We start from the raw sequence: 461373 nt of genomic DNA on the forward strand, positions 1-461373 counted from the left end.
GGTACGGGAAGATGGAGTCGTGCACAGCGGAGACGACCGAGGCCCGGACCGCGTGGTCCTCGGCGACGCACTCGACGTGGTGCCCGCGTACCCCGACGGCTCGTTCACGCTGGTGTACCTCGACCCGCCGTTCAACACCGGTCGGTACCAGCGGCGGCACGCGAGCTCGGCGGTGCCGAAGGCCGACGGACCGGTCATGGGGTTCCACGGCCGGACCTACGAGCGGGTGCGCGGGGACCTGATGCGGTTCGACGACCGGTTCGAGGACTACTGGTCGTTCCTCGAGCCCCGCCTGATCGAGGCCTGGCGCCTGCTCGCCGCCGACGGCACGCTGTACCTGCACCTCGACTACCGCGAGTCGCACTACGCCAAGGTGCTGCTCGACGCGCTGTTCGGCCGTGAGTCGTTCCTCAACGAGATCGTCTGGGCGTACGACTTCGGTGCCAAGTCCAAGACGCGCTGGCCCACCAAGCACGACACGATCCTGGTCTACGTGAAGGACCCGACGCGGTACTGGTTCGACTCCGAGGCCGTCGACCGCGAGCCGTACATGGCCCCCGGGCTCGTCACGCCCGAGAAGCGGGAGCGCGGCAAGCTGCCGACCGACGTGTGGTGGCACACGATCGTGTCGCCGACCGGCCGCGAGAAGACCGGCTACCCGACGCAGAAGCCCGAGGGGGTGCTGCGCCGGATCGTGCAGGCGTCGTCGCGCGAGGGGGACTGGGTGCTCGACTTCTTCGCCGGCAGCGGGACGACGGGGGCGGTGGCCTCGGCGCTCGGGCGGCGGTACGTGCTGGTGGACGACAACCCGGCGGCGATCGAGGTCATGCGGAAGCGGTTGCCGGGGGCGGCGTTCTCGGTGGCGGAGGCAGCGGCGGGCTGAGGCGGGGCGCGGCGGGCTGCGGGCGGGCGGGGGCGGGATGCGGGCGGGCGTGCCGGTGCGACGATGTCGACGTCGTGCGACATCGACCCCGTCGTTCGGTGTCGGCCTCGGGCACGGCAAGGTCCGCGACGATGCACGCGTCGATCGACACGTGGGTTGTCGCGCGATGCGCACGCACATGATGCACGCGCAAGTGCCGACGATGCACGCGTCGATCGACACGTGGGTTGTCGCGCGATGCGCACGCAACGACCACCGCGCCGGGCCACACCCGCCGGTGCGACGATGTCGACGTCGTGCGACATCGACCCCGTCGTTCGGCGTCGGTCCCCGGCTACTCCGCAGCGTGCCGCCCGTGCGGATGCCCGTCTGCCTCCGCCGCCTCGACCCGTGCACCCGGCACGGCGGACTCCTCACCCCGGGCCGCGTGGGCAGCCCGGGTCCGGATGGCACCCGTGGTCGTCGGGGGCTCGTCGACCGGCGCGGCCGCAGCGTGTGCGCCGTGCGTGGTGGCACCGGGCAGCGGATTGCGGGTGTCGTCCTGGTCCGGGCCCGTCGGCGGCAGCACCGACACACTCGTCGCGCCGGCGGCACGAGCGGACCGGGGCTGCGGGGACACGTCCGGCGACGTCGGCACCGGTTCCACCCCGGGAGCGGCTGCGGCAGCACTGGCCGCCGCAGCGCCGGCGGACCCCGACCCCGCGGACCCCGACCCCGCCGCCGTCTGGGCGGCATCCGCCTGCTCCTGCAGCGCCGAGGTCTTGCGCAGCGGCGGGACGCGGAAGAACCACGTCAGCACGAACGCGACCAGGATCACCGCGAGCCCGACCCAGTAGACCCGCACGGCCGAGTCGCTGAACCCGACCAGGAACGGTCGCGTGAGCCGCTCATCCGCCCCGTTGAGGAACGAGGTGTTGCTCGTGGTGGCGCTGCTCGACGAGTTCGCGCTCGAGTCGCCGCGCCGGAGCTGCTCGATGATCGTCGGGGCGACTTGGTCGACGACGTTCTGGCGCTGCGACGCGTCCGAGTAGTCGACCTGCACCGAGCCGTCGACGACCGACGCGTTCGCCTTCGTCGCCACGGCCTGCAGCGCCTGCCGCTCGGCCGCGGGCTTCGCGTCGTCGACCTGCTGGGCGATGACGGTGTCGGCCGCCGCCGCGGGGAGCGTGCCGGCGTCGACCTGCTGCTGCACGGCTGCGGTGACCTGCTTCGTCACGGCGGCGTCCGCGGCCTGCTTGGCCTGCGCCGCGCCCTGGTCGAGGCCGTCCTGCACGTTCTCCTGCACCGGGTCGACGATCTTCGTCCAGATCTGGTCCATCACGCCCTGGTTGTCGCGCGCGTTCGCGACCGAGGGGGTGAGCGCCGCGTCGAGGGCCTTCCGCAGGTCCGACTCGTTCTGCATCGCCGCCGTGATGTTCGTCGGCATCAGGGTGAACAGCACCGAGAGCAGCACGGCGGTGCCCATCGTGCCGCCGATCTGCCGGAAGAACGTCGCGGCGCTCGTGGCGACGCCGATGTCCCGCGGCGACACCGAGTTCTGCGCGGCGAGGGTCAGCGTCTGCATGAGCTGGCCGAGACCGAGCCCGATGCCGAACATGCCGAGCATCAGGAACCAGAGCGGCCGGTCGGCGGTCAGGAACGTCAGGATCGTGAAGCCGATCGCCGTGAACGCCGTGCCGGTAACGGGGAAGACCTGGTAGTTGCCGGTCTTCGAGATGATCTGCCCCGAGGCGATCGACGAGATCATCAGACCGAGCACCATCGGCAGCATCGCGAAGCCGGACCCGGTCGGGGTGACGCCCTTCACGATCTGCAGGTACAGCGGGATCGTGAGCATCGCGCCGAACATGCCGAAGCCGACGAGGACCGACAGGATCGCCGACATCGAGAACACCCGCGACCCGAACAGCTTCATCGGCAGGATCGCGTCGTCACCCATCGCCCGTTCGACCAGGATGAAGGCGACGAGCCCCACCGCGCCGATGCCGTAACAGGTGAAGGCGGCGACGGAGTCCCAGCCCCACTCGCGCCCCTGCTCGGCGATGAGCAGCAGCGGCACGAGGGTGACGATGACGAGCGTCGCGCCCCACCAGTCGATGCGGGGCTTGCCGCGCTCGCCGAACTTCGGCAGGTGCAGGAACGTCAGCACCATGAAGAGCGCGATGACGCCGATCGGCACGTTGATCAGGAAGACCCAGCGCCAGCCGTCGACGAACAGCAGCTCGTCCGCGCCGGCGAAGACACCGCCGACGAGCGGCCCGATGACGCTCGAGATGCCGAAGACCGCGAGGAAGTAGCCCTGGTACTTCGCCCGCTCGCGGGGGGCGAGCATGTCGCCCATGATCGCCAGCGGCAGGGACATCAGGCCACCGGCACCCAGGCCCTGCAGCGCGCGGAACCCGGCGAGCATGAGCATCGAGTCGGCGAACGACGCCGCGAACGACCCGACGATGAAGATCCCGATGGCGGTGATGAACAGCGGGCGGCGGCCGAAGATGTCGGAGAGCTTGCCGTAGATGGGGGTCGTCACCGTCGACGCGATCAGGTACCCGGTGGTGACCCAGGCCTGCTGGTCGAGCCCGTGCAGGTCGTCGCCGATGGTGCGGATCGCGGTGCCGACGATGGTCTGGTCGAGGGCGCCGAGGAACATGCCGGCCATCAGGCCGTAGATCACCAGCAGGATCTGCCGGTGCGACATGACGACGTTGGACGCCGTGGTGGGGGCCGCGGGGGCGGTCGCGGTCTGGGTCATGAGCGGGTTCTCCCGAGGTACCGATGCGCGCAGGTCAGGGTTTTGCGCTGCGTGCAAAGTTACAACTTCCGCAAGCGCCCGGTCGCGGGGCGACCGCCTTCCTGAGTGGATCGGCAGTCGCCGTGCGCCCGTACGTCCCGGCGGGTCACGGCCTGGAGGCCCGGCTCGGCTCCGTCGGACGGGCTGCGGTGTCCGGGACCCGCCGCCCGCCCGACGAGGGCGCTACGCGCCCAGTGCTGCGTCGACGATCTCCTTGGCCTCGCGCTGCACCTGCTCCAGGTGCTCCTGCCCGACGAAGCTCTCCGCGTAGATCTTGTAGACGTCCTCGGTGCCCGACGGCCGCGCGGCGAACCACGCCTTGTCGGTGACGACCTTGACGCCGCCGACGGCCGCGTCGTTGCCGGGGGCCTTCGACAGCTTCGCGGTGATCGGGTCGCCCGCCAGGGTGTCGGCGGTGATGGCGTCGCCGTCGAGCTTGCCGAGGCGGGCCTTCTGCTCCTTCGAGGCGGCGGCGTCGACCCGCTGGTAGACCGGGGCGCCGAACCGCTCGGTGAGCTCGGTGTACAGCTGCGACGGGGTCTTGCCCGTGACCGCGACGATCTCGGACGCCAGCAGCGCGAGGATGATGCCGTCCTTGTCGGTGGTCCACGCGGTGCCGTCGGTGCGCAGGAAGGACGCTCCCGCGGACTCCTCGCCGCCGAACGCCACCGAGCCGTCGATCAGGCCGGGCACGAACCACTTGAAGCCGACCGGGACCTCCCACAGCCGGCGGCCGAGGGACTCCGCGACGCGGTCGATGATGCTCGACGAGACGAGCGTCTTGCCGATCGCGGCGTCGTCGCGCCACTGCGGGCGGTGGGCGTAGAGGTACTCGATCGCGACCGCGAGGTAGTGGTTCGGGTTCATCAGCCCGCCGTCGGGCGTGACGATGCCGTGCCGGTCGGAGTCGGCGTCGTTGCCGGTCAGGACGTCGAAGTCGTCCTTGCGCGCGAGCACCGAGGCCATCGCCGAGGGGCTCGACGGGTCCATCCGGATCTTGCCGTCCCAGTCGAGCGTCATGAACGCCCAGGTCGGGTCGACCTCGGGGTTCACGACGGTGAGGTCGAGGCCGTAGTGGTCGCGGATGAGGTTCCAGTACGGCAGCGACGCACCACCGAGCGGGTCGGCGCCGATCTGCACCCCGGCACGCTTGATCGCCGCGATGTCGATGATGTTCTCGAGGTCGGCGACGTACGTGTGCAGGAAGTCGTAGCGGTCGGGCTCGGCGTCCTCGGTGCGCTGCACCTCGGCGTTGCCGCCCTCGATGATCGCGTTCGCGCGGTTCGCGATCCAGCTCGTGGCGTCGCTGTCGGCGGGGCCACCGTGCGGCGGGTTGTACTTGAAGCCACCGTCGCGGGGCGGGTTGTGGCTCGGCGTGATGACGATGCCGTCGGCCGTGTCCGGGTTGCCGGCGCGGTTGTAGCGGATGATCGCGTGGCTCAGTGCGGGGGTCGGCACGTAGCCGTCGTCGCTGTCGGCCAGCACGTGCACGCCGTTCGCGGCCAGGACCTGCAGGGCCGTGCGCTCCGCGGGTGCCGAGAGGGCGTGGGTGTCACGCCCGATGAAGAGCGGGCCGTCGGTGCCCTGCGACCGGCGGTACTCGACGATCGCCTGCGTGATCGCGGCGATGTGGGTGTCGTTGAAGGCGGAGTCGAGGGAGGACCCGCGGTGGCCGGACGTGCCGAACACGACCTTCTGCTCGGCGATCGAGACGTCGGGCACGCGGTCGTGGTAGGCGGCGACCAGTTCGTCGAGGTCGACGAGGTCGTCTGCGGTCGCTGGGGTGCCGGCACGGTCGTTCATGCGTCCATCCTGGCATCGCCCGCCCTGACGCGTTCGGGGGAAGTGCACGAGCGGCCGCCCGGCCCGGGTCGAGGGGGGACACCCGGGAGGACGACCGCTCGCGGTCTGGGGGAGGCCGGAGCCTCAGGCGGTGCGGAACGAACCCGTCGCGGTGCGGAACGAGCCGGTGACCGTGCGGGTCGACGCGGTGGCCGTACCGGGACGCGACCACTGCGTGTCCACGAAGCGGCCGAGGCGCCCGGCGACCGGCACGCCCGTGTAGGTACCCGACGGCTCGGTGGTGCTGCGGCCGGTGTACGACCCGCGCACGTCACGCCCGTCGATGCCGGACACGAAGCTGCCGCCGAACGGGAAGGTGCTGTTCGTCATGGGGTCTCCTCGGTGGTGACGCCGTCGGGACCGTCGGACCGACGACCCTGGCGACGTCGGCTGTGATCCGAGCCTACGACACAGTCTTGCATCATGCAAAAGAACTGCACGAACGTGCACGGTCAGGCCAGCAGCTCGCAGAAGTTCCGTCCCTCGGTCGTCCAGCTCTGCCGTGCGACCAGCCCGGCGTCGGCCGCGTGCCGGTGCAGCGCGTCGAGCCCGACCTCGGCCCACGGGAACTCGGCGCTCTCGTTGCCGTCCGCGTCGATCACGCGGGCCGTGTAGACCCGGTCGGCGTCGACGTCGGGGTTCGTCTCGACGACGACGCGACCACCGACCCGCACGATCTCCCGGCAGCGGACGAGCAGTGCGGTGGGGTCGCCGCCGATGCCGATGTTCCCGTCGATCACCAGCGCGGTGTCCCAGTGGCCCTCGTCCGGGACCGCGTCGAACACCGAGCCCTGCATGGCGGTGCCGCCGGAGCGCTGCGCGATCGCGACGGCCTCAGCCGAGACGTCGACGCCGAGCGCCGGGATGCCACGAGCCTGCGCGGCGACGAGCATCCGCCCGGGGCCGCAGCCGATGTCGATGACGCCGCCGTCGACGTCGTCCAGGAGTGAGCGGTCGACCCGGTCGGCCGCGGCGCTCCAGCGGCCGACGTCCATCGTCGTGACCTCGCCGGGACGCGACGGGTCGGTGAGGCGCAGCCGGCCGTCGGTGCGGAGGGCCCTGGCGTAGGGCTCGCCGCCACCGGCGCCGAACGAGACGGGTGCGTGCATGGTCATCGGGTGCTCCCCACGGTCTCGGCACGGAGTGCCCGGCTGAACTCGGAGTCGGGCACCAGTTCGGCGACCCGTTCGGCGTCGGCGACGGTGTCCACGTCGAGCAGCTCGCCCAGGATCCCCACGTCGAGACCGGCGTCGGTCAGGCGGGCGAGCTGGACGGCGCCGGTGTCCTCGCGGGACATCGGGACGCCGCGGAGCAGGTCGCCGGAGGGCTCCCGCAGGTACAGCGACCAGAAGCCGCCGTCCTCGGCCGGTCCGAACCAGCCGTCGCGCTCGGGGGCGTCGAACACCGGGGCGAGCTCGGCGGCGGACACCTGCGGGGTGTCCATGCCGACCAGGAGCAGCGGGCCGTCGACCGCGTCGAACAGGAACCCGAGGCGCTCGTCCAGGCCGCCGCCCGGCTGGTGCAGGACCTCGAAGCCCTCGGCGCCGGCCGGCACGACGGTGCCGTCGAAGAACAGGACCCGACGCGCCGCGGGCAGGGCCTGCACGGTGGCGAGGGTGTCGGCGAGGCTGCCGGCGGCGACTCGGGCCGCGCCCTCGGGGGAGAGCGCCGGCGTCAGGCGGGTCTTCACCTTGCCGGGCAGGCACTCCTTCGCGACGACGGCCACGGTGACGGGCGTGCTGGTGGGGGTCTCGGTGGTCACGAGCGCGCCTCCTCGGCGACGGTGCCGGATGCGGCGACGGGGGCGGAGGCGGCGCCGGCGAACGGGGCGGATGCGGACGCAGCGGGACCGGCCACGGGGGTGGAGCCGGCCACGGTGCGGACGGGGGCCGGCGCGACGACGCGGGTCCGCGCCTCCCGGCGGTACGCACGGAGCAGACGGGACATGTCACGGACCGCGTTGATCGTGCCGCGGAGCGTGCCGGTGACCTTGCTGTCGCCGATGCGCTGCGCGTAGCCGATGTCGGACTCGTCGACGCGCCAGCCGGCCGCGTGTGCGGCGAGGACCATCTCGAGCGGGTAGCCGCTGCGCCGGTCGCGCAGGTCCAGGGAGACGAGGTCCTCGCGGCGCATGACGCGCATCGGGCCGAGGTCGCGCAGGCGGTAGCCGGTGGCACGGTGCATCAGGACGGCGAGCACGCGGTTCGCGAAGCGGGCGTGCGGTGCCCAGGCGCCGCGACCGGTCGGCACCCGTCGGCCGAGGGCCAGGTCGACGCGCCCGCTGGCGACCCGGTCGACCAGCGGCGGGAGCTCGGCGGGGTCCATCGAGGCGTCGGCGTCGCAGAAGGCGACGTAGTCGGCGGTGGCCGCGGCGACGCCGGCCGCGCAGGCCGAGCCGAAGCCCTTGACCGGTTCGGTGACGACGAGGGCGCCGTGCGCGCGGGCGACCTCGGCGGACCCGTCGGTCGACCCGTTGTCCACCACGATCGCCCGGTACCCGGCGGGCAGGCGGCCGATCACCTTCGGCAGGGCATCCGCCTCGTCGAGGCACGGGAGGATCACGTCGACGCTCATGTCCGTCATTCGGTGCGGTCGGTCGGATCGACGGGTCTGTCCTTGCATGCACTCGACGTAACACGATGACGCGCCGCGGGGTACAGGAAACGCGCCGATCGGTCGCAGTCTGTGCACCCCGGCAGGCTGCGGTCCCCAGAACGGGGGACAGGTGTGGGCGTGCGGGGGGTGTTGGAAGACGCCGTCGTCTTGGTGTGACGCCGGCGTGGGGGTTGCGGGGTCGGTCGGAAGACGCCGTCGTGTTCGTGTGACGCCGGGGACTCGGCGAGACGCCCCGCGGTTCGGCGGCGTCTCGCTGGTTCGGGGGCGGGTCGCGGACACGACGGCGTGTCGCGACGTGCGTCGGGCCGGTCGGACGGGAGGCCCGGGGCGGGGCCGCCACGGGCCTCCCGTCCGGCGTGTGGTCGCGGCTGCGGTCGTTCAGTGAGCAGGAGACGTCGGGTCGCACGGTCGGACCCGACGTCTCCTGCTCACTCGGGGTGGCTACCGGACGGCGCTGCGGAGCGGGGCCGTCGCGAAGTCGCGCATGCCGGCCTCGAAGTCGACCTCGGCGCGCCAGCCGAGCTCGGCGGCGATGCGGTCCGAACTCGCGGTGACGTGCCGGACGTCGCCCAGGCGGTACTCGCCCGTGACGACCGGCTGCGGGCCGTCGGGGCCGGCGATCGCGGCGGCCATGTCACCGATCGTGTGCACGATCCCCGAGCCCACGTTGTACGCGCGGAACGAGTCGGCCGGCAGGTCCGCCGTCGCCGCGATGGATGCCGCGTTCGCGCCGGCGACGTCGTCCACGTGCACGAAGTCCCGTCGCTGGGCGCCGTCCTCGAAGACACGGGGTGCCTCACCGCGGGCCAGCGCCGAGCGGAACAGGGACGCGACACCGGCGTAGGGGGTGTTCGCCGGCATGCCGGGACCGTAGACGTTGTGGTAGCGCAGGGCGACCGCTCGCCCGCCGGTGGCCCGGGCCCAGCTCGAGGCCAGGTGTTCCTGCGCGACCTTCGTCTGCGCGTAGACGTTCCGCGGGTCGAGCGCGGCGGACTCGTCGATCAGTCCGGGCACCAGGGGTTCGCCGTCCGGGCCGATCGGGTCGAAGTGGCCGGCGTCGAGGTCCTCGCGGCGCCGGGCCGGCGGTCGGACGGGCGTGCCGGACGCGGTCGTGTACGCGCCCTCGCCGTAGACGACCATCGAGCTCGCGACGACGAGGCGGCCGATGTCGTGCCGGTCCATCCCGGCGAGCACGTGGGCGGTGCCGGCGTCGTTCGACGACACGTAGTCCGGGGCGTCCTGGAAGTCGACGCCGAGGCCGACCTTCGCGGCCTGGTGGCAGACGACGTCGACGCCGTCGAGCGCCGCGTCGAGGGCGATCCGGTCGCGCACGTCGCCGTGCACGAACGCGATGCCCTGCTGCTGGTGGGCGTGGACGACCTCGGCGGGGTCGCCGTGCACGTCGTCGCGCAGGGAGTCGAGGACGCGGACCTCGTACCCCTCGGCACGCGCGCGGCGCACGATCGCGGAGCCGATGAAGCCGGCGCCGCCGGTGACGAGGAGGCGGGTCATGCGGTCGCGCCCGTGGTGGAGCCTGCGCCGCGCTGCACGATGCTCGCGCTCGCGCTGGCCGGGACGAGCTCGCGCGGGGTGAAGTCGGCGGGGATCGCGCCGACGATCTCACCGATGGCGCGGACGATCACCTCGTTCGCACGGGCCAGCCGCTCCATGACGAGACCGTGCGTGACCGTGGCGCCGGCGTCGTCGACGTCGGATCCGGTCGCTGCGGCTGCGGCTGCGGCTTCGGCTTCGGCTTCGGCTTCGTCCTCGGTCGGGGCGAGGCCGGCGTCGGCGTCGGTGACGAACGACAGGTTGACGGTGGCGATGCCGAGCTCGGCGGCGAGCGGGACCTCGGGGGTCATCGTCATGTTGATGGTGTGGCCGCCGGCCTCGCGGAGCCAGACCGACTCGGCGCGCGTCGAGAAGCGGGGCCCCTGGATGACGACGCACGTGCCCGTCGGACGGAACGGCACGTCGAGCCCCGCGACGGCGTCGATCGCTGCGCGCCGGAGCGTCGGGTCGAACGGGTCGGCGAAGGACAGGTGCTGCACGTCGTCCTCGAAGAAGGTGTCGGCGCGGCCCCAGGTGCGGTCGATGAGCTGGTCGGTCACGACGAAGGTGCCGGGGGCGTAGTCGGGGTGCAGACCGCCGACGGCGCTGGACGACACGATCGCGCGGACGCCGAGCGAGCGCAGCGCCCAGACGTTCGCGCGGTGGTTGATGCGGTGCGGGGCGACGGAGTGCTCGCGGCCGTGGCGGGTGAGGAACGCGACCCGGCGTCCGGCCATCGTGCCGATGCTGATGGGGCTCGACGTCGGACCGAACGGTGTCGGCACGTCGCGTTCCTCCGCCGTGCCCTCCTCGAACAGCTGGTAGAGGCCGGAGCCCCCGATGACACCGATCGTCACGGCTTCGTCGTTCTCCACAGATCCTCCGTCAGGTCGTCGGCGCGTGCTGCGCGCTGGATACGCTACTGAGGCCGCCACCGGGGGAACCGGGAGCGGCGACACTTCCCACCTGTTCGGAGGCACCAGTGCGAACGATCGGTCAGCACCGCGACGACCTGGCAGCGTTGCTCGCGCCGGTCCTGGCGGGCCTCGGCACGGACGAGTGGGCCATCGACGACCTCGCCGCTGCCGGGTCCGGGCGTCGCGTGCTCGCGGCGGGCGTCGGATCGCCGGTCCCGCTGCCGCCGTTCGACAACAGCCAGATGGACGGCTTCGCCGTGCGCGTCGCCGATGCCGGCCAGGACGTCCGCGTCGTCGACCCGATCCCGGCCGGGGTCGTGCCCGAGGCGCTCGGACCCGGGACGGCCGCACCGATCATGACCGGGGCCCGGATCCCGTCCGGAGCCGACGCGGTGTTCCCGGTCGAGGCCACCGAGCCGGCGGCCTTCCCGGCGGCCCTCGGGCTGTCACGGGTGTCCGTGCCCGCCGACCTGACCGCCGGCACCTTCGTCCGCGCGACCGGCAGCGACCTGGCGACCGGGGCCGAGATCGCGTCCGCGGGCAGTCCCGTCACGCCGGCGCTGCTCGGGGCCCTCGCCTCGGCGGGGGTCCGGTCCGTGTCGGTGCGCCAGCCACTGCGGGTCCTGGTCGTGTCGACCGGGTCCGAACTGCAGGGCGCCGACACCGATGCCGCGACGATCGGTGACGCGAACGGCATCGCGCTGCGGGCGGCGCTCGCCGAGGTCGGTGCCGAGGCGCGCGTCGTCCGGGTGCCCGACGACGTCGCCGCCTTCGAGCAGGCGCTCGACCAGGCCGTGGGGGACGGGATCGTCGGGGACCGGGTCGACCTCGTGCTCACCACGGGCGGCATCAGCGCCGGGGCGTACGAGGTGGTCCGGCAGGCACTCGAGCCCCGCGGCCTCGCGGTGACCCCGGTCGCCGTGCAGCCCGGCGGGCCGCAGGCGTTCGGCAGCGTGGTGTTCGGCCGTGCCGGTGGCCGATCCGTGCCCGTGGTTTCCTTCCCGGGCAACCCGGTCTCGGCGCTCGTCTCGTTCGAGGTGTTCCTGCGGCCGCTGCTCGCACCGGTCGCCGGGCTGCCGGCGGACCGACCCGTCCAGGTCCTGCCCGCCGCGTCCGCCGCCGTCTCACCCGCGGGCAAACACCAGGTACGCCGCGGCCGGGTGCAGGACGGTGCCGTGCACTTCGTCGGTGGACCGAGTTCGCACCTGCTCGTCCACTACGCCGCCGCCACCCACCTGGTCCACGTGCCGGTGGGCGTCGACACCGTCGAACCCGGCGACCCGCTCACCGTCTGGAGCCTCCGATGACCGACCCGTCCTCGTCCGACCAGCTGTCGCACGTCCGCGCTGACGGCAGCGCGCACATGGTCGACGTCTCCGCCAAGGACGTCACCGACCGCTCGGCCACCGCCACCGCCACCGTGGTCACGCGCGCGGACGTCGTCGCGCGGATCCTCGACGGCTCGCTGCCGAAGGGCGAGGTCGTCGGCACCGCCCGGATCGCGGCGATCATGGCGGTGAAGAAGACGTCCGACCTCGTCCCGCTCTGCCACCCGCTGCCGATCGCCGGCGTCCAGGTGGACATCACCGGGGCCGACGACCGCGTCCACATCGAGGTCTCGGTGCGGACCACCTCACGCACCGGGGTCGAGATGGAGGCCCTCACCGGCGCGAGCGTCGCCGCCCTGACCGTGTACGACATGGTGAAGGCCGTCGACCGCGCGGCCGTCATCACCGACGTCCGGGTGCTCGAGAAGCACGGCGGGCGCTCCGGGGACTGGAGCAACCGATGACCACCGAGCCGATCAGGGGTCGTGCCGCCGTGGTCGTGGTGTCCACGCAGGCGGCAGCCGACGGCGCGCTCGACCGGACCGGACCCGTGATCACCGACTGGCTGCGGGAACGGGCGTTCACCGTGACCGATCCGATCATCGTGCCCGACGGCGGCCCGATCACCGAGACCGTCACGGCCGAGCTGCTCGCCGGAGCGCGGGTCGTCATCACCACCGGCGGCACGGGCGTCACCCCGACGGACCGGACGCCCGAGGCCGTCGCGCCCCTGATCGACCTGGAGCTGCCCGGCATCACCGAGGAGATCCGACGCCGCGGTCTCGCCGGGGCCGGCCCGACCGCACTGCTCACCCGCGGTGTCGCCGGGGTGACGCACGCCGGCTGCCTGCTCGTCACCCTGCCCGGCTCACGCGGCGGGGTGGCCGACGGCCTCGCGGTGCTCGACGGCCTGCTCGACCACGTGCTCGCCCAGGTGCACGGCGCCGGACACGCACCGCGCATAGTCCAGCGCGACACCCCGCGGAGTACCCCGTGAGCGACGCCGCCGACGTCGCCACCGCCGCGCGCGTCGTGCTCGCCGACGTCGTCGACCGCGACATCAGCGTCGACGAGGTCGCATCCGTGGTGGCCACCGACCAGGACGGCGCCGTGGTGACCTTCGCCGGCATCGTCCGCGACCACGACGGCGGCAAGGGTGTCACCGCGCTCGACTACGAGCGGCACCCGAGCGCCGGTGCGGTCATCGCCGAGGTCGCCCGCAGCATCGCCGAGCAGCACCCCGACGTCCGGATCGCCGTGCTGCACCGCATCGGCGCACTCGGCATCGGGGACGTCGCGCTCGCCGCAGCGGTGTCGTCGTCGCACCGGGCGCAGGCGTTCGCCGCGTGCGGGGCACTGGTCGACCTGGTGAAGGAGCGCGTGCCGATCTGGAAGCACCAGCGGTTCACCGACGGCACGGACGAGTGGGTGGCGGCGCTGTGACGGACGCACCTGTGGGACTTCGCACCACCGGCGCTCGTTCGGGGCGTGGTGACGGTCCCAGCCGATCCATAGAATCGCGAACATGAGCATCTTGTTGTCCGGGTTCACCATCGTCCTGCTGGTGTTCGCCCTGATCGACATCCTGACGAAGACGGACGACCAGATCCGCGGCCTGCCGAAGATCGCGTGGGTGATCCTCGTGATCCTGGTCCCCGTCGTCGGCAGCATCGTCTGGTTCGCCATCGGCCACGACTGGGCCCCGGGCGAACGGAACCACGGTCGCTACATCGAGCCCACCCGCCACGAGGACCGGTACGCCACCCTCGGCGATGCCCGGAGTGCGCACGGCACCGCACGGGTGACCGGTACGGAGCAGGAGCTCGCCGAACTCGAGCGCGAGATCGAGTACTGGGAGGCCCAAGCTCGACTCAAGCGTGCGAAGGACGCCGCGGGCGAGGGCGACAGCGCCCCGGTGAGCTGACCCGTGAGCACGACGACGCCGGATCCTCCGACCGTTCCCGACGAGGTCTGGCAGCAGGTCGCGGACCGGCTCGCCGGGGCACCGACCCCGCCGAGCGCCCGCAGGTCGATGATCCGCCGGATCGTGATCATGGTCGTGGTCGTCGTCCTGGCCGGGCTGGCGGGGTACGTCGCAGCCACATACCTCCCGCGGTTCGACCTGCCGGAACCCGATAGGGACCTGCCACCGTGGGCGGTCGTCATCGTCGCGGTCGGCTTCGTCACCGGGATGGCCTGTCTGGTGACCGCCTTCGTGCGGGGTGGTGGTGTCGGTGGGCTCTCCGGCATCAACTCGGAACCGACCGCGGGGCTCCGCCGCGCCGACCGACGACGCGTCGAGCGGATGGCGCGAGGGCGGGCCCCGGCTCCCGCCGAACGAGTGCGCCTGCTCGCCGCGATCGTCGATCGTCGCCTCCGACAGTCGACCGCAGGACTCTGGTTCACGCTCGGGTTCACGCTGTTCGAGGCGGCGCAGTCCCTGCTCAACTGGCCGTCGTGGCCCGGCATCCTCCACGGGGTCGTCTCCGCGGCCATCCTGGTGATGCTCCTGGTGCTCGTCCGGTACCGGCAGCAGTGGCGAGCCTTCCTGCAGGAGAGCCGGCCCCGCGCCGGAGCCGAGCCGACCCCGTCGGCCTGACCCGGGCCTCCAGACCGACCACCCCGCACCCAGGAACTCGCCGCGCCACCTACCCTTGACGGGTGGCACATCTCCTCGGCGCCGAGAACCTGCATCTCGAGTTCCCCACCAAGGTCGTCTTCGACAACGTCACCCTCGGCATCGACGAGGGCGACCGGATCGGTGTGGTCGGCCGGAACGGCGACGGCAAGTCGACGCTGCTCGCCCTGCTGTCCCAGCGCCTCGAGCCGGACGGCGGACGCGTCACGCACCGGCGCGGGCTGACGATCGGCTACCTGGACCAGCGCGACATCCTGCCCGAGGGCGCGACCGTCGGCAGCACGGTCGTCGGCGACCTCGAGGAGCACGAGTGGGCCGGTGACCCGAAGATCCGCGACATCATCGGCGGACTGGTCTCGGACATCCCGTGGGACGCCAGCGTCGACGACCTGTCCGGTGGACAGCGTCGCCGTGTTGCGCTCGCACGGCTGCTCGTCGGCGACTGGGACGTCCTGTTCCTCGACGAGCCGACGAACCACCTCGACGTCGAGGGCATCGAGTGGCTGGCCGGGCACATCAACCGCCGGTGGTCGTCGAACCAGGGCGGCATGGTGGTCGTGACGCACGACCGGTGGTTCCTCGATGCCGTGTCGACCGACACGTGGGAGGTCCACGACGGCGTCGTCGACCCGTTCGAGGGCGGCTACGCTGCGTACATCCTGCAGCGCGTCGAGCGTGACCGGCAGGCGGCCGCGAGCGAGCAGCGCCGGCAGAACCTGGCCCGCAAGGAGCTCGCGTGGCTGCGCCGCGGTGCACCCGCCCGCACGAGCAAGCCGAAGTTCCGCATCGACGCCGCCAACGCCCTCATCGACGACGTGCCGCCGATCCGTGACACCGTCGCGCTGTCGCAGACGGCGACGGCCCGGCTCGGCAAGGACGTCGTCGACCTGCTCGACGTGAGCGTCTCGTTCGACGGCACGCAGATCCTCGACCGCGTCGAGTGGCGCATCGCCCCGGGGGAGCGGACGGGCATCCTCGGCCCGAACGGCGCCGGCAAGTCGACGCTGCTCAACCTGGTCTCCGGACGCCTGCAGCCGACGACCGGCCGGGTGAAGACGGGCAAGACCGTGCAGGTCGCGGTGCTCGACCAGCAGCTCGCCGACCTCGCGCAGTTCGCCGACGACCGGGTGCGCGAGGTCGTGGCGCGCAAGAAGACGAGCTACGTCGCCGACGGCAAGGAGATGACACCGTCGCAGCTGCTCGAGCGGCTCGGCTTCACCTCGGAGCAGCTCTCCACCCCCGTCAGGGACCTGTCCGGTGGGCAGAAGCGGCGCCTGCAGCTCATGCTCATCCTGCTCGACGAGCCGAACGTGCTCATCCTCGACGAGCCCACCAACGACCTCGACACCGACATGCTCGCCGCCATGGAGGACCTGCTCGACACCTGGCCGGGCACCCTGCTGGTCGTCAGCCACGACCGGTACCTGCTCGAGCGCGTCACCGACCAGCAGTACGCCGTGCTCGGCGGGCACCTGCGGCACCTGCCCGGCGGGGTCGACGAGTACATGCGGCTGCGCGAGGCCGGCACCGGTGGCGGGACCGCCTCGGCGGCTGCCGCCGCGTCTGCCGGGAGGCCCGACACCGTCGGCGGGACCGGCTCGGCCGGTTCCGTGGCCGGTTCCACCGCCGCCGGTGCGTCCGGCGGGTCAGCTGCGGCGGCCTCCGGGCTGACCGGCGCCGATCGTCGTGCGGCCGAGAAGGAGATGTCGGCCCTCGACCGGAAGATCGCCAAGGTCGGCACGGACCGCAAGAAGCTGCTCGACCAGTTCGCCACGCACGACCAGTCCGACTACGCCGGGTTGGGGGCGCTGCAGGTTCGCCTGGGGGAGCTCGAGGCAGAGGTCGAGCAGCTCGAGGAGCGCTGGCTCGAGGTCGCGGAGCTGCTCGGGGTCTGAGTAGCTCGGGGTTTGAGTCGCTCGGGGTTTGAGTCGATCGGAGCCTGAGTCGATCGGAGTCTGAGCCGCTCGGGGTCTGCGCGGCCGGCCCGCCCGTCAGTCCCGGAGGGCGGCGATCGGGGTGCCCTGGACGGCACGGGCCGCCGGCCCGAGCGCTGCGGCCAGGCCGGTGACGGCGGCTCCGACGAGCACGACGACCACGAGCCACGCCGGGACCGTGGGGCCGAGGAGCACGGCGCCGTTCGTCGCGCCGAGGAGCGTGTAGGCGCCCGCCCACCCGTACGCGGTGCCGAGGACGAGCCCGAGCACGATCGCGACGGTGATGGTCATCGCGGTCTCGACGAGCACGAGCGACCGGATCTGGTGCCGGGTCGCGCCGACGACGCGCAGGAGTCCGAGTTCCCGACTGCGCTGGGTGATCGTGAGCGCCGTCACCACCACGACGCCCGCCGCCGCGATGATCCCCGCGGCACCGACCAACCCCGTGAACATGGCCGCGAGCTGGTCGAACTGTGTCTGGATGTCGCGGTAGTACACCGGGTCGGCGGCGGCCTGTCGCTGCAGCATCGTGGCGTACGTGGCGAAGCCCACCGAGAAGGTCGACATGAGGGTCACCGCGATGATGAGGCCGACCGTCGTCCGAGCGGTCCGCTCTGGTGCGCGCAGGGAGTTCCGCGCCGCCATCGAGGGGATGATGCTCCGGCCGGACGCCGACACCACGAGTCGCAGGACGGCCGGCAGCAGCACGGGCGACGCGACGACCACCCCGGTGAACGACAGTGCCCCGCACGCCACGGCGAGCAGCAACGCGTTCACCGTCGAGGCGCCGAGCACGAACGCGACGCCGATGCCGGACGCCCCCGCGAGGAACAGGCCGGCCGCGACCACGCTCCGTGCCGTGCGGCTGGTCGTCCCGGGGACCGGCTCGACGACGGCGTCCAGTGCTCGGAGCGGCGGGATCGACAGCACCTGACGGGAACCGACGCGGAACGCGAGCGTCGTGATGCCCGCGACGAGCAGGGCGATCGGGGCCGCTGCCGGTGGGAGGAACCAACCGAGCGCCGGGAGCACGTCGGTGGCCGCGGCCAGCGAGAGCGCACCGTTGGCGACCAGCACCCCCGTGACCCCGCCGACGAGTGCGCCGACGACCCCGCAGACGAGACCGATCGCGGTGATCTGGCGGCGGAGCTGCGCGCCGGTCGCGCCGAGCACGCGCTGCAGCGCCAGGGCACGGGTCCGCCCGGCGATCACCGTGGCGCACGTGTTCGACGCGACCACGGCGCTGACGTACAGCGCGATCGCGATGAACACCCACGCGACGACGGGCAGGATCGCGGCGACCGTGGCGCTCTCGCCCGTCCGTTCGCCGATCTCGACGATCCGTTGCGCGGCCTCCGACCCGGTGACCACGAGGGCACCGAGGCCGGCGGACAGTGCGGCGACGAACACCGTGGAACGACTCTCGGTCAGGGCGCGGAGTTGTGTGTGTCGCCGTCGGTGCGTCGGCAGGTCGCGGTGACGCGACACGGTCACGACCGGTCGTCGCCCGTGTTGGGCGTCCAGGCCACCCACCGGTCCTTCTCAGAGGTCAAGGACCAGTCGCCGCAGCGGAGGACGGTCTCGGCCGCGTAGGCGTCGGGGGCGCCGGAGATGGTCACGCTCGGCGCGGACTTCCTGGGGACGGTCGTGCAGCCGTCGGCGGTGACGCCGTCGGAGCTGGTGAAGACGACGGTCGTGGGAGCGCTCGACCGCTTCTTCGCGGCCGTCCCGGCGGCGGAGGAGATGTCCGTCGCGTCCGCGGGCATCCACGCGGGCGGGGACTGCAGGTCGGCGCGGGTGTCGGCGTGGGTGCTCACCTCGTGGTGCAGCTGGTCGTTCAGCGCGGAGCACCCGGTCAGTGTGAGTGCGCAGAGTGCGAGGGCGCCGACCGTGACGCCCTTCGTGGAGAGGTGGGACACGGGATGCCTTTCGTCGGGACACCACGATCCCATCGTGTCGGGACGGCGACGGGATCGGTCCAGGGGAGGACCGGCGTGCTCCTGCCGGATGACATCCGACCCAGCGATCAGTCGCCGAGACCCAGGATGAGTCGGCGGAGCAGTCCGGCGAGCTGGTCCTGCTCGTCGTCGGAGACCCCGGACAGGATGCCGCGCTCGGCCGCCAGCAGGTCGGCGATCGCCGCGTCCACCGCCACCCGGCCCCGGCTCGTCAGCGACACGAGGATGCCGCGGCCGTCCTTCGGGTCGGTCCGGCGGCCGACGAACCCGCGCGCGGCCAGCCGGTCGACCCGGTTCGTCATCGTGCCGCTCGACACCAGGGTCTGCTGCAGCAGCGTCTTCGGGCTCAGCTCGTACGGCTCGCCGGCGCGACGCAGGGCCGAGAGCACGTCGAACTCCCACGGCTCCATGCCGCTCGCGTCGAACGCCGTGCGGCGGGCGCGGTCCAGGCGTCGGGCGAGCCGGTCCACGCGGGACAGCACCTCGAGCGGGCCGAAGTCGAGGTCGGCACGCTCACGACCCCACGCCGCGACGATGCGATCGACCTCGTCCTCCTGCGGCATCCCTCCATCTTGGCCGAACCCGGGGCGCACGGCCAGCGCCGCGGGTCGTGGGAGGATGGAGGAGCACCTTCGGGTGCGTTCCGCCTTGGTGTAATGGCAGCACGACGGCCTTTGGTGCCGTTAGGTCCGGGTTCGAATCCTGGAGGCGGAGCGCCGGTGCCCAGCGCGGGGTGTCGGGGCCAGGGTGGGCTCCAGCTCCTGCGGCTCGTGCGGCTGTCCCGGGGCGGCCGCCGTCATCGCAGCCATCGGTACTCGTACTCCGGCCTGCCCGGTCCACTGTGCCGCACGTCCTTCTCGACCTGACCGAGGGTGATGAAGTGCTCCAGGTACCGGCGGGCGGTCACGCGCGAGGTCCCGGCAGCTCGAGCGACCTCGGTCGCGGACGCCCCGCCGGCAGCGCCCATCAGGACGGCCTCGATCGACTCGAGGGTCTCACGGGCGATGCCCTTCTCGGCTTCGGCCGGCGCCGACGGACGGAGCGTCCCGAGCCGTTCGTCGATGTCCGCCTGCGACATCGACCTGCGGTCCTCGAACCCGCGGCGGTACTCGCGGTACGTGGTCAACCGCTCGGCGAAGGTGCGGAAGCTGAACGGTTTGACGAGGTACTGCACGACTCCGAGCGCGATCGCGTTCTTCACGCCGCGGGCGTCGTTCGCGGCGGTGACCGCGATGACGTCGACCGCGGACCCGGCGGTCCGCAGGGCGCGGACGAGCTGCAGACCGTGGGCATCGGGCAGGTTGACGTCGAGCAGGACGAGGTCGGGCTTCTCGGCGGCGACCGCGGCGAGCATCTCCCGCCCGGTCGCCGCCGACGCCACGACCGTGAAGCCGTCGAGCCGGCCGACGTACGCAGCGTGTGCCTCGGCCGTCAGGGGCTCGTCCTCGACGATGAGGACGCGGATGGTGTCGGTCACGCGGGCACCCGCTGCACGTCGAGGTCGACCACGAAGGTGCTGCCCGAGGGACCGGTGGAGACCGTGATCGCGCCGCCGATCCTGCTGACGGTGGAACGGACGAGGTCGAGTCCGACGCCTCGTCCCTCCGGTCCGGACGGCTTCGTGGACCACCCCCGCTCGTAGGCAGCGCCGACGTCGGCGATGCCGGGGCCGTTGTCCTCGACGACGATCCGGGTGCCCCCGTCGACGGGCGTGACAGTGACGACGACCCGCGGATCCCCGCCGTCCCCGACGCCCTCGGCAACGGCGTCCACGGCGTTGTCGACGAGGTTGCCGATGACGGTGATGACGTCGCTCGCCGCTCCGGGCACCGGTGTGCGGAGGCGGCTCGTGTCCGCCACGAGCGTGACGCCGCGCTCGTGTGCCTGCGCACGCTTCCCGTTGAGCACGGCGGCGAGCACGGCGGGCGTGACGGCGGGCGGCTCCGGCATCCCGGCGCTGGACCCGTCCCCGTCGGGGCGATCCGTGCCCGTGTGGACGTCCGTGTGCCGGTCGAGCTCGTCCGACGCGAACCGGACCGCTTCGTCGACCCGCCCGAGCTCCATGAGCGCCACGACCGCGTGCAGCCGGTTCGCGAACTCGTGCGTCTGCGCCCGCAGCGCGTCGGTCAGGGTCCGCGTCGCAGCGAGCTCGCCGGACAGGTGCAGCAGCTCGGTCTGGTCACGGATCGTCGCGACGGTGCCGAGCGGCTTCGCCGACGCTCGCGAGAACGCCATCTCCTGGTTGACCACGAGCACACGGTCGGGCGTCACGTGGGTCTCGTCCACGGCGCGGTCCCCCGACGCGAGCAGTGCCCGGAGCCCCTCGGGGACGTCGAGGTCGGCGAGCGGGATCGGCTCCTGCCGCTCGGTGGGCGGGGGCAGGTGCAGGAGCTCGGCGGCGCGGTCGTTGTGCAGCACGACGGAACCCGAGCGGTCGATGACGACCAGCCCCTCGTGGACGGAGTGCAGCACGCCCTCGTACGAGGCGAACACGCGTGCGAGCTCCTCGGGCCCGCGGCCGGCGGTGATCCGGTCGAGGTGCCGGCTCAGCAACCACGAGAACAGCGCGGACACGGCGACGATCGCCAGGGCGAGCACGACGACGGACACCAGCCGCGGCACCAGTGCGGTCGAGATGTTCGCGACGGTGACACCCGCGGCGACGAGCCCGACGACCTTGCCGTCCCCGTCCGTGATCGGGGTGACCGCCCGCACCGAGGGGCCGAGCGTCCCAGCGAAGGTCTCCGTGAAGGTCTCGCCTCGGAGCGCCGGCGCGACCGTGCCGCGGAAGGGCCGGCCGATCTCGGCCCGGTCCGGGTGCGTCCACCGGGTGCGGTCCGGCGCCATGATCGTGATGAAGTCCGTGTGCGTGCGGCGCATCAGGTCGAGGGCGTACGGCTCGAGCCGCGCGGAGGGGTCACTGGCCGACGCCTGTTCCACCACGAACGGGTTCCGGGCGATCGAGACCGCGACGGCGGTGCTCCGGTCGCCGGCGTCGGCCTCGACGTCCGCGCGCGCTGACGACCAGCTCCACGCGCCGCCCACCGCGACGCCGACCACGACGAACAGCAGCTGCAGCGCGAAGAGCCGTCTGGCGATGCTCCACCGTCTCACTGCCATGGTCCGACCCTCCTCGCCTCGTCGCGGGACCCCCATTCTGCGCCAGACGGGACGGCGTGGTGGCATCCGTGAACGCAATGAACACAAGTCCCCTCCGGTGCGCGGTGCGCGGCAGGGTGGGCCCGTCCCCACGGGGAGCGAGCCGACCGGGGTGACGACGCCCCGGTCCTGACGACAAGGAAGTCTCATGGCATCGACGCACTCGTCCACGCGACGCCCCGCCCGGCGTCGCGGGCTCGACCGTTCGCACTGGCTCTACATCGCGGTCATCGTGGCCGTGGCTGCCGGGATCGTGGTCGGACTCACCGCACCGACCTTCGCGGTCGGCCTCAAGCCGATCGGCGACGGCTTCATCGCCCTCATCAAGATGATGATCGCCCCCGTGATCTTCTGCACGATCGTGCTCGGCGTCGGATCGATCGCCAAGGCGGCGACGGTCGGCAAGGTCGGCGGGCTCGCGCTCGCCTACTTCGTCGTCATGTCGACCTTCGCGCTGGCGATCGGTCTGGTGGTCGGCAACCTCATCCACCCCGGTGACCACCTCGACATGTCGACAGCGAAGTACGAACTCCCTGCGGGGTCCACCGAGGACACCTCGTCGACGTCCGGGTTCCTGCTCGGGATCATCCCCGCCACGCTCGTCTCGTCGTTGACGAGCGGCAGCATCCTGCAGACGCTCTTCGTCGCGCTGCTCGTCGGGTTCGCGCTCCAGGCGATGGGCGAGAAGGGCGCGCCGATCCTCACCGGCATCCGCCACCTGCAGGCGTTGGTGTTCCGCATCCTCGCGATGGTGATGTGGGTCGCCCCGATCGGCGCGTTCGGCGCCATCGCGGCGGTCGTCGGCGCCACCGGCGTCGCGGCCCTCGTCGCCCTCGGCACCCTGATGGTCGCCTTCTACGTCACCTGCATCGTCTTCGTCGTCGGGGTGCTGGGGGTCCTGCTCCGGGTCGTCACCGGGGTGAACATCTTCCGGCTGATGAAGTACCTCGGTCGCGAGTACCTGCTCATCGTGTCGACGTCCTCGAGCGAGGTCAGCCTGCCGCGTCTCATCGCGAAGATGGAGCACCTGGGCGTCTCGAAGCCCGTCGTGGGTGTCACCGTCCCGACCGGCTACTCGTTCAACCTCGACGGCACCGCCATCTACCTGACCATGTCGTCGCTGTTCATCGCGAACGCCCTCGGCACGCCGCTGAACGTCCCGGAGCAGATCTCGCTGCTGGTCTTCATGATCATCGCGTCGAAGGGCGCGGCGGGTGTCACGGGCGCGGGTCTCGCAACGCTCGCCGGCGGTCTGCAGGCGCACCGCCCCGACCTGGTGAACGGCGTCGGCCTCATCGTCGGCATCGACCGCTTCATGTCCGAGGCCCGCGCGTTGACCAACTTCACCGGCAACGCGGTCGCGACCGTCCTGGTCGGGACGTGGACGCGCCAGATCGACAAGGACCAGGTCGGCCGGGTGCTGTCCGGTGCCGCGCCGTTCGACGAGCGCACGATGTCCGCCGACGACCACGGCGCCGCCGCACCGACGGAGCGGATCTCGACCGGGGCCGTCCGCGCGATCGTCGAGCCCGAGCCCGAGCACTCCACGGCCGCGTCGGACCGCCGCTAGCGTCCGCGGCGCGCCACGAGCCTCCCGTTCCGCCGCACCGAGGAGATCGACGTTGATCACCAACCCCGACCACGCGCCAGCCGCGTCCGCCACCGCGTCCGGCCCGGCTCGTGCCGCCCTGGAGGCGTGGGTCGCCCAGATCGCGTCCCTCGCCTGCCCGGACGCGGTCGTCTGGTGTGACGGCTCGCCTGAGCAGACCGCCCACCTCACGCAGCTCCTCGTCGACGAGGGCAAGCTCATCGCCCTCGACCCGGAGCGTCGTCCGAACAGCTACCTGGCCCGCTCGGCGCCGGACGACGTCGCCCGGGTCGAGGGACGCACGTTCACCTGCTCGCGCACGCCGGAGGACGCCGGGCCGACCAATCTCTGGCGCGACCCGACGGCCATGCGCACCGAGCTCGAGGGGCGGTTCGCGGGGAGCATGCGCGGGCGGACGATGTACGTCGTGCCGTTCTCGATGGGGCCGGTGGGCGGACCGATCTCGCAGCTCGGCGTCGAGGTGACCGATTCGGCCTACGTCGTCCTGAGCATGGCCAAGACGACCCGCCTCGGACCGGAGGTGCTCCGCGCGATCGGCGCTGGCGTCCCCTGGGTGGCGACCGTGCACAGCGTCGGGCACCCGCTGCGGGACGCGGACGGCACGCTGCGGGACGATGTCACCTGGCCCTGCAACGAGACCAAGTACATCGTGCAGTTCCCGGAGACCCGCGAGGTCTGGTCCTACGGTTCGGGGTACGGCGGCAACGCCCTGCTGGCCAAGAAGTGCTTCGCGCTCCGGATCGCCTCGGTGATGGGCCGCGACGAGGGCTGGCTCGCCGAGCACATGCTGCTCATCCGGCTGACCTCGCCGGAGGGGCGGGCGTTCCACATCGCGGCGGCGTTCCCCTCGGCCTGCGGCAAGACGAACCTGGCGATGCTGCAGCCGGCGCTGCCCGGTTGGTCGGTGGAGACCATCGGCGACGACATCGCGTGGCTCCGTCCGGGTGCGGACGGCCGGCTGTACGCCATCAACCCCGAGGCGGGACTGTTCGGGGTGGCTCCAGGCACCGGTCCCGACACGAACCCCGTGGCTGTGGAGACCATCGCCGCGGACACCATCTTCACCAACGTCGCTCTGACGCACGACGGGGACGTCTGGTGGGAGGGACTCACGCCGGAGCCGCCCGGGCACCTCGTCGACTGGACCGGAGCAGACTGGACCCCCGACAGCGGCACCCCCGCGGCGCACCCCAACGCGCGGTTCACCGTCGCGCTCGACCGGTGCCCGTCACGCGCCGCCGACGCGGATCGCCCCGTCCCGATCGACGCCGTGGTGTTCGGCGGCCGTCGCTCGACCAACGTCCCGCTCGTGGCGCAGGCGCCGTCATGGGCCGAGGGCGTCTTCATGGGCGCGACCGTCTCCTCCGAGCGGACCGCGGCGGCCGAGGGCACCGTCGGCGAGCTCCGCCGCGACCCGTTCGCGATGCTGCCCTTCTGCGGCTACGACATGGCGGACCACTGGGCGCACTGGCTCGAGATCGGTGAGCAGCTGGGCGACGGGGCCCCGGCGGTGTTCCAGGTGAACTGGTTCCGCAAGGGTGAGGACGGAGCGTTGCTCTGGCCTGGCTTCCGCGAGAACGCCCGCGTGCTCGAGTGGATCGCCCGGCGGGTCGAGGGGAGCGTCCGGGCGGTCGAGAGCCCGGTGGGTCTGCTCCCGGACGTCGGGGGCCTCGACGTCCGGGGGCTCGACCTGCCGCCCGGGCGGCTCGACGCCCTGTTCGCCGTCGACCCGGAGTCGTGGCTCGACGAGTGCACGCTCACCGAGGCGTTCTTCGCCGGGTTCGCCGACCGGACCCCGCCGGTCTTCACGGCGATCCTGGACGATCGCCGCTCCGCCCTGCGTGCCGCCGTCCCGGATCAGCGCATCGTCCACTGACCGCTGCGATGCGGTGCCGGAGCGCTTCCGGCCGCCGGCCGTGCAGGATCCCAGCGGGCGCGGCGCGACGACGACTCAGGCCTTGCAGACGACCCGCCAGTCCGTGACGACCCGCTGCAGTGCGTGGTAGGCGGGCGTCGGCTCGCCCTCGTCGTACACGAAGTCGTGGCCCTGCTGCAGGGAACCGTCGTCGTCGACCCACCAGTCGTACCGGTCGTCCACGCCCCACGTCGTGTAGGAGACGCAGGCCTCGGAGTGCAGGCAGGTCTCGAGGACCGTGGCGTACTGCTCGGCCTGGGCCTCCTGCCCCTCGTCGTCGGTGACGTCGTTCTCCGAGATCCGGGCGATCAGCCCGGCGTCCTCGACGTTGTCGAGCGTGGTCTCGAGGTCGTCGGCCGAGATGGCGTCGGTGTCCAGGTGGTACACGTGCGACTGCAGGCCCACGCCGTCGATGTAGCCGCCACGGTCGTTCGTGTCGTTCGCGAGCTGCAGCAGGGCGTCCTGTCGGGGCCCGGGCACGTCGGCACCGTTCTCGTTGATGAACTGGCGGACGTCGGGGTCTGCGGCCTGGACGGCCCGCGAGACGACGACCGGGTAGGTCGACCCGAAGACCCGGTACCAGACGTTCCGCTGCAGGCTCGTGCCCTGGTCGACGTCGAACGGCTCGTTGACCACGTCGAGCGAGTCGAGCTTGCCCCGGAAGTGCGTGACCACGGTGGTCACGTAGTCGAGCAGGACCTCGGCGCTGGCCGCGCGTTGCTGCTTGGTGCCGGTGGGCAGGTTCCGCATCCACCGCGGCATCGCCTCGGTGAACGCGATCGTGTGGCCGTGCACGGCGATGCCCTTGCGCTGAGCGAGGTCGACGATGGCGTCGGCCTCGGCGAACCGGTACTCGCCCTGCCGGGGCGAGAGGGCCTGCGGCTTCATCGCGTTCTCCGGCGTGAGGGCGCCGAACTGACCCACGAAGTGCTCCGCGTACTGCGCGTCCGAGGCGAGCGGGCCCAGCGCGACGGCCGCGCCGACCAGGAAGTCCGGGCGGATGCGCTCCGCACGGGCCTGCAGACCGTCGGAGGCCGGTTCGGCGTCGGCCGCGACGGGACCCGCGGTGGCCAGGGACGAACCAGCCGGAGCCTCGGCGATGAGGGAGCGCACGGTGAAGGACCCCGCGTCGCTCGACAGACCCAGCCAGAGCGCGCCCGAGTCGAAGACCTCGGCCACCGGCAGGGTGGCCAGCGTCCGACCACCGCTCGCAACCGCGAGCTGGTCGCCGGTGCGCTCGACGGAGAGCTCCGCCTCGGGGTCGGCGACCGTCACGTGCTCGTCGCGCGTCGGCTGCGGGTCGGTCACGTCCTGCTGGTCGGAGCCGTCGAAGACCGCGATCCGCAGGTCGTCGCCGCGGAGCGTGAGCCGCACACCGGCCGGCTCGATCCGGAACTCGTCGGCGATCACCGGCGGGCTGTCCGACAGGGTCAGGGTGGCGTCGGCGGTCACGTCCGTGAAGGTCGTGTTGAGCGTGAAGTCGTCCGGGGCCGACAGGTGCGTCCCCGCGAGGTTGAGCGGCGGGTCCGGCTGGCCGCCGCTGCCGTCCTGCTCGACGATGGTCCTGCCCGTCGCGGTCACCCGGAGCACGTCGTCCGCCGCGACGATGCCGGACACGTGCCGCCAGTCCTGCTGCAGGACGTCGATGACGGTGCGCCCCGCGGACGGCGACGGCGACGAGCTGCAGCCCACCAGCGCGAGGACGATGCCCGCGGCCGCGACGCCGACGAGTCGACGGCGGGCGGCGGTGCGCGTCCCGCTCCGCGGCGACGTGTCGTGGTCGGCGGCGGACACCCGCGCGTCCCCGTTGAGGTGGCTCATGATGCGAAGGTAGCGGAAGTCGGTGCCGGGGACGCGTCGCGGGCCCGGCCGACCCGTGCCGGTCAGCCGGTCGGCGACGAGAACAGCACCGCGAGCACCGCGACCAGGCCGATCACCACGATGGCGAGGTCGAGCACGGCCAACGTGACGAGCCGGGCCCGCTGCGGCCGCACGGTCGTCCGCACCACGACCATCGCGGCGAAGACCACGACGACGAGCGCCAGTGCCGGCCATCCGATGCCCGGTGCGCGGATCGCCATGAAGACCATGACGACGGCGACGAGCGCGGCCGTGACGGCTCCCCACACGAGCCAGTTCGACCCCGAGGCCGTCCGGAGCGCGGGCTGGTCGCCGACCCGGGTGGGATCGGTGCGGCGGGACTGTTCGTCGGACACGGCCGTGACGGTACGCGGCGGACGCTGCGCACGCGCACGCCTCCGCCTCCGCCTGCACCCGCACCGGCTCCTGCTCACGCCTGCGCACCCGCCGACGCCCGCGCGCCCGCCGGAGCCATCCCGCGCGCCGGCTGCCGCGTCCGCGAGAGGATGGGGCGTGCACTCCGCGACGACCCTCCTCGATGCCGTCGTGCGGCACGTCGACGCGACCGGGTTCCGGGCGCACGGCGTGCACGTCCGCACGGCCGACGACACCGCCGAGCACCACTGGACCCCGGACGTCCGGCGGCAGGTCCACTCCGTCGCGAAGGGCGTCTGCGTCCTCGCGACGGGCATCGCCGCCGACGACGGCCTGGTCGACGTCGACGAGCCGATCGCGGCGACGCTCCCCGGCACCGCGCTCGGCGAGGGCGTGGACGCGGTCACGCTCCGCCACCTGCTGACGATGACGAGCGGCATCGACATGCCGTGGTCGCCGACCGAGATGACGGACTGGCCGGACCTGGCGGCGGAGTTCCTGCGTCGGCCGTCGCGCGGGCGCGTGTTCCAGTACGCGAACGCGAGCACCTACACCGCGATGCGCGTGCTGGCGGAGCGGGTCGGTGACGTCGGTGCGTTCGTCTCCCGCCGCCTGTTCGCACCCCTCGGCATCGAGGATTTGGCCTGGCAGCGCTGCCCGAACGGGTACGTCGTGGCCGGCGAGGGCCTGGCGATGCGCACCGAGGAACTCGCGCGCATCGGTCGGCTGATCCGCGACCGCGGCGTGGTCGACGGGCAGCGCATCGTGGGTGCGCGGTGGTGCGACGCGATGCACGGCGACTGGGTGGAGCGCGAGGGGACCGGCCCCGGGTACGAGCGGTACGCGATGGCCGGCTGGGACGGCCCCGGACGACTCTGGCGACTGCACGGCGCCCACGGCCAGATGCTGCTCTTCGACCAGCCCGACGCAGCCCAGCCCGACGCAGCCCAGCCCGACGCAGCCCAGCCCGACGCAGCCCAGCCCGGCACCGTCGTCACGGTCACCGCCGACGACCACTTCGGCGCCGACGCGCTCGCCGCCTTCGTCGCCGACGAGCTGGCCCGGCAGGACCCCCGCCGGTAGCAACGGCGACGACACGACCTGCACCCCGAGCCCCCGCCGCCGTGCGAGGATCGATCAGTGCAGCAGCAGACGCCCGTCGCGATCATCATCGCGGCCATGAGTGAAGAGGTGTCCGCGTTCGCCGACCTGTTCGGCGGTGTGCCGATCCTGGACGGCCCCGTCGGCGGACACGACCCGCACCAGCTGCTCGACATCGGCGGCGCGGTGGTCGCGGTGCGTCGCAGCGGCATCGGGTTCACGAACGCCACGGCCGCCGTCGCGCACGGGTTCCACGACTTCGGATCGGGCATCCCGGTGATCAGCGTCGGCACCGCCGGCGGGCTCATGCGTGGCGTCGCGATCGGCGACGTGGTCGTCGGCGACCGGTACGTCAACCTCAACGCCGACGCCACGGCGTTCGGCTACGCCCTGGGACAGGTCCCGGGGATGCCGACCGGGTACGCCCCCGACCAGCGCCTGGTGGACCTCGCCACTGCGTCCGACGCCGGGTACCGGATGCGGTCGGCGACCATCGGCTCGAGTGAGGTCTTCGTCACCGAGGACCGCGCCCGCACCATGCGCGTCGCGTTCCCCGAGGTCGCCGCGGTCGACATGGAGTCCGCGGCGATCGCGCAGTTCGCGCACGTGCACGCCATGCCGTTCGTCTCCGTCCGCTGCATCAGCGACCTGTGCGCGCCGGACGGCGCAGAGTTCCGCGAGCACCTGGACGGCGCCGCGGCGCGCGCCGCGCGCGTGGTGCACGACGTGGTGCTCGGCCTGCGTCCCTGACGGAACCGCCCACGGCGGTCTGCCTGGAGGCGCGGATCACCGCAGCCGGTCTGCCGGCGGTGATCCGCGCCTCCGGTCCGGACCCACCGGCGGACTGCGTTCCCCGGACGTTCGTGACGGATCGCGTACCCGGATCGGAGCCGCTCGCTAGCCTCCAGTTCGGGGGATCGACGAACCACGGCCAATCACACAGGGAGATCAGCCATGAGCGCCTACACGAGCGACGACAACGTCGAACCGGCACGCATCACCACCTTCAAGCGCGTCCGCAAGCAGTGGCGCCGGACCGGTGAGGTCGGCTACGTCCACAACGGCAGCGACTTCTTCCGCGACGACGCTCCGGAGGCGGTGGAGCGCTAACCACCGGTTGCTCCGCGTGCCCGCCAGGACCCGTCCTGGCGGGCACGCGTGCGTCCGGGGCCGTCCGCGCGTCAGCCGCCGAGCTGCTCCAGCAGGTACGGCGCCGTCCGGCTGGTCGGCGACGCGGCGACCTGGTCGGGGGTGCCCGACGCGACCACCCGGCCGCCCTCGTCGCCGCCGGACGGCCCCATGTCGATGACGTGGTCGGCACCGGCGACGACGTCCATCGCGTGCTCGACCACGACGACGGTGTTGCCCGCGTCGGTCAGCCGGGCCAGCTGCGCGGACAGCAGCTCGACGTCCGCCGGGTGCAGGCCCGTGGTGGGCTCGTCGAGCAGGTAGAGCGTGTGGCCGGTCCGGGCGCGCTGCAGCTCGGTGGCGAGCTTGATGCGCTGCGCCTCGCCGCCGGACAGCTCCGGCGCGGGCTGTCCGAGGCGCAGGTAGCCGAGGCCCACCTGCTGCAGGGCCTGGAGTGCGCGCGCGGCGGCGGGGAGCTCGACGAGGAAGGGCGCGGCCTGGTCGACCGTCATGCCGAGCACGTCGGCGATGCTCGCGTCGTGCCAGCGCACCTCGAGCGTCTCCTGCTGGTACCGCGACCCGTGGCACTCGGGACACGGGGCCCAGCTGCCGGGCAGGAACAGGAGCTCGACGGACACCGAGCCCTCGCCCTGGCAGACCTCGCAGCGCCCGCCGGCGACGTTGAACGAGAAGCGGCCGGCGGTCCAGCCGCGGGCGGCGGCCTCGTCGGTGGCGGCGAAGGCGGCCCGGACGGTGTCGAACAGGCCGGTGTAGGTGGCCAGGTTCGACCGCGGGGTGCGCCCGATCGGCTTCTGGTCCACCTGCACCACCCGGTCGACCAGGGGGTGGTCGGTCGCGACCCCCGGGAGCACGCCGCCCACGAGTGACGACTTGCCGGACCCGCTGACGCCGGTGACGGCGGTCAGGACCCCGAGGGGCAGGTCGACGTCGAGTCCGCGCAGGTTGTGCAGGGTGAGGTCGCGGAGTTCGAGGGTGCCGACGGGCGTGCGGGTCGTCCGCGCTCCGGACGGCCGACGCGGCTCGAGGTAGCGACGGGTGACGGACGCCTCGACCTCGGCCAGACCGGCGACCGGTCCGCTGTACAGGACGGTGCCGCCGCCCGACCCGGCACCGGGGCCGACGTCCACGATCCAGTCGGCACGGCGCACGATGCGCATGTCGTGCTCGACGACGAAGACGCTGTTGCCGCCGGCGCGCAGGGCGTCGAGGACGTCGACCAGGGACTCGGCGTCCGCCGGGTGCAGGCCGGCGCTCGGCTCGTCGAGCACGTAGACGACGCCGAACAGGCCGGACCGGAGCTGTGTGGCGATGCGCAACCGCTGCGTCTCACCGGGGGAGAGCGTCGGGGTGGCCCGGTCGAGCGACAGGTAGCCGAGGCTCAGGTCGACCAGGACCTCGACACGGGTCAGCAGATCGCGCGAGATCGCGACGGCGACCTCGGTCCGCTCGCCCGACGACGCCCGCGCCGTGGCGGGTGCGGCGTCGGTGATCGCCGCGATCGGGCGCAGGACGTCGGCGAGCCCGGTCAGGGGCAGCCCGTTCAGGTCGGCGATGGAGTGGCCGCCGACCGTCACCGCGAGGGCGGCGCGCGTCAGGCCGGTGCCGTGGCAGAGCCCGCAGGGCCCGGACTCGACGAATCGCAGCACCTTGGTGCGCTGGGTCTCGCTCTGTGAGTCGGCCAGGGTGTGGAGCACGAACTGCCGGGCGCTCCAGAACCGGCCCTTGTAGGGCTTCGCGACGCGGTCCCGTTTCGGGTGCACCTGCACGACGGGCTGCTCCTCGGTGAACAGCAGCCAGTCGCGGTCCTGTTGCGGCAGGTCGCGCCACGGACGGTCGATGTCGTACCCGAGCACGGCGGTGACGTCGCGCAGGTTCTTGCCCTGCCACGCGCCGGGCCAAGCGGTGATCGCGCCGTCGCGGATGCTCAGCGACGGGTCGTGCACGGCGGAGGCCTCGGTGACCTCGTGCGCGGTGCCGATCCCGTGGCACCGGGGGCAGGCGCCGGCGACCGTGTTCGGCGAGAACGCGTCCGACTCCAGCCGCTCGGCGTCGGCCGGGTAGGTGCCGGCGCGCGAGAACAGCATGCGCATCGAGTTCGACAGGGTCGTCATGGTGCCGACGGTGGAGCGGGAGCTCGGGGCACCGCGTCGCTGCTGCAGGGCGACGGCCGGTGGCAGTCCGGTGATGCTGTCGACGTGCGGCGTCGAGCCCTGTGCGATGAGGCGTCGGGCGTACGGGGCGACGGACTCGAGGAACCGGCGCTGGGCCTCGGCGAAGACGGTGCCGAAGGCGAGCGACGACTTGCCCGACCCGGAGACCCCGGTGAACGCGACGATCCGGTCGCGGGGGATGTCCACGTCGACGTCGCGCAGGTTGTTCTCGCGGGCGCCGCGGACGCGGATGAGGTCCTGCGGGCCCGGGTGGTCGACGGACGTGGTGGGGCGAGGGGCAGGCATCCGCCCGATCGTAGGCGCGAGCACTGGGAGGACGGGTGCCGCGGTGGTCGGGAGGCGCTGTGGTCTGGAGGCGCGGTGCGGGCTGGCACCGCGCCTCCCGTCCGTCGCGTTCCGCCGGGCGACAGTGCACGCCCGTTCTTGCCCGTGCGCTGTCGGCCACCCCGTGATGACGCGGCCGCGGTGTCGGGACGACGTGAGTCGGCCCGGGCCACGTGTTCGCGTGGTCCGGGCCGACTCGGGTGGTGCGGGGGTGTTACTTGATCTGCGCGGTGATGGTGGCGGTGCCGACGAGGAGGCCGCGCTTGACGGCGTCGGTCTTGAAGGTCTGGTTCAGCAGGCCGGCGGCGTCTTCGGAGATGTGGACGGTGGTGCCGGTCAGGATGGCGTTGTCGCCCTCGAGCTGGAGGGGCTTGAGGGTGCCGCCGTGCAGCTCGAACAGGAACGCGTTCGGGGCTGCGACCTTGCCGTTGACGAGGACGTCGCCGTAGAGCTTCGAGGAGCCGGGGTTGACGACGAAGTTCTCGAGGGTGACGGTGGTGTCGCCGGCCTTGAGGGTCAGGCCGGAGTCGTCGTGGTTGAGCAGGCCCTGCACGTAGGGGCGGTAGTCGCCGTCCGGGGACCAGTAGGTGACCGAGCCGGAGGTGATCGGGAACGACACGGAGCCGTCCTCGAGGGTCGCATCTCCCGAGACGCCCGGGGTGAGCTTGAGGGCGGTGAGGGCGTCGGTGAAGCCGGAGTCGAGCTTGACGGCGGTGGAGCCGCCGAGGACCTCGGGGACGGAGGCGACGGGGGCGGGGATCTTCGACTCGGACGACGACACCGTCTGCACGTTCGGGGTCGAGGCCTGGGCGGAGGAGATCCCGAACGCGGCGCCGCCGAGGACGAGGGCGCCGGTGGTGGCGAGGGTGATGGAGGTCTTGAGGCTCTTACGCATCGTGATCAGTCCTTTACGGTTGTCGCGCTCGGCGCGGCTGCTGGGTGCGCGCCGAACACACCCTGGTGCAGGGTGGAGAACCAGCGATGTGCGGCTGGTGAGCGCTCCGGGTGTTTCCCGGTCGTTGCAGGTGATTCGGCACCCTCCCGTGGAGGGTTTGGACCGATCTTGCGTCGTTACCGTTCTGTAATCTCCGGGTCGTCCGACGCGGTCAGAACGCCTTGCCGGGGTTCAGGGTGCCGGCCGGGTCCAGTGCGGCCTTCACCGAGCGGTGCATGGCGACCACACGCTCGCTCAGCTCGACACGCAGCCCCGGCAGCTTGAGCAGCCCGACCCCGTGTTCGCCCGTCACCGTGCCGCCGAGGGCCAGGCAGTCCGCCACGATCGCGTCGAACGCGACCTTCGCCCGGGCCTTCGCGGCGTCGTCGCCCTCCGGCGCGATGATGAGCGGGTGCAGGTTGCCGTCGCCGGCGTGCGCGATGTTCGCGATCGTGACCTCCTGCGCGTCGGCCGTCGCCTGGATCCGCCGGAGCATCTCGGGCACGGCGCTCCGCGGCACGCAGATGTCCTCGGTCAGGACCGGGCCGAGCCGTTCGAGCGCCGGGTAGGCGAGCCGCCGGGCCTGGAACAGCCGGGCGATGTCGTCGGGGTCGGTGGCCCGCTCGACGTCCGTTCCGCCCGCCTGCGCGAAGATCGCTGCGACGCGGTCGGCGAGCTCGTCACCCGCCGCACCGCGCTCGTCGACGCGGGCCAGCAGCAGCGTGTCGACGTCCGACGGCAGGCCGAGGTGCATCCAGTCGTCGACCGCACGCAGGCAGGTGCGGTCGACGATCTCGAGCGCGGCCGGCACGATGCCGGCGCGGGAGACCGCCGCGACGGCGTCCCCCGCGGCACTCAGCGACGGGAAGTAACCGATCACGGCCCGTTCGTCCCGGCCGGCGAGGGGGAGCAGCTTCACGGTGACCGAGACGACGATGCCCAGCGTGCCCTCGGATCCGACCATCAGCCCGGTCAGGTCGTACCCGGCGACGCCCTTCGCGGTGCGCCGCCCGAGTTCGACGACGGAGCCGTCCGCCAGCACGACCGTCAGGCCGAGCACGTAGTCCCGCGTGACCCCGTACTTGACGCAGCAGATGCCACCGGCGTTCGTCGCGACGTTGCCGCCGATCGTGGAGATCGCCGAACTCGCCGGGTCCGGCGGGTACCAGAGGCCGTGCTCGGCGACCGCGGCGCGCAGGGCGTCGTTGATGACCCCGGGCTGCGCGACGGCGTACCGCTCGTCCGTGTTCACCTCGAGCACGGCGTCCATCCGTTCGAGGGACAGCACGATCGACCGGTCCATCGCGTTCGCACCGCCGGACAGGCCCGTGCCGGCGCCGCGCGGCACCACGCGCACGTCCGACGCAGCCGCCCACCGGACGGCGGTGACCACGTCATCGGTGCTCCGGGCGAGGACCACGGCGAGCGGTGTCGTCGAGTCGGCCCACTCGGCGTCGTCGTGCCGGTACCGCTCGAGCGACGCCGGGTCGCGCAGGACCTGGTCGGACCCGAGCAGGAGTTCGAGGGCGGCGGTGTCGACGGCGTCCGGGCGGGACGGGGTGGTGACGGTCATGCGGTGCGGGGTCCTTCCGGGGCGCGGTGCTGCGGTGCACGGGTCGGGTCCGTCAACGGTACGCCGCTCAGTCCAGGCAGAACTCGTTGCCCTCGACGTCCTGCATGACGATGCACGACTCGTCCGTCTGGTCCGCGAGCATGCGGCGGACCTGGGTGGCGCCGAGTGCGACCAGACGCGCGCTCTCGGCGTCGAGCGCCGCGAGTCGTTCGGCCCCGACCATGCCCGTGCCGACCCGGACGTCCAGGTGCACGCGGTTCTTCACCGTCTTGCCCTCCGGCACACGCTGGAAGAACAGCCGGGGTCCGACGCCCTCCGGATCGACGCACGCGAAGGCCGAGCCCCGGTGCTCCGGCGGCAGCGACCGGTCGAACGCGCCCCAGTCGGCGAAGCCCGGTGGGGGAGGCGGCACCACGTACCCCAGGACCTCGCACCAGAACCGGGCGACCCGCTCCGGCTCCGCGCAGTCGAACGTCACCTGGACCTGTCGCACCGTCGCCATGCGGAGAGGATACGACTGCCGGTCGGAGGCGTCCGCTCGTCCGGGGTCACGGCAGGGTGAACTGCTCGCGCACGACGGTCACCGTCGCAGCGTCCACGCCGACGCTCAGGTGGAGGGGAGGCCGGGCCAGCACCAGGCCGAGTGCATGTCGCACGCGTGCGGTCTCGGTGCGGGTCAGGTGTTCTCCCACTCTGTCTCGGCGGGTGACGAGTGCCGTGAGGACCGCGAGGTCGTTGAGGTGTCGATCCGCGCGTGCACCCTCGCCGATGAGCATCGCCGACGACTTGGCGACGATCGCGCCCTGCAGGGTCGGTCGGTTCACGCGTCCGACCCGCCCGGCGACCTCGACGTCGATCGTCTCCGAGCGGTCGAGGGCCCCTTGGCCTCCCGGAGCGGCGATCGTGCGTCCTCCGGTGACCCCGACCCGGTTGTCTGCTCGCTCACCGAGGAAGCGCGGGATGAGCACGTCGATCTGCGCGTCGCCCTTCACCCAGCGGTGCTGGACGCCACGCGTCCCCTCGACCACCGGAGGGGCTTCGCCCGCCGACTCGAAGCCCAGTGCGCGCAGCGTCGCCGTGAAGTCGAAGAGCACGCGCGGCTGCGCCCGGACGTCGAGCACCGCGTCGGCGTCCTGCGTCGGTCGGATCGGGGTGACGCCTCGCTCCCAGCAGAGCGAGTGGACCATCTGCCCGCCGACGAGGGCCCAGCCGTCCGGTTGTCGCTCGTGGACGCGGAACAGTGCGTGCCAGGCCTCCGACTGCGGACGCGTCATCGCAGGGGCGACGATCCTCACGAGCTTGCCCGCAGCAGATCGGCCACCCGCGCGCGCTCGCGTGCTCCGTCGTGACCGGCGAGATCGACCAGGAGCAGCCCGAGCGGCAGCGGCGACGAGGGCTTCTCCGCTGAGTAGTGCAACAGGACGTTGGGCTGGTCGGACGGGCGGAGCAGGAACTCGCGGCAGAGCGCCTCGGCATCGACGGCTGCGACCCGAGCCTCGAGCTGCCCGGCAGCAGCCATCTCCGCGCGAGGATCGCTGAAGCCGGTCGTCACGACCCGATCGTCCCGGGCGAGGTCGTCCAGATCGGCGTCCGCTGCCCGGAGCCGCACCGGAGGAGTCGGCCGGGTCCAGGCCTTGAGCAGGCGATCGGGCTCGTCACTGCGCAGGAGCTCGTCACGGTACCGGCGCAGTCGGACCCGCTCCGATGCAGAGAGCTGTTCGGAGGGCTGGCCGGACAGTGCTGCGAGCAGACCTGCCTGCATCCGGGTGCCGAGGGCCCGACTCGGTGCGGGGCGGTGATCAGAGGACTGATCGATGAGCCAGTGGCCGCCGACTCGTCGCGCGCGCAGGGCTCCGCTGGCGATCAGCGCTCGGACGCGTCGGGGCGACAGCCCTGCGCGGACGGCGAAATCAGCGACGCTCTCCTCGGCCATGTACACAAGTGTACCGACGGCGGAACAGAAGTGTCAGTCAGTGCTGCTTGCCGCGCAGGCGCCCGATCCCGAGCACGATGCCCACGACGACCATGCCCAGGACGAGCCCGACGACGGCGGAGACCGCGGTGTCGGCGATCCAGACGACCACGGGTCCGGCGGCCTCGAGGCCGTGCTCGATCGCGTGCAGCAGGTCGAGCGGCCCGTGCCAGAGCGTCTCCGCCAGGTTCGCGACGACCAGGTGTCCACCGACCCACAGCATCGCGACCGTGCCGATCACGCTGATCACCCGGAACACCATCGGCATGGCGCGGACGATGCGGGCCCCGGTGCGACGGGTACTGCGCGACGGGTTCTTCATCATCTGCAGCCCGATGTCGTCCACCTTGACGAGCAGGGCGACGGCGCCGTACACGACCGCGGTCATGAGCAGCCCGATCACCGCGAGGGCGCCGAGCCGCGGCCAGAAGCCGAGGTCGGGGTCGAGGCCGTCGAGGGCGATGAGCATGATCTCGGTGCTGAGGATGAGGTCGGTGCGGACCGCCCCGAACACGAGCTTCGGCTCGGTGACCGGCCCGGCCGAGGCGCCCTCGTGGTGGACGCCGAACCACTCGGTGACCTTCTCGGCGCCCTCGAAGCACAGGTACGTGCCACCGATCAGCAGCAGCCACGGCAGCACCCACGGCGCGAACGCCGACAGCAGGAGCGCGAGGGGGATGATGATGACGAACTTGTTGAACAGGCTGCCGAGGGCGATGCGCCCGACGACCGGCAGTTCGCGGGCGGGCTCGAGGCCCTGCACGTACTGGGGCGTGACGGCGGCGTCGTCGATGACGACCCCGGCGGTCTTCGCGCTGGCCTTGAGGGCTGCGGAGAGGATGTCGTCCACCACGGCGAGCAATCCGACTGACATGTGCTGTGTTCTCCGCTCGTCCTGACCTGTGACCGTGCTCAGCGTAGTGGTCGCCGGGCACCCTGAACGCAGCCTCGGCGCCGCCCGTAGGCTCGCGTCATGTCTGACTTCACCGCCGCCCAGGCCGCCGTCGTCCGGATCGAACGCGCCGAGGAAGGACGCTGGGACCTGACGATCATCAGCGACTCCGGCGTGAAGATGGGGCACGGCGTGTACCTGTTCGACGCCGCACACGACGACGCGCAGGACGAGCAGGCGGCGGCACTGGACTTCGTGCGCGACTACGGCTTCCGCTTCGAGCGCGACGCCGTGCAGGCGGACGGGCCGGACGCCTTCTGGGCACCGCTGCTGCCGTCCGACCAGCAGTAGCGGCGCGGGGCGTCAGCGCGCCGACGCCTCGAACCCGATCAACCACGTGACGCCGTGCGCGTCACGCACGGTGCCGTCCCAGTCGCCCCACGGTCGCTCCTGCAGGGGGTCGACGACGACGCCGCCCTCGGCGAGCTGGTCGAACCACCGGCGCAGCACGTCCGGCGCCGCCGCGCCCAACAGCGAGAACAGCAGGCCGGTCGCCGCGAACGGGCTGTCCGTCCCGCTGGCGTCGGCCGCGAACAGCGCGAGCTCGCCGGTCAGCTGCCCGTGGGCGACCGCGTCGGCCGGTCCGTCCGTGCGCGAGAAGTCGGCGTAGGTGGCGATCTGCACCTCGCCGCCGAACACGCGCTGCCAGTGCTCGAGGGCCTGGCGCGCGGTGCCGGGGAGCTGGAAGTACGGAGCGGGTCCCGTCGCGTTCATGCCCGGACGATACCGCCGCGACGCCGACGCGTCACCCCGCGGGTTCGACGACGTCGAACGCGCGCCGGAGGATCCCCACGACGTCGGTGTCGTCGCCGGTCGCCCAGGTGGTGACGGCCACGTCGAAGCAGCCGAGTGCCGCCTGCACCAGGACCTGCGCGCGGAGGCCCGCGTCCCGACCGCTCAGGTGCTCGACGGCGATCGGCGTCAGGGCGTCGGCCCAGGCCTGGTGCTTCTCGAGGTTCCGGGCGCGCAGCGACGGGGTGCTCGTCATGACGCGGACGGAGCGGCGTCCGGTCTCGGCATCGTCCTCGCTCCCGCTGCCCAGCATCTCCGCGAACGCCTCGCGGAGGGCGTGCCAGACCGGTGCGCCGTCGACGTGCCGGCGGAAGGCGCCGACCAGGGCGTCGCGGTGCCGGGCGGGATCGCCGATGACCGCGTCCTCCTTCGCGGGGAAGTAGCGGTGGAAGCTCCGTGCCGAGATGCCCACCTCGGCGGCGACCTGTTCGACGGTGACGTTCTCGAAGCCGTCGCGGTCGAACCGCTCGACGGCGACCGCGGCGATGCGCGCGCGGACCGCTTCACGCGTGATGTCCCGCAGGCCCGTTCGTGTCTCGCTCACGCAGATGATCGTACTCCGTTGGCACGTTCAGCCTGATGTGGCAGAGACTGACAGTTGGGGCGTACAGTGCCAACGTACGCACTACCAGTACGACGTCACGAAAGGACGATGACCATGCAGCAGCGCACCCTCGGCCGACAGGGCCTCACCGTCAGCGCCATCGGCTACGGCGCGATGGGGACCACGTTCGCCTACGGCCCCGGCGACGACACCGAGTCCATCGCCGCCATCCGGGCGGCACACGAGCTCGGTGTCACCCACTTCGACACCGCGGAGCTCTACGGATGGGGGACCGGCGAGCGTCTGCTCGGTGCGGCGCTCGCCCCGATCCGCGACCAGGTGACCATCGCCACCAAGTTCGGGTTCACTCCGCCGGCCTACGCGCCGGACTCGCGGCCCGAGCACGTGCGGCAGGTCGTCGACGCGAGCCTCCGGAACCTCGGCACGGACTCCATCGACGTGCTCTACCAGCACATCCACGACCCGGCGGTCCCGATCGAGGACGTCGTCGGTGTGATGCAGGAGTTCGTGCACGCGGGCAAGGTCCGGTACCTCGGGCTGTCGAACACCGATGCCACGCAGATCCGACGCGCGCACGCCGTGCACCCGATCTCCGTGCTGCAGACCGAGTACTCGGTGTTCTCGCGTGAGTCCGAGGAGCTCTTCCCGACCGTGGACGAGCTCGGCATCGGTCTCGTCGCGTACTCGCCGCTCGCACGCGGGTTCCTGAGCGGCGCCGTGCAGCCGCGCGACGCCTACGCTCCCGACGACCTCCGCCACCAGCTCGAGTGGTGGGCACCCGAGCACTTCGAGGCGAACGTCGCCGTCGTCGCCGAGCTCACCGCGATCGCCGAGGGCAGGGGCATCCGCCTGTCGCAGCTCGCTCTGGCCTGGATCCTGGCGAAGCGCGATGACGTCGTGCCGATCCCGGGGTCCCGGAACACCGCCCGCGTCGCGGAGAACGCGGCGGCAGCCGACGTGGTGCTGTCGACGGACGAGGTGGCACGCATCGATGCGCTGTCGCGCGACGTCCGTGGGAAGCGCGCGATGGGGTGAGGACGCGCCGCGCCGGACGGGAGGCCCGTGGCAGCACCGCGCCGCGCCTCCCGTCCGGCGGTGGTCGCGACCACCGCCGTCAGGCGAGCAGGGCGAGTGCCCGGTCGACGACCACGTCGGGGCGGTCTTCGCCGTGCAGCGCCCACCAGGTGAGCGCGGCGCTCGCGCCGGCCGCCAGCGCGTGGGCGCGGACCGTCACGGTGAGGTCGTCGGTCGTCACGCCGTCCCGGTCGGCCACGAACCGGACGATCTCGTCGGTCAGGCCGGACACGGTCGCGGCTCCGACGTGCTCGAGCGACGGGTTCGCCCGGATCACCCGGAGTCGGTGCCGGGTGACCTCGACGGCGTCGTCCGGGAAGGTCGCCCCGATCCGGTACGCCGCACGGAGCGCCTCGGACGAGGGCTCGTCGGCGGGGCGGTCACGCAGGGCGCCACGGAACCGCTCGGCGAACTCGTCGAGGCCGCCCCAGACGAGCGCCGCCTTGTTCGGGAACAGCCGGAACAGCGATCGACGGCTCACCCCCGCCGCTGCGGCGACGTCGTCCATCGAGACCGCGTCGAAGCCCTGCTCGTCGAACAGGCGCAGTGCGACGAGGGACACGGCGTCGGGATCGATCGTCCGCGGGCGCCCGGTCGGGCGGTCGCTCGTCGTGCTCATGGAGTCCTTTCGGCACTGAGTGCTACAACTGTCGTGGCGCAGCGAGCGCCTCTCAGTGAGGAGACGACATGACCGACACCACCGCCGGACGGTTCACCGGCAGGACCATCATCGTCACCGGGGCGGGTTCCGGCATCGGGCGCGCCACGGCGACGCGCATCGCGCACGAGGGCGGGCGCGTCATCGCGACCGACGTCGTCGCGGAGCGACTCGACGCCCTGCGCGCCGAGCTCGCGAGCATCGACGGGCTCGCCCTGGAGACGGTCGTCGGCGACGTCGCCGCGAGCGGGACGATCGACGCGCTCCTGGCCGCGGCCGGTGACCGGGTGGACGGGCTGGCCAACGTGGCCGGCATCATGGACGCGTTCCTGCCGCCGGACGAGGTCGACGACGCCACGTGGGAGCGCGTCTTCAGCGTCAACGTCACCGGACCGATGCGCCTGACGCGTGCCGTGCTGCCGCTGATGATCGCCGCCGGCACGGGCTCCGTCGTGAACGTCGCGTCGGAGGCCGCGTTGAAGGCCTCCGCCGCCGGCGCCGCCTACACGTCGTCGAAGCACGCGATCGCCGGCTACACGAAGAGCGTCGCGTTCTTCCACGGGCCGCAGGGCATCCGCGCGAACGCGGTCGCTCCGGGTGCGGTGGCCACGAACATCGAGGCCCCGATGCGCAGCGAGTACGCCGCCGGTCGGGTCGGCCCGATCATGCAGACGACCATCCCGCCGGTCGCGCAGCCCGAGCAGCTCGCGGCCGCCATCACCTGGCTGCTCAGCGACGACTCCGCGAACGTGAACGGTGCGGTGCTGCCGAGCGACGGGGGCTGGTCCGTGGTCTGACCGTTGCTGCGGCGCGGGACGCCGTCGTCACGTCGAGACGCCTCCGGAAACCGGGGCGTCTCGACGACTTCACGGCGTCGGGCGGACACGACGGCGTGTTCGCAACCCGGCCACCTGACGGACAGGAGGCCCGTGGCGTCGCCGTCACGGGCCTCCCGTCCGCCTTCTGCCACGCCACGGCGAGCGAGCGGCCGGCGGCTCAGGAGACGAGCGCCACCATCTCGCGCACGACGGCGCGGAGCCGCTCCGCGAGCTCCGCGTTCGACGTCACGGTGTCGCGGTGCGCGACCTCGCTGAGCGCCGACATCACCAGGGTCACGGCGGTGCGGGCTGTCTGCTCGTCGGCGCGCGTCCCGACGACGCTGAGCAGTGACTGTCGCGACTCGGCCATCCACCGCATGACCATCGCGGACATCTCGGGCCGCAGGACGAGCAGCTCCTTCGTCCGCCGACGGTCCTGCGACAGTGGGACGGTCGCCGCCACGAGCGAGCAGACGTCGTCGACGAGCCCGCCCTGTGCGTCCGAGAACCAGGTGGCCGCCGCCTCGGGGACCTCGACCGAGTCGAGTCCGAGGGCCGCGTGCGCCTTCGACGAGAAGTAGTTGAAGAAGGTCCGCGGCGAGACGTCGGCGTCGGCGCAGATCTGCTCGACGGTGACGCCGTCCAGGCCGTTCGCGGTCACCAGGGTCAGCGCGGCACCGTGCAGCGCCTGCCGGGTCTGCTGCTTCTTCCGCTCCCGCAGCGTGCACGGGGCTGCGGTGTCCGGCGTCTCGAGGACCGGCGGCGCTGCGGGGGTGGGCACGGTGTGCTCCTGGGGGTCGGTGGCGGTGGCGGTGGCGGTGGGGTGGGGACCGGGTGGGCCGCCCGCGTCGGACGGGTCCGTGGTGCGGGCGGCCCGGTCGGTCATCGGCGCTGGGTCGGCGTCGAGCCGGTCATCGGCCCGGTGAAGGACCCGGCCTCGGCAGCTGCCAGTCCGGCCTCGGCTTCGAGCTTCGCCTCGGCCGACATGTCGGCGCGCTCCTGCAGGGCGGACCGCTGGCGCAGCGGCGGCACCCGGAAGAACCAGGTGAGCACGAACGCGAGCAGGATCACGCCGAGTCCGACCCAGTAGATCGTCACGGACGAGGCGTTGAAGCCGGCCATGAACGGGCGGGTCAGGGCGCTGTCGGCACCGGTCAGGAACGAGGTGTCGTTGGTCGACGTGGCGCTCGAGCTGGTGCCGTCGCCGTCCTCGATCCGCTCGGCCAGGTCGGGCGTGACCTGGTCGACCCAGTAGGTGCGCTGCGCGGTGTCGGACCAGTCCACGACGACACGGCCGTCCTGCACCGAGGCGTGTGCCTGCTCGGCGACCGCTGCCAGCACGGCGGCCCGGGGAGCCGACGGCCCCGCGGCCTGCACCGCCTGCTCGGTGGCCTGGTCGAGCTGCTGCTGGATGCCCTGCTCGATCGGGGTGACCACCGGCGTCCAGATCTTGTCCATCGCGCCGGCGTTGCGCGGCGCGGTGGCGACGGACGGGTTCGTCGCGGCCTGCAGCGCGGCGTTGAGGTCCTTCTCGTTCGCGGTCGCGTGCAGGATGTTCGCCGGCATCACCGAGAACAGGATGGACAGCAGCACGGCGGTGCCGAGCGTGCCGCCGATCTGGCGGAAGAACGTGGCGGACGACGTGGCGACGCCCATGTCACGGGCCTCGACGGAGCCCTGCGACGCCAGGGTCAGCGACTGCATGACCGAGCCGAGGCCGAGGCCGATCAGGAACATGCCGATCATCAGGAACCACAGCGGCTTGTCGATCGACATGAAGGTCAGGACGACGTAGCCGGCGGACACCAGGGCGGTGCCGATGACCGGGAAGATCCGGTAGCGGCCGACGCGGGCGACGATCTGGCCGCTCGCGATCGACGCGATCATGAGCCCGCCGACCAGCGGCAGGGTCGCGAAGCCGGACTCCGTCGGGGTCAGGCCGACGACGATCTGCAGGTAGAGCGGGATGGTGAGCATCGCGCCGAACATCGCGAAGCCGACCAGGAACCCGATCACGGTCGCCATCGAGAACGTGCCGGAGCGGAAGAGCTTGAGGGGGATGATCGCCGCGTCGCCCATCTTCGACTCGATGAGCAGCAGGGCGACCAGGCCGACGGCGCCGATCACGTAGCAGGCGATCGCGGCGGGGGAGCCCCAGCCCCAGATGCGGCCCTGTTCGGCCACGAGCAGGAGCGGGACGAGGGCGACGATGACGGCGGTCGCGCCCCACCAGTCGATCCGCGGCTTCGCGTCGTCGACGCCGTGCACCTTCGGCAGGTGCAGGAAGACGATCACCATGAGGAGCGCGGCGATGCCGATCGGCACGTTGATGAGCAGGACCCAGCGCCAGCCGGTGATCCAGAGGATCTCGGACGACCCGGCGAGCACGCCGCCGATGAGCGGGCCGATCACGGACGAGATGCCGAACACGGCCAGGAAGTACCCCTGGTACTTGGCGCGCTCGCGCGGGGCGAGGATGTCGCCCATGATCGCGAGCGGCAGCGACATCAGCGCGCCGGCACCGATGCCCTGGACCGCGCGGAAGGCGGCGAGCATGAGCATCGACGAGGACATCGACGACAGCACGGCGCCGAGGATGAACACCACGATGCCGAAGATGTAGAGCGGACGGCGGCCGAAGATGTCGGAGAGCTTGCCGTAGATCGGCGTCGCGATCGTCGAGGTGATGAGGTACGCCGTGGTCACCCAGGCCTGCTGGTCGAGACCCTTCAGGTCGTCACCGATCGTGCGGATCGCCGTGCCGAAGACCGTCTGGCCGAGCGAGGACAGGAACATCCCGGCCATCAGCCCGTAGATCACCAGGAGGATCTGACGGTGGGTCATGAGCGGCTGCTGGCCGGCGTCGCCGGGGGCCGCGGTGGCCTCGGCTGCGTGGCGGCCGGGCTGCACCGGGACGGGTGCGGTGGCGGTCATCGAACTCCTTTTTCGGACTGTGAAACTTTGCAGACCGCGCAACGATACATCCGTTACTTCGGTTGTGCAACCAAATGCACCGGTCGGCCGCGGTCTACACGGGGCGTCCGGCCCTGCACCGCACGGCTCCGCATTCACTGCTGGCGTCCCATCCGAGATACCGTTCTCCCCATGAGCACCGAGAACACCAGCACCACCGAGGCCGCCGACGAGGGGCCCGTGGTGACCTTCGCCGACCTCGGCCTGAGCGACGCGGTGCTCAAGGCCGTCAAGGACATCGGCTACGAGACCCCCTCCGCCATCCAGGAGGCCACCATCCCGACGCTGCTCGAGGGGCGCGACGTCGTCGGTCTCGCGCAGACCGGCACCGGCAAGACCGCGGCGTTCGCGCTGCCGATCCTGTCCCGCATGGAGTCGGGCGCGAAGGTGCCGCAGGCGCTCGTGCTGTCCCCGACCCGTGAGCTCGCGCTGCAGGTGTGCGAGGCGTTCGAGCAGTTCGCGTCGCACATGAAGCACGTGCACGTGCTGCCCGTCTACGGCGGCCAGGCCTACGGCGTCCAGCTGTCCGCACTCCGCCGCGGCGTCGACGTCGTCGTCGGGACCCCCGGTCGCATCATGGACCACATCGCCAAGGGCACCCTCGACCTGTCCGAGCTGAAGTACCTGGTGCTCGACGAGGCCGACGAGATGCTCAAGATGGGCTTCGCCGAGGACGTCGAGACGATCCTCGCCGAGACGCCGGACGACAAGCAGGTCGCCCTGTTCTCCGCGACGATGCCCGCGCAGATCCGCCGCATCTCGCAGCAGTACCTGACCGACCCGGCCGAGATCACCGTCAAGACCAAGACGAAGACCGCGGCGAACATCACCCAGCGCTACCTGATGGTGTCGTACCCGCAGAAGGTCGACGCGCTCACCCGCATCCTCGAGGTCGAGGACTTCGAGGGCATGATCATCTTCGTCCGCACCAAGAGCGAGACCGAGACCCTGGCCGAGAAGCTCCGTGCCCGCGGGTACGCCGCCGCCGCGATCAGCGGTGACGTCGCCCAGGCGCAGCGCGAGCGCACCGTGAACCAGCTGAAGTCCGGCAAGCTCGACATCCTGGTCGCCACCGACGTCGCCGCCCGTGGGCTCGACGTCGACCGCATCACCCACGTCGTCAACTACGACATCCCCGTCGACATCGAGTCCTACGTGCACCGCATCGGCCGCACCGGGCGCGCCGGCCGCAAGGGCGACTCGATCAGCTTCGTCACGCCGCGCGAGCGTCGTCTGCTGTCGGCGATCGAGCGCCACACCAAGCAGCCGCTCACCCAGATGCAGCTGCCCACGATCGACGACGTCAACGAGACGCGCCTGACCCGCTTCGACGACGCGATCACCGCGGCGCTCGAGCAGCAGGACCGCATCACCGCCTTCCGCGACGTCATCGCGCACTACGTCCGGAACCACGACGTCCCCGCCGACGACGTCGCCGCCGCGCTGGCCGTCGTCGCGCAGGGCGAGGACCCGCTGCTGCTCGATCCCAAGGCCGACGAGCTGCGGAACCGCGTCGAGCGCGACAGCCGGAGCGGCGACCGCCGTGAGCGCGACGACGACCGTGGTGCCCGTGGCGACCGTGACCGCGGCGACCGTGCACCGCGACGCTCCCAGCCGATGACCCCGTACCGCATCGAGGTCGGCCGCCGTCACCGCGTCGAGCCGCGCCAGATCGTCGGCGCCCTGGCGAACGAGGGCGGCCTGCGCCGCGACGACTTCGGCGCGATCCAGATCCGCCCGGACTTCTCGATCGTCGAGCTGCCGGCCGACATGGACCGCGGCGTGCTCGACCGCCTGACGGACACCCGGATCAGCGGCAAGCTCATCGAGATCCGTCCGGACCGCCGCGGCGGTGCACGTCGCTCGGACGACCGAGACCGGGACCGCGACCGCGCCCCGCGCGGTGACCGCGACGACCGCCCGGCGCGCAAGCCGCGCTACTGACGCGACCACCCACGAGACGGGAGGCCCGGTGCCGGTTGGCACCGGGCCTCCCGTCCGTCTGTGCGCGCCCCTGACGCTCGTCACGCAGTGCCGGCGGGGTGCTTCCGGCGGGGCGCGCCCCGCCGATGCGTTGCGGGGAACCGCAGATCGCTCCCGGTCCCGTTCCCCGCGGGCCCACGCGGTGCTGTGATGTCGGGAGCCGCGGCGCAGGGAGCCGCGGAGGAGGCAGGGGATCCATCGTGTACCGAGCACTCGTCACCGCGGTGGTCGCCGCGGCGCTCGTCATCGGGGGAGCGGCGCCGGCGACGGCGCACGGCTCCGGCGGGTCGGCGCCGGGCAGCCCGACCGTGGTCCGCATCACCGGCGATGCCGACTCCGCCACGATCACCTGGCACGCCCCGCGGCACGGTGCGCGGGTCGCCGGGTGGAAGGTCGCCATCGCCGCCGTCCACGACGACCACGACCGGCAGGCCGAACGGCTGCACTCGCGTGCGAGGTCGGCCGGCTTCGACGAGCTGACGCCGGCCACCACCTACCGGTACTCGGTGCGGGCGCTCGGGCACCGGGCGAACGGCCGGACCATCGTCGGGCGCTGGACGACGCCCGCCGCGCCCACCGAGCCGGAGCAGCAGACGACGGCGTCGCTGTTCGCGCTGGACGGCGACGGCGACGTCGTGCGGTTCCCCACGTCCGGGTCCGACGAGCCGACGACGGTGGCGACGGACGGCACCGGGTTCACCGCGAACGCCGCCGGTGACGTCTTCACCCCCTCGGCGGACCGCACCCGCATCCTGCTGCACCCGGCCGACGGCGGTCCGACCGAGACCATCGCGTCCGGCCTGCACCTGACCGCCGACCTGCGCTCCGACGCCGACGGCGACCTGTACTGGCTCGACTCGGTGTCCGGTTCGGTGCAGAAGCTCGCCGACGACGGCCAGCCGGCGCGCACGGTGGTCACCTTCGCCGGCACGGCGAGCGGATCGACCCGCACGCAGTGGGCGGTCGGCCGGGACGGCACCGTCTCGACGCTGGTGAGCACGACCCACGACGCGCTGGTGAACACCGCGAGCCCCTCGGGCGCCGTGACGAAGCGCACGGTGACGTTCCCGGGCGGCTCGGCGTTCGGGTACCTGAACGGACTGGTCGCGGACGGACACGGCACGCTCTACCCGAGCTTCCAGGCCTTCGGTGGCTCGGCGTACACCGGATGGTACGCGCTCCCGGCGCACGCCACGACGTTCACCCAGTTCTCGACGCGCTACGCCCACCAGTACGCGGCGGTCAACTCCACCCACTTCTCGCTCGTGCAGTCGCAGGAGTGGTGCCCCGCCGTCTCCGAGGGCAGCCCCGGCGGGTGCCACGTCGACAAGACGCTGACGCACCTGGTCACCCGTGACGCGGCAGGCACCACGACGGAGCTGACGACGAGCGGCGCGACCGCGAACGGCCGCGGCTCGTTCGTCGGTGCGGCGGACGAGGCCGGCGACGTGTTCCTCGACATCGACGGTGGTCCGACGCCGGGCCTGTGGCGCGTGCCCGCCGGTGGTGGTCCCGCCGAGCAGCTCTCGGCGGCGCAGTACTCGCGGCTCGTGGTGGTCTGAGCCGCAGGACCCGCGGCACCCGTGTCGCGGTACGAGCAGGGCGGGGTGGGACGCAACGGCGCGTCCCACCCCGTCCTCACGCGGTGACGCCGTCGACCGTGCGGCGGCAGACCTCGTCCCACGGCGTGGGCTCGAGGTCGAACCGGGCGCGGGTCTCGGTGTCGTCGACCACGTAGGGCGCCGTCCACTGGTACCGCAGGTCGGCGAGCTCGCGCAGCATCGGCGACACGAGTCCGAGCGCCCGCAGCGCGCCGCCCGGAAGGCTGCGGACCCGCACCGGAGCGTGCCCGGCGGCGGCGAGGACGTCGGTCAGGGCCTGACGCTGTGACCGCGGCGGGTTGCTCGGCACGATCCACGTCCGGCCGAGCGCGGTGTCGTCGTCGGCGGCGGCGACCAGGGCGCGGGCGACGTCGAGCACGTCGGTGAAGGTGTGCGGCAGGTCCGTGCGACCGATCATCGTCACGGGCTCCCCGCGGAGCGCGGCCGGCAGCACCCGCGTGACGTGTCCGTTCGGACCGATGCCCGGGCCGAGGTAGTCCGACCCGCGTACCTCGACGGCGCGCACCCGTCCGGCGCGGTGCGCCGCCAGGGCGTCCGCCCAGAGCCGCGCACGGAGCACGCCCTTGTGGTCGGTCGCGGCGTCGGGGAGTCCCGCGTGCATCGGTCCGGTCACGGGTCCGTACGGGTACAGGTTGCCGGTGACGGCGTACACGGCGCCGGCCCGCTCCGCTGCGGTGAGCATCGACGCCGCCAGCGGCGGCCACGTCCGCTCCCACTGCGTGTAGTCGCCGGGGTTCGCGCAGTTGTACAGGACCGCCACGTGCTCGGCCGCCCGGCTGAGCGCCTCGGGGTCCGCGGCGTCCAGGGCGACGTGCTCAACCCCGCGCAGTCCGGTGTCGCGGCCCGATCGGGTGCCCACGGTGACGCGGTCGCCGCGCTCGACGAGCAGGGCGGCGACGTGTCGGCCGACCGGGCCGGCTCCGATGACCAGGTGGTGCTGCGACACGTTCGGTCCCTCCGTTGATCCGCATGACGCACTGCCGGCGGCAGGGTCCTGCCAGCAGCTTGCCGTCTCCTGGCCGGGAACGCCACGGTCTCGTCCCCAGATCGGGGCCACGGAGTGGCAGGGCGCCGGACGCTGGGGTAGACAGGTGTGACGCTGCGGTCGGACAGGGGCTGCGCGGACCAGGGCACCGTGGATCAGGAGGAACGCTTGCGACGGAGCAGGGTGGGCGACGCCGTGGACGGGGCGGCCCGGTGACCGCGCTGGACGTCAGCCGGCAGGACCGGCGACGCCTCGCCACCGGGACCGCGAACCGCAGACTCGTCACGGTGCGCACCGTCGCACTGCTGGCGTCCCTGGCCGGCCTGAACTACATCATCTGGCGGTGGGCCGCCTCGGTGAACTGGCAGTCGTGGTGGATCGCCGTGCCGCTCATCCTGGCCGAGACCTACAGCGTGATCGACTCGCTCCTGTTCGCCCTCGGTGCGTGGCGCCTGCGCGAGCGGGGGGAGCCGCCGACCAAGCCGTCGTCCGACGTCACGGTCGACGTCTTCATCACGACCTACAACGAACCGATCGACCTCGTCGAACGCACGGCGCGCGCGGCGAAGGCGATCACGCACCCGCACACGACGTGGATCCTCGACGACGGCGACCGCCCCGAGATGCGTGCGGCGGCCGAGGCGCTCGGCATCGGGGTCATCACGCGCGGCGCGGACTGGGTCGACCGACCCCGGCACGCCAAGGCGGGCAACCTCAACAACGCCCTGCTCGCGACCCAGGGCGAGTTCCTGCTCATCCTCGACGCCGACCAGGTGCCCGACCCGGCGATCCTCGACCGCACGCTCGGCTACTTCAAAGACCCGAAGATGGCGCTCGTGCAGACGCCGCAGTGGTTCGAGAACGTGCCCGACGACGACCCCCTCGGCAGTCAGGCACCGCTGTTCTACGGCCCCATCCAGCAGTCGAAGGACGGCTGGAACGCCGCGTTCTTCTGCGGGTCGAACGCCATCCTGCGGCGCGAGGCGCTCATGCAGCTCGGCATCTCGCGGTACGTGGCCGAGGTCGAGGCGTCCGTGCAGCGCACCCTCGCCACCTCGCGCACGCTGCTCGCGCGCTCCCGTGAGACCGAGACCGACCCGCGCGTGCTCGCCGCCCTCGACGACGCCGAACAGGTGGTCGACCAGGCCCGCGAGCAGGTGCGCGCCGGCGAACCCCTCGGCGACGTGACGTACGCGTTCCAGCGCGGGATCGACGCCATCGCGTTCCGGTTCGCCGCCGCCGACCTCGAGTCGGTGCGGAACGACCTGCAGGAGCTCGCGGCGATGTCCACCGACGCGAACACCTTCGCGGGGCTCGACGACGCCGCCCTCGACGTGCTCGGCCGCCGCGAGGCCTCACCGGTCGCCGCCATCGAGTCGATCGCCGTGCTCGCCCGTGCCCTCGACGTCAACCGCGACGACGAGGCCCAGCCGATCATGCCGCTGGCGACGATCTCGGTGACCGAGGACATGGCGACCGCGATGCGCCTGCACGGCCTCGGCTGGAAGTCCGCGTACCACGACGAGATCCTGGCGAAGGGGCTCGCGCCCGAGGACCTGCCGACCATGCTCGTGCAGCGGCTCCGGTGGGCGCAGGGCACCATGCAGGTGTTCTTCCGCGAGAACCCCCTGGTGCAGAAGGGCCTGTCGTGGGGCCAGCGGCTCATGTACTTCTCGACGATGTGGAGCTACCTGTCCGGGTTCGCGGCGATCGTCTACATCGCGGCGCCGGTGCTCTGCCTGTCGTTCGGCGTCGTGCCGGTCCAGGCGTACAGCGTCGACTTCTTCGCCCGGCTCATCCCGTTCCTGGTGCTCAACCAGCTGCTGTTCTGGGTGGTGGCCGCCGGCAGACCGACGTGGCGCGGGCAGCAGTACTCGCTCGCGTTGTTCCCGGTCTGGATCGAGTCGGTGACGAGTGCGTTCGAGAACGTCTACCGGGGCAAGCCACTCGGGTTCCGCGTCACGCCGAAGGTGCGCGACGAGACCGAGCAGAAGCCGCGGTGGGACCTGGTCAAGCCGCAGCTCTACGCGATGGGCGCCCTGGTCGCCGCGCTGGTCATGATCGGCATCCGCTACCTGACCGGGCAGGCCTCCGGGATCGCACCCCTGGTGAACACCGCGTGGGTCGTCTTCGACCTGTTCATCTTCAGCATCGTGATCCGCGCCGTCCTGTACCGCGGCCCGAGCACGGCCACCCAGTCCGAACACGAGTCGAGCACCGCCGGAGGACCCCTGTGACCACCGAGACCACCTTCGAGGTCGCCGCGACACCCGAGTCCCTCGACGTGGTCCAGGACCGCTTCGCCGCGTGGTGGGACGGCCTGGACATCGACGACCTCCGTCTGCGCTTCGCCCTCGAGACGGCACTGGCCGAGGTGGCCGCGAACATCGTCGAGCACACGGTGCGCACCGACCGCGAGACCGGCCGGCGGTACACCGTGCGCCTCGCGGCCACCGACCGCGAGCTGACGGCGGTGCTCACCGACAACGGGATGCCCGTCGACATCGACCTGAGCGCGGTGACGATGGCCGACGTCGAGCAGGAGAGCGGTCGGGGCCTCGCGCTCGCCATCGCCGCGCTCGACCGGCTCGAGCACCGGCACGAGCCCGGCCACAACGTCTGGACCCTTGCGTGCGCGCGGTGAAGAAGTCCGTGGCCCGCGCGGCCGCCCTCCTCGTCACGTTCGCCACGCTCCTGCTCGGTGGCGCGCTGCCGGCGTCCGCAGCGTCCGCAGCGTCCGCCGCGTCCGTGCAGACTGCCGCCGTGCAGCCGGCCGACGGGACCGCCTGGTTCGGACCGGACCTCGACTGGGCCAGCGACTCGCCCGAAGGGTACGAGGGGCGGCTCGGCGCGACACCGTCGATGTACGGGGTGTCCGTCGACTACCCGCTCGACCGCACGGCGCGACAGGAGCTCCTGCGCTCCGCGCGCGCAGCCGCGACCCAGGGCGCGGTCCTCGTCGTGAGCCTGGAACCCGACCGCGAACTGCGATCGCTGGACACCGCTGATGCCCGTGCGGTCAACTCCGTGTTCGAAGAGCTCCACGACCAGTACGACACCCAGGTGCTCGTCCGGTACGCGCCGCAGATGAACGGCTCGTGGGTGCGCTGGGGGCAGCAACCCACCGAGTTCGTCCGGACGTTCCGCTCGCTCAGCGACACGGTGCACGCCGGTTCCTCGGACGCGCTCATGGTGTGGTCCCCGTCGTACGGCGCCGGCTACCCCTTCGGTGAGTCTGCCGGGCGCCTCCGCAACCTGTCACCGGTCGACGTCGCCAAGGCGGACACCAACGGCGACGGGCAGCTCACCGGCGCCGACGACCCGTACGGCCCGTACTGGCCGGGCGCCGAGGCCGCCGACTGGGTCGGGCTCTCGATGTTCTCGTACGGCAAGGGCGACCCGACCGAGGCCGCGGGTCGAGCCGTCCCGCTCACCCGCAGCGGCGAGGTCGAGGCCCGGTTCGACGAGGACTGGGGGTACGACCAACCGCAGCCGGAGAGCTTCTACGACCGGTTCGCCGAGGCCGGTGACCGTCCGATGCTGCTGGACACCGGTGCCCTGTACAACCGTGAACTGCAGGGCGACTCCCAGCTCGAGGTGAAGCGGAGCTGGTGGCGGCAGGTCCTCGCCGCCGTGCAGGAGCGCCCGCTCATCCGCGGCATGACGGTCCTCGAGACGGAACGACGCGAGCCCGAGGCAGGCAACCGCATCGCCGACTGGCGGTTGACCGCCGTGCCGGCCATCGCCGGGTCGTTCCGGACCGACCTCGAGCGGTCCGGCGACTTCGTCTTCGGACCCGTCACCGACCGTGTGACCGTGCAGGAGGGCAACGCCGCGATCTCGCAGGAGTACGAGACCGGCGGCGACCAGATGGCGTGGATCGTCTGGCTCGCCGCGGGCCTGGCCGTCGTGTTCCTGCTCAGCGGGGTGATCGGCAGGATCCTGCCGAGCTGGCGGTACCCGGACGACGGGAAACCCGGCCGAGACCTGCGGCTCGACCTGTTCCGCGGGTTCATCATCCTGGCCGTGGTGATCACCCACATCGAGATCGGCGGCCCGTACTCGTACCTGACGCTGCACGCCGTCGGCGCGATCACCGGCGCCGAGATGTTCGTGTTCCTGTCCGGCATGGTGCTCGGCATGACCTACCCGTTCGCCGTCAAGAAGTTCGGCGAGTGGGCGGCGGCGATCGGGGCGTGGAAGCGTGCGCGCAAGCAGTACGTCGTCACGCTCGTGGTGATCGCGGTGGTCTTCGCGCTGAGCTTCGTCCCGTTCCTCAACACCGACGCGATCACGACGTTCACCGACCGCGGCACCGGGACCGGCGGGGTCGACGCCGAGGGCCGGGTCTACGACCTGTACCCGAACGCGATGCAGCTGCTGGCCTACCCGCCGCCCTGGTACGCGATCCGGCAGTTCCTGCTGCTCGAGATGGGGCCGTGGCCGTTCAACATCATGGGGCTGTTCGTGGTGCTGAGCCTGTTCATCCCGTTGCTCATCTGGGTGATCCGCCGCGGCTTCTGGTGGGCGCTGCTCGCCGTGAGCTGGGCGCTCTACGTGTTCCAGGCGCTCAACCCCGACTTCCGCCCGCTGAACTCCCAGTTCGAGGCGGTGTTCCCCCTGCTCACCTGGCAGGTCGTGTTCACCCACGGGCTCGTGCTCGGGTACTACCGGCGACAGATCGTCGGCGCGCTCACCGGGCGCCTGGGCAAGATCCTGGTGGGTGTCGCCGTCGGCGGCTACGCGGCGTTCCTGGTGTACGTGTGGGCCGGCGACCACTACGGGTTCACCCCGGCGCCGTTCCCGGAGACGATGTACCAGTCCCTGTACAACACGGCCTACCAGCGGGTGGACCTGCAGTGGGGGCGCCTGGTCGACATCGCGTTCTTCGCGATCGTGTCGTACGCGATCCTCACGGTGTTCTGGAAGCCCATCGCCGCCGCCATCGGGTGGCTCTGGATCCCGCTCGGACAGGCCAGCCTGTACGTCTTCGTCTGGCAGGTGTTCTTCGCGCTGGCCATCGCCTCGATCCCCGGGGTCCCGTGGGGTGACTTCTGGATCGGCTTCGTGGTCCACTCGGTGCTGATCCTGCTGGCCTGGTACATGGTCCGCAAGAAGTTCCTGTTCTCGGTCATCCCGCGCTGACGCGCAGGTGCGCGTCGAGACGGCGTGACGGACGGGAGGCCCGTGGCGGTGTCGCCACGGGCCTCCCGTCCGTCTCCTGTCGCGTCCACCGCCCGGGCCGCGCCCGGCGGGACGTGCGGGTCAGCGCGTGCGCGCGACCGCCAGGGGCGTCGGGTCCACCGGGTCCGGCGGCACCGGGAGCGAGCCGCGGATCCGGTTCTGCGCCTGGCAGTCGCTGGTGCAGTTCGTGGCACCCTGCGAGAGCTCGACGGCGTCCTCGCCGAGGACCCCACCCATCCGACCGCCGGGCTGGACCGTCCAGGTGGTCGTCGTGGTGGTCTGCGAGGTCTTCGTCGCCACCTGCGGGCTGTCCTTGCCGAGGAGCATCTGGTGCGCGCCGCTCCCGGACGTCACCGCGGCGGTGCCGTCACCGAAGTTGATCTTCCCGGTGTACGGGTTCTCGAAGTAGAACAGCCCCGCACCGAGCGTGTGCGTGAAGGTGACCGGGCCGGAGAACTCGGTCTCCATCTGGAAGATGCCGCCCTGCGCACCGTCCTTCGCCTGGATCTTCAGCTTGCCGAGGGAGGTGCCGAAGATCGCGACGAGGGTGTCGTCCTTGATCTCGAGCTGCGACAGCCTGGCCCCGGCGAGCTGCGCCGGGGTGAGCGACGGCACCTTCGAGGCGAACACGACGGTCGGCTCCGTGACCATCCGCTGCGTGTCCGGTGCGCCGGTGAGCGTGTAGTCGTAGACCCCGAGGTCGGCGACGCGGATGTCGAAGCGGTTGTGTTTGCCACGGACGGCGATGGTGCCCGAAGCGGCGACGTCCTTCACCTTGTAGTCCTTGCCGACCGCCGGGTTCGTCGTCCTGCCGTTGATCGTGACGGCGTAGTCGCCGCCGGTCGAGGTCTTGCCGGATGCGTTCGCGGGGGAGACGCCGACGAGGGCGGCTGCCGCGACGGCGCCGAGGGCGACCACCGCGGCGATGGCGGTGCTGCGTCGGCGTGAGCGCTGGGTGTGCATGAGTGCCTCCTGGTGGGCCGGGGTGGCCGCTGCGTCGATCGTCGTCGCAGCCGGGCGCCGACACCATCGGACCTTGGTACTAGTACCCCGCGCAGCCGCTCCCGCGCAGCAGCTCCCGGTCACCAGCCGTGGTCGCGTGCCCAGAGCGCCGCACTCGTCCGGTCCGCGACCCCGATGCGCCGGAAGAGCGAGCCGACGTGCACCTTGACCGTGCGTTCCGCGATGCCGAGCTCTGTCGCGATCTGCCGGTTCGACATCCCCCGGGCGATCCGGACGAGCACGTCCCGCTCGCGCGGCGGCAGGTCCGGACCGGGGCCGGCGACGCGGGCCCCGGGGAGCAGCGCCCGCGCGACCCGGGGGTCGATGGGGGCCTCGTCGCGTGCGGCGGCCCGGACCGCCGCGACGACGTCGTCGGGGGTGGCGTCCTTGAGCAGGTAGCCGGTCGCGCCGGCGGCCAGTGCGGCGCGCACCCGGTCGTCGTCCGAGAACGTCGTGAGCACGAGGACCCGCGTGGTCGGCGACGCTGCCCGCACGCCGCGGGTGGCCTCGACGCCGCCGGCGCCGGGCATCGACAGGTCCATCACGACGACGTCGGGGCGGAGCACGGGCGTGAGGGCCACGGCCTCCTCGCCGGTCGCCGCCTCGCCGACGACCTCGCAGTCGTCGGTCGTCGCGAGCACGGCACGCAGGCCGCTCCGCACCAGCGCGTGGTCGTCGACCAGGAGCACCCTCACCGCAGGGCCTCGACGTCGGCGGGTACCTCGAGCTCCCAGGTGGTGCCCGCACCCGGCGCCGTGCGGAGCCGCAGGGAACCGCCGGTGTCCTCGGCGACCTCGCGCAGCAGGGTCGTGCCGAGGTGTCCGGTGCGCCGTGCCCGCGTGACGACGGTCGGGTCGAACCCGGTGCCGTCGTCGCGCACGACCACCCGGACCACGGCGCCCACCCGCGTCACCGTGACCTCGACCCGGGTGGCGGCCGCGTGCTTGACGGTGTTCCACACGGCCTCGCGGACGAAGCGCACGACCGCGAGCAGCGCCGCCGACGACGCATCGACCACGGGCGGCACGTCGACGTCGGTCGTCAGGCCGACGGCGCGAGCGCGTGCGCAGGCGTCGTCGAGCGCCGGCCCCAGGCCGTCACGTGTCGGGGCCGCCGGTCGGATGGCCGACATCGAGGTGCGGAGCGACGACACCGCGCCCCGGAGCACGGCGGCGGCGTCGCGGGTCGCGGGTGCGGCGCCGAGGGACAGTGCGAGCCCGGCGACGTCCTGCACCGGGCCGTCGTGCAGCTCGGCGGCCATCCGGCGGCGCTCGGCGGACTCGGCGTCGAGCGCCCGGCCGAGCAGCCGTTCCCGGAGCCGCTGCCCCGACCGGATCCGCAGGAGCAGCCAGAGCAGCAACGGCACGAGCAGGGCGAGGACCACGGCGACGGTGCCGAACGCCAGGGTGGCGAACGACCGGCGCAGGTCCGTGGCGCGCGCCAGGACGTCGTCGTAGGGCTGGTACGCCTCGAACAGCAGCGCCTCGCCCGAGGGGGTGTGCACCGCCTGGTACGCCTCGAGCAACGGTCCGTGCCCCCGCTCGTACCGGTTCTCGGGCTCCTGCAGGTCGGACACCTCGGCGTCGGACCGGTCGGACTCCAGTGCCTCGAGGTCCTCGTCCGACAGCGGGAAGCGCTCGCCGACCAGCCGGGGCTCGTCCGACCAGAGCACGGTGCCGTCGGCGGCCCAGAGCTTCATGCGGACGGCCGACCCCGCGCGGAGCTCACCGGCCACCGCGGCGTCCAGCCGGGCACGTGCCGCCGTGCGGTCGGCCTCGGGCACGGCGCGGTCGGCGATCGCGTCACCGAGTGCCGGCTCGACCACGACCCGCGCCAGGGCCGCCGTGTCGCTCGTCGCGTCGCGCACGGCGAACGACTCGGCGATGCGCTGGGCGACGAGGGTGCCGGCCGTGGCGACGGCGGCTCCGCCGACGAGCGCGGCGACCACCACGCCGACCAGGACCAGCCGCCACGGCGTCCGGCCCGTCCGCCGACGCGGGTCGGCGGCGACGAGCACGACGGGCTCCGCCGTCGTGCCGCTGTCCGACGACCGTTGTCCGTGCACCCGGACACCGTAACCGTCGGCGTCCCCGTCGGGCGTCCGCGCAGGCGCGGATCGCCGGAGAACGCAGACGGGAGGCCCGTGGCGGTGTCACCACGGGCCTCCCGTCCGTCAGGTGCGTGCGTCGCACGCGCCGGCGATCAGCTCGCCGGCGTCGCCGCCGTCGCGTGCGCGGCGAGCACGTCGCGCACCGGACCCCACCCGGTCAGGCGGTCGCGCACCGCCTCGTCCCGCTCGGCGGCGACTGCGTCCCGGTGCGCCTGCTCGAGCACCTCGTCGATGACGACCCGGCGACCGCTGCGGGCGGACGCGATGGCCGCGTCGACCATCGTCAGGCTCATGACGTTGCCGTGGACCTCACCGTCGGGCACCCCGCCGGAGCGGACCGCGCGGACGAACGACGCCAGTGCGCCCGCGATCTCGTGCCCGACCGACGGTGCCGCTGCCGGTGCGCCCGGGGTGCCGTCGAGGTCGCTCGACGGGTCGTGGTCGCCGTTCCACAGCGCGGTGCCCGCCGCGCCGGAGGCACGCCAGTCGCCGTTCCACGAGGTCTCGGCGCCCGGCGCGCACCACGAGCCGTCGTAGACGTAGCGGACGTCGTCCTCGAACGTGAACACCGCTGTGGCGGCTGCGTCCCCCCGGTACCAGGACCACGCCGGGTTCCACGACTCGCAGTACACCGACACCGGGTCCCGTTCGAGCACGTACCGGGCGGAGTCGAACGCGTGGATCGCCATGTCGAGCAGCAGGACGTCGTCCATCTCCTCGCGGAAGCCGCCGAAGTGCGGGGCCTTCGCGAACCGCGTGCTCAGGCCGCCGACCGTGCCGAGGTCGCGGACGTGCTGCCGGAACGCCACGAGCTGGTCGTTGTAGCGGCGCGACTGCGACACCATGAACAGCGTGCCGGTGGCCTCGGCGGCGGCGGCGAGCGACAGCGCCTCGGCGACGGTCTGCGCGGCCGGCTTCTCGCCGAGCACGGGGAGCCCTGCACGGAGCGCCTGCAGCGTGACCGGGTGGTGCGCGACCGGCACGGTGATGTCGAGGACGGCCTCGGCACCGGTCTCGGCGGCCAGCACGGTCAGGTCCGTGCCGACCGGGATCGACGGGTCCCCGGCGTGCTCGGCCCCGGCGCGGGCGGCGTCGAGGTCGAGGTCGACGATGCCGACCAGCTCGACCTCGGGGTCGGCTGCGACGGTGGTGAGCCAGGCCCGGCCCATCCCGCCGGCGCCGACCTGCAGGACGCGCAGCGGGCTCACGCGTCGACCGCTTCCGGCTCGGCGTCGTCGAACGGGCCGCGGTAGTGCTGCCCGTCGAAGTACTCGCCCAGGTCGTAGCGGCGCAGCGTCGGGATCTCCCGCTCGCGCTCGGGCCGGGCCCACTCGGTGCCGTTCGCGATCACGCGGCGGACGTCGGGGTGGTGGTAGACGGGGAAGTCCTGGTCGCCGGGGGAGAAGTAGAAGATCTTCCCGAGGCCGCGGCGGTAGGTCATGCCGCTGCGGAACACCTCGCCGCCGGTGAACCCCGAGATGAACACGAGCTCGTCGGGCGTCGGGACGTCGAAGTACTCGCCGTACATCTCCTGCTCGGGGATGACGATCGGGTTCGGCACGCCCCGGGTGATCGGGTGCTGCGGGTTGACCGTCCAGACGAGCTCCTGGTCGTGCTCGCTCCGCCAGCGCAGCGTGCACGTGGTGCCCATGAGCTTGCCGAAGATCTTCGACCAGTGGCCGGAGTGCAGGACGACGAGGCCCATGCCGGACAGCACGTGCCGGTGCACCCGGTCGACCACGGCGTCGTCGACGTCGGCGTGGGCGGCGTGCCCCCACCAGGTCAGGACGTCGGTGTCCGCCAGGACCTCGTCGGTCAGGCCGTGCTCGGGCTCCTGCATGGTGGCGGTCCGGACGACGGCCTCGGGCAGGTGCTCGCGGATGCCGTCCGCGATCGCGCCGTGCATGCCGTCGGGGTAGCGCTCGGCGACGTGCTGCTCGACCTGTTCGTGGACGTTCTCGCCCCAGACGGTGATGCGGAGCGGGGTGCTGGTCATGGTGTGCGCCTTTCGGGGGTCGTGGGACCCGGTCACTTGACGGCGCCGCCGGTTGCCCCGGCGGCGATGAACTTCTGCGCCACGAGCAGCAGCACGATGGCGGGGATCGAGGCCATCACCGCGGCGGCCATGACGGTCGACCAGTCGGCGGTGAAGGTGCCGATGTAGTTGTAGATGCCGAGCGTGATCGGCCGGACGTCCTCGGTGGTGGTGAGGGTCAGGGCGAACAGGAAGTCGCTCCAGGTGAACAGGAACGTGAACAGTCCGGCGGTGATCAGGGCGTTGGCGCTGATCGGCACGACGACCGAGCGGAAGGCCCGGAAGTTGCCGGCACCGTCGACCTTGGCGGCCTCGATGATCGACGGCGGGATGTTCTGCATGAACGCCCGCATGATCAGGATCGCGAAGGGCACGCCTGCGGTGCTGTCGGCCAGGATCAGCCCCGGCACGGTGTTGAGCAGCCCGAGGTCGTTGTACGCCGCGTACAGGGCGTTCGCGACGACGATGCCCGGGATCATCTGCGAGATCAGGATGCCGAACAGCACCGCGTTGATGCCCTTGACCTTGAACTGGGCGAGCGCGTAGGACGCCGGCGTCGCGATGAGCAGGCTGACGGCGACGCTGCCCAGGGCGATCACCAGGCTCGTGACCAGGGCGCCGCCCTGGTCGGCGATGGCCTGCGCGTAGCCGCCGAGCTGTGCGTTGATCGGGAACCAGGCGGCCTCGATCGCGGAACCGGCCGGCTGCAGGGAGATGTTGATCATCCAGTAGACGGGGAACAGCATCACGGCGAGGATCAGGATCCCGACGCCGGACAGCACCCACTGCTTCGCGCTCGTGGGACGGACGGGTCGCCGGGTGCCGCGGGTGACCACCGCGCGGGTCCGGAGGACGTCGTTGGTGGACGCTGCGTCAGTCATCGACGGCCTTCCTGTTGAGGCGGAGGTAGACGATCGCGAACAGGGCGGAGATCACGATGAGGATGTTGCTCAGCGCGGCGCCCTGCCCGAAGTCGAACTGCTTGAACGACAGGTCGTAGGACTGGGTCGCGATGGTCTGGGTGGCGTTCGCCGGCCCGCCGTTCGTCAACCCCAGGATGATGTCGAGCACCTTGATCGTGTAGACGACGCCGAGCACGAGCGTGACGCTCACGACGGGGCGCAGCATCGGCCAGGTGATCGCCCAGAAGGCCTTCCACCCGGTCGCGCCGTCGAGTGCCGCGGCCTCGTACAACTCGGTGGGGATGTCCTGCAGACCGCCGTACAGGATCGTGGTGTTGAAGGGGATCCCGATCCAGATGTTCACCGCGATGACGGTGATGAGCGCCACGGCGGGGCTCGTCAGCCACGGGACCGACGGGATGCCGAAGGTGCCGAGGAACTGGTTGACGACGCCCGAGTCCTGGTCGAGCATCCACTTCCAGACCGCACTCGAGACGATGAGCGGCAGCAGCCAGGGCAGCAGGAGCAGCGAGCGCAGGAGGCCGGACAGCGGGAAGTTCCGGCGGAAGAACAGGGCGAGCAGCAGGCCGAGGACGAACTGGCCGACGATCGACCCGATGGTGAACAGCGCCGTGTTGAGCATCGCCGTGCCGAACAGCTGGGACGACACGACCGAGGCGTAGTTCGCCAGGCCGACCCACGGTGCCTCGCCCGTGTAGAACGTCGACGTCGTGTACGCCTGGAAGCTCATGACGATGTTCTTGACCACCGGGTAGCCGAAGAACAGCAGCAGGAACAGGACGGCCGGCAGCAGGAACAGCAGCTGCGCGATCCGTTCGAAGCGCAGCGAGCGGCCCGGGCGGGGCCGCCGGGACGGAGCGGGTGCTCCGTTCCCGGCGGCCCGCCGTGGGGCGACGGGGGTCGCGGTGCTCGTCATGCTCAGTTGCTCGACTGCGCGTTCTGCAGGGCGTCGGCCGGGGAGTCCTGCCCGGTCAGCGCCGACTGCACGGCCGTGTAGATCTTCGTCGCGGCCTTGGGCCAGTCGGCACCGAGTTCGCCGGTGCGGGCGCGGGCGTCGGCGACGAGGTCGACGAACACCTGCTCCTCGGGGACGTCCTTGCCGAACTGCTGCGCGACGTCGGTCTTCGAGGGGATCGTGTACCGCAGCTTCGCCATCGCGAGCTGGTTCGCGTCGCTGTTCATGCAGTCGACGATCTTCGCCGCGACGGCCTGCTTCGCCTTGTCACCGGTGTTCGGGACGGTCCAGACCTCGCCACCGAGCGGGGCCACGGCCTTGTCGCTGGCGGCCTGCACGGGGATCTGGGCGATCCCGTAGTCGACCTTCGACTCCTTCAGACCGGGGATCTGCCACGGGCCGTTGATCATCATCGCGGCCTTGCCGGCCATGAACTGGTCGTTCACGTCGGCCTGGGTCCAGTTCACGACGCTCTTCGACATCGAGCCGTCGTCGACCAGGCCCTTCCAGAGCGACAGTGCTTCCTCGGTCTCCGGGGTCGCGATGTCCTTCTCGTCGCCGCCGTTCGACCACATGAACGGCAGGAACTGCCAGGTGCCCTCGTACGTGGCGTTGGCGTCGACGGCGAACCCGTACTGGTCGCCCTTGGTGAGCTTCGCCGCGGCGGACTGCAGCTCGTCCCACGTCTTCGGCGGGGTGACACCGGCCTCGGACAGCACCTTCTTGTTGTAGAAGAGCGCGATGGTGTTCACGGTGGGGGCGAGGCCGTAGACCTTGTCCTCGTAGGTCCCGGCCTGCAGCACGCCCTCGGCGTAGCCGTCGGTCGAGATGTCGTAGTCGGACAGCGGTGACAGCGCACCGGTCTCGGCGATCTGCTGCAGATCCGGGTTGTCGAGCATCAGGACGTCCGGCAGGGTCTTCGACGACGCCTGCTGCAGGACCTTCTGGATGAGCGACGAGCCGGGCACCAGGCTGCGCTTGATGGTGACGTCGTTCTCGGCCCCGCACTTGTCGAGGTACTCGCCGATGACCTTCTTGTCGTTGCCCTGGTTGTAGTAGTCGAGCACGGTGATGGAGTCCACCTTGCCGCCGGAGCTCGCGGACGAGCCGCCGGAACAACCGGCGAGGACGAGGGGGACGGCTGCCAGCATGGCGACCGTGCTGAGGACCTGAGGCGTCCTGCGGTGTCGAGGCTTCATTGCTTCGCTCTTCTCTGGAGGGGTGCCGGACACGAGTCGACCGTGCCGCTCGTGGATCGGGGGCGAACCGGACCAGAAGCGCTCCGTCGCGTCCCGAGTGGGGTCGAAGCTAGCATCGAAGCGCTTTGATGGTAAAGCGCTTAGACGAACTTTTTCCGGAACCGCCCCCGCTACAGTGAGCGGGACAGGGTGAGGGAGCGGCATGGCGACGATGCAGCAGGTCGCCGACCGGGCGGGCGTCTCGATCGCGACGGTGTCGTTCGTCGTGAACGGCAACAAGCGGGTGTCCGCCGACACCCGTGCCAGGGTCACGGCGGCGATGCGTGAGCTCGACTACCGGAACAACGTGGTCGCCCGGGCGCTGGCGTCGCGCCGCACCCGGATCCTCGCGCTCGTGTTCCCGGTGCTCGAGCACCGGCTCGGCCAGACCGCGCTGCAGTTCTTCACGAGTGCCGCGAGCCGCGCCTCGGAGCTCGGCTACCACCTGGTGCTCTGGCCGGCGGTGACCACCGCAGACGACGTGCAGGAACTCATCTCGGGCGGCCTCGCCGACGGGGTCGTGGTGATGGAGATCACGATGCACGATCCCCGCATCGAGCGGCTCACCGAACTCGAGGTCCCCTTCGTCGCCATCGGCCGGACCGCCGACCCCGCCGGCATCTCGTACGTCGACATCGACTTCGAGCGCACCGTCGAGGACGCCCTCGACCACCTCACCGGGCTCGGGCACCGTCGGATCGGCCTCGTGGTCGAGGACCTCGACGGCACGTCGATGGCCGACTACGGCCCGAAGGTCCGGTCCGAGGCGGCGTTCCGCGCCGGCATCGCGAGCCGCGGCCTCACCGGTACCGTGGTCGCCGCCGGTGCCTCCGCCGAGGGAGGGCGCCGTGCGGCGGGGGACCTGCTGGCGCGCGACCCCGACGTCACGGCCGCGATCATCATGAAGGACGACTCGAACTTCGGGCTCGTCAGCGGGTTGCGGGCCGGCGGGCGCCGGGTGCCCGAGGACGTCTCGGTCATCGCGATCGTGTCCTCCGACGGCGCCGGCGCGGCGACCGAACCGGTGCTCACGACGCTGAACGCCCCCGGCCCGGAGCTCGGCCGCCTGGCGGTCGAGTCGCTGGTCGACCGCCTCGAGGGCGGCAGCACCGAGCGCACACACACGCTCATCCCGTGCGCCCTGCACCTGGCCGGATCGACGGCCCCCGCCCCCGCCTGACCCCCTGCCGGTCTGGCCGCCGCCGGCCACGTTTCGGGCTGCGCGACAGTCCACGGATCCCCGAGCGCGTGCGGTGTCGTCCAGACCGGAAGGTGCCCGGACAGAACAGGCCTCGGCATGGTTGTGTGGGAGCACAGGTTCGCTGCACCACACGTCAAGGAGGACGGATGGCTATCGACCGGAGGATGTTCCTGCTCGGGGGAGCGGGGGTGCTGCTGCTCGCCGGCTGCTCCACCCGTCCCGAACGCACGCGCGTCGAGGACTGGCCCACGGAGCCGCCCGAGGGCGAGGCGACGATCAGCTGGTGGGCCGGTCAGGTCGCCTCGAAGGACGGCGGCGACCTGCGCCGGCGGCTCATCGCCGAGTTCCAGAAGGAGCACCCGAACATCCGGGTGCGCATCGTCAGCGCCCCGAGCGACACCGACACGAACCGGACCAGCCTGACGACGCAGATCGCCGCGGGGTCGAGCACGCCGGACGTGTACCTCGGCGACGTCGCGTGGCCCGGGCAGTTCGCCAAGAACAAGCTCGCGACCCCGCTGAACACGCTGGTCGGCCAGGACTTCTTCGACCAGTTCCCGGAGGGCCTCCGCCTGGCGGCGAGCGTCGACGGGACCTACTACATGTTCCCGCTCTACATCGACGAGTCGTTCTTCCTGTACCGGAAGGACCTGCTCGCCAAGCACTCGCTGCAGGTGCCGGGGTCGTGGGAGGAAGTGCGGGACACCGCGGCGAAGCTCGTCGACACCGGTGACGTGAGCTACGGCTTCGCGTTCCAGGGCGACGTGTACGAGGGCCTGACCTGCAACGTCACCGAGTTCGTCGCCGACGCGGGTGGTTCGCTGCTCAACGACGACCTGACGAAGCCCGAGACGACGAGCTCGGAGACCAAGCGCGCGTTCGAGTTCATGCGCTCGCTCGTGACGTCGGGAGCGTCCCCGCGGGCCACGCTGACGTACCAGGAGCAGGACACCAACGACGCCTTCTCGGGCGGTCGTGCGGCGTTCCTGCGCAACTGGTCGTACGCGTGGGGGATCGCGAACGGGCCCGACAGCCAGGTCGCCGGCAAGGTCGGCCTCGCCGCCCGGCCGACGTTCGACGGCATGGACGAGCACCACTCGACGATCGGCGGGTGGGGGAACTACATCAACCCGCACACCCAGCAGCCCGCTGCGGCGCTGACGTTCGCGAGCTGGATGTCGAGCACGACCGCGCAGCAGTTCCTGACCCGCGAGGGCGGCGTCCTGCCGGCCCGCTCCGCCAGCCTGGTGAGCGAGGACGCGAAGCGCCAGCAGCGCCCGACGTACGACACGGCGGCGGGCATCACGCTCGTGCCCCGCCCGACGTCGACGGCGTACTACCCGAAGGTCTCGCAGGGCGTCTACCAGAACGGCAACAGCATCCTCGGCGGCCAGGCCTCGGTCGACGGCGGCACGCGCTCGATGGCCTCCGCCATCTCGCTCGCCCTCGAGGGGGCGGCGCTGTGAGCGCCGGCACCGCGACACGGCCGACCCGGCCGGGAGGCACGGATCGCCTCGATCCGCCGCCCCGGCTGACCGGGCGGTCGCGTCTCGACCGCATCCGCGCCCGTGGCGCCTGGGGCTTCGCGGCCCCGGCGCTCCTGGTCGTCGCGGCGGTGACGATCTTCCCGGTCGTCTACTCGATCGTGCTGAGCTTCGCGGACGTCGAGGTCGGGTACGAGGGCTTCACGATCCAGTCGTTCGGGCTCGACAACTACGCCGCACTGCTGCAGAGCGCGGACTGGTACCGGGCGCTCGGCTTCACGGTGCTCTACACCGTGGTGACGGTCTCGGTCGAACTCGTGCTCGGCATGCTCGTGGCCCTGGTGCTCGAGCGCCTCGGGGCCACCCGCGGGTGGATGCTCGCGCTCATGCTCATCCCGTGGTCGCTCGTCACGATCGTGAACGCGCAGCTGTGGAAGTACATCTACGACAGCACCTACGGCGTCGCGACGTGGTTCTTCGGCCTGTTCGGGGACGCCCCGGTGATCCTCGGCGAACCGGTGCCCGCGATCACCGGCCTGATGGTCGCGGACATCTGGAAGACCACGCCGTTCGTCGCGATCATCCTGCTGGCCGGGCTCGTGCAGATCTCGGAGGACCACTACGAGGCCGCCGAGCTCGACGGCGCGAGCACCTGGCAGACGTTCTGGCGCGTGGTGCTCCCGCAGCTCACGCCGACCCTGACGATCGCGGTGCTGTTCCGCATCCTGCAGGCGTTCGGCGTCTTCGACCTGCCGTTCGTGCTGACGAACGGCGGACCGGGCACCGCCACCCAGTCGCTCGCGATCATGGGCTACAAGGTGCTCTTCCAGGACATCAACATCGGACCGGGCGCGGCGATCGCGACGTCCACCGCGATCATCGTCGCGGCCGGGTGTCTGCTGTTCCTCCGGGCGTTCCGGAACCAGGCCAAGGGAGGGGACGACTGATGCCTCGTCAACGTGTCCGCAGGGGCTGGCGCAAGTGGGTCAACACCGTGAACGTCAGCGGTGTCGTCATCGCGGTGCTCACGGCCCTGCCGCTGTACTGGCTCGTCTCGACGTCGCTCAAGCCGGCGTCGGAGATCGGGCAGTCGCCGCCCACCATCTGGCCGAACTCCTTCACCTTCGACAACTTCGTGGTGGCCTTCCGGGACAACGCCCTGGGCCAGTACATGATCAACAGCGTCATCGTGTCGGTGTCGACCACGGTGATCGTGCTCGCGCTCGCGTTCCTCGCCGGGTACGCGCTCGCCGGCCGGTTCATCCGCGGCCGCACGGCGATCATGACGTCGCTGCTCATGCTGTCGGTGTTCCCGGCGATCGCGGTCCTGACGCCGCTGTACCTGCTCGAACGCAACCTCGGGCTGCTCAACTCGTACCCCGGCCTGATCGTGCCGTACGTCGCGTTCAACCTGCCGTTCGCCATCTGGATCATGCGGAACTACCTGCAGGGCATCCCGTCGACCATCGAGGAGGCGTCGGAGATCGACGGCGCCGGTGCGTGGCGGACGGTGCTGTCGGTGATCCTGCCGATGGCGAAGCCCGGACTCTTCACGGTCGGCGTGTTCACCTTCACGGCGTCGTGGAGCGAGTTCCTGATGGCCCTGACGTTCAACAGCGAGAACTCGTTCCGCACGATCCCGGTCGGGATCGGGCTGTTCGGCACGCAGTTCACGGTGCCGTTCGCGCAGATCTTCGCCGCGAGCGTGGCGGCCACCGTGCCGATCGTGATCCTGGTGCTGGTGTTCCGTCGGTCGATCGTCTCGGGCCTGACCTCGGGGGCGGTGAAGGGCTGACCCGTCGCGGCACCCGGCGCGGATCGGCGGCGAGAAAGGTAGGGAACTGACCTAGCTGCGCTTGCTGGACATTCGTCCGGGTGCCGCCTCGTGCGCCCGTACTCTGCCGTCAGGGGCTCGGGGAGCCGAGGTCGACCGCTGCCGCGATGCGGTCGATGATCCGCACCAACCTGGCCCGCTCTCGTTCCGACAAGGAGGCCAAGAGGTCGTGCAGCTGCTCGTTCGTGCCGGTCATCGCGCGCGCGTAGTCGCGCCGGGCCTCGGCGGTCAGTTCGATGTGACGGCTGCGCCCGTCGGCGGGGTTGGGGACCCGGCTGATGTGCCCGCTCTGCTCGAGCCGGTCGACCATGCCGGTGACCGCCGGACCCGTCAGTCCGAGGTGTCGCGACAGGTCCTTGACGCGGACGGTCCGACCGGCCTCCTCGGCACGCGACACGAACTGCAGCAGCGTCAGGTCGCCGCCGGAGACGCCGAGCTGGTCCCGCAGGCGGTCGCGGAGTTCGGCGACCGCCGCCTCGAGTCGGGTCAGCGCGGCGCGGACATCGAGATCGCTCACGGCAGCGCTCCCTCTCGTCGGGTCGGGTCGGCGGTGCCACACGCCGTCGTCACCGAAGCAGCCTATCCACATAGCGCGAACCGTGGTTCGGCCGTCATCCGGAACGCGCACCCGAGCCGCCGTGGTTGAGCGGCTGCGCGCCGGCGACCCCGTCGTCCCCCTGGGTGCCCCGGTCCGGTTCGAGGTCGCGGGTGCCGACCCGGACTCGGCCTCGCGCGACCTGGCGGCGGTGCACGGTGCGGAGCGCTGGTCGGTACGACGCACGGTCGGCGACTTCGCGTACCGCTACACCGCGGTCGGCGACTCCGAGGTGAACATCCGGCGCTCGCAGCTGCGCGGCGCCCTGCGTGGCTCCGTGCCGGTCGGGGCCGACTACGTCGTGACGTGGCTCACCAGCGGGACGGCCTCGCTCGACTCCGGCCGGGTGCGGCTGGACCTGCACCGCGAGGTGCCCGTGCTCCTGCCGCCCGAGGAGCCCTTCGAGTTCGTGGCCGCCGACCACGACCAGCGGCTCGTGCACTTCGGCCGGTCCTACGTGCAGCGCATCGCCGCCGAGCACCTGGAGATCGTCGACCGACCCCTGCGCTTCGACCCGGTGCGGCCGCCCGAGCCGGGCACGGCCGAGCGGTGGCAGGACGCGCTCGTCGCGCTGTCCCGTGCCCTGCGGACCGACGGCCCCGACTCCGACGCCTGGCACCAGGCGAAGCGGTCGGCCGCCACCGCGTTCCTCGACACCTTCCCGCCGCGGGTCGACGACCTGCCGGCGGCGCTCTCGATGCCCCGGAACGCCCGACTGCGGGCCGCCGTGGAGTACATCCACGCGCACGCCGCCGAGGACGTGACGGTCGCGGAACTGTCCGAGGTCGCCGGGCTGAGCGTGCGCTCGGTGCAGGAGTCGTTCCGCCGGGTGTTCGACGTCTCGCCGCTGACCTACCTGCGCGGGGTCCGCCTGGACCGCGTACGGGCGGAACTGCTCGAGCTCGACGCGCACGCCGGGGTGGTCGGTGACGTCGCCAGGCGGTGGGGGTTCGCGCACCTCGGGCGGTTCTCGGCGGCCTACGCGGCGCGCTTCGGCGAGTACCCGAAGCAGACGCTGCGGCGCTGACGGGGCCGGTGTCGCTGCGGCGCTGACGGGGCAGGTGCCGCTGCGGCGCTGACGGGGCAGGCGCCGCTGCGCCACTGACGGCCGGCAGCTGCCGCGCCGTTGCCGTCAGGCCGCGCTGGCGACGACGGCCGGGGCCGGAGCCGTGCTGGCGCGGACCCGCAGCGTCGTGGAGAGCCGGACGTGCTCGGCGGCGGACTCGCCGCGCAGCATGGTGAGCAGCATCTGCACCGCCTGTGAGCCGAGCTCGGCGAGGGGCTGGGACACCGTGGTGAGCGGCGGCGTCGTGGTGGACGCCTGCGGCACGTCGTCGAACCCGACGACCGACAGGTCCTGCGGTACCCGCAGCCCGACCTCGGCGGCGGCACGGAGCACACCGATGGCCGAGGAGTCGTTCGCGGCGAACACCGCGGTGGGGCGGTCGGCGAGCGTGAGCAGGTCGCGTGCGACGGCGGCGGACTGGTCCTCCTGGTACCCGCCGTCCCGCAGCAGCCGTTCGTCGACGGCGATGCCGGCGGCGGTCAGCGCGGCGCGGTACCCGGCGGCCCGCAGCTGGGCGGACGCCAGGTCGGCGCGGCCCTGCAGGTGGGCGATCCGCGTGTGCCCGAGCGCGATGAGGTGCTCGACGGCCTGCACGGCGCCGCCCTCGTTGTCGGCGTCGACGGTGGCGTGTCCCTCCGGCCCGGTGTGCGGGTCGATGGCGACGACGGGGATCGACGAGCTGGACAGCGCCGTGGTCGGCGTCACGACGATGGCTCCGTCGATCAGGGTGCCGGACAGGCGGGACAGCGACCGGCGCTCCCAGCCAGGACGGTCGGCCCCGGTCATGAGCCCGGCGTACGCCAGGAGCTCGTACCCGGTGCCGGTCGCGGCGCGCGAGATCCCGCGGAGCAGCTCGGTCGAGAACGGTTCGAACTCGGGCACCAGGATCCCGATGACGTCGGTGCGCGAGCTGCGCAGGCTGCGGGCGACCAGGGAGGTCTCGTAGCCGAGGTCGGCGACGACCTGCTGCACGCGGAGCATCGTCGCCGGGGCCACGCCGTCGCGCTGGTTGATCACCTTGGAGACCGTGGGGATCGAGACCCCGGCCACGCGGGCCACGTCGCCGATCGTCACCCGGCCGGCACCGGGACGCGCGCCCAGAGCCGAGTCCATGTGCACACCGTACCGCTGCGGTTGGCGGCCATCGGTAAAGAAAACGTTATCGATATCGATTGACAGACCTCCCGAGCGGGTGGCACGCTCTCCGCAGCGGCAGTGGATGTCGCTGTATGTCAACGACGACACCGAGGAGTTCCACGATGACGAGGAAGATCCGTGCCGCGGCAGCCATCGCGCTGATCGGGGCGACAGCACTGGTGGCCAGCGGCTGCTCGGCGGGCAGCGATGCCTCCGAGGACGGCGGCAAGGTCACGATGACCTTCTGGCACAACTCGACCACCGGACCCGGCAAGGCGTACTGGGACTCGACGGTCAAGGCGTTCGAGGCGAAGTACAAGAACGTCACCATCAAGACCCAGGCGATCCAGAACGAGGACCTGGACGGCAAGCTCCAGACCGCCCTCAACTCGGGCGACGCCCCCGACGTGTTCCTGCAGCGCGGCGGCGGCAAGATGGACGCGATGATCGCTGCCGGGCAGCTCATGGACATCTCCGACTCCATCAGCGCCGACGCGAAGAAGTCGATCAGCGCCGGCACCTTCGCCGGGTACGAGAAGGACGGCAAGACCTACGCGATGCCGGGCGCCGTGCTCCCCGAGGGCATCTGGTACTCGAAGGACCTGTTCAAGGAAGCCGGTATCGAGGGCACGCCCGAGACGATGGACGAGTTCAACGACGCCGTCGACAAGCTCAAGGCCAAGGACATCGACCCGGTCGCCGTCGGCGCGAAGGACGCCTGGCCGGCCGCGCACTGGTACTACAACTTCGCGCTCCGCGAGTGCAGCCAGAAGACGCTCGAGGACACCGCGAAGTCGCTGAAGTTCGACGACGACTGCTGGACCAAGGCGGGCGAACAGCTCGAGGACTTCAACGCCACCGAGCCGTTCAACAACGGCTTCCTCACCACGGCCGCCCAGCAGGGTGCCGGCAGCTCGGCCGGTCTCCTGGCCAACCACAAGGCGGCCATGGAGCTCATGGGCGCGTGGGACCCGGGCGTGATCGCGTCGCTGACCCCGGACGCCAAGCCGCTGCCCGACCTCGGCTGGTTCCCGTTCCCGACCATCGACGGCGGCAAGGGTGACCCGAAGTCGATGATGGGCGGCGTCGACGGCAACTCCTGCTCCGCGCAGGCCCCGAAGAAGGCGTGCACCGACTTCCTGAACTTCATCGTGCAGAAGGACAACCAGGAGAAGTACTACACGGCCTTCAACGCCATCCCGGTGAACCAGGAGGCCCAGTCGGTCGTCGACGCGGACTACCTCAAGACGGCCCTGGCTGCCTACCAGGAGGCACCGTTCGTCTCGCAGTACCTCGACACCCTGTACGGCCAGAACGTCGGCAACGCCCTGAACACCAGCGTCGTCGACCTGCTCGCCGGCAAGGGCAGCGCGAAGGACATCGTCTCGACCACCAACCAGGCCGCGGCCAAGGGCTGAGCATGGCCCTCGACACGTCGCTCGGTACGACTCCGGCCTCCGGGTCGGACACGGCCGCTGGGACGTCCCCGGCGGGGAGCGGTTCGCCGCTCCCCGCCGGTCGGCGGACCACGCGCCGCATCGCGGACTGGCGCCAGCGCGTCGAGATCGCGGTCCTCGCCGGACCCGCGGTCATCGTCTTCGTGACGTTCGTGATCCTGCCCGTGGGCCTCGCCGCCTACTACGGGTTCTTCAAGTGGCAGGGCTACGGCCCGCCCACCGACTTCGTCGGGCTGCAGAACTACCTGATCATCTTCCAGGACAAGGCGTTCCACCAGGTCCTGATGCACAACGGCTTCATCGTCGTGCTGTCCCTCGTACTGCAGGGGCCGATCGCGATCGTGCTCGCACTGCTGCTCAACCAGAAGATGCACGGCCGCGGCCTGGTCCGCGTGCTCGTCTTCGTGCCGTACGTCATCTCCGAGGTGATCGTCGGCACCGGGTGGAGCCTCATGCTCCAGTCGAACGGCGCCGTGAACGACATGCTGCAGAGCATCGGGCTCGGCGGCATGCGGGCGGACTGGCTGTCCAACCCGGACATCGCGATCTGGACGCTGCTGCTGATCATCTCGTGGAAGTACATCGGCTTCGCGGTGATCCTGTTCCTGGCCGGCCTGCAGAGCATCCCGGAGGAGCTGTTCGAGGCCGCGGCCATCGACGGTGCCGGCTACTGGCAGATCCAGCGGCGCATCACGCTGCCGCTGCTCGGCCCGACGATCCGCATCTGGGCGTTCCTGTCCATCATCGGCTCGCTCCAGCTGTTCGACCTCGTCTACATCATCTGGGGCCAGTACATCTCGTCGACCGCCGGGACCTCGACGATGGCGACGTACATGGTCGCCAACGGCCGCACCTCGGGCAACTTCGGCTACGGCAGCGCCGTCGCGGTCGTGATGTTCGTGATCTCGCTCGCGGTCGCCCTGATCTACCAGCGCTTCGTGCTCCGCCGCGACACCGCGGGTGCACTCACCGAGAGGAAGAACTGATGGCCACCACGAGCATCGTCGCCCCCGGGCGGCGGGCCACGCGGGCGCGTCGGTCCAGCGCCGCCATCGGGCACGCAAACCCGCTGACCTACCTGGTCGCGATCCTGTTCGTCGCGGCGAACCTCGCACCGGTGCTGTACATCGTGCTGGGCGGCTTCCGGACGAACTCGCAGATCACGACGAGCCCCGCCGGGCTGCCCGCTCCGTTCGAGTTCGGCAACTACGGCGCGGTGCTGTCCAGCAGCATCTTCTGGCAGCAGCTCGGCAACTCGACGATCAGCGCGGTCACCACGACCCTCGGCGTCGTCGTGCTCGGCCTGATGGTGAGCTTCGTGCTCGCCCGCTACCGGTTCGCCGGCCGCGGTGCGATGTACGCCCTGTTCGCCGCCGGCCTGATGTTCCCGATCACCGTCGCGATCACCCCGCTGTACCTGCTCGTCAAGGACCTCGGTCTGACGAACAGCCTGGCCGGCGTGATCCTGCCGCAGATCGCCTTCGCCCTGCCGACGACGGTCATCATCCTGGTGCCGTTCCTGCGGGCCATCCCCGACGAGCTCGAGGAGGCCGCGTCGATCGACGGCGCGAGCCGGCTCGGGTTCTTCTTCCGGATGATCGTGCCGCTGTCGCTGCCCGGCGTCGTGACCGTCGGCATCCTGGCGTTCATCGCGAGCTGGAACAGCTACATCCTGCCGCTGTTCATCCTGAACAACGAGGCGGCGTACACGCTGCCGCTCGGCGTGCAGGCGTTCTCGTCGCAGTACTCGGTCGACACCGCCAAGGTGCTCGCGTTCACGTCCATGTCGATGATCCCGGCGCTCGTGTTCTTCACGATCTTCCAGCGCCGCATCGTCGGCGGCCTGACCGGGGCGGTGAAGGGGTGACCACGTTCGACCAAGCCGTGGCCGCCAGCGGCCGCCCCGCGGCGGACGCGTCCGCCCCGACGGGCACCAGCGACACCACCGACGGACAGGAGGCGCGGAGCGGCGCCGCCACGGGCCTCCCGTCCGCCCCGTCCCACGCCGCGACCGGCGCGGCCCCCGACCGCGCGACCACGCTGCTCGGCGCGATGACGCTGGACGAGAAGGTCGCCCAGCTCGTCGGCTACTGGCTCGACCAGAACGGCGTCGTCGCCCCCATGCAGGGCGAGATGGCGGCGGTGCAGCAGGGCACCACCCTGGCCGACATCACCCGTGACGGAATCGGGCAGTTCACCCGCGTCTACGGCACCCGCCCCGTCGAACCCGACGAGCGCGCCGCCTGGCTGTGGGCCGAGCAGCGGCGGCTCAAGCGCGAGACCCGGCTGGGGATCCCGGCGCTCGTGCACGAGGAGTGCCTGACCGGGCTCGCCGCGTGGAAGGCCGCGACCTTCCCGACGCCGCTCGCGTGGGGCGCGTCCTTCGACCCGGAGCTCGTCGAGCAGGTGGGCGCCGCCATCGGCGCGTCCATGCTGCAGCTCGGCGTGCACCAGGGACTCGCGCCGGTCCTCGACGTCGTCCGCGACCCGCGTTGGGGGCGGGTCGACGAGTGCATCGGCGAGGACCCCTACCTGGTGGGCACGGTCGGCACGGCCTACGTGCGCGGGCTGCAGTCGGCCGGGGTCGACGCGACGCTCAAGCACTTCCTCGGGTACTCGGCGTCGCAGGCGGGGCGGAACCACGCCCCGGTGCACGCCGGGGCCCGCGAGGTCGCCGACGTCTACCTGCCGCCCTTCGAGATGGCGCTGCGGGACGGGGGCGCCCGGAGCGTCATGAACTCGTACGCCGAGATCGACGGCGTGCCCGTCGCGGCGAACGGCGAGCTGCTGACCGACCTGCTGCGTGACCGGCTCGGCTTCGACGGCACCGTCGTCGCCGACTACTTCTCGGTCGCGTTCCTCGAGGTCATGCACGGCATCGCCGCCGATCGTGGCGAGGCCGCCGCCCTGGCGCTCGAGGCCGGCATCGACGTCGAGCTGCCCACCGGCGACGCGTACCTCGAGCCGCTCGTCGAGCGCGTCCGCAGCGGGCAGGTGGACGAGGCCCTCGTCGACCGGGCGGTGCTGCGCGTGCTCCGGCAGAAGGAGCGGCTCGGGCTGCTCGAGCCGGACGTGTTCGAGGACGAGCCGCCGACCGGCATCGACCTGGACACCCCGCTGCACCGATCGCTCGCCCGGCAGCTGGCGGCCCGCTCGCTCGTGCTGCTGTCGAACGACGGCGGAGCGCTCCCGCTCGCCCCCGGGGCCTCGGTGGCGGTCATCGGCCCGAACGCCGACCGAGCCGAGGCCCTGCAGGGGTGCTACTCCTTCGCCAACCACGTGCTCGCGTCGCACCCCGACCTGCCGCTCGGGTTCGCGATCCCGACGGTGCGCGAGGCGGTCACGCAGGCCCTCGGGTCGACAGCCGTCCGGTACGCCGCGGGCTGTGCCGTCACGGGTGACGACCGCGCCGGCATCGCCGACGCCGTCGCCGTCGCGTCCGCCTCGGACGTCGCCGTGGTCGTCGTGGGCGACCAGGCCGGGCTGTTCGGCCGCGGCACCGTCGGCGAGGGGAACGACACCGAGTCCCTCGACCTGCCCGGTGTGCAGCGCGAACTCGTCGAGGCGGTCGTCGCCTCCGGCACCCCCACCGTGGTGGTGCTGCTCACCGGCCGGCCGTACGCGCTCGGCTGGGCGCTCGACGGCGACCAGCCGCGACCGGCCGCCGTCGTGCAGGCGTTCTTCCCCGGCGAGGGCGGCGGGCTCGCCGTCGCCGACCTGCTCACCGGGTCCGCCTCGCCCTCGGGCCGGCTGCCGCTGTCCCTGCCGCGCTCGGCGGGCGCACAGCCGTTCACGTACCTGCACCCGCGGCTCGGGGGGCCGTCCGACGTCACCGCCGCCGACTCCACGCCGGTGCGGCCGTTCGGCTTCGGGCTCACGTACACGGACTTCGCCTACGAGGACCTGGTCGTCGACGAGCACGTCCGGTCCGACGGGGTGTTCACCGCGTCGGTGACGGTCCGCAACACGGGGAGCGTCGACGGCGAGGACGTCGTGCAGCTCTACGGCCACGACGTGCACGGCAGCGTCACCCGGCCGGAGGCGCAGCTGCTCGGGTACGCCCGGGTCGCGCTCGCCGCGGGGGAGTCCACGCGGATCCGCTTCCGCGTGCCGGTGCAGCGCTTCGCGTTCACCGATCGCCGGATGCGCAAGGTGGTCGAGCCCGGCGACGTGCAGGTCTGGGTCGCCTCGCACGCGGCGGCGTCACGGCCGGGAGGCCCGGTGCCGGTGGGTGGGATCGTCGCGTCCGGCGACGGTCCGGTCCGCCACCCGGTGCCCGGCACCGCCACGGAGCGCGCCACCGTCGCGGTCACCGGCACGGTGCACGAGGTGACGCCGGACGACCCCCGCCTGGTGGAGTGGTCGCTCACGTAGACACGGCGGGTGGTGTCGGTCCGTCCGGCGCCACCCGTCACTATGCTGAGCGCGTGGGGAGACACGCAGCGACGCAGACCGCCTCCGGGCGTCCGCCGCTGGGCCGTGCCCCGGGACCGATGCTGCCGACGCCGCTGCCCCCGTCGCGTCGCGCGGCGGCCGTCACCCCGGAGCGGACCTCGCCGTCCCTCCGGCGTCGCACCGCGGCCGCGCTCGCGTTCACCGCTCCGGTGGCGCTGCTGGCCACACAGCTGACGGTGCCCGCCTTCGCCGACCTCGACGCGGTGGCCGTCCCCGCCGAGGCCGTCCCCGCAGCGGCCCCGCAGGTGTTCGCGGTCGCCTCCGTCAGCGCGCCGAGCGTCGACCGTGACGACTTCGCGGTGCAGACCCCGGCGCCGAAGCCCCCACCCAAGGCGAAGCGGTCCGTCGCGGCCGCCGCCATCGGCGCTCCCGACGTGCCGGCAGCGACCCCGGGGAGTGCCCAGGCGATCGCGGCCGAGATGGTGACCGCACGCGGGTGGGGTGCGGACGAGTACGGCTGCCTGGTCTCGCTGTGGAACAAGGAGTCGGGCTGGCGCACGACCGCCGCGAACCCGAACGGGGCGTACGGCATCCCGCAGGCGTACCCGGGTTCGAAGATGGCCTCGGCCGGTGCGGACTGGCAGACGAACCCGGCGACGCAGATCACCTGGGGCCTCGACTACATCGGTGGCCGGTACGGCTCGCCGTGCGGTGCGTGGGGGCAGAGCCAGGCGACCGGCGCCTACTGATCGGCCGCGCCGTGGGTCGCGAGTCCGGCCGGGTCGCGCACCGTGCGGAGCGGTGAGGCGACGACCCAGACGACGGTGAGCAGGGTCCCCGCGCAGCCCAGGGCGATCCCGGTGCGGGTGCCGAGCAGCTCGCCGACCAGGCCGCCGAGCCCCGCGCCGATCGCCACGACGCCGTAGGACAGCCAGCGCATCGTCGCGTTGACGCGTCCGAGCACGTGGTCGGGGGAGCGCAGCTGCCGCAGCGTCAGCGCGACGACGCTCGACAGCGAGGTCCCCGCGCCGTTGACCGCGAACACGGCGATCACCGCGATGACCGTGACCGGCGTCGACCACGACGGGTCGACGACCGGGAGCACCGCGAGGGCGATGCACTCGGCGGCGGCGCAGGCGACCAGGACCGGCCCGGCCCCGAACCGCCGCACGCTCGACGGTGCCGCGGCCGCCCCGGCCACGGCCCCGACGGCGCCGAGACTGAGGACCAGGCCGAGGAGCCCCGCGTCCAGGCCGAGCTGCCGGACGGCGTGCACGGTGAACAGCACCACGACCCACTGCGCGAACAGGTTGTAGATCCCGGCGAAGCCGACCAACGACACCAGGTAGCGGTCGCGTCCGACGAACCGCAGGCCCTCGCCCAGGTCCCGCAGGGCGCTCCGTCCGGTCGAGGCGGGACGGGGTTCGGGTGCTCGGATGCCGAGCAGCGCCACCGCCGAGACGACGTACGTCAGGGCGTGGACGGCCAGGGCCCAGGGTGCGGACAGCACCTGGACGAGCAGGCCGCCGAGACCGGGGCCGCCGACCTCTGCCGTGGCCGCCGTGGCCTGCAGCCGCCCGTTCGCGCGTTCGAGCTGCCGCCGGCCGACCACCGTCGGCAGGAACGACTGGTAGCTCACCTCGAAGGCGACGGTGAACGCGCCGAGCAAGCCGACCAGCACGACGAGCACCGGCAGGGTCAGCGCACCGCTGAACGCCACCACGACCACCACGACGGTCAGGGCGGCGCGGGCGAGGTCGGACACGACGAGGATCGGCAGCCGACGCCGACGGTCGACCAGGACCCCGAGCGGCAGCGCGAGCAGCAGGAACGGGAGCCAGCGCGCCGCGTTGAGGACACCGACCTCGGCGGCCGAGGCGTGCAGGACGACCACGGCGAGCAACGGGACGGCGAGCTCGCTCACCTGACCGCCGACCGACGACGCGCCCTGGGCGACCCAGAACCGTGTGAAGTCCCGCCCCAGCGGAGTCGAGGTGTCGCTAATGGGTTCGCGGCTCTGCATGCATTAGACCCTGGCAGAGGTCCGCTAATGGCGCAACGATCGATCGGGCATTAGGCTGCGCAGCATGGCGACCACCGGATCCCCGACGTTCCCCGAGGTCGGCGGCCACGCCGCGCTCGACCTGGTCGACACGGTGCACTGGCGGCTCGACCCGCGTCGGTCGATCGACACGCTGGGCACCTTCGACGACGTCGTGGCGTGGTGCGACCAGATGGGTGTCCTGCCCGGCAGCGCCGAGCAGGTCACCCGGCTCGCCGCGTCCGCGCCCGAGGCGGCGGCACGGGAACACGCGGCCGTGCTGGCGCTCCGCGAGGCGGTGTACCAGGCGGTCTTCGAGTCGTCAGCGGCCGCGGCCGACCACGTCGCGGCCGAGCACGTCGCCGCACTCGGGCGGGCGACGTTCGAGCGGGATGCCGACCAGGTGTCGTGGTCGTGGCGACTGCCCGCCGACCTGTCCGGCCCCCGGAGTGCCGTCGCCCTGCTCGCCCACTCGCTCCTGACGTCCGACCTCGCCGCCGCCCGCCAGTGCGGCGACGACGCCTGCGGCTGGGTCTACCTGGACACGTCGCCCCGGCACAACCGCGTGTGGTGCACGGCCGCCGGGTGTGGCAACCGCAACCGCGTCGCCCGCCACCAGGCGAAGCGCCGCACGGCGCGGCCGGACGGCGCCCGACCGGCCTGAGCACCGGGGACGCGACGCGCGGGACGGACTCGGCCCGTGCCTCCCGTCCGTCAGCCCGTGGGCAGCCGGACCGTGACGACCAGGCCGCCGCCGGACCGCGCCCGCAGGCGCACGGTCCCACCGTGCGCGCGCACGACGGCGTCGACGATCGCCAGGCCGAGCCCGGCACCGCCGTGGTCGTCCCGCTGCCGCGCGGAGCCGCGTTGGAACGCCTCGGTGAGCGTCGGCAGGACCTCCTGTGCGACCGTCCTGCCGGTGTTCTGCACCTCGAGCACGGCCTCGCCGTCGACGCTGCTCGTGTGCACCCGCACCCAGCCGGGACCGGTCTGCCCGTCGGCGCCCGACGCGACGTTGTGCACGATGCCGTTGTGCACCAGGTTCGTCACCAGCTGCAGCAGCAACGGTGGTGACCCGACGGCGGGGGCGGCCGAACCGTCGACGTCGAGCACGAGCCCGCGGGCCTCCGCCAGGGGGACGAGGGTCTCGGCGGCTTCCTCGGCGAGCAGGGAGAGGTCGACCGTGCGGTGCTCGAACGTCCCCTGGTCGGCGCGGCTCAGCAGCAGCAGTGCCTCGGTCAGGTCGATGGCGCGCGTGTTCACGGTCCGCAGCCGGGCGACGACGGCGGCCGGGTCGCGATCCGGATCGCGCTCGGCGACCTCGAGCACCGAGCGGGTGATCGCGAGCGGGGTGCGGAGCTCGTGGGACGCGTTCGCGGCGAAGCGCCGCTGCGCCTCGACGTGGGTCTCGAGCCGCGCGACCATGCCGTCGAACGCGTCCGCGAGGGAGCGGAACTCGTCGTCTCGGCCGGGCAGGTCGATGCGGTGCGACAGAGTGCCCGCGGCGACCCGGCGCGTGGCCTCGGTGATCCGGGTGAGCGGGGCGAGCACGCGGCCGGCCAGGAACCACCCGCCCACCAGGCCGACCACGAGCAGCACGACGAGCGCGAGTGCGGCCGGCGGCGCGAACGCGCGCACCAGGTCCCGCTGGACGGGGACGACGCCGGACGCCGTGTCGACCCGGTCGGCGGGGACGTACCGGAGCAGGAACACCCACACCACGGCCAACAGCAGCGCCCCGGTGAGCACGACGAGACCGGCGTAGCTCAGGGCGAGGCGCAGCCGGACGCTCGGACCGGGCCGTCGGTCCGTCATCGCCGGTCGTCGCCCGTGTCGATCCGGTACCCGACACCCGGCACCGTGGCGATCACCCACGGTTCGCCCAGGCGCTTGCGCAGCGCCGACACCGTGATCCGCACGGCGTTCGTGAACGGGTCGGCGTTCTCGTCCCACGCGCGTTCGAGCAGGTGTTCGGCGCTCACCACCCCGCCGTCCGCCGCGACGAGCACCTCGAGCACGGCGAACTGCTTGCGGGTGAGGGCGACGTGCCGACCGTCGCGGAAGACCTCGCGGCGGAACGGGTCGAGTCGCAGGCCGGCGAGCTCGAGCACGGGCGGGCGGTGGTGTGCCCGGCGACGGGCGAGGGCGCGCAGACGGAGGACGAGCTCGCGCAGCTCGAACGGCTTGGTGAGGTAGTCGTCGGCGCCCGCGGCGAACCCCGACGCCTTGTCGTCGATGCGGTCCGCCGCCGTGAGCATGAGGACGGGTGTGCCGGTGCCGGAGGCCAGGATGCGGGCGGCGACCTCGTCACCGGACGGCCCCGGCACGTCGCGGTCGAGCACGGCCACGTCGTACGGGTTCAGCGCGATGAGCTCGAGTGCCGCGTCGCCGTCGGCGGCGATGTCGGCCGCGATGGCCTCGAGTCGGAGACCGTCGCGGACGGCCTCGGCCATCAGGGGTTCGTCCTCGAGGATCAGCACGCGCACGACCCGATGCTATTCGGCGGCACGTATCGTCCGCGTATGCGGGAACGCATACGCTCCGGCAACCGGCGTCACCGTTGACTCGTCCGCATGCCGAACCGATCCCGACCGTCGTCCTCCCGTCCCGCAGCGTCGCACCACCGTGCCACCCTCGTCCTGGTCTCCGCCGTCTCCGTCGTGCTGATCGGCATCGCGGTGCTCGGCGCCGTCGCCATCCGGTCCGCCGGGGCCTGGCCGACACCCGGCGCCGCACCGGCGTCCGCCGTCGGGATCGACACGGCCCGTCCCGGGGTCGGCGACGACCACGCCACCGGCGAGGCCGGCGGCGAGCTGCCCTCGGGGGCGTCGGTCTTCGACGACCACCTGCCCGGGGTGGCGCGGGTCGACGCCGACCTGCTCGAGGCCGTCCGGCACGCGGCGCGGGACGCCGAGGGCGAGGGCGTGCGGTTCGAGATGAACAGCGGGTGGCGCTCGCCCGCCCTGCAGGAGCAGCTGCTCGACGACGCCGTCGACGAGTACGGATCACGTGAGGAGGCCGCGCGCTGGGTCTCCACCCCGGACACCTCGGCGCACGTCCGCGGTGAGGCCGTCGACATCGGCGACTGGGGCGCGGCCGCGTGGCTGCAGGAGCACGGTGCCGCGTACGGGCTGTGCCAGATCTACACGAACGAGGCCTGGCACTACGAGCTCCGGCCGGAGGCCGCCACCGACGGCTGCCCGCAGATGTACGTCGACCCCACGACCGACCCCCGCATGCAGGGATGAGGGCGCCTTCACCCGATGGTCACCGGCCCGTGCTGCCGACGTGGTCGGGCATCGGCGGGAGCGGTCGGTCGCTGTCGGCCACACGGGTGAAGCGGGCGATCAGGGGGCGGAGCAGCGACGACGTCAGGATCCGGTCGGCGACGGCCCGCCCGGCGAGCCCGATCCGGGACTGCGGGTACGCGAAGTGCACGATGCCCTTCGGGATGCCCTGGATCCGGTCGACCAGCGGCCGCATCCACGCGTCGAACGCGTCGAGGGCGGTGTCGACGTCGCGCCCCGGGCGGAGCGACGCCGCCAGCACGTACCCGCTCGTGAGCGCGAGTGCTGCGCCGCCCCCGCCCATCGGGGTGACGCACCAGGCCGCGTCGCCGATCACGCACACCCGGCCCCGGTGCCACCGCGGCATGCGGATCTGTGTGAGGTCGTCGACGTAGACGTCGTCCGAGGTGGCGAACGCGTCGAGCACCCGCTCGGTCTGCCACCCGGCACCGGCGTAGCGCGCGCGGAGCACGGCGAGGGTGTCCCCGCGGTCCCGTCCGGCCAGGGCCTCGTCGCTCGTGCACGCGAGGATCGCGCGGGTGGTGCCGTACGGGTCCGGCCGGAGGTGCACCTGCCGACCGCCCACGGCGTTGTACCAGCGCCAGCGGTCGTCGTCGGACGGGGTGCTCGGGATCGTGCCGAAGGCCATCGTGACCCCGAGTGCCCGACGGTCCACCTCGCCGTCCCCCGCGAAGAGCCGGTCCCGCGTGCGGGAACGGACGCCCTCGGCCACGACCAGCAGGTCGGCGTGGAGCACCTGCCCGGCGTCGGTGGTGACCGTGACGGGGTCGTCCGCGGTCGTCCCGTGCTCGACCTCGGCGACGGTCGTGCCGAAGACGAACCGGACGTCGTCGGGCAGGCCATCGAGCAGGATGCGGGCCAGGTCGCCGCGCAGCACCTCGAGCTCGGCGGTGGCGCCGTCGGGTCCGTCGGAGGGCAGCTCGGCGCGGACGCGGCCCCGGGCGTCCACGATGACGGCTGCCGTCTCGGTCGTGTTCGCCGCGCGCACGGCGTCGGTCAGGCCCATCCGGTCGAGCACCTCGCGGGCCAAGCCGCGGACGTCGACGTTCTGGCCGCCGTCACGGAAGGCCGCCGCGCGTTCGAGCACGGTGACGTCCCACCCGACGTGGCGGAGCCACCAGGCGGCGGACAGGCCTGCGATGCTGGCTCCGGAGATGACGGCGTGTCGTGTGGTCATGCTTTACAGTAAAGCGACTGCACAGTAAAGGAACCTGATGGACGAGATCCGCCCCCTCGAGGTCACGTGGTCGGAGGACGAGGTCGCCGCGATGCACCAGCTCCGCGACTGGGCCGTGACGTTCGACGAACTGCAGCGGCACCTGTCGTCGTGGATGGGGCTGCCCGTCTCCGACGCCAACGCGCTCGGGCAGGTCGTCTGGGCGGAGCAGGCGGGCACGCCGCTGTCCCCGGCCCGGCTGGCGCAGCAGATCGGCATGACGACCGGGGCGACGTCCGTCCTGCTCGACCGGCTCGAGACGGCCGGGCACGTGACCCGGCACCGGGAGAGTGCCGATCGTCGGCGGGTGACCCTGCGCCCGACGGAGTCGGCCCGCGCGGAGAGCGCCCGCTTCCTCGACTTCGCCGGTTCGGAGATCGCGGCCACCGTGCGTGCGACCGACCCACACGAACTGCGGGCCGCGCTCGGGTTCCTCCGACGGATGACCGCTGCCGCCGCTGCCGCGAACGGTCGTCTGCAGCAGCGGGCCGCCCGCTCCTGACGGCGGCGGCGCGGCGGTCGGTCAGCCGATCGGTTCGATCCGGTCGGACAGATCGAGCGACCACACGGCGACCCCGGCCAGGCCGAGCCGGTCCGCCAGCTGCACGCGTTCCCGCAACGAGCGCGCGTCGGACCACCAGAGCACCTCGCCGCTGGGCAGGGTCGCGGTCCACTCGCCGACCTTGGCGTCCCACTCCGGGGTCACGCCCGCCTTCCGGACCCGCAGACGGGCCTGGGCGTCGGAGAGCTGTCCGGCGGGACGCTTGCCCTTCCAGTGGTACCCGTAGCCGGCGACGCCGAGCACGATCTGGTCGGCGGGGGCGAGGGTCGCGAGCGCACGGGCCGCCTTCGACGACCAGGCGAGCGAGCCGACCGGCCCCGGCGACCTCGGCTCCCAGGGGCCGTGCTGGTCGTAGGCCATCAGGGTGAAGTGGTCGATCGGCGCGCGGAGGGCCCGGACGTCGTACCCGAGGTCGGCGTACCCGGCAGCCGAGGTCGACGCGGTCAGGGCGATGTCGAGCCGGACGTCGTCGCCGACGGCCGCCCGCAGCGCGCGCGCGAACGCGGTGAGTCCGCGGCGGTCGGCCGGGGTCAGCGCCTCGAGGTCGATCATGATCGAGTCCCACCCGCCGGTCCGGACGGCGGTGGCGAGGGAGCGGACGACCCGGGCGCGGTTGGCCGACGACGTCAGGAGCTTCCGCGCGATCGGCTCGCTGAAGTCCCCGTCGGCCTCGGAGTAGTTGCTGACGAGCAGCTGCGCGGTGCGGTCCGCGGCGTGCGCCCGGTTGCGCTGCGCCTTGGCGGCCCGGGACGGTGCGGTGACCTTCGAGCCCGACCGGTTCAGCAGCAGCCCGTCGACACCGACGACCGTGATGGCCGGCGCGTTCGCGTCGATCAGGGCCGGGTCGGCGTTCTCCGGCTGGAACCCGGTGACGTCGAAGCAGTCGGGGTCCGCGGCGGACGGGGTGGCGGTGGACGACACGGTGGCCGACGGCGCGGCGGCGGCACGGTCCTGCTGGCCGGGAGCCGCGCACCCGGTGAGGGCGAGGCCGGCGACCAGCACGACGGCGGTCGCCGTCGTGCGGGGGCGTCGGGGGACGATGGGGTGCGCGCGCAACGGGGGCCTTCCGACGGGGCGGCCCACCGGACGGCCGGGCCTGCAGGCACCATCTTGCCGTGCCGGACGACCCGCTGCCAGCGGCGACCGGCGCGCCCGTGCTACCGGACGCGGGCGGACAGGAACGCCACCTGTCGCTCCCAGTGCCGGAACCCGCCGCCCTCGTGCCCGTTGTACGGGTACACGGCGATCTCGCGGTCGGTGGACCCCGTGGCGTTGAACGCGGCGAAGGTCGTGCGCGGCGGGACCACGTCGTCCATCAACGCCACCGAGAAGAGCGCGGGAGCGGTGATGCCGGGGGCGTGGTTCACGCCGTCGAGGTACGCGGCGGTCGCCCACACCGTGTCCGCCGCGTCCCGGTGCACGGCGAGGTACTGCGCGAGCTCCAGGTAGGGCCCGCCGACCGCGACGTCGGTGCCGTTCCGCCAGTCGGCGAGGAACGCGACGTCCGGCAGCACCGCCACCAGGGGTCCGACGTGTGCCTCGACCAGGGCCGCCGCGGCGATCGCGATGCCGCCGCCCTGGCTGCCACCGGTCAGGGCGATGCGGTCCGGGTCGACCCCGGGCAGCGTCCGCACGGCGTCGACGAGCCGCACGGCGTCGGTGTAGACGCGGCGGTAGTAGTGGTCGGCCGGCGACCCGATGCCGTTCGTCATCCAGCCGCTGGCATGCGGCGCCGAACCGTGCGGGTCCGGCGTGTCGCCGCCGGCCCACCCGCTGCCCTGCCCGCGGGTGTCCATGACCACGTGGACGTACCCGGCCAGGGCCCAGCCGACCCGCTCGCCGGGGCGTCCCCGACCGCCGCCGTACCCGAGGAACTCGACGACGACGGGCAGCGGACCGTCCCCGCCGTGCAGCGGACGCGTCACCCAGGCGCGGATCGGGTCGCCGGCGAACCCGGGGAACGTCAGGTCCTCGACCACGAGACCGGTCACCGGGGTCTCGGCCGGCACGAGGGTCGACCCGACCCCGTCGCCAGCGGTCCGGGCAGCGGCGATCGTGTCCGCCCAGAAGGCGTCGAAGTCGGCGGGACGACGGACGTCCGAGCGGTGGGTGCGGAGCGCGTCGAGGGGCAGGTCGGTCAGTGGCACGGGGTCCTCCTGGGACGGTGATGCCCCCGGCACCCTCGTCGAGGGCGCCGGGGGCGGGTGTCGGTCCGGTGCGTCGGTCAGCGCGCCGCGGCGCGGTACTGCTCGAGCACCTCGGGGTGCGGGTCGGACGGCACGGTGGTCGTCGCGGTGTCCCAGGTCGGCAGGGCGCCGGTGAGCGCCCACGCGGCCTGCTTCGCGGCACCGGCGGCGACGTACTCGCCGGGTTCCGGCACCAGGACGTCGCGGCCGAACACCTGCGCCGCGACGGCGCGCACCGCCGGGTTCCGCGCGGCACCGCCGATGAGCAGCAACCGCTCGACGGTGACGCCGGTGTCCTGCACCGCGGCCAGCCCGTCGGCGAGGGCGCAGAGCATCCCCTCGACGGCCGCCCGGGCCAGGTGCGCCCGGTCGGTGGTCGCCGGCGTCATGCCGAGCAGCGAGGCGGTCGCGTCCGGTCGGTTGGGCGTGCGCTCGCCGACGAAGTACGGCACCAGGACCAGGCCGTCGGCCCCGGCCGGCGCCTGCAGCGCCAGCTCGCCGAGTGCGTCGTGGTCGACGCCGAGCAGGCCACCGATCACCTCGAGCACGCGGGCCGCGTTGAGCGTCGTGACGATCGGGAGGCGCGACCCGGTCCCGTCGGCGAAGCCCGCCACGGTCCCGCTCGGGTCACGCACCTCGGCGTCGCTGACTCCGAAGACCGTGCCGCTCGTGCCGAGGGACACCGCGACGTCACCCGGGCCGAGACCCAGGCCGAGCGCTGCCCCGGCGTTGTCGCCGAGTCCGGCGCCGACGACGAGGCCGGACCGGGCGACCGCGCCGCCGGGCAGCGCGACGTCGGTGGACAGGGTGCCCATCGCCTCGTCGGGAGCGACCACGCGGGGCACGACCACGGCGTCGTCGTCACCCATCGATGCCGGTCGCATCGGCCGCCCGAGCGCGAGCTCGAACAGCTCCGGGTCGTACTCGCGGCGCACCGGGTCCCAGTACGCCGTGCCGCTGGCGTCGGACGCGTCCGTCGCCAGGGCGTCGAGGTCGGGGCCGAGCGGACTCTCGTCCGCCGGGCCGTACCCGCGGAGCCGCCACGACAGCCAGTCGTGCGGCAGCGCGACGGCCGCCACGCGGGCTGCGTTCTCGGGCTCCGCGTCGCGGAGCCACCGCAGCTTGGTGCCGGTGAACGACGCGACCGGCACCAACCCGGTCCGGGCGACCCAGGATTCCCGGCCGAGCTCGTCGACCATCTGCGCGGCCGCGTCCGCACTGCGCACGTCGTTCCAGAGCAGGGCGTCGCGGACCACGCGACCGTCGGCGTCGAGCGCGACCATGCCGTGCTGCTGCCCGGCGATCGCGACGGCGCCGACGTCGTCCAGGCCACCGGCGTCCGCGATCGCGGTGCCGAGGGCGTCCCACCAGTGGCGGGGATCGACGGACGTGCCGTCCGGGTGGGTCGCGCGACCCTCCCGGACGACGGCGCCGGTCGCGGCGTCACGGACGGTGACCTTGCAGGACTGGGTCGACGAGTCGACGCCGGCGACGAGCTGGCGCCCGTCCGTGTTCTCAGCCCCTTCGGCGGCAGGCCGCCTCAGCGCGCGGAACGCAGCCGCTGGCGCGTCTGCCGTCAATTCCGCGCGCCCATCAGGTGCTCCATCGCCAGCTGCTGCAGGCGGACGAAGCCGAAGCCCTTGCCGCCGAAGTAGGCGTCGGCGTCGAAGTCCTCGTAGGCCGAGCGGTCGGCGAGGAAGTCGTCGTACGACTCGCCGCTGTTCAGCGTCGGCTTCGACAGCTCGTCGACCTTGGCCGCCGACAGGGCCTCCTGCACCTCGGGGTCGGCACGGAACGCCTGCGCACGCTCCTTGAGGAGCAGGTACATGCGCATGTTGGCCGACGCCGAGTCCCAGACGCCGGTGATGTCCTCGGTGCGGCTCGGCTTGTAGTCGAAGTGGCGCGGGCCGTCGTACGCCGGGCCGCCCTGCGGGGCGCCGTGCTCGAGCAGGTCGACGAGCGAGAACGCGTTCTGCAGGTCGCCGTGACCGAACACCAGGTCCTGGTCGTACTTGATGCCGCGCTGGCCGTTCAGGTCGATGTGGAAGAGCTTGCCCTGGTAGAGCGCCTGGGCGATGCCGGCCGTGAAGTTCAGCCCGGCCATCTGCTCGTGGCCGACCTCCGGGTTGATGCCGAACAGCTCGGGACGCTCGAGGGTCTCGGTGAACGCGATCGCGTGGCCGAGGGTCGGCAGCAGGATGTCGCCGCGGGGCTCGTTCGGCTTCGGCTCGATGGCGAAGCGGATGCCGTAGCCCTTGTCGGTGACGTACTGCGCGAGCAGGTTGACGGCTTCGCGGTAGCGCTCGAGCGCGGCCTGCACGTCCTTCGCGCTGTCGTACTCGGAGCCTTCGCGGCCGCCCCACATGACGAACGTCGACGCGCCGAGCTCGGCGGCCAGGTCGATGTTGCGCAGGACCTTGCGGAGGGCGAAGCGACGCACCTGCCGGTCGTTCGAGGTGAAGCCGCCGTCCTTGAAGACGGGGGCGGAGAACAGGTTCGTCGTGACCATCGGGACGACGATCCCGGTCGAGTCGAGCGCGCCCGTGAGGCGGTCGATCTGGGTCTGCCGTTCGGCGTCGGTGGAGCCGAACGCGAACAGGTCGTCGTCGTGGAAGGTCAGGCCGTAGGCGCCGAGCTCGTCGAGCTTCTCGACCGCCTCGACCACGTCGAGGGCCGGACGGGTCGGGCCGCCGAAGGGGTCGGAGCCGTTGTAGCCGATGGTCCAGAGACCGAAGGAGAACTTGTCTGCACGGGTGGGCGTCGTTGCCATGGTGGTCACCGTTCGTCGTCGAAACAAAATGTTGCCGCGCCCAACATAAGGGGTAGTGTTGACTCTGGCAAGGACGTGATCGCAAAGGAGCGAGCGGATGGCAAGAGTGTCGACGGAGCAGCAACGACTCCGGGTCGCCATGGTCGGGCACGGCTTCATGGGAGCCGCGCACTCACAGGCCTGGCGGACCGCCCCACGGTTCTTCGACCTCGGGGCCGTGCCGGAGATGGCGGTGGTCGTCGGGCGTGACCCGGAACGCACCGAGGCGGCGCGCGTGCAGTACGGCTGGCAGGCCGCGTCGACCGACTGGCGCGCGGTCGTGGCCGACCCGGACATCGACGTCGTCGACATCGTCTCGCCCGGGTCCTCGCACGTCGAGATCGCCGTCGCGGCGCTCGAGGCGGGCAAGCACGTGCTGTGCGAGAAGCCCCTCGCCAACACCGTCGCCGAGGCCGAGGCGATGACCGCTGCCGCCGAGGCCGCCCGGGCACAGGGCGTCCGGGCGATGGTCGGCTTCAGCTACCGCCGGGTGCCCGCCATCGCCTTCGCCCGGCAGCTGGTGCAGGACGGCCGGATCGGCACCGTCCGCCAGGTGCGTGCGCTCTACCTGCAGGACTGGCTCGCCGACGAGGACGGCCCGATGACCTGGCGGCTCGACAAGTCGCTCGCCGGTTCCGGGGCACTCGGCGACATCGGGGCGCACGCCATCGACCTCGTCGAGCACGTCACGGGGGCGCAGCTGACCAGCGTCTCCGGGCTGCTCGAGACCTTCGTGACGGAGCGCCCCCTGCTCGCCGACGGCGTCGGGCTCTCCGGTACCGCGTCGAGCGAGCGCGGACAGGTCACCGTCGACGACGCCGCGTTCTTCACCGCGCGGCTCGGCGGCGGCGCGGCCGACGGTGCGATCGGCACCTTCGAGGCCACCCGGTACGCGACCGGCCGGAAGAACGGCCTGACGCTCGAGATCAGCGGGTCCGAGGGTGCGATCCAGTTCGACCTCGAGTCCATGAACGAACTGCGGCTGTACGAGTCGTCGGCCCCGGCGGGGGAGCAGGGCTTCCGGCGCATCCTCGTGACCGAGCCCGAGCACCCCTACATGGCCGCGTGGTGGCCGACCGGGCACCTCATCGGGTACGAGCACACCTTCAGTCACCAGGTGAAGGACTTCGTCGACGCGATCGCGTCCGGCACCGACCCGTCGCCCTCGTTCGAGGACGGCCTGCACGTGCAGCGCGTGCTCGACGCCGTCGAGCGCAGCGCGGCTGCCGGCAGCAGCTGGACGGTGACCTCGTGACCGCCGCGGACGGTACCCGCCGGGCGCTCGTCGTGCGCGGGGGCTGGGACGGTCACATGCCCGTCGAGACCACCGACCTGTTCGTGCCGTTCCTGCGGGACAACGGCTTCGACGTCCGCGTCGAGGACGGCACCGCGGTCTACGCCGACGCCGCCGTCATGGACGAGGTCGACCTGATCGTGCAGGTCGTCACGATGTCGACGATCGCCGACGACGAGTTCGCCGGGCTGCAGCGCGCCGTGCTGGGCGGTGCGGGCCTGGCCGGGTGGCACGGCGGCATCGCGGACGCCTTCCGCAACACCGCCGACTACCTGCACATGGTCGGCGGACAGTTCGCCCACCACGCGGGCAAGCACCCGGACGAACGGGTCGGCGAGCAGTCGGACAACTACATCCCGTACACGGTGCACATCACCGACCTCGGGCACGAGCACCCGATCACGCAGGGCATCGAGGACTTCGACCTCGTCACCGAGCAGTACTGGGTGCTCAGCGACGAGTACAACGACGTGCTGGCGACCACGACGCAGGAGGCCCGGGACTTCGACGCCTGGAACCGGCCGGTCACCGCGCCCGCGATCTGGACCAGGCAGTGGGGCGAGGGACGGGTGTTCGTCTCGGCTCCGGGTCACCGGCTCGAGGTCGTCGAGTCGCAACCGCTCCGCACCATCATCGAACGGGGACTCCTGTGGGCAGCACGGTGAACGAGGGGGTGCTCCGCGTCGGTGTCGTCGGCGTCGGGGTCATCAGCCAGCAGTACTTCGAGCACTTCCCGGCGCTGCCCGGGCTCGAACTCGCCGCCGTGGCGGACATCGACGTCGAGCGTGCCCGGACCGTCGGGGCGGCCCAGGGGGTCCGCGGCACGAGTGTCGACGAGCTCATCGCCGCCGACGACGTCGACGTGGTGCTCAACCTGACGATCCCGGCGGCGCACGCCGACATCGCCACCCGGGCGCTCCGGGCCGGCAAGCACGTCTACGGCGAGAAGCCGCTGGCGATGTCGACGGCCGAGGCCGGCCCCGTCCTCGAGCTCGCCCGTGACGCCAGGCTGCGGGTCGGCAGCGCCCCCGACACCGTCCTCGGCACCGGCATCCAGACCGCGCGGGCCGCCCTGGACGACGGCCTGGTCGGCACGCCGGTCGGGGCAGCGGTCTCGTGGAGTGCTCCCGGCCACGAGCTCTGGCACCCGGCTCCGGCGTTCTACTACCAGCCCGGCGGCGGCCCGCTGCTCGACATGGGGCCGTACTACCTGACGAGCCTCGTGACGTTCTTCGGACCGGTCGTCCGGGTCAGCGGCAGCGCCACGCGCTCCACCCGCGAGCGGACGATCGCGACCGGGCCGAACGCCGGCACGCCGATCCCGGTCGACGTCGACACGCACGTCGTCGCGGTCCTCGAGCACGAGGGCGGCGTGGTCTCCACGGTCACCGTCTCGTTCGAGGTCTGGGCGACCCGGGCCCCGCTGTTCGAGGTGTACGGCACCGCCGGCACCCTGGGCGTGCCCGACCCGAACCGGTTCTCGGACACCGTGTCCATCGCCACCGCCGACGACCGCTCCTGGCACGACCTGCCGGTGTCCGCCGGGTACGCCGACGCCGGTCGCGGCTACGGGCTCGCCGACATGGCGCACGCGATCGGCACCGACCGGCCGCACCGAGCCTCCGGCGACCTGGCGTTCCACGTGCTCGAGGTCATGGAGGCCGTCTCGGCCGCCGCCCGTGACCACGCGGTCGTCGACGTGCACTCCCGCGTCGAGCGCCCCGCCACCGTCCCCGCCGGGTCCGCACCCGGGTCCTGGTGACGGACCCCGACCACCGCGAGGAAGGACGACGACGATGACGACGACGGACGCGAGCGACACGACGGGGGCGACCCGGGCCTCCCGGCCGGTCACCCTGTTCACCGGGCAGTGGGCCGACCTGCCCTTCGAGGAGGTCGCCCGGCTGGCGGGCGAGTGGGGGTACGACGGCCTGGAGATCGCCTGCTGGGGTGACCACCTGGACGTCCGGCGCGCGGCGACGGACCCGGAGTACGTGGCGGACCGGCTCGCGATCCTGGAACGCAACGGCCTGCGGGTCTGGACCATCGCGAACCACCTGGTCGGACAGGCCGTGTGCGACGACCCCATCGACCAGCGGCACGAGGACATCGTCCCGCCGCACGTGTGGGGCGACGGCGATCCCGAGGGCGTGCGGCAGCGTGCCGCCGAGGAACTGCAGTGGACCGCCCGGGCCGCGGCCGCGCTCGGCGTCGACACCGTCACGGGCTTCTCCGGATCGTCGATCTGGAAGACGGTCGCCGGGTTCCCGCCCGCGCCGGCGAGCATGATCGACGCCGGGTACCAGGACTTCCACGACCGCTGGTCGCCGGTCCTCGACGTCTTCGAAGAGGTCGGCGTCCGCTTCGCGCTCGAGGTGCACCCGTCCGAGATCGCGTACGACTACTGGACCGCTCGTCGGACGTTGGAGGTCTTCGCGGACCGGCCGGCGTTCGGGTTCAACTTCGACCCGTCGCACTTCGTCTGGCAGGACCTGGACCCCGCGGCGTTCCTGCTCGACTTCGCCGACCGGGTGTACCACGTGCACTGCAAGGAGTCGGTGAAGCAGCTCGACGGGCGGAACGGCCGACTCGGCTCCCACCTGCCGTGGGGCGACCCCCGGCGCGGGTGGGACTTCGTGACCGCCGGGCACGGGGACGTGCCGTGGGAGCGGGTGTTCCGCGTGCTCAACCACATCGGGTACACGGGGCCGACGAGCGTCGAGTGGGAGGACGCGGGCATGGACCGGCTGGTCGGCGGCCCGGAGGCGCTGGCGTTCGTCCGGCGGCTCGGGGCGATCGCCCCGCCGGAGGCCTCGTTCGACGCGGCGTTCTCCCGCTCGCGGTAGCGGGGGCGGCAAGCGCGCGGGCGGGGCCGCGGGGCCGCGGGGCCGTTGTCCCGCGGTGGGCGACATCCCACGGGCTCCCGACTGCGAAGATCGTCGCTCAGCACGAAGACCCGGCCGCACGCACGCACGCATGCCACGGCCGGCACCACACACCAAACCACCGAGGAGGACGCATGGCACAGCAGCCCGCGGCGCCGAGCAACGCCGCACGCGTCCTCCGACTCGTGCACGAGGACGGGCCGATCACCCGCGCCGAGGTCACCCGCCGCACCGGCCTGAACCGGTCGACCACCCTCGCACTGGTGGGTGAGCTGGTCGAACTCGGACTGCTGCACGAGGACGTCCCGGTCACCGGCGCCCCCGGATCCGGGGTCGGACGGCCGAGCCCCGTGGTCCGCGCCGCCGCCGACGTGGTGGCTGCCGCCGTCACGGTCGAGATCGACGCCGTCGAGGTCGCCCTCGTCGGACTCGACGGCACGGTCCGGGCGCGGCTGGTCGAACCGCAGCACCGCCCCCCGACCGCCGCCGAGGCCGTCGAGACCGTCGGCGCACTGCTCGACGCGGTCCGCACGACCGCCGACCGCAGCCGCGACCGGACCGGGGCGCTCCGGCTGGTCGGGGTGGGCGTCGCCGTCCCCGGCACCGTCCGCGTCGAGGACGGCAGCGTGCAGTACGCACCCCACCTCGGCTGGCACGACGAACCCCTCGCCGGCCCGCTGGCCGACCGGACCGGGCTGCCGATCCGGGCGGCCAACGACGCCAACCTCGGCGCATGGGCCGAGCGGCTCGCCGGCAGTGGGCGCGGTGTGGACGACCTGGTGTACCTGAACGGTGGCGCGAGCGGCATCGGTGGCGGCGTGATCACCGGCGGCCGACCGCTGAGCGGCGCCGACGGGTACGCGGGCGAACTCGGCCACACGTTCGTGGCTGCGAACGGCGTCCGCTGCCACTGCGGTGCCGTCGGGTGCCTGGAGACCGAGGCGTCCCGCGAGGCGCTCGCCACCGCCGCCGGCACGGCCCCGGACGACCTGGTCGGACTCGCCGTGGCGCTCGCCGCGGGTCGCCCGGAGACCGAGCGGGTCGTCGACCGGCAGGTGGCGGCGCTCGCGACGGCGCTACGCAACGCGATCCACACCGTCAACCCCGAGGTCGTCGTGCTCGGCGGGTTCCTCGGGGTGCTCCTGGAACACGTCGGCGACCGGATCGTCGACGCCGTCCGGGCGCAGTCGATGACGGGCATGACCGACCGACTGCGCATCGTGCCCGCCGCCCTCGGCTCCGACGTGCTGCTCCACGGTGCCGCCGAGATCGGGTTCCGCGACCTGCTGCGCAACCCGCTCGCCGTCACCACCGCTGTCCCCGTGTCCGCACCGGCCGACGGCGCGGTCCCCACAACGACCCAGCACGACCGCGACGACGCGGTCGAGGAAGCGAGAACCGCATGACCTCCATCCAGCGCCAGCGCACCAGCGTGCTGCTCGGCACCCAGGACCTGACCGTCGAGGACCGCCCCGTCCCCGCCGTCGAGCCCGGCGACGTGCTCGTCCGCGTCGCCGCGGTCGGCGTGTGCGGCTCCGACGTGCACTACTACCGGCACGGCCGCATCGGCGACTTCGTCGTCGAGGAGCCGCTGGTGCTCGGCCACGAGCTCGCCGGCACCATCGCCGCCGTCGGCGAGGGCGTCGACCCGTCCCGCGTGGGGGAGCGCGTCGCGATCGAGCCACAGCGCCCCTGCCACCGCTGCGCACAGTGCCTGGCCGGCCGCTACAACCTCTGCCCGCACATGCGCTTCTACGCGACCCCGCCGGTCGACGGCGCCTTCACCGAGTTCGTCACCATCGAGGCCGAGTTCGCGCACGTCCTGCCCGACGCCGTGTCGTTCGAGGCCGGCGCGCTCCTCGAACCCCTGTCCGTCGGCATCGCCGCCGTCCGCAAGGCGGGCATCGTGCCCGGCTCCTCCGTGCTCATCGCCGGGGCCGGCCCGATCGGCATCATCTGCGCGCAGGTCGCGAAGGCGTTCGGCGCCACCCGCATCGTCGTCAGCGACCTGGTGCCGGAGCGCCGCGAGCGCGCCCTGCAGTACGGCGCGACCGAGGTGGTCGACCCCACCGCGGTGTCCGTCGCGTCCGACATCGTCCCCGTCGACGCGTTCATCGACGCCAGCGGTGCGCCCCGAGCGGTGTCGGACGGCATCAAGGCGGTCGGTCCGGCGGGCGCCGCGGTGCTCGTCGGGCTCGGCAACTCCGAGATGACGCTGCCGGTCGAGCACATCCAGAACCTCGAGGTCACGGTCACCGGCATCTTCCGGTACACGAACACCTGGCCGGTCGCGATCCAGCTGGTCGCGTCCGGACAGGTCGACCTCGACTCGCTCGTCACCGGCCGCTACGGGCTCGACGAGGTGCGCGAGGCCCTCGAGAGCGACACCGACCCGGAGTCACTCAAGTCCGTCGTCTACCCCGGCGGGGTCCCGGCCTGACCAGGCGGGTACCCGACGCGCCCACGGTGCGGACGGGAGGCGCGGGGCTGGCCCGCCCCGCGCCTCCCGTCCGCACCGGCTCTGCCGGCCCGCCGCTGGCGCGTCGGTCCGGAACCGGCGGTGTCGGCCCAGCCCGGCACGTGACCCGGAACGGGGCCACCGCCGCGTCACCGGGACGCGCTACGGTTCGCGCATGACCGCTTCACCGGCCGCCGTCGTGCCGCAGCGCACCGACCGGCGCGCGCTCGTCTCCTGGGCGCTGTGGGACTGGGGGTCCGCCGCGTTCAACGCGGTCGTCACCACCTTCGTGTTCAGCACGTACCTGGCGAGCCGGGCCTTCGTCGACCCGGCGCTCGTCGGCGACACGTCGGCGGCGGGCAAGGCGCTCGTCGAGCGCGAGCTCGCCCACAACGCCGCCGTGGTGTCGACCGCGCTCACCATCGCGGGGATCGTCGTCGCGCTCGTGGCCCCGGCGATGGGCCGCCTGGCGGACTCGTCCGGCCACCGGCGTCGGTCCGTCCTCATCGCCACGATCGGCGTCGCGCTGTCCATCGGCGGCATGGTGTTCGTCGCGCCGAGCCAGCCGTACCTGCTGCTCGGAGCGGCCCTGCTCGGCATCGGCACCGTCGCGTACGAGATCGCGACCGTCGGCTACAACGCCATGATCGGACAGGTCGCCTCCGGGGAACGCACCGGCCGGGTCTCCGCCATCGGGTGGGCGGCCGGGTACTTCGGCGGGATCGTGCTGCTCGTCCTGCTGCTCGTGCTCTGCATCCAGGACTTCCGGGGGGACGGGGTCGTCGGCGGCCTGCTGCAGCTGCCGGCGACGGTCGCCACCGGCCAGTGGGACGTCCGCGTCGCGATCGGCATCGCCGCCGTCTGGCTGGCCGTCAGCTCGATCCCGCTGTTCCTCACCGTGCCCGAGGCCGTCCCCGACCGCACCCGTGGCGGCGGCGTGCTCGGTGCCTACGCCGACCTCGCCCGCGACGTCGCCCGGCTGTGGCGCGAGCGACGCAACGTCCTCGCGTTCCTGCTCGCCAGCGCGGTCTTCCGCGACGGCGTCGGTGCGGTGTTCACCTTCGGCGGGATCGTCGCGGCCCAGGTGTTCGGGTTCAGTCCGTCGCAGGTCATCCTGTTCGCCATCGCCGCGAACGTCGTGGCCGGCATCGCGACCTTCGTGTCCGGACGCCTCGACGACCGGTTCGGGTCGCGTGCGCTCATCATGGTCTCCCTCGTCGGACTCGCCGTGTGCGGGGTCGGGGTCTTCGCCGCCGGCAACGAGACGCAGTGGTTCTGGGTGCTCGGCCTGACGCTCGCCGTGTTCGTCGGTCCGGTGCAGTCGTCGTCCCGTGCCTACCTGGCACGGCTCGCGACCCCCGGCCGCGAGGGCGAGCTCTTCGGCCTCTACGCCACCACCGGCCGGGCGGCGTCGTTCCTGGCACCGGCGCTGTTCGGCGTCGCGGTGACCGTCGGCGGGTCGACGCGGTTCGGGATCCTCGGTGTGGTCGTGGTGCTCATCGCGGGGCTCGTGCTGATGGCGTTCGTGAAGCCGGAGCCGGCGGTGGCGCGGGCCTGAGGGTCGGCGGGGCGCCGCCACGGCCTGGAGGCCCGGTGCGCGTGCGTCCACCGGCTGCGGTCGTGCCCGCGGTCGCGCACAGGGCCGTGGTCGGGTCCGGCGCTCCGAGCCGCGGTGCGCCAGGATGGGTGCATGACCGACCAGCGCATCGCCGTCGTCGTCCTCGCCGCCGGGCAGGGCACGCGCATGAAGTCGTCCACGCCCAAGGTGCTGCACCGGCTCGCCGGGCTGCCGCTCATCGGGCACGTCCTGCGCACCGCGTCGTCGCTCAGCCCGGAGCACGTCGCCGTCGTCGTGCGGCACGAGCGCGACCGGGTCGCGGCCGAGGTCGTCGAGCGGGCACCCGACGCGATCATCGTCGACCAGGACGACGTCCCCGGCACCGGCCGGGCGGTCGAGGTCGCGGTCCAGGCACTGCCGGCCGACTTCGACGGCGCGGTCGTGGTGTTGTCCGGCGACGTCCCGCTGCTCGACGCCGCATCGCTCCGGCTCCTCGTCGACGCCCACGTCGGCGGCGGCAACGGCGCCACGTTCGTGAGCGCGATCGCACCGGACCCCACCGGCCTCGGGCGCATCGTCCGCGACGCCGACGGGGCGTTCGTCGGGGTCGTCGAGCACAAGGACGCCACCGACGCGCAGCGCGCGATCACCGAGACGAACGCCGGCATCTACGCCTTCGACGTCGCCCACCTGCGTGCCGTGCTGCCCGCGCTCACCACCGCCAACGCCCAGGGCGAGAAGTACATCACCGACGCGCCGACGCTCATCGCCGGTCGCGGTGGCATCGTCGACGTCGTCACGCTGACCGACCAGTGGCTCGTCGCCGGCATCAACGACCGCGCCCAGCTGTCCGACGCCGCCCGGGAGCTCAACGCCCGGATCGTCCGCCGGCACCAGGTCGCCGGCGTCACGGTGCAGGACCCGGCGACCACCTGGATCGACCTCGACGTCACCATCGAACCCGACGCCGAGATCCTGCCCGGCACCCAGCTCGTCGGCGCGACGGCGATCGCCGCCGGTGCCGTCGTCGGGCCGGACACCACGCTCCGCGACACCGAGGTCGGGGCCGGCGCGACGGTGAACCGGGTCGACGCCACCCTCGCGGTGATCGGTGACCGGGCCTCGGTGGGGCCGTTCGCGTACCTGCGGCCCGGCACGATCCTCGGCGAGGACGGCAAGATCGGCACCTTCGTCGAGACGAAGAACGCCCGGATCGGCCGGGGCAGCAAGGTGCCGCACCTGTCCTACATCGGTGATGCCGAGGTGGGCGAGGACTCCAACATCGGGGCGAACACGATCACCGCGAACTACGACGGCGTGCACAAGCACCGCACCGAGGTCGGCTCGAACGTCCGCACCGGCTCGCACAACGTGTTCGTCGCCCCGGTTAGGATTGGCGACGGTGCGTACACCGGCGCCGGGACGACCGTCCGCAAGGACGTCCCGGCGGGATCGCTCGCGATCAGCTACGCCCCACAGCGCAACACCGACGGATGGGTCGAGGAACACCGACCCGGCACACCGGCGGCCGAGGCTGCTCGGCTCGCGAACGGCGAACAGGTCTGACGGCTCTCGGGCCGATCATCACGGCCCCGCGTGGGTCAGGGAGTGAGCACCGCACTTGTCCGGAATCAAGACAACCGGCCAGAAACGACTCGTCCTCGTCTCAGGGCGAGCACACCCGGCGCTCTCTGCCGAGATCGCGGAGGAGCTCGGGGTCGACCTCGTGCCGACCGACGCGCGGACCTTCGCGAACGGTGAGCTCTACGCCCGCTTCGACGAGTCGGTGCGCGGCTGTGACGCCTTCGTCATCCAGTCGCACACCGCGCCGATCAACGAGTGGCTCATGGAGCAGCTCATCATGGTCGACGCGCTCAAGCGTGCGTCGGCGAAGCGGATCACCGTCGTGGCGCCGTTCTACCCGTACGCCCGACAGGACAAGAAGGGCCGCGGGCGCGAGCCGATCTCGGCCCGTCTCGTCGCCGACCTGTTCAAGGCCGCCGGCGCGCACCGCATCATGAGCGTCGACCTGCACGCCGCGCAGATCCAGGGCTTCTTCGACGGCCCGGTCGACCACCTGTTCGCGATGCCCGTGCTCCTCGAGCGCTTCCGCGAGATCCTCGACCCCGAGACCCTGACGGTCGTCTCGCCCGACATGGGCCGGGTCCGCGTCGCCGACATCTGGTCCGAGAAGCTCGGCGCCCCGCTCGCCATCATCCACAAGCGGCGCGACCCCCTCGTGCCGAACCAGGTCTCCGTGCACGAGATCGTCGGCGACGTCAACGGTCGGGTCTGCCTGCTCGTGGACGACCTCATCGACACCGGCCGGACGATCGCCAAGGCCGCCGAGGCGCTCAAGAACGCCGGGGCCACGGGCGTCGTCGTCGCGGCGACCCACGCGGTCTTCTCCGACCCCGCCACCGAGCTGCTGCAGAGCGAGTTCATCGACCGCGTGGTCGTGACCGACACCCTGCCCCTGCCGGAGGAGAAGCGCTGGGACCGCCTCGAGGTCCTGCCGATCGCGCCGCTCATCGCCCGTGCGATCCACGAGGTCTTCGACGACGGCTCCGTCACGTCGATGTTCGACGGCGCAGCGTAGCGGAGCCGTCGAACGAATGGGCACAGCCGACGGCGCTGCACCGTCTCGTCATCGTGACGAGTCTGCGAGACCCTGGTGACCCACCCCGCGCGTGACGCCCTCGCGGCCCGGCTCCGGGCCGCGGGGAGCGTCTTCGCCGAGGACGAAGCCGACCTGCTGCTCGAGGCCGGTGACGGTGAGCCGGTGCGACTCCGGACCCTCGTGCAGCGTCGGCTGGCCGGGGAACCGCTCGAGTACGTGCTCGGCTGGGCGGCCTTCGACGGGCACCGCATGCGCGTGACACCCGGGGTGTTCGTCCCGCGTGCCCGGACCACCGTGGTGGTCGAGCACGCCGCACGCCGACTCCAGCGGTACGACCGCGTGGTCGACCTGTGCTGCGGCGCGGGGGCGATCTCGGTCGCGCTGTTCGGTCGCGTCGGTGCGCTCGACCTCGTCGCCACCGACATCGACCCCGATGCCGTTGACGTGGCGGCGGAGAACATCGGTGACCGCGGCATCGTCGTCGCGGGTGACCTGTTCGCCCCGCTGCCCGAGCGCTTCCGCGGCGCGGTCGACGTCGTCGCGGTGAACGCCCCGTACGTCCCGACGGCGTCGATCGACCTGATGCCGACCGAGGCCCGCGAGCACGAGCACCGCGTCGCGCTCGACGGCGGCGGTGACGGCCTCGACCTGCACCGCCGGATCGCCGCGGGTGCGGGGGAGTGGCTCCGCCCCGGTGGCGCCGTCGTCATCGAGGTGTCGGAGGAGCAGGCGTCGGTCTCGGCGGGACTCTTCACGTCGGCCGGCTTCGATGCCGTGGTCGAGCGGGACGACGAGGTCGACGGTACCTGCGTCGTCGCGACCCTGCCCGCCTGACGTTCCCGCGCACGTCCGCGCGCGCGCGGGCGTCCGCACCGATCGGTCACGACATACCGCTCAGGTCCGCCGAGGCGGCACGACCCGTCGCCCGCGCGTCCGCGAACCGACACGTTGCGCACCCTCGGCGCGACGCACGTGGCGTGTGGCGCGCCCAGGGCGAGGCGCGGGGCGGGCCGACGCCGGGCCTCCAGGCCGTCGGGCGACCGAAGGACGTCCGCACCGAGCGGTCACGACATGCCGCTCAGGTCCGCCGAGGCGGCACGTCGTGTCGTCCGCGCGTCCGCGAACCGACACGTTGTGCACCCTCGGCGCGACGCACGTGGCGTGTGGCGCGCCCAGGGCGAGGCGCGGGGCGGTCCGACACCGGGCCTCCAGGCCGTCGGGGTACCGGAGGACGTCCGCACCGAGCGGTCACGACACGCCGCTCAGGTCCGCCGAAGCGGCACGACGCGCCGCTCGGGTCCACCGAGGCGGCACGACGTGTCGCCCGTGCCCCTGCGCACCGACACGTTGCGCACCCTCGACGCGACGCACGTGGCGTGTCGCGCCACCCGCCCGCGGCGTCAGCGCGCGTCGACCGTCACCGAGTGCCAGCCGGTCGCACCGTTCGGTGCCGGCGGCCGCTCCACGCTCGTCTGCACCTGGCCGTCGGCGCTGATCGCCCGTACCTCGATCCGGTGCGACCCCTCGGCCGGTGTCCACCGCAGCACCCACTGCCGCCAGGTGTCGGCCGACGCCGAGTCGGCGAGCTCCGCTCGCTGCCACGTGTCGCCGTCGACGCGGACCTCGACCGCCTTGACGCCGGTGTGTGGCTGCCAGGCGACCCCGGCGATCGCGACGCGCTCCCCGGCCGCGACGGTCGTGCCGTTGCGCGGGGTGTCGATGCGGGACTCCAGCTTGACGGGCCCGCGCTCGGACCACCCGCGGGGCGTCCAGTACCCCTGCGCGTCGGCGAACCGCGTGACCTCGAGCTCGGTGACCCACTTCGTCGCCGAGACGTAGCCGAACAGCCCGGGCACGACCATCCGCACCGGGAAGCCGTGCTCGGCGGGCAGCGGCTCACCGTTCATCCCGACGGCGAGCAGCGCTGCCGTCCCGTCGTCCTGCAGGACGTCGAGCGGGGTGCCGGCGGAGAACCCGTCGACGCTGCGCGAGAGGACCATGTCGGCGTCGCCCGTCGGCCGCGCCCGTGCGAGCAGGTCGCGGATGGGGTACCCGAGCCACCGGGCCGTGCCGATCAGGTCGCCGCCGACCTCGTTCGAGACGCAGCTCAGCGTGGCGACGTGCTCCTCGAGCGGCAGGGCGAGCAGCTCGTCCCAGCGCAGGGTGATCTCCTGCTCGACGGCACCGTGCACGCGGAGCGACCAGTCGGCGGGGTCGACGGCGGGGACCCGGAGCGCCGTGTCGATCCGGTAGAAGTCGGCGTTCGGGGTGAGGTACGGCGTGATCCCCTCGACATCGAGCGACGCACCGGCGGGCACCGCGGGCCCGCGCACCGCCGCGCCGGGCAGGCGGACGGCCCGTCTGGCAGCGGCGGCCGCCTGCATCGCGGACGACCCCAGCCGGGAGGCGGTGCCCACCACGACCGCGACCGTCGCCGTCGTGACGCCCCAGACGAGGAACGCGCGGCGCTCCACCGAAGCGGGCCGCGGCGACGCCGTGGGCACGGCCGCCGCGGCCTCCCACCGGCGGAGCCGACGGAGCACCACGCGCAGGACGACCACGGCCGCCACGACGCCGAGGACCGTGGGAGCGCCGTCGAACGTGCCGCTCCCCGATCGGGTGCTGACCGCGAGCAGCGCGAGCACCCCGCCGGCGGCGAAGACGAGCGCACCGAACGGAGGGCGCGCTCGTTCGAGCACCCCGGCCCCGGCGCTGATCGCGACCACGAGCACGGTCATGAGGACGAACAGGGCGACCTTGTCGCCGGTACCGAACAGCGCGACCATCAGGTCCTTCGCGCCCGGGGGAGCGAGGTCGATCACGGCCGAGCCGACGGCGACGAGCGGACTCCCTGCGCCGCCCAGCAGGAGCGCACCGAACTCGGCGACCCCGAGGAACGCCGCGGCGGCGACGACGCCCACCGCTGCCGCGAGCAGGGCCGGTCGTCGCAGCGGGGTGGTGCTCGGCTGCACGGTCGGCTCGTCCGTCGGCGTCTCGGTGGTCACGGCACGAGCGTAGGTCGCGGGGCCGCTCGTCGGCTGTGCGCGGGCTTCCCCCGGCGTTCACCGCCCCTGGCCAGCAGGTGGCGCGCAGGTCGTGGGAGGATCGGTGCGTGCTGCAGCGTCCCGATGGTGTCCCGCGGTCCGGCCGTGCGCGGGGGACCGGACGCCGCCCGACGTCACCGGCCCGACGCCTCTCAACCCTGCGCTGGGTGGTCGTCGGTGTGTGGCTCGCGCTGCTGGTCGCCCGCATCGTCGTCGTCGCCGTCGTCCCGGGTGCCGACCTGTCCTGGTACGGGATCGTCGAGTTCGGGGCGATCGGTCTCGGCGTCGTGGTGATCGTCGCCGCGGTCGTCCGGACGGCGGTGGCTCGGCAGCGGCACGCGGACGAGGCCCTCGCACTCGCCATCCGTCGCATCGACCCCACCGTCTGGCTCGTGCCCGCTGCGCCGACGCCCGAGCTGCAGGAGGCCGTGGCCGAGGTGCGCCCGGAAGCACGTCTCGGTGCCCGGGTCACCTGGGCCTTCGGGGCGACCGAGGCATCGCTGTGGGAGCTCGACGACCGCCGGGCGACCCGGCTGCTCGTGATCCGGTGGAGCCGCGTCGTACACGTCGGACTCGAGGACGTCCCGGTCGCGCGCGACGTCGCCCGACGGGGCTGCGCCGTCGTCATCCACTACGTCCGACCGGACGACCGGCCCGCCGTGACGTCGTTCTTCGTGCGGACGGGGCCGGGGTCGCGCCGACTGGTGGGGCGTGGGCCCCGGCTGGAGCGGCTCGTGGCCGACCTGGCGCGGGAGCGCATCGTCGCCTGAGCCCACCGAGGGTCCCGCGATCGGCGAGACCCTCGGCACGCGGCACGGTCAGTGGGTCGACGGCTCCTGCTCGACCTCGCGGCGGTCGTCGTCCGACCACAACGTGTGGAACGTGCCCTCCTTGTCGACGCGCTGGTACGTGTGGGCGCCGAAGAAGTCACGCTGCCCCTGGATCAGGGACGCCGGCAGACGGTCGGATGCCAGGGAGTCGAAGTACGACAGCGCCGACGAGAACCCCGGAGCGGGGATCCCGGACGCCGCCGCGATGCCGACGATGCGCCGCCAGGCGGCTTCGCCCTCAGCGACCGCGTTCGCGAAGTACGGGTCGACCAGCAGGCTCTCGAGCGCGGGGTTCTCGTCGTACGCCTCGACGATGCGGTTGAGGAACTGGGCGCGGATGATGCAACCACCGCGCCAGATCTTCGCGACGTTGCCCAGGTCGATGTCCCAGCCGTACTCCTCGGCTCCGGCGATGATGAGGTCGAAGCCCTGCGCGTAGGCGACGACCTTCGACGCGTACAACGCCGCGCGCACGTCGTCGGCGAAGGTGTCCGGCACCGGGGCGACGTCCGGACGGCTGCGCACCGACTGCTGGACGGCGGCACGCTGCGTCGGCTTGGAGGACACCGCACGGGCGAACACCGCCTCGCCGATGCCGGAGACGGGGATGCCGAGCCCCACGGCGTTCTGCACCGTCCACACGCCCGTGCCCTTCGAGCCCGCGGCATCGCGGATGACGTCGACGAGCGGCTTGCCGGTGTCGGCGTCGGTCTGCTTGAGCACCTCGCCGGTGATCTCGATCAGGTACGACTCGAGGTCGCCCTTGTTCCACTCGTCGAAGACGCCGACGAGTTCCTCGACCGACAGCCCGCCGGCGCGTCGGAGCAGGTCGTAGGACTCGGCGATCAGCTGCATGTCGGCGTACTCGATGCCGTTGTGCACCATCTTCACGAAGTGGCCGGCGCCGTCGGTGCCGATGTGGGTCACGCACGGCTCGCCCTCGGCCACCGCGGCGATCGACTTGAGGATCGGGCCGAGGGTCTCCCAGGCCTCGTCCGATCCGCCCGGCATGATCGACGGGCCCTTCAGTGCGCCCTCCTCGCCGCCGGAGATGCCGGTGCCGACGAAGTTCAGGCCCTGCTCGCGCAGCTCGTGCTCGCGGCGGATGGTGTCGTGGAAGTTCGCGTTGCCGCCGTCCACGATGATGTCGCCCGGTTCGAACCGCTCGGCCAGCTGTCCGATGACGGCGTCGGTGCCGGCTCCCGCCTGCACCATGATGATCGCCGTGCGCGGCTTGGCCAGGGACGCGACGAAGCCGTCGATGTCCTCCGACGCGATGAACCCGGCGTCGCCGTGCTCGTTCAGCAGCTCCTCGGTCCGGGCGTACGTGCGGTTGTAGACCGCCACGGTGTTGCCTTCGCGCGATGCGAGGTTCCTCGCGAGGTTGGACCCCATCACTGCGAGTCCGACGACCCCGATGTTCGCCTGACCGTTGTTGTCTGCCACGAGCGTCTCCTTCGTCCTGTCGGTGGCGCCCAACCTACGACCGCTGCCCTGGAACTGCACGGGTGTTGCGGCAACTGGGGACCACTGCCCGGACGGTGAATACTGTGGAGGGATGACCGAGCGCGCTGTCCACCCGCCCGTCCTCGTCATGGGGGTCTCGGGCTCCGGCAAGTCGACCGTCGGCCGAGCCCTGGCCGACGCGCTCGTGGCACGGGGCGAGCCGTGCGTGTTCGTCGACGCCGACGACCTGCACCCGGCCGCCAACAAGGAGAAGATGCGCCAGGGCATCCCGCTCACGGACGACGACCGCTGGCCCTGGCTCGACGCCTGCGCGGCACGCATCGCCGCCGTCGAGGCGGACGGTTCGCGCTGCGTGATGGCGAACTCCGCCCTGAAGCGCGTCTACCGCGACCGACTCCGCGCGTCCGCGCCGGGTCTCGTCATCGCGTTCCTGGACGGATCCCGCGACCTCATCGCCGAGCGGCAGGCCCATCGCCACCACGAGTACATGCCGACGTCGTTGCTCGACTCGCAGTTCGCGACGCTCGAGCGGCTCCAGTCCGACGAGGCCGCGGTCGACGTGGACATCGACGGATCGGTCGACGATACCGTGCGGCACATCCTGGCGGCACTCGCCGTCACCGCGGCCTGAACCGGGCGTCGACGACTCGGCGCTGTTCCTGCACAGGGCCTGGCCCTGCTTCGGCCGTCCCCAAGAAGTCCCCGGCGCGGCATCTGCGGTGTGCGCTGCTCCTACGGTCGTGCCATGACCACGATCACTGCTCCCCGGACCGATACCACCGTCGATACCATGGACCGCATGGCGATGACCCTCCGACTCGACGAATCCGAGGCCGCGGCGCTGCGCCGACGTGCCGACCTCGAGGCGCGCTCCATGCAGGACGTCGCCCGGGCCGCCATCCGGGAGTACATCGAGCACCACAGCCGCACCGACCTCATCGACGGCATCCTGGACCGCGAACTCCCCCGGTACGCCGAGGCACTCGAGCGACTCGGCAGGTGATCCACCTCACCGCCGACGAAGCGCTGCACATCGCCCGGCGGACCCTCGGCCCGGGCTGCGCCGTCCGCGACGTCGGGTTGCTCGAGGCGGCGGTGGCACGGCCAGCGGCGTCCGTGGGCGGGAGCGACGCCTACCCGACGTTGGTCGAGAAGGCCGCGGCGCTCGTCCACTCCACCGTGCGGAACCATGCCCTGGTCGACGACAACAAGCGCCTCGGGCTGATGCTGTTGGTGGTCTTCCTCGGCGTGAACGGCACGCGGTTGCACGCCTCGAACGACCAGGCCTACGACTTCATCGTCGCGGTCGCCGAGGGAGAGCTCGATGCCGTGCCGGACATCGCTGCTGCCCTGGCCCCGCTGATCTCGGCCGACCGCACGCCCGCACGACGCCCCGTCAGCGCCGCACCGCACTGATCGCGCCGTGCGGCCGGTGCTCGGGCGCGGTGCGTGTGACGGTGTCCACGACCTCGAAGCCCGCTTCGTCGAGCAGCGCCGCCAGGGACGCGACCGGCCACCGGTTGGCGGTGACGACCGCGTGGTCGAAGGCCTCGACCGCGGGACCCTCGAAGAACCCGAGCAGCAGACCGCCGCCGGGGCAGAGCACCCGCCGGAACTCGGCCAGCGGGACGCCGATGCGAGCGGGATCGTGGTGGATCACCGAGTACCAGGAGAGGACCCCGTCGACGCTGCCGTCCGCGATCGGCAGCGCGTCGAGCGAGCCGACCCGGAAGTCGACGTCCTCGGAGCCGTACGTGCGGCGCGCGTGCTCGACGAACTCCGGCACGGCGTCGATGCCGGTCACGCGGTGCCCCTGCCGAGCGAGGGACGCCGCCCAGTGCCCGGGGCCGCACCCGGCGTCGAGCAACGGACCGCGACGGCCTGCTGCCCAGGCGTCCACGAGTGTCCGGTCGTCGGGGTGGACGGCCGCCATCGAGCCGAGCAGCGCCGCGTACTGGTCGGCCCGAGCGCTGTACGCCGCCGTCACCCGCTCTCTCATGCGCCCGACCGTACCGGGCGACGACGGAGCGAGTGCGACCGGTGCCGGGCAGCGTGACCGCGGCCGGCCGCCGGCCGTCGGGCGGGTGCGGCCGGTACCCGGCAGCGTGACCGCGGTCGAACCCCCGGGCGCTCGGCGCTCAGAGCTTGAACGTCGCCCGCGGGATGTCCGACACGATCCGCTGCGCCGTGCGGACCGCGTCCTCCTCCGACATCTGGTGGGTGACGACGAGCGACGCCAGGTACGCCGCGTCCGCCCGTCGGGCCATGTCGTGCCGCGCCGGGATCGAGCAGTACGCCCGGGTGTCGTCGATGAACCCGGACGTCTTCGTGAACGACGCCGAGTCGGTGACCGCGGACCGGTACCGCCCGATCGCGGCCGGGGTGTCGATGAACCACCACGGCGCCCCCGCGTACACGGCCGGGTAGAAGCCGGCGAGCGGACCGATCTCGCGCGAGAACACGGTCTCGTCGACGGTGAAGAGCACCAGGTGGAAACCGGGGGCGGTGCCGAACGCCTCGAGCAGCGGACGCAACGGCTCCGTGAACGACCCGACGGCGGGCAGGTCGTGCCCCGTGTCCGGCCCGAAGCGGTCGAGGGTGGGGGTGTGGTGGTTCCGGATCACCCCGGGGTGCAACTGCATGACCAGGCCGTCGTCGACGCTCATCTCCGCCCAGCGGAAGAGCATGTCGTGCCGGTACGCGGTGGCGTCGGCGTCCGACACCGAGGACGGGTCGCGGAGCGCAGCCGCGTGGATGCGTTCGCGCTCGCTCGACGGCAGCGGCGCGGACCCGGCGTCCAGCACCCCGGTGTCGGTGGCGGTCGCGCCGTGGCCGATGAAGTACTGGCGGCGTGCGCGGAGTGCCGCCAGCAGCCCGGCGTGGGTGCCCGTGTCGATGCCCGCAGCCTCACCGATCGACGTGACCACGGGCCTCCAGTCCGACCGCGTCGGGTCGAACACGGCATCGGCGCGGAAGGTGGGGAGCACCCGGCCGGTGAAGCCCGGGTCGGCGGCGAGCCGCGCGTGCGCGGCGAGGTCGTCGGCCGGGCCGTCGGTGGTGGCGAGGACCTCGATGCCGAACGTGTCGAACAGGGCGCGGGGCCGGAAGGCGGGTGACGCCAGCTGGCGGGCGATCTGGTCGTACTGCGCGTCCGCGTTCGCGGCCGACGGCTGCTCCGTCAGACCGAACACGTCGTGCAGTTCCGTCTCGAACCAGTAGCGCACGGGTGTGCCCAGGAAGTCGTCCCAGTGCTCCGCGAGCTGCCGCCAGACGGCGCGGCCTGGAGGCGCGGGGTGCGTCCCCGACAGGTCCTCGCGTCCCAGCGCCTCCAGTCCGACCCCGTTCGCGTGCAGCAGCCGGAGCACGTAGTGGTCGGGCGTGACGAGCAGCGCTGCCGGGTCCGGGAACGGTCGGTCGGCCGCGATCAGCGCGGCGTCGACGTGTCCGTGCGGCGAGATGATCGGGGCGTCCTTGACGGCGTCGAAGACGGTCCGAGCGACCGCCCGGGCGCCGGCGTCGGCCGGGAACAGCCGGTCGGGGTGGGGCGCGAGGCGGGCGGGGGTGCTGGACTGGGTCATCGTCGACTCCTTCGGTGGGACAGCGGGACGGGTCACACGGGGACCGGTGCGGATCACGAGCGGATGGGCGCGGGGCCGGTGGACTCGCGCACGGTCAGGTGGGTGGGCAGGGCGACGGCGCCGGACATGTGCTCCCCGGGCAGTTCGTCGGCGGGGAGTGCCCCGAGCCGTCCGAGCAGCATCCGGATGGCGACCCGGCCGGCGCGCTCGATCGGCGAGGTCATCGTGGTGAGCGGCGGATTGCAGAAGTCCGCGCCGAAGATGTCGTCGCAGCCGACGATGCTCATGTCCTCGGGGACGCGGACCCCGCGCTCCCGCAGGCGGGCGAGCATGCCGATCGCGATCAGGTCGTTGAAGGCGACGCAGGCGGTGGCCCCGGCGTGCACGGCGGCGTCGGCGGCCGCGGCGCCCGAGTCGACGAAGGGTGCGTGCGGTCCGATGCGCGCGACCCGCACGCCCAGGCGTCTGCCGACCTGCACGAGCGCACGCCAGCGGCGCTCGTTCGACCACGAGCTGTCCGGCCCGGCGACGTAGAGCACGTCGCGGTGGCCGAGCGAGACGAGGTGCTGCACGGCCTGCTCGACCCCGCCCGGGGTGTCGATGAGCACAGAGGGCACACCGGCGGGCCGGCGGTTGACGACGACGAGCGGCAGACGCTCGGCGAAGCGGGCGATCTGCGCGTCGGACAGCCGTGACGCGGTGAGCACGACGCCGTCGGCCTTCGCGCCGACCGCGGTGAGTGCGGCCATCTCGGCGTCGGCGGACTCCTCGGTGTCGACGAGCAGCTGGGTCCACCCGGCGGCGGCGAGCTGGTGCTGCGTACCCCGGATGACGTCGAAGTAGAACGGGTTCGTGATGTCGGAGACGAGCACGGCGACGGCGCGGGTCCGGCCGGAGGTCAGTGCCCGCGCCTGCGAGTTGGCGACGTAGCCGAGTTCGCGGGCGGCCCGCCGGATGCGCTCCTGGGTGGCGGGGTTGACCCGGTCCGGCAGCGACAGGGCTCGGGACACGGTCGACGGTGCGACGCCGGTCGCCTCGGCGATGTCCCGGATGGTCACCCGCCGTGTGGTGTCCGTGTCTGCGCTGCTCACGAGGCCGAACGTATTCGGCTCTGGCAACAAGTGGCAACCGGTTGCCGCATGTTGCCAACGGCGGGACAGTGGTGCCACCGAGCAGCGCCGCTCGGAGGAGGTCTCGAGGAGGAAACCCCCGGATGAGAACGCGAAGCACGAACACGCGACGCCTGCGGCCCCGCACCCTCGTCGGTGCCGTCGCCGTGGTCGCCCTCGCCGCACTGTCCCTGCAGGGATGTGCCGTGGTGAACGGCAGCGGCGACGACCCGAACACCCTCCGCGTGATGATGGGCGCGGACACCACCTACCCGAAGGAACGCAAGCAGTGGCAGCGCGAGACCGCCGCCGAGTTCAAGCGCACCACGGGGGCGGACATCCAGTGGGAGACGTACTCGTCCGCCCAAGAAGAACTGACCGCGATCCAGACGAGCGTCATCTCCGGGCAGGGCCCCGACGTCTACGCGATCGGCACCACCTTCACCCCGACCGCCTACGCCACCGGCGCCTTCGTCGAGATGGGCACGGAGGAGTGGGACGCGATCGGCGGCAAGGACCAGTTCGACCCCGCGTCCTTCGGCATCTCCGGCCCGAGCGAGTCGAAGCAGATCGGCATACCGTTCGCCAGCCGCCCGTTCGTGATGGCGGTGAACACGGAGCTGCTCGCGAAGGCCGGCATCAAGGAGATGCCCACCACGTGGGACGAACTCACCGCGGACGCGGAGGCCACCACCGGCGACGGCCGCCACGGCATGGCGATCGCGTACGCCGACGGCTTCGACCCCTGGAAGTTCGTGTGGGGGATGGCCCAGAACGCCGGCAACACGATCGTCGACGGGTCGACGGCCGAGATCGACAGCGAGGCCGTCGCGAACGCCTACCGCACCTACTTCGACTGGGTGACGAAGGACGGCGTCGTCGACCCGGCCGCGATCGGCTGGAACAACGCCCAGGCACTCGCGCAGTTCACCGACGGCAAGGCCGCGTTCTTCCCGATGACGACCACCACGGCGATCAACTCGTTCGAGGGGACCAAGGTCGACGGCAAGTACGAGTTCGCCCTGCTGCCGACCGTGCCACCGGGTGCGACGTCGCGTCCGAGCGACGGCATCGAAGCGGCGAGCATCCTCTCGGGCGACAACTGGGTCGTGGCCGACTACGGCACCAAGCAGGACCTGTCGTTCGACTTCATCGAGCAGCTCAGCGCGCCGGAGGCACAGCTCGAGTACTACGAGCTGTTCGGCAACCTGCCGACCAACGTCGACGCCGCCGCGCGGCTCGCGGCGGACAACCCGCAGCTCGAGCCGATCATCGACGCCGGACGCCTGTCGAAGCCGACCGCCTTCACCGGTGCGTGGTCCGACATCCAGCTCGCCCTGGTCGACGTCGTCGTGCAGTCGATCCCGTCGCTCAAGTCCGGCGAGGTCACCGACGACGAACTCCGGAAGCGGCTCGGAGCAGCGCAACGCGACGCCCAGGCCACCCTCGACCGCCAGAAGAACGGAGGGCTGTGATGACCAGCACGCAGACCCGTCCCCGCACCGACGCGGCACCACCGCGGCCGGTCCGCCCGGTCGGGAAGACACCCCTGTACAAGCGCGAGCGTCCGCTGTGGATGCTCCTGCCCGGCGGCGTCCTCATGCTCGCCGTCATCGTGGTGCCGCTCCTGGTGGGCTTCTTCATCGCGATGCTCGACCTCGACCAGTACACGCTGCGCGAGTGGTTCAGCGCCCCGTTCGTCGGGCTCGCCAACTTCACCGAGGCGTTCACGAACTCGCCGCTGCTGCACTCCATCTGGATCTCGGTGTCCCTGTCGGTGCTCGTCACCGCCGTCACCGTACCGATCGGGGTCGCGGCGGCGATCTCGACGCAGAACCGGTTCCCGGGCCGCGGGCTCGTCCGCTCGATCTACCTGATCCCGTACGTGCTGCCCGCGTTCGTCGTCGGCACGTTCTTCCGCACGATGCTCCAGCCGCAGGGCGTCGTCAACTCGATCCTGCACACCGACGTGCTGTGGCTCAACGGCTCGGCGTCCTACTGGGCGCTCGCCGGGGTGATGATCTGGACGAGCTGGCCCTTCGTCTACCTGCTGTCCCTGGCCGGACTGCAGGCCGTCGACAACGAGGTGCACGAGGCCGCTGCCCTCGACGGAGTGACGTGGTGGGCGAAGCTGCGGTACATCATCTTCCCGTACCTGCGCGGTCCGCTGAGCCTGGCGGTGATCATCTCGATCCTGCACAACATCAACAACTTCACGCTGCCGTTCGTGCTGTTCGGTGTCCCGCTGCCGTCGAGCGTCGAGGTCATGCCCGTCCTGACGTACATCGCGAGCTTCCAGTCGTTCCGCTTCGGCCTGTCCGCGGCGATGGCGATCTGCTCGCTCGTGATCGTCGCGATCCCGCTGTTCGTCTACCTGCGGGCGGTCAAGCTCGACACCGGTGACGACGCGGGTCCCTCGCGCAGGCAGCGCCGCGCCGACCGCGCCACGCTCGCCGCCGCCCCGACCACCGCCGACATCGACGGAGCACGAGCATGACCACCTTCGGCACCACGCGCACCCGCCCCACCGCGACGCTCACCGAGAGCATCACGGCACCCGGCCGACGCCACAAGCGCCCCTACGACACCGACGTCACACGCCTGCTGCCCCGCTGGTTGCTCGTCACCGTGATCGCCGTCATCATCGCGTTCATCGCCGTGCCGGTGCTCTACATCCTGTTCGGTTCGGTCAACTCGGACGTCGCGGTCGCCCGCGGCGAGTACTTCCCGTCCGAGTTCACCCTGTCGAACTACGTCGAGATCTGGTCCACGGTCGCCCTCGGCGAGGGACTGGTGAACTCGATGCTCACCGCCGGCGCGGTCGCCGTCGCGAGTGCGGCGCTCGCCGTGTCCACCGCCTACGTGCTCGTCCGGTTCCGGTTCCTCGGGCGGCTGACGATCCTGCGCGGGCTCCTCGCCCTGCAGTCCATCCCGGGCACACTCCTGCTCCTGCCCGTCTTCGTGGTGTTCTCGAACATCGCCAGCGCCACCGGCGTGCAGATCATCGGGACCCGCTGGGGTCTGTTCGTCACCTACCTGACGTTCGCCCTGCCGTTCTCGACGTGGGTGATGGTCACGTACCTGCGCGGCCTGCCGAAGGAGCTCGAGGAGGCCGCCCGCATCGACGGCGCCAGCTCGACGAAGATCCTGACGAAGATCGTGCTGCCGCTGTCGTGGCCGGGCATCGTCGTCTCCGCGATCTTCGCCTTCTTGCTCGGCTGGAACGACGTCCTGTTCTCCACGATCATGACGACCCCGAACACCCGCACCGTCGCCGTGGTGCTGCAGGTGCTCGGCACCACCCAGGAGGGCGGTGCCGTCCCGATCTACGGCCAGATGATGGCCGCGTCGATCGTCTGCGCGGTCCCCGTCGTCGCCCTGTACCTCATCTTCCAGCGCTACCTGGTCGGCGGCCTGACGGCCGGCTCCGTCAAGTAGCCCTGTGCAGTCCGCCGAATCGTCCACAGATCTGACTGGAGGCCCGGTGCGCGTCCGCCCCGCCGGTCACCCTGGTCGCATGAAGGGAACGCAATGACCCAGCCCAGTTGGGAACTCTCCGGATTCGGCGACGAGATCGACGCCGATCCCGTCGTCCAGGTCGCGGTGCTGCAGGCACTCGGCGCCAGCGCGATCGAGGTCCGCAGTGCCTGGGGCGTCAACGTCGTCGACCTCGACGACGACCAGCTCGCGGCGCTCCACCGCGTCCTCCAGGAGCGCGGGCAGACGGTGTCCGCCATCGCCTCGCCGATCGGCAAGGTGTCCGTCGACGAACCCGTCGAACACGAGGTGTCGCGCCTGTCCCGGGCGATCCGTGCAGCGCACGCCCTGGGCACGACGAACATCCGGATCTTCTCGTTCTACTTCGCAGGCCGCCAGCCCGAGGCCGTCCGCGACGACGTACTCGTCCGCATGCGCGCCCTCGCCGACCTCGCCGAGCGCGACGGGGTGACCCTGCTGCACGAGAACGAGAAGGACATCTACGGCGACGTCCCCGCGCGGGTGCTCGACATCGTCGAGAGCGTCGGTTCGCCCGCGCTCCGGCTGGCCTGGGACAACGCGAACTACGTGCAGTGCGGCGTCCGGCCCTTCACCGACGGCTGGGAGCAGCTCGCCCCGTACGTCGACTACCTGCAGGTCAAGGACGCCCTCGCCGCCGACTCCTCCGTGGTGCCCGCGGGCGAGGGCGACGGCGAACTGCTCCAGACGCTCACCGCACTCCGCGACGCCGGGTACTCCGGCTACGCCTCCCTCGAGCCGCACCTCAGCGACGTCACCTCCCTCGGCGGGTTCTCCGGCCCGGCGGCCTTCGGGCGCGCCGGTCGGGCCTTCCGGACGCTCACCGACCAGATCGGAGTCACCCTGCGATGACCGAAGCAACCCCGCTCAAGCTGGCCGTCGTCGGCGCCGGCGTCATCGGACGCCACCACGCCCGCGTCGCCGTCCAGCACCCCGACCTGCAGGTCGTCGCCCTCGTCGACGCGATCCCCGCCGCGGCCACGAGCGCCGCGGACGAAGTCGAGACGATGGGGGTCCCGCGGCCGATCACCACCGAGACCATCGAGCAGGCCATCGCCGCCACCGACATCGACGTCGTGGCGATCTGCTCGCCGTCCGGCATGCACGTGCAGCTGGCCGAGGCCGCCCTGGCCGCCGGCAAGCACGTCGTCATCGAGAAGCCGCTCGACACCACGATGCCCCGGGCCCGGCAGATCGCGGCGCTCGCTGCCGACGCCCGCGCTCGCGGTCTCGTGACGAGCGTCATCAGCCAGCACCGGTTCGACCCGGCGTCGGCCGCGGTGGCCGAGGCCGCGCACGGTGGCCGGTTCGGCACGGTCACCTCGGGACTCGCGAGTGTCGCCTGGTACCGGTCGCAGGGGTACTACGACTCCGGCGACTGGCGCGGCACCTGGGCGCTCGACGGCGGCGGCGCCGTGATGAACCAGGGCGTGCACACCGTCGACCTGCTCGTCTGGGCGCTCGGCCGGCCCGAGGAGATCTCCGCGCAGACCGGCCTGCTCGCCCACGACCGCATCGAGGTCGAGGACACCGCCGTCGCCACCGTCCGGTTCCGCGGCGGCGCCCTCGGGGTCATCCACTGCACGACGGCCGCCTACCCGGGCCTGTCGGCGCGCTACGCGGTGTACGGCACCCACGGCTCCGCCATCGTCGACGACGACCGGCTCGCGTACTTCCACGTCGCGCCGGACACGGCCACGCTCGAGTCGGCGTCGACGACCGCGAACGCGACGGCCGTCGCCGACGCCGTCGACCAGAAGGACGAGGTCGTGCCGCCCGAGCACGTCGTCGGCGGGCCGGCCGAACCCGACCACTTCGCCGCCGGACACGCACGCCAGTACACCGACATCGTCGCGGCGATCCGCGAGGGCCGCGATCCGGGCGTAACCGTCGACGACGCCCTCGTCTCGCTCGCCACCGTCCGCGGCCTGTACGTCAGCGCGACGCTGGGGCATCCCGTCCGCATCGACGACGTCATCCAGGGCGAGTACGACCAGGTCGTGCCGGTCGTCGGAGCCCCCGCCACCACCGAAGGAGCCACCCGATGAAGTTCTCCGTGTTCACCGCCTCGACCCCCGACTGGACCCCGCAGCAGGCGGCCGAGACGCTGGCCGGACAGGGGTGGGACGGCATCGAGTGGCGGATCGTCGACGACCGCACCGAGGACGGCTCCTCCGGCTTCTGGGCCGGCAACCGCTCGACGTGGCAGTTCACGGGCATCCAGGTCCAGGTGGCCGAGATCGCCCGGATCACCGACGCTGCCGGGCTCGGGTACTCCGGCATCGGCGGCTACCAGCCCGCCGCCGACCACGAGGGCGTCGACACCATGCTCCGCGTCACGTCGGAACTCGGCGCCGGTCAGGTCCGGGTGACGATGCCGATGTACCGCCGCGAGCGGGAGCGCACCGGCGAGACGTACCCCCAGGTGTTCGACCGGACCCGTGCCGACCTGGAGTGGGCCACCGGCCGGGCCGCCGAGCTCGGGGTCAAGGCCCTGGTCGAGCTGCACCACATGACGATCACGCCGTCGGCCTCGGCCGCGCGACGACTGGTCGACGGCCTCGACCCGGCACACGTCGGCGTGATCCACGACCTCGGCAACCTCGTCATCGAGGGGCAGGAAGACCACCTCGCCGCGTTCGAGCTGCTCGGGCCGTACCTGGCGCACGCCCACGTGAAGAACGCCCGCTGGGTGGACACGGGGGAGACCCGCGCCGACGGCAGCCGGATCTGGCGGAACGAGTGGGCACCCCTGCGCGACGGCCAGGCCTCGGTGTCCGAGTACCTCGACGCCCTGCGGCAGCACGGCTACGACGGTTGGGTCACCATCGAGGACTTCTCGACCGACCTGCCGCTCGCCGAGCGCACCGCCGACAACCTTGCGTACCTGCGCTCGCTCGTCCCGGTGACCGCATGACCCGTCGTGCCGGCATCGTGCACCTGGGCGTCGGGGCCTTCGCGCGCGCCCACCTCGCCTGGTACACGGCGCACATCGACGGCGAACCCTGGGGCATCACCGCGTTCACCGGTCGCTCGCCGGCGGTGGCGGAGGCGCTCACCGCGCAGGACTGCCGGTACACGCTGGTCACCCGCGCCGCGGACGGCGACGCTGCCGAGGTCGTCGACACGCTCGTGGCGGCCCACCCCGGCACCGACGACGCGGCCTGGAGGCACGTGGTCGCGTCACCGGACACGACCATCCTCACGCTGACGGTCACCGAGGCCGGCTACCGGGACGACTCCGACGTGCCGTCCCGGTTGGTCGACGGGCTCGCCGCCCGCCGCGCAGTCGACGGAGGCCGGATCGCGCTGGTGTCGCTCGACAACCTGACCCACAACGGTGCGGTGCTCCACGACGCCGTGCTGTCCGCGGTGTCCGACCCCGCTCTGCTCGCGTGGATCGACGAGCACGTCACGTTCCCCTCGTCGATGGTCGACCGGATCACCCCCGCGACGACGGCCGACGACGTCGCACGTCTGGCGGAACTGCCCGGGGCGCTCGACGGCGACCGGGTGCCGGTGGTCACCGAACCGTTCGCCGAGTGGGTGCTCGAGGACGCCTTCGACGGGATCGACCGGCCCGCGTGGGAGAGCGCCGGCGTGCGGGTCGTCGACGACGTGACGCCGTACGAGCAGCGGAAGCTCTGGCTGCTCAACGGCGCGCACTCGCTCCTGGCGTACCTCGGCCTGCAGCTCGGCCACGAGACCGTGGCGTCCGCGATGGACGACCCCGTGTGCCGCACGGCCGTCGAGCTGCTCTGGGACGAAGCCGCGCTCGAACTGCCGCTGCCCGACGCCGAGGTCGCCGACGCCCGCGCGGCCCTGGTCGACCGGTTCGCCAACCCCCGCATCCGCCACACCCTGCGGCAGATCGCGGTCGGCGGCTCGCAGAAGCTGCCCGTCCGGGTCGTCGACGTCGTGCGGCGCCGACTGGCGCGCGACCCGTCCGCCGAGGTCGGCACCGGTGCCGCGACCCTGATCGCCGCGTGGTGGCTGCACGTGACCGGGCAGCCCGACCTGGTGGACGACCCCGGCGCTCCCGGGCCAGACTCGAGCCTGCACGACGTCCTGGCCGTCATCGCCCCAGACCTCGACACGACCCCCGTGGTCGCCGCCGTGACGGCGGCGGCCGACGGGATCCGCAGCGCCGCGGCAGCAGTCCGCGCGCCCTCCGACGAAGGAGTCCACGCATGACCGACACGAACACCACGAACCCGGCGGCCCCGTTCCCCGGCGCGAGCGACGGCGGACCGGCCCAGGCGACCTCGGGTCGTCCGGACACCTGGGCCTCCGCCGACCGCGGGCAGCTGATCGACCGGGCCGAGGTCATCGTCACGAGTCCGAACCGCAACTTCGTCACGCTCAAGCTCACGACCGCCGACGGGGTGACGGGGCTCGGCGACGCGACGTTGAACGGTCGTGAGTTGGCGGTCTCCGCGTACCTCTCCGAGCACGTCGTCCCGCTGCTGGTCGGCCGTGACGCCAGCCGCATCGAGGACGCCTGGCAGTTCCTGTACCGCTCGTCGTACTGGCGCCGGGGTCCCGTGACGATGGCCGCGATCGCCGCCGTGGACATGGCCCTCTGGGACATCAAGGCCAAGGTCGCCGGCATGCCGCTCTACCAGCTGCTCGGTGGGGCGTCCCGCACGGGGCTGATGGCGTACGGGCACGCCTCCGGCAAGGAACTCCCGGAGCTCTTCGACTCCATCCGCGAGCACCAGGAAGAGGGCTACCGCTCGATCCGGGTGCAGACCGGTGTCCCCGGGCTCGAGAGCATCTACGGCATCGCGTCGAACACGACCTCCGAGGGCAACGCCGGGGTGCGGTACGACTTCGAGCCGGCGCAGCGCGGGGCGTTCCCGGCGATGGAGGACTGGGACACCCGTGCGTACCTGCGCCACGTACCCACCGTGTTCGAGGCCGTCCGCAACGAGTTCGGCCCCGAGCTGCCGCTCCTGCACGACGGCCACCACCGGATGACCCCGCTGCAGGCCGCCAAGCTCGGCAAGTCCCTCGAGCCGTACGACCTCTTCTGGCTCGAGGACTGCACCCCCGCCGAGAACCAGGAGGCCCTGAAGCTCGTCCGCCAGCACACCACCACACCGCTGGCGATCGGCGAGGTCTTCAACACGATCTGGGACTTCAAGGACATCATCCGCGACCAGCTCATCGACTACGTCCGCGGGGCCGTCACGCACATGGGCGGCATCACCCCGCTGCGGAAGACGATGGACTACGCGGCGATGTACCAGATCCGGTCCGGGTTCCACGGCCCGACCGACATCTCGCCGGTGGGCCTCGCCGCCCAGATGCACCTCGGGCTGGCGATCCACAACTTCGGCATCCAGGAGTACATGCAGCACGGTCCCCAGACCAACCAGGTGTTCCGGCAGACGTTCACGTTCACCGACGGCTACCTGCACCCGGGCGACGAGCCGGGCCTCGGCGTCACGCTCGACGTCGACGAAGCCGGCAAGTACCCGTACGAGCAGGCCTACCTGCCGTTCAACCGCCTGGCCGACGGCACCGTCCACGACTGGTAGTCCGCGGCGCCGCGGCGGGCAGAGTGGAGGCGTGGAAGACCTCGGGTTCGCGGACGTCGCCAGGGAGCTGCTGCTCGTCGCGCCCGGGGACTTCGTCGCCGAGCGGACCGCACGCCAGCGGGCGGTCCGGAAGGACGACCGTGCGCTCGCCGCGGCGATCGGGAAGCTCCGGAAGCCCGCGCCCGCCGCGTGGGTGGTCGACCTGCTCGCCCACGACGGTGCGCTCGACGACGCCGTCGACCTCGGGCCGTCGCTCCGGAAGGCCCAGGCCGACGCCGACCCCAACGCGATCCGTGCACTCCGACGGCAGCGCGCCGAGGTGGTCGAGGCGCTGACGCAGGCCGGGGCGGACCTGGCCTCGGACGCCGGGCACACGGTCACGCCGGCGGTGCTCGACCAGGTGCGCTCGACCATCGAGGCGGCGATGGCCGATCCGCACGCCGGAGCGGCCGTCACGTCGGGGCTGCTCGTGGCGCCGCTCGAGAGCGTGGGGTTCGACACGGTCGACCTCGACGGATCGCTCGCCGACCCGGACGCGGTCCCCGACGCCTGGTCCGGCAGTGGTGCGCCGCCCATCCCCATCGCGGAGGCGAGGGGCGCGCGGAAGGCGACCCGCGCCTCCCGGCCCGCGAAGCGCGGTGGACCGGAGCCGGAGCCGGAGCGGGAGTCGGACGCCGATCCCGAACCGACGCGCGACCCCGCCGCCGACCGGAAGGCCGCGCGCCAGGCCGAGACCGCAGCGCGCACGGAGTCCCGAGACGCCGACGCGGCACTCGACGCCGCCGAGGCTGATCTCGAACAGGCGGAGGAGCGCCGCGCGGAGTTCCGGCGTGCCCTCGAGCAGGTCGAAGCCGACATCGCCCGGCTCGAGGCAGCCCGCGACGAGGCCGAGGCCGCGAGCGACCGAGCGCGCGAACTCCTGGCCGCCGCGCAGCAGCACCGCCGCGACCTCGGCCGCTGACGGATCCCGGCCCGGGCGGTGCCGTCGGGTGGGCGACACGCGCGGCCCGTCCTGCTAGACTCGGTCCCTGACTTCGGCGAGGGCTGCGCGCGCGCAGCCGTGATCGACGCGGTGGGATACCCGGCCAGACTCTGGGATCGTTCCTCACGCGTGCACGCGTTCGAGTTGCAACACCACAGACCCCCCACGATGCCGGCATCCCGGCGTCGTCCCCGACGACCAGGAGGCACCATGGCCGACTACACCAAGCTCGCAGCGGAAGTCCGCACCAAGTTCGGCAAGGGCGCTGCGCGCAAGCTCCGCGCTGCCGACAAGATCCCCGCCGTCGTCTACGGCCACGGCACCGAGCCGCAGCACGTGTCCCTGCCGGGTCACGAGACCATGCTGCTCGTCCGTACCGCCAACGCGGTCGTCGACCTCGACATCGAGGGCGCTGCGCAGCTCGCCCTGGTCAAGGACGTCCAGCGTGACCCGGTGCGTCAGATCATCGAGCACATCGACCTCGTGGTCCTGCGCCGCGGCGAGAAGGTCACGGTCGACGTGCCCGTCGTCGTCGAGGGCGAGTCCTTCTCCGGCACGATCCACGTGCAGGACCTCAACACGGTCTCGCTGCTCGTGCTCGCGACCGACATCCCGGAGCACGTCACGGTCGACGTCGAGGGCCTCGAGGACGGCAAGCAGATCACTGCCGCCGACCTGACCCTCCCCGAGGGCGCCGAGCTCGAGACCGACCCCGAGGCGCTCGTCGTGCAGATCGTCACCCCGCGTGGCACCGCCGACGACGACGCTGCGGACGAGGCCTCGGCCGAGGCCGGCGCCGAAGCCGGTGCCGAGGGCGGCTCCGAGCCGGTCTCCGAGTAACACCCCTTCGCGGGCATCTGGTCGACGCTGATGGCGGAGTGCTGATGACGGGCAACACGCTCGTCGTGGTCGGGCTCGGGAACCCCGGGCCCGGCTACGCCGGCAACCGCCACAACGTCGGCCAGATGGTCCTCGACGAACTCGCGTCCCGCATGGGCGCGACGTTCAAGAAGCACAAGACGCCGAACCAGGTCGCCGAGGGGCGCCTGGTGCCCGGCGGCACACGACTCGTGCTCGCGAAGCCCGGGTCGTTCATGAACACCTCGGGTGGGCCGGTCTCGTCGGTGCTCGGGTTCTACAGCGCCACCCCGGCCGACCTCGTCGTCGTGCACGACGAGCTCGACCTGCCGTTCGACACCGTCCGGCTCAAGGGCAGCGGCGGGCACGGCGGCCACAACGGCCTGCGGGACATCATCAAGGCGACGGGCACGAACGAGTTCGTGCGCGTGCGCGTCGGCATCGGTCGGCCGCCCGGTCGCCAGGATCCCGCCGACTACGTGCTGCGTGACTTCGCCGCAGCCGAGAAGAAGACCCTGCCGATCCTGCTGGCCGATGCCGCGGACGCGGTCGAGGCGATCGCCGACGTCGGGCTGCTCGCCGCCCAGCAGCGGGTGCACGCACCGTCCTGACCGGTCCGGCTGCCGCACTGCTCACATCCGCCCTGTCCCATCTCCGCGCTGTCCCCGAACTGGGGGACGGTCCTGTACCCCGTGACGAGTAGGTTCACGTGGGGGCGACGGGCCCCGTGACGACGACCGGGGGCGCGGATGGTGCAGGGCAGGACGATCTCGAGCGGCGTCCGGGCCGCACTGCTGCCGACCGGGGTCTCCGTGGTCGTGGGCGCGTTGGTCGCGATCGGTGTCCTGAACGGGTTCGCCAGCACGGCGGCCGTCGCCGACACCGTCACCTGGACACCGCAGACGGCCGAGACCGCCGCACCGCCGGTGGCCGCCTCCTTCGCCGCACCCAACGACGTCGACCACGACGCCCGGGGACGCCTCGTCGTCGCGGACTTCGCCGCGAACGGTCTGCTGCGACGCGACGCCGACGGTTCCTGGCAGACGATCGCCGTGTTCGGGACGCACGCCACCGCCGTGTGGAACCCCTCCGCGGTCGTCGCCCTGGCCGACGGTCGGTTCGTGGTGGCGGAGGCCGGTCGCCGCACCGTCGGCGTGCTGGACGGCGGGACCTTCACCCGGGTCCCGGCCCCGCCCACCCGCCGATCGGTGTCCGAACTCGCAGTCGACGGCTCGACGGTCTGGGCGAGTGCCCCGGGGAGCGGCGCGCTCTGGACCGCCGACCTGAGCGTGGGCGACTGGACCCGGGTGGACGGGCCGTGGACCGACCCGGGCGGCGTCGCCCTGACCGAGGACGGCCGCGCGCTCGTGGTCAGCGACGCCCAGCAGGACGAGGTGTGGCGACTGGACCGGTCGGACGGCACGGCGACCGCACTGGGGTTCCCCGTCACCGACCGTGTCCGCCTGCTCGGTGTCGCCGTGGACGACGAGGAGTCGGTCTTCGTCGTCGACAACGCCGGCGGCCGGGTGTGGTCTCGCACCGGCGACGGGTGGTCGGTGGCGATCGACGCCGCCCCGGACGGGTCGGCCCTGGCGAACCCCACCGCGGTCTCGGTGGACGCGGGGCAGCGGATGGCGGTCGCGGACTACAACCGGCAGCGGGTCGTCACCGCATCGCGCCTGGTCACCGCGGATCCGTCGTCGAGTGCGCCGGAGGTGGTCCCGCCGACCGGCGTGGACCCGACGCCGACCGTGCCCGCCCCGAGCGGACCGAGCACGACCGAGCCGGCCTCGACCGAGCCGACCCCGACCCCGACCGGGCCGACTCCGACCGAGCCGACCTCGACCGAGCAGGCGCAGGACCCGACCCCGACCCCGACCGAGCCGGCGCCGACCCCGACCGCGCCTGCAACCGACCCGACCCCGGCCCTGCCGACCCCGACCGAGCCGGCGCCCGACCCCACCCCGTCCGGTCCGGCGCCCGACCCCACGCCGGTGACGCCCACCGGGCAACCGGTGACCACGGCCCCGACCCCGCCCGCGACGGAGCCCGCGCCCACGACGACGGCCGCTCCCGCACCGCCCACGACCACGCCGCCGCCGTCCGGCACCCCCTCGGCACCCGCAACGCAGCGCCCGACCACGCCCCGGCCGCCGACGGCCAACGAGGGCGCCGCGACCGCGACTACGACCGCGGTCCCGCCCGCCGCGGCGACGCCCACGGGCTCCGCGACCGCGCCCACCGGCGGCTCCCTCGCCTTCACCGGGGCAGCGGTCACCGGCCCGCTCGTCGCCGCGGCGGTCCTCCTCGGGATCGGCGTCGTGCTCCTCGTCACCCGCGACCGGCGCCCGCGCCACCGCGGTCGAGGCCGCCGTTCCCTGGACGCGACCCGCCACCGTCCCGCCCCCTGACCGGCCCACACCGGGAGCACCAGCCCGCAGCCGACGGGCACGCCCGTCCCGCGCGGTGGTCGCGCCGCCACGACGGACGGGAGGCGCGGTGCCGGCCCGACCCGCGCCTCCCGTCCGCCCCGCGTCACCCGGCGCGACCCGACCCGTGCGATCCGGTGTTCGCCCGCTGCGCACACCGGGCCGTCTGTCGGTCCCCGCCGGTACCATCTGCTGAGTGACGATCTCGGGCATCATCCCTGCGCTCTCGCGCGCCTCCGCCTTCGATCGCGTGCTGCGCGCCGCGCCGCGCGACGCCGACTTCTCCGTGGTGGACGGCCTCCGGGTCCCGCTGCTCGGCGCGCTCGTCGCGGAGCGGAAGGGGCCGCAGTGCGTCCTCGTGATCACGGCGACCGGGCGCGAGGCCGAGGCGGTCCGTGACGCCGTCGGCAGCTACCTGCCGGACGCCGACGTGCTCGAGTTCCCCGCGTGGGAGACCCTGCCGCACGAGCGCCTCAGCCCGAGCGCGCAGACCGTCGGCACCCGGATCGCGACCCTGCGCCGCCTGGGTGCGTGGCAGGCCGCGGCACCCGCCGACCGGCGCACCACCATCGTCGTGGCGAGCGTCCGTGCGGCGCTGCAGCCGATCGCGGGCAACCTCACCGAGCTCGCCCCCGTGGTGCTGCGGACCGACTCGCGGGGCAACGACCTGGCCGGCATCGCGTCCCAGCTGGTCGACCTGGCGTACGCGCGGGTCGACCTCGTCACCCGGCGCGGTGAGTTCGCCGTGCGCGGCGGCATCCTCGACGTCTTCCCGCCGGCCGCCGACCACCCGGTGCGCGTCGACTTCTTCGGCGACGAGATCGAGGCGATCAAGGCCTTCTCCGTCGCCGACCAGCGCACGACGGACGACGACCTCGGCTCGGTCGAGCTCACGGCGTCCCGCGAACTGCTGCTGTCCGACGACGTCCGACAGCGGGCGCGCGAGATGCTGCACGAGTTCCCGAACCTGTCGCAGATGCTCGCGAAGATCGCCGAGGGGATCCCGGTCGAGGGCATGGAGTCCCTCGCACCCGCACTCGTGCAGGACCTCGTCCCCGTCACGAGTTACCTGCCCGACGAGGCCACCATCGCGGTGTTCTCGCCGGAGCGGGTGAACGGGCGAGCCAACAGCCTGGCCGAGACGAACACGGAGTTCCTGCAGGCCGCGTGGAGCGCCGCGGTCGCCGGTGCGCAGGCGCCGATCGACCTCGACGCCGGCAACTTCCTGACCGTCCAGCAGCTCAAGAACACCCGCGGCCAGCGCACCTGGTGGACGGTCTCGCCGTTCGACTCCGGCCTCGACGAGGGCGACGACGACCGCATCCTGACCGACGCCGAGGCCGCGGCCGAGGCGGGGGAGTACATCCGCGTCCGCGCCGAGGCGGTCCCGAGCTTCGCGGGCAGTGCCGACGGCGCCGTGGCGCACGTCAAGGCACTGACCGACGACGGGTGGGCGGTCGTGGTGACCGCACAGGGCCAGGGGCTCGTCGAGCGCGCCGTGCAGGTCCTGGCCGACGCCGGGGTCGCGGCCCGCGCCGAGTCCCTGACCGAGCCCCCTCAGCCGGGCGTCGCGGTCGTCACGACGGCCGCCGTCGAGCACGGGTTCGCCGTGCCCGACCCACGCATCGTGGTGCTCAGCGAGGCCGAGTTCTACGGGCGGAGCGTGCAGCAGGGCGCCCGCACCGTCAAGAAGCTCGCCAGCCGCCGCAAGAACGTCGTCGATCCGCTGCAGCTCAAGCCGGGCGACGTCGTCGTGCACGCGACCCACGGCATCGGCAAGTTCGTCGAGCTCGTCAGCCGGGAGGTCAGCTCCGGCGGCCGCAACGCCGTGAAGACGCAGCGCGAGTACCTCGTCCTCGAGTACGCACCGTCCAAGCGGAACTACCCCGGTGACAAGCTCTTCGTGCCGACCGATCAGCTCGACCAGCTGTCCCGGTACGTCGGCGGCGAGAACCCGACCCTGTCGAAGATGGGCGGGTCGGACTGGTCCGCGGCGAAGTCGAAGGCGCGCAAGGCCGTGCGCGACATCGCGGTCGACCTCGTCAAGCTCTACTCCGCCCGCATGGCGTCGAAGGGGCACGCGTTCGGCCCCGACACCCCGTGGCAGCGTGAGCTGGAGGAGGCGTTCCCGTTCGCCGAGACCGTCGACCAGCTCACCACCATCGACGAGATCAAGCGCGACATGGAGAGCCCGGTCCCGATGGACCGCCTGCTGTCCGGCGACGTCGGCTACGGCAAGACCGAGGTCGCCATCCGCGCGGCGTTCAAGGCCGTGCAGGACGGCAAGCAGGTCGCCGTGCTCGTGCCGACGACGCTGCTCGTCCGCCAGCACATGGAGACGTTCCAGGAGCGCTTCGCCGGGTTCCCCGTGCACCTGCGGGCACTGAGCCGGTTCCAGACCGAGAAGGAGTCGAAGGAGACCGTCGCCGGGCTCGCCGACGGCACGGTCGACATCGTCATCGGCACGCACCGCATCCTGTCGCAGAACGTCCAGTTCAAGGACGTCGGGCTCGTCATCATCGACGAGGAACAGCGGTTCGGCGTCGAGCACAAGGACCAGCTGAAGAAGCTCAAGACGAACGTCGACGTGCTGGCGATGTCGGCGACCCCGATCCCGCGCTCCCTCGAGATGGCGGTCACGGGCATCCGCGAGATGTCCACCCTGGCCACCCCGCCGGAGGACCGCCACCCGATCCTGACGTTCGTCGGCCCGCAGTCCGACCTGCAGGTCGCCGCCGCGATCAAGCGCGAGCTGCTGCGCGAGGGCCAGGTGTTCTACGTGCACAACCGCGTGAAGGACATCCAGTCGGTCGCCGCGCACCTGGCCGAGATCGTGCCGGACGCCCGCATCGCCGTGGCGCACGGGCAGATGGCGGAGAGCACCCTCGAGCAGGTCATGGTCGACTTCTGGGAGCGCCGCTTCGACGTCCTGGTCTCGACGACGATCATCGAGACCGGTCTGGACATCGCGAACGCGAACACGCTCATCATCGACAAGGCGGACAAGTACGGGCTGTCGCAGCTCCACCAGCTGCGCGGTCGTGTCGGCCGTGGGCGGGAGCGCGGGTACGCGTACTTCCTCTACGACTCCGACAAGCCGCTGTCCGAGACCGCGCAGGACCGCCTCGAGACCATCGCCGCCAACAACGAGCTCGGTGCGGGCATGCAGGTCGCGATGAAGGACCTCGAGATCCGCGGGGCGGGCAACCTGCTCGGCGGTGAGCAGTCCGGCCACATCGCCGGCGTCGGGTTCGACCTGTACCTCCGCATGATCGGCGAGGCCGTCTCGCAGTTCCGCGGTGACGTCGCCGAGGGGCAGACCGAACTCCGACTCGAGATCCCCGTCGACGCCCACATCCCCGAGGACTACGTCGAGTCCGAGCGACTCCGGCTCGAGGCGTACCAGAAGCTCTCGGCGGCCTCGGCCCCGACGGCGCAGCCGACCGCGATCGACATGGTGCTCGACGAGCTCACCGACCGCTACGGGCAGCCGCCGCAGGCCGTGCAGACCCTGGTCGAGGTCTCCCGTCTGCGCCGGATGGCCCAGCAGGTCGGGTTGTCCGACGTCGTGGTGATGGGCTCGAACCTGCGTGTCGCGGGCAAGGAGCTCGCCGACTCGGCGCAGGTGCGGCTCGGACGCATGTTCCCGGGCGCCCGGTGGTTCGCGCAGCAGAACGCGACGAGCATCCCGATCCCGCGCCCGCACGACCAGGCGCTCCCGGACGACGCGTTCATCCGGTGGGTGGAGAGCATCCTCACCGCCGTGTACGGCGCGACGACCCCGGCGGAGGCGCCGGCGGTCTCGTAGTCGGCCACGGACGGACGGGAGGCACGGTGCCGGCTGGCACCGTGCCTCCCGTCCGTTGGTGGGGGCGTCCGGGGCCGGTGCGGACTCGGAACGACAGCCCCGTCGTCGTACGACGTCGACACTGTCGCACGCGCCCTCGCGCGGACTCGGAACGACAGCACCGCGCCGCCCGACCCGCTACTCGGTCGCCTCGGCCTCGGACAGTTCGCGGCGGGCGCGGTAGGTCCGGGCCCGCAGGGTGACCACGACCGCGGACGCGACGATGGCGATGCCCGAGCCGACGAGCACGGCGAGCACACCCTCGTCCAGGATCTCCTCGTTGCGGGCGAACGCCAGCTCGTTCATGAGCAGCGACACCGTGAACCCGATGCCGCCGAGCACGCCGACCGTCACGATCGAGAAGAGCGACAGCGACGATCGACCCGGTGAGCGGAACAGGCGGGTGGCGACCACGCCGAACAGCGTGATGCCGACGACCTTGCCGACCGGCAGCGCGACGACGACGGCCCAGAAGGTGGGCGAGAGCTCACTGATGCCGACGGCCGGGATCACCACGGCGGCGGAGGCGAACGCGAACACCGGCAGCACGATCGCGTTCGACCACGGCTCGACGTTCTCGTGCAGCGTGTGCCCAGGGCGGCGCGGCAGGACGAGACCGAGCGCGACACCGGCGATCGTGGCGTGCACACCGGAGTGGTACACGAGCCACCAGGTCACGAGCCCCACCAGGACCATCGCCACGATGATCAGCGTCTGGCCGCTGCGCCCCGGTCGGAGCATCCGGCCGAGCAGCCAGAACACCGCGAGCGTGACGACGGCCCCGGCGAGGGCCAGGAAGTCGGTGTCGTGCGCGAAGACGACCGCGATGATGACGATGGCGATGAGGTCGTCGAGCACGGCCAGGGCGAGCAGGAACACCCGGATGCCGGACGGCAGGCCCCGACCGAACATCGCCAGGACCCCGAGCGCGAACGCGATGTCGGTCGCCGTCGGGATCGGCCACCCGTGCGTGTACGGCGTGCCCGCGGTGACGAGCAGGAAGATGCCGGCCGGGACGAGCACACCGCCGACCGCGGCGATGGCGGGGATGATCGCGGTCTTGGGGTTCGACAGCTCGCCGTCGACGAGCTCCTGCTTCAGCTCGATGGCGACGAGCAGGAAGAAGACCGCGAGCAGACCGTCGCTGATCAAGTGCGCGATCGACAGGTCGAGGCCGAGGGCCCCGAGCGGCAGGTGTGCGTCGAGCAGACGTTCGAGGCCCGGGCCGACGGGGGAGTTCGCCACCACCAGGCCGAGCACGGCGGCGGTGAGGAGCGCGATGGCGCTGAAGCGGGGGGAGCGGACGAGGGACGACATGGATCTCCGTCTCGAGGGGTCGGGTGAGAGTCCGTCGACCAGACTTCCCGACACACCAGCAGCCAGCCTACGCGAGTGCGACGATGGCCGCATGACCGCCGTACCGGACCTCGTGACCGTCGTCGACCGCCTGCTCGCCGAGGACGGCGGGTGCGTCTGGAACCGGGCGCAGACCCACGCGTCGCTCGCGCGGTACGCGGTCGAGGAGTCGTACGAACTCGTCGACGCCATCGACGACGGCGACCCGGACGACGTGCGCGAGGAACTCGGCGACCTGCTCTACCAGGTCGTGCTGCACGCGGGGATCGCCGCGCTGGCCGGCGAGTTCACCCTGGAGGACGTCGCCGCCGGCGTGCGCGACAAGATGACCCGGCGGCACCCCCACGTGTTCGGGAAGGAGACCGCGGACACCGTCGAGGACGTCGTCCGCGTCTGGCGTGCGGCCAAGGCCGCCGAGAAGGCAGGTCGGCGCAGTGCGTTCGACGGCGTGCCGCGGGCGATGCCGCCGCTCGAGCGGGCGGTCAAGCTGCTCGAACGCCTGGAGGAACGGGGCGGCGTCGACGCGGTGGTCGCGTCCGTCGCCGGGGTCGGCCCGGAGGCCCGTGGTGCGTCGATCGCGGAGGCTGCGGTGGGCGCTGCTCCCGTCGGGGACGAGCCGTCGGTGGTGGACGGGCCGTCGGTTGTGGACGGGCCGTCCGCGGTGGGCGGAGCGGTTCTCTCCGAAGGCGCCGGTGCGGTCGACCCGGCGTGGGGGAGTGCGGTCCTGGGCGAGGTCGCGGATGCGGTCCGTCGCGGTGTCGACCCGGTCGCGAGTCTGCGCGCGGCGGTGTCGGCCCTGGAGCAGGCCGGGCGCGCTGCGGAGCGCTGAGGGCTCGCGGACGTTCCCGATCCGGGCAGGGAGAGCGGGCGCCCTCCCAACCCGAAAAAAGGAGGGCGCCCGTGAGCGGGCGTCGGCTCCACCAGGGAGAGGCGCCGACAGGAGACCCGCTCGAACCGCGGGACGCACTGCAGCACGTCGCCCCGCGTTCGGTCCGGAGCGCGGATCAGGCACGTTCCGGACCGAGGTTCTGGATGCAGTATGTCAGTGGCTCGGTGGGAGTGCAAGCCCCGATCCTCGGTCTGCCAGAATTGCCCTCATGGCGACGACCGTGACCGTACCCCGTGGCATGCGCGACTTCCTCCCGGCCGACAAGGCCCGCCGCGAGCACGTGCTCGGTGTCGTGCGCGACGTCTACGCGCGGCACGGTTTCGACGAGATCGAGACCCCTGTCGTCGAGGACGCCGCCCGGCTGCACTCCGGCCTCGGTGGGGACAACGAGAAGCTCGCATTCGCGGTCATGAAGCGAGGGCTCAGCACGGAGGACCTCCGTTCGGCCGAGGCGCCGCTGGACCTCGCCGACCTCGGCCTGCGGTTCGACCTGACCGTGCCGCTCGCCCGCTTCTACGCCTCGCACCGCGCCGAGCTGCCGAGCGTCTTCCGTTCCGTGCAGATCGCACCCGTCTGGCGTGCCGAGCGTCCGCAGAAGGGACGCTACCGCCAGTTCGTGCAGTGCGACATCGACATCCTCGGGGAGCCCGGCCAGCTCGCCGAGATCGAGCTCATCCGTGCGACCACCGCGGCGCTCGACGCCCTCGGCATCGCCGGCACGACGATCCGGATCAACGACCGGCGGATCCTGCTGGCGCTCCTCGCGTCGTGGGGGATCGTCGAGCCGGCCGTCGCAGACCGGGCGCTCATCACGATCGACAAGCTCGACAAGATCGGGCCGGAGGGTGTCGCCGCAGAACTCCGCGCGACGCTGGGCGCGGACCTGCCCGGACTCGAGGACACGATCCGCGCGCTCGAGGCCGCCGACTGGTCCTCGGTCGAGGGCGCGCCGTGGCTCGACGCCGATGCGTTCGCCGACCTCCTGCGCCTGCGCGACGCGCTGCCCGGTGTCGACCTGCGCTTCGACCCGACCCTCGTGCGCGGCATGGGCTACTACACGGGCACGATCTTCGAGGTCGCGCACCCCGACTTCGGGTACAGCCTCGGCGGTGGCGGACGCTACGACGGGATGATCGGCCGGTTCCTGGGACAGGACGTCCCGGCGGTCGGGTTCTCGCTCGGGTTCGAGCGGCTCGTCGACCTCGTGACGCTCCCGGAGTCGGCCGAGTCCGACGCCGTCGTGCTGCTGTACGACAAGGACGTCGACCCGGTCCGGCTCGCCGCGCTGAAGGACGAGGCACTCGCGTCCCACCGTCGGGTCCGCCTCGAACGCCGCACGAAGAACACCAAGAACCTGCTCGCCGGTCTCGCCGCACAGGGCTTCACGGCGTTCGCCTCCGTCGGCGCGGACACCGGATCGCTCGAGGGCGTCGAGTTCCGACCGCTCGACTGACCCGGTCGCCGAGTTCTCCACACACGGCGTCACGGCCGACGTCGTGTTCACCTCGGCTCGCTAGGATCGACACCGCAATCACCACAACCAATGTGTAGGGAGTACCCCGTGGCCCTGATCGATGCCGTAGGCGCACGCGAAGTCCTCGATTCCCGAGGCAACCCGACGGTCGAGGTCGAGGTCCTCCTCGACGACGGCGTCGTGTCCCGCGCGCTCGTCCCGTCCGGTGCCTCCACCGGCGCCTTCGAGGCGTACGAACTCCGCGACGGCGACGCCTCGCGCTACGGCGGCAAGGGCGTGCTCAAGGCCGTCGACGCCGTGCTCGACGAGATCGGCCCGGCGCTCGAGGGCTTCGACGCCTCCGACCAGCGCCTCGTCGACGCCGCGCTCATCGAGCTCGACGGCACCGAGAACAAGTCCCGCCTCGGCGCCAACGCGATCCTCGGCGCCTCGCTCGCCGTCGCCCGCGCCGCTGCCGACTCGGTCGACCTGCCGCTGTTCCGCTACCTCGGCGGCCCGAACGCGCACACGCTGCCCGTCCCGCTGATGAACGTCGTCAACGGTGGCGCCCACGCGGACACCAACGTCGACATCCAGGAGTTCTTCCTCGTGCCCTACGGTGCCGGGTCCTTCTCCGAGGCGCTCCGCTGGGGCGTCGAGACCTACCACGCCCTCAAGGGCGAGCTGAAGAAGCAGGGCCTCGCCACCGGTCTGGGCGACGAGGGCGGCTTCGCCCCGGAGCTCGCGTCGAACCGTGCGGCGCTCGACTTCCTGCTCACCGCCATCGAGAAGGCCGGCTACACCCCGGGCAAGGACATCGCGGTCGGCCTGGACGTCGCGTCGACCGAGTTCTTCTCGGACGGCAAGTACCAGTTCGAGGGCAAGCAGCTGTCGAGCCAGGAGTTCACCGCGTACTTCGCCGACCTCGTCGCGAACTACCCCCTCGTCACCATCGAGGACCCGCTGGCCGAGGACGACTGGGAGGGCTGGTCGCACCTGACCGCCGAGCTCGGCGACAAGGTGCAGATCGTCGGCGACGACCTGTTCGTCACGAACCCGAAGCGCCTGCAGCGTGGCATCGACGAGAAGGCCGCGAACTCGATCCTCGTCAAGGTCAACCAGATCGGCACGCTCACCGAGACGCTCGACGCCGTCTCGCTCGCGCACCGTCACGGCCTGACCTCGATCCTGTCGCACCGCTCCGGCGAGACCGAGGACACCACCATCGCCGACATCGCGGTGGCGGTCGACGGCGGCCAGATCAAGACCGGCGCCCCGGCCCGCTCGGACCGCGTCGCGAAGTACAACCAGCTCCTGCGCATCGAGGAAGAGCTCGGCGACGCGGCGGTCTACGCCGGCCGCTCGGCCTTCCCGCGCGCCGCCGCCCAGTAGGCAGTCCGGGCAGCAGCAGCCGCACCACCGGGACGCCGTCCTCCTCCGGGAGGGCGGCGTCTCGTCGTGTGCGCGCCCCCGAGGGCCGAGCGGTCAGGACGTGCCGCGCTCGCTGCGTCGAGTGGTCACGAGTCGTCGGCTGGCCCGGGCCTGGCCGACGGGACGCGACCACCGGACGTGCACCGGGCGGTGTGTGGTGACCACTCCAGGTGCGGAACGGGAGGGGCGGGCCGGAGCCGTGCCTCCCGACTGCCTCGACGTGACGAGGCGAGACGCTGGGAGGGCACCGAACAGCCGCGTGCCGGGCGGCGCGACCGGCGACGCCGGGTTATCGTCGGGACGTGCCCAGCCAGAAGCCCCGCGTCCGCCGCGTCCCCGTGGCGATGCCCGACGGCAGCACGCACGAGCAGCCCTGGTACCGCTCAATCCACTTCTCGGGCTTCAGCCTGCTCATGCTCGCGATCATCGTGCTGTTCGTGGTCGTGCTCGCGCCGTCGCTCCGGACGCTCATCCAGCAGCAGGAGCAGATCGCCCAGCAGCAGCACGAGGTGGCGAGCCAGAAGGCCGACGTCGCGCAGAAGAAGAAGGACGTCGCGCGCTGGGACGACCCAGCGTACATCGAGGCGCAGGCCCGTGACCGGCTGCTCTACGTGTACCCGGGCGAGGAGAGCTACCTCGTCATGGGTGCCGAGGACGACGCGTCCGAGGCGACCCCGCGGACCGACTCCGGCACCCCCGTGAGCGCGAAGGTGCAGACCCCCAAGGTGGACTGGGTGCAGGCGATGCTGTCGTCGGTGCTCGAGTCGGGACTGACCGAGAAGACGGCCGCGGACCTCGTGGCCCCGGACGTGTCCGGTACGGGCGAGAGCAAGTAGCCGTCCGGCCCGACGGTGCGCCGGGTGCCGCGTCTCCGGTAGGCTCACGTTCCCGTGACGACCCCTCCCTTCGACCCGCCCTCCGACCGCGACGTCCAGGTCGTGTCGGCGCAGCTCGGCCGACCGGCGCGCGACGTCATCGGGATCGCGGCACGCTGCGTCTGTGGCAACCCCACCGTCGTCTCCACGAAGCCCCGACTGTCGAACGGCACCCCGTTCCCGACGTTCTACTACCTGTGCCACCCCGCGGCCACCGCCGCGGTCAGCACCCTCGAGGCGAACCAGGTGATGCCCGAGCTGGCAGCCCTGCTCGAGGACCCCGAGGTCGCCGCGCAGTACCGCGCGGCCCACGAGTCCTACCTGGCCGACCGTGAGTCGATCGAGCACGTCGACGAGATCGACGGCATCAGCGCCGGTGGCATGCCCACCCGCGTGAAGTGCCTGCACGCCCTCGTCGGTCACGCCCTCGCCGCCGGACCCGGCGTCAACCCCATCGGTGACCTCGCGCTCGAGCGCGCGGACTGGTCGCCCTCCCGGTGCGAGTGCCGGGCGTATGATGACGGTGCAGACGCTGGAGTCGGGGCGGGTGGCGGCGAAGTCTGACTCGACTCCGCACACCCCCATCCAAGGAGAACATCCCCCGTGCCCAAGATCCTCGTCGTCGGCGGCGGTTACGCCGGCTTCTACACCGCATGGAAGCTCGAGAAGCACCTTCGCCAGGGCGAAGCCGAGGTCGTCATGGTGGACCCGCTGCCGTACATGACGTACCAGCCGTTCCTGCCCGAGGTCGCCGCCGGTTCGATCGAGCCGCGCCACGCGGTCGTCGCCCACCGTCGCCACCTCAAGCAGACCCGCGTCGTCACGGCGAAGGTCACCGGGGTCGACCACGCCACCAAGACGGCGACGATCACCCCGGCCGAGGGCGAGCCGTGGGTGGAGTCCTACGACCAGATCGTCATGACGGCCGGCGCGGTGTCCCGCACGTTCCCGATCCCGGGTGTCGCGGACGAGGCCATCGGCCTGAAGACCATCGAGGAGGCCGCGGCGATCCGCGACAAGATCCTCACGAACTTCCACAAGGCGGCGAACCTGCCGGCCGGTCCCGAGCGCGACCGCCTGCTCACGGTCGTCGTCGTCGGTGGTGGCTTCGCCGGCATCGAGGTGTTCGCCGAGCTCCGCTCCTTCGTCACCGACCTGCTGAAGAGCCACCCGCAGCTGTCCTTCGACGACACGCACTTCCACCTCGTCGAGGCAATGGGCCGCATCATGCCCGAGGTCTCGCTCGAGACCTCGCACTGGGTGCTCAAGAACCTGGCGGAGCGCGGCGCGACCGTGCACCTCGAGACCCAGCTGGCCTCGGCCGTCGGCGGCGTCTGCGAGCTCAAGACGAGCGACGGCGCGATCGAGACGATCCCGTCCGACCTCATCATCTGGACCGCCGGCGTCATGGCGAACCCGATGGTCAAGGGCACCGACTTCCCGCTCGAGCAGCGCGGCCGCATCCGTGTGCAGCCCGACCTCCGCGTGGTCGACGACAACGGCGTGATCGCCGACGCGTGGGCCTGCGGTGACGTCGCGGCGGTCCCGGACCTGACCGGTGGCGGTGTCGGCGGTTTCTGCGTGCCGAACGCCCAGCACGCGGTGCGTCAGGCGAAGCAGCTCGCGAAGAACCTCGTCGCGACGATCCGCGGCGAGGTGACGACCGACTACAAGCACGAGAACCTCGGCGCCGTCGCGGGCCTCGGTCTCGGCACCGGTGTGTTCCAGTCCGGCAAGTTCGCCATGAAGGGCTTCCTGGCCTGGGGTGCCCACCGCGGCTACCACGGCCTGGCGATGCCGTCGTGGGAGCGCAAGTGGCGCGTCATCGGCGACTGGGTCGGCGGCTTCTTCCTGGGCCGCGACATCGTGTCGCTCGACGACCGCGAGACCCCGCGTGCCGCGTTCGAGGCGTTCGCGTCGCGCCCGAAGCCCGCTGCCGAGGCGCCCGCCGCACCGGCCGCTGCCCAGGCTCCGCAGGAGGGGCAGCCCGCCGGTGCCGCAGGCCCCGCGTACGGCGAGCCCGCGAAGGACGTCTCCAACGAGGCCGAGCCGGTGAAGGCCGAGGCCGACGCCGCGAAGTAGCAACGCGCGTCACGACGGCGGTCGCCCCGACGGGGTGGCCGCCGTCGTGCATCGGTAGGCTGTTGCGGCCCGCCCCCGTGGCCCAATCGGTAGAGGCACGCGACTTAAAATCGCTGAGTTGTGGGTTCGAGTCCCACCGGGGGTACCGCGTGACCCGGCGGGGCGCGAGCCTGTCCGCGGAGCCGCGACTCGGCACCGCACCCCGCGACCACCTACGATCGTCCTCGTGGTCGGACTCGGTAGCGCGCTCGCGAACCTGCAGCACGCCCTGCGTCGGCCCGAGGCCCACGTCGAGGTCGTCGACGGCGAGACCGTGCCCGTCGGCATGCTCCTCGGCACGCTCGGGGCCCTGCTGCTCGACGCCGGGAGCTCCGTCACCGACGTCCGCTCGGCGCTCGAGAAGGCCCGTGACGCCGCCGGGGTGGGGCCCACGCTCGCCATCGGCGTCCTGCCGGCGCTCGTGATGGTGAGCGAGGTGGCGACGGGCGCGGCCACCATCGTCAACGCCGAGGGCGTGGAGCTCTCGTCACGGCAGGCCGCGCGGGCGAACCGTGTCGTGCTCGGCCTGGAGAGCGGCTCGATCGCCCTCGCCGAGATCCCCGCCCGTGTGCGCGCCATCCGTGCCGGCACGATCCCACCCCCCGCGCTGCCGTGGATCCTCGGCAACGCCCTGACCTCCGCCGGCCTCGCGGTCGTCTTCCGCTGCCCGTGGTGGGCGATCCTCGTCGCCCTCGCCGTGGGTGCGGTCGTCGGCGTCATCGGCCTGGTGCTCCGCCGGTTCCGCGAGGCCGTCGCGATCATCCCGTTCCTGGCCGCGTTCGTGTCGACCACCGTCGTCGGACTCGTCGCCGCGGGCACCGGCTTCGACCAGGTCCCCCTGTTCGCCGTGTGCGCGCCGGTCGCGGTGTTCGTCCCGGGAGCGCTCATCACCAACGCCCTGCTCGAGCTCACGGCGGCCGACATCGTCACCGGGGCCTCGCGGTTGGTGCAGGGGCTCATCATGCTCGGCTTCATGGCGGCCGGCATCGCCTCGGGCAGTGCGCTGACCGGGCTGCACGTCGACCCGTCGTCGGCGGCGCTCGTCGGCGAGGTCGCCGGCGTCGGGACGTCCCTGGACGGCTGGGAGGCCGTCCCCTCGTACTGGGTCTCGTGGGTGGCCGTGGTGGTCCTGGCCGTCGGACTCGGTCTGGTGTTCCGGTCGGGCTGGCGACTGACGCTCGTGTCGGTCGCGGTCATGGTGACGGCCTACGCGCTGGTGAGCGGGACGACGCCCGTGTGGGGCAGCGTCGTGGCGACCGGCGCGACGGCGGCGCTGCTGTTCGTCGGGACTCGGCTGCTCGAGCGGCTCGCGCCGGCGATCCCGGCGACGGTGTCGTTCTTCCCGGCGTTCCTGCTGCTCGTGCCGGGGACGGTCGGGTTGGTCGCGGTGGCGACGTTCGACGCGCAGGCCCTCGCGACCCCGCTCGCGACCTTCGTCAGCCTGTGCATCGGCACGAAGATCGGCGGGCTCCTGCCCGGGCTCTTCGCGCGCAACGCGCCGCACCGCCCGTAGCGGCGGGAGCACAGGGCGGCGGACCGGAGGCGCGAGGCGGGGCCGGCACGGGCCTCCCGTCCGACGGCACGCGCTGATCCGGGTCCGCAGCCCAGGCGGACGGCCGGGAGGCGCGGTGCGGCTCAACCGCGCGCGGTGCGTCCCGTGGTGCGCGCCCAGACCACGGCCGCGACCGCGGCCGCCACGCAGGCTGCGGCGAGGCCGCCGAGCAGTGCCGGCGGGGCGTGGGTGCCGGTCGAGCCCGAGTAGACGGCGGCGGTCACCGTGACCGCCAGCACGGCGAGGGCGACGTACCGGCCGCGGGAGGCGGCCAGGAGCGCACTGCCGGCGGACCCGGCGAGCGGCAGGAGGGTCGCGACCACGACCCCGATCCCGCCGATGCACAGCGTGGTGGCGAACTCCGACGCGAGTGCCGCCCAGAAGCCGCCGGGGGTGCCGGTGCTGTGCAGCGCCCAGCCGGCCGTGGCGAGCCCGAGGAGCGCGACGACGCGCCAGGTCGCGGTCCGCGCGCTGGCGGCGATGCCCGAGCCGAGGCGGAGTGCCCCGGTGCCCAGGTCGGGGCGCCCCGACGGCACGAGCACGACGCCGACGACCAGCGCGGGGGAGAGGTCGGCGGCCCGGGTCAGCCCGCACGCCGCGACGGCGGCGAGCACCAGCCACGGTGAGACCCGGAAGCCCACGCTGCGGTGGTCGGGGCCGGCGGACCAGCGCGTCGCGAGCACGACGGCCGCGGTGAGCACCGCGGTGCCGAGCAGGACGGCGATCGCGAGGCGGACGTAGCGCGCCTCGAGTTCGACGCCGACACCGAGCAGGGTGCAGAGCGTGGCGACGACCACGGCCGTCCCGATCGACACCCACGTCGGCAGGACGTCGCCGCGGGTGCGGTCCGAGCGGGTCCGGTTCCGGCCGAGCAACCCGGCGAGCGGGGAGCGGAGACGGCCACGTGCCACGGCGGCGACGAGGGCGAGCGGTGCGGCGATCAGCAACAGGAACCCGGCTGCCACGGCCGTGGCGACCAGGATCGTCCGCCACGAGAACGCCGCCCGGATGGACGGGACGGTGCCGTCGTACGAGGTCGCGGCGGTCCAGTCGCCGGCGGGCCCGGACCAGTCGGGGCGACCGTCGGCACCGCGTGCGCCGGCCGCACCGTCGTGGCCGCCGTCCGTGCCACCGGCCGGGGCAGCGCTGCCGGTCCCGTCGTCGCCGGTCGCACCGGTGGTGTCGTCACTGCCCGGCCGGCTGCCGGATCCGTCGGCGGGCGAGGGTGCGCTGCCGGTGCTCCCCGGTGCGCCGGGGGTGCCGGCGCTCGGCGAGCCCGGCGTCGCCCCGCCCGTGCCGCCGGGCTCGGTGGTCGGTGCGGCCGTCGTCGCGAACACCACGATCCGGACGGGCGCCGACGACCGCGAGTAGTTGTGCGCCGCGTCGTGCTGCGTCGCGGTGAGCCGGTGCACGCCAGCGCGCATCGTCGACCCGGTCGTCGCGCACGACCACCCGCCGTCGGCACTGACCGTCGCCCCGCAGACGGGCGCGCGGTCCACGTACACGGTGACGCCGGCACCGGGTTCGCCGGTGCCCCGGACGGTCGTGGTCCGTGCACCCACCCGCTGCCCGTCCTGCGGCGACGTGATGTCGGGTGCGTCCGGAGCGGTGCGGTCGACGGTCAGGGTGACCGGCGCGGACGCGGCGCTGCGCAGGTCGGACCGGAACCCGCGAGCGGTGCTGGCGGTCTGCGAGGCGGTCGCGGTGACCGTGCCGTCCGCCCGCACCGGGAGTGCGGCGACCCACCGGCCGTCGGCACCGACCGGCGCGTCCTGCTGCGCCGACGAGCCGGACACCGACAGGGTCACGGTCGCCCCGGGGAACCCGGTGCCGGACACCGTGCCACCCGTGGGCCGACCGCCGGCGATGGTCGGGGGCACGATGACGTCCGCCGCGGGCGCGTCCACTCCCGACGCCGTCGGGACGGTCAGGTCGCGCACGGTGAACACCTGCTGGGGGCCCGAACGGACCGAGCCCAGGCAGGCCCACCGTCCGTCCGGACCGACCGCGGCGGTGCACCCGCTGGTTCCGCCCCCGGCCGGTCCGGTCACGCGGACGCTGTGGCCAGGCACCGCCGTGCCGTGGAAGCGGGTGGTCCCGGTCGTCACGTCGCCCGGGTCAGCGATGGTGAGGCGCACGGCGGGCGACGGTGTCGGGGGTGGGGTCGGGGCGCCCGGGCGTCCGACGCTCGGCGGCGCACCGTCGTTCGGCGCGGGGCTCTCGGTCGCGGTCGGCCCAGCGGCGACGGCAGGGGCGGCGGTGGCGGGGGCGGCGATCGTGCTCAGCAGTGCCGCGGCGAGGAGGGTCGCGGCCGTGGCGAGCACGGCGATCCGGGCACGACGACGAGGGCCGTCGCCCCCGACGGCCCCTTCGTCCACGTGCTCCCCGCGCGTCCTCACCGGGTCCATCCCACGGGATCGACGGCGTCCGGTCAACACTCCCCGCGGATGATGACCACGATCGGCCGGCAGTCCGAGCGCCCGGTGTGCGTGACTCGGGAATCGCCCGTGAACACTGCTCATGGAACAGAGCGCGGTCGGCGCATCGATAGACTTCCCGATGGCCGATCAGGCCGTCGCAGCACCGCGGATCCCGACGCGCAAAGGAGTACGCCCTCATGGACACCGGACTCGTCACGACGCTCATCGTCGTCGGAGTGGTGGTGGTCGTCCTGGTGATCATCGGGATCTACCTCTGGGTGACGTACAACGCCCTGGTCACGCTCAAGGTCCGCGTCGACGAGGCGTGGAGCGACATCTCCGTCCAGCTGAAGCGTCGCGCCGACCTCATCCCGACCATCGTCGACACGGTCAAGGGGTACGCCACCCACGAGAAGGCCGTCTTCGACGACGTCACGAAGGCCCGGTCCGAGACCCTGACGGCCGGTGACGCCGGATCGGCCTCCGCCGCCGAGGGGCACATGCAGAAGGCGTTGAAGAGCGTCTTCGCGGTGGCCGAGGGGTACCCGCAGCTGCAGTCGAGCCAGAACTTCCTGCAGCTGCAGTCGGAGCTCGTCGACACCGAGGACAAGATCCAGGCCTCCCGCCGGTTCTACAACGGCGGGGTGCGCGAGCTGAACACGAAGATCCGGGTCTTCCCGAACTCCGCGTTCGCGAAGAACCGCGGGTTCACCGAGGCCACCTTCTTCGAGACGGCCGAACCGGCAGCGATCGCCGAACCGCCGCGCGTCCAGTTCTGATCCCAGCGTCGGGGCCGACGTGTACAGCGCCATCGCGCGGAACAAGCGGAACACCGTGCTCATCGTGCTGGTGTTCCTGCTGATCATCGGCGCGCTCGGGTTCCTGGGCGGCTACCTGGCCGGCAACGTGTCGATCGGGGTCATCGCGCTCGTGGTCGCACTCGGGTACGCGGTGCTGCAGTACTTCTCCGCCGCACGGCAGGCGACCGCGATCGCCGGCGGCGTCGAGATCGACCGGGTCTCGGAGCCACGACTCTGGCGCACGGTCGAGAACCTCGCCATCTCGACGGGCATGCCGATGCCCCGCGTGTTCGTCATCCCGGACCCGTCGCCGAACGCCTTCGCGACCGGGCGCGACCCCGAGCACGCGGTCGTCGCGGCGACGACCGGTCTGCTCGAGCTGATGGACGACCAGGAGCTGCAGGGCGTCATGGCGCACGAGCTCGGCCACGTCCGGAACTACGACATCCGGGTCTCGACGATGGTCTTCGGCCTGGTCGTCGCCGTCGGGCTCATCGCCGACGTGCTCCTGCGCATCTCGTTCTTCGGGGGTCGAGGTCGGGGGTCCGACAACGGCGGCGGCGCGAACCCGGTGCTGCTCGTCGCCGGCATCGTGGCGGTCCTGGTCGCACCGATCGCCGCGGCCGGGGTGCAGGCCGCCGTGTCGCGGCAGCGCGAGTACCTGGCCGACGCGACGGGCGCGATGACGACCCGGTACCCCGAGGGGCTGGCGCGTGCGCTCGAGAAGCTCGGGGCGCACGGCCGACCGATGCAGACGCAGAACTCGTCGATGGCGCACCTGTGGATCGCCGACCCGATGCGGCCCGGCGTGATGGACCGGCTGTTCTCGACGCACCCGCCGCTGCCCGACCGGATCGCGCGGCTGCGGGCGTCCGCCGAGCGGTTCTGACCCAGGGTCAGTCCCCGAGGGCCGCGGTGTCGGCACCGGCGTCGGGCGCCGGTGCGTCCGCCACGGGTGCCGGGGCGTCCGCGTCGTCGGCCGACCGGTGGGGCACCAGGCTGACGCCGAGTGCCCCCGCGACGTCCGCCGCCGCGGTGCCGCGGTCGGTCACCTCGACCGCGCCGAGCCCCTGCCAGGCCGCCGTGCGCCGCAGGGTCTCGGCCAGCCGTTCGGCGTCCAGGCGTTCACCGGGCTCCTGCCACGCGGTCCGGACCCGGAGCACCCCGCGCTGCCGATCGCTCTTCAGGTCGATGCGCCCGACCAGCCGGTCGTCCTGCAGCACCGGCAGCACGTAGTACCCGAACACCCGCTTCGGTGCCGGTGTGTAGATCTCGATCCGGTAGTGGAAGCCGTACATCCGCTCGGCCCGGCGCCGGAACCACACGACCGGGTCGAACGGACTGAGCACGGCGTCGGCGCCGACCCGTCGCGGCACCCGGGCGTCCGCGTGCATCCACGCCTGCTCGCGCCAGCCCTCGACCCGGACCGGCAGCAGGACGCCGGCGTCGGTGAGGTCGGCGAGGGCGGCCGCGGTGTCGTCGGAGCGCAGCCGGTAGTAGTCGGCGACGTCGGCGCGCGTGCCGACGCCGAGCGCACGCGTCGCCCGCTGCACGAGGTCGCGCACGGCCGTCCGTCGGTCCGGTGCGGCGTCCAGGAACCCGGCGGGCAGGACCTGCTCGGGCAGGGCGTAGACCCGCTCGAAGCCCGATCGCCCGGCGCTCACGACCTCGCCCCAGCGGAACATCTGCTCGAGCCCGAGCTTCACGTCGCTCCAGCCCCACCACGGCCCCCGGCGGACGTTCGACTCGTGCTCGACGGCGCTGGCGGGCATCGGTCCCTCGGCACGGAGCAGGGCCTGCAGTTCGCGACGCACGGTGGCGGTCCGGGTGACCCCGTCGATCCGTGTCGGTCCGGCGTCGCGCTCCCGCAGGGCGTCCATCCGCCAGCGGAACAGCCGCAGGTCGTCCCGGGGCACGATCGCGGCCTCGTGCGCCCAGTACTCGGTGTACGGGCCCGAGCGGCGGAACGTCAGGCGGTCCAGCGTCGAGCGGTCGTAGGCGCCGAGCCGGGCGAAGAGCGGCAGGTAGTGGCTGCGCTCGAACACGTTGACGGAATCGATCTGCAGCAGCCCGAGCCGGCCGATCGTGGCGTTCAGCGCCCGCGTCGAGACGGTGTCCGCCAGCGGTCGACCGAAGCCCTGCGCGGCGAGTGCGACCCGGCGTGCCTCGGCGGCGGAGAGCGTCGTCCTGACCATGCCGCGACGCTACCGACCCCCGCCGACACGGGCGTCCACGGACACATGCCGCGTCCGGCACCTGCCGCAGGGCGCGTCGCTACACTCGGCCCATGGCCTGGGGCAAGAAGACACAACCGGAACCCGTCGTCGACGCGGCGGTGCCCGAGGGCATGCGGATCGCGGGAGCGTGGTCGTGGCGGATCCTCGTGGTGGTCGGGGTCGTCGCGGTGGTCATCTACCTCGTCACGCTGTTCAGCGAGATCCTCATCCCGTTCCTCATCGGCATCGTGGTGGCCGCGCTCCTCGTGCCGCTGTCGAACTGGATGCAGCGCCACCACGTGCCGAAGTGGCTCGCCGTCATCGTGAGCCTGGTCGGCGGGCTCGCTGCCGTCAGTGCGCTCATCTGGCTCGTCGTCGACCAGATCGCGGCCGCCTACCCCTCGCTCCGTGACCGCACGCTGTCGCAGTACGACACCATCCGCGACTTCGTGCTGAACTCCGGCCTGGGCATCAGCCAGCGCGACCTCAACTCCTACCTCGACCAGGCGACGGACTGGCTGCAGAGCAACTCCGGGTCGATCCTGTCCGGGGTGGCGAGTGCCGGGTCGTCGCTGACGCACATCCTCACCGGCCTGTTCATCGTCATCTTCACGGTCATCTTCCTGCTCATCGACGGCAAGAACGTCTGGCGCTGGGCGGTGCGGCTGTTCCCGAAGAACGCCCGCAGCGCCATCGACGGCGCCGGTGTCGCCGGGTGGACGACCCTGACGAGCTTCATCCGGGTGCAGATCTTCGTGGCCTTCGTCGACGCGGTCGGCATCGGGCTCGGGGCGTTCATCCTGCAGCTGCCGCTCGTGGTGCCGATCGCCGTGTTCGTGTTCCTCGGGTCCTTCATCCCGGTCGTCGGCGCGATCGTCACCGGCTTCCTCGCCGTGTTCGTGGCACTCGTCTTCAACGGCTGGGTCGCCGCGGTGTGGATGCTCCTGGTGATCCTCATCGTGCAGCAGGTCGAGGGACACATCCTGCAGCCGCTGGTGATGGGCAGCGCGGTCAAGGTGCACCCCCTCGCCGTCGTCCTCGGCGTCACCGCGGCGTCGGGGCTCGCGGGCATCGCCGGCGCCTTCTTCGCGGTGCCGCTCATCGCGACCGTGAACTCGATGGTGACGACGATCGCGAGCGGTCGCTGGAAGACGATGGACTCCGACCACGTGCGCGAGGCCCGGCAGGAAGCCCACGACGCCAACGTCGCGTCGAAGCGCCGCCGTCGGGTGATGAAGCTGCGTCGTCGTCGGGGTGACGTGCCGCCGCCCGGTGTCGACGAGCAGCCCACGGCCGTGAAGGGGACGGCGGGCTGAGCGACACCGACCGGCCGCGTCACGAGTTCGCCGCCGCGGCCCCGAGCGACGATGATGGGGGAGTGACCGACACCAGCGCCTCCCCGAACACGCTCGCCGCGATCCCGACCCTGGCGGACATCGAGGCGGCGCGCGAAACGATCAAGGGCGTCGCACGGGTCACGCCGATGGAGACGTCGCAGTTCCTGGCGGAGCTGCTCGGGTCCCCGGTGCACCTGAAGTGCGAGAACCTGCAGCGCACGGGCGCCTACAAGGTGCGCGGCGCCTACAACCGCCTGTCCGCCCTGTCCGAGGAACAGCGGGCCGCGGGCGTCGTCGCCGCCAGCGCCGGCAACCACGCGCAGGGGGTCGCCCTCGCCGCCCGCGAACTCGGCATCCCCGCGACGATCTTCACCCCGGTGGGCGTCGCGCTGCCGAAGCTGCAGGCCACCCGCCACTACGGTGCCGACGTGGTGCTGCGCGGGCACTCCGTGGAAGAGGCGCTGAGCGCCGCGAAGGACTTCGCCGCGCACACCGGTGCCGTGTTCATCCCGCCGTTCGACCACCCGGCCGTCATCGCCGGGCAGGGCACGCTCGGCCTCGAGATCATCGACCAGGTGCCCGACGTCGACACCGTGGTGGTGCCGATCGGTGGTGGCGGCGTCATCTCCGGCATCGCGCTCGCGGTGAAGGGCACGGCCGAGCGGCTCGGTCGGCCGATCCGGGTCGTCGGCGTGCAGGCCGAGAACGCCGCCGCCTACCCGTCGTCGATCACCGCGGGCGAGCCCGTGACGATCACCACGAAGCCGACGATCTCCGACGGCATCGCCGTGGCCCGCCCGGGCGACCTGAACTTCCCCATCATCCGCGACCTGGTCGACGACATCGTCACCGTCTCGGACGACGACACCGCCCGCGCCCTGCTCGTGCTGCTGGAGCGCGCGAAGCTCGTGGTCGAGGCAGCGGGCGCGGTCGGCGTCGCCGCCATCATGGCCGGGGCTGTCCGCGACACCGGCCGCACCGTGGTGCTGCTCAGCGGTGGCAACATCGACCCGCTCATGATGGAGCGCGTGATCACCCGCGGCCTGGTCGCGGCGTCCCGCTACATCGGCATCCGGATCATGCTGCCGGACCGTCCGGGCCAGCTCGCGCGCGTCGCGCAGGTGATCTCGGACGCCGGCGCGAACGTGGTCGAGGTGCTGCACACCCGCCACGGGCAGGGCCTGGTGATCAACGAGGTCGCGCTCGACCTGTCGATCGAGGCGCGGGGCCCCGAGCACGCGCAGGAGGTCATCCAGCGCCTGCACGAGGTCGGGTTCCGCCCGGAGCTGCTCGAGCACTGAGACCGCGACGATCCACGCGTCGATCGACGCGTGGACCGTCGGACGCGCGGTGCGCGCCGTGGGCGCGACCAGCAGACAGACGGGAGGCCCGTGGCGACGTCGCCACGGGCCTCCCGTCTGCAGTGCTGCGGCCTACGGCTCGTAGCGCTCGATCTTGACGACCTCGACGGCGATCTCCTTGCCGTTCGGCGCCGTGTAGGTGGCCTTGTCGCCCGCCTTGCGGCCGATGATCGCGGCACCGACCGGGCTGACCGGGCTGTAGACCGTCAGGTCCGACCCCTCGGCGACGATCTCGCGGCTGCCGACCAGGAACGTCGACTCGTCACCGGCGATGACCGCCGTCACGACGGTGCCCGGCTCGACGGTCCCGTCGAACGTGGCCTCGCTGACCGTGGCGTGCTTGAGCAGCTCGGTGAGCACGCGGATGCGGGCCTCGATCTTGCCCTGTTCGTCCTTCGCGGCGTGGTAGCCGCCGTTCTCCTTGAGGTCGCCCTCTTCACGCGCGGCCTCGATGCGGCGCGCGATCTCGGCGCGGCCCTCGCCGCTCAGCTCCTCGAGCTCCGCCTGGAGACGGTCGTGTGCCTCCTGGGTCAGCCAGGTGACCTGGGTGTCGTTGCTCATGTTCTGTCCCTTCGACCATGAAAAAACGAGACCGGCCGAGTGGTCGGTCTCGAAAGGCGAATCACAGCAGTCTAAGGAATCCAGCAGTCGTGGATCAACCCGGTCACGCCGCGGGTCGTCGTGGTGACCTCGGTCGTGATGCTGCGGGTGCGCTGCTCGGCGGCCGGCAGGGTGACCTCGCGCCACCCCACGATCGAGTACCCCTTGTCGAGGACCTGGACGGCGCACTTCGCCTCGACGCCGGGGTCGACGGAGACCTGCGAGTGCACCACCGTGTCGTGCTCGGACAGGACCTCGTACCCGACGACGTCGTGGTCGAGCCCGCGGTCGGACTGGTCGAGCCCGGCCCAGACCACCCACGCGGCGAAGACCACGACGACCGCGACGGCCGCCACGATCGCGATGATCCGGCTGCGACGCCGGCGTTCGGGCGTGCGGCCGTACCGTTCGTCGAGGGTGACGGTCTGCTGCTGATCGGACAGTTCGGGGCTCCCGGGGTGGATATCCTGATCCCAGGGTAGTTCACGCGACGCTGTGCGCTGCCCGCGTCCGACGTCGCTCACCCGCTGTGAGGAACCCACGTGCCCTACCGTCTGCTGGCCGTCCACGCCCACCCCGACGACGAGTCGAGCAAGGGTGCCGCGACCGCCGCGAAGTACGTGGCCGACGGACACCAGGTGCTCGTCGTCTCGTGCACGGGCGGCGAGGCCGGCGACATCCTCAACGACCAGCTCGGTGAGCCCGCCACGAGTCGCGCACACCGTGACATGGCCGGCTACCGTCGGTCCGAGATGGCCGGTGCGCAGGCCGCGCTCGGCATCGACCACGTCTGGCTCGGCTACCACGACTCGGGTCTCCCCGACGCCGAGCAGGGCGAGACCGTCCGACCCGGCACGTTCTCCACGGTGCCGCTCGAGTACAGCACCGAGGCGCTCGTCCGGGTGATCCGCCGCTTCCGGCCGCACGTGCTCGTCACCTACGACGAGAACGGCGGCTACCCGCACCCCGACCACATCCGGACGCACGAGGTCTCGATGGCCGCGTGGTCCGCCGCCGCCGACGCCTCGGCGTACCTGTCCGCAGGTGCCCCCTGGTCGATCGCGAAGCTCTACTACGAGCGCACGATGAACCCGCGGCGCTTCCGCACCGTCTTCGAGGCGCTGCAGGAGCGGGACCCGGACAGCCCGGCCGTCGAGCAGCTGCGCGAGTGGGTCGAGCGGTTCGCCGACCGGCCCGACCTGGCGACCACCCACGTCGACGTGCACGAGTACTTCGACCAGCGCGACGCCGCACTCCGTGCCCACGCCAGCCAGGTGCCGCCGGACAGCGCGTTCTTCTACTGGCCGAACGACCTGCTGGCGACGGTGTGGCCGACCGAGGACTACCAACTCGTCGAGGCACGCGTGCCGACCGAACTCCCGGAGACCGACCTGTTCGCCGGGATCCCAGCCGACAAGGAACCCACCCCGTGAGCACCATCGCGACCGCACTCGTCGCCCAGCCCAGCCCCAGCCCCTCCGTCGTGCCGGACGTCGACGTCACCCCGGGTGTCATCGGCTTCGTCGCGATCGCGCTCGTCGCCGTCCTGACGATCCTGCTCATCGTCGACATGACCCGACGGATCCGCCGGACCCGCTACCGCGCCGAGGTGCGCGAACGACTGGAGTCCGAGGCGAACGGCACCGCGACGGACGGCACCGCGGGCGACGGCGCCGCGACGGACGAGCCCGACCGCCGCGCGGCCGAGGACGGCCGGGCCGACGTCGGCGACGACACCGAGCGCGGCTGACGCGACCGCCTTGCGGACGGGAGGCCCGTGGTGGCATCGCCACGGGCCTCCCGTCCCTAGCGCACCGGGTCCAGGGCGACGATGAGCACGCCGACCCACTGCGCACCGAAGGCCACGACCGTCAGGGCGTGGAAGACCTCGTGGAACCCGAACTGCGTCGGCACCGGGTTCGGCCGCTTGAAGCCGTAGACCAGGGCGCCCACGACGTACGCGAGACCGCCCGACAGGATCAGCACCGTCATCGGCACACTCGCGGCGAAGAACTGCGGCAGCAACCCGAGGGCCGCGCACCCGAGCACGAGGTAGATCGGCACGTACAGCCAGCGCGGTGCGTTGATCCAGAGCACCCGGAACGCGATGCCCAGCGCCGCTCCGGACCACATCACCCAGAGCACCACGACCATCAGCGTGTGGGGCAGGGCGCAGAGCGCGATCGGCGTGTAGGTCCCGGCGATGAGCAGCAGGATGTTCGTGTGGTCGATCCGCTTCAGCACGGCTTTGACCCGCGGCCCCCAGGGGAACCGGTGGTAGGTCGCCGAGACGCCGAACATCGCGAGCGACGTCGCCATGAACACCGCGCTGCCGACCTTCGCCGCCGTGCTGTCCGCCAGGGTGATGAGCACGACGCCCATCGCGACGGCGAAGGGGAACGCACCCAGGTGGATCCAGCCGCGCCAGGCCGGACGGGGCTCGGCAGCGGTCGCTGTCACAGACGCCTCCTCCGTGAACGGGACGTGGGGGAGCGTGCCGGTCTCGTGCTCGTCCTGCATGGACCCGACCATAGGGCCTGAGTCCGAACGACAGCCACGTGTCCGCGCAGCGGGGCGCCCAGGACGCTCGTCCACCGGGTGCACTACGCTCGGTGCGTGACCGGGACGGCGGGATGGACAGGGCGCGGGATCCTCTACCGCGCCTACCAGCGTCGCATCCGCCGCCAGCTCGAGGGCGCCGCGAAGCCGAAGCACGTCGCCATGATCGTCGACGGCAACCGCCGCTGGGCCAAGCAGCTCGGGCTGGAGTCGGCCGCCCACGGACACCGTGCCGGTGCCGCGAAGATCCCCGAGTTCCTGACCTGGTGTGACGAACTCGGCGTCGAGGTCGTCACGCTGTACCTGCTGTCCGCCGACAACCTGACCGGCCGCGGCGGCGAGGAACTCGACGAGCTCGTCGGCATCATCGCGGACCTCGCCGGGGTGCTCGCCGACGACCGTGACTGGCGCGTGCAGCACGTCGGGTCGAACGAGGGCCTGCCGGCGGACCTGGTCACGGCGCTCGAGCGGGCCGAGCAACGCACCGCCGGCCGCACCGGGCTGCACGTCAACCTGGCCGTCGGCTACGGCGGTCGCCGCGAGATCGCCGATGCCATGCGCAGCATCGTGCAGGCGCACGGCGCGGGCGGCGGCACCATCGACACCCTGGCCGAGGTCCTGACGCCGGAGCTCATCGGCGACCACCTGTACACGCAGGGTCAGCCCGACCCGGACCTGGTGATCCGGACGTCGGGGGAACAGCGGCTGTCGGACTTCATGCTGTGGCAGAGCGCCCACAGCGAGTTCTACTTCGTCGAGGCGTTCTACCCGGACCTGCGCGAGGTCGACTTCCTGCGCGCGGTCCGTGACTTCGGCCTGCGCTCCCGTCGCTTCGGCGGCTGACGGCGCCACGGCCGGTCGCGCGGACACCGATCGCATCAGGCTCGCGTCCTCTCCCGCCGCCGCACCGGGCCGGGCGGCTCGTGCGTCCCGTGAGCGCTGCCGCGGGCGCAGGACACCAGCCAGGTCCCGCACCGGGTTCGTCCGCACGAGTGCCGTCCCAGTAGGCTCTCAGGGTTTTCGTCCCACGGAAGGTTGCCCTCGTGAACATCAGCGACTATGCCGCCGGCTTCGCAGAAGACCCCGGCTACCTCGACCACGCTGCGTTCGGCCCCGTGCAGACCGCCGTGCTCGAGGAGCAGCGCGTGCTCGGCACCATCCAGGCGCACATGCGCTTCGGGTCGATGGAGACCCTCGACGAGCAGGACGCCCGCGTCCGCGCCGTCGCCGCACGTCTGGTCGGCCGCCGCGAGGACCAGGTCGTCTCGCAGCCGGCGACGACCCCGGGCCTGCTGCACACGGCCTTCGGGCTGACCGGCGGCGTGCTGGTGTCCGCCGACGAGTACCCGTCGCTGCCGCTCGCACTCGCCAGCGCCGCTTCGGCCACCGGCGGACGGGTGCAGCCCGTCGTCATCGAGTCGGGTGCCGGCTGGGTGACCCCCGAGCTGATCCGTGAGCGCCTGACCGACGAGGTGACCGCCGTCGCGGTGTCCCTGGTCGACTGGCGCACCGGCTACCTGACCGACCTCGCCGCCATCCGCGAGGTCATCGGGGACCGCCTGCTCGTCGTCGACGCGATCCAGGGCTTCGGCGTCGTCGACGCTCCGTACGAGGTCGCCGACGTCGTCGCCACCGGCGGCCAGAAGTGGCTGCACGCCGGGTGGGGCACCGGGTTCGTCGCGTTCAGCGACCGTGCGCTGAACCGCCTGCGTCCGGCGCTGTCCGGTCCGCACGGTACCTCGGGCTGGCCCGCCGAGGTACCGTCCGTCCGTCCGGGTGCCGCCGGCTACCAGATGTCCCGCATCGACCCCGTCGCCCAGGCCCGGCTGGCCGTGTCCCTCGAGCGCCTCACCGCGGTGGGTGTCCGCGCGGTGGCCGAGCGTGTGTCCGAGCGGGTCGAGCGCGTCTTCGCGATCGCCGACGAGTTCGGGCTCGAGGTCGAGTCGAGCCGCGACCCCGCCGAGCGCGCCGGCATCGTCGTGCTGCGCCCGGCGCAGGGCAGGCTCACGGCGCTCTCCGCGGCGATGCACAACCACGGCGTGACGGCGACGACGCGGCTCGGTGTCGCCCGGGTGTCGGTCTTCGCGTCGACCACGGACGCGACGCTCGACATGTTCCGCGACGCCTGCGTCTCGTACGCCACCATGCAGTAGCAGCGTCTCGTGTCGCCCGTCCGCAGCCGGCGAGCGGTCACCACACCCCGCTCACGTCCGCCGGGTGGTCACCACCTGTCGGCTGGCACCGTCGCACCCGACGGTTCGTGACCACTCGGCCGACCCGCGCGACGAGTCGCGACCAACGGACGGACTGGAGGCGCGGTGCCAGGCCGCCACGGGCCTCCCGTCCGCAGCCGGCGAGCGGTCACCACAGCCCGCTCACGTCCGCCGGGTGGTCACCACCTGTCGGATGGCACCGTCGCACCCGACGGTTCGTGACCAGTCGGGGCGGCCCGCGCGACGAGTCGCGACCAACGGGCGGACTGGAGGCGCGGTGCCAGGCCGCCACGGGCCTCCCGTCCGCAGCCGGCGTGCGGCCACCACACCCCGCTCACGTCCGTCGGGCGGTCGCCACCTGTCGGCTGGCACCGTCGCACCCGACGGTTCGTGACCAGTCGGGGCGACCATCCCGACCGCGGCGCGAGCCGTGCGCGCGTTGTTCAGACGCGCGACACCTCGGCAACCGCGTGTCGCTGCCGGGCCGTCGGAGGCCGGACGTACGTTGTCCCCATCGGGCACCGCGCCCGATCGAAGCGGCCACGCAACGGTGCTTCGGGACCGCTCCAGTGGCCGCGTTCGAGGACATGGACCGGGCCGGTCGCGGCCCGGGGATGGAGTGGTCGTGACCTCTCAGAACGTCTCTCGCGGAACGCAGCACCAGCACACCGCGGACTCGTCCACATCGGTCGCCCAGCGCACGTACGTGCTCGACACATCGGTGCTCCTCAGCGATCCGCGGTCGCTGTTCCGCTTCGCCGAGCACGCGGTCGTCCTGCCCGTGGTCGTCGTCAGCGAGCTCGAGTCGAAGCGGAACGACCCGGAGATCGGGTACTTCGCCCGGCAGGCCCTACGGCTGCTCGACGAACTGCGCATCGAGCACGAACGGCTCGACTTCCCGATCGCACTCGGCGACGGCGGCTCGTTCCGGGTCGAGCTGAACCACTCGAACCAGTCCGTCCTGCCGTCGGGGCTGCAGCTCGGCGACAACGACTCGCGGATCCTCGCGGTGGCCTCGAACCTGCAGAACGACGGGCTCGACGTGGTCGTCGTCTCGAAGGACCTGCCCCTGCGGGTGAAGGCGTCGTCGATCGGCATGGCGGCCGAGGAGTACCGCGCCGAGCTCGCCGTCGACTCCGGCTACACGGGCATCGCCGACCTGCAGGTCTCGGGTGAGCAGATGGCCCACCTGTACGAGACGGAGGAGATCCGCTCCGCCGACCTCACGGACGTCCCCGTGAACACCGGGGTCGTCATCCACTCCGAGCGGGGGTCGGCGCTGGGCCGGGTGCACGTCGCCGGTGCCGTGTCCCTGGTGCGCGGTGACCGCGAGGTGTTCGGGCTGCGCGGTCGCTCGGCCGAGCAGCGGCTGGCGATCGACGCCCTGCTCGACCCCGAGATCGGCATCGTGTCCCTGGGCGGCAGCGCCGGCACCGGCAAGTCGGCGCTCGCCCTGTGCGCAGGGCTCGAGGCGGTGCTCGAACGGCAGCAGCACAAGAAGATCATGGTCTTCCGGCCCCTGTACGCGGTGGGTGGGCAGGATTTGGGCTTCTTGCCCGGGGACGCTGGCGAGAAGATGAACCCGTGGGCCCAGGCGGTGTACGACACCCTCGGGTCGGTGGTGTCCGACAACGTCCTCGACGAGGTGATCGAGCGCGGCCTGATCGAGGTGCTGCCCCTCACGCACATCCGCGGACGGTCCCTGCACGACGCGTTCGTGATCGTGGACGAGGCCCAGTCGCTCGAGCGGAACGTCCTGCTCACGATGCTCTCGCGCGTCGGCCAGAACTCGCGGGTCGTGCTCACCCACGACGTCGCGCAGCGGGACAACCTGCGGGTCGGGCGGCACGACGGCATCGCCTCGGTGATCGAGCGGCTCAAGGGGCACCCGCTGTTCGCCCACGTCACGCTGACGCGGTCCGAGCGGTCCGCCATCGCCGCCCTGGTCACGGACCTGCTGGACTCGCCCGACCTGGTGTAGCGGCGGGTCTTCGCGCTCACCGACAGGTCACGCGCCTCCAGGCGCGTGACCTGTCGCTCAGCGCGTGAGGCGGATCGAGCCGTCACCGGACGGACGGGAGGCCCGGTGCCAGCTGGCACCGGGCCTCCCGTCCGGTGTGTGCGTGTGTGTGCGTCAGTTCGGGTGCGTCATGGACAGCACGTCGAGCGCGTCGTCGAGCTGCGCCTCGGTGACCTCGCCACGCTCGACGTGGCCGAGGGCCACGACGGCCTCGCGCACGGTGATGCCCTCGGCGACGGCGTACTTCGCGACCTTGGCAGCGGCCTCGTAGCCGATGACCCGGTTGAGCGGGGTGACGATCGACGGGGACGACTCCGCGAAGGCACGTGCCCGCTCGAGGTTCGCCTGCAGCCCGTCGATGGTCTTGTCGGCGAGCACGCGCGAGCTGTTCGCCAGCAGGCGGATCGACTCGAGCAGTGCCGTGCCCATCACCGGGATCGCGACGTTGAGCTCGAACGCACCGGAGGCGCCGGCCCAGGCGATGGTCGCGTCGTTGCCGATGACCCGGGCGCCGACCATGAGCGTGGCCTCGGGGATCACCGGGTTCACCTTGCCGGGCATGATCGACGAGCCCGGCTGCAGGTCGGGGATGTGCAGTTCGCCGAGGCCGGTGTTCGGGCCGGAACCCATCCAGCGCAGGTCGTTGTTGATCTTGGTCAGGCTGACCGCGAGCACCCGGAGCGCCCCGGATGCCTCGACCAGGGCGTCGCGTGCGCCCTGCGCCTCGAAGTGGTCGACGGCCTCTGTGATCGGCAGGTCGGTGTCGCTCGCGAGCTGGGCGATGACCCGCTGCGGGAAGCCCGTCGGGGTGTTGATGCCGGTGCCGACCGCGGTACCGCCGAGCGGGACCTCGGCGACGCGGGGGAGCGTGGCCTGCACGCGCTCGATGCCGAGGCGGATCTGCCGTGCGTAGCCGCCGAACTCCTGGCCGAGGGTGACCGGGGTGGCATCCATCAGGTGCGTGCGCCCGGACTTCACGGCGTCGGCCCAGAGGGTCGCCTTCGCCTCGAGCGACTCGGCGAGGTGCTCGAGCGCGGGCACGAGCGTGCGGATGAGCGCCTCGGTCACGGCGACGTGCACCGAGGTCGGGAAGACGTCGTTCGAGGACTGCGAGGCGTTGACGTGGTCGTTCGGGTGCACCGCCGAGCCGGCGATGTCCGACGCCAGCGTCGCCAGGACCTCGTTCATGTTCATGTTCGACGAGGTGCCGCTGCCGGTCTGGTAGACGTCGACGGGGAACTGGTCGTGGTGCTGGCCGCCGATGACCAGGTCCGCCGCCCGCGCCACGGCATCGGCAACGGCCGGTTCGACGATGCCGAGCTCGCCGTTCACGATCGCCGCCGCACGCTTGATGCGGGCGAGGGCGACGATCTGCGCCGACTCGAGCCCCGTGCCGGAGATGGGGAAGTTCTCGACCGCACGCTGGGTCTGGGCGCGGTAGAGCGCCGACTTCGGGACCCGCACCTCACCCATGGTGTCGTGCTCGATGCGGAACTCGGTCTCGGTGGTGTCGGTCACGTCGTCGTGGTCCTTCCTGGGGTGCTCGCCGGTCGCGGTCGCGCCGGCCCGTGCTCGCGCCCCGGGGTCGCCGGGGCGGGCGTCGTGGTGGTCGGTCAGACCTGGCCCACGACGGTGTCGATGGTGACCTCGCCCGTCGCGAGGTCGTAGGTCGCCCCGACGACGGCCAATCTACCCTCGGCGATCGCGTCCGAGACGGCGCCGGAGCGCTCGATCACCTGGCGGAGCGTGCCCTCGAGGTGGGCGGCGCCGACGGCTTCCTGCGGCAGCTCCGGGTCGGTGGCGCGGACGCGCTCGACGCTCGGTGCGATGGCGTCGACCAGGGCCTGCAGGTGCGGCGCCGGGACGGGTTCGCCGGAGCGCGCGGCCGCGACGGCACCGCACCCGGTGTGGCGCAGCACGACGACCAGGGGCGTGCCCAGTGCGACGACCGCGAACTCGATCGACCCGAGCACGACGTCGTCGACGATCTGCCCGGCGTTGCGGATGGCGAAGAGGTCCCCGATGCCGGCGTCGAACACGTGCTCGAACGGCACCCGCGAGTCCGAGCAGCCCAGGACGGTCGCGAACGGCGCCTGCGACCCCTCGAGCTCGGTCCGGCGGTCGGGGTCGATGCGACCCATCCGGCGCTTGTCGGCGGCGAAACGCGAGTTGCCGTCGACGAGCAGGCGCAGGGCGTCGGACGGGGTGGAAGCGGCACGGTCGGGCATGGGGCTCCTCGGGTGAGTGGGTCGGGTGCGGGTCGGCTGCGGAGGTGGGTGCTGCTACTCGTCCAGCTGCCGGGCGACGGCCGTCGCGACCGTGCGGAAGGACGCGTCGTCGGCCGTGCCGGAGAGCACGATCGTGTCCTGCCCGAAGGTCGACACGAGCGAGTACGCGTGGTTGCCGGCGTCGGAGCCCTCGCTCCGGCGGTCGTACACGGTCCACTCGGTCGAGCCGATCGTGCGCGTGCCGGTCGCGGCGCGCTGGTCGAGCTGGTTGGCGACCCACGAGGCGTTGGCGTCGATGCCCTGCTGCAGGCCGAGGTACTGCTTGTCGGGGGTGACGAGTCCGACGGTCCAGACGTCGACCCCGTCGCTGGTCTTGCTCGCGAAGTCCGCGCGGTTCGAGCTGAAGCCGTCGGGCAGGGTGGGCGCGGCGAGTGTGACGTCGTCGACGTTCGCCTTCGCCGCCACCTGCTGGTAGTCGACCGAGCGGTCGACGGTGTTGTCGGGACGCACGACCACCGCGACCAGCACCAGCACGATGGCCAGGGACGCGACGAGGGCGATGACCAGGTTGAAGGCGGTCTGGTGCTGTCGGCGGGCGGTCCGGGCGGCGTCCTTGCGGGCCCAGGTCTCCTCCGGCGTCTCGGGGCGACCGAGCTCCGCGACGATCGGGCGGCCGTTCGCGTCGGTCATCGGCCGGAGCCGTCCTCGGCGCTGCTGGCGGCGCGGGCTGCGTCGAGGCGTGCGCGAGCACCGACCAACCACTCCTCGCACCGCGCGGCGAGGGCCTCGCCCCGCTCCCACAGGGCGAGCGAGCGTTCGAGGGTGGCGGACCCCTGCTCGAGCTCGCTCACCACGCGCACGAGTTCGTCGCGGGCTGCTTCGTAGCTCAGCGACTGGACGTCGGTCTGCTCGGGTTCCTGCTGGGATGGCACGGGTCGATCCTACCGAGCGTCGACTCGTGCCCGGCCGTCACGGGTGCGCCTGTGGAGAACTCCCACGGCGTTCACGGGGCCGCCGGACCGGAGCCGTCCGGACCGGGGCCCTCGGGCTCGAGCGTGCCCGTCGCGGTGCCGGCCCCGAGGGTCACGTGCACGGCCGTCGGTCCGGTCAGGTCGGCCGCCCCGCGGACCACTCCGCCGTCGGTGCGCTGCACGATCGCGTAGCCCCGACGCAGGGTGTCCCGCGGTGAGAGTGCACGGAGCCGCGCGGTCAGGTGGCCGACCTCGGAGTGACCGCGTTCGAGCCGGCGGTCGAGGAGCTCCCGGGCACGGGACAGGTCGCGGGCGACCTCTTCCGCGCGGGTGTCGACGAGCCACGCGGTCGAGGCGAGCGCCGGCCGCGACCGGAGCGCGGCCAGCCGGTCCGCCTCGACCGACAGCGTGTGGGAGAGGCGCAGGCCCAGCCGGGCACGGGCCTGCCGCACGTTCGCCAGCTCCTCGGCGACGTCGGGCACGACCCGCTTGGCCGCGTCGGTCGGGGTCGAGGCGCGCAGGTCGGCGACCTCGTCGAGGATGGGCCGGTCGGCCTCGTGGCCGATGGCGGAGACGATGGGCGTCGACGCGGACGCTGCCGCGCGGACGAGTCCTTCGTCGCTGAACCCGAGCAGGTTCTGGAAGTCACCGCCACCGCGGGCGATGATGATGACGTCGACCTCGGGGTCGGCGTCGAGCTCGAGGATCGCGGCCGTGACCTCGCCGACGGTCCGTTCGCCCTGCACGGCGGTGTGCACGGTGCGGAACTCCACCTGGGGCCAGCGCAGCTGCGCGTTCCGCTTGACGTCCTTCTCGGCGTCGGAGTCCTTGCCGGTGACGAGTCCGATGCGGTGCGGCAGGAACGGCAGGCGCTTCTTGCGGGCGGGGTCGAACAGGCCCTCCTCGGCCAGGGTGCGGCGCAGCCGTTCGAGCCGTTCGAGCAGGTCACCGAGGCCGACGTGCTTCATCTCGACGACCTGCATGGTGAGCGAGCCGCCCTTGACCCAGTAGTTCGGCTTGAGCGCCGCCACCACGCGGTCGCCCTGCTTGATGTCGGCCGGCACCCGGGAGCGCACGCTCGACCAGATGGAGAACGACACGGTGGCGTCGACCTCGACGTCCTTGAGCTTGCCGTAGACGTTGCCGCCGGCGACGTTCCACTGCGTGATCTCGCCCTCGACCCAGGCGGTGCCGAGGCGGTCGATCCAGTCCCGGAGCTTGGCGCCGAGGAGCGCCACGGGCCACGGGTTGTCGGCCGTCGGCGGGCCCTGTTCGATCGCCATGTCGCTCCTTGTCCAACTGGGACGTCCATCGTGCACGAGACCGGTGACAGGGGTCGTCCTCGGGTTCTCCACAGGGGCCTGCACGCCCAGGTCGCGCGCGTCCCGCTCACCTATCATCGGGGACGTGACGATCACCAACGGCCACACGGTCCCACTCGCCCCGCCGCGAGTGCACGCGGCGCGCGGTCGCCTGCGGGACGAACCGGTCGCCGGCCCGAAGAAGGTCCTGCTCGCGGCGCCCCGCGGGTACTGCGCGGGCGTGGACCGGGCGGTCGTCGCCGTCGAACAAGCGCTCGAGCAGTACGGCGAGCCCGTCTACGTCCGCAAGCAGATCGTCCACAACGTGCACGTGGTGTCGACGCTCGAGCAGCGTGGTGCCGTGTTCGTCGACGACGTGGCCGAGGTCCCGCGCGGCTCGCACGTCGTGTTCAGCGCGCACGGTGTCTCCCCGGCGGTCGTCGCCGGCGCTGCTGACCGCGACCTGCACGCCATCGACGCCACCTGCCCGCTCGTCACGAAGGTCCACCGCGAAGCAACCCGGTTCGCGAAGGCCGACCGCACCATCATCCTGATCGGGCACGCCGGCCACGAAGAGGTCGAGGGCACCATGGGGCACGCCCCGGACCGCACGATCCTGGTCAACGGCCCGGCGGACGTCGCCGCGCTCCAGGTCGACGATCCGGACAACCTCGTGTGGCTGTCGCAGACCACGCTGAGCGTCGACGAGACGATGGAGACCGTCCGCCTGCTGCGCGAGCGGTTCCCCGCCATCCAGGACCCGCCGTCGGACGACATCTGCTACGCCACCCAGAACCGCCAGGTCGCGATCAAGAAGGTCGCGCCGGCAGCCGACCTGGTGATCGTGGTCGGTTCGGCGAACTCGTCGAACAGCGTCCGCCTGGTCGAGGTCGCGCTCGAGCACGGCGCCCGTGCCGCGCACCGCGTGGACTACGCCGAGGAGATCCAGCAGGAGTGGCTCGACGGCGTCGGCACCGTCGGCGTCACGAGCGGTGCGTCCGTGCCCGAGGAACTCGTGGCCGAGGTGCTCGAGCAGCTCGCCGACGCGGGCTACGCCTCGGTCGAAGAGGTCGTCACCGCGCACGAGGACCTCATGTTCTCGCTCCCGAAGGAGCTCCGCACCGACGCGTCGGGCAACGCGACGCGCGCGCTCGGCGGGCGTCGGGCATGAGCGGCGTGGGCAACTGGTCGTCGGTCCCGCGGCGTGAACCGGTGGGCCAGGACCCCGGTACAAGCGTCGGACTGGAGGCCCGTGGTGCGTCCACGACGTCGGCTCCCGTCACCGGGAACGGCCGGCCCCAGGGCCGCCCGGCACCCGGGTACGGCGAGTACGCGCCCGAGGGCTGGGTGAACCCGGTGCTCGTCGAGCAGGAACGGCAGGAGCAGGAACGCCAGGAGCGGGAGCGCCAGGCAGGTGACCAGCAGGCCCCGGCCCCGGTCGCCGGCGTGCGCGACGGTGCTCGCGGCGGCCTCCCCGGAAGGGACGCTCCGTCCGGTACGGTCCCCGGCGGAGCGCAGCGGTCGATGGCGCGCAGCCGGTTCGGTCGGACCCCGGCCGACTTCGTGCTCACCGTCGGACTGCTCGCCTTCGGGCTCGTCTCCGTGGTGCAGTCCCTGTCCGTCGGACAGGTCGCCTCGACCGTGCGGCGCACCCTCGAGACCCAGTACACGGAGCTGAACGACCCGAGCGCGCTGAGCACGGCCGCTGCCGTCGTGGCGATCAGCAACGTCGTCGTCTTCGCCCTGGTCGCCTGGTGGTCCATCCGTCGGCTCCGCGCACAGAAGCGGACGTTCTGGGTGCCGCTCGTCGGCGCGGTCGTCGCCACGGCGGTCAGCACGATCGCGTTCGTCGTCGTGGTCATGCAGGACCCGGCCTTCGTCGACTTCATGCTGCGCCAGTCCGGCGTCTGACGGCCCGTCGCCGGTCAGGCGCCCGACGGCTCGGCGGTCGCGCGTCTGACGGCCCGGCGCAGCTGCCGTTGCCGCTGCCGCAGTCGCACCGCCTGGCGCAGCTGCCGCAGCCGAACGGTCACGACACGCCGCAGCCCCGACGCCGAGGGGTCACGTCGTGTCGCCCGGCGCCGGAGCGACCGACAGTCCGCGACCGCTCGACCCTGCGCGCGCGGGGAGTCGTGACCAGTCGGCGCCGGTGCCGGGCGTGCCGTCGGACCCGGCCCGTCGGACTCCGCCCGTCGGACTCCGGCCCGTCGGACTCCGCCCGTCGGACTCGGCCCGTCGGATCCGGCCCGGCGGACCCCGGCCAGCCGGAGCGCGCCGGAGGTCAGCCGGCCAGGAACGCGGCGACGGCCCCGTGCAGCGCCGCCAGGTCGTCGACGTGCACGAGCTCACGAATCGAGTGCATCGAGAGCAGCCCCACGCCGATGTCGATCGTCGGGATGCCGAGCCGGGTCGCCGCGATCGGGCCGATCGTCGAGCCGCCGGGGATGGTGTTCACGTTGACGAACGGCTGCCACGGCACCCCGGCCGTGTCGCAGGCCGCAGCCCAGACGGCCTCGCCCTTCGCCTCGGTCATGTAGCGCTGGTTCGCACTGATCTTCAGCAGCGGGCCGGCGCCGGGGCGCGGACGGTTGGTCGGGTCGTGCTTCTCGGGCTGGTTCGGGTGTACCAGGTGCCCGGCGTCGCTCGACAGCAGCCACGAGGCGCGGAACGCCCGCGCCGCCTCGGAGCGGGAGGCGCCGAGGCCCTCCTGCACGCGGCCGAGCACGTCCTCCAGGAACGGTCCACCGGCACCGGAGGGGGTGGACGAGCCGATCTCCTCGTGGTCGAACGCCGCGAACACCGGGATGTGGTCCCCGTCGGCGGGAGCGTCGACGATGCCGCGGAGTCCGGCGTGCACGCTCGTCAGGTTGTCCATCCGACCGGACGCCAGGAACGCCGCGTCGATGCCGATCCGCGACGGCGCCTGGGTGTCGGCGAGGAACAGGTCCCACGACACCGCACCCTCGCCGAGTCGGGCGCGGAGCCAGGACACCACGTCCGTGCCGCCGGCGTCGCCGTCCACGCCGACGATCGGCAGCGTGTGACGCTGGCGGTCGATCTCCTTGCCGTCGTTCACCCCGCGGTCCAGGTGGATGGCGAGGTTCGGGATCCGGGCGACGGCGTCGGTGCTGATCAGCCGCACGGAGCCGTCGGCGTCGACGACCCGGCCGGCGATGCGGAGGTCGCGGTCGAACCAGGTCGACAGGAGTGCGCCGCCGTAGACCTCGACGTTCAGCTGCTCCCACCCGCCGGTGCGGACACCGGGGTTCGGCTTGATGCGGAACCCGGGGGAGTCGGTGTGGGCTCCGAGGATCCGGAACGGCGTCGTCCCCGTGGCCCCGGACGGCAGTCGCCACGCGATGACCGCACCATCGCGGACCACCACGTACGCACCCGGCTCGGTCGGCCAGGCGTCGAGCTCGGACAGCTCGGTGAACCCGGCCCGCACGAGGCGGTCCCGGGCGACCGCTGCCGCGTGGAACGCGGTGGGCGACTCGGTGACGAACTGGGCGAACTCGGAGGCGATGGCGTCGACGGTCACCCGCCCATCGTGTCACGCGGTCAGGGCGACCCGACGCAGAACGGGGCGCGTCCGTCGGACGCACCCCGTTCCTCCAGGCCGGTGGACCCGACCGGACGGACCTGCTCAGCCCTGGGTGTGACCAGCCGACCCGAGGACCTTCGCGGCCTCGCCGACACGGGCCGCCATGGCGGTCTCGGCGACCTTGCCCCAGGCGCGGGGGTCGTACTGCTTCTTGTTGCCGACCTCGCCGTCGATCTTCAGCACGCCCTCGTAGTTGCGGAACATCGAGTCGGCGATCGAGCGGGTGAACGCGTACTGGGTGTCCGTGTCGATGTTCATCTTGATCACGCCGTTGCGGACGGCCTCGTGGATCTCGTCGTCGGTCGAGCCGGAGCCACCGTGGAACACGAGGTCGAGCGGGTTCTCACCGGTGCCGTGCTTCGCTGCGACGGAGGCCTGGATCTCGCCGAGGAGCTCGGGGCGCAGCTTCACGTTGCCCGGCTTGTACACGCCGTGCACGTTGCCGAAGGTGAGAGCGGCGATCCAGCGGCCCTTGTCACCGAGGCCGAGCGCGTCGACGACCTTCTCGACGTCGTTCGGGGTCGTGTAGAGCGCGTCGTTCGTGCCCTCGTGCTCGACGCCGTCCTCTTCGCCGCCGACGACGCCGATCTCGACCTCGAGGATCGCGTTGATGTTGCGCGTCTTCGACAGCATCGTCTTCGCGATCTCGATGTTCTCGTCGAGCGGCACGGCCGAGCCGTCCCACATGTGCGACTGGAAGATCGGGTTGCGACCGGCGCGGACCTCTTCCTCGCTGGCGGCGATGAGCGGCAGGACGAAGCCGTCGAGGGCGTCCTTCGGGCAGTGGTCGGTGTGCAGGGCGACCGTGATGTCGTAGTTCTTCGCGACCTCGTGGGCGAACTTCGCCATCGCGAGGGCACCCGCGGCGCGGTTCTTCACCGTGTGGCCGGCGAAGTAGTCGGCACCGCCCGTCGTGACCTGGAGGATGCCGTCCGAGCCGGCTTCCTGCAGACCCTGGAGGACCGCGTTGATGGTCTGGGACGAGGACACGTTGACCGCGGGGTACGCGAACTTGCCCGCCTTCGCGCGTTCGATCATCTCGGCGTACTGTTCCGGCGTTGCGATGGGCACGTGGATCTCCTTCGACTTCGATGGTGTCCCCGCCGATCGTAGTCAGAAGCTCTGGAGGCGCGGTGCGGTCCGGGCGGTTCGCTCACTCCCGGTGTGCACGTGCGTTCACGGGCCCCCGGTCGGGACCCCGGATCGGCCGCCGGTCGCTAGGCTCGATCCGTGACTCCCACGACGGAAACCGGCTCCCTGTTCCTCCAGCCCGACCGCAACCTCGCGCTCGAGCTCGTGCGTGCGACGGAGGCCGCCGCGATCCGTGCGCAGCCGTGGGTCGGCCGTGGTGAGAAGAACCTCGCCGACGGCGCCGCGGTGGACGCGATGCGCAAGTTCCTCGGCACGGTGAACTTCGACGGCGTCGTGGTGATCGGTGAGGGCGAGAAGGACAACGCCCCGATGCTCTACAACGGCGAGCACGTCGGCAACGGGCACGGCCCGGCCTGCGACATCGCGGTCGACCCGATCGACGGCACCTCGCTGACCGCCGCCGGCCGCCAGAACGCCATCTCCGTGATGGCCGTCTCGGACCGCGGCTCGATGTACGACCCGTCTGCCGTGTTCTACATGGACAAGATCGCTGCCGGCCCCGAGGGTCGCGGTGTCCTGGACCTCGAGAAGCCGATCGGTGACAACATCCGCGCGCTGGCGAAGGCCAAGGGCAAGGACCTCGAGGACATGGTCGTCGCCGTGCTCGACCGTCCCCGCCACGACGAGCTGATCCGCGCCATCCGTGCGACCGGTGCCGGCACGCGACTGCTGCTCGACGGTGACGTCGCCGGTGGCATCGCCGCCGCCCTGCCCGGCTCGACGATCGACATGTGCGTCGGTGTCGGCGGCACCCCCGAGGGCATCATCACGGCGTGCGCGATCAAGGCGCTGGGCGGCGTGATCCTCGGCAAGCTGCAGCCGAAGGACGACGAGGAGCGCGAGCGCGCGATCGCCGCTGGCCACGACCTGGACAAGGTCCTCGACCAGGACGACCTGGTCACCGGCGACAACACGTTCTTCGTCGCGACCGGTGTCACCGACGGCGTCCTGGTCGACGGTGTCCGTCGTTCGCGCGGTGTCATCCACACCGACTCGCTCGTGCTCCGCTCGCGCTCGAACACGATCCGCCGGATCCAGGCGGACCACCGTGCGGAGAAGTGGTTCTAGGCCGGACCTTTGTCCACCGCTTCGGGGCGCCGCCGGTCTTCCGGCGGCGTTTCGGTGCACACGCCCTTGCGTAGGCTCGACGCATGACTGCGACAACGGCACGGATCGTCGGACTGGACACCGCGGGCATCCGCACGCTGCACGCGGAGGCGGACGGCACGGCCGATCGGCTGCCGCACGTCGTGCCGGTGGCGCCCGACCTCGGGGTGATCCTGGCGGACGAGGACGGTGCGATCCTCACCGCGCCGGCGCTCGCCGAGATGGGCTGGGCGGACGACGACGTCCTGCGCGCAGCCGTCGCCGCCGCGCAGGAGCAGGCCGGGGGTGACGTCGCGGTGATCCAGCCCGGCACGATCGTCATTCAGGACCCCGATCTCGCCGTGGTGCTCGTGCTCGCGCCGCAGGCGTTGCAGGGCATCGAGTTCCGCGGCAGCGCAGTGGTCTTCCCGGTCGCACCGACGACGTTCATCGTCACCGGCGACCACGACGAGGACGGGCTCCAGGTCGCGGCCGGTGTCGCCCAGCAGGTCCTGGCCGACGACGAGGGCGAGGTCCTGAGCGGACCGCCCATGGTGCTGCGCGGTGACGGGTGGGTGCGGTTCGAGCACCCGTCGCTCGTCGGTGAGCTCCGGACGATCCGCGCGCTCTGGACGGCGACTGCCGCGAACCTGCAGCAGGACGCCCTGCAGGAGTCGCTGGACCGGCGAGGCGAGGACGTCCACGTCGGTGCGGTCTCGGTCGCCCGGCTCGCCGAGGACGACCCGGCCTTCTCGTACTCGTCGTGGACCGAGGACGTCGAGACCGTGGTCGCCGCGGTCGACACGATCGTGCTCGTGACCCTCGACGGGCAGACGCAGCCCGTGCCGTTCGGTCTGCTGCGGGAGCTGGCGTCCGAGTTCATCGAGGAACTCGAGGTCCGCCCGACGCGCTACCGGCTCCGGGGGTTCCCCGATCTCGAGTCGGTCCGCGCGGCCTTGTGACGGGGCGACCCCTGCCAGTGGCACTCGTCCCCGTCGATGCCCCCTGATATGGTCACACTCGCGCGCTTGTGGACGACGGCGCGAGAGATCGGACCTGGGGAGGAATGATGGGGCGGCCGTCGGGGTGGGATGTCGTCGATCAGGGTGATGATCCGGTCAAGGGTGATCCGTCGACGTTGCGGATGATGGCGCGGGAGTACCAGCGCATCTCCGACGCCGCTGATGATGCCTCGACGCGGCTGCAGTCGGTGCAGGGGTCGGGGTGGCTGACCGACTGGGAGGGTGAAGCGGCTGATGTGTTCGTCGACGCGATCGAGGACACCCCGTCGGACCTGACCAAGCTCGTCGATTCGTACGAGCTCGCGGCGACGGCGTTGTCGGGGTGGGCGGACACGGTCGATGACACCCAGTACCGGGCGGATGGTGCGTTGGCGGACGCGAAGGACGCCACCGGGGACCTCGCCGCGGCGCAGGACCGGTTGGCGGATGCGCAGTCGACGCTGTCGCACTACCAGTCGGCGTCGAAGGACCTGGCGAAGGTCGCTGACGAGTACCCGGCGGGTTCCGACGTGCCGGACGGGGTGGAGGTGCCGTCGCCGGCGCAGTTGCGTGCGGCGTCCGACAACGCTTCCGTCGCGCAGGGGTCGGTCAGCTCGGCGCAGGGGGACATCGCGGCGGCGCAGTCGCGGATCGATGCGGCGAAGCGGCTCGTGGCGGATGCGAAGGGTGACTGGGAGGACGCGGAGCGGCGGACCGCGACGAAGATCGGTGAAGCAGCCGATGCGGGGTTGGGGAAGCAGTCCACGTGGGACAAGATCTTCGGCTCCGAGGCGTGGGAGACCATCGTGTCGGTGGCGAAGGTCGTCGTCGCGGTGGGTGGGATCATCGCGATGATCATCCCGGGGCCGTGGACGTTGGTCATCGCGGCGATCGCGCTCGTGGTGCTCGCGGACACGTTGTACAAGATGAGCAAGGGCGAAGCCGACGGGTGGGACCTCGCGTTCTCCCTGCTCGACTGCGTGCCACTGGCAGGGGGCCTCGGGGTCACAGCTCGGGCGATGCGGATGGCGAGCAAGGGTGGACGGGCGACCTCGCTGCTGCACCTCGGTAGTCGCTTTGCACGGGGGCGAGACGTCATCGCTCAGCAGGTCATTGCCTTCAGTGCGACGTCCAGGCTGGGCAAGCTCGTCACGCCCCTGCAGCGAGTCGTTCGGCCGTTGGATCCTGGTGCTGTTCGGTTCTCGCAGAAGTCCGTCTCCTTCAACAAGATCGACCGCACGACCGGCGAGCCCTACAACTACGACGACATCACCAACAGCATGCGCGACGGTGGGTGGCGCGGTGACCCGGTGGATGTGGTCGAGATGCCCGATGGAGCGGTGACGAGCATGGACAACACGCGGATCAGGGCGGCACGGGAGACTGACACCCCGGTGCAGGCCCGGGCGCACGAACACAGCGAGGCGTTGACCGCTGACCAGGTCAAGCGGTTCCGCAAGAACGGCCGCGAGCCGGCGACCTGGGGCGACGCGGCGGAGATCCGCATTGCGGGACAGGGCAAGAGTTGGTCGGGCGCCAACCCGAACGGATCCCATCATCTGCCGACGCTCACGGGGGTGGCGCATTGAGAGAGCTGCGGGAGATCTCCACTGATGAACGATTGATCGGCATTCGGCAGATCCAGCCGGACCGATTCGTGTATCCGGATCGGTTCCTCGATGTGGTTGCATCTGACCAGTTACCGGACATCACGCCGTGGTCGTGGCTTTGTCAGTACGAAGACGACTTGTACTTCTGGGCCGAGACCGTCGCTCAGCAGTATCCAACCCGTTCCCTCGTGCCCTTCGCGAAGCACCAGGACACAGACGACGTGTTCTGCTTCGACGGCGACGACCGTTCGGGCAATCCTTCCGTGCTGATCATCCACACCTTCGCTTCGCCGGGGACGGAGTACCGGGGTCAGTGGACGTCGTTCGACGTCTGGTGGGAGGAGATGGAGGAGCACCGAGCAGCGTGGCTCGCGGAGCAGGGAGAGGACTGAGGCATGCCCCGTCGGGACACGTCGATCAGCAAGGCGATGTCACACGCGTTGCGCCACGAACCGGGCGCGTACGGGCTCGAGCTCGGTAGCGACGGGAGCGTGCCACTCGCAGACCTTGCCGACGCCTTGGCGCAGTCGGGTGTGGAGGCAACGGTTGCCGATCTCCGCCGCGTCGTCGCTGAGTCTGACAAGCAGCGTTTCGCCGTCGAAGGTGACCGGATCCGTGCCCAGTACGGGCACTCGACCGACGAGCGCATCGTGAAGCCATCGATCGTTCCGCAACCCGTGCTCTGGCACGCAACTTCCCCCGCTGCGGCTGAGTCGATCCTGCGCGACGGGCTCTTGCCGATGGGACGCCAGTACGCACATCTGACCACCGATCGCGACCTGGCGATGCAGGCGGGGCGGCGCAAGTCGCCCGCTCCCGTCCTGCTGCGGGTCGATGCGGCTCGCGCGCATCAGGAGGGCGTGGAGTTCTCGGAGGGCCACGACCGGGTGACCCTGGCCTTGCTCGTTCCCGCCCGGTACATCTCGGCGGACGACTCCCGTTCCTGATGCCGCTTCTTCCGGCCGAACACGGGGCTCCGCTGATGCAGGTTCCCGTGTCGATCGCGGCGGCAATCAGGAGACCGACGCGTCGTCCTCGTCAGCCCACAGCGGGTCGCTGACGGTCCGGGGCAACAGTGCCCCCGGTGACGCCGGCCAGGGCAGCCGGGTGACCGGCCAGTTCGCGGCGAGGAGTTCGCGCCGCCCGGCAGGATCGCGATCAGGAGCACGACGAAGAACGCGACGATTGCGATCGCCATGATGGTCCGGGTGGCGGCGTGGTCTCGTCGTCGCCCCGTCTGCCTCCGAGCCTTGGCGATCGTTGCCCGGTGCCGCCAGCGCGGACGGACCGGGAACTCGCGGTCTTCGGGGTGGTTCTGCAGTGCTTCCCCCATGAGCGCCGATCGTAGCGAGTGGCAAGCGCGCCGACGGGCGGTGGGAGCGGGCAGGACGAGGCAGCAGTCAGTCCTCGTCGACGGCACCGACGAGCTCCGGCGCCGTCAGCAACCGCGGTTCGTCCTCGATGGACGCCGGGTCCGCGATGACCTTCGACTCGTCGAGCAGCGACAACCGTCGGGCACTCGGCAGGACCTGTCGTTCGAGCGACCCCACGAACCGGTTGTAGTCGACCACCGAACCGCGGATCGAGCGGCCGAGCTTGTCGACGTGCCCGGCCATCGTCGAGAGCCGGCCGTACAGCTCACGGGAGACCCGGAAGAGCTCGTGCGCCTCCTGCGACACGACGTCCTGCTGCCACGAGAACGCCACCGTCTTGAGCACCGACCACAGGGTCACCGGTGAAGCGAGCGCGATGCGCTTGCGGAACGCGTGGTCGAGCAGACCGGGGTCGGCGGCGAGGGCGCTCGACACGAGCGACTCGGACGGGATGAACGCGACGGTGAGCTCGGGGGAGGCGTCGTAGCCGGTCCAGTACTCGCGGGCGGCCAGGGCGTCGACGTGCGCGCGGAGCGCCTTGACGTGCTGCGCGATGAGCTGGTCACGGCGCGCACCCTCGGCACCGGTCGCGGTCGCGGGGATCTCGGCCGCCTGCAGATACGCACTGAACGGCACCTTGGCGTCGACGGCGATGGTCTTGCCGCCGGGCAGGTGCACGACCATGTCGGGACGCGCGGTGCCGACGGCGGTCGTGACGGAGGACTGCACGTCGAAGTCGACCCGCTCCAGCAGGCCGGCGGCCTCGACCACGTTGCGCAGCTGCGTCTCGCCCCAGACCCCGCGCGTGCTGTTCGACGACAGGGCACTCGCCAGGGTGTCCGCGGTGGCGCGGAGGCGTTCCTCGGACTCGGCGGCCGAGCGCAGCTGGGCGGACAGCGCGCCGTACTGCTCGCTGCGGGACTGTTCGAGCTCGGCGATCTTGGTGCGCATGACGTCGAGGGTCTGCGCCACCGGGCTCAGCGCGGAGAGCACCTTCGACTCGTTCTGGTTCCGGGCGGCGTCGACGCCGTGCATCCGTTGCACCAGGTGCTCGAGCTCGGCGGACCGACGCTCGAGCGAGTCGACCTGCCGGCGGTACTGGGCGTCCTGCGCGTCGAGGCGCTCCTCGGCGTCGTGGCGCGCGGCCTCGAGCTGCCCGCGCAGCGCCTCGGCGGTCGCACGGGCGGAGGCGGCGTCGATGCCGGCGCGCGAGCGGGCGAGCGACCAGGCGACGACCGCCCCGACGGCGACGCCGATCAGGAGACCGATGACCAGGGCGAGGATCTGCATGACGTGACCTTGGCAGACCCCACCGACACCGCGCCTCCCGGCTGCTCGTCCAGCCGACGTCAGTCGGCGAAGACCATGGGCCGGTTGGACAGCCGCGGCTGGTTCGCGGCCCGCGGCTTGTCCGCGCGCACCCGCACCGGCGCGATCGTCACCCGGGTGATCGCCCCGAGCGCCTCGACCGTCTCGACCCCGTGGTGCCGGGCTGCGTGCACGACGATCGCGGCACAGGCCTCGGCGTCGGCAGCGGCGTCGTGGTGCTGGAAGCCCTCGAACCCGGCGGCCATCGCGGCGACCGGCAGGCGGTAGGAGTCGAGCGTGTAGGTCTTTCGGGCAACGGCCAGGGAGCACAGCGAGTGGTGCTCGGCCAGGTCGATGCCCGTCGCGGAGCAGCCTCCGGCGATGACGCCCATGTCGAAGCGGGCGTTGTGGGCCACGAGCACGTCACCCTCGGCGAAGGCCACCAGGTCGGGGTACTGCTGCTCCCACGTCTTGGCGTGCGTGACGTCCTCGGCGACGATCCCGTGGATGCGCGTGTTCCACTCGAGGAAGGCGTCGTGGCCGTGCGGCGGGCGGATGAACCACGAGGCCCGGTCGACGACTCGGCCGGCGCGGACCTTCACGAGTCCGACGGAGCACGCACTGGCGGGCGAGCTGTTGGCGGTCTCGAAGTCGATCGCGGTGAAGTTCAACGGCACGCTCTCGATCGTCGCACGCGGTGCCGACATCGTCGGAACGCCCGCCCGGCGTTGCGGCCCTACTGTGGGGCGATGGGGACCGACGCCGATGATCGCCCGCTCGTGCTGGTGCTGGCCGGAGCGGGGTACGGGCAGCAGGCACCACTGCTGTGGTGGTCGCGCCAGATCGCCGTCTCGAGCGGATGCGATGTCGTCGCTCCTGCATGGTCCGTCGACGAGGCCGCTGCCGCCGGACCGGTGCCGTTCGTCGAGGCCGCGGTCGGCTCGGCGCTCGGCGATCGTCTGCCCGACCTGGTCGTCGCGAAGTCGTTCGGGTGCTTCGCCCTGCCCTGGGCGATCCGTCACGAGGTCCCCGGGGTCTGGCTGACGCCGGTCCTCACCCACTACGACGTCGCGACGGCGCTCGCAGCCGCGACCGACGCGCACGACGCGGTCGGGGGTGGTGAGGACCCGCTGTGGCGGCCGGGACGGGCATCGGGGACGGCTGCGCGCCTCCAGACCATCACCGGAGCCGACCACACGCTGCAGGTCCCGGGGGACTGGCGGAGGTCGCAGCAGCTGCACGCGGACGTCCTCGACGTCGTGGAGCGCCGCATCGCGGCCCTTCGCCCGGCAGCGACCACCGATTAACCTCGGCACATGGGGGAACCGCAGGACATGGACGAGCTGCTGGCACAGGCCGAGCCCGTCGACGCGCCGCCGCACACCGCCCGACGGGCGGTCGGGCTGGCGACCGCGCTCCTCGCGTCCGGCGCAGCCGTCGCGATCGCGCTGACCGGGTCGGCCCACGGCCTCCTGGTCGCGGTCCTGTGGTTGGCCACGCTGGGCGGGTCGCGTCCGCTGTTCTGACCGACGGACTGAAGGCACGGGTCGGCTCCGGCGTGCGGCCGCCGGTAGGCTGTGCTCCCGTGGCTCTCACCATCGGAATCGTCGGTCTCCCGAACGTCGGCAAGTCGACCCTGTTCAACGCCCTGACCAAGAACCAGGTCCTCGCCGCGAACTACCCGTTCGCGACGATCGAGCCGAACGTCGGGGTGGTGAACCTGCCCGACTCGCGGCTCGACAAGCTCGCAGAGCTCTTCCACTCCGAGAAGACCGTGCCGGCGCCGGTGTCGTTCGTCGACATCGCGGGCATCGTCAAGGGCGCGAGTGAGGGCGAGGGGCTCGGCAACAAGTTCCTCGCGAACATCCGCGAGGCCGACGCCATCGCGCAGGTCGTCCGCGGCTTCACCGATGACGACGTCGTGCACGTGGCGAACAAGGTCTCGCCGAAGGACGACCTCGAGGTCATCAACACCGAGCTGATCCTCGCCGACATGGAGACCATCGACAAGGCGCTCCCGCGGTACGAAAAGATGCTCAAGCTGAAGCAGGCCGAGCCGATCGTGCTCGAGACCGCTCGCGAGGCCCGTGCCGCACTCGAGCAGGGCACGCTGCTGTCGGCCACCTCGATCGACCTGTCGCCGATCGCCGAGCTCGGGCTCCTGTCCGCTAAGCCCTTTATCTTCGTCTTCAACGTCGACGAGGCGATCCTGACCGACGACGCCCGCAAGGCGGAGCTCGCCGCGCTCGTCGCCCCGGCGAAGGCCGTGTTCCTCGACGCCCAGGTCGAGTCGGAGCTCATCGACCTCGACCCGGCCGACGCCGCCGAGCTGCTCGAGTCGACCGGCCAGACCGAGTCGGGACTCGACCAGCTCGCGCGCATCGGGTTCGACACCCTCGGGCTGCAGACCTACCTGACGGCCGGTCCGAAGGAAGCCCGCGCGTGGACGATCGGCAAGGGGTGGAAGGCTCCCCAGGCTGCCGGCGTCATCCACACCGACTTCGAGAAGGGCTTCATCAAGGCCGAGGTCATCTCGTTCGAGGACCTGGTGGAGACCGGATCGATCGCCGAGGCGCGTGCTGCCGGCAAGGCCCGGATCGAGGGCAAGGACTACGTCATGCAGGACGGCGACGTGGTGGAGTTCCGCTTCAACAACTGACAAGCCCGGAACTACGCGGATCGGGCCTCAGCGCGCGGTGACGTGCCGCACTGGTGCCGCATCTGCTTCCGAAACCTGCCTCATCAGGCTCGAAGTCGCTGCACGCGTGCGGTCCTCGGCGTTCGGCCAGAGGTGCGCGTACGTGCCGAGCGTGACGGTCGCTGAGTGGTGCCCGAGGGCGCGTTGAACGGTCACGACGTCACACCCCTCGGCGATGAGACCGGAGGCGAAGAAGTGCCGGCAGTCGTGCAACTTGAACGGCTCGACACCGGACGCGGCGATCGTCTTTGTCCACCAGTAATGCACGGTGTTTCCATGCGGCGGGTTGCCACCTGAACCTACGAAGAGCCACTGCTCGGCTCCGCGGACGCCGATGTCGGAGACGTGGCCGGAGATGGCTTCCGTGAGTTCGGAGGGGACGTAGATGTCGCGCTCGGAGCCGTACTTGGGAGGGGAGACCCGTACGTCCTGTCCCGTCGCTCGCTGAACCTGGCGTCGGATCTGGAGACGCCGCTCGAGGAACGCCACGTCGCCCAGTTGCAGGCCTGATGCTTCTCCGAGGCGGAGTCCTGCAAAGGCGCACAACCGGACGTACGTCTTGAACCAGTCGTCCGCGGCATCGATTACCGCCCCCATCTCTGCGGGCGTCGGGATCCGCATCGCCTGAGCTGCGCGGCGACGGCGCGGAAGGACCACTCCATCGGACGGATCCGCGACAAGGAACTTGTCGCGGACAGCAGCCCGCAGCACGCTGCGAACGTTATTGACTCGCGTGTGAACGGTCGAAGCGGCGAGGTCCGCCGACATGCTCTTGACCCACTGCTCAACGTGCGAACGACGCAGCCTGTCGAGTCGGACAGACCGGAAGCTGCACTTGTTCACGGCGAGTGTCATCGCAGTGACGGTGGTCGGCTCCCAGACCTGCCGCGGTGCCCACTGGTCGAAGAACTGCTGCAGCGTGGCGACACTCACGTTCGGATCTACCCAGCCGCCTGACTTCCACGCCACCCGCTGATCGTCAAGCCAGCGTTGTGCGTCTCCCTTGAGGCGGAAGACCTTCGTCTTCTCGCGGCGACGGTCCTCATCGTCCCGCCACTCGAATCGTGCGCGGTAGCTCCCGTCAGCCCGTTTGTAGACGTCACTCATCGGTACTCATTCCGTCGAAGCGCGACATGACGGCGTGCCATGCCTTGAGCTGTCCGGTCTGATCTCGGCCCGTCGTCTTCGGTTCCAGCAGGCCCGCTGAGCGAGCTCGGGCAATCCAGTTGTCTGCGGTTCGCGGCGTCAAGCGCACGTCGCGCTGGACTGCTTTAGCTGGGGGTTCGGCAGCGAGTTGGGCGAACACGTAGCTGAAAGCGACGTGAGCGATGGCGAACTCGTCGGGGCCGCCGTTCGACAGGTAGGCAGCGAACTCCGCGCCGAAGATCGACTCGCCACGATCGAAGTCGAAGAGCGAAGACAGCGGCTCCTGCTCATCCTCAGCAGCCAGTACCAGGAAGATCCCGGCCCGCGCCGCGCCCTTCACGTAGTCCGTGACTCGAACCGTCCGGAGCATCGTGCCGTTGACGTCTTCCGCACGAATCCCGACGAACGTCGGGCGGTACTTCACGGACGCCATGTCGAACGTGATCTCGAGTTCCGGTTCGTACGCAACGTCCACTTCACCCTCAACGCGGGCAGTCAAGCGAGGCACGACTCGGAAACCGGGGAACGGTTCGAGCGTCGCGTCAGCGACGGCCGGACTGTGGTCGTCGACACTCGTGAAGAGGAAGGGCATGCTCTGATCTTGCCCTACTTGCGCAGGTTTGACAAACCTCCGCATGCTGCGCATACTGATGGTGCCGCTTTGACAGGGTGGCGCAACTTCGATCGAAGGAGATGTTGATGAGCACTCTGCTCACAGTCGCCGAAGCAGCCCCACTGCTTCGCAAAACGGAAGGAGCGGCGCGCATGTGGCTGCGATCGCGCCACTGCCCCATCCGGGTCGTGAAGATTGGCCGACGCATTTACGTCAAACACGAGGATGTTGTGGCCCTGATCGACGGCAGCCTCCCGCAGGAGTTCAGGCAGGCCGGATGAGCCAGTCACACGCAGATGCCTCGCCGGTCTCAGGACGCGGGGTTCTCCCCCACAGGGATCCGACATTCGATGCGGTTGTTCGAGCGATCGCGGAGGGTGACCAGCCGGTCGATTGGAAGCTCACCGGGCCACTGATGGTCCGCCAGCAGACTCTCGATCCGCGACAGCGCAACAGCGGGGAGCGAAGGTGGCTCAACCGAGCTTCCGTCTCTGACCGCCCGCTGCAGCTCAACCTCGAGCCCGACGTTGCAGCCGAAGTGCTGCGATACCTCGACCGCATCGCAGAACGTCGTCCGTCACGGTCCGGCAAGACCACGACGTACGGCATGAGAAAGGGCCCGGCGGCAACCGGGCCCCAGTCCAACCAGTAACCATCACGAAACCCGAAGGACAAGACAGTGTCTCAGTACTCCCACATGTTCGCACGTCCCTCTGACATCATCGCCGCAGCCCGAAAGATCTTCCACGCGAAGCACGGTCGACGGTTGGGGCGCGGCCTCGCTGCCAACGTGCGCCGAGAAGCACGAGCCGCCGGCTACTCATTCCGAGCTCTTCGAGCGGCTACCGGCCTCAGTGTCTTCAGCCTCGCTCGACTCTGGTTCGCCGGTCGAGGCTCCGCGGTCGATCTCGTCTCCGTGCAGAACGCCCTCGGCGCTTCGTACGCGTCGATCTGGGGTGTCCGTTGATGGACGACGTAATCAAGCTCGTCGAAGTCGAGACGACCATCGCTGGGCGCGCGGAAGTGATCATCGACGCTCAGCCAAGCCAGTTCAGTGACGGCTACTCGATCATCCTGACGCCCTCCGAAGCGCTGCGTTTGGCTCACGCCATAGTCGCCCGCGTCTCCGACGTGAGGACGCAGCAACTCGCCGTCCCCATGTTGGTCCCCACCCTGCAGGTGGCTGCCTGATGCGGGCGGGCAAGACGACGGTCAACGGGTTCGCGGTGCTGGCCATCAACGGCGTCGTAGGACTCCGCGCGGAACGTCCCCTGACGGAACTCGCGGGGGACCAGGCTCGACGACTCGCCATCTGCTTGCTCGAAGCTGCGCAGGACGCTGAACGTCCGGAGCCGCCTGAGTGGCCGTGAGCCAGTCGGGCACCAGAAAGCCCCCGGATCCTCGACAGAACGAGGGCGAGGGGGCTTTCTCGTACCCGGACACCATCGAGCTCTCGCCGGCAGCAGAGCGGTACATGCACCAGCTGGCGATCGACCTCACAGCTGGCGTCGTCGAGCTCAGGCAGCTGCCGCCCTCGCTTCGGCAGTTCTACGTTTTCGCGTTCGAGCAGGGGAGCGCTTCGCGGCAACCCGAAGTCGACCAGGCCAACGACGACGCAGACCGGCTGTACGCCGAAGTGTGCCGACGCCAGCCATCGCGTGACCACGAGACCACAAACGCCTTCCTCGAGGCGCAGAAGCATCGCGGCGCTGAAGCCGCAGCCAGACGAGCGGCTCAGATCCGCGCCCAGATCTACTCCGGACAGGAGACCTAATGACCCGACCCCCAACTACCTTCGATGCCCGCTGGCTGATGGCGCAGGACTTTCCACCCACCCAGTACGTCGTTCCCGGCATCATCCCCGAAGGCATGACCCTGCTCGTCGCAGCGCCGAAGATCGGCAAGAGCTGGCTAGTGCTCGGACTGGCGCTATCACTGCACGTCGGCGAGAAGGCTCTTGGCGGTGTACCTACGGGCGCGCCCCGCCCCGTCTTGTACCTCGCACTCGAAGACGGTCCGCGCCGCCTGCAGCAGCGCATCCGCACGCTCGACCCTGAGGTGGTCACTCCGCGGCTTGAGTTCGTCACCGCGCTCGACGGCGGCCAGGTGATCCCTGCGATAAGAGAGTTCATTTCTCGGAACGTTGACCAGAATCCCGTTGTCATCCTTGACACTCTTGGCAAGGTGCTGCCGAGTACCGCAGCAACGAAGTCGCAGTACGCCGCGGACTATGAGTTCCTTGGAGCGCTCAAGGCCACCACAGACGCAGAACCGGGGTCGTCCCTCATCATCGTCCACCACACCCGGAAGAGCGGCGGAGAGGACTTTCTGGACGCAGTGAGCGGCACCCAGGGCATTGCCGGAGCTGCCGACACTGTGCTCGTGCTGCGCCGTGAACGGCAGGAGCAGACCGCGACGCTGCATGTCACCTCTCGCGACGCGAAGGAGGGCGAGTATGCACTGCTGGTCTCCGACTCGGGAGCTTGGGCACTCAACGGCGGAGGGCTGGAAGCTGCTCGCGCTGCTGCTGACGCGATCAAGGTGTCCGCGGGGGTGGGGGATCGGATGGCCGACATCATCGCCGTCATTTACCAGTCGGACGCTCCCGTGTCCCGTCAGGAGATCCAGCACCTGCTGCCGACGATCCCGGTGACTCAACTCGACGTCTATCTCAAGCGCGCAGTGGACGCGAAGCGCATCTTGAAGCCGTCAAGAGGTCTGTATGGCCCTGTTAGTTCCGTTAGATCTGTTAGTTCCGGGGAGGGTTCTAACACTTCTAACGCTTCTGACACCCCTTACGACGGCGACGTGTTCGAGGGTGTGGCATGAACCCGCTGACCGTCGTCTGCCCCGACTGCTCCGCCGCTGCCGTCATCGACATCTCCGGCCCCGGCATCACCCATGCCGTCCTTGAGCACGACCCCACGTGCCCGCGCCTAAACCACCCAGCCTTCGGGCTGCACCATGACCGTTAGGACGAACCGTGACCAACGACAGCAAGAGCTGGGTCGACACCTACCTCAGCGAGCTCGAAGCGGCGGGCAACCGGGCGCTCGCCGGCCAGCTCTACGAAGATGAGGCCGGCAACCCCAGCAGCGTCGCCGGCATGGGCTCGATCGGCCTCGCAGCGTTTACCCTCGCTACCGAGCTCGCCGCGACGTCGGACAACCCGCCTGAGCTCAGCGCCATCGTCTCGAAGCACAAGTGGCACGTAGACCACACGCTCGGCCCGGATGCGTGGCCGGACGTCCTCTTCGGAGTCACCCTGCACCTCACCGTGCTGTACCTAGAGCCCGCCTACAAGATCACGGACGCGAGCGCGTTCGACATGCGGTCGGCCGCTCGTGCGTGGTGGTCGTCCCTTAGCACGCCGGACACTGCGAGCTCCTAGTCGAGTCGACCACGCAGTGCAGCTCGAAGCAGCGCAGCCCGGCCGGGCTGCGCTGCTTTAGCCCGCTCATCTTCCTCATCTTGCGTCTCCTGCGTGGCAACGATTGCGATGAGCTCGAAGAAGACACCAGCGACCACAATCGGAAAGGCGATCCACGTAAACAGTGCCGCGACGTCCTGCGCTGTCGTGTCCGACTCGTCGGTCATGAAGGCGAAAAAGCACGTGATGAGTCCTATCAGGCCAGCAGCCATCACCAACACAACGATTCCGCGATACCAGCGCCGCCGACGGAGCTTCACGTGCACCCGACTGTTCTCGAGGATTGCCGCAAGCAACAGCACTGGGAACACCTGAAGCATCGTTGCTGCCTGATCTTGATTCACGATGCACACCTATCGACCGCTGCAGCACCATCGTAAGGAAGCCCATGCCAAACGACTTGCGCATCCGCCGGGCGTCCGAATTAGTACTCGGAACCTCCGGCCCAGAAGTTCTCGTCAGTGCCCGAGCGGCAGCGATCCTGCTTCGGTACGCACAACTCGACCGCTATCACCTCTACCACCGAGGCGAAGACGCGGAAACAGACGAAACACTTGTCGCGCTGAAAACCGCGGCCCTGATTTGGCGAGAGATCGCCACCGGAACTAGGAGTGCGGCAAGACCGGAACTCGCTCCACAATTGGAATGGCTCAGTACGAAACAAGCAGCTGACGCCCTCGCGATGACCGACCGTGCAATACGCAAAGCAATCCGCGAGAACCGCCTACAAGCGAACACCGTCGGTCGCGCGTACCGAATCAACCGAGAACAGCTAGCCCACTTCAAAGCACGAAAGGGAACATCATGAGCCTTGACGCACTCGATGCCCAGCTCGACGATCTGCGCGAGCAGGCATCACGCCTGCAGAAGTACACGCAGCAGGAGAAGAAGGACATTGCCGCGAACGTCACCCTGTCCGAGGAAGGGAAGCGGCACCAGACGGAAGAGGTGGTGGCCGGCGCTCGTACCCGTGCGAACGCCCTCCGCGACAAGGAGGTTCAGCTGGTGAAGAACCATCTCCGAAGCCTCGAGACGCAACTCGACGCGAAGATCGGCTACGGCGCAACCGACATGATCGCCTTCCGCGATGCGCAGGAGCGAGCCGACCGGCTAGACGACGCCGACGATGCTGCACGGCTCATGGGACTCGCGATCCGAAGCAACGACCGAACCCTCGCTCACGCGCTCTTCCGCAAGTCCATCGACAAGGGGTGGAACGGCGTGACCCAGCAGTTCACCGCCGAGCACCCCGAAGCTGCGACCACCGCGAAGGAGATCCAGATCCTCGAGCAGCACCTCAACCAGTCCTTCAGCCGCACGATGGCCTACATGGTCTGAGGGGTAGCGCCCACCGTCAGCACGCTCCGCTTGAAGCGGCGGGGATCGCTGACGGTGGGGCGGTTCCCCTGCAGAGCGATGTCTGGCCCTCCGGGGCTAGGCGGCTTTCACACACAGAAGATCAGCCACATCTTGAAGCGTCTGAGGGTGGGGGACGCCCCCCATTTCGCTCCATGGAAGCCCTCCGGGGCTAGGTGACTTCTGTCCGTGACGGTTTTTCCACAGCCCGCAACTACCAGATGCTCGCCGAAGGTTGCCATCAGCGGCCGGCCTGCAGGGACGTGCCGATACGCAAGAGGCAGCGCCTGACCTTGGGTAGCCATAGGATGCAGATATGGACTTGGGGAACATTCTCACAACCATCTTGACCGGTGCCGCCGCGCTCTTCGTCCCATGGATATCGCAGCGCATTATGCCTGCTTCTCGATGGAACAAGCAGATCGAACGCGATCTGAACCTTTTGAAGTTGATGGAAGCCGGTAAGCTCTCGACGCTCGAGTTTCAGTCGAACGTGGACGCTCAGGTCCGCCGGCTTGCGGCGTACAAGAAAGGCGACGTCGGAGGTGATTTTTGGTTGCGGCGCATCGTCGTGGCCTTCTGCCTGCTGTACATCGCGGCGACGGGGGCGGTAATTGCGTGGTCCGCAACCCTTACGAAAGACCCACTGTCCGCCCTAGGCTCCGTTCCGATAATTCTGTGGGTGTTCATCCTTGTTGACATAGCCTTGTTGCTATTCATAACTTCCGGCGATGTGGGTGCAAAGCTGAACCATGCAAAGGTGGTTGCGCCCAAGAAGAACCCATGGTGGCGTTGCTAATCGATGCCTTCGCCGCTGTTGAATCACTCTGCAATCAAAGCCCTCTAGGTCATCTACCGATCTAGGGGGCTTTTGCGCACTAGAAGCACTCCTTTTCCTGCTATTCAACGGTAGACTTGATCCGTAAGTAAGCCCGCCGGAAACCACCCGGGCGTGAACGAGATGAGAAGTCTCGGCGCGCTCGGCTCTCCGGCGGGTTTCTTTTGTGCGCCTTGATTCTCCGGTTGGAGATGAAGGAATGCCCGAAAGGAACACGAGCGTAACGCTGACCGCGCAGGTCGCTGGTTACGTGCAGGGGTTCGCATAAGCGGAAGCTGCGAACCGCAAGGTCTCGAAGTCTGCTGAGGACGCTAAGCAGCGGTTTGAGCAGCAGAACCAGGCGATGGAGCAGGTTGGCCGGGGCCTGACTGCTTTCAGCGCCGTCGCTATCGCTGCGGTGGGTATCGCGGTGGCGAAGTACACCGAGTTCGACAAGCAGATGTCGGCGGTGCAGGCGGCGACGCATGAAACCGCCGAGAACATGAACCTGCTGCGTGATGCGGCTATTGATGCGGGTGGCGCGACGGCGTTCTCTGCGACTGAGGCTGGTCAGGCGATCGAGGAACTGGCGAAAGCCGGTGTCGCAACGACTGACGTGCTGGGTGGTGGGCTGAAGGGTTCGCTGGATCTCGCTGCGGCTGGCGCGCTCGGTGTTGGTGAGGCTGCTGAGACTGCGGCTACGGCGATGACGCAGTTTGGTCTGGCTGGCAACGAGGTGCCGCATGTGGCTGACCTGCTCGCTGCTGGTGCTGGCAAGGCGCAGGGTTCCGTGCATGACCTCGGTGAGGCGCTGAACCAGGCTGGTCTTGTCGCGAATCAGACGGGCCTGTCGATCGAGGAAACGACTGGTGGGCTGGCGGCGTTCGCGTCTGCTGGTCTGACTGGATCCGATGCGGGTACGTCGTTCAAGTCGATGCTGCAGGCGTTGACGCCGAACTCGAAGCAGGCCGCTGATCTGATGGATCAGCTTGGCATCAGCGCGTACGACTCGCAGGGCAACTTCATCGGTCTCGCGCAGTACGCGGGTGTGCTGCAGGACGCCCTGAAGGGCATGTCTGCTGAGCAGCAGAACGCCGCCCTGAAGACGATCTTCGGTGCGGATGCAGTGCGTGCTGCGTCGGTCCTATTTGAGCAGGGCCAGTCGGGCGTGCAGGGGTGGATCGATAAGGTCAACGACTCCGGGTATGCCGCTGAGACTGCCGCGATCATGCAGGACAACTTGGCTGGCGACCTCGAGAAGCTGGGTGGCGCGTTCGACACGGCTGCGATCAAGGCTGGTGCGGCTGCTGACGGCACGCTGCGTCCGCTTGTGCAGCTGGTGACGAGCATGGTGGATGCGTTCTCCGACGCGCCTCCGATCGTGCAGTCCACGGCGCTGACGTTGACGGCGATTGCGGGCGCTGCGGCGCTTGCTGCTGGCGGGTTCCTGTTGGTGATCCCGAAGGTCGCGGAGTTCAAGCTGGCGTTGGACACGCTGCAGAGCTCGTCGATCCCAGGTGTTGCAAGGGGCGTCGAGTCGATGCGTGGCGCGGTGACCCGTTCTGGTGCGGCGCTGAAGTCGGTTGCGACGTTCCTTGCCGGCCCGTGGGGTATCGCGCTCGCTGCGGCGACGGTTGGCGTCGACCTGCTGAGCAAGTACATCGAATCGCTGGAGGCCAGCTCAGACGAGCTCACCAACAGCCTCGTCACGGCCAAGGACGCTTCCGATGTCTTCGAGACGGCTGCTCAGGGCAAGGGCTTCAAGTACTGGACAGCTGACGTCGCAGGTCAGCTGAAGGATCTGCCGGCTGTGCTCGATGACATCGACAAGCGCAACTCGAACGTCATGGCCCGGTTCAACTCCGACTACTTCGGAGCGACCGACGCGATCAAGGATGTGGGCGAGCAGCTGGGCGAGCTGGCGGCGACAGACCTTCCTACGGCGCAGCGTGCGTTCTCACTGCTCGCTGCGGAGACGGACGGGTCAAAGGGTCAGCTCGAGACCCTGCTCGACGCAATGCCCGCGTACAAGAAGGCTCTGACCGAGCAGGCTACTGCTCTGGGCGAGTCGGACAGCATGCACAACCTGCTCAAGCTGGCACAGGAAGACTCCGCAACGGTTGCGAAGGAGACTGGCGACGCGTACCTGGAAGAGCAGGACAAGGTTGAGCAGCTGACGGATCAGCTCAACGAACTGCTTGAGTCGTTCAACCAGACCAATGGCGCGAACCAGGATGCGGTTTCGTCGAACGCCGACTATCAGGCTGGTCTTGCCAGTATCTCCGAAGAGATCGAGCGGCAGAAAGAAGCGTACGAAGAGTCGCATAAGACTCTTGACGGCTTCAAGCTGTCATTGGATCAGAGCACGGAATCTGGTTCAGCGAACGCAGCAATGCTTTCCGATGTGGCTGGTAAAGCTCAGGAGGCGGCTAAGGCGCAGTTCCAGGTGGATTCGTCCACGATGTCGTCAAAGGATGCTGCCGATAAGTACATTGCAACGTTGCGCGAGCAGCGTGCGAAGTTCATCGATTCGGCTACTGCTGCGGGCTTCAACAAAAACGAAGTGAAGAAGCTCGCCGATCAGGTGTTTGCTTTGCCGTCGTCGAAGGACATCAAGATCCTGGCGGAAACGTCGGACGCGCAGAACAAGATCAACAACCTGATCACGTTGAACAATGGGCGCGTGGTTCGCATCTCGGTGCAGGCGACGAATGATAGTCCGGCGGCGTCGTGGACTGGTGGTTTGACGAAGGCTGATGGTGGCCTTGTCAACTACTACGCGGACGGCGGCATGCGGGAGAACCACCTGGCGGAAATCGCACCCGCCGGCGCGTGGCGAGTGTGGGCTGAACCGGAAACTGGCGGCGAGGCGTATATCCCGCTGGCCCCGTCGAAGCGTGCACGTTCACTGGCGGTGTGGGAAGAGACGGGGAAGCGGCTGCAGGCGTTCGCGTCGGGTGGGTTCAACATTCCGACTGTGCAGCCCGCGGCACCGTGCTTCTCGATGCCGGCGCAGATGGCGGGCTACGACGGCCCGCAGTCGGTGGCGTTCTCGTTCCCGTCTTCGGGCAATCAGCAGAAGGACATGGATCAGGCGATGTTCATCTACCGCACGAAGATTCGAGGGGGACGCTGATGCCGGCCCGAACACCAACCCAGACAATCCGCCTGCACCACTGACACAACACTGAATGGAGCATCACATGTCTACAAACCCGCAGCCGTGGGAGCCAAACTCGGGCACCAGGGATATGCCTGAGGTGGGACCGCATATTCGTCTTTCGTCTTGGGTTGATTCACGCATAGCTACCGCTGATGCGCCGCCGCCGGCCTCGGATATCCCCGCAATCTCGTGGTCGAGTTCCGATGTTACGGCGCTCACCTCGCCGGTAGCGTTCAAGCCTGCCGTTTGTGGTATCGGTACCCGAACGACCAGCTGGGACGGTCTCTCGGACACGGTATTTCGGTATGAGCCCGGCGTATTCGAGACCGATGCTGGCGGTGGCCGTGACTACGCGCTCTACGGCGCATTCAAGCCCGGAGGCGAGGCGCAGTTTGCCCGCTGGCCGCTCGGCATATCCTTCCTCACGGGAACTTCAAACTCCGTCGTAGAGGTAGCCTTCTACTCGAAAGAGACCAATAATGCCGTCCGGGTGGAGATCAACGGACGATTCATCTCAGACGCGATGAACTACACCACCCAGCCCAGCAATTCCGGCAAGCTGACCCTCACCTTCCCCACTGCCGCTGCTCGATCCATTCGCATCTGGGCATTCGGTACCCTCGGCGTCGCGTTGGTTCGAGTTCCGACCGGGCAATCCCTAACTCAACCACCCGCCCCGAAGCGATGCATCGCTCTCTTGGGAGATTCCTACCTCAACGGGTCCGGGTCGACTATGCCATACGCCTCGACGGTAGATCAGACCACGTTCGGAGTGCGGCTTGCCCGGTATATGGGAGCGGACGCCATCATGCTTGCCGGCGTTGGAGGGACGGGTATTGAAGCCGGCGCAACGAGCATTCCGACGTCCAACTACGCAGCTCGCGCCGCCATCATCAACGCTCGAGCACCACAGGTGTTGATCATCAATGCTTCGATAAACGACGGCGCTTCGGCCGGCACCCTGCAGGCGAGTACGACTTCCCTGCTGCAGCAATTCCCGAACATCCGAGAGGTCTACATCGTCGGCGGGTTCCGAAGCGAGTACCGCGACAACTACCGTGCTGTTCGCGCTGCCGTGGAGGGTGCTTGGAAGAACTACCTCGACCTCGGAGAGCCACTGTTCGGCAGTGGGCGACTGGGGAGTCCGAACGGATCCGGGACGAACGACTACTGGCTCCTCGAGGACGGTGCGCACCCCAGCGCAGACGCACATGTCGCGATGGCTCGAGGAGCGTTCCGGGCGTACGCACGAATGATACTTGGCTCAAGGGCACTCTTCAACGCCCGGCCTTGTCGCCATGCCGCCGACTGCTTCATGGCATCCGCACAGTCCGGCCCCGACACCACTGCGCGCGCTTCTAGGTAGCCGACCGGCTACGACCTCCAGTCAGGGGCGTCGTGTCGCAGCCGCTTAGCCGCTCCCAAACTGGGAGGGGCGGAGCGGTGGTCGGACCCGCAGACTTCCCGCATGGGAATCGTCCTCTTCATCCTCGGCATCTTCATCACGTACTGGGTAGTGCAAGCGGCAGTGCTGAGTGCCCTCAACGACCACTACAAGACCCGCGTCCACTTCGAGCTCACCGGCGAGTGGAAGCCGGGGCATTGGAAGAACACCACCGTGCCGAAGCGCGCCGGCGGCTAGCCGTGCTCGAGGTTGCGCACGGGGCCTTACTGATTCGGCAGCGTCCGCGCTGAGCAAAACGCTCGGCCCGCGTACGAGCAGAGGGACAGAACTGCAGTCTTGTCTCTCTCGGCGATCGCGCGGCTTCACTGGTGCCCGTACGCTGTCGCTAATCAGATCAGGATCAAGTGGGGGGAAGGGCCATGGCAGACCGAGATGACGCGGCGATAGTCGACGACCGGTTAGCGGAAAGCAGCTCAAACTGGGAGCGCTCGTGGATACGCCTTGACGCGATCGAAGCCGGCGGATCCGCGACCCGGTGGCAGCAGCTCATGAGTGCGCTCGTCTGGGCACTCGGCGGGGAAGACCTTGAGTACGTGCACTCGCGGGTGGAGGTGCTTGGCAATAGCGGCCGCATCGACATAAACCTCTTCACCCGCACGACCCTGGTGCGTGTGAGTATCAGCCACGAACGCCCAGAGCCGATCCCCGAGGTGATTGCGCTCGATTCGCTAGAAGCCATCCGGGTCCTGCGAGCTCCCTCTGTGTTCAGCAGCCCCCAGGGGCACGTGTCCAAGCGCGCCCGGCTCGAGTTGGTCTTTGCCCACGACAACACAGTTGTCATCGACAACGAGCAGACCTACACCACAGGCGCTGACCACCTGCCGGAGTACTACCCGGCCCTCCTTGCCCATCTCGCGAAGAGTTGAGACACCTATGCAACTAGACGAGCTCCACACGCTGATCACCGAGAACCCCGCCGAAGCTTGGACCGTCATCAAGGGCGGTCCAGCGTTCCGATCCGACGCCGCCGAAGCGGAGCACCCAGTCCGCGCCGTCCTGAAGTTCGACCTCGAGGTTGCGCTCGAATGGGGACTTCGCGCCGACAACGGCAACCGCGCGACGTTCGACGAGTACGACTGGGCTGAAATCGCCTTCTTCAAGGACCCGACGGTTGCCGAGGTGTGGGTGGACGTTCGCCTTCACGGCGAACTCGTCGAGCGAGTAAAGCTGCTCCTTGTCGATGGTGGTCGAGCGTACTTGCCGTTCCCGGAGAAGCTTGGCGGAACCTGGATCACACGCAAGTGGGAACGCTCGCTTGCAAGCCTCGTCTCGGGCCTAGATGGACGGTGGGGCGCGCATGGCAGCTGGGGCAGTCACTACCTTGGCCAGATGCGCGCTGACCACGACACCTACTGAGCCACACCAAGCCTGAGCTCTGGGTTGAGGACGGTCGCCGGCCGGCACGTACCTGAGGGAACGTCTGTACCGGCTACAGTCATCGGGTGGCGACTGCGCAGGACGGTTCGGAGGTGGTGCTCCGCTTCTCACCGTTCCTCCCTGATCGTCTGTTGGAGAACGCCGAGGACACCTTCGCGGACGAGACGGAGCGCAAGCTGCCCTCACCGCGCTACGGCGTCTCCGTCCTGGCCATGGCCCCAGAAGAAGGGGAAGACCTTCTGGACACGGTGCGTAGGATCATCGCAACGACGTCGCTCGGTGGCAAGAAGGTCGCCGTCATGACCGGGAATGAGCTACGCGCGCGTGGGTTTGAGCTGGTGGCGGATGCCACCGACATCGAACCTCAACATCACCTCGTCGGAGGCAGCCCGTTCACGGAACCTCCAGAGGTAGACGAGCTAGCATCACTGATGCAGGATCGGATCACGAATCCTGCTTGGAAGGACGCGAAATGAACCGGGTACGAGTCGAAGTCGACCTGAACTCTGTACGCGAAGACGGGACGACTCGTGTGCGCCTTACACGCGCTGATGGGAAGCTCCACCAGGGGCAGCTTGTTACAGCCTACGAGAGTGAGGACGGCATCGCAGGCGTCGCGTACGTCGATCGGGTCGATCCTGAGACTGGATACGCTTTCCTCTTGATCAACCGAGCTTCGCTCCGCGACGACCACCCCTCATTCGGGGCTGTAGACCTTGCTCGCAACACCAACAGGGCTGTCGCCTCGGTGGCCAACCAGCACGCCGCTAGTGCCTCGACCGGCGCGAAGGTCAGTCGAGCAGCGTTGCGACGAACCCACTAGCCTGTAGGCGTGATTCATCTAGGAGCCGCACTTCTCTGCGATGCAGTAACGGTTCGAGAGAACCTGCTCCATTTGCTAGGCGGTGGAGTAACTCGTCTGCCTCGCCCAGGATTCCCGGCTCCGTTGGCGGCCGAAGTCGCTCTTCTCCTCTATGTCGACGGAGACCCTGGTATCGAGGTGACGCACAAAGTGACCGGCGAGTGCCGTCTACGCGGTACTGGAGAAGCTCCGATCTTCGCTTTCGAGTACACGCTGAGGACGGTGCTTGGCCCGGAGGAAGGCGCGCAGTCGGTCTCCGCTGTGCTCCCTTTGGCCAACGTAGGCATCCCTGCTGCTGGGGCTTACGAGATCACCATTTCTGTCGATGAAAAGCCTGTTGGTCGGATCCCTTTCACCGCAATCCTTGACGAGACGCTTCGTGCGTCTTGGGATGACTCAGCGAACTAAGCGGATAGCATCGCGCCACACCCACGCGTACTCTGCAGCCTGGGAGAACCCCCACTCGATGAAGGCTGCGCGCTCGGTGTACGAGATGACGCGCGCCTCCACCTCGAGACAGCGGTCGGGGAACGTGACCCAAGCCAGCACAGGATCAGGTTCCGGGAGGTCGTAGACGGGGCCTCCGTACGCCGCCTCGGGGAGGCTCAGCGCTGGACCGAGTGACCATCTATCTCGGCGTCTGCGTGCCATCACCGTGTTCGCGGGTCGCGTGACACGAGCACCTGTTGCAGCCGGCCCTGCCAAGCGGTCTGCACCAGTACGGCGCTATCAGACTCAGCAGCCGCGAAGCACTTCAGGTGCAGCACGCCGGCCCCCACAAACTCGATGTCAGCCCAAACGGGCGCGGCCGGATCAAGCGTTCGGAGCGTGCCGGCTGCCTCTGCGGTCAGCATCATGGGCTGGTGCAAGGTGACGTCGGGATGCTCCGGGGGAGCCCACTTGTGCTCGGGCATGTCCTAGATGATGTGGGGCACCGGCGACAATCGAAACCAGAACAGCCCCCACCAGGACGGAGCGGGCTGTGGATGTGTCCGCTAGTGCGCGTGCTGGAGCGAGACACGAAGGTTGCGGCGAAGGTTCGCGCGCAATCAGCTCCTTGCTTCCCGTGGTAGAGGCCCGCGGGAGTGCCAGCGACCCTTCTCGTATTGATATGTCTCATCGTCCTCTAAGACGACAACTGGCATGCCCTGGTGAAGGAGTACAAGCGCCACGGGCGAGGCGTGTCGGTGCTCAAGCGCGGCGCTCTCACGGACGGCAAACGCGAAACGTTCGAAATCGACAGGCATGCGTGCTTCTGACGCAGCGTCGTCGAGCTCGTTCAGCCACAGCGTCCATAGACGCGCTCTGGCTGCTATCTCCTGAGGCTCTCCTGCAAGGGATGAAGCGGCTATCAGCGCGGCCTGCCGGTTGTTCATGTCGCCAAGCTATACCGAGTTCCGGCGCAACACCGTTCCGTGCCTCCGGGAGGAGTCCTCAGCGAGGCCCAACCCGGTCACAGTTCTCGCGCCGCAACCTCATCAACGAGCGTTTCGAGAGAACCCAGGGCACATCCCACTTGGCATCGGGTGAACCGTCGAGCGTATGGCTTGGTCACCGACCGAGGAACTGGTACTGCTGGCCCGTCTCGTATGCCCCTTCTGCTTCGGCGGGAGGTAGCAGCTGCATCGTCCAACGAATCACCTAGTTGAGGTCGTCCATCCCTCATGCAGTGTGCCCGTGGCGAGGATCCTCGTTCCGCGGGATGCTCGCTGCCCCGTCGGGTCGATCTGCAACCCGACGCGGCATGGTGACATCAAGCGGTTGGCCGATCATCGGGAAGCGCCGCGAACCACCGCTCGGCCTCCGCAACGCTGATCAGCGGCTTGCGCCCCAGGTACTTCGGTCGCAGCTTCCCGGTGGCGATGTCGTCACGCAGGTAGGAGACGCTGACTTCGTACGCGTCGGACATGCTCTGTACTGAGTAGGCCCGCTTACCGTCGAGTTCAGGTGAGCTCTCTGGGCGAACTCCACTGAGCTCTTCACGGATGATCTGACGGACGATGCTCTCGATGTCTCCGGCCATGTGTTCACGGTAGGCGGATCGGTCGAAGGCATGCACGAACTCTTGGACATACCAACCGCTGCTCACGAACCGGCCCATCTTCCAGCTAAGAGCGACAAGTCATCTGATGAACGGTCTATTGTGCGGCCCGCCCTGCCGCATTGCTGCCGCAAAATCACCTGTAGTCACGTGTCCTGGCCTGCTGCATCACCACGCTGCTTCGGCCTGTTTCCGCGGTCTGTTGCACTCACGTATGCCCCCGTGAAGTACGGCACCCGTTCCGCTTCAACAACTGACGCCCGGTCCGTCGTACACCAGGATGAGCGCATGACGAACGTGCAGGCAGGTTGGTACGACGACGGTTCCGGCACCATGCGGTGGTGGGACGGTTCCGCGTGGACGGAGCAGGTGCAGCCTCCGGCGCCGAGCGCTCCCGGCATCGGCGGGATGATCGATCGCATCCAGGCCGAGGCAGCCGCTGGTGGACAGCCGCGACCGGCGCAGCAGGGCATGAGCTACGTCGTGCTGCAGGTCGTGCTCAAGGAGAAGTTCTTCGGCACGGGCTCCGGTAACCTCACCGAGCTCGAGAAGGCGATCAACGCGCAGGCTGCGCTCGGGTACCGATTGCACACGATCACGACGGCGTCGTCGGGGAGCACCGGCTTCGGTGGCGGGGACCGGGTGCAGGCGACCATGGTGTTCGAGCGCCTCAACTGAGGCGGCCAGCCTGATGGCCACCGGCGGGGATGTCGAGCCAGCTGAGGCCCTGCACGACGCGTCACGTCAGCACTCCGGGTTCATCGATAGTCACCGGTACTTCCGAAAGGTCACGGACGGTCGTCGACGTCTCCTGGTCCTCCGCGACGACGCGGAGTACGAGGTGATGACCGCGCCTGCCCGGATCGTCCGTGTGTCGATGCGGACGCTCCCCGAGACGCTGGGAGCGCCCCCGGGATCACGACGAGACTTCCAGGAGTGTGAGCAGCGGGCGCGCCGGCTCCACGAAGCGGGCAGTGATCGGTGGGTCGAGTACTCGACGGGCCGCACCGTGCCGGCGGACGAGCTGATGGGCGCCACGGACTGACAGCGGACCTCGTCCCGGGAACGACGAAGCGCCGCCGAGCAGGTGCTCGGCGGCGCTTCGTGGTGGTGCTGGTGGACCTAGGCCGCGAGTGCGAGCTCGCCCGCGCGCACGGACTGCGCCTGCAGCAGGGTGCGGCTGGCCTCGCCCGCCCAGGAGCGGCCGGGCACGGTCCAGCCGGCCTCGCCGACGGCGTCGAGGCGCGTGCCCCGCGTGACGAAGACGGACAGGTCGTCGGCCGCGATGCGGACGAGGTACTCGCGCTGCGAGCGGTCGTCGCGCACGGGGAACTCGGCGATGCGGTCGGGGGTGATCGTCGGGGCCGCGAGTGCGGTCCCGAACACGGTGATGCGTTCGTTGCTGGTCATGGTGCTGTACTTCCTGGTCGTTCGGCGCCAGGGCGACTCGGTGTCGGCGGACGTCTCAGTCCGGCGCGACGCATCGAGTGCGGGGCGCACACGTCGAGCTTCGACGTGCAGCTCGTCCGTGCGGATCGAGCGGTGTCTCGAGTGGAATGCGACTCGGGTGAGTCGGTGTCGAGAGGGTGGTGTGCGCGAGTCAGATGGGTTCGCTGCAGTGCACCAAAGAGACACTATACGTGCCCGCTGTCGAGAAGTCCAGGGAACCGGGTGACGGCTTCAGGATGCGAGGAACGCGTCCCATCGGGCGCCACCGGCAGCCACGTTCCCCGAGCTGTCGAGTCGAGCGGCCGCGGACCCCGGCTTTCGCCCGGCCTGCTGGTGGACGAGCCCGCCGAACGAGGCGGAGAACCCGTCGCGCGGCAGGGCGGCGGTGACCGCGCGCAGGTCGGCCGCCCGCCAGCGGGAGAACCCGGAGCCCGAGACGTCGAGGGACGTCGCGACCTCGAGCAGGTGCCCCTCGGGGTCGACGGCGGGGTCGACGGAGGTCCACATGTGCCGCTCGATGACCTCGCCCACCCGGCGCGCACGGGCCTGGTCCCACCCAGCGCCCATCGCGAAGACGGCTCCGACCGCGCCGCTGGCGTCCTCGAAGGGGACCTGGTGGGCGTCGAACGCGGGCGTGACGCCGAGGTCGTGGAGCATCGCCGCGACGAAGAGCAGCTCGGGGTCGGGTTCGAGGTCGATCGTCGGTGCGAGCAGGACGGCCCACGCCCAGGACCGCAGGCAGTGGTGCACCAGGGGCGGTGACGACCAGGTGCGCAGGACCTCGAGTGCCCGCGCGGCGACGGGGGAGGGCGGGGTGAGGAGGGCGTCGACGTCGAGCGACATGGGATGACAGTACCGACCCGTGCAGTCGCGACCACGACCTGACTGGAGGCACGGCACCAGCTGGTGTCGCGCCTCCGGTCCGCCAGGCGGCTCAGTTCAGGGTCGGGGTGTCCTCCGGCACGACGCCGTCGGCGTACAGGTCGGTCGCCAGGTCGCGGAGCGCGCGCAGCGCGACGCGCTGCGTGAGGGGGCCGTAGGAGATGCGGGCGACGCCGAGCGCCTCGTACTCGGCGGCCGGCAGCGCACCCGGCAGGCCGATGACGGACAGCTTGCCCCGGCCGAGCCCGTCGACGAGCCGCTCGACGACGGACCGCTCGATCGCGCCGGGCACGAAGACGAGCGCTGCGCCGTTGTCCAGGAAGGCCTTGCCGCGGGCGATGGCGTCCGCGATGCTCTCGTCGATCGGACGGTCGCCGCCGCGGGCGATCGCGTCGGTGCGGGCGTTCAGTTGGAAGTCGACGCCCTCGGCCCGGGCGGCGGCGGTGATCGCGGCGACCCGGGCGACGGCCTCGTCGAAGGGGCGCAGGCGATCCTCGACGTTCGCGCCGACGATGCCGGCACCGATCGCGCGGCGGATGGTCTCGGCCGGGTCCTCGTACCCGTCGTCCAGGTCGGCGGTGACGGGCAGGTCGGTCGCGGCGGCGACGATCGCGGCTCCGGACAGGGCGAGGTCGAGGGGCATGCCGCCGTCCTCGTACCCGTACGATGCGGCGATCGAGTGTCCGGCGGTCGCGATCGCCTTCGTCTCGGGCAGGTCGCTGACGACCTTGGCGCTGATCGCGTCCCACACGTTGACGACGCGCAGGATCTCGGGGGCTTCGTGCAGCTGCTTGAGGGTGGTCGCCTGGTCGGCGGTGTTCGTGCTCATGCGGCCGACAGTAGGCCGACGGGGCGGCCCCCGGCCGCAACGCGTTCAGAAGACGACGCAGGATGACGTCGGGAGTCGCGCCGGGCCTCCTGACCGATGCATGCTGGGACGCATGGCGAGCGACGAGCAGGACCCGGTCGGCACGCTCCGCGGGGTCCGGACGAGCATCAAGTGGACGCGGTACGCGCCCGACGTGCTGCCCCTGTTCGTCGCCGAGATGGACCACGACGTCGCTCCGGCGATCCGGCAGGCGTTGATCGAACGGGTCGCGCAGTCGGACCTCGGGTACCTGGACGGCCCCGGACCGCTCGCTCCGGCGTTCGCGCAGTTCGCCCTCGACCGCTGGGGATGGCAGGTCGACCCGTCGCGGATCCACCTGGCCACCGACGTCAGCGTGGGGATCGTCGAGTCACTGCGGCTCGCGCTGCCCGACGGCGGTCGCGTGGCGATCACGCCGCCGGTGTACCCGCCGTTCTTCGAGCTCGTCGAGGAAGCCCGATGTCAGGTGGAGGAGGTCCCGCTGCTCGAGCAGTGGGGACGGTACCGACTCGACCTCGAGGGACTCGAGCGGGCCTTCGCCGGCGGGGTCGGGGTCTTCCTGCTCTGCAACCCGCACAACCCCGTCGGCCTCGTGCACGACCGGGCCGAACTCGTGGCGCTGGCCGAACTCGCGGCGAGGTACGACGTCCTGGTCATCAGCGACGAGATCCACGCGCCGCTCACGCACCCCGGTGTGCAGTTCACGCCCTTCGCGATGGTCGCCGAGCCGCTCGGAGCACGGAGCGTGTGTGTGACGAGCGCGAGCAAGGGGTGGAACCTGGCCGGGGTGAAGTGCTCCGTCATCGTGGCCGGCGACGCCCGCACCGCCGCACTCCTCGACACCCTGTGGGAGGAGGTCGCCTGCCGCACGAGCATCCTCGGGCTGCACGCGAACCTGGCGGCCTTCACGCTGGCGACGGACTGGCTCGACGACGTGGTCGCGCGCATCGTGGCGAACGACCGACTGCTCGCGAAGCTGCTCGCCGAACACCTGCCCGGCGTCGTCTACACGCGGCCACGCGCCGGGTACCTGGCGTGGCTGGACTTCCGGGGGATCGGGCTCGGCGACGACCCCGCGGTGCCGATCCGGGAGCACGCGTACGTGGCGCTCAACTCCGGGCTCGGGTTCGGGGCCCAGGGACGTGGTTTCGTGCGGCTCAACCTGGCGTGCTCGCCGCAGACCCTGCGCGAAGCCGTGTTCCGGATCGCCTCGGCGTACCCGTCGAGTGCGCAGGAGGGGCTGGTCTGGCACGTCGCGTGAGCGCGGCCGTCGAGCGAGCAGAAGACGCCGGATCGCTGGCTCGGACCCGTCGTCTTCTGCTCACTCGGGCAGGGGGCTGTCGTCAGCGCAGGTCGAGCGTCATGTGCACGTCGGCGCGGACGTAGGGGCTCGGGACGAGCTCGTCCTCGCGCAGGTGCCGGAACCCGAACGCCTCGTACAGGTGCACGGCGCTCGTGAGCTGCGCGTTGCTCTCCAGGTCGATCCGGTGCGCACCGAGCGCACGCGCCCGATCCAGTGCGGCGGTGATGAGCTTGCGCCCGGTGCCGTGTCCCTGGTGGTCGGGGGAGACCGCCATCTTCACGAGCTCGAACACGCCGGGCGTCGTCGGGACGATCCCGATGCACCCGATCACCTGGTCGTCGAGCCGGGCGACCAGGACGGCGCCGCCGCGGTCCACGACGCGGCCGACCGGGTCGCCGAGGAACACGCGGTCCTCGTCCTCGAGGGTGAAGTACCGGGTGATCCACGCCTCGTTGAGGGTGCGGAAGGCCTCGGCGTCCGCGGGGGAGGCGAGGTCGGCGATGGTGACGGACGTGGTCGTGGTCGTGGTCGCTTCGGGCATGGCTCCATCCTCGGAGCAGGATGAGGTCGCGTCCAATACTCGTTCGGGTGGATCGATAGGCTGCGTGCATGGATCGGGACCCGGACGTCGACCTGCGCCAGCTCCGCGCGTTCCTCACCGTCGCCGACGAACTGCACTTCGGTCGGGCGGCCGAGCGGCTCCGGATCGCGCAACCGGCGCTGTCGCAGCAGATCAAGCGCACCGAGCGGGCACTCGGTGTCGACCTGTTCGTCCGGACCAGCCGCAGCGTCGCACTGACGGCCGCCGGTCGGGTGCTGCAGGGTCGTGCGCGGTCACTGCTGGGCCAGGTCCGGCGTGACCTCGACGAGACCGTCCGGGTCGGGCGCGGCGAGGTCGGCCGGCTCGACGTGGGGTTCGTGGTCTCCGCCCTGCCCCTCGGCCCGATCGAGCGTGTCCAGGCGTTCCGCGATCGGTACCCGCTGGTCCGGGTGGAGCTGACCGAGGGCTACTCGTCGACGCTGCTCGCCCGGATCGTCCGCGGCGAGCTCGACCTGGCCGTCGTGCGCGACCCCGACCCGGACCCCGCCGTCCGGTTGCTGCCGTTCCGCTCCGAGGCGTTCGTCGCCGCCGTCCCGCGGGGTCACCGGTTCGCCGGGCGGCCGAGCATCCGCGGCACCGAATTGGTCGACGAGCCCTTCGTGTTCTTCCCGGCGGTCGCGGGGGCGCTCGCGACGGAGCGGAACCTCGCCCCGGTCACGGCGGGTGGCCGCCGTCCGGTGATCGTGCAGGAGGCCACGACCTGGGCGACGGTGCTGCACCTGGTCGGCGTCGGCCTGGGGGTCACGGTCGTGCCGGAGAGCGCGGCGTTGGCAGCACCGGACACCGTCGCGCTCCTGCCGCTCGAGGGCAGCGACCACCGCAGCGAGCTGGCGTGGGCGATGCGGGCGGACGACGACCGCGCCATCCTGCAGAACTTCGTGGCGGCGGACTGACCGACGGCGGACTGACCGCGGCTCAGCCCAGCGCCAGCACCGGCGCCCGGTGGTCACCGAGCTCGTCGACGTGCCACGGCCGAGCACCGCGCAGCGTCAAGCCGAGCTGCACGAGCACGAACCCCACGTGGGGCTCGACGTCCGGGTCCCACGGCCCCTCGACACCCAGGCCGAACGCCCCGAGTTCGTCGTCGGCTTCGTCCCGCAGCGTGAGACGCCACCGGCCGTCGCCGAGTTCCTCGACCACGGCCCAGCGGGCGGTGCCGAAGCGGCTCACGCCGTCTTCATGATGTCCGCGGTGAAGTTCTGCACGCGCTGCAGCAGAGCAGCGCCCCGCATGGCGATGGTCGCGGGCGGGTTGAGGTGCGGCGGCGCGGTGCGGATGAGCATCGGGCACCCGAGGTCCTCGCAGATGTACGACCCGATGGTGTTGCCGTTGCGTCCGGACTCGCCAGCGCGGGCGGCCGAGAACAGGCGGACCTGTGTGGCGGGCTGCGGGGAGTGGCAGAACGAGCACATCGCGGCGATCCCGGGGCGCAGGGAGCCCCCGGCGGAGCGGACGACGATGCCCACGGGGCGTTCGTCGATCCAGGACACGATGTAGCCCCGGCGGGCGGCCTGCGGGTCGCGCCAGCCCAGGAACTCGCGGTCGTCCCAGAGCGTCTCGTGCAGGCCGGGGATCGGCAGCTGCTCGAGTTCGTCGGGCGTCGCGTTCACGAACGACGATCGGATGTCGGCTTCGGTCAGTGGCTTCACGGTGCCTGACACCCTATGCCTCGCCACCGACAGCTGGGTCGTCAGGACAGCCGGGAGGCGCGGATCGCCCCGAGCGCGCTGCTCCCGTCCGCCACCAGGACGGCCCGGCGCAGGGCGTCGCGCCCGACGCGGCGCGCAGCAGCGTCGTCGGCCGCGAACTCGACGAGCACGCGCGTCGAGCGTGCCATCGCCCGCGCCCCGGGCACCCACGGGACCGCACGCTCGATCGATTCGGCGACCGCGACCGCAGCCGCGTGGTGCTGGGTCAGGTGGGCGCGTTCGTGGGCGACCACGGCCTCCAGTTCGTCGGTGCGCAACCGGTCTGCCAGGCCGGTGCTCACGAGGACGCCGCCGCTGCGACCGGGCACGGCGCACGCCAGGGCGTGGTCCGCCTCGACCACGGCGACCGGCGTGCCGTCGATCTCGCGGTGCGGCGCGACGCCGTTGCGCATGGCCTGGCGGACGGCCTCGTGCTCCGGGCCGGGACGCACCCGGACAGCGACGACGAACGCGACGACCGCGAGCACCGCGACGCCGACGTTGAAGCCGTGCGTGGGGGAGCCGTCGCCGCCGAACACCTCGGTGACCGGCCGGTCCGCCAGCACGACGAGCGCGATGCCCACGACGAAGCCCACGACGCCGAGCAGGACGGCGACCGACCAGCACGCCAGCGCGGTCCGCGGCAGGTCGATCGTCCAGGCGGACCGGGTCAGCACCCGGGGCGCGAACACCACCACCGCGAGTGCGAGGGCGATGAGCGCGATGCCGGCGACGACCACGGGCGGGCTCCGGTCAGGAACGGGCGCGGGCGTCGAGCGCGCGGCGCAGGGCCTCGAGGTCGTCCGAGGCGAGCGAGCCGGTGAACTGCAGCAGTGCGGCCTCACGGTCGGCCGAGGCGGCCAACGCGCTCGACATGAGCGAGGCCGTCTGCTCGTCGCGGCTGTGCACCGCGCGGAACGTCAGCGGGGCGTCGTCGTGCTGCTCCCGTTCGACCTGGCCCTTGCGGCGCAGACGGTCGAGCACGGTGAGCACGGTCGTGACCGCGGGGCGGGGTTCAGGGAACGCGTCGAGCACCTGCCGCGCGGTGCGACCACCGTCGGCGGACCGCAGCGCGTCGAGCACCGCCTGCTCGAGCTGTCCCCTGGGACGCGATCGTTGTCCGGCCATCCCCGCATTCTACGAGATGTCGAACGCCAGCGGCCGACACACGCCCGTAACGCGGCCTCGCTATGCTCGTGCGCGGACAACTGAACACCGGCCGCTCATCCGTCGCGGGAGACGCCGTGCATCGTGCCCCCGGGTACGTCGTGCCCTCGGGTACACCGTGCCCTCGGCACGCGCACGGCACCGAAGGAGCAATCCCCCCGTCAATCTCTCAGGTCCCACACCGCAGCGGACAGGCCACTCTGAAAAGCAGACGCTCGGTCGTCTCGCCCACGGTGAAAGCCGCCGGACCTCACGGGCCGCGGTGAAACTCTCAGGCCCATGACAGAGGGGGAGTTCCACCCGGCGATGGTCGCCGGGCCCTGCCGACGCCAGGAGAACTCCGCCATGAGTCCGTCCCCACTGCGGTCCTCGCCGCTCGAAGCCGTGCACGAGGCCGCCGGCGCGACCTTCACCGACTTCGCCGGGTACCGCATGCCCGTGCGCTACTCGTCCGACCTCGCCGAGCACCACGCGGTCCGTCAGGCCGCCGGTGTCTTCGACCTGTCGCACATGGCCGAGGTCGGGGTGACCGGCCCCGACGCCGTCGCCTTCCTCGACCACGCGCTCGCCGGGTCCTTCGGCGCCATGACCGTCGGCCGGGCCAAGTACTCCCTGCTGCTCGCCGAGGACGGCGGGATCCTCGACGACCTGGTCGTCTACCGCACCGACCAGGACGTCTTCCTGGTGGTCGCCAACGCCTCGAACCGCGACGTCGCGGTCGACGCCCTGACCGCACGGGCCGCCGGGTTCGACGTCGAGGTCTCCGACGACTCCGACACCACGGCGCTCGTCGCGATCCAGGGCCCCGCCGCCGCCGGCACCCTCGACGCCCTGGTCGTCGCCGACCGTCTGCAGCCCGAGAGCCCCCTCGACGAGCTCCGCTACTACCGCGTGCTGCACGCTCTGTTCGACGAGGCGGACGTGCTGATCGCCCGGACCGGCTACACCGGCGAGGACGGCTTCGAGCTCTACTGCCACCCCGACACCGCGCCGGCCCTCTGGGACGCCCTGCTCGAGACCGGTGCCGACCGCGGCGTCGTGCCGGCCGGACTCGCGGCCCGCGACACCCTGCGGCTCGAGGCCGGCATGCCCCTGTACGGACACGAGCTCGACACCGACGTGCGTCCGGCCCAGGCCGGGCTCGGTCGAGTCGTCGCGGCCGAGGGCGACTTCGTCGGTGCCGCCGGCGTCTCGCCGGCCGAGGGTGCCCGCGTGCTCGTCGGCCTCGTCACCGAGGGCCGTCGCGCGCCGCGTGCCGGCTACGACGTCGTGCACGAGGGAGAGGTCGTCGGGACCGTGACCTCGGGCGCGCTCTCCCCGACGCTCGGGCACCCCGTGGCCATGGCCTTCGTCGACCCGTCGGTCGCCGAAGCGGGGCAGCTCCTCCACATCGACGTCCGCGGAACGGCCATCCCCAGCACGGTCACCGCGTTCCCCTTCTACCGCCGCACTCCGAAAGGCTGAGCTCGTGACCGACCAGACCGCACTCCAGTACACCGCCGACCACGAGTGGCTCCTCGTCGAGGGCGACACCGTCACCGTCGGCATCACCGACCACGCCGCCGAGCAGCTCGGTGACGTCGTCTACGTCGAGCTCCCGGCCGTCGGCACGGCCACCACCGCCGGCACGCAGATCGGCGAGATCGAGTCGACCAAGAGCGTCGGCGAGCTGTTCGCCCCGATCGAGGGCGAGGTCGTGGCAATCAACGACGCCGTCGTCGACGCCCCCGACACCGTCAACCAGGACCCGTTCGGCGCCGGTTGGCTCGTGAAGATCAAGGTCGAGGGCACCTCGTTCCCCGAGGACCTGATGGACCACGACGCGTACCGGGCGTCCATCGCATGACCGCGTCCGAGAACCTGCAGACGTCGTTCGCCGACCGCCACATCGGCACCACCCCGGCCGACCAGCAGACGATGCTCGACGCGGTGGGGCAGTCGTCGCTCGACGCGCTCGTCCGTGCCGCGATCCCGGAGTCGATCCACGTCGGCCCCGTCTCCGATTCGGTGGTCCCCGCCGCCGTCGGCGAGACCGAGGCGCTCGCCGAGCTCCGCGCGAAGGCCGGCCGCAACACGGTCCGCCGCGCCATGATCGGCCTCGGGTACCACGGCACCCACACCCCCGCGGTGATCCAGCGGAACGTGCTCGAGAACCCGAGCTGGTACACGGCGTACACGCCCTACCAGCCGGAGATCTCGCAGGGTCGGCTCGAGGCGCTCATCAACTTCCAGACGATGGTGTCCGACCTGACCGGTATGGCCACCGCCGGCGCCTCGATGCTCGACGAGGGCACCGCCGTGGTCGAGGGCATGCTCCTCGCCCGCCGCGCGTCCAAGGTCAAGGGTGACGCGTTCCTGGTCGACACCGACCTGCTGCCGCAGACCCGGGCGCTGCTCGACCACCGTGCCGACGCCGTGGGCATCGAGCTCCGGACGTTCGACGCCGTCGAGGGGCCGAGCGACGAGCAGCTCGACGGGGCCTTCGGCGTCATCGTGCAGTACCCCGGGGCCTCGGGGCGCGTCGTCGACCCGTCCTCCGTGATCGAGCGGGTGCACGCCGGCGGTGGCATCGCCGTCGTCGCGGCCGACCTGCTCGCGATGACGCTCCTCGCCAGCCCGGGCGACCTCGGGGCCGACGTCGCCGTCGGCACGAGCCAGCGCTTCGGTGTCCCGCTCGGCTTCGGTGGCCCGCACGCCGGGTACCTGGCCGTCCGCGCCGGACTCGAGCGCCAGCTGCCCGGCCGCCTGGTCGGGGTGTCCTTCGACGCCGACGGGCAGATGGCCTACCGCCTCAGCCTGCAGACCCGCGAGCAGCACATCCGCCGCGAGAAGGCGACGAGCAACATCTGCACCGCGCAGGTCCTGCTCGCCGTCATGGCCTCGATGTACGCGGTCTACCACGGGCCCGAGGGGCTGCGCTTCATCGCGCACCGCGTCGCCCGCACGACGTCGGCGCTCGCCGCGGTCGCCCGTGACGTCGGGGTGCAGGTCGTGCACGACGCCTTCTTCGACACGCTGACCCTGCGTGCCGACGGCCGCGCCGAGGCCATCGTCGCCGACGCCCAGCGTGCCGGCTACCTGCTGCACGTGGTGGACGCCGACACGTTCCAGGTGTCCGTCGACGAGACGACCACGCCCGACGACGTCGCGGCGCTCGCGGGAGTGCTCGGGGCGGTGGACGTGACTGTCCCGGCGACCGAGTCCGCCGTGCGCGACGCGGCCACGGGCCTCCCGGCCGGGCTGCAGCGCGAGAGCGACTACCTGACGCACCCCGTGTTCAGCGCGCACCGCAGCGAGACCCGGATGATGCGGTACCTCAAGCACCTGTCCGACAAGGACTACGCGCTCGACCGCGGCATGATCCCGCTCGGCAGCTGCACGATGAAGCTCAACGCGGCGACCGAGATGGCCGCCGTGACCTGGCCGGAGTTCGCGAACGTCCACCCGTTCGCACCGCGCGAGGACGTCGAGGGGTACCTCGACATGATCGGCGACCTCGAGTCGTGGCTCGCCGAGGTCACCGGGTACGACACCGTGTCGCTGCAGCCGAACGCCGGCAGCCAGGGTGAGCTCGCCGGCCTCCTCGCCATCCGCGGCTACCACCTGGCGAACGGCGACACCGACCGCACCGTCTGCCTCATCCCGTCGAGCGCCCACGGCACGAACGCCGCGTCGGCCGTGCTCGCCGGCATGACGGTCGTCGTCGTCGCCTGTGACGAGGACGGCAACGTCGACCTGCAGGACCTCCGCGCGAAGACCGTGCAGCACGGTGCGCAGCTCGCGGCCCTGATGATCACGTACCCGTCCACCCACGGCGTGTACGAGCACGACATCCGCGAGGTCTGCGACGCCGTGCACGACGCCGGCGGCCAGGTCTACGTCGACGGGGCGAACCTCAACGCGTTGCTCGGGCACGCACGGTTCGGCGACTTCGGCGGCGACGTCTCGCACCTCAACCTGCACAAGACGTTCTGCATCCCGCACGGCGGTGGCGGCCCCGGTGTCGGCCCCGTCGCGGCGAAGGCGCACCTCGCGCCCTTCCTGCCGGGCCACCCGTTCGCCCAGCAGGCCGACCGGCGCACGGGAGCGACCGCCGCCGACGCCGACGGCCGCCTGGCACACGCCGGCGGTCCGGTCAGCGCGGCGCCCTACGGCAGCCCGAGCATCCTGCCGATCACGTGGACCTACGTCCGGATGATGGGGCTCGACGGGCTCACCCGCGCGACCGAGGCAGCCGTCCTCGGGGCGAACTACATCGCGGCACGCCTGCGCGACGCGTTCCCGGTGCTCTACACGGGCGAGGACGGACTCGTGGCGCACGAGTGCATCCTCGACCTCCGACCGCTGCGCGACACCACGGGCATCACCGTCGACGACGTCGCGAAGCGCCTGGTCGACTACGGGTTCCACGCGCCGACGATGTCGTTCCCCGTCGCCGGCACGCTCATGGTCGAACCGACCGAGAGCGAGGACCTCGCCGAGCTCGACCGCTTCGTGGACGCCATGCTCGCCATCCGGGCCGAGGCCGCCGCCGTCGAGCGCGGCGAGTGGCCCGCGGACGACAACCCGCTCGTGCACGCGCCGCACACGGCCTCGTCGGTCATCTCGGGGGAGTGGGCGCACGCCTACACCCGCGAGCAGGCCGTCTACCCGCTGCCGGGGATCAGCGGCCGGAAGTACTGGCCGCCGGTACGCCGCATCGACCAGGCCTACGGCGACCGCAACCTGGTGTGCGCCTGCCCGCCGATCGAGGCGTTCGCCTGACGCTCCCGCGGTGCCCTCGGGCGCCACGCGACGTGCCCCGTCCGGTCCGCCGGGCGGGGCACGCCTGCGTCCAGGGAGCGCGCCGAGGACGACGCGAGTCGGGCTGCGCGACTTGCACAGAAGTGTGGCGGAGTGCAACGCCTTTCATGCAGCTGCAACAAACAGGCAGGTGTTGCGCACCCGCGCGCGAATCTTGCATCGTCTCGCAACGATCGTGCAAGTTGGTTACCGGCTTGTAACCGTTCGCCCCAGGGTTTGGATGGCGCTGTTCACCTTGCCTACAGTGCAGATGTCAAACGCGCAGGGCGACACCGCTGTGCCCTGTGCGTCCCATGCACCAGGAGGAACCTTGATCAAGAAGCGCGCCGGGCTCGCAGCCCTCGCCGTGCTCGGGGCCACAGCACTCGCCCTGACCGCCTGCTCCAGCAACAACAGTGGGGGTGGCTCCGGTTCGTCCAACGCGTCCGGCATCGTCACCACGAACGGCAGCGAGCCGCAGAACCCGCTGATCCCGTCGAACACCACCGAGACCGGTGGCGGCAAGATCATCGACTCGCTCTTCGAAGGGCTCATCTCGTACGACGCCGACGGCAAGCCCGTCAACGAGGTCGCGAAGAGCATCGAGACCGACGACTCGAAGACGTTCGACATCACGCTCAACACGAACTACACCTTCACCGACGGCGAGAAGGTCACCGCCGAGTCCTTCACGAAGGCGTGGGACTGGGCTGCGCAGAAGTCGAACGCGCAGGGCGCGTCGTACTTCTTCGAGAACATCGAGGGCTACAACGCCGAGAAGGACTCGAAGCTGACCGGCCTCAAGGTCGTCGACGACGACGAGTTCACCGTGACGCTGAAGTCGGCGCAGTCCGACTTCCCGCTGTCGCTCGGCTACTCGGCCTTCGTGCCGCTGCCCTCTTCGTTCTACGACGACACCAAGGCGTTCGGCGAGAACCCGATCGGCAACGGCCCGTACAAGCTCGACGGTGCGGACGCCTGGACCCACAACCAGTCCATCAAGCTCGTCACCAACGAGGACTACGTCGGCAAGCGCAAGCCGAAGAACGGTGGTCTGACGATCACGTTCTACGCCTCGCAGGACACCGCGTACTCCGACGCCCAGGGCGGCAACCTCGACGTCCTCGACGCCGTGCCGGACGCAGCCTTCGCGACGTACAAGTCCGACTTCCCGGACTCGAACGTCAACCAGCCGGCCGCGATCTTCCAGGCCATCTACCTGCCCTACTACCTCGACCACTGGAAGGGTGAAGAGGGCAAGCTCCGTCGCGAGGCGGTCTCGATGGCGATCAACCGCGAGCAGATCACCGACAAGATCTTCGACGGCACCCGCACCCCGGCCAAGGACTTCACCTCCCCGGTGATCGACGGCTGGAGCGACGACCTCGACGGCGCCGACGTGCTCGAGTACAACGAGTCCGAGGCCAAGAAGCTCTGGGCCGAGGCCGACGAGATCTCGAAGTACGACGACACCCTCACCATCACGTACAACGCCGATGGTGGCCACGAGGCCTGGGTGACCGCGGTCACCAACTCGATCTCGAACACGCTCGGCATCAAGGCCGAGGGCAACGCGATCCCCACGTTCCAGGAAGCCCTGGACCTGCAGACGAACGACAAGCTCACGGGCGGCAGCCGCACCGGTTGGCAGGCCGACTACCCGTCGCTGTACAACTTCCTCGGCCCGACCATGGGTGAGGGCTCGTCGAACAACTACTCGCGCTACGACTCCAAGGAGTACAACGACCTCCTCGCCGAGGGCCGTTCGGCTGCGACCGTCGAAGAGGGCAACAAGATCTTCGACCAGGCCCAGGAGCTGCTGTTCGAGGACCTGCCCGAGATCCCGCTCTGGTACTCCAACGTGACCGGCGTCTGGAACGCGGACAACGTGTCGAACGTCGAGTTCGGCTGGAACTCGGTGCCGCTGTACTACGACATCGAGGTCAAGAACTGACCCTGGTCTCGTAGAGACCACTCCGCGGGCAGGTATCCTGCTCCGCGACCACCGGACGGGGGTTCGGGGACCACTTCGGTCCCCGAACCCCCGTACCGCGGCGGCAACACCCTCCCCACACCGCGGGCGCCCTCCCGCACCGGACATCCGTGCCGACCCTCGGACCGTCCACCCCTCACCACAATGAACCTGATCGACATCGCTCCGGACCGGGCAGTGATCTGATGCTCTGGTACCTCGGCAAGCGCCTCCTGCAACTCATCCCCGTCTTCTTCGGGGCCACGTTCCTCATCTACTTCATGGTCTTCTCGCTGCCCGGCGACCCGATCGCCGCGCTCTTCGGCGACCGGCAGCCCTCGCCGCAGGTCATCGAGACGCTCCGGCAGCAGTACAACCTCGACAAGCCGTTCCTCGTGCAGTACCTGCTGTGGATCGGCGGCGTGTTCCGCGGCGACCTCGGCCTGACCTACTCGGGTCAGCCGGTCAGCTCGCAGCTCGCCCAGGCCTTCCCGATCACCGCGCGTCTGGCGCTCCTGGCGCTCGTGTTCGAGGCCGTCGCCGGCATCGTCGTCGGCGTCATCGCGGGTCTGCGCAAGGGCAAGCTGTTCGACGCCACCGCGCTCGTCGTCTCGCTGCTGCTCATCTCGGTACCGACCTTCGTGGTCGGGTTCGTCCTGCAGTACGTGTTCGGCATCCAGCTCGGGTTGTTCCGCGTGACCGTCTCGGGTGAGGCGCCCTGGAGCGAACTCGTCCTGCCGGCGATCGTGCTCGCATCGGTGTCCTTCGCCTACATCGTGCGGCTCACCCGCGCGAGCGTCGCCGAGAACATGAACGCCGACTTCGTGCGGACCGCCACGGCGAAGGGCCTGCCGCGCCGTCGCGTCGTCGGGGTGCACATCTTCCGCAACTCGCTCATCCCCGTGGTGACCTACCTGGGTGTCGACATCGGCAACCTGATGGTCGGTGCCGTCGTCACCGAGGGCATCTTCAACATCAACGGCGTCGGCGGCACGGTCTTCCGTGCCGTCAAGCTCGGCGAAGGCCCCACGGTCGTGTCGTTCGTCGCCGTGATGGTCATCATCTTCATGCTCGCCAACCTCCTGGTCGACCTGCTCTACGCCGTCCTGGACCCGAGGATCCGCTATGCCAAGTAACCCCGCATCCCGTTCGGCGACGCACTACGTCGCGCCGATCGAGGAGACGCCGCTCCAGGCGGTCGACCAGGTCAACGTGGACGAGAAGACCCGTTCCCTGTGGACCGACGCGTGGGAGTCCATGCGGAGTCGTCCGACGTTCTGGGTCTCCTCGGTCCTCATCCTGCTGATCGTCGTCGTCGCGATCTTCCCCGGGCTCTTCACGCACGTCGACCCGCGGGCCTCGAACCTCGACTTCAGCGACGAGGGCCCGCGCGCCGGACACCCCCTCGGCTACACCCGCCAGGGCTACGACGTCTACGCACGCGTGATCTGGGGCGCCCAGAACTCGCTCATCGTGGGCCTCGTGGCGACGGTCCTGGTGTCGCTCGTCGGCATCGTGATCGGTGCGCTGGCCGGCTTCTACGGCGGCTGGCTCGACACCATCGTGTCCCGCATCGCGGACATCTTCTTCTCGATCCCGACCATCCTCGGCGCGATCGTGATCATGTCGGTGATCCCCGCCCGGAACGCGATCACCGTCGCGCTCGTGCTCGCCGCGTTCGCGTGGCCGCAGATCGCCCGCATCATGCGCGGTGCGGTCCTCAGCGCCAAGCAGTCCGACTACGTGATGGCGTCCGCCGCCCTGGGCGTCAGCCGCTTCACGACGCTGGTCCGCCACGTCATCCCGAACGCGCTGGCGCCGGTCATCGTCGTCGCCACCGTGTCGCTCGGCACGTTCATCGTCGCCGAGGCGACGCTGTCGTTCCTCGGGATCGGGCTGCCGCCGTCGGCGCTCAGCTGGGGCCTCGACATCGGCACCGCGCAGACGTCGATCCGCACCAACCCGTCGACGATCTTCTGGCCGTCGGCCGCGCTGTCCATCACCGTGCTCGCGTTCCTGCTCCTCGGTGACGTGGTGCGCGACGCGCTCGACCCGAAGGCGAGGGCCCGCCGATGAGCGAGACGCTGACCAACCCCACCAGCCGCCGCGCCGGATCCGAGGGCGCCCCGCTGCTCGAGATCACGGACCTGCAGGTCGGCTTCAAGACCCAGAGCGGCTTCGTGCAGGCCGTCCGCGGCGTGAACATGACCCTGGAGCAGGGTGAGCGCCTGGCCATCGTCGGTGAGTCCGGTTCGGGCAAGTCGACGAGCGCCCAGGCGATCATCAAGCTCCTGCCCGGCGCCGGACAGGTGACCGGCGGGTCGATCAAGTTCAACGGGCGCGAGCTCGTCGGGCTGAACGACAAGGAGATGTCGGAGATCCGCGGGAAGGAGATCGGCTACGTCCCCCAGGACCCGATGTCGAACCTCAACCCGCTGTGGTCGGTCGGCTTCCAGGTCGAGGAGGCCATCCGGGCGAACGGCATGGCCACCGGCAAGAAGGCCATCCGTGACCGTGCCGTCGAGGTCCTGCAGGAAGCCGGCCTCGGCGACGCCTCCAGCCGGCTCAAGCAGTACCCGCACGAGTTCTCCGGCGGCATGCGGCAGCGCGTGCTCATCGGCATCGGTCTGTCGAGCCGCCCGCAGCTGCTCATCGCGGACGAGCCGACGAGTGCGCTCGACGTGACCGTGCAGCGCGTCATCCTCGACCACCTCGAGACCCTGACCCGCGACTTCGGCACTTCGGTGCTGTTCATCACGCACGACCTCGGGCTCGCCGCCGAGCGCGCCGAGAAGCTCGTCGTGATGTACAAGGGCCAGGTCGTCGAGGCCGGTCCCTCGAAGGAGATCCTGGCGAACCCGCAGCACCCCTACACGCAGCGCCTCGTCGCGGCGGCGCCGTCGCTGGCGAGCCGTCGGATCCAGTCGAAGGTGCAGCACGAGCGGGTCGACATCGCGGACGCCGGCAACGACGACGCCGAGCTGATCGCCCGTGCCCAGGAGCGCGAGCACCGCCCGGCCGAGGACCTCATCGTGGTGAAGAACCTCGAGAAGGTCTACAAGCTGCGCGGCAAGAACCTCGCCACGCGCGAGCTGAAGGCCGTCGACGACGTGTCGTTCTCGATCCAGAAGGGCACCACCACGGCGCTCGTCGGCGAGTCCGGTTCGGGCAAGTCGACCGTCGCGAAGCTCGTCCTGCAGCTCGAGAGCATCACGAGCGGCTCCGTGCAGTTCGACGGCATCGACATCGGCGCGCTGAAGGGCAAGGACCTCTTCGACTTCCGCCGCCGCGTGCAGCCGGTGTTCCAGGACCCGTACGGCTCCCTGGACCCGATGTACAACGTCGGGAACACGATCGCCGAGCCGCTCGCCACGCACAAGGTGGGCGACAAGGCTTCCCGTCGCGCCCGGGTGCTCGAGCTGCTCGACCAGGTCGCGCTGCCGAAGTCGATGGTGAACCGGTACCCGAACGAGCTGTCCGGCGGGCAGCGGCAGCGCATCGCCGTCGCCCGCGCGCTCGCGCTCAAGCCGGAGGTCATCGTCCTCGACGAGGCCGTCTCCGCGCTCGACGTGCTCGTGCAGGGGCAGATCCTCGACCTGCTCACCGAGCTGCAGACCGAGCTCGGCCTGACGTACCTGTTCATCACGCACGACCTCGCGGTGGTCCGCCTCGTCGCGGACAACGTGTGCGTCATGCGTCGTGGGCAGATCGTCGAGAAGGCGACGACCGACGAGGTCTTCGCCGACCCGAAGGAGCAGTACACGAAGGACCTCCTGGCCGCCATCCCCGGCGCCGGGTTCGAGTTCGGACGCTGATCCACCTGGACACGAACGAGGCCGGTCGTCCCGTCGTCCTCCGCGCTGGTCGCGGGGGTGCGGTGGCGGCCGGCCTCGTCGCCGTCCTGGGCGTCTTCCTGCTCGGCGACGCGGCCGTCCGGGGCAGCTGGGACGTCGTGCTCCGTGCCGTCGGCCCGGTCGCGGTGCTGGTCTGGGGGCTCTGGGTCCTCACGTACCGCCCGTGCATCCGGCTCGACGACCATGCGGTGACCGTCGTCAACCCGCTCCGTCGCACCGTCGTGCCCTGGCACGCCGTCGCCGACGTCCGGTTGCGCTGGCAGATCGTGGTCGAGACCGTCGGTGGCCGGACCGTGCAGTGCTGGGGCGGCCCGTCGCTGCCCCGGCCGAAGCCGGCCCGACGCGGTGAGCGGGCCGTGCTGCGGCAGCCCGACGAGATGGTCGTGCTGCTCGACCGGTGGTCCGAGCGCCGCGACGACGCGACCGGCGGCGACGTCGTCCGCGGCTGGGACCGACCGGCGGTGCTGGTCGGCGCCGGCGCGCTGGCGCTCCTCGCCGTCTCGCTGCTCAGCCTGTGGCTGGGAGCCTGACGCGGCTCGCGATCGCGACCACACGACGGACGGGAGGTGGGCCCATCCCGCCGGTACCGGCGCGCCGCGCCAGCGGGGTGACGGCCGTGCCGGGAGGGACGGCGCACGACGCGCGCCGGGCCTCCCGTCCGTCTGCTGGTCACGTCCACGGCGTGACCAGCGTCGTCAGACGACCGCGCCGACGCGTTCGGTGAGCAGGTGCTCCTGGTCCGTCTGGATGCAGGCGACCCCGCGACCGTGCACCGGCTCGAGCCGGGGGTCGATCGTGCGGCACTGCTCCTGCCGCCCCTCGTCGAGGAGCTGGTACAGCGGGCAGCGCGTCCGGAAGCGGCAGCCCTCGATGCGCTCGGTGGGGGAGGGCAGGTCGCCCTGCAGCAGGATCCGGCCGCGCGCGGCCTCGGCCGACGGGTCGGGGACCGGCACCGCCGACAGCAGCGCACGCGTGTACGGGTGCTGCGGGTCCGAGAACACCGCGTCGCCGTCGCCGTACTCCACGATCCGTCCGAGGTACATGACCGCGACGTCGTCGGCGATGTGCCGGACGACGGACAGGTCGTGGGCGACGAAGAGGTAGGACAGCCCCAGTCGGTGCTTCAGGTCCTCGAGCAGGTTGATGACGCCCGCCTGCACGGAGACGTCGAGCGCCGACACCGGCTCGTCGAGCACGAGGATCTTCGGCTCGACGATGAGCGCCCGCGCGATGCCGATGCGCTGCCGCTGGCCGCCGGAGAACTCGTGGGGGTAGCGGTCGATGTAGCTCGGCTCGAGGCCGACGAGTTCGAGCGACTCCCGCACCCGGCGGCGGATCTCGTCCTTCGGGACCCCGTGCACGGTGAGGGGTTCGCCGATCACCGAGCCGATGTCGAGCCGCGGGTCGATCGAGGCCATCGGGTCCTGGAAGACGACCTGGATGTCCTTGCGGAGCGCGAGCCGGTCGCGCTTCGACAGTGCGGCGGTGTCGACGCCGTTCACCCGGATGGTGCCGTGCTGGGCGCCGGCGAGCTCGAGGATCTCCATGATCGTCGTGGTCTTGCCGCAGCCGGACTCGCCCACCAGACCGAGCACCTGTCCGCGCTTGAGCGTCAGGGAGATGCCGTCGACGGCGTGCACCTCGCCGATCTGCCGACGGAACAGCGCGCCCTTGGTGAGCGGGAACGTCTTCACCACGTCGTCGAGTTCGAGCACCACGTCGTCGCCGTGGTCGACGACCGCCTCGGGGACGTCGTCGGGGCGGGGGAAGATCTCGGACCGGGCGAGGGTGCCGGCCGCGATCTCGTCACGACGGATGCAGGCCGCGGTGTGCTCGTCGTCGGGGAGGCCGTTCGTGATCGTCGGCGTCGCGCCGGTGAGCACGGGGTTGTCGGCGCTCGGCGGCACGGTTGGCGCGACGAGGGCGGGTTCGCCGTCGCGGCAGGCGTCGATGACGGCCGGGCAGCGGTCAGCGAAGGGGCAGCCGGTCGGCTTCTGGGTGAGCAGGGGCGGGCGGCCGTCCAGGGGCACCAGCCGTTCGGTCCGCGCGGCGGTCATGTTCGGCATCGACCGGAGCAGCCCGATCGTGTACGGCATCACCGGTTCGCGGAAGAGCGGCTCGACCGGTGCCGTCTCGACGATGCGACCGGCGTACATCACGGCGACGCGGTCGGCGTTGCCGGCGACGACGCCGAGGTCGTGCGTGATGAGGACGACGGCGGCGCCGGTCATGTCCTTCGCGGTCTGCAGCACGTCGAGGATCTGCGCCTGGATCGTGACGTCGAGGGCCGTGGTCGGCTCGTCGGCGATGATGAGCTTCGGGTCGTTCGCGATGGCGATCGCGATCATCGCGCGTTGCCGCATGCCGCCCGAGAACTCGTGCGGGAACGCGTCGAGCCGTCGGGCCGGGTTCGGGATGCCGACCACGCGCAGCAGTTCCTCGGCGCGGACGCGGGCCGCCTGCTGCGTCAGGGCGCGGTCGTGCAGGCGGAGACCCTCGATGATCTGCTGCCCGATGGTGTACACGGGCGTCAGGGCCGACAGCGGGTCCTGGAACACCATGGCGATGTCCCGTCCGCGCAGGCGTGACAGTTCGCGGTCGTTCTGGCCCAGCAGCTCCTGACCGTCGAACCGGATGCTCCCGGTGACCTGGGCCGACGACGGCAGCAGCCCCATCACGGCCATGGAGGACACCGACTTGCCGGAGCCGGACTCGCCGACGATGCCGAGGAACTCGCCGGGTGCCACCGAGTAGTCGACACCGCGGACGGCGTACACGGGCTTGGACTTCGGGTTGAACGTGACCGAGAGGTCGGAGACGGTCAGCAGCGGCTCAGTCACGGTTGGCTCCGGAGGTGGGGTCGATGGCGTCGCGCAGGGCGTCGCCGAGGAGGCTCGTCGAGAGCACGGTCGCGACGAGGGTCGCGGCCGGCAGGACGAAGAGCCACGGGCGGGTGACGGCGGACTGGCTGCCCGCGGCGAGGAGCGTGCCGAGGGAGACGTCCGGCACCTGGATGCCGAAGCCGAAGAAGCTCAGCGAGCTCTCCGCCAGGATGGCGGCGCCGACGCCGAGCGTCGCGTCGATGATGAGCAGCGACGCCACGTTCGGCAGGATGTGCCGCCGGATGATCGTGAACGACGGGACCCCCATGAACCGGGCGGCCTTGACGTAGTCGCGCTCGCGCAGGGACATCGTCTGGCCGCGGATCACGCGGGCCATCACCATCCAGCTGAACACCGCGAGGCCGACGATGAGCGCGACCCAGGTCAGGTCCTTGAACACGGGGCTGAGGAGCACGAGTGCGTAGAACGACGGGATCACGAGCAGCAGGTCGATGACCCACACGAGCAGGCGGTCCGTGGTGCCGCCGAAGTAGCCCGCGATCGCACCGACGATCCCGGCGATGAGCGTGGCGGCCGGGCCAGCGATGAGCCCGATGAGCAGCGACTTCTGCAGCCCGACCAGGGTCTGGGCGTAGATGTCCTGGCCGATGTCGTTCGTGCCGAACCAGTGCGCGGCGCTCGGCGGCATGCCGAACGCCAGCCCGTCGGAGTCGACGGCGTTCCAGTGGTACAGGGACGGGCCGACGAACGCCCAGACGATGATGAGCAGCAGGGCGCCACCGCCGATGCGCGCGCGCCAGGTGCGGAACACCTTGCGCCACAGCGGGGTGCGGCCGCCCTTCGCCTCGATGACGTGTGCGGGGACGCCGGCGTCGCCGTCACCGGGGTCACCGGCGGTGGTCGTGGTCGTGGGGTCGAGAACAGACACGGGTCACACCCTCACTCGCGGGTCGAGCGCGGCGTAGAGCAGGTCCGCGAGGGTGCCTGCGATGAGCACGAGGATCGCCGTGAAGAGGATCGTGCCCGATGCCGCGTTGATGTCGTTGTTGCTGATGCTCTGGACGAAGTACTCACCCATGCCGTGCCAGCTGAAGACCAGCTCGGTGATGCTCGCGCCGGTCAGGATCAACCCGAACGAGTACGCGAAGAACGTCGACATCGGGATGAGCGCGACCCGCACGCCGTGGCGCATGATCGCCGCACCGCGGGTCCGTCCCTTCGACCGCGCGGTGCGGATGAAGTCGTTCGACAGCACGTCGAGCATCGCCGAGCGCTGGTACCGCGAGTAGGTCGCGACGGCACCGATGGTCAGCGAGATCGTGGGTAACAACAGGTGCACGAGCCGGTCGCCGAGCACCGGGAAGAACCCGCTCACCCCCGGGGTGTACTCACCCGTGAAGCGGATCGCCTGCGTCCCGACGCCCTGGTTCAGCATCGTCGCGAGGATCATCAGGATCACCGCGATGACGAAGGTCGGGGTGGCGAGCACCGCGAACGACAGGTACGTCGACACCTGGTCCGAGGTGCGGTACTGCCGGACCGCGTTCCAGACACCGAGCAGCACACCGAGGACCGCGCCGAGCAACGTGCCGATGACGAGCAGCCGCAGGCTCGTGCCGGACCGGGCGATGATGTCGGCCGTCACCTCGGTGCCGCGGGTGCTCATGCCGAGCGAGCCGTGCGTCACCAGGCCGACCCACCAGTCCCAGGTGCGGACGAGGAGCGGGGTGTCCGGATCGGCACCGAGCTTGCGGAGCGACGCGTCGATCGTGCCCTGCGGAACGGCGGGGTTGCGACCGAGGAAGCGGGCGGCCGGGTTGAGCGTGCTGCTGGCGAGGATGTAGCCGAGCGTGGTCGCCACGATCGTCAGGACGACGTAGTTGACGATCCGCTTTGCGATGAAGGCGAGCATGTACTTCGTGACCTCTGGGGTACGGCCATCCGTCCGGACAGCGTTGTCGGTGGCGACAGGTTAGCCGCTCGCGGCGGCGGGGTGGGACGTGGGAAGTGACGTTATGCAACATTCGTTACGAGCGTGTTTCGATTCCCGACACGACCTCTTGTGCTGCCCCTGGATGTGGCTATGGTTCTCAACCAACAGACGCGACGGCGGGGGCCGTGCGCGGTCCAGCGCTCCGGCGCGAACCACAACGAAAGGGAATCCTCGTCATGCGAAAGAGGATCAAGGGCATCGCCGTCCTGGCCACTGCCGCGGCCGCAGCCGTCGTGCTGGCGGGCTGCTCCGGCGGCGGGCAGGCGGGCAACAGCAGCTCCGCGGTGGCCGAGTCGTCGCTGAAGTCGACCGGCTGGACCGTCGCAGACCGCGCCGACGTCACCGACGGCGGATCGATCACCCTGCCGATCGACACGGCTCCGGCCAATTGGCAGCTGCAGAACCTGGACTCGGGGACGGTCGACGACAACACGATCTCCGGCACCTACCTGCCGAGCTTCATCCAGTTCAAGGAGAACGGCGAGTGGGAGGCGAACAAGGACTTCGTCGACTCGATCGAGCTGACGAAGGACTCGCCCCAGACCGTCGAGATCAAGATCAACCCGAAGGCCGTGTGGTCGGACGGCACCCCGATCAGCGCGAAGGACGTCATCGCGAACTGGAAGGCGCTGAACGGCTCGAACAAGGACTTCGCGCCTCTCGCCACCAACGTGTGGGAGGACGTGGACTCGGTCAAGCAGGGTTCCGACGAGCGTGACGTCATCATGACGTTCTCGAAGACCAACGCCGACTGGGCGTCGGTCTTCACGGCGATCTACCCGTACTGGGCCGTCGACACCCCGGACCACTTCAACACGGCGTGGGCCAAGGGCCCGTACGCGGCCGACGGCAAGACGTACGTCTCCGGTGGTCCGTACATCCTGAAGTCCTTCGACGCCAACGGCGGCGTCGTGACCTTCGAGAAGAACCCGAAGTGGTGGGGCGACGAGGGCAAGCTCGACACGATCGTCTTCAAGACGGTGTCCCGTGACGGTGTCGCCCAGGCGTACGCCAACAAGGAGCTCGACGCCTTCAACCTGAACGGCAGCGCCGACAACTTCAAGACGGCGAACTCGCGGTCGGACTCCAAGATCGAGCGCTCGCTCGGCACCACCTGGCGTCACGTCACCCTGAACGGCACGTCCGAGGTCTTCAAGGACCAGGACGTCCGCCAGGCCTTCGCACAGGCCATCAACCGCAAGGTCCTCGCCCAGGCGATCCTGTCGCCGGTGAAGAGCCCCGGTGACGTCCTGAACAACCTGGTGTACCTGCCGGGCCAGGAGGGCTACACGGACGACGCGTCGAGCGTCTACGGCTACGACGTCGAGAAGGCGAAGGGCAAGCTCGAGGACGCCGGGTACGAGATCGGCTCGGACGGCTACGCCACCAAGGGCGGCAAGCCGCTCGAGGTCCGCTTCGTGATCCCGTCGGACAACCCGAACTCGGCGAACATCGCGCAGCTCGTCCAGCAGCAGACGAAGCAGGCCGGCTTCAAGGTGACGATCGACACCGTGCCCACCGACGACTTCTTCACGAAGTACATCACCACCGAGACGCGTGACTTCGACGCCACGTACTTCGCGTGGCAGGGCACGCCGTTCCCGATCTCGTCGCTCAAGTCGATCTTCTACCCCGCCGACGCCGGTCAGAACTACGCCGGTGTGACGGACGACTCCCTCGGCGAGGCCTGGGACACGGCCAACGGCGAGCTCGACGCCGACGCCCGCATCAAGGACGCGCAGGAGATCGACAAGAAGATCGTCGCCGTCGCCGGCACGATCCCGCTGTTCGCCGAGCCGTACGCCTGGGGTGTGCGCAAGGACCTGGTGAACTACGGCCCGGCGCAGTTCCAGCAGTCCTCGGTCAAGTGGCAGGACGTGGGCTACACGAAGTAGTCACGCGGTCGCACCGACCCGGAACGACACCCTCGACGTCGCACGACGTCGGGGGTGTCGTTCTGCGTCCGCACCCGCCCTGCCCGGAGCGCCGGTCACAACCGCGCAGACGCCAACGACGCCGCGACGCCGAGCACGACCATCGCCAGGATCGTCCACCCGTGGGTGCGGTGCGTGATCGGTGCGGCGACGACGGTCGCCGGGGGCGGGCCCTCCTGCACGGCCGCGGCGGGCACGTGGGCGAGCACGCGCGCGGCCGCAGCCTCGACGTCGAGGTGATCCGGGCCTCCCGGCTGGTCACCGGAGCGCGCGACGAGGCGCGCGGTCGGGCGGGTCGCGATCCAGACACGGCGGACGCCCTCGCTGGTGACCACCTCGATGCCGTACTTCGTGCGCACCTCGGTGATCCGGGACCACGTGTAGGTGCTCGTCCGGCGGACGTCCACGATGCGCAGGTGCTCCGGGGTCAGCTCGATGCGGGGCCGCCACAGCGCCGCCCACCCGACGAACGCCACGGTCAGGCTCGGGACGATCGCGAGCCAGGGGGAGCCGCCGCCCACCAGGGCGAGCGGGACGAGCACGACGGCCACGACCCAGAGGACGAGGGCGAGACGGCGCAGGCCCGGGGCGACGATGGTGGTGTGCACCGGACGAGGGTACGAGATGCCTCCCCGGAGACGCCCGGGGAGCGGGTGTGACACACCGGCGCGTACCCTCGGACGACCCGATTCTCCGGGAAGGCTGATCCGTGACGGATCGCTCGTGCCGACCATGGTCGTCGCCCCCACTTCGGGTGTCAACACCCCCGTCGCGGCTGTTCGGCGAACCCTCAGCCCGTGGGCTAGGAGACGAGCAGGTCGATCTGTTCGCGGATGGTCTCGGCCTTCGGGAACCGCAGTCCGACCAGGCCGATGTGCCGCCAGCGCAGCACGCCGTCCGGACCGATCACGAACACGGAGCGGCGCAGGCCGATGCCCGGCGCCTGCACGCCGTACGCACGGACGACCGAGGCGGCGGTGTCACTCAGCAGGGGGAAGGCGAGCGACGCGTCGCGAGCGAACGCCTCGTGCGAGTCGAGGGCCTGCGGGCTGATGCCCCAGACGGTCGCCCCGAGGTCGGTGAACTCGTCGAGCTCGGCCTGGTAGCTGCAGAGCTGGGCCGTGCAGACCGCGGTGGCGTCGCCGGGGTAGAAGGCGAGGACGACGGGACGGCCGACCTGGGCGGACAGGTCGTACTCGTCGTCGGTGCGGACCCCGGCACGCACGATCATCCCGGGCAGGGTGAACGACGGTGCGTGCTCGCCGACCGCGGGGATGCTCATGGGTCTCACGGTAGGGCGAGGGATCGGTGGTTGCCCATCGGCGCGCTGGACACGGCCTGTGGATCGACCACGGGTGCGCTGGGTGGCTACGCGAACAGCCGGGGGAACGCGTTCGCGACCCAGGGGTAGCCGACGAACACCGTGGCGTCGAGCAGGCAGTGCGCGATCACGAGGGGGAGCAGTCGTCCCCACCGCGTGTAGATCCACCCGAACACGATGCCCATGACGGCGTTCCCGACGAAGGCGCCGAAGCCCTGGTACAGGTGGTAGCTCCCGCGCAGCAGCGCCGTGGACACGATGACCTGCCACCGTCCCCAGCCGAGGTCGCCGAGCCGCGCGTACAGGTAGCCGACGACGATGACCTCTTCTTGCAGGCCGGACCGGACCGCCGAGAGCAGCAGCACCGGGATCGTCCACCACGCCGGCTCGAGCGCGGCCGGGTCGACGGCCACCGTGATGCCGAGGGCGCGGCCGGCGAAGTACAGGCCGAGCCCGGGGACCCCGATGGCGAGCGCGATGAGCGCGGCGCCGCCCAGGTCGGGCCGGGCCCGGAACCGGTCGATGCCGAGCCGTCCGAGGTGCGGGCGGCTCGTGCTCCACAGCAGGAAGCAGACGAGCGCCACCGGCGCCAGGTCGACCGCGATGCCGAGCAGCTGCCGCGCCAGGTCGACGTACTCCACCGTCGTCGACGAGGTGTTCAACGCCGTGGACTGCTCGCCGAGCGGGGTCGGCTGCGCCAGGTCGTCGATGATCTGCAGGATCGAGTACAGGGCACTGGCACCGAGCGACAGGAGCAGGACGATCGTGATCTCGCTCCACGTTCGCCGTCGGCTCATGGGCTGTACTCCTGTCGGTTGCGAACTACCGGTAGACTGGCGTGTCGGGCGTTCCGCCCACGGGTGCGGTGCAGTCATGTCGCTGGCCCGACACTCTCCCAGAACCTGAAGGATGTCCTGTATGGCGCTCGCCACCCGGTCCGACCTGCGCAACGTCGCCATCGTGGCACACGTCGACCACGGCAAGACCACCCTCGTCGACGCGATGCTCACGCAGACCAACTCGTTCGACGCCCACTTCGAGGGCGAAGACCGCATGATGGACTCGAACGACCTCGAGCGCGAGAAGGGCATCACGATCCTCGCGAAGAACACGTCGGTGCTCTACAACGGCAAGCACGCGACGGAGTTCGGCTCGGACGGCCCGATCACGATCAACGTGATCGACACCCCGGGTCACGCCGACTTCGGTGGTGAGGTCGAGCGCGGCCTCTCCATGGTCGACGGTGTCGTCCTGCTCGTCGACGCGTCCGAGGGCCCGCTGCCCCAGACCCGCTTCGTGCTCCGCAAGGCGCTCGCCGCCAAGCTCCCGGTGATCCTGCTCGTCAACAAGACGGACCGCCCCGACTCCCGCATCGACGAGGTCGTCTCCGAGTCGCAGGACCTGCTGCTCGGCCTGGCCTCCGACCTGTCGGACGAGGTCGACGACCTGGACCTCGACGCGATCCTCGACGTCCCGGTGGTCTACGCATCGGGCCGTGCCGGTGCCGCGAGCCGCAACAAGCCGGCCGACGGCTCGCTGCCCGACAACGACGACCTCGAGCCGCTGTTCGAGGCGATCCTGCAGCACGTCCCGGCCCCGAAGTACGACGACGAGCACCCGCTGCAGGCGCACGTCACCAACCTCGACGCCTCGCCGTTCCTCGGCCGCCTCGCGCTGCTCCGCATCTTCCACGGCACCATGAAGAAGGGCCAGACGGTCGCCTGGGTCAAGCACGACGGCACCGTCGCGAACGCCCGCATCACCGAGCTCCTCATCACCAAGGCGCTCGAGCGCTACCCGGCCGAGTCCGCCGGCCCCGGTGACATCGTGGCCGTCGCCGGTTTCGACACCATCACCATCGGTGAGACCCTGAGCGACCCCGAGGACGTCCGTCCGCTGCCGACCATCACGGTCGACGACCCGGCGATCTCGATGACGATCGGCACGAACACCAGCCCGCTCGTCGGCAAGGTCAAGGGACACAAGCTGACCGCCCGCATGGTCAAGGAGCGCCTGGACCGCGAGCTCATCGGCAACGTCTCGCTCAAGATCCTGGACATCGGTCGTCCGGACGCCTGGGAGGTCCAGGGTCGTGGTGAGCTCGCGCTCGCCATCCTGGTCGAGCAGATGCGTCGCGAGGGCTTCGAGCTCACCGTCGGCAAGCCGCAGGTCGTCACGAAGCGTGACGAGAACGGCAAGCTGCAGGAGCCGTACGAGCACATGACGATCGACACGCCGGAGGAGCACCTCGGCGCGATCACGCAGCTCATGGCCGCGCGCAAGGGTCGCATGGAGAACATGACGAACCACGGCACCGGGTGGATCCGCATGGAGTTCATCGTGCCGTCGCGAGGCCTCATCGGCTTCCGCACCGCGTTCCTCACCGAGACCCGCGGCACCGGCATCGCGAACGCGATCTCGCACGGCTACGACGAGTGGGCCGGCCCGATCCAGACCCGCATCAACGGTTCGATCGTCTCCGACCGCTCCGGTGTGGTCACGCCGTTCGCCATCACGAACCTGCAGGAGCGGATGACGTTCTTCGTCAACCCCACCGAAGAGGTCTACGAGGGCATGGTCATCGGCGAGAACTCGCGCGCCGACGACATGGACGTCAACATCACCAAGGAGAAGAAGCTCACGAACATGCGTTCGGCGAACGCCGACTCCTTCGAGTCGATGACGCCGTCGCGCCAGCTCTCCCTCGAGGAGTGCCTGGAGTTCGCGCGCGAGGACGAGTGCGTCGAGGTCACCCCCGACGCCGTCCGCATCCGCAAGGTCGAGCTCGACGCGCAGGCCCGCCAGCGCGCCTACGCCCGCCTCAAGCGCCAGGACGCGTAGGCACCAGCACACGCGACACCCGCGGAGGCCCGTCCTCCGTCCGACGGCCCGGTCACCTGCAGCAGGTGGCCGGGCCGTCGTCGGTTGTACCGTGGTCTGCGTGACTCTCGACCTGCTCTCGATCTACCAGGACCTGCACGCCCACCCGGAGCTCGGCTTCCAGGAGCACCGCACCGCCGGTGTCATCGCTGCGAAGCTCGCCGAGATCGGTGGGATCGAGGTGACGACGGGCGTCGGCGGCACCGGCGTCGTCGGTGTCGTGTCGAACGGCGAGGGCCCCGTGGTCTGGCTCCGCGCCGACATGGACGGCCTGCCGGTGCAGGAGCGCACCGGCCTGTCGTACGCCAGCGAGCACACCGGCACCGACGACGAGGGCAAGGACGTGCCGACGATGCACGCCTGCGGGCACGACATCCACGTGACGTGGTTGCTCGGCACGCTGGAGCGCCTCGTCGCGACCACGGGGGACTGGCACGGCACGGTCGTCGCCGTCTTCCAGCCCGCCGAGGAGGTCATCTCCGGCGCGCGCGCCATGGTCGAGGACGGCCTGGTCGAGCGGTTCCCGAAGCCGGATGTCGTGCTCGGCCAGCACTCCGCACCGGCCCCGGTCGGCATCGTCGCCGTGGGCACCGGCCCCGTGATGGCGTCGAGCGACCGGTTGACCGTGACCTTCAACGGCCGTGGCGCGCACGGTTCCGCCCCGCAGGCGTCCCTCGACCCGATCGTCACCGCGGCGTCGGCCGTCGTGCGGCTGCAGACCGTCGTCGCCCGCGAGGTCTCGCCGAGCGACGCCGGGGTCGTGACGGTGGGCAGCTTCCACGCCGGCACGCGCGCGAACATCATCCCGGACACCGCGGTCATCGAGATCTCGACCCGGGCCCGCAACGAGGAGACCCGGCAGCGCATCATCGCCTCGATCGAGCGCATCGTCCGTGCCGAGAGCACCGCCGGCGGGTTGGCGGAGCCGACGATCGTCCGCGCGCCGGGCGCCGAGGTCACCGTGAACGACGCCGAGGCGGCCGCGACGGTGCTCGACGCCATCCGCACCGACGTGCCGGGGGCCCGCGACCTGGAGATCGGGCTGGCCATGGCGTCGGAGGACGTCGGCCAGCTCGCCACCGCCGCCGGCGCCCCGCTCGTCTACTGGTTCACCGGCATCACCGACCCGGAGCGCTTCCGCCGCGGCGAGGAGATCCCGAGCAACCACTCGCCGTTCTACGCGCCGCAGGCCGAGACGGCGATCCCGGTCGGCGTCGACGCGCTGGTCGCCGCGACGCGCGCCTACGTCGCCTGACGGGGGCCCACGCCGCCGGTTCCGTCGCGACGCGCCCGCGGCGCGGCGGCCGTGCCGGTGGGGAGGCCCGGGGCGGCCCCGCCGCGCACGTGACCGTCCCGGGGACGGGACGTTCACAGCCAACTCGCGCCGGGCCTCCCGGCTGGTCCGTTACGGTCGCGCCATGCGTTCCCTCCGTACCCCGCTGATCGCCGCCGTCGCTGCCGGCATCGCCCTGGCCGGACTCACCGGTTGCTCGTCCGAGGCCGTGCAGCAGGCCACCGACCTCGGGTCCTCCGTCGCCTCGGACGTGGCCGACGGTGTCGCCGGCATCGACGGCAAGGCGATCCAGGACGGCATGTCCTCGGTCGCGGGCGGTATCGACGGGGCGCTCGACACCGCGCTCGAGGGCGCGGACGTCACCTCGGACGGCGTGGTGCCGGACGGGTTCCCGTCCGCTGCCGTCCCGCTCGTCGACGGCACCGTGCTCGGCGGGGGAGCGGGACCGAACGGGTCCGGCTGGGTCGTGCAGGTCCGGGCCGGCTCCGTCGACGACTTCGCCACGGCCGCGCAGCAGCTGACCGACGCCGGGTACACCGAGTCGGCGAAGCGTGCGGACGGGTCGAGCGCGTTCGGCATGTTCCGGAGCGACGGGTACCGCGTGGTGCTGACGTTCTCGGAGAACCAGGACAGCGGCGGCGGCTCGGGCTCCGTGACGGCGACCTACATCGTCACGCCCCGCTAGTCCCGTACCCTGGAGACGATGTCGAAGGCCCCCGTCTCCCGCCCCGAGCGCGTCCTGTTCGTGCACGCCCACCCAGACGACGAGACGCTCGCGTCGGGCGGGACGATCGCCACCTTGCTCGAACTCGGCGCCGAGGTGACGGTGCTCACCGCGACCCGTGGCGAGCGCGGTGAGATGCTCACCCCGCAGCTCGCCCCGCTGGCCGGCGACGGCGCCCGTGTCGCCCGGCACCGGGAGACCGAGATCGCGGCTGCACTCGCGGCCCTCGGCGGCCCGCAGCACCTGTGGCTCGGCGGGCGCGGGGCCCGACCGACCGACCTGCCCGAGCGGCACTACGTCGACTCCGGCATGCAGTGGGGGCCGGACGGCCGCGCCACCGCGGCGGACGACGCCCCGGTCGACTCGCTCACCGCGGCCGACCTCGGCGAGGTCGTCGACGACGTCCGGGCCGCGATCCGCTCCACCGGCGCCGACGCCGTGGTGAGCTACGCCGACGACGGCGGCTACGGCCACCCCGACCACGTGCGGATGCACCACGCGGCCCGGTACGCCGCCCGCGCCGAGGAGGTCGCGTTCTCGATGATCGTGGACCCGGACGGCGGCCAGGCGGACGTGACCGTCGACGTGCTGCCGGTCCGGGCGAAGGTGCGGGCCGCGATCGAGCAGTACCGCTCCCAGGTGACCGTCGATCCCGCCGACCCGGTCAACCCGAGCACGCTGTCGTGGGTCATGCCGCACGGCGTCCGGCAGCAGGCGCCGGCGGTCGAGGCGTTCCGGCACGACGCCGAGGCGCAGCTGCCCGCCCCGCAGACGTACGCCGACATGACCGGCCAGGGCAAGGTCGCCGCCGTGGTCGTGTCGCTGCTGCTCGGCCTGGTCGCCGGCGCGCTCGGCACGGTGACCCACCAGCAGACGCTCGGCTCGTTCCCGGTCGGGCTGGTGCTCACCACCCTGATCGTGCTCGGGCTGACCGTGGGCCTGAGGCTGGTGTACCGGTCGCGCGCGATGGTCGCGGCGGCGGGCATCGGGATCCTCATCGCGACGCAGACGCTCGTGTCGGTAGGCGGTGCCGGTTCGCCGCTCGTCCTCGCCAACGCCGCGGGGTACGTCTGGACCTTCGCCCCCGCGGTGATCGCGGCCCTGGTGCTCGCCTGGCCGGACCTGTCGGGAGTGCGGTCCCGACCGACAGCAGGCCGCGGGTAGACTCGGACCCGCTCGTCGAAGGGAGCACCCGAACGTGACCTACGTGATCGCCCAGCCCTGTGTCGACGTCAAGGACCGCGCCTGCATCGACGAATGCCCCGTCGACTGCATCTACGAGGGCGACCGGTCGCTCTACATCCACCCCGACGAGTGCGTCGACTGCGGTGCGTGCGAGCCGGTGTGCCCCGTCGAGGCCATCTACTACGAGGACGACCTGCCCGAAGAGTGGGCCGACTACTACAAGGCGAACGTCGAGTTCTTCCAGGAGGTCGGCTCGCCCGGCGGTGCCGCGAAGGTCGGTGTGATCCACAAGGACCACCCGGTCGTCATGGCCGAGCCCCCGCGCGCCTGAAGCCGGTCAGCACCGTGGCGCTCGACCTGCCGGACTTCCCCTGGGACCAGCTCGTCCCCTTCAAGCAGCGCGCGGCGGCGCACGAGGGCGGCATCGTCGACCTGAGCGTCGGCTCGCCCGTCGACCCCACGCCCGAGGTCGTCCGCACCGCGCTGGCCGAGGCGACCGACGCGCACGCCTACCCGCAGGTCGCCGGCACCCCCGCCCTGCGCCAGGCCATCGCGGACTGGTACGGCCGCCGGCACGGCGTCGCGCTGACCGAGGCGAACACCCTGCCGACGATCGGCTCGAAGGAGTTCATCGCGGGGCTCGCGCTCTGGCTCGGCATCGGCCGCGGCGACACCGTGGTGTTCCCGGCGGCCGCGTACCCGACGTACGAGCTCGGTGCCGCCCTGGTCGGCGCGGACGCCCTGGCCTCCGACGACCCGGCCGCCTGGCCCGAGACCACGAAGCTCGTCTGGCTGAACTCCCCGGGCAACCCGGACGGCCGCGTGCTGTCGGTCGAGGAGCTCCGCCTCGCCGTCGCCCGGGCGCGCGAGCTCGGCGCCGTCATCGTCGGTGACGAGTGCTACGCCGAACTCGGCTGGGACGACGCCTACGCCACCACGCCGACGCCGACCGTCCTCGACCCCCGGGCCGTCGGTGACTCGTTGGACGGGGTCCTCAGCGTGTACTCGCTGTCGAAGCAGTCGAACCTCGCGGGGTACCGGGCCGCGTTCGTCGCCGGTGACGCCGCGATCCTGGCCGACGTCCTGACGGTCCGGAAGCACGCGGGGCTGATGCCGCCGCTGCCCGTGCAGCAGGCGATGGTCGTCGCGCTCGAGGACGACTCCCACGTGCAGCAGCAGAAGGCGCGGTACCGGGCCCGGCGGAACATGCTCCGACGGGCACTCGAGGGTGCGGGCTTCCGGGTCGACCACAGCGAGGCCGGGCTGTACCTCTGGGCGACCCGCGGCGAACCCGCGCTCGACACCGTCGACTGGCTCGCCGACCGCGGGATCCTCGTCGCCCCGGGCACGTTCTACGGTGCAGCGGGGGCCGAGCACGTGCGCGTGGCGCTCACGGCGACCGACGAACGGATCGCGGCGGCCGCGCAGCGTCTGGCGAGTGGACGCCGCGTGAACGGCGTCTGACGGACCGGCACCGCGCCTCCAGGCAGGCTCCGGCGGCGCGCGCAATCCGCGGTTCCCACCAATCCGTGACCACGGATGTGTGCACGAGCGACATGGGCCGCGATTAGGCTGTCCTCGTGACTGACACTGCCAACGACGCTCAGAAGACGGCCACACCGCCCACCACGCCCGTCCCCGTGAGCCCCGCTGCCGAGCAGCAGGGCGAGACCGCGACGCTGACGTTCCCGGGTGGCAGTGCAGAGTTCCCGATCCTGCCGAGCGTCGACGGGGCGTCCGCGATCGACATCTCGACGTTCAAGAAGCAGACCGGGATGAACACGCTCGACTACGGCTTCGTGAACACCGGGGCCACGAAGAGCGCCATCACCTACATCGACGGCGACCAGGGGATCCTGCGGTACCGCGGGTACCCGATCGACCAGATCGCCGCGAACTGCACCTTCCTCGAGGTCGCCTGGCTCCTGATCTACGGCGAGCTGCCGACGCCGACGGAGCTCGAGCAGTTCGACGCGCGCATCCGGCGGCACACCCTGCTGCACGAGGACCTCCGTCGTCTGTTCGATGCCCTGCCGCACTCCGCGCACCCGATGTCCGTCCTGTCGAGCGCCGTGAGCGCACTGTCGACGTACTACGAGGACGACATGGACGTCGACGACCCCGAGAAGGTCGAGCTGCAGACCGTCCGGCTGCTCGCCAAGCTGCCGGTCATCGCCGCGTACGCGCACAAGAAGGCCATCGGTCAGGCCTTCCTGTACCCGGACAACTCGCTGTCGTTCGTCGACAACTTCCTGCGCCTGAACTTCGGCACGATGGCCGAGACCTACCAGCCGAACCCGGTGCTCTCGAAGGCCCTCGAGCGGCTGCTCATCCTGCACGAGGACCACGAGCAGAACGCGTCGACGTCGACCGTCCGCATGGTCGGGTCGACGAAGGCGAACATGTTCGCGTCGATCTCGGCCGGCATCAACGCCCTGTACGGCCCGCTGCACGGTGGTGCGAACGAGGCCGTGCTCGAGATGCTGCAGCAGATCAAGGACTCCGGCGAGCCCGTGTCGCGCTTCGTCGAGCGGGTGAAGAACAAGGAGCAGGGCGTCAAGCTCATGGGCTTCGGGCACCGCGTCTACAAGAACTACGACCCGCGCGCCAAGCTCGTCAAGGAGTCCGCGCACGAGGTCCTGGACTCCCTGGGCGTGCAGGACGACCTGCTCGACATCGCGATGGAGCTGGAGCAGATCGCGCTCGAGGACGAGTACTTCGTCAGCCGCAAGCTCTACCCGAACGTCGACTTCTACACGGGCATCATCTACAAGGCGATGGGCTTCCCGCCGCGCATGTTCACGGTGCTGTTCGCGATCGGTCGCCTGCCCGGCTGGATCGCCCAGTGGCGCGAGCTGAACAACGACCCGCTCAACAAGATCGGTCGCCCGCAGCAGCTGTACGTGGGCGCGCCCGAGCGCGACGTCCCCGCGCGCTGACGCTCGGCGGCGTCGCTCTTGGTGCCGGCGGGGAGGCGCGGCGGGACGCCGCTCACCTCCGCCGAGAGGTCGCGGACGGTCGCCCGGCCGGCGCCGGAGCGACGGTTCGTGCGCCCTCGGCGCACGCGGACGACGTGTCGTGATCGCTCGCGGGGCAGGGCACTGGACGCGGCGGCCTGAAGGCCCGGCGGCGGTCTCGTGGACCGGCACCGGGCCTCCCGTGCGTGCGTCGAGCGGCGCGGCGCGGCGGGACGCGCCGTTCACCTCCGCCGAGTGGTTTCGGACGGTCGACCGGCGGGTGCCGCGGCGACGATTCGTGCGCCCTCGGCGCACGCGGACGACGTGTCGTGACCGCTCGCGGGGCAGGGCACTGGACGCAGCGGCCTGGAGGCCCGGCGGCGGTCTCGTGGACCGGCACCGGGCCTCCCGTGCGTGCGTCGATCGGCGCGGCGCGGCAGGGCGCGCCGTTCACCTCCGCCGAGTGGTCGCGCACGGTCGACCGGCGGGTGCCGGAGCGACGGTTCGTGCGCCCTCGACGCACGCGGACGACGTGTCGTGGCCGCTCGTGGGGCAGGGCCCCGCGCTACGCGTGCAGCGCCGTGTTGAGCTGGATGCCCTCGCCCGCGCGCTGCAGGGCCTCGACCGCGCCGCTGACGCTGTTGCGGCGGAACAGGACGTTCGGGGTGCCGGAGAGCTCGGCGGCCTTGACCGTCTTCGGGGTGCCGTCGGGGTTCGGTGCGGCGCCGACCAGGACGACCTTCGTGCCGGCGGTGACGTAGAGCCCGGCCTCGATGACGGAGTCGTCACCGAGCGAGATGCCGAGGCCCGCGTTCGCCCCGAGGAGCGCGCGCTCCCCGAGGGACACACGGTGGGTGCCGCCGCCGGACAGCGTGCCCATGATCGAGGCACCCCCGCCGATGTCGGTGCCGTGCCCGACGACGACGCCCTGCGAGACGCGGCCCTCGATCATGGCGTCGCCGAGGGTGCCGGCGTTGAAGTTCACGAAGCCCTCGTGCATGACCGTCGTGCCCGGCGCGAGGTGTGCGCCGAGGCGGACCCGGTTCGCGTCGCCGATGCGGACGCGGTCCGGCACGACGTAGTCGACCAGTCGGGGGAACTTGTCGATCGCGTGCACGGCGATGCCGGCGCGCTGCAGCTGGGGGCGCAGGCGCGTCAGGGCGTCGGGGTGCACGGGGCCGGCGTTCGTCCACGCGACGATCGGCAGGTGGGCGAAGACGCCGTCCAGGCTGATCGTGTTCGGCCGCACGTGCAGGTGGCTCAGCAGGTGCAGGCGCAGGTAGGCGTCCGGCGTGCTCGCCGGGGCGGCGTCGATCGCGATCTCGGTGGTGACCGCCTCGATCCGGACCTCACGGCGGGGGTCGTCATCGACGTGCGCCTGCAGCTCAGCGGGGAACACGGCGTCGACCGGCAGCGGTCCGAGGTGCGTCTCCGGGTACCAGGTGTCGAGCACCGTGCCGTCGGCGGCGATCGTCGCGAGGCCGTGGCCCCAGGCGTGGGTCGGGCGGTCGGTTGCAGTCGTGTCGGTCACGACACCAGGGTACCGAGGCGCCCGGTCCGAGCACCGTCCGGTCGGACGGCCTGTGGACCACCGTGGCTCGACGGGCGGGGGTCGTCGAGGGGCGGCCGGTAGGCTGCCCGCATGCCGGAGCAGCTCGACCTCACCGCCTCGTCCATCGACATCACCCGTGCCATCTGCGACATCGAATCGGTGTCCGGCAACGAACAGGCCCTCGCCGACGCGATCGAGGCCGTGCTCGCGCCGCTGCCGCACCTCGAGGTGATCCGCGACGGCGACGCGATCGTCGCCCGCACGAACCTGGGCCGCGACCGCCGGGTGGTGATCGCCGGGCACATCGACACCGTGCCGCTCAACGACAACCTGCCCACCGAGTTCCGCACCGCCGAGGACGGCACCGAGATCCTCTGGGGCCGCGGCACCGTCGACATGAAGGCCGGCTGCGCGGTGCAGCTCAAGCTCGCGTACGACCTCGCCGAGCCGAGCGTCGACGTCACGTGGGTCTGGTACGACCACGAGGAGGTCAGCGACGCCCTGAACGGGCTCGGCCGCCTGGCCCGCACGCGGCCCGAGCTGCTCGCCGCCGACTTCGCGATCCTGGGGGAGCCCTCCGGCGCCCAGATCGAGGGTGGCTGCAACGGCAACCTGCGCGCCGAGGTCCGCACGTTCGGCAAGCGCTCGCACAGCGCCCGCAGCTGGATCGGCGACAACGCGATCCACAAGACGGCCCCGATCCTCGCCACCCTGGCCGCGTACGAGCCCCGGACCGTCACGGTGGACGGGCTCGAGTACCGCGAGGGCCTGAACGCGGTCGGCATCAGCGGCGGCATCGCGGGCAACATCATCCCCGACGAGGCGATGGTGCACGTGAACTACCGGTTCGCTCCGTCGCGGTCGGCCGACGAGGCCGTCGCCCACATCCGCGAGCTGTTCGACGGGTACGACGTGACGATCGTCGACCTGGCCGCCGGTGCCCGTCCCGGTCTCGACGCCCCGCTCGCGCAGGACTTCGTCGCAGCCGTCGGCGGCCCGGCACCCCGCCCGAAGTACGGCTGGACCGACGTCGCCCGGTTCTCGGCCCTGGGCGTGCCCGCGGTGAACTACGGCCCCGGCGAACCGGTGTTCGCCCACCACGACGACGAGCAGGTCCCGGTCGAGCAGATCACCGCGGTCGAGGCCGGCCTCCGTCGGTGGCTGACGGCCTGACGACGGCGGGGGGCACGCGGAGCACCCCTGCTCGGAACCGCTGGCGCGCCCGCTACCGCGTGGTGCCGTGGTGGGTGCGGATCACCGTCGTCTACGTGCTCGCCCGGGTCCTCACGGGCCTGATGCTGCTGGCCTTCGCGCGGGTGCAGGCGGCGAACTCGTTCACGGTGCAGCGCCCCGGGTACCTGTCGTTCGCCTCGATCTGGGACGGCGCCTGGTACCGCGTCATCGCGACGAGCGGGTACCCGTCGACCCTGCCGATCGACCCGGCGGGGCACGTCACCGAGAACGCCTGGGCCTTCATGCCCGCCTACCCGTTCACCGTGCGCGGGCTCATGCTGCTCACGGGCGCGTCCTTCGAGCTGGTGGCCGTGTCGGTCTCACTGCTCGCGGGCTGGGGCGCGGCGCTCGTGTTCCGGCGGCTGATGGGCCGGTTCCTCGACCCGGCACGTGCGACGTTCGCCACGGTGCTGTTCTGCGTCGCGCCGGTGTCCGCGATGTTCCAGGTGGCCTACGCCGAGTCGATGGGGCTGCTCCTGCTGCTCGTCGCGCTCCTGCTCATGGTGGACCGCCGGTGGTGGGCGATGCTGCCGGTCGTGCTCCTGCTCGGGATGACCCGTCCGACCGGGCTCGCCTTCGCCTTCCTCGTGGTGCTCTTCGTCGGCGCCTGGGCGATCCGGCCGGCCTCGGTGCGCTCGACGGAGCCGCTCACCCTGCGACGACTCGTGCCACCCGCGGTGGTGGCCGTGGTGTCCGGCCTGGTCGGCCTGGCCTGGCCTGCGATCGCCTGGGCCGTCACCGGGGTGGTGACCGCCTACACCGACACCGAGCTCGCCTGGCGGTCGTCGTACATCGGCTGGAAGGAGCTCGTGCCCTTCACACCGTGGGTGCAGGGGTTCGGGTGGTGGTTCGGGCAGCCGGGCGGGACCGTCCTGCTCGTGATCGTGCTCGCGGGCTTCGGCGCGTTCGTGTGCATGCCCGCGGCGCGACGGATCGGGATCGAGCTCCGGCTCTGGGGCGTCGCGTACCTGGTGTACCTGCTCGCGGTGTTCTTCCCGCAGTCGAGCACCTGGCGCATCCTCGTGCCGATCGCACCGCTGCTCGGCATCGTCGCCCTGCCGCGGTCGTGGGTCTACCGCATGGCCGTCGTCGTCGCGTTCGTCGGGCTGCAGTGGGTCTGGCTGTCCTCCACGTGGTGGGTGGACGGCTACGACTGGACCCCGCCGTGATGCCCGTCACCGGGCCGATCCGACACCCCCAACCTGGGCGGTTTCGCAGTTGCCCCCTCCGTACTGGATAATGGGGCTGCATTTACTGCACGAAAGGGGACATCTGATGGCAGCCATGAAGCCGAGGACCGGTGACGGGCCGATGGAGGCTGTTAAGGAGGGTCGACTCATCATCGTGCGGGTTCCGCTCGAAGGTGGAGGCCGCCTGGTCGTCTCGGTCAACGATGCCGAGGCCAAGGAACTCCACGACGCACTCGCCGAGGTCGTCTCGGCCTAGTACGTCGAAGCACCAGAACGGGAGGCCCGGAGCGTGTACGCTCCGGGCCTCCCGTCTGTGCGCGGGCGGACGAGCGGTGTCGGTCGGCTCCGGCAGGATGGGGCCGTGCCGAGGACGAGACTGCCGATCCGCCGCGTCGAGGAGTACGCGCCCGATCCGATGCCCCGCGACGCCTGGCCCGCGACCCTCGCGCCCGTGCGGCAGCTGCTCGACGACGGGATCGACCTGGCCCCGGTGACGGTGCTGGTCGGCGAGAACGGTGTCGGCAAGTCGACCCTGGTCGAAGCGCTGGCGCTCGCGTTCGGCATGGGCCCCGAGGGCGGCTCGACCAAGTCCGGACACAGCACCCGCCCCAGCGAGTCCTCGCTCTGGGAGCACATCGCGCTGCACCGTGAGCCCGGCGCCGTCCGGTCCGGCTTCTTCCTGCGGGCCGAGACCATGCACGGGGTGTTCACCTACCTCGAGGAACACCCGGGTGGCGCCGAGCCGTTGTTCCACGAGCGCAGCCACGGGGAGTCGTTCCTGGACTTCGTGATCCACCGGTCGCAGTGGCCCGGGCTCTGGATCCTCGACGAGCCGGAGTCAGCGCTGTCGTTCTCCGGTTGCCTGGCGCTCCTCGGGCTCTTGCAGGCCATCGTCGACACGGGCGTCGGCCAGGTCGTGCTCTCGACGCACTCGCCCGTGCTCGCAGCGTTCCCCGGCGCCGAGATCCACGAGGTCGGCGAGTGGGGGCTGCGACGCACCGCGTGGAGCGACCTCGACCTGGTGCGGAACCAGCGCGCGTTCCTCGAGTCGCCGGAGCGGTACCTCCGGCACCTCCGCTGACCCGGGTCGAGCGCTAGTCGGTGACCTTCGTCAGCTGCAGCAGGCCGTCACCGGCCGGCGACAGCGCGCTGCGCACCGCGCCCGACGTCGAGACCTCGGTGAGCAGCAGTCGGAAGTCCGACGTCGCCCGGTCGCGCTTGACCGGGTCCGCCACACGTCCGCGCCACAGGGCGTGCGGCACCAGGACCGTGCCGCCCAGACGGGCCAGTCGGAGGCCGTGCTCGACGTACTCGATCACGTGCTCGGGATCGGCGTCCACGAGCACGACGTCGTACGACGCCTCGTTCATCCGCGGCAGCACCTGGTTCGCCCGGCCGGGGATGAGTCGGACCCGTGCGGGGGCGGTGCCGGCGCTGATGAAGGCGTCGCGGGCGGACTGCTGGTGGTCGACCTCGATGTCGATCGTCGTCAGGGTGGCATCGGGGGCCCCGCCGAGCAGGTACAGCCCGGAGACGCCCAGACCGGTGCCGATCTCGATGATGCTCGTGGCACGGGACGCTGCGGCGATGACGCCGATCTGCGCGCCGACGGCAGGGGAGACGGCTTCGACCCCGAGTTCCAGGGAGTGCTCACGAGCCCGGGCGATCGCCTCGGTCTCCGAGACGATGTCCTCGGCGAACTTCCAGTTCGACTCTTTCTCTGACACGCACACTCCGTTCGGGAGACAACTCTAGGGGTGCATGCCCTCCGCACGGGTTAGGCTCGCTTGCGTGGACATCCCGCTCGACAAGATCCTGATCATCGGGATCATCGGCGTCCTCTTGCTCGGGCCGCAGCGTCTGCCCACGTACGCCCAGAAGCTGGCCGAGTTCGTCAAGGCGGTCCGTCGGTTCGCCGACACGGCGAAGGACCGCATGCGCGAGGAGATGGGTCCCGAGTTCGACGACATCGAGTGGCAGAAGCTCGATCCGCGTCAGTACGATCCGCGTCGCATCATCCGTGACGCGCTCCTGGACTCCGGCACGAGCGCCGCTGCCGTGCAGACGGCACAGGTCACGGCGTCCAAGGTGCGGGCGACCGCGCCGGTCGTGCCCCTCGCCGCCGGCGAGGCCGCGCCCTTCGACTCCGAGGCGACCTGACGTCCGTCACGTGACCGCGGGACGGACGGGAGGCCCGGTGCGAGCTGGCACCGGGCCTCCCGTCCGTCCGGCGCGGGCCTACCGCAGCGCCGCCAGGAACCGGTCGGTCCACGCGAGCGGCGCCGACCCCGTCACGGAGTTGCACGTCGGCGACGCCGTGCTCTGCGGTGCCGGGCACGGGGTGTCGCGGTCGAGGGACCAGGTGTGGACGCCGGCGAGGCCGTGCGACTTCGCGTAGGCGGCCACGGTGTCGACGTCGGCGAGGGTGAAGACCTCGTCCTGGGTGTCGTTCACACCGATCATCGGTGTGACCTCGATCTTCGAGGACACGATCCCGTAGGTGTGCTGCAGGTTCGTCACCGCCTGGATCGTCGACTGCCCCATCTGGCAGGTCGACCCGGAGAGCACGCAGTTCGCGGCGCTCGCCCGGCCGAAGTCCATCGTCATGAGGTTGATCGTGTAGTTCGTCAGGGTCGACGCCTTGATCGCCTTGACGGTGGCGTCACCGGTGCTGTTCAGCCCGCCGAACGAGCCGTCCGAGGCGGCCAGGGTGGCGAGGGTGAACGAGAAGCGCAGGCCCGGGTACTTCGCCTGGGCGAGTGCCGCGGCGCTCACCAGGTTCTGCACGTCCGCTGCGGACTGCCCGCTCTCGATGTCGAAGTCGACACCGATCATGTGCGGGGAGGCGTAGCGGGCGATGAAGGACTGCAGCGCCGTGCCGGAGCACTTGAAGGAGCCGGCTGCGCCACCGGTGCTGATGATGTAGTCCACGCCGGCGGCATCGAGCTTCGCGATGTTCGCGCTGGCGAACGCGTCGGCGGCCACCCCGCCCCAGTTCTCGCTGCCGCAGGTGCCGGTGGCGAAGGCGAGCGTGATGGCCTCGAGACCGGGCTCCCGCGTCGAGACCAGGCTGTTGCTCGATCCGACGACCGGGATGCGGGTGCCGGTGACCGCCGTGTTCATGACGTTCGTGTTCCAGTCGAGGTTCACGGTGATGTCCTTGTACGGGCTGAAGACCAGCCCGCTCGCGGTCCCCGTGCTGCCGTTGCCGGGGTTCGTCGTGCCGCCGCCCGGAGGTGTCGTCCCGCCGCCCGTGCTGCCGCCGGTGCACGCGCCGGTCGACGTCCACGGCTGCCCGCTCCCGGTGGCACCGGAGTGGGTCGCGGGGTCGTCGCCCTGCGTCCACCAGTTCGCCCGGTAGTTCGAGCCGTTCTCGCTCACGGTCGCGCCGCCGTTGTAGGCGGTGCCGGCGTTCCAGGCGGACGCGCACGCGGGGGCCGCGGCCACCGCCGGGGCGGCGGCGATCGTGCCGCCCACGACGGCCGCGATGACGGCGGCCACGAGGCCCGTCCGCACTCGGGTGTTCCTGTTCACACGGTTCTCCTGTCCTCGGCCGGACGTCGTCGTCCGGCGGGTGGAGCTCTTGCGCCTGATTCCGCAAGAGCCTTGTGGAATGCCCTTGCATCATGCGCCGTGGTGGAACGACCTGTCCATGAACGAACGCACAGCATCGCGTTCCGGGGCCCTCCCGCCCGAGGGAGTGCCCGGGTGTGCGGTCAGTCTCGCGTCGCGACGATCGTGTACGTGGTCGGCACCCGGTCGCGGTCCGGCTCGGGCCACGACCACGATCCGTCGCCGGTCTCCTGCATGCGCGGGCTGAACCGCCACGGCAGGGTCCGTCCCTCGTCGAGCCGGCGGAGCCGCAGCCCGGCTCCGAGCAGGGCGTTCACGATCTCGGAGAGCGGGTGCGGCCACTCGAACGTCCGGGTGTTCGCCACCGTGCCCTCGCCGACGTAGGTGCCGTCGCCGTCCCACTGCTGTGCCGTGCCGTCCGGGAAGTACCGGTAGCGGGTGACGAGCTCGTCGGCGTCCTCGTCCAGGCCGTACATCGCCGGGTGACCGTCGCGGATGAAGAACACCCCGCCGGGGCGCAGCAGGCCGGCGACCTGCGCAGCCCAGCGGTCCAGGTCCGGCAGCCAGCAGATCGTGCCGATGCTCGTGTAGACGACGTCGAAGTCGCCGGTGACCGCGGCCCGGGCGTCGAGGACGTCCGTCTCGACCCACGTGACGTCGAGCCCGAGGCGCGACGCGAGCCCGGCGGCCGACGCGAGTGCGGCGGGGGAGAAGTCGACGCCCGTCAGGCGAGCGCCCTCCCGCGCCAGGGACACCGTGTCGGTACCGATGTGGCACTGCAGGTGGCAGACCTCGAGTCCGGCGAGGGACCCGCCGGGCAGCCAGGGCGTGAGCGCCGGCAGGTCCTCGCGCACGACGTCGGAACGGTGGTCGGGGTCGGACAGTGCGTCGACGGCGTACGCACCCTCGTGGATCGGGACGCGGTCGTCCCAGTTCGCGCGGTTGGTGTCGCGGGCCTGGTCCCAGTCGACGTCGACGTGATCCGTGCTCATGACCCCGAGCCTAGGACAGCGACAACCCAAGCTTCCGGCCGGCGAGTCCGCGGCCCATCGTGGTGATGCGGTCGGCGATCGCGCTGAGGGCCACCGCGGACGGGTCCTCCGGGGCGCCGAGCACCACCGGCACCCCCGCGTCACCGCCCTGTCGGAGCGGCACCGACAGCGGCACGCTGCCGAGCACCGGCACGGGGGCGTCCTGGCCGCGGGACAACCGCGCCGCGGTCTCGGCGCCACCGCCCTCGCCGAACAGGTGCAGGACCGAGCCGTCGGGCTGCACGAGTCCCGCCATGTTCTCGACCACGCCGATCACCCGTTGGCCGGTCTGGCGCGCGACGATCCCGCTCCGCTCGGCGACGTCGGCCGCGGCGGTCTGGGGTGTGGTGACCACCAGGACCTCCGCGTGGGGGAGCAGCTGGCCGACGGAGATCGCCACGTCGCCGGTGCCAGGGGGCAGGTCGAGGAGCAGCACGTCGAGGTCGCCGAAGAACACGTCCGTCAGGAACTGGTTCACCGTGCGGTGCAGCATCGGACCGCGCCACGAGACCGCGGTCGAGACGTCGTCGACGAACATGCCGATCGACACGACCTTCACGTCGTGCGCCACCGGGGGCAGGATCATGCTGTCCACCCGGGTCGGACGGGGCGCGACCCCGTGCTCGTCGGTCAGGCCCATCAGTCCGGGCACGCTGAAGCCGTGCACGTCGACGTCGACGACCCCGACCCGCAGACCGCGGCGGGCGAGGGCCACGGCGAGGTTCACGGTGACCGTGGACTTGCCGACACCGCCCTTGCCGCTCGTGACGGCGATGACGCGTGTGAGCGAGTCCGCGGTGAACTGCACGCCCTGCGGCCGGCCGGCGCGCAGCCGGTCGGTGAGCGCGGCGCGGGTCGCCGGGTCCATCACCGACACGTCGACCGCGACGGTCGAGACCCCCGGGACGGAACCGGCGGCGACGCGCACGTCGCGCTCGATGGTGTCGGCGGCGGGGCACCCCACGATCGTGAGCTGCAGGTCGACGCGCACCGAGCCTCCCGGCTGCACGTCGACACCACGGATCATGTCGAGCTCCGTGACGGGCCGACGGATCTCGGGGTCGATGACGCGGCCGAGCGCGGCGAGGACCGCCGTGCCCAGCTGCTCGTCGGTGGGGACGGCGTCAGCCACGGGCGTTCGTCGCCCCCGCCTCGTCGCCGTAGGCGGCGTCGGACGCGTCGCGCCGGTCGATCTCCTCGAGCAGGGAGCGGAGCTCGGCCCGGATGAAGTCCTTCGACGCCATGTCACGCATCGCCAGCCGCAGCGCCACGACCTCGCGGGCCAGGTACTCGGTGTCCGCCAGGTTGCGCTCGGCGCGCTGCCGGTCCTGCTCGAACTGCACGCGGTCGCGGTCGTCCTGCCGGTTCTGCGCGAGCAGGATGAGCGGCGCCGCGTACGAGGCCTGCAGCGACAGCACCAGGGTGAGGGCGGTGAAGCCGATCGCCGCCGAGTCGAACTGCCACGGCTTGGGGGCCAGCGTGTTGTAGCCCATCCACACCACGCAGAACAGGGTCAGGCCGACCAGGAACCACGGCGTGCCCATCGCACGCGCGATGCCCTCGGTCGCCCGGCCGAAGGTGTCACCACGACCGCGTCGGCGGGTGGGGAGCACGCGCGTGCGCATGCCCTTGGGGGAGTCGAGTCGGACCTCCTGGCGGTCCCGCTCGCGGCGGTTCTCATCCGTTCGTGCCACGGGTGGTCCTCCTTCCCGTCGTCACGGGAGTCCTGCGTTGGCGTTGGCGTGGGAGTGGTGAGGGTTCCCCCTCGCCCTGACTTCGCCAGTCGTCGGGCAGGACGTGGTCGAGGACGTCGTCGATCGTCACCACCCCGACGAGACGGTGGGCGTCGTCGACCACGGGGACGGACAGCAGGTTGTAGGTCGCCATGATGCGGGTGACCTCGGCGGCACTCGCATCGACGCGGACCGGCTCGGTCTGCTGGTCGATGAGGGTGCCGAGCCGTTCGTTCGGCGGGTACCGGAGCATGCGCTGGAAGTGCACGAGCCCCAGGAAGCGGCCGGTCGGCGGCTCGTACGGCGGCAGGGTCACGCACACCGCGGCGCCGAGCACCGGGGCGAGCTCGTGCCGACGCACCAGGGCCAGGCCCTCGGCCACGGTCGCGTCGGCCGAGACGATCACCGGCTCGGTGGTCATGAGCCCACCGGCGGTGTCCGGCTCGTACTCCAGGAGCATGCGGACGTCCTGCGCCTCCTCCGGCTCCATGAGCTGCAGGAGGGCCTCGGAACGTTCGTCCGAGAACTGCGCCAGGACGTCGGCGGCATCGTCCGGCTGCATCTGGTCGAGCACGTCGGCGGCACGGGCGTCGTCGAGGCGGGTGAGGATCTCGATGCGCTCGTGGTCGGGCATCTCCTCGAGCACGTCGGCGAGGCGGTCGTCGGGCAGTTCCTCAGCGACCTCGAACCGGCGCTCGGCGGGCAGGTCGAGCAGCGTCGACGCGAGGTCGGCGGGCAGCAGGTCGGAGTAGGCGGCGATGACGTGCTCGGCCGACTGCGCCTCGCCGGGGAGCTCGTCCTCGGTGACCTCGTTCCAGGTCGCGAAGGTCGTCGGGCCCTTGCCGAACGGCGACGGCGTGGTCTTCGGCTTGCGGAGGAAGAGCTGCGCGACCTCCCAGTCGCCCTGCCCGCGGTCCTCGATCGCGACGTCCTCGATGGTGGCGCGGATCCGCTGGTTCTTGATGAGCACCTTGCGACCGAGCATCTCGGCGATCACGCGGACCTCGCCGCCGCGCTGCTCGAAGCGGCGCATGTTCACCAGGCCGGTCGTGATGACCTGCCCGGCACCGATCGAGGTGATCCGGCCGATGCTCACGAAGATGCGGCGCTTGCCCGGCACCTCGACGATGAGCCCGACGACGTGCGGGGGATCGGCCCGGCGGTAGACGACCAGGACGTCCCGGACCCTGCCGACGCGGTCGCCCGCGGGGTCGAAGACGGAGCACCCGGCGAGGCGGGCGACGAAGACCTTCGTGGCGCTCACCCGACCCAGCGTAGTCGCTCGGGTGTGGGCGTTCGCCCCCGCCGGTCGGTCGCGCGTGGACAGCGCCGACCGGTGGGCGGCTTCCCGGAGAGCGCACGTGCGATCGCAAGGTGTGCGGTGGATAGTGGCTGTGTGAGCAATCAGAGCCCCTTCGCCGGCAGGACCGCCCAGGCGTTCCCGACGCTGCCCAAGGGTGACGTCCTCGGAACGTACGACACCTACCCCGACGCGCAGCGCGTCGTGGCGAAGTTGGCCGAGGCGGACTTCCCGGTCAACCAGCTCTCGATCGTGGGCAACGACCTGAAGACCGTCGAGCGGGTCACCGGCAAGATGACCTACGGCCGTGCCGCGATCGCCGGTGCGCTGTCCGGTCTCTGGCTCGGGTTCTTCTTCGGCATCGTGCTCACCCTGTTCTCGCCCCAGGCCGGCGGGCTGTTCTTCGCCGCCGCCATCATCGGTGCCGCCTTCGGCATGCTCTACGGCATCGTGTCGTTCGCGATCACGAAGCGGCAGCGCGACTTCACGAGCGTGCACCAGGTGCTCGCCACGACCTACCAGATCGTCGTCAACCCGCAGCTGACCGGGCAGGCGCAGCGGATCCTCGGCCAGCACGGCGCGACGCCGTCCACGCACTGGAACGACGGGCAGCAGGGTGGCCCCGGTGGGCGCGGCCCGGGCGGGTTCGGCCCGGGTGGTCCCGGCCAGGGTGGGTTCGGCCCCGGTGGGTCCGGCCCCGGTGCGCCCGGGCAGCAGCCGTGGCGTCCGGGCCCCGGTGGGGTCCCGCCGCAGCAGCCGCCGTACGGTGGCCACGCCACGCCGCACCAGCAGCCTGGAGGCCCGCAGCAGTCCGGCACGCCGGGTTCCGGCCCGCAGCAGGGCGGGGACCAGGGCGCGCCCCGGTACGGCACGAACGACGGGCCGCGGTACGGCACGAACGACGGTCCCCGGTACGGCCAGGACCCGGCCGCCGCTCCCGCCCCCGATGCCTCGACCACGCCGCAGCACCGTCCGGCCGAGCCGCCGCGCTACGGCACGAACGACGGGCCCCGGTACGGGCAAGACCCTGCGGCGACGCCCGCACCCGACGCTCCGGCCGTCCCGCAGCGTCGCCCCTCGGATCCGCCGCAGTACGGCGAGCGGGTGCCCGGTGCGACGCCGCCGGAGTCGGACCCGGAGCGTCCCGAGGACGGCGCCCGGGGCTGACGGGCCGCTGCCGCAGTTCGGTGAGATCGCACTTCGCCCCGGTCCACATCTGCTGGACCGGGGCGGAGTGCGATTTCGTCGGCGCGCGGCGCCCGGCGCGGGCGCGCGGCGTCTGGCGCGGGCGGCTACAGGATCTTCGAGTAGCAGACCGACAGCGGTGCCCCGACGTACGGGCCGAAGTTCGCGATGCGGCGGAAGCCCTCACGCTGGTAGAAGCCCACGGCGCGCTTCTGCTCCGTGCCGGTCTCGAGTACGAGCGCCGGTGACCCGAGGTCGAGGGCGGCCTCTTCGAGCCGACGGAGCACCGCCGCCGCGACACCCGACCCACGCGACTCCGGACGGACGTACATCCGCTTGATCTCGGCGATCCCGTCGTCGATGATCCGCAGCCCACCGCAGGCGAGGGGCGTTCCGGCCTCGTTGCGCGCGACGAAGAACACCGCGATCGAGTCGGCGGTCGGCTTCTCACCCGGTTCGGTGTCACCGCCGTACGCCCGGTCGATCTCCAACCGTTGCGCGGTCCGTAGGCGCTGCGCATCGGGAGAGTCGAAGTGCTCGACCTCGATCGAGAAGGTGTTCGCGTTCGTGCTGGGGGAGACCTCGGGCGTCGTCACCCGCTCAGGCTAGCGGCCCGACCGGGCGATCCACCCCTCCACTTCCGAGGGGGTCCGGGGGATGCCGACCGACAGGTTCTCGGCGCCGTCCTCGGTCACCAGGATGTCGTCCTCGATCCGGACACCGATGCCGCGGAACTCCTCCGGCACGGTCAGGTCGTCCTGCTGGAAGTACAGGCCGGGCTCGATCGTGAAGACCATGCCGGGCTGCACGACGCCGTCGAGGTACATCTCGCGGCGGGCCTTGGCGCAGTCGTGCACGTCGAGGCCGAGGTGGTGGCTCGTGCCGTGCACCATGTAGCGGCGGTGGAACTGGTTGTCGGGCTCGAGGGACTCCTCGGCGGAGACCGGCAGGAACCCCCACTCGGCGGTCTTGCGGGCGATGACCTCCATGGCCGTGGCGTGCACCTGGCGGAAGGTGATGCCCGGCTTGACGATCGCGAACGCGGCGTCGGCTGCCTCGAGCACGGCCTCGTAGACCATGCGCTGCACGGGCGAGAACGTCCCGCTGACCGGCAGGGTGCGGGTGATGTCGGCCGTGTAGAACGAGTCGACCTCGACCCCGGCGTCGATGAGGATGAGGTCGCCCGGCTGCACGGCGCCGTCGTTGCGGGTCCAGTGCAGGATGCAGGCGTGGTGGCCCGAGGCCGCGATGGTGTCGTAGCCCACGGTGTTGCCGTCGGCGCGGGCCCGTCGGTTGAACGTGCCCTCGACGATGCGCTCGCCGCGCGGGTGGGCGAGGACGGCGTCGAGGTCGGCGATGACGTCGTCGAACCCGTGCTTCGTGGCGTCGACGGCCCTGCGGAGCTCACGGACCTCGTACGCGTCCTTCACGAGCCGCAGCTCGGACAGGTCGCGGGCGAGCAGGTCGTCGGTCGCCGGGGCGCCGCCGGTCTCGTCGGCACCACCGATCGCGGTGCCGATGCGCGCGTCGAGCGAGCGGGTGAGGTCGTCGTCGGCCTCGCGCACGAGCAGGGCCGAGGCGTCGAGCGTGTCGGCGACGGCGGCGAACGCCCCGAGGTCGGCCGTGGCGAGACCGAGGTCGGCGGCGACGGCGTCGAGCGAGGGGCGGGGGCCGACCCAGAACTCGCCGATCTCGGGGTTCGCGTAGAACTCCTCGGAGTCGCGGCCGGCGGTGGCGCGGAAGTACAGCGTGGCGTCGTGTCCGGAGCCGTTCGGCGTCATCACGAGCACGGAGCCGACGACCGTGTCGGTGCCCCAGCCGGTCAGGTGCGCGAACGTGGAGTGCGGGCGGAACGGGTAGTCGCAGTCGTTCGAGCGCACCTTGGCCTGTCCGGCGGGGACGACGATGGTGCGGCCCGGGTGCAGCTCCGAGATGCGGGCGCGACGCTCCGCGGCGAAGGCGGCCTGCTCGCGGGGAGCGGGCTGCTCCTCGGCACGGTCGGCCCACTGCGACCCGATGAAGTCCTTGAAGGTCGAGGACCCGGGGGTCGTGGATCGGTTGCTCGTCGCGCGGGGAGTCGTGTCGGCCATGCGTCCATCATCGCACCGCCCGGTGACCCCGGCCGGTCGGGCGGCCCACCTGTGGATAGCATGGTCGCGTGCCCGACCCGTTCATCGACCTGCACGCGCACTCGAGTGTCTCCGACGGCACCGAGCGACCCGCGGAGCTCGTCCGAGCGGCCGCGGCCGCCGGCCTCGACGCCGTCGCACTGACCGACCACGACACGACCGCGGGCTGGTCGGACGCCGCCGGAGCCGCACGATCGCTGCCGCTGACCCTGCTCCCCGGGCTCGAGCTGAGCACGCGGGTGGGCTACCGCAGTGTGCACGTCCTCGGCTACCTGGTCGACCCGGAGCACCCCGGCCTGGTCGAGGAGACGGCACGCATCCGCGAGGGGCGGATGTCCCGCGCACACCGCATGGTCGACCGCATCGGCGAGGATCACCCGATCACCTGGGCCGACGTCCTGGCACAGTCGAGCCCCGGTGCCACGATCGGCCGGCCGCACATCGCCGACGCGCTCGTCGCCCGCGGGCTCGAGTCCGACCGGTCGGCAGCCTTCCGGGGCATCCTGCACCCCGCTTCCGGCTACTACGAACCGCACGACGCACCGTCGCCCCTGCGCGGCGTGGAGCTCATCCGGCAGGCCGGCGGCGTCCCCGTCATCGCGCACCCCGCGGCGTCGTCCCGCGGGATCGTGATCGACGAGCCGATGCTCCGCGACCTGGTCGACGCCGGGCTCGGCGGGCTCGAGGTCGACCACCGCGAGAACCTCGCCCACGGCAAGCGCACGCTGCTCGACTGGGCGACGCGCTACGGCCTGTTCGTCACGGGGTCGAGCGACTACCACGGCACCGGCAAGCCGAACCGGCTCGGCGAACACCGCACCGCGCGCGTCGCCTTCGACGCCATCCTGTCCGAGGCCACCGGCAGCGCTCCCGTGGTCGGCGCCGGTTCCCGCCTGGCCTGACACCGGTCGCCGTCGCCGCTCCGCGCGCAGCGACGGTTCGCGGACGCGCGAGACCGTGCGGTGTCGTCCAGCGCGGACCGTGCGGGCGCGGTTCGCGGGGCGGAACGACGAAGGGCCCGTCGCGTCAGCGACGGACCCTTCGGCCTGGAGGCGCTACTCGCCGTCCGACGTGCCCTGCGGCGACGAGGCGGTCGCCGAGGCGTCCCCGGTGCCGGCCCCGCGGCGGCGGCGACGACGGCGACGCTTCGCGGCGCCGTCGGTGGTCGTGCCGTCCTCGGTGGGGGCGGCGGTGGTGGCGACCGACTCGGACGCCGGTGCCGACGCGGCGGGCTGCTCCGAGCCTCCCGACCGGGTGCGGCTGCGCGACCGTGAGCGCGACGCGTCACGCGAGCCGCCGGCGGGCCGGTCGCTGCTGCGCTTCTCGGGGGCGCCGGCGGACGCGGCGTGGGACGAGGCACCGGGCAGGCGACCCTTGGTGCCCTTCGGGATGTCGAGCTCCTCGAACAGGTGGGGCGACGACGAGTAGGTCTCGACGGGCTCGGGGATGCCGAACTCCAGGGCCTTGTCGATCAGCGTCCACTTGTGCAGGTCGTCCCAGTCGACGAACGTCACCGCGATGCCGGTCTTGCCCGCACGGCCGGTGCGGCCGGCGCGGTGCAGGTAGGTGTCCGGGTCGTCCGGGATCGTGTGGTTGATCACGTGCGTGACGTCGTCGACGTCGATGCCGCGGGCCGCGACGTCGGTGGCGATGAGGACGTCGCGCTTGCCCGCCTTGAACGCGGCCATCGCGCGCTCGCGCTGCTCCTGGTTGAGGTCACCGTGCACCGCAGCGGCGTTGAACCCGCGGTCCTTGAGCTCCTCGACCAGCTTCGCCGCCGCACGCTTGGTGCGCGTGAAGATCACGGTCTTGCCGCGGCCCTCGGCCTGCAGGATGCGGGCGATGACCTCGTCCTTGTCGAGCGAGTGCGCGCGGTAGATGACGTGCTTGATGTTGGCCTGCATGAGGCCCTCGTCCGGGTCGGTCGCCCGGATGTGCACCGGACGGCTCATGAACCGGCGGGCGAGCGCGACGATCGGCGCCGGCATCGTGGCCGAGAACAGCATCGTGTGCCGGACGTCCGGGACGGCCTGGAAGATGCGCTCGATGTCGGACAGGAACCCGAGGTCGAGCATGCGGTCGGCCTCGTCGAGCACGACCTCCTGCACGTGGGACAGGTCGAGTAGCCGCTGGCGCTGGAGGTCGATGAGTCGACCCGGCGTGCCCACGACGATCTGGGCGCCCGCCTTCAGCTGCTCGATCTGCCCCTCGTACGCCTTGCCGCCGTAGATCGACACGATGGTCGTCGGACGGTTCGAGGTCGCGAGTTCGAGGTCCTCGGTGACCTGGACCGCGAGCTCGCGCGTCGGGACGACGACGAGCGCCTTCACACCGGGCTCCGGGTCGGCACCGAGGCGCTGGATGAGGGGCAGGCCGAACCCGAAGGTCTTGCCGGTACCCGTCTTGGCCTGACCGATGATGTCCTGGCCGGTGAGGGCGAGCGGGATCGTCTGCTGCTGGATCGGGAAGGGCTCGTGGATGCCCTTCGTCGCGAGCGCGTCGACGATGTCCTGCTCGATGGAGAGTTCTGCGAAAGTCAAAGGATCACCTTAGTTCTGGTGGAAGTCCGGGCCAGTCTACCGACGGGCGCGTGCTCCGGGGTGCGACGGGCGGCGCGGGCCGGTGCGACCCGTATGCTTGGGGCGTGGTGTCGTGGTGGAACCGGAAGCGCGCGGCGCAGCTCGCAGCCGCGTGGCTCGCGTCGCGGAACCCGCGCGGAGCCGCTCAGGTCGGGCGCCTCGCGCTCGACGACGTCAGTCCTGAACTCGACGTGTACCTCGGGCAGGCCGCCTACCTGCAGCTCTCGGTCTACGAGACGATGGGGCGTGCCGGCGCATCGGCCCCGACGCTGTCCGGTCGGCTCGTCACGGGCGTGCTCGCGACCACCGCGCTCGAGCGGCACCGCACGATCGTGGCCGAGATCGAGCGCATCGGCGAGGACCCCGCGGCACTGATGGCTCCGCACCGCGAGGCGATCGACCTGTTCCTCGAGCGCACGAGCGGTGCCGACTGGTACGAGTCGATGCTCACCGGGTACGTCACGGCCGGCATCCTGAACGACCTGTTCGGCAACCTGCTGCGCTCGCTGCCGATCGACGTCCGCCAGCGGCTGCGCTCGGTGTTCGACGCACGCGAGGAGGCCGCGGTCGTCGAGGAGCTCACGGCCCACATCGAGGACGACCCGCAGATCGGGTCGCGACTGGCGATGTGGGGCCGACGGCTCGTCGGGGACACCCTGCTCGTGGCGCGGTCGGCGCTCGCGTCCCACGCCCGTGAGGACCAGGAGCGGCTCGAGCCGGTGTGGACGGAGCTCATCGCCGCGCACACCCGGCGGATGGACGCCCTCGGCCTGACGGCCTGAGCGGCGTCGGACGGTCCGGGCGGTCTGGTCTCGCCCGGGCGGCCCCGGTGCTCGGTGGTTCAGGTGCCGCGGGCGGCGAGCTGCTCGTAGTACGCGGCGTCCTGCCGCTCACGTCGGGTGCCGAGCAGCCACGCGACGACGACCGCCACGAGTCCGGCACCGATCAGGGCGACGACCCAGATCCAGGTGCCGTCGTACCGCCAGCCCGCCCAGGTCAGGGCCTCCCAGAGCACGGCCGCGGCGATGCCGCCGACCGCGGGGCCGACGAGCACACCGCGACTGGACCGCCACGGCAGGACCACGTGGGCGATCGCCCCGAGGACCAGACCGCCGATGACGGCGAAGAGCAGTTCCACGTCGTCAGGCGACGAAGCCGATGCGCCGTGCCTCTTCCGCGCCGACCTCGACGTACGCCAGTGCTGCGACGGGGACAATGAACCGGCGGCCCTTCTCGTCCTGCAGCGACAGGTGGGTCGACTTCGCCGCGAGGGCCTCGGACACGGCCTTCTCGACCTCGTCCGCGGTCTGAGCGGTCTCGAACGCGATCTCGCGCGGGCTGTTGATGATGCCGATCTTGATGTCCACGAGCACAGCGTATCCGAGCGACCCCGTGCGGAACCGGGCGTTCGCCGCCGGCGCACACCACCCGTCGCGCGGTTCCCGCCCCGCGCGTTGCGCACCCGTGCTGTCGGCGGTCCTGGGTACCGTACGAGCGTGCCGAAGACCACGTTGATGCCCGCCCCCGCCGACACCGGGGTCGCGCGGGCACTGGTCGACGACCCCTCCCAGGCCGCGGTCCTGGCACTGTCCGACGACCGCCACGCGGCGGTGATCGGCGCGCCGGGCACGGGCAAGACCACGACGCTGGCGCGGCTCGTGGCGGCACGCATGAACCGTCCCGGCGCGACCAGCCCCGACGGCCACGCGACGGTGCTCGCGCTCACCTCGGCCCGCACCGCGGCCACGGCGCTCCGTGACCGGCTGGCGGTCGCGGTCGACCGCGTGGTGCCGGGAGCGCTGGCCCGCACCGTCAACTCGCTCGCCTTCCAGATCGTGACGCACGCCGCCGACGTCCAGGGGCAGGAGCCGCCGACGCTCCTGACCGGTGGCGAGCAGGACCGCATCATCGCCGACCTGCTCGCCGGGCACGAGCTCGACGGCACCGGTCCGGACTGGCCGGACCCCATCACGGCCGTGGTGCGGGAGCGTGCCGGGTTCCGGACCGCGCTCCGTGACGTGATGATGCGCGCGGTCGCCGCCGGCGTCGAGCCCGACGACATGCGCGACCTCGGCGGCGAGCTCGGCCGACCCGAGTGGCGGGCGGTCGGCGACTTCGTCGACGAGTACCGGGCGTCCGTCACCGCGTTCCGGCCCACCGCGCTCGACTCCGGCGAGCTCGTCGCCTTCGCCACCGCCGCCGTGCTGCGGGGCGAACTCCCCGCGAGCATCGCCGCGCTGCGGATGGTCGTCGTCGACGACACCCAGGAACTCGTCGAGGGCGAGGTCGCCCTGCTCGGGGCGCTCGCGCGGTCGGGCGTGCAGGTCGTGGCGTTCGGCGACCCCGACATCGCCGCGTCGGCCTTCCGCGGCGCCGAACCCGACGTGCTCGGCCGGCTCGCGACGCGGCTCGGCGTCGACCACGTCGAGACCCTGTTCCTCAGCGCCGTGCACCGCCACAGCGCTCCGGTCCGCGCCCTCGTCTCGGCGGTCACCGGTCGGATCGGCACCGCCGCCGCCGGCCGGCAGCGCGGCGCGACGGCGGACGACGCGGACGCCCGGTCCGACGCGGTGCTCCACCTGGAGGCACCGAGCCGTTCCGCGCTCGTGGTGGCCATCGCCCGACGACTGCGCGAACACCGCCTGCTCGACGGTGTGCCGTGGCACCGGATGGCCGTCGTCACCCGCAGCGGTGCCGCGATCCCGGAACTCGTCCGTGCGCTCTCCGTCGCCGAGGTCCCCGCGACGGCGGGAGCCGCGCCCGTCCGCCCGCGCGACGACACCGCGGCACGCGCACTGCTCGACGCGGCGGCGGTGGCGCTCGACGTCCTGCCGCTCGACGCCGCCCTGGCCACCGCGTTCGCGACCGGGCCGCTCGGCGGGCTCGACACCCTGGCCATGCGTCGGCTCCGGCTCGCCCTGCGGCGGGAGGAGCTCGCGGGCGACGGCACCCGGACGGCCGACGAGCTGCTGGTCGACGCCCTCGGCGCACCGGAACGACTGGCCACGGTCGACGCCGGGTTCGCGCGGCGTGCCACCCGGCTCGCGCGCAGCATGGTGCAGGCCCGGGCCGACGCGCAGGCCGGTTCGAGCATCGAGGAGATCCTCTGGGGACTCTGGGAACGCAGCGGGCTGGCCGGGTCCTGGGGTGCGCGGTCCGCCGCGGGCGGCGTCGGTGCCGGCGAGGCCGACCGGCACCTCGATGCGGTGGTCGGGCTCTTCACGGCGGCGAAGCGGTTCGTCGAGCGCACGCCGGACGCCCCCGCCCGGGTGTTCGTCGACGACCTGCTCGGCGCCGACCTGCCCGAGGACTCCATCGGCCCCGACCGCACCGCCGGGCGGGTCCGGGTCCTCACCCCCTCAGCCACCATCGGACTCGAGTGCGACGTCGTCGTGGTGCTCGGTCTGCAGGACGGCGTCTGGCCGAACACCCGGGTGCGCGGGAGCCTGCTCGACCCGGACGGCCTCGTGCGCGCAGCCGCCGGCGTCGAGCGATCCCCGATCGACGACCGCGCCGCGGTGGTCGCCGACGAACTCCGGCTGTTCGCCCGCGCGGTGTCCCGCGCCACCACCCAGGTCGTGATCGGCACGGTCGCCAACGACGACGAGTCCCCGTCGCCCTTCGTCCGACTGGTGCCGGTGCCGCCGGACCGACAGCCGACCGTGCACCCGCTGTCGCTGCGCGGTCTGGCCGGATCGCTCCGCCGCCGGGTCGTGGCGTCCGGTGACCACGAGGCAGCATCGGCCCTGGCGCGGCTCGCCGCGGCCGAGGTGCCCGGGGCCGACCCCGGCGAGTGGTACGGACTCGCCGAGCCGACGACCGAGGCCCCGCTGGTCGACCTCGACGCCGAACCGGTGCCGGAGGTCGAGGACGGCGAGCCCGTCCCGCCGACCGTCTCGGTGTCACCGTCGCGGATCGGGACGTTCGAGGAGTGCCCCGTGCACTGGTTCGCGCAGACCTTCGGCGGCGGCGCCCCGAGTCCGGCGATGGGCATCGGGACGATCGTGCACGAGGCGATGGAGCACGCGACCGCGATCGACGTCGAGTCGCTGTGGGAGCGGGTCGAGGCGCGCTGGGACGAGCTGACCTTCGAGTCGCCGTGGGTGGCGGACCGTGAGCGCGCACGGACCCGTCGGATGATCGAAGGGCTCAGCGACTACCTGCGGACGTTCGCCAGCGCCGGCCGTCGACTGCTCGGCGCCGAGACCTCGTTCGCGCTCGTCACCGGCCCCGCCCGGATCCGCGGCAGCATCGACCGCATCGAGGTCGACCCGGAGGGGCGGGTCAGCGTCGTCGACCTGAAGACCGGGCGGTGGATGCCGAGCGAGAAGAAGGACATGCCGGAACACCCGCAGCTCGGCGCCTACCAGCTGGCGGTCGAGGACGGCACCGTCGAGGGCGTCCCCGCCGGGTCACCGATGACCGATGCGCGGCTGGTGTTCGTGCAGAACGCCCGCGGGGGGAACGCCTTCTCGGAGCGCACCCAGCACGCCTTCGACGAGGTCGCGCGCGAGGCCTACCGTGAGCGTCTGCACGGGGTGGCCCGTGGGATGGCGGGGCGGACCTTCGTGGCCAACGTGGACGACCACTGCGAGAAGGCCCGGACCGGCGTCGAGTGCCGGATCCACGTGGTGGCGGAGGTGACCTGGTGAGCGACACGTCCGACGCCGCGGGCACGGTCGGCACGTCCGACGCGGCGGACACGGCGAGCACGGCTGCTGTGCCGGACCCGGCCGCTGCGCCGCCCGTCATCCGGCACGGGGCCGACGCCGTCGCCGACGCACTCGGTCGCCCGCGGCCCACGGCCCAGCAACGCGCCGTCATCGAGTCGCCGCTCGTGCCGGCCCTGGTCGTGGCGGGCGCCGGCAGCGGGAAGACCGAGACCATGGCCTCCCGCGTGGTCTGGCTGCTGGCCAACGGGCTCGTCCGCCCCGACGAGGTCCTGGGGCTGACGTTCACGCGCAAGGCCGCCGGTGAGCTGTCCGTCCGCATCAACGACCGCATCCGCGCGCTGGAGGACGTGGGTCTGATCACGCCGGGCGACGCGTTCGAGGCCCCCACCGTCTCGACGTACAACGCCTTCGCGAACGCCGTCTTCCGCGAGAACGCACTGCTCGTCGGCCGTGACGGCGAGTCGCAGGTGCTCACCGAACCATCCGCGTGGCAGCTCGCCCGCCGGGTCGTGGTGGCCGCCCGCGACGACCGCCTGGCGGGCCTCGACCGCGACGTCGACACCCTGACCGCCGCCGTCGTGGCGCTCGCCGGGGCCACGTCCGAGCACCTCGTCGAACCGGAGGACCTGCGCCGGTTCGCCGTCGAGTTCTCCGGCCTGCTCGAGCTGCCCGGCAACCGTGGCAAGCCGTACAAGGCCATCACCGACGCGGTCGCGGCGATCGGTGCGCTCGACCCGCTGGCCGACCTGGTCGCGGAGTTCCGTCGGCAGAAGATCGACCGCGGGTTCGTGGAGTTCTCCGACCAGATCGCCCTCGCGCTCGCGGCGGCCGAGTCCGCCCCGCGGGTCGTCACCGACCTGCGGCAGCGGTACCGCGTGGTGCTGCTCGACGAGTACCAGGACACCTCGGTGGTGCAGACGCGGTTCCTCGCCCGGCTGTTCCGCGGACACTCGGTGATGGCCGTCGGTGACCCGCACCAGTCGATCTACGGTTTCCGCGGGGCGAGTGCCGCGAACCTCGCCCGGTTCCCGCACGACTTCGGCGGTGACGAGGCGGACGCGGCACGACCGGTGACGTTCGCCCTGTCGACGAGCTGGCGCAACCCGGTCGACGTGCTCGCCGGCGCGAACGCCGTCGTCGCGCCGCTGTCCGAGGCGTCCGAGGTCGACGTCGAGCGGCTGTCCCCGCGACCCGGTGCCGACGCCGGGGCCGTCCGGGTCGTCTTCCCGGAGACCCTGCCGGAGGAAGCCGACGAGGTCGCCGCGTGGTTCCAGGACCACCGGCGGCGGGACGCATCGACGTCGATGGCGCTGTTGCTCCGCGCACGGAAGGACCTGGCGGCGTTCACTGCGGCGCTCGGCGCACGCGGCGTGCCGTACCACGTGCTCGGCACCGGCGGTCTGCTGCAGCGTCCGGAGATCGTCGACCTGGTCGCCTGCCTCCGGGTGCTGCACGACCCGGCCGCCGGCAACGACCTGATCCGCCTCCTCGCCGGGGCGCGGTGGCGAGTGGGAGCGGCGGACATCGTCGCACTGCACCGGCTGGCGAGCTGGTTGTTCCAGCGCGACCACACGCACCAGCGTCTGGACGACGACCTGACGGCGGCGTTCCGGGCATCGGTCGCGGCGGGGGAGCACGGCTCGATCGTCGACGCGCTCGACTTCGTCGCGACGGCTCCCGACGAGCACGGTGCGCTCGAGGCCGTCACGCCGGCCGGCCGTGCGCGGATGCGAGAGCTGGGCGCGCAGCTCGCCCTGCTCCGGTCGCGGGCCGGCGGCGACCTCGTCGACTTCGTGACCCTCGTGGTGCAGGAGATGCGCCTGGACATCGAGGTCGCCGCGCACGAGCAGGGGAGCGGCGCGTACCTCGACGCGTTCGTCGACGAACTCGCGGGCTTCGTGGCCACCGACGATCGCGCCGACCTCGGGTCGTTCCTGGGGTGGATCGACGCCGCGGCCCGGCGCGACGACATGGGACCGCGGTCCGAGGAACCGGAGGCCGGCACCGTCCAGATCCTGACGATCCACGGCTCCAAGGGACTGGAGTGGGACGCCGTGGCGGTGCCGCGGATGGTCGAGGGCGGGCTGCCGGCACGCCCGCAGGAAGGGTCCTCCGGGTGGCTCGGCTTCGGCCGACTGCCGTACGAGTTCCGCGGGGACGCCGCCGAGCTGCCCCGCCTGGCGTGGCGCGGGCAGGAGACCCAGAAGGAAGTCACCACGGCGATCGACGCCTTCAAGGAGCAGGTGAAGGCCCGCAACGAGGACGAGGAACGCCGACTCACCTACGTCGCGCTCACCCGCGCGCGTCACGACCTGCTGGTGTCCGGTTCGTTCTGGGCCGGCGGGGTCCGTCCGACCGAGCCGAGCCGGTACCTGCGTGACCTGGTGGACGCCGGCGTCATCGACGGTGCGGCGATCCCCGAGACCACCGTGCACGACGAGAACCCGATGGGCGAGAGCGGCGCCACCCAGTCCTGGCCCCACGTGCCGTTCGGGCAGCGCGCACCTCGTGTCCTGGCCGCCGCCGAGCGGGTGCGGAACGCCAACCCGGGTGCCGCGGGTCGCTTCGCCGCCGACATCGACCTGCTGCTCGCCGAGCGGGCCGCGACCCGGAACGCGAAGCACGCGGTCGCGGTCCCGCACCGCGTCCCCGCGTCGGGCTTCAAGGACTACCTGACCGAGCCGGACTCGGTGGCCGAGCGGCTCCGTCGTCCCATGCCGGAGCGCCCGTACCGGGCGACCCGACTCGGCACGCTGTTCCACCAGTGGGTGGAGCAGCGGGCCCGGAGCGGCGGTGCCCTCGAGACGCTCGACGTCTGGGACGGCGAACTCGACCTCGACGCCGACGACCGCGTCGACGCCTCCGCGGACGCGGTCGTCACCGACGACGATGCTCGGCGGCTCGCCGACTTCCAGGCCACGTTCGCGCGGTCACGGTGGGCCGGGCGCACGCCGGTCGAGGTCGAGCGCGAGATCCACATCCCGTTCCTCGGGCACAGCGTCGTGTGCAAGCTCGACGCCGTGTACGAGATCGATGGGCGTGCCGAGGTGGTCGACTGGAAGACCGGCAAGGCGCCGTCGGGAGCCGAGGACCTCGCGCGCCGGACCCTGCAGCTGGCGCTGTACCGCGTCGCCTACGCCGAGTTCACCGGCCGACCGCTCGCCGAGGTCGACGCGGTGTTCTACTTCGTCGCCGACGACCTCGAGGTGCGCCCCGCCGAGCTGCTGGACCGCGCCGGACTCGAACGCGCCTGGAGCGCGGCCGTCGGCAGCTGACGTCCTGCGTCACGCGGGCGGCGTCCCGCACCCGGCGCGCGCCCGTCGCGCTCCGCCCTGGAGGCCCGGTGTCGGTCCGCCGGACCGGCACCGGGCCTCCAGGCGGTCGCGTCAGCCGTGCCGGCGCTCGGTGGAGGACAGCAGCTGCTCGACCTCGCCGATCTCCATCGTCTCGGGCGACACCGACTGCAACGGTTCCGCGCTCGGCGCGTGCACCTGGTCGACCAGTCGGTGCATCATCGCGACCGCGTCGTCGACGACCTCGGTGCTCTTCGCCTGCACGCCGTGCAGCAACCAGTGCGCCGTCTCGAGCTCGTGGTGCACCCGGGCGCGCTGGGCGAGCTGCCGGTCGCGGCCGCCGCCGTTCGCCTCGTAGGCGCTGAGCACGGTGTCGAAGGCGTCGCGTCGGCCGGCCAGCACCCACGCGAGGTCCTTCGCGGGGTCGCCGAGCCGGAGCTCGCCCCAGTCGAGGATCCCGCTCACGGCGTCGCCGTCGACGAGCAACGAGCCCGTGCCGAGCGAGCCGTGCACGACGGTGGGGGTGAACTGCCAGAGCTGCTGGTCGCGCGCGGCGCCCTCCCAGCGCTCCACCAGGGCGGCGGGGACGAGCTTCGTCGCGACCGCACGGTCCATCACCGAGACCGCGGACCGGAGCACCTCGAACGGGGTGAGCGACGGCAGGCCGGCGTCGGAGACGAAGCTCGTCGGCAGCTGGTGGACCGCGGCGACGGCGCGACCGACACTGGTGGCCAGGTCGGGGCGGTCGACGAGGGACGCGAGGGTGGGGTGCGTGCCGGGCAGACGCGTCGTCACGATGGCGCGGGTCGACCCGATCGGGGCCTGGCCGCGGTACTCGACCACACCGAACGGCAGGCGCGTGCGGATACCGGCGCTCAGCGCACGGATCGCGACGAGGTCGGCCGACTGCCGGGCCTCGGCCCGCTGGTTGCGCGGACGGCGGATGACGAGCTCGGAGCCGTCGGCGTCGCGGAGGAGCGCCGACTCGTAGTCGCCGGCTGCGGCCGAGCCGAGCGTGCGCGTGCCCGTGACGAGGAGACCGGGAACGGCCGTCGTCGCCAACGCGGCTAGAGTGAACTGGGATCCCGCCATGCCCCTCAGGGTAGGCGGGTGACGCGCACAGAGCTGCACGCCACGCTGTTCGGCGGGCCGCACGCCTGCCGCACGTCTCCCGCACGTCCGCACCCGATCCGAGGAGCTCTCCCGCCGTGACCGTCGAGTTCGCCGCCCGGCTCCCGCTCTCCCGCAACGAACTCGACCGCGACGCCGAGTTCCGCACCACCGACGACCTCGAGCGTGTCCTGCGCGAGGACCCGGCCACCCGGTACCTGCCCCTGCGCGGGGCCGAGATGCTCCGGAACGCCGACGGCACCCTGCGCTTCGTCACGGCCGCCGAGGTCCCCGAGGGCACCGTGACGCTGTACCTGGGCCGTGCCGTCTCCGACGCCGTCGACGCCCCCGCCGGGACCCGGTTCGTCGCTGCGCTCGTCGACGACGCCACCGCCGCCGCGATCGAGGCCCGCGACGACGCCTGGCAGAGCCTGCGCATGTTCGGCACCGAGCTGTCCGCGCGCGACCAGGGCCTGGCCGTCGAGGCCGTCGCGATGGCGAACTGGCACGCGGTGCACGGGTTCTCCCCGCGCACGGGCTCCGCGACCGACGTCGTGAGCGGCGGCTGGGTGCGTCGCGACCCGGAGGGCCACGACCACTTCCCGCGCACCGACGCCGCGATCATCGTCGGGGTCGTCGACGCCGACGACCGGATCCTGCTCGGCTCGAACGCCGCGTGGGATGCGAACCGGTACTCGCTGCTCGCCGGCTTCGTCGAACCGGGGGAGTCCCTGGAGGACGCCGTCCGACGCGAGGTGTGGGAGGAGTCCGGGGTGCGCGTCGAGGAGCCCGAGTACCTCGGCTCGCAGCCGTGGCCGTTCCCCGCGTCGCTCATGGTCGGGTTCCGCGCCCGGGCGGTCGACGGCGACCCGACGACGGCCCGCCCCGACGGCGTCGAGATCCTGGACGTGCGGTGGTTCTCGCGCGACGAGATCCGCGAACGCGCCGGGGACACCCTGCTGCTGCCCGGTCGCACCTCGATCGCCCGCGCCGTCATCGAGGAGTGGTACGGCGGGCCGCTGGACCTGCCGTGAGCACCGTCGGTCCGGCCGCTGCCGCCGGAGCAGGGTCCGTCGAGCCCCGGCCGCCGTCGCCCGACGAACTGCTCGCCGCGCTCGACGCCGAACAGCGCACCGTCGCCCGCACCCTGCTCGGACCGGTCGCGGTGCTGGCCGGCGCCGGCACCGGGAAGACGCGCGCGATCACGCACCGCATCGCCTACGGCGTCGCGACGGGGACCTACGCGCCCAACCACGTGCTCGCGTTGACCTTCACCACGCGAGCCGCGGGTGAGCTGCGCTCCCGGCTGCGCTCGCTCGGCGCCGGCACCGTGCAGGCACGCACGTTCCACGCCGCGGCGATGGCCCAGCTCAGCTACTTCTGGCCCGACACCGTCGGCGGCCACGCCCCGAAGATCGTGGAGTCGAAGGGCCGGATGATCGCGCACGCGGCGGACACCGTCGGCATGCACGTCGACACCCCCGTGCTCCGCGACCTGGCCGCCGAGGTCGAGTGGCGCAAGGTGCAGATGCTCACCCTCGACGAGTACGAGGCCGCCGCGGCCGATCGCGTGATGCCGCGCGACACCACGCCCCGCCGGGTCATCGACCTGATGAAGGCGTACGAGCGGCTCAAGGACGACCGTCGGCAGCTCGACTTCGAGGACGTCCTGCTCGCGACCCTCGGCATGGTGGAGTCCGAGCCGCGTGTGGCGTCGTACGTCCGGCAGCAGTACCGGTTCTTCGTCGTCGACGAGTACCAGGACGTCTCGCCCGTGCAGCACGACCTGCTGCGGGCCTGGCTGGGCGGCCGCGACGACCTGTGCGTCGTCGGGGACGCCAGCCAGACGATCTACTCGTTCGCCGGGGCCTCGAGCGACTACCTGCTCGGGTTCGGCTCGGAGTTCCCCCGCGGATCGGTCGTGCGGCTCGAGCGGAACTACCGCTCCACCCGCGAGGTCGTGCACGCGGCCAACACCCTGATGCGCGGCCAGCCGGGCGCACTCGACCTCGTCGCCCAGACCCAGGACCCCGGGCCCGAACCGGAGGTGCTGCCCTGCGTGCACGACGGGGACGAGGCCCAGACGATCGCCCGTCGGATCACCGAGCTCGTCGCTGCCGGTGCCTCGTACGGCGACTGTGCCGTGCTGTTCCGGGTCGGCGCGCAGTCGGCCGCGCTCGAGTCGGCGCTCGGGCGCAACCAGATCCCGTACCGGGTGCAGGGCAGCACCCGGTTCTTCAACCGTCCCGAGGTCAAGCTCGCGGTGCACCACATGCGCGGCGAGGCGATCCGGCAGACCGACGACGAGCTGACCCGACGGGTCCGGCTGGTGCTGCAGGTCAGCGGGTGGACGCCGACGCCCCCGGAGGGCACGGGCGCCGTGCGCGAGCAGTGGGAGGCGCTGCAGGCGATCATGGGGCTCGCCGAGGACGCCCCGGCCGGCACGACGATGCAGCAGTTCACGCAGGACCTGGTGGACCGTGCGGCGACGCACCACGAACCCGAGGTCGACGCCGTGACCCTCGCCACGCTGCACTCGTCGAAGGGCCTGGAGTGGCCGCACGTCGTGATCGCGGGCGCTGCCGAGGGGCTCCTGCCGATCTCGCACGCGACGACGGACACCGAGGTGGACGAGGAACGGCGTCTGTTCTACGTCGGGCTGACCCGAGCCCGCCGCTCGGTGACGATCACGTGGTCGCAACAGGGCTCCACGCGTGGGGGAGCCCGGACTCCGAGCCGGTTCCTGGCAGCGCTCGGCACGCGCACCGCGGATGGGGCCGCACCGGCGAACGGCTGACCGACAGGTCGTCCCGCTCGAAGACGAGCTGGTCGGGGTCCGGCCGCTGCGTGCGGAGCGGGAGACGCTGGACGAGCAGCCGGGTCGCGGCCGCGGCCACCGCCGCGGTCCGCCACGGCGACAGCGGCGCGGGCCTGCGGCCCCAGAGCTGCGCTGCGATCGCGGGCCAGGCCGGATCCGCGTCGGCCCGTGCGAACTCCGCGCACTGGAGGCACGGCCCGGCTCCCGGCACCACGAACGGCCCGAGACGGACGCGTCCGTCGCCGACCACGACCGCCAGGTGCGGCACGTCGCGACGGCTCCACGCGGCGCGGAGCGCCGGGTCCACCACGTGGTCGGCGACCACCACGGCGAGCCGGGGTTCGGGATCGGGCAGGGGCACCGGCTCGCCGGGCACGGGGACGGTCCGGCTGACGGTCACGCCCTCGCCGGACAGGAAGGACGCCAGCGTGTCGGCGAGGGCGGCGCTCCCGTGCACCTCGATGCGTTCGAGCGGTTCCGGCAGGACCTCGACCACCGCGGGCGAGGCAGCGCCGAGCACCCGCGCAGCGGTCTGCGGTGCGCAGCCCGACGCGGCGGCGAGGCCGGACAGTGCCTCGTGGCCGGTCTCGCGGCGGAGGCCGCAGAGGAACCGTTCCTCGCCCGTCGTCGGGACGGCCACGACGGCACGCGGGGGATCGACGCCGAGCTGCACCGTGACGGGGTCACGCCAGACGAACTCGAGTGTCGGATCGATGCGGATGCCCATGACCCCACGGTGCCGGAGCGGTCGGCGCGCGTGGGGTCACGGGTTGGATCTGTGGAGAACTCAGCGGGGTCGGTCGCCGGTGCCGGACTGGTCGTCGCGGTCGTCGTCGGCGTCGTCGGAGCGGGTCCCGTCGGTCGGCTCGTCGGCGACGCGACCGGACTCGTCCTCGTGGGGACGCGCGCCGGTGGCGTCGTTCAGCAGGTCCTCGAGTGCACGGTCGAAGGCGTCGTCCTCGGGGGACTGCCCGGGATCGCGCAGCCGGGCCACGAGTGCCTCTGGCGCGTCGACGTCCTCCGAGGTCGGCACGAGGTCGAAGTGCGTCCACAGGGTGTCCCGCTGCTCGGCCCCGAGCTCGTCGGTCACGCGCTGCCACATCGCGGCCGCCTCGCGCAGTCGACGCGGGCGGAGCTCCAGGCCGACCAGCGTGGCGAAGGCGGACTCGGCGGGACCACCGGCCGCACGACGGCGTCGGACCATCTCGGCGATGGCCCCGGCCTTCGGCAGCCGGGCGGTCGCTGCCGCCGTGACCGTGTCGACCCAGCCCTCGACCAGCGCGAGCATGGTCTCGAGGCGGGCGAGGGCGGCGTCCTGCTCGGGCGTCCGCGGCGGGATGAGGGCACCCGAGGCGAGCGCGTCGCGCAGCTGCTCCTGGTTCGTCGGGTCGATGTCGGCGGCCAGCTCTTCGACGCGGTCGAACGGGATGTGGATCCCGCGGGCGTAGTCGGTGATGGACGAGATGATGTGCAGCCGGAGCCAGCGTGCCGACCGGAAGAGTCGGGCGTGCGCCAGTTCACGGACCGCCAGGTAGATGCGGACCTCGTCCTCGGCGACGTCGAGCCCCTCGGCGAACTCGGCGACGTTCTGCGGCAGGAGCGCGGCGACCTGCTCGTCGAGGAGCGGCACACCGACGTCGCCGCCGGACACGACCTCCTTCGACAGCTGCCCCACGACCTGCCCGAGCTGCATCGCGAAGAGGGCTCCGCCGATGCCGCGCATCGCCTTCGAGACGTCGCCGAGCATGGCCTTGAGCTGCTCCGGCGCCCGCTGGTCGATGGCCTCGGTGAGCGCGTCGGCGATGCTGAACGCCACCGGCTCCGCGATCTGGGTCCACACCGGCGTCGTCGCCTTCGCCCACTGCTCTCGCGTGTAGAGGCTCGGTGTCGCCGTGAGCTCGGCCACCGTCGTGACCTCGTCGAGCCACAGGGCCGCGACCTGGAACGCCTGGTCGGCCGCCTGCGAGGTCGCGGGGTCGACCGGGTGTCCGCCGTCCCGGGCGATCGCGGTCGCGCGCTCCACCGTGGCCGAGAAGTCGATGCCGTCGCCGCCGGACTGCGCCGCACGCTGCAGCTGGCTCATCAGGTTCGCCACGAACGCCGGGTCGTTCGGCAGGCCCGCGGCGCCGGCGAGCTGCGACGGGTCGATCTGCCCCTCGCCCGAGAGCAGCTTGCGCAGCATCTCCTGGAAGTCGTCGTCCGGCCCCGGCTGTGGTTCATCAGGCATGCCGACTACGCTAATCGCTGCTCACGTGGCCGCGCCTGGGACGCCCCCGTGGGAACGCCCGGAGCGCTGCGCCCAGGGCGAACAGCTCCGCCGTCAGGCGTGCGTCCCCACCTCCGCCGGCAGGCGCGGGTGCCCATCCGGAAGGACCCTGCGTGACCCTCTTCGCCCCCGCGCCCCGTCGTCGCTCCCGTTCCCGCACCGTCGGCTGGGCGTTCGTCATCGGAGCCGTGGTGCTCGGACTGCTCGCGAGCGTGCTGCCCAGCCCGTACCTCATCGAGGTGCCCGGTCCGGTCTACAACACGATCGGCACGCAGGAGCAGGGCACGGGCAAGGACGCCGAGCGGGTCAAGCTCATCCAGGTCTCGGGGCACGAGACGTACCCGACCGGCGGCGCCCTGGACATGCTGACCGTCGGCATCCAGGGCGACGCCACGAACCGACCGTCGTGGACCAGCGTCGTGCGTGCGGTCTTCAGCCCCTCGCAGGCGGTCATCCCCGTCGAGGCGGTCTACCCGAGCGGCACCACGACCGAACAGGTGAACGAGCGCGACTCCGCCGACATGCGCGCCTCGCAGCAGTCCGCCGTCGCCGCCGCCCTGATCCAGCAGGGCAACGACCTGCCGACGCAGCTCGAGGTGGGCACCGTTCAGGAGGGGTCCGCCGCCGACGGCGTGATCGAGGAGGGCGACGTCGTCACCGCCTTCGACGGCACCCCGCTCACCGTGAACGCCGATGCCTCGACCCTCCGTGCACTCGTCGCCGAGCACGGCACCGCGGAGCCGGCCACCGTCACGGTCGAACGCGACGGGGCGACGAAGCAGATCGAGGTGACGCCGCGCAGCGAGCAGGGCACGGCGCTCCTCGGGGTCGGCGTCACCGAGCGCTACGACTTCCCCTTCAAGGTGTCCATCCGCCTGCAGGACGTCGGCGGGCCGTCGGCGGGCATGATGTTCGCGCTCGGGATCATCGACGAGATCACCCCGGGCAAGCTCAACGGCGGCAAGCACGTCGCGGGGACCGGGACGATCACCGCGCAGGGCGAGGTCGGGCCGATCGGCGGCATCCGCCAGAAGCTCCACGGTGCCGCGGACGCGGGGGCCACGGTGTTCCTGGCTCCGGCCGAGAACTGCGACGAGGTCGTGGGCCACGTCCCCGACGGCCTCGACGTGTACAGCGTCACGACGCTCGACCAGGCGGTGACGGACCTGCAGACGATCGCGGACGGCGGGAGCACGGCCGGACTCGCCCGCTGCGACTCCTGACGCGTTCCTGACACTCCGTACAGCTTCAGGTCTGCTCCCGTCCCATAGGATCAGAGTCACTGACGGCCCGCCGCGAGCCGGGCCCGCCGGTCCGACACGTCTGGAGCACATCAAGTGACGACAACCTCGTCCACCTCGGGGCGGCGTTCGCCGCGGGTCCCGATCGTGGTCACGATCATCGTGCTGGCCGCACTGGTGATCGGCTTCTTCATCTTCGCCAGCCTCTACACCGACTACGCGTGGTTCGCGCAGCTCGGGTTCCAGCAGGTGCTGACCGTCCGCTGGATCGCAGGGACCCTGATGTTCCTGGCGGGCTTCCTCGGCATGGCCGTCCCCGTCTTCGTGAGCATCGGGCTCGCCTTCCGGTTCCGGCCGGTCTACGCGAAGCTGAACTCGCAGCTCGACCGCTACCAGCAGGTCATCGAACCGCTGCGCCGCGCGGTGATGATCGGCATCCCCGTGGTGCTCGGCATCTTCGCCGGCCTCTCGACGGCCGGCCGCTGGAGCATGGTGCTCGAGTACTTCAACCGCACGCCGTTCGGGAAGACCGATCCGCAGTTCGGTCTGGACATCGGCTTCTACGTGTTCGAGCTGCCGTTCTGGCGCTCGGTCGTGGCCTACTCGTCGGCGGTCGTGCTCATCTCCGGGCTCGCCGCGCTCGCCGCCTGCTACCTCTACGGCGCGCTGCGCTTCGGCGGTCGCGAGGTCCGCATCTCCCGGGCAGCCCGGATCCAGCTCGCGGTGACCGCCGCGCTGTACGTCGCCCTGCAGGCCGTCAGCCTGTGGCTCGACCAGTACGCGGCACTGACGAAGTCGAACTCGCTCATCACCGGTGCGCAGTACACGGACGTCAACGCGGTGATCCCGGGTCGCGAGATCATGGCGGGCATCGCCGCGATCGTCGCGCTGCTCTTCATCGTCACGGCGGTCATCGGCCGCTGGCGCATCTCCATCGTCGGCACCGGCCTGCTCCTCGTGGCGGCCATCGTCATCGGTGGGATCTACCCCTGGATCGTCCAGCGCCTGCAGGTCAAGCCGTCCGAGCGCACCTTCGAGTCGGCGTTCATCGAGCGGAACATCAAGGCGACCCGCGACGCGTACGGGGTCTCCGGCGTCAAGGAGCAGAACTACGACGCCACGACCGAGGCGAGCTCCGGTGCCCTCGCGCAGGACGCGCAGACCACGGCGAACATCCGCCTCATCGACCCGAAGATCGTCTCCGACACGTTCAGCCAGCTGCAGCAGTACCGGCAGTACTACCAGTTCCCCAAGGAGCTGGACGTCGACCGCTACGACGTCGACGGTGAGACCGAGGACACCGTGATCGCGGTGCGCGACATCGACCTCGGTGGCCTGAGCAACGCCGCGAACACGCAGTACAACCGCGCGTTCGTCTACACGCACGGCTACGGCGCGACGGCGGCCTACGGCAACCAGCGCGCGAGCGACGGCAAGCCGGTGTTCCTCGAGTCCGGCATCCCCTCGAACGGCGCGCTCGGCAAGTTCCAGCAGCGCGTGTACTTCGGCGAGACCTCGCCGCCGTACTCGATCGTCGGGGCGCCCGAGGGCACGAAGGACGTCGAGCTCGACTACCCGGCCGGCTCGGACGACGAGAACGGTGGCAACGCCACGACGACCTACGCCGGTGACGGCGGACCGAGCGTCGGCAACTTCTTCAACCGGCTCGTCTACGCGGCGAAGTTCCAGTCGGAGCAGATCCTGCTGTCGGACGCGGTCAACAGCGACTCGCAGATCCTGTACGACCGCGACCCGATCACGCGCGTCCAGAAGGTCGCGCCGTACCTGACGGTCGACAGCGACGCCTACCCGGCGATCGTCGACAACCGCATCCAGTGGGTCATCGACGGGTACACCACGAGCGACGCCTACCCGTACTCGCAGAGCCAGAGCCTGTCGGACAGCATCGCGGGCGAGGAGTCCTCGACGTACCGGACCGACCAGGTCAACTACATCCGCAACTCGGTCAAGGCCACCGTCGACGCGTACACCGGCAAGGTCACGCTCTACGCCTGGGACACCGAGGACCCGGTGCTCAAGACGTGGCAGAAGATCTTCCCGACGTCGACGAAGGCCGTCTCGAGCATGAGCGCCGAGCTCCTCGACCACGTCCGGTACCCGACCGACCTGTTCAAGGTGCAGCGCTCGATCCTGGGCACGTACCACGTGACCAACGCGAACTCGTTCTACTCGGGCGACGACGCGTGGAACACGCCGCAGGAGCCGACGACGACCGCGACGTCGGACGGTGACGCCGACACCGCGAACACGACGACGAACGGCAACGCGAACTCCAACGCGAACGCCAACGCGCTGGGTGCCCAGACGACGACCACGAGCCGCGCGAACCTGCAGGACCCGTACTACCTCACGATGAAGGTGCCGGGGCAGGGGACCGCCTACTCGCTGTACACGACGTACATCCCGCAGCAGTCGGCCGGGGCGAACAACCGCAACGTGCTCACCGGGTACCTGGCGGTGAACTCCGACGCGGGTGGCGCCGGCAAGGGCGAGAAGGCGTCCGGGTACGGCAAGCTCACCCTGCTGACGATGCCGAAGACGGACAACATCCCCGGCCCCGGCCAGGTGCAGAGCCTGTTCAACGGTGACTCGCGGGTGTCGCAGGAGCTGAACATCCTGAAGCGCGGCAACTCGACGGTGAAGCAGGGCAACCTGCTGACCCTGCCGGTGGGTGGCGGCTTCCTGTACGTGCAGCCCGTGTACGTGCAGTCGACCTCGAGCGGCTCGTACCCGCTGCTGCAGAAGGTCCTCGTGGCCTTCGGCGACAAGGTCGCGTTCGAGGACACCCTCGACGAAGCGCTCAACTCGCTGTTCGGTGGCGACTCCGGCGCGTCGGCCGGCGACTCGGGCGCGAGCGGTTCCGGTTCCGGCTCCGGCTCCGGCTCCGGCTCCGGCTCGGGTTCCGACACCGGGTCCGACTCCGACTCGGGGTCCGACTCCGACACGGGCTCGGACTCCGGCTCGACGGGCGGTTCGACCGGCGGCTCCACCGGTTCCGGGACCGTCGACAACGACGCCCTGCAGCAGGCGCTCTCCGAGGCGAACGACGCGCTGCGGGACCGTCAGCAGGCATACGCCGACAACGACCTGGTCGCCGCAGCCGAGGCCGACCAGCGCCTGCAGGACGCCATCGAGGCGGCCACCGCAGCCGAGAGCGGCGACTGACACACCGTGGCGGGGCACTCGATTTGTGTCCCGCCACGGCCCCGTGTACGCTTACAGATGTGCCGCGGGGTGGAGCAGTTCGGTAGCTCGCTGGGCTCATAACCCAGAGGTCGTAGGTTCAAATCCTGCCCCCGCAACCAAGCGTCACATGAAGGCCCCGGTCCACTCGGACCGGGGCCTTCGTCGTACCGCCGCCGCGGGCCAGCTGGCCGCCGACCCGGCCAGCCGCCCACCGGAGGCCCGCCAACCCGGCCAGCCGCCCACCGGAGGCCCGCCGACCCGGCCGCCCGCTCGCCGTCGCCCGGGCCGCCTCCCACCCGCCGAGTACGCTCGCCCCATGGCCACCCTCACCATCGCGGCGGCACAGTTCGCCCCCGTGGACGACCCCGCCGTCAACCTCGAGACCGTCCGCGCCGCCGCCGCCGAGGCCGCAGCCCGGGGAGCGGACCTCCTGGTCACGCCGGAGTACACCTCGTACTTCACCGCGGAGATCGACGACCGGTTCGTGGCCGCCGCGCAACCCCTGGACGGCCCGTTCGTCTCCGGTCTGCGCGACGTCGCCCGCGCGACCGGCATCGCCCTGGTCGTCGGGGTCGCCGAGTCCGCGGACACACCGGATCGGTTCCGGAACACCCTGGTCGCGGTGCTCCCCTCCGACGAGCTGGCCGTCACGTACCGGAAGGTGCACCTCTACGACGCCTTCGGCTCGCGGGAGTCCGACCGCATCGAGCCCGGCGACCCCGGTCAGCTGCCGGTGTTCGACCTCGACGGGGTCCGTGTCGGTCTCGAGACCTGCTACGACCTGCGCTTCCCCGAGGTCACCCGTCGACTCGCCGCCGCCGAGTCCGGGGCGGCGGACGTCGTCGTCCTGCCCGCGGAGTGGGTCCGCGGACCCGGCAAGGAACACCACTGGCGCACCCTGCTCACGGCTCGTGCCATCGAGAACACGGTCTGGGTCGTCGGGGTCGGCCAGACACCACCGGTCGGCATCGGTTCGTCCGTCGTGCTCGACCCGTCCGGTGTCGCGGTCGCCTCGGCCGGCGCCACGCCCGGCACGCTCGTCGCGACGATCGACACCGCCGTCACCGACGCGGTCCGACAGGTGAACCCGTCGCTGTCGCTCCGTCGGTACGACGTCGCGCTGCGCGGCCGGTCTGGAGGCGCGGCGCAGCGCTGACGCGTCCGTGTCCCGTCCCGACGCGGTCACCGCTCAGGCGTCGCGGCGCGCTCCGAGGGTCGCGAGACGGGCAGCGGCGTCCTCGAGCACACTGCGGCGCTTGCAGAACGCGAAGCGCACGAGCGAGCGGTACCCGGCGACGCGGTCCGGGTGGACGAACGCCGAGACCGGCACGCCGGCGACACCGGCCGTCGTCGGGAGCTCGAGGCACAGGGCCCGTGCGTCGTCGTACCCGAGCGGGGCGGCGTCGGCGAGCACGAAGTACCCGCCGTCCGGCCGCAGCACGTCGAACCCGGCGGCCCGCAGCCCGGCGGCGAGGAGCTCGTGCTTGGCGCTGAGCTCGGCGGCGATGCCGGTGAAGACCTCGTCGGGCAACCGGAGCCCGACGGCGACCGCCGGTTGGAACGGCGCGCCGTTGACGAACGTCAGGTACTGCTTGACGGTGGTGATCGCGTCGACGAGCGCCGGGGGAGCGGTCAGCCAGCCGATCTTCCAGCCCGTGGTGTTGAACGTCTTGCCGGCGCTCGACACCGACACGGTCCGCTCGGCGGCGCCGGGCAGGGACGCGATCGGCGTGTGCGGGACCCCGAAGGTCAGGTGCTCGTACACCTCGTCGGTGACGATGACGGCGTCGCGCTGGGTGGCGAGTTCGACGATCGTCTGCAGCACCTCGGTGGGCAGGACGCGGCCGGTGGGGTTGTGCGGGGTGTTCACGAGCACGGCGCGGGTGCGGTCGGTGAACGCGGCACGCAGGGTGTCGTCGTCCGGCAGGAAGTCCGGCGCGCTGAGGGGCACCGTGACGTGGACGCCGCCCGCCAGCCGGATGAGCGCGCCGTAGGCGTCGTAGAAGGGCTCGAACGTGATGACCTCGTCGCCGGGCTCGACCAGCGCGAGGAGCGTCGCGGCCAGTGCCTCCGTGGCGCCCGCGGTGACCAGGACCTCGCGGTCGGGGTCGACGTCGAGTCCGTACCAGTGCTGCTGGTGCTCGGCCACGGCAGCGCGGAGGTCCGGGGTGCCCCGTCCGGGCGGGTACTGGTTCGCACCGTCCCGGATCGCGCGGACCGCCGCCTCGAGCACCTCGGCGGGGCCGTCCTCGTCGGGGAACCCCTGCCCGAGGTTGACCGCGCCGGTGCTCGCCGCGAGGGCGCTCATCTCGGCGAACACGGTCGGCGCCGGGACGCCGTCGGGTCCGAGCAGCATGGCTCCCTCGGCGGCTCGCAGCCACGGTCCTGCCTGGCGCATGTCGTCCCTTCCCGTGCACGTGGCGTCGTGCCGCGTCGCACGGATCCAACCTAACCGGCCGGTTCCGGCAGCCTCGGACACCGTGCACAGCGCACGCATAAGATCGCCAGGGGTGGCTCGCAGCCTCGCCAGAAGGTCCGCTCAGGTGCCTGCGACAGACTGCACGAGCTTGAAAGGAGCACGTCCAGCATGAGCGACACCACACCCAACGGGCAGGGCGACGACCGCCGTCCCGACGACGCGGCATCGCCTGCCGCCAGCGAGGACGCCGCAGCAGCGGCCACGGAGGGGACCCCGTCGATGCAGAACGACTCCGACCAGCCGGACGAGCACGCTCGTCCGCGGCACACCGACCCCGAGTCGGCCGACCACACCGACGTGATCCCGTCGTCGAACGACCACCCGACGGACCGCTACACCTCCCCGTACCCGACCGTCTCCGGCGGGTCCGCCGACGCGGGCGGCTCCGGGCAGCAGGGCGACCACGGCCAGGCAGGGCAGTACGGGCAGCAGAGCCAGTACGGCCAGCAGAGCCAGTACGGCCAGCAGAGCCAGTACGGCCAGCAGAGCCAGTACGGCCAGTCCGGCCAGCACAGCCAGTCCGGCCAGCAGGGCCAGTCCGGGTACGGCCAGGACAGCCAGTACGGCCAGCAGCACCAGACGAGCCAGTACGGACAGGCGAGCCAGTACGGGCAGCAGAGCCAGTACGGCCAGTACGGTCAGCAGGGCTACTACGGCCAGACCGGACAGTACGGCCAGCAGAGCCAGTACGGCCAGCCGGGCCAGGCCGACCAGTACGGTCGCGCCGCCGGTGAGCGCCCCCGCTACGGCGAGTACGCGCAGCCCGGCTCGGCGTCTGCGGCCCCCACGTCGTCGTCCGAGTACGCATCGGCGTCCGCCCAGGCACCGCAGTCGGCCACGAGCGCCTTCGGCGACGTCGACGGCGCGAACCAGCGCAACGGCCACTACTTCGAGGACGGCGACGCGTCCGCTGCTCCGTCCTCGACCAAGGACCGTTCCGGCCGGGGCAAGCTCCTCCTGCCGATCATCGCGGCGGTCGTCGTCTCCGGCCTGGTGGGCGGCGGGGCCGGATGGGCGGTCTCGTCGGCGAACGACGGCGGGACCGTCGTGTCGTCCGGGTCGTCCCAGGGCGGCAACCTGACCGTCAACGACTACGACTCCGCGACCGTGGTCACCGCGGTCGCCGCACAGGCGACGCCGTCGGTCGTGACCATCAACGTGTCCTCGAGCAACGAGGCAGGCACGGGCTCCGGCGTCGTGATGAGCAAGGACGGCTACATCGTCACGAACACCCACGTGGTGACGCTCGACGGCGACAGCTCGAACGGCTCGATCACGGTGACGACCTCGAACGGCAAGATCTACCAGGGCGAGCTCGTCGGCACCGACCCCACCGTCGACCTCGCGGTGATCAAGATCGACGCGACCGACCTCAAGCCGATCGAGTTCGCCGACTCGACGAAGCTCAACGTCGGCGACACGGCGGTCGCCATCGGTGCGCCGCTCGGTCTGTCGAACACGGTCACCGACGGCATCGTCTCGACCCTGAACCGCAGCATCCAGGTCACGTCGAGCGCCCCCAGCCAGGGCGGCGACTCGAACGAGGGCGGCAACGGCGGCTCCGGACCCTTCGACTTCTGGGGCAACGGCGACAACGGCAGCAGCTCCTCGGCGAACACGACGGTCTCGCTGCCGGTCATCCAGACCGACGCGTCCATCAACCCGGGCAACTCGGGCGGCGCGCTGCTCGACGCCGACGGCAAGCTCATCGGCATCAACGTGGCGATCGCCTCGGCCGGCAGCTCCTCGTCGTCGGAGTCGGCCGCCGGCAGCATCGGCGTCGGCTTCTCGATCCCGTCGAACCTGGTCGAGCGCGTGGCGAACGAGATCAAGGACAACGGGTCCGCGACCCACGGCCTGCTCGGCGCGAGCGTCGGCGACGCCTCGGAGGACCCGCGCGCCACGCAGACGGGCGCGCTCATCAAGTCGGTGTCGCCGAACGGCGCGGCCGCGAAGGCCGGGCTGCAGAAGGGCGACGTCGTCACGAAGATCGGTTCCGCCACCGTGGCGGACGCGACGGACCTGACCGCGCAGGTCCGGTACTTCGCCGGTGGCGCCTCGACCACCATCAGCTACATCCGCGACGGGCAGTCCCGTCAGGCGGACGTCAAGCTGGGGACGTTCGACAGCAAGGGCTGACGCGACCAACAGACGGACGGGAGGCCCGGTGCACGACGTGCGCCGGGCCTCCCGTCCGTCACGGGGTCGCGTGGCCCCCGCGCAGGTGCGCGGTTCCGCCTCTTGATAGGCTCATGGTCGCTCTGCGGGGCGGCACCGCCCCGGTGCGTCCCGTGCCGCCAGCCAGCACCCCGAGGTACGCATGCAGTCAGACGGACAGCCCCTGCCGGGCGTCTCGTACGTGATGCCCGTGCTCAACGAGGTCACCGAGGTCCGTGCCGCCGTCGCGAGTCTGCTCGACCAGGACTACACGGGGACGTTCGAGGTCATCCTCGCCCTCGGGCCGTCCATCGACGGCACGAACGAACTCGTCGCCGAGATGAGTGCCGCCGACCCCCGCATCCGAGCCATCGACAACCCGGTCGGGTCGACGCCCGCCGGCCTCAACGTGGCGATCCGGGCCTCCGTGCACCCCGTGGTGATCCGCGTGGACGCCCACTCGGTCCTGCCGACGGACTACACGCGCATCGCCGTGCGCACCCTGCTGGAGTCGGGCGCCGACAACGTCGGGGGCATCATGCGGGCCGAGGGCCGCACGCCGTTCGAGCGGGCTGTCGCCCTGGCCTACGGCAGCCGGGTCGGCCTCGGCGGCACCCCGCACCACGTCGGGGGAACCGCGGGTCCGGCCGAGACCGCGTACCTCGGCGTCTTCCGCCGCGAGCGCCTGTTCGACGTCGGACTCTTCGACGAGGGGATCAAGCGCGGGCAGGACTGGGAACTCAACCGGCGGCTGCGGCAGACCGGTGGCACGGTCTGGTTCACGCCCGAGCTCGTCGTCACCTACCGCCCCCGGCCGAGCCTGAAGCGCCTGGTCCGGCAGTTCGTCGCCACCGGGCTGTGGCGCGGCGAGCTGGCCCGCCGCTTCCCGGCGAACAACGGCCTGCGCTACTTCGTGCCGCCCGCGATGGTCGCGGCGATGGCCCTGGGCATCGTCGCGGGGCTCGTCGGGATCGTCGGCGCGGTCCTCGGGACCCCGCTCGCCTGGGCGGTGCTCGGCTTCGTGGTGCCGGTGGTCTACCTGCTCTTCGTCGTCCTCGGTTCGGTCGTGGTCGCGCGACGGTCCGGCGTCCCCACCTTCCTCTGGCTGCTCGTCGTGCTGCCATGCATCCACGTGGGCTGGGGGATCGGCTTCATCATCGGTTTCCTCACCCGCACCTCCGAGCTGACCACCCACACGGGACGGTGAACCCATGACCGACCACGCCACGACCGGCCGCGGATCCGCACGACCGACCTCGATCGCCGAGCTGCGGGCCGTCGCCCAGCCCGACGAGGTCCGCGCGCGTGCCAACGCCGAGCACTGGACGGCCTCGCTGTACCTGCGCGACGTGTCGCCGTACCTGACCTGGGTGCTGCTGAAGACCCGCGTCAGCGCGAACCAGGTGACCGGCCTGATGATCCTGGTCGGGTGGAGCGTGGCCGCCGCCCTCCTCATCCCGGGCATCTGGGGCGCCGCCCTCGCGCTGCTGCTCGGCCAGCTGCAGATGCTGGTGGACTGCTCCGACGGCGAGGTCGCGCGCTGGCGTGGCACGCGCTCGCCGGCCGGGGTGTTCCTCGACAAGGTCGGGCACTACACGACCGAGGGGCTGATCCCGGTCGCGCTCGGCATCCGCGCCGCCACCTGGCCGATCCACGGGGACGACTGGATGTGGACCACGATCGGCTGCGCGCTCGGACTCGTCATCGTGCTGAACAAGGCGCTCAACGACATGGTGCACGTGGCCCGGGCGAACGCCGGCCTGGCGCAGCTCGTCGACCGCCGCGACGCATCGACCGCACCGTCCGGCCGCAAGCTCGCCTCGCTGCGCCGCCTGGCACGCTTCCTGCCGTTCCACCGCCTGTACCACTCGGTCGAGCTGAGCATGCTGGCCTTCGTCTTCGCACTGCTCGCCCTGGTGATCGGCGACCCGCTGGCCAGCCGGATCCTGGTGGGCGCGCTGCTCCCGCTCGCGGTCCTGGCGACGGTCGGACACTTCCTGGCGATCCTCGCCTCGAAGCGGGTCAGGGCGTGAACGCTGACCGTCCGACTCCGCGCCCGGCCACGGTCCGGCGTCACGCCGTCGTGCACCACGAGCGTCCGCGCATCGCCGTCGTGAGCCTGTCGCAGGGCACCCGACCGCAGGACCTCCGTCGCGGCCTGGACAGCGTGCTCGCCCAGCAGGGGGTCGACCTCGACGTGGTCTGCGTTGGCAACGGCTGGGAGCCGTCCGGGCTGCCGGACGGTGTCCGGACGCTGGCGCTGCCGGAGAACGTCGGGATCCCGGCGGGGCGCAACGCCGGGGCCGACGTGGTGGAGGGCGACTACGTCTTCTTCCTCGACGACGACGCGTCGGTGCCGTCCGACACCTTCCTGCGCGACGCCGTCGCCCTGTTCGAGCGCGACCCGTCCCTCGGTCTCGTCCAGCCCCGGGTGGTCGACCCGTCGGGAGCGGCCAACCCGCGCCGGTGGGTGCCACGCATCCGCAAGGGCGAGCCCGACCACTCGTCGCCGGTGTTCTCGGTGTGGGAGGGCGCCGTCGTGCTGCCGATGGACGTCTACCGCGCCGTCGACGGGTGGGGTGCGCCGTACTTCTACGCCCACGAGGGCATCGAGCTCGCCTGGCGCGTGTGGGACGCCGGTCGTCGTGCCTGGTACGCGGGCGACCTCGTGGCCCACCACCCCGCCATCGACCCGGCACGGCACGCGGAGTACGTGCGCCTGAACGCCCGCAACCGGGTCTGGCTCGCGCGCCGCAACCTGCCGTCGGTGCTCCGCCCGCTGTACGTCGGGTCGTGGGCCGCGATCCAGGTCGCCCGGTGGTGGCGGCACCCGCGACGCCTCGCGACGTGGTTCGGTGGGATCCGCGAGGGCTGGACGGCGGACTGCGGTCCGGTCCGGCCGATGGGCTGGTCGACCGTCGCCCGGATGACCATCGCCGGACGGCCGCCGGTCGTCTGACCCGCGCGCACCAGACCGCCACAGCAGACCGGGAGGACGACCATGCCGATCACCAGCGACGTGCGTGCCGCACTGCGGCTCGCCGAGCGCCTGCTGTCCTCGCGACGCAGCCGACGGCGACTGGCCCAGCGGCTGCCCTCGGCGCCGAAGCCCGAACCGGGCTCGATCGAGATCGCGGTCTACTTCGCCGACGGCCCGGTCAACATGTACCAGGTCCGCCAGTGGTACGCACCGCTCGCCGAGCTGGCGAAGACGCACCCCGTGGCGATCGTGTCGCGCAGCCCGGGCACCATGCTCACGCTGCTCGACGAGTCGCCCGTGCCGGTGGTGTACGCGCGGCAGGTGGTCGACCTCGAGCAGTTCGTCGAGGGCCACGCGCCCAAGGTGGTGCTGTACGTCAACCAGAACGCCCGCAACTTCCAGATGATGCGGTACGGGCGCATGTGGCACGTCTTCGTCAACCACGGCGAGAGCGACAAGATGTACATGACCACGAACCAGTTCAAGGCGTACGACTACGCGCTCATCGCCGGCGACGCCGCTCGCGACCGACTGGCCGAGGCCCTGTGGGACTACGACCTGGACACGCGCACCATCGCGATCGGCCGTCCGCAGGCCGACCACTTCGCCGGGGACGCGCCGTACCCGGCCGACGAGCGGACCGTGGTGCTCTACGCGCCGACGTGGGAGGGCGACCGAGCGGCCGCCGCCTACGGGTCGATCGCCTCGCACGGCACGACCATCGCCGAGCAGGTACTGGCCTCGCCCCGGCACCGCCTGGTGTACCGCCCGCACCCGCGCAGCGGCGTGCTGGACCCGGCGTACCGTGCGGCGCACGAGCGCATCCTCGCGGCCATCACCGCAGCGAACGCCGCCGACCCGTCGGCGCACCATCTGCACGACGACGGCGGTGCGCTCGGGTGGCAGCTCGCCGACGCCGACGTGGCGATCACGGACATCAGCGCGATGATCTACGACCGACTGGCGGTGGGCAAGCCGCTCATCGTCACCCGCCCGGTGTCGCCCGACGCCGATGTCGACGAGCGTGGCTACCTGAGCGATGCGAACTGGCTGACGGCCGCCGACGCCCCGGAGGTGCTGGAGCGCATCGACGCTGCGGCCGGGGACGCCGCGGAGCTCGCACGACTGCAGCACTGGGTACGTCGGTACTTCGGCGACACCACGCCCGGAGCGGCCACGGAGCGGTTCCACGAGGCGATCGAGTGGCTGCTCGAGCGCTGGCGCACGGTGGCGGCCGAGCGCGGGGAGCGTTGAACCGCAGGCGCACCAGACCGGCTCGGCCCGGCCACCTGCCCGGTCACGGGCTCGGCACGAGAGTCGTGCCGGCATCAGGCCCGGACCCCCGTGCCGGCGAGCGACATCCGCCAGAGGTACTCGGAGCGGTCCGGGCGGCGCCAGCGGACGATCACGACGCCAGTGTCCTCCGGCGAGGCGCCGAAGACGGCGACGGACAGCGAGCGACCGGGCTCGAGCCGCCGGACCGCGAGCGGTGGCGAGTAGCCCGTGCCGAGGTGGGTGAGGACCAGACCGTCGACGGGCTCCGGACCGGTGTTGACGATGTCGTACCGATGCGGTGCGTTCGATCGGTCGACGGCGAAGGGGACGGCGTACGCGGCTGCTGGGCGGTGCATGCACGGAACGCTAGGGGGAGGGTCCGACGGCGGGGACCCGGTGCGGACCGGAGGAGACCGGGGCTGTGGAGGGCGCACCGGCCGCCGGTGATCGTGGAGGGGAGTACCCCGACCCGTCAGGCGCCGTAGTCGGCGGCGTACCGGGCCAGTGCGGCCTCGATCGTGTCGTCGAGCTGCAGCCGGCCCTTGTCGAGGTACAGGCCTCGGTCGCAGAAGCGCCGCAGGTCCTTGTCGCTGTGCGACACGAAGAACAGGGTCCGCCCGCCGGCCAGGAGTTCCTCGATGCGCTTGTAGCACTTCTCGCGGAAGGCCTTGTCGCCGACGGCCAGGACCTCGTCGACCAGGATGACCGGCTCGTCGAGGCGGGAGATCACCGCGAACGCGATCCGGACCTTCATGCCGCTCGACAGGTGCTTGTACGGGGTGTCGACGAAGTCCGCGATCTCGGCGAACGCGATGATCTCGTCGAAGGCATCACGGATCTCGGCGCGCGACATGCCGTGCAGGCCGGCGGTCAGGTACACGTTGTCGCGGACCGTCAGGTCGCCGACGAAACCACCGGTGATCTCGATCAGGGGTGCGACCCCGGCGCCGACGTCGATCCGGCCCTCGTCCGGCAGCATCACCTGCGCCACGAGCTTGAGCAGGGTGGACTTGCCCTGCCCGTTGCGCCCGACGACACCGATCGCCTCACCCGGGCGGACGTCGAACGACACGTTCCGCAGCGCCCAGAACTCGTCCGTGGGGCGGCGACGGCGCTTGCCGGCGAACAGGTCCTTGAAGCTGCGGCTCGCTCGCCGGTTGCGCTTGAAGCAGATGCCCGCGTCGCGCACGGAGATGACCGGTGCGGCGGTCTCGGTGCGTCGGGTCTGGTCCGTCGCGGTCATCACAGCTCCTTCAGCACGCGGTGCTCGCTCCGCCGGAACACGGTGAACCCGACCACCAGGACGACCCCGGTGACGACCACGGCGGCACCGACCTCGAACCAGTCGAGCTGCGACGGGAAGAACGCCGCCCGGTACAGGCCGAAGATGCCGGTGAGGGGGTTGACGGCCGCGATGTCCCGCAGCGCGGCGGGCAGCGCGTGCGTGCCGTAGACGATCGGGGAGGCGTAGAACAGGAACCGCAGCACGAGCTTCGTGGCGCGCTCGAGGTCACGGAAGAAGACGACGAGCGGGGCGACGATGAGGCCCAGGCCGTAGACCAGCGCGCACTGCAGCACGATCGCCAACGGGAAGAACACGACCTGCCAGTGCAGGTGGGCACCGGTCGCGATCGCGAACGCGGCCAGCACCGGCAGGCTCAACAGGAACTCGATGCCCTTCGACGCGTCGATCCGCGCCACCCAGATGGTGCGGGGGATCGTGGTCGAGCGGATGAGCTTCGACTCCTTGATGAACGCCCGTGTGGAGTCGGAGACGCCGCCGGTGAACCACATCCAGGGCAGCAGGGCCGCCAGCAGGAACACGATGTACGGGTCCTCGCCGACCGAGCCGCGGTGGAAGACCTGCGTGAAGACGAACCAGTAGATGCCCGACATCACGAGCGGGTCGAGGATCGACCAGACGTACCCGAGCGCGGAGGTCGAGTAGCGGACCCGCAGGTCGCGCACCGTCAGCAGCCAGAGCGCCTGACGGTAGCGCCGACCGGCGCTCCGAGGCGTCGCGGGTGCGGCAGCCGCGGGCGCGGTCGGCGCACTCGCTGTGGTCACGGTTTCCCTTCGGGCGGAACCGCCGAGGGGGTCCTGAGGCAGGTCAGGCGAACAGGTTGTTCGCGCGCTCGAGGTCCTCGGCGAAGTCGATCTCGACCGCGTACAGGTCGGAGATGTCGATCGGCGTCCAGCGTAGCCCGTCCTCGGCGATGGCAGCCTCGATGCCGCCCTCGAAGTACTCCTGGTCGTCGACGCGGCCGAGCTGACGGATCAGCGCCTGCTTGTCGGCGGCGGAGACGTAGTTGATGCCCACGGCCTCGCCGAGACCACCCTCGACCCGCTTCGACAGCTTGTGGATGAAGCCCTCGGCGTCGACCGTGTACTTGACCTCTTCGTCGGAGACCTTGTCGGTGTTGACGCTGACGAAGGAGCGGCCCTCGTCGATCATGTCGGCCGCACGGACGAGCGCCATCGGGTCGAAGACCACGTCGCCGTTCATCCAGAGGACCCCGCCCTTGCCGGTCGCCTTGAGGGCGCGCAGCAGGCTCTTCGAGGTGTTGGTGGAGTCGTAGGACTCGTTGTAGACGAAGTTCGCCTCGGGGAAGGCCTCGACGATGTGCTCCGACTTGTAGCCGACGACGATCGTCACGCGGGCGCTCGAACCGAACGCGGCGCGGATGTTGTCGAACTGCTGCTGCATGATGGTGCGGCCGTCGCTGAGCTCCGTGAGCGGCTTCGGCAGGCTTCGCCCGAGGCGGCTGCCCATCCCCGCTGCGAGGATCACGATCTGCGTGGTCATGCTGGTCCCTTCCGGTGTCCGCCCGCGCGCCCTGGGGCACGGGCGGGCCTCGTCGAGTCTGCTCTCCCAACGTCCGAGTTGCCCGAGAAGCGATCCCGCCAGGGATCGTGGGGCTTCCGGAGCACCCGCGGGGAGCAGGTTTCCAAGTGGTGAACACTCCTTCGTGCCCTGGTGAATGATACGGAAACAGGGCCGTTCGGGGTACGGGTCTGCGTGCTTCGTACTCAATTCGTGACACTGGGGAGGCCGTTCCCCGCCGGGTGGACAGCGTTGGTACGGTGGGGCGATGGCATCCAGGGCAGAGAACGAGGACGTGTACGCCACGACCGACGCCGCATGGATGACCGAAGCGAGTGACGCCGACGAGGCGGACGCCGCCGCCGCGGAGGACGACGCGGCAGACGACGACATGGGGGACACGGATGCGGACGACGCCTCCGCGGGTGACGCGATGACCGACGACACGACGGTCATCGGCGCCGACGAGACGACGACGACCGAGGGCGGCACCGACGGGGGGACGGCCGCAGCGACGAGCGCGGCCGCCGCGGCGGCCGCGACGACGACCGCAGCGCGCCCTGCGAAGCCGCGGACGGGCAAGGGACGCACCAAGCGCCCGACGAAGCCCGTGCCGTCGACCGACACCGAGCCTCCCGGCAGCACCGACGACGTCGCGACGGGCGCCGGCGTCGCGACCGGTACCGACGCCGCGCCGACCGCGAAGAAGCGTGCGCCACGCACCGCCACCCCGAAGCAGCCGCAGAAGCTGCAGCCGGTCGTGCTCGAGGCGACCGGTCTCGTGAAGCGCTACGGCCAGACGCTGGCGGTCGACGAGGTCGACCTCGAGATCCGTCAGGGCTCGATCTTCGGCGTCGTCGGTCCGAACGGCGCCGGCAAGACGACGACCCTCTCGATGATCACGGGCCTGCTCCGCCCGGACGCCGGATCGGTGACCGTCCTCGACCACGACGTCTGGGCAGACCCGACCGCCGCGAAGCGCAGCCTCGGCGTGCTGCCCGACCGGCTCCGGCTGTTCGACCGGCTCACCGGTGCCCAGCTGCTCTACTACTCGGCCACGCTGCGCGGCCTCGACGGTGCGACCGCGCGTGCGCGCAGCGCCGACCTCGCCGAGGCGTTCGGCCTGGGCGAGGCCCTCGGCCGTCAGGTCGCCGACTACTCGGTCGGCATGGCGAAGAAGATCGCCCTCGCGGCGACGCTCATCCACTCGCCGCGGGTCCTGGTGCTCGACGAACCGTTCGAGTCGGTCGACCCGGTCAGTGCGGCGACGATCACCGACATCCTCCGCCGGTACACGCGCGGCGGCGGCACCGTGGTGCTCTCCAGCCACTCGATGGAGCTCGTGCAGCGCACCTGCGACTCGGTGGCGATCATCGTCGGCGGTAAGGTCCTCGCCTCGGGGACCATGGCGCAGGTGCGTGGGCGCAAGAGCCTCGAGGACAAGTTCGTCGAGCTCGCGGGCGGTCGCGTCGTGGCAGAGAGCATGGAATGGTTGCACAGCTTCTCCGGCTGAGGGCCGACCTGCTCGCGGGCGACGTCCGCGGCACCGCACGTCGGTCCGTGGCGGTCGTGCTCGGTAGCCTCGTCGGACTCCTCGCCGCCGTCTTCGTGGCCACCCAGACCGTGGCGCTCCGCTCCGCCGACCCCGACGTGGTGCGTGCGGTGGTGGTGCCCGTCGGTGCCCTCGTCGCGTTCGGCTTCACGGTCGTGCCGCTCGTGGTCGGGCGGAGCGACCAGCTCGACCCCCGCCGGTTCACCGTGTTCGGCATCGAACGGCGTCGGCTCGCGGTCGGCCTCGTCGTCGCCGGGCTCGTCGGTGTGCCGGTGCTGGGTGTCGCGATCATCGCCGTCGCGCAGGTCGTCGCCTGGTCGCGTGGCCCCGGGCTGGTCGTCCTCGCCGTGCTCGGCGGTGTCATCGCGGTCGCGACCTGCGCGCTCCTGGTGCGGGTCTGTTGCACCGTCGGCTCGCGGTTGATCGGTCCCGACCGGTCGCGCGACGCCGGGTGGCTCGTCGCCCTCGTGATCCTGGCGCTGTCGGTCCCGGCGGTGTCGCTCCTGCTCCGCGTCGACTGGATCGACCCGGAGGGCGCCGAGATGCAGCGCGTCGCCGACGTCGCCGGTTGGACCCCGTGGGGTGCCGCGTGGGCCGTGCCGGCCGAGGTCGCGAGCGGCGACCCCGGCGCCGGCGTGCTCAAGTTGCTCGTCGCACTCGTGGTCGTCGCGCTCCTCGCCTGGGCCTGGTGGGCACTGGTCGGTCGGGCGCTCGAGACCGTCGACGACCGTGCCCGGACGCGCCGCTACCAGGGCCTGGGGTGGTTCGACCGCTTCGGGTCCGCGCCGGTGTCCGCCGTAGCAGCCCGCGCCCTGACCTACTGGCTGCGCGACCCGCGGTACCGGACCTCGTACCTCATCATCCTGTTCGTGCCGCTCGTCGTCCTGCCGCTCGGCGTCGCCGGGGTGCCGTGGCAGTGGACGGCCCTGGTGCCGCTGCCGCTCATGGCGCTCATCGCCGGGTTCCTGCCCCACAACGACGTCTCCTACGACAACACCGCGGTCTGGCTGCACGTCGCGTCCGGCGCTCCGGGGTGGAGCGACCGCCTCGGCCGCGTCGTCCCCGTGCTCGTCGTCGGGATCCCGGCGATCGTGGCCGGCGCTGCGCTGTCCGCACGACTGTTCGGCGACTGGACGGCGTTCCCGGTGCTCATCGGCGTGAGTGCGGGCGCACTGCTGTCCGGCCTCGGGCTGTCGAGTGTCGTCTCGGTCCTGCTGCCGTACCCGACCGTCCGCCCCGGCGACCACCCGTTCCAGCAGCCGCAAGCCGCGGGAGTCACGGCGACGTTCGCGCAGACGGTCATGGTCATCGGCATCGTGCTCTGCACGGTCCCCGCGGTCTGGCTCGGCGTCCTGGCCCTCGCACGTGGTCCGGAGCCGTGGTCGGTGCTGACGATCGTCGTCGGTGTCGGCATCGGCCTGGTCGTGCTGGTGGTCGGCGTCTTCGCCGGCGGTCGGCTGTTCGACCGGCGCGGTCCGGACCTGCTCGCGGCGGCCCAGCGCAACTGACCGCGGTCGCGAGGTCCGCTCCGGGCGCACGGCATCCCGCGCGCCCGGTCGCGGAGCGTCGTACCCTGGGTGCATGAGCATGACGGAACCCGGCGGCGGCCTCGACGTGATGGACCGGGAGCTCGAGAAGCTCCTCGAGGACGAGGGGGTCGAGCCCGGCGACCACGAGCGGTTCTCGCACTACGTCAAGAAGGACAAGATCCTGCAGTCGGCCCTGTCCGGCAAGCCGGTCAAGGCCCTGTGCGGCAAGAAGTGGATCCCGGGTCGCGACCCGGAGAAGTTCCCGGTCTGCCCGGACTGCAAGGCCATCTACGAGAAGATGAAGGCCGAGTAGACGCGACCAGCAGACGGACGGGAGGCCCGTGGTGGCGCCGCCACGGGCCTCCCGTCCGTCTGTGGCTTCGTGAGCAGGAATGGTCGGGTCCGTCACACGGACCCGACCATTGCTGCTCACGACGAGGCCACGCGTCGTGGCCGCGCCACCTGCCCTAGATGACCAGGGTGGGGATGGCGGGGTCGCCGCGCCCGATGCGTGACGCATCCGCGGGCAGCTCCGCCTTCGCCCGTTGGTGGTGTGCCCGAGCGGCCTCGACGCCCGCCGTGCCGAGGAACGCCGGGTCGACCTCGCCGTCGGTGACGACGGGGACCAGCAGGGGGCGCTCGTCGGGGCCGACCTGGGCGCCCGTGAGCACGATCTCGGCGGTCGCGACGCCGTTGCGGAGGCGACGGCCGGCCTCTTTCCGGCCGCCGATCGACGCCTTGTCGGCCGACTTCTTGGCGACGGGCACCCAGTCGCCGCCGTCCGCGTCCCGGTGCGCGACGAGCTTGAAGACCATGCCGGCGGCCGGGTGCCCGGATCCCGAGACGACCGAGGTGCCGACGCCGTACGAGTCGACCGGGGCTGCTCGGAGCGCGGCGATCGTGTACTCGTCGAGGTCGTTCGTGACCGTGATCTTCGTCCCCGTCGCGCCCAGTCGGTCGAGCTGCGCCCGGACCGCCGCGACCACCGACGGCAGGTCGCCGCTGTCGATCCGGACCCCGCCGAGCTTGCCGTCCGTCAGCCGGACGGCGGTCTCCACCGCGGCCTCGATGTCGTACGTGTCGACCAGCAGCGTCGTGCCGTCGCCGAGTGCGTCGAGCTGCGACCGGAACGCCTGCTCCTCGGAGTCGTGCAGCAGCGTGAAGGCGTGCGCCGCCGTGCCCATGGTCGGGATGCCCCAGGTGCGTCCGGCCTCGAGGTTGCTCGTCGCCCGGAACCCGGCGATGTACGCGGCACGGGCGGCGGCGACGGCGTTCCACTCACCGGTGCGGCGGGAGCCCATCTCGGCCAGGGGGCGGCCGTCGGCAGCGGACACCATGCGGGCGGCGGCGCTCGCGATGGCGCTGTCCGCGTTGAAGATGCTGAGCGCCAGGGTCTCGAGCACGACGGCCTCGGCGAAGGTGCCCTCGATCTGCAGGATGGGGGAGTTCGGGAAGTAGACCTCGCCCTCGCGGTAGGCGCGGATGTCCCCGCTGAACCGGTAGTCGGCGAGCCAGGATGCGGTGCCGGCGTCGATGACCCCGCGGTCGCGCAGGAACCCGATCTCCTCGTCGCCGAAGCGGAAGTCGGCGAGGGCGGTGAGGAACCGACCGAGTCCGGCCGCGACGCCGTAGCGGCGGCCGTCCGGGAGTCGTCGGGCGAACACCTCGAAGACGCATCGGCGGTCGGCGGTCCCGTCCTTGAGGGCGGCGTCGACCATGGTGAGTTCGTACTGGTCGGTGAGGAGCGCGGTGGTCACCTCTCCGACACTACTGTCGCGGCCGGTCGGGAGGCACGGATCGCGGTTGAGGTCCTTGCCGGCGCCGGTAGGCGGGTGGTCCTGGGCTGGTGGGCGCGAGCGCGAGGGCGCGAGCGGGCGGAATCGGGGGTGCTCGAGCGGTGTGCCGAGCAGGTTTCGCCCGTTCGCGTTCGCGGTGGCCGGGCGGCAGCGTGCTCGTGCGGCGAGCGGGCACATTCGGCACGCTCCAAGCGGTGTGCCGCGCAGGGTCCGCCCGCTCGCGGTGGCGGTGGCCGAGCGGCAGCGTGCTCGTTCAGCGAGCGGGCGGATTCGGCAGCGCTCGAGCGGTGTGCCGCGCAGGTTCCGCCCGCTCGCGGAAGGGGCGGCCGAGCGGCGGTGTGCTCGTGCGGCGAATGGGCGCATTCGGCACGCTCCGTAGTCCGGGGCGCGCGTCTTCCGCCCGCTCGCGGGTCGGCGGCGGAGGTCGGGGAGGGCCTGTGCGGCGAGCGGGCGGAATCAGCGCATTGCCTCGTGCGGGCGCTGCGGATTCCGCCCGCTCGGGGACCCGGCGGGTAGGCGCAGGGACGCACGGGTGACGCCGCCGTGAGCGGGCGTCGGTACGCTGGACCGGTGACGGATGCACCGATCGGAGTCTTCGACAGCGGGGTCGGCGGGCTCACCGTGGCCCGCGCCATCATCGACCAGCTGCCGCGCGAGAGCATCCGGTACGTCGGGGACACCGTGCACTCGCCGTACGGCCCGAAGCCCATCGCGGACGTCCGCCGCTACGCGCTCGAGGTCATGGACGACCTGGTCGAGCAGGGTGTCAAGGCCCTGGTGATCGCCTGCAACACCGCATCGTCGGCGGTCCTCCGCGATGCCCGTGAACGGTACGAGCAGGCGTACGGCATCCCCGTCGTCGAGGTCATCCAGCCCGCCGCGCGCGCCGCCGTCAAGCAGACCAGGACCGGTCGCGTCGGCGTCATCGGGACCGTCGGCACCATCGCGTCACGCGCCTACGAGGACGCCTTCGCGGTCGCCGCCGGCGTCACGCTGACCACGGCCGCGTGCCCCCGGTTCGTCGAGTTCGTGGAGGCGGGCGACACCTCGTCACCGTCCCTGCGCGAGGTCGCGGCCGGCTACCTCGACCCCATCCGTGCCGCCGACGTCGACACCCTCGTGCTCGGCTGCACGCACTACCCGCTCATGTCCGCTGCGATCCAGTTCGTGATGGGACCGGAGGTCACGCTCGTCTCGAGCGCCGAGGAGACCGCCAACGACGTCTACCGTCGACTCGTCGAGCACGGACTCGAGCGCACCACGACCACCGCCCCGACGTACTCGTTCGAGGCGACGGGCGACGACAAGAACGGCTTCATCCGGCTCGCCCGACGCTTCCTCGGACCCGAGGTGTCGAGTGTCGGCCACCTGCAGACCGGTGCCATCACGCTCCCGCGCACCGGGTCCTGAACCGGACCACCCGCACGACCGCAGCCGACCGTACGACCCGCACCGAGCCTCCAGGCCGGACCGAAAGGACACCATGACCACCCGCATCGACGGCCGCACCGCCACCGACCACCGCCCCGTCACCATCGAGCGGGGGTGGAGCACGCAGGCCGAGGGCAGCGCGCTCATCTCGTTCGGCAACACGAAGGTGCTCTGCACCGCGAGCTTCACGAACGGCGTCCCGCGCTGGCTCGCCGGCAAGGGCACCGGCTGGGTCACCGCCGAGTACTCGATGTTGCCCCGCTCGACGAACGAGCGCATGCAGCGCGAGTCCATCAAGGGCAAGGTCGGCGGCCGCACGCACGAGATCTCCCGCCTGATCGGGCGCTCGCTCCGCGCCGTCGTCGACACGAAGGCGCTCGGGGAGAACACCCTGGTCATCGACTGCGACGTGCTGCAGGCCGACGGCGGCACCCGCACCGCGTCGATCACCGGCGCGTACGTCGCGATGGCCGACGCGATCGAGTGGGGCCGGGACAAGGGCTTCATCGGCAAGAAGGCCACCCCGCTCACCGACAGCGTGCAGGCGATCTCGGTCGGGATCGTCAAGGGGGAACCGATGCTCGACCTGGCCTACACCGAGGACTCCGCGGCCGACACCGACATGAACATCGTCACCACGGGCTCGGGGAAGTTCATCGAGGTGCAGGGCACCGCTGAGCACGCACCCTTCGACCGAGACGAGCTGAACGTGCTGCTCGACCTCGGTCTGGCGGGCAACCAGTCGCTCGCCGCGATCCAGCGGTCCGTGCTGGGGCTGGCGTGACCTCCGGCACGGTCGTGCTGGCGACCCACAACCAGGGCAAGGTCGTCGAGCTCCGCGAGATCCTCGGCACCGCGCTCGGCGACGGCGTCGAGCTGGTCGGCTACGACGGCCCCGAGCCGGTCGAGGACGGCGACAGCTACGCGGCGAACGCCCTCATCAAGGCCCGCGCCGCGGTCGCGCACACGGGGCTGCCGGCGCTCGCCGACGACTCCGGGATCGCGGTCGACGCGCTGGGCGGTGCCCCGGGCATCCACTCGGCCCGGTACGCGGGCACGCGGTCGGACGCCGACAACATCGCGCTGCTGCTGCAGAACCTGGAGGGCGTCGTCGAGCGCACCGCCGCCTTCGTGTGCGCGGCCGCGTTCGTGACGCCCGAGGGCGAGGAGCGCGTGGTCGAGGCCGTGTGGAACGGCGAGGTCACCACCGAGCCGATCGGCGACGGCGGGCACGGCTACGACCCGGTGTTCCGGCCGGACGACGCGGACCGCACCTCGGCGGAGCTGACGCGCGCCGAGAAGAACGCGCTGTCGCACCGCAGCAAGGCGTTCCGGGGGATCGCGCCGATCGTGCGGGAGCACTTCGGCGTCTGACGCGCTGCGCGATGCGCGCTCGTGCGCTCGTGCGCGCCGGTGCGTTTCCGGTCCGCACAACCGAAGTCGCCCCGAACCACGCGATTCCGTGGTGCGGGGCGACTTTGGTTGTGCGCAGGGCGCGTGGGCGCGTGGGCGCGCGGGCGCAGGGCGCGCGGGCTGCGGCAGCGCCCGCGGCGGCCGGGAGGCCCGGGGTGCGCCTAGAGCGTCGGTTCCGTCGGCGCCGTGGTCGCCTCGGTATCGCCCGCGTGCTTGGCCTTGCGCGCGTTCCGCAGGTAGGTCAGGGCCATCGGCACCACGGTCACGACGACCGCCGCGAGCAGGATGATGTCGATGTACTCGCGCACGATGTGGGCCACGAAGGGGATGTACCCGAGGAAGTAGCCCAGGAACGTCACACCGACACCCCAGACCACGGCGCCGACGGCGTTGTACAGCGAGTACTTCTTGTAGTCCATCCGGCCGACGCCCGCGGCAATGGGTGCGAAGGTGCGGACCACCGGCACGAAGCGCGCCAGGATCACGGCGGCGGGGCCGAAGCGGTGGAAGAACGCGTTGGTGCGGTCGACGTTCTCCTTCGAGAACAGCCCGCTCTCCTTGCGTTCGAAGATCGGCGGACCGGCCTTCTTGCCGATGTAGTAGCCGAGCTCGCCGCCCAGGAACGCCGCCGCGCCGATCATCAGCGCCGCGACCCAGATCGGGATGCCGCCGATCTCGCCGCCGCGGTCGAAGGCGAACAGGCCCGTGATGACGAGCAGGCTGTCGCCCGGGAAGATGAACCCGACGAGCAGCCCCGTCTCGGCGAACACGATCCCGCAGACCACGAGCACGGCGATGGCCCCGAAGTGGTCGAGGATGTACTGCGGGTCGAGCCACGGGATCAGGGCGAGTGCGACGGAGTGCATGGTTCTTCCGGTCGTGGAGGCGGAGGCGGCGGGAGACCCCCGCGGGACGAGGGTACCGCCCGTGCGTCGCCCGGCCATCCCTCGCGGGTATGACTCCTGGCAGGGGTGCGGAGGACCGCAACGGTGCGGAAGGAGGGACTCGAACCCTCACGCCTGGGGCACAGGAACCTAAATCCTGCGTGTCTACCGATTCCACCACTCCCGCGAGCAGCGGCAGTCTACCGAGGGCGGGGTGCGGGGCGGACGCGCACCGTGCCTCCAGACCGGATCGGGCGCGTCAGCGCAGCTGCCGGGGCAGGTACCGGGGCACGTACCGGAGCAGGATCCCGGCGCCGACCAGGCCGAGCACGCCCATCACCCCGCTCGCGACGGCGATCGACGCGATCGCGGTGACGCCGGAGATGACCAGGGGCGCCGCGGCCGACCCGAAGTCGCCGGTGAACCGCCAGGCGCCCAGGAACGGTGCCGGGGCGTTCCGCGGAGCGAGGTCCGCGCCGAGCGTCATGAGGATGCCGGACCCGACGCCGTTGGCCAGGGACATGCCCATCGCGATCGCGACGAACCAGCCGACCCGGGCGTCCAGGTGGCCGCTCCAGGCGAGCAGGAAGTAGCTGATGCTCAGGCCGAGCATGCACGGCAGCGCGCTCGCGAGCCGTCCCCACCGGTCCATGATCTGCCCGCTCGTGTAGAACAGCGCGAAGTCGACGGCGCCGGCGATGCCGATGACCAGCGCCGCGGCCGAGTCGTCCAGTCCCACGCTGACCGCCCACAGGGGCAGGATCACCTGGCGGCCGGCGCGCATCGCGCCGATCAGGCCGGCGCCGCTGCCGAGCCGCAGCAGCACCGCCCGGTTCGCGCGGATGGTGCGGAACAGGCCCTGTGCCTCCTGCTGGACGAACTGCGCGCCCGTGTCGGCGGGTGGTTCGGTGCCGGCCCCGCCGCTCGCGTCCGCCACGGGGTCCGCCGTCGGTCGGGAGGCGCGGGGCGGCAACCGCAGACCCCGTGCGCCCGTCGCCGGGTCGCGGAGCACCAGGAGCACGGTCGCCGCCGCCAGGCAGCAGACGACGTGGATCCAGAAGGCACTGCTGGTGGTGCCGGTCAGGTGGACGACGCCAGCGGCGATGAAGGGGCCGACGAAGTACCCGAAGCGGAACACCCCGCCCAGGCTCGACAGGGCACGGGCCCGGATGCGCAGGGGGATCGCCGTGGTCATGTAGGCGTGTCGGGCGAGGGCGAACACGGCGGTCGAGACCCCGACCAGGAACACCCCGAGCGCCAGGACCCAGGCGTTCGCGGCGGTCGTGGCCACGACGAGGCCGACGACCGACACCAGGGCGGCGCCGATCATGGCGTTCCGCTCCCCGATGCGGGCGACGACGACGCCGGACGGCACGTCGCCGATGAGCTCGCCGACCAGGATCAGCGACGCGACGAAGCCGGCGAACGCCAGGCTGGCCCCGAGGGAGTCGGCGGCGATCGGGATGATCGGGATGATCGCGCCCTCGCCGATCGCGAACAGCGCGGCGGGCAGGAACCCGGACAGCAGGACGGACCGGAAGTCGAATGAGTCGTTCGCAGTCGTGGCCATCGCCCGACCAACGGTACGCCAGCGGTACCGCTTCGTCGGCGGGTTACCCTGGAGGCATGCGTGTTCTGGCGGCGATGAGCGGTGGTGTCGACTCGGCGGTGGCGGCTGCCCGGGCGGTCGACGCCGGACACGACGTGGTCGGCGTGCACCTGGCGCTGAGCCGGATGCCCGGGACCCTGCGGACCGGCAGCCGCGGCTGCTGCACCATCGAGGACTCGATGGACGCGCAGCGCGCCGCGTCGGCCCTCGGGATCCCGTACTACGTCTGGGACTTCTCGGCCCGGTTCAAGGAGGACGTCGTCGACGACTTCGTGGCCGAGTACCAGGCGGGTCGCACCCCGAACCCGTGCATGCGCTGCAACGAGCGCATCAAGTTCGCGGCGCTGCTCGAGAAGGCACTGGCCCTGGGGTTCGACGCCGTCGCGACCGGGCACTACGCCTCGATCGTCACCGGTCCGGACGGCTCCCGGGAACTCCACCGGTCGGCCGCGTGGGCGAAGGACCAGTCGTACGTGCTCGGGGTGCTGACCGCCGAGCAGCTGCAGCACGCGATGTTCCCGCTCGGTGCCACCCCCTCGAAGGACGAGGTCCGGGCCGAGGCTGCCGCCCGCGGGCTGACGGTCGCGCAGAAGCCGGACTCCTACGACATCTGCTTCATCCCGGACGGGGACACCCGCGGCTGGCTCGCCGACCGCGTGGGCAGCGAGACCGGTGACGTCGTCGAGCGTGACGGTACCGTCGTCGGCTCCCACCAGGGCGCGACCGGGTACACCGTCGGGCAGCGCCGCGGTCTGGCGCTCGGACGACCGGCGCCGGACGGCAAGCCGCGCTTCGTGCTCGAGATCCGCCCGAAGGAGAACACCGTCGTCGTCGGCCCGAAGGAGGCGCTCGACGTCGTGTCGATGTCGGGCTCCCGGTTCACCTGGGCCGGTGCCGCCCCCGCTGATCCGTCCGTGCCGTTCGCCTGCGACGTGCAGATCCGCGCCCACGCCGACCCGGTGCCCGCGACCGCGCGCGTGCAGGACGACGTGCTGGTGATCGACGTCGACGAGCCGCTGTCCGGGGTCGCTCCCGGGCAGACCGCGGTGGTGTACGTGGGCACGCGGGTGCTCGGGCAGTGCACGATCGACGACACCGTCAGCGCCGTCCCCGTCGACGCCTGACCCCGCCGCTCCCGGGCACCCCGGTCGCTGCACGCCGCGTCGGTGGCGCACGGTAGAACTGATGCCATGAGCGAGACCGACGCCACGTTCGAGACCATCGACCCCGACGAGCTCGACGCCGCCGGTGCGCAGCGCGAGGTCGACCGGCTGCGGTCCCGCATCCTCGAACTGCGCGACGCCTACTACTTCGGCGAGGGCGGCTCGACCGTCACCGATGCCGACTACGACGCGATGGCCCGCCGGCTCGAGGCCGTCGAGCAGCGGTTCCCGGAGCTCGTCACGCCGGACAGCCCGACGCAGACGGTCGGCGGCCGGGCGCAGGCGATCCAGTTCGCGCCCGTCGAGCACGCGGAGCGCATGCTCTCGCTCGACAACGTCTTCAGCCCCGACGAGCTGACCGACTGGGCCGTCAAGGTGCAGCGGGACGCGGGCGACGAGCGCGTGCGGTTCCTGACCGAGCTGAAGATCGACGGTCTCGCGATCAACCTGCGCTACGAGCACGGTCGACTCGTCTCGGCGGCGACCCGTGGCGACGGCGTCGTGGGCGAGGACGTCACCGGCAACGTCCGCACCATGGGCACGATCCCGGACCGCCTGTCGGGCACCGGTCACCCGCCCCTGGTCGAGGTCCGGGGCGAGATCTTCTTCCCCGTCGCCGAGTTCGACGAGCTCAACGCGAACCAGCGCGAAGCGGGGGAGCGCGTGTTCGCCAACCCGCGCAACGCCGCCGCCGGGTCGCTCCGCCAGAAGGAAGAGGGCAAGTCCGAGGCGAAGCGCGCCCTGATGGTCGACCGCCTGCAGCGTCTGCGGATGCTCGTGCACGGCATCGGCGCGTGGCCCGTCCGCGAACTCGAGCAGGGCACCGACGTCCGCAGCCAGTCCGAGGTGTACGAGCTCCTGCAGACGTGGGGGCTGCCGACGAGCAGCCACTACCGGGTGTTCGACACCATCGACGAGGTGAACGGCTTCGTCCGCACCACGGGGGACCGCCGGTCGTCCGTCGAGCACCAGATCGACGGCGTCGTCGTGAAGGTCGACGACCTGGCGCTGCACGAGGAGCTCGGCTCGACCTCGCGGGCGCCGCGGTGGGCGATCGCCTACAAGTACCCGCCGGAAGAAGTCCACACGACGCTCACCGACATCGTGGTCAGCGTCGGCCGCACCGGCCGCGCGACCCCGTTCGCGGTGATGGCCCCGGCCGAGGTCGCCGGGTCGGTCGTGCGCCAGGCGACGCTGCACAACCAGCAAGTCGTCAAGGCGAAGGGCGTGCTGATCGGCGACACCGTCGTGCTGCGCAAGGCCGGCGACGTCATCCCCGAGGTGCTCGGGCCGGTCGTGGAACTCCGTGACGGCTCCGAGCGCGAGTTCGTGATGCCGACGCACTGCCCCGAGTGCGGCACCGAGCTCGCCCCCGCCAAGGAGGGCGACATCGACCTGCGTTGCCCGAACGCCGAGAGCTGCCCGGCGCAGGTGCGTGGCCGGGTGGAGCACATCGCCTCGCGCGGCTCGCTCGACATCGAGGGCCTCGGCGAGGTCGCCGCCGCGGCGCTCACCCAGCCCCTGCGGCCGGAGACCCCGCCGCTCGTCACCGAGGCCGGGTTGTTCGACCTGACGATGGAGGACATCGTCCCGATCGAGGTGATCGTCCGCGACGCCGAGACCGGCATGCAGAAGGTCGACGACGACGGCACCCCGAAGCGTGTGACGCCGTTCAGCCGGGCGCGCAAGAAGACCGACCCGCCGTTCGACCCTGAGGCCCGTGGTGCGGACTACACCGGGGAGCCGAGCCGCTACCCGTCGAAGAACGCGTTCGAGATGCTCGCGAACATCGACGCCGCGAAGACGAAGCCCCTGTGGCGCATCCTGGTCGGCCTGAGCATCCGCCACGTCGGACCGGTCGCCGCCCGCGCCCTGGCGAACCACTTCGGCTCCCTCGACGCGATCCGGTCGGCGTCCCGCGAGGACCTGGCCGCCGTCGACGGGGTGGGCGGGATCATCGCCGATGCCCTGCTCGCCTGGTTCGAGGTCGACTGGCACCGCGAGATCATCGACCGCTGGACGGCGGCCGGCGTGCAGTTCACGACGCCCGACCACCCGGGTCCGGGCGGCGCCGCAGCCGAAGGTGGCGTGCTGAGCGGTGTGACCGTCGTCGCGACCGGGTCGCTCGAGGGCTACACGCGTGAGGGAGCGCAGGAGGCCATCATCACCGCGGGCGGCAAGGCGGCGTCGAGCGTGAGCAAGAAGACGGACTTCGTCGCGGCCGGGCCGGGAGCCGGGTCGAAGCTGACCAAGGCCGAGCAGCTGGGCGTGCGGATCATCGACGCCGCGCAGTTCCACCTGCTCGTGACGGAGGGGCCGGCGGCCCTCGCCGAGGCGGGCTCGGACGAGGCGGGCTCGGACGAGACTGCCCCGGTCGAGTCGACGCCGGACGGCACCGCGACCGAGGACTGAGGCGGACTCAGCACACAGGATCGGCGCGCCGATCGTCGTGCCCAGTTCGAGGGACAAGTTGCATCACGCATGACAGAACGTCGGCGGCCCTCCGTACACTCGGAACAGCATCACCCGTCGTCTGCAGGGGGACGTCGGGAAGGCCTTCCCGGGGGAGACCCGATTGCTGCTCGTCGCCGCAGCTCTGCTCACCGCCTCGATGCACTCGCTCGGAGTGGTCGAGGTCCCCGACGTGCCTCCGGCGCACGCGGCACCGGCCGCCGTCGCGGTGGTCGCCCCACGGCACCCCGCCCCCGTCCCGGTCGCGACCGGGGGACACACCGGTGTCGAGGACGTCGCGACCGCGGGTGGTCGGGCGTTCCTCGACGGGCTCGGGGCGCTGGACGCCGACGAGCTCGGCCGCGCCGCCGCTGATCGTCGGGTCGTCGAGACGGTGCAGGACGATCCACCGTCCGCCGCCACGGTCGCCCGGTGGTGGGTGGGCCTGCACGGCGACGAGCGCGACCTGCTCCTGCGGTGCGCGCCGTCGGTGGTGGGGAACCTGGACGGCGTGCCGTACGCCGTCCGCGACGTCGCGAACCGGGCGACGCTCATGACCGGTCTGGCCGACGACGACACCGGTGCCGCCGAGGCCGCGATGCTCGGGCAGGTCCGAGACTCGCTCGTGCACGAGCCCGGCGACCCGCAGCGGTACCTCGTCACGCTGGACACTCGCGGATCCGGACGGGCGGCGATCAGCATCGGTGACCTCGACACCGCGGCCGACGTCACCGTCGTCGTCCCGGGGATGTTCTTCACGGTCACCGGCCAGATGACCGACTTCACCGACACCGCCAACGACCTGTCCCGCGAGCAGGCCACGCTCGCGCCCCTCGCGACGGCGGGTGGGGGCAGCGGATCGGGCGTCGCCGTCGTGGCCTGGATGGGCTACCGCACGCCCGACCTGTCGAACATCCTGTCGCTCGGCCTGGCCGAGACCGGCGCCGTGCGGCTCGAACGCGCCGTCGACGGCCTGCGCGAGCGGCCGGTCGACCCGCCGCGACTCAACGTCGTCGCCCACTCGTACGGGTCCACCACGGCGATGATCGCCCTGGCGTCGGGACGGATGACCGCCGACACGTTGACGGTGCTCGGGTCGCCGGGCAGCGATGTGCGCTCGGCTGCCGACCTCGCGGTCACCGACGGCGAGGTCTTCGTCGGCGGCGCCCACAGCGATCCGATCGCGGGCTCCGGGTACTTCGGCACCGACCCCGGCGGGGCGTCCTTCGGGTCGACCGTGCTCGACCTGGCCGGCGGGGTGCAGGACGCCGCGGGGGACGTCTTCCGGCGTCCGGTCGGGCACAACGACTACCTCGAGCCCGGCACCGCCTCGCTGCACGACGTCGCCCTGATCGGGATCGGCCGGGGTGACCTGGTGCGGGAGCAGGTGCGCCGCGGCGACCACGACGGCGACTCGGTCGTCGGGGCGACCCCCGACATGTACCTCGTGCGCCCGCAGGACCTGCAACCGCGCGACTGAGCGCCGACGGTGCCTGAACGGCAACCTGAGCACGACCGCAGTCGGTGATCGTTCCACGGCAGAACCAGTCCAGCCCGCATCCCTACGGTGCCGTCATGCGTGTGGTGCGATGGCCTGGTGCTCTCCTGATGTTCGTGGTGCTGTCCGTGCTCGCCGGCATGCTCGTCGCCGTCGCGGTCACACCGGCCGTCGCGGTCGCCGGTGAGGGCACGTCGGGTGCGGTGGCGTTCTTCGAGGACCTGCCGAGCTACCTCGAGGTCCGGACCCCGCAGCAGGTGTCGTCGGTGTACGCCACGCAGGGCGGGAAGCAGGTCGAGATCGCGTCGTTCTACGCCGAGAACCGCACGAACGTCACCGCGGACCAGATGGCGGACTCGCTGAAGCAGGCCGCGATCGACACCGAGGACCCGCGCTACTACGACGAGGGCGGCATCGACGTGCTCGGCACCCTGCGTGGCGTGGCCGCGACCGTCGTCGGCGGGGACGTGCAGGGCGGCTCGAGCATCACGCAGCAGTACGTCAAGAACGTCCTCGTGCAGCAGTGCGAGGAGCTGACCGGCAAGGACCAGGCCGCCACCGAGAAGAAGGTCGCAGCCTGCTACCAGGACGCGGCCGGCGTCACGCCGCAGCGCAAGCTGCAGGAGATGCGGTACGCGATCGCGGTGGACAAGAAGTACTCGAAGGACGAGATCCTCACCGGGTACCTCAACATCGTCGGACTCGGCGGCCGGGTCTACGGTGCCGAGGCCGGAGCCGAGCACTACTTCGGCGTGCACGCGAAGGACCTGTCGCTCGTGCAGTCAGCCACCCTGGTCGCGATCCTGAACAACCCGTCGAACCTGCGCATCGACGTGCCCTCCGACACGGACAACGGCCGGGCGAACGGCTACGCCCTCACCAAGGAACGCCGGGACTACGTGCTCCGCCGCATGCAGGTGCACGGGGCGATCACGAAGGCCCAGTTGGCCGAGGCGATCGCGACCCCGGTGACACCGAGGATCACCGAGACGGCGAACGGTTGCTCGACCGCCGCGACGAACCACGACGCCGGGTACTTCTGCGACTACGTGCGCGACCAGGTGCTGCAGGATCCCGCGTTCGGCAGGACCGCCGCCCAGCGCATCGCGACGCTCGACACGAAGGGCCTGCAGATCCACACGTCGCTCGACCTCGACCAGCAGGGCCGGGCGCAGCAGGCCCTGTCGACGTTCGTGCCGCCCACGATGGCGGGCGTCGACGTGGGCGGCTCGAACGTCACCGTCGAACCGGGGACCGGACGGATCACGTCGATGGTGCAGAACACCTCGTACACGCAGGGCGACGCCGCCGCTGCGGGTGCGACGGCGGTGAACTACAGCGCCGACTCCGGGTACGGCAACTCCGGTGGGTTCCAGACCGGGTCGACCTACAAGGTGTTCACGCTGGCCGAGTGGCTCGCGACCGGACACACGCTGTCCGAGTCGGTGACCACGTCGGAGCACCAGTTCGAGAACGCCGAGTTCACGAACAGCTGCCAGGACGTCGCGGGCGGCACCTGGAACGTGGCGAACGCCGAGAGCGTGCCGGCGTCGATGTCGGTCGAGGACGCGACGGTCGAGTCGATCAACACGGCCTACGCGCAGATGGGCAAGCAGCTCGACCTGTGCAGGATCGCGAAGCTCGCGCAGTCGATGGGCATCCACCGTGCCGACGGCGGCGACCTGACGCAGACCCCGTCGTCGATCCTCGGCGTCAACGAGCTGTCGCCGATCGACCTGGCCGAGGCCTACGCGGGCTTCGCGAACGGCGGCGTCGTGTGCACGCCCACCGCGATCGACTCGGTGACCGAGGCGGACCGCACGACGATCACGCCGACGCCGTCGTCCTGCACGCGGGGCGTCTCCGCCGACGTCGCGGGCACCGTCGACCACGCCCTGCAGGGCGTCCTGTCCGGATCGGGGACCGCCGCGAGCGCGAACCCGGGTGACAGCGTGCCGAAGTTCGCGAAGACCGGCACCACCGACGGCGACGTGCAGAACTGGCTGGTCGCGTCGTCGACGAAGTACACGAACGCCACCTGGATCGGCAACGTGCAGGGGAACGTGAGCCTGGCGGACCAGCCGTTCCTGCAGGGCACGACCGGGTACAGCGCGAAGTTCGGCGTGGGCAAGGCGATGATGGGCTACCTGGACCAGACCGTCGGCGGGGGAGCGCTCCCGGCACCGAGCCAGGCGATGATCGGGAACGCGGGCGGGTCGTCCTCGTCCTCGACGTCGTCGTCTCCGTCCTCGCCCGGACCGGGGACCGCGCAGCGCGACCAGGACACGCCCGCCTCGCCGACGCAGACCGGTGCCCCGGCTGCTCCGGCTGCTCCCGCTGCCCCGGCCTCGCCCGCTCCCGCCGCGACGGGCGCCCCCGCGGCACCGGCTGCGGGGGACCGGCACGGGGAGTGACCGCCTGGGACCACGCCGCCGGTTCCTCGACGACGCGCCAGCGCCGGGCAGGCCGTGCCGGTGCGGCCTGGAGGCCCGGTGCCGGTCCGGCGGACCGGCACCGGGCCTCCAGACCGTTGTCCACAGCCGCGCCTGCGCGCCCGACGCAGCCAATAGACTGTTGGGCATTCCACGAACCGATCGACGGAGCACCATGCCTGACATCACGAGCGAGCAGGTCGCCCACCTGGCGAGCCTCGCACGTATCGCACTCACGCCCGACGAGATCGAGAAGCTGACCGGGGAGCTGTCGCACATCGTCGAGAGCGTCGCCAAGGTCGCCGAGGTCGCGACCGACGACGTCCCGGCGACGAGCCACCCCGTGCCGCTCGGCAACGTCACCCGACCCGACGTGGTCGGCACGACGCTGACGCAGGAGCAGGCGCTCTCCGGTGCGCCCGACTCCGACGGCGAACGGTTCCGCGTGACCGCCATCCTCGGCGAAGAACAGTAGGGCGAAGAACAGTGACCGACGACATCACGAAGCTCAGCGCCGCGGCGCTCGCCGACGCCCTCGTGGCGCGCGACGTCTCGAGCGTCGAGGCCACCCAGGCCCACCTCGACCGGATCGCCGCCGTCGACGGCGACGTGCACGCGTTCCTGCACGTGAACCAGAACGCCCTGGCCGTCGCGAAGTCGATCGACTCGCGCCGTGCCGCCGGCGACGACCTCGGCGCCCTCGCCGGCGTCCCCATCGCCGTCAAGGACGTCCTGTGCACGCAGGACATGCCGACCACCTCGGGCTCGAAGATCCTCGAGGGCTGGGTGCCGCCGTACGACGCCACCCCCGTCGCGAAGCTCCGCGCCGCCGGCCTCGTGCCGCTGGGCAAGACGAACATGGACGAGTTCGCGATGGGCTCGACGACCGAGTTCTCGGCGTACGGTCCGACCCGCAACCCGTGGGACCTCGACCGGATCCCCGGTGGGTCCGGTGGTGGTTCCGCCGCCGCCGTCGCCGCGTACGAGGCACCGCTCGCGCTCGGCTCCGACACCGGTGGATCGATCCGCCAGCCGGGTGCCGTCACCGGCACGGTCGGCGTCAAGCCGACGTACGGCGGTGTGAGCCGGTACGGCTCGATCGCCCTCGCGTCCAGCCTCGACCAGGTCGGTCCGGTGTCCCGCACCGTGCTCGACGCCGCACTCCTGCACGACGTCATCGGCGGGCACGACCCGCGCGACTCCACCTCGATCCCGGACGCCTGGCCCTCGATGGCCGCCGCCGCGCGCGAGGGGCTGCACTCGGACACGCTCCGTGGGCTGCGCGTGGGCGTGGTGAAGGAACTCGCGGGTGGCGACGGCTTCCAGGCCGGTGTCACGCAGCGGTTCCAGGAGACCGTCGCGCTGCTCGAGTCGGCCGGAGCGGTCGTCGTCGAGATCGACGCCCCCTCGTTCGCGTACGCGATCAGCGCCTACTACCTGATCCTCCCGGCCGAGGCGTCGTCGAACCTCGCGAAGTTCGACTCCGTGCGCTTCGGCCTGCGCGTCACGCCCGAGGGCGGCGCCACGGTGGAGGACGTCATGGCCGCCACGCGCGAAGCCGGCTTCGGGCCGGAGGTCAAGCGCCGCATCATCCTCGGCACCTACGCACTGAGCGCCGGCTACTACGACGCCTACTACGGCTCGGCGCAGAAGGTCCGCACGCTCGTGCAGCGCGACTTCCAGGCGGCGTTCGAGCAGGTCGACCTGCTCGTCAGCCCCTCGGCGCCGACGACCGCGTTCCCCCTCGGTGAGCGCATCGACGACCCGCTCGCGATGTACCTCAACGACCTCACGACGATCCCGGCGAACCTGGCCGGCGTCCCCGGCATGAGCATCCCGAACGGCCTGGCGCCCGAGGACTCGCTGCCGACCGGTGTGCAGCTGATGGCCCCGCAGCGCGAGGACGCCCGGCTGTACCGCTACGGCGCGGCCCTCGAGCGGCTGCTCGAACAGCAGTGGGGGGCACCGCTCATCGCGTCCGTCCCGGACCTCGACCAGAGTCAGCAGTCGGCTGCGCAGGAAGGTGTGATCTGATGGCGCAGAAGGACGCGCTCATGGACTTCGACGAGGCGCTCGAGCGCTACGAGCCGGTCCTCGGCTTCGAGGTCCACGTCGAACTCGCGACGAAGACCAAGATGTTCTCCGACGCCCCGAACTTCTTCGGCGGCGAGCCGAACACGAACGTCACCCCGGTCGACCTCGGACTGCCCGGGTCGCTGCCGGTCGTGAACGAGCAGGCCGTGCGGTACTCGATCCAGCTCGGGCTCGCGCTCGGCTGCTCGATCGCCGAGTCGTCGCGGTTCGCCCGGAAGAACTACTTCTACCCGGACAACCCGAAGAACTACCAGGTCTCGCAGTACGACGAGCCCATCGCCTACGAGGGCGAGGTCGAGGTCGAGCTCGCCGACGGCACGATCTACAACATCCCGATCGAGCGCGCCCACATGGAAGAGGACGCTGGCAAGCTCACGCACGTCGGCGGTGCCACCGGTCGCATCCAGGGTGCCGAGTACTCGCTCGTCGACTACAACCGAGCCGGCGTGCCGCTCGTCGAGATCGTCACGAAGCCGATCTTCGGCGCCGAGCACCGCGCGCCCGAGCTCGGTGCCGCCTACGTGCAGGTCATCCGCGACCTCGTCCGCGCCCTCGGCGTCTCGGAGGCCCGCATGGAGCGCGGGAACCTGCGCTGCGACGCCAACATCTCGCTGCGCCCCCGCGGCCAGGAGAAGCTCGGCACCCGCACCGAGACGAAGAACGTCAACTCGTTCCGCGCCGTCGAACGCGCCATCCGGTACGAGATCCAGCGTCAGGCCGCGATCCTGGCCGCCGGCGGGACGATCACGCAGGAGACCCGGCACTGGCACGAGGACACCGGTCGCACCTCGGCCGGACGCCCGAAGTCGGACGCCGACGACTACCGCTACTTCCCCGAGCCCGACCTGCTGCCGGTCGTGCCGGACCCCGCGGTCGTCGAGGAGCTCCGCGCCTCGCTGCCCGAGGCCCCGGTCGCGCGCCGACGCCGCCTGAAGGGCGAGTGGGGCTTCGCCGACCTCGAGTTCCAGGACGTCGTCAACGGCGGCCTGCTCGACGAGGTCGAGGGCACCGTCGCCGCGGGCGCCGCTCCGCAGGCCGCCCGCAAGTGGTGGACCGGTGAGATCAGCCGCGTCGCCAACGCGCAGGACGCCGCCCCCGGTGACCTGGTGTCGCCGCAGCACGTCGCCGAGGTCATCGCCCTCGTCGAGTCCGGCGACCTGACCGACCGACTGGCGCGCCAGGTGCTCGAGGGCGTCATCGCGGGAGAGGGCTCGCCGGCGCAGGTCGTCGAGGCCCGTGGGCTCAAGGTCGTCTCGGACGACTCGGCCCTGACCGCGGCCGTCGACGAGGCGCTCGCCGCCCAGCCCGACGTGCTCGCCAAGATCCAGGACGGCAAGGTCCAGGCCGCCGGCGCGATCATCGGTGCCGTCATGAAGGCCATGAAGGGCCAGGCGGACGCCGCCCGCGTGCGCGAGCTGGTGCTGGAGCGCGCGCAGCAGTCGTAGACCCGACCACGGTCGGACGGGAGGCACGGTGCACGCACGCACCGTGCCTCCCGTCCATCCTGGGGACACGTCAGCGACCTGGTGACAGGATGAACCGTGTCCGCAACGATCCGCGCCATCGGTACCGCAGTCCCCGAGACGACCCTCGACCAGCCCCGGGTGCGTGACCTCTTCGCCGCGCAACCGGACCTCGGCCGCCTGGGCAGCCGTCTCGTGCCGGCCGCGTTCGACGGGTCGGCGGTGGACCAGCGGCACACGGTCCTCGAGGAACTCGACCGAGAACGGCCCGGTGGCGCCTTCCGTGACGACGACGGCACGCTCCGGTCCCCGTCGACCGGCGAGCGGAACGACCGCTACCGCGAACTCGCCCCGTCGCTGTTCGTCGCCGCCGCCCGCGACGCCGTCGCCCGTGCGGGGATCGCGCCGGAGGCCGTCACGCACCTGGTGACCGTGTCCTGCACCGGCTTCACACAGCCCGGGCCCGACATCGACGTCGTCGACCAGCTCGGTCTGCCGGAGCGCGTCTTCCGCCACCACATCGGCTTCATGGGCTGCTGCGCCGCGTTCCCCGCGCTCCGGATCGCCGCGGCCTTCGTCGACCAGGACCCGGACGCCGTCGTGCTCGTGGTCTGCGGCGAACTGTGCACGCTGCACGTCCGCGCCTCGGACGACCCCGACCAGATCGTGGCGAACAGCGTGTTCGGCGACGGGGCGGCCGCGGCGGTCGTCGCGCGCGACGGCGCCGGCTTGCGCTTCGACGCGTTCACCACGTCCGTGGTGACCGAGGGGGCGTCGGAGATGGCCTGGAACATCGGCGACGAGGGCTTCGAGATGGTGCTGTCGACCGCCGTCCCGAAGCTCGTCGGGCTGCACGTGCCCGATGCCGTGGAACCGCTGCTCGACGGCGGCACCGCCGCGAGCATCCCGGTGTGGGCGGTGCACCCGGGTGGGCGCGCCATCCTCGACCGCGCGCAGGAGTCGCTCGGTCTGCCGGACAGCGCGATGGCGTCGAGCCGCCGGGTGCTCCGCGAGCACGGCAACATGTCGAGCGCCACGGTGCTCTTCGTCCTGCGCGACGCCGTCGACGCCGGTCTCACCGACGGCAGCGCCGTCGTCGCGCTGGCGTTCGGCCCCGGCCTGACGGTCGAGAGCGCCCGCCTGACCGCCGTGCGGACCGAGGCCTCACCGGCCGTCGAGCCCGCGCGGGTGCCGGTCGCGACCACGGGAGCGGCGTGACCGCTCGGAGCGGCGGCGACCCGGGCCTCCCGGCGGTCGACCTGCGCACCCGTGCGCGCGACCTGCGCGAGCTCATGGACGAACCGGACTGTGATCCGCGGACACTCGACCGGACCTTCCGTCGCTTCGCCCTCGTCAACGCGCTCATCAGCGGATGGCGCGCGGCCTGGCGGTCGCACGTCGCGCCGGCGCTGCCCGTGACGGGCCGCGGGCGCGTGCTCGACCTGGGGTGCGGCGGGGGCGACCTGGCGCGATCGCTCGTGCGGTGGGCTGCCGCGGACGGGTTCGAGCTCGAGGTCGTCGGAGCCGATCCCGACGAGCGGGCGATCGCGGCGGCACGACGTTCGACACCGGCGGGCGTCACGTTCCGCCAGCAGTCGAGCGCCGAGCTCGTCGCCGCGGGGGAACGGTTCGACGTGGTCGTCTCGAACCACGTCCTGCACCACCTGGGCGACGAGGAGCGCGACGGGTTCCTCGCCGACTCCGCGGTGCTCGCGGGCACGCGCAGCCTGCACTCGGACATCCGTCGGTCCCCGGCGGCGTACCGGGCCTACGCGCTGGCGTCGCCGCTCGTCGCCGCGGGCACGTTCGTCCGGGTCGACGGGCTGCGGTCGATCCGCCGGAGTTACACCGTGCCCGAGCTGCAGCAGGTGCTGCCGCAGGGGTGGCGGGCCGAGGCGGCGGCGCCGCACCGGGTGCTCGCGATCCGCGACGCCTGAGCGCGGCGGGCGGGCGCGGCGGGCGGCGGCGGGCGCGGCGGGTTTCGCGCTGAGCGACAGGTCACGGGCTCGGGTCCGCGTGAGGTGTCGTCCAGCGCGAAAGTCCGACGACTGGCCGCAGCGGAGTCAGCGGATCGCGGCCGTCGTGCTCGCGAAGGCGCGGGACCGCACAGCACCGCGGTACCGGTCGAGCGCAGCCGCACCGACCCCGACCGACTCGAGTGCCGCCAGCCCCGCACCGAGCACCGGTGGGTCGGTCACCCAGGTGGGGACGGCGCCCGGCACGCGGGCGGCGAGCCCGTCGACGACGCCTGACACGAGCAGTGGGTGCCGAGCGGCGAGGACCCCGCCGCCGAGCACCACCGGCACAGGGACCGCCCCGGAACCACCGAGCCCGAGCCGCCGGAGTGCGACCGAGGCGAGCAGCACGATCTCGTCAGCTTGTCGGGCCACGACCGAGGCGGCGACCGTGTCACCCGCCTCGGCCACCTCGAACAGCACGGGGCAGAGGCGGTTGACCACCCCGTCGTCGAGCCGGCCGAAGTGCACGTCCTCGATGACCTCGCGGACGCTCGTGCGTCCGAGCGCCTCGGGAACGGCGGTCGTCAGCGCGGTCGCCGGCCCGCGTCCGTCGTCGGCCCGAGCGGCGTGCCAGAGCGCCCGGTTGCCGAGCCATGCCCCGCCGCCCCAGTCGCCGGAGACGTCACCGATGGCGGGGAACCGTGCCGTGGCGCCGTCGGCGCGGACCGCCAGCGCGTTGATGCCGGTGCCGCAGACGACGGCAGCGGCGTCCGGCGAGAGCGTGCCCGCCCGCAGCAGCGCGAACAGGTCGTTGTCGAGTACCGCCGGGCCGCCGCCGTCGTCGGTCCAGTGCGCCAGGGCCGCGGTCGCCGCGACGAGTTCGTCGTGCAGGTCGAGTCCGGCGAGGTACACGTGCGTGGTGCGGATCCGCCGATCGCCGAGACCGCGGACCACCCGCGCCCGGACGTCGTCGAGGATCGGCCCGGCGACCGCCCAGCCCCGGGTCTGCGGGTTCGATCCCGGGCCGCGGGCGTGCCCGACGATGGATCCGTCGATCGCGATGGCGACGACGTCGGTCTTGCTCCCGCCGCCGTCCACGGCGAGGACGACGTCGGCGGGGTCCGCCAGGACGGGTGCGGGCGGGCGGGAGGCTCCGGTCGGCGCCGTCGCGTCGGCGCGGTTCACCCCGCCCACGGGATGAGCTCCGCGTTCGCGGCCAGGAGCAGGTCGGTCAGCTGCTCCGCCTTGTCGGCCTGTCCGACGAGCGGGTGCGCCCACATCGCGCGGAGCACGCGGTCACGCCCGCCGTGCACGGCCGCGTCGAGGGCGAGCCGCTCGTAGCCGGCGACGTGCGCGACCAGGCCGGCCATGTCCGGGGCGAGCGGGGACACCGGCAGCGGGGTGATCGCCTGCCGCGTCACGCGGGCGGGGACCTCGATCACGTGGTCGTCGGGCAGGAACGGGAAGGTGCCGTCGTTCCGGACGTTGAGCACTTGCACGTCACCGCGGTCACCGAGGATCGACGAGAGCACGTCGATCGCGGCCTCGGAGTAGTACGCGCCGCCGCGCTGCTCGAGCTCGGACGGCTTGGTCACGACGGACTCGTCGGCGTACTTCGCCAGCAGCGCCCGCTCGGTCTCCATCACCGCCTCGGCCCGCGTGGGGGCGTGCAGCTGTTCCTCGAGCACGGTGTCGTGCGCGTAGAAGTACCGCAGGTAGTACGAGGGCACCGCGTGCTGCAGGCGGATGAGGTCCTTCGCCATGTGCACGCTCTCGGCCATCCGGTCGAGGGCGCCCGTGTCGGGGGCGAGCAGTTCGGGGAGCACGTCGCGCTCCACGCCGTCCGCGCCCGTCACGTGCACACCGCGCTCCCACGTCAGGTGGTTCAGCCCGACGTGGTCGAGCCGGACCGCGCCCGGTGCGACGTCGAACTCGCGGGCGAAGCGGCGTTGGAAGCCGATCGCCACGTTGCACAGCCCGACGGCGCGGTGCCCGGCCTCGAGCAGCGCACGGGTGACGATCCCGACCGGGTTGGTGAAGTCGACGATCCAGGCGTCCGGCTTGGCGTGCTCCCGGACGAGCTCCGCGTACTCGAGCACGACGGGGACGGTGCGGAGCGCCTTGGCGAACCCGCCGGGACCGGTCGTCTCCTGCCCGATGCAGCACGCCTCGTGCGGCCAGGTCTCGTCCTGGTGCCGGGCCGCCTGCCCACCGATTCGGAGCTGGAACATGACGGCGTCGGCGTCGGTGACACCGGCCACCAAGTCGTCGGTGACGTGGATGGTGCCGGGGTGGCCGGCGTGGGCGAACATCCGCTTCGCCACACCGCCGACGAGTTCGCGGCGGACGGGGTCGGGGTCGACGAGCCAGAGCTCGTCGATCGGCAGTTGGTCGCGGAGCCGGGCGAAGCCGTCCACGAGTTCGGGGGTGTAGGTGGATCCGCCACCGACGACTGTGAGTTTCACTGGTGCTGCTATCCCTTCACGCCGGTGAGCGCGATGCCCTCGACGAATGCCTTCTGTGCGAAGAAGAAGATGACGACGACCGGCACCATGACGACGACGGTCATCGCCATCGTCATCGACCAGTCGGTGCCGTGTTGCCCGCGGAACGTGGCGAGCCCGTACGCGACCGGCCACGCGGCCTGGTTCTCGGAGGCGTACAGGAGCGGGCCGTAGTAGTCGTTCCACGAGTGGAAGAACATGAAGATCGCCGCCGATGCGATGCCCGGTCGGGCCATCGGCACGACGACCCGCATGAGCACGCCCCACTCGCTGCAGCCGTCCATCCGCGCGGCGTCGCCGTACTCCTTGGGGATCGTCATGAAGAACTGGCGGAGCAGGAAGATGCTGAACGCGTCACCGAGCAGGTTCGGCAGGATCAGCGGCCAGAGCGTGCCGGTCAGGTGCAGGTGCGACCACATCACGTAGACCGGCACCGCGGTCACCTGCGGCGGCAGCAGCATCGCGACGATGATCACCGTGAAGACCAGGTTCGCGCCCTTGAACCGGATCTGCGCGAGCGCGTACGCCGCCGGCACCGAGCTGACCAGCATGAACGCGGTGGCGAGCACGGCGTACAGGGCCGAGTTGCCGAACCAGGTCGCGAGTGGCAGCTCGGTGAACACCCGGGCGTAGTTCGAGAAGTCGAACGGCCGCGGCACGATCGACGCCGTCAGCGCCTGGTTGCTCGACATGAGCGACGTCAGCACCACGAACACGATCGGGGCGATGGTCAGCACGCCGAGCGCCACCAGCGCGGCGTGCTCGGCGACCCACACGAGCAGGGTCCGGCGGGGGCCGCGACCGGTGCCGGGCGCTCGGCCGCGGGGAGCCCGGGCGAGGGGGGACTGGGAGACGGCGGTCATCAGGACTCCTCGGGTCGGAAGACGGAGATCCGGCGCATCGTGAGCACGAGCACCACGGCGGTGATGACGAACAGCACCACGGCCATGGCGGACGCGTACCCGAACTGGAAGTTCGCGAACCCGTGCTGGTAGAGCAGCTCGGTGTAGGTCAGCAACGAGGTCCCCGGGTAGCCGAGCTGTGCGGCGGTCCCGCCGCCGATCGTGGCCTTGCCACTGGCCACACCCGAGGCCACCGCGGCCTCGGTGAAGTACTGCAGCGCCGCGATCACCCCCGTGACGGCGGCGAACCCGATCACCGGTGCGATCGTCGGCAGGGTGATGTGCCGCACCTGCTGCACCCCGTTGGCACCGTCGAGCGACGCCGCCTCGTACAGGTCACGCGGCACGTCGAGCAGCGACGCCAGGAAGATGATCATGATGTCGCCCATCACCCAGACGCCCAGGATCACGAGCGAGGGCTTCGACCATGCGGGGTCGTTGAACCACAGCGGGCCGTCGACGCCGACCAGGCGGAGGATCTGGTTCACCGGGCCGGTGCCGGGGTTGAACAGGAACACGAATGCGACGACGCTCGCGACCGGCGGCACCAGGGCGGGCAGGTAGAACAGCGTGCGCCAGAAGCCGGTGGCGGTGCGGGCGCGCGACAGCAACCCCGCGACGAGCAGGCCGCAGACGATCCGGACCGGCACGAGGATCACGACGAACCAGAGCGTGTTCACCACCGCCGGCCAGATCTGCGGGTCCTGCGTGAACAGGAACCGGTAGTTCAGGAGCCCGACGAACTCGGGCTCCTGCAGCTGGTTGTACCGCGTGAACGAGTAGCCGATCGAGGCGACGAGGGGGTAGGCGAAGAAGACCAACAGGCCGACCAGCGCCGGCGCGAGCATCGTCAGTGCGACCAGGCGGCGGCGGGACTCGGCGGAGCGGGACCGACGCCGGGGAGTCGCCGGGGGCACCGGACCGGACCACGTCGGGGCCGTGGGCCGGGCGGCACGGGCGAGCCGCGCCTCCCGACCGGTCGTCTTGGTGGTGACGCTCATCACGGACCAGCCAGCTGGTTGGCGTTGTCGATGTCCGAGTCGAGCTTCTTCAGCTTGGCGTCGAGGTCGCCGCCGTCCTGCTGGTACGCCTGCCAGAACTTCGTGAAGGTGCCGATGTAGGCGGCACCGTCAGCGGTACCGGGCGAGGTCATCGTGTCCTCGTTGCCCGCGACGTCGACGAAGGTCTTGTAGTTCTCGTCGACCTCGAGGTCGGGAGACTGCAGCGCCGAGGTGAGCGTCGGGATGTTCTTCAGCCCGTTGCCGAGCGTGACCTGCGCGTCGGTGTCCGTGGACAAGTACTTCAGCAGCGCCCACGACAGCTCGGGGTGCTTCGAGCCCTTCGCGATGCCCGCCACGTTGCCCGCGATGTACGTCGAGCCGTAGTTGCCGAGGCCGTCCATCACCGGGGTCGGCGCGGTGCCGTAGTCCAGGTCCGGCTTCTGGTCCTTGATGAACGCCGTGCGGTACTCGCCGTCGATCTGCATCGCGACCTGGCCGGTCTGGAACGCGTTGTCCGCTGCGAACTCCTGGCCGAGGCCCGACGTGAAGGCCTTGAGCTTGTCGTACCCGATCTCGTCGACGAAGTCCTTCTGCCAGGTGATGAGCTTCTTCCACGCGTCGGACGTGCCGATCACGCTGTTGCCGTCCTCGTCCAACCACGAGCCGTCGACCATCGGCGCCCAGTGCTCCGGGGAGTTCTCGTAGAAGTCGATGAGCGGGTTGAAGCCCAGCTGCTTGATCGAGCCGTCGGCGTTGTACGTCGTCAGCTTCAGCGCGTCGGCCTTGAGCTCGTCGAGGGTCTTCGGCGGCGAGGTGATCCCGGCCTTCTCGAGCAGCGGCTTGTTGACCATCAACGCACTGACGTCGGCGAGGGCCGGCAGGGTGCACCGGGTGCCCTTGTACTGCGTGTACGACTGCACGGCCTTCGGGATGTCGGAGAGGTCGACCTCGTCCCGCTCGATGTACGGGGACAGGTCGCGGAACGCCCCGGAGGAGCAGAAGCTGCCGACGATGGCGGTCGAGTACGAGAGCCCGACGTCGATGTTCTGCCCCGACGAGATCGCCTTCTGCAGCTTCTCGTCGTCCTGGCCGGCGTGGATGTCGACCGTGACGTCGGGGTGCTCCTTCTCGAAGCCCTCGACGGCGGTCTTCACCACGCCGGCTTCACGGCCGGTGAAGAAGTGCCACAGGGACACGGTGCCCTTGAGCTCCTTCGGGGCGCTCTCGTCGATCGAGTCCGCGCTGCTGCCGGAGCTGCAGCCCGCGACGACGAGGGCACCGGCCGCTGCGACGGCGGTGGCGGTGGTGATCCGGCGGAACGCCCGCCGGGCCGGGGCGGTGTGGGACGGTTCGGGGTACGGCACTGTGGTACTCGCTCTCTGGTCTCGCTCCGGTGCGTGCGACGGACCGATCGATGCGTGCGGCAGGAGCCGCCTGCATCGACCGTTCCCGGGCGCGCCGAAGAGCCCTGTGACAGGGCTGGGTGATGGTGCCTCGAGGTGGTGCGGGTGGGACTTCTCAGGTGCGCTCGACCGGGTCCGGCGCGGACGCATCGTCGCTGATGCGCTCCAACCGGTCGGCGAGCGCGGTGCGGACGACGTCGATCAGGACGTGCCGCGCACCGTGCAGGACGGGGGTGTCGGGGACTCCGGGGGCCACCACGGCGGTGGACCAGCGCGAGCGGGTCCGGAGCCAGGCGGTCACCGCGGCGGCCAGGGCGGGTCCGCCCGCGATCCCGGTCGGGCCGTGCAGCACGACCGTCTCGGGGTCGGCCACGGCGAGGGCGGGGAGCACGTTGTGCCCGACGCGCTCGCCGAGGGCGGTGGTGAAGGGGTGCTGCTCGGGTAGAGCGGGCAGCTGCGGGAGCACCTGACGCCAGTCGGCTGGGCGGCCGTCCGGCGCCGTGATCCCGTGCTCGGCGGCCAGGGCGGTGATCGCGGACTCGGAGATGAGGTCCGCGACGATCGTGGCCGTCGGGTCGATGGAGCGTGCGTCGGCGGGCACGCTGAGGTAGCCGATCTCGCCCGCGGCGCCGGACGCCCCGGTGTGCAGTCGGCCGCCGAGGTCGAGCGCCATGCCGAGGCCCTCGGCCATCCAGAACAGGGCGAACGACTCCGGCGTGCGGCCAGCGCCCATGTTGCGTTCGGCGATCGCGGCGAGGTTGGCGTCGTTCTCGATGACGACCCGGACGCCGAGGTCGGCGGAGAGGGTGGCGGCGACCTGCTCGCGGGGCCAGCCGGGCAGGCCGTCGGTGAAGATCAGGGTGTCGGTCGCGTGGTCGACGGACGCCTGCACCCCGACCGCGACGGCCGTCACGAGGTCGGGGTCGACGCCTGCTGCGGCGGCCGCCCGGGACACCGCTGCGCCGACGATGTCCGCGCCGGGTGAGCGCACCTCGGCCGGGGTCATGCGGTGGGTGGCGACCGGGAACGTGCGGCCGGCGGCGTCCACCACGGTCGAGTGGACGTCGACGAGCTGCACGTCGACGGCGACGGCGAGGTCGCGGTCGGTGATCGCCTCGTAGACCACGGCGCTCGGGCCGCGGCGGCCGGACTGCGAGTCGGTGCCGGCCTGGCGGATCAGGTCGGCCGACTCGAGCCGACGGATGATCTCGGCGGCCGTCGGCTTGCTCAACCCGGTGCGCTGGGCCAGCTCGTTGCGGGTGAGCGGACCGTCATCGAGTAGGAGCTCGAGTGCCGCGCGGTCGTTCAGGACGCGCAGGAGACCGGGCTGCCCGGGGGTGCGTCCTCGTGTGGTCATGTCGAGGACTGTAACGGACAACCTTCTTTACTGAAAGGTTTGTTTACGGATCGGTAACACGCGTTCTGCTCCGCGAAACGTGTCAGCTCTCGCCGGCACCGGCGCGTCGCCCAGCAGACGGACGGGAGGCCCGTGGCAGCACCGCCCCGGGCCTCCCGTCCGCCTGCGGGTGCGTCCACGACGCGCGCCGCTACGGGCGCAGCAGCACCTTGATGGCACGGCGCTCGTCCATGGCGCGGTAGGCCTCGGCGGCTTCGTCGAGCGGCAGCTCGAGGTCGAACACGCGGCCCGGGTCGATCGCGCCCGACAGCACGTCGGGCAGCAGCTCGGGGATGTACGTGCGCGCCGGTGCCATGCCGCCCGCGATCGTGATGTTCGTGTCGAACAGGTGGCGCGTGCCGATCGTCGGCACGCCGTGCGGGACGCCGACGAACCCGACGTTGCCACCAGGGCGCACCGAGTGGAGTGCCTGGTCCATGCTCTCCTCGGTGCCGACCGCCTCGACCGCACAGTCGGCCAGGTCGCCGCCGAGCAGCTCCGTGATCGCGGCGATCCCCTCCGCACCACGCTCGGCGACGACGTCCGTCGCGCCGAACTCCCGGGCGAGGGCCTGCCGGTCGGCGTGCCGGCTCATCGCGATGATGCGCTCGGCGCCGAGCCGCTTCGACGCGAGCACGGCGGACAGCCCGACCGCCCCGTCGCCGACGACCACGACGGTCTTGCCGGGGCCGACGGCGGCCGACACGGCGGCGTGGTGCCCGGTCGAGAACACGTCGGACAACGTCAGGAGCGACGGCACCAGGGCCGGGTCGACCGGACCGGGGACCACGACGAGCGTGGCGTCGGCGTCGGGGATGCGCACGTACTCGGCCTGCGCGCCACCGACCGGGTCGCCGTACGCGTCCTTCCCGCCGAACCCGGACAGGTGGTCGCAGCCGGTCGTCATGCCGTGGCGGCAGGCCTGGCAGGTGCCGTCGTTCATCGTGAAGGGGGAGATGACGAAGTCGCCCTCGTGCAGCCCGGTCACGTGGTCACCGACCGCGACCACCTCGCCGACGAGCTCGTGCCCGATCGGCCGCGGTCGCTTCGTCTCGGTCACACCGCGGTAGGGCCAGAGGTCGGAGCCGCAGACGCAGGCCGCGACGACCTTGACGACGACGTCCTTGCCGGAGACGAGTTCTGGTCGGTCGCGGTCCTCGACGCGGATGTCGTTCGGGGCGTGGATGATCGCTGCGCGCACGTGCGGGCCTTCCGTCGAGATGGTGGGGAACCGGCGCGGTCGACGTCGTCCGGGCCGTCGTCGACAGTACCCTCGTGCGGGTGGACGACGACCGGTACGGCGGCGATGTGCTCTCGGGGGACTGGCGCTCGCGCGGGGTGAAGAAGGTGCGGCAGGTGCCGCTCGAGAAGGACATGGTGCTCGAGGACCCGGACTCCGGGTGGGCGGGTGCCGTGGTGGGGCTCGAGGCGGGCAACATCGCCCTCGAGGACTGGAAGGGCCGCACACGCTCCTTCCCCTTCACCGGGCAGTTCCTGCTCGAGGGTGAGCTCGTCACGCTGGGGCGGCCGTCGGCGCCGGTCGGGCGGTCGGCTGCCGCCGCCGCTGGCTCGCCCGGTGCGCTGGGTTCCGTCCATGCGGACTGGAGGCCCGGGTCGGCCCCGGCGGTCCGCCAGGCATCCGGCGGTGGTCGCCTGCGCACCGCGTCCGGGTCGTTCGCGGTCGAGTCGCAGCGTGCCCGGGTGGCGCTGCCGAGCCGCATCATGGTCGAGGGCAAGCACGACGCGGAGCTCGTCGAGAAGGTCTGGGGAGCCGACCTGCGCGTCGAGGGCGTCGTGGTCGAGGAGCTCTCCGGCGTCGACAACCTCGCCGACGTGCTCGACGACTTCCGTCCGTCGCGGGACCGTCGGGTCGGCGTGCTCGTCGACCACCTGGTGCCCGGGTCGAAGGAGTCCCGCTTCGCCGACGCCGTGATGCGTGGCAAGTGGGGCGCGCACGTGCTCGTCGTCGGGCACCCGTTCGTCGACGTGTGGCAGTCGGTCAAGCCGGCGCGCCTCGGGCTGCGGGAGTGGCCGACGATCCCGCGCTCGATCGAGTGGAAGAAGGGGATCTGCCAGGCCCTCGGGTGGCCGCACGCCGAGCAGGCCGACATTGCCCGGGCGTGGCAGCGGATCCTCGGGCAGGTGCGGACCTTCGCCGACCTCGAGCCCGAACTGCTCGGCCGCGTCGAGGAGCTCATCGACTTCGTGACCGAGCCGCGGGCGTAGCGCAGGCGCGACGTGCCGAGGCGGTCGTTGCACCGATCCGTCAACAGGCCCTGCAGCCGGGCGGAAAACCCGGGCGTGGCGCATACCCTGGGGCCATGGACGGCATCGACGGGCGTGTGCGCAGCGCGGTCGACGTCTGGCTGCGCTGGCTGCCGCGCTGGCAGATCGGCTCTGCCCGACCCCGGACCCGCATCTGCCGCAAGTGCACCGGTTCGCCCGTCGCTGCTGCTGCGGGGTTCGGTCCCGACGTGCCGCACACGGTCCAGCACGCCCTGATCGGTCGTATCTCGACCATCGTCGAGGATGCCGTCGACGACTACACCGCGAAGAACCTGCCGCTGCTGCAACGCGAACTCGAGCGGGCCGCGGCGCGGAAGCGGCACGCCGGGTACCAGCCGGCCGAGGGCCTGTCGCCCGAGTTCCAGGGACTCGACGTGGACCCGGAACCGTCGCCGGGGTCGCCGTTCCTGTTCACCCTCGGGGAGCTCACGGGCACGGGAGCCGCCGAGCAGCAGCCGCGCGAGCCGCTGTCCGACGAGGCGAAGGCCGCCCTGCGCCACGAGATCGAGCTGTCGGACGAGTGCGCCCGGTCGACCGGGACGGCGGTGTGCCTGGCGCTCATCGACCACCGGCCACGCATCGCCGAAGCGGTCGAGCGACTGGTCGAACCGCAGATCGAGGCCCTGGTCTCCGACATGTTCCGCGGCTTCGACGGCCCGGACGAGGGCGCTCGCTCCGGCTTGTTCTGACCGCGGTCGGTCGCGTCCCGGCGTCCCGGCGGCGCGGTCTCCCGGTGCCCGGCGGTCAGCGCTGCTCGGTCGCCGGTCTGCTGCGTGGTCGACGCCGCGCCGCGCGCAGGACCAGTCCGGCGATCCCGCGCCACCCGAGCAGGAACACGCCGAGCACGACGGTGGTGACGATCACGAACGAGATCGGCAACGGATCGCCGTCGGTGTCGCCCTGCCCGGTCACGACCCGGAGGACGAGTCCGACGACCACGGTCAGCACCCACACGACGACACCGGTGGGCCACACCCGGACCGGTCGTGTCCACGCCCGGCTCGTGAGCCAGCCGACGGCCCAGCCGGCCAGGAACGGGTACGCGGTCGTCCAGAGCCCGAGCAGTGCGTTCGACTCGCCGTGCGAGGACCGCCCGACCAGGGCGAACAGCACGATGAGCACGACGTCGATCACGGCTGCGAGCCAGCCCCAGGTGCGGTGTGTCACGGGACCATCCTCGCAGCCGTCGCCCGTGCCGAGCCGTACCCGGCCCGCCCTGTGGACGGATCGCTGGCGTCCACAGGTGCAGGACCACGATGCACACCGCAGTGGCAGCCACGCGCGTCCGCCCGTCGTTCACGCAGACGTCACCCGCGGTTCGTCCCGGTGCGGCAGCATGCGCGGATGACGACGAGTCCACCGGCCCCCGTCGCGCAGGTGCGCACCTCGACCCCGGACGGGAGGCCCGGCGTACGTCCGCCACGCCTCGTCGCCCACCGCGGTGCGCCGCGCGTCCGTCGCGAGAACACCCTGCCCGCCGTCGCGGTCGCCGAGGCGCTCGGCGCCGACGTGGTGGAGGTGGACGTCCGTCGCACCGCGGACGGCGTGGCCGTGCTGCTGCACGACGAGACGCTCGGTCGGATGTGGGGTGACGCCCGTCGCGTCTCGGACGTCGACTGGTGCGAGGTCGCGCGGCTCGGCAACGGTCTCGACCGCATCCCGCGGCTCGACGACGCCCTGGAACGACTCGACGGCTGCCGGGCGACGCTGCTGCTCGACGTCCGTGACCCGGCCGCCGCACTCGTGGCGGCCCGGACGGTCACGACGGCGTCGAGCACCACGGTCGTCGCGTGGCGCGGGGCGCCCGAGGCGATGGCGACGGTGCGCGCGGCAGTCCCGGACGCCGACGTCTGGCTTGCGTGGGACTCGCTCGACCCGCCGACGGCCGCGGACCTCGAGGCACTCGGCCCGTCGACGCTCGACCTCCACGTGGCCTTCCTGACACCGCGCACGGTCGAGGCCGCCCACGCGCTCGGCCTGGTGGTCGCGGTCCGCGGGGTCGACGACGCCGTACCGGCCCTGTGGGCGGCCCGTCTGGGCGTCGACTCCGTGACCACCGACGACGTGCCCGCGGTCCGTGCGGGCCTGGCCGCCGCCGAGCGCGACGGGTGGCCGACACCGGACCGCGAGCCGAGCGAGGCCGAGGTCGCCGCCCGCGCGCAGGCCCTGGCGCACCGGGTCGCACACGAGGTGATCGCCTACACGCGGGAGCACCCCGTCGGCGACGGACGAGCCGGGACGGCCCCGACGGCGGACGGCCCCGAGGTCGACCGCCGGATCGAACAGCTCGTGCGGGCGCGCGTCCGGGCGGCGTTCCCCACCCACGGCTTCACGGGCGAGGAGTACGGCGTCGCTCCCGGCGACCGGCACCGCTGGTACCTGGACCCCGTCGACGGCACCACGAACCTGGCGAACGGGGTGCCGTGGACAGCGATGTCGCTGTGCCTCACACGTGGCGGCGCGCCGATCGTCGCCGTCGTGGCCGACCCCTGGCGCGGTGAGGTGCTCGAGGCGCGTCGCGGTCGCGGGGCCGTCCTGCGCGACCGCGCGCTGCAGTTGGACGACGCGCCCAGGCCGCTGGCGGGCGCCGTCGTCGGCACCGAGCTGGACGGGCACCGCCCGTGGCCCGGCTTCGGCGCGTTCCTCGACGCCCTCGCCGACCGGGCGTGCGCGCTCCGGGTGCAGGGATCGGGCGCGATGACGGTCGCGCAGGTCGCGGCCGGCCGGGGGATCGGCGCGTGCGTGTCGGCCTTCGACCCGGTCGACCACGGCGCCGCGGTGCTGCTCGTGCACGAGGCCGGCGGGGTCGTGCTCACCCGCGAGGGTCCCGTCGAGGGGTTCCCGCCCGCGGGACAGCCGTTCCTCGTCGCGCACCCCGGCGCCGCCGACGAACTGCACACCGTGTGGACGTCCGCACTCGCGACGGCCTGAGCGGGGCCCGTCGCCGACGCGGGCGGCGCGGCGGACGCGGCGGGGCGGTGGAGCCGGGCGCGGCGGTCGTGCCGTGCGTGGCGGACCGGTCCGGGCCTCCCGTCCGGCTCCCGGGCGACTCTGAGCGCGCGCTCAGTCAGCCGTCGTCGGCGCTTCGTAGGGTGGCAGTCCACGGCGGGTCCGACCGGACCCTGCCGTGCACGAAGGAGCATCGACATGGGATTCCTCGACCGCCTGCTCGGACGACCGGAACGTGACCGGTCCGGTGACGGACAGAAGAACCAGTGGGGGCAGCCGCAGCAGCAGGGCTACCGCTACGGCCAGCAGTCGTACCACCAGCCCGCGCCGACCGGCGTGCCGGCGGGGCAGCAGGGCGACCCGTACGGCGTCCCGCAGTGGGGCGGGGGCACACCCGCACCGGGCGCGCAGTCGTCGACCGACGACGAGCGCGCCGTCGAGCGCTACCGCTACCTGCTGCGGACCGCCCCGCCGGAGCGCATCGAGGAGGTCCACGCCGAGGCGTTCGCCAAGCTCACCGACGAGCAGCGTCGGATGGTCTACGACGAGTTCACCCGGACGGCTCCCCCCGGGGAGGCCCCGCGCGGCGACGACCCGCGGTCCCTCGCACAGTCGGCGACCCGGTCCGAGATCCGGCAGCCCGGGTTCATGGAGCGGTCGCTCGGTGGCGTGGGCGGTGGACCGGGCGGGCGCTTCGGCGGCCAGCGCGGCGGGCCGTCCTTCGGCAGCATGATCGGTGCGTCCATCCTCGGGACGGTGGCCGGCTACGTCATCGGGTCGGCGATCATGAGCGCCTTCCTGCCTGACCCCGGATCGTTCGACGGCGGTACCGATGCTGCGGGCGAGGGCGGTTCGGAGGACACTGGTGGCGAGTCCGGTGACGGCGGTGCGTCCGACGGTGGCGCGTCCGACGGCGGCGGGTTCGAGAGTGCGGGCTGGGGCGACGGCGGATCCGACTTCGGCGGTGGCTTCAGCGACTTCGGTGGTGGCGACTTCGACGTGTGAGTGACGGTCGCCCTCCACCGGTCCACTGGTTCTCCGTGGTCGACGAAGGAGCGACATGGCCATCATCGAAGCCTCCGGGCTGACCAAGACGTACCGCTCGAAGTCCGGGCCGGTGCACGCACTGGCCGGGCTGGACCTCTCGGTGCCGCAGGGCACCGTGAAGGCGCTGCTCGGCCCGAACGGTGCCGGCAAGACGACGACGGTGAAGGTGTTGACCACCCTGGTCACCCCGGACTCCGGCACCGCCACGATCGACGGCATCGACGTCGTCGCCGATCCGCAGGCCACCCGGCGGTCCATCGGGGTGTCCGGGCAGTACGCGGCGGTCGACGAGAACCTGACCGGGTTCGAGAACCTCGAGATGATCGGCCGGCTCTACCACCTGGGGCGGCGGACCTCCCGCGAGCGTGCGCGTGAACTCATCGACGTGTTCGACCTGGCCGAGGCCGGCGACCGTCCCGTCAAGGGGTTCTCGGGCGGCATGCGGCGACGGATCGACCTGGCGGGGGCACTCGTGATGAACCCGCGCGTGCTGTTCCTCGACGAGCCGACCACTGGTCTCGACCCGCGCAGCCGGCTGGCGTTGTGGGGCATCATCGAGGACCTGGTCGCCCAGGGCGCGACGGTCCTGCTCACCACGCAGTACCTGGAGGAGGCGGACCGGCTCGCCGACGACATCGCGGTGATCGACGACGGCAGGGTCATCGCCGAGGGCACCGCCGACCAGCTCAAGGCGCAGGTCGGCGGGCACCGGGTCGTCGTGACGCTGGTCGACGATGCGGACGGCGAGGCCGCCACGACGGTCCTGCGCCGGTACGGCGTCGGTGACGTCGAGACGTCCGGCGACGGCCGCACCCGTGCGATCGCGGTCGAGGCCGGCCCCGCGGCGCTGCAACGGGTCCTCGCCGACCTCGGTGCCGCGGGGATCGACCTGCACGACGCGGGCATGCGTCGGCCGACCCTGGACGACGTCTTCCTGCGCCTGACGGGCCACGCGGCGACGGAGGACGATGCCGACGAGGCCGCCGGCACGAAGCAGAAGGAGGCGGCACGGTGACCGCCACGTCCGTCGGACCGGGCCGCCAGCTGCCCGTCGTCGTCACCGCCCCGATCGCGGTCTGGTTCGAGGACGGCTGGACCGTCACCAAGCGCAACCTCACGAAGATCAAGCGGTCGCCGGACATGCTCGTGTTCGCGGTGCTGCAGCCGATCATGTTCGTGCTGCTGTTCAGCCAGGTCTACGGCGGCGCGATCCAGGTGCAGGGGACCGACTACACGCAGTTCCTGATGGCCGGGATCTTCGCCCAGACCGTGGTGTTCGGCGCGACGTTCTCGGGCTCGGCCATGGCGCAGGACCTGAAGGAGGGGCTCATCGACCGGTTCCGCACGCTGCCGATGTCCGCCTCGGCCGTGCTCGTGGGGCGGACGAACTCCGACCTCGTGCTCAACTCGATCTCGATGGCGATCATGATGCTCACCGGGCTCGTCGTGGGCTGGCGGGTGAACTCGTCGCCGCTCGAGTTCCTGGCCGGGATCGCCCTGCTGCTGCTGTTCAGCTACGCGTTCAGCTGGGTGATGGCGCTGCTCGGCATGAGCGTCAAGACGCCCGAGGTCATCAACAACGCGTCGTTCATGATCCTGTTCCCCCTCACCTTCATCTCGAACGCGTTCGTCCCGAGCGACACCCTGCCCCTGGTGCTGCGGGTGTTCGCCGAGTGGAACCCGGTCTCGTCGCTCGTGCAGGCGGCACGCGAACTGTTCGGCAACGTGGGGTCGGCGCCCGTGCCCGACATCTGGACCATGCAGCACCCCGTCCTCACCGTGCTCATCGGCATCGCCGTGATGCTCGCGGTGTTCGTGCCGTGGGCCGTCGACAAGTACACGCGGATCAGCGCGAAGTAGCGGTCGTCCGCAGCGTCTGTCCCCAGCGCGCCTGTCCACAGCGGCCGTCCAGGGGCGCACGGGCGTCACCCGGACGGCTTAGCATCTTCCTCGTGACCGCGACAGACGCCGAGCGGGCCGCCCAGCGCGACGCCACCGAGCAGCCCCTCGACCGCAGCACCCGTGTGCGCCGTTGGATGCTGCACGGGGCCGACCAGGGCGCCTCGCACCAGGGCCCGCACCAGGTCGAGGTCGAGAAGACCCATCCCTGGTGGCGGGTGATGTGCCTGACCGGTGTCGACTACTTCTCGACCCTGGGGTACCAGCCGGCGATCGCCGCCCTGGCCGCCGGACTGCTGTCGCCGATCGCCACGATCGTGCTCGTGCTCGTCACGCTGTTCGGGGCGCTGCCGGTGTACCGACGCGTCGCCAGCGACAGCTTCCGCGGCGCCGGGTCGATCATGATGCTCGAGAAGCTGCTGCCCTGGTGGGCCGGCAAACTGCTCGTGCTCGTCCTGCTCGGCTTCGCCGTGACGGACTTCATGATCACCATGACGCTCTCGGCCGCCGACGCCACCGCCCACATCGCCGAGAACCCGTACACGCCGCAGTGGTTCACCGAGATCCCGGTGCCGATCACCCTCGTGCTGCTGCTCCTGCTCGGCATCGTGTTCCTGCGAGGGTTCAAGGAGGCCATCGGGATCGCCGTCGGCCTGGTCGCCGTGTTCCTGGCGCTCAACGCGATCGTCGTGGTCGTGTCGCTCTGGCACGTGTTCGAGCGTCCGATGGTGGCGAGCGACTGGTGGACGAACCTGACCGCGCAGCACAGCAACCCGCTCGTGATGATCGGCATCGCGCTCGTGGTGTTCCCGAAGCTCGCGCTCGGTCTGTCGGGCTTCGAGACCGGTGTCGCCGTGATGCCCCAGGTCCGCGGTGACGCCGGCGACGACCCGGACGGCCGCCCCGAGGGACGGATCCGCGGGACGAAGCGCCTGCTCACCGTCGCGGCCGTGATCATGAGCTCGTTCCTCATCACCTCGTCGATCGCGACGACCTTCCTCATCCCGCAGCACGAGTTCCAGCCGGGCGGCGGGGCGAACGGCCGCGCCCTGGCGTTCCTGGCGCACGAGTACCTCGGCAACGTGTTCGGCTCGGTGTACGACGCCTCGACGGTCGCGATCCTGTGGTTCGCCGGTGCGAGCGCGATGGCGGGGCTGCTCAACCTGGTGCCGCGGTTCCTGCCCCGCTACGGCATGGCCCCGCAGTGGGCACGGGCGGTCCGACCGCTCGTCATCATCTTCACGCTGATCGCCTTCGCCATCACGATCGTCTTCGAGGCGAACGTCGACGCCCAGGGCGGCGCGTACGCCACCGGTGTGCTCGTCCTCATCACGAGTGCCGCCGTCGCCGTGACGCTGTCCGCCCGCCGCCGACAGCAGCGCAAGCGCACCATCGCCTTCGGCGTGATCACCGTCGTCTTCGTCTACACGACCGTCGCGAACGTGATCGAGCGGCCGGACGGTGTCCGGATCGCCGCGATCTTCATCATCGCCATCGTCGTGGTGTCCCTCGTGTCCCGCGTGCGCCGGTCGTTCGAGCTCCGGGCCTCGTCCATCGAGCTCGACGCGACGGCCCGGCAGTTCGTCGAGGCCGACGCCGACCAGTTCAGCGCGGTCTGCATCATCGCCAACGAGCCGGGTGCCGGCACGGCCGCGGCCTACCGTGCGAAGGGGCGCGAGGAACGCCGCGACTCGGGCATCCCGGCCCGCGTCCCCACGATGTTCCTCGAGGTCCTGCCGGCTGACTCGTCCGACTTCGAGGAGGACCTGGTGGTCGAGGGTCACGTCGTGCACGGGCACCGCGTGCTCCGCGTCCGATCCGGCAACGTCCCGAACACCATCGCGTCGACGCTGTTGGCCATCCGGGACATCGCGGGCGTCGTGCCGAGCATCTACTTCGAGTGGAACGAGGGCAACCCGATCCGGAACGCCTTGCGCTTCGTCTTCACCGGCGTCGGCGACGTCGCCCCCGTCACGCGCGAGGTCCTGCGCGAGGCCGAACCGGACGTCAACCGTCGGCCGAGCGTCCACGTGTCGTGAGCCGGGCACCGGGCGCGGGGCGTGCCTCCCGGCCCGTCGGTGGCCTGGCGGCGATCGCGATCGCCGCGGCGGTGTGGGGCACCACCGGGACCGCGACGCACTTCGCGCCCGGCGTGCCGGCGTTCGTCTTCGGTGCGGTCACCTTCGGCCTCGGCCGCCTCGTGCTCGCGGCGACCGCGGGCCGTGGCACCCTGCGCGCCGTCGCACAGCGCCGGACCCGTGGCTGGGCACTGCTCGGCGCCGCATCGCTCGTGGTCTACGCGGTGGCGTTCTACGCGGCCCTCGCCGACGCCGGGGTCGCACTCGGCACGACGCTGGCGATCGGATCGTCACCCGTCTTCGCCGGTCTGGTCGAGTGGACCGCCGACCGCACGCGCGTCACCCGCCGGTGGGTCGTCGCCACCCTGGTGAGCGTGGTCGGCATGGTCGTCGTCACCCTCGCGCGTTCCGAGCACGACGACGGCGGGCGCTCGCTCGCCCTCGGTGTCGGCAGTGCCCTGGTCGCCGGCCTGACGTACGCGACGTACTCGTGGGCGGTGGCGCGGGGCATGCACGCCGCCGCGAGTCGGATGCCGATCGCCGTGGGTCGCCTGGGGGCGGACGTCGTGCCGGTCGGCGGGGACGTCGGGGTCACGGCCGCGCGAGCCGCCCGGGGGCCGAGCGAACGCGGGCTGGTCGGCGCGGTCTTCGGGCTGGCCGCGGTCCCGCTCGTCGTGCTCGCCGTCGTCGCCGGCGGGCCGTTCCTGGCCGGAGCCGGCAACTGGCCGGTGTTCCTGTACCTGGCGCTGGTGCCGACGGTGGTCGGCCACTCGCTGTACGCGGTCGGGCTCCGGACGGTGACGGCGTCGGTCGCGACGCTGCTGTCGCTGCTCGAGCCCGTCGTCGCGGCGGTGCTGGCCGTGCTCGTGGTGGGGGAGCGGCTGGGCGTCGGCGGGTGGGCCGGCATCGTGCTGGTGGTGGCCGGGCTGTCCGTGCTGGCGCTGCCCGCGCGGCACCCGCTGCCCCCGCGCTGAGCCGTGCCAGCGTGGCGCTCGCGCTCGACCATGCCCGCGTAGCGCCCGCGCTGAGCCGTGCCCACGTGGCGCTCGCGCTCGACCGTGCCCGCGTGGCGCCCGCGCCGAGCCGTGCCCGCGCGCCGCCCGCACGTCAGCTGTCCAGGATCTGGTCCCGCACCTTCCGCCGCAGCACCTTGCCGATCATCGAGCGCGGCAGGTCCTCGACCACCACGACCCGACGGGGCACCTTGTACGCCGCCAGGTGGTCACGCGACCACGCACGGAGCGCCGCCGGGTCGAACGTCGACGGGTCCTTCGGCACGACGGCGGCGACGACCTGCTCGTTGCCCGCCTGCGTGATGCCGACGACCGCGACCTCCCTGACGCTCGGGTGCTTGAGCAGGGTGTCCTCGACCTCGGACGGCGACACGTTGAAGCCACCGGTGATGATGAGTTCCTTGAGCCGGTCGACGATCCGGACGTAGCCGTCTGCGTCGATCGCCACGATGTCACCGGTGCGGAACCACCCGTCGGGCGTGAAGACCTCGTCGGTCGCCTCGGCCTTGCCCCAGTAGCCGCGGAACACCTGCGGACCGCGCACCTGCAGCTCGCCGGGCTCGTCGACGCCCAGCACCTTCGTGTCGTCGTCCGGGTCGACCACGCGCGCCTCGGTGGAGGACAGCGGCAGGCCGATCGAGCCGAGTCGACGCTCCGGTGACACCGGGTTCGCCATGAGGACGGGGGAGCACTCGGACAGGCCGTAGCCCTCGACCAGGTAGCCGTCGGTCCGGGCCTCCCACGGTTCGACGATGTCCTGCGACAGCGGCATCGCGCCGGAAATGCCGATCTCGATGCCCTTCAGCGAGACCTTCGCCGAGTCGGCCGCGTGCTGCAGCCGGGCGTAGATCGGGGGCACGGCCGGCAGGAACGTCGGCGGGTGTCGCTTGATCGCGCTCAGCACGAGGGCGGGGTCGAACGCGGGGAAGAGCACGAGTCGCGAGGCCATGCTCATCGCGAAGGTCAGGCAGAGCGTCAGCCCGTACGCGTGGAACATCGGCAGCACGGCGTACACGACGTTGTCGCCGCGCCGGATCTGCGGCACCCAGGCGCGGGCCTGTGCGGCGTTCGCCAGCAGGTTGCGGTGCGAGAGGACGGCGCCCTTCGGCGTCCCGGTGGTGCCGGACGTGTACTGGATCAGCGCGACGTCGTCGACGGTCGGCCGCGGGTGCCGCTTCGACAGCTTGCGCGAACGGACCAGGTCGTCCCACTTCGTCGTGCCGCGCACCGAGGCCGTGAGCTTGGCGCGGGACGCCTTCGCCTTCGCCACCGGCAGGGCGAGTGCCAGACGGGTGCTCCGGGGCATGGCGCGGGTGATGTCGACGGAGACGATCGCGTCGAGGTGCACGTCCGACGGGAAGTCCTGCAGCGTCGCGACCGACTTGTCCCACGCGATGGCGACCTTCGCGCCGTGGTCCTCGAACTGGTGGCGCAGCTCGCGGGGCGTGTAGAGCGGGTTGTGCTCGACGACGATCGCGCCGAGTCGCAGGACCGCGTAGAAGGCCACGACGTGCTGCGGGCAGTTCGGCAGGACGATCGCCACACGGTCGCCCGCGACCACCCCGAGCTTCCGCAGCCCGTTCGCCGCGCGGAGGATCTGCTCCTCGAGCTCGGCGTACGTCGTGGTCCGCTTGAAGAACTCCAGGGCGACCCGCTTCGGGAACCGCCGGGCGGACTCCTCGACCAGGTCGACCAGGGAACCGCGCTGTTCCTCGATGTCGTGCGGGACCCCCGGGGCGTACGAGGCAAGCCAGGGACGAGGCGTGTCGATGCTCACGCGACCCAACCTAGCGGGCCGCCCCCGAGCGCGCTGGGAACGGCCACGAGGCGCGACACCGAGCCTGCTCACAGGGGCCGGACGGACGATGACGCCATGCCCTCCGTCTCCGATGCCTTCCGCTCGCGGCTCAATGACACGTTCACGGGTGGGGCGACGGGCAAGCCGGCCTGGATCGACGACCTCGAGCAGGGCACCGACGCGGGCTTCTTCGGCCCCGGCTCCGCGACCTGGGCGGTCCACGGCGGCAAGCACACGATCGTGGCGGGGGTACGGGCACTGCTCGTCCAGGCGCTGCACCCCGGCGCCCTGGCCGGTGTCGCCGACCACTCCCGGTACCGCGAGGACCCGTTCGGCCGGCTCGCGGGCACCATCCGCTGGATCTACACCGTCTCGCACGGCGACACCGCGACCGCCCGCAGCGCGAGCGACTGGGTGCTGCGCCTGCACGAGCGGGTGCGCGGGCAGTACGTCGACGGGCACGGCGTCACCCGTGACTACTCGGCGAACGACCCGGACCTGGCGCGCTGGGTGCACCTGGCCTTCACCGACGCGTTCCTGCGCGCGGCGCAGCGCTGGGGTGGTCCGATCCCCGGTGGCCCGGACGCCTACGTGCGCGAGTGGGCGGAGGCCGCGCGGCTCATGCGCGTCGACGACCCGCCGGAGTCCGAGGCGGAGCTCCGCGCCCAGATGAACGGCTACCTGGACCGCGGCGAACTCGCCGTGACGGCCCGCACCCGTGACGTGGTCCGGTTCATCAAGAACCCGCCGCTCGCGATGCTCCTGCGGCCGGGGTACCGCGCGGTGTACGAGGGCGCCGTGTCGACACTCGATCCACGGCACCGGTCGATGCTCGGCATCCGGGGGCGCACCGTCGGTCCCGTGGAGCTGCCGGTCGCCAGGACGACGGGCCTGGTGCTCGACGGCCTCGGCTCGGTGCTCGGCGACCAGACCGGTTCCGAGCGCGCGGCGCTGCTGCGCATCGCGCGCCTGCAACGCGAGCACCAGGGCGACGCCGTCGTCTGACACGCGTCGTCGACGCGGCCGGGACGGACGGGAGGCACGGTGCCAGCTGGCACCGTGCCTCCCGTCCGTCGGTGGGCGCGTCAGAAACCGGACGGCACCCGAGGGGTGTACGCGGACTCGAGTCGGGCGACCTCGTCGTCGGTGAGTCGCAGCGAGACGGCGGCGACCGCGTCGTCGATGTGGTGCTCCTTCGTGGCGCCGACGATGGGTGCCGAGACGGCGGGCTTGCCCGCGACCCAGGCCAGGGCGATCTGCGCCATCGGGACCCCGCGCTCGGCGGCGACGGCCTGGACCGCGTCGACGATGGCGCGGTTGGCGTCCTCGTCCTGCCGGTAGAGCGTCTTGCCGAACTCGTCGGTCCGGGCGCGCGAGCCGGAGCCGGAGGCGTCCCACGGGCGCGTGACGCGGCCACGGGCGAGCGGGCTCCACGGGATGACGCCGACGCCGGTGTGCTCGCAGAAGGGGTGCATCTCGCGCTCCTCCTCGCGTTCGAGCAGGTTGTACTGGTCCTGCATGCTGACGAACGGCGTCCAGCCGTGCAGTTCGGCGACGTGCTGCATCTCGGCGAACTGCCACGTCCACATGCTGCTCGCGCCCAGGTACCGGGCCTTGCCGGCCTTGACGACGTCGTGCAGGGCCTCCATCGTCTCCTCGACCGGCGTGAGCGGGTCGAAACGGTGGATCTGGTACAGGTCGACGTAGTCCGTGCCGAGCCGGGTCAGCGAGGCGTCGATCTCGTGCATGATCGCCGCGCGGGACAGGCCGGCGCCGTTGCGGCCGGGACGCATCCGGTTGAAGACCTTCGTGAGGACCTGGACGTCCTCGCGCGGGGCGAGTTCCTTGAGGAGCGTGCCGGTGATCTCCTCGCTGGAGCCGTCGGAGTAGACGTTCGCGGTGTCGAAGGTCGTGATGCCGGCCTCGAATGCCCGGCGGACGAACGGGCGGGCGTCGTCGATGCCGACGCTCCAGGCGTGGGAGCCGCGGTCGGGGTTGCCGTAGGACATCATGCCGAGGACGACGCTGCTGATCTCGAGGCCGGAGGCGCCGAGACGTTCGGTGGGGACGGCGTCTGCCGCGGGGGCTGCCGAGCGGGCGGTTCCTGCTGCGGAGGCGGGGTCTGTGGCTGCTTCTTCGCCCGTTCGAGAGGGGGATGCTGCTGCGATGTCCGCCGAGTGGGCGTTCTCTGCTGCGCTCATGCACTCACCCTGGCATCGCGGCCTGTGACGGCGAGCAGCCGGACTTGCAGGGGCGCGTCGTCGTCGACGTCGACCGGGGCTGCGTAGAGCCCGGTCGCGGCGAGGCCCTCGATCTGCGGCTCGAAGTACTCCCACACCGCCTGCACGAGTTCGGCCGGCAACGTGTCGTCGGTGGCCGTCGCCCGCGCGAGGTCCCACGTGTGGATCGTGATGTCGCTGGTCTGCTCGGCGAGGTACTGCGCCGCGGGCACCACGTCCGTGCTGAGGTGCACGGGGACGTCCTCGGGGGCGTTCCGCCAGGCGTTGGTGGCGGCGGTGGAGAACCGGTGCCACTCGGCCACGAGATCGTCGCCGATGGGCTCGACGTCGGCCTCGGCCTGGGCGTAGTCGCACCCCGTGAGGAGCTTCGGGATCCACCGCTGCTCATCGACGACGTGGGCGACGAGGTCGTGCGTGGTCCACTCCGAGTCGGGAGTCGGGGCGTCCCAGTCGGTGACGGCGGCGACGCGGCGGCCGAACTCGGCGACCGCGAGGGCCTGCAGCGCGATCCAGTCGGTGGCCATGATGGTGCTCCTGTTCGTCGGACGTACGGGTGATCCGTGCAACCTGCTCTGCCAGAGGGCGATTCCCGCGCGAGGTTGCGGAGCAACGGTAGCCCGGGGTCGGGTGCGTCGGGCAAGTCCGTTCTCGGACAGCGGGTGCCGCGGACGACGAATGGCTGGGGCGGCGCGGAGGCTGCGGTGCGGTGGTGTTTGGTCGGGTCGGGTCGGGGCGGGGCGGGGCGGGGCGGGGCGGGGCCGGGCTGTGGCGGCGGTTTGATGGTGCTTGCCCGGGGGGCGTCCGGTCGGCCGCGAGCGGGCGGAAGCTGCGGCCGATCCTGGCGGGTAGGCGCCGAATTGGCCCGTTGGGGTGGTGCCGAGATGGCGGGGGCAGGCGAGGCGCAGGTCGTCGCGTGGTCACCGTGTCGTCGCGGGGAGCTGGCGTGTCGGGTTGCTGTGAGCGGGCGTTTCGCGTGGGGAGCGGACGGCTGGGACCGCCGAACGGGCGGTATCTGCATCTGTCGTTGTACGGAAGTGCAGGAAACGCCCGCTCGCCGTGGGAACACGAGAGACGGGGGACCGGGGACGGGCGAGCCGTGGGGGAGAGGGCAGCCCGCCGGAACGTTCGGCGCGATCACCGCACACGACGAACGGCCCGACTCCGAGAGAGGAGTCGGGCCGTTCGCCAGGGTTCTGCAGGTTCGGTGTCCCGCAGGTCACATCGCGGTGCTGCTCAGCGCGTGGCCGAGCGGTGCGGCGGTGCTGCGGCCCCGCGGTGACCGCCGGGTCGAGGTGTCAGGTGCTCAGGCCGCCTGGAGGACGAACTGCACGTCGAGGTTGATGGTCACGTCGTTGCCGAGCGTGAAGCCACCGGCCTCGAGAGCAGCGTTCCAGTTGACGCCGAACTCGGTGCGGTCGATCTTCGTGGTCGCCTCGGCGCCGAGCTTGACCTGGCCGTAGCCGTCGGTGGTGACGCCGCCGAACTCGGTCTTGAGGGTGACGTTCTTGGTGACGCCGCGGAGCGACAGCTCGCCGTCGATGAGCATGTCGTCGCCGTCCTCGCGGATGCCGGTCGACTTGAAGGTCATCTGCGGGTGCTCCTCGGTGAGGAAGAAGTCGCCCGTGGCGAGGTGCTGGTCACGCTGCTGCTGGTTCGTGTTGATGCTCGCGACGTCGATCGAGGCCTCGAGGGTCGAGTCGAGGGGGTTCTCGGCGGTGACGAGCGTGGCGTCGAAGCGCTCGAACGAGCCCTTGACCTTGCTGATCGCGAGGTGGCGGACCGAGAAGGTGACCTCGGAGTGGGTCGGGTCGATCGTCCAGGTACCGGTCTGGTAGCCGGGGATGGCGGAAGCGGTGAGCGTCATGGTGACTCCTTCGAAGCGTTTGTCTGCAGTGCCCGAGCAGGGCGTGGAAACGGGACTCGTTCCATGCGCCTGCATCGAATCTGATGCTACCCCATTGTGCACCCGAATGGTTGAAGCGTCAACCAATGTTCACCAGTCGGACGCTGGCCGACCCCTGGAACGCGAGTCGTGCCTCCCGGCCGCCCCGACGGTCAGGAGCCGACGGACGCGAGCGACGAAGCGCTCGACAGCTGGGCCGACGTCGTCGGCCGTCGCTCGGACGAGCCACCAATCGACGTCCTTGAGGTTCTCGCCCCGCGTCAGGTCCTTCTTGAACGCGCGCTCGTCGGTCCGGTGCAGATCGCTCTCGTACTCGATGGCCACGCGCGCCTCGGGGTAGGCGAGGTCCACGCAGGCGACCCACCTGCCGTCGACGACGACGTCGTGGTTGCGCAACGGTTCGGGCAGGCCACGCCGTGTCAGGGCGAGTCGCAGTCGTGTCTCGCCGGGGGAGCGTGAGCCGGGGCGGACCTCCCGGAGCGTGGCTCGGACCTTCCGGATCCCGCGAGCACCCCGGTGTCGTCGAGCTGCAGCACGGAGTTCGTCGACCGTGCACCAGCGCAGCTGACCGACGAGCGCATCGCCGGCGATGATCAGCTCGTCCAGCCGGAGCAGGCCGGCGAGCATCACGAACGTGTCTGCCGGGTGCGTGAGCCGCGCTGTTGCGGAGTGCACCACACGGACGCGGTCCGCACGCACGCGGTGACCGATGGTGCCGCGGACCCTGATGCTCTGGTCCTTCCCGATCGTGCTGACGTGGATGCGGTGGTCACGTTCGAGTCGTCGGGGAAGCGGGACGCCGAGGATCACGGCGGCGGTGGTGTGGCTGAAGACCTGGTCGGGGCGGAGCCTCGGGAGGACGGCGCGTGCACGCTGCTCGTGGTCGGCGGGAGGGGCCCAGCAACGGATGCCGTGGAAGGGCCTGCAGAGCATCTTGGTGCGGAGGGTGCTCGCGGTTACGCCGCGGCGGAGTGCCTCGCGGACGCGGAACGGGCGGCCGCGGAGTGCGGAGGGGAAGGCCTCGACTGCTGTTCGCATGCTGGCAGCTTCGGGGATCTGCGGCGCGGCTGGGGCGGGCGTCGGGGCATCGGTAGAGAGCGCGGGCGGTGGGGTGCCCTGTGGGGGAGTTGTGGGGGCGATCGATGGGGCGCGGGCTGGGGGGGGCACGCGCGCGGTCGGGCGGGCGGATTCGGCGCGGTTCGGGAGGCACGGAATGCGGGTTCTGCCCGTTCGCGCGCGGTCGGTAAGCCGGTGGGCGGAATGGGAGCGGTTCGGGAGGCGCGGGGCAAGGATTCTGCCCGCTCGCGCGCGGTCGGCATCGGGCGGGCGGATTCGGCGCGGTTCGGGAGGCGCGGGGTGGGGATTCTGCCCGCTCGCGTGCGGTCGGCGCCCAGTGGGCGAATCCGGCGGGGTTCGGGAGGTGCTCGGTGCGATTCCGCCCACTCGCGTGCGGTCGGCATCCAGTGGGCGGATTCCGCGGGGTTCGGGAGGCCCGGGGCGCGGATTCCGACCGCTCGCGCGCGGCCACCCCGCCACCCGCCCCGCCACCGCCCCGGCCCGCCACCCGCTCCCGCTCCCGCTCCCGCACCCGCACCCCCACCCGCACCCACACTCGCCCCCGACAGGCACTCGCGGGGCCTCCCGCGTGCGCGCTCACTCCACTAGCGTCGGGAGCATGGAATTCAGGTACCTGGGCAACTCCGGACTCAAGATCTCCGAGATCACCTACGGCAACTGGCTGACGCACGGCTCGCAGGTCGAGAACGACGTCGCCACCCAGTGCGTGCGGGCAGCGCTCGACGCCGGGATCACCACGTTCGACACCGCGGACACGTACGCCAACACCGCCGCCGAGACCGTCCTCGGCGAAGCGCTCAAGGGTGAGCGGCGCCAGTCCCTCGAGGTCTTCACGAAGGTCTACTGGCCGACCGGCCCGAAGGGGCACAACGACGTCGGCCTCAGCCGCAAGCACATCATGGAGTCGATCGACGGCTCCCTCGAGCGGCTGCAGACCGACTACGTCGACCTCTACCAGGCACACCGCTACGACTACGAGACCCCCCTCGAAGAGACGATGCAGGCCTTCGCCGACGTCGTCCGCCAGGGCAAGGCGCTGTACATCGGCGTCAGCGAGTGGAACGCCGAGCAGATCCGTGCCGGAGCCTCGCTGGCGAAGGAGCTCGGCTTCCAGCTCATCTCGAACCAGCCCCAGTACTCCATGCTCTGGCGCGTGATCGAGGGCGAGGTCGTCCCGGCCTCGAAGCAGCTCGGTCTGTCGCAGATCGTCTGGTCGCCCATCGCCCAGGGCGTGCTGACCGGCAAGTACAAGCCGGGCCAGCCCCTGCCCGAGGGTTCGCGCGCCACGGACGAGAAGGGCGGCGCGGACATGATCAAGCGGTTCATGCGCGACGAGGTCCTCGAGGCCGTGCAGCGCCTGCAGCCCGTCGCCGACCAGGCCGGCCTGACCCTCGCGCAGCTCGCGATCGCGTGGACGCTGCAGAACGAGAACGTCGCCTCGGCGATCGTCGGCGCCTCGCGTCCGCAGCAGGTCACCGACAACGTGAAGGCCGCCGGCGTGCAGCTCGACGCGGACGCACTCGCTGCCATCGACGAGGCGCTCGGCGACATCCCGGAACGCGACGCGTCGAAGAGCGTGTCCCCGGCGTCGCGCCCCGCGTAGACGCGACCGACGGACGGACGGGAGGCCCGTGGCGACGCCGCCACGGGCCTCCCGTCCGTCCGGGCGACCGTCCACCCCGGCTGCCGGCGGCGGGCGAGGCACGCTGATCGTCTTCGCAGCGCGCTCCTCGGATCACCGCAGCCGCTGACCGATAGGTTCGCTGTGGAGCACGAGGAGCACCATGAGCGACACCCTGGTCATCATCCCGACCTACGACGAGGCAGAGAACGTCCGTCCGATCGTCGAGCGCACGCTCGCGGCGACCGACGACACCGTGCACGTGCTCGTGGTCGACGACAACTCACCGGACGGTACCGGCGACATCGCCGACGCGATCGCCCGCGAGACCGATCGGGTGCACGTGCTGCACCGCACCGTCAAGGACGGCCTCGGCGGCGCCTACCTGTCCGGCTTCGCGTGGGGCCTGGAGCACGGCTACGCGAAGCTCGTCGAGATGGACGCGGACGGCTCGCACCACCCGGAGTACCTGCCGTGGATGCTCGAGCTCGCCGACACGAACGACCTGGTGCTCGGCTCCCGGTGGATCAGGGGCGGCTCGGTCGAGAACTGGCCCTGGTACCGCGAACTGCTCTCCCGCGGCGGCAACCTGTACACCCGTCTCGCGCTCGGCATCGCCGTGCGGGACGCGACCGGCGGGTTCCGGGTCTTCACCTCGCGGGCGTTCGAGCGGATCGACCTGGCCGGGGTCGCGTCGAAGGGGTACTGCTTCCAGGTCGACCTGTGCTGGCGTGCCCTCGAGGCGGGACTGCGGGTCGTGGAGACGCCCATCACGTTCACGGAGCGGGAGTTCGGCGTCTCGAAGATGAGCGGCAACATCGTGCGGGAGAGCCTGGCGCTCGTGACGAAGTGGGGCATCGACCGCCGCATCCGCGAGGCCCGCTCGCTCGTCAAGGACCACCGGAAGCTGCCGTCCGTGCGGAAGAACGCGCACGCAGTGGCGGACCACACGGCCTGAGTCGAAGCCGGGCGGCCTGGACGAGGACGGGCAGTGACGACGGCGACGACGACGGCGACGGCGCTCCCGAGGGAGGCCGTCGCCGTCGTCGTCCGTGCGGGGGACCGCTGCGCTAGCGGAGCACCACCACGCCGCGCCCGCGGAACCGGACGACACCGGCGTCGACCTCGGCCGCCCCGGACCCGTAGAGCTCCTCGCCCCGCGCGTCGGGGACGGGCACCTCGGCGGCGTCGTCGGCGAAGTTCACCACGACGTGCACCGGCGCGAGATCGGGGCCGAGCAGCCCGCGCGTGAGCACGAGCCAGCGGTGGTCCTCGTCGAAGCGGACCGCGTTCGCCTCGTACCGGTGGTCGACGAACGCCTGGTCGGTGCGGCGGAGCGCGATGAGCACCCGGTAGGCCCGCAGGATCGCGGCGCCCCGCTCCGAGGTGACGTCGGCCCAGTCGAGCTTCGAGTTCGTGAACGTCGACGGGTCCTGCGGGTCGGGCACCGCCGACTCGTCCCACCCGTGCTCGGCGAACTCGGCGATGCGGCCCTCGGCGGTCGCCTTGCCGAGCTCCGGCTCGGGGTGCGAGGTGAAGAACTGCCACGGCGTCGAGGCCGCGAACTCCTCGCCCATGAACAGCATCGGCGTGAACGGTCCGAGCAGCGTCAGCGCCGCCGCGATGACGAGCCCGTCGTCGTCCAGGGTCGCCGCGAGCCGGTCGCCCGCCGCACGGTTGCCGATCTGGTCGTGGTTCTGGTTCGCGACGACCAGTGCCGTGGCGGGAGAGGTCCCGCGGTCGATCGGACGGCCGTGCCGCTTCCCCCGGAACGACGACCAGGTGCCGTCGTGGAAGAAGCCGTCCTCGAGCACCTTCGCCAGCGCCGACAACGGGGCGAAGTCGGCGTAGTAGCCGTTCGTCTCGCCGGTGAGCGCCACGTGCACCGCGTGGTGGAAGTCGTCCGACCACTGCCCGGCCAGGCCGTACCCGGCGGCCTCGCGCGGCCGGAACATCACCGGGTCGTTGAGGTCGGACTCGGCGATGAGCGACAGCGGGCGGCCGACGAACGACGAGTACGCGTCGGTCTCGTCGGCCATCGACGCCAGCACGTGCGGGCGCGTGGTGTCGCGGATCGCGTGCACGGCATCGAGCCGGAGCCCGTCGACGTGGTGGTCGCGGAACCACATGCGCACGTTGTCGAGCACGTACCGGCGGACCTCGGGGTGCTCGACGTTCACGGAGTCGCCCCACGTGTTCGCGAGCCCCTGCACCAGGTACGGGCCGTACAGCGGCAGGTAGTTGCCGCTGGGACCGAGGTGGTTGTAGACGACGTCCTGGATGACGCCGAGCCCGAGCGAGTGCGCCGTGTCGACGAACCGGTCGTAGGCGTCCGGGCCGCCGTACGGCGCGTGCACGGCGAACCAGCCGACGCCGTCGTAGCCCCAGTTCCACTCGCCGTTCACCGCGTTGACGGGGAGCAGCTCGACGAACTCGACCCCGAGCTCGACCAGGTGGTCGAGCTTCTGGGCTGCGGCGTCGAGGGTGCCCTCCGGCGTGAAGGTGCCGATGTGCATCTCGTAGATCACGCCGCCGCGAGCGGGACGCCCGGTCCAGGCCTCGTCGGTCCAGGCGAAGCGCGCGGGGTCGACGACCTCGGACGGGCCGTGCACGCCCTCGGGCTGGTAGCGGCTGCGCGGGTCGGGGATGACCGCGTCGTCGTCGCCGATCCGGAAGCCGTACCGGGCGCCGACGACCGGCAGGACCGCGTCGGTGGACCACCAGTCGTCGTCGCCCCGGGTGAGCGGGTACTCCACGTCGTCGACGACCAGCCGGACACGGTCCGGTTCGGGCGCCCACACGGCGTAGCGGTCGGGTGCGGTCATGCGTGGCCCTCCAGGATGTCGATCTCGGCCTGCGCCTCGGTCTCGGTCGCGTCCGCCGTGTCGCCGGCGGTCGTCGCGTCGCCCGCGTCCGGCCGGGAGGCCCGACCTGCGTCCGCAGCGCCGGCCGCCGTCTCGACCCGGCCGGTCGCCGTGTCGGTGTCGGCGGGGACGAGGAGCGCGACCGGGTAGGTGTCGAGCAGTTCGGACAGCGCGATGCCCCGGGCAGCGGGGACGTGTCGCCCGGTGAGCACGTCGACCCGGTCGAGCGGGACGGGGTGCACGAGGGTGTCCCCCCAGCCGCCGACGCGCTCGAGGCCGATCGGCAGGCGCGTCGCGATCGTCACGGCACCGCCGCGGTCGAACGCGACGACGTGGTCGGCAGCGCTCCCCGTCGCCTCGAGTTCGAGGTACCGGGTGAACAGCTCGGGCCGGTCGCGTCGTGCGTGCAGCGCACGGGTGGTCACCAGGAGCTTCGCGGCGCCGTCGAGACCGACCGCCGGCAGGTGCTCGGGGCCGTCGTCGTCCGGACCGTCGAGCTCCGCGAGCACGTGGCGTCGCTCGGCGTAGTCCACCGGTCGACGGTTGTCCGGGTCGACCAGCGAGCGGTCCCAGAACTCGGTGCCCTGGTAGACGTCGGGGACGCCGGGGGCGGTGAGCTGCACGAGCTTCTGGGTGAGGCCGTTCGACCACCCCGCCGCGTCGATGCGCTCGTCGAGGGCGTCGAGCACCGCGACCACGGCCGGCTCGTCGAAGGCGACGTCGACGATCGCGTGCATGCGTCGTTCGAAGTCCTCGTCGGGTTCGGTCCAGGTCGTGCTGTCGCCCGCCTCGCGCGAGGCCTTCTCGGCGTAGGCGTGCAGGCGTTCGCGGCTCGCGGGCCGCGCACCCACGATCGCCTGCCAGAGCAGGTCGGCGAACACGCGGTCCTCGAGCGGGACGAGTTCCTGCAGTCGCTCGAACGTGGCGGCCCACTCGTCGCCGAGTTCAGCCAGCACGGCGATGCGGGCACGGGTGTCCTCGCTGCGCTTCGTGTCGTGCGTGGTGAGGGCCGTCATGGTGTGCGGCCAGCTGGCGAGCCGTTCCCGCTGCGCCCGGTGGAACTCGGCCACCGACACCGCGAAGACGCTCGGGTCGCTGCCGACCTCGCTGAGGGACGACAGCCGCGAGGTGCGGTAGAACGCCGTGTCCTCGACGCCCTTCGCCATCACCATGCCGCTCGTCTGCTGCAGCCGGATGGCCGCCGCGTTCGTCGGGTCGACGAGTGCCGGTGCGATGCGGTCGATGACGTCGTCGAGGTCCGGGCGGGCCTCGGCGGCGCCTTCGAGCGCCTCGATGAGGTTGTGCGCGCCCTCGGGCAGGTAGGTGCGGTAGACGTCGAACGACGCCACGATCTCGGCGACCGCGTCCACGATCCGCTCGTGCGTGACCGTCTCCGTCGCGGCGGTCGGTGCGAGCAGGCGTGCGAGCCGCTCGACCTCGCTGCCGAGGATGCCGTCCGCGATGCCACGGCGGGTGTCGTGCGTGAGCTGCTGCCAGTCCGTGGGTTCGGACCCCGACGCCGCGGTGAGCGCCTGCTCGCCGGCGGGGTCGACCAGCACCCGGTCGAGCACCCCGAGGGCGTCGTAGCCGGTGGTGCCGTCGACCGGCCACGAGCTCGGCAGCTGTTCGCCGGGCTCGAGGATCTTCTCGACGAGGGTGTAGGCCCCGCCGGTCAGCTCCGCCAGGTCCTGCAGGTAGCCGGCCGGGTCGTACAGCCCGTCCGGGTGGTCGATCCGCAGGCCGTCGACGAGCCCGTCGCGGAACCAGCCGCCGATGACCCCGTGCGAGGCCGCGAAGACCTCGGGCTCCTCGACACGGATCGCCGCGAGGGTGTTGACCGCGAAGAAGCGGCGGTAGTTCAGGTCGTGGTCGGCGCGCTTCCAGTGCACGAACGCGTAGTGCTGCCGCTCGTGCACGGCCTCGACGGTGTCGCCGCTCTGCACCGTGCCGGGCGCGGTGGGGTAGGCGGTCTCACCGACGCGGAGCACGGGCCGCTCGGCGTCGGACGTGTCGAGCGTCACCGCGTCGAGCAGTCGGTCGTCGAGCACCGGGATCCGGACCTTGCCGTCGCCGGCCTCCCAGTCCACGTCGAAGGCCCAGGCCACGGGGGAGCCCTGCCCGAGCTCGAGCAGCGACCACCACCAGGGGTTCGACTCGGGCGTCGCGACGCCGACGTGGTTCGGCACGACGTCGACCAGGACCCCGAGGCCGACGGCGTGCGCGGCCTCGGCCAGCGCACGCATCGCCTCGTCGCCACCGCGGTCGGTGTCGACGCGGGTGTGGTCGACCACGTCGTAGCCGTGGTTCGACCCGGCCTCGGCCTGCAGCACCGGCGACAGGTAGAGCCAGTCGGCGCCGAGGTCGTGCACGTAGTCGACCAGGTCGCGCGCGGCGTCCAGGTCGAAGTCGGCGGACACCTGCAGTCGGTAGGTCGATGCGGGGGCGCGGTGCGCGGCCCCGGGCGTGCGGGCGGTCATCGGTCCGCTCCGCTCGGTGCGGTGGAACCGGCGGGGTTCGCCGGGGTCACGGCGTCCTGCGGCGCCGCCGGTGCGGCAGCGTCGTCCTGTTCGACGTCGACCGGGGTGGTCGTCACCTCGTGGTCGGGCTCGGCGCGCAGGACGATCATCGAGCGCGCGGGGACGTCGAGCGGCGTCCCGGCGTCGAGGACCTCGTCGCGGGCCCCCGGGTCGGCGGTGTCGATCCGGACGGTCCAGCCCGGGGAGTACTCCTCGGGCGGGAGCGTGAAGGTCACGACGTCGTCGTGCGCGTTGAAGTACGTGATGAAGGCCACGTCGGTGACGCGCTCGCCACGGGCGTCGCGACCGCGGATGCCCTCGCCGTTCAGGTACATGCCGACGCTCTTGCCGAAGCCGGAGTCCCAGTCCTCGGGGTCCATGGCGTCGCCGGAGGGGGTCAGCCACACCACGTCGGGCAGCGGCTCGCCCTCGCCACGGCGGACCGGACGGCCGTTGAAGTACCGGGTGCGTCGGAACGTCGGGTGGTCGTGCCGGAGCTTCACGACGTCGGCGGTGAACTGGATGAGGTCCTCGTCGGCGCTGTCCCAGTCGATCCAGCTGAGCTCGGAGTCCTGCGCGTAGACGTTGTTGTTGCCGGACTGCGAGCGGCCGAGCTCGTCGCCGTGCGCGATCATCGGCACGCCCTGGCTGAGGAGCAGGGTCGCCAGGAAGTTCCGGCGACGCTGCAGCCGCAGGGCGTTCACGGCCTCGTCGTCGGTCGGCCCCTCGGCACCGGAGTTCCACGACCGGTTGTGGCTCTCGCCGTCGTTGTTGTCCTCGCCGTTGGCCTCGTTGTGCTTCTCGTTGTAGGACACCAGGTCGTACAGCGTGAAGCCGTCGTGGGCGGTGATGAAGTTGATGCTGGCCTTCGGGGTGCGGCCGTCGTGCTCGTACAGGTCGGCCGAGCCGGAGATGCGCGAGGCGAACTCGCCGAGGGTCGACGACTCACCGCGCCAGAAGTCACGGACGGTGTCGCGGTACTTGCCGTTCCACTCGGACCACTGCGGCGGGAAGTTGCCCACCTGGTAGCCACCGGGACCGACGTCCCACGGCTCGGCGATGAGCTTGACCTGCGACACGATCGGGTCCTGCTGCACGAGCTCGAAGAAGGCGGACAGGCGGTCGACCTCGTAGAACTCGCGGGCCAGGGCGGACGCGAGGTCGAAGCGGAACCCGTCGACGTGCATCTCGGTCACCCAGTAGCGCAGCGAGTCGAGGATGAGCTGCAGCGAGTGCGGGTGCCCGACGTTGAGCGAGTTCCCCGTGCCCGTGTAGTCCATGTAGTAGCGCTTGTCGTCGTCGACCAGGCGGTAGTACGCCGCGTTGTCGATGCCGCGGAACGACAGCGTGGGGCCGAGGTGGTTGCCCTCGGCGGTGTGGTTGTAGACGACGTCGAGGACGACCTCGATGCCTGCCCGGTGCAGCTCGCGCACCATCGTCTTGAACTCCTGGACCTGCTGCCCGTTGTCGCCCGACGACGAGTACGCGGAGTGCGGGGCGAAGAAGCCGATCGTGTTGTAGCCCCAGTAGTTCGACAGTCCCTTGTCCTGCAGGGTGGAGTCGTTCACGAACTGGTGCACCGGCATGAGCTCGAGCGTGGTGACGCCGAGGCGCTGCAGGTGCTCGATGACCGCGGGGTGGGAGACGCCGGCGTACGTGCCGCGCTGCTCCTCCGGCACGTCCGGGTGGGTCTCGGTGAGTCCCTTGACGTGCGCTTCGTAGATGACCGTCTCGCCGTACGGCGTGCGCGGCGGACGGTCCCCCTGCCAGTCGAAGAAGGGGTTGATCACGACGCCCTTCATCATGTGCGACGCGGAGTCCTCGTCGTTGGTCGAGTCGGGGTCACCGAAGGTGTACGAGAACAGCGACTGGTCCCAGTCGATCTCGCCGCTGGTCGCCTTGGCGTACGGGTCGAGCAGGAGCTTCGACGGGTTGGCTCGCGAGCCGGTCGCCGGGTCGTACGCTCCGTGGACACGGAAGCCGTACTGCTGGCCGGGGCCGACGTTCGGCAGGTAGGCGTGCCAGACGTAGGCGTCCACCTCGAGCAGGCGGACGCACTCTTCGTTGCCGTCGTCATCGAACAGGCAGAGCTCGACACGCTCGGCGACCTCGCTGAAGAGCGCGAAGTTCGTGCCGCTCCCGTCGTAGGTCGCCCCGAGCGGGTACGGGTTTCCGGGCCAGGTGTGCAAACGGTCCTCCAGGTGTGGGTGTCGCCAACATATCGGCGCCGCCCGTCCACGTCCGCAGACAAGCCCCAGCTGTGGACGTCGCAGACGGGTCCCGGCCTGTGGAGGGACGGACGAGTACCGTCTCGCGCATGGCCAACATCGTCACGCTGCTCGCAGACAAGGTCCGCCCGGTCGGGGTCTCCACGAACTACGGAGAGCCCGTCGAGGTCGGCGACCAGACCCTCATCCCCGTGTCCGTCAGCTGGTTCGGCTTCGGCGGCGGCGGGGGCGACGACGAGAACGGCGGCGGTGGTGGCGGCGGTGCGTCGGCCCCGGTCGGCGCGTACGTCCGTCGCCCGGGCAAGGACCTGGTGTTCGAACCGAACCCGATCTCCCTCATCGTCGTCGCCATCCCCTTCGTGTGGGTGGCCGGGCGTGTCCTGCGCAAGCTGGTCCGCGCGCTCAAGAAGTGACCACCTGACGCAACCGGAGGCCCGTGGCGACGCCGCCACGGGCCTCCGGTTGCGTCCTGGCGTCACGCGGTCGCGACCGCGTCTAGACTGCTGGCACACACACGGGAGTCCGGGACCGCCGGGCTGAGAGGGAGCGAACGGCGCTCCGACCGTCGAACCTGATCCGGATCATGCCGGCGCAGGGAGGAGTCAGAACCATGTCTGCACGCACGTCTGCACCCGTCTCCACCGTTCCGCGGCGATCGCTGCGGTGGCGGGTCGTCGACATCGTCGTCGCGAGCGTCCTCGCCGTGGCCCTCGGGGTCGTCTTCCGGCTCTGGGAGTTCGGGTACGCGCCGATCAGCGCCGGCATGGACCTGGTGCTGCCCGGCACGAAGGCCCTGTTCGGCGGCGTCTGGCTGCTCGCCGGACCCATCGTCGCCCTGGTCGTCCGCAAGCCGGGAGCCGCGCTCTACGGCGAGATGGTCGCCGCCTCGGTCGAGGCGCTCTTCGGCACCACGTGGGGCTGGCTGACGCTCGAGGCCGGGCTCGTCCAGGGACTCGGCGCCGAGATCGTCCTCGCACTGTTCCTGTACCGGGTGTACCGCCTGCCGGTCGTGGTGCTCGCGGGCGCCGCTGCGGGTCTCGCGCTCGGCATCAACGACATCGTCCTCTGGTACCCCGCGCTCGACGCCGCCTTCAAGGCCGTCTACGTCGTCTGCGCGATCATCTCCGGCGCGGTGATCGCCGGCGTCGGGTCGTGGCTCGTCGTCCGGGCGCTCGCGCGCACCGGAGTGCTGTCGTCCTTCGCCGTCGGCCGCGAGCACAGCCGTCGCGAGCCCCGCGCCCGGGTGTGACGGAGCGCACCCCGTCGGCGTCGTCGCCCTCCACAGGCGGGGACGCCGACGCAGGAACCGACGTCCGCGGGGCGCGCATCGCCTTCCGTGACTGGGGCTGGCGCTACCCGGAGCGGGACGCGTGGGCTGTTCGCGGCGTCGACCTGACCGTCGAGCCGGGGGAGCGGGTGGCGGTCGTCGGGCCGTCCGGTGCCGGCAAGTCGACGCTGCTGCGCGCGGTCGCGGGCGTGCTGCCCGACGAGCCCGACGCCACCGACGACACCGCGGCATCCGTGCACGGATCGCTCCTCGTCGACGGAGCCGACCCCCGCGCGGTCCGCGGGCGCGTCGGCCTCGTCATGCAGGACCCCGAGGCGCACACCGTGATGTCCCGACTCGGCGACGACGTGGCCTTCGGGTGCGAGAACGCCGGCGTCCCGCGCGACGAGACGTGGCAGCGCGTGCGGTCGGCCCTGGACGTCGTCGGACTGCACCTGTCGCTCGACCGCTCCACGGCGGACCTGTCCGGCGGGCAGCGGCAGCGCCTGGCGCTCGCCGGAGTGCTCGCGATGCGCCCCGGTGCGCTCGTGCTCGACGAACCCTGCGCCAACCTCGACCCCGACGGTGTCACGCAGGTGCACGACGCCGTGCGGGCCCTGCTCGACGAGACCGGGGCGACCCTGCTCGTGGTGGAGCACCGGATCGGCACGTGGCTCGACCTGGTCGACCGGCTCGTGCTGCTCGAGCCCGGTGGTGGCGTCGTCGCCGACGGGCCGCCCGCCGCGGTGCTGGCGGAGCACGGCGCTGCGCTCACGGCCGCCGGGGTGTGGGTGCCCGGTGCCGAGCCGGAGCGAGGGTCGGCACGAGGGGGTCTCCGTGCGCCCCGCCGAGCGGGCGGGATGTGTGGGGAGTCCGGGGGAGCGACGGGTGCATTCCGCCCGCTCGGCGAGGAGGCGTTCGGAGTTGCCACGGACGGGGCGTTCGGCGACGGCGCTGTGGTGCTGCTCCGGGCGCGGGAGCTCGGGACGGCTCGGGGGCGGCACGGTGTCGGGAGCGGGATCGACCTCCGGGTCCGAGCCGGACAGGTCATCGCGGTCACGGGGCCGAACGGCGTCGGCAAGTCGACGCTCGGCTTGACGATCGCAGGACTCCTCCCGCCGGCCGCCGGCGGGCTCGGGGCGACGGACGCCCTGGCCGGCGGCATCGCCACCGCGCCGCACACCTGGACGAGCCGCGAGCTCGCCGCCCGGATCGGCACGGTGTTCCAGGACCCGGAGCACCAGTTCGTCGCCCGCTCCGTCCGCGAGGAGGTCGAGGCCGGCCCCCGTGCCCTCGGAGCCGCGGACGCCACCGACCGCGCCACCGCCCTGCTCGACGACTTCGGACTGGCCCACCTGGCCGACGCCAACCCGTTCACCCTGTCCGGTGGGGAACAGCGGCGCCTCGCGATCGCCTCCGTCGTGGCGGCCAGGCCTCCTGTCCTGGTGCTCGACGAACCGACCTCCGGTCAGGACCGCGCCACGTGGCAGGCGGTGGTCGGGCACCTCGGAGCGCTCGCCGACGCCGGCACCGCGGTGGTGGCGGTCACGCACGACCGCGACCTCGTCCGGGCACTCGACGCCGACGAGGTCGTGCTCGGGCCGGACGGTGCCCGGACCGTGGGGAGGGACCCGGGCCGGTCGGGCGCGACCGTCCCGGAGACGGGACCGACGGCGGGGAGCCGCCCCGGGCCTCCAGACCGGACCGACACGGACGACCGGACGGACGCGGCGCGACGGCCGCTGCCGGCCCGCGCGACCGGCATCCACGGCGTCCAGCCGGTCGCGTCGTTGATCGGCGTGCTCGCCCTCGGCGTCTGCCTGGTGCTCAGCCTCGACGTCGTCTCCGCCGCCGTCGCTCTGGCGCTCGAAGTCGTGCTGATGCCGCTCCTGCGCCTGCCGCTCCGGACCCTGCTGCTCCGGCTCGCACCGGTGCTCGTCGCGGTGCCGCTGACGGCGGTGAGCATCGCGCTGTACGGCAGGCCCTCCGGGCGGGAGTGGTTCGACCTCGGGTTCGCGCACGTCACCGACGGGTCGCTGACGCTCGCCCTGGCGACCGCGCTCCGGGTCCTCGCGGTCGGGGTGCCGGCCATCGCGCTGTTCGTGCGGGTCGACCCGACCGACCTGGCGGACGGGCTCGCGCAGGTGGTGCGACTGCCCGCGCGCTTCGTGCTCGGGGCGCTCGCCGCGGTCCGGATGATGACGCTGCTCGTCGACGACTGGCGACAGCTCGCGATGGCTCGACGTGCCCGCGGGGTGGCCGACTCCGGACGCCTGCGACGTGGGGCGACGATGGCGTTCGCGCTGCTCGTGCTCGCGCTGCGGCGGGCGACGACGTTGGCGGTGGCGATGGAGTCACGCGGGTTCGGTGCTCCCGGACGGCGGAGCTGGGCGCGGGTCGCGCGGTTCGCCGGGCCGGAGTGGGCGATGGTGGCGGTGCTGGTCGGCATCGGCGTGGTGTCGATCGCGGTCGCGGTGAGCGTGGGGACGTGGCGTGTCTGACGCGGAGCGCCTCGACGGGACGACGGGCACGACCGCCGGTGACCTCGCCCCCGGTCTCGCCGCTGCTGCGGCCGGTGTCGCCGCCGCCACCGGCAGGCGGGCCGTCGTGCTCGTCGACGGCCGGTCCGGCACGGGCAAGACCACCCTCGGTGCGCAGGTCGCGGAGCAGCTCGGTGCCCAGCTCGTGCACCTGGACGACCTCTACCCGGGGTGGGACGGGCTGCGCGCGGCTGCCGACGCCGTGGTCACCGACGTCCTCGGGGCGCCGAGCGGGTACCGCCGATGGGACTGGGTCGCCGACGGACCCGCGGACTGGGCGTCGGTGGACCCCGACCTGCCGATCGTGGTCGAGGGCTGCGGAGCGTTGTCCCGGGCGTCGGCACCGCTGGCGTCGCTGCGGGTGTGGCTCGAGGCCGACGACGCCGTGCGGTGGGACCGGGCAATCGGTCGTGACGGCGAGACGTTCGCGCGCGAGTGGGACCGGTGGGCCGCGCAGGAGCAGGCCTTCATCGCCGCCGAGGACCCGGCCGCCCTGGCCGACGTGGTCCTGCGGACGTAGGGGTCCGGGGCGCGGGGCTCGCGGCGCCGAGCTTTCGCGCTCACCGACACCTCACGGCCCCCGGAAGGCGAGGACTGTCGCTCAGCGCGAAACGTCAGTCCGCCGCGCCCGCGCCGCGCCCGCGCCGCCGCCCGCGCTCGCGCCCGCCCGCTACCGCCCGGCCGGCCGCCCGCGCCGCCGCCCGCGGATCCACCGCGAACACCGCCGCCACGATCGTCAGCACCGCGTACACCCCGAGGTACCCGCACAGGATCCACGGCGACCCGCCCCCGAGCTCCACGAACACCGCGGCCAGCAGCGGCGTCAGCCCCACCGAGAAGATCGACCCGATCTGGTACCCGAGGCTCATCCCCGAGTACCGCCGCCCGGTCGGGAACTGCTCCGCGAACCACGCTGCCTGCGGCCCGTAGATGCTGTCGTGGAACACGCACATCCCGATCAGCGCCACGAGTGGCAGCAGCACGAGCGGACCGGCGTCGAGGAACGCGAAGAACGGCCAGATGAGCACCGCGATGCCCACCGCCGACCAGATCGTCAGCACCCGCCGCCCGACCCGGTCGGACAGCCACCCCCAGAACGGTGTCGACACGAGCGACACGGCCGAGATCACGAGCACGGCCTGCAGCCCCGCGTCCGAGCCCGATGGCCCCCGCACGTTGCCCAGGTAGGTCAGCGAGTACGTCGTCAGGATCGAGTACAGCGCCGGCTGCACGAGGCGCAGGCCCGCCGTCACCAGGATCGACCGCGGGTGCTGCCGGATCGCCTGCCACACCGGGAACCGTTCGACCCCGCCCGAGGCGCGCAGCTCCTGGAACACCGGGGCGTCCTGCACCCCGAGCCGGATGACGAGCCCGACCGCCACGATCACCGCGGAGAACAGGAACGGCAGCCGCCAGCCCCACGCCAGGAACGCCTCGGTGCCGAGCAGCGATCGCACGAGCGTGAAGACCCCGGTCGCCAGGAGCATCCCACCGGCCGACCCCATCTGCGTGAACGCCCCGAACAGCCCCCGGTGCCGCTCCGGAGCGTGCTCGACGGACAGCAGCGCCGAGCCACCCCACTCCGCTCCGGCCGCGACCCCCTGCAGCAGCCGCAGGAACACGAGCGCCACGACCGCACCGACCCCGATGGTCGCGGCGGACGGGATCACGCCGATCAGCGTGGACGCGACGCCCATCAGCACCAGCGACGCGACGAGCAACTTCTTCCGCCCGATCCGGTCGCCCAGGTGCCCGGCGATCACCCCGCCGAGCGGTCGCGCCACGAACCCGACGCCGTACGTCGCGAACGACGCGATGACCCCGACCGCGGGCGTCACGGACGGGAAGAACGTCGGCGCGAACACCAGCGCCGACGCCGTCGCGTACAGGTAGAAGTCGTAGTACTCGACGGTCGTCCCGACGAACGACGCGAGGGCGACGCGACGTCGGGTCGCGTTCGTGGACGGCCCGGCGGGACGGACGGGAGGCGCGGCTGCGGTCGTCTGGGTCGGCATGCCTCAGGAGCATGGCCGCGTCCCGGGCCGCGGGGAACACCGTGCGTAACGGGAGGTCACGACGCTGTCGTCGGGCGGTGCCCGCCGACCACGATGGGACACATGAGCGATGCACCGAACCGCCCGCTGCGCTTCGCGGCCTTCGTCATGAACACGACCTCGCACATCCAGCACGGCCTGTGGCGGCACCCGGACGCCCGACAGGCGGACTTCGACGACGTGACGCTCTGGACGGACCTGGCGAAGACCCTCGAGCGCGGCAAGTTCGACGCGATGTTCTTCGCCGACGTCGTCGGCACCTACGGCCCCGGCCGCGGCGACTACTCGACGAACCTGCGCGAGGGACTGCAGATCCCCTCGAACGACCCCTCCGTGCTGCTCTCGGCGCTCGCCGTGTCGACCGAGCACCTCGGTCTGGCCTTCACGTCGAGCGTCATCCAGGCGCACCCGTTCGACTTCGCCCGCAAGGTCTCCACGCTCGACCACATCACCCAGGGCCGCATCGGTTGGAACGTCGTCACGAGCGCCCTCGACAGCGCCGCCCGGAACTTCGGGGCCGACCGGCTCGAGGAGCACGACGAGCGCTACGTCTGGGCCGAGGAGTACCTCGAGGTCTGCGCGAAGCTCTGGGAGGGCTCGTGGGAGGACGGCGCCGTCCTGAAGGACCCCGTCCGCGGCTACGCCGACCCCGACAAGGTGCACCGCATCGACCACCACGGCACGCGCTACGACGTGCAGGGCCCGCACCTGAGCGCGCCCAGCCCGCAGCGGACCCCGGTGCTGTTCCAGGCCGGGTCGTCGCCGGCCGGCCGGGCCTTCGCCGCGCGGAACGCCGAGGCACAGTTCATCCTCACCTCGAACCGGGACGCCACCGAGCAGCTCATCCGCGAGACCCGCGACCTGGCTTCGGCAGCGGGGCGCCGACGCGAGGACATCGCGTTCTTCCTCGGCCTGGCCTTCGTCACCGGCGCCACCGAGGCCGAGGCGAAGGCCAAGGAGGCGGAGATCGACGAGTACCTGGCCGACGACGGCTTCCTGGTGCACTCGAACCTCGGCTTCGACCCGGACACCGGCGAACCCCTCGACCCGGACACCCCGCTGTCCGAGGTCCGGACCCACGCCGGGCAGTCGCACCTGCAGTGGCTCCGCGAGGCCGCCGGTGACCGCGAACCGACCATCGCCGACCTCGCCCGGCTGTCCGCCAAGCTCCGCGCCCGGGTCGTCGGGACGCCGGAGCAGATCGCCGACGAGCTCGCCGACTGGCAGCGGATCGGTGTCGACGGCGTCAACGTCATCAACTGGACGCTGCCCGGCTCCTACAAGGAGTTCGTCGACCACATCGCGCCGACCCTGCAGGAGCGCGGCCTGATGCAGTCCGAGTACCGCGAGGGGACCCTGCGCGAGAAGCTCTTCGGTCACGCACAGCTGCCGGACTCGCACCCCGCCAGGCAGTGGCGCGGCGCGTTCTCGGGCGGCGCGAGCGGCGTCGCAGACGCGGCGCGGGCCGTGGAGGTGACCGCATGACGGCGGCGACGACGACCGACGGGGGCGGGACGGGCCTCCCGGCCGACCGTCTGGCCACGCTGCGGGCGCGCTTCGCACCGCTGTTCGCGACCATCCGCGACGGTGCGGCCGAGCGTGAACTCGCCTCCGGGACGCCGGGCGACCGGCAGCTGCCACACGCCGAGGTCCGGGCGCTCGCCGACGCAGGGTTCGGGCGGCTGCGTGTGCCGGAGGACCGCGGTGGCTTCGGTGTGACGCTCGTGGAACTCGCGCACCTGGTGGCGGACCTGGCGGCGGCGGACTCGAACATCGCGCACCTGTGGCGGGGTCACTTCGGGTACACGGAGCTGGTGCTGCTGCGACCCGACTCGCCCGCTCGTGACGAGTGGATGCAGCGGATCGTCGACGGAGCGATCGTCGGGAACGCGACCTCGGAGCGGACCGGGACGACGCTCGCCGACATCTCGACGACGGTGACGCCGGATGGTGCTTCCCTGCGTCTCGACGGGCGGAAGTTCTACTCGACGGGCACGCTCTACGCGGACTGGATCTACCTGGCGGCGGACCGTGACGGGCAGCGCGTGACGTTCGCCGTCGACGCCTCCGCGCCGGGTGTGCGGAGCATCGACGACTGGGACGGGTTCGGGCAGCGGTTGACCGCGTCCGGCACCACCGTGTTCGACGGGGTGGCGGTCGACCCCTCGGCGGTGTCGGCCTACCGCGACGCTCCGCTGTCGCACATCCAGGCCTTCTACCAGCTCTACCTGCTGGCGGTGCTCGCGGGGATCGGGCAGGCGGTGTCCGACGACGCCGTGGCCTTCGTCCGGCCCCGGACCCGCACGTACATCCACGCGAACGCCGCCGTCCCGGGGGAGGACCCGCAGGTGATCGCGGTGCTCGGGCGGCTGTCGGCCGGGGCATTCACGGCTCGGTCACTCGTCGCCGCGGCGGCGGGACTGCTCGACACGGTGGTGGCGACGAACGTGCCGGGGCCGGCGGGTTCTGCGGCGGGTGTGTCGAAGCCGTTGCTCGACGCGGCCGAGAACGCCGTGTACCAGGCGCAGGTCGAGATCGGGCCGCGAGTGCTGCGGTCGGCGTCCGAGCTCTTCGAGGTCGGCGGGGCGTCCGCGGCGGACCGCACACGTGCGCTGGACCGGCACTGGCGGAACGCGCGGGTGGTGGCGTCGCACAACCCGGCGGTCTACAAGGAGCGGATGGTGGGGGAGTACGCGTTGCACGGTCAGGGGCCGGTCGACGCGTGGGAGAAGTACCACGAGGTGGGGCCGACGCGGTTCTGAGGGGCGGCGCGAGTCTTCGCGGTGCGCGACAGTTCTCGCGCCCGTGAGCCCGAGGAGTGTCGCTGAGCCCGAAACCCGGGCCCCCGGTACCCGGAACCCGGGCCCCCGCCGCCGGGCGCGTCGCTGGCGGCTACGCCCAGCCGAGCTCGTGCAGCCGCTCGTCGTCGATCCCGTAGAAGTGTCCGATCTCGTGCACGAGGGTGGTGTGCACCTCGTCCTTGAGCTCCTCGAGCGTGTCGCACTCGGCCAGGTGCTGCTTGCGGAACACGACGATGCGGTCGGGCAGCTCGCCGAAGCCGTACTGCCCGCGCTCCGTCGCTGCGACGCCGTCGTACACGCCGAACAGGTCGGAGCCGTCCTCGGGCTCGTCCTCGACGACGAACACCACGTTGTCGAGGCCGTCGACCATCTCGTCGGGCAGCAGGTCGAGCTCGTCGGTCACGAGTTGCTCGAACTCGTCGGCGGACATCTCCATCACGGACTCGATGGTGGCACACGACCATCCGAGAACTGCGAAGGCCCCGTCCTGCAGGACGGGGCCTTCGACTCGTGGGGTGAATAACGGGTCTCGAACCCGCGACCTCCTAGACCACAACCAGGCGCTCTACCAACTGAGCTATATCCACCATGTTCGGACCGGCGGACCGGCGCGACCACTCAATAGTAGTACATGCGCGACGGGGTGCGGACCACCCGTGTCGCTACTCGGCCGCGGGCTGCGCCAGCCGCGGCTCCCACTTCGCCACCACGTCGGCCTGCACGGCACGCACGTCGTCGGTGGTCGGGCCGGGCTCCGCGACGAAGCCGGCGCGGCGGTAGTACTCGAGCTCGCGGATCGACTCGAGGATGTCCGCGAGGGCCCGGTGCCCACCGTGCTTCTCCGGCGCGTTGAAGTACACGCGCGGGAACCAGCGGCGGCAGAGCTCCTTGATGCTCGACACGTCGACACTGCGGTAGTGCAGGTGTCCGTCGACCCGCGGCATGTACTTCGACAGGAACGCCCGGTCCGTGCCGATCGTGTTGCCGGCGAGGGGAGCGGAGCCCTCGGCCGGCACGTGCTGGAGGATGTACTCGAGCACCTGGTACTCCGCGTCGGCCAGGCTGACGCCGTTCGGGATCTCCTCGATCAGACCCGAGGTCGTGTGCATCTTCGTCACGAACTCGTTCATGTTGTCGAGCGCGGACTGGTCCGGCTTGATCACGATGTCGAACCCGGGGTGCACGGGCTCGAGGTCGAAGTCGGTGATGACGACGGCCACCTCGACGAGTTCGTCGACCCCGAGGTCGAGGCCGGTCATCTCGCAGTCGATCCAGACGAGGCGGTCATTCGCGGTTGCCATGCCCCCGATCCTATTCCCGGGCCGTGCGCGGCCCGTACGCGGGGTGCGGCCGGTGGGCGCGGTCGCGATCGCGGTCGTGTTGCGTCGGCCTGGAGGCCCGGCGCGGGTCCGCCCCGCGCCTCGCGCCGCCGGGCGGGTCAGGTGGGCAGGCTGAGCGCGGAGGGGGCGGGCGCGGGGCGGGGAGTGGGGGCGGGAGCACGAGCGGGCGATGTGCGCGCGCTCGGTGACTCGGGGGTGCCGTGTTCCGCCCGATCGCTTGGGCGTGGGTGTGGTCGTCGTCCGGAGGCTCGCGCGGCGCGAGCGGGCGAAATGTGGGCGCAGGTGGCTCGGGGATCGCTGGTTTCGCCCGATGGCGTGGGCGTGGTCGGCGTCCGGAGGCTCACGCGGCGCGAGCGGGCGGAATCCGCGAGCGCCGTGGCCGAGAGCCGTCAGGTTTCGCCCACTCGTGCGCGCCGAGTGCGGATACCGGTGGTGCGCGCCGAGCGTGCAGCGCGAGCGGGCGGAAACTGCGGACGCGGTGGCTCGTGGTGACGCATTCCGCCCGCTCGGACGGACGCGACAGCGCCCGGAGGCCCGGGTGATGCGAGCGGGCGGAATCTGCGGGTGCGGCGGCCGAAGCGCCGCGTGTTCCGCCCGCTCGCGGACCCGGGGGTGGCAATCGTCAGCCGGGCCGAAAGCGAGCCGCACGCGAGCGGGCGGAACCTACAGGCGCACAGGGCCACCGACGGGGGATTCCGCCCGCTCGCGGGAACGCGCGCCCCCCGACCCCGCAGCCGAGTGCCCGAGCGACCCGCCCCCGAGACCCCCGCGCTACGCCATCTCGCCCGCGCTGATCGCCTCGGCCTCGACCCGCTCCGGCTCGGGACCGTCGTCGACCCGCCGCAGGACCCTGGTCGTCCCGAGCACCACGACGAAGGCGACCGCGACGGACGCTCCGGCGAAGACGTAGGCGGCCGAGGGGGAGAACGCCTCGGCGAGCAGGGTCGCGACCGGAGGGGCGATGGCACCGCCGATGAACCGGACGGCCGAGTAGGCGCTCGAAGCCACGGAACGGGGGAGATCGGTGGCCTCCATCACGCACTCGGTCAGCACGGTGTTGAGCACCCCGAGCACGAGCCCGCCGATCACGACGCAGACCACCAGCCCGACCTGCGACCGGACGACGACGGCCGCGGCGAACAGGTCGAGCGCGAGCAAGGGCAGTGCGACCTTGAGCACGGTGGTCCGGCGCATCCGGGCGGTGAGCATCGGGGCGACCCACACCGAGGTGATCGCGAGCCCGACGCCCCAGCCGAAGAACGTGAAGCCGATGCCGAGCGCCCCGAAGCCGAGCGGGAAGGGCGTGTAGGCGAGCAGCACGAAGAAACCGATGTTGTAGAACAGCGCGGTGGCGGCGAGTGCGGCGAGTGCCGGGCGGCCGAGTGCGCGGAAGGGTGCGGACAGCTTCGTCGGCACGGGCTGCTCCAGGCTCGAGGACCGCAGCATCACGGCGACGGCGATGAAGGCCACGGCCATCAGGGTCGTCACGCCGAAGAACGGGCCGCGCCAGCTGACGGAGCCGAGCAGGCCACCGACGAGGGGCCCGATCGCGATGCCGAGGCCGAGCGCCGCCTCGTACAGGATGATCGCCGAGGCGGTCCCGCCCGATGCGGCGCCGACGATGGTGGCGAGGGCGGTCGAGATGAAGAGCGCGTTGCCCAGACCCCAACCCGCGCGGAAGTCGATGATGTTCCACACACTGTTCGACGTGGCCGCGAGGATCGAGAACAGCACGATGAGCGCGAGCCCGATGAGCAGGGTGCGCTTCGCACCGATGCGGCTCGAGACCCAGCTGGTGAAGAACATGGCGACGCCGGTCACGGCGAGGTAGCTCGTGAAGAGGAGTTCGGTCTGCGCCGCCGTGGCGTCGAGCGACGTCGCGATCGCGGGCAGGATCGGGTCGACGAGCCCGATGCCCATGAAGGCGACGACGCAGGCGAAGGCGATCGCCCAGACCGCCGACGGCTGCTTGAGGATGGAGCCGGACCGGCCGGCTGGTGCGTGGGCGTTCACGCGGGGATCTCCGTTCCGTTGGGTGTCGTCCGGGTCCGCTCGGCGACCAGGGACGCCACACGGTGCAGGGCGTCCCAGTCGTCGTCGCTGAGGTCGGCGAAGAGCGGTCCGACCGTGGTGGTGAGGGTGGCGCGCCACGTCGCGAGTCGCGCTCGTCCGGATTCGGTGAGCTCGATGCGCTGTCCGCGGGAGTCGTCGGGGTCGATGGTGCGGCTGACCAGTCCGTCGGTGAGCATGCCGGCGACGAGCCGGGTCATCGTGGGCTGCGCGACGCGGGACGCCGCGGCCAGGGCTCCGAGCCGCAGCGGGCCGTCGGTCTCGAGGATGCCGAGGGTGCGCCACACCGCTGCCGACGTCGTGTTGCTCGTCGACTGCGCGGCGCGGCGGATGAGGCGGTTGACCGAGACGAGGAGCGTCTCGACCGTCTGCTCGCGCGTTGCTTCCACAACGGAACTATATAGCCGTGCTATGCATCCTGCAACAGCCGCCGCCTGGTAGAAGGGATGCATGAGCGACATCACCATTCACGAGGGCGACCAGTACACCGCGATCTTCCACGGCGGTCCCTTCGACGGCACGACCGACACCCGCACCGCCACGAGCGACGCGCTGGACGACGAGATCACGGTGTTCGCCGAGCTCGAGGGCCTGCAGACGGCCTTCGTCTACCGCGCCACCGCGCAGCGCCAGGTGCTCGACCAGATCTCCGTCGAGTTCGAGCTCGCACCGGGGGAGTCCGACCCCGTCGACGACCTGCAGGACCGCGGCGACCGCAGCGGTGAGTTCGACCGGGAGTAGAACGACTCCCCGCCGCGTTGCAGGCTCACGTGCAGCTCGACCTCTGGACCTCCGCCTTCTGTGCGCCGTGTGCCGCCGCCCGCCGGGTGTCGGCCGAGGCCTCGGCGTTGGTCCCCGGGCTGACCGTGACCGAACGTGACGTGGCGGCACACCCCGACGACGCGGACGACCTCGGCATCCGGTCCACGCCCACGATCATCGTGCGGCAGGACGACGGTGCCGAGGTCTTCCGGTCACCCGGCGTCCCGACGCGGGACCAACTGCTCCTCGCGATCGCCAAGGCGCTCTGACTCGACGGTCTCGCCGGCCTGGAGGCGCGACCCGCCCCCGCCAGGTCGCCCCGGTCGCGACGCGGCCGATCCGGAGCCGGACGCCCCCGACCCCGACACCGTCACCGTCACCGCCGCACGTTGTGACGTCGGCGCCGCCACGACCACCGGCTCGGGCGGGTCCACCAGCGCCCACACCCGTCGCGCCGTCCGCTTCACCGCACGGATCGGCGCCCCGATCGCCAGCGCGAGGACGCCGAGCGGGCTCCGGTCCGCTCCGCCGAGCGCGTTCTTCCGCTCCCACGCCCGACGCAGGACGCCACCGCGGCTCCGCCTGGCGGGTGCACGGTCGAGCAGCGCGCCGACGTCCCGTCGCGCCATCAGCTCCTCGAGCCGGTGCTGCCAGTCGTCGTCCGACGGCGGGTGGAAGTAGTTGTCCCGCATCCAACTGGGCCGCACGACGCCGAACCGCCCGTCGACCAGGTCCACGGCGTCCCCTTCGAGGCCACTCGCCACGAACACCTCGTTGATCAGGTGCCGACCCGTGCCGAAGTCGGTGAGGGTGAGCGCCGGCACCCCGCGGGCCGCCGCCTCGAGCACCGCGGTCGAGCTGACCGTCACGAGGGCGACCGCCCGGTCGAGGTGCTCCGCCATCGGTCCGCTCTCCACGACGAGGTTCGACGGGGCGTCGGTGGGCACGAGGTCCGGGTAGGGGTGGTCCTCGCGGTGCGTCTGGTGCTCCCCGGCCGATGCGCGGGTCTTGATGACGACGCGCCACTCCGGGTGCCGCCGAGCGGTCGCGACGAGCCACTCCACCACCAGGGCACGCTCGGCCCGTTCCTGCGGCACGCTCGGCTGGGCGGCGAACACCACCGCGTCCCGAACGGCGGCCGACATCGACGCACCCGCAGCGGCACGCGCGGTGGCCCGGGCGAACGGCAGCGTGGCCAGCGCGAAGTGCGGGTCGACGCCACCTTCGCGCGCCATCTCCTCGTAGGCGCAGACCTCGCGGTGGCTGTGCAGGACGAACAGGTCGGCGCGCGCGCGGAAGAAGATGCCCTTCCACTTGGCCGGGAACGAGATCCCCGGCAGCCCGGACACCAGGACCGGGCGGTCCGGGATCCGTCGGTGCACCTCGTCGATCACGAGCTCGGCGACCGGTCCGATCAGCGACACCAGGACGGCGTCCGGTGGGTCCTGGCGGAGCTCCTCCACGACGGCGTCGACGTCCTTCGGCACCGGCGGCTCCCGGTGCATGTGCGCCAGGCGGTCGTCGAGTCCGCGGAACGCCGACCGCAGCTGGTCCGGACTCGCCGACCGCGGGGTCGCGACCGTGCGCAGCTCCAGGGCCCAGTCCGGCGGGGCCGTCGCCAGCAGGTGCGCGCCCCACTTCGCGAACGAGTCGGTGTCGACCAGGCCGACCACGCGCCGGGCGCGTGGCCGCGGGACGGACTGGAGGCGCGCCTCCAGTCCGTCCTGCACCGCACGACCGTCAGCGGTCCCGTCCACAGCGTCCCTGGTCACGCGCCGACGCGGCGCTGGTCACGCGCCGACACGGCGCAGCTTGGCGAGCGGCGCCCGCTCGCCGGGGAAGATGCGCTTGACGCCGTCACCGAGCGCGGTCTCGATGATGCGGATGTCGCGCGCCAGGGTCTGCAGACCGTGCGGTTCGAGCGACGCCGCGTGGTCCGATCCCCACATGGTGCGGTCGAGCGTGATGTGCCGTTCGACCGCCGTGGCTCCGAGCGCGACGGCGGCGATCGAGATCTGCAGGCCGGGCTCGTGGCCCGAGTAGCCGACGGGCACGCCGGAGTAGCGGTGCGCGAGGGTGTCGATCATGCGCAGGTTCGCCTCCTCGGCGGGGAGCGGGTACGTCGAGGTCGCGTGCATGAGGACGAGTCGCTCGGTGCCGAGGGCCTCCACGGCGGCGTCGATCTGCTCGAGCGTGGACATGCCGGTCGACAGGATGACGGGCTTGCCGGTCGCGGCGACGGCGGCGAGCATGCCGAGGTCGGTCACGGACGCCGAGGCGATCTTGTAGGCGACGACGTTGAGGTCCTCGAGGAAGTCGACGGACGGCTCGTCCCACGGCGACGCGAACCAGTCGAGGCCGCGCATCGTGGCGTGGTCGCCGATCTCGATGTACTGGTCGCGGTCGAACTCGACGCGGTACCGGTACTCCAGGTAGGTCATCTCGCCCCAGGGCGTGCTGCGGGGCGTGTTCTTCATGTGCTCCGGCGTGGAGATCGCCGGGGTGCGCTTCTGGAACTTCACGGCCTGCAGCCCCGCGTCGGCCGCCACGTCGATGAGCTGCTTGGCGATGTCGACGTCGCCGTTGTGGTTCAGGCCGATCTCGCCGATGAGGTACGCGGGGTGCCCCGCGCCGATCGTGGACGTACCGATGGTGACGGTCATGGTGCTCCGTTCGGTGCGGGGGCTGCCCGCGTCGGGGATGGTGCTGGAGGGCTCGGTGGTGCGGCGTCGGCGGCGGGCTCTTGCGCGCTCGCCGTCTGCTGCGTGCTCGACCGGCGTGCTGCGTACCGCGTGGGGGCGAGGGCGTCCGCGAGGGCCAGGTCGGCGGGGTCGTCGATGTCGATCGCGCCAGCGGCATCGACGACCGCGAGTTCGATGCGCCCGTGGAACCGGTGCCGGTGCGCGAGGAACCCCGCCGTGCGCATGACGTAGAAGGCGCCGGTCTCGCGGTACTCGGGCTCGCGGTCCTGACGGCGGGGGCGGACGGCCGCGTCGTGGTTCACCGCGACCGCACTGCCGTCGGAGGCCGTCCGCCACAGGAACGCGTGCGAGGGCGCGGCGGCGAACACCGTGTCCGCGTGGTCGTCGACGACCCGGGCGACCGCGCGGTCGAGGTCGGCGGGGTCGATGAACGGGGAGGTCGCCTGCAGGAAGACGAGGACCTCGGGCAGGGTGCCGTCGCCGTCCGCGGCCAGCGTGTCGAGGACGTGCAGCAGGGCGGACTCCGACGACGCCTCGTCGCCCGCGAGGTCGGTCGGGCGACGGACCACGATGGCTCCGGCCGCACGGGCCTCGGCGGCGATGGCGTCACCGTCGGTCGTCACGACGACGTCGTCGATGCGGGAGGCGAGCCGCGCGGACTCGACTGCTCGACGGACGAGTGACCGTCCGGCGACCGTCCGGAGGTTCTTGCCCGGGATCCCCTTCGAGCCGGCACGGGCGGGCACCACGGCGAGGACGGAACCGGTGGTGCGCATGCTCGGGACGCTACGAAGCGCGGGTGTCCCGGAGGGGAACGGGGAGCAGACGCGGGTCGAACCGTTCCGGAACCGCCTGGCCGGTCACGGCACGCGGTCGGTGGGGAGGTCGAGCGTGAGGTTGGGGCCCGCCGCTAGAATCGACGTCGCTCGCCTCCGTAGCTCAGTGGATAGAGCAGGTGGTTTCTACCCACCGTGCCGCGGGTTCGATTCCTGCCGGGGGCACCGAACACCAGCAGGGGCCGCCATCCGATCGGATGGCGGCCCCTGCTCCGTGTCGCGGTCGTGACGAGGAGCTCCGTCGTGACGAGGAGTTCCGTCGTGACGGGCTCCCGCGCTGTGGCCTCTCGGACGTGACCTGCTACTCGTCGTCGTCCGCGGCGCGGCGGCGGAGTTCGGCGGCGCTGATCGGCTGCGTGTACGTCGCCTCGGACTGGTCGTCGGTGTTGCTCGACGCCGCAGGGCTCTGGGTCGAGCGGCTCGGACCCGAGGTAGTGCTCGTCACCCCGCGGGCGTCGCTGCCTCGTGCGGACGCGGCGTGGAGGTCGTTCGCGGGTGCACGGTTGACGTGCGACTCGGCAGCGGTGGGCGACGCTACAGGACGCTCGCTGCCGTCGCGCTGCTCCGGCCGGCTGGTCTGGTCTCGCTGGCCCGCCGGCTGCGGTCGGTCGCTCCCGCCGGGTGCACGGGTGTCGGAGTACGCGCGTGTGGCACCGGGGTCGTCCACGACCTCGGTGTCGTCGGACGCACGGGACTGGTCGTCACCGGAGGCCGATCGAGACGGCGACACCGGGTTCCCGAGCGCGGGGCGGACGGGCGGCGCTGCGTCGTCACCGTAGACGCGGGTGGTGTTCTCGCCGAACGACCGCGTGGCGTTCTGGTCGGGACCGCCACGGCCGACCGAGAACGCTGCGGTGGGCGCGCTCGCGGCGGGGGTGCCTGCCGCGGTGGTGCCTGCTGCGCTCGTGCCTGCTGCTGCGGCGGTGCCTGCGGCGGCGCCGGTGGTCGGTGCCGGGTTCGACGGTGCCGATGTCGGGCCACTCGACGGGCGCTGAGCGGGCCGGAGGGACGTGGTGGTCGGGGTGCTGGTGTCAGCGGGAGCGACCGGCGCCGGAGCCTGGGCTCGAGGCGCCTCGGCCCGGTCGGCGTTCCAGTCCTGCTGACGCTCGATCAGGTCGGCGTCGGGATCCGGCGACTCGAACTTCCAGCGCTCGAGGTCGGCCTTGAACAGCTTGCGCGCACGACCCGGACGGGCCTGCCACTCCAGCAGACGGTCGCGGAACTCGGCGAGGGACTGGTCTGCCTGGAAGCTGAACGTCGACGAGTTCTTCTTGATGTCGGCGATCTCGTGCTGCGCCCAGTTCGCGGCGAGCGGGGCGCCCGTCACGGGCAGCAGGCGCAGGCGGATGTCGGCGTCCTCGGCGAGGTGGTCCGCGTAGCGGCGCTCGTCGTGGCCGAGCGAACCCCAGACGCCGGCCTTGCGGGCGGCGGAGATGATCGCGGCGACGGCGGCGTTCTTTGCCTCGCGCTCCTGCAGGGCCACGACCCGCTTGGTCGCACCACGGCCGATGAGCGCCGCGATGACGCCCGCGACGATGATGGCGACGAACGGGATCACGGCACCCGAGAGCACCCGCCAGCCCTCGTCCGAGGAAGTCCAGTCGGTCAGGTCGTTCCACCAGTCCATGCGCCGAACCATACCCACGGAACGGTCAGGCACCCGGGAGGCCGAGCGGCGTTCCGTCCGACCCGGTGCCGGTGCCGGTGCCGGTGGTCGTGCAGGGGAGCATCACGACCACCGCAGGGTGTCGACGGCGTCGTCGGCCGACCACACGTTGGGCAGCTCGACGAAGCGGCGTTCGGTCGCGACGTAGCGGCGCGCCCGGTACGCGGTGTCGCCGGCGACGTCGATGCGGTCGACGTAGCCGACGATCTCGCCGTTGGCACGGGTCACGCGGCTCAGGTCGTCCCGCACGTCGAGGATGCGGTAGTCACCACGGACGCGGGACAGCGGGACGGTGCGGATCCGGAGTACGGGTTCTGACGTGGTCTGCATCGCTGGCCTCCTGGTCGGTGTGGTGACGACGGTACGGGCGACCACCGACACCTCGCGGGCCCTGCAGCCACCTGGGGAGAGCCGGGTCGCTGGGCGCAGCTGTGGAGGGACCGTGGGCGCCGGAAGGTAGGTTGAGCGCATGACCACGTTCGTGCTCGCAGGTGGATGTTTCTGGTGTCTCGACGCCGTGTACCGCACGCTCCAGGGTGTGCAGGACGTGGTGTCCGGCTACGTCGGTGGACAGGTCGCCGACCCCTCCTACGAACAGGTGTGCACCGGCACGACCGGGCACGCCGAGGCGGTCGCGGTGACCTTCGACGAGTCGCTGATCCCTGCCGAGGTGATCCTCGACGTGTTCTTCACACTGCACGATCCCCGTCAGCTGAACCGGCAGGGCGCCGACGTCGGAACCCAGTACCGCTCCGCGATGTTCCCGGCGGACGACGCACAGCGTGTCCTGTTCGAGCACGCCATCGAGCGTGCGTCCGAGATCTGGGACGGGCAGGTCGTCACGACCATCGAGCCGCTCAGCGAGTTCTGGACGGCCGAGGAGCACCACCAGGACTTCTTCGCCAAGAACCCCGGGCAGGGCTACTGCCTGGCGGTCGCGCTGCCGAAGGTCAACAAGGTGCGCAAGGCATACAGTCAGTACATCCTGGCGTCCTGATCCGGGGCGTCGGGGCCACGAGGAGGTGGTTCGACGATGACGGACAACACAGGGACCTGGGTCGCGATCGGTCCGGCCGGAGCGGTGGGCAGCATCCACCGCCAGGCGGACGGTTTCCAGGTCGAGCTCTACGGACGCGGACGAGCGGGTGGCGTGTACCCGTCGCTCGACTCCGCGAAGGGTGCGGTCCACGCTGCGCTCGGCCCGCTGGCCGCTCGGCCCGAGTTCCGGGCGCACTGACCGGGGCCGGACTGGAGGCCCGTGGGGACTCGTCCTCCACAGGTCGCCTGACCGGTTCCACACACCACAGATCGAGCCTGGGGCCGCTTGCGCGGCCCCGGGCTCGATGACGATCGATGCATGAACGACATCATCACCGTCTGCGGAATCGTCGCCACCGAACCGCGCCACCTCGTCACCGAGACCGGCATCGCCATCACGAGCCTGCGGCTCGCCTCTCCGTCGCGCCGCTGGGACCGCGCCAGTTCGACCTGGGTCAACGGCGCCACCAACTGGTACACCGTCACCGCCTTCCGCTCACTCGCGTCCAACGTGTTCAAGTCCCTGAAGAAGGGTGACCGGATCGTGGTCGCCGGCCGTGTCCGTATCCGCACCTGGGAGCGCGACGGCCGCAGCGGGACCTCCGTCGAGATCGACGCCGACGGCATCGGGCACGACCTGGCCTGGGGGATCAGCAACTGGGTCCGCGTCCCGCGCCAGGTCGGCGACACCGCTGCGGGGCACGGCGGTGTCCGCAGCGTCGACCTCGAGACCGGCGAGGTGCGCGAGCCCGCTCCGGACGCGGGTGGGGAGCACGCGGCGGGACAGGGCCGCGCGCCCGAGGACGACGGGGCCCTGACCGGCGATCCCTCCGCGGGTGACCCGCTCCTGGACCACGCCGCGATCGCGGGGGCGTCCGACGGCGGCACGGCGCTGGCCGGCACGGTGCTCGGTGGCCTGACCGGGGGAGGGTCCGAGCGCGCGTCGGGGAGTGCAGCCCCGGACGGTGACGCCACGGCGTCGTTCGACGACCAGGACCGCGACGACCGGCACGTGCCCGAGGCCGCGTGACCGCAAGGGGTGGTGCGAGCGCACCCGCTGCCGCGACGGGTGCCGGCGGTCGGGCACTGCCGCGACGGGCGCTGGCGCGACGGGTGCCGACGGGGTCGCTCCGCGGGTCGGGACCCCGGAGCGGCCGTCCGCCGGTCAGTGCCCCGCGGGGCTCACCACTTCTGGGCGATCATCCCGATGCCGGAGACCTGCGCGGTGTCCCAGTTCCCACCGCGGGGGAGCCCCGTCACGCGGCCGTCGATCTTGAAGCTGGCGCCCTGCACGCGCGGTGCGTTCGTCTGCTTGGCCTTCAGCCCGTGGAACGAGAAGCTCGTGTCCCACTTGCCGTTCAGGCCGGTGTTCGACTTGCGGTCGCCCACCGTGATCCGGGTGTTCTGCACGGTCGAGTGGACGACGTCCCCGTTCAGGCGGGCGTTGGCCTCGGCGTTGAAGAACAGTCGGCCGTCCAGGTTGAGCTTGAGGGTGCCGATCGTCTTGTGGTTCACGATCATCGTCGCGACGTCGTTCTTGTACCAGCGCATCCCGATCGGGGTGAGCTTGTTCGTCGCGGGGCCCAGGTAGCCGTACGTGAACTTGCCGTTCTGCACGCGCTCCCAGATGTAGCGCGGCTTGCCCTTGCTCTCGGGGGAGCCCTTGTCGGACTGGATCCCGAAGGAGTACGCGTTGTTGTGGGCGTCGTGGACGTTGATGTAGGACGAGTACCCCGTGCCCGAGCCGTTGGCGCTGATGCTCGCCGTGTAGAGCAGGTAGGGGTCGCCCTTGGGGACGGCGCCCGCGGCAGAGGCCGGCGACACCGGGCCGATGAGGCCGATGCCGAGCGCGACCACTCCGATGAACGGGAGTGCGATGCGACGCAGTCGTGACGTGGTCTTGGTGGTGGTCATGGTCCTCGTCCTGTCCAGGGTCCTGATCCGGGTCCTCGCCGTGGTGAGCGGCGGGCCCCCGAGGTTGCGGGGCGAAGTGAGAGTACGTCGTCCGCGCCGCGAGCAACAGGCCCTCGGGGGTGGGTGCGCGAAGCGGCGATCCGGACTCGGGCGCGCAGTGCTGCGGCGGTGTCACTACACTTGGGCGCGATATGGCTGAGTACATCTACCAGATGGTCCGCGCCCGCAAGGCGGTCGGCGACAAGCTGATCCTCGACGACGTCACGATGTCGTTCCTCCCCGGCGCCAAGATCGGCGTCGTCGGACCGAACGGTGCGGGCAAGTCGACGATCCTGAAGATCATGGCCGGTCTCGACCAGCCCTCCAACGGCGAGGCGAAGCTCAGCCCGGGCTTCACCGTCGGCATCCTCATGCAGGAGCCGGAGCTCGACGAGAGCAAGACCGTCCTCGAGAACGTGCAGGAAGGCGTGGGCGAGATCCACGGCAAGCTCGCGCGCTTCAACGAGATCTCCGCGCTCATGGCCGAGCCGGACGCCGACTTCGACGCGCTGCTGGCCGAGATGGGCACGCTGCAGGAGGAGATCGACGCCGCTGACGCGTGGGACCTCGACTCGCAGCTCGAACAGGCCATGGCCGCGCTCCAGTGCCCCCCGGGGGACGAGCTCGTCACGCACCTGTCCGGTGGTGAGAAGCGCCGCGTCGCGCTCTGCAAGCTCCTGCTCCAGAAGCCCGACCTGCTCCTGCTCGACGAGCCCACCAACCACCTCGACGCCGAGAGCGTGCTCTGGCTCGAGCAGCACCTGCAGCAGTACCACGGTGCCGTCCTCGCCGTGACCCACGACCGGTACTTCCTCGACCACGTCGCCCAGTGGATCGCCGAGGTCGACCGCGGTCGTCTGTACCCGTACGAGGGCAACTACTCGACCTACCTCGAGAAGAAGCGCGCGCGCCTCGAGGTCCAGGGCAAGAAGGACGCCAAGCTCGCGAAGCGCCTGTCGTCCGAGCTCGACTGGGTCCGCAGCAACACCAAGGGCCGTCAGGCGAAGTCGAAGGCCCGTCTCGCCCGCTACGAGGAGATGGTCACCGAGGCCGAGCGCACCCGCAAGCTCGACTTCGAGGAGATCGTGATCCCCGTGGGCCCGCGTCTGGGCTCGCAGGTCATCGACGCCGAGCACCTGCGCAAGCAGTTCGGTGAGCGCGTCATCATCGGCGACCTGTCGTTCACGCTGCCCCGCAACGGCATCGTCGGCGTCATCGGCCCGAACGGTGTCGGCAAGACCACGCTGTTCAAGACGATCGTCGGCCTCGAGCCGCTCGACGGCGGCACGCTGAAGATCGGTGACACGGTCGAGATCTCGTACGTCGACCAGAGCCGCGGCGGCATCGACCCGAACAAGAACCTCTGGGAGGTCGTGTCCGACGGGCTCGACTACATCCAGGTCGGCAAGACCGAGATCCCGTCCCGCGCCTACGTGTCGCAGTTCGGCTTCAAGGGGCCGGACCAGCAGAAGCGCGCCGGCATCCTCTCCGGTGGTGAGCGCAACCGTCTGAACCTGGCGCTGACGCTCAAGCAGGGCGGCAACCTGCTGCTCCTCGACGAGCCGACCAACGACCTGGACGTCGAGACCCTCGGCAGCCTCGAGAACGCGCTGCTCGAGTACCCCGGTTGCGCCGTGGTCATCACCCACGACCGGTGGTTCCTCGACCGCATCGCGACCCACATCCTGGCGTGGGAGGGCCTCAACGAGGACGGCACGCCGAACTGGTACTGGTTCGAGGGCAACTTCGAGGCGTACGAGGAGAACAAGATCGAGCGCCTCGGCGCCGACGCGGCGAAGCCCGGGCGGGCGACCTACCGCAAGCTCACCCGCGACTGACCGTCGTGGCGAGACTGCACGCTCCGATCCGCCTGCGGTGGAGCGACATCGACGCCTACGGACACGTCAACAACTCCGCGATGCTGCGCCTCCTCGAGGAGGCGCGCATCGCGGGGTTCTGGGGTGCTGACCCCGGCGACGACCCCGACGGCACGCTGCCGGAGCCGGTCATCGACGGCCGTCCCGGCTCGGGCACGATGACGGTGATCGCGGGCCAGCGGCTCGAGTACCTCGCCTCCATCCCGTACCTGCGGCAACCGCTCGACATCCAGATGTGGATCGGTCGGCTCGGTGGTGCCAGCATCGACGTCTCCTACGAGGTCTGGTCGCCGGCCGGCCGGGAGCCCGCGGTGCTCTACACCCGTGCGACGACGGCGCTCGTGCTGGTCGACGCCACGACGAACCGGCCCCGGCGACTGACCGAGGCCGAGCGCGCGGCGTGCGAGCCCTACGTCGAGGAACCCGTCCGGTTCAGCCGCCCGTAGGGACGCGCATCATGCCCTCCTGGGCGACGGTGGCGAGCAGCCGGCCGTCGCGGGAGAACATCCGACCGAAGGCGAGCCCGCGGCCGCCCTGGGCGCTCGGGGACTCCTGTGCGTACAGGATCCACTCGTCCGCCCGGGCGTCGCGGTGCCACCACATCGCGTGGTCCAGGCTGGCGCTCTTCACGCCGGGCGTGCCCCAGGCGACCCCGTGCCGACGCATGATCGGTTCCAGGATCGACAGGTCGCTCGCGTAGCCGAGCACCGCGCGGTGCAGCGCCGGGTCCTCGGGCAGCGCGCCCTGCACCCGGAACCACACCGCCTGGTGCGGCACGTGCTCGCCCTGCACGTCGACGAAGACCGGACCCTCGACGTGCCGCAGGTCGATCGACCGCTCGGCCCAGGCCTGCGCGACCGGGTGGTCGATCGCCGACAGGATCGACGCCGCCGAGGGTAGGGACTCCGGGTCCGGTGTCTCCACGGGGAACGGGTCCTGGTGCTCGAGACCGGTGTCCGGCACCTGGAACGAGGCGATCATCGAGAAGATCGGCACGCCCCGCTGGTAGGCCTGCACGCGTCGGGTGGCGAAGGACCGGCCGTCGTGGATGCGCTCGACGCCGAAGGTGATCGGGACGTCGATGTCGCCGGGCCGCAGGAAGTACCCGTGCATGGAGTGCACGTCGCGGCCCTCGATCGTCGTCTGCGCCGCCACGATGCACTGCGCCAGCACCTGGCCGCCGAACACGCGCCCGCCGGGCGACCAGTGGCTGGCACCGGTCAGGATCGTCTCACCCGTGCTCGCACCGGTGTCCTCGAGTCGCAGGGTCCGCAGGAAGTCGGGTTCGCCGTTCACGTGGTGCAGTCTACGAAGGAGCCGCCCCCTGCCGCCGGCACGGCGCACGCCCAGCCGATCGGTCGACGGTGGCCGGTAGGATCGGGACCGACATGGGCAACTCGTTCACGCTTCCCGACGCCGCCTCCCTCGGTGACCTCCGCACCTACCTCGGACGCGCCGCCCGGATCGAGGACGGCTCGGTCCGGCTCATCGCCGACTCCGGCGTCCTCGCGGTGTACACGGCGATCCTCTACCCGCTCGGCCTGCTCGACGAACTGCCGACGGTCCTCGGGCTCCGGACGTTCTCGCTGACCGAGCCGGCCACGATCGACACCGTCGTGCCCCTGCAGTCCCTGCTCGAGCGGCTGCGGCTGCTCGCCGAGGCCGAGGACGCCGACCACGCCGACGGTGCCGACCCGACCCGCGCCACCCCGATCGAGGTCGAGCTGCCCCACGAGGTGCACACCGTGACCTGGGCCGCCATCTCGCCGCCGCGCGGTGGATGGGTGCCCCTGCCGGACGTCTCGCCGGAACTGCTGCGCCGCGCCACCCGCGACGGCATCGCCGAGGTCGCGGACGCCGTCCCGTCGAACGCCGGCGAGGCGATCGTCCGACGCATCCGCTCCGAGGTCTGGGGCCGTCCCGTCCCGGGCATCGAGCACCTGCCGGCCGGCGCCGGGTTCGCGGGGGAGAGCCTCGGCTTCCTCGGGCACGACCCGGTGCGGTTGTTCGAGACCGGACCGTGGAGTCGGCTCACCACCTCGCGTGGACACGTGCTCGTCAAGCGCCGCGCCTGGACCCTGAACTCCTAGCGTCTCGCGGGACCGAGAACGCGGGGACAGGCGGACGGGAGGTCCGTGGCGGCGGCGCCGCGGGCCTCCCGTCCGCCGGTTGTTGCGGTCTCGTGCCCGGCGCGGGACGCCGACGTCGCACCCGTCAGTCGAAGGAGTTCGTCATCGCGTGCGCAGCGCGGTCGAGGTAGCCCCAGAGCTCGGCTTCGTCGAGGGGAGCGAGGTCGAGCGACTCGACCGCGTCGTGCATGTGGAGGAGCCAGCGCTCGCGTGCCTCGGGGGTGATCCGGAACGGGTGGTGCCGCATCCGGAGCCGCGGGTGCCCGCGCTGCTCGCTGTACGTGCCCGGGCCGCCCCAGTACTGCTGCAGGAAGGCGGAGAGGCGCCAGATCGCGCCCTCGAGGTCGTCGGCCGGGTACATCGGCCAGATCACCTCGTCCTGCTGCACGCCCTCGTAGAACCGTCGGACCAGCCGGTCGAAGGTGGGCGCGCCACCGATCCGCTCGTACAGCGACCCGGTGGCCGAGGCGCCGTGCTCCCCGACGCGCAGCGTGATCGGCTGCGCCGGCACACCGACCGAGCCGGGCGCGCCGGGAGAGCCGGGCATGCCGAGCGAACCGCGTGCTCCCGGCCCGCCCGTGCCGCTCGGGGGTGTGGGATCGGTCATCGGGGGTCCTTCCCGCCATCGGGGTCGTCCGTGCGGACCGGTTGCCCGAGGATGTTCCGCTTGGTCCGCCGGGGCTTGGTCGGCGCCGGCGTCGGCTGCGTCGGGACGGTGCGCAGGCCGTTGATCGAGGTGGCGTTCTCCCAGCCCTCGGGCATGATCATCGCCATCGCGGGGAGGGTGATGCCGAGCTCGTCCACCGCGCGCTTCAGGCGGATGCGGAGCTCCCGGCCGACCACGTCGAGTTCGGAGGCGCGGGTCTTCACGACCAGGCGGAAGACCATGCCGTCGTCGGAGATCGACTGCAGGCCCCAGATCTCCGGCTTCTCGACGATGCGCTGCCGCCAGCGGGGCTCCTGCGACATCGTGACGGCGGCGGCGAGCAGGGCGTCCTGCACCGCGTCGATGTCGGTGTCGTACGGCACCGTGATGTCGACGAGCACGCGCGACCAGCCCTGCGACAGGTTGCCGACCCGCAGGATCTGCCCGTTCGGCACGAACCACAGGATGCCGTTGACGTCGCGGATCTGCATCACGCGAAGGCCGACGTTCTCGACCACGCCCGTGGCCTGCCCGGTGTCGACGACGTCACCGACGCCGGCCTGGTCCTCGAGGATCATGAAGATCCCGGACAGCAGGTCCTTCACGATCGACTGGGCGCCGACGGCGAGACCGGCGGCGACGAGGGATGCACCGCCGACGATGCCGACCGCAGCGTTGGGCAGCACCTGCGGGATGATCACTGCGAGCGCGATGATGACGACGGCGACGGTCGCCAGGTTCTCGAGCACACTGCCGAGCGTCCGGGTTCGCTGGACGACGCGGGCCGTCTGCACCGGCGAGGCGACGAGCGCCTGGGTGTCGGCGGCGCCCTGACGCTTCTTGACGCCGTTGACGATCCGGTCGACGACCTGCTTGATCGTGCGGCGGAGGATCAGGCGGACGACGATGGCGACCAGGACGGTCACCACGATCACGATCGGGACACGCCACACCGTCACGAACTCGGTGAAGGAGTTCGAGACCCACTTGGATGCGTCGTCAGTCGAGGCAGCGAGGAGGATCATCCGGACGATCGTAGAGGGCGGGGCCTCGGCATCCCTGGAGGAACGCCAAGACCCCGCCGGATCACCACAGGGGTCAGGCGTCGGCGGCCTGCACCCGCAGCGCGCGCTCCGTGCCCGCCAGGCTCTCGGACACGATGCGGCGCAGCGCCGGCGTCTCCGGGTGCTCCTCGAGCCAGGCAGCGGCCGCGTCGCGGAGCTCGGCCGACGCGAGCGGCGCCGGGTAGAGGCCCGAGACGATGGTGTCGGCCATGTGGTAGCTGCGCTCGGCCCAGATGCGGGTGAGCACCTCGAAGTACTTCGGCACGAGGCCCTCGAGCACCACCGGGCTGTTCACGTGCTGGAACCCGACCGTGGTCTGCCGCACGATCGCGTTCGGCAGCTCGGACGAGTCGACGAGCGACGAGAACGCCGCCAGCTTGCCCTCAGCCGTGGGGATCGTCGCCCGGGCGCGGGCCGCGGCCTGCTCACCCGACGCCGTCTTGTCCGCGGCGAGCTCGGTGTCGATCTCGGCGGTGCCGGCGGCGCCCGCGAGCACGAGGCCCTCGAGCAGCTCCCAACGCAGGTCGGTGTCGATCTCGAGCCCCTGCAGCGTGACCGAACCGTCGCGCAGCCCCTGCAGGGTCGCGACGTGCTCGGGCGTCGAGGGGATCTGCGCGAAGAACTTCACGAACTGGAACTGCGCGTCCGAACCGGCTTCGGCCGAGGCGGCGAGCTGCCACAGCGTGTCCCCGACGGTGCGGACGGTGGCGTCCACTGCACCCGGCGCCACGTAGTTGCGTGCGGTGAGCAGCAGCTGCGACAGCGTGGTGCGGATCGTCGTCGACTCGGTCTCGGTCGCGATGTTGCCCAGCACGAGCCGGACGTAGTCGCTGGCCGGGGACTCGGCGTCGCGGGTGGCGTCCCACACGGAACCCCACACGATGGAGCGGGCGAGCGGGTTCGCGATGGACGCAAGGTGCTCGATCGCGGTGCGTCGCGAGTGCTCGTCGAGACGGATCTTGGCGTAGGCCAGGTCGTCGTCGTTCAGCAGCACGAGGTCGCCGCGCTGCACGCCGACGAGCTCGGGGACGTCCGTGCGGGCGCCGTCGACGTCGATCTCGACGCGGTGGACCCGCTCGAGCTTGCCGCCGGAGGACGCGGTGTCGGCACCGAACGGCGCGGACGCGTCGTCCTGGAAGGCGTAGACGCCGATCGCCAGACGGTGCGGGCGCAGCGTCGGGTGGTCGGCCGGGGCCTCCTGCAGGACGGCGAACGACGTGATGACACCGGACTCGTCGGTCTCGATCTCGGGACGCAGCGTGTTGACGCCCGCGGTCTCGAGCCAGAGCTTCGACCACTCGGTCAGCTCACGGCCGCTCGTCGCCTCGAGCTCGACGAGCAGGTCGCGCAGCTCGGTGTTCGAGTGGTGGTGCTTCTTGAAGTAGGCGGAGACACCGGCGAAGAACGCGTCGATGCCGACCCACGCGACGAGCTGCTTGAGGACCGAGCCGCCCTTCGCGTAGGTGATGCCGTCGAAGTTGACCTGGACGTCCTCGAGGTCGTTGATCGTGGCGACGATCGGGTGCGTCGAGGGGAGCTGGTCCTGCCGGTAGGCCCAGGACTTCTCCATCGCCTGGAACGTGGTCCAGGCCTCGGTCCACTCGGTGGCCTCGGCCGTGGCGATGGTGGACGCCCACTCGGCGAAGGACTCGTTGAGCCACAGGTCGTTCCACCACTTCATGGTGACGAGGTCGCCGAACCACATGTGGGCGAGCTCGTGCAGGATCGTGACGACCCGGCGCTCCTTGATGGCGTCGGTGACCTTCGACCGGAACACGTAGGTCTCGGTGAAGGTGACGGCCCCGGCGTTCTCCATGGCGCCGGCGTTGAACTCCGGCACGAAGAGCTGGTCGTACTTCTCGAAGGGGTAGGGGACGTCGAACTTCTCCTCGAAGTACGCGAAGCCCTTCTTCGTGGTCTCGAACACGTACTCGGGGTCGAGGTACTCGGCGAGCGACCGGCGGGCGAAGACACCGAGCGGGATCGTGCGGCCGTCGCGGCTCGTCAGCTCGTCGCGCACGACCTCGTACGGGCCGGCGACGAGCGCGGTGATGTAGCTGGAGATGCGCGCGGTGGGCGGGAAGGCCCAGGTGGCGACGTCGCCGTCGACGTGCGGCTCCGGCGTGGGGGAGTTCGAGACGACCTGCCACCGCGACGGCGCCGTCACGGTGAAGGAGAACTCGGCCTTCAGGTCGGGCTGCTCGAACACCGCGAACATGCGGCGGGAGTCGGGGACCTCGAACTGCGAGTACAGGTACACCTCGTCGTCCACGGGGTCGACGAAGCGGTGCAGGCCTTCGCCGGTGTTCGTGTACAGCGCGTCGCTGACGACCACGAGCTCGTTCTGCTCCTGCAGGTCGTCGAGCTGGATGCGGACGCCGTCGTTCACGGCCGCGACGTCGAGCGCCGTGCCGTTCAGGGTGACCGCGTGCACGGTCTTCGTGATGGCGTCGATGAAGGTCGACGCACCGGCGGTGGCGGTGAAGCGCACGCGCGTGGTGCTGCCGAAGGTCTCCGCGCCGCGGGTCAGGTCGAGCTCGACATCGTACGTCTGCACGGCGACGACGGCCGCGCGCTCCTGGGCTTCGATTCGGGTGAGGTTCTCTCCGGGCACGCAACGCTCCATCTTCGCTGGGGACGCGGACGATCGATGTCCGCGTGCGGGGTCCCGGCACGGCGTCGTGCACCGGCGGGACGATGGGCTCCAGCCTAGCGACGCCGCGTACGCTCGCAGCGTGACCGAGACGACTGTGGACAACACGACCGAACCCTCCGCCGCACGCACCGCCGTGGAGTTCTGGTTCGACCCGAACTGCCCCTGGGCCTGGATGACGAGCCGCTGGGTCGGCGAGGTCGCCGAGCACCGGGACCTCGACGTCACGTGGAAGGTGATGAGCCTGTTCGTCCTCAACGAGGACCAGGACGTCCCGGACACGTACCGTGAGCGCCTCGACCGGGGCCAGGTGTACCCGCGGATCGTGACGGCGGCGCGGCTCCGCCTGGGCCAGCAGATCGTGAAGCCCCTGTACGACGCGCTCGGCGAGCACGTCCACCACCGCCAGGAGTCCGACCCCGAGCAGGTCGTCCCCGCGGTGCTCGCGGAGCTCGGCCTCAACGCGGACCTGCTCGAGTACGCGTGGACGGACGAGGTCGACCAGGCCGTGCGCGAGAGCCACCGCGACGGCATCGAGCGCGTCGGGCAGGACGTCGGCACCCCCGTGATCGCCGTCGAGGGCACCGCGTTCTTCGGACCGGTCATCTCCCCGGCGCCCAAGGGGCAGCAGGCGCTCGACCTGTGGGACGGCGTCGTCGCGGTCGCGAAGGTCCCGGGCTTCTTCGAGCTGAAGCGCTCGCGCACGGTCGGCCCGATCTTCGACACCACCGACTGACGTCGGGTCCGCCTCGTTGCGCCCCGCCACGGGCGTCGCGCCCCGCAGCGTCGGGGCGCAACGCCCGTGACGGGGCGCAATCCCGCAGGCAGCACAGGCAGCACAGGCAGCACAGGCAGCACAGGCAGCGCGGGCAGCGCCGGCCGGGAGGCGCGGGTCGCGCCCGCCACCCGGCCCCCGTCAGGCGAGCGGCAGGCGCATGAGCGTCAGGTCGAGCCAGCGGTCGAACTTGCGTCCGACCTCGGGCAGGACGCCCACGACCGAGAACCCGAGCCGCTCGTGCAGCGCGATCGACCCCGCGTTCGTCGAGCAGATGCCCGCCATCATCACGTGCACCCCGTCGGCGCGGGCGTGCGCCACGAGCGCGTCCATGAGCGTGCGCGCGACGCCCTGCCCCCGGAACGCCGGGACGACGTACACGCTGTGCTCGACCGTGTGCCGGTACCCCGGGTGCGGCCGGAACGCGCTGTAGGTGACGTAGCCGGCGACTTGGCCGCCGACCTCGGCCACGAGCACCGGCAGCCCCGCCGCCCGACGCTCGGCGAGCCAGCCGTCGAACCACGCCCGCGGGTGCGGCTCGTCCTGCCAGATGGCGGTGGAGTGCAGCACGGCGTCGACGTGCAGGGCGTGGACCACGTCGAGGTCGTCGGGCGTGCAGTCGCGGATCACGACCCCCGTCGTCGCATATGCTGTCGTCATGTCTCACATCGTAGACGACGAGCGTGCACTCGGCGAGCGGCTGCAGCGGCTGCGCACCGAGCGGCGGTGGAGCCTGACCGAGCTCGCCGAGGAGTCCGGCGTCTCCCGCGCGATGATCAACCGCGTCGAGCGCGGGGTCTCCAGCCCGACCGCGACGATCCTCGGCCGACTGTCCGGCGCCTTCGGCCTGACCGTGTCCCAGCTCCTCGACGACGCCCTCGAGCACGAGGTGCCCAGGCTGACGGACCCCGACGAGGCGCGCGGGGTCCGACGCGGCGCGACCGCGGACTCCTGGACCGATCCCGACACCGGGTACCGCCGGCGTCCGGTCTCGAGCGCGGCGTTCCCCGCCGACGTCACCGAGGTGCGCCTCCCGGCCGGCCGCGAAGTGGCCTACCCGGCGTCTGCGTACGCGTTCCTGCGGCACTGCATCTGGGTGGTCGACGGCGTGCTCGAGGTCGTCGTCGGCGGGGAGCCGACGCGGCTCGCCGCAGGCGACCGGATCGAGCTGGGGGAGCCCGCCGACGTGGTCTACCGGAACCCGGGCGACGAGTCCGTCCGGTACCTGGTGGTGGTGGTCCGGGCCCCGGATCGGCGGGAATAGGATCGGTCCCATGCGCATCCACCTCGGAACGGACCACGCCGGCCTCGAGTTCACCAAGACCCTGGGCGACCACCTGACGGCAGCCGGGCACGAGGTGGTGGACCACGGTCCGACCGAGTACGACGCGCTCGACGACTACCCCTCGTTCTGCATCAACGCCGCGCACGCCGTGGTGCAGGACCAGCGTGCCGGCGTCCAGGCCCTCGGCGTCGTGTTCGGTGGCTCCGGCAACGGCGAGCAGATCGCCGCGAACAAGGTCGAGGGCATCCGCGCCGCCCTCGTGTGGAACGAGTCGACCGCCGTCCTCGCCCGTCAGCACAACGACGCGAACGTCATCTCCATCGGTGCCCGTCAGCACACCGAGGACGAGGCCATCCGGTTCGTCGACCTGTTCGTCGCCGAGCCGTTCTCGGGCGAGGAGCGCCACGCCCGCCGCATCGCCCAGCTCGCCGAGTACGAGCGGACGGGGCACATCGCCGGCAAGCAGATCGACGGCTCGACCGAGTAGACAGGTCCGCATGCCCGAGGGTCACTCCGTCCACCGCATCGCCAACCAGTTCACCCGGCACTTCGTCGGCAAGCGCTGCGAGGTGTCGAGCCCGCAGGGCCGCTTCGCTGCGGGCGCCGAGCAGCTCGACGGCAGGACGCTCATCGCCGCGCGCGCCGTGGCCAAGCAGATGTTCCTGGAGTTCGAGGGCGACCTGTTCCTGCGCGTCCACCTCGGGCTCTACGGGGCCTGGGACTTCGCGGGCATGATCTCCACCGCCCAGGCGCTGTCCGAGGACGGCGACGGCGAGGAGTCCCTGTCATCGATCGGTGCGCCGCGACTGGCCCGGTACCGGATGGCCGAGCAGGAGAAGGTGGAGGACCCGATCGAGTCCTTCCCGCCTGACCCCGTCGGCCAGGTGCGCGTCCGGATCCTCACCGAGGACACCGTCGCCGACCTCCGCGGCCCCACCGCGTGCGTCGTCGAGACCCCGGCCGAGGTGCAGCGTGCACTCGACAAGCTCGGCCCCGACCCGATGAACGACGACGGGCCCGAAGCCGAGCGGACCTTCGTCGAGAACGTCCGGAAGCGCAACGTCGCCATCGGCCAGCTGCTGATGGACCAGTCCGTCGTGGCCGGCATCGGCAACATCTACCGTGCCGAGCTGCTGTTCCGGCAGCGCATCGACCCGTACAAGCCGGGCAAGAAGATCACCGTGAAGCAGGCGAAGGCGCTGTGGGCCGACTGGTCGAAGCTGCTGCACGACGGCGTCCGCGACGGCCTGATGCTGACCATGGACGACCTGTCCGATGCCGACCACGAGAAGGCGGTGCGCTCGCGGAAGGACCGCCACTGGGTGTACCACCGCCAGGGCGAGCCCTGCCGGGTCTGCGGCACCGAGATCCGGATGGCGGACATGGCCGGCCGCAAGCTCTACTGGTGCCCGAAGGACCAGAAGTAGCTACAGCTCGCGGTGTGTGAACCGCCCCGCGACCGCGGTGGCGAGCACGCGCATCGACCGCAGGGCCGACGACGGGGCGTCGGCGGCCAGCGGGTCCGACTCGACGAGCACCAGGTCCGCGACGTCGCCGACCGCCACCGACGTCCGACCCCCGACCGTCGACCCCGTCCACGCGGTCAGCGCCGAGAGCCGCTCCTCCGGGTGCCACGGCTCCCGGCCGTCGCGGTCCCGACCGACGGCCGCCGCCATCGACACCCACGGGTCCAGCGGCGCGACCGGGGCGTCCGACCCGAGCAGCACGCGGGCGCCGGCCCGGGAGAGCGACGCGAAGGCGAAGGCCCGGTCGGTGTGGCCCGCCCAGTGCCGATCGGCGATGTCGCGGTCGTCCATGGCGTGCTCGGGCTGCACCGACGCGGCGACCCCGAGCCGGGCGAACCGCTCGACGTCGCTGTCGACGAGCAGCTGCGCGTGCTCGATGGTCCCGCGGGTGCCGACGGCCTCGAAGACGTCGAGGGCGTTGGTGTTCGCGCGGTCCCCGATGGCGTGGATCGCGGGGACGAGCCCGGCGGCGACGGCACGCCGGACCACCGCGACGAGGTCCTCGAACGGGTAGGCGAGCACGCCGGAGTCGTCGGTCATCGCGGCGGTCCGGGTGCCGAGCGAGCCGTCGGTGATCACCTTGAACGGACCCATCGTGAGCAGCCCCCGCGTGCCCGCGACGACGTCCCCGGTGCGCAGCCCGCGCGCGATCACGTCGTCGAGGTCGTCCGGGTAGACCCCGGAGGCCACCCGGATCGCATCGGTGCCGGCGTGGATCCGCCGACGCCACCGGTCGAGTCCGAAGCGCATCTCCAGGTCGACGACGCCCGTCACCCCGCGGGCGGCGGCCGCCTCGGCGGCGTCGGCGACGGCGGCGTCGAGCACGGCGTCCGGCACCTGCGACAGCGCACCGGTCACGTCGAACGCGTCCTGCTCGCGCACCACGCCGTCCTCGCCCGTCTCGAGCGGCCGGCCGAGCACGACGCCGAAGTGGGCGAGCGCGAGCGCATTGCACCACACGGCGTGCAGGTCCGCGCTGATGACGACGACCGGGAGGCCCGGTGCGGCCTGGTCGAGCAGCTCGCGTCGCGCAGGGCGGGGCCACGTCCCGTCGCGGTAGCCGTGTCCGACGAGCAGGCGGTCCGCCACGTCGGCGCGCGCGGCCCGGGCGAGCAGGTCCGCGGTGGCCTCGGCGGAGTCGCAGCCGGTGACGTCGACGCGGCGCCGGACGAGCGCCCACTGGTCGAAGTGCGTGTGGTGGTCGACCAGGCCCGGACCGAGCCACGCGCCGGCGGTCTCGACGCCGTCGGCGTCGGGGCTCGTGGGATCGAGCGTGCCGGTCGGAGCGATCGCGGTCACGCGACCGTCGACGATGCGGACGTCGGCAGGGGCTCCGGAGGTGCCCACGCGCCGGACCGTGCGCAGCAGGATCTCCGTCATCTCGCCTCCGTACGGTCCGCACGCGCCGCGTGTGCCCGTGCCATCTCGTCGGCGAGCGCCGGCGAGGCGTACGGGCCGTCACCGCGCAGGCCGGCGATGATCTGCTCGACCACCTCGGGGGCCTTGTTCTGCGACAGCTTGGCGCGCGCGTCGAACCGGGTGACGCGGATCCGGATCCCGACGGTGCCCTTCGCGATCCGGCGAGCGGTGTCCTCGTCCACCTGCAGCGACACCGGCGACGGCATGCCCTGCTCGAAGTGGTCGACGAGTTCGCCGAGCACCCGGAAGTTCTCGTCGTCGGACAGGATCTCCGGCGTTCCCCACACGTGGGCGGTGACGTGGTTCCAGGTCGGCACGAACTGCTCCGGCGGGTACCAGGCGGGGGAGACGTAGCCGTGCGGGCCCTGGAAGACCACGAGGACCTCGTGCCGGCCGAGCTCGTGCGCGACCTCGTCGGGACGGCCGACGTGGGACACCAGGACGATCGTGTCGGGGTCGTCGTCGGGACCGGGCGCCTCGAGCAGCACCGGGTAGTGGGACGCGACGAGTCCCGCCGCCGTGTGCGACACGATCGTCGCCCACGGGTTCGCGGCGATGAGGCGTCGGACCTCGTCGACGTCGGTCATCAGGAAGTGCGGTGTGCGGCGCATGGTCCGAGCGTGGCACACATGGGAGGCTGGGCCCATGTCGAACCGCGCCGCGTACGAGACCGTCCTGCCCTACGTCCGCGAGTGGGTGTCGTACAAGGTGTGGCAGTTGCGGGTGCCGGGCGTGCAGGTGGCCGTCGGGTACGAGGGCGAGGTGCTGTTCGACGAGGCCTGGGGGTACGCCGACGTCGAGGCCGGGCGGCGCCTGACCACCACGGACCTGTTCCGGATCGCCTCGCACTCGAAGACCTTCACGGCGACGGCCCTGCTGCAGCTCGCCGAACGCGGTGCGCTGCGGCTCGACGACACCGTCGGCACCTACGTCCCGGCACTGGTCGACGGCGGGTCGCCGATCGCCGACGCGACGCTGCGGGAGCTCATGGAGATGGGCGCCGGCGTCCTGCGCGACGGGCACGACGGTGACCACTGGTCGCTGCTCCGACCGTTCCCCGACGAGCAGGAGCTCCTCGCGCTCGTGCTCGACCGCGGCCAGAAGGTCCCCGCCGGGTCGGCGTTCAACTACTCGAACCTCGGCTACGCCCTGCTCGGACTGGTCATCGCCGCGGTGTCGGGGAAGCCGTACAACGAGTACGTCCGCGAGTCGATCACCGAACCCCTGGGTCTGCGGAACACCGGCCCGGACTGGGAGCCGGCACGCGCCGACGAGTTCGTGGTCGGGTACACCGGGTTCCACGCCGCGCGACACCGGCGACGCATCGACCACGTCGACACCCGCGCGATGGCGGCGGCCACGGGCTTCCACGGCACGGCGTCCGACCTGGTCCGGTACTTCTCGCAGCACGTCATCGGACAGGGCACACTGCTCACCGACCACTCGAAGCGCCTGGCGCAGCGGAAGGCCTGGAGCGCCACCGACGACCCGGCCGGGCGTGGCTACGGTGCCGGCTTCATCGTCGACCGCATCGGCGACCGCGAGGTGCGCGGCCACTCCGGCGGCTTCCCCGGCCACATCACGCAGTCGGTGTTCGACCCGGAGTCCGGTCTGGTCGTCTCGGTGCTGACGAGTGCGGCCTCGGGGCCGGCCTCCCTCATCGCGACCGCGATCGTGCGCCTGCTCGACGCGGCCGCCGACGCCGACGCCCCGGGCACGCCGATCCCGGACGGCGTCGACCCCGCCACCTTCACCGGCCGGTTCGCCAACCCGTGGGGGGTGACCGACGTCGCCCGCATCGGTGCCCGGCTCGTCGAGGTCGACCCCTCCGCGCCGGACCCCCTCGACACGCCCACGCGGCTCGAGGTCGTCGACGCCGACACCCTGCGGATGACCGCCGGCAACCGGTTCGGGTCGATCGACGAGGACGTCACCTACGACCGCGCCGCCGACGGCACGGTCCGCTCGATCCGCGGTGGCGGCGGGATGACCTCGGAACCCTGGTCCGTTCCCGAGGAGGCACCGGAGACCGCCGCCGGGCTGCGCTGATCACGGTCGGCGCTGACCTCGGTCTGCGCTGGCGACAGCGGGTGGTCAGCGCACCTCGGCCGATGCCCAGAGCGCGCCGACGCCCCGACCGACCGGGCGCAGGAGCGGCACCGCGACGACCCGACCGAGGACCCGCTGCGCGCCCGCTCGTCGCGGGACGTGAGGACGCCGAAGGCCACGAGGGCGCCCTGCACGACGACGAGGAGCACGCCGACCGCCCACGCCGGGCCCACCCACATCACCGCGAATGCGAGCACGGACACCGCGAACGCGAGCGCCCGGCGATCCCGTGTCCGCCGGGCGGCGACGAGCACGACCACGCCGGCGATCCCGGCGAGCACCGCACTGGCCCGCACCACCCCGGACGGCGGTCCCCACGACAGGAAGCACAGGGTTCCCAGCGCGCCGCCCACCCCGGCCACCAGCGCCGCCACCACCGCGGCCGCCGACACCACCCGTACCCCGTGCTGCTCTGCACGCCCGCACTGTCCGCCCGGCGGTACCACCGGCGGAAGACGCCCCGGCCCGCTGTGGTGCCGGGTCCGCCAGCTGCTCCGGTCGGCGAGGAGTGGGGCCGTCGTGTCCGCGCGATGACGGTTCCGGTCTGCTCCGCCCGTGGATGGTGCACCAGGACCGTCAGCGCCGCGGCGATGCGGGGTCGCCCCGTTCGCCTCGCCCCGGTGACGCGACGACACGCCCGTCCGGCGACGCGTGCTCGTCCAGACGACGCGGTGGACTTGACTGCCGTTCGAACACACGTTCGAATACCGTCGTGGGACGGCGTCGCGAGAACCGGTGGCAGCCCCCGGAACACCCGGAGGTCGAGCGTCCGCGCGCGTACTCGCTCTCCGAGGACGCCCGCGGTGCCGACGTCTGCTACGCCGTGACCCCGAAGCCGGTGTGGGCCTGGATCCAGTTCCCGACCTTCCACGTCCGGGTGAAGGCCTTCGCCAAGAGCTGGACCCGCGATGCCGTGCTGGTCGAGTGGGCGCAGTTCGGGCAACAGGCCGAGGCGTGGGTCTGGCGTTCGGCCGTGAAGCACCGGACACTGCGCGCAGACAGCGCGATGCGGACTCCGCATGACGCACTGCGTTGACATCGGGCTCGAGCGCGAGGATGGTTTAGCGAGTACCGGGTCGGCAAGTAACTCACTGATCGAGGCATTCGATCCGAGTGCCGGTCACGGACGAGGAGGCACCATGAAGAACGCAGCGGTGCCGTCCTGGGTCGCCCACGTGCTCACCCCGCCGGAGGTCATCAGCGCCTACGTCGAGCGCCGGATCAACGATCCGGCGCTGCTGTCGGGGGAGCAGTCGGAACCCACGTACGCAGACTTCCTGCGCGACGAGTAGACGGTCTTCCTGGAGGCCCGGATCACGCACCGCTGTCGGCGGACGTGATCCGGGCCTCCGCTTCGTCTCACGCCACCGGTCCGTCGCGTCGGCGACGCGACGACAGCGTCACACCGACGCTCGCCGCCGTGACGCACGCCAGGGCGACCGTCTCGAGCACCGAGAGGCCCTCGGCGAGCACGAGCAGGCCGGCGAGGGCCGCGATCGCCGGGCCGAGGCTCTGCAGCACGCCGAACACGCGCGTGGGCATGCGGCGCAGGGCGAGCATCTCGAGCGCGTACGGCAGCACGCTGGACAGCACGGCCACGGCGCCGAAGACGACCAGGAGCGTCGGTTCCCGCAGGACGCCGTCGACCGCGGACGGCAGTCCGAACGGCAGCGCCACGAGCATCGCGACGACCATCGACACGACGAGCCCGTCGACGCCGGGGATCGCGGCGCCCACGCGCCGGTTCATCACGATGTAGCCGGCCCAGCACGCGGCGGCGAGCACGGCCCAGACCACCCCGTCGACCTCCGTGACGGCGGTCGGACCGATGCCGAGCAGCACGACACCGGCGAGCGCGAGCAGGGCCCACACCGCGTCGCGCCACCGTCGGGTGTGCACGAGCGACAGGGCGAGGGGTCCGAGGAACTCGATCGTCACGGCGATCCCGATCGGGATGCTCGCGAACGACAGGTAGATGAACACGTTCATGCCGCCCAGGGCGAGGCCGAGGCCGACGGCGCCGAGCCACTGGGCGCGCGTCCAGTGCCGCACACGCGGCCGCACCACCAGTGCGAGCACGACGGCGCCGATGACGAGCCGGAGCGTGGCGGCGCCGACTGCACCGACGTCGTCGAAGTGGGTCTTGGCGATCGCGGCGCCGACCTGGACGGACACCATCGCGGTCAGCGCCAGCAGGGGAGCGGGGACGCGGTTCACCCGCGGGCTCGGTTCATCCGAGGTAGGCGAGGACGGCGAGGACACGGCGGTGGTCCTCTCCGGTGTCCTCGAGCGCGAGCTTGCCGAAGATGCTGGAGACGTGCTTCTCGACGGCGCCGGTGCCGATCACCAGGGCGCGCGCGATCGCGGCGTTCGTGCGGCCCTCGGCCATCAACCCGAGCACGTCGCGCTCCCGCGGGGTGAGCGCCGCGAGGGGATCGCGGCGGCGGCTCATCAGCTGCGTCACGACCTCGGGATCGAGCACCGTGCCGCCCGCGGCGATGCGGCGAACGGCGTCGTCGATCTCCTCGAGCCGGGTGACGCGGTCCTTGAGCAGGTAGCCGATGCCGGTCGCTCCGGCGGCCAGGACGTCCTCGGCGTAGGTGGCCTCGACGTACTGGGACAGCAGGAGCACGCCGGTGCTCGGGGCGATCCGGCGGGTCTCGACGGCGGCGCGCACGCCCTCGTCGGTGAAGGTCGGGGGCATCCGGACGTCCATCACGACGACGTCGGGTGCACCGTCGGGCAGGGTCGCGAGGAACGACCGGGCGTCGGAGTACTGCCCGACCACGTCGATCCCGGCTTCGTCGAGCACGCGGGCCAGGCCCTCGCGCAGCAGGACGGCGTCGTCGACGACGACGGCCCGGATGCGTGCTGCATCCGGGCCGTCGCTCATGCCGACCAGCCTAGTGGGAGCGGGGTGCTCCCGCGGGGTCACCGCTGGGTCGTCGCCATCGGGACCCCGTGCAGCGCGCCGAGGGGGATCCGTGCCGTCGCCTCGGTCGGGCCGCCCTCGGGGCTCGACACGACGAGGTCGCCGTCGAGGGCTCGGACGCGGCCCATCAGCCCCTCGATGCCGTGGCCCTGCGACGGTCGCGCGCCGCCTCGGCCGTCGTCGGTGACGCTGACGGTCAGGTACCAGAGGCCCGAGGCGTCCACCACGAGGCCGAGGTACACGCCGGCCGTCGAGGCACCGGAGTGCTTCATCGTGTTCGTCAGCAGCTCGCTCACCGTGAAGTAGACGTTGCGCTGGATCTCGGAGGCCAGCTCGAGGCCCTCCGGCAGGCGCACGTCGAGTCCGACGGGGATCGGGCTGCGGGCGACCAGGGCCTCGAGCGCGGCGACGAGCCCGCGGTCGAGCAGGATCGGCGGGGCGAACCCGCGGGACAGCGCCCGCAGCTCGTCGAGGGCGTCCTGCGCGTGCTCGGAGGCCTCGCCGATGAGCTGCTTCGCCTTCTGCGGGTCACGGTCGAGGGCGCGCTCGGCAGCGGACAGGTCCATGCGGAGGCGCACCAGGCGCTGCTGCGGGCCGTCGTGCAGGTCGCGCTCGATCTGGCGGAGCGCCTGCCCCTCGGCGGTGACGGCACCGGCGCGGGATGCCTGGAGGCCGGCGACGCGACGCTCGAGCACCTCGGCGCGGAACCCGCCGAGCAGCCCGAAGTCGATCCAGTAGTGGGCGAGGACGGAGCCACGCGCCCAGAGCGGCAGCAGCACGACCGAGGCGGCCATCGACAGCAGGGCGAGGAACCCGACGCCGATCAAGGACCCGAGACCGTCCGGGACGTACCCGGCCGCGATGTTGCCCACGAAGTACAGGCCGCCCGCGACGATCGGCCAGGTGAAGCCGACGAGCAGCAGCGCGCCGGCGCCGACGGTCACGACCGCGGCGAGCGGGTAGACCACGGCGGCGTGGAGCAGGTACAGCCAGTAGTGCGGGTTCGCGACGGCGGACCCGGTGCGCGTCCACCAGTTCTGCTGCCAGCGGGGCGTCCAGTCGACCGGGCGGATCGGGCGCGGGTCGGCCCAGCTCATCCGGAGCTTCTCGAACTGCCCGAGCCACCGCGCCACGAACAGGGCGATGAAGAACATGAGCAGGACGAACGGGTTGAACAGGTCGCGGAACCCGCCGCCGAAGATCGCCGTCGGGAACGCGAAGTACAGCGTGCAGAGCAGCACGGCGGTGAGCGCCATGTAGCCGAAGTCCCGCGGCAGGCGCTTCCAGGCGTCGCGGTAGAACTGGCCGGCCGTCATGCCGGATCCGGTGCCCGAGCCGCCGCCGCCCGGTCCGGATCCGACGGGCGGGGTCGCGCTCCACGACGCCGGCGGGATCTGCTGGTCGCGCTGGTCGTGCTGCCGCGGGTACTGGGGCATCGGTTTGGTGGCTCCGTGGGGCGTGGTGTCGTCCAGCGGGACGGTGTTCGCCTGCTCGGCCGGGCTCGTGACGTCGTCCAGCGGGACGGTCGTGGCCTGGTCGGGCGAGGGCGTGGCGTCGTCCAGCGGGACGGTGCGCGCCTGGTCGAGGCGGTCGGTGTCGGTCATGCATCCAGCCTCGCGATCACGAGGCCGTCCGCCCATCCTGCCCTCTCCCCGACCCGGGTGGGGTTATCCCCCCTCTTCCACAGATCGCGCGGTCCGCGCCACGCCGGCTCCGTCCTGGACCACGCTCGTCGGATGGGTGACGCACTCCGAGCACTGGTCGACGCGGTCGGACTCGACGTCGGGCCGGGAACCGAGGTCCTGTCCGACGACGAGTCCTGGACGCTCGACGTCGACGCCGCGGGCGAGCACATCTGGGTGGCCACGCGGTCACGTCCGCTCTGGCTGCGACGAGGGGAGGACATCGCCTGCGTCGACGCCGGCGCCGCTGCCCTGGTCGGACCGCACCCGGGGATCACGGTCAGCACGGGATCGCACCGCTCCGGCCCGCCCCGCGTCGCGGACAACTACGAGTACGACCACGAGGCGCTCTTCGCGCACACGGGCGTCCTCGTCGGAGCAGCCTCGCTCGGCCCGCTCGCCGACGAGGTCCTCGCGCTCCCACCCATCGCGACCACCGGCCCGCCCGGCGCTCCCTCGCCCGATGTCGTCCTCGCGCTCCGCCACGTCGCGCACCTCGACGGCGGGAGGTGGCACGGAGCGCAGCGGCAGGCCCTCGCCCGACTCGTCGTCACGACGGTGCTCCGGGACAACCCACCCCCGATGCTCGGCGACAACGGTCTCGCACGGGTCCTCGACCGCCTGTTCGATCCTGCCGGTCCGCCGTCCGTACGGGCGCTCCTCGACGGCATCGACATGTCGGAGCGCACCCTCGAACGCCGGTGCGCCGCGGCGACGGGCTGCACGCCCGCGCAGCTCGGCCGCTGGTACCGCAGCCTGTCGATCCGGAACGCGCTCGCTCGTGGCGACCCGCCAGCCGAGGTCGCGGCACGTTCCGGCTACAGCACGACGTCGTCGATGCGGCGTGCGCTCGCGCGGGTCCGACCGCCGACGAACCGCAGGGCCGAGCGGTGGTGACCGCGGCCCGCGGTGAGGACGTTCCGCTCTGCAGCGCTGGCGGTTCTGGTTCGTGTTCTCCCTGGTGCGCGAACCGGGATCGTCACGGCGCCGAGGAGACCGCGGCCTCCCGCCGCCCGGATGATGCCCGGACTCCCGGTGTCGGCAGTCGCGTGCTCCGGGAACGGCGGGGGTCAGGCCGGGGCGCGGCTGGTCGACTCGCGGACGCCGGGTGGGGCGTTCCGCTCTGCGGCGCTGGCGGTTCTGGTTCGCGTTCTCCCTGGTGCGCGAACCGGGATCGTCACGGCGCCGAGCAGACCACGGTCTTCCGCCTCCAGCGCTGTGCGCGGACACCGGGTACCGGCAGCCGCGTGCTTCGGGAGCGGCGGGGGTCAGGTCGGGGCGCGGCTGGTCGACTCGCGGACGCCGGGTAGGGCCTTCCGCTCCGTGGCGCTGGCGGTTCTGGTTCCCGTTCCCCGCGGTGCACGAACCGGGATCGTCACGGCGCCGAGGAGACCGCGGTCTCCCGCCGCCCGGACGATGCCCTGACAACCGGTGTCGGTAGTCGCGTGTTCCGGGAGCGGCGCGGCTGGTCGACTCGCGGACGCCGGATGGGGCGTTCCGCTCCGTGGTGCTGGCGGTTCTGGTTCGTGTTCTCCGCGGTGTGCGAACCGGGATCGTCACGGCGCCGAGCAGACCACGGTCTTCCGCCGCCAGCGCTGTGCGCGGACACCGGGTGTCGGCAGCCGGGTGTTCCGGGAACGGCGGGGGTCAGGCGGGGGCGCGGCTGGTCGACTCGCGGACGCTCAGGGTGAGGGACGGGCCCGGACGCGAGGGGAGCGGGACCCGGGCCTCGATCTGCTCGCGCAGCAGCGTCGCCGCCCGCTGCCCGAGCTCGACGGTGTCGCGGGTGAGCGAGGTGATCGCCGGTCGGACGAGCCGGATCATCGCCGAGTCGTCGAAGGACACGATCGACACGGCGCCCGGCACCGCGACGCCCATCTCGCTCGCCACCCCGAGTCCGGCGACGGCGAGCACGTCGTTGTCGTACACGATCGCCGTCGGTCGGACGCTCCGTGACAGCAGGGTCCGGGTGGCGCTCGCACCGGCCTCGGCCGAGTAGTCCGTCGGCACGGAGACGGCGTCGTCGAGCCCCTCGCGGGCGGCGAAGGCCCGCACCCGGTCCATGCGCATGGCGGTGTGCTCGAACTCCGGCCGCCCGGCGACGTGGGCGATGCGCCGGTGCCCGAGGGCGTGCAGGTAGCGCAGGACGGTGTCGGTGGCGTGCGAGTCGTCGATCCAGACCGTGGGCGCCGTTCCGGCCGGCGAGGGGTGCGAGCCGACGACGACCGTGGGCATGCCGAGGTCGGCGAGCAGGGCGAGCCGGGGGTCCTCGCGGCGTGGGTCGATGACGATCACCCCGTCGACCCGGTGCCCGCGCCACCAGTCCCGGTAGGTCTCGAGCTCCTCGTCGGCATCGCGCGCGACGAGCAGGTTCATGCCGACGTGGGTGCCGGCCAGGCCGAGCTGGATGCCCGAGATGAGGTCACCGAAGAACGACTCGGTGCCCAGGGTCCGGGCCGGCCGGTTCAGCACGAACCCGATCGAGCCGGCCTTCGCACCGCCGAGCGCGCGGGCGGCGGTGTGCGGCTGCCAGTCGAGCTCGCGGGCGATCTCACGCACGCGCCGCCGGGTCTCGTCGGAGACGCCCGGCCGGTCGTTCAACGCGAAGGACACCGCACTGATCGACACGCCGGCCCGTGCGGCGATGTCGGCGATCGTCGTTCGACGCTTGGTGACCACGGGGTTGACTATAGCGCTTTAGTCATGAACAGTGTCTGCCACACACGGGTTCGGGGACCAGTACTGAACCGGTTCAGCTATGACGAGGGAGTCAGACGCCATGAGGACCAGCACACGCATGACGAGGGGCCGCGCCACCGCGCTGCTCGCGACGGCCGCCGCCACGGCGCTCGTCCTGACCGGCTGCTCGAGCGGCGGGAACGCGGCCGACGGCGGCGACGGCGAGATCAGCGGCACCATCACGCTGCAGACCTGGGCACTCACGCCGACCTACACGGACTACCTCGACGGCGTCATCGACGACTTCGAGAAGGCCCACCCGGACGCCAAGGTGAAGCTGCAGGACCAGCCCGGCGACGGGTACGCCGACAAGGTGCTCAGCCAGGCGTCGTCGAACTCGCTGCCCGACGTGATCAACCTGCCGCCGGACATCGCCCTGCCGCTCGCCAAGCGCGGGTTCCTGCAGGACGTCGGGAAGGACGACCCGAAGCTCGCCAGCACGTACGTCGCCGGCGCGGTGGACTCGTACAAGTACAAGGGAGTGGACGGCACATTCGGGTACCCCTGGTACCTCAACACCGACGTGAACTACTGGAACTCGACGATGTTCGCCAAGTGCGGCCTCGACGCGGAGAACCCGCCGAAGACCACCGACGAGCTGTTCACGCAGGCGAAGACCATGCACGACAACTGCCCGACCGACTACCTGATGAGTCGGAAGCCCGGCCTCGGTGACTTCACGCTCGCCGGCGTCCAGGTCCTCAACGCCGACGGCACGAAGTTCACCTTCGCCGACTCGTCGGAGGCCGCCGACCTGATCGACCGCTACAAGGACGCGTACCAGGACGGCTACATGCCCTCCAACGTGCTGAACAGCGACTACCTCGGCAACTCGACCCTGTTCACGCAGGCCAAGGTCGCCTGGACCACCGGTGGCGCGACCTCGCTCGCCGACTTCGAGAAGAACAACCCGTCGCTCAAGGGCAAGGTCACCGTCAGCCCCGCGCTCGACACCCCGCCGCTCTACGTGCAGGGCCTGTCGGTGTCGAGCGGGTCGAAGCACCTGGCCACCGCCGAGGCCTTCGCGAAGTTCATGACGAACGCGGAGAACCAGGAGGCGTTCGCCCACCAGGTCAACATCTTCCCGTCCACCACGTCGTCGCAGTCCGACCCGTACTTCTCGAAGGACGACGGCACCGTGAACGGCGAGGCCCGGGTCCTGGCGAACGAGGCCCTCAAGTCGGCGGAGGTCATCAACCCCGTCGAGGCGAACTCCGCGATGACGGACTTCCTCGACCAGCAGATCGCCCTCGCGATGAAGGGCCAGGTGGCGCCGGAGCAGGCACTCGAGACCGCCCAGACCAAGATGAACAGCCTGCTGGCCAACGGCTAGCGGCGACGGGAGGATCGCCATGCGTGCGAACCGCTGGTACACACCCTGGTTGCTCGTCCTGCCGGCTCTGATCTGGCTCGTCGCGTTCAGCCTGTGGCCCTCGATCAACACGGTGCGGCTGTCGTTCACGAACGCCAGCCCGCTCGGCGGCGTCAGCCAGTGGGTGGGGATCCAGAACTTCCAGACCCTGCTCGCCGACCCGCAGGTGTGGGAGGCGCTGCTCAACAGCGTCATCTACATGGCGGTGTGCCTGCCGCTGCTGACGGTCCTCCCGCTCCTCATCGCGGTGCTCGTGCAGCAGAAGTTGCCCGGGATCGCGTTCTTCCGCACCGCGTTCTACACGCCGGTCATCGCGTCCGCGGTGGTCGTCGGCCTCATCTGGACGTGGATCCTCGACGACCGCGGCGTCATCAACGAGATGGCGCAGGCCCTCGGTGTCGTGCAGGGCAGCGTCCCGTTCCTGACCGACCGGTGGCTGCTGCTCCTCAGCGCGATCAGCCTGACGGTGTGGAAGGGGCTCGGCTACTACATGATCATCTTCCTCGCCGCCCTCGGGAACGTCGGCAAGGACCTGCACGAGGCCGCAGCCCTCGACGGCGCCGGCGCGGTCCGACGCTTCTGGTCGGTCACGATGCCCGGGGTCCGCGGCACCATGACGCTCGTCGGGATCCTGGTGTGCGTCTCCGCGCTCCGGGTGTTCAGCGAGCTCTACATCCTCACCAACGGCACCGGTGGGCCCGGCGGGCAGGACAACTCGCTCGTCATGCTCATCCAGCAGTACGCCCGCGGCTTCACCGGCAACCTCGGCTACGCGTCCGCCCTGAGCCTCCTGCTCTTCGTCGTGACGCTCGTGCCGATGCTGGCCCTCGCCCGGATGAACAGCAAGGCGGACAAGTGACCAACACCACCAGCACGACCGAACCCGTCATCGGCGGCGCGCAGGGCGCGGCCAGCCCGACGCCGGACGTGACCGGCGCGACCGACGCGGGACGGGCCTCCCGGCAGAACGGACGAGGCGGACGAGGCGGACGAGGCGGACGCGGGCGGCGCCGCGCGGTCTGGGGCGTCATGTCCACCCGCGAGAAGGTCGTCCGCTACGTCCTGCTCGTCGTGGTGCTCTTCATCACGATCGGCCCGTTCCTGTGGCAGCTGTCCACCTCGCTCAAGGGCGCCGGCGAGGACATCTACACGGCGAACCCGTCGTTCATCCCCTCCGAGCCGACCTTCGAGAACTACCTCAAGGTGGCCGCCGCGATCCCGGTGTGGCGGTACATCGGCAACTCGCTGCTCGTCGCCGCGATCGACGTGTTCGGCAACATCGTGTTCGCGACGCTCGCCGGGTTCGCGCTCGCGCGGCTGCAGTGGCGGCACCGGAAGCTCGTGCTCGGCCTGTTCCTCGGCACCCTGGTGCTGCCCGGCGAGGCGACGATCATCTCGCAGTTCGTCACCGTGAAGGACCTCGGCCTGGCCGACAACCTGGTCGGCGTCGCCCTGCCCGGCATGATCGCCGCCCTCAACGTGCTGCTCATGTTCAACGCGTTCCGGCAGATCCCCGAGGAGATCGACCAGGCGGCGGTGATGGACGGCGCGAACGCGATGCAGCGGCTGCGGTACATCTCGCTGCCCGCGGTGCAGGGGACCATCGCCGTCATCGCGATCTTCTCGTTCATCGGCGCGTGGGACGACTTCCTCTGGCCGCTCATCGTGCTGCAGTCACCCGAGAACCTCACCCTGACCGTCGGGTTGCAGTACCTGCAGGGCACGTTCGCCACCGACCAGCGGATGATCGCGGCCGGCACCATGATCGCGTTCGTCCCGATCGCCGTGATCTTCGCCGTCCTGCAGCGCTTCTTCTTCAAGGGCGTCGAAGAGGGCGGTGTGAAGGGCTGATGCGCTTCGGGGTCAACTACACGCCCTCGGTCGGCTGGTTCCACTCGTGGCTCGACTTCTCACCGTCGGACACCGCGCGGGACCTCGAGGCGATCGCGTCGCTCGGCGCCGACCACGTGCGGATCTTCCCGCTCTGGCCGGTCGTCCAGCCGAACCGGACGCTCATCCGGGCCTCGGCGCTGCAGGACGTCGCCACGGTGGTCGACCTCGCCGGATCGTTCGGCCTCGACGTCAACGTGGACGCGCTGCAGGGGCACCTGTCGAGCTTCGACTTCGTGCCCTCGTGGCTGGACAGCTGGCACCGCCGCAACATGTTCACCGATCCGGACGTCGTCGCGTCGACCGCGGCGTACGTCCGGGCGCTCGCCGCGGCGGTCGCCGACCGGCCGAACCTGCTCGGCATCACCATCGGGAACGAGGTCAACCAGTTCGCGCACGCGCCGCACCCCGCACCGCACGCGATCACCGCCGAGCAGGGGCACGCGTGGGCGGCGGCGATGGTCGCGGCGGCGCGCGACGGCCTGTCGTCCGGCCGGGAGGCACGGCTCGGCCCCGCCACGTCGGCCCCGTCCGGCACCGGGTCGCGTCCAGGACCGCTGGTCACCGTCGCGCAGTACGACGCGGCCTGGTACGACGACGCGCAGCCCTTCGGCCCCGAGCACGCGGCGGACCACGGCGACGCCACGGTCACGCACTCGTGGGTGTTCAACGGCTCGGCGGCGCTGCACGGCGCACTCGGGGCCGGGTCGGTGCGGCACGGGGAGTACCTGCTCCAGCTCGCCGCAGCCTGGAACCGCGACGCCGCCCGGCCGAACTGGCTGCAGGAGGTCGGCGCCCCCACGAACGTCGTCGACCCCGCCGACGCCGCTTCGTTCACCGAACAGACGATCCGGCACGTGCTCGACGCGCAGCAGGTGCTCGGGGTGACGTGGTGGTGCTCCCACGACGTGTCCCGGTCGCTCGCCGACTTCCCGGAGCTCGAGTACGACCTCGGGCTGTTCACGAACGACGGCCGACTGAAGCCCGCCGGCCAGGCCTTCGCCGACCTCGCCCGCGCCGAGCGCACCCGACAGGCCGCCGCCGTCCCCCCGGCCACCGCACTCGTCCTCGACGACGTGCTGTCGGACGGCCCGCTCCGGCACGGCACGCGCGCCGACTGCGCCCCCGGCGGTCGGTTCGCCGCCGCGTGGCTCGCCCTGGCGGAGGCTGCGCCGGACGGCCGCGGACCGCAGGTCGTCCTGCGCTCCCGGCTGTCGGACACCGCGCTGCTGGCCGCCCGAGGCATCGACCGCTGCGTCGACGTGCCGTCCGACCTCGACACCACCACCGTCCGCGTCGCCCACCCGGCGACGACGCCCTGACCCGCGACCACGCCCGACCCGCGACCACGCCCGACCCCGGAAGGCCCCATGCACGACGACATCCCCCTCACCACCGGACGCGCCCGACGGGTGCTCGACGAGCGGATCACCCCCGCGGTGCACGCGACCACGACGGCCCTGCAGGCCGCCTGGCACGAGCTGCCGGGGGAGCCGATCCCGCCGACCGAGGGACTCGCGCTCACGTTCGAGCCCTACGAGGTGGGGACACCGTGGGGTGCTGCCTGGGGCACGACGTGGTTCCGGCTGATCGGGACCGTGCCGGCCGAGTGGGCCGGACGCCGGGTCGAGGCCGTGATCGACCTCGGCTTCGACAAGAACATGCCCGGGTTCCAGTGCGAGGGGCTCGTCTACCTGGCCGACGGCACCCCGGTGAAGTCGATCAACCCGCGCAACCAATGGGTCCTGGTCACCGAGCGGGCCGAGGGCGGCGAGACCGTCGAGCTCTTCGTCGAGGCGGCATCGAACCCCGTCCTGCTCGACTACCACCCCTTCCTGCCGACGCAGGAGGGCGACGTGCAGACGTCGTCGTCGAAGCGGCTGTACGCCACCCGCCGCATGGAGCTCGCCGTCTTCCAGTCCGAGGTGCACGAACTCGCCCTCGACATCGACGTCCTGCTCGAGCTGCAGGCCGAGCTGCCCGCCGGACCCCGACGCATGCGGATCCTGCAGGCGCTCGACGACGCCCTCGACGCGCTCGACCTGCAGCACATCCCAGAGACCGCCGGGGAGGCCCGAGCGGCGCTCGCCGAGGTGCTGGCCGCGCCCGCCGAGGCCTCCGCGCACACGATCTCCGCCGTCGGGCACGCCCACATCGACTCTGCCTGGCTCTGGCCCGTGCGCGAGACCATCCGCAAGGTCGCCCGCACCACCTCGACCATGACCGAGCTCATCGACCAGACCGACGACTTCCTGTACGGCATGTCGAGCGCGCAGCAGTACGCGTGGATCAAGCAGCACCGCCCCGAGGTCTACGCCCGGGTCGAGGCTGCGGTCGAGGCCGGTCGGTTCCTGCCGATCGGCGGCATGTGGGTCGAATCCGACACCGTGATGCCGACCGGCGAGAGCATCGTCCGTCAGTTCTCGCAGGGGCAGCGGTTCTTCGAGCGCGAGTTCGGCATCCGACCGAAGGGCGTCTGGCTGCCGGACAGCTTCGGGTACTCGCCGGCGCTGCCGCAGCTCATGCGCCGCGCGGGCTTCGAGTGGTTCTTCACGCAGAAGATCTCATGGAACCAGGTGAACAAGTTCCCGCACCACACGTTCCTGTGGGAGGGCATCGACGGCTCGCGGGTCTTCTCGCACTTCCCGTCGATGGACACCTACAACTCGCGGCTGTCCGGCAGCGAGGTCGCCAAGGCCTCCCGCCAGTTCCGCGAGAACCGGCTCGCCACCGGTTCGATCGCCCCGGTCGGCTGGGGCGACGGCGGCGGGGGCACCACCCGCGAGATGACCGGTACCGCCGCACGGCTGGCCGACCTGGAGGGCAGCGCGAAGGTCCGCTGGGAGCACCCGGACACGTTCTTCGACCGCGCGAAGTCCGAATTGACCGACCCGCCCGTGTGGGTGGGGGAGCTGTACCTCGAGCTGCACCGCGCCACCCTCACGAGCCAGCACGGCACGAAGCAGGGCAACCGCCGGTGCGAGCAGCTGCTCATCGAGGCCGAGCTCTGGGCCGCGACCGCCGCGGCCCGCACGGACTTCACCTACCCGTACGACGAGCTCGACGCCCTGTGGCAGCAGGTCCTGCTCCAGCAGTTCCACGACATCCTGCCGGGCACCTCGATCGCCTGGGTGCACCGCGAAGCGGTCGCGAAGTACGCCGAGACGGCCGCGGCGTTGACCGCGATCATCGACCAGGCGCTCTCGGCGCTCGCCGGTACCGGGGACACGGCCGTCGTCGTGAACCCGGCCCCGTTCCTCCAGGCAGGCGCACCTGCGCAGGGTGCGGTCGTCGCGACCGACGTGGCGGCGGTGACCGTGGTGTCGCTGACCGAGCAGGACGGCGGCTACGTGCTGGCGAACGACCTGGTGCGGGTCGTCGTCGACGCACAGGGGCTCGTGACGAGCGCCGTCGACCTGGCGAGCGGGCGCGAGGCGATCGCGGCCGGCCAGGCGGCGAACCTGCTGCAGCTGCACCAGGACTTCCCGAACATGTGGGACGCGTGGGACGTCGACCGGTACTACCGCAACCGGGTCGAGGACCTCGTGTCGACCACCGGGCTGACCGCGTCGGTCGACGACGCAGGGGTCGCCCGCGTGGTCGTCGAGCGGGCGTTCGGTGACTCGTCGGTCCGCCAGGAGATCGTCCTGGCACCCGGCTCGCGCACCCTCGAGTTCGACCAGGTGACCGATTGGCACGAGACCGAGAAGTTCCTCAAGGTGGCGTTCCCGCTCGACGTCCGCGCCGAGCACACCGTCGCCGAGACGCAGTTCGGCGCGCAGAAGCGGGTGACGCACACGAACACCTCGTGGGAGGCCGCGAAGTTCGAGACCTCGATGCACCGCTACGTGCTCGTGTCCGAGCCCGGCTTCGGCGTCGCGCTCGTCAACGACTCGATCCACGGCTTCGACACCACCCGTGACGCCGTCGACGGCCACGTCACCACGACCGTGCGGCTGTCGCTGCTGCGGGCGCCGCGGTTCCCCGACCCCGAGACCGACCAGGGCGTGCAGACACACCGCTACGGCATCGTCATCGGCACCGACCAGCTCGGGGCAACCGAGGCCGGCGTGCGGATGAACGCGGGCGCACGGACGATCACCGGAGCGCACGGGTTCGCGCCGCTCGTCCAGGTGTCCGGCGGGGTCGTGCTGTCCAGCGTCAAGCTCGCCGACGACCGCTCGGGCGACCTGGTCGTCCGCGTGTACGAGCCGTCCGGGCAGCGGGGGACCGGCGCGATCGCCCTGTCCGAGGGCGACGGGGCCGCCTTCGGCACGGCTGCCGAGGTCACCCTGCTCGAAGAGCCGCTGGCCTCGGCCGGCGCCGTCGAGGCGACTTCGTTCGCCGTCGACGCCTACGAGGTCCGCACCTTCCGCTTCCCACGCAACTGATCGACCCGTCCAACCAAGGAGGAACGTCATGAAGCAGTCCACGAAGTTCGGCATCGCGACCGCACTGGTCGCCATGCTCGCGGCACCACTGGTGCCCGCTGCAGCATCCGCTGCGCCGTCTCCGTCCGGTTCGAGCCACGGACACGGACACGGGCACGGCTCCGGGCACGGGCACGGCCACGGGCACCACGCCGTCCCCACGAAGTCCGGCCCGACGAGCGTCGCCTACGTCGAGGTCAACAACGACGAGCTCGCGAACGTCGGCCGGTACACGCTCGAGAACGGCGCGAACGCGTTCGACGTGGCGATCATCTTCGCCGCGAACATCAACCGGGACGCGAACGGCAAGGCGGTCCTCTACAACAACGAAAACGTGCAGCGCACCCTCGACCAGGCCGCAACGCAGATCCGCCCGCTGCAGGCCAAGGGCATCAAGGTGACGCTCTCGGTGCTCGGCAACCACCAGGGCACCGGATTGGCGAACTTCACCTCGAAGGCAGCCGCGCGGGACTTCGCCGCGCAGGTGTCGGCGACGGTGGAGAAGTACGGGCTGGACGGGGTCGACCTGGACGACGAGTACTCCGACTACGGCGTGAACGGCACGCCGCAGCCCAACGACCAGTCCATCGGCTGGCTCATCAGCGCCCTGCGTGCCGACATGCCGGGCAAGATCATCTCGTTCTACGACATCGGCCCGTCGTCCGATGCCCTGAAGACCGCGAGCCCGTCGATCGGGAAGAAGCTCGACTACGCCTGGAACCCGTACTACGGCACCTACACGGCGCCGACGATCCCGGGCCTGCCGAAGTCGAAGCTCTCCGCCGCCGCGGTGGACATCCAGAACACCCCGGAGACCACCGCCGTCTCGCTCGCGCAGCGCACGAAGGCCGACGGGTACGGCGTCTTCATGACGTACAACCTGCCGGACGGTGACGAGTCGGCGTACGTGTCGTCCTTCACGAAGGTGCTGTACGGACAGGCCGCGTCGTACCGCTGACGCGTTCGTCCCGACGGCGGCTCGCGCCCCGTGCTCCCCGGCTCCGGCCTGGAGGCGCGGGGCGTGTCCGTCGTCATGGTCCTGTTGGTCCGGAGGAGGCACGAGTTCCCGTTCGCCCTTGACGGTTCCGGTTCGCAGACCGCGGCGATCGCGAACCGGAACCGTCAACCGTCGAAAGGGAAACCCGGTCCGGCGTACGCGACGCCCCGGCCCGGCCCGCTCGACGCCCCGGCCCGGCCCGCTCGACGCTGCGGCACGGTGCGGCTCCCGCATCGGGCTTCCCGACTCCGGCCTGGAAGCGCGGGGCGCGTCCGTCGTCCTGCTCCCGCTGGCTCCGGGGAGGCATCGGTTCCTCCTCGCCCTTGACGGTTCCGGTTCGCAGACCTCGGCGATTGTGAACCGGAACCGTCACCCGTCGAAAGGGAAACCCGGTCCGGCGTGAGTGATGCCCCGGCCGGCTCGACGCTGCGGCACGGTGCGTCCCCCGCCCCGGGCTTCCCGACTCCGGCCTGGAAGCGCGGGGCGCGTCCGTCGTCCTGCTCCCGCTGGTCCGGGGGAGGCACGAGTTCCCGTTCGCCCTTGACGGTTCCGGTTCGCAGACCTCGGCGATCGTGAACCGGAAGCGTCAACCGTCGAGAGGGAAACCCGGTCCGGCGTCCGCGACGCGCCGACCCGGCCCGGCCCGCTCGGCGCTACGGGCCGCTCGACGCCCCGCCCGGCCCCGCGGCCGTACGATCGCCGCATGGAGCTCGAGTTCCGCGGCGAGGTCATCGAGTGGCGCGGCCCGTCACCGTTCTTCTTCGCCGTCGTGCCGCCGGACGCGGCCGAGGTCATCGCGGATCTCGCGCCGGTGCTCACCTACGGGTGGGGTGTGATCCCGGCGCGCGTGACGATCGGCTCGGTGACGTGGACGACGTCGCTGTTCCCGAAGGACGGTGGGTACCTCGTGCCGTTGCGTTTGGCGGAGCGGAAGCGCGCCCGGGTGGAACTCGGAGACTCCCCGGAGATCACCCTCGAGTTCGCCGGTCCCTGACCGGTCGGGCTGTGGAGGGGATGACGGGAATCGAACCCGCGTAGCCAGTTTGGAAGACTGGGGCTCTACCATTGAGCTACATCCCCGCGCCTGCGCACCAGGCGCAGCCCGACCATCGTAGCGGACGAACGAGCACCGACATGCCGACGCGCGTCATCCCGAAGCCGGACGCCGGCGCCGAGCGCACGATCCGCTGGTCGCGGGTGGTGTCCTTCGTCCTCGTGGCACTCGCTGCGATCGTCCTGTCGCTGCGGCCGGAGCTGTTCGGCGACCCGCAGCACCAGCCCGCGCACGCACTGCTGCACGTCTGGCGGATCGTCGTCGGGCTGACCCTCGCCGTGGCCGCGCTCGGGGTGCAGGTCGTGGTCGGTGTGCGCTGGCGGCGTGACCTGCGACGCGCCGCGGAGGACGACGGCGATCCTCCCGGGAACCGAGCACCGGCGGACCGCTAGACTCATCGGCGTCGCGTCCGCCCGTTCGGCGTGCGTGGACACCCTGGCCCAGTCAAACGGGGCGTAGCTCAGCTTGGTAGAGCGCCCGCTTTGGGAGCGGGAGGTCGCAGGTTCAAATCCTGTCGCCCCGACCAGGTCTTCGAGGAACACCGACCACACGAACGTCAACCAACAGGAGAACATCCCTTGGCCACCAGCACCGTCGACAAGGTGAGCGACACCCGCGTCAAGCTCACCGTGAACGTGACGCCGGACGATCTCAAGCCGAGCATCGACCACGCGTACAAGCACATCGCCGAGCAGATCAACATCCCCGGCTTCCGCAAAGGCAAGGTCCCGCCGGCGATCGTCGACCAGCGCGTCGGCCGTGGCGAGGTCCTGAACCACGCCGTCGGTGACGCCATCGACACCTTCTACCGCCAGGCGGTCGAGGAGCAGGAGCTGCGCATCCTCGGTCGTGCCGAGGCCGACGTGGCCGAGCTGCCGAACCTCGCGGACTTCACCGGCGACCTCGTCCTCACCTTCGAGGTCGACGTCCGCCCCGAGTTCGACCTGCCGGACTACTCCTCGTACGAGCTCACCGTCGACGCCGTCGAGGTGTCGGACGACGAGATCGAGGAGGAGCTGCAGAACCTGCGCACCCGCTTCGGCACGCTCGTGACCGTCGACCGCCCGGCCAAGACCGGCGACTTCGCGCAGATCGACCTCACCGCTTCCATCGGCGACGACGAGGTCGACTCGGCCACCGGCGTCTCCTACGAGATCGGCTCCGGCGACCTGCTCGAGGGCATCGACGAGGCGCTCGAGTCCCTGACCGCCGGTGAGTCGACGACCTTCGAGTCGAAGCTCGTCGGTGGCGACCGCGAGGGCGAGACCGCCCAGATCGCCGTCACCGTCACCGCCGTCAAGGAGCGCGAGCTCCCCGAGGCCGACGACGAGTTCGCCCAGATCGCCAGCCAGTTCGACACCATCGACGAGCTCAAGGCCGACCTGAAGGAGCAGATCGCGAAGTCCAAGACCTTCGGTCAGGGCGCCGCAGCTCGCGACAAGCTCGTCGAGAAGCTCACCGAGGACGTCGAGATCCCGATCTCGGAGAAGCTCATCGAGGACGAGGTGCACCGTCACCTCGAGCAGGAGAACCGCCTGGAGGACGAGGAGCACCGCAAGGAGGTCTCGGAGTCCAGCGAGACCGCCTTCCGCTCGCAGATCCTGCTCGACGCGATCGCCGAGAAGGAGGAGATCCAGGTCTCCCAGGAGGAACTGACCCAGTACCTCATCCAGGCCGCCGCGCAGTACGGCATGGAGCCGGCCGAGTTCATCAAGGTCATCGACCAGAACGGCCAGATCCCCGGCATGGTCGGCGAGGTCGCCCGCTCGAAGGCGGTCGCGACCGTCCTGTCGAAGGTCACCGTCAAGGACACCAACGGCGACGATGTCGACCTGTCCGCCTTCACGGCGGGCGTCGCGCAGGAGCCGGCAGGGGCTGCCGAGTAACGATCTCGACCCTCCCAGCACGACGGACGGGAGGCTCGGTGCCAGCTGGCACCGTGCCTCCCGTCCGTCGTTTCCGCACCATCGCATTGCCGACAGCGAACAGACGGGAACTGGTGCGTTGCACCCGATAAGTTCGACATCAAGCGACAACTGAACGGGAGCTTTTCCATGGCCGAAGCAACACTGAACCCCAGTGTTTTTGACCGCCTTCTGAGAGACCGGATCGTGTGGCTCGGCTCCGAGGTCCGCGACGACAACTCGAACGAGATCGCAGCCAAGCTGCTGCTGCTCGCCGCCGAGGACCCTGAGAAGGACATCTACCTCTACATCAACTCGCCCGGTGGCTCGATCACCGCCGGCATGGCGATCTACGACACGATGCAGTTCGTGCCGAACGACATCGTCACGGTGGGAATCGGCCTCGCCGCGTCGATGGGTCAGTTCCTGCTGTCCTCGGGCACGCCGGGCAAGCGCTACATCACGCCGAACGCGCGCGTGCTGCTGCACCAGCCGTCCGGTGGCTTCGGCGGTACCGCTGCCGACATCCAGACGCAGGCCAAGGTCATCCTCGACATGAAGCAGCGCATGGCGGAGCTCACGGCCGAGCAGACCGGCAAGTCGATCGAGCAGATCCTCAAGGACAACGACCGCGACAACTGGTTCACGGCGCAGGAAGCCCTGGAGTACGGCTTCGTCGACCACCTCCGCGCCTCGAGCGCCGAGGTCATCGGCGGCGGCGGCACCGTCGGCGACGGCGAAGCACCGACCAGCGCGGCCGAGCCCGACGCCCGGTCCTGATCACCACCGAAGAAAAGGAACTGAGAATGCACCTCCCCATGCTCGGTGGCGCGCAGAACGTCCCGGCCCCGTCCAATCGGTACATCCTGCCGAGCTTCGAGGAGCGGACGGCCTACGGCTACAAGCGCCAGGACCCGTACGCCAAGCTCTTCGAGGACCGCATCGTGTTCCTCGGTGTCCAGGTCGACGACGCGTCGGCTGACGACGTCATGGCCCAGCTGCTCGTGCTCGAGTCGATGGACCCGGACCGCGACATCGTGATGTACATCAACTCGCCCGGTGGCTCGTTCACCGCGATGACGGCGATCTACGACACGATGCAGTACATCCGCCCGCAGATCCAGACGGTCTGCCTCGGCCAGGCCGCCTCGGCCGCGTCGGTGCTCCTGGCCGGCGGGACCCCCGGCAAGCGCCTCGCGCTGCCGAACGCCCGTGTGCTCATCCACCAGCCCGCGACCCAGCAGGGTGGCGGTCAGGCGTCCGACATCGAGATCCAGGCGGCGGAGATCCTCCGCATGCGCACCTGGCTCGAGGAGACGCTGTCGAAGCACTCCAACAAGACGCCGGAGGAGATCAACCACGACATCGAGCGCGACAAGATCATGTCCGCGCAGGAAGCCGTGGAGTACGGCCTGATCGACCAGGTCCTCACCAGCCGCAAGAACCTGCCGGCGCTCGTCAAGTAGCACCAGCAGGAACGACGACGCCCCCGCACCGATCGGTGCGGGGGCGTCGTCGTGTGTGCGGTGACCGGTGTCGGTCGTCGGGGTCAGTCGTCCGTGTCGTCGGACTGCGGCGCGGGCCTGCGGCGCAGGAGCAGCAGGACGGCCACGACGGCGCCGATGAGCACGACGCCGCCGGCACCGATCCAGATCGCGTCCGCCGCTGGCGACTCGTTCGATCCCGAGGCCGTGCCGGTGGTCGCCTCGGACCCGGAGTCGTCGTCGCCGGCGGTGGCGCAGGACGGCGGCTCCGCCGAGCCGGTGGCGGGGGAGAAGCCCGACGGGGCCTTCCACGTGAAGGGGTACTCGTCGGAGACGGTGTGGCCGTCGGCCGAGACGACCTGCCACTCGACGGTGTACTTCCCCGAGGCGCCGAGCGCGGCGGCGGTGGACATCGTCGGGCCCTCGACGTCGACGCAGCCGTCCTCGTAGTACTCGCCGTCCGGACCGACGACCCGGAAGGCGAACCCGGAACCCGAGTCGCCGATGTCGAGCAGCCGGTCGTTCGTCGTGATGGCGAAGGTGTCCGGCAGCTCGGTCAGCGTCCCGCCCACGGCCGGGTCGGACGACACCAGGTAGTTGTGGGCGCTGGCCGGACCGGCGAGCCCGAGGACCGCACCACCGGCGATCGCGACGGCCGCGACGGACCCGGCCACGAGCCTCCGGGCAGAGGACCGCGGGCGGGACCGACGCGAGCCGCGCTGCGTCACTTGGCGGAGCTCCGACGACGCGTGCCGGCGACGGCGACGACCAGGGCGACGGCGCCGAGCACCAGGCCGCCGAGGCCGAGGAAGCGGCCGACCAGGTCGGGGTCGGCCGGAGCGCTGGTGCCGGCGGCCTCCGCGGCGGGGGTCGCGGCGGCCGCGTCACCGTCGTCGTCCGTCGCCTCGGCGGCGGTCAGGGTGATCGACGGCGCCGGGTGCTCGGGCTCGGCCTCGCCGGGCTGCTGCTCCTGGTTCCACTCCACGCTGCCCTGCTCGCAGGTCTGCAGGGCGGGGAACTCGACCAGGTCGCCGGGCTCGCCGTCGGGCAGCGCGAAGGACAGCGCGAACGTGTCGCGCTCGTCGGCGGGCAGGGGGGTCTTCGCCGTGTAGGTGACGCTCGTGACGCGCTCGGCAGCGGCCTCGTGCTCGTCGTCGCCAGCGGCGGACGGGGCCGTGTACGGCTCGGTCGCCTTGCGGATGGTCCAGTTCGGGTTGACCGTGGGCGTGACCTCGATGACGGACTCGGGGACCTGGAACTCGATCTTCGTGGTGGGGGAGCCGTCGCAGCCGTGCGGCACCGAGAAGGTCGCGACGGTGTACGAGTTCGCCGCGGTCGACGTCGCGGTCGCGGAGACGTGCGCACTGGCCGCCGTGGCGCTGCCGAGGACGATGACGGCTGCGACACCGAGGGTGACGGCGCCGCCGGTGGCGAGACGCTTCTGCATGGGGTTCCTTCCGGGGGTGGTTCTGCACCAGCTGTTCTACAAGTTGTAGAGAAGTCGGGATCACCGTAGCAGGGTCGGACGCCCTGGGCGAACGCGCGCGGCGAAACCGGAGGGGCATCGCGGTCGGTGTCACCGGTTGCGGTTAGGCTCGTGTCCACGACGAGGTGCCCACCAGCAGCGGTGCACCAGCGGCTGTGCGCCAGCGCGGCCGGCATGTCCAACCAGGGAGGCACGGGAATGGCACGCATCGGAGAGAGCGGCGATCTCCTCAAGTGCTCGTTCTGCGGCAAGAGCCAGAAGCAGGTCCAGCAGCTCATCGCGGGCCCCGGCGTCTACATCTGCGACGAGTGCGTCGAGTTGTGCAACGAGATCATCGAGGAGCGCCTGGCCGAAGCCGGCGAGGACACCGCGAGCGGCGACTTCGAACTGCCGAAGCCGCGCGAGATCTTCGACTTCCTGCAGGAGTACGTCATCGGTCAGGACCCGGCGAAGCGCGCCCTGGCCGTGGCCGTCTACAACCACTACAAGCGCGTCCGTGCGCAGGGGCAGATCACCGCCGCCGAGGACCGCGACGACATCGAGATCGCGAAGTCGAACATCCTGCTCATCGGCCCGACCGGCTGCGGCAAGACCTACCTGGCGCAGACGCTGGCCAAGCGGCTCAACGTGCCGTTCGCCGTCGCCGACGCCACCGCCCTGACCGAGGCCGGCTACGTGGGCGAGGACGTCGAGAACATCCTGCTCAAGCTCATCCAGGCCGCCGACTACGACGTCAAGCGCGCCGAGACCGGCATCATCTACATCGACGAGGTCGACAAGATCGCCCGCAAGGCCGAGAACCCGTCGATCACCCGCGACGTCTCCGGCGAGGGCGTGCAGCAGGCGCTGCTCAAGATCCTCGAGGGCACGGTCGCCTCGGTCCCGCCGCAGGGCGGTCGGAAGCACCCGCACCAGGAGTTCATCCAGATCGACACGACGAACGTGCTGTTCATCGTGGCGGGCGCGTTCGCCGGGCTCGAGGACATCGTGTCGTCCCGCGTCGGCAAGCGCGGCATCGGGTTCGGGGCGCCGCTGCACAGTGCGACCGACCACCAGGACCTGTACTCCGAGGTCCTGCCGGAAGACCTGCACAAGTTCGGCCTGATCCCCGAGTTCATCGGGCGTCTGCCCGTCGTCACCACGGTGTCGCAGCTCGACCAGGCGGCGCTCATGCAGATCCTGACCGAGCCGAAGAACGCGCTGATCAAGCAGTACCAGCGGATGTTCCAGATCGACGGCGTCGAGCTCGAGTTCGACCAGGGCGCACTCGAGGCCATCGCGGACCTCGCGGTGCTGCGGCAGACCGGTGCCCGTGGCCTGCGCGCGATCCTCGAAGAGGTCCTCGGCCCGGTGATGTTCGACGTCCCCTCCGACGACGACGTCGCCCGCGTGGTGATCACCCGCGAGTCCGTGCTCGAGAACGCCGCGCCGACGATCGTGCCGCGGCCCCGGGCCAAGCGCGTCGAGAAGTCGGCGTAGCGCCCCGGCCCGTCAGTCAGCGGCAAACACCAGCAGAACGACAGAACACCTCGAGATCTCGAGGTGTTCTGTCGTTCTCGTGGTGTTCGTCGGCCGAAACGCCGCCTACTCCAGGCCGCGGCGGCGCAGCAGCGGGCCGACCTCGGCGTCGCGGCCGCGGAAGTCCCGGTACGCCTCGAGCGGGTCCTTCGCCCCACCGACCCCGAGCAGCCGCTCCGCGAAGCGCCGTCCGGCTTCCCGGTCGAGCCCGCCGTTGTCGCGGAACCACTCCACCGTGTCGGCGTCGAGCACCTCGGACCAGATGTACCCGTAGTACCCGGCGTCGTACCCGCCCGAGAACGTGTGGGCGAAGTACGTCGACGAGTACCGCGGCGGCACGGCCTCGACCGCGATGCCGGCGGCGGCGAGGGCGTCCCGCTCGAAGTCCTCGACGGACGTCACCGCGGCAGCCTCGGCTGCGGAGAGCCGGTGCCACGCCTGGTCGAGCAGTGCCGCGGCCAGGTACTCCGTCGTGCCGAAGCCCTCGTTGAACCCGGCCGACTCGCTGAGTCCCAGGACGAGCTCCGGCGGCAGCGGTTCCCCGGTCTCGTGGTGCTTGGCGTAGTTCGCCAGGACCGACGGCCACGACACCCACATCTCGTTGACCTGGCTCGGGAACTCGACGAAGTCCCGCTCGACGTTCGTGCCGGAGAACCGCGGGTAGGTGGTGCGGGCGATCAGGCCGTGCAGCGCGTGGCCGAACTCGTGGAAGAGCGTCTCGACCTCGTCCTGGATGAGCAGCGTGGGGGAGCCCGCGGCCGGCTTCGCGACGTTGAGGTTGTTGACCACGACGGGCAGGGTGCCGAGCAGCGCGGACTGCTCGACGACGGGGTTCATCCACGCGCCGCCCCGCTTGCCGTCACGCGTGTAGAGGTCGAGCAGGTACAGTCCGACCGGTTCGCCGTCGTCGCCGGTGACCTCGAAGACGCGGACCTCGTCGTTGTAGCCGTGCAGGTCCGGCCGCTCCGTGAAGGTCAGGCCGTACAGGGCGCCGGCGGCGTGGAAGACGCCGTCGTGCAGGACCCGGTCCGCCTCGAAGTACGGGCGCAGCGCCGAGCTGTCCGCCGCGAACTGCTCCCCGCGCAGGATCTCGGTGGCGTACGCCCAGTCCCACGACTCGACGTCGAACCCGACCGTGCGCGATCGGACCGCGCGCTCGTCGTCGGCGTTCCGCGCGGCGGCACCGACGAGCGAGGACAGCAGCCCGTCGACGGCCTCCGGGGTGCCCGCGGTCTCGTCGGCGGTGACGACGGCGGCGTGGTCCGGGAACCCGAGCAGCTCGGCGCGCTCGGCCCGGAGCCGGACGATCCGCAGCAGGACCTCGCGGTTGTCGTGCTCGTTGCCGCGACGACCGCGGGCGAGGGAGGCGCGCATGATCCGTTCGCGCAGGCCGCGGTCGCGCAGGGAGCCGAGCCACGGGTGCCCGGTGTAGAGCGGCAGCGTGATGAGCCACCCGTCGAGCCCGCGGTCGGCCGCGGCACCGGCGGCGGCGGACTTCGCACCGTCGTCGAGGCCGTCGAGCTCGGACTCGTCCGTGACGTGCACGGCGGAGTCGTTGGTGTCCTCGAGCAGGTTCCGCTCGAAGGTCGTCGTGCGGGTCGACAACTCCTGGTTGATCGCCGTCAGGCGCTCCTTGCCCGCGTCGTCGAGCCCGGCACCCGCCAGGGTCATCTCGGCGTGGGTCCGCTCGACGAGCCGCAGGTCCTCACCGGTCAGCCCGGCGGCCTCGGCGCCGTCGAGCACGGCCTGCACCCGCGCGTAGAGCCGCGCGTCCAGGGTGATCGCGTCCCGGTGGCCGGCGAGCAGCGGCGAGACCTCGGCTTCGAGGTCGTGCAGTGCCGGGGTGGAGTCGGCCGACGACAGCGTGAAGAACACGTGGCTGACGCGGGTCAACAGCTGCCCCGACCGCTCGAGGGCGACCAGGGTGTTCTCGAACGTCGGTGCGTCCGGGTCGGTGGCGATGGCCTCGACCTCGGCGCGCTGCTCGGCCATGCCGGCGTCGAAGGCCGGTCGGTAGTGCTCGAGTCGCACGTCGCCGAAGGGCGGCAGGGCGTAGGGGAGGGTGCTCGGGACGTCGAACGGGGTTGCCATGGCGACCACACTACGGACGTGGCGCCGCTCCGTGTCAGCGCGTCGCGGCGTCGATGAGGGTCTCGGCGGCGCGGCGTGCGTGCGCGGCCGGTGCCGTGGTGCCGGCGATGGCCGCGGTGGTCTGTGCACCCTCGGCCAGGAGCGCGAGCTGCGCGGCGAGCTCCTCGGCCTGTTCCGGGGCGTCCACGACCTCGGCAGTGAGCTGCTGCACGTACCGCTGGAACGAGTCCTTGTGGTCACGCGCGATCTCGGCGACGGCGGGCGACGTCGCCCCGAGCTCGCCGAAGGCGTTGATGAACCCGCACCCACGGAAGGTGTCGTCACCGAACCAGGACTCCAGGAAGTCGTAGAGCGCCAGCAGCTTGTCGCGTGGACCGGTGGCCGCGTCGACCGCACCGTGGACGCCGCGCTCCCAGATGTCGTGGCGGCCGGCGAGCACCGCGGCGATGAGCTGCTCCTTGCCGGGGAACGCCGCGTACAGCTTCTTGAGCGAGACCCCCGCGGCGGTCCGGATCGCGTCCATGCCGACCGACTGGATGCCGCGCGTGTAGAACAGCTGGTCCGCGACCTCGACGATGTGCGCTCGCACATCCGGTTCGACGGTGCTGGTGACCATGTACGTACCCCGTTCGCTGAGTGTTCACCGGGCCCGACTTGCGAGGGGAACGGCCGTTCTCTACTGTAGTCCACATCGGCGGAGAACGATCGTTCTCTGCGAAGTCGAGGGAAGGAACGACCATGGGTGCCATCACCGTCGGGACCGAGAACAGCGTCGACATCGAGCTCCACTACGAGGACAAGGGCCAGGGCCAGCCGATCGTGCTGATCCACGGCTTCCCCCTCGACGGCAACTCGTGGGAGGGGCAGGTCCCGATGCTCCTCGAGGCCGGCTACCGCGTCATCACGTACGACCGCCGCGGCTTCGGTCGGTCCTCGCAGCCGTCCACCGGCTACGACTACGACACCTTCGCCGACGACCTGCACACGGTCCTCGAGACCCTCGACCTGCGCGACGTGATCCTGGTCGGCTTCTCGATGGGCACCGGCGAGATCGCCCGCTACATCGGCCGCCACGGTGAAGACCGGATCGCCAAGGTCGCGTTCCTCGCCTCGCTCGAGCCGTTCCTGGCGATCACCGACGACAACCCCGACGGCGCCGGCCCGATGTCGTTCTTCGAGGGCATCGCCGCCGACGTGGCGAAGGACCGCTACGCGTACTTCACGAACTTCTACCAGGACTTCTTCAACCTGTCGGAGAACCTCGGCACCCGCATCTCCGAGGAGCAGGTCCGCAACGCCTGGAACGTCGCTGCCGGCTCCGGCTCGATCGCGTCCGCGGCAGCACCCCTGACCTGGCCGACCGACTTCCGCCAGGACATCTCGAAGGTCACCGTCCCCGCCCTGATCGTGCACGGCACGTCGGACAACATCCTCCCGATCGACGCCACCGGTCGACGCTTCACCAAGGCCCTGCCCGCGGCGGAGTACGTCGAGATCGAGGGCGCCCCGCACGGCCTGCTCACCACGCACACCGCCGAGGTGAACGAGGTCCTGCGCACCTGGCTCGCCGAGTCCTGATCCCTCGGCGATCACGCGGGCGCTCCCCGGCGGGGGCGCCCGCATCGTGAGCAGGAATGGTCGGGTCCCCACCGGGAACTCGACCATTCCTGCTCACCAAGCGAACCGCGAAGCGGAACCGCGAACCGCGCAGCGCGAACCGCCCGCGCTAGTCCTCTTCCGCGGCGTCGTCCGGGTTCGTCACCTGTGCGCGCCCGAGGGCGTCGAGGTGGATCGAGGTGCCGTCGTCGAGCTCGACGATCGGCTTGCCCTCCAGGAACGTCAGCGTCCACCCCCACGTCGCCGTGTCGACGGCCTCCTGCGCGAGTTCGTCCTCGACCCCGCGCACGGCGACGACCATCGTCTCGGGCAGTCGCGCAGGCGGCTCCCCACCCACGTTCCAGCGTGTGCCCAACTGCATCCGTGCCTCCAGTCCGGTCGACGGGCCGGGTCGCCGACGCGACCCGGCCCGGACAGCCGACGTTACGCCTGCTGCTCCGCGAGCTCGATCTCGGTGACGGCGAGCTCGTCGCCGTCGACGAACGACAGGTTCTCGATGCGGCCGACGGCCGCCAGGTCGACCGCCGCACGCTCGATGAGCACGCGCGTCTCGGCGGGCGCCGCGACGACCGCACGCGTCACGGGCGTCTTCTGGGACGCCTTCGCCGCCGTCTTCGCACCGCGGATCCCGATGAGCGCCTGCCCGACGGCCGCGAGCAGCCCGGTGGGGGCCGCGTCGGTGGGCAGGTCGGCCGCGGTCGGCCAGGAGGCCCGGTGCACGCTGGTCTCGTGGGTCCAGGCCCACACTTCCTCCGTCGCGTACGGGAGGAACGGCGCCAGCAGTCGGAGCAGCACGTCGATCGCGCCGCGCAGCGCCAGGACCGCGCTCGCCTGCGTCTCGTGCGTCGCGTCGGACGCGGTGCCGTAGGCGCGCTCCTTCACGAGCTCGAGGTAGTCGTCGCAGAACGTCCAGAAGAAGCGCTCGGTGATCTCGAGGGCACGGGCGTGGTCGAAGCCGTCGAAGGCCGCGGTGGCCTGCTCGACGACCGAACCGAGCTCGGCGAGCATGTCGACGTCGAGGGCCTCGGTGACGCTCGTGGCACCCTCGGGCAGCGGGAAGCCGTAGACGAACTTCGCCGCGTTGAGCACCTTGATCGCCAGGCGACGGCCGACCTTGATCTGCTTCGGGTTCTGCGGGTCGAACGCCGCGTCGGTGCCGAGCTTGGACGAGGCCGCCCAGTAGCGGACCGCGTCGGCGCCGTGCTGCTCGAGGATCGACAGCGGCGTGACGACGTTGCCCTTCGACTTCGACATCTTCTTGCGGTCGGGGTCGACGATGAAGCCGGAGATGGAGGCGTGCTTCCACGGCACCACGTCGGCTTCGAGCTGACTGCGGAGCACGGTGGTGAACAGCCAGGTGCGGATGATGTCCTGCGCCTGCGGGCGGACGTCGTACGGGTACACCAGGTCGTAGAGCGCCGGGTCGGTCTCCCACTTGCCCGCGAGCTGCGGGGTGAGCGACGAGGTCGCCCAGGTGTCCATCACGTCGAGCTCGCCCTGGAACCCGCCGGCGACGCCACGCTGGTCCTCGGTGTAGCCGGGGGCCGGCTCGGAGGCCGGGTCGACGGGCAGCTGCGCCTCGGTCGGCACGATCGGCTGGTCGAACACCGGGTTGCCGTCGGCGTCGAGCGGGTACCAGACCGGCAGCGGCACGCCGAAGAAGCGCTGGCGCGAGATGAGCCAGTCGCCGGACAGGCCGCCGACCCAGTTGTCGTAGCGGACGCGCATGAAGTCCGGGTGGAACGCGATCTCCTCGCCGCGCTGGCGGAGTGTGCTCTTCAGCTGCTCGTCGCGCGCGCCGTTGACGATGTACCACTGGCGGGTCGACACGATCTCCAGGGGCTTGTCGCCCTTCTCGAAGAACTTGACCGGGTGCTGGATGGTCTTGACGTCGCCGATGAGCTCGCCGGACTCGGTCAGGGCGTCCACGACGACCTTCTTGGCCGAGAACACCGTCTTGCCGGCCATCTCGGCGTAGAGCTCCTGGCCCTTCGTGGACTCGATCCAGGCGGGCTCCTCCGAACGCACGCGGCCGTCGAAGCCGATGATCGCACGGTTCGGCAGCTGCAGCTCGCGCCACCACACCACGTCGGTGGTGTCACCGAAGGTGCAGACCATGGCGATGCCGGCGCCCTTGTCCTTCTGCGCCAGGTGGTGTGCGAGCACGGGCACCTCGACGTCGAACAGGGGGGAGCGGACCGTGGTGCCGAACAGGTCCTGGAACCGCTCGTCGTCCGGGTGCGCCACCAGGGCGACACAGGCGGGCAGCAGCTCGGGGCGGGTCGTCTGGATGACCACGTCGTCGCCACCGTCGGTGCGGTGGAAGGCGATGCCGTGGTACGCGCCGGGCATCTCCTTGTCCTCGAGCTCGGCCTGCGCGACCGCGGTGCGGAACGTGACGTCCCACAGGGTCGGCGCGTCGGCCTGGTAGGCCTCGCCGCGCTCGAGGTTGCGCAGGAACGCGCGCTGGGCGCTCGCCCGCGAGGTGTCGTCGATGGTGCGGTACGACTGGGTCCAGTCGACCGACAGACCGAGCGTGCGGAACAGCTCCTCGAACTGCTGCTCGTCCTGCACGGTCAGACGCTCGCACAGCTCGATGAAGTTGCGGCGCGACACCGGCAGCTGGTCGGCGGCCTTCGAGGACTTGCCGTCGCCGCCCTCGAACGGCGGCGTGAAGTCGGGGTCGTACGGCAGGGTCGGGTCGCAGCGGACGCCGTAGTAGTTCTGCACGCGGCGCTCGGTGGGCAGACCGTTGTCGTCCCAGCCCATCGGGTAGAAGACGTGCTTGCCGCGCATGCGCTCGAACCGGGCCTTGAGGTCGGTGTGCGTGTACGAGAACACGTGGCCGATGTGCAGCGAGCCCGAGGCGGTGGGCGGCGGGGTGTCGATCGACCAGACGGCGCTGCGGTCACCGGCGGCGTCGCGGTCGAAGCGGTAGGTACCGTCCTGCTCCCAGACGGGCCCCCAGACCTGCTCCAGTCCGTCGACGCTGGGCTTCTCGGGCATGGGCTTGGTCATCGTGCACCTTCCGTCCGTGTGTGCGGCACCGAGTCCGTGATGAGGTGCCTGAGTGTGCCGCGCCTGGCGCGCGGTGTCCCCAATCGTAGCGGCGGCCCGGACACCGGCGCAGTCGGCGTACGGGCACCGTTTACCACACCGAGATGTCGGGTCGGCCCGTGTCCTGCTAGTCTGTCGGAGTTTGTCCGGCGAGCGCGGAGCTCGCAGGAGCTGCAACGTCGCCGTCTCGCCGGACGCCCGAAGGACGCACCGCACACCGGAGGAACGACTTGGCACCGAACAACGCACCCCACTCGCACGGCGATCGGCCGTTGCGCACGAAGGGCGCCGCGAAGCGCGCTCGTCGCGATCTCACGAAGGACGACGTCACCGTCGTCGAGGAGTCGCTGCTCAAGCGAGCCGTCGCGGCTGCCGCGCTCGGCAACGCCATGGAGTGGTTCGACTTCGGCATCTTCGCCTACCTGACCGTGACGATCTCGCAGGTGTTCCTGCCGCAGGGCGACCCCGCGGCGAACATCGTCGCGACGTTCGGCTTCTTCGCCGCAGCGTTCATCGTCCGCCCGATCGGTGGTGCCGTGTTCGGCCCGATCGGCGACAAGATCGGCCGACAGAAGGTCCTCGCGCTGACGATGATCCTGATGGCCGCCGGCACGCTCATGATCGGCCTCATCCCGTCGTACGACTCGATCGGCTTCTGGGCCCCCATCCTGCTGCTCGTCGCCCGCTTCGTGCAGGGCTTCTCGACCGGTGGTGAGTACGGCGGCGCCGCGACGTTCATCGCCGAGTACTCGCCGGACAAGCGCCGTGGGTTCATGGGCTCCTGGCTCGAGTTCGGCACGCTCGCCGGCTACGTGCTCGGTGCGTCGATCGTCACCGCCCTGCAGTTCGGCCTGTCCGAGGATGCACTGCTCAGCTGGGGCTGGCGCATCCCGTTCATCATCGCCGGCCCGCTCGGCCTGATCGGGCTCTACCTCCGTCTCAAGCTCGAGGAGACCCCGGCCTTCCAGAAGCAGCAGGAGCAGGCCGCCGAGCGCGAGGGGCAGAAGACGCCGTTCCTCAAGCTCTTCGCCGAGAACTGGCGCTCGCTCATCATCTGCATCGGTCTCGTGCTGGTCTTCAACGTGACCGACTACATGCTGCTGTCGTACATGCCGACCTACCTGGAGCAGAACCTCGGCCAGAGCGCCACGTTCGGCCTCATCCTGATCGTCGTCGTGATGCTGCTCATGATGGTCGTCATCACCTTCGGTGGTCGCCTGTCCGACAAGTTCGGCCGTCGTCCCGTGCTGGCAGCCGGGTGCATCGGCTTCATCCTGCTGTCCTGGCCGGCCCTCAAGCTCGTCCAGACCGGCACCGGCCCGGGCGTCTTCGCCGGGCTCCTCATCCTGGGGATCGTGCTCGTCACGTTCACCTCGACGATGCCGTCGACCCTGCCGGCCCTGTTCCCGACGATCATCCGCTACGGCGCCCTGGCGATCGCGTTCAACGTCTCGGTGTCGCTCTTCGGTGGGACGACCCCGCTGGCCACCTCGGCGCTCATCGCCGGTGCGAAGGACGCCGGGTACGGCTGGGCCGAGGACATCCCCGCGTTCTACCTGATGGCAGCGGCGGTGATCGGTCTGGTCGCGGTGTACTTCACCAAGGAGACCGCCGCCACCCCGCTCATGGGCTCCGGTCCGACCGTCGGGTCGGAGGACGAGGTCGCCTCGGTCATCGAGGACTACAACGACCCGACCTCCGAGCTGGCACAGTCCGACTGGGCCAAGGAGTTCTCGACGAGCGAGATCCCGATCATCTCGGGAGACGCCGCGACGGGCGACGAGAAGAAGGAGCCCGCCGGCTCGTAGTCGCCGCCGCTCCGCCGGCCTGGAGGCACGGCGCGCGTCCGTCACGGACGTCGCGCCGTGCCTCCGGTCGTCTCCCGGGCGGTCGCGCGCTGCTCGCGCTGGCGCATCTGGCGGGCGTTGTTCCGCGCTGGGCGACAGTTCACGCGCCGTCGAGCGCGTGAACTGTCGCCCAGCGCGAAACCTTGCGGCGGCGGCGGCGGCACGGCCGGCTACGCGGGGCCGGTGGCCAGGCGGTCGGCCGCGTGCATCAGCCGCGCCGTGACCGCGTGCGCCGGCCGGTCGAACACCGACGCCGCGGGACCCTGCTCGACGACCCGGCCCCCGTGCACGACGAGCACGTCGTCGGCCATCCGCCGCACCGCGCGCAGGTCGTGCGACACGAAGACCATCGCGGCGCCGCGCTCGTCGCGCAGTCGTTCGAGCAGCCGCAGCACGGCGTCCTGCACGGTGGCGTCGAGAGCGGTGACCGGCTCGTCGAGCACGATCACCTCGGGGTCGGTGGCCAGCGCCCGGGCGATCGCGAGCCGCTGCCGCTGCCCGCCGGAGAGCGTGCGCGGCGAGCGCGGGCGGAGCACCGGGTCCAGGTCGACCTGCCGGAGCGCCGCGTCCACACGGTCGTCCAGCGCGCCCCGTGCCCGTCGTTCGTCGCCGCGGGAGAACGCGTCGGCGAGGACCCGCTCGACCGTCCACCGTTCGTCGAAGGTGGCGCCGGGGTCCTGCACGACGGCCGCGATGCGGTGCCGGCTCGGGCGGCGATCGCGTTCCGGCAGGGGGACCCACGGCTCGTCGTCGAGCGTGACCGTGCCGGCGTCGGGGGTCTCGAGCCCGAGGAGCATCCGGGCGACGGTCGTCTTGCCCGACCCCGAGGCGCCGATCACGCCGAGCACGCGCCCCCTGCCGAGGCCGAACGACACGTCGTCGACCGCCGGCACGCCGCCGAACGCGCGGGACAGCCCCCGTGCCACGAGCACGCCCGTCGTCGCGGGCGACCCCGGATCGAGCGGCTCGGCGACGGGGTCCGGAGCCGAGCCGGCGCCCGCGTCCGTGCCCTGCGCCGCCGCCGGTGCGGCCGCACGCACCAGGGCCCGCGTGGCCTGGTGTGCGGGCGCGGCGAAGACGTCGGCGACCGCGCCCTGCTCGACGACCCGGCCCTCGTGCACCACCGCGACCCGGTCGGCCCACCCCGCCACGAGCCCCAGGTCGTGCGTGATCACGAGCAGTCCCGCACCCCGGGCCTGGGCCGCACGCAGCTGCTCCATCACGGTGACGGCGACCCCGGCGTCGAGCGCGGTCGTCGGCTCGTCGGCGACCACGAGCGCGGGCGATCCGACGGTCGCGGCGGCGATGAGCGCGCGCTGCCGCATCCCGCCCGACAGGGTGTCGGCGAGTCGGCCGTCGGTCGCGATGTCCGGGTCGAGCCCCACCGCGGCGAGGGCCTCGCGCACGGCCTCCACGCGCTCGGCCGCACCCATCTCGGTGTGCAGGCGCAGGGTGTCGGCGACCTCGCGCCCGACAGGACGCAGCGGGTCCAACGCGCCCAGTGCCTCCTGGCCGACGTAGCCGACCCGCGATCCCCGCAGCCGACGCCAGCGCCGGTCGGAGAGGCCGCGCACGTCGGTCCCGTCGACGGTGAAGGCGTCGGCGTGCACGGAGGACCCCGGGGCCGACAGACCGAGCACCGCCCGCGCCGTGACGGTCTTGCCGGAGCCGGAGGCACCGACCAGGGCGACGCACTCGCCGGCGTCGACGTGCAGGTCCACGCCGTGCACGATCGGGACGCCCCCGATCGCGACGCTGAGCCCGCGGACGTCGAGGACGGCGGTCACCGCGCGGCACCCGTCCGTCGGACCGCACGGCCGAGCACCGTGACGGCGGTGGCGAGCGCCACGATCGCGAGTCCGGGGAAGGTGCTCATCCACGGTGCGGTCTGCAGGTAGGTGCGCCCGTCGGCGAGCATCGCGCCCCACTCCGGCGCGGGCGGCGGCGTGCCGACGCCGAGGTAGCTCAGCGCCGAGGCCCACACGACGGCCTGCCCGACGCCGAGCGTCGCGACGGCCACGACCGGCCACAGCGCGGTGGGCAGCACGTGGCGCAGGACGATCCGGGCGGGGGAGCGGCCGAGCAGCACCGCGGTCTCGACCACCTGCGAACTCCGGGCCGACCGCACGAGACCGCGGACGATCCGGGCGTACCCCGGCGCGGTCGCGAACCCGACGGCGAGCACGGCGGGCACGGGCCCGGGGCCGGTCACCGCGATGACGACCAGGGCGACGAGCAGCAGGGGCAGGGCGAACGCGACCTCGGTGGCCCGGCCGATCACGGCGTCGAGCAGGCGACCGACACGTCCGGCACCCGCGCCGAGTCCCGCGACGACGCCGAGCAGGACGCCCGCGCCGCCGCCGATCAGGGTCGCTGCGACGCCCACCACGAGCGAGGCCCGGGTCCCGGCGACCACGCGGGCCAGCACGTCGCGGCCGGACTCGTCGGTGCCGAAGGGGTGTGCGGCGCTCGGTGCGAGCAGCGCCTCGGTCGGGTGGACGGCCAGCGGGTCGCCCCCGCCGAGCAGGGACGGCCAGGCCGCCGCGACCACGGCGACCAGCACGACCACCCCCGCGATGGTGCCGCCGACACCGAGCGTCCCCCCACGGACGCGCTCGGGGCCGGCGGCGGTCTGGTGGCCGGGTGCTCCGGTCTGGAGGCCCGGGTCGGCGATCCCGCTCACCGTGCGCCCGCCGGTCGGCCGGCTCCACGGCGGCGCGCGCTGCCGCGTCGCGGGGCGCCCTGCGGGGCGCTGCCACGCGGGTCGACGGCGCGCTCGACGAGGTCGGCGACGGCCAGCACCACGACGTAGGCGGCCGCGGACACCATCGCGATGCCGACGACGAGGGGCATGTCCCGCTGGGTCACGGCGGTCACGAGCGCGCGGCCGATGCCGGGCAGCGCGAACACCGACTCGACCACGACGGCACCGGAGACGAGGGAACCGAAGGCCCAGGCGGACAGCGCGATCCCGGGCAGCGCGGCGTGCCGGAGCAGGTGGCGGGCGAACAGGCCGATGCGGGTCTCGCCCCGGCCCCGGGCGGCGAGGGCGAAGGCCGACCGCTGCGCGTCCACCACCCCGTCGCGCACGGTCTCCGCCAGGTAGCCGGCGACGGGCACGGCCACCGTCAGCACCGGGAGCACCCAGCCGCGGGCGGTGCCGTCGCTCACCGCGGGCACCCATCCCAGGGCGCTGGCGAACACGACGATGAGCACGCTGCCGAGCCAGAAGTGCGGCATCACGCTCGCGGTGACGCTCAGGGCGCTCGTCAGTCCGGCGGCGATCCGACCGCGCTGCGTCGAGGCCCACGCGGCGAGGATGGCCAGCACCCACGCGACCACCAGCCCCGCGACCGCCAGGGTCAGCGTGACCGGCAGCTGCTGGCCGAGCAGGGTCGCGACCGGCGTGCGGAAGGCGTAGGAGTCGCCGAGCTGCCCCGTCGCCAGCCGTCCGAGGAACACCGCGTACTGCACCAGGACGGGCTGGTCGAGGCCGTACTCGTGCCGCACCTGGGCGACGGCCTCGGCCGAGGCCTGCGACCCCGGTCCGCCCAGGATCGCGAGCGCCGGGTCGCCGGGGATGAGCCGGATCGCGACGAAGACGATCGTCGCGACCGCCCAGAGCACGCCGATGCCGCCCAGCACACGGCGGACCGCCCAGCGCGCCCAGCGCCCTGCTGCCGATGCGTCTGCGGTCCGCGGCCCGTCCGCCGGGCGCGGGACGGGCCTCCCGGCCGTCGGGTCCGTCACCGCGTCAGCGGTCGATCCACGCGGTGCCGAACCAGGGTGTCGAGACGGGGGTCGTCTCGATGCCGTGCACGGCCGAGCGCACCAGGAAGTGGTTCTGCTGGTCGTAGAGCGGCAGCACCGTGTCGCTGGCCAGGATCAGCTGCTGTGCCTGCTCGTACAGGTCGGCGCGCTCGTCGGCGTCCGACGTGCGGGCGGCCTGCTCGAGCAGCCGGTCGAGCGCCGGGTCGTCGAGCTGGGCGAGGTTGGCGAAGTAGCCGGACGGTGCCGGTTCGATGCTCGCGCTGTCGTACAGGATCCGCAGCACGTCCGGGCCGACCTTGGTGTACGGCGCGCTGACCACGTCGTACTCGTTCGCCGCGAGCGCCGCGTACCAGCTGGACAGGTCGAGTTCGTCGAGCACGACGTCGAAGCCGACGGCCTGCTCGGACGCCTGGATCTGCTGGAACAGGCTGCGCTCGGCCGGGACCGACTGGTTCGTCGAGACGGGGAACCGCACGGTCAGCCGCTGGCCGTCCTTCTCGCGGATACCGTCCGACCCGACCTTCCAGCCGGCGTCGTCGAGGAGTCGCTCCGCCTTGTCGGGGGAGTAGGTGAACCGGCTCTCCTCGGAGTACGCGAGCGGCTCCGCGCTCGAGAGCGCCGAGTACGAGCGCTCCGCGGTGCCGAGGAACAACGACTGCAGGCCGGGGTCGATCTCGGCGCCGGCGATGAAGGCCTGGCGCACCGCTTCGTCGCGGAACACCCCGTGACCGGAGTTCAGCTCGAGGCGGTTCGAGGCGCCGGGGCGCGGGGCGTCGAGGTCGCGGATCGCGCCCTTCGCCGAGGCCGCCTTGAGCTGGTCGGGCTGGGCGTTGTCGATGACGTCCACCTGACCGGCCTGCAGTGCGGCGTAGCGCGAGGTCGAGTCGGGCAGGAACCGCCAGGTGATGCCGGACAGGCGCGGCTTCGTCGTTCCCCAGTGGTCGGCGTTCTTCGTCAGGGTGACGCGGTCGCCGTGCTTCCAGCCGGTGACCGCGAAGGGGCCGGTGCCGACGGGGGACTCGCAGTTCGTCGCCTGGTCGCGCTCGAGGGCCTTCGGGGACTCCATGCCGACCCAGGGCTGCGAGAAGGACTCGAGCAGCGCGCTGTCCGGGCGGCTCAGCGTCAGGGTGACCGTGTGCTCGTCGGTGGCGGTCGCCTTCGTGATCGACTGCAGCGCCAGGTACCCGGTGCTCGAGGCGGTGGCCGGGTCCTGCACGTGCTCGATGTTCGCCACGACCGCGGCGGCGTCGAACGGGGTGCCGTCGGTGAAGGTGACGTCGTCGCGCAGGGTGAACGTCAGGGTCTTCCCGTCGTCGCTCGTGGTCCACTCCGTGGCGAGCTCGGGCGTCGTCTTGCCGTCCTCGAGCCCGACGAGCTCCTCGATGTACTGCGTCGCCAGGAGCGCCTGCGGGTAGTTGCCGCCGACGTGCGGGTCGAGGCAGGTCGGTTCGGCGTCGCCGGAGGCGTAGGTGAGCGTCCCGCCGGCGACGGGCGTGCTGCTGCCCGTGCTCGCACCACCGCCGGTGCACGCGGTCAGGGCGAGCAGGACCGCGGTGGTGCCCGCGACGACGGCGAGGGTTTTCTGTACTGAGTCCAAGATCATGGCTCGACGAGCCTACCGCTTTACTGGAGCCATGGACGAACCGATGCGCCGCGGTGGCCGCCCCCGACGGTCGAGCGCCGAGGTGCTGGCCGACGCCGCCGCCGAGCTGTTCCTGGAACAGGGCTACGCGCGCACGACCGTCGACCAGATCGCCGCCCGCGCCGGGGTGAGCCGGGCGACGTTCTTCAACTACTTCCCGGCGAAGGCCGACGTGATGTGGCTCGAGCTCGACGCCGCCGTCGCCGGGCTGCCCGGGCACTTGGCCGCGTCCACCGAGCCGAGTCCGGTGCGCGCCGTCGAGCAGGCGCTGCTGACCGCGGCCCGGGAGCACGATCCCGAGCGGGTGCCGTGGGCCCTGGCGCAGGCGGAGGTCATGGGCATCGGTCCCGAGCTCGTCGCCGGTGTCGCGGTGCGGGTGACGGCGCAGCACGCGGCCGTCGCGGCGTTCGTCGCCGGGCGGACGGGGGAGGAGCCGGGCGCGCTCCGGCCGCAGGCGGTCTCCGGCGCGATGCTCGGTGCGGCCGCGGCGGCGTTCGGGGTGTGGGTGGCCGACGGGGTCGGTCGGCGCGCGCTCGTGGAGTACGTCGCGGCGGCGCTCCGGCCGGTGGCGGCGGGGCTCGACGCCACCTGACGCGTGCGGCGTTCGGTGACGCTCTCGGCCCCCGTTCCGCGCTGAGCGACACCGCACGCGCTCCGGAAGCCGAGGACTGTCGCTCAGCCCGAAACCTCGTGCCCGCACCCGCCCCGCGCTCACTCCGCCCGCAGCGTCCCCGCCCCGCCGGACGCCACGTCCTCGACCGTGCCGTCCCGCACCACCTCGGGCACGTCCTCGCTCGTCGGCGCCAGGGACGCATCGCCCGGGACGCTCAGGGTGAGCACGGCCTCCTCGATGTACGGACTGTCCTCCAGCGACTGCTCCACCTCGCGCAGCCGGACCGCGACGTGCTCCTCGGTCTCGTTGCCGGTCAGGTCGACGGCCGCCACCAGGTACACCCGCGACGGGCCGACGAACTCCAGGTGCAGGTAGGTCACGCGCTCCACCTGCGAGCGTCCGAGCAGCTCGACGAGCACCGCGTCCTCGAGCTCCGGCGACGTGCTCTCGCCGAGCAGGAACCGGCGGTTGCGGTCGATCAGGACGATCGCGACGACGCCGAGCAGCACCCCGATCGCGATGGAGCCCAGCGCGTCGAAGACCGCGAGCCCCGTGACCTGGTGCAGGAACACCCCGAGGAACGCGACGACCAGGCCGATCAGCGCTGCGGCGTCCTCGGCGAAGACGGCCCGGAGCGTCGGGTTCGACGACTGCAGCACGTGCCGCAGCACGGGCACCTGCCGCTTCGTCGCCGCGCCGTGGGCCTGCCGGTACGCCTGCAGGAAGCTCGTGCCCTCGAGCACGAACGCCACCGCGAGCACGACGTAGTTGAGCACGACGTCCTCGGCGGGCCCGGTGTCGCCGAACTCCGAGATGCCGTGGGTGATCGACACGATCGCACCGGCGGTGAACAGGCCGAACGCCGCGAACATCGACCAGATGTAGGTCTCGCGGCCGTACCCGAGCGGGTGTGCGGTGTCGCGCTTCCGGGCACCCCGCCGCTCGGCGACGAGCAGGAAGACCTCGTTGCCGGTGTCCGCCCACGAGTGCGCCGCCTCGGCCACCATCGATGCGGAGCCCGTGACGAGCGACGCGACGGTCTTCGCGACCGCGACCAGCAGGTTGGCGCCGAAGGCGATCAGGACGGTGACGAGCGACTTGGGACGTTCTTCTGCGGGCACCACTCGAGCATGCTCCTCCGCGCATGATCCTTCCGATGGGCGAGGCAGGCATCCGTGATCGCGTCTCGGCCACGGTTAGAGCGGCAGATCTGTAGGATTACGACGAAACGGGGGCTGAGAGGGACGGAGAGTGGCATGCTCGTGCGCTTTGAGGTTGAGAATTTCCGATCTATCAGAGAGCCTGCCGAGCTCTCCATGGTGGCGATCGACGAGGACCGCACCGGGGTGCGAAGGGTTGATCGCCTCGGCGAGCCCATCCTGACGACTGCCGCCATCTACGGCCCAAACGCTTCTGGGAAGACTAATTTGCTTGCGGCCTTGAACTGGCTTCGGGAGGCTATCCAAGGCTCCTTGCGCTACTGGGATGAAGCGATACCAATCGAGCCTTTTGCTAGTTCTACTGCTCGGAACGAGAATACGTCGTTTGCCCTCGAAGTGATTGTTGAGGGCATCCTTTTCGAGTACCTTCTCGAACTCAATTCTTCGAAAGTTCAGTTTGAGGCACTTTACCATTATCCGGAGGGACGTCGACGGAAGATATACGTTCGCGAGAAGAATGAGCTCTCGATCCAACGCGGTCTCGGGCATCTCTCCGGAACGCGTTCGCTGCTTACCGATAGGTCTCTGGCTCTATCGATCATGCGGCGCTTTGATGATGAGACAATAAGTGGTTTTGGTCGCGTTGTTCTCGGGATATCTTCGCTCGGTATGTCGCTGAACAAGCACCGACGTCCCCCTATGATTCACCCACGGTCGACGCTGGATATTTTCGATGTTCCTCAAGATAACCAACTTGATCTATTTGAGGAAGGGGATCCCTTGGGGGACCCCCTTCGCAGGCGAGCTATGAGTCTGTTGCGGCTTGCCGACCTGGGGGTTGCAGATGTCGAGATTGAGCGAGATGTGGACTCCCCATTGGGGTCAAGTCGACGGCGCCCGAAGCTGATCCACGCGATAGGGGGTGACACCGAAGCATTCTCGATGGCGGACGAATCGGCAGGAACTAGAACATGGTTCAGTCTGATCGGGCCCCTACTGCATGCGCTTGACCGCGGACGCGTAGTGCTCTTCGATGAGCTAGAAGCTAACCTTCACCCGGTGCTAACCGCGCAGATCCTCAAATTATTCGCAAACCCAGGATCGAACCCTCGAGGGGCGCAGCTAATATTCACGAGTCACGATACCAACTTGCTTGCTCACCTCAATCGAGATGAGGTGTGGCTTACTCAAAAGAATCATAATGGCGAAACGCGCTTTGCTGCCCTTTCGGATTTTGCCGGTGAGCGCGTGCGCAAGTCCGTGAACTTAGAGAGTGGCTACATAAGCGGAAGGTTCGGTGCGCTTCCTGACGTGAATAATACCGAGTTTTTGCGTGATTTGGGACTAATTGGATGAGCGTGCAATCCCGCCGGAGAAACCGGAAGCCTCTTCGTCGACCCGCGCCCACTCTGTCGGAAAAGACAGTGCTCCGCGTCTACAGCGAAGGAGAAGCGACTGAAATTGATTACATCGACGCACTCAGGCGACTCCCTGAAGTGTCAGAGGCTGCCGCGGTAGAGGTGGTTGTGGAGATGGTAGGGGCAAGTCCGCTGACGCTGGTCGAAGCCGCACGTGAAGCAAAAAGGGTTGCATCGTCGGAAGTTGACTCTTACTGGTGCGTGTTCGATGTTGAGAGTCCGGATTCCCATCCCTACCTGAAAGAAGCGGCGATCATGGCTCGCGACAACGGCATTCGCCTGGCCATCTCAAATCCTTGCTTCGAGGTGTGGCTGATTCTGCACCTCGCGGCACAAAATGCGTATCTGACCACTGACGAAGCGGTTCACCGGAGGAGCGAGCTGGATGGTTCGTCCGACAAGCATGTAGACGCCGACTTGTACATGCCTCGGAGGGGCGACGCCGTGAGGCGAGCCCAGTCGCTGCGGAAGCGGCACGCTGGGGACGGAACACAGTTCCCCTCAGACAACCCCTCGACCACCTTCGACGGGTTTCTTGCGGGGCTGCCGGGTGCGATGAAGTGACCTCATCTCAGCAAGCGCACGCTAGACCAACTCTCGCCGTCAACGGAACGTCCGCTAAACTAGGGTCACAAGAGCATCGATCCGGTCATCACCGGGGAGCTTCCGGAAGAACGCGCGGCGCACCAGCACCTCGTCAGTAGAACCGGGCGGGTTCGGGACCGTCACCACCCCGACGAGAGCGGTCGCACCGGCGGTGCGGCAAGCGAGGTGGTACCGCGGAGTCCGCTCCGTCCTCGTGGAGATCAACCGAACCCACAGGAGTCCCCGGTGCGCTACCCCCTGAACCGTCCCGACGCGACCGCCGCCGACGGCGTCGTCCCCTCGCCGAGCTTCCCCGCCGTCGAGCGCGGGATCCTCGCCTTCTGGAAGGGCGACGACACCTTCCAGGCGTCCATCGACCAGCGCGAGGGCTGCCCCGAGTGGACCTTCTACGACGGCCCGCCCTTCGCGAACGGGCTGCCGCACTACGGTCACCTGCTGACCGGGTACGCCAAGGACGTCTTCCCGCGCTACCAGACCATGCGCGGCAAGCAGGTGCACCGCCGCTTCGGGTGGGACACCCACGGTCTGCCCGCCGAGCTCGAGGCGATGCGCCAGCTCGGCATCACCGAGAAGCACGAGATCGACGCCATGGGCATCGACGTCTTCAACGCCGCGGCCAAGAAGAGCGTGCTGCAGTACACCGACGAGTGGCAGGAGTACGTCACCCGCCAGGCGCGCTGGGTCGACTTCGAGGACGACTACAAGACCCTCGACGTCACCTTCATGGAGAGCGTCCTCTGGGCCTGGAAGACCCTGTGGGACAAGGGCCTGGCGTACGAGGGCTTCCGGGTCCTGCCGTACTGCTGGAACGACCAGACCCCGCTGTCCAACCACGAGCTGCGCATGGACGACGACGTCTACAAGATGCGCCAGGACCAGTCCGTCACGGTCGCGTTCCCGCTGCACGGCTCGCGTGCGGACGCGCTCGACCTGACCGGCGTGCGGGCGCTCGCCTGGACGACGACGCCGTGGACGCTCCCGACGAACGCCGCGCTCGCGGTCGGTCCGGAGATCGCCTACGCGGTCGTGCCGGCCGGGCCGGGAGGCGCGGCTGACGGTGGCGCCGCCGGCTCGGCCCGGTACCTGCTCGCTTCGGACACCGTGGCCGCGCACGCGAAGGAGCTCGGCTACGAGAGCGCCGACGACGCGCTCGCCGCCGTGCTCCGCACGGTCGCCGGCGCCGAGCTCGACGGCGTCGAGTACGAGCGCCTGTTCGACTTCCTGTCGGACGCCGAGGGCTACGAGCACGCCTGGCGCATCCTGGTCGCCGAGTACGTCGAGACCGGGGAGGGCACCGGCATCGTGCACCAGGCCCCGGCCTACGGTGCCGACGACCAGGAGGTCTGCGCCGCAGCGGGCATCCCCGTCGTGCTCTCGCTCGACGAGGGCGGCGTCTTCACGTCGCAGTTCGGCGAGGTCGCCGGCATGCTCTGGTCGGACGCGAACAAGCCGCTCACCAAGGCCGTGCGCGACGCCGGTCGACTGCTCCGCCAGGCGTCCTACGAGCACAGCTACCCGCACTGCTGGCGCTGCCGCAAGCCCCTCATCTACAAGGCCGTCTCGTCGTGGTTCGTCCGCGTGACCGAGCTGCGCGACCGCATGGGCCAGCTCAACCAGGACATCAACTGGGTGCCGGACAACGTCAAGGACGGCCAGTTCGGCAAGTGGGTCGGCAACGCCATCGACTGGTCGGTCTCCCGCAACCGTTACTTCGGCACGCCGATCCCGGTGTGGCAGTCCGACGACCCCGAGTACCCGCGCACCGACGTGTACGGCTCGCTCGCGGACATCGAGCGTGACTTCGGTCGCCTGCCCGTGAACGCCGAGGGCGAGGTCGACCTGCACCGCCCGTTCATCGACGACCTGACGCGGCCGAACCCCGACGACCCCACCGGGAAGTCGACGATGCGCCGGATCACCGACGTGTTCGACGTCTGGTTCGACTCCGGCTCGATGCCGTACGCCCAGGTGCACTACCCGTTCGAGAACCGCGAGTGGTTCGAGTCGCACAACCCGGCCGACTTCATCGTCGAGTACATCGGGCAGACCCGCGGCTGGTTCTACGTCATGCACGTGCTGTCCACCGCGCTGTTCGACCGGCCGGCCTTCCAGAACGTCATCAGCCACGGCATCGTGCTCGGCTCCGACGGCCAGAAGATGTCGAAGTCGCTGCGGAACTACCCGAACGTCGCCGAGGTGTTCGACCGCGACGGCGCCGACGCGATGCGCTGGTTCCTCATGTCGTCGTCGGTGATCCGTGGCGGCAACCTGATCGTGACCGAAGAGGGCATCCGGCAGGGCGTCCGCGAGTTCATGCTCCCGCTGTGGTCGACGTACTACTTCTTCACCCTGTACGCCAACGCGTCCGGGCCCGACGGCTACCAGGCGCAGCGCCGGACCGACTCGACCGACGTGCTCGACCGGTACCTGCTCGCGAAGACCCGCGTGCTCGTGACCGACGTCCGGACCCACCTCGACGCGCTCGACACCCCGCTCGCGGCCCAGGCCGTGCGGGACTTCGCCGACGTGCTGACGAACTGGTACGTCCGACGCTCGCGCGACAAGTTCTGGACCGGTGCCGACGGGGTGGCCGCGGACGACGCCCGCGCGGCGTTCGACACGCTGTACACCGTGCTCGAGACCCTGACCCGGGTCGCCGCGCCGCTGGCGCCGCTCGTCACCGAGGAGATCTGGAAGGGCCTGACCGGTGGGCGGAGCGTCCACCTGACGGACTTTCCCGACCCGGACGAGTTCCCCGCCGACGACGCCCTGGTCGCCGCGATGGACCGCGTGCGCGACGTCGCGTCGAAGGGCCTCGCGCTCCGCAAGGCGACCGGCAAGCGCGTCCGCCTGCCGCTCGCCACGCTGACGCTCGTGGTGCCGGACCCGACGGCGGTCGAGCCGTTCGCCGACATCCTGCGCGACGAGCTCAACGTCAAGCGCGTCGTGCTCGAGGCCCAGGCCGAGGAGTCGCTGGCGCAGTACGGCATCGAGCGGAAGCTCACCGTGAACGCCCGCGTCGCCGGTCCGCGCATCGGCAAGCAGGTGCAGCAGGTGATCCCGGCCGCCAAGCGGGGCGACTGGACCGCGACCGACACCGGCGTGACCGTGGGCGGCATCGACCTGGTCGAGGGCGAGTACACGCTCGACCTCACCGTGGCCGACGCCTCGGTCGCCGTGGCGTTCCTCGACGAGGGCGGCTTCGTGGTGCTCGACACCGTGACCACGCCCGAGCTCGAGGCCGAGGGGCTCGCCCGTGACGTGGTCCGGGCCGTGCAGCAGGCCCGCCGTGACGCCGACCTGGACGTCAGCGACCGCATCGCGCTGACCCTGCGGGTGGACGACGCCGCCGCCGGCGCGGTCCGCGCGCACCAGGAGCTCATCGCGGGGGAGACCCTGGCGACGAGCGTCGAGATCGTGCCCCTCGGGGCGGAGGACACCACCACCGACGTCGGTGACGGTGCGAAGGTGGCAGTGGAGGTAGGACGCGCATGAGCGACGACGACCAGTACGACGGCCACGAGGCGTTCGACGGCCGCGACGAGGACGGCATCCGGATCCCGGTCGGGCCATCCGGAGACGGTCCGACCGACGCCGTGCCCTACGGGGGTGACGACGACGAGGTGCGCCGCGTCGAGGCCGCCCTGTACGCCCGGATCGGCGAACAGGCCCCCGAGCGTCGTCTCACCGCGACCCGGCGTGCCGTCGAGCTCCTCGGCGACCCGCACCTGGCGTACCCGGTGATCCACATCACGGGGACGAACGGCAAGACGTCCACCGCACGCACGATCGAGAGCATCGTCCGCGCGCACGGCCTGCGTACCGGCCTCATGACGAGCCCACACCTGGTGTCCATCCGGGAGCGCATCGTCATCGACGGCCAGCCGATCGCCGCGGACCGCTTCGTCGAGAACTGGGACGACATCGCCCCCGTGCTCGAGATCACCGACCGCGAGCTCACCGACAAGGGCGAACTCCCGCTCACCTTCTTCGAGGCGCTGACCGTGCTGGCCCTGGCGTGCTTCGCCGAGGCCCCCGTCGACGTCGCCGTGATCGAGGTCGGCATGGGCGGCGAGTGGGACTCCACCAACGTCGTGCAGAGCCAGGTCCAGGTGTTCACGCCGATCGCCATCGACCACACGAAGCAGCTCGGTGCGACGGTGGCCGAGATCGCCCGCACCAAGTCCGGCATCGTCAAGCCGTCGTCGGCCGTGGTGTCGAGCCGGCAGGTCCCCGAGGCACTGGCCGAGCTCGAGCGTGCCGCCGAGCTCACCGAGTCCGGCCTGGCCGTCGAGGGGACCGGGTTCGCGGTCACCGACGTCACCCCGGCGGTCGGCGGTCAGCTCGTCACCGTGCAGGGCATCGCCGGGCGCTACGACGACCTGTTCCTGCCGCTGTTCGGCCGGCACCAGGCCGAGAACGCGGCCGTCGCGATCGCCGCCGTCGAGTCGTTCCTCGGTCGCGGGACGCAGGCCCTCGACGAGGACGTCCTGTCCGAGGGGCTCGCCGGGGCCACCAGCCCGGGTCGGCTCCAGCCGATCGCCACGGAGCCGACCGTCGTGGTCGACGCCGCGCACAACCCGCACGGCGCGAAGGCCCTGGCCGAGGCGCTGCCCGTCGCGTTCCCGTCGGAGCACGTCGTCGGCGTCGTCGGGATCCTGGGCGACAAGGACGCCCGCGGGTTCGTCCGCGCCCTCAAGGACACCGTCGCGACCTTCGTCGTGACGCAGCCGCCGGGGGAGCGCGCGCTCGACGCGGACGAGTTCGCCCGGGTCGTCGTCGACGAGGTCGGCGAGGACCGGGTCGTCGTCGAACCGACGCTCGCCGCCGCCCTGCAGGAAGCACGGGACCTGGCGGACGAGGCGGACGCCGAGGACGCCCTCGTGCTCGTCGCGGGCTCCATCGTCATGGTGGGCGCGGTCATGGACCTCGTGCACCGGGAAGGTGAGGCGAAGTGACGGACGCACCAGGTGCCTCCCGGCCGGGTCGGGCACCGCGCACCCGCAAGCCGCGCCGCGAGCGCGGGGCGCAGGAGAGCCTGCTCTCGATCGCCCTGGTGCTCGAGGCGATCATGTTCTTCTTCCCCATGCTCGTCGTGTTCGGCAAGGGCACGCTGCCGCCCGCCGCGGCGTTCGGTGGCGGCATCGGCGCGATCATCGTCCTCGCAGCTGCCTCACGTCTGACGGGCAACCCGGCCGGTGTATGGTTCGGGTGGCTGCTGCAGGCGGCCATCCTCGCCACCGGGTTCATCGAACCGTTCATGTTCGCGGTCGCCGTGGTGTTCCTGGCGCTGTGGGTCTTCTGCTTCGTCAAGGGCGGTCAGCTCGACCGTCAGAACGCCGCGCGCCGAGCGGCCATGGGCGAGGACTGACCACCACATTCGACCCCGAACACAGGGAGTACTGCGTGTCCGACCTCGAAGAGACCCTCGTCCTCGTCAAGCCCGACGGCGTCGCCCGCCAGCTCACCGGTGAGATCCTCCGCCGGATCGAGGCCAAGGGGTACGAGCTCGTCGACCTCAAGATGCTGACCGCGCCGCGTGACCTGCTCGACGCACACTACGAGGAGCACCAGGGCAAGCCGTTCTTCGAGCCGCTCGTCGAGTTCATGCAGTCCGGCCCCGTCGTCGCCGTGCGCGTCGCCGGCAACGGTGTGATCGCGGGCTTCCGCTCGCTCGCCGGCACCACCGACCCGACCTCGGCCGCGCCCGGCACCATCCGTGGTGACCTCGGCCGCGACTGGGGCCTCAAGGTGCAGCAGAACCTGGTGCACGGGTCGGACAGCCCCGAGTCGGCCGCGCGCGAGCTCGCGCTCTGGTTCGCCTGAGCGACGGGGACGACGTGACGAACAACGACCGACCCACCAAGAACGAGCGTCGCCAGCACGCCCGTGAGGTCGCACGCCAGCGTGCCGACGCCGAGAAGCGCCGCAAGCGCCGCAACAAGTGGTTCCTGCAGGGCGGCATCGGGCTCGGCATCGTGGCGATCGCGGCCATCATCGCGATCGTCGTGGTGAACGTGAACAACGCACCCGCCGTGTCCGCGGCCGGGCCGGAGAACATGGCCACCGGCGCGATCCAGTTCGCTGCCGAGGACGGCAAGGTCACCCCGGTGAGCACCCCGGCCGTCTCGGCGAAGGGTTCCCCGTCGGCGCTCCCGACCGCCGGTGCCGACGGCGCCGTCACGGTCACCGAGTACGTCGACTGGGCCTGCCCGGTCTGCAAGCAGTTCGAGGACGCCTTCTCCGACCAGATCCTGGACAAGGTGAAGTCGGGTGAGGCCACGCTGGCGATCCAGCCGGTCTCGATCCTCGACCGCGCCTACCCGGGCTCGCGCTACGCCAGCCGTGCCGCGAACGCCGCCATGTGCGTCGCGGACAACGAGCCGGAGAAGTTCCTGGACGTGCAGAAGCAGTTCTTCGACAACCAGCCGGCCGAGGGCACGAAGGGCCTGACGAACGCCGAGATCGAGGACCTGGTCAAGGCCGGTGGAGCGACCAGCTCCGAGGTCTCCGAGTGCGTGTCGACCGAGCAGTTCAAGGGCTGGGTGACCAAGTCCACCAAGCTGGTGACCGAGGACGAGGCCCTCGCGGGCACCAACGGCTTCGGGACGCCGACGGTCGTCGTCGACGGCAAGCGCCTCGACGACCTGAGCACCGTCGTCAGCGCGATCGACGCGGCGGCGAAGTAGCCCGGACGGCCGACCAACCGGACACGATGGCCCTCGCTCCCACCCGGGAGCGGGGGCCGTCGCCGTGTGCCGAGCGGCCTACGACGAGCCGTGGCCGTGGCCGTCGCCGTGCTGCCGGGCGAACGCCGCGAACGCCGCCGCGTCGGTGAGGGAGCCGTCGTACTGCGCTCCGTCGACGATGACCGTCGGGGTGCTGGTGATCCCACGGAGCGAGGAGTTCGGCACAGCGTCGTGCACCGCCCTTTCCGTGGCGTCGGCCACCCAGCCGGCGAAGTCACGGCGCGTGATGCAGCCGGCGACGTCGTCGTCGGTCGCGCCCGCCTGCTCGGCCAGGGCCACCAGCCGGTCGTCGGTCAGCCCACGCGTGCCCTCGGACGGCTGGTGTGCACGGAGCGACGTGTCGAACGCCAGGAACGCGTCGGGGTCGTGGTCGGCCACGCAGGCGGCAGCGGCGGCGGACCGCGTGGAGTAGTCGGACCCGCGCGACATCCGGTCGAGCAGGGCGATCGGGTGCAGTTCGAGGGTCGCGGTGCCGTCCCGCACCCACTGCCGGATCTGCGGCATCTGGTCCGCCTCGAACTGGTTGCAGTACGGGCACAGGTAGTCCGCGTACACGGTGATGTCCGTCGTCGCGGGGTCCTGCGCCGTCGGGATCGGCGCACCGCCGTCAGGCAGCGCCGGCGTCCGGACGGTCACGATCGCGCCGCGGGACCCCCGCAGCAGGACCCCGTCGCTCGCCGTGTTGCGGGGGCCGGGTCCGGACGGCTGCTCCGACCCCGCGACCGACACGGCGACGACGGCCGCCACGGCGAGCCCGCCGACGACGACCGAAGCGATGCCGAGCGTCCGCGTGCGGCGACGACGCGCCCGGGCCCGCTCGCGAGCCACCCGGGCACGGTCCCGCAGGGCGTCACGTCGCGCCCACCCGCTCTCGTGCTCGCGCATCGGGAAGGGGTCAGAAGATCGTCAGGACGCTCGGGAACACGATGATGATCGTCACGATGATGAACAGGTAGTTGGCGAGCGGGAAGGTCCAGCAGAACGGCAGCAGGGTGCGCCCGAGGCGTTGCGCCCCGGCGCCGAAGCGGCCCTGCGCGGCGTTCCAGATCGTGAACACCCAGAACATCGGGATCGTCACGGACCAGACGAGCATGCACCACGGGCAGAGCGCGCCGATCGACCAGACGGTCTGCGTGAACAGCCAGGTGACGAACACCCAGGCCAGGAAGACACCGGCGTTGAAGGCGATCCAGAACCACCGCGACCCGTTCCGGAAGCCCGCGAGCAGCATCACCGCGACGGCGATCGGTGCGACGAACCCGAGCAGGCCGAGCAGGGGGTTCGGGAAGCCGAAGAGGTTGCCCTGCCAGCTCGCCATGACGTCCGAGCAGCTGATGAACGGGTTGAGGTCGCAGGACAGCACGGTGTCCGGGTCGGCGTACTTCTTGAACTCGTCGAGCACCAGCTGGAACGCCCCGAGGAGGCCGACGGCACCGGTGACGAGCAGGAAGACCGCCATCGCGATCGGACGACGGGGGGCGGGGGCTGACGCGGTCACGCCGTCATCATCGCATGCGGGTTCCGGTGCTTTCCGGATGCGCCGTGCGATAATGCCTGGAGGTCGTGCGGTCCGCCGCACGCCGAGAAGAGCTTTCCGGGTGGCGCCTGCACAGGGCGGTACCCGGGCGATCAGGTGCGGTGAGAGCGCACTGTGGTCGGGACAGCGTCACTCCGACGCCGAGCCGACCCGGGCCGGGTGCCCGGAGCGGAACGGGCGCGGACGCAACGAGAAGTTGGCGCAGACCGGTCACGAGACAACGAGCGCGGGGGCGTCGACGCCGCCCGCCACAACGACAGAATTCCCGCCGCCCGAGAGGGTGCGAGTGGGGCCGAGGAGTGCGCCAGTCCATGGTGGAGCAGAACAACGACAACACGACCAACGACGAGAACGCGCCGAAGCGCCGGGGCCGCCTGTTCGGCGGGCGCCGCGCCCGGTCGGCCGGCCAGGAGGCCCGGGGGAACGCCGAGCAGGCATCCCACGTCGACGAGACCCTCGCGCTGACGGGCGGCGCTGACGCCCGTCCCGCAGCCAGCGTCGCGTCGCCCGGGTCGGTGGACTCACCCGATTCGCCCGACTCGCCGGATTCCCCCGCGTCGCCGGCATCACCGGTCGAGTCGACCGACACCGAGGTCCCCGTCGCGGTGGACCCCGTCGCCGACGGCGGCGCCGAGCCGCACGACGTGAGCACGCTGACCGGTGACCTGCCGGTCGTGTCGGGTGACCAGCAGGCGACCACGACCGACGGGGCGGACGTCAGCCGCGCCTCCCGTCCGGCCGCGTCCGAGCCGGAGACCCCCGCGAGCGCGCCGGCCGCCGAGCCGTTCGTGCCGAAGGCCACGAGCACGCTCAGCCTGATCTTCCACGCCCCGGTGCTGCCGGAGCTGCCGCAGCGCGCGCCGCGCTCGGACCGCGACCGTGACCGCGACGAGGACGACCGGTACGACCGCGAGGACCGGTTCGACCGCGACCGTGACGACCGCGACGACCAGGGTGGCTCGCGCCGCCGCTCGCGTCGCCGTGGCTCGAGCGCCGACCGTGAGGCCCGCGAGCCGCGCGACCACCAGGAGCCGCGCCGCCGCGAGCCGGAGCTCATCACCGAGCCGCAGCGCATCAAGGGCTCGACCCGTCTCGAGGCGAAGAAGCAGCGCCGTCGTGACGGCCGTGACGCCGGACGCCGCCGCCAGGTGGTCAGCGAGGACGAGTTCCTCGCCCGCCGCGAGAGCGTCGACCGCCAGATGATCGTCCGCTCCAGCTCGTCGACGATCGAGATCGGCGTGCTCGAGGACGGTATCCTCGCCGAGCACTACATCACCAAGTCCGAGAACGTCTCGCTGATCGGGAACGTCTACCTCGGCAAGGTGCAGAACGTCCTGCCGTCGATGGAGGCCGCCTTCGTCGACATCGGCCGCGGCCGCAACGCCGTGCTGTACGCCGGCGAGGTCGACTGGAACTCCGTCGACACCAGCCACGGACGCCGCATCGAGTCCGCGCTCAAGCCGGGTGACAAGGTCCTCGTGCAGGTCACGAAGGACCCGGTGGGCCACAAGGGCGCCCGCCTGACCAGCCAGGTCTCGCTGCCTGGCCGCTACCTGGTCTACGTGCCGAACGGTTCGATGAACGGCATCTCGCGCAAGCTCCCGGACACCGAGCGCGCGCGCCTCAAGAAGATCCTCAAGGAGGTCCTGCCGGAGCACGCGGGCGTCATCGTGCGCACCGCTGCCGAGGGCGCGACCGAGGAGCAGCTCACCCGCGACGTGCAGCGGCTGACCAGCCAGTGGGAGGCCATCCAGAAGAAGGTCGCCGGCGGCCAGGCCCCGGTCATGCTGCACTCGGAGCCGGACCTGCTCATCAAGATCGTCCGTGACGTCTTCAACGAGGACTTCACGAAGCTGATCATCGACGGCGAGGCCGCCGGCGGCACCATCGACGAGTACCTGTCGGCCGTCGCACCGGACCTCAAGGACCGCGTCGTGCGGTACGAGGGCCCGGACTCCTTCGAGGAGTTCCGCCTGAACGAGCAGATCGACAAGGCGCTCGACCGCAAGGTCTGGCTGCCGTCGGGTGGCTCGCTCGTCATCGACCGCACCGAGGCCATGACGGTCGTCGACGTCAACACCGGGAAGTTCGTCGGCTCCGGCGGCAACCTGGAAGAGACGGTCACGAAGAACAACCTCGAGGCCGCCGAGGAGATCGTCCGCCAGCTCCGCCTGCGCGACATCGGCGGCATCATCGTCGTCGACTTCATCGACATGGTGCTCGAGGACAACCGTGACCTGGTGCTCCGGCGCCTGGTCGAGTGCCTGAGCCGCGACCGGACGAAGCACCAGGTCGCCGAGATCACCTCGCTCGGCCTCGTGCAGATGACCCGCAAGAAGATCGGTGTCGGGCTGCGCGAGTCGCTCGACGAGGTCAACGCCAAGGTCAACGACAACAACGCCGACCCGGGTCCGAGCAAGGGCCGTCGCAAGGGTCGTGGCAACGGGAACGGCGGGAACGGGAACGGCGGCTCCGGCAACGGGAACGGCGGGAACGGGAACGGCGGCTCCGGCAACGGCGGGTCCGGTGCGGCGAGCCAGGCGCACCAGATCACCGAGGACGTGAAGAACGCCCTGTCGCGGATCGCCGCGTCGACGATCCCGCACGACGAGCAGGACGCCGCTGCCGCTGCGTCGCCCGCTGCCGAGACCACGGTGCCGACGTCGGCCGATGCGCCGACCAGCACGGACACCGCGGGCGGCGAGCAGTCGACCGGTCCGAAGCGCCGTCGTCGCGGCCGTGGTGGGCGCGGGGGCGAGCAGCAGGCCGCTGCCGCCGCCGAGACCACCGAGGCGCAGGGAGCACCCGCTGCCGAGCCCGTGGTCGAGCCCGTCGTCGCGAAGGCGGCGGCGGACGAGTCGGCGTCGAGCGCACCGACGGCCACGGCTGCCGCCGAGCCGGTCGTCGCCGAGCCCGTGAGCGCACCGAAGGCGAAGGCCCCGGCCCGTCGTCGCGTGAGCTCGAGCGCCACCGTGACCCCGACCGACAACAGCGTCGCGATCCTCGACATCCCGATCGCCGCGGCACCCAAGCGCGAGCCGCGCACGGTCGCACCCGACGCCGAGTCGTTGCTCGACTCGGTGCTCCAGGCGCTGCCCGAGCCGAAGCAGCCCGGCCAGGGGCGGTCCCGCTCCCGCCGGGTGTCCTCGCCGAGCATCAGCGCACCGGCGACGACGTCGGGGGAGTCGGACGACGACACCGACGGCACCGTGATCCTGGGGAACTGACGGTGACGAACCCGGGCGACCCGCAGCAGCACCGCGGGTACTACGGTGCGGGCTGGTCCCAGCCCGCACCGCCCGGCCCGGGGCAGCAGCAGCACGGCCAGCCGGGACCGGGCGGGCACGTACCGCCCCACGGCCGGCAGCCGGGGGCCGGTGCACCGTACGGCCCACCGCGTCCGCCACGCGTGCCCGCCGACCCACGGCGGGCGTTCGCGCCCGGCGCCTCGGTCACGAACACGGCCGGCGCACTCATCGCCGTCGTGGCGCTGGTGCTCGTGGAGTTCGTCTCCGGGCTGTTCAACCTGCTCGGGACGTCGCTCCTGGTCAACCCGCTCGCGCACTACGGGGCAGGGGCCGACCTGCTCGGCAGCTTCACCACCGCGGTCTTCGCGGGGCCGTTCCCGTACTACGCCGGGGCGTTCCTCGCGCTGGCGTTCCTGACCCCGATCGACCGACGCAGCCCGCTGCCGAACCTGCTGCGCCGCGCGGTGCTCGCCGGTGCCGCGGGGACCGTCGCCCTGGCGCTCGTCGGGGTCGTCACGGGCACGATCGCGACGGTCCGCTCCGGCGGCGCACGACTCGTCGTCGACGTCGTCACGGGGCCGCTGCAGAACGGCGTGCCGCTCACCGTGATGCTGCTGGCGACCGCCACCGCGGCGTGGCTCTGGCTCGGTCGTCCGCGGCGCGGGCGGGGCACCGCGTCGTCACCGGGCATGCCCGGTACCGTGCGCCCGGCCGACGCGGTCCCTCCGGCCACCGTCCAGCCGCCGCAGCAGCAGCCTCCGGGGCCCTGGGGCGGTCCGGCACCCCGCTGACCGATCGCACCGCCGAACGGCGACGGTGAACGGCCCGACGGACGGCGCCGACGGACGGCACCGACGGACGGCACCGACGGACGGCACTGACGGCTGGCGCGGACGGATCGCGCTGTCCGAGCCACCCCTGGCCGGCCGCGCGGTCCCGCTGCACCACGCGACGTGCGCCAGGCGGTGACCCACGTCGTCGGAGTGGCACCGCACCGCGCGACGTGCGCTGCGTGCCGGACCCGCGCCGTGCCTCCCGTGCGCGCGCTGCCACGCCGGGTGCACCCCGTCCGGTCAGCGGCCGCGCTTGTCCCGCTGCGCCACCCGCAGGCCGCTGCGGATGAGTCGCAGCACGAGCTCCCGGCCGGTCACGGCTGCGGCGCCCGCTGCGACGAGTTCGTCGTAGCGCGACAGCGGCACGTCGTAGTGGTCGTGGTCGAACGCCCGGCGCGGCACACCGACCCGCGCAGCGAAGGCGTGGAGTTCCGCGTAGGATTCATCACTGACGAGGTGCGACCACAGTGTGTCGTGGGCGGGCCACGTCGGCGGGTCGATCAACACGGTCACGTGGCAATGCTACGTGTGTCGCCGTTTGACCGGACCCACGGTGATCGAGTATTCTCGGTCCCTGGTGTCAGCGGGCCGTTCTGCCTGCGTCGCCGATCGGGCCCGGCCTCCGGGAGCCGCTCGTGCAGAAGTGGGCACCCGAGACTTCCCTCAAGCAGAGTTACGTAAGGATTTCCACGTGGTTTACGCAGTAGTGCGCGCCGGCGGCCGTCAGGAGAAGGTCGAGGTCGGCACGATCCTGACCATCGACCGTGCCAAGGCGGACGACAAGGGCAACATCGACCTCGCCCCCGTGCTCCTCGTGGACGGTGACAAGATCACGTCGGCGGCCTCCGAGCTCGCGAACGTGACCGTCACCGCCGAGGTGCTCGACGACCTCCGTGGTCCCAAGGTCATCATCCAGAAGTTCAAGAACAAGACCGGGTACAAGAAGCGCCAGGGTTTCCGCGCTGAGCTGACCCGCGTCAAGATCACCAAGATCGCGTAAGGGAGTCAACTCATGGCACACAAGAAGGGTGCGAGCTCCACTCGCAACGGTCGTGACTCGAACGCACAGCGCCTCGGCGTGAAGCGCTTCGGTGGCGAGGTCGTCAACGCCGGCGAGATCATCGTCCGCCAGCGTGGGACCCACTTCCACCCGGGCGCCAACGTCGGCCGCGGTGGCGACGACACGCTGTTCGCCCTCTCGGCCGGTTCGGTCGAGTTCGGCACCAAGGGTGGCCGCAAGGTCATCAACATCGTCAACGCGTAAGCGACCAGACGATCTGACTCTGCGGGAGGGGCGGGCCACGTGCCCGCCCCTCCCGTTCGCTTTCCAGCAGTACCAGGAGTGGACCCATGGCGACCTTCGTCGACCGCGTGACCCTGCACCTCAGCGCGGGGCACGGCGGCAACGGCTGCGTGTCGGTCCGCCGTGAGAAGTTCAAGCCCCTCGCCGGGCCCGACGGCGGCAACGGCGGTGACGGCGGCGACATCGTGCTCGTCGCCGACCCGCAGGTGACCACGCTGCTCGGCTACCACCGCTCGCCGCACCGCTCGTCGAAGAACGGGCAGCCCGGCATGGGCGACCACCGCAGCGGTGTGAGCGGCGAGGTCCTCGAGCTCCCGATGCCCGTCGGCACGGTCGTGTACGACGAGTCCGGCGAGGTCATCGCCGACCTCACCGAACCCGGCATGCGCATCGTCGTCGCCCCCGGCGGTCAGGGCGGTCTCGGCAACGCGGCGCTCTCCACCACCAAGCGCAAGGCCCCCGGCTTCGCGCTCCTCGGGACCGAGGGGTGGGCCGGTGACGTCAGCCTCGAGCTGAAGACCATCGCCGACGTCGCCCTCGTCGGGTTCCCGAGCGCCGGCAAGTCCTCGCTCATCGCGGCGATCTCGGCCGCCAAGCCGAAGATCGCGGACTACCCGTTCACGACCCTCACCCCGAACCTCGGCGTCGTCGAGTCCGGGGACACCCGCTTCACCGTTGCCGACGTCCCGGGCCTGATCGAGGGCGCGTCCGAGGGCAAGGGCCTCGGCCTGGAGTTCCTGCGGCACGTCGAGCGCTGCGAGGCGCTCCTGCACGTCATCGACTGCGCCACGCTCGACCCGGGCCGCGACCCGATCAGCGACCTCGACGTCATCCTCGGCGAGCTCGAGCGCTACCCGGTCCCCGAGGGCCAGGTGCCGCTGCTCGAGCGCCCGCAGCTCATCGCCCTGAACAAGGTGGACGTGCCCGAGGCGCAGGAGCTCGCCGAGTTCGTCACGGCCGAGCTCGAGGAGCGCGGCTACCGCGTGTTCCCGATTTCGACCGCGTCCCGCAAGGGCCTGCGCGAGCTGACGTTCGCGCTGGCCGACGTCGTGGAGCAGGCCCGTGCCTCCCGTGCGGCGGAGCCGGTGCAGGAGCGCATCGTGCTGCGCCCGAAGTCGGTCGACCAGAAGCCCTTCACGGTGCGCGCCGAGGGCGGCGAGGAGCACCGCTTCTACCGCGTCCGCGGCGCGAAGCCGGAGCGCTGGGTGCAGCAGACCGACTTCACCAACGAGGAGGCGATCGGCTACCTGGCCGACCGGCTCGCGAAGCTCGGCGTCGAGGACGGCCTGTTCAAGGCCGGAGCCGTCGCCGGCTCGACCGTCGTCATCGGTGGCGACGGCGGCATGGTGTTCGACTGGGAGCCCACGCTCACCTCGACCGCCGAGCTCATCACCAGCGCCCGCGGAACCGACTCCCGCATCGGGGCGACGTCGCGTCCGACCCGCAACGAGCGGCGCGAGGAGTACTTCGAACGGATGGACGCCAAGGCGGCCGCCCGCGCCGAGCTCGAGCAGGAGCGCGTCTCCGGGCTCTGGGCGGACGACGACGTCGAGACGGACAGCAGGGGCTGACCACGGGCATGACCGACACCACCGCCCGCAGCGACCTCGGCCCCGTCACCCGGCGCGAGGACATCCCGCGTGCGCGACGGATCGTGGTGAAGGTCGGCTCGTCCTCGGTCAGCGGGGACGCGGCCGGGCAGATCGCGCCGCTCGTCGACGCCCTGGCTGCCGCGTACGGCCGTGGCACGCAGGTCGTCCTGGTGTCCTCGGGCGCGATCGCGACCGGCTTCCCGTTCCTGGGGCTCGAGGGGCGCCCGGACGACCTCGCCACGCAGCAGGCCGCAGCGGCCACGGGGCAGAACGTCCTGATGTTCCGGTACCAGAAGGAGCTCGACCGGCACGGGGTCGTCGCCGCGCAGATCCTGCTGACCGCCGGTGACCTGCAGAACCCCACGCACCGGGTGAACGCGGAACGTGCGATCGACCGGCTGCTCGCCCTGCGGGTGCTGCCGATCGTCAACGAGAACGACACGGTCGCCACGCACGAGATCCGGTTCGGCGACAACGACCGGCTCGCGGCACTCGTCGCGCGGCTGCTCGGCGCGGACGCGCTCGTGCTGCTGTCCGACGTCGAGGCGCTGTACACCGCGCCGCCCGAGCAGCCCGGTGCGGTCCGCATCGACGAGGTGCCCTTCGGCGACCCGCTCGCCGGGGTCACCTTCGGCTCCATCGGCGCGGCCGGCGTCGGCACCGGGGGAGCGGGGACGAAGGTCGCCGCCGCCCGGCTCGCGGCCGAGGCCGGTACCGCCGTGCTCGTGACCGCCACACCGCTGGTGGACCGGGCGTTGGCCGGCGAGCACCTCGGGACCTGGTTCCACGCCGCACCCCGTCCCTGACGGCGGCCCCGCCGCGCGGGTGGCAGCGGGTGGTCGTGACGCGCCGTCGGGACGCCACCGGGTGGTCGGGGACCGTCGCCGCGGTCGCGGCGGCGCGACGATCCGCGACCACCCGGCAGGCCGGGGACGACGGGTCGTGGCCGGTCTGCCCCGTCGGTCGACGGGGTGGACGCGACCGCCTGGAGGCCCGGTGCGGGTCCCGGGACCGGTTGCGGGCCTCCAGACGGTCGCGGTGCACGCGGGGGACGACGTGTGCACGGCCGGAGGGCGGACCGGGCCCGGAGGGGCGGCGGGCGCCCGCCCCGCCCGTCACGGACCGAGGGGCGGACCTAGAATCGGTCCATGTCGCTGACCGCCCCCGCCCCGACCCTGACCGACACGCTCGTCGCCGCCCGGACCGCCTCGACGGCCCTCGCGACGGCGACGACGGCGGTCAAGGACGGCGCGCTCGTGGCGATCGCCGCGGCGGTCCGCGCGGCCACCGACGAGATCGTCGCCGCGAACCACCACGACCTGGTCGCGGGCGAGGATGCCGGCTCGTCGTCCGGGGTGCTCGACCGTCTGCGCCTGGACCCGGCCCGGATCGAGGCACTCGCGACCGCCGTCGAGCACGTCGTGGGCCTGCACGACCCGGTGGGCGAGCACGTGCGCGGCTCGCGGCTGCCGAACGGGTTGCAGCTGAGCCAGGTCCGCGTGCCGTTCGGGGTCGTCGGAGCGATCTACGAGGCACGCCCGAACGTCACGGTCGACATCGCGGCGCTCGCCCTGAAGTCGGGCAACGCGGTCGTGCTCCGCGGGGGATCGGCCGCCCAGCGCACGAACGCCGTGCTCGTCGCACGCATCCAGGACGCCGTCGCGTCGGTCGGGTTGCCCCGTGACCTGGTGCAGACCATCGACCCCTTCGGCCGGGCCGGTGCCACCGAGCTGATGCGCGCCCGCGGACTGGTCGACGTCCTCATCCCGCGGGGGAGCGCCGACCTGATCCAGACCGTCGTCACCGAGGCCCAGGTGCCCGTCATCGAGACCGGCGCCGGGGTCGTGCACGTGTTCCTCGACGCGTCGGCGCCCGAGCAGCGGTCGGTCGACATCGTGCTGAACAGCAAGGTGCAGCGCCCGAGCGTGTGCAACGCGCTCGAGACCCTGCTGGTGCACGAGGCGGCGGCCGAGCGGCTGCTGCCGGTGCTCGCCAACCGACTGCGGGCCGCGGGGGTGACGCTGCGCGGTGACGACGCCACCCGGGCGATCGTGCCCGGGGTCCTGCGGGCCACCGATGCCGACTGGGCGACGGAGTCGATGGACCTCGACCTGTCCGTCCGCGTGGTGCCCGACGTCGACGCGGCGATGGCGCACATCGCCCGCTGGTCGACGCACCACACCGAGTCCATCGTCACGGACGACGTCGACACCGCCGAGCGGTTCCTGGCCACCGTCGACTCGGCCGTCGTGATGGTGAACGCCTCGACCCGGTTCACCGACGGCGGCGAGTTCGGCTTCGGGGCCGAGGTCGGCATCTCGACGCAGAAGCTGCACGCGCGCGGCCCGATGGGCCTGCCGGAGCTCACGAGCACCAAGTGGATCGTGCGCGGCCAGGGACAGATCCGCGGCTAGACTGAACGGCGTCTTTCCCCGACCGAACGGAGCACCGAACGATGACCCTCCTCGCAGAAGCTGCTGAGCACGCCTCCGGGACCCCCGCGTTCGTCTTCCCGCTCGTCGGTGCCCTGTTCTTCATCTTCCTCGGCTTCGTCACCTGGAGCTTCCGCGACGTCGCGTACCGCCACTCGCAGAAGTTCGAGGCCACCCGTCACCACGAGTCGGGCGTGGACGAGTTCGGTCACACCAAGATCTGACCGACCCCTCGATGCTCGAGACCACCGGACAGCCACGCATCGGTGTGATGGGTGGCACGTTCGACCCCATCCACCACGGGCACCTGGTCGCGGCGTCCGAGGTCGCTCGGGCGTTCGACCTCGACGAGGTCGTGTTCGTGCCCACCGGTCAGCCGTACATGAAGTCCGGTGTCACCGACGCCGAGCACCGGTACCTCATGACCGTGATCGCCACGGCGTCGAACCCGATGTTCACCGTGAGCCGCGTCGACATCGACCGCCCTGGGCCGACGTACACGGTCGACACGCTCCGCGACCTGCACGAACAGCGGCCGGACGCCCAGCTCGTCTTCATCTCCGGCGCAGACGCCGTTCAGCAGATCGTCGACTGGAAAGACCATGATGGTCTCTGGGACCTCGCGCACTTCGTCGCCGTGACGCGTCCGGGACACGCCCTCAGCCTGACCGGATTGCCCGAACGCGACGTAAGCTTGCTCGAAGTCCCCGCCCTGGCCATATCCTCGACGGATTGCCGTGACCGGGTGCGACGGGGGTTCCCCGTCTGGTACTTGGTCCCCGACGGCGTCGTCCAGTACATCTCCAAGCACCACCTGTATCGGAGCGTTGCATGAGTTCGTCCGACGCGCAGCCGCCCCTGTCGCGGCGCCAGGCGCGCGAGCGCGAGCGTGCCGCCGCAGCCGGTTCGCAGCCCGCCACGCCGCCGCCGACCGTCGCCGCCCCCGCCGACTCCGGGCGTCGCCCGGGTTCGCACGCCGCACCGGTGTCCGCCGGACCCGCGCAGTCGTCCGTGCCGCGATCGGCGCAGTCCGCAGGGACCCCGCAGTCCGCACCGGCATCGGCGCAGACCGCCGCCGTGTCGGCACCGGGCGGCGTCCCGGCCGCGCCGGCGTCCGCCACCGAGATCGTCCCCGGCAGCGGTGGGCTGACCCGGCGCCAGCTCCGGCAGCTCCGCGCCGCCGAGGCCCACGCGGGACTGCCCGTGCCGCTGCAGGACCCGACGCCGCAGTCCTCGGACCGCACCGTCGACGACGTCCTCGGTTCGGTCGACACGATCGACCCGTCCTCCGCCCCGCGGAGCGGTGGATCGCAGGCCGACCCCGACGCGCAGCAGGGCACCGCGCCCGCAGCCGAGTCGACCCCGCTGGACCGTGCCGCGGTCGCCCAGGCCACCGAGGCCGACGGGTCTCCGGACGCGCTCGAGCCCCTGGACGAGGCCGCCGCCCACGCCGAGGAACCCCGTCGCCACCGCTCGACCTGGTCGCCCCCTGCCGAGGCGGCCGCGAGCGACGAGCCCGCGACGGACGCCCCGGCCGACGACGCCACCGCCACCGCCACCGCCCCCGACGCCGACGCGCCGACGTCGACCCCGAGCGGCGAGCAGCCGACCCCGGCGACCCCGGTCCCGACCAGCGCCGCTGCCGCCACCCCGGCGGTGTTCCCGCTCTCGCTCGACGCCGAGGACGACGACACCAACGAGGTGCCCCTGCCCAGGATCGCGACGGACACCCCCGCCGAGCCCGAGGCAGCTGCTCCGAAGGTCCCCGCGGCGTTCCAGCGCTCGTCCGAGCCCAAGCCCGTGACGACCGCGTTCGCGCCGCCCGCCGGCCACTGGTCGCAGCAGGCACACGACTCGAACGACTCCGAGGTGCACGACGAGGAGACCGGCACGCGCCGTGTCGCCGTGACGAACACCAACGCGATCATCCTGCCGAACTCGGCTCTGGCCGACCCGACCGGTGCGCTCAACGCCACGGGCGAGGTCATCCTGACCGGCTCGATCGACCTGCCGGCGTCGCTGTCCTCGACCGGGTCGCACCGGCCGATCGACGGCGCCGAGGTCGACCGGCTGCTCGAGCAGCACGACGAGCAGCCCGAGACGGACGCCAGCCCCGTGCGGGCGAGCCGTGCGGTGTCGAGCCACACGTCCACGCGCCAGGTCGTCCTCGCCGCGGCGAAGCCGAAGGAGTCGCGCACGCCGCTCGTGCTCGGCGTGACCTTCGGTTCGGTCGGACTGGTCGCGGCCGGCGTGATCATCGTCGCTCTCATCACGACCCACATGGGCGGTTGACGGCCGCGTCCCCGATCGCCGCACCCGCGGCCACCGTCGGCAGCCGTCTGGCCGCTGTCGGTGGCGTGGCTTATGATCGTGACCCAGCAAGCGAACCGGCTGTCCGTCGGTTCGACGACCGGAAGGAATCCGTGACCGCCTCCACTCGCGCACTGGAACTCGTGCAGGCCGCAGCACTCGCGGCCGACGCCAAGCAGGCCGAGGACCTCGTCGCGCTCGATGTGACCGGGCCGTTGCAGCTCACGGACGTGTTCCTGCTCGCAACCGGTCGGAACGAACGCAACGTGCAGTCCATCGCCGACGCCGTCGAGGAACGCCTCCTCGAGCTCGGCGCGAAGACCCTCCGTCGTGAGGGCCGGGCCGAGGGTCGCTGGGTCCTCATCGACTTCGGGGACATCGTCGTGCACGTGTTCCACGACGAGGACCGCCAGTACTACTCGCTCGAGCGACTCTGGGCCGACTGCCCGACGATCTCCCTCGAGCTCCCGGTGGACCACACCGCCTGAGCAGCGACGCGCCCGGGTGACGGCACCGATTTCGTCACCCGGCGTTCGCGTGGTGTACGCTTCCATGGTGCCCCCGGGGAACCGGAGGTCACGACAGCAAGATGTTCTGGGTCTGTGGCGCAGCTGGTAGCGCACCTGCATGGCATGCAGGGGGTCAGGGGTTCGAGTCCCCTCAGATCCACCAACAACCCCCGTTGTTCCTCGGAACAGCGGGGGTTTCCTCGTCTCCGGCTCGGCCCGGCCGCCGCTACGCTGAGCGCATGAGCAACGATGCGCCGCTGTCCGGGTCCCCGCTGACGATCGCCTCCGCCGGGTACACGGCCGACGTCGCCACGGTCGGCGCGACGCTCCGGACGCTCCGTCACGAGGGCCGCGACCTGGTCGTGCCGTTCGACGCCGACGAGGTCCGCCCGGTCTTCCGCGGTGCCGTGCTCGCCCCGTGGCCGAACCGGATCGTCGACGGCGAGTACTCCTTCGGCGACACCGACCACGAGCTCGCGCTCACCGAGCCGACGCGGCACCACGCCCTGCACGGACTCGTCGCCTGGACCGACTTCGTCGTCCGGACCGCCGAGCCCGACCGCGTGGTGCTCGGCACGACCGTGCAGGCGCAGCAGGGCTACCCGTACCGCGTCGAGGTCACGGTCGAGTACCGGCTCGACGCCGAGGGGCTGCACACCACGATCACCGGGACGAACACCGGGGCCGACGACGCGCCCTGGGGGACCGGTCCGCACCCGTACCTCAGCGCCGGCCGCGGGAGCGTGGACGACTGGACCCTCACGCTGCCGGCGGCGCAGGTGCTCGAGGTCACGCCGGACCGGCTCGTGCCGACCGACCTGGTGCCGGTGCACGACGAGTTCGACCTGCGGACCCCGACGCTGATCGGCGACCGGTTCGTCGACCACGCCTTCACCGGCTTCGACCGCGACGCCGCCGGACTCGCCGCCATCACGGTCACGGCGACGGACGGGCACGGCGTCCGGGTGACCTTCGGACCCGAGTGCGGTTGGGCCCAGGTGCACACGGCGGACCACGTCGTCCCCGAGTACCACCGCGCGGGCCTCGCCGTCGAGCCGATGACGTGCGCCCCCGACGCGTTCAACGACGGTGAGGACCGCGGTCTCGTGGTCCTCACGCCGGGCACCTCGCACGCCGCCGCATGGACGATCGCCGCGGTCTGACCGTCCCGGCCGCGCGCATCGAGGTCCGCCGGCTGGACCCGGCTCCCGACCTGGCCGTCCTCGCGGCGGCGTCGACCGCCGACCTCGTCTGGCTCGACTCGGCGCTGCCCGACGGCGCTCCCGCGACGGCACGCCCTCGTGCGCGCTGGTCGGTGCTCGCGTGGACCGACGGGCCGTTCGCCAGTCGGTTCCACCACCAGGACCGCCGCGCGCACCGGACCGTCGCCGCACCGGCCGCGGCCTGGTTCGGTCCGACCGGCTCGGACGACCGTCCGGCCTTCGCGGCGCTGGCCGACCTGCTGGCACGGACGCCCCACCTGCCCGGAGCGGTTGCCGGGTGCGGGTTCGCGCTCGGTTGGGTCGGGTTCCTGGGCTACGAGCTCGGCAGGGAGTCCGGCGGCCCCGATCGCACCGCCGACGGCCACGCCGACGCCGACCTGCGGTTCGTCGACCGCGCGGTCGTGGTGGACCACGCCGGCGGGGCCTGGGCGTTGGCGCTCGTCGCCGACGCGGAACCGGCGGCCAGCGCGCGGAACCGGGCGTGGCTCGAGTCGGTGCCCACGTCGACGGCGTCGGCCGACCCCGGGGAGGTGCCCCCGGGCCTCCCGGACGGGGTGGCGACCGCCCGCGTGAGCCGCGCTGCCTACCAGGACGCGGTCGACGCGTGCCGCGCCGAGATCCGCGAGGGCAACGCCTTCCAGGTCTGCCTCACCACCGCCTTCGCGGTCGGCCGGGAGGCCCGGGCCGGCTCCGGCGCGGACGCCCACCTGCTCGAGTACCTGCGGATGCGTGCGGCGGACCCGGTGCCGTTCGGCGCCTGGCTGCGGCTCGGGCCGCTGCGGGTGGCGAGCCGCTCGCCCGAGCGGTTCCTGCGGATCGACGCCGCCGGGACCGTCCTGGCGGAGCCGATCAAGGGCACGCGACCCCGACTCGTCGACCCCGCCGCGGACGCGGCCGTGCGCGACGAGCTCGCCACGAGCGCGAAGGACCGCGCGGAGAACGTGATGATCGTCGACCTGCTGCGGAACGACCTGCTGCGGACGGCGCTGCCCGGCTCGGTGCACGTCGAGCGGTTGTGCGACGTCGAGACCTACGCGAGCGTGCACCAGATGGTGTCGACGATCGGCGCGGTGCTGCCGGAGGGGGCGTCGCGCGCCGACGTGGTGCGTGCGGCCTTCCCGCCGGGCTCGATGACCGGGGCGCCCAAGATCAGCGCGACGGCGATCGCCGACCGGCTCGAAGGGGCGCCGCGCGGGGTGTACTCGGGGGCGATCGGGTACTTCTCGGCGAGCGGGGCGGTGGACCTGTCGGTGGTGATCCGGACACTGGTGACGGTGCTCGACGACGCGGGTTCCGTGCGGTCCCGCACCCTCGGGGCCGGGGGAGCGGTGACGTGGTCGTCGGTGGCGGCGGACGAGGCGGACGAGGTCGAGACGAAGACGCGGTCGGTGTTGGGCAGCGTCGGAGCCGTGGTGTCGTGGTGAGCTGACAGAGCCGACGAACGTGTGTTCGAACCGCACTGTCCACGGATGTCGGACGCGATTGACATCATCGAACACATGTTCGAACATGAGGGCATGCAGTCGGCGGCAGCACTCCGGTCGCCCGACCCGGAACGGGGCGGGCGGAGCGGTGGTGCCCGGGGCGGACCGCGCCGCGGGACCGACCACCTGGGCGATGCCCGCGCGGCGCTCGACCGCATCACCTCCCTGCGTTCGCGGGTCGCCGACATGGAGTCCACGCGGGTCGACACCGCCGGGCTCCCCACCGCGCCCGCACTGGAACCCCTGCTGCCGGGCGGAGCCATCCGGGTCGGTGGCACCTACGCCGTGCCCGAGTCCGTGCTGCTCGCGATCACCATGCTGCAGGCCGCCTCGGCCGCCGGGGCGTGGTGCGCGGTCGTGGGGGTGCCGTCCTTCGGGATCGAGGCCGCCGCCGCCGCCGGGATCGACCTCGAGCGGCTCGTGCTCGTCCCCGACCCGGGTGACCAGTGGCTCGCGGTGACGGCGGCGATGGCCGACGTCGCGCAGATCGTCCTCACCCGACCGCTCGGCCGGGTCGTGCCCGGTGACGTCGCACGGCTGTCGGCCCGACTGCGGCAGCGCGGTGGGGCGCTCGTCGCGCTCGGCTCCTGGCCCGGGGCGGACGTCACGCTGCGGGTCACGGCCTCGACGTGGAGCGGCATCGGACAGGGCCACGGGCACCTGACGGAGCGCCGGGCCACCGTGACGGCGAGCGGGCGGGCCGGCGCGGTGCGTCCGGCGACCGCCGAGCTCCTCCTGCCCGCGGCGGACGGCGCGGTCCGGGCCGCGACCCCGGTGCCGTCGGTGGGCTCCGGCGACACCCGGGTGCTCCGGCCCGTGGCGGTGGCGTCGTGATCGCCGCCGGCCGCGTCCGAGCCGACGCGATCACCCGCGGGGCGGCACTGCCCGAACCGCCCCCGACCCGGACCATCGTGCTCTGGTGCCCGGACTGGCCCGTCATCGCGGCGTCCCGGGCGGCCGGCACCCCGCCGGAGCAGCCGTTCGCCCTGGTCGCGAAGGGCCTGGTGTTCGCGAGTTCGGCGTCGGCACGCGAGCAGGGCGTCGTGCGGGGCCTCCGTGTGCGTGAGGCCCAGGCCCGCTGCTCAGGGCTCGTCGTGCAGCCGTACGACGACGCCCTGGACCACCGCGCGTTCGAACCCGTCATCCGTGCGGTCGAGGCAGCGGTCCCCGGGGTCGAGGTGCTCCGGCCCGGCACCCTCGCGCTGCGCGCCCGCGGGCCGGCCCGGTACTACGGCGGCGAGCGAGCAGCGGCGGCGACCCTGGCCGGCATCGCGGCCGACCACGGTGCACCGGCGGTGCGGGCCGGGGTCGCCGACACCCCGTTCGCGGCGGACCAGGCGGCCCGTGCCCGTCCGGTGCGTCCCGGCGAACGGGTGCGCCTGGTGCCCGTCGGCGGAACGGCGGACTTCCTCGCGCACCTGCCGCTCGGTGTGCTCGGCGACCCCGACCTGGCGACGGTGCTCGACCGGCTCGGCATCACCACGCTGGGCGACTTCGCGGCACTCGGCGACGAGCAGGTGCGGGACCGGTTCGGCGTGGCCGGGGCGTTCCTGCACCGGTTGGCCGGAGGCCGCGACCCGCGCGAGATCGCGGCGCGGGAGGTCCCGCCGGAACTCCGGGTCGAGGCGTCGTTCGAACCGCCGCTGGACCGCGCCGACCAGATCGCGTTCGCGTTCCGGCGCTCCGCCGACGACTTCGCCGAGCGGCTCCGGGTCGCCGGGCTCGTGGCGACGACCATCCGGGTGGGGATCGTCGACGAGCGGGACGTCCTGCTCGAACGGACCTGGGCGCACCCGCGCTGGTTCGACGCCGCCGACGTGGTCGACCGGGTGCGCTGGCAGCTCGCCGGCGGGGTGGACCCGAGCGGACTCGAAGCACCGGTCACCTCGGTCGTGCTCGAGCCCGTGGCCGTCGACGACGTGGCGAACCACGAACGCGGACTCTGGGGCTCCGGCCCCGACGAACGCGTGCACCACGGGCTCGCCCGGATCCAGGGCATGGTCGGGCACGACGGCGTGGTCAGCCCGCGCATCGGCGGGGGTCGCACCCTGTCCGAGCGCGTGGTGCTCGTGCCGTGGGGTGACGCCCCGGCCGGGGGTGAGCGGGCCCTGGCGACCGTCCGCGACCGCCCGTGGCCCGGCAAGCTGCCCGGCCCGCCACCGGCCACCGTGCTCGAACGACCCCGGCCGGTCGACGTGGTCACGGTCGGCGGCGAGCACGTCGACGTCGACGAGCGTGGGGTGCTGTCCGGCGTGCCCGGGCGGTTCCGTGCCGACGGCGACCGCGGCGGTGCGTTCGCCGGCGTGACGGCCTGGGCGGGCCCGTGGCCGCTGGTCGTGCGGTGGTGGGAGTCCGGCGGGCGGCGCCTGCACCGGCTGCAGCTCGTCGACGCCGAGGGTCGTGCGTGGTACCTCGTGCTGGCGGACCACCGGTGGTGGGCCGAGGCGGTCGCGACGTGAACCGGACCAGCAACAGGAGCGTGACCTGATGGGCTACAGCAACCCACCCATCCCGTGGTCGCAGTTCGAGCGTGCCCTGTCCGACAAGCGGAGCCCGGGGAGCACCCACGACGGCGACGGCGGGGACAGCCCGGCGTGGTCCCGCAAGCGCGAACCGTACGCGGCCGCCCCGCCACCCACCGAGCCGGGCCAGACCGCGCCCGTCGTGCCGTACGCGGAGCTGCACGCGCACTCGACGTTCAGCTTCCTGGACGGGGTGAGCCAGCCCGAGCAGCTGTTCGAGGAGGCCGCTCGACTGCGGCTGCACGCCCTCGCCCTCACCGACCACGACGGCTTCTACGGGGCCGCCCGGATGGCCGAGGTCGCCGAGGCGTACCCGCAGGTCGGCACGGTCTTCGGGACCGAGCTGTCGCTCGGGCTGACCGAGCCGCAGAACGGTGTCCCGGACCCCGAGGGCTCCCACCTGCTGCTGCTCGCCGACGGGCAGGACGGCTACCACCGGCTGGCGGGCGCGGTGACGAGCGCGCACCTGGCAGCCGGGTCCGAGAAGGGCAGCCCGCGGTACGACCTCGACGACCTGGCGGCGCGGGCGGACGGACACTGGCGCGTGCTCACCGGCTGCCGGAAGGGCACCGTGCGGCAGGCCCTCGAGCAGGGCGGCGCGTCTGCGGCCGAGACCGCCCTGCGGGTGCTGCTCGACCGCTTCGGCACCCGCAACGTGGTGGTGGAGCTGATCGACCACGGCGACCCCCTGGACAGCGCCCGCAACGACGCGTTGGCCGAACTGGCCGCGAAGCACGCGCTGCCGGTGGTCGCGACCGGCAACGTGCACTACGCCACCCCCGACCGGTTCCCCGTCGCCACCGCACTCGCGGCGGTCCGGGCCCGCCGCAGCCTCGACGAGGTGGACGGCTGGCTGCCCGCCGCGGACACCGCGCACCTGCGCTCCGGGGCCGAGATGGCCAGGCGCTTCGGACGCTACCCGGGCGCGATCGAGCACACCGTCGCCCTGGCCGACGAGCTCGGCTTCCGGCTGCGGACGGTCAAGCCCGGGCTGCCCGACCTGGACGTCCCCGACGGGCACACCGCGATGTCGTGGCTGCGCGAGCTCACCTGGACCGGTGCGCGGCGGCTCTACCCGGGCAGCGCGGACGGCGTCGACCCGCACAAGCGGGAGCGCATCGAACGCGAACTGTCCGTGATCCAGGACAAGAACTTCCCCGGCTACTTCCTCATCGTGCGCGACATGGTGCAGTACGCCCGCAGCCGGGGCATCCTGTGCCAGGGACGGGGATCGGCGGCGAACTCGGCGGTCTGCTACCTGCTCGAGATCACCGCGGTGGACTCGATCCGGTACGGGCTGCCGTTCGAACGGTTCCTGTCGGCGATGCGGGACGAAGAACCCGACATCGACGTCGACTTCGACTCCGACCGGCGGGAAGAGGTGATCCAGTACGTGTACGAGAAGTACGGCCGGTACAACGCCGCGCAGGTCGCGAACGTGATCACCTACCGACCGAAGGGCGCGGTGCGGGACATGGCGAAGGCGCTCGGCCACAGCCCGGGGCAGCAGGACGCCTGGTCGAAGCAGGTCGAGCGGTGGGGATCTGTGACCGAGAGCCAGGACCACGACATCCCGCCGGCGGTCGTCGGGCTCGCCAGCGACGTGCTCGGGCTCCCACGACACCTCGGCATCCACTCCGGGGGCATGGTGCTGACCGACCGGCCGGTGGGCGAGGTCGTGCCGATCGAGCACGCCCGGATGGACGGTCGCACCGTGCTGCAGTGGGACAAGGACGACTGCGCCTACATGGGCCTGGTGAAGTTCGACATGCTCGGGCTCGGCATGCTGGCAGCGCTGCAGTACTCGTTCGACCTGGCGGCGGAGCACTGCGGGGAGCGCTGGGACATGCACTCCATGCCGAAGGAGGAACAGGGCGTCTACGACCAGCTCTGCCGGGCGGACACCATCGGGGTGTTCCAGGTCGAGTCGCGGGCGCAGATGGGCACGCTGCCCCGGCTCCTGCCCCGCCGGTTCTACGACCTGGTGATCGAGGTCGCACTGGTCCGTCCCGGGCCGATCCAGGGTGGTGCCGTGCACCCGTACATCCGTCGGCGCACCGGCGAGGAGCCGATCACGTACATCCACCCGTCGCTCGAGCCGGTGCTCGAACGGACCCTCGGGGTGCCGCTGTTCCAGGAGCAGCTGATGCAGATGGCGATCGCGGTCGGCAACTGCTCGGGCGACGACGCCGACCTGCTCCGACGGGCGATGGGGTCGAAGCGCGGGCACGAGAAGATCGACCGTCTGCGCGACAAGCTCTACACGGGCATGGCGGACAACGGCATCCACGGGGCCGACGCCGACGCGATCTACGCCAAGATCCAGGCGTTCGCGAACTTCGGCTTCGCGGAGAGCCACTCGATCAGCTTCGCCCTGATCGTCTACGCGAGCGCATGGATGCGGCTGCACTACCCGGGTGCCTTCCTCGCGGCGCTGCTCCGGGCGCAGCCGATGGGGTTCTACTCGCCGCAGACGCTCGTCGCCGACGCCAGACGGCACGGCGTCCAGGTGCTCCGGCCGGACATCCTGCGTTCCGGGGTCGACGCGACGCTCGAAGCGCTGCCGGACGGCGCCGTGCCGGACGGTGCAGCACCGGGCGGGGACGACGCCTGCCTGGTCACGGAGCAGCCGCCGGTCCTGCCGTTCGACCGGTCGCTCCCCGAGGACACCGCACGCCATCGACGTGACGGTGCCTTCGCCGTGCGGCTCGGGCTCGCCGAGGTCGCGTCGCTCAGCCGCAGGAGCGCCGAGAAGATCGTCGCGGAGCGGGACGCGAACGGCCCCTTCGCCGACATGTCCGACCTGGCCCGCCGGGTCGGCCTCACCACCGCGCAGCTCGAGGCCCTCGCCGCCGCCGACGCCTTCGCGCCCTTCGACATCGACCGGCGCGGTGCGATGTGGTCGGCGGCCCAGGCCGCTGCCGAGCGCCCCGACCAGCTGCCGGACACGCAGGTCCTCGTGCAGCCACCGCTGTTCGGGCAGATGACGAGCGGCGACGTCCTGATCGCCGACATGTGGTCGACGGGCATGACGACCGACGACCACCCGGTGCGGCACGTGCGCGACCGGCTCGCGGCGCGGCGGGTGCTCAGCGTGCAGGACACCGCGACCGCCGAGACCGGACGGCGGGTCGAGATCGGCGGGATCGTCACGCACCGGCAGCGTCCGGCGACGGCGTCCGGCATCACGTTCCTGAACGTCGAGGACGAGACCGGACTGGTCAACGTCATCTGCAGCGTGGGGGTGTGGGGTCGCTACCGGCGGGTGGCACGGGAGTCGCCGGCGGTGATCGTCCGGGGGATCCTCGAGCGCTCACCCGACGGTGTGGTCAACCTGGTGGCCGACCGGATCGAGCACCTGTCCCTGTCGGTCCGGACACGCTCACGGGACTTCCAGTGAGCCGGCCGCCACCGCGGACCGCTGCGCTCAGCGCACCTCGGGCAGGCGCACCGTGACCTCGAGACCACCCGAGGGCACGTTGCGGAGCCCAGCCGTGCCTCCCGCCCGTTCCGCCACCGCACGCACGATCGCGAGCCCGAGGCCGGACCCACCGGGCACGGTGACGGCACCGGTCGAGGGGTCGGGGTTCGGCCGCGACTTCCGAGCCTCGTCCGGGCGGGTGAACCGGTCGAACGCGACCGGGATGAACGACTCGGGCACACCGGGTCCGTCGTCGGTGATCTGGAGCACACCCTCGTCGCCCGTGCTGCGCCAGGACACGAAGATGCCACCGCCGCGGGGGAGTGCCGCGACGGCGTTGCCCGCGATGTTCGTCACGAGCTGTGCCATCCCACCGGTGTCGATCCGGTACCGCGGCTCGACGGTGCCCCCGCCGGTGCCCGGTCCCGCGCCACCCACCGCGACGGGCGGTTCGAGGTCGAAGTCGACGGTGATGTCCTTCGCCGACGCGATGAGTCGGACGCGGTCCACGGCGGCCATCACCTCGTCGCCCAGGTCGGACCACGCTGTCTCGGGGCGCTGGTCGCCGTCCTGCTCCCGACGTTCCGACTCCTCGATCCGTGACAGCGCGAGCAGGTCGTTCGCCAGTCGGGACAGGCGGGCGACGCTGTGCTTGGCGCGTTCGATGTGCGCGGCCAGTGCGGCGGCGTCGTCGGCGTCGAGCGCGGCGAGGTCGAGCTGCGTCGTCAGGATGGCGAGCGGTGTGCGGAGTTCGTGGCTCGCGTCGGACACCATCTGGCGTTCCCGCTCGGTGGCCTGCCGCGTCCGGGCGAGGAAGGCGTTGAGGGTGGTCGCCAGCGAGGCCAGTTCGTCCTGTGCCGGACCGACGGGCAGCTCGGCGCGTTCCGGGGCGGCGGACAGGCGCTCCGCCTCGCGCCGCATCCGGTTCACCGGCCGCAGCGCCGCGGTCGCCAGGATCCACGACGCCACACCGAAGGCGACGAGGATCGCGACACCGGTCAGCGACAGGGTGGTGGTGAGGTCGTCGACGACGATCGCCTCGGCCTGCGAGTTCCGCGCCGCGACCACGGTCCACCGGCCGGCCTGGTTCACGGGGTGCTCGACGACGACGCGGTACTCCGACCCGGACACGCGGATGACCGAGGTGCCTGCCGGGGTGGTCGTCAGGCTGCCGAGGGCCTGCTCGACCCGCTTCGGCATCGTGGACAGGCGGATCTCGCCGGACGGCGAGACCACGGCCACCAGCTGCGCGTTGCCGGGCGGGGACAGGTCCGGGTCACTGTCGACCTCGAGCGTGGCGACGTACGGATCGGCGTCGGCGTCGAGCAGGGTGCGCGAGGCACTGGCGACCACGCTGACCACCTGGAACCGCATCACGAGGACGAGCAGCAGGATGACGATCGCCGCGATGGCGGTCGAGCCGATCGTGATCCGCGCGCGCAGCGACAGCAGACGCAGGGGACGGATCGGGCCGCGGCGGTCCGATCGCGAGCCGTCCGCGGCCTCGTTCACGCTCCGAGCAGGTCGAGGCGGTACCCGCGGCCCCGGACGGTGGCGATCGCGACCGTGGCGTCGTGCGCGGTGAGCTTCTTGCGGAGGTACGAGATGTACTGCTCGACGACGTTCGGGTCGACGTGCTGCGAGCCGTCCCAGACCTCTTCGAGGATCTTCGGGCGGTCGACGACGCTCCCCGCCGACCGCGCGAGCAGCCGGAGCAGTGCGAACTCGGTCGGGCTCACGGCGACACGTTGGCCGCGGATCGCGATGCGACGGGCCTCGGAGTCGATGGAGACGTCGCCGACCTCGATGGTCCGTGTGGCCCCGGCGGACTCGCGGCGACCGAGGGCGCGCAGGCGGGCGGTGAGCTCGGCGAAGGCGAACGGCTTGGTGAGGTAGTCGTCGGCACCGGCGTCGAGACCGAACACCCGGTCGTCGACGGCGTCCCGCGCGGTCACGAGCAGGATGCGCACCGGGTCCTCGCGCTCGCGGATGCGTCGGGCGAGCTCGAAGCCGGACATGCCGGGCATCATGACGTCGACGACGGCCAGGTCGAACGCCTGCTCACCGAGGGCGATGAGTGCCTCGACGCCGTTCTCGACCGCCGTGACGCGGTACCCCTCGGCAGCGAGCCCGCGTTCCATGAGCGCGCGCATCTCGTCGTCGTCCTCGACCACCAACAGCCGCATGTTCGACCTCCTCGGACCCATCGTGGCATCGAACCGGTCGCGGCGGTCGTTCCCCCGGCCGATCTCGCTGAATCTCGTCACAGGACAGGCAGAACGGTCCGTCCCTTGTTCTAGGGACGTGAGCACTGCTTGCGTCGTTGCTAGGCTCCGGCAGCGGACGGCGTCACCCGAGGCGCTGGCCACAGCACTGGGGGATCATGAACGACTCGATCGACCACCCGGCGATCCTGCGCCTGCGCGCGGAACTCGACGCGGCGTGGAAGGGCATGGGCACACTCGCACAGCTGGACGACGTCCCGCGCGGGCGGGTGGTCGCCGAACTGCGGACGGCCGTGCCGGACGTCGCGAGCCGTGCCGCTCGCGAGGTCGGCAGTGAGGCCGTCGTCGCCGAGATCTGCCGGTACGCCCACGTCGGCGCTCCGGGAGCGACGGCGACGGTGCAGACGGCGGTGATCTGGGGCGACGTCGTGCAGTCGGCGTCGGAGGCGGCGCGCGCCACGCGCTGACGTCGCGCCGAGCACCGACCCACGGGCCGGCCGACCGCGCGCCGCGCGTCGCCGTCGGGCGAGCGCCACGCGCCTCGGCCCGGCCCACCCGCACCGACGAGCGCGCCTAGTCGTCCTCGCCGAGCAGTTCCTCGCGCACGCGCCGGATGTCCTCGAGCAGCGCGCCGATGAGCACCCAGTGCCGCGTGTTCGGCCGCACCACCGTGAGCGGTGCCGTCAGCGCGGGCTCCGTGACCTCCGAGGCGCCGAGCTCGTCCGACGAACCGCCTGCGCCGGCGCCGGGCTCGAGTCGCGTCGACTCCACCCGTGCGCTGAGCGCTCGCACGTCGGCGCCGATGCGGGCCACCTCGGTCGCGATGCCGTGCACCACCGGGTCGGCGCGCAGGTCCGGCGCGGTGTTGTCACGGATCGCCCGGGTCATCCCGGTGACCCGGGTGACCAGGACCCGCAGGTGGTCCGTGACAGCGACGTCGCGGTCCAGCACCCGGCGGTGCCGTCCGCCGCGCGGGTTCATCGTGAGCGACTCGCGTGCGGCGGCGAGCGAGGCCTCGGTCTTGGCGTGCTGCTGCCGCAGGGCCCGTGCCGTCACGAGCGCCTCGTCCCACCGGTCGTGGTCCCAGCCCTCGGTCAGCCCGATCGCGATCCGCTCGAACGCGACGGCGGTGTCGCGGGCGAGCCGGGCGACGGCCAGGTGCGCGGGTTCGAGCAGGACGGGCGGCACGATCAGCGCGTTGACGACGAGGGCGACGATCGCGCCGATCACGGTCTCGAGGACCCGGTCGGCGGAGTAGTTCGGCGTCACCACCCCGGCGGTGAGCACGAGCATGCCGCTGATCCCCACCTGCGTCGCCGAGGTCGGGGTGAGCCGGAGCGCCCAGGCGATGAGGATCGCGAGCACGATGACGAGCAGCACCACCAGCACACCGTCGCCGAGCAGCAGGTGGAACCCGGTGGCCAGGACGACCCCCAGCACGACGCCGGCGCTCCGCTCGAGCCCCTTGACGAACGACTGGGTGATGCTCGGTTGCACCACGAGCAGCGCGGCGATCGCGGCGAAGGTCGGGAACGGTCCGTCGATGACGAGCCGGCAGAGCAGCACGGCGGCGACCACGGCGACGGCGGTCTTCACGACCTGCAGGAACGGCGTCCGACTGGAGCTGCGGAGACGGGCGACCGGGTTCACACCGACCACGGTAGCCACCGGCCGCACGCCGAGCCGTGCACGAACGCGACGAAACCGCCCCGACACGGTTGACTGATGTCGTGTGGCCCAACCATGAGCGCGTCATCCCGCAGGCCTTCGCCGGCTCCGGGACCTCGGTGGTGGCCGCACGCGCGCACTCCGTCGAGCCGTCGGGCAACGGGTACCTGTACGGCTACGAGGTCGACACCGTCGACCGCGCCGGGCAGCGCGCCACCGTCCTGACGTACGTCGACACCGGCGGCACGCACGACCAGAACAGCGCGATCGTCACCGATCCCACGACGGGTGAGCCGGTGTCCGTGTGGGCGTACCCGAACGACCCCGGCCTGCCGGTGCTGCCGCAGGTCACCTACCGCGACGCCGTCGCCGAGCTCCTGACGACGCTCGGCATGCCGGTCACCGACCCGGTCCTGACGGTCGCCGCCTACCGACCGGGCAAGCGTGCGGTGGTGCGGGTCGACGCCCCCGAGCGCACCCTGTTCCTGAAGATCGTGCGCCCGCACCGCGTCGCACCGATCGTCCGGTCGCACGAGCAGTTCGTCGCGGCCGGGCTGCCGGTGCCCCGCGTGCTGTCGAGCCGCGGCGACGGTCTGCTGGTGCTCGAACGCATCCGCGGCGTCCCCGCGGGCAGCCGCATCCTCGACATCGCCGACGATCCGCGCTTCGTGGCCTCGCTCGCCGCGCTGAGCGGCCGAGTCGCCACCGTCCCGATGACCCAGCAGGCCCGCGCCGACGCGATGGACCACGCCGACTGGCACCGCCGGACGCTCGTCGCCGCCCTGCCGCAGGACGCCGAGGAGATCGACCACCTGTACGACGCGATCGGGCGCCGCTCGATCGGGTGGACCAGCGCGACGAAGCAGGTCGTGCACGGCGACCTGCACCTCGAGCAGGTCTTCGTCGACGAGGACGAGCCGTGGCGCATCTCCGGCCTGCTCGACATCGACACCGCGGGCTGGGGCTTCCCGGTCCGTGACGTCGGCGCGGTCGTCGCGCACCTGGTGGTGACGGGGCTGTGGCACCGCTCCCGAGGGGACGCCGATCGCGGGGCCGCCGCCGAGCGGCTCGCCGACGCGATCGCCCGCGACTGGGCGGCGCGCAACCCGCGCGAGGCCGACCGCATCGGACCCGCCATCGGCGCGCAGCTGCTCGCCCACGCCGGCGGCCAGGCGACCACCGGTTCGGCGAACGGGGTGCAGACCGCGCAGCAGCTGCTGCGCGCGACGCGGGCTGCCCTGGCGGACCCGGCCCCGAGCCTCCCGACCGGGGCGTCGACCCGCCCGCGATCCGCGCCCCAGGCCTGAGGCGCGACGTCGCCGCCGCGTGGACGACAGATCTGCGCGGACCATCCGCGGCACCTGTCGCTCGCGCGGGGCGCAGGTGGCCCAAGGGCGGACGGGAGGCGCGGGGCGGGCCCGCAACGGGCCTCCCGTCCGCCGCCGCGACGCGCGCGGGTGCCGCCGACTCGCCTCCGTCGGTGGTCGGGGAGTAAACTGACCGCGCACGCACCGCGTTCCCGCGTGCCGCGTCGATTCCGGACGCAGCCGTCGATCACTTGATCGACGCGGGGACCGGGCCGTGACCGCCCCGCGGGGGCATCACGTGCGTGTGACGACGCCGGATCCCGGCGCGGACCGTCGCACCCGGCGCCGACCAGGCGCTCGCGGTGGAACGGTCCGCGGGACTCCACCGGACGTCCCGATGCGGGGACCGGCGATGCGGCGGGCCACGGTGGCCCGCAGCCGGACCGGAGCCGTGCGAGGCCCCGGTGCAGGACTTCCCGCCCGCGGGCGGATCGCCCCGACGCGTGGGCGGAACAGGAGGAGCGTTGGCTCGATCAGGCACCCGGCGAGCTGCCGGCGGGACGCGGACCGCGTCACGCCGCACCCGGCCGCTGGACAACGACGGCGTCATCCCCGTGCTCGCCCGCGCGGTGCGCGAGGTCGAGGCCGCGGCGCAGCGCGGTCCGCTCAAGGCGTCGAACCGGACGAAGTTCCAGGCCGTCGCCTTGCTCATGCGTGAGGAGCGCGCGCGGGTGAAGGCGGACACCGACCTCACCGACGCGCAGCGCGCCGAGCAGCTCAAGCGCCTCGACGGCGTCGCGACGATCCTGGCGAAGACGGCGGCGCGCGACACGAGCGTCATCCAGCTCCTCGCCGAAGAGGCGCAGGTCTCCGAGGCCACCCGTGCCGTGAAGCGCGACATGATGATCGCCGGCGGCATGGAGCTGCAGCCGGAGGACCTCGTCATCGCCGCCGAACCGGCCCCGGTCGTCGAGACCCCGGTGCGGGCCGTCGTGCCGCAGGCCGTGGTGCAGCGCCAGCTCGCCAACCCGTTCATGCCGCCGGACTTCGCGCTCGCCGACCAGCCCGTCGCGCACCCGCGTCGCCTGGCCAACTGGGAGCTGTTCGGGCCGCTCTTCAAGTCGTTCGAGTACGGCGCGGGCGGGGGAGCGGCGTCGATGCCGCTGCCGGAGCCGACGTCGCTGCACTCGCGCTCGGGCACCACGCTCATGAAGCACCAGGCCGAACTCGTCGCTGCCGCGGCGCAGGGCCACCGCACGTTCCTGCTCGCCGACGAGCCGGGCCTGGGCAAGACGGCGCAGTCGCTGCTCGCCGCCGACGCCGCGAACGCGTTCCCGCTGCTCGTCGTCGTGCCGAACGTCGTGAAGACGAACTGGGCGCGCGAGGCCGAGCGCTGGGTGCCGAACCACCGCGCCACCGTCATCCACGGGGACGGCAACGACCTGGACGGCTTCGCCGACATCGTCATCGTGAACTACGAGATCCTCGACCGGCACGCCGGATGGCTCGGGAACTTCGGGTTCAAGGGCATGGTCGTCGACGAGGCGCACTTCATCAAGAACAAGGACTCGCAGCGCGCCCGGTTCGTGCTGCAGATCGCCGACCGCATCCGGCAGCGGACCGCCGCGCCGCTGCTCATGGCGCTCACCGGGACGCCGCTCATCAACTCAGTCGAGGACTTCCGCACCATCTGGGAGTACCTCGGGTGGATCGACGACAAGAAGCCGCGCGCCCAGCTCATGAACGAGCTCGAGGAGATCGGCCTGACGCCGGCCGACCCCGGGTTCTTCGTCGAGGCGCGCCGTGCCGTCATCGACCAGGGCATCGTCCGCCGTCGCAAGGTCGACGTCGCCGCGGACATCCCCGCGCGCCGCATCGCCGACATCCCCGTCGAGCTCGACGGCGACGAGGGTCGCTCCATCCGCGACGCCGAGCGCGAGCTCACCGCCAAGCTCGTCCGCCGGTACCACCAGGCGCTCGACGCCCGGACCGGGCAGGACCCGGTCGTCGGCATCGACCACCGGCTCGTCCGCCAGGTCGCCCGCTGGGAGCTCGAGGACCAGGATGCCTCGTCGACCGGCGAGAACGTGTTCTCGATGGTCCGCCGCATCGGTCGCGCCAAGGCACAGCTGGCCGCCGACTACGCCGCGCAGCTCGCGTCGAACGTCGGCAAGGTCGTGTTCTTCGCGAAGCACCTCGACGTCATGGACCAGGCGGAGGAGGTCTTCGCACGCCGGGGCCTGCGCACCGCCACGATCCGCGGCGACCAGACCCCGGCGCAGCGCACGGCCGAGATCGACTCGTTCGTGAACGACCCCGACGTCGCTGTCATCGTCTGCTCGCTCACCGCGGCCGGCGTCGGCCTGAACCTGCAGGTCTCGTCGAACGTCGTGCTCGCCGAGCTGTCGTGGACGAGCGCCGAGCAGACCCAGGCCATCGACCGCGTGCACCGCATCGGGCAGGAGGAGCCGGTCACCGCGTGGCGCATCATCGCGGCGCAGACGATCGACACGAAGATCGCCGAGCTCATCGACTCGAAGGCGTCCCTGGCCGCCCGTGCGCTCGACGGCTCGGACGAGGAGGTCGTGGACTCGGGCGACATCCAGCTCGACGCGATGGCGGCCCTGCTGACGGAGGCGCTCGGGGGCTAGCGCGGCGCGCGCGCCCGGCGCCGCGGCGCCGATCCGGCTCGCATAAGCAAAGTCCGTCCGAACCACGTGATCGCGTGATTCGGACGGACTTTGATTGTGCACGGGGACTCCGCGCCGTTGCCGCGGCCGCGGCAACTCGCGCGGGTGCGCCGCCGCTCAGATGCGGGACTGCACCTCGGCCAGCGACGGGTTCGTGGCGGTGCTGCCGTCGGGGAACACGAGGGTCGGGACGGTCTGGTTGCCGCCGTTGACCTGGGCGACGAGCTCGGCCGTGCCCGGGGTCTGCTCGATGTCGACCTCGGTGAAGGGCACGCCCGCCTTGGTCATCTGGTTCTTCAACCGGGCGCAGTAGCCGCACCACGTCGTCGTGAACATCGTGACGCCGCCGGCGTCGGGGGTGAACTGCTCGCGGGTGATCGTGTCGCTCATGGCAGCAGGCTAACCCCGGGTGCGGGGAAAGCGCGGAGTGCCTGGTAGACAAGAGCGCGTGAGCGACACCCACCTCGAGATCGAGCGCACCTACGACCTGCCCGAGGGCGGTGCCCTGCCCGACCTCGTCGGCGCGGGCGGCATCCTCCGGACCGAGCACCAGGAGCCGTTCGAACTGGACGCGACCTACTGGGACACCGAGCGCTACGACCTGGTGGCCGCACGGGTGACGGTCCGCCGCCGCATCGGTGGTCCGGACGCCGGCTGGCACATCAAGCGCGCCGAGTCGGACACCGTCCGGCACGAGCAGCACTTCCCGCTGACCGACGACGCCGACACCGTGCCGGTCGAGGTCCTCGCCGCGCTGTTCACCGAGCGTCGCGGTCGCGGACTGCGCCCCGTCGTGCGCATCACCACGACCCGCACCGTGACCCGCCTGCTCGACGAGGACGGCGACCAGATCGCCGAACTCGCCGACGACCGGGTGTCGGCGCAGCGTCTGGACGACGAGGCACCGGAGACGCCGCGCACCTGGCGCGAGGTCGAGATCGAGACCGTGGGCGACGTCGACCCGCAGATCGCCCACGAGCTGTTCGCAGCGCTGGACGGGCGCTTCGCGGCCGTCGGCGCCGGCCCCGCCGCCGTCGCGTCCAAGCTGGCACGTGGGCTGGCAGGCGCACCGGCACCGCGCCTCCAGACCGAGGACAAGCCGGCCAAGGGCACGACCGCACGCGTGCTGGCGAAGCGGGTGCGCAAGCTGCGCACCGCGCTGCTCGGTCAGGAGGCCCGGCTCCGGTCCGGCGATGCGACCGACCTCCGGCAGGCGGCCGAGACCACCCTGGAGATCGCCGCGATCATGGGCGCGTACCGCCCGGCGTTCCCGGCGGGCGAGGCCGTCGACCGCGCCGCTGAGGCGGCGGACGGCCTGGCGGCCGTCACCGCGCGTGCCGCGCTGGCCGAGTACCTGATCGACCGGCTGCCCCGGGCGTCGTCTCCCGCGCAGGACGACCTGGTCGATGCCATGACGCGGGAGCGCATCCTCGCCTCGACCCGCGAACGTCGCGACCAGGCGGTGCGCGACGTCGTGGCGTTCCTGCACGGCGAGCCGTTCCTCGAGCTGCTCGACGCCCTCGACGACGCCGCGGAGCGCCCGGTGCCGACGGCGTGGTCGCTCCGTTCGCCGAAGCAGGTCGCGCAGGACGTCGGAGCCGACGTGAAGCCGCGCGTGCGTGAACTCGTCCGCGCCGCCGTCGCCGACGACACGTCGGACACCGCCGCCGAGCGCGAGGCCGCCGACCGCGCCACAACCGAGGCCGCGTGGCAGGAGACCATGCGCGCCCGGATGACGATGGACGTGCTCGGCGACGACGCGTTCCCGCACGCGCTGTGGAAGCGGATCGGCACCGCGGCCGACGTGCTGACCGAACGCGTGCGGTCCCTGCACGCCCTCGACATCCTGCGTGCGAACGCGGCGATCGCGGAGCGCGGCGGCGAGGGCACGTTCGGCTACGGGGTGCTCGCGGGGGACCGGGTGCGTCTGGCCGAGGAGTCCTACGACGAGGCGGTGCACGCGCTCAACCGCGTGTGAGCGCGCGCGTGTCGTTCACGCTCGCGGTGTCGCTCGCGTTCGCGCTGTTCACTTCGTGAGCAGGAATGGTCGGGTTCCCGTTCGGGACCCGACCATTCCTGCTCACGATGTCGTGCTCGCGCTCGTGCCGCGCGGTGTCCGTCGGCTCAGCCGGCGGCGATCGGGTTGGCGCTCGCCGCGGCGGGCGTCTCGTCGGCGAGCCCGAGCACGTCGAGCAGCCAGGCGAGTTCGGACGCCCGCTCCTTCCACGACGCGTAGCGGCCGCTGACGCCACCGTGGCCGGCGGACATCTCGGTCTTCAGCAGCACCGGGGCGCCGACCTCGCGCAGCTTCGCCGTCCACTTCGCGGGTTCGACGTACAGCACACGGGTGTCGTTGATCGAGGTGACGGCGAGGATCCGCGGGTACTGCACGTCGTCGCGGACGTTCTCGTACGGCGAGTACTCGCTCATGTAGCGGTAGACCTCGGCGTCGTGCAGCGGGTCGCCCCACTCGTCCCACTCGATGACGGTGAGGGGCAGGTCCGGGTCGAGGATGCTCGTGAGCGCGTCGACGAACGGCACGGCGGCCAGGATGCCCGCGAAACGGTCCGGCGCGAGGTTCGCCACGGCGCCCATGAGCAGCCCGCCGGCGCTGCCGCCCTCGGCGACGAGCCGGTCGGCGCTCGTCCGGCCGGAGGCGATCAGGTGGTCGGCGACCGCGACGAAGTCGGTGAAGGTGTTCTTCTTCGTCAGGGTCTTGCCGTTCTCGTACCAGTGCCGTCCGAGCTCGCCGCCGCCACGCACGTGGGCGACGGCGAAGACGACACCGCGGTCGAGCATCGACAGGCGCATGACGCTGAACCCGGGGTCGATGGAGTGCTCGTACGAGCCGTAGCCGTACAGGTGCAGCGGTGCGGGCGTGCGCTCGTCAACGGCGTCGCGACGCCAGACGAGCGAGATCGGCACCCGCGTGCCGTCCGGCGCGGTGGCCCAGTCGCGCTCCTGCACGTAGTCGGCGGGGTCGTACCCTCCGAGCACGGGCTGCCGCTTCAGGACGGTCACCTCGCCGGTCGCCAGGTCGAGGTCGCTGATCTCGGACGGCGTGACGAACGAGGTGTACCCGAGGCGGAGCGTCGGCTGCTCCCACTCCGGGTTCCCGCCGAGACCGGCGGAGAACAGCGTCTCGTCGAAGGGCACCTCGTGCGCGTCGCCGTAGCCGTCGCCCTCGATGGGGATGATCGCGACGCGGGGGAGTGCCTCGGACCGGTACTCCAGCGCCAGGTGACCGGCGAAAGCGTCGACCGACTCGATGCGACGCTCGCTGTGGTGCGCGACGACGACGCGGCGGTCACGTTCCGAGGTGGGGTCGTCGGCGGGCACGTCGACGAGCTCGAAGTTCTCGGCACCGTCGTTGTGCAGCACGAGGAACCGGTCGCTCCCACCGACGATCGCGTGCTCGATCTCGTACTCGACGCCCTCGCGACGGGGCCACACGACCTGGAACTCGCCGGTCGGGTCCGCGGCGTCCAGGACGTGCGCCTCGGACGTGATCTTCGACCCGAGCTCGATGACGATGTACTGCGACGACCGGGTCACGCCGACACCGACCCAGTAGCGGTCGTCGGGCTCCTCGAAGACCACGACGTCGTCGGCGGCCGCGGTCCCGACGGCGTGCCGCCAGATCCGGTCCGGGCGCCACGACTCGTCGACGGTCGGGTAGAAGACGTACCGGCCGGTCGGGTCGAACGTGGCACCCGCGCCGGTGTTCGGGATGGCGTCGCCGAGGTCGGCACCGGTCGTCAGGTCGCGCACGTGCAGGGTGTACCGCTCGTCGCCCTCGACGTCGATGCCGTACACCAGGCGCGTGCCGTCGTCGCTGATGTCGTAGGTGCCGAGGGAGAAGAACTCGTGCCCGTCGGCCAGGGCGTTGCCGTCGAGGACGACCTGTTCGCCGGGGAGCGTCGCCGCGCCCTCGACGACCGCCGGCGGCGTCCAGTCGTCCGGGCCCGAGACGGGCGTCCGGCAGTGGACGCCGTACTGGCTGCCCTCCGCAGTGCGGGTGAAGTACCACCAGTCGCCCATGCGCACCGGCACCGAGAGGTCGGTCTCCTGCACGCGGCTCTTGACCTCGGCGAAGATGCGCTCGCGCAGCGGTGCCAGGTGCGCCGTGGCGGCGTCGGTGTGGGCGTTCTCGGCTTCGAGGTACGCCAAGGTGTCCGGTGACTCCTTGTCCCGCAGCCACTCGTAGTCGTCGACGAAGTCGATCCCGTGGTGGGTCCGCGTCACCGGCCGCTTGGCGGCGCTGGGCGGGGTGGACTGGGTGTGCTCGCTGCTCACCCTTCCACCCTATTCGCACGGTTCCGTCAGGCAGCGGACCCGTCGCCCGCCCACGGCCGTGATCGCGCTCGGACAGCGGCACGGACGCGCTCCTCGAAGGCCTGTAGCTCACCGACCACCGCGGGCGCCACCCACGCACGGTCCCGCCGCCGTTCGGTCACGGGCCGGAGCACGCCGGCGCGCTCCAGGTCCGCGACGACCACCGGCACCGACGCTGCCGGCACCAGCTCCGACAGCTGCTCCTCGGTCAGGACCGGGTCGATCGCGAGCGCGCGACCGACCACCGCGTGCGGGCCCCTTGCGCACGGTCCCGCGGCGAGGTCGACCGCGGACTCGGCGAGCAGCAGCGCGGTCAGCGAGGCCTCGTCGCACACGGTGCCGATCGCGAGGGCGACCTCGACCACGAACGCGTCGACCTCGCCGTCCCGGTAGCGCTCGAGGTGCCGGAAGTACCGCGCACGGTCCGCCGCGAACACGGTGGCGACCGGCGCGGTCACCGTGGTGGTCACACCGCGTCGCCGGAGGACGGCGCCGATGAGGGCGCGGCCGATGCGCCCGTTGCCGTCCGTGAACGGGTGGATCGACTCGAACTGGGCGTGCCCGATCGCCGCCTGCGCGATCGGGTGCAGGTCGGTGCGGTGCAGGAACGCGAACAGGTCGGCCATCAGCGGGGCGACGAGCTCCGGTGGGGGAGGCACGTACGTCGCGAGTCGTGGCGTGCGACCTCCGCCGATCCAGTTCTGCACGTCGCGGTACCGCCCTGCGTACCGACCGTCGACCGGATCGTCGCGCATGAGCAGGCGGTGGGCGTCGAGCAGGGACGCCTCGGTGACGGCACCGCAGCGGTCGGCGTCCGAGACGAGCCGGTCCGCCGCCCCGGCCGCGCGGACGACGGCGGTGGCCCCGGGGTCGGCGCGGACCCCGACGAGCGCCCTGGCCAGGTCGTCGACCGATGCGGCCTCGTCCTCGATGCGCGACGACGCCACGGCCTCGGTTCTGCCGAGCACGAGGCCGAGCGGGGCGAACCGCCCGCCGTGGTGGACGTCGAGGCTCCGGAGGGCTGCTGCGCTCCGGTCGAGCAGGGCCTCGGTCGGTGCGTCCGGCCGCCACCGCACCCGGGCGATCCGCGGGGGGACGGCGACCCGGATGCGCGTCAGTTCGCGGTCCTCCCGCGGTCCGCGCACCGAGCTGCGCCATGGGCGATCGGCGTGTTCGTGGACGGGCCAGGCGGCGCTCCGGAGTTCCATGCGGCGACGGTAGGACCACCAGCGCCCCCGCCGCCAGCAATCCGTATGTCGCCGTCCGCCGACCGCCGCCCGCCGCCCGCCGGCCCGGCCCTCCCACCGCGGCCCCGACCGCCGGCCCCGCCGACCCCCGCGTACCGTCGGTGTCATGAGCAACTCCTTCGCGATCACCGGTGCCCACGTCGTCCCCGTCTCCGCCCCCGCCTTCGACGGCGGCGCGGTCGTGGTCGAGGACGGCCGCATCACCGCCATCGGCCCGGACGTCACCCCGCCCGAGGGCATGACCGTCGTCGACGCCTCCGGCTCCTGGCTCCTGCCCGGCTTCGTCGAGTCGCACGGCCACGTCGGCATCCATGAGGAAGCGAACGGCGAGGCCGGCAACGACACGAACGAGATGACCGGCCCGAACATGGCCGGTGTCCGGGCGATCGACGCGATCGACATCGACGACGAGGGCTTCCGCGACGCACTGTCCGGCGGGATCACGAGCATCGTGGTCAAGCCCGGGTCCGGCAACCCGATCGGTGGTCAGAGCGTCGCGATCAAGACCTGGGGTGGGCGCACCATCGACGAGCAGCTCATCTCCGACTCGGTCAGCGTGAAGAGCGCCCTCGGTGAGAACCCGAAGCGCGTGTACGGCGGCAAGGGCCAGACCCCCTCCACCCGGCTCGGCGTCGCGAAGATCATCCGCGACGCGTTCGTCGAGGCGCAGGGCTACCGTGCCGCGCGCGACGCCGCCGAGGCGAAGGGCGAGCCGTTCACCCGCGACCTCACGAAGGAGACCCTGGTGCGCGTCCTCGACGGTGAGCTCGTCTGGGACCAGCACACGCACCGCCACGACGACATCGCCACCGCGATCCGCCTGGCCGAGGAGTTCGGCTACCGACTCGTCGTCAACCACGGCACCGAGGCCCACAAGATCGCGGGCGTCCTGGCCGAGAAGGACATCCCGGTGATCTACGGCCCGCTCTTCACCAGCCGGTCGAAGGTCGAGCTCCGCGACCGCGGCATCCCGAACCTCGCCGCGATCGCAGCGGCGGGCGTGCGCGTCGCGATCACGACCGATGCGCCCGTCGTGCCGATCAACATGCTCGTCGACCAGGCGACCGCCGCCGTGAAGGAGGGCCTGCCGGCCCGCACCGCGCTCGAGGCGCTCACCGTCAACCCGGCGGACTTCCTCGGCTTGGGTGACCGCGTCGGTCGACTCGCCGAGGGACACGACGCCGACCTCGTGCTCTGGGACGGCGACCCGCTGGACGCGACGAGCCGCGCGACGCGCGTCTGGATCGACGGCGAGGCCGTCTTCGAGTACGTCGACGGCGCCGGCGTCACCACCCCGCGCTGGTAGCGAGCACGACACGGACCGGAGGCGCGGTGCCAGCTGGCACCGCGCCTCCCGTCCGTGGTGGGCTCACGCCGCCCCTCGCGGTGAGCGACACCGCACGCCTGCGCCGCCCCGTGACGTGTCGCGCAGCGCGGAACGGCGCGGCCTCAGACCTCGCGCGCGAGCAGGAAGTCGTTGATGCGCGTCGTCATCTCGGCGTCGATCGGTCGGGCGTCGCCGTCCACCGAGCGGATCGGCGCCGCCTGCCGCACGCTCGACACGAGCCAGAGCGCGTCCGCCGCCCGCAGGTCGGCGAGGGTGACGAGCTCGTACGCGGTCTCGATGCCCTGCTCCTCGGCGAAGCGGAACACGTCGGCCTGCGTCGTGCCGGCCAGGATGCCGATGTCGGTGCGGGGCGTGACGAGTCGGTCGCCGACCTGCATGATCAGGTTCGCGCGCGTGCCCTCGAGCACGTAGCCGTCGCTCGAGACGAACAGGGCGTCGTCGGCGCCACGGCGAGCGGCCTCGCGCAGGGCGGCCATGTTGACCGCGTACGACAGCGTCTTCGCACCCTGCAGCAGCCACGGCGAGGTGCGCTCGACGTCGTGCCGGTACCCGCGGTCGAGCACGACGACGGAGATGCCCTCGGTGCGTGCAGCGGTCGAGTCGCCGGACGGTGCCGCGTAGACCCAGCCGGTCGGACGGTCGGTGCCCTCGACGCCGCGGGTCAGGACCGTCTTGACGAACGCCTCGCGCACCGGGTCGAGGCGGGCGCACACGGCCTCGATCGCCTGCCGCCACGCGTCGGTGTCCGGGGCGGGTAGGTCGAGCATCGCGGCCGAGCGGCCGAAGCGGGCGAGGTGCGCCTCGAGCGCCTGCGGACGGCCGTCGACCACCGTGATCGTCTCGAACACGCCGTCGCCCCGGACGAGGCCCAGGTCCTGCACCTGGATGTGCTCCTCGAGCGGCATCGACCAGGTCCAGGCGTCGGCCGCGGGGTCGTGCGGCGCAGCGTCGCGGGAGGGCTGGTTCAGGACGGCGAGCACGGTTTCGGTCATGCGCCCATCCAACCGCACGGCGGGTGGTCCGTGCCGGTCAACCGGCGTCGGGCAGGGCGCCGAGCAGTTTCCACACCGCCGGCGTGAGCTCCGGGTGCTGCAGGGCGATCCGGCGCAGCCGGTGGTACTCCTCGCCCAGCGCCGTCCCGTGGCCGGACGACGGGTGCATCGACCACCGAGCGTCGCGTGCACCGATGGCTTCGTCGAGGTCGACCGCGTCCGCGCGCAGGATGAGCACGACCTGCTCGTCGACGGTGGGGAGCGTCGGCATGAACTCCCACGGGTCCTCGCCCTGCCGGCTCCGGTGCTCGACGAGCATCGAGATCTCCTCGGCGGCTTCGGCGCGCAGCACTTCGAGGCTGCGCCCGGTCCTGCGGGGCTCAGCCATGGTGCCCCCGCAGCCCGCCTGCCATGCATCGAGCGTACGACACTTCTTCGGCCACACTGGACCCGTGAGCCCCCGCGACGAGAGCAAGTCCCAGCACCCCCGGGTGGTCGTCGTCTACCTGCTCCGGGACGGCGCGGCCGGCCCCGAGGTCCTGCTCGGTGAGAAGCGTCGCGGCCTCGGCGAGGGCCGCGTGGTCGGTCCGGGCGGCAAGCGCGAGCCGGGTGAGTCGGCGGTCGACACCGCCGTGCGCGAGGTGCGGGAGGAGGTCGGCCTGCGTCTCGACGCGGCCGACCTGGAGGCCCGTGGCACGTTGGACTACCGGTTCCCGTACCGTCCGTCCTGGTCCCAGGTCTCGGACGTGTTCGTCTGCCGCCGCTGGCAGGGGGAGCCCGTCGGCTCCGACGAGCTCGAGCCGCGGTGGATCCTGGTCGACGCGGTGCCGTACGACGCGATGTGGGACGACGCGCGGTACTGGTTGCCCGGAGTGCTCGCGGGCGGGGCGGTCCGCGCCCGGTTCACCTTCGCCGAGGACGACGCGACCGTGGCCGGGTTCACCGGGACCGGGGTCGGTGCACCCGGACGACCGGAGCGGGGCTAGCGCGTCGCCTGGGTGCGGGTACTCCCGGTGCGGGCTTCCTCGGCGGCGGCGATGACGTCGGCGTCACCGCTCCGGCCGCCCAGGGGTCGCACGAAGAAGTCGATGATGCCGAAGACGATCGCGCCGATCATCGAGAACATCGCCCACCCGACGAACAGGCCGGCGGTGTTCCGGCCGTCGGTGGGCGCGAGCACCACGCTCGCGGCGTAGAAGCCGACCGTCAGCACGAGGAACACGACGACGACGGTGACGAGGACGCGGTGCCAGGTGATGCGGGGGTTCATGCCCCCAGGATACGCGTCAGCGGTCCGCGTGCCGGCCGTGCTGCGCGGTGTCCGTGCGTGGTCCGGTCCGCTCCGCGGTGCGCTGCACGGCGATCCGTCCGGTGGGTGTCGGGTCGGGTTCCAGGCCGTCCCGGGCCCCGGTGAAGACGTCGCCCGCGGTGCGGTCGTCCTCCCAGCCGTCGTCGCGCAGCACGCTCAGGGTGCCGGTCTCGGTGGACGTCAGCCCGTGGCGCTCGAGCTCGGCGTCGCGCTGCTGGCCGAGGAACTCGCGGTTGGCGGTGTTGGCGTCCTGGAACATCGTGGTGCGGCCGGTGACGATCGCCCGGATCCGTCGGCGCTCCCACCACTTCTTGCCGAAGTACATGAGCACCAGCCCGGCGCCCGCGTAGCAGGCCATCGTCACCAGGCCACGGGTCGGACCGGGCCCGACGCCGTAGACCTGGTGCTTGATCATGTCGACCATGCTCGACCCGACGACGACGTTGTTGAGCCAGGCGAACGGCTCGGGCATGAACCACTTCGGGTAGGCCCCACCGGACGACGGCATGGACAGGAAGACGAAGCAGATCATCGCCGGGGCGGCGACGAAGCGGCCGACGAAGTAGCTCAGACCGTTCACCGCCAGGCCGATCGCCACGATCCACCCCCAGGCGATGAGGACGAGCACGACCCAGTGCCCGTGGATCGCACCGAGCACCGGTCCGGCGAGCGTGTTGGTGATGAGCGAGATGACCAGGCCGCCGACGACGATGACCGCCATCCGTGTGCGGTGGCGGAGCGGACCGCCCATGATCCCGATGAACATCGCGACCATGTACCCGCCGATGCACCAGGCGAGCATGACGTACATCGCGACCGTGCCGTACTCGTCCCACGCCGGCAGCGGCGCGAGTTCGGTGACCTGCGGTGCCGCGACGCCCGCGCCGGTGAGCACCGCCGTCAAGGTGGCCGGCACCACGGTGGCGACCTGGAACTGGTGGGCGCTGGCCGTGAAGAACGCGTTGGACGCCGGGTCGTACGCCACCGCCATCGACCCGCTCACCACGTCCCGCTTCGCCTGGGCGAGCGAGTCGTAGCTGTGGAAGACGAACTCACCAGGCAGCGCCTGCTGCACGGCCCGCACGAACCCGGGGTCGCTGCCGACCAGGGCGATCGGCACGTCGTGCGGGTGCGGTGCGTGGAAGGCGAACACGTAGCAGAGGCAGAAGCCGACGATGAAGAACAGCGGCATCCAGAGCTGCAGGCCGATGAGCTGCAGGGACGGGTGCAGCGTGGCGTACCACCGGCGGTAGGCGCTGTGCTGCCGTGGCGCGGGTACCGGGGCCTGGCGCGTGCCTCGTCGACCGGGTCGTGCCGCTCGGGCTCCGCCGGGGCGCTCCGGCACGTCGTCGTTCCTGGGGACGTCGTTCCGCGGCGTGCTCACTCGGCGCTCTGCTCCTGGTCTCGATCGGAGCGCCAGGATACGCCCGGGCCGGTCAGGAGCGGCTGCGCGAGGCCTGGGCCGAGTCCATCGCCAGCTCCTCGGCGTCCAGGGTGACGAGCACGCGGCGCATGACCTCCTCGTCGAGGTTGCCCTTCTCGCGTTCCTCGAGCACGATCTCGCGCCGTCGGTCGAGCAGCTCGCGTCGGATGTCCTGGATCTGCTCGCCGCGCAGTCGCGTCGGGGCGTTCCGCTCCTCGTCCGCTTCCTCCAGGGCGTCCTGGCGGAACGTCTCGACCTGTCGTTCGAGCCGCGCCTTGAGACGGTTCACCACCGAGTCGACCGCAGCATCGCCGTACTGCTTCGACCAGGCCGGCCGGCGCTGCTCGAGCAGCTCGATCGCGGCCTCGGTCGTCCGCTGGTTCAGGCGCATCTCGCTGCGGACGTCCTCCTCGCCCTCCGCGGGGTCCTGCACCTTGAGGGCCCGGATCACGAAGGGCAGGGTCAGGCCCTGCAGCAGGAGCGTCCCGACGGTGACGATGAACGCGATGACGAAGATGGTGTCCTGCGCCTTGATGTCGACCGGGTTGGCGACGACCGACACCGCAGCGGCGAGGGTCACCACGCCCCGCATCCCCGTCCACGAGATGACGGTGAGTTCGCGCCAGTTCAGCTTCGGCTCCGCCGTCCCGCGGATCCACCGCAGTGACGGGTGCCCGCGGGAGAGCCGGATGCGCAGGGGGCGGAACCACCGCCCGTTGAACCGGTTCCGCACGTACGACTCGAACACGAACAGCGGCCGCACCAGGATCACCACGGCCAGCACCACGGCGGCGGCGGTCAGGGTCTGCCCGAGACTCCGCTCGCTCTCGACCAGGTCCTGCACCACCGTGTTGAGCTGCAGGCCGATGAGGGCGAAGACGAAGCCCTCGAGGATGACGTCGATGCTCGTCCACAGAGGGCGTTCCTGCAGGCGGGTCGCGTAGCCCTCCTTCGGCGAGTTGTAGCCGATGTACAGGCCGGCGGTGACGACCGCGATGACCCCGGAGCCGGACAGGTCCTCGGCCAGGATGTACGCCACGAACGGCAGCAGGATGCTCATGATCGTCTCGACCACGGGGTCGTTGATCCGCATCCGGATCCAGTGCACCGCGACACCGAGCACGATGCCGACCGCCAGGCCGACCCCGATCGCCAGGCCGAAGATGCCGAGGTCCTGCCAGACCGTCAGCGAGGTGCCGGCGGCGATCAGCGTGAAGACCCGCACCAGGGTGAGCGAGGCCGCGTCGTTGATCAGGCTCTCGCCGGACAGCACCGTCATCACGCGGCGGGGGAGTCCGAGCTTCCGACCGATCGCGGCGGCGGACACGGCGTCCGGCGGCGCGACGATCGCGCCGAGCAGGATCGCCGCGGGCCAGTCCATGTCCGGGATGATGATGTACGCCGCGAGCCCGACGGCGAGCGCGGTGATGATCACCAGGAAGATGCCGAGACGGCGGATCTGCTTGATCGACTGCCGGAAGCTCTGCCACGACACGTCGAGCGCCGCGGAGTAGAGCAGCGGCGGCAGGATCACCGTGAGGATGACCTCGGAGTCGATCTCGATGGGCGGCAGTCCGGGCAGGAAGGACGCCGCCAGCGCGACGGCGGTCACCAGCAGCGGCGCCGGCAGCCCCTTCGCCCGAGCGAACCCGGTCACCGCGAGCGATCCGACCAACAGGATGAGGAGCTCGACGGTGTCCATGCCGTTCATCCTCCCATCCGGAAGGTTCCGAATCTGAACGACCCCGCAGGTCAGGTGAACGGACGGTGAACAGCAGGGTTTGTGCTCAGCCGCCCGGCCTGGGACACTTTCCCGCGGTGGACATCACACTCATAGTCGTCCTGGTCATCGCGTTGGCCCTCTTCTTCGACTTCACAAACGGTTTTCACGACACCGCCAACGCGATGGCGACCCCGATCGCCACCGGCGCCATGAAGCCCAAGGTGGCGGTCACCGTCGCAGCGGTGCTCAACCTGGTCGGTGCGTTCCTCAGCACCGCGGTGGCGACGTCGATCTCGCACGGCCTCATCAACGAGGGCCCGGGCGGCGTCGCGATCTCGCCGGAGATGATCTTCGCGGGGCTCATCGGGGCGGTCGTGTGGAACATGATCACGTGGCTGCGCGGTCTGCCCTCGTCGTCCTCACACGCGCTGTTCGGTGGGCTCATCGGTGCCGCGATCGTCGGCGCCGGGTTCGACTCCGTGAACTACGCCGCCCTGCTCACCGTCGTCATCATCCCGGCGTTCGCGTCGCCCGTGATCGCCGCGCTCGTGTCGCTCCTGTCGACCCGCATCGCGTACCGGATCACGAAGCGGCCGGTGTTCCCGAACGAACGTGGTGGCTTCCGCATCGGGCAGATCTTCACCAGCTCGATGGTGTCGCTCGCGCACGGCACGAACGACGCGCAGAAGACCATGGGCGTCATCACCCTGACGCTCATCGCCTCGGGCGCGCAGTCGTCGAACCAGGGCGTGCAGTTCTGGGTCGTCGTCGCCTGTGCCCTCGCGATCGCGCTCGGCACCTACACCGGCGGGTGGCGCATCATCCGTACCCTCGGCTCCGGCATCACCGAGATCCGCGCGACGCAGGGCTTCGCCGCCGAGGCGTCGACCGCCGCGACGATCCTGGCCTCGAGCCACCTCGGCTTCGCGCTGTCCACCACACAGGTGTCCTCCGGGTCGATCATCGGTGCCGGCCTCGGTCGCCGCGGTTCGAAGATCCAGTGGTCCACCGCCGGCAAGATCGTCATCGCGTGGTTCATCACCCTGCCCGCCGCCGCGGCCGTGGGCGCCGTCGCTTCGGGCATCGCCCGCCTGGGCGTCGGCGGGCTCGTCGTCGACGCGGTCGTCGGTGCCGCCGTGATCCTCGGGCTGTACCTGTGGTCGCTCCGGAAGCCGCACGAGCAGGCCGCCGCGATCGAGGTCGACGTCGCCGCGAACGCCGTCCTGACGCGCAAGGAGCTGCGCGACATGCAGCGCAAGAAGCGCGCGGACGCCGTCGCTCAGCGCCGTGCCGAGCTGAGCCGCGAGCGCACGCTCCGGCGCATGGCCGCCCGCAAGGGAGGCCGCCGATGATGGGGATCACGATCGGCGGACGCTGCTCCGCCGTCCTCGAGGGTGGAGACCGCTGATGGACATCGACTGGCTCGCCTTCCTCACCGTCGCGGTCGTCGCCGTGGTCTCGTCGTGCTTCGTCGTCGCCGTGTACTCGGTCGGCCTCCGGCTGTGGAGCGCTGCCGACACCCGCGCCGGCAAGTTCACCGTGAAGGACGACGGCACGATCGGCCCGGCCACCGCGGGCTTCCCGAACCCCGCCGGCGCCTCCACGGCGACCCGAGCACTCCGCGCCGCCGCCGTGGCCTGCTTCGTCGTCTGCGGCGCCGCCGTGCTCTACGGCATCTACCTGATCGTCCCGCAGTTCCACTGACGCGCCTGCGCCCCGCGTCTCGTCGCAGCGCTCGGTGAGCAGAAGACGTCGGGTCGCATGCGCTGACCCGACATCTTCTGCTCACTCGGTGCGCTGCGGTGCCGCGCGGCGGTCGAACGGGCGGAATGGGCGCGTTCGCGCTGCGCCCGCCTGCCCTTTCCGCCCGCTCGCGCTTCGTGAGCAGAAGATGTCGGGTCGCGTGCCCTGACTCGACATCTTCTGCTCACTCGATGCACGCTCGCGCGGCCGCGGGGCGAACGGGAGGCCCGTAGCGGCTTGGCGCCGCGCCTCCTGTCCGCTCGCCCGCCGCGAGCGGGCGTATTGCGCGCGTTCGCGCCGTGCCCGCCCGAACATTTCGCCCGCTCGCACTCAGTGAGCAGAAGATGTCGAGTCGCGCGCGCTGACCCGACATCTTCTGCTCACTCGTTGCGTTCCTGCGCGGCCTCGGGGAGGTCGGGAGGCCCGTGGCGGGCTGGCACCGCGCCTCCTGTCCGGTCGCCCCGCCCCGCCCCGTCCCGCCGCGAGCGGGCGGGATGCGCGCGTTCCCGCCGCGCCCGCCCGTCCTTTTCGCCCGCTCGCGTCTGCGGACCGGCCTCACTCGGTGCGTCCCCGCCCGCGCGCGGTCCGGACCGGCCAGACGGACGGGACTACCCTCGACGTGTGACCGGCAACGAGGAGGCACCTGTGACGACGACGACGCGGACCGAGAGCGACTCGCTGGGATCACGGGAGGTCCCGAACGACGCGTACTGGGGCATCAACACGCTGCGGGCGCTGGAGAACTTCCCGATCACCTCAGTGCCGATCGCCGTGTACCCGGACCTCATCGAGGCGCTCGTCACGGTGAAGCAGGCGGCTGCCCGGGCGAACCGGGCCATCGGCGTCCTGGACGACGAGCGCGCCGACGCGATCGACCGCGCGGCCCAGGAGGTCCGGGACGGTGCCCTCCGCGAGCAGTTCGTCGTCGACGTCGTGCAGGGCGGCGCCGGGACGAGCACGAACATGAACACGAACGAGGTGCTCGCGAACCGGGCACTCGAGCTCCTCGGGCGCGAGCGGGGTGACTACGCGTACCTGCACCCGATCGACCACGTGAACCGCAGCCAGTCGACGAACGACACGTACCCGACGAGCATCAAGATCGCGATGATCTTCGGCGTCCGCCGGCTGATCGAGCAGCTCGAACAGCTCTCCGCCGCGTTCGCCGAGCGCGGCCGGGCCTTCGCCGACGTGCTGAAGGTCGGGCGGACGCAGTTGCAGGACGCCGTGCCGATGACCCTCGGGCAGGAGTTCACCGGGTTCTCGCACACGATCCAGGAGGACGCTGACCTGCTCCGCAAGGTGATGCCCCTGCTGGCCGAGATGAACCTCGGCGCCACGGCGATCGGGACCGGCATCACCGCCGACCCGCTGTACCGCGACGAGGTGCGCCGGCAGCTGCAGGAAGCCAGCGGCATCGACGTCGTCACCGCACCCGACCTGATCGAGGCGACGAGTGACGCCGGGGCGTTCATGACCCTGTCCGGCACGGTCAAGCGCAGCGCCGCGAAGCTCTCGAAGATCTGCAACGACCTGCGGCTGCTGGCGTCCGGGCCGCAGGCGGGCCTCGGTGAGATCACGCTGCCCGCTCGCCAGGCCGGGTCGTCGATCATGCCCGGCAAGGTGAACCCGGTGATCCCCGAGGTCGTCAACCAGGTCGCCTACGCGGTGGCCGGTGCCGACACGACGGTGACGATGGCGGCCGAGAGCGGGCAGCTGCAGCTCAACGCCTTCGAGCCGATCATCGCGCACTCGATCCTGCAGTCGCTGCAGTGGATGTCCCGCGGGTGCGCGACCCTGCGTGAGCACTGCGTGGTCGGCATCGAGGCGAACGAGGCGAAGCTCGCCGCCCAGGTCGACACGAACGTCGGGGTCGTCACGGCTCTGACGCCCTACATCGGGTACGCGGCGGCGGCGTCGATCGCGCACACGGCGCTGACCACCTCGACGCCGATCTCCACGCTCGTCGTGGCGGCCGGGCTGATGGACGAGGACCAGGTCGCACGGGTGCTGAGCCCGGCACGGCTGTCGGGCATCGAGCTGGCGACCGGAGCCATCCCGATCGTGACCGAGGAGATGCTCGACGCCGAAGCGCGCAGGCGCTGAAGCGCAAGCGCAAGCGCAAGCGCAAGCGCAAGCGCAAGGCTAACGCGCGACGCGAACGCGCCGCGCCTCAGCGCCCCGGCATCGGCGGCTCGCCGACCCGGACCTGCTGCGCCATCGCCCGCAGGTGCTCCTCCGCAGGTGTCGACTCGGCACCGTCCGCCTCGGCCGCCCGCACCGCCGCCACTCGCACGTGCTGCGCGGCCGCGATGTCGGCGTCCCGCCACCGGGCCAGGACGAAGTTGCGGGTGACGTCCCGCAGGGGCAGCCGGATCGACTCGTCGGCCTCGATGCCGGCGAGCAGCTGCCGCATCCGGATCACCTCGGAGTCGAGCTCACCGCCGACGACGAGCACGAAGTTCGAGATGTACAGGTAGACGAGCAGCAGGATCGCGCCACCGAGCCACCCGTACGCGCGGTTCCCGCCGCCCAGCGTCTCGACGTAGAGCGCGAACCCCATGGTGGCGATCGCCCAGGTCACGATGGCGAACCCGGCCCCGGCCGAGACCCACCGCAGCTGTGGCGTCTTGACGTTCGGGGTGGCGTAGTAGAGCACCGCCACCATGACGACCAGGTCGACGGCGAGCACCGGCCACTTCGCCACGTTCCACACGTCGTCGATCCACGGCGCCCAGCCGAGCTGCCGGATCACGGCCTCGGAGATCGTGGGCGTCCCGAGCAGGATCACGATCGCGACGGCCCCGCCGACCATGACGAGCAGGGTGACCAGGAGCATCATGCTGCGGAACTTCCAGATGCGCCGACCCTCCTCGACCTCGTAGGCGGTGTTCATCGCCCGGCCGAACGCGGTCGCGTACCCGGACAGCGACCACAGGGTCAGGGCGACGCCGATCGAGAACCCGAGCCACGGGTTGTCGAGGGTGAGGAGCTGCCGCAGCGGCCCCTCGAGGTGCTCGGCGGTCTCCGGCCGCACGATGAAGCCCAGGACCTGGACGATGTCCGTCAGGCTGTCGCCCTGCCGGTCGACGATCGACAGGGCCGACACCACGGCGAGCGCGCTCGGGAACACCGTCAGCAGCGCGAAGAAGGTCAGCGAGGCGGCCGCGTCGACGACGCGGTGCCGGATGACGGAGTGGTAGGTGCGCCGGACGACGGCGCGGACTCCGGTCCGCTGGAGGTCGCGCGGGGCGCTGTCCGGCATGTGTCGTACGGTACCCGACCGGTGACGGCGCCCCGTGCCGCGGCGGTGACCGCAATGCCGGCCTGGAGGCCCGTGGCGGCGCCGCCCCGCGCCTCCCGTCCGCCTCGTCGTCGCGTCCACGACCCGCTGCCGCGACCCGGCAGCGGGTCGGGTCGGGCCGCCGTCAGTTCGCGTGGGGGTGCAGGGCGTCGTAGCGGCGGAACGAGGGGACCATGCGGAGGAGCAGCGCGACGAGGCCGATGATGAGCACCCCGCCGATGACCGGCGGGTACGCGATGCCGGCCGCGACGACCAGGCCGGCGTACAGGTCGCCGAGGCGCGGGCCACCCGTGACGACGACGATGAAGATGCCCTGCAGCCGGCCGCGCATGCCGTCGGGCGACGCCGCCTGCAGGATCGTGTTCCGGAACACCGAGCTGACGTTGTCGGCACCGCCGGCCATCGCCAGGAACAGCGCCGCGAGTCCGAGTGCCGGCAGGATCTCGACGCCGAACGCCTCACCCGAGCGCCCACCGAGCACGTGCGCCAGCGCGATGACGACGCCGAACGCCGCGATGGCCCCGCCGTACGCCGTGATCGCCCACCCGACGGCCTCGCCCTGGCGCCGCACGTGGCCGAGCGGGCCGGAGAACACGCTCGACAGCAGTGCTCCGATGGCGTACGCGGCGGTCAGCGTGCCGACGGTGATCGACCCGCCGCCGATCACGAGCGCGCCGATCGCCGGGAACAGCACGCGCGGCTGTCCGAACGTCATCGCGACGATGTCGAGCACGAACGTCATCGTGATGTTGCGGGAGCGCCGGAGGAACCGCGCGCCCTCGATCAGGGAGCCGAGCCCCGGTCGGAGCGCGTCGCGGTCGGCGGCCATCCTCGGCAGCGTGAACACCCCGAGGAACGCGAACGTGAACAGCACGACGTCGATCGTGTAGGTCGGTGCGAAGCCGACGCTCGCGATGAGCACGCCCGCGATCGCCGGGCCCACGGTGACCTGGAACCCTGACGCGATCCCGCCCAGGGCGCTCGCCGCGGGGAGCAGGTCGGTGCCGACCAGCCGCGGCACGATCGCCGAGCGGGACGCGTTGCTGACGGTCGCGGCCACGGCGTTCACGGTGGCGAGCACGTAGAGCAGCAGCACGCTGTGCAGGTCGAGCCAGGCGTGCGTGGCGATCAGGGCGACCGCGACCCAGGCGACGATCGACGAGACCAACGCGACCAGCCGTCGGTCGAAGGCGTCGGCGAGCATCCCGCCGTACAGCCCCGCGACGATCATCGGCAGGAGCGCGATGACCCCGACGAGCGCGACGGCGAAGGTCGAGCGGGTGATCTCGTACACCTCGAGCCCGACGGCGACGGTGGTCATCTGGGTCCCGATGCCGGCGATCGCCGTGCCGGCCCAGAGCCGGGCGAAGGCGGGGGAGCGACGGAGCGGGGTGAGGTCGGCGAGCAGGCGGCGGCGCGGCGGTGCGGGAGTCGGTGGTGTCACGGTGGAACCATTCTGCGGGCTGGACGGTCGTTGCGTGTGCCCTGACCGGCCTCTGGTTGACTGATCGGCATGACTGACCTCAACAGCAAGCCCGAGTTCGACGCTCCCGAGGGCCCCGCCCCCACCGACCTCGTCATCACCGACATCGTCGAGGGCGACGGCGACGTGGCGAGCGCCGGCTCCACCGTGAAGGTCCACTACGCCGGCGTCGAGTACGAGACCGGCGAGGAGTTCGACAGCTCGTGGAACCGCGGCGAGCCCATCGACTTCCCGCTCGCGGCGCTCGTGCGCGGCTGGCAGGAGGGCATCCCCGGCATGAAGGTCGGCGGACGCCGCAAGCTCGTCGTCCCGCCGGAGCTCGCCTACGGCCCCGCCGGCGGCGGCCACTTCCTGTCCGGCAAGACCCTGATCTTCGTCATCGACCTGCTCGGGGTCCGCTGATGCAGGTCGGCGCCCCGACCATCGAGCTGAACGACGGGCACCGGTTCCCGGAGCTCGGCCTCGGCACGTACGGCCTGAACGGC

413 protein-coding genes, 9 tRNA genes and 3 riboswitches (1 of these 425 only partly in view) are annotated in these 461373 nt (G+C 71.6%); of the genes, 245 read left to right on the top strand and 177 right to left on the bottom strand.

Annotated elements, in window-relative coordinates; translation table 11 throughout:
- Positions 1 to 19 precede the first annotated feature (19 nt).
- The gene (locus tag I8920_RS03100; RefSeq protein ID WP_198657730.1) at positions 20 to 883 is read left to right on the top strand and encodes a DNA-methyltransferase; all 864 of its coding nucleotides are present in this window, start codon (positions 20 to 22) and stop codon (positions 881 to 883) included.
- Between the two features lie 334 nt (positions 884 to 1217).
- Here I8920_RS03100 and I8920_RS03105 read toward each other — a convergent pair whose 3' ends face one another.
- From I8920_RS03105 to I8920_RS03140, 8 genes are all read right to left on the bottom strand, one after another.
- Positions 1218 to 3635 (bottom strand): MDR family MFS transporter, encoded by a 2418-nt coding sequence (locus tag I8920_RS03105; protein ID WP_198657731.1) that lies wholly within the window; start codon positions 3633 to 3635, stop codon positions 1218 to 1220.
- A gap of 222 nt (positions 3636 to 3857) precedes the next feature.
- Positions 3858 to 5477, bottom strand: coding sequence for a phosphoglucomutase (alpha-D-glucose-1,6-bisphosphate-dependent) (gene pgm, locus I8920_RS03110; RefSeq protein ID WP_198657732.1), 1620 nt, complete (start codon positions 5475 to 5477; stop codon positions 3858 to 3860).
- A gap of 123 nt (positions 5478 to 5600) precedes the next feature.
- On the bottom strand, positions 5601 to 5846 hold the full coding sequence (locus I8920_RS03115; protein WP_198657733.1) for a hypothetical protein: 246 nt from the start codon (positions 5844 to 5846) through the stop codon (positions 5601 to 5603).
- A gap of 122 nt (positions 5847 to 5968) precedes the next feature.
- Positions 5969 to 6631, bottom strand: a complete 663-nt coding sequence (locus tag I8920_RS03120) for a class I SAM-dependent methyltransferase (protein WP_198657734.1) — start codon at positions 6629 to 6631, stop codon at positions 5969 to 5971.
- Positions 6628 to 7278, bottom strand: coding sequence for a TIGR04282 family arsenosugar biosynthesis glycosyltransferase (locus I8920_RS03125; protein ID WP_198657735.1), 651 nt, complete (start codon positions 7276 to 7278; stop codon positions 6628 to 6630). Before I8920_RS03125 ends, I8920_RS03120 begins: the two co-directional genes overlap by 4 nt.
- A complete protein-coding gene (locus I8920_RS03130; protein WP_269802236.1) occupies positions 7275 to 8090 on the bottom strand; it encodes a glycosyltransferase family 2 protein in 816 nt (271 codons plus the stop codon). The genes I8920_RS03125 and I8920_RS03130 overlap by 4 nt, the downstream gene beginning before the upstream one ends.
- Before the next feature lie 483 nt (positions 8091 to 8573).
- Entirely contained in the window at positions 8574 to 9644 is a 1071-nt protein-coding gene (locus tag I8920_RS03135) for an NAD-dependent epimerase/dehydratase family protein (protein WP_198657736.1), read from the bottom strand.
- Positions 9641 to 10558 (bottom strand): MTAP family purine nucleoside phosphorylase, encoded by a 918-nt coding sequence (locus I8920_RS03140; RefSeq protein WP_198657737.1) that lies wholly within the window; start codon positions 10556 to 10558, stop codon positions 9641 to 9643. Before I8920_RS03140 ends, I8920_RS03135 begins: the two co-directional genes overlap by 4 nt.
- 107 nt (positions 10559 to 10665) lie before the next feature.
- Between I8920_RS03140 and I8920_RS03145 the strand changes: the two genes are divergently transcribed.
- The 7 genes from I8920_RS03145 (at position 10666) to I8920_RS03175 (ending at position 16461) form a co-directional block, all read left to right on the top strand.
- The gene (locus tag I8920_RS03145) at positions 10666 to 11907 is read left to right on the top strand and encodes a molybdopterin molybdotransferase MoeA (protein WP_198657738.1); all 1242 of its coding nucleotides are present in this window, start codon (positions 10666 to 10668) and stop codon (positions 11905 to 11907) included.
- Positions 11904 to 12392: a cyclic pyranopterin monophosphate synthase MoaC gene (moaC, locus tag I8920_RS03150; RefSeq protein ID WP_198657739.1), complete on the top strand. Its 489-nt coding sequence runs from the start codon at positions 11904 to 11906 to the stop codon at positions 12390 to 12392. The genes I8920_RS03145 and moaC overlap by 4 nt, the downstream gene beginning before the upstream one ends.
- The gene (locus I8920_RS03155) at positions 12389 to 12925 is read left to right on the top strand and encodes a MogA/MoaB family molybdenum cofactor biosynthesis protein (protein ID WP_198657740.1); all 537 of its coding nucleotides are present in this window, start codon (positions 12389 to 12391) and stop codon (positions 12923 to 12925) included. The genes moaC and I8920_RS03155 overlap by 4 nt, the downstream gene beginning before the upstream one ends.
- Complete coding sequence (locus I8920_RS03160) at positions 12922 to 13371, top strand: molybdenum cofactor biosynthesis protein MoaE (protein ID WP_198657741.1); 450 nt, start codon at positions 12922 to 12924, stop codon at positions 13369 to 13371. The genes I8920_RS03155 and I8920_RS03160 overlap by 4 nt, the downstream gene beginning before the upstream one ends.
- A gap of 82 nt (positions 13372 to 13453) precedes the next feature.
- On the top strand, positions 13454 to 13852 hold the full coding sequence (locus I8920_RS03165) for a PLDc N-terminal domain-containing protein (RefSeq protein ID WP_198657742.1): 399 nt from the start codon (positions 13454 to 13456) through the stop codon (positions 13850 to 13852).
- A 3-nt stretch (positions 13853 to 13855) separates the two neighbouring features.
- Positions 13856 to 14527: a hypothetical protein gene (locus I8920_RS03170; protein WP_198657743.1), complete on the top strand. Its 672-nt coding sequence runs from the start codon at positions 13856 to 13858 to the stop codon at positions 14525 to 14527.
- A 62-nt stretch (positions 14528 to 14589) separates the two neighbouring features.
- Positions 14590 to 16461, top strand: a complete 1872-nt coding sequence (locus tag I8920_RS03175; protein ID WP_198657744.1) for an ABC-F family ATP-binding cassette domain-containing protein — start codon at positions 14590 to 14592, stop codon at positions 16459 to 16461.
- Between the two features lie 96 nt (positions 16462 to 16557).
- Here I8920_RS03175 and I8920_RS03180 read toward each other — a convergent pair whose 3' ends face one another.
- The 3 genes from I8920_RS03180 to I8920_RS03190 form a co-directional block, all read right to left on the bottom strand.
- Positions 16558 to 17994 (bottom strand): ABC transporter permease, encoded by a 1437-nt coding sequence (locus tag I8920_RS03180; protein ID WP_198657745.1) that lies wholly within the window; start codon positions 17992 to 17994, stop codon positions 16558 to 16560.
- Positions 17991 to 18419, bottom strand: coding sequence for a hypothetical protein (locus I8920_RS03185; protein WP_198657746.1), 429 nt, complete (start codon positions 18417 to 18419; stop codon positions 17991 to 17993). The genes I8920_RS03180 and I8920_RS03185 overlap by 4 nt, the downstream gene beginning before the upstream one ends.
- A 107-nt stretch (positions 18420 to 18526) precedes the next feature.
- Complete coding sequence (locus I8920_RS03190) at positions 18527 to 19021, bottom strand: MarR family winged helix-turn-helix transcriptional regulator (RefSeq protein ID WP_198657747.1); 495 nt, start codon at positions 19019 to 19021, stop codon at positions 18527 to 18529.
- A gap of 79 nt (positions 19022 to 19100) precedes the next feature.
- On the opposite strand from I8920_RS03190, the gene I8920_RS03195 reads away from it, so the two are divergent.
- Positions 19101 to 19172, top strand: a tRNA-Gln gene (locus I8920_RS03195).
- Between the two features lie 82 nt (positions 19173 to 19254).
- Here the strand turns inward: I8920_RS03195 and I8920_RS03200 are convergent.
- Both I8920_RS03200 and I8920_RS03205 read right to left on the bottom strand, forming a co-directional pair.
- Positions 19255 to 19935 (bottom strand): response regulator, encoded by a 681-nt coding sequence (locus I8920_RS03200; RefSeq protein ID WP_232832805.1) that lies wholly within the window; start codon positions 19933 to 19935, stop codon positions 19255 to 19257.
- Complete coding sequence (locus I8920_RS03205; RefSeq protein WP_198657748.1) at positions 19932 to 21578, bottom strand: ATP-binding protein; 1647 nt, start codon at positions 21576 to 21578, stop codon at positions 19932 to 19934. Before I8920_RS03205 ends, I8920_RS03200 begins: the two co-directional genes overlap by 4 nt.
- 187 nt (positions 21579 to 21765) lie before the next feature.
- Between I8920_RS03205 and I8920_RS03210 the strand changes: the two genes are divergently transcribed.
- Both I8920_RS03210 and I8920_RS03215 read left to right on the top strand, forming a co-directional pair.
- Positions 21766 to 23187: a cation:dicarboxylate symporter family transporter gene (locus I8920_RS03210; protein ID WP_198657749.1), complete on the top strand. Its 1422-nt coding sequence runs from the start codon at positions 21766 to 21768 to the stop codon at positions 23185 to 23187.
- A 55-nt stretch (positions 23188 to 23242) separates the two neighbouring features.
- Positions 23243 to 25102 carry a phosphoenolpyruvate carboxykinase (GTP) gene (locus I8920_RS03215; RefSeq protein WP_198658595.1) on the top strand — a complete coding sequence of 620 codons (1860 nt, stop codon included), beginning with the start codon at positions 23243 to 23245 and terminating at the stop codon, positions 25100 to 25102.
- Between the two features lie 75 nt (positions 25103 to 25177).
- On the opposite strand, the gene I8920_RS03220 is transcribed toward I8920_RS03215, so the two are convergent.
- Positions 25178 to 26962 (bottom strand): endo-1,4-beta-xylanase, encoded by a 1785-nt coding sequence (locus I8920_RS03220; RefSeq protein WP_198657750.1) that lies wholly within the window; start codon positions 26960 to 26962, stop codon positions 25178 to 25180.
- A 62-nt stretch (positions 26963 to 27024) separates the two neighbouring features.
- Positions 27025 to 27357 carry a hypothetical protein gene (locus I8920_RS03225; protein WP_198657751.1) on the bottom strand — a complete coding sequence of 111 codons (333 nt, stop codon included), beginning with the start codon at positions 27355 to 27357 and terminating at the stop codon, positions 27025 to 27027.
- Positions 27358 to 27514: 157 nt separating this feature from the next.
- On the opposite strand from I8920_RS03225, the gene I8920_RS03230 reads away from it, so the two are divergent.
- From I8920_RS03230 to I8920_RS03240, 3 genes are all read left to right on the top strand, one after another.
- Positions 27515 to 28459 carry a serine hydrolase domain-containing protein gene (locus I8920_RS03230; protein ID WP_198657752.1) on the top strand — a complete coding sequence of 315 codons (945 nt, stop codon included), beginning with the start codon at positions 27515 to 27517 and terminating at the stop codon, positions 28457 to 28459.
- 57 nt (positions 28460 to 28516) lie between these two features.
- Positions 28517 to 29227: a 5'-methylthioadenosine/S-adenosylhomocysteine nucleosidase gene (gene mtnN, locus I8920_RS03235; RefSeq protein ID WP_198657753.1), complete on the top strand. Its 711-nt coding sequence runs from the start codon at positions 28517 to 28519 to the stop codon at positions 29225 to 29227.
- 204 nt (positions 29228 to 29431) lie between these two features.
- Positions 29432 to 29587 (top strand): hypothetical protein, encoded by a 156-nt coding sequence (locus tag I8920_RS03240; protein WP_198657754.1) that lies wholly within the window; start codon positions 29432 to 29434, stop codon positions 29585 to 29587.
- Positions 29588 to 29658: 71 nt separating this feature from the next.
- On the opposite strand, the gene I8920_RS03245 is transcribed toward I8920_RS03240, so the two are convergent.
- The 7 genes from I8920_RS03245 to I8920_RS03275 all read right to left on the bottom strand — a co-directional run bounded on the left by I8920_RS03245 (position 29659) and on the right by I8920_RS03275 (position 37474).
- Positions 29659 to 32082 carry an excinuclease ABC subunit UvrA gene (locus I8920_RS03245; RefSeq protein ID WP_198657755.1) on the bottom strand — a complete coding sequence of 808 codons (2424 nt, stop codon included), beginning with the start codon at positions 32080 to 32082 and terminating at the stop codon, positions 29659 to 29661.
- A 253-nt stretch (positions 32083 to 32335) separates the two neighbouring features.
- Complete coding sequence (locus I8920_RS03250) at positions 32336 to 33016, bottom strand: hypothetical protein (RefSeq protein ID WP_198657756.1); 681 nt, start codon at positions 33014 to 33016, stop codon at positions 32336 to 32338.
- A gap of 211 nt (positions 33017 to 33227) precedes the next feature.
- Positions 33228 to 34628: an FAD-binding oxidoreductase gene (locus tag I8920_RS03255; protein WP_198657757.1), complete on the bottom strand. Its 1401-nt coding sequence runs from the start codon at positions 34626 to 34628 to the stop codon at positions 33228 to 33230.
- Positions 34629 to 34695: 67 nt separating this feature from the next.
- Positions 34696 to 35130, bottom strand: a complete 435-nt coding sequence (locus tag I8920_RS03260; RefSeq protein WP_198657758.1) for a VOC family protein — start codon at positions 35128 to 35130, stop codon at positions 34696 to 34698.
- Between the two features lie 46 nt (positions 35131 to 35176).
- Positions 35177 to 35902 carry a hypothetical protein gene (locus I8920_RS03265; RefSeq protein WP_232832806.1) on the bottom strand — a complete coding sequence of 242 codons (726 nt, stop codon included), beginning with the start codon at positions 35900 to 35902 and terminating at the stop codon, positions 35177 to 35179.
- Positions 35903 to 35919: 17 nt separating this feature from the next.
- The gene (locus I8920_RS03270; protein WP_198657760.1) at positions 35920 to 36561 is read right to left on the bottom strand and encodes a helix-turn-helix domain-containing protein; all 642 of its coding nucleotides are present in this window, start codon (positions 36559 to 36561) and stop codon (positions 35920 to 35922) included.
- A 37-nt stretch (positions 36562 to 36598) separates the two neighbouring features.
- Positions 36599 to 37474 carry a DUF808 domain-containing protein gene (locus tag I8920_RS03275; protein ID WP_198657761.1) on the bottom strand — a complete coding sequence of 292 codons (876 nt, stop codon included), beginning with the start codon at positions 37472 to 37474 and terminating at the stop codon, positions 36599 to 36601.
- 99 nt (positions 37475 to 37573) lie between these two features.
- On the opposite strand from I8920_RS03275, the gene I8920_RS03280 reads away from it, so the two are divergent.
- Positions 37574 to 37843: a hypothetical protein gene (locus I8920_RS03280; protein WP_198657762.1), complete on the top strand. Its 270-nt coding sequence runs from the start codon at positions 37574 to 37576 to the stop codon at positions 37841 to 37843.
- 12 nt (positions 37844 to 37855) lie between these two features.
- Here I8920_RS03280 and I8920_RS03285 read toward each other — a convergent pair whose 3' ends face one another.
- Both I8920_RS03285 and I8920_RS03290 read right to left on the bottom strand, forming a co-directional pair.
- Positions 37856 to 38266 (bottom strand): VOC family protein, encoded by a 411-nt coding sequence (locus I8920_RS03285; RefSeq protein ID WP_198657763.1) that lies wholly within the window; start codon positions 38264 to 38266, stop codon positions 37856 to 37858.
- A 31-nt stretch (positions 38267 to 38297) separates the two neighbouring features.
- Positions 38298 to 38888, bottom strand: coding sequence for a TetR/AcrR family transcriptional regulator (locus I8920_RS03290; protein ID WP_232832807.1), 591 nt, complete (start codon positions 38886 to 38888; stop codon positions 38298 to 38300).
- A 108-nt stretch (positions 38889 to 38996) separates the two neighbouring features.
- Between I8920_RS03290 and I8920_RS03295 the strand changes: the two genes are divergently transcribed.
- Positions 38997 to 39944 (top strand): aldo/keto reductase, encoded by a 948-nt coding sequence (locus tag I8920_RS03295; protein WP_232832808.1) that lies wholly within the window; start codon positions 38997 to 38999, stop codon positions 39942 to 39944.
- Between the two features lie 79 nt (positions 39945 to 40023).
- On the opposite strand, the gene I8920_RS03300 is transcribed toward I8920_RS03295, so the two are convergent.
- Complete coding sequence (locus I8920_RS03300) at positions 40024 to 40602, bottom strand: TetR family transcriptional regulator (RefSeq protein WP_198657764.1); 579 nt, start codon at positions 40600 to 40602, stop codon at positions 40024 to 40026.
- A 68-nt stretch (positions 40603 to 40670) separates the two neighbouring features.
- On the opposite strand from I8920_RS03300, the gene I8920_RS03305 reads away from it, so the two are divergent.
- A complete protein-coding gene (locus tag I8920_RS03305; RefSeq protein WP_198657765.1) occupies positions 40671 to 41438 on the top strand; it encodes an SDR family NAD(P)-dependent oxidoreductase in 768 nt (255 codons plus the stop codon).
- Positions 41439 to 41637: 199 nt separating this feature from the next.
- On the opposite strand, the gene I8920_RS03310 is transcribed toward I8920_RS03305, so the two are convergent.
- Positions 41638 to 42345 carry a TetR/AcrR family transcriptional regulator gene (locus I8920_RS03310; protein WP_198657766.1) on the bottom strand — a complete coding sequence of 236 codons (708 nt, stop codon included), beginning with the start codon at positions 42343 to 42345 and terminating at the stop codon, positions 41638 to 41640.
- Positions 42342 to 44393 carry an MDR family MFS transporter gene (locus I8920_RS03315; RefSeq protein ID WP_198657767.1) on the bottom strand — a complete coding sequence of 684 codons (2052 nt, stop codon included), beginning with the start codon at positions 44391 to 44393 and terminating at the stop codon, positions 42342 to 42344. Before I8920_RS03315 ends, I8920_RS03310 begins: the two co-directional genes overlap by 4 nt.
- A 171-nt stretch (positions 44394 to 44564) precedes the next feature.
- Between I8920_RS03315 and I8920_RS03320 the strand changes: the two genes are divergently transcribed.
- Positions 44565 to 46376, top strand: coding sequence for a DEAD/DEAH box helicase (locus I8920_RS03320; protein ID WP_198657768.1), 1812 nt, complete (start codon positions 44565 to 44567; stop codon positions 46374 to 46376).
- A 239-nt stretch (positions 46377 to 46615) separates the two neighbouring features.
- On the top strand, positions 46616 to 47977 hold the full coding sequence (locus tag I8920_RS03325) for a fibronectin type III domain-containing protein (RefSeq protein ID WP_198657769.1): 1362 nt from the start codon (positions 46616 to 46618) through the stop codon (positions 47975 to 47977).
- Positions 47978 to 48053: 76 nt separating this feature from the next.
- On the opposite strand, the gene I8920_RS03330 is transcribed toward I8920_RS03325, so the two are convergent.
- On the bottom strand, positions 48054 to 48983 hold the full coding sequence (locus tag I8920_RS03330; protein WP_198657770.1) for an NAD-dependent epimerase/dehydratase family protein: 930 nt from the start codon (positions 48981 to 48983) through the stop codon (positions 48054 to 48056).
- A gap of 251 nt (positions 48984 to 49234) precedes the next feature.
- Between I8920_RS03330 and I8920_RS03335 the strand changes: the two genes are divergently transcribed.
- Genes I8920_RS03335 through opgC form a run of 3 tightly spaced genes read left to right on the top strand, consistent with a single transcriptional unit; the run spans position 49235 to position 54167 of the window.
- Entirely contained in the window at positions 49235 to 51259 is a 2025-nt protein-coding gene (locus I8920_RS03335) for a glycosyltransferase (RefSeq protein WP_442873573.1), read from the top strand.
- Positions 51256 to 51666 (top strand): ATP-binding protein, encoded by a 411-nt coding sequence (locus tag I8920_RS03340; RefSeq protein ID WP_198657771.1) that lies wholly within the window; start codon positions 51256 to 51258, stop codon positions 51664 to 51666. Before I8920_RS03335 ends, I8920_RS03340 begins: the two co-directional genes overlap by 4 nt.
- Positions 51663 to 54167, top strand: a complete 2505-nt coding sequence (gene opgC, locus I8920_RS03345) for an OpgC domain-containing protein (RefSeq protein ID WP_198657772.1) — start codon at positions 51663 to 51665, stop codon at positions 54165 to 54167. Before I8920_RS03340 ends, opgC begins: the two co-directional genes overlap by 4 nt.
- Before the next feature lie 120 nt (positions 54168 to 54287).
- Here opgC and I8920_RS03350 read toward each other — a convergent pair whose 3' ends face one another.
- The 8 genes from I8920_RS03350 to I8920_RS03385 all read right to left on the bottom strand — a co-directional run bounded on the left by I8920_RS03350 (position 54288) and on the right by I8920_RS03385 (position 62430).
- A complete protein-coding gene (locus tag I8920_RS03350; RefSeq protein WP_198657773.1) occupies positions 54288 to 55169 on the bottom strand; it encodes a hypothetical protein in 882 nt (293 codons plus the stop codon).
- 119 nt (positions 55170 to 55288) lie between these two features.
- Positions 55289 to 55903, bottom strand: coding sequence for a response regulator (locus tag I8920_RS03355; protein WP_198657774.1), 615 nt, complete (start codon positions 55901 to 55903; stop codon positions 55289 to 55291).
- Positions 55900 to 57273, bottom strand: a complete 1374-nt coding sequence (locus tag I8920_RS03360) for a sensor histidine kinase (RefSeq protein WP_198657775.1) — start codon at positions 57271 to 57273, stop codon at positions 55900 to 55902. The genes I8920_RS03355 and I8920_RS03360 overlap by 4 nt, the downstream gene beginning before the upstream one ends.
- Before the next feature lie 137 nt (positions 57274 to 57410).
- Positions 57411 to 58517: a Gfo/Idh/MocA family protein gene (locus tag I8920_RS03365; RefSeq protein ID WP_198658599.1), complete on the bottom strand. Its 1107-nt coding sequence runs from the start codon at positions 58515 to 58517 to the stop codon at positions 57411 to 57413.
- Between the two features lie 5 nt (positions 58518 to 58522).
- Positions 58523 to 59314, bottom strand: a complete 792-nt coding sequence (locus I8920_RS03370) for a ThuA domain-containing protein (RefSeq protein WP_198657776.1) — start codon at positions 59312 to 59314, stop codon at positions 58523 to 58525.
- 32 nt (positions 59315 to 59346) lie between these two features.
- A complete protein-coding gene (locus tag I8920_RS03375) occupies positions 59347 to 60234 on the bottom strand; it encodes a carbohydrate ABC transporter permease (protein WP_198657777.1) in 888 nt (295 codons plus the stop codon).
- Positions 60227 to 61192, bottom strand: coding sequence for a carbohydrate ABC transporter permease (locus I8920_RS03380; RefSeq protein ID WP_027464443.1), 966 nt, complete (start codon positions 61190 to 61192; stop codon positions 60227 to 60229). The genes I8920_RS03375 and I8920_RS03380 overlap by 8 nt, the downstream gene beginning before the upstream one ends.
- Positions 61193 to 61194: 2 nt before the next feature.
- Positions 61195 to 62430, bottom strand: coding sequence for a sugar ABC transporter substrate-binding protein (locus I8920_RS03385; RefSeq protein ID WP_198657778.1), 1236 nt, complete (start codon positions 62428 to 62430; stop codon positions 61195 to 61197).
- Positions 62431 to 62632: 202 nt separating this feature from the next.
- Here I8920_RS03385 and I8920_RS03390 point away from each other — a divergent pair, with 202 nt between their 5' ends.
- From I8920_RS03390 to I8920_RS03405, 4 genes are all read left to right on the top strand, one after another.
- Positions 62633 to 63649, top strand: coding sequence for a LacI family DNA-binding transcriptional regulator (locus I8920_RS03390; RefSeq protein WP_232832810.1), 1017 nt, complete (start codon positions 62633 to 62635; stop codon positions 63647 to 63649).
- Between the two features lie 167 nt (positions 63650 to 63816).
- The gene (locus tag I8920_RS03395; RefSeq protein ID WP_198657779.1) at positions 63817 to 65136 is read left to right on the top strand and encodes an ABC transporter substrate-binding protein; all 1320 of its coding nucleotides are present in this window, start codon (positions 63817 to 63819) and stop codon (positions 65134 to 65136) included.
- On the top strand, positions 65133 to 66101 hold the full coding sequence (locus I8920_RS03400; RefSeq protein ID WP_198657780.1) for a carbohydrate ABC transporter permease: 969 nt from the start codon (positions 65133 to 65135) through the stop codon (positions 66099 to 66101). Before I8920_RS03395 ends, I8920_RS03400 begins: the two co-directional genes overlap by 4 nt.
- A complete protein-coding gene (locus I8920_RS03405) occupies positions 66101 to 66949 on the top strand; it encodes a carbohydrate ABC transporter permease (protein WP_198657781.1) in 849 nt (282 codons plus the stop codon). The genes I8920_RS03400 and I8920_RS03405 overlap by 1 nt, the downstream gene beginning before the upstream one ends.
- A 109-nt stretch (positions 66950 to 67058) precedes the next feature.
- Here the strand turns inward: I8920_RS03405 and I8920_RS03410 are convergent, their stop codons facing one another.
- Entirely contained in the window at positions 67059 to 67505 is a 447-nt protein-coding gene (locus I8920_RS03410; protein ID WP_198657782.1) for a MarR family winged helix-turn-helix transcriptional regulator, read from the bottom strand.
- Positions 67506 to 67626: 121 nt separating this feature from the next.
- Here I8920_RS03410 and I8920_RS03415 point away from each other — a divergent pair, with 121 nt between their 5' ends.
- On the top strand, positions 67627 to 68610 hold the full coding sequence (locus tag I8920_RS03415) for an AraC family transcriptional regulator (protein WP_198657783.1): 984 nt from the start codon (positions 67627 to 67629) through the stop codon (positions 68608 to 68610).
- Positions 68611 to 68715: 105 nt separating this feature from the next.
- On the opposite strand, the gene I8920_RS03420 is transcribed toward I8920_RS03415, so the two are convergent.
- Positions 68716 to 69762, bottom strand: coding sequence for a LacI family DNA-binding transcriptional regulator (locus tag I8920_RS03420; RefSeq protein ID WP_198657784.1), 1047 nt, complete (start codon positions 69760 to 69762; stop codon positions 68716 to 68718).
- 146 nt (positions 69763 to 69908) lie between these two features.
- Between I8920_RS03420 and I8920_RS03425 the strand changes: the two genes are divergently transcribed.
- The 5 genes from I8920_RS03425 to I8920_RS16160 all read left to right on the top strand — a co-directional run bounded on the left by I8920_RS03425 (position 69909) and on the right by I8920_RS16160 (position 76387).
- Positions 69909 to 71204, top strand: a complete 1296-nt coding sequence (locus I8920_RS03425) for an ABC transporter substrate-binding protein (RefSeq protein WP_198657785.1) — start codon at positions 69909 to 69911, stop codon at positions 71202 to 71204.
- 2 nt (positions 71205 to 71206) lie between these two features.
- On the top strand, positions 71207 to 72229 hold the full coding sequence (locus I8920_RS03430) for a carbohydrate ABC transporter permease (RefSeq protein ID WP_198657786.1): 1023 nt from the start codon (positions 71207 to 71209) through the stop codon (positions 72227 to 72229).
- Positions 72229 to 73110, top strand: a complete 882-nt coding sequence (locus tag I8920_RS03435; protein WP_198657787.1) for a carbohydrate ABC transporter permease — start codon at positions 72229 to 72231, stop codon at positions 73108 to 73110. Before I8920_RS03430 ends, I8920_RS03435 begins: the two co-directional genes overlap by 1 nt.
- 173 nt (positions 73111 to 73283) lie before the next feature.
- Positions 73284 to 75617 (top strand): glycoside hydrolase family 3 N-terminal domain-containing protein, encoded by a 2334-nt coding sequence (locus I8920_RS03440; RefSeq protein WP_198658601.1) that lies wholly within the window; start codon positions 73284 to 73286, stop codon positions 75615 to 75617.
- Positions 75618 to 75670: 53 nt separating this feature from the next.
- Positions 75671 to 76387: a lytic transglycosylase domain-containing protein gene (locus tag I8920_RS16160; protein WP_225558964.1), complete on the top strand. Its 717-nt coding sequence runs from the start codon at positions 75671 to 75673 to the stop codon at positions 76385 to 76387.
- On the opposite strand, the gene I8920_RS03450 is transcribed toward I8920_RS16160, so the two are convergent.
- On the bottom strand, positions 76381 to 77661 hold the full coding sequence (locus I8920_RS03450) for an MFS transporter (RefSeq protein ID WP_198657788.1): 1281 nt from the start codon (positions 77659 to 77661) through the stop codon (positions 76381 to 76383). The genes I8920_RS16160 and I8920_RS03450 overlap by 7 nt on opposite strands.
- Positions 77662 to 77725: 64 nt before the next feature.
- Between I8920_RS03450 and I8920_RS03455 the strand changes: the two genes are divergently transcribed.
- Positions 77726 to 78343, top strand: coding sequence for a CGNR zinc finger domain-containing protein (locus I8920_RS03455; RefSeq protein WP_198657789.1), 618 nt, complete (start codon positions 77726 to 77728; stop codon positions 78341 to 78343).
- 50 nt (positions 78344 to 78393) lie between these two features.
- Here I8920_RS03455 and I8920_RS03460 read toward each other — a convergent pair whose 3' ends face one another.
- Both I8920_RS03460 and I8920_RS03465 read right to left on the bottom strand, forming a co-directional pair.
- Positions 78394 to 79494 carry a sensor histidine kinase gene (locus tag I8920_RS03460; protein ID WP_198657790.1) on the bottom strand — a complete coding sequence of 367 codons (1101 nt, stop codon included), beginning with the start codon at positions 79492 to 79494 and terminating at the stop codon, positions 78394 to 78396.
- Positions 79491 to 80165 carry a response regulator transcription factor gene (locus I8920_RS03465; protein ID WP_198657791.1) on the bottom strand — a complete coding sequence of 225 codons (675 nt, stop codon included), beginning with the start codon at positions 80163 to 80165 and terminating at the stop codon, positions 79491 to 79493. The genes I8920_RS03460 and I8920_RS03465 overlap by 4 nt, the downstream gene beginning before the upstream one ends.
- 87 nt (positions 80166 to 80252) lie before the next feature.
- Here I8920_RS03465 and I8920_RS03470 point away from each other — a divergent pair, with 87 nt between their 5' ends.
- Positions 80253 to 80927: a M15 family metallopeptidase gene (locus I8920_RS03470; RefSeq protein WP_198657792.1), complete on the top strand. Its 675-nt coding sequence runs from the start codon at positions 80253 to 80255 to the stop codon at positions 80925 to 80927.
- 19 nt (positions 80928 to 80946) lie between these two features.
- Here I8920_RS03470 and I8920_RS03475 read toward each other — a convergent pair whose 3' ends face one another.
- Positions 80947 to 82164 carry an FAD-dependent monooxygenase gene (locus I8920_RS03475; RefSeq protein WP_198657793.1) on the bottom strand — a complete coding sequence of 406 codons (1218 nt, stop codon included), beginning with the start codon at positions 82162 to 82164 and terminating at the stop codon, positions 80947 to 80949.
- A 37-nt stretch (positions 82165 to 82201) separates the two neighbouring features.
- On the opposite strand from I8920_RS03475, the gene I8920_RS03480 reads away from it, so the two are divergent.
- Positions 82202 to 82705 (top strand): MarR family winged helix-turn-helix transcriptional regulator, encoded by a 504-nt coding sequence (locus tag I8920_RS03480; protein WP_198657794.1) that lies wholly within the window; start codon positions 82202 to 82204, stop codon positions 82703 to 82705.
- 21 nt (positions 82706 to 82726) lie between these two features.
- On the opposite strand, the gene I8920_RS03485 is transcribed toward I8920_RS03480, so the two are convergent.
- The 4 genes from I8920_RS03485 to xylA all read right to left on the bottom strand — a co-directional run bounded on the left by I8920_RS03485 (position 82727) and on the right by xylA (position 87721).
- Complete coding sequence (locus tag I8920_RS03485) at positions 82727 to 83821, bottom strand: glycosyl hydrolase family 18 protein (RefSeq protein WP_198657795.1); 1095 nt, start codon at positions 83819 to 83821, stop codon at positions 82727 to 82729.
- Positions 83822 to 83922: 101 nt separating this feature from the next.
- Positions 83923 to 84912, bottom strand: coding sequence for an acetylxylan esterase (locus I8920_RS03490; protein ID WP_198657796.1), 990 nt, complete (start codon positions 84910 to 84912; stop codon positions 83923 to 83925).
- A 77-nt stretch (positions 84913 to 84989) separates the two neighbouring features.
- Entirely contained in the window at positions 84990 to 86495 is a 1506-nt protein-coding gene (gene xylB, locus I8920_RS03495; RefSeq protein ID WP_198658602.1) for a xylulokinase, read from the bottom strand.
- 32 nt (positions 86496 to 86527) lie between these two features.
- Complete coding sequence (xylA, locus tag I8920_RS03500; RefSeq protein WP_198657797.1) at positions 86528 to 87721, bottom strand: xylose isomerase; 1194 nt, start codon at positions 87719 to 87721, stop codon at positions 86528 to 86530.
- A gap of 97 nt (positions 87722 to 87818) precedes the next feature.
- Here xylA and I8920_RS03505 point away from each other — a divergent pair, with 97 nt between their 5' ends.
- The 10 genes from I8920_RS03505 to I8920_RS03550 all read left to right on the top strand — a co-directional run bounded on the left by I8920_RS03505 (position 87819) and on the right by I8920_RS03550 (position 99409).
- Positions 87819 to 89015, top strand: coding sequence for a Gfo/Idh/MocA family protein (locus I8920_RS03505; protein WP_232832811.1), 1197 nt, complete (start codon positions 87819 to 87821; stop codon positions 89013 to 89015).
- 56 nt (positions 89016 to 89071) lie between these two features.
- Positions 89072 to 89719 carry a ThuA domain-containing protein gene (locus I8920_RS03510; protein WP_263867491.1) on the top strand — a complete coding sequence of 216 codons (648 nt, stop codon included), beginning with the start codon at positions 89072 to 89074 and terminating at the stop codon, positions 89717 to 89719.
- Positions 89704 to 90816, top strand: a complete 1113-nt coding sequence (locus I8920_RS03515; protein ID WP_198657799.1) for a Gfo/Idh/MocA family protein — start codon at positions 89704 to 89706, stop codon at positions 90814 to 90816. Before I8920_RS03510 ends, I8920_RS03515 begins: the two co-directional genes overlap by 16 nt.
- A gap of 34 nt (positions 90817 to 90850) precedes the next feature.
- The gene (locus I8920_RS03520; RefSeq protein ID WP_198657800.1) at positions 90851 to 91900 is read left to right on the top strand and encodes a sugar phosphate isomerase/epimerase family protein; all 1050 of its coding nucleotides are present in this window, start codon (positions 90851 to 90853) and stop codon (positions 91898 to 91900) included.
- Between the two features lie 173 nt (positions 91901 to 92073).
- A complete protein-coding gene (locus I8920_RS03525) occupies positions 92074 to 93345 on the top strand; it encodes an ROK family protein (protein WP_198657801.1) in 1272 nt (423 codons plus the stop codon).
- Positions 93342 to 94379 (top strand): NAD(P)-dependent alcohol dehydrogenase, encoded by a 1038-nt coding sequence (locus I8920_RS03530; RefSeq protein WP_198657802.1) that lies wholly within the window; start codon positions 93342 to 93344, stop codon positions 94377 to 94379. The genes I8920_RS03525 and I8920_RS03530 overlap by 4 nt, the downstream gene beginning before the upstream one ends.
- Positions 94380 to 94572: 193 nt before the next feature.
- On the top strand, positions 94573 to 95955 hold the full coding sequence (locus I8920_RS03535; protein WP_198657803.1) for an MFS transporter: 1383 nt from the start codon (positions 94573 to 94575) through the stop codon (positions 95953 to 95955).
- 132 nt (positions 95956 to 96087) lie between these two features.
- On the top strand, positions 96088 to 97521 hold the full coding sequence (gene glmU / locus I8920_RS03540; RefSeq protein ID WP_198657804.1) for a bifunctional UDP-N-acetylglucosamine diphosphorylase/glucosamine-1-phosphate N-acetyltransferase GlmU: 1434 nt from the start codon (positions 96088 to 96090) through the stop codon (positions 97519 to 97521).
- Positions 97522 to 97576: 55 nt separating this feature from the next.
- On the top strand, positions 97577 to 98554 hold the full coding sequence (locus I8920_RS03545; protein ID WP_198657805.1) for a ribose-phosphate diphosphokinase: 978 nt from the start codon (positions 97577 to 97579) through the stop codon (positions 98552 to 98554).
- 75 nt (positions 98555 to 98629) lie between these two features.
- On the top strand, positions 98630 to 99409 hold the full coding sequence (locus tag I8920_RS03550) for a putative protein N(5)-glutamine methyltransferase (protein ID WP_332873169.1): 780 nt from the start codon (positions 98630 to 98632) through the stop codon (positions 99407 to 99409).
- 566 nt (positions 99410 to 99975) lie between these two features.
- Here I8920_RS03550 and I8920_RS03555 read toward each other — a convergent pair.
- A complete protein-coding gene (locus tag I8920_RS03555; RefSeq protein WP_198657806.1) occupies positions 99976 to 101580 on the bottom strand; it encodes a molybdopterin-dependent oxidoreductase in 1605 nt (534 codons plus the stop codon).
- 206 nt (positions 101581 to 101786) lie between these two features.
- On the opposite strand from I8920_RS03555, the gene I8920_RS03560 reads away from it, so the two are divergent.
- Positions 101787 to 102389: a hypothetical protein gene (locus tag I8920_RS03560; protein ID WP_198657807.1), complete on the top strand. Its 603-nt coding sequence runs from the start codon at positions 101787 to 101789 to the stop codon at positions 102387 to 102389.
- Between the two features lie 48 nt (positions 102390 to 102437).
- On the opposite strand, the gene gndA is transcribed toward I8920_RS03560, so the two are convergent.
- Entirely contained in the window at positions 102438 to 103895 is a 1458-nt protein-coding gene (gene gndA / locus I8920_RS03565; protein ID WP_198657808.1) for an NADP-dependent phosphogluconate dehydrogenase, read from the bottom strand.
- Positions 103896 to 104007: 112 nt separating this feature from the next.
- Between gndA and I8920_RS03570 the strand changes: the two genes are divergently transcribed.
- The 3 genes from I8920_RS03570 (at position 104008) to I8920_RS03580 (ending at position 105332) form a co-directional block, all read left to right on the top strand.
- Positions 104008 to 104547, top strand: a complete 540-nt coding sequence (locus I8920_RS03570; RefSeq protein WP_198657809.1) for a gluconokinase — start codon at positions 104008 to 104010, stop codon at positions 104545 to 104547.
- A gap of 168 nt (positions 104548 to 104715) precedes the next feature.
- Entirely contained in the window at positions 104716 to 104919 is a 204-nt protein-coding gene (locus I8920_RS03575) for a ribbon-helix-helix protein, CopG family (protein WP_198657810.1), read from the top strand.
- On the top strand, positions 104916 to 105332 hold the full coding sequence (locus I8920_RS03580; RefSeq protein ID WP_198657811.1) for a type II toxin-antitoxin system death-on-curing family toxin: 417 nt from the start codon (positions 104916 to 104918) through the stop codon (positions 105330 to 105332). The genes I8920_RS03575 and I8920_RS03580 overlap by 4 nt, the downstream gene beginning before the upstream one ends.
- Here I8920_RS03580 and I8920_RS03585 read toward each other — a convergent pair.
- The 3 genes from I8920_RS03585 to I8920_RS03595 form a co-directional block, all read right to left on the bottom strand.
- Positions 105313 to 105915 carry a class I SAM-dependent methyltransferase gene (locus I8920_RS03585; RefSeq protein WP_198657812.1) on the bottom strand — a complete coding sequence of 201 codons (603 nt, stop codon included), beginning with the start codon at positions 105913 to 105915 and terminating at the stop codon, positions 105313 to 105315. The two genes, I8920_RS03580 and I8920_RS03585, sit on opposite strands and share 20 nt — an antisense overlap.
- Before the next feature lie 139 nt (positions 105916 to 106054).
- A complete protein-coding gene (uxaC, locus tag I8920_RS03590) occupies positions 106055 to 107494 on the bottom strand; it encodes a glucuronate isomerase (RefSeq protein ID WP_198657813.1) in 1440 nt (479 codons plus the stop codon).
- Between the two features lie 53 nt (positions 107495 to 107547).
- Positions 107548 to 108585, bottom strand: a complete 1038-nt coding sequence (locus tag I8920_RS03595; protein WP_198657814.1) for a LacI family DNA-binding transcriptional regulator — start codon at positions 108583 to 108585, stop codon at positions 107548 to 107550.
- Between the two features lie 122 nt (positions 108586 to 108707).
- Here I8920_RS03595 and I8920_RS03600 point away from each other — a divergent pair, with 122 nt between their 5' ends.
- The 13 genes from I8920_RS03600 (at position 108708) to mfd (ending at position 125739) form a co-directional block, all read left to right on the top strand.
- Positions 108708 to 110078 (top strand): ABC transporter substrate-binding protein, encoded by a 1371-nt coding sequence (locus tag I8920_RS03600; RefSeq protein ID WP_198657815.1) that lies wholly within the window; start codon positions 108708 to 108710, stop codon positions 110076 to 110078.
- The gene (locus tag I8920_RS03605; protein WP_198657816.1) at positions 110078 to 111100 is read left to right on the top strand and encodes a carbohydrate ABC transporter permease; all 1023 of its coding nucleotides are present in this window, start codon (positions 110078 to 110080) and stop codon (positions 111098 to 111100) included. The genes I8920_RS03600 and I8920_RS03605 overlap by 1 nt, the downstream gene beginning before the upstream one ends.
- Positions 111097 to 112041, top strand: a complete 945-nt coding sequence (locus I8920_RS03610) for a carbohydrate ABC transporter permease (RefSeq protein ID WP_198657817.1) — start codon at positions 111097 to 111099, stop codon at positions 112039 to 112041. Before I8920_RS03605 ends, I8920_RS03610 begins: the two co-directional genes overlap by 4 nt.
- Positions 112042 to 112134: 93 nt before the next feature.
- Complete coding sequence (locus tag I8920_RS03615) at positions 112135 to 112971, top strand: sugar phosphate isomerase/epimerase family protein (protein WP_198657818.1); 837 nt, start codon at positions 112135 to 112137, stop codon at positions 112969 to 112971.
- Positions 112968 to 114167 (top strand): Gfo/Idh/MocA family protein, encoded by a 1200-nt coding sequence (locus tag I8920_RS03620; RefSeq protein ID WP_198657819.1) that lies wholly within the window; start codon positions 112968 to 112970, stop codon positions 114165 to 114167. The genes I8920_RS03615 and I8920_RS03620 overlap by 4 nt, the downstream gene beginning before the upstream one ends.
- A complete protein-coding gene (locus I8920_RS03625; protein ID WP_198657820.1) occupies positions 114164 to 115036 on the top strand; it encodes a sugar phosphate isomerase/epimerase family protein in 873 nt (290 codons plus the stop codon). Before I8920_RS03620 ends, I8920_RS03625 begins: the two co-directional genes overlap by 4 nt.
- Complete coding sequence (locus I8920_RS03630; protein ID WP_198657821.1) at positions 115033 to 116313, top strand: mannitol dehydrogenase family protein; 1281 nt, start codon at positions 115033 to 115035, stop codon at positions 116311 to 116313. Before I8920_RS03625 ends, I8920_RS03630 begins: the two co-directional genes overlap by 4 nt.
- A complete protein-coding gene (gene manD / locus I8920_RS03635) occupies positions 116310 to 117662 on the top strand; it encodes a D-mannonate dehydratase ManD (protein ID WP_225558995.1) in 1353 nt (450 codons plus the stop codon). Before I8920_RS03630 ends, manD begins: the two co-directional genes overlap by 4 nt.
- A gap of 31 nt (positions 117663 to 117693) precedes the next feature.
- Positions 117694 to 118623, top strand: a complete 930-nt coding sequence (locus tag I8920_RS03640) for a hypothetical protein (protein WP_198657822.1) — start codon at positions 117694 to 117696, stop codon at positions 118621 to 118623.
- 231 nt (positions 118624 to 118854) lie between these two features.
- On the top strand, positions 118855 to 119484 hold the full coding sequence (locus I8920_RS03645) for a 50S ribosomal protein L25/general stress protein Ctc (protein ID WP_198657823.1): 630 nt from the start codon (positions 118855 to 118857) through the stop codon (positions 119482 to 119484).
- A 44-nt stretch (positions 119485 to 119528) separates the two neighbouring features.
- Positions 119529 to 120113 (top strand): aminoacyl-tRNA hydrolase, encoded by a 585-nt coding sequence (gene pth, locus I8920_RS03650; protein ID WP_198657824.1) that lies wholly within the window; start codon positions 119529 to 119531, stop codon positions 120111 to 120113.
- A 138-nt stretch (positions 120114 to 120251) separates the two neighbouring features.
- The gene (locus I8920_RS03655; protein ID WP_198657825.1) at positions 120252 to 121913 is read left to right on the top strand and encodes an SMP-30/gluconolactonase/LRE family protein; all 1662 of its coding nucleotides are present in this window, start codon (positions 120252 to 120254) and stop codon (positions 121911 to 121913) included.
- Between the two features lie 214 nt (positions 121914 to 122127).
- Positions 122128 to 125739: a transcription-repair coupling factor gene (mfd, locus tag I8920_RS03660; protein WP_198657826.1), complete on the top strand. Its 3612-nt coding sequence runs from the start codon at positions 122128 to 122130 to the stop codon at positions 125737 to 125739.
- Between the two features lie 177 nt (positions 125740 to 125916).
- Here mfd and nhaA read toward each other — a convergent pair whose 3' ends face one another.
- Complete coding sequence (nhaA, locus tag I8920_RS03665) at positions 125917 to 127095, bottom strand: Na+/H+ antiporter NhaA (protein WP_198657827.1); 1179 nt, start codon at positions 127093 to 127095, stop codon at positions 125917 to 125919.
- A gap of 91 nt (positions 127096 to 127186) precedes the next feature.
- Between nhaA and I8920_RS03670 the strand changes: the two genes are divergently transcribed.
- From I8920_RS03670 to I8920_RS03705, 8 genes are all read left to right on the top strand, one after another.
- Positions 127187 to 127963: a MazG family protein gene (locus I8920_RS03670; protein WP_198657828.1), complete on the top strand. Its 777-nt coding sequence runs from the start codon at positions 127187 to 127189 to the stop codon at positions 127961 to 127963.
- A 268-nt stretch (positions 127964 to 128231) separates the two neighbouring features.
- The gene (gene hisS, locus I8920_RS03675; protein WP_198657829.1) at positions 128232 to 129476 is read left to right on the top strand and encodes a histidine--tRNA ligase; all 1245 of its coding nucleotides are present in this window, start codon (positions 128232 to 128234) and stop codon (positions 129474 to 129476) included.
- A gap of 108 nt (positions 129477 to 129584) precedes the next feature.
- On the top strand, positions 129585 to 130868 hold the full coding sequence (gene eno / locus I8920_RS03680) for a phosphopyruvate hydratase (protein WP_198657830.1): 1284 nt from the start codon (positions 129585 to 129587) through the stop codon (positions 130866 to 130868).
- A 341-nt stretch (positions 130869 to 131209) separates the two neighbouring features.
- On the top strand, positions 131210 to 131743 hold the full coding sequence (locus I8920_RS03685) for an FtsB family cell division protein (protein WP_198657831.1): 534 nt from the start codon (positions 131210 to 131212) through the stop codon (positions 131741 to 131743).
- 54 nt (positions 131744 to 131797) lie between these two features.
- Positions 131798 to 132346: a DUF501 domain-containing protein gene (locus I8920_RS03690; RefSeq protein WP_071406119.1), complete on the top strand. Its 549-nt coding sequence runs from the start codon at positions 131798 to 131800 to the stop codon at positions 132344 to 132346.
- 39 nt (positions 132347 to 132385) lie between these two features.
- A complete protein-coding gene (locus I8920_RS03695) occupies positions 132386 to 133864 on the top strand; it encodes an NAD(P)/FAD-dependent oxidoreductase (RefSeq protein WP_198657832.1) in 1479 nt (492 codons plus the stop codon).
- 71 nt (positions 133865 to 133935) lie between these two features.
- A tRNA-Leu gene (locus I8920_RS03700) sits at positions 133936 to 134009 on the top strand.
- A gap of 81 nt (positions 134010 to 134090) precedes the next feature.
- Positions 134091 to 135416, top strand: coding sequence for a threonine/serine exporter family protein (locus tag I8920_RS03705; RefSeq protein ID WP_198657833.1), 1326 nt, complete (start codon positions 134091 to 134093; stop codon positions 135414 to 135416).
- A 122-nt stretch (positions 135417 to 135538) separates the two neighbouring features.
- Here the strand turns inward: I8920_RS03705 and I8920_RS03710 are convergent, their stop codons facing one another.
- Complete coding sequence (locus tag I8920_RS03710; RefSeq protein ID WP_198657834.1) at positions 135539 to 137854, bottom strand: Ig-like domain-containing protein; 2316 nt, start codon at positions 137852 to 137854, stop codon at positions 135539 to 135541.
- A gap of 218 nt (positions 137855 to 138072) precedes the next feature.
- Between I8920_RS03710 and I8920_RS03715 the strand changes: the two genes are divergently transcribed.
- Both I8920_RS03715 and I8920_RS03720 read left to right on the top strand, forming a co-directional pair.
- The gene (locus tag I8920_RS03715; protein ID WP_198657835.1) at positions 138073 to 138654 is read left to right on the top strand and encodes a LemA family protein; all 582 of its coding nucleotides are present in this window, start codon (positions 138073 to 138075) and stop codon (positions 138652 to 138654) included.
- A 19-nt stretch (positions 138655 to 138673) separates the two neighbouring features.
- Positions 138674 to 139564, top strand: coding sequence for a M48 family metalloprotease (locus I8920_RS03720; RefSeq protein WP_198657836.1), 891 nt, complete (start codon positions 138674 to 138676; stop codon positions 139562 to 139564).
- 7 nt (positions 139565 to 139571) lie between these two features.
- Here the strand turns inward: I8920_RS03720 and I8920_RS03725 are convergent, their stop codons facing one another.
- Complete coding sequence (locus I8920_RS03725; protein ID WP_198657837.1) at positions 139572 to 140870, bottom strand: winged helix-turn-helix domain-containing protein; 1299 nt, start codon at positions 140868 to 140870, stop codon at positions 139572 to 139574.
- Positions 140871 to 140962: 92 nt separating this feature from the next.
- On the opposite strand from I8920_RS03725, the gene I8920_RS03730 reads away from it, so the two are divergent.
- Positions 140963 to 142207, top strand: a complete 1245-nt coding sequence (locus I8920_RS03730; RefSeq protein WP_198657838.1) for an AI-2E family transporter — start codon at positions 140963 to 140965, stop codon at positions 142205 to 142207.
- A gap of 62 nt (positions 142208 to 142269) precedes the next feature.
- On the top strand, positions 142270 to 143529 hold the full coding sequence (gene ilvA / locus I8920_RS03735; protein WP_198657839.1) for a threonine ammonia-lyase: 1260 nt from the start codon (positions 142270 to 142272) through the stop codon (positions 143527 to 143529).
- 132 nt (positions 143530 to 143661) lie between these two features.
- Here ilvA and greA read toward each other — a convergent pair whose 3' ends face one another.
- Positions 143662 to 144150: a transcription elongation factor GreA gene (gene greA, locus I8920_RS03740; protein WP_198657840.1), complete on the bottom strand. Its 489-nt coding sequence runs from the start codon at positions 144148 to 144150 to the stop codon at positions 143662 to 143664.
- 71 nt (positions 144151 to 144221) lie between these two features.
- Positions 144222 to 144731 (bottom strand): DUF4307 domain-containing protein, encoded by a 510-nt coding sequence (locus tag I8920_RS03745; RefSeq protein ID WP_198657841.1) that lies wholly within the window; start codon positions 144729 to 144731, stop codon positions 144222 to 144224.
- On the opposite strand from I8920_RS03745, the gene mca reads away from it, so the two are divergent.
- The gene (gene mca / locus I8920_RS03750; RefSeq protein WP_198657842.1) at positions 144732 to 145622 is read left to right on the top strand and encodes a mycothiol conjugate amidase Mca; all 891 of its coding nucleotides are present in this window, start codon (positions 144732 to 144734) and stop codon (positions 145620 to 145622) included. It begins immediately after the preceding gene.
- Positions 145619 to 145939, top strand: coding sequence for a hypothetical protein (locus I8920_RS03755; protein WP_198657843.1), 321 nt, complete (start codon positions 145619 to 145621; stop codon positions 145937 to 145939). The genes mca and I8920_RS03755 overlap by 4 nt, the downstream gene beginning before the upstream one ends.
- A 56-nt stretch (positions 145940 to 145995) precedes the next feature.
- Here the strand turns inward: I8920_RS03755 and trhA are convergent, their stop codons facing one another.
- Entirely contained in the window at positions 145996 to 146721 is a 726-nt protein-coding gene (trhA, locus tag I8920_RS03760; protein ID WP_198657844.1) for a PAQR family membrane homeostasis protein TrhA, read from the bottom strand.
- 84 nt (positions 146722 to 146805) lie between these two features.
- Between trhA and I8920_RS03765 the strand changes: the two genes are divergently transcribed.
- The 3 genes from I8920_RS03765 (at position 146806) to I8920_RS03775 (ending at position 150942) form a co-directional block, all read left to right on the top strand.
- Positions 146806 to 147591, top strand: a complete 786-nt coding sequence (locus I8920_RS03765; RefSeq protein WP_198657845.1) for an isoprenyl transferase — start codon at positions 146806 to 146808, stop codon at positions 147589 to 147591.
- 200 nt (positions 147592 to 147791) lie between these two features.
- Positions 147792 to 148901 carry an aminotransferase class V-fold PLP-dependent enzyme gene (locus tag I8920_RS03770; RefSeq protein ID WP_198657846.1) on the top strand — a complete coding sequence of 370 codons (1110 nt, stop codon included), beginning with the start codon at positions 147792 to 147794 and terminating at the stop codon, positions 148899 to 148901.
- A gap of 679 nt (positions 148902 to 149580) precedes the next feature.
- Positions 149581 to 150942, top strand: coding sequence for a PhoH family protein (locus tag I8920_RS03775; RefSeq protein ID WP_198657847.1), 1362 nt, complete (start codon positions 149581 to 149583; stop codon positions 150940 to 150942).
- Between the two features lie 153 nt (positions 150943 to 151095).
- On the opposite strand, the gene I8920_RS03780 is transcribed toward I8920_RS03775, so the two are convergent.
- The 5 genes from I8920_RS03780 to xseA form a co-directional block, all read right to left on the bottom strand.
- Positions 151096 to 152499, bottom strand: coding sequence for a class II fumarate hydratase (locus I8920_RS03780; protein ID WP_198657848.1), 1404 nt, complete (start codon positions 152497 to 152499; stop codon positions 151096 to 151098).
- A gap of 95 nt (positions 152500 to 152594) precedes the next feature.
- Positions 152595 to 153209 (bottom strand): carbonic anhydrase, encoded by a 615-nt coding sequence (locus I8920_RS03785; protein ID WP_198657849.1) that lies wholly within the window; start codon positions 153207 to 153209, stop codon positions 152595 to 152597.
- Positions 153210 to 153263: 54 nt separating this feature from the next.
- Positions 153264 to 153899, bottom strand: coding sequence for a DUF4245 domain-containing protein (locus tag I8920_RS03790; protein WP_198657850.1), 636 nt, complete (start codon positions 153897 to 153899; stop codon positions 153264 to 153266).
- On the bottom strand, positions 153896 to 154141 hold the full coding sequence (locus I8920_RS03795) for an exodeoxyribonuclease VII small subunit (RefSeq protein ID WP_198657851.1): 246 nt from the start codon (positions 154139 to 154141) through the stop codon (positions 153896 to 153898). Before I8920_RS03795 ends, I8920_RS03790 begins: the two co-directional genes overlap by 4 nt.
- 71 nt (positions 154142 to 154212) lie before the next feature.
- A complete protein-coding gene (gene xseA, locus I8920_RS03800) occupies positions 154213 to 155463 on the bottom strand; it encodes an exodeoxyribonuclease VII large subunit (RefSeq protein WP_198657852.1) in 1251 nt (416 codons plus the stop codon).
- Positions 155464 to 155587: 124 nt separating this feature from the next.
- Here xseA and I8920_RS03805 point away from each other — a divergent pair, with 124 nt between their 5' ends.
- The gene (locus I8920_RS03805) at positions 155588 to 156652 is read left to right on the top strand and encodes a 4-hydroxy-3-methylbut-2-enyl diphosphate reductase (protein ID WP_372454423.1); all 1065 of its coding nucleotides are present in this window, start codon (positions 155588 to 155590) and stop codon (positions 156650 to 156652) included.
- Complete coding sequence (locus I8920_RS03810; protein WP_198657853.1) at positions 156649 to 157392, top strand: DUF6264 family protein; 744 nt, start codon at positions 156649 to 156651, stop codon at positions 157390 to 157392. The genes I8920_RS03805 and I8920_RS03810 overlap by 4 nt, the downstream gene beginning before the upstream one ends.
- Positions 157393 to 157762: 370 nt before the next feature.
- On the opposite strand, the gene I8920_RS03815 is transcribed toward I8920_RS03810, so the two are convergent.
- A complete protein-coding gene (locus tag I8920_RS03815) occupies positions 157763 to 159022 on the bottom strand; it encodes a M18 family aminopeptidase (RefSeq protein WP_198657854.1) in 1260 nt (419 codons plus the stop codon).
- 105 nt (positions 159023 to 159127) lie between these two features.
- A complete protein-coding gene (gene fbaA, locus I8920_RS03820; protein WP_198657855.1) occupies positions 159128 to 160156 on the bottom strand; it encodes a class II fructose-bisphosphate aldolase in 1029 nt (342 codons plus the stop codon).
- 159 nt (positions 160157 to 160315) lie between these two features.
- Between fbaA and glpX the strand changes: the two genes are divergently transcribed.
- The 5 genes from glpX (at position 160316) to I8920_RS03845 (ending at position 164881) form a co-directional block, all read left to right on the top strand.
- A complete protein-coding gene (gene glpX, locus I8920_RS03825) occupies positions 160316 to 161305 on the top strand; it encodes a class II fructose-bisphosphatase (protein ID WP_017886722.1) in 990 nt (329 codons plus the stop codon).
- A gap of 83 nt (positions 161306 to 161388) precedes the next feature.
- The gene (locus tag I8920_RS03830) at positions 161389 to 162285 is read left to right on the top strand and encodes a hypothetical protein (RefSeq protein WP_198657856.1); all 897 of its coding nucleotides are present in this window, start codon (positions 161389 to 161391) and stop codon (positions 162283 to 162285) included.
- A gap of 68 nt (positions 162286 to 162353) precedes the next feature.
- Positions 162354 to 163913: a putative T7SS-secreted protein gene (locus I8920_RS03835; RefSeq protein ID WP_198657857.1), complete on the top strand. Its 1560-nt coding sequence runs from the start codon at positions 162354 to 162356 to the stop codon at positions 163911 to 163913.
- On the top strand, positions 163910 to 164326 hold the full coding sequence (locus I8920_RS03840) for a hypothetical protein (protein ID WP_198657858.1): 417 nt from the start codon (positions 163910 to 163912) through the stop codon (positions 164324 to 164326). Before I8920_RS03835 ends, I8920_RS03840 begins: the two co-directional genes overlap by 4 nt.
- Before the next feature lie 3 nt (positions 164327 to 164329).
- Positions 164330 to 164881: an RNA 2'-phosphotransferase gene (locus tag I8920_RS03845; protein ID WP_198657859.1), complete on the top strand. Its 552-nt coding sequence runs from the start codon at positions 164330 to 164332 to the stop codon at positions 164879 to 164881.
- 453 nt (positions 164882 to 165334) lie between these two features.
- Here I8920_RS03845 and I8920_RS03850 read toward each other — a convergent pair whose 3' ends face one another.
- Positions 165335 to 166597 carry a DNA recombination protein RmuC gene (locus I8920_RS03850; RefSeq protein WP_198657860.1) on the bottom strand — a complete coding sequence of 421 codons (1263 nt, stop codon included), beginning with the start codon at positions 166595 to 166597 and terminating at the stop codon, positions 165335 to 165337.
- Positions 166598 to 166656: 59 nt separating this feature from the next.
- Complete coding sequence (locus I8920_RS03855) at positions 166657 to 167292, bottom strand: exonuclease domain-containing protein (protein ID WP_232832812.1); 636 nt, start codon at positions 167290 to 167292, stop codon at positions 166657 to 166659.
- Between the two features lie 72 nt (positions 167293 to 167364).
- Between I8920_RS03855 and I8920_RS03860 the strand changes: the two genes are divergently transcribed.
- From I8920_RS03860 to ychF, 3 genes are read left to right on the top strand one after another with little or no spacing between them, the layout of a single operon-like run.
- Positions 167365 to 167922 carry a hypothetical protein gene (locus tag I8920_RS03860; RefSeq protein ID WP_198657862.1) on the top strand — a complete coding sequence of 186 codons (558 nt, stop codon included), beginning with the start codon at positions 167365 to 167367 and terminating at the stop codon, positions 167920 to 167922.
- A gap of 9 nt (positions 167923 to 167931) precedes the next feature.
- Entirely contained in the window at positions 167932 to 168141 is a 210-nt protein-coding gene (locus I8920_RS03865; protein ID WP_198657863.1) for a hypothetical protein, read from the top strand.
- Positions 168142 to 168200: 59 nt separating this feature from the next.
- The gene (ychF, locus tag I8920_RS03870; protein WP_198657864.1) at positions 168201 to 169274 is read left to right on the top strand and encodes a redox-regulated ATPase YchF; all 1074 of its coding nucleotides are present in this window, start codon (positions 168201 to 168203) and stop codon (positions 169272 to 169274) included.
- Between the two features lie 27 nt (positions 169275 to 169301).
- Here ychF and I8920_RS03875 read toward each other — a convergent pair whose 3' ends face one another.
- Both I8920_RS03875 and I8920_RS03880 read right to left on the bottom strand, forming a co-directional pair.
- Complete coding sequence (locus I8920_RS03875) at positions 169302 to 170420, bottom strand: tyrosine-type recombinase/integrase (protein WP_232832813.1); 1119 nt, start codon at positions 170418 to 170420, stop codon at positions 169302 to 169304.
- A complete protein-coding gene (locus tag I8920_RS03880; protein ID WP_198657865.1) occupies positions 170413 to 171051 on the bottom strand; it encodes a hypothetical protein in 639 nt (212 codons plus the stop codon). The genes I8920_RS03875 and I8920_RS03880 overlap by 8 nt, the downstream gene beginning before the upstream one ends.
- Before the next feature lie 107 nt (positions 171052 to 171158).
- Here I8920_RS03880 and I8920_RS03885 point away from each other — a divergent pair, with 107 nt between their 5' ends.
- The 5 genes from I8920_RS03885 to I8920_RS03905 all read left to right on the top strand — a co-directional run bounded on the left by I8920_RS03885 (position 171159) and on the right by I8920_RS03905 (position 174463).
- Entirely contained in the window at positions 171159 to 171353 is a 195-nt protein-coding gene (locus I8920_RS03885; RefSeq protein WP_198657866.1) for a helix-turn-helix domain-containing protein, read from the top strand.
- A gap of 685 nt (positions 171354 to 172038) precedes the next feature.
- Positions 172039 to 172263 carry a hypothetical protein gene (locus I8920_RS03890; RefSeq protein ID WP_198657867.1) on the top strand — a complete coding sequence of 75 codons (225 nt, stop codon included), beginning with the start codon at positions 172039 to 172041 and terminating at the stop codon, positions 172261 to 172263.
- 283 nt (positions 172264 to 172546) lie between these two features.
- On the top strand, positions 172547 to 172846 hold the full coding sequence (locus tag I8920_RS03895; RefSeq protein WP_198657868.1) for a hypothetical protein: 300 nt from the start codon (positions 172547 to 172549) through the stop codon (positions 172844 to 172846).
- Positions 172846 to 173901: an AAA family ATPase gene (locus I8920_RS03900; RefSeq protein WP_198657869.1), complete on the top strand. Its 1056-nt coding sequence runs from the start codon at positions 172846 to 172848 to the stop codon at positions 173899 to 173901. Before I8920_RS03895 ends, I8920_RS03900 begins: the two co-directional genes overlap by 1 nt.
- A gap of 154 nt (positions 173902 to 174055) precedes the next feature.
- Positions 174056 to 174463 (top strand): hypothetical protein, encoded by a 408-nt coding sequence (locus I8920_RS03905; protein WP_198657870.1) that lies wholly within the window; start codon positions 174056 to 174058, stop codon positions 174461 to 174463.
- Here the strand turns inward: I8920_RS03905 and I8920_RS03910 are convergent.
- Positions 174460 to 174813, bottom strand: a complete 354-nt coding sequence (locus tag I8920_RS03910) for a hypothetical protein (protein WP_198657871.1) — start codon at positions 174811 to 174813, stop codon at positions 174460 to 174462. The two genes, I8920_RS03905 and I8920_RS03910, sit on opposite strands and share 4 nt — an antisense overlap.
- A 77-nt stretch (positions 174814 to 174890) precedes the next feature.
- Between I8920_RS03910 and I8920_RS16345 the strand changes: the two genes are divergently transcribed.
- The 10 genes from I8920_RS16345 to I8920_RS16350 all read left to right on the top strand — a co-directional run bounded on the left by I8920_RS16345 (position 174891) and on the right by I8920_RS16350 (position 183950).
- The gene (locus tag I8920_RS16345; protein ID WP_198657872.1) at positions 174891 to 175310 is read left to right on the top strand and encodes an excisionase family DNA-binding protein; all 420 of its coding nucleotides are present in this window, start codon (positions 174891 to 174893) and stop codon (positions 175308 to 175310) included.
- Entirely contained in the window at positions 175307 to 175840 is a 534-nt protein-coding gene (locus I8920_RS03920) for a hypothetical protein (protein ID WP_198657873.1), read from the top strand. The genes I8920_RS16345 and I8920_RS03920 overlap by 4 nt, the downstream gene beginning before the upstream one ends.
- A gap of 334 nt (positions 175841 to 176174) precedes the next feature.
- On the top strand, positions 176175 to 176657 hold the full coding sequence (locus I8920_RS03925; RefSeq protein ID WP_198657874.1) for a hypothetical protein: 483 nt from the start codon (positions 176175 to 176177) through the stop codon (positions 176655 to 176657).
- A 382-nt stretch (positions 176658 to 177039) separates the two neighbouring features.
- Positions 177040 to 179811: a phage tail tape measure protein gene (locus I8920_RS03930; RefSeq protein ID WP_269802237.1), complete on the top strand. Its 2772-nt coding sequence runs from the start codon at positions 177040 to 177042 to the stop codon at positions 179809 to 179811.
- A gap of 67 nt (positions 179812 to 179878) precedes the next feature.
- Complete coding sequence (locus tag I8920_RS03935) at positions 179879 to 181204, top strand: SGNH/GDSL hydrolase family protein (RefSeq protein ID WP_198657876.1); 1326 nt, start codon at positions 179879 to 179881, stop codon at positions 181202 to 181204.
- Between the two features lie 102 nt (positions 181205 to 181306).
- The gene (locus I8920_RS03940) at positions 181307 to 181480 is read left to right on the top strand and encodes a hypothetical protein (protein ID WP_198657877.1); all 174 of its coding nucleotides are present in this window, start codon (positions 181307 to 181309) and stop codon (positions 181478 to 181480) included.
- A gap of 182 nt (positions 181481 to 181662) precedes the next feature.
- Positions 181663 to 182169, top strand: a complete 507-nt coding sequence (locus I8920_RS03945; RefSeq protein WP_198657878.1) for a hypothetical protein — start codon at positions 181663 to 181665, stop codon at positions 182167 to 182169.
- Positions 182170 to 182176: 7 nt separating this feature from the next.
- Positions 182177 to 182659, top strand: coding sequence for a hypothetical protein (locus I8920_RS03950; protein WP_198657879.1), 483 nt, complete (start codon positions 182177 to 182179; stop codon positions 182657 to 182659).
- An 86-nt stretch (positions 182660 to 182745) separates the two neighbouring features.
- Entirely contained in the window at positions 182746 to 183156 is a 411-nt protein-coding gene (locus I8920_RS03955; RefSeq protein ID WP_198657880.1) for a hypothetical protein, read from the top strand.
- Positions 183157 to 183512: 356 nt separating this feature from the next.
- Positions 183513 to 183950 carry a DUF6941 family protein gene (locus I8920_RS16350; protein WP_442873574.1) on the top strand — a complete coding sequence of 146 codons (438 nt, stop codon included), beginning with the start codon at positions 183513 to 183515 and terminating at the stop codon, positions 183948 to 183950.
- Between the two features lie 242 nt (positions 183951 to 184192).
- On the opposite strand, the gene I8920_RS03960 is transcribed toward I8920_RS16350, so the two are convergent.
- The 3 genes from I8920_RS03960 to I8920_RS03970 all read right to left on the bottom strand — a co-directional run bounded on the left by I8920_RS03960 (position 184193) and on the right by I8920_RS03970 (position 185565).
- Entirely contained in the window at positions 184193 to 184456 is a 264-nt protein-coding gene (locus I8920_RS03960; protein WP_198657881.1) for a hypothetical protein, read from the bottom strand.
- Between the two features lie 135 nt (positions 184457 to 184591).
- Positions 184592 to 184918, bottom strand: a complete 327-nt coding sequence (locus I8920_RS03965; RefSeq protein WP_198657882.1) for a hypothetical protein — start codon at positions 184916 to 184918, stop codon at positions 184592 to 184594.
- Positions 184919 to 185295: 377 nt separating this feature from the next.
- Entirely contained in the window at positions 185296 to 185565 is a 270-nt protein-coding gene (locus I8920_RS03970; protein WP_198657883.1) for a hypothetical protein, read from the bottom strand.
- Between the two features lie 306 nt (positions 185566 to 185871).
- Here I8920_RS03970 and I8920_RS03975 point away from each other — a divergent pair, with 306 nt between their 5' ends.
- Both I8920_RS03975 and I8920_RS03980 read left to right on the top strand, forming a co-directional pair.
- Positions 185872 to 186261, top strand: coding sequence for a DUF2510 domain-containing protein (locus tag I8920_RS03975; RefSeq protein ID WP_198657884.1), 390 nt, complete (start codon positions 185872 to 185874; stop codon positions 186259 to 186261).
- A gap of 13 nt (positions 186262 to 186274) precedes the next feature.
- Positions 186275 to 186628, top strand: a complete 354-nt coding sequence (locus I8920_RS03980) for a hypothetical protein (protein WP_198657885.1) — start codon at positions 186275 to 186277, stop codon at positions 186626 to 186628.
- A gap of 77 nt (positions 186629 to 186705) precedes the next feature.
- Here I8920_RS03980 and I8920_RS03985 read toward each other — a convergent pair whose 3' ends face one another.
- The 3 genes from I8920_RS03985 to I8920_RS03995 all read right to left on the bottom strand — a co-directional run bounded on the left by I8920_RS03985 (position 186706) and on the right by I8920_RS03995 (position 188743).
- A complete protein-coding gene (locus I8920_RS03985) occupies positions 186706 to 186993 on the bottom strand; it encodes a hypothetical protein (protein WP_198657886.1) in 288 nt (95 codons plus the stop codon).
- A 270-nt stretch (positions 186994 to 187263) separates the two neighbouring features.
- Entirely contained in the window at positions 187264 to 187875 is a 612-nt protein-coding gene (locus I8920_RS03990) for an HD domain-containing protein (protein ID WP_198657887.1), read from the bottom strand.
- Between the two features lie 91 nt (positions 187876 to 187966).
- Complete coding sequence (locus I8920_RS03995) at positions 187967 to 188743, bottom strand: isocitrate lyase/PEP mutase family protein (RefSeq protein ID WP_198657888.1); 777 nt, start codon at positions 188741 to 188743, stop codon at positions 187967 to 187969.
- A 112-nt stretch (positions 188744 to 188855) separates the two neighbouring features.
- Between I8920_RS03995 and I8920_RS04000 the strand changes: the two genes are divergently transcribed.
- Complete coding sequence (locus I8920_RS04000; protein WP_232832814.1) at positions 188856 to 190043, top strand: MalY/PatB family protein; 1188 nt, start codon at positions 188856 to 188858, stop codon at positions 190041 to 190043.
- A gap of 82 nt (positions 190044 to 190125) precedes the next feature.
- Here the strand turns inward: I8920_RS04000 and I8920_RS04005 are convergent, their stop codons facing one another.
- Positions 190126 to 190626: a GNAT family N-acetyltransferase gene (locus I8920_RS04005; RefSeq protein WP_198657890.1), complete on the bottom strand. Its 501-nt coding sequence runs from the start codon at positions 190624 to 190626 to the stop codon at positions 190126 to 190128.
- A 68-nt stretch (positions 190627 to 190694) separates the two neighbouring features.
- Here I8920_RS04005 and I8920_RS04010 point away from each other — a divergent pair, with 68 nt between their 5' ends.
- Positions 190695 to 191579, top strand: coding sequence for a LysR substrate-binding domain-containing protein (locus tag I8920_RS04010; protein ID WP_198657891.1), 885 nt, complete (start codon positions 190695 to 190697; stop codon positions 191577 to 191579).
- Positions 191580 to 191601: 22 nt separating this feature from the next.
- On the opposite strand, the gene I8920_RS04015 is transcribed toward I8920_RS04010, so the two are convergent.
- Genes I8920_RS04015 through I8920_RS04030 form a run of 4 tightly spaced genes read right to left on the bottom strand, consistent with a single transcriptional unit; the run spans position 191602 to position 193502 of the window.
- Positions 191602 to 191856 (bottom strand): hypothetical protein, encoded by a 255-nt coding sequence (locus I8920_RS04015; protein ID WP_111084959.1) that lies wholly within the window; start codon positions 191854 to 191856, stop codon positions 191602 to 191604.
- A complete protein-coding gene (locus tag I8920_RS04020) occupies positions 191853 to 192335 on the bottom strand; it encodes an FBP domain-containing protein (RefSeq protein ID WP_198657892.1) in 483 nt (160 codons plus the stop codon). Before I8920_RS04020 ends, I8920_RS04015 begins: the two co-directional genes overlap by 4 nt.
- A 41-nt stretch (positions 192336 to 192376) precedes the next feature.
- On the bottom strand, positions 192377 to 193114 hold the full coding sequence (locus I8920_RS04025; protein WP_198657893.1) for a M48 family metalloprotease: 738 nt from the start codon (positions 193112 to 193114) through the stop codon (positions 192377 to 192379).
- Between the two features lie 13 nt (positions 193115 to 193127).
- Positions 193128 to 193502, bottom strand: a complete 375-nt coding sequence (locus I8920_RS04030; protein ID WP_198657894.1) for a BlaI/MecI/CopY family transcriptional regulator — start codon at positions 193500 to 193502, stop codon at positions 193128 to 193130.
- Between the two features lie 95 nt (positions 193503 to 193597).
- Positions 193598 to 193735: riboswitch (glycine riboswitch) on the top strand.
- Positions 193736 to 193837: riboswitch (glycine riboswitch) on the top strand. It abuts the riboswitch before it with no gap.
- Between the two features lie 49 nt (positions 193838 to 193886).
- On the opposite strand from I8920_RS04030, the gene gcvT reads away from it, so the two are divergent.
- The 8 genes from gcvT to I8920_RS04070 all read left to right on the top strand — a co-directional run bounded on the left by gcvT (position 193887) and on the right by I8920_RS04070 (position 204679).
- Positions 193887 to 195005: a glycine cleavage system aminomethyltransferase GcvT gene (gene gcvT / locus I8920_RS04035; protein ID WP_198658608.1), complete on the top strand. Its 1119-nt coding sequence runs from the start codon at positions 193887 to 193889 to the stop codon at positions 195003 to 195005.
- A gap of 4 nt (positions 195006 to 195009) precedes the next feature.
- Complete coding sequence (gene gcvH / locus I8920_RS04040; RefSeq protein ID WP_198657895.1) at positions 195010 to 195387, top strand: glycine cleavage system protein GcvH; 378 nt, start codon at positions 195010 to 195012, stop codon at positions 195385 to 195387.
- Positions 195384 to 198305: an aminomethyl-transferring glycine dehydrogenase gene (gcvP, locus tag I8920_RS04045; protein WP_198657896.1), complete on the top strand. Its 2922-nt coding sequence runs from the start codon at positions 195384 to 195386 to the stop codon at positions 198303 to 198305. Before gcvH ends, gcvP begins: the two co-directional genes overlap by 4 nt.
- A 349-nt stretch (positions 198306 to 198654) precedes the next feature.
- Positions 198655 to 200277, top strand: coding sequence for a peptide ABC transporter substrate-binding protein (locus I8920_RS04050; protein ID WP_198657897.1), 1623 nt, complete (start codon positions 198655 to 198657; stop codon positions 200275 to 200277).
- 224 nt (positions 200278 to 200501) lie between these two features.
- The gene (locus I8920_RS04055; protein ID WP_198657898.1) at positions 200502 to 201431 is read left to right on the top strand and encodes an ABC transporter permease; all 930 of its coding nucleotides are present in this window, start codon (positions 200502 to 200504) and stop codon (positions 201429 to 201431) included.
- The gene (locus I8920_RS04060; RefSeq protein WP_198657899.1) at positions 201421 to 202371 is read left to right on the top strand and encodes an ABC transporter permease; all 951 of its coding nucleotides are present in this window, start codon (positions 201421 to 201423) and stop codon (positions 202369 to 202371) included. Before I8920_RS04055 ends, I8920_RS04060 begins: the two co-directional genes overlap by 11 nt.
- Positions 202368 to 204110, top strand: a complete 1743-nt coding sequence (locus I8920_RS04065; RefSeq protein WP_198657900.1) for a dipeptide ABC transporter ATP-binding protein — start codon at positions 202368 to 202370, stop codon at positions 204108 to 204110. Before I8920_RS04060 ends, I8920_RS04065 begins: the two co-directional genes overlap by 4 nt.
- Positions 204111 to 204172: 62 nt before the next feature.
- Entirely contained in the window at positions 204173 to 204679 is a 507-nt protein-coding gene (locus I8920_RS04070) for a PH domain-containing protein (protein ID WP_198657901.1), read from the top strand.
- Positions 204680 to 204844: 165 nt separating this feature from the next.
- Here I8920_RS04070 and I8920_RS04075 read toward each other — a convergent pair whose 3' ends face one another.
- Genes I8920_RS04075 through I8920_RS04085 form a run of 3 tightly spaced genes read right to left on the bottom strand, consistent with a single transcriptional unit; the run spans position 204845 to position 208904 of the window.
- Entirely contained in the window at positions 204845 to 206989 is a 2145-nt protein-coding gene (locus I8920_RS04075) for a dipeptide ABC transporter ATP-binding protein (RefSeq protein ID WP_198657902.1), read from the bottom strand.
- Complete coding sequence (locus tag I8920_RS04080; protein ID WP_198657903.1) at positions 206982 to 207920, bottom strand: ABC transporter permease; 939 nt, start codon at positions 207918 to 207920, stop codon at positions 206982 to 206984. The genes I8920_RS04075 and I8920_RS04080 overlap by 8 nt, the downstream gene beginning before the upstream one ends.
- A 3-nt stretch (positions 207921 to 207923) precedes the next feature.
- A complete protein-coding gene (locus I8920_RS04085) occupies positions 207924 to 208904 on the bottom strand; it encodes an ABC transporter permease (protein WP_198657904.1) in 981 nt (326 codons plus the stop codon).
- 257 nt (positions 208905 to 209161) lie between these two features.
- Between I8920_RS04085 and I8920_RS04090 the strand changes: the two genes are divergently transcribed.
- Positions 209162 to 210880 (top strand): ABC transporter family substrate-binding protein, encoded by a 1719-nt coding sequence (locus I8920_RS04090; protein ID WP_198657905.1) that lies wholly within the window; start codon positions 209162 to 209164, stop codon positions 210878 to 210880.
- A gap of 95 nt (positions 210881 to 210975) precedes the next feature.
- Here the strand turns inward: I8920_RS04090 and I8920_RS04095 are convergent, their stop codons facing one another.
- The 3 genes from I8920_RS04095 to I8920_RS04105 all read right to left on the bottom strand — a co-directional run bounded on the left by I8920_RS04095 (position 210976) and on the right by I8920_RS04105 (position 213037).
- Positions 210976 to 211527 carry a PH domain-containing protein gene (locus I8920_RS04095; RefSeq protein WP_198657906.1) on the bottom strand — a complete coding sequence of 184 codons (552 nt, stop codon included), beginning with the start codon at positions 211525 to 211527 and terminating at the stop codon, positions 210976 to 210978.
- Positions 211528 to 211721: 194 nt separating this feature from the next.
- Entirely contained in the window at positions 211722 to 212201 is a 480-nt protein-coding gene (locus tag I8920_RS04100) for a peroxiredoxin (protein WP_198657907.1), read from the bottom strand.
- 86 nt (positions 212202 to 212287) lie between these two features.
- Complete coding sequence (locus I8920_RS04105; RefSeq protein ID WP_198657908.1) at positions 212288 to 213037, bottom strand: CPBP family intramembrane glutamic endopeptidase; 750 nt, start codon at positions 213035 to 213037, stop codon at positions 212288 to 212290.
- A 121-nt stretch (positions 213038 to 213158) separates the two neighbouring features.
- Here I8920_RS04105 and typA point away from each other — a divergent pair, with 121 nt between their 5' ends.
- The 7 genes from typA (at position 213159) to I8920_RS04140 (ending at position 221262) form a co-directional block, all read left to right on the top strand.
- Positions 213159 to 215081, top strand: coding sequence for a translational GTPase TypA (gene typA, locus I8920_RS04110; protein ID WP_198657909.1), 1923 nt, complete (start codon positions 213159 to 213161; stop codon positions 215079 to 215081).
- Between the two features lie 100 nt (positions 215082 to 215181).
- Positions 215182 to 216375 carry an amidohydrolase gene (locus I8920_RS04115; RefSeq protein ID WP_198657910.1) on the top strand — a complete coding sequence of 398 codons (1194 nt, stop codon included), beginning with the start codon at positions 215182 to 215184 and terminating at the stop codon, positions 216373 to 216375.
- 163 nt (positions 216376 to 216538) lie between these two features.
- The gene (locus I8920_RS04120; protein ID WP_198657911.1) at positions 216539 to 217099 is read left to right on the top strand and encodes a hypothetical protein; all 561 of its coding nucleotides are present in this window, start codon (positions 216539 to 216541) and stop codon (positions 217097 to 217099) included.
- 18 nt (positions 217100 to 217117) lie between these two features.
- The gene (locus I8920_RS04125; RefSeq protein ID WP_198657912.1) at positions 217118 to 218302 is read left to right on the top strand and encodes a PIG-L family deacetylase; all 1185 of its coding nucleotides are present in this window, start codon (positions 217118 to 217120) and stop codon (positions 218300 to 218302) included.
- Between the two features lie 34 nt (positions 218303 to 218336).
- Positions 218337 to 218654, top strand: a complete 318-nt coding sequence (fdxA, locus tag I8920_RS04130) for a ferredoxin (RefSeq protein ID WP_198657913.1) — start codon at positions 218337 to 218339, stop codon at positions 218652 to 218654.
- A 14-nt stretch (positions 218655 to 218668) separates the two neighbouring features.
- Positions 218669 to 219787, top strand: a complete 1119-nt coding sequence (gene dapC / locus I8920_RS04135; RefSeq protein WP_198657914.1) for a succinyldiaminopimelate transaminase — start codon at positions 218669 to 218671, stop codon at positions 219785 to 219787.
- A 176-nt stretch (positions 219788 to 219963) separates the two neighbouring features.
- A complete protein-coding gene (locus I8920_RS04140; RefSeq protein WP_198658609.1) occupies positions 219964 to 221262 on the top strand; it encodes a citrate synthase in 1299 nt (432 codons plus the stop codon).
- A gap of 583 nt (positions 221263 to 221845) precedes the next feature.
- Here the strand turns inward: I8920_RS04140 and dapD are convergent.
- Complete coding sequence (dapD, locus tag I8920_RS04145) at positions 221846 to 222811, bottom strand: 2,3,4,5-tetrahydropyridine-2,6-dicarboxylate N-succinyltransferase (RefSeq protein WP_198657915.1); 966 nt, start codon at positions 222809 to 222811, stop codon at positions 221846 to 221848.
- 111 nt (positions 222812 to 222922) lie between these two features.
- Here dapD and dapE point away from each other — a divergent pair, with 111 nt between their 5' ends.
- From dapE to I8920_RS04165, 4 genes are all read left to right on the top strand, one after another.
- A complete protein-coding gene (gene dapE, locus I8920_RS04150; protein WP_198657916.1) occupies positions 222923 to 224005 on the top strand; it encodes a succinyl-diaminopimelate desuccinylase in 1083 nt (360 codons plus the stop codon).
- The gene (locus I8920_RS04155) at positions 223990 to 225234 is read left to right on the top strand and encodes a hypothetical protein (RefSeq protein WP_198657917.1); all 1245 of its coding nucleotides are present in this window, start codon (positions 223990 to 223992) and stop codon (positions 225232 to 225234) included. The genes dapE and I8920_RS04155 overlap by 16 nt, the downstream gene beginning before the upstream one ends.
- A 106-nt stretch (positions 225235 to 225340) precedes the next feature.
- Positions 225341 to 225511: a DUF3117 domain-containing protein gene (locus I8920_RS04160; RefSeq protein ID WP_017887054.1), complete on the top strand. Its 171-nt coding sequence runs from the start codon at positions 225341 to 225343 to the stop codon at positions 225509 to 225511.
- 105 nt (positions 225512 to 225616) lie between these two features.
- A complete protein-coding gene (locus I8920_RS04165; RefSeq protein WP_232832815.1) occupies positions 225617 to 226336 on the top strand; it encodes an AAA family ATPase in 720 nt (239 codons plus the stop codon).
- Between the two features lie 13 nt (positions 226337 to 226349).
- On the opposite strand, the gene I8920_RS04170 is transcribed toward I8920_RS04165, so the two are convergent.
- Positions 226350 to 226982 carry an O-methyltransferase gene (locus I8920_RS04170; protein WP_198657918.1) on the bottom strand — a complete coding sequence of 211 codons (633 nt, stop codon included), beginning with the start codon at positions 226980 to 226982 and terminating at the stop codon, positions 226350 to 226352.
- A gap of 34 nt (positions 226983 to 227016) precedes the next feature.
- Here I8920_RS04170 and I8920_RS04175 point away from each other — a divergent pair, with 34 nt between their 5' ends.
- Complete coding sequence (locus I8920_RS04175; protein WP_198657919.1) at positions 227017 to 227415, top strand: twin-arginine translocase TatA/TatE family subunit; 399 nt, start codon at positions 227017 to 227019, stop codon at positions 227413 to 227415.
- Between the two features lie 78 nt (positions 227416 to 227493).
- Here the strand turns inward: I8920_RS04175 and I8920_RS04180 are convergent, their stop codons facing one another.
- From I8920_RS04180 to I8920_RS04200, 5 genes are all read right to left on the bottom strand, one after another.
- Positions 227494 to 228789: a carbohydrate-binding protein gene (locus I8920_RS04180; RefSeq protein WP_198657920.1), complete on the bottom strand. Its 1296-nt coding sequence runs from the start codon at positions 228787 to 228789 to the stop codon at positions 227494 to 227496.
- Between the two features lie 182 nt (positions 228790 to 228971).
- A complete protein-coding gene (locus I8920_RS04185) occupies positions 228972 to 229820 on the bottom strand; it encodes a class I SAM-dependent methyltransferase (protein ID WP_198657921.1) in 849 nt (282 codons plus the stop codon).
- A 10-nt stretch (positions 229821 to 229830) separates the two neighbouring features.
- Positions 229831 to 230991: a P-loop NTPase gene (locus I8920_RS04190; protein WP_198657922.1), complete on the bottom strand. Its 1161-nt coding sequence runs from the start codon at positions 230989 to 230991 to the stop codon at positions 229831 to 229833.
- On the bottom strand, positions 230984 to 231484 hold the full coding sequence (locus I8920_RS04195) for a DUF1003 domain-containing protein (RefSeq protein ID WP_198658611.1): 501 nt from the start codon (positions 231482 to 231484) through the stop codon (positions 230984 to 230986). Before I8920_RS04195 ends, I8920_RS04190 begins: the two co-directional genes overlap by 8 nt.
- A 52-nt stretch (positions 231485 to 231536) precedes the next feature.
- Positions 231537 to 232856 carry a magnesium transporter MgtE N-terminal domain-containing protein gene (locus tag I8920_RS04200; RefSeq protein ID WP_198657923.1) on the bottom strand — a complete coding sequence of 440 codons (1320 nt, stop codon included), beginning with the start codon at positions 232854 to 232856 and terminating at the stop codon, positions 231537 to 231539.
- 132 nt (positions 232857 to 232988) lie between these two features.
- Here I8920_RS04200 and I8920_RS04205 point away from each other — a divergent pair, with 132 nt between their 5' ends.
- Complete coding sequence (locus I8920_RS04205) at positions 232989 to 234059, top strand: general stress protein (RefSeq protein ID WP_198657924.1); 1071 nt, start codon at positions 232989 to 232991, stop codon at positions 234057 to 234059.
- A 125-nt stretch (positions 234060 to 234184) separates the two neighbouring features.
- Here I8920_RS04205 and I8920_RS04210 read toward each other — a convergent pair whose 3' ends face one another.
- Positions 234185 to 234673, bottom strand: a complete 489-nt coding sequence (locus I8920_RS04210; RefSeq protein ID WP_198657925.1) for a GNAT family N-acetyltransferase — start codon at positions 234671 to 234673, stop codon at positions 234185 to 234187.
- Between the two features lie 9 nt (positions 234674 to 234682).
- A complete protein-coding gene (locus I8920_RS04215) occupies positions 234683 to 236167 on the bottom strand; it encodes an aminopeptidase P family protein (RefSeq protein ID WP_198657926.1) in 1485 nt (494 codons plus the stop codon).
- 68 nt (positions 236168 to 236235) lie between these two features.
- On the opposite strand from I8920_RS04215, the gene I8920_RS04220 reads away from it, so the two are divergent.
- Positions 236236 to 237108, top strand: a complete 873-nt coding sequence (locus I8920_RS04220; protein WP_198657927.1) for a PHP domain-containing protein — start codon at positions 236236 to 236238, stop codon at positions 237106 to 237108.
- Positions 237109 to 237261: 153 nt separating this feature from the next.
- On the opposite strand, the gene I8920_RS04225 is transcribed toward I8920_RS04220, so the two are convergent.
- Positions 237262 to 238746: a DEAD/DEAH box helicase gene (locus I8920_RS04225; protein ID WP_198657928.1), complete on the bottom strand. Its 1485-nt coding sequence runs from the start codon at positions 238744 to 238746 to the stop codon at positions 237262 to 237264.
- A gap of 104 nt (positions 238747 to 238850) precedes the next feature.
- Between I8920_RS04225 and I8920_RS04230 the strand changes: the two genes are divergently transcribed.
- Entirely contained in the window at positions 238851 to 239567 is a 717-nt protein-coding gene (locus tag I8920_RS04230; protein WP_225557457.1) for a ferritin-like fold-containing protein, read from the top strand.
- Positions 239568 to 239626: 59 nt separating this feature from the next.
- Here I8920_RS04230 and I8920_RS04235 read toward each other — a convergent pair whose 3' ends face one another.
- Both I8920_RS04235 and I8920_RS04240 read right to left on the bottom strand, forming a co-directional pair.
- Positions 239627 to 239923 (bottom strand): hypothetical protein, encoded by a 297-nt coding sequence (locus I8920_RS04235; RefSeq protein WP_198657929.1) that lies wholly within the window; start codon positions 239921 to 239923, stop codon positions 239627 to 239629.
- Between the two features lie 4 nt (positions 239924 to 239927).
- Positions 239928 to 240152 carry a DUF3107 domain-containing protein gene (locus tag I8920_RS04240; RefSeq protein WP_198657930.1) on the bottom strand — a complete coding sequence of 75 codons (225 nt, stop codon included), beginning with the start codon at positions 240150 to 240152 and terminating at the stop codon, positions 239928 to 239930.
- Positions 240153 to 240281: 129 nt separating this feature from the next.
- Between I8920_RS04240 and I8920_RS04245 the strand changes: the two genes are divergently transcribed.
- Together I8920_RS04245 and I8920_RS04250 are read left to right on the top strand one after the other, a co-directional pair.
- Entirely contained in the window at positions 240282 to 243437 is a 3156-nt protein-coding gene (locus I8920_RS04245; protein WP_198657931.1) for a UrvD/REP family ATP-dependent DNA helicase, read from the top strand.
- A complete protein-coding gene (locus I8920_RS04250; protein ID WP_232832816.1) occupies positions 243434 to 246733 on the top strand; it encodes an ATP-dependent DNA helicase in 3300 nt (1099 codons plus the stop codon). The genes I8920_RS04245 and I8920_RS04250 overlap by 4 nt, the downstream gene beginning before the upstream one ends.
- 111 nt (positions 246734 to 246844) lie before the next feature.
- Here I8920_RS04250 and I8920_RS04255 read toward each other — a convergent pair whose 3' ends face one another.
- Entirely contained in the window at positions 246845 to 247843 is a 999-nt protein-coding gene (locus tag I8920_RS04255; RefSeq protein WP_198657932.1) for a phosphotransferase, read from the bottom strand.
- 116 nt (positions 247844 to 247959) lie between these two features.
- Here I8920_RS04255 and nudC point away from each other — a divergent pair, with 116 nt between their 5' ends.
- Together nudC and I8920_RS04265 are read left to right on the top strand one after the other, a co-directional pair.
- Positions 247960 to 248895, top strand: a complete 936-nt coding sequence (gene nudC, locus I8920_RS04260; RefSeq protein WP_198657933.1) for an NAD(+) diphosphatase — start codon at positions 247960 to 247962, stop codon at positions 248893 to 248895.
- Entirely contained in the window at positions 248892 to 250658 is a 1767-nt protein-coding gene (locus I8920_RS04265) for an ATP-dependent helicase (protein ID WP_232832817.1), read from the top strand. The genes nudC and I8920_RS04265 overlap by 4 nt, the downstream gene beginning before the upstream one ends.
- On the opposite strand, the gene I8920_RS04270 is transcribed toward I8920_RS04265, so the two are convergent.
- Positions 250549 to 251406 (bottom strand): TOMM precursor leader peptide-binding protein, encoded by an 858-nt coding sequence (locus tag I8920_RS04270; protein WP_198657934.1) that lies wholly within the window; start codon positions 251404 to 251406, stop codon positions 250549 to 250551. The genes I8920_RS04265 and I8920_RS04270 overlap by 110 nt on opposite strands.
- A 60-nt stretch (positions 251407 to 251466) precedes the next feature.
- Positions 251467 to 252906 (bottom strand): zinc-dependent metalloprotease, encoded by a 1440-nt coding sequence (locus I8920_RS04275; protein WP_198657935.1) that lies wholly within the window; start codon positions 252904 to 252906, stop codon positions 251467 to 251469.
- A 152-nt stretch (positions 252907 to 253058) separates the two neighbouring features.
- Between I8920_RS04275 and I8920_RS04280 the strand changes: the two genes are divergently transcribed.
- The 4 genes from I8920_RS04280 to I8920_RS04295 all read left to right on the top strand — a co-directional run bounded on the left by I8920_RS04280 (position 253059) and on the right by I8920_RS04295 (position 258549).
- Entirely contained in the window at positions 253059 to 254168 is a 1110-nt protein-coding gene (locus I8920_RS04280) for a YlbL family protein (protein ID WP_198657936.1), read from the top strand.
- Between the two features lie 165 nt (positions 254169 to 254333).
- A complete protein-coding gene (locus tag I8920_RS04285) occupies positions 254334 to 257372 on the top strand; it encodes a UPF0182 family membrane protein (protein WP_198657937.1) in 3039 nt (1012 codons plus the stop codon).
- 63 nt (positions 257373 to 257435) lie between these two features.
- Positions 257436 to 257512 (top strand) — tRNA-Met (locus I8920_RS04290).
- A 197-nt stretch (positions 257513 to 257709) separates the two neighbouring features.
- Positions 257710 to 258549: a carbon-nitrogen hydrolase family protein gene (locus tag I8920_RS04295; protein ID WP_198657938.1), complete on the top strand. Its 840-nt coding sequence runs from the start codon at positions 257710 to 257712 to the stop codon at positions 258547 to 258549.
- 33 nt (positions 258550 to 258582) lie between these two features.
- Here I8920_RS04295 and I8920_RS04300 read toward each other — a convergent pair whose 3' ends face one another.
- Positions 258583 to 259791 carry an aminotransferase class I/II-fold pyridoxal phosphate-dependent enzyme gene (locus tag I8920_RS04300; RefSeq protein WP_198657939.1) on the bottom strand — a complete coding sequence of 403 codons (1209 nt, stop codon included), beginning with the start codon at positions 259789 to 259791 and terminating at the stop codon, positions 258583 to 258585.
- 189 nt (positions 259792 to 259980) lie between these two features.
- Between I8920_RS04300 and I8920_RS16165 the strand changes: the two genes are divergently transcribed.
- The 5 genes from I8920_RS16165 (at position 259981) to I8920_RS04325 (ending at position 266263) form a co-directional block, all read left to right on the top strand.
- Positions 259981 to 262011, top strand: coding sequence for a S1C family serine protease (locus I8920_RS16165; protein WP_232832818.1), 2031 nt, complete (start codon positions 259981 to 259983; stop codon positions 262009 to 262011).
- Between the two features lie 181 nt (positions 262012 to 262192).
- Entirely contained in the window at positions 262193 to 263236 is a 1044-nt protein-coding gene (locus I8920_RS04310; RefSeq protein ID WP_198657940.1) for a glycosyltransferase family 2 protein, read from the top strand.
- 4 nt (positions 263237 to 263240) lie between these two features.
- Positions 263241 to 264062 carry a CDP-alcohol phosphatidyltransferase family protein gene (locus I8920_RS04315; protein ID WP_198657941.1) on the top strand — a complete coding sequence of 274 codons (822 nt, stop codon included), beginning with the start codon at positions 263241 to 263243 and terminating at the stop codon, positions 264060 to 264062.
- Between the two features lie 50 nt (positions 264063 to 264112).
- Positions 264113 to 264988 carry a glycosyltransferase family 2 protein gene (locus tag I8920_RS04320; protein WP_198658616.1) on the top strand — a complete coding sequence of 292 codons (876 nt, stop codon included), beginning with the start codon at positions 264113 to 264115 and terminating at the stop codon, positions 264986 to 264988.
- A 42-nt stretch (positions 264989 to 265030) separates the two neighbouring features.
- The gene (locus tag I8920_RS04325; protein WP_198657942.1) at positions 265031 to 266263 is read left to right on the top strand and encodes a hypothetical protein; all 1233 of its coding nucleotides are present in this window, start codon (positions 265031 to 265033) and stop codon (positions 266261 to 266263) included.
- A 74-nt stretch (positions 266264 to 266337) separates the two neighbouring features.
- On the opposite strand, the gene I8920_RS04330 is transcribed toward I8920_RS04325, so the two are convergent.
- The 4 genes from I8920_RS04330 to I8920_RS04345 all read right to left on the bottom strand — a co-directional run bounded on the left by I8920_RS04330 (position 266338) and on the right by I8920_RS04345 (position 269090).
- Positions 266338 to 266640 carry a hypothetical protein gene (locus I8920_RS04330; RefSeq protein ID WP_198657943.1) on the bottom strand — a complete coding sequence of 101 codons (303 nt, stop codon included), beginning with the start codon at positions 266638 to 266640 and terminating at the stop codon, positions 266338 to 266340.
- A 116-nt stretch (positions 266641 to 266756) separates the two neighbouring features.
- On the bottom strand, positions 266757 to 267527 hold the full coding sequence (locus tag I8920_RS04335; protein WP_198657944.1) for an ABC transporter ATP-binding protein: 771 nt from the start codon (positions 267525 to 267527) through the stop codon (positions 266757 to 266759).
- The gene (locus I8920_RS04340) at positions 267527 to 268351 is read right to left on the bottom strand and encodes an ABC transporter permease (protein WP_198657945.1); all 825 of its coding nucleotides are present in this window, start codon (positions 268349 to 268351) and stop codon (positions 267527 to 267529) included. Before I8920_RS04340 ends, I8920_RS04335 begins: the two co-directional genes overlap by 1 nt.
- A 43-nt stretch (positions 268352 to 268394) precedes the next feature.
- The gene (locus I8920_RS04345; protein WP_198657946.1) at positions 268395 to 269090 is read right to left on the bottom strand and encodes a phosphocholine cytidylyltransferase family protein; all 696 of its coding nucleotides are present in this window, start codon (positions 269088 to 269090) and stop codon (positions 268395 to 268397) included.
- Between the two features lie 286 nt (positions 269091 to 269376).
- On the opposite strand from I8920_RS04345, the gene I8920_RS04350 reads away from it, so the two are divergent.
- The 3 genes from I8920_RS04350 (at position 269377) to I8920_RS04360 (ending at position 272502) form a co-directional block, all read left to right on the top strand.
- Complete coding sequence (locus I8920_RS04350) at positions 269377 to 270621, top strand: ABC transporter ATP-binding protein (RefSeq protein ID WP_232832819.1); 1245 nt, start codon at positions 269377 to 269379, stop codon at positions 270619 to 270621.
- Complete coding sequence (locus I8920_RS04355) at positions 270597 to 272168, top strand: ABC transporter permease (RefSeq protein ID WP_198657947.1); 1572 nt, start codon at positions 270597 to 270599, stop codon at positions 272166 to 272168. Before I8920_RS04350 ends, I8920_RS04355 begins: the two co-directional genes overlap by 25 nt.
- Before the next feature lie 73 nt (positions 272169 to 272241).
- Positions 272242 to 272502 (top strand): DUF3039 domain-containing protein, encoded by a 261-nt coding sequence (locus I8920_RS04360; protein ID WP_198657948.1) that lies wholly within the window; start codon positions 272242 to 272244, stop codon positions 272500 to 272502.
- Positions 272503 to 272656: 154 nt separating this feature from the next.
- Here the strand turns inward: I8920_RS04360 and I8920_RS04365 are convergent, their stop codons facing one another.
- On the bottom strand, positions 272657 to 273946 hold the full coding sequence (locus tag I8920_RS04365; protein WP_198657949.1) for a nicotinate phosphoribosyltransferase: 1290 nt from the start codon (positions 273944 to 273946) through the stop codon (positions 272657 to 272659).
- Between the two features lie 609 nt (positions 273947 to 274555).
- Between I8920_RS04365 and murI the strand changes: the two genes are divergently transcribed.
- The 3 genes from murI to rdgB all read left to right on the top strand — a co-directional run bounded on the left by murI (position 274556) and on the right by rdgB (position 276790).
- The gene (gene murI, locus I8920_RS04370) at positions 274556 to 275395 is read left to right on the top strand and encodes a glutamate racemase (protein WP_198657950.1); all 840 of its coding nucleotides are present in this window, start codon (positions 274556 to 274558) and stop codon (positions 275393 to 275395) included.
- 73 nt (positions 275396 to 275468) lie between these two features.
- On the top strand, positions 275469 to 276200 hold the full coding sequence (gene rph, locus I8920_RS04375; RefSeq protein WP_198657951.1) for a ribonuclease PH: 732 nt from the start codon (positions 275469 to 275471) through the stop codon (positions 276198 to 276200).
- Positions 276197 to 276790, top strand: coding sequence for an RdgB/HAM1 family non-canonical purine NTP pyrophosphatase (gene rdgB / locus I8920_RS04380; RefSeq protein ID WP_198657952.1), 594 nt, complete (start codon positions 276197 to 276199; stop codon positions 276788 to 276790). Before rph ends, rdgB begins: the two co-directional genes overlap by 4 nt.
- Before the next feature lie 200 nt (positions 276791 to 276990).
- Here rdgB and I8920_RS04385 read toward each other — a convergent pair whose 3' ends face one another.
- The 3 genes from I8920_RS04385 to I8920_RS04395 all read right to left on the bottom strand — a co-directional run bounded on the left by I8920_RS04385 (position 276991) and on the right by I8920_RS04395 (position 279283).
- Positions 276991 to 277695, bottom strand: a complete 705-nt coding sequence (locus I8920_RS04385; RefSeq protein ID WP_198657953.1) for a DedA family protein — start codon at positions 277693 to 277695, stop codon at positions 276991 to 276993.
- Between the two features lie 124 nt (positions 277696 to 277819).
- A tRNA-Leu gene (locus I8920_RS04390) sits at positions 277820 to 277900 on the bottom strand.
- A 72-nt stretch (positions 277901 to 277972) separates the two neighbouring features.
- Positions 277973 to 279283, bottom strand: a complete 1311-nt coding sequence (locus I8920_RS04395; RefSeq protein WP_198657954.1) for an MFS transporter — start codon at positions 279281 to 279283, stop codon at positions 277973 to 277975.
- Between the two features lie 56 nt (positions 279284 to 279339).
- Between I8920_RS04395 and mnmA the strand changes: the two genes are divergently transcribed.
- From mnmA to I8920_RS04440, 9 genes are all read left to right on the top strand, one after another.
- Positions 279340 to 280446, top strand: coding sequence for a tRNA 2-thiouridine(34) synthase MnmA (gene mnmA, locus I8920_RS04400; RefSeq protein WP_198657955.1), 1107 nt, complete (start codon positions 279340 to 279342; stop codon positions 280444 to 280446).
- 66 nt (positions 280447 to 280512) lie between these two features.
- The gene (ligA, locus tag I8920_RS04405) at positions 280513 to 282897 is read left to right on the top strand and encodes an NAD-dependent DNA ligase LigA (RefSeq protein WP_232832820.1); all 2385 of its coding nucleotides are present in this window, start codon (positions 280513 to 280515) and stop codon (positions 282895 to 282897) included.
- 163 nt (positions 282898 to 283060) lie between these two features.
- Positions 283061 to 284416, top strand: a complete 1356-nt coding sequence (locus tag I8920_RS04410; RefSeq protein WP_198657956.1) for an alpha/beta hydrolase — start codon at positions 283061 to 283063, stop codon at positions 284414 to 284416.
- Positions 284417 to 284511: 95 nt separating this feature from the next.
- On the top strand, positions 284512 to 286848 hold the full coding sequence (locus tag I8920_RS04415) for a transglycosylase domain-containing protein (protein ID WP_198657957.1): 2337 nt from the start codon (positions 284512 to 284514) through the stop codon (positions 286846 to 286848).
- 193 nt (positions 286849 to 287041) lie between these two features.
- Positions 287042 to 287341: an Asp-tRNA(Asn)/Glu-tRNA(Gln) amidotransferase subunit GatC gene (gene gatC / locus I8920_RS04420; protein ID WP_198657958.1), complete on the top strand. Its 300-nt coding sequence runs from the start codon at positions 287042 to 287044 to the stop codon at positions 287339 to 287341.
- An 11-nt stretch (positions 287342 to 287352) separates the two neighbouring features.
- Positions 287353 to 288900, top strand: a complete 1548-nt coding sequence (gene gatA / locus I8920_RS04425) for an Asp-tRNA(Asn)/Glu-tRNA(Gln) amidotransferase subunit GatA (RefSeq protein WP_198657959.1) — start codon at positions 287353 to 287355, stop codon at positions 288898 to 288900.
- The gene (gene gatB, locus I8920_RS04430; protein ID WP_198657960.1) at positions 288900 to 290405 is read left to right on the top strand and encodes an Asp-tRNA(Asn)/Glu-tRNA(Gln) amidotransferase subunit GatB; all 1506 of its coding nucleotides are present in this window, start codon (positions 288900 to 288902) and stop codon (positions 290403 to 290405) included. The genes gatA and gatB overlap by 1 nt, the downstream gene beginning before the upstream one ends.
- Positions 290406 to 290501: 96 nt before the next feature.
- A complete protein-coding gene (locus tag I8920_RS04435) occupies positions 290502 to 291641 on the top strand; it encodes a type III polyketide synthase (protein WP_198657961.1) in 1140 nt (379 codons plus the stop codon).
- Entirely contained in the window at positions 291638 to 292360 is a 723-nt protein-coding gene (locus I8920_RS04440; protein WP_232832821.1) for a methyltransferase domain-containing protein, read from the top strand. Before I8920_RS04435 ends, I8920_RS04440 begins: the two co-directional genes overlap by 4 nt.
- 126 nt (positions 292361 to 292486) lie before the next feature.
- Here I8920_RS04440 and I8920_RS04445 read toward each other — a convergent pair whose 3' ends face one another.
- The 7 genes from I8920_RS04445 to I8920_RS04475 all read right to left on the bottom strand — a co-directional run bounded on the left by I8920_RS04445 (position 292487) and on the right by I8920_RS04475 (position 300788).
- Positions 292487 to 293566, bottom strand: a complete 1080-nt coding sequence (locus tag I8920_RS04445; RefSeq protein WP_232832822.1) for an N-acetylglucosamine kinase — start codon at positions 293564 to 293566, stop codon at positions 292487 to 292489.
- Positions 293563 to 294846, bottom strand: a complete 1284-nt coding sequence (locus I8920_RS04450) for a 6-phospho-beta-glucosidase (RefSeq protein ID WP_198657962.1) — start codon at positions 294844 to 294846, stop codon at positions 293563 to 293565. The genes I8920_RS04445 and I8920_RS04450 overlap by 4 nt, the downstream gene beginning before the upstream one ends.
- A gap of 8 nt (positions 294847 to 294854) precedes the next feature.
- On the bottom strand, positions 294855 to 295748 hold the full coding sequence (locus I8920_RS04455; protein WP_198657963.1) for a carbohydrate ABC transporter permease: 894 nt from the start codon (positions 295746 to 295748) through the stop codon (positions 294855 to 294857).
- A complete protein-coding gene (locus I8920_RS04460; protein WP_198657964.1) occupies positions 295748 to 296788 on the bottom strand; it encodes a carbohydrate ABC transporter permease in 1041 nt (346 codons plus the stop codon). Before I8920_RS04460 ends, I8920_RS04455 begins: the two co-directional genes overlap by 1 nt.
- On the bottom strand, positions 296788 to 298152 hold the full coding sequence (locus I8920_RS04465; RefSeq protein ID WP_225557489.1) for an extracellular solute-binding protein: 1365 nt from the start codon (positions 298150 to 298152) through the stop codon (positions 296788 to 296790). Before I8920_RS04465 ends, I8920_RS04460 begins: the two co-directional genes overlap by 1 nt.
- A gap of 154 nt (positions 298153 to 298306) precedes the next feature.
- On the bottom strand, positions 298307 to 299548 hold the full coding sequence (locus I8920_RS04470) for an ROK family transcriptional regulator (protein ID WP_198657966.1): 1242 nt from the start codon (positions 299546 to 299548) through the stop codon (positions 298307 to 298309).
- Between the two features lie 190 nt (positions 299549 to 299738).
- Entirely contained in the window at positions 299739 to 300788 is a 1050-nt protein-coding gene (locus I8920_RS04475; protein WP_198657967.1) for a zinc-binding dehydrogenase, read from the bottom strand.
- An 80-nt stretch (positions 300789 to 300868) separates the two neighbouring features.
- Between I8920_RS04475 and I8920_RS04480 the strand changes: the two genes are divergently transcribed.
- Both I8920_RS04480 and I8920_RS04485 read left to right on the top strand, forming a co-directional pair.
- Complete coding sequence (locus I8920_RS04480) at positions 300869 to 301813, top strand: DUF3097 domain-containing protein (RefSeq protein ID WP_198657968.1); 945 nt, start codon at positions 300869 to 300871, stop codon at positions 301811 to 301813.
- 95 nt (positions 301814 to 301908) lie between these two features.
- Positions 301909 to 302562, top strand: coding sequence for a spermidine/putrescine ABC transporter substrate-binding protein (locus I8920_RS04485; protein ID WP_198657969.1), 654 nt, complete (start codon positions 301909 to 301911; stop codon positions 302560 to 302562).
- Between the two features lie 55 nt (positions 302563 to 302617).
- Here I8920_RS04485 and I8920_RS04490 read toward each other — a convergent pair whose 3' ends face one another.
- A complete protein-coding gene (locus tag I8920_RS04490; RefSeq protein ID WP_198657970.1) occupies positions 302618 to 303040 on the bottom strand; it encodes a DUF3054 domain-containing protein in 423 nt (140 codons plus the stop codon).
- 177 nt (positions 303041 to 303217) lie between these two features.
- On the opposite strand from I8920_RS04490, the gene I8920_RS04495 reads away from it, so the two are divergent.
- The 6 genes from I8920_RS04495 to I8920_RS04520 all read left to right on the top strand — a co-directional run bounded on the left by I8920_RS04495 (position 303218) and on the right by I8920_RS04520 (position 310820).
- On the top strand, positions 303218 to 304804 hold the full coding sequence (locus I8920_RS04495) for an inositol monophosphatase family protein (protein ID WP_198657971.1): 1587 nt from the start codon (positions 303218 to 303220) through the stop codon (positions 304802 to 304804).
- Positions 304805 to 305020: 216 nt separating this feature from the next.
- Positions 305021 to 305827, top strand: coding sequence for a hypothetical protein (locus I8920_RS04500; RefSeq protein WP_198657972.1), 807 nt, complete (start codon positions 305021 to 305023; stop codon positions 305825 to 305827).
- A gap of 55 nt (positions 305828 to 305882) precedes the next feature.
- Positions 305883 to 306884 (top strand): ATP-binding cassette domain-containing protein, encoded by a 1002-nt coding sequence (locus I8920_RS04505; protein ID WP_198657973.1) that lies wholly within the window; start codon positions 305883 to 305885, stop codon positions 306882 to 306884.
- Positions 306881 to 307729, top strand: coding sequence for an ABC transporter permease (locus I8920_RS04510; protein ID WP_198657974.1), 849 nt, complete (start codon positions 306881 to 306883; stop codon positions 307727 to 307729). The genes I8920_RS04505 and I8920_RS04510 overlap by 4 nt, the downstream gene beginning before the upstream one ends.
- Before the next feature lie 176 nt (positions 307730 to 307905).
- Entirely contained in the window at positions 307906 to 309807 is a 1902-nt protein-coding gene (locus tag I8920_RS04515; RefSeq protein WP_232832861.1) for an amino acid transporter, read from the top strand.
- On the top strand, positions 309804 to 310820 hold the full coding sequence (locus I8920_RS04520; RefSeq protein WP_198657976.1) for an EamA family transporter: 1017 nt from the start codon (positions 309804 to 309806) through the stop codon (positions 310818 to 310820). Before I8920_RS04515 ends, I8920_RS04520 begins: the two co-directional genes overlap by 4 nt.
- A gap of 133 nt (positions 310821 to 310953) precedes the next feature.
- Here I8920_RS04520 and I8920_RS04525 read toward each other — a convergent pair whose 3' ends face one another.
- Positions 310954 to 312636, bottom strand: coding sequence for a long-chain-fatty-acid--CoA ligase (locus I8920_RS04525; RefSeq protein ID WP_198657977.1), 1683 nt, complete (start codon positions 312634 to 312636; stop codon positions 310954 to 310956).
- Positions 312637 to 312732: 96 nt separating this feature from the next.
- Between I8920_RS04525 and I8920_RS04530 the strand changes: the two genes are divergently transcribed.
- A complete protein-coding gene (locus I8920_RS04530; RefSeq protein ID WP_198657978.1) occupies positions 312733 to 313662 on the top strand; it encodes an oxygenase MpaB family protein in 930 nt (309 codons plus the stop codon).
- A gap of 80 nt (positions 313663 to 313742) precedes the next feature.
- Here I8920_RS04530 and I8920_RS04535 read toward each other — a convergent pair whose 3' ends face one another.
- From I8920_RS04535 to I8920_RS04550, 4 genes are all read right to left on the bottom strand, one after another.
- Positions 313743 to 314669 (bottom strand): aldo/keto reductase, encoded by a 927-nt coding sequence (locus tag I8920_RS04535; protein ID WP_198658620.1) that lies wholly within the window; start codon positions 314667 to 314669, stop codon positions 313743 to 313745.
- A gap of 185 nt (positions 314670 to 314854) precedes the next feature.
- Positions 314855 to 315421: a TIGR03086 family metal-binding protein gene (locus I8920_RS04540; RefSeq protein WP_198657979.1), complete on the bottom strand. Its 567-nt coding sequence runs from the start codon at positions 315419 to 315421 to the stop codon at positions 314855 to 314857.
- A 779-nt stretch (positions 315422 to 316200) separates the two neighbouring features.
- Positions 316201 to 316761, bottom strand: coding sequence for a YceI family protein (locus I8920_RS04545; RefSeq protein ID WP_198657980.1), 561 nt, complete (start codon positions 316759 to 316761; stop codon positions 316201 to 316203).
- Positions 316762 to 316890: 129 nt separating this feature from the next.
- Positions 316891 to 317838 (bottom strand): hypothetical protein, encoded by a 948-nt coding sequence (locus I8920_RS04550; RefSeq protein ID WP_198657981.1) that lies wholly within the window; start codon positions 317836 to 317838, stop codon positions 316891 to 316893.
- Between the two features lie 637 nt (positions 317839 to 318475).
- Between I8920_RS04550 and I8920_RS04555 the strand changes: the two genes are divergently transcribed.
- Entirely contained in the window at positions 318476 to 319480 is a 1005-nt protein-coding gene (locus tag I8920_RS04555) for an aldo/keto reductase family protein (RefSeq protein WP_198657982.1), read from the top strand.
- Positions 319481 to 319661: 181 nt separating this feature from the next.
- Complete coding sequence (locus tag I8920_RS04560; RefSeq protein ID WP_198657983.1) at positions 319662 to 320456, top strand: polyprenol monophosphomannose synthase; 795 nt, start codon at positions 319662 to 319664, stop codon at positions 320454 to 320456.
- Positions 320457 to 320568: 112 nt separating this feature from the next.
- On the opposite strand, the gene treZ is transcribed toward I8920_RS04560, so the two are convergent.
- From treZ to glgX, 3 genes are read right to left on the bottom strand one after another with little or no spacing between them, the layout of a single operon-like run.
- On the bottom strand, positions 320569 to 322323 hold the full coding sequence (gene treZ, locus I8920_RS04565; RefSeq protein ID WP_198657984.1) for a malto-oligosyltrehalose trehalohydrolase: 1755 nt from the start codon (positions 322321 to 322323) through the stop codon (positions 320569 to 320571).
- Complete coding sequence (gene treY / locus I8920_RS04570) at positions 322320 to 324839, bottom strand: malto-oligosyltrehalose synthase (RefSeq protein ID WP_198657985.1); 2520 nt, start codon at positions 324837 to 324839, stop codon at positions 322320 to 322322. Before treY ends, treZ begins: the two co-directional genes overlap by 4 nt.
- Complete coding sequence (gene glgX, locus I8920_RS04575) at positions 324836 to 327067, bottom strand: glycogen debranching protein GlgX (protein WP_198657986.1); 2232 nt, start codon at positions 327065 to 327067, stop codon at positions 324836 to 324838. Before glgX ends, treY begins: the two co-directional genes overlap by 4 nt.
- Before the next feature lie 128 nt (positions 327068 to 327195).
- Between glgX and I8920_RS04580 the strand changes: the two genes are divergently transcribed.
- The 4 genes from I8920_RS04580 to I8920_RS04595 all read left to right on the top strand — a co-directional run bounded on the left by I8920_RS04580 (position 327196) and on the right by I8920_RS04595 (position 331433).
- Positions 327196 to 327519: a hypothetical protein gene (locus tag I8920_RS04580; RefSeq protein ID WP_198657987.1), complete on the top strand. Its 324-nt coding sequence runs from the start codon at positions 327196 to 327198 to the stop codon at positions 327517 to 327519.
- Between the two features lie 91 nt (positions 327520 to 327610).
- A riboswitch (TPP riboswitch) is annotated at positions 327611 to 327722 on the top strand.
- Positions 327717 to 328355, top strand: a complete 639-nt coding sequence (locus I8920_RS04585; protein ID WP_198657988.1) for an ECF transporter S component — start codon at positions 327717 to 327719, stop codon at positions 328353 to 328355. (Overlaps the previous riboswitch by 6 nt.)
- Positions 328352 to 330874, top strand: a complete 2523-nt coding sequence (locus I8920_RS04590) for an ATP-binding cassette domain-containing protein (RefSeq protein WP_198657989.1) — start codon at positions 328352 to 328354, stop codon at positions 330872 to 330874. Before I8920_RS04585 ends, I8920_RS04590 begins: the two co-directional genes overlap by 4 nt.
- Positions 330867 to 331433, top strand: a complete 567-nt coding sequence (locus tag I8920_RS04595; protein ID WP_198657990.1) for an ATP-binding protein — start codon at positions 330867 to 330869, stop codon at positions 331431 to 331433. Before I8920_RS04590 ends, I8920_RS04595 begins: the two co-directional genes overlap by 8 nt.
- A 94-nt stretch (positions 331434 to 331527) precedes the next feature.
- On the opposite strand, the gene I8920_RS04600 is transcribed toward I8920_RS04595, so the two are convergent.
- Positions 331528 to 332928: an MFS transporter gene (locus I8920_RS04600; RefSeq protein ID WP_198657991.1), complete on the bottom strand. Its 1401-nt coding sequence runs from the start codon at positions 332926 to 332928 to the stop codon at positions 331528 to 331530.
- Positions 332929 to 333030: 102 nt separating this feature from the next.
- Here I8920_RS04600 and I8920_RS04605 point away from each other — a divergent pair, with 102 nt between their 5' ends.
- Positions 333031 to 334452, top strand: coding sequence for an LLM class flavin-dependent oxidoreductase (locus tag I8920_RS04605; RefSeq protein ID WP_198657992.1), 1422 nt, complete (start codon positions 333031 to 333033; stop codon positions 334450 to 334452).
- Positions 334449 to 335729 (top strand): acyl-CoA dehydrogenase family protein, encoded by a 1281-nt coding sequence (locus I8920_RS04610; protein WP_198657993.1) that lies wholly within the window; start codon positions 334449 to 334451, stop codon positions 335727 to 335729. Before I8920_RS04605 ends, I8920_RS04610 begins: the two co-directional genes overlap by 4 nt.
- A 130-nt stretch (positions 335730 to 335859) precedes the next feature.
- Here I8920_RS04610 and I8920_RS04615 read toward each other — a convergent pair whose 3' ends face one another.
- The 5 genes from I8920_RS04615 to I8920_RS04635 form a co-directional block, all read right to left on the bottom strand.
- A complete protein-coding gene (locus tag I8920_RS04615) occupies positions 335860 to 336204 on the bottom strand; it encodes a metallopeptidase family protein (RefSeq protein ID WP_198658621.1) in 345 nt (114 codons plus the stop codon).
- Between the two features lie 75 nt (positions 336205 to 336279).
- Positions 336280 to 336355, bottom strand: a tRNA-His gene (locus tag I8920_RS04620).
- Between the two features lie 75 nt (positions 336356 to 336430).
- On the bottom strand, positions 336431 to 337069 hold the full coding sequence (orn, locus tag I8920_RS04625) for an oligoribonuclease (RefSeq protein WP_198657994.1): 639 nt from the start codon (positions 337067 to 337069) through the stop codon (positions 336431 to 336433).
- Positions 337070 to 337879: 810 nt separating this feature from the next.
- Positions 337880 to 339121 (bottom strand): MFS transporter, encoded by a 1242-nt coding sequence (locus I8920_RS04630; RefSeq protein ID WP_198657995.1) that lies wholly within the window; start codon positions 339119 to 339121, stop codon positions 337880 to 337882.
- Positions 339118 to 339567 carry a MarR family winged helix-turn-helix transcriptional regulator gene (locus I8920_RS04635; RefSeq protein WP_198657996.1) on the bottom strand — a complete coding sequence of 150 codons (450 nt, stop codon included), beginning with the start codon at positions 339565 to 339567 and terminating at the stop codon, positions 339118 to 339120. The genes I8920_RS04630 and I8920_RS04635 overlap by 4 nt, the downstream gene beginning before the upstream one ends.
- 61 nt (positions 339568 to 339628) lie before the next feature.
- On the opposite strand from I8920_RS04635, the gene I8920_RS04640 reads away from it, so the two are divergent.
- Positions 339629 to 339919, top strand: coding sequence for a hypothetical protein (locus tag I8920_RS04640; protein WP_198657997.1), 291 nt, complete (start codon positions 339629 to 339631; stop codon positions 339917 to 339919).
- 29 nt (positions 339920 to 339948) lie between these two features.
- Positions 339949 to 340209 carry a thioredoxin family protein gene (locus I8920_RS04645; RefSeq protein WP_198657998.1) on the top strand — a complete coding sequence of 87 codons (261 nt, stop codon included), beginning with the start codon at positions 339949 to 339951 and terminating at the stop codon, positions 340207 to 340209.
- Here I8920_RS04645 and I8920_RS04650 read toward each other — a convergent pair.
- Genes I8920_RS04650 through I8920_RS04660 form a run of 3 tightly spaced genes read right to left on the bottom strand, consistent with a single transcriptional unit; the run spans position 340153 to position 343418 of the window.
- A complete protein-coding gene (locus I8920_RS04650) occupies positions 340153 to 341670 on the bottom strand; it encodes a DUF6716 putative glycosyltransferase (protein WP_198657999.1) in 1518 nt (505 codons plus the stop codon). The genes I8920_RS04645 and I8920_RS04650 overlap by 57 nt on opposite strands.
- 60 nt (positions 341671 to 341730) lie before the next feature.
- The gene (locus I8920_RS04655; RefSeq protein WP_198658000.1) at positions 341731 to 342603 is read right to left on the bottom strand and encodes an N-acetylneuraminate synthase family protein; all 873 of its coding nucleotides are present in this window, start codon (positions 342601 to 342603) and stop codon (positions 341731 to 341733) included.
- Positions 342600 to 343418 (bottom strand): acylneuraminate cytidylyltransferase family protein, encoded by an 819-nt coding sequence (locus I8920_RS04660; protein WP_198658001.1) that lies wholly within the window; start codon positions 343416 to 343418, stop codon positions 342600 to 342602. Before I8920_RS04660 ends, I8920_RS04655 begins: the two co-directional genes overlap by 4 nt.
- A 152-nt stretch (positions 343419 to 343570) precedes the next feature.
- Between I8920_RS04660 and I8920_RS04665 the strand changes: the two genes are divergently transcribed.
- Positions 343571 to 343643: transfer RNA gene (locus tag I8920_RS04665), tRNA-Arg, on the top strand.
- A 136-nt stretch (positions 343644 to 343779) separates the two neighbouring features.
- On the opposite strand, the gene I8920_RS04670 is transcribed toward I8920_RS04665, so the two are convergent.
- Together I8920_RS04670 and I8920_RS04675 are read right to left on the bottom strand one after the other, a co-directional pair.
- Positions 343780 to 345105, bottom strand: a complete 1326-nt coding sequence (locus I8920_RS04670; RefSeq protein ID WP_198658002.1) for a hypothetical protein — start codon at positions 345103 to 345105, stop codon at positions 343780 to 343782.
- A 102-nt stretch (positions 345106 to 345207) separates the two neighbouring features.
- Positions 345208 to 345474, bottom strand: coding sequence for a hypothetical protein (locus I8920_RS04675; RefSeq protein ID WP_198658003.1), 267 nt, complete (start codon positions 345472 to 345474; stop codon positions 345208 to 345210).
- A 139-nt stretch (positions 345475 to 345613) separates the two neighbouring features.
- On the opposite strand from I8920_RS04675, the gene msrA reads away from it, so the two are divergent.
- The 3 genes from msrA (at position 345614) to I8920_RS04690 (ending at position 347212) form a co-directional block, all read left to right on the top strand.
- On the top strand, positions 345614 to 346141 hold the full coding sequence (gene msrA / locus I8920_RS04680) for a peptide-methionine (S)-S-oxide reductase MsrA (protein WP_198658004.1): 528 nt from the start codon (positions 345614 to 345616) through the stop codon (positions 346139 to 346141).
- A gap of 36 nt (positions 346142 to 346177) precedes the next feature.
- Entirely contained in the window at positions 346178 to 346381 is a 204-nt protein-coding gene (locus I8920_RS04685; RefSeq protein WP_198658005.1) for a methyltransferase, read from the top strand.
- Between the two features lie 120 nt (positions 346382 to 346501).
- Positions 346502 to 347212: a single-stranded DNA-binding protein gene (locus tag I8920_RS04690; RefSeq protein ID WP_198658006.1), complete on the top strand. Its 711-nt coding sequence runs from the start codon at positions 346502 to 346504 to the stop codon at positions 347210 to 347212.
- Between the two features lie 152 nt (positions 347213 to 347364).
- On the opposite strand, the gene I8920_RS04695 is transcribed toward I8920_RS04690, so the two are convergent.
- Entirely contained in the window at positions 347365 to 348096 is a 732-nt protein-coding gene (locus tag I8920_RS04695) for a hypothetical protein (protein ID WP_198658007.1), read from the bottom strand.
- A 191-nt stretch (positions 348097 to 348287) separates the two neighbouring features.
- Between I8920_RS04695 and ettA the strand changes: the two genes are divergently transcribed.
- Both ettA and I8920_RS04705 read left to right on the top strand, forming a co-directional pair.
- Positions 348288 to 349973 (top strand): energy-dependent translational throttle protein EttA, encoded by a 1686-nt coding sequence (gene ettA / locus I8920_RS04700; RefSeq protein ID WP_198658008.1) that lies wholly within the window; start codon positions 348288 to 348290, stop codon positions 349971 to 349973.
- Between the two features lie 5 nt (positions 349974 to 349978).
- Positions 349979 to 350458: an acyl-CoA thioesterase gene (locus I8920_RS04705; protein ID WP_225558464.1), complete on the top strand. Its 480-nt coding sequence runs from the start codon at positions 349979 to 349981 to the stop codon at positions 350456 to 350458.
- On the opposite strand, the gene I8920_RS04710 is transcribed toward I8920_RS04705, so the two are convergent.
- Positions 350445 to 351308, bottom strand: coding sequence for an acyl-CoA thioesterase (locus tag I8920_RS04710; protein WP_198658009.1), 864 nt, complete (start codon positions 351306 to 351308; stop codon positions 350445 to 350447). The two genes, I8920_RS04705 and I8920_RS04710, sit on opposite strands and share 14 nt — an antisense overlap.
- A gap of 92 nt (positions 351309 to 351400) precedes the next feature.
- On the opposite strand from I8920_RS04710, the gene I8920_RS04715 reads away from it, so the two are divergent.
- Entirely contained in the window at positions 351401 to 352102 is a 702-nt protein-coding gene (locus tag I8920_RS04715) for a hypothetical protein (RefSeq protein WP_198658010.1), read from the top strand.
- A gap of 124 nt (positions 352103 to 352226) precedes the next feature.
- Here I8920_RS04715 and I8920_RS04720 read toward each other — a convergent pair whose 3' ends face one another.
- From I8920_RS04720 to pepN, 3 genes are all read right to left on the bottom strand, one after another.
- Positions 352227 to 352688: a globin gene (locus tag I8920_RS04720; protein ID WP_232832862.1), complete on the bottom strand. Its 462-nt coding sequence runs from the start codon at positions 352686 to 352688 to the stop codon at positions 352227 to 352229.
- 56 nt (positions 352689 to 352744) lie between these two features.
- Positions 352745 to 353812: a mechanosensitive ion channel family protein gene (locus I8920_RS04725; RefSeq protein WP_198658011.1), complete on the bottom strand. Its 1068-nt coding sequence runs from the start codon at positions 353810 to 353812 to the stop codon at positions 352745 to 352747.
- A 73-nt stretch (positions 353813 to 353885) separates the two neighbouring features.
- Positions 353886 to 356465 carry an aminopeptidase N gene (pepN, locus tag I8920_RS04730; protein WP_198658012.1) on the bottom strand — a complete coding sequence of 860 codons (2580 nt, stop codon included), beginning with the start codon at positions 356463 to 356465 and terminating at the stop codon, positions 353886 to 353888.
- Positions 356466 to 356586: 121 nt separating this feature from the next.
- Here pepN and I8920_RS04735 point away from each other — a divergent pair, with 121 nt between their 5' ends.
- Positions 356587 to 357240, top strand: coding sequence for a mycothiol-dependent nitroreductase Rv2466c family protein (locus tag I8920_RS04735; protein ID WP_269802238.1), 654 nt, complete (start codon positions 356587 to 356589; stop codon positions 357238 to 357240).
- A gap of 180 nt (positions 357241 to 357420) precedes the next feature.
- On the opposite strand, the gene I8920_RS04740 is transcribed toward I8920_RS04735, so the two are convergent.
- On the bottom strand, positions 357421 to 357939 hold the full coding sequence (locus tag I8920_RS04740) for a GNAT family N-acetyltransferase (protein WP_198658013.1): 519 nt from the start codon (positions 357937 to 357939) through the stop codon (positions 357421 to 357423).
- On the opposite strand from I8920_RS04740, the gene I8920_RS04745 reads away from it, so the two are divergent.
- The 3 genes from I8920_RS04745 to I8920_RS04755 are packed head-to-tail and all read left to right on the top strand — an operon-like array spanning position 357938 to position 359991.
- The gene (locus tag I8920_RS04745; RefSeq protein WP_198658014.1) at positions 357938 to 358543 is read left to right on the top strand and encodes a helix-turn-helix domain-containing protein; all 606 of its coding nucleotides are present in this window, start codon (positions 357938 to 357940) and stop codon (positions 358541 to 358543) included. The genes I8920_RS04740 and I8920_RS04745 overlap by 2 nt on opposite strands.
- A 10-nt stretch (positions 358544 to 358553) precedes the next feature.
- Positions 358554 to 359051, top strand: coding sequence for a ribose-5-phosphate isomerase (locus I8920_RS04750; protein WP_198658015.1), 498 nt, complete (start codon positions 358554 to 358556; stop codon positions 359049 to 359051).
- Between the two features lie 10 nt (positions 359052 to 359061).
- Complete coding sequence (locus I8920_RS04755) at positions 359062 to 359991, top strand: Fpg/Nei family DNA glycosylase (RefSeq protein ID WP_198658016.1); 930 nt, start codon at positions 359062 to 359064, stop codon at positions 359989 to 359991.
- Here I8920_RS04755 and I8920_RS04760 read toward each other — a convergent pair whose 3' ends face one another.
- Positions 359992 to 361470, bottom strand: a complete 1479-nt coding sequence (locus I8920_RS04760; RefSeq protein WP_198658017.1) for an amidohydrolase — start codon at positions 361468 to 361470, stop codon at positions 359992 to 359994.
- Positions 361467 to 362120 (bottom strand): FMN-binding negative transcriptional regulator, encoded by a 654-nt coding sequence (locus I8920_RS04765; RefSeq protein ID WP_198658018.1) that lies wholly within the window; start codon positions 362118 to 362120, stop codon positions 361467 to 361469. The genes I8920_RS04760 and I8920_RS04765 overlap by 4 nt, the downstream gene beginning before the upstream one ends.
- 34 nt (positions 362121 to 362154) lie before the next feature.
- On the opposite strand from I8920_RS04765, the gene I8920_RS04770 reads away from it, so the two are divergent.
- The 3 genes from I8920_RS04770 to I8920_RS04780 all read left to right on the top strand — a co-directional run bounded on the left by I8920_RS04770 (position 362155) and on the right by I8920_RS04780 (position 364910).
- Complete coding sequence (locus I8920_RS04770) at positions 362155 to 363558, top strand: serine hydrolase domain-containing protein (RefSeq protein ID WP_198658019.1); 1404 nt, start codon at positions 362155 to 362157, stop codon at positions 363556 to 363558.
- A 772-nt stretch (positions 363559 to 364330) separates the two neighbouring features.
- The gene (locus I8920_RS04775) at positions 364331 to 364654 is read left to right on the top strand and encodes a hypothetical protein (RefSeq protein ID WP_198658020.1); all 324 of its coding nucleotides are present in this window, start codon (positions 364331 to 364333) and stop codon (positions 364652 to 364654) included.
- 103 nt (positions 364655 to 364757) lie between these two features.
- Positions 364758 to 364910 (top strand): hypothetical protein, encoded by a 153-nt coding sequence (locus tag I8920_RS04780; RefSeq protein ID WP_017886018.1) that lies wholly within the window; start codon positions 364758 to 364760, stop codon positions 364908 to 364910.
- Positions 364911 to 364977: 67 nt separating this feature from the next.
- On the opposite strand, the gene I8920_RS04785 is transcribed toward I8920_RS04780, so the two are convergent.
- From I8920_RS04785 to I8920_RS04795, 3 genes are read right to left on the bottom strand one after another with little or no spacing between them, the layout of a single operon-like run.
- On the bottom strand, positions 364978 to 365835 hold the full coding sequence (locus I8920_RS04785) for an EamA family transporter (protein WP_198658021.1): 858 nt from the start codon (positions 365833 to 365835) through the stop codon (positions 364978 to 364980).
- Positions 365836 to 365848: 13 nt separating this feature from the next.
- Positions 365849 to 366511 carry a response regulator transcription factor gene (locus I8920_RS04790; RefSeq protein WP_232832823.1) on the bottom strand — a complete coding sequence of 221 codons (663 nt, stop codon included), beginning with the start codon at positions 366509 to 366511 and terminating at the stop codon, positions 365849 to 365851.
- A gap of 38 nt (positions 366512 to 366549) precedes the next feature.
- A complete protein-coding gene (locus tag I8920_RS04795; RefSeq protein ID WP_198658022.1) occupies positions 366550 to 368154 on the bottom strand; it encodes a sensor histidine kinase in 1605 nt (534 codons plus the stop codon).
- Between the two features lie 132 nt (positions 368155 to 368286).
- On the opposite strand from I8920_RS04795, the gene I8920_RS04800 reads away from it, so the two are divergent.
- Entirely contained in the window at positions 368287 to 369129 is an 843-nt protein-coding gene (locus I8920_RS04800) for a helix-turn-helix domain-containing protein (RefSeq protein ID WP_198658023.1), read from the top strand.
- Between the two features lie 750 nt (positions 369130 to 369879).
- Here the strand turns inward: I8920_RS04800 and I8920_RS04805 are convergent.
- On the bottom strand, positions 369880 to 370911 hold the full coding sequence (locus I8920_RS04805; RefSeq protein WP_198658024.1) for a LacI family DNA-binding transcriptional regulator: 1032 nt from the start codon (positions 370909 to 370911) through the stop codon (positions 369880 to 369882).
- Positions 370912 to 371029: 118 nt separating this feature from the next.
- On the opposite strand from I8920_RS04805, the gene I8920_RS04810 reads away from it, so the two are divergent.
- From I8920_RS04810 to I8920_RS04840, 7 genes are all read left to right on the top strand, one after another.
- Entirely contained in the window at positions 371030 to 372304 is a 1275-nt protein-coding gene (locus I8920_RS04810; RefSeq protein ID WP_198658026.1) for an ABC transporter substrate-binding protein, read from the top strand.
- Between the two features lie 19 nt (positions 372305 to 372323).
- Complete coding sequence (locus tag I8920_RS04815; protein ID WP_198658027.1) at positions 372324 to 373202, top strand: carbohydrate ABC transporter permease; 879 nt, start codon at positions 372324 to 372326, stop codon at positions 373200 to 373202.
- Positions 373199 to 374194 carry a carbohydrate ABC transporter permease gene (locus tag I8920_RS04820; protein WP_198658028.1) on the top strand — a complete coding sequence of 332 codons (996 nt, stop codon included), beginning with the start codon at positions 373199 to 373201 and terminating at the stop codon, positions 374192 to 374194. The genes I8920_RS04815 and I8920_RS04820 overlap by 4 nt, the downstream gene beginning before the upstream one ends.
- Positions 374194 to 375555, top strand: coding sequence for a glycoside hydrolase 5 family protein (locus I8920_RS04825; RefSeq protein ID WP_198658029.1), 1362 nt, complete (start codon positions 374194 to 374196; stop codon positions 375553 to 375555). Before I8920_RS04820 ends, I8920_RS04825 begins: the two co-directional genes overlap by 1 nt.
- A 48-nt stretch (positions 375556 to 375603) precedes the next feature.
- Positions 375604 to 378624 carry an alpha-mannosidase gene (locus I8920_RS04830; protein WP_198658030.1) on the top strand — a complete coding sequence of 1007 codons (3021 nt, stop codon included), beginning with the start codon at positions 375604 to 375606 and terminating at the stop codon, positions 378622 to 378624.
- Positions 378625 to 378652: 28 nt separating this feature from the next.
- Complete coding sequence (locus I8920_RS04835; protein ID WP_198658031.1) at positions 378653 to 379621, top strand: endo-beta-N-acetylglucosaminidase H; 969 nt, start codon at positions 378653 to 378655, stop codon at positions 379619 to 379621.
- A gap of 742 nt (positions 379622 to 380363) precedes the next feature.
- Positions 380364 to 380654, top strand: a complete 291-nt coding sequence (locus I8920_RS04840) for a DUF1905 domain-containing protein (protein ID WP_198658032.1) — start codon at positions 380364 to 380366, stop codon at positions 380652 to 380654.
- A 12-nt stretch (positions 380655 to 380666) separates the two neighbouring features.
- Here I8920_RS04840 and I8920_RS04845 read toward each other — a convergent pair.
- Positions 380667 to 380740, bottom strand: a tRNA-Gly gene (locus I8920_RS04845).
- A 54-nt stretch (positions 380741 to 380794) separates the two neighbouring features.
- Between I8920_RS04845 and I8920_RS04850 the strand changes: the two genes are divergently transcribed.
- The 5 genes from I8920_RS04850 (at position 380795) to I8920_RS04870 (ending at position 384084) form a co-directional block, all read left to right on the top strand.
- Positions 380795 to 381106: a hypothetical protein gene (locus tag I8920_RS04850; RefSeq protein ID WP_198658033.1), complete on the top strand. Its 312-nt coding sequence runs from the start codon at positions 380795 to 380797 to the stop codon at positions 381104 to 381106.
- A 57-nt stretch (positions 381107 to 381163) separates the two neighbouring features.
- Positions 381164 to 381240: transfer RNA gene (locus I8920_RS04855), tRNA-Pro, on the top strand.
- 52 nt (positions 381241 to 381292) lie between these two features.
- Positions 381293 to 382600, top strand: a complete 1308-nt coding sequence (gene tig / locus I8920_RS04860) for a trigger factor (RefSeq protein WP_198658034.1) — start codon at positions 381293 to 381295, stop codon at positions 382598 to 382600.
- Between the two features lie 168 nt (positions 382601 to 382768).
- The gene (locus I8920_RS04865; protein ID WP_198658035.1) at positions 382769 to 383398 is read left to right on the top strand and encodes an ATP-dependent Clp protease proteolytic subunit; all 630 of its coding nucleotides are present in this window, start codon (positions 382769 to 382771) and stop codon (positions 383396 to 383398) included.
- 26 nt (positions 383399 to 383424) lie between these two features.
- On the top strand, positions 383425 to 384084 hold the full coding sequence (locus tag I8920_RS04870) for an ATP-dependent Clp protease proteolytic subunit (protein ID WP_027464696.1): 660 nt from the start codon (positions 383425 to 383427) through the stop codon (positions 384082 to 384084).
- An 83-nt stretch (positions 384085 to 384167) separates the two neighbouring features.
- On the opposite strand, the gene I8920_RS04875 is transcribed toward I8920_RS04870, so the two are convergent.
- Together I8920_RS04875 and I8920_RS04880 are read right to left on the bottom strand one after the other, a co-directional pair.
- A complete protein-coding gene (locus tag I8920_RS04875) occupies positions 384168 to 384776 on the bottom strand; it encodes a copper resistance CopC family protein (RefSeq protein ID WP_232832824.1) in 609 nt (202 codons plus the stop codon).
- 50 nt (positions 384777 to 384826) lie between these two features.
- Entirely contained in the window at positions 384827 to 385549 is a 723-nt protein-coding gene (locus tag I8920_RS04880) for a YcnI family copper-binding membrane protein (RefSeq protein WP_198658037.1), read from the bottom strand.
- Between the two features lie 237 nt (positions 385550 to 385786).
- Between I8920_RS04880 and clpX the strand changes: the two genes are divergently transcribed.
- Positions 385787 to 387067, top strand: a complete 1281-nt coding sequence (gene clpX, locus I8920_RS04885) for an ATP-dependent Clp protease ATP-binding subunit ClpX (RefSeq protein WP_198658038.1) — start codon at positions 385787 to 385789, stop codon at positions 387065 to 387067.
- 105 nt (positions 387068 to 387172) lie between these two features.
- Here clpX and I8920_RS04890 read toward each other — a convergent pair whose 3' ends face one another.
- Positions 387173 to 389197: a M3 family metallopeptidase gene (locus I8920_RS04890; protein WP_198658039.1), complete on the bottom strand. Its 2025-nt coding sequence runs from the start codon at positions 389195 to 389197 to the stop codon at positions 387173 to 387175.
- A 34-nt stretch (positions 389198 to 389231) separates the two neighbouring features.
- Positions 389232 to 389813: a TetR/AcrR family transcriptional regulator gene (locus tag I8920_RS04895; protein ID WP_198658040.1), complete on the bottom strand. Its 582-nt coding sequence runs from the start codon at positions 389811 to 389813 to the stop codon at positions 389232 to 389234.
- Positions 389814 to 389935: 122 nt separating this feature from the next.
- Between I8920_RS04895 and I8920_RS04900 the strand changes: the two genes are divergently transcribed.
- The gene (locus I8920_RS04900; RefSeq protein ID WP_198658041.1) at positions 389936 to 390775 is read left to right on the top strand and encodes an alpha/beta fold hydrolase; all 840 of its coding nucleotides are present in this window, start codon (positions 389936 to 389938) and stop codon (positions 390773 to 390775) included.
- A gap of 148 nt (positions 390776 to 390923) precedes the next feature.
- Here the strand turns inward: I8920_RS04900 and I8920_RS04905 are convergent, their stop codons facing one another.
- Both I8920_RS04905 and valS read right to left on the bottom strand, forming a co-directional pair.
- Positions 390924 to 391175: a hypothetical protein gene (locus I8920_RS04905; protein WP_198658042.1), complete on the bottom strand. Its 252-nt coding sequence runs from the start codon at positions 391173 to 391175 to the stop codon at positions 390924 to 390926.
- Positions 391176 to 391237: 62 nt separating this feature from the next.
- Positions 391238 to 393832, bottom strand: coding sequence for a valine--tRNA ligase (gene valS / locus I8920_RS04910; protein ID WP_225558431.1), 2595 nt, complete (start codon positions 393830 to 393832; stop codon positions 391238 to 391240).
- A 311-nt stretch (positions 393833 to 394143) separates the two neighbouring features.
- Here valS and proP point away from each other — a divergent pair, with 311 nt between their 5' ends.
- Positions 394144 to 395679: a glycine betaine/L-proline transporter ProP gene (gene proP / locus I8920_RS04915; protein ID WP_198658043.1), complete on the top strand. Its 1536-nt coding sequence runs from the start codon at positions 394144 to 394146 to the stop codon at positions 395677 to 395679.
- A gap of 209 nt (positions 395680 to 395888) precedes the next feature.
- Here proP and I8920_RS04920 read toward each other — a convergent pair whose 3' ends face one another.
- Genes I8920_RS04920 through I8920_RS04935 form a run of 4 tightly spaced genes read right to left on the bottom strand, consistent with a single transcriptional unit; the run spans position 395889 to position 401092 of the window.
- Positions 395889 to 397505, bottom strand: coding sequence for an ATP-binding cassette domain-containing protein (locus I8920_RS04920; RefSeq protein WP_198658044.1), 1617 nt, complete (start codon positions 397503 to 397505; stop codon positions 395889 to 395891).
- The gene (locus I8920_RS04925) at positions 397502 to 398401 is read right to left on the bottom strand and encodes an ABC transporter permease (protein ID WP_198658045.1); all 900 of its coding nucleotides are present in this window, start codon (positions 398399 to 398401) and stop codon (positions 397502 to 397504) included. The genes I8920_RS04920 and I8920_RS04925 overlap by 4 nt, the downstream gene beginning before the upstream one ends.
- A complete protein-coding gene (locus I8920_RS04930) occupies positions 398398 to 399468 on the bottom strand; it encodes an ABC transporter permease (protein ID WP_232832825.1) in 1071 nt (356 codons plus the stop codon). The genes I8920_RS04925 and I8920_RS04930 overlap by 4 nt, the downstream gene beginning before the upstream one ends.
- A gap of 4 nt (positions 399469 to 399472) precedes the next feature.
- Positions 399473 to 401092 carry an ABC transporter substrate-binding protein gene (locus tag I8920_RS04935; protein ID WP_198658046.1) on the bottom strand — a complete coding sequence of 540 codons (1620 nt, stop codon included), beginning with the start codon at positions 401090 to 401092 and terminating at the stop codon, positions 399473 to 399475.
- A 31-nt stretch (positions 401093 to 401123) separates the two neighbouring features.
- Between I8920_RS04935 and I8920_RS04940 the strand changes: the two genes are divergently transcribed.
- On the top strand, positions 401124 to 401723 hold the full coding sequence (locus I8920_RS04940; protein WP_198658047.1) for an acyl-CoA-like ligand-binding transcription factor: 600 nt from the start codon (positions 401124 to 401126) through the stop codon (positions 401721 to 401723).
- Between the two features lie 119 nt (positions 401724 to 401842).
- On the opposite strand, the gene I8920_RS04945 is transcribed toward I8920_RS04940, so the two are convergent.
- Entirely contained in the window at positions 401843 to 402865 is a 1023-nt protein-coding gene (locus I8920_RS04945) for a cation diffusion facilitator family transporter (RefSeq protein ID WP_198658048.1), read from the bottom strand.
- A gap of 195 nt (positions 402866 to 403060) precedes the next feature.
- On the opposite strand from I8920_RS04945, the gene I8920_RS04950 reads away from it, so the two are divergent.
- The 7 genes from I8920_RS04950 (at position 403061) to I8920_RS04980 (ending at position 411617) form a co-directional block, all read left to right on the top strand.
- Positions 403061 to 404260 carry an AAA family ATPase gene (locus I8920_RS04950; RefSeq protein ID WP_232832826.1) on the top strand — a complete coding sequence of 400 codons (1200 nt, stop codon included), beginning with the start codon at positions 403061 to 403063 and terminating at the stop codon, positions 404258 to 404260.
- 68 nt (positions 404261 to 404328) lie between these two features.
- Entirely contained in the window at positions 404329 to 404886 is a 558-nt protein-coding gene (locus I8920_RS04955) for an RloB family protein (RefSeq protein WP_198658050.1), read from the top strand.
- 267 nt (positions 404887 to 405153) lie between these two features.
- Positions 405154 to 408423 (top strand): isoleucine--tRNA ligase, encoded by a 3270-nt coding sequence (ileS, locus tag I8920_RS04960; protein ID WP_198658051.1) that lies wholly within the window; start codon positions 405154 to 405156, stop codon positions 408421 to 408423.
- Positions 408420 to 409886 carry a bifunctional folylpolyglutamate synthase/dihydrofolate synthase gene (locus tag I8920_RS04965; protein WP_198658052.1) on the top strand — a complete coding sequence of 489 codons (1467 nt, stop codon included), beginning with the start codon at positions 408420 to 408422 and terminating at the stop codon, positions 409884 to 409886. Before ileS ends, I8920_RS04965 begins: the two co-directional genes overlap by 4 nt.
- Entirely contained in the window at positions 409883 to 410299 is a 417-nt protein-coding gene (locus I8920_RS04970) for a DUF4233 domain-containing protein (RefSeq protein WP_198658053.1), read from the top strand. Before I8920_RS04965 ends, I8920_RS04970 begins: the two co-directional genes overlap by 4 nt.
- 35 nt (positions 410300 to 410334) lie before the next feature.
- Entirely contained in the window at positions 410335 to 410754 is a 420-nt protein-coding gene (gene ndk / locus I8920_RS04975; RefSeq protein ID WP_198658054.1) for a nucleoside-diphosphate kinase, read from the top strand.
- A 14-nt stretch (positions 410755 to 410768) separates the two neighbouring features.
- Entirely contained in the window at positions 410769 to 411617 is an 849-nt protein-coding gene (locus tag I8920_RS04980) for a DsbA family protein (RefSeq protein ID WP_198658055.1), read from the top strand.
- Positions 411618 to 411695: 78 nt separating this feature from the next.
- Here I8920_RS04980 and I8920_RS04985 read toward each other — a convergent pair whose 3' ends face one another.
- Together I8920_RS04985 and I8920_RS04990 are read right to left on the bottom strand one after the other, a co-directional pair.
- Positions 411696 to 412505 carry a DsbA family protein gene (locus I8920_RS04985; protein WP_198658056.1) on the bottom strand — a complete coding sequence of 270 codons (810 nt, stop codon included), beginning with the start codon at positions 412503 to 412505 and terminating at the stop codon, positions 411696 to 411698.
- A 67-nt stretch (positions 412506 to 412572) separates the two neighbouring features.
- A complete protein-coding gene (locus I8920_RS04990) occupies positions 412573 to 413175 on the bottom strand; it encodes a vitamin K epoxide reductase family protein (protein WP_232832827.1) in 603 nt (200 codons plus the stop codon).
- A 350-nt stretch (positions 413176 to 413525) separates the two neighbouring features.
- On the opposite strand from I8920_RS04990, the gene I8920_RS04995 reads away from it, so the two are divergent.
- Complete coding sequence (locus tag I8920_RS04995) at positions 413526 to 416441, top strand: Rne/Rng family ribonuclease (protein WP_198658057.1); 2916 nt, start codon at positions 413526 to 413528, stop codon at positions 416439 to 416441.
- Between the two features lie 182 nt (positions 416442 to 416623).
- On the top strand, positions 416624 to 417253 hold the full coding sequence (locus I8920_RS05000; protein WP_198658058.1) for a hypothetical protein: 630 nt from the start codon (positions 416624 to 416626) through the stop codon (positions 417251 to 417253).
- A gap of 282 nt (positions 417254 to 417535) precedes the next feature.
- Here the strand turns inward: I8920_RS05000 and I8920_RS05005 are convergent, their stop codons facing one another.
- Positions 417536 to 417808, bottom strand: coding sequence for a DUF4031 domain-containing protein (locus I8920_RS05005; protein WP_198658059.1), 273 nt, complete (start codon positions 417806 to 417808; stop codon positions 417536 to 417538).
- A gap of 178 nt (positions 417809 to 417986) precedes the next feature.
- Here I8920_RS05005 and rplU point away from each other — a divergent pair, with 178 nt between their 5' ends.
- The 15 genes from rplU to I8920_RS05080 all read left to right on the top strand — a co-directional run bounded on the left by rplU (position 417987) and on the right by I8920_RS05080 (position 434070).
- Positions 417987 to 418295 (top strand): 50S ribosomal protein L21, encoded by a 309-nt coding sequence (gene rplU, locus I8920_RS05010; RefSeq protein WP_027464715.1) that lies wholly within the window; start codon positions 417987 to 417989, stop codon positions 418293 to 418295.
- Between the two features lie 12 nt (positions 418296 to 418307).
- Positions 418308 to 418559 (top strand): 50S ribosomal protein L27, encoded by a 252-nt coding sequence (gene rpmA, locus I8920_RS05015; RefSeq protein WP_111081199.1) that lies wholly within the window; start codon positions 418308 to 418310, stop codon positions 418557 to 418559.
- Positions 418560 to 418645: 86 nt separating this feature from the next.
- Positions 418646 to 420169 (top strand): GTPase ObgE, encoded by a 1524-nt coding sequence (gene obgE / locus I8920_RS05020; protein ID WP_198658060.1) that lies wholly within the window; start codon positions 418646 to 418648, stop codon positions 420167 to 420169.
- An 8-nt stretch (positions 420170 to 420177) separates the two neighbouring features.
- Entirely contained in the window at positions 420178 to 420996 is an 819-nt protein-coding gene (proB, locus tag I8920_RS05025; RefSeq protein WP_232832828.1) for a glutamate 5-kinase, read from the top strand.
- 342 nt (positions 420997 to 421338) lie between these two features.
- Positions 421339 to 422604: a glutamate-5-semialdehyde dehydrogenase gene (locus I8920_RS05030; RefSeq protein WP_198658061.1), complete on the top strand. Its 1266-nt coding sequence runs from the start codon at positions 421339 to 421341 to the stop codon at positions 422602 to 422604.
- Between the two features lie 41 nt (positions 422605 to 422645).
- Positions 422646 to 422846, top strand: coding sequence for a hypothetical protein (locus I8920_RS05035; protein ID WP_198658062.1), 201 nt, complete (start codon positions 422646 to 422648; stop codon positions 422844 to 422846).
- An 11-nt stretch (positions 422847 to 422857) separates the two neighbouring features.
- Positions 422858 to 423457, top strand: a complete 600-nt coding sequence (gene nadD, locus I8920_RS05040) for a nicotinate-nucleotide adenylyltransferase (RefSeq protein ID WP_198658063.1) — start codon at positions 422858 to 422860, stop codon at positions 423455 to 423457.
- Entirely contained in the window at positions 423454 to 424914 is a 1461-nt protein-coding gene (locus tag I8920_RS05045) for a hypothetical protein (RefSeq protein ID WP_198658064.1), read from the top strand. Before nadD ends, I8920_RS05045 begins: the two co-directional genes overlap by 4 nt.
- A gap of 131 nt (positions 424915 to 425045) precedes the next feature.
- Entirely contained in the window at positions 425046 to 425420 is a 375-nt protein-coding gene (gene rsfS, locus I8920_RS05050) for a ribosome silencing factor (RefSeq protein WP_198658065.1), read from the top strand.
- A gap of 108 nt (positions 425421 to 425528) precedes the next feature.
- Positions 425529 to 425604: transfer RNA gene (locus tag I8920_RS05055), tRNA-Ala, on the top strand.
- A gap of 76 nt (positions 425605 to 425680) precedes the next feature.
- Complete coding sequence (locus I8920_RS05060) at positions 425681 to 426604, top strand: aldose 1-epimerase family protein (protein ID WP_198658066.1); 924 nt, start codon at positions 425681 to 425683, stop codon at positions 426602 to 426604.
- A complete protein-coding gene (locus I8920_RS05065) occupies positions 426583 to 428088 on the top strand; it encodes an anthranilate synthase component I family protein (protein ID WP_198658067.1) in 1506 nt (501 codons plus the stop codon). The genes I8920_RS05060 and I8920_RS05065 overlap by 22 nt, the downstream gene beginning before the upstream one ends.
- Before the next feature lie 75 nt (positions 428089 to 428163).
- Positions 428164 to 428982, top strand: a complete 819-nt coding sequence (locus I8920_RS05070) for a hypothetical protein (protein WP_232832829.1) — start codon at positions 428164 to 428166, stop codon at positions 428980 to 428982.
- Positions 428979 to 430607, top strand: a complete 1629-nt coding sequence (locus I8920_RS05075) for a DNA polymerase Y family protein (RefSeq protein ID WP_198658068.1) — start codon at positions 428979 to 428981, stop codon at positions 430605 to 430607. Before I8920_RS05070 ends, I8920_RS05075 begins: the two co-directional genes overlap by 4 nt.
- A gap of 28 nt (positions 430608 to 430635) precedes the next feature.
- Positions 430636 to 434070 carry an error-prone DNA polymerase gene (locus tag I8920_RS05080; protein WP_198658069.1) on the top strand — a complete coding sequence of 1145 codons (3435 nt, stop codon included), beginning with the start codon at positions 430636 to 430638 and terminating at the stop codon, positions 434068 to 434070.
- A 27-nt stretch (positions 434071 to 434097) separates the two neighbouring features.
- Here I8920_RS05080 and I8920_RS05085 read toward each other — a convergent pair whose 3' ends face one another.
- Positions 434098 to 435603, bottom strand: coding sequence for a sensor histidine kinase (locus I8920_RS05085; RefSeq protein WP_198658070.1), 1506 nt, complete (start codon positions 435601 to 435603; stop codon positions 434098 to 434100).
- Entirely contained in the window at positions 435600 to 436277 is a 678-nt protein-coding gene (locus I8920_RS05090) for a response regulator transcription factor (RefSeq protein WP_198658071.1), read from the bottom strand. Before I8920_RS05090 ends, I8920_RS05085 begins: the two co-directional genes overlap by 4 nt.
- A gap of 197 nt (positions 436278 to 436474) precedes the next feature.
- Between I8920_RS05090 and I8920_RS05095 the strand changes: the two genes are divergently transcribed.
- Positions 436475 to 436783 carry a hypothetical protein gene (locus tag I8920_RS05095; RefSeq protein ID WP_198658072.1) on the top strand — a complete coding sequence of 103 codons (309 nt, stop codon included), beginning with the start codon at positions 436475 to 436477 and terminating at the stop codon, positions 436781 to 436783.
- Between the two features lie 106 nt (positions 436784 to 436889).
- Here I8920_RS05095 and I8920_RS05100 read toward each other — a convergent pair whose 3' ends face one another.
- Positions 436890 to 437966: an FUSC family protein gene (locus tag I8920_RS05100; RefSeq protein ID WP_198658073.1), complete on the bottom strand. Its 1077-nt coding sequence runs from the start codon at positions 437964 to 437966 to the stop codon at positions 436890 to 436892.
- 80 nt (positions 437967 to 438046) lie between these two features.
- Here I8920_RS05100 and I8920_RS05105 point away from each other — a divergent pair, with 80 nt between their 5' ends.
- Positions 438047 to 439291 carry an aminoglycoside phosphotransferase family protein gene (locus I8920_RS05105; protein ID WP_198658074.1) on the top strand — a complete coding sequence of 415 codons (1245 nt, stop codon included), beginning with the start codon at positions 438047 to 438049 and terminating at the stop codon, positions 439289 to 439291.
- Between the two features lie 524 nt (positions 439292 to 439815).
- Positions 439816 to 441942, top strand: coding sequence for a DEAD/DEAH box helicase (locus I8920_RS05110; protein WP_198658075.1), 2127 nt, complete (start codon positions 439816 to 439818; stop codon positions 441940 to 441942).
- Positions 441943 to 442098: 156 nt separating this feature from the next.
- Here the strand turns inward: I8920_RS05110 and I8920_RS05115 are convergent, their stop codons facing one another.
- Complete coding sequence (locus I8920_RS05115) at positions 442099 to 442371, bottom strand: mycoredoxin (RefSeq protein WP_198658076.1); 273 nt, start codon at positions 442369 to 442371, stop codon at positions 442099 to 442101.
- 58 nt (positions 442372 to 442429) lie between these two features.
- Here I8920_RS05115 and I8920_RS05120 point away from each other — a divergent pair, with 58 nt between their 5' ends.
- Positions 442430 to 443959 (top strand): CYTH domain-containing protein, encoded by a 1530-nt coding sequence (locus I8920_RS05120; protein WP_198658077.1) that lies wholly within the window; start codon positions 442430 to 442432, stop codon positions 443957 to 443959.
- A gap of 146 nt (positions 443960 to 444105) precedes the next feature.
- Here I8920_RS05120 and I8920_RS05125 read toward each other — a convergent pair whose 3' ends face one another.
- On the bottom strand, positions 444106 to 446277 hold the full coding sequence (locus I8920_RS05125) for a S9 family peptidase (protein WP_198658078.1): 2172 nt from the start codon (positions 446275 to 446277) through the stop codon (positions 444106 to 444108).
- Between the two features lie 26 nt (positions 446278 to 446303).
- Positions 446304 to 447524 (bottom strand): Fic family protein, encoded by a 1221-nt coding sequence (locus I8920_RS05130; protein WP_198658079.1) that lies wholly within the window; start codon positions 447522 to 447524, stop codon positions 446304 to 446306.
- A gap of 145 nt (positions 447525 to 447669) precedes the next feature.
- Here I8920_RS05130 and I8920_RS05135 point away from each other — a divergent pair, with 145 nt between their 5' ends.
- Complete coding sequence (locus I8920_RS05135) at positions 447670 to 448869, top strand: amidohydrolase (RefSeq protein ID WP_198658080.1); 1200 nt, start codon at positions 447670 to 447672, stop codon at positions 448867 to 448869.
- Positions 448870 to 449012: 143 nt separating this feature from the next.
- Here the strand turns inward: I8920_RS05135 and I8920_RS05140 are convergent, their stop codons facing one another.
- Together I8920_RS05140 and I8920_RS05145 are read right to left on the bottom strand one after the other, a co-directional pair.
- Positions 449013 to 449903, bottom strand: a complete 891-nt coding sequence (locus I8920_RS05140) for an aminodeoxychorismate lyase (RefSeq protein WP_198658081.1) — start codon at positions 449901 to 449903, stop codon at positions 449013 to 449015.
- A gap of 37 nt (positions 449904 to 449940) precedes the next feature.
- The gene (locus I8920_RS05145) at positions 449941 to 450291 is read right to left on the bottom strand and encodes a tryptophan synthase subunit alpha (RefSeq protein ID WP_198658082.1); all 351 of its coding nucleotides are present in this window, start codon (positions 450289 to 450291) and stop codon (positions 449941 to 449943) included.
- 64 nt (positions 450292 to 450355) lie between these two features.
- Here I8920_RS05145 and I8920_RS05150 point away from each other — a divergent pair, with 64 nt between their 5' ends.
- Positions 450356 to 450889, top strand: coding sequence for an 8-oxo-dGTP diphosphatase (locus tag I8920_RS05150; protein ID WP_198658083.1), 534 nt, complete (start codon positions 450356 to 450358; stop codon positions 450887 to 450889).
- On the opposite strand, the gene I8920_RS05155 is transcribed toward I8920_RS05150, so the two are convergent.
- The 3 genes from I8920_RS05155 to I8920_RS05165 are packed head-to-tail and all read right to left on the bottom strand — an operon-like array spanning position 450886 to position 454337.
- Entirely contained in the window at positions 450886 to 451173 is a 288-nt protein-coding gene (locus I8920_RS05155; protein WP_198658084.1) for a hypothetical protein, read from the bottom strand. The two genes, I8920_RS05150 and I8920_RS05155, sit on opposite strands and share 4 nt — an antisense overlap.
- Before the next feature lie 16 nt (positions 451174 to 451189).
- Positions 451190 to 452596 (bottom strand): ABC transporter permease, encoded by a 1407-nt coding sequence (locus I8920_RS05160; protein WP_198658085.1) that lies wholly within the window; start codon positions 452594 to 452596, stop codon positions 451190 to 451192.
- Between the two features lie 52 nt (positions 452597 to 452648).
- A complete protein-coding gene (locus I8920_RS05165) occupies positions 452649 to 454337 on the bottom strand; it encodes a cation:proton antiporter (protein ID WP_198658086.1) in 1689 nt (562 codons plus the stop codon).
- Positions 454338 to 454453: 116 nt separating this feature from the next.
- On the opposite strand from I8920_RS05165, the gene I8920_RS05170 reads away from it, so the two are divergent.
- From I8920_RS05170 to I8920_RS05180, 3 genes are all read left to right on the top strand, one after another.
- Positions 454454 to 455710: an inorganic phosphate transporter gene (locus I8920_RS05170; RefSeq protein ID WP_232832830.1), complete on the top strand. Its 1257-nt coding sequence runs from the start codon at positions 454454 to 454456 to the stop codon at positions 455708 to 455710.
- 55 nt (positions 455711 to 455765) lie between these two features.
- On the top strand, positions 455766 to 456062 hold the full coding sequence (locus I8920_RS05175; RefSeq protein WP_198658087.1) for a hypothetical protein: 297 nt from the start codon (positions 455766 to 455768) through the stop codon (positions 456060 to 456062).
- Between the two features lie 660 nt (positions 456063 to 456722).
- On the top strand, positions 456723 to 458207 hold the full coding sequence (locus I8920_RS05180; protein ID WP_198658088.1) for an aspartate ammonia-lyase: 1485 nt from the start codon (positions 456723 to 456725) through the stop codon (positions 458205 to 458207).
- A 67-nt stretch (positions 458208 to 458274) separates the two neighbouring features.
- On the opposite strand, the gene I8920_RS05185 is transcribed toward I8920_RS05180, so the two are convergent.
- Positions 458275 to 459366 (bottom strand): YihY/virulence factor BrkB family protein, encoded by a 1092-nt coding sequence (locus tag I8920_RS05185; protein ID WP_198658089.1) that lies wholly within the window; start codon positions 459364 to 459366, stop codon positions 458275 to 458277.
- 163 nt (positions 459367 to 459529) lie between these two features.
- Positions 459530 to 460849: an MFS transporter gene (locus I8920_RS05190; RefSeq protein ID WP_198658090.1), complete on the bottom strand. Its 1320-nt coding sequence runs from the start codon at positions 460847 to 460849 to the stop codon at positions 459530 to 459532.
- A 69-nt stretch (positions 460850 to 460918) separates the two neighbouring features.
- Between I8920_RS05190 and I8920_RS05195 the strand changes: the two genes are divergently transcribed.
- Together I8920_RS05195 and I8920_RS05200 are read left to right on the top strand one after the other, a co-directional pair.
- A complete protein-coding gene (locus I8920_RS05195; RefSeq protein WP_111084569.1) occupies positions 460919 to 461290 on the top strand; it encodes an FKBP-type peptidyl-prolyl cis-trans isomerase in 372 nt (123 codons plus the stop codon).
- Positions 461290 to 461373, top strand: partial view of an aldo/keto reductase gene (locus I8920_RS05200; RefSeq protein WP_198658091.1) — the beginning only. 753 nt of this gene lie beyond the right edge of the window; 84 of the gene's 837 nt are visible here — the first part of the coding sequence; it begins with the start codon at positions 461290 to 461292; the stop codon falls past the right edge of the window. The genes I8920_RS05195 and I8920_RS05200 overlap by 1 nt, the downstream gene beginning before the upstream one ends.

Origin of the sequence: Curtobacterium sp. YC1 (genome assembly GCF_016267665.1) — a bacterium.
GTDB lineage: Bacteria > Actinomycetota > Actinomycetes > Actinomycetales > Microbacteriaceae > Curtobacterium.

Excerpts from the sequence above, each read along its gene's own strand:
- I8920_RS03785 (WP_198657849.1), bottom strand. The coding sequence starts at position 153,209 with ATGCCCGACCGTGCCGCTTCCACCCCGTCCGACGCCCTGCGCCTGCTC.
- I8920_RS04090 (WP_198657905.1), top strand. The coding sequence starts at position 209,162 with ATGCGAAAGAGGATCAAGGGCATCGCCGTCCTGGCCACTGCCGCGGCC.
- I8920_RS03435 (WP_198657787.1), top strand. The coding sequence starts at position 72,229 with ATGGCCACCACGAGCATCGTCGCCCCCGGGCGGCGGGCCACGCGGGCG.
- I8920_RS03390 (WP_232832810.1), top strand. The coding sequence starts at position 62,633 with ATGGCGACGATGCAGCAGGTCGCCGACCGGGCGGGCGTCTCGATCGCG.
- I8920_RS03920 (WP_198657873.1), top strand. The coding sequence starts at position 175,307 with ATGAGCCTTGACGCACTCGATGCCCAGCTCGACGATCTGCGCGAGCAG.
- I8920_RS04055 (WP_198657898.1), top strand. The coding sequence starts at position 200,502 with ATGCTCTGGTACCTCGGCAAGCGCCTCCTGCAACTCATCCCCGTCTTC.
- I8920_RS03950 (WP_198657879.1), top strand. The coding sequence starts at position 182,177 with ATGCAACTAGACGAGCTCCACACGCTGATCACCGAGAACCCCGCCGAA.
- I8920_RS03375 (WP_198657777.1), bottom strand. The coding sequence starts at position 60,234 with ATGACTGACGCAGCGTCCACCAACGACGTCCTCCGGACCCGCGCGGTG.
- I8920_RS03350 (WP_198657773.1), bottom strand. The coding sequence starts at position 55,169 with ATGCACACCCAGCGCTCACGCCGACGCAGCACCGCCATCGCCGCGGTG.
- I8920_RS03655 (WP_198657825.1), top strand. The coding sequence starts at position 120,252 with ATGGTGCAGGGCAGGACGATCTCGAGCGGCGTCCGGGCCGCACTGCTG.
- I8920_RS03265 (WP_232832806.1), bottom strand. The coding sequence starts at position 35,902 with ATGACGCGTCCGCAGTCGGAGGCCTGGCACGCACTGTTCCGCGTCCAC.
- I8920_RS04585 (WP_198657988.1), top strand. The coding sequence starts at position 327,717 with ATGTCTGCACGCACGTCTGCACCCGTCTCCACCGTTCCGCGGCGATCG.
- I8920_RS04905 (WP_198658042.1), bottom strand. The coding sequence starts at position 391,175 with ATGCAGTTGGGCACACGCTGGAACGTGGGTGGGGAGCCGCCTGCGCGA.
- I8920_RS03575 (WP_198657810.1), top strand. The coding sequence starts at position 104,716 with ATGGCGATGACCCTCCGACTCGACGAATCCGAGGCCGCGGCGCTGCGC.
- I8920_RS04900 (WP_198658041.1), top strand. The coding sequence starts at position 389,936 with ATGGGTGCCATCACCGTCGGGACCGAGAACAGCGTCGACATCGAGCTC.
- I8920_RS03245 (WP_198657755.1), bottom strand. The coding sequence starts at position 32,082 with ATGCCTGCCCCTCGCCCCACCACGTCCGTCGACCACCCGGGCCCGCAG.
- I8920_RS03240 (WP_198657754.1), top strand. The coding sequence starts at position 29,432 with ATGAGCGCCTACACGAGCGACGACAACGTCGAACCGGCACGCATCACC.
- I8920_RS04125 (WP_198657912.1), top strand. The coding sequence starts at position 217,118 with ATGTCGAAGGCCCCCGTCTCCCGCCCCGAGCGCGTCCTGTTCGTGCAC.
- I8920_RS04300 (WP_198657939.1), bottom strand. The coding sequence starts at position 259,791 with ATGCGCCAGGCAGGACCGTGGCTGCGAGCCGCCGAGGGAGCCATGCTG.
- I8920_RS05195 (WP_111084569.1), top strand. The coding sequence starts at position 460,919 with ATGACTGACCTCAACAGCAAGCCCGAGTTCGACGCTCCCGAGGGCCCC.
- I8920_RS04470 (WP_198657966.1), bottom strand. The coding sequence starts at position 299,548 with ATGACCACACGAGGACGCACCCCCGGGCAGCCCGGTCTCCTGCGCGTC.
- I8920_RS03315 (WP_198657767.1), bottom strand. The coding sequence starts at position 44,393 with ATGACCGCCACCGCACCCGTCCCGGTGCAGCCCGGCCGCCACGCAGCC.
- I8920_RS04160 (WP_017887054.1), top strand. The coding sequence starts at position 225,341 with ATGGCAGCCATGAAGCCGAGGACCGGTGACGGGCCGATGGAGGCTGTT.
- I8920_RS03790 (WP_198657850.1), bottom strand. The coding sequence starts at position 153,899 with ATGACCGACGCGAACGGCCGCCCGATCGTCGCGGAGCTCGGTCGCCCC.
- I8920_RS04345 (WP_198657946.1), bottom strand. The coding sequence starts at position 269,090 with ATGACCACGCAGATCGTGATCCTCGCAGCGGGGATGGGCAGCCGCCTC.
- I8920_RS05080 (WP_198658069.1), top strand. The coding sequence starts at position 430,636 with ATGGGCTACAGCAACCCACCCATCCCGTGGTCGCAGTTCGAGCGTGCC.
- I8920_RS03430 (WP_198657786.1), top strand. The coding sequence starts at position 71,207 with ATGGCCCTCGACACGTCGCTCGGTACGACTCCGGCCTCCGGGTCGGAC.
- trhA (WP_198657844.1), bottom strand. The coding sequence starts at position 146,721 with ATGGTCGGGTCCATGCAGGACGAGCACGAGACCGGCACGCTCCCCCAC.
- I8920_RS05140 (WP_198658081.1), bottom strand. The coding sequence starts at position 449,903 with ATGACCGAAACCGTGCTCGCCGTCCTGAACCAGCCCTCCCGCGACGCT.
- I8920_RS03395 (WP_198657779.1), top strand. The coding sequence starts at position 63,817 with ATGGCTATCGACCGGAGGATGTTCCTGCTCGGGGGAGCGGGGGTGCTG.
- I8920_RS03115 (WP_198657733.1), bottom strand. The coding sequence starts at position 5,846 with ATGACGAACAGCACCTTCCCGTTCGGCGGCAGCTTCGTGTCCGGCATC.
- I8920_RS03455 (WP_198657789.1), top strand. The coding sequence starts at position 77,726 with ATGGCGACCACCGGATCCCCGACGTTCCCCGAGGTCGGCGGCCACGCC.
- I8920_RS03425 (WP_198657785.1), top strand. The coding sequence starts at position 69,909 with ATGACGAGGAAGATCCGTGCCGCGGCAGCCATCGCGCTGATCGGGGCG.
- I8920_RS03895 (WP_198657868.1), top strand. The coding sequence starts at position 172,547 with ATGCACCAGCTGGCGATCGACCTCACAGCTGGCGTCGTCGAGCTCAGG.
- I8920_RS04750 (WP_198658015.1), top strand. The coding sequence starts at position 358,554 with ATGCGCATCCACCTCGGAACGGACCACGCCGGCCTCGAGTTCACCAAG.
- I8920_RS03405 (WP_198657781.1), top strand. The coding sequence starts at position 66,101 with ATGCCTCGTCAACGTGTCCGCAGGGGCTGGCGCAAGTGGGTCAACACC.
- I8920_RS03985 (WP_198657886.1), bottom strand. The coding sequence starts at position 186,993 with ATGACCAGCAACGAACGCATCACCGTGTTCGGGACCGCACTCGCGGCC.
- I8920_RS03645 (WP_198657823.1), top strand. The coding sequence starts at position 118,855 with ATGGCCGACTACACCAAGCTCGCAGCGGAAGTCCGCACCAAGTTCGGC.
- I8920_RS04940 (WP_198658047.1), top strand. The coding sequence starts at position 401,124 with ATGGACGAACCGATGCGCCGCGGTGGCCGCCCCCGACGGTCGAGCGCC.
- I8920_RS03255 (WP_198657757.1), bottom strand. The coding sequence starts at position 34,628 with ATGACCGTCACCACCCCGTCCCGCCCGGACGCCGTCGACACCGCCGCC.
- I8920_RS04175 (WP_198657919.1), top strand. The coding sequence starts at position 227,017 with ATGCCCTCCGCACGGGTTAGGCTCGCTTGCGTGGACATCCCGCTCGAC.
- I8920_RS04745 (WP_198658014.1), top strand. The coding sequence starts at position 357,938 with ATGTCTCACATCGTAGACGACGAGCGTGCACTCGGCGAGCGGCTGCAG.
- I8920_RS05095 (WP_198658072.1), top strand. The coding sequence starts at position 436,475 with ATGAACGACTCGATCGACCACCCGGCGATCCTGCGCCTGCGCGCGGAA.
- I8920_RS05175 (WP_198658087.1), top strand. The coding sequence starts at position 455,766 with ATGGACATCGACTGGCTCGCCTTCCTCACCGTCGCGGTCGTCGCCGTG.
- I8920_RS04850 (WP_198658033.1), top strand. The coding sequence starts at position 380,795 with ATGCCGACGCGCGTCATCCCGAAGCCGGACGCCGGCGCCGAGCGCACG.
- I8920_RS03510 (WP_263867491.1), top strand. The coding sequence starts at position 89,072 with ATGCCCGTCGAGACCACCGACCTGTTCGTGCCGTTCCTGCGGGACAAC.
- I8920_RS03875 (WP_232832813.1), bottom strand. The coding sequence starts at position 170,420 with ATGAGTGACGTCTACAAACGGGCTGACGGGAGCTACCGCGCACGATTC.
- I8920_RS03605 (WP_198657816.1), top strand. The coding sequence starts at position 110,078 with ATGACCAGCACGCAGACCCGTCCCCGCACCGACGCGGCACCACCGCGG.
- I8920_RS04545 (WP_198657980.1), bottom strand. The coding sequence starts at position 316,761 with ATGACGCTCACCGCTTCCGCCATCCCCGGCTACCAGACCGGTACCTGG.
- I8920_RS03460 (WP_198657790.1), bottom strand. The coding sequence starts at position 79,494 with ATGACGGACCGACGGCCCGGTCCGAGCGTCCGGCTGCGCCTCGCCCTG.
- I8920_RS03845 (WP_198657859.1), top strand. The coding sequence starts at position 164,330 with ATGCCCCGTCGGGACACGTCGATCAGCAAGGCGATGTCACACGCGTTG.
- I8920_RS03505 (WP_232832811.1), top strand. The coding sequence starts at position 87,819 with ATGGCAAGAGTGTCGACGGAGCAGCAACGACTCCGGGTCGCCATGGTC.
- I8920_RS03475 (WP_198657793.1), bottom strand. The coding sequence starts at position 82,164 with ATGACCACACGACACGCCGTCATCTCCGGAGCCAGCATCGCAGGCCTG.
- I8920_RS04670 (WP_198658002.1), bottom strand. The coding sequence starts at position 345,105 with ATGGACTGGTGGAACGACCTGACCGACTGGACTTCCTCGGACGAGGGC.
- I8920_RS03715 (WP_198657835.1), top strand. The coding sequence starts at position 138,073 with ATGGACACCGGACTCGTCACGACGCTCATCGTCGTCGGAGTGGTGGTG.
- I8920_RS04605 (WP_198657992.1), top strand. The coding sequence starts at position 333,031 with ATGAGCGATGCACCGAACCGCCCGCTGCGCTTCGCGGCCTTCGTCATG.
- rpmA (WP_111081199.1), top strand. The coding sequence starts at position 418,308 with ATGGCACACAAGAAGGGTGCGAGCTCCACTCGCAACGGTCGTGACTCG.
- I8920_RS03995 (WP_198657888.1), bottom strand. The coding sequence starts at position 188,743 with ATGAGCACGAACACCGCCGACCAGGCGACCACCCTCAAGCAGCTGCAC.
- I8920_RS04275 (WP_198657935.1), bottom strand. The coding sequence starts at position 252,906 with ATGCCTGATGAACCACAGCCGGGGCCGGACGACGACTTCCAGGAGATG.
- I8920_RS05135 (WP_198658080.1), top strand. The coding sequence starts at position 447,670 with ATGAGCAACTCCTTCGCGATCACCGGTGCCCACGTCGTCCCCGTCTCC.
- I8920_RS03275 (WP_198657761.1), bottom strand. The coding sequence starts at position 37,474 with ATGTCAGTCGGATTGCTCGCCGTGGTGGACGACATCCTCTCCGCAGCC.
- I8920_RS04890 (WP_198658039.1), bottom strand. The coding sequence starts at position 389,197 with ATGGCAACCCCGTTCGACGTCCCGAGCACCCTCCCCTACGCCCTGCCG.
- I8920_RS04810 (WP_198658026.1), top strand. The coding sequence starts at position 371,030 with ATGACGAGGGGCCGCGCCACCGCGCTGCTCGCGACGGCCGCCGCCACG.
- I8920_RS03205 (WP_198657748.1), bottom strand. The coding sequence starts at position 21,578 with ATGGCAGTGAGACGGTGGAGCATCGCCAGACGGCTCTTCGCGCTGCAG.
- I8920_RS03725 (WP_198657837.1), bottom strand. The coding sequence starts at position 140,870 with ATGGTCAGGACGACGCTCTCCGCCGCCGAGGCACGCCGGGTCGCACTC.
- obgE (WP_198658060.1), top strand. The coding sequence starts at position 418,646 with ATGGCGACCTTCGTCGACCGCGTGACCCTGCACCTCAGCGCGGGGCAC.
- I8920_RS04725 (WP_198658011.1), bottom strand. The coding sequence starts at position 353,812 with ATGATCCTCCTCGCTGCCTCGACTGACGACGCATCCAAGTGGGTCTCG.
- I8920_RS16345 (WP_198657872.1), top strand. The coding sequence starts at position 174,891 with ATGCCAAACGACTTGCGCATCCGCCGGGCGTCCGAATTAGTACTCGGA.
- gatB (WP_198657960.1), top strand. The coding sequence starts at position 288,900 with ATGGCGCAGAAGGACGCGCTCATGGACTTCGACGAGGCGCTCGAGCGC.
- glmU (WP_198657804.1), top strand. The coding sequence starts at position 96,088 with ATGACCGACCAGCGCATCGCCGTCGTCGTCCTCGCCGCCGGGCAGGGC.
- I8920_RS05030 (WP_198658061.1), top strand. The coding sequence starts at position 421,339 with ATGTCGCTGACCGCCCCCGCCCCGACCCTGACCGACACGCTCGTCGCC.
- I8920_RS04950 (WP_232832826.1), top strand. The coding sequence starts at position 403,061 with ATGGTGGCGATCGACGAGGACCGCACCGGGGTGCGAAGGGTTGATCGC.
- I8920_RS03600 (WP_198657815.1), top strand. The coding sequence starts at position 108,708 with ATGAGAACGCGAAGCACGAACACGCGACGCCTGCGGCCCCGCACCCTC.
- I8920_RS04415 (WP_198657957.1), top strand. The coding sequence starts at position 284,512 with ATGCGTGTGGTGCGATGGCCTGGTGCTCTCCTGATGTTCGTGGTGCTG.
- valS (WP_225558431.1), bottom strand. The coding sequence starts at position 393,832 with ATGACCAAGCCCATGCCCGAGAAGCCCAGCGTCGACGGACTGGAGCAG.
- I8920_RS03135 (WP_198657736.1), bottom strand. The coding sequence starts at position 9,644 with ATGACCCGCCTCCTCGTCACCGGCGGCGCCGGCTTCATCGGCTCCGCG.
- gatC (WP_198657958.1), top strand. The coding sequence starts at position 287,042 with ATGCCTGACATCACGAGCGAGCAGGTCGCCCACCTGGCGAGCCTCGCA.
- I8920_RS04740 (WP_198658013.1), bottom strand. The coding sequence starts at position 357,939 with ATGACGACAGCATATGCGACGACGGGGGTCGTGATCCGCGACTGCACG.
- I8920_RS03930 (WP_269802237.1), top strand. The coding sequence starts at position 177,040 with ATGGAGCAGGTTGGCCGGGGCCTGACTGCTTTCAGCGCCGTCGCTATC.
- I8920_RS03885 (WP_198657866.1), top strand. The coding sequence starts at position 171,159 with ATGAGCACTCTGCTCACAGTCGCCGAAGCAGCCCCACTGCTTCGCAAA.
- I8920_RS03630 (WP_198657821.1), top strand. The coding sequence starts at position 115,033 with ATGACCCGTCGTGCCGGCATCGTGCACCTGGGCGTCGGGGCCTTCGCG.
- I8920_RS04895 (WP_198658040.1), bottom strand. The coding sequence starts at position 389,813 with ATGGTCACCAGCACCGTCGAACCGGATGTGCGAGCGCACATCGTCGAG.
- I8920_RS03960 (WP_198657881.1), bottom strand. The coding sequence starts at position 184,456 with ATGCCCGAGCACAAGTGGGCTCCCCCGGAGCATCCCGACGTCACCTTG.
- I8920_RS04690 (WP_198658006.1), top strand. The coding sequence starts at position 346,502 with ATGAACGACATCATCACCGTCTGCGGAATCGTCGCCACCGAACCGCGC.
- I8920_RS03730 (WP_198657838.1), top strand. The coding sequence starts at position 140,963 with ATGGCCTGGGGCAAGAAGACACAACCGGAACCCGTCGTCGACGCGGCG.
- I8920_RS04315 (WP_198657941.1), top strand. The coding sequence starts at position 263,241 with ATGACCGACCACGCCACGACCGGCCGCGGATCCGCACGACCGACCTCG.
- I8920_RS03570 (WP_198657809.1), top strand. The coding sequence starts at position 104,008 with ATGACCGAGCGCGCTGTCCACCCGCCCGTCCTCGTCATGGGGGTCTCG.
- I8920_RS04755 (WP_198658016.1), top strand. The coding sequence starts at position 359,062 with ATGCCCGAGGGTCACTCCGTCCACCGCATCGCCAACCAGTTCACCCGG.
- I8920_RS03830 (WP_198657856.1), top strand. The coding sequence starts at position 161,389 with ATGACTGCGACAACGGCACGGATCGTCGGACTGGACACCGCGGGCATC.
- I8920_RS03305 (WP_198657765.1), top strand. The coding sequence starts at position 40,671 with ATGACCGACACCACCGCCGGACGGTTCACCGGCAGGACCATCATCGTC.
- I8920_RS03250 (WP_198657756.1), bottom strand. The coding sequence starts at position 33,016 with ATGCGTAAGAGCCTCAAGACCTCCATCACCCTCGCCACCACCGGCGCC.
- I8920_RS04780 (WP_017886018.1), top strand. The coding sequence starts at position 364,758 with ATGAAGAACGCAGCGGTGCCGTCCTGGGTCGCCCACGTGCTCACCCCG.
- pgm (WP_198657732.1), bottom strand. The coding sequence starts at position 5,477 with ATGAACGACCGTGCCGGCACCCCAGCGACCGCAGACGACCTCGTCGAC.
- orn (WP_198657994.1), bottom strand. The coding sequence starts at position 337,069 with ATGGCAACCGCGAATGACCGCCTCGTCTGGATCGACTGCGAGATGACC.
- I8920_RS03670 (WP_198657828.1), top strand. The coding sequence starts at position 127,187 with ATGACCGCCGTACCGGACCTCGTGACCGTCGTCGACCGCCTGCTCGCC.
- I8920_RS04065 (WP_198657900.1), top strand. The coding sequence starts at position 202,368 with ATGAGCGAGACGCTGACCAACCCCACCAGCCGCCGCGCCGGATCCGAG.
- I8920_RS04815 (WP_198658027.1), top strand. The coding sequence starts at position 372,324 with ATGCGTGCGAACCGCTGGTACACACCCTGGTTGCTCGTCCTGCCGGCT.
- I8920_RS03865 (WP_198657863.1), top strand. The coding sequence starts at position 167,932 with ATGGGGGAACCGCAGGACATGGACGAGCTGCTGGCACAGGCCGAGCCC.
- nhaA (WP_198657827.1), bottom strand. The coding sequence starts at position 127,095 with ATGTCGTCCCTCGTCCGCTCCCCCCGCTTCAGCGCCATCGCGCTCCTC.
- I8920_RS03530 (WP_198657802.1), top strand. The coding sequence starts at position 93,342 with ATGACCTCCATCCAGCGCCAGCGCACCAGCGTGCTGCTCGGCACCCAG.
- I8920_RS04555 (WP_198657982.1), top strand. The coding sequence starts at position 318,476 with ATGGAATTCAGGTACCTGGGCAACTCCGGACTCAAGATCTCCGAGATC.
- I8920_RS03965 (WP_198657882.1), bottom strand. The coding sequence starts at position 184,918 with ATGAACAACCGGCAGGCCGCGCTGATAGCCGCTTCATCCCTTGCAGGA.
- I8920_RS04120 (WP_198657911.1), top strand. The coding sequence starts at position 216,539 with ATGCGTTCCCTCCGTACCCCGCTGATCGCCGCCGTCGCTGCCGGCATC.
- gcvT (WP_198658608.1), top strand. The coding sequence starts at position 193,887 with ATGAGTCCGTCCCCACTGCGGTCCTCGCCGCTCGAAGCCGTGCACGAG.
- I8920_RS04255 (WP_198657932.1), bottom strand. The coding sequence starts at position 247,843 with ATGGCGGGATCCCAGTTCACTCTAGCCGCGTTGGCGACGACGGCCGTT.
- I8920_RS04295 (WP_198657938.1), top strand. The coding sequence starts at position 257,710 with ATGGCCACCCTCACCATCGCGGCGGCACAGTTCGCCCCCGTGGACGAC.
- I8920_RS04385 (WP_198657953.1), bottom strand. The coding sequence starts at position 277,695 with ATGCACTCCGTCGCACTCGCCCTGATCCCGTGGCTCGACCCGCAGTAC.
- I8920_RS04580 (WP_198657987.1), top strand. The coding sequence starts at position 327,196 with ATGGCCAACATCGTCACGCTGCTCGCAGACAAGGTCCGCCCGGTCGGG.
- I8920_RS05060 (WP_198658066.1), top strand. The coding sequence starts at position 425,681 with ATGAGCAACGATGCGCCGCTGTCCGGGTCCCCGCTGACGATCGCCTCC.
- I8920_RS03295 (WP_232832808.1), top strand. The coding sequence starts at position 38,997 with ATGACCATGCAGCAGCGCACCCTCGGCCGACAGGGCCTCACCGTCAGC.
- I8920_RS03525 (WP_198657801.1), top strand. The coding sequence starts at position 92,074 with ATGGCACAGCAGCCCGCGGCGCCGAGCAACGCCGCACGCGTCCTCCGA.
- I8920_RS03130 (WP_269802236.1), bottom strand. The coding sequence starts at position 8,090 with ATGAGCGTCGACGTGATCCTCCCGTGCCTCGACGAGGCGGATGCCCTG.
- I8920_RS03190 (WP_198657747.1), bottom strand. The coding sequence starts at position 19,021 with ATGCCGCAGGAGGACGAGGTCGATCGCATCGTCGCGGCGTGGGGTCGT.
- I8920_RS04825 (WP_198658029.1), top strand. The coding sequence starts at position 374,194 with ATGCGCTTCGGGGTCAACTACACGCCCTCGGTCGGCTGGTTCCACTCG.
- I8920_RS04105 (WP_198657908.1), bottom strand. The coding sequence starts at position 213,037 with ATGAGCCGACGGCGAACGTGGAGCGAGATCACGATCGTCCTGCTCCTG.
- I8920_RS03480 (WP_198657794.1), top strand. The coding sequence starts at position 82,202 with ATGGACGAGATCCGCCCCCTCGAGGTCACGTGGTCGGAGGACGAGGTC.
- treZ (WP_198657984.1), bottom strand. The coding sequence starts at position 322,323 with ATGACCGCACCCGACCGCTACGCCGTGTGGGCGCCCGAACCGGACCGT.
- I8920_RS04515 (WP_232832861.1), top strand. The coding sequence starts at position 307,906 with ATGCTGCACGGGGCCGACCAGGGCGCCTCGCACCAGGGCCCGCACCAG.
- I8920_RS03935 (WP_198657876.1), top strand. The coding sequence starts at position 179,879 with ATGTCTACAAACCCGCAGCCGTGGGAGCCAAACTCGGGCACCAGGGAT.
- I8920_RS04010 (WP_198657891.1), top strand. The coding sequence starts at position 190,695 with ATGGATCGGGACCCGGACGTCGACCTGCGCCAGCTCCGCGCGTTCCTC.
- I8920_RS04765 (WP_198658018.1), bottom strand. The coding sequence starts at position 362,120 with ATGCGCCGCACACCGCACTTCCTGATGACCGACGTCGACGAGGTCCGA.
- I8920_RS04840 (WP_198658032.1), top strand. The coding sequence starts at position 380,364 with ATGGAGCTCGAGTTCCGCGGCGAGGTCATCGAGTGGCGCGGCCCGTCA.
- I8920_RS05130 (WP_198658079.1), bottom strand. The coding sequence starts at position 447,524 with ATGGAACTCCGGAGCGCCGCCTGGCCCGTCCACGAACACGCCGATCGC.
- mnmA (WP_198657955.1), top strand. The coding sequence starts at position 279,340 with ATGCGTGTTCTGGCGGCGATGAGCGGTGGTGTCGACTCGGCGGTGGCG.
- I8920_RS04800 (WP_198658023.1), top strand. The coding sequence starts at position 368,287 with ATGGGTGACGCACTCCGAGCACTGGTCGACGCGGTCGGACTCGACGTC.
- I8920_RS04560 (WP_198657983.1), top strand. The coding sequence starts at position 319,662 with ATGAGCGACACCCTGGTCATCATCCCGACCTACGACGAGGCAGAGAAC.
- I8920_RS03155 (WP_198657740.1), top strand. The coding sequence starts at position 12,389 with ATGACCACCGAGCCGATCAGGGGTCGTGCCGCCGTGGTCGTGGTGTCC.
- I8920_RS03470 (WP_198657792.1), top strand. The coding sequence starts at position 80,253 with ATGCCGAACCGATCCCGACCGTCGTCCTCCCGTCCCGCAGCGTCGCAC.
- I8920_RS04325 (WP_198657942.1), top strand. The coding sequence starts at position 265,031 with ATGCCGATCACCAGCGACGTGCGTGCCGCACTGCGGCTCGCCGAGCGC.
- I8920_RS04540 (WP_198657979.1), bottom strand. The coding sequence starts at position 315,421 with ATGGCCACCGACTGGATCGCGCTGCAGGCCCTCGCGGTCGCCGAGTTC.
- I8920_RS04610 (WP_198657993.1), top strand. The coding sequence starts at position 334,449 with ATGACGGCGGCGACGACGACCGACGGGGGCGGGACGGGCCTCCCGGCC.
- I8920_RS05070 (WP_232832829.1), top strand. The coding sequence starts at position 428,164 with ATGTTCGAACATGAGGGCATGCAGTCGGCGGCAGCACTCCGGTCGCCC.
- gcvP (WP_198657896.1), top strand. The coding sequence starts at position 195,384 with ATGACCGCGTCCGAGAACCTGCAGACGTCGTTCGCCGACCGCCACATC.
- I8920_RS03520 (WP_198657800.1), top strand. The coding sequence starts at position 90,851 with ATGACGACGACGGACGCGAGCGACACGACGGGGGCGACCCGGGCCTCC.
- nadD (WP_198658063.1), top strand. The coding sequence starts at position 422,858 with ATGCTCGAGACCACCGGACAGCCACGCATCGGTGTGATGGGTGGCACG.
- I8920_RS03420 (WP_198657784.1), bottom strand. The coding sequence starts at position 69,762 with ATGGACTCGGCTCTGGGCGCGCGTCCCGGTGCCGGCCGGGTGACGATC.
- I8920_RS03285 (WP_198657763.1), bottom strand. The coding sequence starts at position 38,266 with ATGAACGCGACGGGACCCGCTCCGTACTTCCAGCTCCCCGGCACCGCG.
- I8920_RS04530 (WP_198657978.1), top strand. The coding sequence starts at position 312,733 with ATGCCCTCCGTCTCCGATGCCTTCCGCTCGCGGCTCAATGACACGTTC.
- I8920_RS03940 (WP_198657877.1), top strand. The coding sequence starts at position 181,307 with ATGGGAATCGTCCTCTTCATCCTCGGCATCTTCATCACGTACTGGGTA.
- manD (WP_225558995.1), top strand. The coding sequence starts at position 116,310 with ATGACCGACACGAACACCACGAACCCGGCGGCCCCGTTCCCCGGCGCG.
- I8920_RS04830 (WP_198658030.1), top strand. The coding sequence starts at position 375,604 with ATGCACGACGACATCCCCCTCACCACCGGACGCGCCCGACGGGTGCTC.
- I8920_RS04215 (WP_198657926.1), bottom strand. The coding sequence starts at position 236,167 with ATGGCCGACACGACTCCCCGCGCGACGAGCAACCGATCCACGACCCCC.
- xylA (WP_198657797.1), bottom strand. The coding sequence starts at position 87,721 with ATGGCAACGACGCCCACCCGTGCAGACAAGTTCTCCTTCGGTCTCTGG.
- I8920_RS04000 (WP_232832814.1), top strand. The coding sequence starts at position 188,856 with ATGGCGAGCGACGAGCAGGACCCGGTCGGCACGCTCCGCGGGGTCCGG.
- I8920_RS04085 (WP_198657904.1), bottom strand. The coding sequence starts at position 208,904 with ATGCTCGCCTTCATCGCAAAGCGGATCGTCAACTACGTCGTCCTGACG.
- I8920_RS04600 (WP_198657991.1), bottom strand. The coding sequence starts at position 332,928 with ATGCCGACCCAGACGACCGCAGCCGCGCCTCCCGTCCGTCCCGCCGGG.
- I8920_RS04330 (WP_198657943.1), bottom strand. The coding sequence starts at position 266,640 with ATGCACCGCCCAGCAGCCGCGTACGCCGTCCCCTTCGCCGTCGACCGA.
- I8920_RS04695 (WP_198658007.1), bottom strand. The coding sequence starts at position 348,096 with ATGACCACCACCAAGACCACGTCACGACTGCGTCGCATCGCACTCCCG.
- I8920_RS03850 (WP_198657860.1), bottom strand. The coding sequence starts at position 166,597 with ATGCAGATCCTCGCCCTGGTCATCGGTCTCCTGATCGGCGTCGCCGTC.
- I8920_RS04795 (WP_198658022.1), bottom strand. The coding sequence starts at position 368,154 with ATGACCGACACCGACCGCCTCGACCAGGCGCGCACCGTCCCGCTGGAC.
- I8920_RS04495 (WP_198657971.1), top strand. The coding sequence starts at position 303,218 with ATGACGACGAGTCCACCGGCCCCCGTCGCGCAGGTGCGCACCTCGACC.
- I8920_RS03210 (WP_198657749.1), top strand. The coding sequence starts at position 21,766 with ATGGCATCGACGCACTCGTCCACGCGACGCCCCGCCCGGCGTCGCGGG.
- I8920_RS03535 (WP_198657803.1), top strand. The coding sequence starts at position 94,573 with ATGACCGCTTCACCGGCCGCCGTCGTGCCGCAGCGCACCGACCGGCGC.
- I8920_RS04500 (WP_198657972.1), top strand. The coding sequence starts at position 305,021 with ATGGGATTCCTCGACCGCCTGCTCGGACGACCGGAACGTGACCGGTCC.
- I8920_RS04505 (WP_198657973.1), top strand. The coding sequence starts at position 305,883 with ATGGCCATCATCGAAGCCTCCGGGCTGACCAAGACGTACCGCTCGAAG.
- I8920_RS03615 (WP_198657818.1), top strand. The coding sequence starts at position 112,135 with ATGACCCAGCCCAGTTGGGAACTCTCCGGATTCGGCGACGAGATCGAC.
- I8920_RS03280 (WP_198657762.1), top strand. The coding sequence starts at position 37,574 with ATGTCTGACTTCACCGCCGCCCAGGCCGCCGTCGTCCGGATCGAACGC.
- I8920_RS03380 (WP_027464443.1), bottom strand. The coding sequence starts at position 61,192 with ATGACGAGCACCGCGACCCCCGTCGCCCCACGGCGGGCCGCCGGGAAC.
- I8920_RS03370 (WP_198657776.1), bottom strand. The coding sequence starts at position 59,314 with ATGACCAGCACCCCGCTCCGCATCACCGTCTGGGGCGAGAACGTCCAC.
- I8920_RS04790 (WP_232832823.1), bottom strand. The coding sequence starts at position 366,511 with ATGAGCGACGGCCCGGATGCAGCACGCATCCGGGCCGTCGTCGTCGAC.
- I8920_RS05045 (WP_198658064.1), top strand. The coding sequence starts at position 423,454 with ATGAGTTCGTCCGACGCGCAGCCGCCCCTGTCGCGGCGCCAGGCGCGC.
- I8920_RS03220 (WP_198657750.1), bottom strand. The coding sequence starts at position 26,962 with ATGAGCCACCTCAACGGGGACGCGCGGGTGTCCGCCGCCGACCACGAC.
- I8920_RS03310 (WP_198657766.1), bottom strand. The coding sequence starts at position 42,345 with ATGACCGACCGGGCCGCCCGCACCACGGACCCGTCCGACGCGGGCGGC.
- I8920_RS04715 (WP_198658010.1), top strand. The coding sequence starts at position 351,401 with ATGGGCAACTCGTTCACGCTTCCCGACGCCGCCTCCCTCGGTGACCTC.
- I8920_RS04770 (WP_198658019.1), top strand. The coding sequence starts at position 362,155 with ATGTCGAACCGCGCCGCGTACGAGACCGTCCTGCCCTACGTCCGCGAG.
- proB (WP_232832828.1), top strand. The coding sequence starts at position 420,178 with ATGACCGACACCACCGCCCGCAGCGACCTCGGCCCCGTCACCCGGCGC.
- I8920_RS04460 (WP_198657964.1), bottom strand. The coding sequence starts at position 296,788 with ATGAGCGTCACCACCAAGACGACCGGTCGGGAGGCGCGGCTCGCCCGT.
- I8920_RS04865 (WP_198658035.1), top strand. The coding sequence starts at position 382,769 with ATGGCCGAAGCAACACTGAACCCCAGTGTTTTTGACCGCCTTCTGAGA.
- I8920_RS04270 (WP_198657934.1), bottom strand. The coding sequence starts at position 251,406 with ATGGGCATCCGCATCGATCCGACACTCGAGTTCGTCTGGCGTGACCCC.
- I8920_RS04360 (WP_198657948.1), top strand. The coding sequence starts at position 272,242 with ATGAGCATGACGGAACCCGGCGGCGGCCTCGACGTGATGGACCGGGAG.
- I8920_RS03975 (WP_198657884.1), top strand. The coding sequence starts at position 185,872 with ATGACGAACGTGCAGGCAGGTTGGTACGACGACGGTTCCGGCACCATG.
- I8920_RS03900 (WP_198657869.1), top strand. The coding sequence starts at position 172,846 with ATGACCCGACCCCCAACTACCTTCGATGCCCGCTGGCTGATGGCGCAG.
- I8920_RS03945 (WP_198657878.1), top strand. The coding sequence starts at position 181,663 with ATGGCAGACCGAGATGACGCGGCGATAGTCGACGACCGGTTAGCGGAA.
- I8920_RS04455 (WP_198657963.1), bottom strand. The coding sequence starts at position 295,748 with ATGACCGCCGTCTCCCAGTCCCCCCTCGCCCGGGCTCCCCGCGGCCGA.
- pth (WP_198657824.1), top strand. The coding sequence starts at position 119,529 with ATGACGGGCAACACGCTCGTCGTGGTCGGGCTCGGGAACCCCGGGCCC.
- I8920_RS05155 (WP_198658084.1), bottom strand. The coding sequence starts at position 451,173 with ATGAACCCCCGCATCACCTGGCACCGCGTCCTCGTCACCGTCGTCGTC.
- greA (WP_198657840.1), bottom strand. The coding sequence starts at position 144,150 with ATGAGCAACGACACCCAGGTCACCTGGCTGACCCAGGAGGCACACGAC.
- I8920_RS03980 (WP_198657885.1), top strand. The coding sequence starts at position 186,275 with ATGGCCACCGGCGGGGATGTCGAGCCAGCTGAGGCCCTGCACGACGCG.
- I8920_RS04655 (WP_198658000.1), bottom strand. The coding sequence starts at position 342,603 with ATGACCGTCACCATCGGTACGTCCACGATCGGCGCGGGGCACCCCGCG.
- uxaC (WP_198657813.1), bottom strand. The coding sequence starts at position 107,494 with ATGACCCAGTCCAGCACCCCCGCCCGCCTCGCGCCCCACCCCGACCGG.
- I8920_RS05065 (WP_198658067.1), top strand. The coding sequence starts at position 426,583 with ATGGACGATCGCCGCGGTCTGACCGTCCCGGCCGCGCGCATCGAGGTC.
- I8920_RS05090 (WP_198658071.1), bottom strand. The coding sequence starts at position 436,277 with ATGCGGCTGTTGGTGGTCGAGGACGACGACGAGATGCGCGCGCTCATG.
- I8920_RS04660 (WP_198658001.1), bottom strand. The coding sequence starts at position 343,418 with ATGCGCACCACCGGTTCCGTCCTCGCCGTGGTGCCCGCCCGTGCCGGC.
- I8920_RS04760 (WP_198658017.1), bottom strand. The coding sequence starts at position 361,470 with ATGACGGAGATCCTGCTGCGCACGGTCCGGCGCGTGGGCACCTCCGGA.
- I8920_RS04550 (WP_198657981.1), bottom strand. The coding sequence starts at position 317,838 with ATGCGAACAGCAGTCGAGGCCTTCCCCTCCGCACTCCGCGGCCGCCCG.
- treY (WP_198657985.1), bottom strand. The coding sequence starts at position 324,839 with ATGACCGCCCGCACGCCCGGGGCCGCGCACCGCGCCCCCGCATCGACC.
- I8920_RS03270 (WP_198657760.1), bottom strand. The coding sequence starts at position 36,561 with ATGGCCGAGGAGAGCGTCGCTGATTTCGCCGTCCGCGCAGGGCTGTCG.
- I8920_RS03585 (WP_198657812.1), bottom strand. The coding sequence starts at position 105,915 with ATGAGAGAGCGGGTGACGGCGGCGTACAGCGCTCGGGCCGACCAGTAC.
- I8920_RS03450 (WP_198657788.1), bottom strand. The coding sequence starts at position 77,661 with ATGCAGAGCCGCGAACCCATTAGCGACACCTCGACTCCGCTGGGGCGG.
- typA (WP_198657909.1), top strand. The coding sequence starts at position 213,159 with ATGGCGCTCGCCACCCGGTCCGACCTGCGCAACGTCGCCATCGTGGCA.
- I8920_RS04060 (WP_198657899.1), top strand. The coding sequence starts at position 201,421 with ATGCCAAGTAACCCCGCATCCCGTTCGGCGACGCACTACGTCGCGCCG.
- I8920_RS03320 (WP_198657768.1), top strand. The coding sequence starts at position 44,565 with ATGAGCACCGAGAACACCAGCACCACCGAGGCCGCCGACGAGGGGCCC.
- I8920_RS04675 (WP_198658003.1), bottom strand. The coding sequence starts at position 345,474 with ATGCAGACCACGTCAGAACCCGTACTCCGGATCCGCACCGTCCCGCTG.
- moaC (WP_198657739.1), top strand. The coding sequence starts at position 11,904 with ATGACCGACCCGTCCTCGTCCGACCAGCTGTCGCACGTCCGCGCTGAC.
- I8920_RS04965 (WP_198658052.1), top strand. The coding sequence starts at position 408,420 with ATGAGCGACGACGACCAGTACGACGGCCACGAGGCGTTCGACGGCCGC.
- I8920_RS05145 (WP_198658082.1), bottom strand. The coding sequence starts at position 450,291 with ATGGCTGAGCCCCGCAGGACCGGGCGCAGCCTCGAAGTGCTGCGCGCC.
- I8920_RS04870 (WP_027464696.1), top strand. The coding sequence starts at position 383,425 with ATGCACCTCCCCATGCTCGGTGGCGCGCAGAACGTCCCGGCCCCGTCC.
- I8920_RS04685 (WP_198658005.1), top strand. The coding sequence starts at position 346,178 with ATGACGGACAACACAGGGACCTGGGTCGCGATCGGTCCGGCCGGAGCG.
- I8920_RS03860 (WP_198657862.1), top strand. The coding sequence starts at position 167,365 with ATGGGGACCGACGCCGATGATCGCCCGCTCGTGCTGGTGCTGGCCGGA.
- I8920_RS05165 (WP_198658086.1), bottom strand. The coding sequence starts at position 454,337 with ATGGACACCGTCGAGCTCCTCATCCTGTTGGTCGGATCGCTCGCGGTG.
- I8920_RS04030 (WP_198657894.1), bottom strand. The coding sequence starts at position 193,502 with ATGGCCGGACAACGATCGCGTCCCAGGGGACAGCTCGAGCAGGCGGTG.
- I8920_RS04880 (WP_198658037.1), bottom strand. The coding sequence starts at position 385,549 with ATGCAGAAGCGTCTCGCCACCGGCGGCGCCGTCACCCTCGGTGTCGCA.
- I8920_RS03925 (WP_198657874.1), top strand. The coding sequence starts at position 176,175 with ATGGACTTGGGGAACATTCTCACAACCATCTTGACCGGTGCCGCCGCG.
- I8920_RS16165 (WP_232832818.1), top strand. The coding sequence starts at position 259,981 with ATGAGCGACACCACACCCAACGGGCAGGGCGACGACCGCCGTCCCGAC.
- hisS (WP_198657829.1), top strand. The coding sequence starts at position 128,232 with ATGGCGACGACCGTGACCGTACCCCGTGGCATGCGCGACTTCCTCCCG.
- I8920_RS04615 (WP_198658621.1), bottom strand. The coding sequence starts at position 336,204 with ATGGAGATGTCCGCCGACGAGTTCGAGCAACTCGTGACCGACGAGCTC.
- I8920_RS04485 (WP_198657969.1), top strand. The coding sequence starts at position 301,909 with ATGGACGGCATCGACGGGCGTGTGCGCAGCGCGGTCGACGTCTGGCTG.
- I8920_RS03105 (WP_198657731.1), bottom strand. The coding sequence starts at position 3,635 with ATGACCCAGACCGCGACCGCCCCCGCGGCCCCCACCACGGCGTCCAAC.
- I8920_RS04350 (WP_232832819.1), top strand. The coding sequence starts at position 269,377 with ATGGCATCCAGGGCAGAGAACGAGGACGTGTACGCCACGACCGACGCC.
- I8920_RS03810 (WP_198657853.1), top strand. The coding sequence starts at position 156,649 with ATGAGCGGCGTGGGCAACTGGTCGTCGGTCCCGCGGCGTGAACCGGTG.
- I8920_RS03385 (WP_198657778.1), bottom strand. The coding sequence starts at position 62,430 with ATGAAGCCTCGACACCGCAGGACGCCTCAGGTCCTCAGCACGGTCGCC.
- I8920_RS05035 (WP_198658062.1), top strand. The coding sequence starts at position 422,646 with ATGACCCTCCTCGCAGAAGCTGCTGAGCACGCCTCCGGGACCCCCGCG.
- I8920_RS03970 (WP_198657883.1), bottom strand. The coding sequence starts at position 185,565 with ATGGCCGGAGACATCGAGAGCATCGTCCGTCAGATCATCCGTGAAGAG.
- dapE (WP_198657916.1), top strand. The coding sequence starts at position 222,923 with ATGCCGGAGCAGCTCGACCTCACCGCCTCGTCCATCGACATCACCCGT.
- I8920_RS04100 (WP_198657907.1), bottom strand. The coding sequence starts at position 212,201 with ATGAGCATCCCCGCGGTCGGCGAGCACGCACCGTCGTTCACCCTGCCC.
- I8920_RS04835 (WP_198658031.1), top strand. The coding sequence starts at position 378,653 with ATGAAGCAGTCCACGAAGTTCGGCATCGCGACCGCACTGGTCGCCATG.
- I8920_RS03625 (WP_198657820.1), top strand. The coding sequence starts at position 114,164 with ATGAAGTTCTCCGTGTTCACCGCCTCGACCCCCGACTGGACCCCGCAG.
- I8920_RS03990 (WP_198657887.1), bottom strand. The coding sequence starts at position 187,875 with ATGTCGCTCGACGTCGACGCCCTCCTCACCCCGCCCTCCCCCGTCGCC.
- msrA (WP_198658004.1), top strand. The coding sequence starts at position 345,614 with ATGACCACGTTCGTGCTCGCAGGTGGATGTTTCTGGTGTCTCGACGCC.
- I8920_RS03620 (WP_198657819.1), top strand. The coding sequence starts at position 112,968 with ATGACCGAAGCAACCCCGCTCAAGCTGGCCGTCGTCGGCGCCGGCGTC.
- I8920_RS04355 (WP_198657947.1), top strand. The coding sequence starts at position 270,597 with ATGGTTGCACAGCTTCTCCGGCTGAGGGCCGACCTGCTCGCGGGCGAC.
- I8920_RS04335 (WP_198657944.1), bottom strand. The coding sequence starts at position 267,527 with ATGACCGCGACGGACCAGACCCGACGCACCGAGACCGCCGCACCGGTC.
- I8920_RS04185 (WP_198657921.1), bottom strand. The coding sequence starts at position 229,820 with ATGAGCACGGATCACGTCGACGTCGACTGGGACCAGGCCCGCGACACC.
- I8920_RS04995 (WP_198658057.1), top strand. The coding sequence starts at position 413,526 with ATGGTGGAGCAGAACAACGACAACACGACCAACGACGAGAACGCGCCG.
- I8920_RS04310 (WP_198657940.1), top strand. The coding sequence starts at position 262,193 with ATGCAGTCAGACGGACAGCCCCTGCCGGGCGTCTCGTACGTGATGCCC.
- I8920_RS03610 (WP_198657817.1), top strand. The coding sequence starts at position 111,097 with ATGACCACCTTCGGCACCACGCGCACCCGCCCCACCGCGACGCTCACC.
- I8920_RS04195 (WP_198658611.1), bottom strand. The coding sequence starts at position 231,484 with ATGCGCACGCGCGTGCTCCCCACCCGCCGACGCGGTCGTGGTGACACC.
- I8920_RS05185 (WP_198658089.1), bottom strand. The coding sequence starts at position 459,366 with ATGCCGGACAGCGCCCCGCGCGACCTCCAGCGGACCGGAGTCCGCGCC.
- I8920_RS03890 (WP_198657867.1), top strand. The coding sequence starts at position 172,039 with ATGGACGACGTAATCAAGCTCGTCGAAGTCGAGACGACCATCGCTGGG.
- rph (WP_198657951.1), top strand. The coding sequence starts at position 275,469 with ATGACCACCCGCATCGACGGCCGCACCGCCACCGACCACCGCCCCGTC.
- I8920_RS04395 (WP_198657954.1), bottom strand. The coding sequence starts at position 279,283 with ATGGCCACGACTGCGAACGACTCATTCGACTTCCGGTCCGTCCTGCTG.
- I8920_RS04720 (WP_232832862.1), bottom strand. The coding sequence starts at position 352,688 with ATGCCCGGCTCTCCCGGCGCGCCCGGCTCGGTCGGTGTGCCGGCGCAG.
- ettA (WP_198658008.1), top strand. The coding sequence starts at position 348,288 with ATGGCTGAGTACATCTACCAGATGGTCCGCGCCCGCAAGGCGGTCGGC.
- I8920_RS04535 (WP_198658620.1), bottom strand. The coding sequence starts at position 314,669 with ATGATGTCCTACGGCAACCCCGACCGCGGCTCCCACGCCTGGAGCGTC.
- ligA (WP_232832820.1), top strand. The coding sequence starts at position 280,513 with ATGAGCGAGACCGACGCCACGTTCGAGACCATCGACCCCGACGAGCTC.
- I8920_RS04640 (WP_198657997.1), top strand. The coding sequence starts at position 339,629 with ATGAGCGACATCACCATTCACGAGGGCGACCAGTACACCGCGATCTTC.
- xseA (WP_198657852.1), bottom strand. The coding sequence starts at position 155,463 with ATGGCGATCGAACAGGGCCCGCCGACGGCCGACAACCCGTGGCCCGTG.
- I8920_RS03165 (WP_198657742.1), top strand. The coding sequence starts at position 13,454 with ATGAGCATCTTGTTGTCCGGGTTCACCATCGTCCTGCTGGTGTTCGCC.
- clpX (WP_198658038.1), top strand. The coding sequence starts at position 385,787 with ATGGCACGCATCGGAGAGAGCGGCGATCTCCTCAAGTGCTCGTTCTGC.
- I8920_RS03120 (WP_198657734.1), bottom strand. The coding sequence starts at position 6,631 with ATGACCATGCACGCACCCGTCTCGTTCGGCGCCGGTGGCGGCGAGCCC.
- I8920_RS05115 (WP_198658076.1), bottom strand. The coding sequence starts at position 442,371 with ATGAGCGACACGATCACCCGCGAGCAGTTCACCCCCGACGCCGGCGGC.
- I8920_RS04935 (WP_198658046.1), bottom strand. The coding sequence starts at position 401,092 with ATGATCTTGGACTCAGTACAGAAAACCCTCGCCGTCGTCGCGGGCACC.
- I8920_RS04005 (WP_198657890.1), bottom strand. The coding sequence starts at position 190,626 with ATGCCCGAAGCGACCACGACCACGACCACGTCCGTCACCATCGCCGAC.
- I8920_RS03880 (WP_198657865.1), bottom strand. The coding sequence starts at position 171,051 with ATGCCCTTCCTCTTCACGAGTGTCGACGACCACAGTCCGGCCGTCGCT.
- I8920_RS03300 (WP_198657764.1), bottom strand. The coding sequence starts at position 40,602 with ATGAGCACGACGAGCGACCGCCCGACCGGGCGCCCGCGGACGATCGAT.
- I8920_RS03260 (WP_198657758.1), bottom strand. The coding sequence starts at position 35,130 with ATGGCGACGGTGCGACAGGTCCAGGTGACGTTCGACTGCGCGGAGCCG.